This window comes from Sphingomonas tabacisoli (genome assembly GCF_042678385.1).
Lineage (GTDB): Bacteria > Pseudomonadota > Alphaproteobacteria > Sphingomonadales > Sphingomonadaceae > Sphingomonas_B > Sphingomonas_B tabacisoli.
This window is the reverse complement of the sequence record NZ_JBHUDY010000002.1, coordinates 223,400-589,574: the sequence shown is the minus strand read 5'-3', so window position 1 is coordinate 589,574 and position 366,175 is coordinate 223,400. Positions and strand designations below refer to the sequence as shown.

Below are 366,175 nucleotides of genomic sequence, written 5' to 3'. Positions count from 1 at the left end.
GCCGAAGCGGCCCGCAGAACCGCCGGGGCCGCCGACGATGAAATGGTCGATGTCGCGCATGCTTGCCTCGTCGCTGCTGGCCCTTGAAAGGCCGCGTCCCGGAGCGTCTAGCTTCGAGATCTGCATTGGCGAGCCTGTAGGACGCGGCATCGCTTGAGCGATGCCCATGCTCACCAGGACCGAGCCTCAGCAGGGCGGCGTCGGCCACGCGAAGGCGCCACTGGACTCCCCCAGAAACTCTCCTGTCGGCCCGAAACTACGCTCGACGATCTTGCCGGCGCCAGACGCATCTACGCCAAGTACCGTACTGCATCGGGTTCCATAGGTCGGGCCCAATACGAAGATGCTCTCCTCGATCGGGTCGGCAGAACAAGAAGCCGCCGTTTCAGGAGCGAGTTCGTCGAACAGGCCGGTGAGGTCGAGCGGAGCGGATGACGAAATCCGTCCTGCGAGAGCGGATTTGAGGCGCCTCGTCTTAGGCCAATGATCATTCAAGGCTCCGTTGGAGAAGACATGAATTCCCCTCTTCAGAACCTGGCGGCGAGACCTCGGCCGGTTGGTCAGGAAGATTGGTCCGGCGGGGCCGACTGTGATCAGGTTGAAGGGGCGGATCAGTTGGGCGGCTTCATCCGTCGGCAACAGCCCATTGTTGAGATAGTCCAGGACGAGCACGCCTCTCGATCCGTCAGGCACCGGTGCGCCCTCGACCCGGCGCACGTTGGAAACGGCAGCGAGGCGACCGCTATGGGTGACCCCTAGCCAGGTGCCCCCGGCTTCGATGTCACGCCCTGCAATGACGTCCGGGCAGTCTTCCCACTGGCTTAGCGGCGCTGACGGCCGGTCGTGAAACTCGTCGCGGTTGGCAATCGCCAGCAGGGGCCAATCGGAGTTGACCTGGTAAGCTACGGCTATGATGCACATTGGGTCGCGTTTCGCCGGCTCCAGCTTTCCAAGACATTCTCCACCGTCGACAACCGCGCCGCTCGCACGCTTGTCGGAGCGTCCGAGAATCTCGGCGCGGGAGCGGCCTGCGCAACCCCATCTACGTCCGCATAGCTTCGGCGGCTGAGGTTGTGGTCGTGGTTCGGCGCTTCCTCGAAGCTCAGCACTGGCGTGATGCAGGCGTCCGTGCCCGCGAAGAGCTCGGCCCACTGGTCGCGCGTCTTGCCTCGGAAGCACCTGGCGAATGCTTCGGCCATTTCTGGCCAGCGGCTCGCTGGATATTGCGGGTGTGTCGCGGGATCGAGCCCCAGGCCGGCCAGGCAAGCGGCATAGAATTGCGGCTCCAGGCAGCCGACTGCGACATGCTTGCCGTCGGCACACTCATAGCACCGATAGAAATGGGCGCCGCCGTCAAGCAGGTTAGCCTCCCGGCGATCCTGCCATTGATTGTCGGCAATGAAAGCATGGAACATGGATAGAAGCGTGAGCGTGCCTTCGGTCATGGCGACGTCCACCACATCACCCTTGCCCGTCTCGCGCGCCCGGATGATGCCGGCCAGCAGGCCCGAAATCAGGAACATGGCGCCGCCACCATAATCGCCGACCAAATTGAGCGGGGGCAAAGGAGGCGACCCGGCACGTCCGATCGCGTGCAGGGCGCCGGTCAAAGAAATATAATTGATGTCATGTCCGGCGAGGGACGCGAGCGGCCCCGTCTGGCCCCATCCGGTCATTCGCCCGAACACCAGCCTGGAATTATCTGCGCGGACTTGGTCCGGCCCAAGGCCGAGCCGCTCCATCACGCCGGGCCGGTAGCCCTCGATGAGCGCATCCGCCTGAGCGATCAGCGCCAGCGCCGCCTCCCGTCCTTCCGGCGTCTTCAAGTCCACTTCGACAGTCGTGCGGCTTCGACTCAGGACCGCTCCGCCCATCGCCTGGTGTCCCGGCCGGACCAGCCGGACCACATCGGCGCCCATGTCCGCCAGGATCATAGCTGCAAGCGGCACGGGGCCGATCGCTTCCATTTCCACGATGCGCACGTCTGCGAGCGGTCCCTGCCTCTTCCTCATGCCATTTCTTCTCCACGAGCCTGGGCGCCGCGTCTCGCATGCGCAGCGCACAGGAGCAAAGCTCGCCCTGGCGATATTGCCTCTGCAAAGCATAGCCTCGCGCGTTCCACCTTCACAGGGCTCTGGCATTGGTAGAAAGTGTGGCTTGCGCAGCAGCCGCGGGTAAGGGCTACCTCAGCGCCCCGACCGGCCCGGCTGCGGACGGGAGAGTGATCATGGCCACTGCAATTGAGTCCAGGCTTGGACTGCGTCACGAACCGATCAAACCGAGCATCGCCAGCCGCGTCCTCAACCCCAAAGAGGAGCTGCTCTCGGGCGATCTCGGGCCCGCCATCCGCGAGCTGCTCGAGGAGCGTGGAGTGCTCGTCTTTCCCGAAATCGGCTTCGACGATGCGGAGCAGATCGCCTTCACCGAAACGCTGGGCAAATATGCACCCGAGGGCAAAGGGGACGGCCCGACCAAGATCACGCTTGACGCCAAGGAAAGCGCCAGTGCCGAATATCTGAAGGGCTCGCTCTACTGGCACATCGACGGGACGATGAACGACGTGCCGATCCTGGCTTCGCTGCTCTCGTGCAAGGTGCCTTCGCCGAAGGGCACTGGCAATACCGGCTTCTGCAATACTTATGCCGCGTGGGATGCTTTGCCCGCCGAGCGCAAGGCGGAACTCTCGGGCCTGCGCGCGATCCACGCGGTTTGGCCGACCTTGTTTTATTATGAGCCGGAGCCGCCTGCCGCGAAAATCAAAGGTATGGCTTCAGTGGGCGAAAATGAGCTGCCGCTGGTCTGGAAACATCAATCCGGCCGTGAGTCTTTGGTCATCGGCTGCACCACGCAGCGCATCATCGGCAAGGAGCCGGTCGAGAGCGCGATCATCATCCACGGCCTGCGCGAATGGGCGACCCGCGAGGAATTCAGCTACAGCCACGAATGGTCGGTCGGCGATCTTGTCATGTGGGACAACACCGGCACCATGCACCGTGCGGAAGCCTATGATCCGACCTGCGGCCGGATGATGCACCGCACCAAGCTCGAAGGCGAAGAGCCGTTCGAATGATTGGCTGAGCGTTGACGGCCTAGCCGGTCCGAACAATGGTGAGCCGAGGTCAGCGGAGCGGTTGCGGCGCCCCCTGCCCCATGTAGCGGGCCAGGTTTTGATGAAGGCTGGCGATCGACCGCTCCATATAGGGGTTGGGCAACGCGCCGCGAAATCCGCCATCCTTCATGCCCTGCTGCACCGCCGCCATGTTGGCGAAGTCCTGCTGCAGCACCGGCGGCCAGTCGGCCGGCTCGGTATATTCCCACTCCGTGAGCGGCGCCTCGCCCTCGGGATAGAGTTCGTACACGGCCGCTTCGAAGATGCACTTGTCGGGGTCCGCTCCATAGGGACGGGCCGCGTAACAGAGCATGTTGTTTACTGCATGGCCGATCTGGAAATTGGGGAAGATCTGCCACGCCGTGCCAGCCTGCGCGGTGTGGCCGGGTTCCACCATCGGCCAATCGACTCCGCGGGCGGCATCGGCGGCGCGGGCGGACGCGATCCAGTGCCGCGACACCTCGGCGGGCGGCGTCCCTTCCGGCAGCTCGTCTTTCAGACGCCGCGCCGCCTCCACCATGGTCAGGGTCGTGTTGGTGTTCGCATTGGCCCAGGTAAAGTCCTGAAGCTCCGCCGTCGTCAGGCGCGGATCGCCGCCTGTGCCCAATCGCAGCTTGCCGGCATCCTCTTCCTGGCCCTTCGGCGCATCGTAGCCGATGTTCGAGTGCAGCCCCTGGTTGCGCGCCCAGCCGCGGAACTGGCCGAAGGCGTTGAATTCAGGGTGCGTGGTCGAGACATGATAAGTCTCGGCGAAGGCTTCCATCGCCACTTTCCAGTTGCAGTCGAACACCACCCATTTGCGCCAGCGCGGCCGCATATTCTGGAGTTGATAGGGGTCGAGCATGGTCGCGGCCGGCTCCAACCAGTCGCGCAGCGGACCCGCCTTGCCGTCGAGATTGATCCAAATCCAGCCGCCCCAGCTGTCCACCGCCACGCGCCCCAGTCCGGTCCGGTCGGCGGACAGGCAGCCCTGCCAGTCGTCGGCGTGAGGAATGTAGATGTTGCGGCCGGCAAGATCGAAGCTCCAGCCGTGGTAGCCGCAGACGAAGCTCTTGCGCTTTCCGCGCGCGTTCCGCTGCCTCGCGGGAACGTCGATCAGGCGCCGGCCGCGGTGCGGACAGACATTGTGGTAGGCAGCGATGCCTTCGTCGGTGCGGATCACGATTACGGAATCGGGGCCGAGCTGGTAGGTGATGAAATCGCCAGGTTCGGGGATGTCTTCCAGGCGCCCGGCCTGCAGCCAGGCCTTGCGAAACAGGCGCTCGGATTCGGCTCGGGCATAGTCGGCAGAGGTATAGGCCTCGGGGCCCAGGGTGACCGGCCGTTCCAGATCGCTGACATCGCCGGCAGAACGCGAAGAATCGATCATCTTGTCATTGCCTCAATAGGATTTCGGCAGTTCCAGGACCTTCTCGGCCAGGAAGTTGAGGATCATGTGAGGACTGACCGGGGCGGTGCGTGGGATCAGACTTTCGCGCAAATAGCGTTCCACATGATATTCCTGCGCATAGCCCATGCCGCCGAGCGTGAGCATGGCCGTGTGGCAGGCTTCGAAAGCGAATTCGCCGGCGAGATATTTGGCGGCATTTGCTTCGACGCCGCAATCCTCGCCATTGTCGAACAGAGTGGCGGCCTTCATCGTCATCAAATTGGCCGCTTCCAGCTGCGCCCAGCATTTCGCCAACGGGTGCTGGATGCCCTGGTTCTGACCGATCGGTCGGCCGAACACGACGCGCTCGCGCGCATATCTGGAAGCGCGATCGATGGCAGCCCGACCGATGCCGATCGCTTCGGCGGCGATCAGGATCCGCTCGGGGTTGAGGCCCTGCAAGATGATCTTGAAGCCGTCATTTTCGGCGCCGATCCGATCAGTCTCGGGCACCCACAAATCCTCGATGAACAGCATGTTCGAATCGACGGCGTGGCGGCCCATCTTGTGAATCAGCCGCACATCGATCTTCGACCGATCGAAGTCGGTATAGAACAGGGTAAGGCCGTCGGTCTTGCGGCTGACCTCCTCAAGCGGCTTGGTCCGCGCCAGCAGCAGCATCTTGTTCGCGACCTGTGCCGTCGAAATCCAGATCTTCTCGCCGTTGACGAGATAGCCGCCCTCCTTCCGCTCGGCGCGCACCTTGAGCTGGGTCGTGTTCAGGCCGACATTCGGCTCGGTCACGGCGAAGCACGCCTTGTCCGCGCCGCTGACGATCCGCGGGATGGCGCGGCGCTTCTGCTCTTCCGTCCCGTAGAGCACGATGGGTTCCAGCCCGAAAATATTGATGTGGACGGCCGAGGCCCCGCTCATCCCTGCCCCGCTTTCGGCGATCGCCTGCATCATGATCGCGGCTTCGGTGATGCCAAGCCCCGAGCCGCCGAACGCTTCCGGCATGGCGACACCCAGCCAGCCGGCGTCGGCGAGGGATCGATAAAAGTTTTCGGGGAACGTGCCGGTGCGATCGCGGTCCAGCCAGTAATCTTCGGAAAATTGGCTGCAATGCTTCAGGATTGCGGCGCGAATCGTTCGTTGTTCATCACTGAATGAGAAATCCACTGCCAAACCCCGTTAATTCGAGTTCGAGCCTAGCAGCGAACGGAGATTCTGACATAACCGCCCCGGCGATAACCTTCGCGCGATCTAGAGGACCGAATCTCTTCCACGCCGGAGAGAGGCGTCGCTAATCAGTTCGAGGTCGCGCGGGATGAGCCGGAAAAAGCGCTCTCCGACACGCTCCACATAGCGCCGCCAAACGGCGCCCGCATGGGCTCCATTTCCGTCGGCGATCACCGTCGCCAGATAGTCCTGGTATTTGAGCATCGTTTCGAGGCCCTCGCGAAGCTGGGTCTCGCTCATTTTGTGCCGAATGATGGCCGTCACCGGATCGGTGACCTCGCGCATGATTTCGAGCATCGAGGACGCGAAAAGCTGCATCGCGTGATTGCCGCAATTCGCCAGCATTACTTGATTGAACGCCTGGTTCTGGAGGCTGAACGAATGGAGATCGTTCACGCTGCGCCGGTGCCGTTCGGAATGTTGCCTGAGCGCTTCTGCCGTCTCCGCGGGACGCTTCTCCGCCGCAAGCCGTGCGGCGGCGGGCAGGACGCCCAGCAGGCAATCGTAAACCTCCCCCAGCCTGACCTCCGCCAGCTGAAGGCTGAGCAGCAGGGACTCGCGTACGACGGCGCTGGTCCTGTGCGTGACGACCGCGCCTCCCTTCGGTCCGCGCTTGACCACGACTAGGCCGGCGGACTCAAGCAGGCGCAATGCTTCTCGGACGACCGCGCGCGACACGCCATATTTGGCGATCAGTTCCGGTTCCAGTGGAAGCCGCTTCCCATTGGCGAGCCGACCGGAAGCGATATCGGCACGCAGCCCGCGCGCGATAACTTGCGCCATCTTGGGTGGCGCGCCTGTAGGCAACGCTGTCCATGCGTCCTGCATCCCGTCCATTGGAACGACCTTCTCTGCGTCGGGGCGCGGTTTGACAACCCACTCAAACCGGATATTTCTTACACTAATAATAATAAACGTTCGAGCAACGCAAAGGGAGAGAATGTATGGCGCGGACATTTCTGTTCTTGCTGTTGGGTAGCAGCGCTGTCTGTTCACTGACCGCGCCCCTGCTGGCGCAGCCCCCGGCAGCGGAGACCGCAAGATCGGCCTCCTCAGACGGATCGTCCGACATCATCGTAACGGCTCGCCGCCTCGAAGAACGTCTTCAGGACGTTCCGATCTCCGTGACCGTCTACAATCAGGAGCAGCTGGATCAGCGCAATATCGTCAATCCCAGCGACCTTTCCGTCTATACGCCGTCGCTCGCTTCCAACCGCCAATATGGCACGGAGAAATCGTCATTCTCCATCCGCGGTTTCGTGCAGGAGCTCGGAACCCAGCCCTCGGTCGCGGTCTATTTCGCGGACGTTGTCGCGCCCCGCGCCCAGGGCCCTACGCCCAGCGGCAACGGCACTCTTCCCGGCACATTGTTCGACCTGCAGAACGTCCAGATCCTGAAAGGGCCGCAGGGCACGCTGTTCGGCCGCAATACCACCGGCGGTGCGGTGCTGTTCGTGCCGCGGAAGCCTACGGACCAAGTCGAAGGCTATGTCGAAGGCACCATCGGCAATTATGCCGCGCGCCGTTTTCAGGCGGTCGTCAACCTCCCCCTGGCCGAGACCTTCAAGATTCGCCTTGGCGTCGATCGCATGAAGCGGGACGGATATCTGCACAACCGTTCGGGCATCGGGCCGGACGATTTCGCGGATGTCGACTATTGGGGCTTCCGGGCAAGCGCACTCGCCGAGCTGACGCCCACCCTCGAAAACTATCTGATCGCCACATACAACATCTCGGACACTCACGGTCACTTGCCGCAGGTGTTCGTCTGCCCGCGAAACCCGGCGACGCGCATACCTTCTCAGTTCCTGGCGCCGTTCGCCTGTGCGCAGCTCGACCGGCAGGCTGCGCGTGGTGACGGCTTCTACGATGTCGAGAACGATGTGCCGGACCCGATGGTCCGCATCGAGCAATGGCAGATAATCAACACGACCACTTGGCAGGCGAGCGACTCGCTCACCATCAAGAACATCATCAGCTACGCGCAAATCACCGAGAAGAATCGAACCAATTTCTTTGGCGACCGCTTTCTGTTGCCGTTGTCGCCGCAGCTGGTGATTCCTTTCCGCCTGTCCGCCGTGGAGCCGGGGCCGATCGGGCCCAATGCCGCTCAATACACCTTCACCGAGGAGTTGCAGTTCCAGGGTCAGATCGACCGTCTGAAGTGGCAGGCGGGAGGTTATTTCGAAATCAGCAACCCGACGCGCGCGAACACCCAGCGCAACCAGCTGTTCATCAACTGCGCGAACGCGGCCGCGTTGCAGTGCATACCGGCGCTGGGCGCGACCAGCTCGGTCGGCATTCTCGACCAGAAATTCCGATTCCGCAACATCGCCGCCTATGCGCAGGCGACCTACGATATCACCGATCAGTTCAGCGTGACTGGCGGCATTCGCTACACCAGCGATCGTATCCGCGCGCGGGCGCGCAATGTAACGACGCGGTTCCTCGGCGCTGCCCTGACGCCCTTTACATCCTGCTCCAAGAATCCGCTGATCGTGCTGCCATCGATCAATGATCGCGCGCGGTGCGAAGAGGTCTTCGTCGAGAAATCGGCGCGGCCGACATGGCTGATAGACTTAGACTACAAGCCGACGGACGAAATCCTGCTCTATGCCAAATACGCGCGCGGTTATCGGCAGGGCACGATCAACCTGTTGCCGCTCAGTACGGCTCTGAACACGTCCGGGCCTGAGAAGGTCGATACTTACGAGCTGGGCGGCAAGGTGTCATTTGCCGGCGCCGTGCCAGGCATTTTCAACGTCGCCGTCTTTTACAACGACTTCACCGACCAGCAATTGCAGGCGAATACGATTCCGCGGCCCGGCGTGTTTCCGACCAACGTCCTGGTCAATGCCGGCAAGTCGCGGATCAGCGGCCTCGAAGCCGACCTGTCCGTGCGACCCTTCGAAGGATTACGTTTCGATGCCGGCTATGCCTATCTGGACACCAAGCTCCAGTCGTTCGTCCTGCCGGACCTCAGCAACGATCCCTTCTACTCGGGCGTGATCCCCACAGCGACGCTGGGCGGTTCGCTCGCCTTTTCGCCCAAGCACCGGCTTACGTTGACCGGAACCTATACGCTGCCGCTCAGCCAAAGCGTGGGCCGGCTAAGCGTGGGTGCGACCTACACGCATACGTCGAAGCAATATGCGAACCGGGCGGACGATCCTTTCGTCTTTCAGGTCGGCTTCAACCCCGGCCTGCTACCGTCGACAAATCTGCTCAACGTCAATGTCGACTGGACAAACGTGGGCGGACTCCCATTCGATCTTTCAGTGTTCGCGACGAATGTGACGAAGGAGAAATATGCGCTCTATTCCGGTGGTCTGCTGGGCCTCGGCTATGATGTGCGCGTGATCGGCGAACCCCGCATGTACGGCGCCCGGCTGCGCTACAAATTCGGCAGCTGAAGATCGGGGCCTTGGCACCATCGCCGTTGCGATGTGAGGCCATGGCTCGACCGGCCCGGTGACAGGGGCGGAAACAGGCCCATAACGGACGGCATTGCGTTCAGGAGTCGCCGAAAAGCCAAAGGGGAGTGATCAAATGGCCGATTCAAGCGAGCAGCCCGTTCTCGTCGAACTGCATGACCATGTGCTGGTCATCACGATGAATCGGCCCGAAGCGCGCAACGCCTGCAATTTAGCGATGTGGGTGGGCGTGGGCGAGGCGCTCGAAGAAGCCGATCGGAACACACACGTCCGTGCGGTGATCATCACCGCCGCGGGCGACAAGTCGTTCTGCGCCGGGGCCGATCTCAAGGCGATCGTTCGCGGGGAACCTGCTGTTCCGAGCGACCCGAAGCACCTCGGCTGGGGATTTGCCGGAGTCGTCAATCACCCGATCTCCAAGCCGGTGATCGCGGCGGTGAACGGCGCCGCCATGGGCGGCGGCTGCGAGATTGCGCTGGCCTGCGACCTCGTGGTGGCGGCGGACCATGCCTTGTTCGGCCTGCCGGAAGTGAAGGTCGGCCTGATCGCAACGGCCGGCGGCGTGTTCCGGCTACCGCGCCAGGTACCGCTGAAGCAGGCGATGGAGATGATCCTGACCGGTCGGCCGATCTCGGCGGCGCGAGCGGCAGAGCTGGGCCTGATCAACCGGGTCGTGACGGCCGCGGACGTCATGCCGACAGCGATGGCGCTGGCGCAGGAAATCGCGGCCAATGCGCCGCTCGCGGTCCAGGCTTCCAAACAAATCGCACTGGGAACCGCGAACGGCGCCTATTTGCGGGAAACCGACGATTGGGCGACGAACCAGCGGTTCATCGCCATGCTCATGAAGTCGGAAGACGCCCACGAAGGCCCGCGCGCCTTTGCCGAGAAGCGTGCGCCGAAGTGGAAGGCGCGCTGAAGCCGCGCCAGGTCAAGCGGTTCGGTGCCCCGAAAGCGGCATCTCGCCAAAGGCGCCGGCGGTGACGAAGCCGACCAATTTGTCGCCATCGACGATGACTTCGCAATCGACCTTCATCGCCATCGGCTTGGTGACCTGAAGGCTGCACAGCAGCATGTTGCCGTCGATCGCGCCGTCGGTGATGTCCATCGTGCCCAGCATCGCATTGCTCAACGAGCCGGTGAAATGCTCGCCATCGTCGGACGGCACCACCACCAGCGAGCCGGATTTCACGCCCAGCGGCGTCTTCAGCACGCACTCATATGTTCCGGCGAGCGACATGGCCTTCCCCTGCTGACGGCACACTCCGAAACTTGGTTGAACCGCGCGGTTCTGCTTTGGAAGACGGTCTAGGGATTCAGCGCCTCGGCGAAGTTTGCCGGCGCCCGGCTTGCCTTCGCTCGTGCTTTCTCGTGAGGCTGCCGGAGACCGCCTACCCGGAGTGCTTCATGAGCGACGCCATTCTCGATTGTTCCGACCTCGACCAGTATATCGGCAAGCCGATGCAGCCGGCGCGGATGGTGGAGCCCGTCGCCAATGCAGATATCCGGCGCTGGGTGCAGGCGATGCATTATCCCAACCGGCTGCATTATGACCTGGGTTACGCGCAGCAGAGCCGCTTCGGCGGTCTGATCGCGCCGCAGAGCTTCCCGGTGACGATGGACGACGGCCATGGTTCGGCGCCGTCCTGCATCGGCAGCATCCCAAACTCCCATATGCTGTTCGGCGGCGACGAATGGTGGTTCTACGGCCCGCGCATTCGCGGCGGCGATCGTATCTGGAACGAGCGCGTGCCGTTCGACTACACGGTCAAGGAGACAAAGTTCGCCGGTCCGACCTGTTTCCAGCGGGGCGACAATTTCTACTATAATCAAGACGGCGATCTGATCGCGAAGCAGCGGTCGACCTCGATCCGCTATGCCCAGCAGGCTGGTGAGGCGAGCCAGGCGAACACGACCGAAGGCCGTGACGATCCGGTCTGGAGCGATGACGAACTCGAGCAGCTCGAGCATCGCAAGTTCGCCTGGATCGCCATGCTTCACGACCTCGGCCATTCGGCGCGCTATTGGGAAACGGTCAATGTCGGCGACGCCTTGCCCGAGCGCGTCTTCGGCCCACATTCAATCGTGAGCTTCACGACAGAGTGGCGCGCCTACACCTTCACGCAGTGGGGCGGAGCCCACCGCCGTACCGACCTGAATATGGCCGAGCTTGGTTTCGTCGGTCCGATGGCGGGACCCGAGCAGGACCCGACCGAGGAAGCGATCAATCCGGAGAATACCGACGGCGCCTATATAGGCCCGTCGCGCGGGCATCTGTTCCCGCGCTGGGCTCGCTATATCGGAATGCCTCGCGGCTATGGCTATGGCGCGTCGATGGGGGCGTGGATCACCGACTATCTTTCGGGATGGGCCGGCGAATGGGGCATGGTCCGCCATTCGAACTGCAACTACCGCGGGCCCGCGCTGACCGGCGACATCACCATCCAGACCGGAACCGTGCTCGAAAAGTTCATCGACGAACATGGCCGCGCGCTGGTCAAGATCGACACGCGGATGACGAACCAGCTCGGAACAGTGCTGTCCACCGCCGTCGCCGAGGTAGAACTGCCGCGGCGGCCGGCCTAGCGGCGCTGGAACACGGGCCGGCCGGCAACAAAAGTCGCGGCTACGCGATCGGGCGTCAGGTCCGCGAGCACTTCGTCAAGCGATCCATCGCACAGCATGAAGTCGGCGGGGGCTCCGGGAGCGATCGTCCGCGCGCTGCCCGGGTTGAGCGGTTCGCCTAGGTAAAGGCACAGTGCCTGGCGAGCCGAGATTCGCTCGCCCCGGCCGAGCGACTGCCGTGTCGCCGTCAACCGATCGCGCGCCGTTCGCATGCCCAACCAAGGATCGAAGCTGGCATAAGGTGCGTCTGAACCGGCCGCGAGCGGGATGTTCGCCTCAATCAGGCTGCGGGCTCGATACAGATCGCTCCATTGCTGAGGATCGATGGAGTCGCGGTAGCGGTCCCCCCGGTCGTGAATGAACGCGGGGTTCGTGACGACGGTCAGCGGCGTCTGCGCGATCGCCGCGATCGCTGCCGTTGCGATCTCCCCGCCATGCTCGATGCGGTCGCCCGACAGAGCGCCGCCGGATAGCTCGAGCGCGGCGAGGAACAGCGAAAGTTCGGTCGCCGTGACGCAATGCGTTGCGACGTTTCGCCGCTGGCCTCTCGCTTCGCTGATGCGGCGGGCCAGCACATCGAGATCAGGCGGATCGCGTTCGTCGATCAGAAGCTTGAGCGGGCCTCGCCTGTACTCATGCGCGTGAGGCAGGCTTTCATTGCCCATCAACACCAGTGTTTGCGGCAATGCGCTGGAGCTGAGCAAAGCCGCCTCGTCCGGTCCGTTGCCCGCCCCTGCGTCGGTAAGGCCCGTTACGCCAAGCGCGGCGAGTTCCGATCCCAGCCCCGCCACGTCGATGTTGGAGCGCGGCAGATGACGGCCGAGCCATCGGTCCTCGCGCCAGAAGCGGCCGGTCGGCTGCCCCGCCGCGTCGCGCTCGCAGCCTGGAGGAAACGTCGCCGCCCCAAGCGATGCCAGACCAAGGCGATTCAGCGCCCATAGCGCACCGGTCCGGTCCTGAAGCTTGAGCGGGCGGTCGGACACCCAGTCGTCGAGCAGATCGGCGTCCGGTAGCCCGGCGGCGCCCTCGTCATAGCCTACCGCCCTCAGCCACGCTCCGGGCGGCGCTGCGGCTGCAGCGGAGCGCAACGCCGCTTCCACCGCTTTCGCGTCCACGAGGCCCGCCAAATCGACTGAGCTTCGCCTCGCGGCGGACGCCAGGATGTGGATGTGATGGTCGTGGAGCCCCGGCAGGAGCACCCGCCCCCTGCCGTCGAACTCGGCCCGCTTGCCCGCACCGGTGCCGACGAGCCCATCATCAATGATGATATCAGTCGCGGCGGCGCCCCAAGGACGAACATTGCGGATGATGAGGTTCATGAGGCGATGCGCCGGCGATAGGCGGCGGCGACGCCGGCCATGGGCAGGTCGAGCAGGCCGCCCGCCCCACGGGCAACGCGCTCGCAGACGGCCAATGCGCTCTCCAGCCCGGTCAACGGATCGGCAAGCGCATCGCCCATGAAGCTGGGGGGCTCGCCCGGTTTCACGAGACCGCCGGCGACAGCGCAGTCGTCGCCGAAGCCGACGCGGTCGATTTCCCAGCCATACGCAGTGATGGCGGCCCAGATCAGGTCCGGCCGTGCCCGCTCCAGTTCATCTCGATCGAGCCCGATGCGTGAGAGCCCCGCGGACCGGCCGCTCGTGACGATCACATCGGCAGCGAGGATTTCGTCGCGCAGCCGCGCTCTGCATTCAGCCACTGTCAGGTCGAGCGTGATCCTGCTCTTGCTGCCGTTCAGGAAGCGATCAAGCTGGGGAGAAGCCAGCGGCGTCGGATCGGGCCGCCCGGCGCTTTCGATCCTGACAACATCGGCGCCCGCACGCGCGAGCAGCCCGGCGCAGAGAGGGCCGGCCCAGAGCGCCGAAAGGTCGACGACGCGGCCCGGAACGGCGCTTTTCCCCTCCGCCAACACGAAGGACATTGCCTCGCCGAGGGCGGCGACCGGCAGCTGCAGCTCCACCGCGCGCTGCACGAACTCGGAGCAGTTCATGGACGAGGCTGCTTCGGCAATCCCCTGCCAGTCGCTTGCGCGACCATTGGTCAGCGCCGGCACAAGCTCCACGTCATCGGGCCGCGCGAGGTTCAGCGCGGCCCAGCCGTCCGCGGTGGCGACGAGGCGGCAATGACCATTGGCGGAGATCCGTCCAGGCGCGCGCAAGCCACCCGGCGCATCCCGCTGCAGCAGCAGCGCGGGCGTCAGGGCCTCCTGCAAAGCCGGCAGCAGCGCGATCCGCTCCCTCAGGACGTCTTCGAGCGCTCTCATCAAGGCTCCGCCGCGTGCAGCAATCCCCAGGCCAGCGCCGTGTCCACCGGTATCCGAAATCCTCCCGCCGCGGCCCAGAAGGTGCGCTGACGTCCAATCGCTCGCGGCAGGGTGATTGTGCCGCCGGCGCCCGGGATCAATCCCATGCCGAGTTCGGGAAGCTGCATGTAGAAATCCCGCTCGGCGACGCGCCGCGTGGCTGCAGCGGCGATCTCGATGCCGGACCCGATGCACGCGCCGTGCAGCCTTACGGAGGCGCGATCTCCCAGCGCGTGGATAAGTAGCGCTGCGCTTCGCTGCATCCGGATGATATGCGCAGTGGCCAGATCGGTCGCGCTGCCGAATTCCTGCAGATCGCCTCCGACCGAGAAGGAGCGCCCTTCCCCACGCAGCTCGACGCGGGGCTGAGTCGGGTCGTGCAGCGCATTGAACAAGGATTCGTAAAGGGCATCGCGCATGGCCGCAGTCATCGCGTTGCGGGTTTCCGGTGCGCTGAGAGTTAGGATCACGTCGTCACCGGTACGGGAATAGCGGACTGGCGCGAGCGAAATCGGCGCAGGCTGGCTAGCCGGGCGCTCCGCCAGCCAACACTTGAACTCAGTTCCGCCAAGCAGAGTCGAGTAGGCGAACGATTCCATCGCCAGGGCCGCATCGAAGCTCAGGCCCACGCCGAGACGCAGCAGCCGCGCCAGGATCGACGCCGCGACCGGTGCACGCCTGATATTGGCGCTGACCCGCTTCAGGGCGGATTCCAGCCGGCCGGCAGAAACGCTGACCCATGGCGCAGGCGCTGCGGCGGATGTCGTGACGAGCGCGTCGAACAGTTCGACATCACAGGGAGGAAGCAGGCCCTCCCGATCGACGCCGATCCGGATCGGCGCCGCTGGCGCCTCATCCCCCGGCAAATCGATCAACTGCAGCGGATTGCCGGACAGCGGCGAGTACGATTCGTCGAAGGGATCAAGCGCGAAGATCACGGCTCGGTCTTCAGACCTTGCGGCCAGTCAGGCAAGCTCCGCCTTCAGCACCCTGCGCAACAGCTTGCCCGTCTCGTTGTACGGAAGCTCGGTCCGGAAAAACCAAGCCTCAGGGGTCTTGGTCGAGCGAAGATGGCTGCGGACATGCGCGCTCAGCGTCTCCTCGTCTACTTGCGATCGGCAGACGATCGCCGCGGCGACCTTTTCGCCCCATTTATCACATGGCAGGCCAAGCACGGCCGCATCTTCCACCGCCGGATGGCTGCGCAACACGTCCTCGATTTCGCCGGGCGAGATATTTTCGCCGCCGCGAACGATCACATCGTCCAGCCGGCCTTCCACGAACAGATAGCCTGCGTCGTCGAGCCAGCCCGCGTCGTTGGTCGGGAACCAGCCGTCGCCCGCCAGTGCCGATTTGTGGAGATACTCGCCGGAGACTTGCTCACCGCGCACATGGATTTCCCCCGACACGCCGGGCGGGCAGATCTTCCCCTCAGGATCGCGGATTTCCAGCTCGAGCGAAGGCAGCGGACGGCCGACAGATGTGAGCCGACGCCGCACCGCCACATCGTCCGAAGCGAAAGCCGCGCGGTGATCCGCGCCGTCCAGCAGCGCGATCGTCGAACTCGTCTCGGTCAGGCCATAGGCGTTGACGAAGTCCACTTGCGGCAGCTTTGCCATCGCTCGGTGGATTGTCGGCTCCGGCATACGGCCGCCGCCGTAAGACAAGGCGCGCAAGGCCGGCAGGCTTTCGCCGCTGCGCTCCATTGCGTCCAGGATACGGTCGAGCATCGTGGGCACGACCATCGCATGGGTGATACCCTCGCGCGCGGCGACAGCGACCCACTCGTCCGCTGAGAATTGTGGCAGATAGACGATCCTGCGGCCGCCGTAGCTGGCGCTGAGAACCGCCGAGATGCCGGCGATGTGATAGGGCGGCACGCTCACGAGCGCGGCTTCGGCCTCGTCCGCGCCGAGGAACTCGACCGTGGACATCACATAGCTGACGAGGTTCGAATGGCGCAGCACCGCAGCCTTAGGGTCCCCGGTCGTGCCGCTGGTAAAGAGAAGGACTGCGATGTCCTGCTCCGGCTCCTCGCCAACGTCCTGCTCGGGCAAGTCCGGATCGAGAAACTGCGCTTCGAAGGCAGAACGGCGGTGGATCGCGGCGCCGTCAATGCCTGCGATCCGGTGCGCCATATCGTCGTCGATAATGACAGCCGGGGTGTCGCAGCGCTGGATCAGCCGGCGCAGCTCGGGATCGGTCAGCCGATAGTTGACGGGCACGAACGGCAGCCCTGCATATCCGGCGGCGAACAGGGTCAGCGGCATGGCCGCGCCGTTCAAGCCGACAAACACCAGCGTCTTGGCGCCGCCCTCGGCCAGCGCCTTGCCCGCGGCCCTCGCAGCATTGCGAAGCCGGGCAAAGTCGATCCCCGCATCGCGCGGACCGATCGCCAGGCGATCGCCGCAGCTGTCGGCGGTCAGGTCGAGGAGCAAAGTGGTGCGCATGGTCAGTCCGATGCCGGAAGCGGCTTCGCATCCTTGCGCGCGAGCGGCCGGCCGGCAAAGGCAAGATCGCCGGTACCCGCCTTGCTGCAGAGGATTTCGATGCCGCTTTCAGTTTCGGCGTAGCGTTTGCCCGCCGCGGTGCCTTCGCTGCCCGCGGGCGCGTCGGAAGCGGGACCGGCGGCCGCATTATGGGCCAGTACGGCAGCGCCGCCGCAGGTGAGCTCGCCTTCTCCCGACGGCGGACGGACGACCACAAACTCGCCGGTACCGACCGCGCTCTTCCACCGGGACCCGGGCTTATAGTCGCTCATGCCAAATCCTCTCCATCCGCCCCGCATGACCGTGCGGGTTTTGCGCTTTCTTGATCCTCATATCACCCGCGTTGCAACTGCGCCGAGCAGCCGCGTGCATATATCACCGCCGCGAAGCGGTAATCCCACGCAATCGCCTCATTATTCCGGTCAAAGGGCCTGAACGCACTGCGTTCAGGCCCTCCCCCAGCCCCCAGCTTACGCCTTACTCGGCAGTTCCGCGACGGCCGTGCCGATCGCCGAGGTCTCGCCCCGGTGAGTCGTGGCGATCTGGCGGATCTCGACATATTTCTTGCCGTTCTCCTCGAACTTGCGCGTCACCTCGCCGTCGATGAAGATCACGTCGCCGTCCGGATTGTGCCGGCGGATTTGGCACTTGTGCTTGTGCAGGAAGCCGTCGTCGCCGATCCAGTTGGTGATGTGGTGGGTCAGCCAGGAGTTGCGCTCGGGACCGTAATCATACGCGCCGGGCGTGCCGACTTCGCGGGCGAAGTCGTCGTCCCAGTGGACCCGCTCCGGCACGTCGCGCACACCGAACTTGTTGGGAATGCCCAGGCCCGGGTGCGCGTCGATCAGCTGGAAATGCAGCTTGTTGGTGCGGATGTAGAGCCCGCCCCAGCCCTGCGCATAGCCGATAAAGCCGGTGACCGTCATCGGCCCCTTCATCATGCGCGGCAGCTGCTCGCCTTCCGTCACGTCCTCCCAGTAACGCGGCGTGGCGCCCCGGATTTCCTCGTTGCGATACAGGTCGAACCATTCCTGCATCTGCTCGTCGGTCAGCTTTTCGACCTTGCCGACCTGGCCCGTGTACTTGGTACCGCGCTCGCGCGCTTCGTCGCGGTCGGTACGGAAGACGTAGCTGTCGCTCTCGGCCACCAGATCGCCATGCTGATTGTAGAAGTCGACATGGTAGATTTGCTGATAGGCACGGCCCGCAAAGCGCGTGTCATGCCCGATCAGGTCCTTCAGATACGCCTCTGTGGTGATCGTGTCGTTGCGTAACACTGGCTTGTGCCAGGTCCAGTCGGCGCCGGCCCACATCGCGTGGACGCCGGGCAGGCCGCCGCAATAGCCGGAGACGATGCGGCTGGTCGAGAAGAGGAAGCTCGGCAGCGCGACGATCGTCCCGTACTTTGTCTTGGCCGCATATTCGGGGTCGCACCACAGCGGATTGTCGTCGCCGATGCCGTGCGCATAGTGACGGATGGCGTCGCGCGTCGCTTCATAGTTCCACGGTTCGACCGTGTTCTCGATCTTGACGCCCACGCGCTTACGCAGGTCTGCGAGACCCTCTTCGGTGATCTTTGGGAAGCGATTGGTCGGCTTGTCTTCGGCCAGGGTTGCCATGCGATAGTCTCCTTTGGTGTCAGGCGGCCGCGGCGGCGAGCTTTGCCGCCTCGCGATCGCGCAAAATCTTGCGGTGAACCTTCCCCGCGGGCGTCTTCGGCAGCTCGTCGACGAACTCGACCAGCCGGGGGAATTCGTGCTGCGAAAGCTTGTCGCGCGTGAAGCTCTGCAGCTCGCGCACGAGCGCATCGTCGCCGCGCCGGCGGGAAATCACGAAGGCCTTGACGACCTGCCCCCGCGCCTCGTCCGGCACGCCGATCACCGCGCACTCCAGCACCGCATCGTGCTTCAGCATTGTGTTCTCGATCTCGACCGCGGACATGGTCCAGCCGGCAGAAATGATCACATCGTCGGCGCGGCCGCAGTGATAGAAATAGCCGTCCGCGTCGGTTTTGGCGCGGTCCTTGGTGCTCATCCACCCGCCGCCGCGCCAGAGCATCAGCTCGCCGATTTCACCGGGCTCTGAGCGGGTTCCGTCGGGGCGCTGCACCTCGAGCCGCTGGCCCGGAATGGGGCGGCCGAGCGAGCCGGGCTTCACTTCGAAGTCCTCGGCGCCCGGATAATTGACGAGCACGACGCCGATTTCGGTCGTGCCGTACATCGAGCAGGCGGCCACCTTGAAATAGCGCGCGATCCAGTCGAGCGTCGCCGGGTCGATCGGCTCGCCCGTGTACGAGAGCTTGCGCAAGTAGAAGGTGAAGTCGTCGGCGCGGCCAGCGTTCTTCATCATCCGGTAGTGTGTCGCAGCAGCCGACATGTTGGTGATGCGGTGGTCGCCGAGCGCCTGCATCAGCCGCACCGGATCGAAGCGGCCGGCGAAGGTGCCAGTGGTGACTCCAAGCCCTAGCGGCGCCAGCGTGCCGTGCCACAGGCCATGGCCCCAGGCCGGCGACGACGGGCAGAAGAACTCGTCGCCCGGTCGAATACCGGTGCCGTAAAGTGCTGCGAACATCAGCGTGACGAGCGCGCGGTGCGTGTGCTTGACCGCTTCGGGAAGCTCGCGGGTCGTGCCGCTGGTATATTGGAAAACCGCAAGATCGTTCGCCGCCGTTTTCGGCGTGTAAGTGGACGGAAACTTTGCAATTTCGTCGAGCAGGCCGTCGTCGGCGACGATCACCCTCGGACCCGGCACGGAGCGCGCGAGTTCGGCCTTCTCCGCGTTGGTGATCAGGATCGTCGGGGTGCAGTCCTCCACCCGCAGTCGCAGCGCCTCTGACCCGAACAGAGTAAAGAGCGGCACGCTGATCGCGCCCGTCTGCATCGCGCCGAACAGGCAGACATAGAAGGGCAGCGACGGTTCCAGCATGAAGGCGATGCGCTCGCCCGGCTTCACACCTTCATGATCGAGCCAATGGGCAAAGCGGGCCGCGCCCTCGGCAATCGCGTCGAAGCTCAGAATCTCGTCACGACCATCGGCATGGGCGATGCGCACCGCAGGCCGGCCCGAGCCGTCGGCATGACGCGTGATGCACTCATGCGCGATATTGAACCGCTCGCGGTCGCCATCGAACAGGTCCCAGAGCGCGCCGCCGTCGGCATGCGCCTGAGCGTCGCGATAGCTGGTGAAGTCGGTGAGTCGCGCCATGCCGGCTCTTTGTCATGATTCATGATGCATTGCAAATAACGAATGTCTGTTCTATATATCGAATATGGACGAGAGGATCCCGGACAGCAAGGCACCGGCTATAGCGCGCGGCGCAGCCATCCTACGCCTGCTCGCGCGCAGCGACGAACCGCTTCCGCTTCAGAGGATTGCACGCGAGCTAGGACTGGTCCCGAGCACCTGCCTCCACGTCCTGCGCGCACTCGTCACCGAGGAACTCGCGACAGTCGATGGCTCGAAGCGATATGCACTCGGACCGGGGCTGCTGACCTTTGCCAACGCCTGGCTGCGACGGGACCGTTTTGCCCAGGGAGCTCAGCCGGAGATCGAGCGGCTTGCGGCCCGCTTCGACGTCACCGCCATGGGAGTCGCGATTACCGGCCTGGACCACATCATCGTCGTCGCGACGGCGCAGGGCGCGCAGAATCTGCAGCTGAGCGCGCAAGTCGGCAGCCGCTTTCCGGCGCTGCTCAGCGCCACAGGGCGCTGCATCGCCGCCTTCGGCAACCATGAGCCCGCAGAGCTGGAGCGGCGCTTCCGCCGCCTGCGCTGGGACAATCCGCCCAGCTATGGAGATTGGATGGCGCAGGTGGCCGCTACTCGCGACCATGGCTATGCGGTCGACGACGGCAACTACATTGCTGGAGTGACCGTGATCGCGGCGCCGGCCTGGCGTGCGCCAGGCCCACCTACTCACGCGCTGGTCGCGCTGGGGCTGGAGAATTCGATGCGGCGGGTCGGGATCGAAGACGTGGGCCGAGCGACCGCGCAAGCCGCGCAGGCGGTCTCGGGCCAGTTGGGCGGGCTTTAGTCGAGATTCGACCGCAGGCGCAGCACGCTGCCTTCCGCATCGCCCGAGACATAGAGTGAACCGTCCGCTCCCGCCGCGACGCCGGCGAAGTTGATCATCGGCCCGGCCATGTCGCCGATCGGGCCGAGCGGCTTCGGCTCCACGCCGACGGGTGCGCCGACCGGGAGGTTGCTTGCCACCGCGATCTGGTGTCCCCGCAGCGGATCGATGCGGATCACCGACTTGGAAGCCGTGTCGAGGGCGAACAATTCGCCGTCACGCCAGGCAAGGCCTTCGGGACGGCCGAGCCCGTCCGCGACGGTCTCGCTGTTGCTGCCGCGGACCTTCACGACGCGCCCTGCCCCCGCTTCGGCGACATAGATGCCGTCGTCGCTGTCGACGGCCACGCCCATCGGCATGTCGAGGCCGCTCGCGAGTTCGGCGACTCCGCTCGCATCGACGCTGAGCAGGCGGCCGGCGCCATATTCCGCGACAATGATCATACCGCGCGACGTCCGCGCGACGCCCATCGCGCGGTCCAGCCCTTGCGCCAGCCACTCCGCTTCGACCCCGGCACTCCAGCGCGCAACACCGCCGAGACCGGTCGTTACAATCCATTGCCCGGGTGCACCGCCAGAGCACACGCCGCGCACATAGCCAGGACCGCCGGGCGTAAAGAGCATGCAGAGTGTTTCCAGCGCGCCTGCCTCGGCCAGCCGATAGGAGAATGCGCCGTCTGCGACGAACAGCGCACCGTCGTCCGACGCCGCCAGCCCCAGCGGCCATTGCAGGCCGCGGGAGACGATCGGCCGCGCCTGCCCCGGCGCGACGATTTCAACGATCTCGCCGGGGATGCTCGAGACGAACAGTCGCTCGCCGACAAAAGCACAATTGTCGAGGCCGGGAGCAAGCTGGGCGAGCACTTCCCTGGTCCCGGTGGCTGGATCGATGCGCAGCACCTGGCCGCTCGCCACCTGGGTCGTGATGATCCGGCCCTTGCTGTCGAACTTTACCGAATCGGGCACGCCCAGATCGCCCGCGACCACTTCGGGTGCGCCGCCATCCAGGGCCACGCGCCATATCTGGTTGGTGCCCATCACAGGAAAGTAGAGCTTTCCGTCGGGCCCCACCTGCATGGCGTTCGCCATCGGAACGTCGCTGGCAATGACCCTCGGCTCGCTGCCGTCGAGCGGCAATTCCATGATCCGTGCGCCGATCCGGCATTCGCCCGCGAACAGCCGCCCACCGTGCCAGGTGATCGGATTGGCGACCGGAATATCCCCCCGGATCACGTCGACGCGGCCGTTCGGGCGGCGCCTGCAAACCCGATTCTCGGTGATCTCGGTCAGGTAGATGTTCGCGGCCTCGTCGAAGACTAGATCGTCGGGCGCGACGATATCCCCGCCCATCGCGCTGACGGTCTCGATGATGCCAGTATCGATGTCGATCGCACTCACCTGGCTGCCGGGAACCTGCGCCACATAGAGCCGGCCATCGGGCCCCGCCGCGATGCCGTTCGCGCCGAACAAACGGCTTGGCTGGGTCACGCGATCGAGCGACCAGCCGTCGGCGAGCGTGGCGGCGGGACCCGAATAGCGGCTCATGCGATGATAGACTTGGTTTCGAGATATTCGGCGAAGCCGTGCTCTCCCCATTCGCGGCCATTGCCGCTGCGCTTGTAGCCGCCGAACGGCGCATGGAAGTCGAAGCCGCCATTCACCCAGACGGCGCCGGTACGCAGCCGTTTGGCCACCCCGATCGCGGCGTCGCGGTCCTCTCCGCTGATGTGGCCACCGAGCCCGAAGACGCTGTCATTGGCGATCCGCACCGCGTCATCGATATCGTCGTAGGGGATCACCACCAGCACGGGCCCGAAGATTTCCTCGCGAGCGATCGTCGTGTCGTTGGTGGTCACGAATACCGTCGGCCTGCAGTACCAGCCCTTGTCGAGCCCTTCCGGCCGCCCCGCGCCGCCGGCGATCAGCTCGGCGCCTTCGTCGAGGCCTTTGGCGATGTACTCCTGAACCGTGTTGTACTGGCCCTTGGAGACGACCGGCCCCATCGCCACATCGCCGCGCGGATCGCCGACGGTGACGCCTTCGGCCGCGGTTCGGGCCGCCGCGATCGCCTCTTGTAGCCGTGCGCGCGGGACGAGCAGACGCGAACCGGCCGAGCAGGTCTGGCCGGCATTGACCATCATCCCGGCCGTCGCCGCCGCCACATTTTCCGCAAGCCGTGCGTCGTCCAGCACGATCCACGCGCTCTTGCCGCCGAGCTCCAGTCCAACCCGCTTCACCGTGTCGGCGGCGTCCTTGCTGATCTGGACGCCCACCGGCTCGGAGCCGGTGAAGCTGATCATGTCGACGTCCGGGTGCTTGGACAGTGCCGCGCCGATCACGCTGCCCTGCCCCTGGATCATGTTGAACACGCCCGCCGGCACACCCGCTGCGTCCAGGATTTCAGCGAGAATCTGCGCCGAATAGGGCGCCAACTGCGGCGGCTTTAGCACCATCGTATTGCCCGCCGCGAGAGCGGGGAACACCTTCACCGTGGTCTGGTTGAGCGGCCAGTTCCAGGGCGTGATCAGTCCGCAGACGCCGATCGGCTCCCTGACAATCAGCGTATTGCCTCGCCGCTCCTCGAACCGGAAGTCGCGCAGCACCTCGATCGCGGTCTGCAAATGCCCCGCCCCCAGCCCGACGTGGAAACCGGTGCCGAGTGCGATCGGAGCGCCCATTTCCTCCGTGACCGCCTCGCCAAGCTCTTGCTGACGCCGCGCATATTCCGCCTGAATTGCTTCGAGCAGCTGCAGCCGGTCCGCCACTTTGCTCTGCGACCAGCTCTCGAAGGCGCGGCGCGCGGCCGCCACCGCCTTGTCGACATCGGCTGCCGAACCAAGCGAGATCGTGCCGGAAACTTGCTCCGTCGCGGGATTGATCACATCGGCGGTATTGGGGGTGGCCGGGTCGACCCACTGCCCGTCGATATAAAACTGGGTGTATTGGCGCATGGTTCGCTTCTCTCTGGCTAAGGCACGAGATTGTCGACGGTCAGCCGCTTGCCGGCATATTCGACATAACCGCTCGTTTGGGGCGCGCCCGCCGAGTCGCCGTCGAAGATCAGCGGAGCGGGGATCGGGGCGCCAAGCGGACCGAAGGTCATCTTGAGTGCCATCGTCCCGCTTTCGGCACCGCTCAGGCGGAGGTCGGCGGTATAAACGGATTTTCCTTGCCGACCGGCCTGCATCGTCTCCTGGCCGGAATAAATCCGCTTCCCATCGTCGCTGAAGTCGGCGTAGCGTTTCTCGATCCGCCCGTCACGTGAGCGGCGATAAGTGATGTATCCCGACTTGCGGCCATAGACCTTCACGTCGATATCCTGGCTCTTGGCGGCATAGGCGCGAACGACCGAAAGATCGGGGGAGCCCAAAGCCACCGGCGTGATTTCCACCGCCACACCCGCGGCGGGCCGATAATCCGGAAGGCTCGCAATTCTCACCCTGAAGTTTCGCGTTCCCTGCTCGCCTTCGATCCACATCGCCTTGCGACTGCCTGGATGCCAGGACATGGGCGAGTAGAAGACCCATTTCTCGTCTCGCGCCAGGTCGATGCCTAGATGGCCATGATCGCTGCGCGCGGCCCCGATATCGATCAGGACAGGACCGACAGTGCCAGGCCTCCCGCGCCGCACGCCGGTGACGGAATGCGTGTAGGCGAGCATGCTCAGCCCCATATTGAGGCTGTCCGGATAGGGGCGCGGCATCAGGCTGAGCAGCTTCAGGTCGGTTCGTTCGGCGAACCGCGGACTCATTACGATACCCAGGCGCTCGTCGGGCGAAAAGATCGTCGTCTCGGTATAGCCGGGCGGATTGGTAATGACTTCCCGATCGCCGCTGTCCAGATGGATAACCACCGATCCCGGCAGGTCGCGCTCCGCCGCCCCCACCACCGAGAGCGCGCGGCCGCCGTGCACGAACTGCTTCACTTCACCGCCAAGCAAAGGCCTGGGCAGCACGCCGTCGGCATGAGCGGGGTCGTTACGGAAGCGATCGAGGGTGCTGATGATCCTAGGATCGTCGATCACATAGCGGCTGCCGTCCCTGCGCAGTTCGCCCAGGAACACCATCGCCGAATAATTCGCGAACAGCGTCGTCCAGGCCATGTGCCGGTTGTCGGGCGCGATGACGATTTCCGACCAGCGGACGGCGATGTGGTCGCCGCTCGCGATTTCAGCCGGATATTTGACTGGAAGGAGAGCCGGATCACGACACTCTTCCAGCGCTTCCCTGCACTCGATGACATAGTCACCCAACAAAACCCGGCGATTGTCCGCGAATACCATGTAGCGGGTGCCGTTGCTCTGTGCCTTCTCGGCCACCGGCTTTGCGAAGAATGGGCGGAAATTCCGGCCATCGTCGTCCATCGTCGCCAGCCGAATCGGATCGGGACCTCCGCCGCGCCCGGCCGAATAGGAGAGTAGCACCTTGCCCGAAGGCGTGTAGGTAGCGCTCCGTACCGTTACCCCTGCCGGCAGCTTGAGTGTCGTAATCTCGACGGGCCCAATCGATGGAGCCGAGGGATGACCGGGAGAAGTGGGCGACGCGGCGGCGGCCGTCAGGCAGCCAGCCAAGACCGGTGCCGCCAGGGGAAAAAGCTTGCGCCGCGGGGTCGCCCGCCAGCGCGCGCTGCTCACTGGGTGCCCTCCGCATACCAGGTGCGGAATTTGTCGTATTTGGGCATTTCCTCCGAGTTCGCCTTCGGATCGATGGGCACATGGATGACGGCGGGGCCGCCGTGCGCAAAGGCCCTTGCGATCGCCGGTCCGATCTCGTCGGCAGTGGTGACATATTCGCCGTACGCGCCAAGGCCTTCCGCGATCTTGTCGAAGCGGACCTTGTCGCTCCAATGAGTGCCGGTCTCGGCCGTTCCAGGTCCGAAGGTCCGCTTGTAGACGCCGACCTCAAGGCCCCATTGGAAGTCCACGCCCACCACGCAGACGAGCGGCAGGTTGCGCCGCACCGCGACTTCCAGTTCGGCGATGTGAAACAGGAACGATGAGTCCGATGTGATCAGCATGCCGGGCCGCTGCACGCCCGTCTCCGCCTGATCCGCCAGCATCGCGCCCGTCGCATATGGCAGCCCGGTGCCGATATGACCGTAATTCTGGTTCCAGATCACGTCGTTCGGCTTGCACTGGCTATAGGTCCAGCCGAACACCACTGTCGCGCCGCCGTCTCGGATCATGATGCCGTCTTTGGGGAAGGCCTTGGTGGCTTCAACGATGAAGCGGGCCGTGTGAACGGGCACATTGCCGCTGCCGTCGCTCTTGCTGTGCGATTCTTCGGCGAGTTCGTCGAGCTCGGCCTGGCCGTCCTTCATGAACCGCGCCAGATCGTCGCCGGCTGCCCGGCCCTCGCCCAACGCACGTGTCAATTGCGGGACCACCGCGCGCACGTCGCCGACCAGCGGCACGTCGATCGGGCGGTTGACGCCGATCGCCGTCGGGTCCTGCTGGACGTAGATCCACTTGCGGCCCGCTTCGCCGGCGTACCAATGCCGCCATCGCCCGAAATGCACCGGCTCGCCGAGTTCCGTGCCGAGCGCGACCACCACGTCGGACGCTTCGACGGCTTCGATCGAAGCATCGGAGAAGACATACTGGAAGGTGCGGTCCTCAAGCCCCTTGATGTAGCTGGTGCCGCCCGATGTCTGGATCACCGGACAGTTCATCTTGAGCGCCAGCTCCTTCACCGCCGCGCCGGATTTGGTGGTGTGGACCGCATGGCCAACCAACAAGATCGGGTTTTTCGCATCCAGGATCAGCTTGGCCGCCTCCGCGATCCTGTCCCCGTCAGCGCCCTGCATCGTGAGACGATAACGCTCCGGCGGCAACACCGGCGGCACATCCAGCTCTTCCAGAATGACCTGGCTCGGATATTCGACATAGGTCGGGCCCGGCGTGCCCGACATCGCGACTCGGATCGCCTCGCGGATCACTTCATCCGTCTGGTCGGCATATTCGATCGCGCCCGAATATTTGACCGAATCCTCGATCATCGGCTCCTGCCGAACGAACTGGATGCGACCGCGGCGTACCCTACGCTCGGTCACACGGGCGCGCTGGCCGCCCAGAAAGATTACCGGCGAATTCTCGACTTTGCAGCACTGAATCGCGGGCATCATGTTGGCGAGGCCTGGCCCGAGCGTGCCGAAGCATACGGCCGGCTTGCCGGTGATGCGCGACGCGGCCTCTGCCATGAACCCGGCCGCCGCCTCGTGGTGCGGCGAGACGACCGTCCATCCGCGCGCCTCGGCCTCCAGACAGAGGTGCACGAAGTTTGGGTCGGGAATGCCGAACAGCGTCTTGATCCCCTCGGCCTCGAACAGATCGAGAATGCGCTTATAGACCGGCGTGCCGCCGGCCTTCAGCTTAAGGTCGGAGGTGGCGGTCTTGGGCTTCGCGTCTTCGTAGCTCATTTCAAAAGCCTTGGTGCGCCCGTTCCCATGAACGCGGCGAGGTTGCGGTGGGCGTTGATGATCTTCTGTTCCTGGTGCGGATTGGGAAGTGCACCGCGGAAGCCGCGCGACTTCATGCCCTTGTGCACGTACCGCATATTGGCGAAGTCCTGGGCCAGGACCTTGCCCCATTTCTCTTCCGTTGGCTCCGCCTGGACCCATTCGGTCTTAGGCTCCTGACCTTCCGGATAGCGTTCGAGCGCATAGGCTTCGAAGATGCACATGTCGGGATCGTCGCCATAGGGCCGCGCACGGTAACAGAGCGCGAAGGTCACGCCCTGCAGGATGTTTTGGTTCGGAAACAGCGTCCAGGCGAGCCCGGCTTCGGACATGACCTCGGGTGGGATGTCCGGCCAGATCACGCCGCGGGCGGCATCGTCGCGCTTCGCCGACGCCATCCAATGGGCCATGACTTCGCCGACCGTCGCGGTTTCCGGCAATTCGTCCTTCAACCGGGACGCCGCCGCGATCAGCGTATCGGTCGAGGCCGAATAATTGATCGTCGTGTAGTTCTCGCGCGCGAGCTCGTAGGTCGAAACGCGCGGATCGTCGCCTTTGCCGGCACGGCTGACCGAGCCGCCTTGGTCGGTGACTTCCTTCGCCTGACGCTGGTCGAAGCCCGAGACCGAATGCAGCCCATATGCCTTCGAATAGGCGTAGAACTCCGCATAGGCAGTCAGCTGGTTGTGGGTGGTGGTCGTGTGATACGGTTCCATGAAGGCCTCGATGGAGGTCTTCCAATTGGCTGGATAGATGCACCATTGCCGCCACTTGTAGCGCATCTTGTCGAACTCGAAGTGCGACAGGATGCGGCCGGCATCACCAAGGAATTCCTCGAGACTCTCGCCCTCCTCGCGCATGTCGACATAGACGAAGCCGCCCCAGGTGTCGGCGCGCAGCCGCGTAAGCGAGGTGCAGTCGGGCGTCAGCGCGCCGTGCCAGTCGTCCTCGTCGAGGATATAGGTGTTGCGGCCCTCCAGGTCATAGGTCCAGCCGTGGAAGGCGCAGACAAAGCTCCGCGCATTGCCGCGCACGCCGTTGCTGCCCGCCGGAACGTCGACCAGCTGACGCCCGCGATGTGCGCAAACATTGTAGAAGGCGCGGATCGCGTCCGGCCCCTCGCCTTCGGCCGCGCGCAGCACGATGATCGATTCATCGCAAACGTCGTAGGTGAAGAAGTCGCCGACCTTCGGGATATCCTCGAGCCGTCCCGCCATTTGCCACACGCGCGGCCACAAACGTTCCTTTTCCGCCTGGGCATAGTCTTTCGACAGAAAGGCTTCGGTGCCGTAGGTGACCGCGCGTTCGGCCGCCAGATCCTGCACCGTGACCTCGGAATTGCTGATCCGCGAATGCTCGTTCATCACCCTGCTCCTGCAGTTCCGCCACGCCTCAGGACGTGATCTCCATGCCAGCCATGTCGCCCTTGTCGCGCCAGTCTGCCAGCATCTTCATGAAAGCATCCCAGCCCGGGCCCCATTGCCGGAACAGCGCCCAAGGCGCCTTCACCACGCCTTCGTTGGTGAAATAGCTCGGCGTGCACTCCCGCTGGAAGGCGGACTGGTCGATCTCCAGTTCCTGGAATGTCTTCACATACTCGTCCTGCGCGGCCTGGCTGGGCTCGACCGCCTTCGCTCCGCGCATCATTGTTTCGGCGATGATGTAGGCGGCGTGCTCGCCCTGCCGGCCGAATTGCTCGGTGACGGATGCCATCAGGCCGCCCTGGATATAGCCGATGAAGAACATGTTCGGGAAACCGTGCGTCATCACGCCGTGCAGCGTCTTGGGGCCGTTGCGCCAATGATCGTAGATCGACTTGCCGTCACGGCCCTGCACCGCCCCGATGCCCCAGCGGCGCTCCAGATCGCTGGTCACCTCAAAGCCGCTCGCCAGTACCATGCAGTCGATCGGATATTCCTTGCCGCCGGCGACAAAGCCATGCTCCGTCATCCGCTCGACGCCCTTGGTCGTGGACACATCGATCAGCTCGACATTGTCGCGATTGAAGACCGGGTAGAAATCGTCGCTCGAGAGCGGTCGCTTGCACTGATAGCGGTACCAGGGCTTCAGAGCCTCGACGTCGGCCGGGTCGTCGACCAATTCCTCGACGCGCCCGCGCAGCCGCTCCATGACCTGGAAGTCGACGCGCTCGCGCCGCGCCATGAACTCCTCCGGCGTGAGCGCGGGCCAGCCCTCGGCCGCCAGCTCCGCCGCCAGGTTGCGGCTAATCTCGGTCCAGATGTCGCAAATCAGGTCCGGCTCGCCGGGCGCGAAAAACTCCATCGCCGCGCGGTGGAAATTGGCGCGGCGCTCGGCCTGCCAGCCCGGCTGCAGCACCTTGGCCCATCCGTCGTCGGTCGGCGGATTGGGCCGCTCGTCGACGGTCGAAGGGGTCCGCTGGATCACGTAGAGCAGCTTGGCGTGCCGCGCGAGATGCGGGATCGCCTGGATCGCGGTGGCGCCGGTGCCGACGATCGCTACCGTCTTGTCGCCGAGCTTGTCGAGCGCCGGGTTGCCTGGCGCTCCTCCGGTATAGTCATAGTCCCATCGGGCGGTGTGGAACATCTTGCCCTTGAAGCTGTCGATGCCGTGAATGCCCGGCAGCTTGGGCATGTTGAGCACGCCCGCCGCCATGATCACGAATCTGGCGCGGATGCGGTCACCTCGGTTGGTCTCGATCAGCCAGCGCTGATCGCTCTCCTCCCATTTGATCGAGGTGATCAGCGTGTGGAACAGCGCCCGTTCGGTCAGGCCGAACCGGTCGGCGATCACCTTGCAATAGCCGTAGATTTCGGCGCCGTCCGCGAACTTCTTGGACGGCATGAAGCCGGTCTCTTCGAGCAGCGGAAGATAGCAGTAGGAATCATTGTCGCACTGCACGCCAGGATAGCGGTTCCAGTACCAAACGCCGCCGAAGTCGCCGGCATGGTCGATATTGCGGAAGCTGCCGATGCCCGCCTTCGTCAGATAATAGCTAGCCAGGATGCCGCCAAAGCCGGCGCCGAGAACCGCCACGTCCAGCTCTTCATGGACCGGGAGCCGCGGCACCACGGGCAGGTGCGGATCGGACACATAGAGATCGTTGAAATCGCCGCTGACACGGACGTACTGCGCCTCGCCCTCGCTGTTCAGCCGCTTGTCGCGCTCCGCTGCGTAGCGACGCCGGAGCGCGGCGATATCGACCTGATCGGCCGGCGGCGTCCGGGTGGGTTCGCAACCCATGCAATGTCCTTTCGGTGGATGTCGCTGCGAGCGATAATGAACACTGGTGTCGATCAGCAATCGGGAATCGCGACGAGGGCCACGCTATCGCCCCGCCGATCAGCTTGGCCGCACATAAGTCGGCTCGTCGGGGCCCGGAAAGCCGGGAAACGGACCGAAGTCCGGCGTATCGACAAAGGGGGCCGACAAGTCGGCCGGACCCCGATAGGCGAAGCTCCAGTGGCGGGAGCGGTAGCGCCAGCGGCCGTCCTCTTGGGCGAAGCGGTCATGGTAGATGCCGAACGTCATCGCCGAGCTGCCGTCCCGCATTTTCGCGAACTCGGTCACATGGCTGCGGCCGATAGCGCCGTCCGCTGTGACCTCCAGAATGGGGGGCATCAGGATCAGTTGCACACGCTCGCAGCGCCCCAGCAGCGTGCGGCAGGCTTCGGCAATTGCCGCCCGGCCCTTGATCTCCATTCCCGCAATCTTCCACACGCCGTCGGCGGTGAAGCAAGCCGCGAATTCGTTCGCGTCCTGTCGCCACGCGGCGTCGATGAAGCGCGCCTGTAGTTGCCGCACGCCTGCGTCGATCACGAGAAAATCGCTCATGAGATTGCTCCTGGTGCTTGCTGAAATCAGTTCCGCGTGCAGCCGCACTCGTCAACCTGAGTGCCCTCGCAATCGCCCCGGCGTTCGATTGCCGACCCCCTCTTGCGAGGGGTTCGCGCCGTTCGCATAGCCTCGCGTCGACAAGGCGGAGCGGAATTCCATGTCGTTCAATCCGGAGCCGCAGCGGCGGACGACCGCCACATGCTGGTCCATCCGCTGGGACGAGCAGCAGGCCGCACGCGCCTATGCGCAAGGCTGGTGGGGCCGAGAGACATGCGCCGATGCTCTTCGGGCCAGCGCTGCCGACGACCCCATGCGCGTGGTTTTGCGGCAAGGCGAGACGGCGTTGAGCGCAGGCAGCCTGATCGCGGCGTCAGAACGGCTGGCGGGCGCGCTGCTGCGGCGCTTCGATCCGGGCAGCGTCGTCTCCTTCATGCTGCCGAACTGGCACGAGGCGGCGGTGATCTACATGGCGGCGACCATGGCCGGGATGGTTGCCAATCCGATTCTGCCATCGCTGCGCGAGCACGACCTGCGCTTCATTCTCCAGGATGCCGGCACCTGCATCGCCTTCATCCCGCAGCAGTTTCGCGGCCACGACTACGCCGAGATGCTCCAGGCGGCCTGCTCGGACCTGCCATCCCCTCCGTTAGCGGCGACCGTCCGGGGCGGCACGGACGCGCAAAGCTTCGAGTCGCTCGCCAGCGAGGCAGGAAGCGCGTCGCTCCCGCAGGTCGATCCGGACGATGTCCGCATGCTGATGTACACCAGCGGCACGACCGGGCGTCCAAAGGGCGTGCTGCACACGCACAACTCGCTCGGCGCCCTGATCCGGCAGATTGGCCGGCATTGGCTGGTAGAGCCCGGCGACCGCTTTCTCGTCGCATCGCCGATCAGCCACATCGGCGGGTCGATCTACGCCTTTGAGTGCCCGGCCATGCTGGGCACTGCCGCGGTGCTGATGGAAAGCTGGGACGCGGCCGTTGCAGTCGAATTGATGCAGCGGCATCGCATCACCCACATGGCCGGCGCGACGCCGTTCCTGCGTCAGCTGCTCGATGTTGCCCGCGCGGCGGGGATCAGCCTCCCCGACCTGAAGGTCTTCATCTGCGGCGGCGCGTCGGTACCGCCGGCACTGATCCGCGAGGCGACCGACCATTTCTCGAACGCGCGCGTGTGCCGGGTCTATGGCTCGACCGAAGTGCCTGTCACCACGGTCGGCGTTCTCGACCGCGGGCATATCGACAGTGCGGCCGAAACGGACGGACGGCCCGGCCTCGCCGACATCCGGCTCGCCCCCGATGGCGAGATCAGGGCCAAGGGCCCACAGATGCTGCTCGGCTATATCAATCCGGCCGACGAGGCCGGCAGCTTCGACGAGGACGGCTTTTTCCGCACGGGCGATCAGGGCCGGTGGGAGAATGGCGACCATCTGGTCGTGACCGGCCGGATCAAGGATCTGATCATCCGAAATGGCGAGAATATCGCGCCCAAGGAAATCGAGGACTTGCTGCTCGGCCACCCCGATGTAGCGGAGATCGCGATCGTCGGCGTGCCCGACGCGAAAACCGGCGAGCGGGCGGTGGCCGTGGTCGTGCCGGCCGCCGGGGCAACGCCCGACGTTCCCGCGCTCGCCGCCCATCTCGCCGGTGCCGGCGTGGCCAAATTCAAATATCCGGAGTCCGTCGCCTTGTGGGATTCGTTGCCGAAGAACGATGCGGGCAAGGTCTTGAAGCAAGCGATACGCGAGCGGCTGCTCCGCGGTTAAGCATCAGTGCGCGGCCGCCGGTTGACGAGGGGTCGCCAATAAGAAGGGTCGCTTCTATCGCGGGTGGCTGCGCCGTTCACCTCAAGGTCCGGCACGTCTGCGAACGGTAGTGGCAAAGCCGGCAGGCTTCCCGACCACTCGATCAGGTTCGTGCGATAGGCGATCTTCCACGCGCTGTCGCGACGTTCGACGCGATCGAGATAGCGGCCGCCCGCCATCCATATGGTTTCATCGCGGTTGCGTCCGATGAACTGGTAATAGGTTTCGCAATGCGCAGTGTCGCCGGACAGGTCGCAGCTGAAGTTCAGCAGTGCGTGCTGGGTCGCAATCTGCCCGGTCTCATGCAGCGGTTGCGCCCATTCGTAAAGCACGATGGGGCCACCGACGAAGGGTCCGGCGGCGATGATCGCGTCGGCATGAAACGCCGATAGGAACAGGTCGCGGTCGAAGCGGTCGATCCCTCGACAGAAGCGGTTGAGGCAGTCGAGTATGTCCTGACGGTCCAGCAGCGCCTGGATACGCTCGGGCGAGGCGCTCAAGCAGACGCTCCGAAAAAGCTCTCGCTCCAGTCGCCATGCGCGCGGCCGGCGAAGTGCGGCGCGCTGAGCGGGTTGCCCATCAGGCCCTGCCCCCAATCAACGGCCGCGCCGCCGTCCTGCAACCAGTCGTAGATCATCGTGCGCGCAGCGATGCGCCACTCGCCCTCGCGCTGCTCGAACGCGTCGAGGTAGCGCCCGCCAATCGTCGAATCGCGCTCGTCGCCTGCCCCGAAGGCGAAGCGGTGATAGGAAATGACTTGCGTCTCGGCTTTCGCGGTGCCGCCAGAAAGCTCGATATACGATTGCCCGAGCACATGCTGCGTGTTCAGGATCGCTTCGGAGCCAGGCACCACCCAGGCGAGATAGGCAGCGAAATCGCCCTCGAACACGCCATAGTCGAGGCGCGCTTCCGGCCAGAAAGCGGAACGTATCAGCCCTGCGTCGCGCCGGTCCTCGCCTCGTGCGAGCCGGGCCAGGCACGCCCGAATCCCTTCGCGAGCGAGCTGCTCGTCGATGCTCACAAGCCGCGTTCCTCTTTCGCCCAGCCGAAGCTCCGCCCCAGATGGTCGGACATGCCCGACGGATGCGGCGCGAAGGTCCATTGGCCACGCGCCGCATCGCGGATCGCGTCGATGTTGGCGGCAACGTCTTCGATGGTCCATTCCGGCCGGAACACACCGACCGTCTCAGTCATGAACGCGCGCGCCATGCGGCCGGCGACGGCGATCAGATGCTCGCCCGTGACCGTGCAATCCTCATGCGCCAGCCAGGCGACCATGGGCGCCACCAGATCCGGGTCCATCGGGGGGTAGGCGCTGGTGTCCAGTCCGTCGGCCATGCGCGTGACGGCAGCGGGAATGATCGTGTTCGACCGGATGCCGTGATCGCCTCCTTCCAGCGCGAGCACGTTGTTGAGCCCGATCAACCCGGCCTTCGACAGGCCGTAGTTGACGGTGTTGCGGCTGCCATAAAGGCCGCTGACCGACGAGGTCAGCACGACCCGACCATAACCGGCGGCCGCCATCGGCGGGAAGGCGGCCCGAGCGAGGTAGAAGCCGCCTTTCAGATGCACGTCGGTGACGGCTTCGAAATCCTCGAGGCTGAGTTCTGCGATGGTGCCGTAGCGGACATTACCGGCATTATGGATTAGGATATCGATCCGGCCCCAGCTATCGAGTGCACTCTGCACGATCCCTGCTGCGCCTTCGGGTGTAGCCACCGACCCGGTGCAGGCGACCGCTTCGCCGCCCGCGGCCTCGATCTCGGCGACGACGTCGGCGGCGGGCGTCAGATCGCTTCCGTCGCCGCGCGTGCCGCTGCCATTGTCGTTGACGACGACCTTGCAGCCGCGCGACGCCAGCAACAGCGCATAGGAGCGCCCGAGACCGCGGCCAGCCCCAGTCACAACAGCCACCCGCCCGTCGAAACGCAATTCCGTCACATGTCTCTCCTCAGACCGGGTGCCACAAGGGCGCGCCGCGCTGCTCCCGCAGCGACGGGATGGTGCGCCCATCGATGTCGACGATGCCATATTCCGCCGCGAGCTCGGCCGCGATGAAAGTGCCACCGCTCAGCCGCATCACCGCGTCGTCCGCCAGCAGCCCTGCGATCACGCGTCCTGGAAACTCGGGCGAGCAGCCGATGGTTGGATTGGTCACGACGCTCTTCATCATCGCGGCGTTGGCGGCGATGTTGCGCTGCGCCCGCTCCGTCAGCGTCAGTCCCTGCCACAACGAAATCGAGGCGACGCCATGCGGCTTCAATTCAATCGCCATGTCGCGCGCCATCCGGTCGACGCCGGACTTCACCGTGCCGAACAGCGCGCCATAGGTATAAGTCACCCCGACATAGCCGGAGATCGCGACGATCAGGCCAGAGCCTTGGGGCACCATCATCCGCGCCGCGTGCCAGGCGGCCGTAAAGTTGGATCTGAGCCCCACATCGATCATCTGCAGTTGCGACAGCGGCTTTTCCCAGAATCCGCCGGCCTCGATCAAATCGTCGGGAATCGCAAAGGCGTTGTTGACGAGCAAATCAAGCTGCCCCTGCTCTTGCGCGATCCGGGCGAACAATGCCGCCACCTCCTCGTCCTGCGCATGATCGCAGCGCACAGCGATGCCGCGTCCGCCCCGTCGCGTGCACGCGTCCGCGGTCTCGCCTATCGTCCCGCCCAGTTCGCCGCCGCCCTCGGCGCTACGCCCTGTTACATAGACCGTGGCCCCCTCGCCGGCGAGGGCGAGGGCAACGCCCTTGCCGATCCCGCGGCTCGCTCCCGTGACGAGCGCCACCTTTCCCGACAAACGCACCGATCACCGCTCCTCTTCTCCCCCTGGCGATATCGGAGACTCGAAGCCGGAGGCAAACCGCTGCGGCGATGGTTCGACCCGCCTTGCTTGACAATCGCCGGCCAATCGTAAGGCAGTCGAGCCATGCAAGTCGCCATCATCACCGGCGCCGGCAGCGGGATCGGCCTGGCAACCGCGCGTGCGCTTCACGCCGCGGGCATGGCGATTGTCGGCGTCGGCCGCGATGTCGCGAAGCTGGCCGCGCTCGAACAAGCTTTGGGTGCCGATGACTTGGCGACGCTCGCGATCGACGTCACTGCCGACAATGCGCCGGCCGAGATCGTCGGCCTCGCACGCGATCGGTTCGGCCGGATCGATTTCCTCGTCAACAATGCGGGTGTCGGCAGTCCCAGCCCCCTGCACGAAACCGACGACGCGGCGCTCGACCGCTTCCTCGGCATCATGCTGCGGGCGCCGTTCCGGCTATGCCGGGAGGCGGTGCCGCATATGGCGCCAGGCTCAGGCGTGGTGAACGTGACCTCGACCTTCGCGATGATCGGCGGTCGCCGCGGAGGCGCCTATTCGGCAGCCAAGGGCGGGCTCAAGTCACTGACCGAGCATATGGCGTGCGAGTATGGACCCCGCGGCATCCGCAGCAATTGCGTTGCGCCGGGGGTTACGATGACCGACATGGTCCGCCACCGCTTCGAGGACGAAACGTTCCAGCGCGTGAACGTCGACACCACCCCCTACCCCCGCCTCGCCAAGCCAGAGGATGTCGCCGCGGCGATCGCTTTTCTGTGTTCGCCCGGCGGCGAGATGATCAACGGCCAGTCGATCGTCGTCGACGGCGGCTGGACACGCACCAAATATCTTTCCCCCCGCGCCACCACCTCGCAGTGGATCGAGGCGGACGCAAACTGACGAAAGCAAAGCCAAGTGCCCAAGGTCACCTATATCGAAGCCGGCGGAGCGTCCCACGACATAGACGTCGCCGAGGGCGAGAACGTCATGCGCGGCGCGGTTTACAACGGCGTTGAAGGTATAGTCGGCGAGTGCGGCGGCGGCCTCGCCTGTGCCACCTGCCATTGCTACGTCGATGAGGAGTGGACTGGCGCGGTCGGCGGCCCCTCGTCGCAGGACGAGGAGGACATGCTCGACAGTGTCGCGGCCGAGCGCCGGCCGGAAAGCCGGCTATCTTGCCAGATCGTCGTAACCGACGCGCTCGACGGCCTCGTCGTTCACCTTCCCGACCATCAATATTGAGCTCAGGAACGAAGCCATGCGCATCGACCCCGCCAATCCCGTTCCGCCTACGGTCATTCGCCGAATGGGCATGGACCAGGTGCCGGATCACGTTCCGCGGGAGCTGATCCGGTCTGCCGGCATCGCCTACGGCGCCGACTTCCTCAAGGCGCCGCACGCCTATATGGCAAACCTGCACAATACGATGCCGCCGATCTGGTACGATGTCGGCGCGTTCGGCAACTCCTGGGCGCTGATCAAGCACGAGGATGCGATCTTCGCGCTGCGCCACGCTGAGCTGTTCAGCACCGAAGACGCGACGCCCTTCCCGCGCAACCCGGACGATTATTTCTACTTTATTCCAATCGAGATCGATCCGCCGGATCATCGCAAATACCGCAACATCGTCGACCCGCTCGTTTCCCCTCAGGGCGTGCTCCGCCTCGAGGAGCGGATCAGGGCGCTCGCCAATGAACTGATCGACGGCTTCATCGACACGGGCGAATGTGCGTTCGACGATGCGTTCGGGCGCCCGCTGCCGGTTCTGGTCTTCCTTGACTTGATGGGCCTGCCGCGAGCCATGTGCGACACATTCGTCGAGTGGGCGATGGCTCTGCTCCACTCGAACGACCGCGCCATCATGGCGGAAACGATGCAGACCATCTCTGCGTATCTGAACGAAGCGATCGCCGACAAGCGAGCCAATCCGGATGAAGGGATGATCTCCCGCATCGCGCTCGCCGAGTTCGACGGCCAGCCGCTGAGCGAAAAGGAAGTCTTCGGCTTCGTCGTCTTCCTGTTCATCGCCGGCCTCGACACCGTCTTTGCGACCCTGAACAACATCTGGGTGTGGCTCGCCGAGAACCCGGACCGGCGCGCGGAGATGATCGCCGACCCGGACAACATCAACGCCCAGGTCGAGGAGCTGTTACGCGTCCACTCGGTCACTTTCTCGGGCCGCACCGTCGCGCAGGATACCGAGCTTCGCGGCATCAAGATGAGAAAGGGCGACAAGGTGATGAGCATCCTTCCGGCCTGCAATTTCGATCCCGAGGTATTCCCCGATCCAACCAAGGTCGATTTCCACCGGCCTAAGAAGATCATTCTAGCCTTCACCGTCGGCGTGCACAGCTGCATGGGCGCTCACCTGGCGCGGCTGGAAATCAAGATCGCGCTTCAGGAATGGCTACGGCGCATCCCCAACTTCCAGCTGAAATCCGGGACTGAAATCGAATACCGGCCCGGCGGCGTGGTCGGACCCGAACATGTGCCGCTCGTCTGGGCGAAAAGCTGAGGAACCGCGTATGACACGCTCGCTTCAAGGCCGCGTCGCGGTCGTCACCGGCGCCGGATCGGGTATCGGCCGCGCCATCGCTTCGAGATTGGCCGAGGACACGGCCAGGATTGCGATCTGGGACATCAACGGCGAAGGCGCGGAGGAAACCGCCCGGCTGATCCGCGACGCCGGAGGGACGGCCATCGCAGTCACCGCCGATTGTTCGGATAAGGCCGCGATCGAAGCGGCGGCGGCGCGGACCCGCACCGAACTGGGTCCCATCGCGATTCTGGTCAACAATGCCGGCATCGCGCCCTTCACCCGGTTTCTCGAGACGAGCGACGACGAGTTCGACAAGGTCATCCGGATCAACCTGCGCGGCCCCTGGCTGATCACGCGCCATGTCCTGCCCGACATGATCGAGGCAAAATGGGGCAGAGTGATCAACATCACCTCGTCATCGGTGCAGACGGGGTCGCCGATGCAGGGCGCCTATGTCTCGTCGAAGGGCGGGCTGGTCGGCATGACCAAGGCGCTGGCGCTGGAGTTCGCCGCGTCGGGCGTGACCTTCAACATGATCCCGCCGGGCTTCGTCGACACGCCGATGCTCCGCGCGTCGCCGGTCGATATCGACACTTTCGCCCGGACCCTGCCGATGAAGCGCGTCGGCACGCCCGAGGACATCGCCGCGGCCGCCGCCTATCTCGCGTCCGAAGAGGCGAGCTACATCACCGGTCAGGTGATCTCGACCAATGGCGGCCGCTACATGGGTTCGCACTGAGGCGCGATGAGCGAGCGCGTGTTTCAGGGGCCTCTTGCGGGCGTTCGGGTGGTCGACCTAACGGCGATGGTCTTCGGACCCTATGCGACGCAGATCATGGCCGATCTCGGCGCCGACGTGATCAAGGTCGAACCGCCGAGCGGCGACGATACCCGCTACATCTCGCAAGGGCCGACGCCCGATCTCGGCGGCGTGTTCGTCAACGTCAATCGCGGCAAGCGGAGCATCACGCTCGACCTGCGCGATGACGGCGACAAGGCCACGCTGGTTCGGCTAATCGACGGTGCCGACGTTTTCATCCACTCGATGCGCGCCAAGGCGATCCAGCGGCTGGGATTCGACTACGCGGCAGTTTCGGGGATCAGGCCCGACATCGTCTACGTCAATTGCTACGGCTATGGCCGTCGCGGACCGGATCGCGACAAGCCCGCCTATGACGACACCATCCAGGCCGAATGCGGCTTGCCCGGCGTACAGGCAATGCTGAACGGCGAGCCGGGGTTCGTGGGCACTATCGTCGCCGACAAGGTGGCCGGACTGACCGCGGTATATGCGACCCTCGCGGCGCTGTTCGAGCGCGAGCGGAGCGGTCAGGGCCAGGAAGTCGAAGTGCCGATGTTCGAAACGCTGGCCTCGTTCATGCTGGTCGAGCACGCCAACACCGCGCTGTTCACTCCGCCGTTAGGCCCCGCCAAATACCCGCGTGTCGTCTCGCCCAACCGCCGGCCGTACCGGACCAAGGACGGCCATGTTGCGGCGCTGATCTACAACGACAAGCATTGGGCGGCTTTTGTCGGAGCGCTCCAGCCCGAATGGGCCGGACCGGAGCTGGCGACGCTCGCTCAGCGCGCGCAGAAGATCGACTGGGTCTATACCCGCCTGGCCGAGCTGTTCGCGACACGGACCACCGCGGAGTGGCTGGCGCTGCTTGAGGAATTGCATATCCCCTGCGCGCCGCTTCGCACGCCGGACGAGTTGCTCGAGAACGAGCATCTGATCGCGGCCGGCTTCTTCGAAACCGTGGATTCGGCCCAGGGCCCGATCCGCTTTCCGGGCGTTCCGACCTGGTTCTCGCGCACGCCGGGTAAGGTCGCCGGCCCGACGCCGCGAATCGGCGAGCAGAGCGACGAGGTCCGCGCCGAACTCGACCGGGCATCGGGCCGGCGATGAAGCCGGCGAGCGCGGCGAAGCGCTTGCCCGCGCCCCTCCCCTGGCTAGGCTCCACGATCAAGCATTTCAGCAAGAGGCCCCAATGACCGAGGTTCCGTTCAAGGTCACCGATCCCCAGCGCATCCCCACCCCTCGCTATTACGACGAGGAGTTCTATAAACTCGAGGTGGAGAAGCTCTGGCCGCATATGTGGCAGATGGCCTGCCGGCTTGAGCAGATCGAGAATGTCGGCGACTGGATCGAATATTCGAACCTCGGCCGCTCGGTCATCGTCACGCGGACCAAGGACGGCGTGCGTGCTTTCCACAATGCCTGCCGCCATCGCGGCGTCCCGCTCGCCGAGATTGGCGGGCACGGCAACTGCAAGAGCCAGGGCTTTATTTGCCCGTTTCATGGCTGGCGCTGGAACGGCGAAGGAAAGAACACTTTCGTCTATGGCCGGCACCTGTTCGACGAGCGCCAGCTCGATCCGGCCGACCTGGCGTTGCGTGCCTGTCGCACCGAGGAAGCGCTCGGCTGCGTATTCATCAACTGGGACGACGATGCGCCTTCCCTGCGCGATACCATCGGCCCGGTGCTCGACCGGTTAGAGAAGCGCAATCATAGCGGGCAGCGCGCGGAATGGTGCTTTGCCACCGAACTGCCGGCCAACTGGAAGACGGCGATGGAAGCCTTCATGGAAGGCTATCACGTCATGCGCACTCACCCGCAGCTCCAGCGCGCGGTGCCCGGCCTCTATAACACCATGTACGGCCACGACACCGGCGGAATCGGCGATCAGGTCAACCCGAACTGGACCAAGCAGCAGAATATCGACGCACAGGTTCGCAATCTGGAGCTCATGAGCGAGGGCATGGCCGGCATGGTGCATGCCAAGGAAGTCGAGATCGCCCGCCAGATCCCCGCCGACATCCTTCCCGACGATCCAGAGCAGATGTTGATGCACTGGTTTGGAGCAGTACAGCATCAGGTCGTCGAGCAGCTCCGTGCGCGCGGCGAGGACGTGCCCGACCTGAACGCGCTGGCGGTCAGTGACCCGGTTCATTCGGTCGAGTTCATCTTCCCCCACTATTTCCTGCTGCCGTTCTTCACCTCCACCAGCGCCTATCGCATCCGTCCCACCGGGCCGGAGACCTGCCTGTTCGAGATCTGGTCGCTCACCCACTTCCCCAAGGGCGAGGAGCCCGCGCCGGTGATGGAGCCGACCGTGCTGCCCTACAACAGCGACCAATTTCCGACGATCCCGCGGCAGGATTATTCGAACATCCCGATTCAGCAGATAGGCCTGCACGCCAAGGGCTTCGACTTCATGCGCCTCTCCAAGGAAAAGGAAGGCATGATTAGCAACTATAATCGCATCATCGACGGTCACCTCGCCGGAGTGGCGGCGGACAAGCTGGCCGCCGCCACGCATACGCTGGGCGGGAATTTCGACGGTCAAATCTTTGAGTATGATTTCTAAGCCGCGGGCCGACGCACGATGAAGCAGCCTGGCGGAGCCGAGGAGCGGCGGCGGCATTTCATGCTGCGGGCGGCCGCCGGGCTCGGCTACGCCACCAGCGTCATCCATATCTATGGCCTTGGGTCCTACAATCCAGCCAGTCAGCGAGAGCTTTGGCTGGACGCGCTTTCAGATTACCGCGGGCGTGGCCATCGCCACCTTGGTTCAGGCCATCATGGCGGTGCCAGTGAGTTTGGCCGTGGGCCACGTGCTCGGAGTCGTGGGCGTCCTGCTGTCCGCAGCAACGCTCGCGCTAATCGGAACCGCCAGCAGCGGTGCGGCCAACTGGTATCTGCCGTGGCTGGTCATGGCGCCTGATCCCGGTCTAGGCGGCCATTTGGACCAGTGCGGCGGCCTCCCACTTCGACCGTCGGCGGCATCGTCTTCGTTCTTCCGCCACTGGGCGTCCTGGTGCTGATCGCGGCACGGATGCCGGCGCCGGTCGTAGCCGCCGGGTGTTCGATCAGAGCGGCGGCTATGACCCCGTCCTATGGGCTACTGTCGGCTGATGCTGGCGAGTAGCGCCACGCTCTTCAGCCTGCCTCATCCGGCCCTTGCCCAGCGGACCGCTTCGATAAAGGATTAGGCGCGGAGTCCCTTATAAGGAGCGCAACCATGACCGAGCAGCATGCCCGCGACTATTTCACCGACCGTTCGGTGCTGCTAAATCCTTACGCGTTCTTCGAGGACATTCGGGCGCTGCCCCCGGTCCACCCTGACGAGGCGCGCGGTCTGTACTTTGTCACCGGCCATGACGAAGCACTCGAAGTGCTGCGCAACGCTGCCGATTTCTCCTCGTCCATCACGGTGCCGGGCCCACTCGTCCGGCTGCCGTTCGAGCCGAAAGGCGATGACATCTCGGCGGAGGTCGACGCGCACTGGGCCGAGCTCGCCGGGCCGGACCTGGTCGTCCAGTATGACGGGCAGCGGCACACTGCGGCGCGCGCCTTCCTCAACCGACTGTTCGTGCCCTCCCGGCTTAAGGCCAACAAGGAATTCATGCAGGACCTGGCTGCCCGCATGGCGGCCCAGGCAGTGGGGAACGGCCGTTGCGAGGCGGTGCGTGAGATCGGCGTGCCCTACGTCACGCTCGTGATCGCAGACTTGCTGGGCGTGCCGCCAGCCGACCGCGATACGTTCATGAAAGTGATCGAGCAGGGCCCGACCGCAGGCGACATCCAAAAGGATGGCGAGGGCCAGGACATCAGCTCGCTGATTTTCATGGGCCAATATTTCGCGCAATATCTCGCCGAACGGCGCGATTGCCCGCGCGACGACATCATGTCCGAGCTGGCGACCTCTACCTATGCTGACGGGACGACGCCTGAGCTTATCGAGCTAGTTAAGCTGGCGACATTCCTGTTCGCCGCGGGCCAGGACACCAGCGCCAAGCTGCTCGGCAATTCGTTGAAGCTCCTCGCGGAAACGCCCGATCTGCAAGTCCGCGTCCGCGCCGAGCCGGCGCTGCTCGGCGAATTCGTCGAAGAAATGCTGCGGCTCGAAGGTTCGACCAAAGCGACATTCCGGCTGGCGCGGCGGACCACCACAGTCGGCGGAGTCGAGATCCCGGCCGGCGCACGCGTCGTGATCCTGCTCGGCGCGGCCAACCGCGATCCGGAACGCTGGGAGTGCCCGGCGGAATTCCGCTTCGAGCGTCCCAAGCTTGCCGAGCATCTCGCCTTCGGCCGCGGGCCGCACACTTGCATCGGCGCGCCGCTCGCCCGCTTCGAAGTGCAGATCATGCTCCAGGAACTGCTGTCGCGCACCGCAGCAATCCTGATCGACGAGACGCGACACGGCCCCGCCGGTGAACGGCGCTTCGACTATGATCCGAGCTACATCATCCGCGGATTGAGCGAGCTGCACCTCATCCTGGAGGCCGGCTGATCCCGAGCCGGTCTCCGCTCGCCTTTACTGGGAAAGCAGCGTCACCGGACCGATGAGTCCCGATCGCCGCAGCGGCGCATCGGCCTTGTAGGGCGGCGTCGCGGTCCAGGTAATCTTCTCCGCCCCCGGCTGGCGGTCGCCGATCAAGCGGTTGACCCAGAGATTGGCGACGCGGACCTGCAGTGTGTTGCGCCCGGGCTTGGCGGCGGACGAGATGTCCACGCGATAGGGTGCGTGCCAGGCATAGCCGGCGGGCTTGCCGTTGACGGTCACTTCAGCGATTTCCCGCGCCTCGCCCAAATCGAGCCACAGCGGCTGATTTGGCTTCCATGACTTCGGCACGTCGAAGGTCTTGGAATAGGTCGCGACGCCAGAGAAATATTTGATCCCCGAGTCCGAATTCTGGTCCAGAGGCGCCAGGGAGGCGAATGTCGCCGTAGCAGGCGCGCCGCGACCGGCCTCGAAACTGACGTTCCACGGTCCGGAAAGCGCGGCCACTTCCCTCGGCGCGACCTTCTTGACTGCCATCGCGTCCGCCTGCGCAGGGCGCCGGAAGACGATGTGAATGGACTCCTCTGCCGCCAGCGTCAGCGGCACGACCGTCTCGCCATTTGCGGTTCGGTAGCTGACCGGTTCCGACGTTCCCGTCTCCGCACGCCAGAGTTCCGGCGCCTTTCCGGTCACACGGAAGTGGGCCTCGATCGTCTCCGACCGATCCTTGCGGTTGACCAGGAAATAGCTGTCGCCGTCGTCGAGCTTGCGGTGAAGAAAAGGAACTTCGCTGTCCGCCTGACCGCCCGTGTAGCGGAAGTCGGGAGCCAGCCCGATCTCGGCCAGAGCGGCCTCGATGTCGGTGGTCGCGATCACCTGCCCCTTGCCGACGCGAGCGCTCCTGCCGCCCGGCCACAGCCGGTCGGTCAGCGCCGCGAACTCGGCAGGCGCTCCGGCAAGGCTGGGGTTGCCGACGGGCTTGGGCCCGATCACCGTCGCCCCGCCTTCCACCAGCGCCACGATCTTGCGCAAGGTGGGCAACGTCATCTGCCGCGACGATCCGCCGAGATACAAAGCGCGGTAGCGGGCGCCGCCGGGCGTCGCGAGTTCGGCTCCGTCGTTGCGGAGCGCACTTGTCAAGGCTTCGGCGTTGACGAAGTCATAGGCGTAAGCCTTGGGCGCATCGGCAACGACGTGTTCGCCGTAGAGGCCGGTCAGCGGCGCTTCCTCGCCGTAGAAGTACCCGACATCGGCGACGTTGCGGCCTTGTTGCAGCAGCAGCGAGTTGCGGGCCATATAGTCGACCCAAGGTCTCGCAAGTTCGGCCCAAGTCTCGTGGCGGTTGAAATACTGGCCGAAAATGAACAACGACAGGCCAGGCTTCTTGTCGTCGACCGGCTGGTGAACCGAAGTGTGGATCACAGGCCGATTTACGCCGGTAACGAATTCGAGATCGATAACGTGCTTGAGGTCCGCCGGCCCGTGCGCCCAGGGAAAGGCCGCGGACGTCAGGGACTCGGCTGCGACGAGATTCTGGCCGTAGATATGGGCAACCGAAGCGGCTCCTTTCATGTCAGCCAAGAGCGTTAGCCGCGGTTCCGTCTCGTGCGGATAGGTCCACATCGCCGCCATCGGGATATCGGCGTAACGCCGCATCGCCATGTCGTCGCCGATCACCGGCCGTTTGTCCTCCAGCGCCTCGCCATAGACCTTCAGGCCATTTTCATGTGCCACCGCCGCAACGGTGGCGTAATGTTGTGAGGCGTGGAGATCAGCGAGCGTCCGGCGAAAATCATACAGGAACTTGTCGCTTTCCGCGCGTGAGCCAACGATCGTACCAGTCAATGCTGGCAGCCACGGCGTCGGATCGTAGCCCCGCAGGGTCTTGAACTGCTCGATCAATTGCGGCGTCCAGTTGGCCGCACCGACCTCCGTGCTGTCGGTCAGAAAGGCGCGCACGCCGTTGTCACCGATGCGGCCGCCGGAGGCTTCACGGTACATGCCGAGATAGTGCTCCATATAGCGGCGCACGGCCGGGCCATCGAACTTGTCGACCTCGAGCCCAGTCGCCTCTTGCGGTGCGGGGTGGTTGGTCTTGCCGGTTAGCGACCACCCCAGCCGGAGCACGCGCCAGCGGCCTCTTGGCGGCGTCCAATCCAGCGTGCCGTCGGGGCGCAGTCGGCTCGTGAGATCGATGACGCGCCCCGGAGCCACGCCCTTCGCCTCTCCTATGCCATTGCTGAGCGAATAATAATCGGGGACGAGCTCGAAAGCCGCTTTGGTCTCATAGCGGTCGATCTTCGCGTCGTGCGACAACTCAAACTCGGCAACCTTGATCCCCGTCCTGGAGAGGCCGTTGCGGATCATGGTGCGGAAATCGGCTTGGTCGATGCCCGGCGCACTGCCGCGGCTTTCTAGAGAAGATGGAGGCGCAGGCTCAAGGACGAGGCGGAAGTAGCGCGCAGTGACAGGGGCGAAGCTTGCCGTAGTCGGCACTGCCATGGTGGGCAGGGCGGTCACATTCCGCCATTTTGCGCCGTCGTCGCTTGCCTCCAGACGCGGTGCTTCGGTCGGCCCGAGCAGGGACGCCGCGGGATTGGGGATCAGGATTGTTGCGGAGCGAATGGTTTGGGGTGTGCCAAAGCTGACGACGAGCGACCCCGGCTCGCTCCCTACACGCCGCTCCACTTCAACGGCGGTTGCAGCGTTAGAATCGGAAAGAGCTGCAATGTCGAGGCTCTTGCCCGCTCCGGACTTGGCTGACTCTATTTTGGGGACAGTCGACTCCTCGATCAGGAAGGCCAGGACCGCGACCTCACCAGAGCCAGTCGGCGGGGGCGGCGCCTTCGCTTGCGCCATCGCCATAGCGTCCGCCGGCCCCATATTCTGAAACGGGCCGGTAGCCGTCGGCAGGTTGGGCAGCTTGCCGGTGAACGCTCGGCCGCCTTCGACAACCGCTTCGCTCCACACCAGCTTCTTCATGCCATCAGCCGGTTTCACCCACGGGCCTCCGGTTTCCGACCAGCCCGGAGAGGATGCGATCGCGAACTCGAGGCCAAGACGGTCGGCCTCGGCTGCGGCGAAACGGAACGCGTCCTTCCACTCGGGCGTCATATAAACGAGCCGCTGGTCGACGATCTTGGGCGTTTGCAGGTTCGCATCGAAATTCTGCAAGCCGCCAATGCCGACGCGCTTCATCCAGGCGAGATCCTTGGCGATCCCGTCCTTGGTGACGTTGCCGTTCATCCAATGCCACCACACGCGGGGCCGGGCCGAGGCGGGCGGATCGCGAAACGCATCTGCAAGCGGATCGGCAGACATGACGGGCGAGGAGAGCATGGTCGCTGCAAGCCACGGCAGCAGCAGCTTAACAGGTCGCATCAAAATTCCCCCCTATTCCCCCAGATCGCGTCGGCCGCCGCGAGCGCGTTGGCGCCGCGGCCGCCGAGTTCGCCGATCAGGGCCTTCAGTCGATAGGTCCACAGGTGCAGCGGGTGCTCGAGCGTCATGCCCATCGCCCCCAAGAATTGGTGAAAGTCATAGACAACCACCCGCGCCGACTCTTGCGCATGGAATGCGGCCATCCCTGCGTCTGCGGGGTCCATAGTGGCCGCAGCCTTCATCGCCAGCCAGTAAACGCCATTGGTGCGGACCTGAGCCTCGGCGAGCCGGTGACGCAGCGCCTGGAAGGTGGCGAGCGGCCGCCCGAATTGCTGCCGCTCGCTGGTGTGCGCGGCGACGCTGGCCAGCGCGGCGAACATCAGCCCCGCGGTCTCGGCGGCAAGCGCAACCCGCCAGCGGGTGCGAACGGCATCGGGCTGGGCCGCTACGGAATTGGTAGCGGGCAGATCGAGCAAGGTCGCCATCGGATAGGCGAACAATGCCTCCGGTTCAGCGCGGAAATTATTGCTGGACGCGACGAAGCTCGTGACTTCGTCACCAACGACCACAACCTGGGCTCCCTCGCGCAGGAAGCGCACCGGGCGCTCGAGTTTGCCAGCCTCTACGAGACAGATGGGGCGAGCGAACGCTTTCCCAAGCAGCGGCCGCACCAAAGCGCTCGCACCAGCCTCGACGGCTATGGGCAGGCGCGCAAGCCGTTCCACCACCAGCGCGGCAGTGACGGTGCCGAGGTCCGGATCGAAGCCCACATCGAGAAAGCCGCCCTGCTCCAAATCCCGTTCGAGCGCGCAGTTCGTCGCCGTGAACCCGGCCTCGTGCAGCGGCGCCGCTTCATGGGGCCGCGCCATGCTGTCGAGCGCATCGAGAATGGCCCGCTGGTCGTCGGTAAGCGACAGGTCCATCAGCGCGGCTCCCGCGGCAGGCCAAGCACGTCACCGGCGATGATGTTGAGCTGAATCTCAGCAGCGCCCGCGGCAATGCCGGCGACGATCCCACGCTGATGATGCATCTTCAGATAGGGGTGCGCGTCGGCCAGCGCTTCGGGCAGATATTCGACGATGAACTCCGCCACGCGCCGCTCCGCCATGATCGTGGCGAAGCGGGCCGACGAGCTTTCGGCCCCGATGCTCTCGCCGTGCGCACGCTTGGTGACGATCGCGTAGCTCGCCGTGCGCGCCGCCTCGCAGAGCGCCGCGGCATGCGCGGCCTCGATCCTGACCGCCTCGCCGGACCACTCCCCCTGGCTCTTCAGCACCGCCACCGTCCGGTCGAGCGCCGCACGCGCCAGGCTATAGCGGGGAATGCCGAGCCGCTCATTGACCAGGCTGTAGGCGATAATCTGCCAGGCCTCGCCCTCCCCGCCCAGCCGAGCCGAGGCGGGAACGACCATGTCGTCGAAAAAGACTTCATGGATGTCGCCCTCGCCGATCAACGACGGGATCTGCCGCACGGTGATGCCGGGCGTGTCCATCGGCACCAGCAGGATGGAGATGCCCTTCTTGCGGTCGTCGCTCGTCCTGCAGAGCAGGAAGCAGGTGTCGGCCAGACCGGCATAGCTGGTCCAGATCTTCTGCCCGTTGACCCGGTAATTATCGCCCTCGAGCACCGCCCGCGTTCGCAGCGAAGCCAGATCGGAGCCGGAGCCGGGCTCCGAAAAGCCCTGGCACCACAGCGCCTTGCCCTCGACGATCGGCGGCAGGTAGCGTGCCTGCTGCTCCGGCGTGCCGTAGCGGATGAGCGTCGGGCCGATCCAGTTGACGTTCATATATTGGCCGCCGCGTGGCTCCCCCGCGATCCACATCTCCTCGGCCAGGATCGTCTGGTGCCACGGATCGAGACCCTGGCCGCCAATCTCTTCGGGCCAGTGCGGCGTCAGCAGATTGTCGTCGGCGAGCTTGCCGCAAAAGTTCCGAGCATAGTCGGTGAGGGCCGGCGAGGCTGGGCCATGCTGCGAAAACCGCTCCCAATCCTCGGGCAGCGTCGCTGCAAGAAAGTCCTGCAGCCGCGCCCGGAAAGCGGCTTGTTCCTCAGTCCAGGCGAAGTCCATGCTCGGCTCCCGTTGCGCCGCGCGAGCGATAGCGCGGGCGTGAAGGCGCGGACAATGGCGAGGCGGTGGCGGCCCGCAGACAACGCCGGGGTGATGCAGAGCCTTGTCAAGGAACGCTGGATCGGCTTGCTGGCGGGATGGCGGATTATCGTTTCGCGGCCCATCTGTCGGACCTGCCCGAGGAAGGCATCGCCTCGTCTGTTCTGGACGGGCAGGAAATTCTGGTTTGCCGCAGCGGCGGCGAAGTCTTCGCGGTGGAGAATGTCTGCTCGCATGCCGGGCAGCCTCTTGCAGGAGGGCGTGTGCGCAACGGCTGGATCATGTGCCCGTTTCACGGCGCCCGCTTCGATCTCGAAACGGGGCAGCCGCTCGGCCCGCCTGCCGAGTGCCCGATCAGGACCTATCCGGTGCGCATATTCGGCGACGCGGTGGAAGTCGACATCGGCCCTGACTGAGCATCGCCGGGTCGATATGGGGTGGGCCTTGCTTGCCGCTCCGACCGATGCTGCGCACTGGGTCGGCCATGTCAGGAGGAACCATGGCAGAGGACAAGCTGCGGGCATTGCGCGACGAGGTCCGCGCCTGGCTTGCCGCCAACGCGCCGAAGGACTGGCGCACCGCGAGCAATACCCACGACAAGTTCGTTGCCGGGCAACGGGACTGGTTCGGGAAGCTGGCGGCGGCGGGATATGCCGTCCCGCACTGGCCCGCGGCGTGGCCGGGCGGCGGCCGCTCGCTCGCCGAGCAGAAGATCATCTACGAAGAACTTGCCCGGGCCGACGCACCGCGCCTGCTGCTGTCGTTCGTCTCCACCTACCACGCCTATGCGACGCTGTCGGAATGGGGCAGCGAAGCACAGCAGGCGCGCTATCTCCCCGCCATCCTTCAGGGCGAGACCTGGTGCCAGGGATTTTCCGAGCCCAATGCGGGCTCCGACCTGGCGGCAGTCCGCACGCGCGCGGAATTGCACGGCGATCACTATATCGTGAACGGTCAGAAAGTCTGGTCGACCATGGCTCAGCACGCCGATCGCTGCTTGCTGCTTGTCCGCACATCCAGCGAGGGAGCCAAGCAGGCCGGTCTCACCTATCTGCTCATGGACATGAAGGCGGCGGGCGTTACCGTCCGTCCCATCCACCAAATCCAGGGGGACGAAGAGTTCGCGGAAATCTTCCTCGACAATGTCGCTATCCCGGTCAGCGAGCGGGTCGGCGAAGAAGGCCAAGGCTGGGCTGTGGCGCAAGCGACGCTGGCATCCGAGCGTGGCCTGACGCTGATGGAGTTGTCGTACAGGATGCGCGGCGCGCTCGCCCGGCTTGCAACCTTGATCCGCGAGACGGGACGCGAGGATGATGCAGGGGTGCTGCGTGACTTCGGAAGGCTCGGCGCGCAGGTCGACGCCGTTTGCGCGATTGCCGACCAGTTTCTCGCCAACCGCATCGCGGGCGAAGAGCGCGTCGGCGACGCGTCGCTGGTCAAGCTGGCTTATTCGCGGACGCTGCGGGAATACGCGCGGCTCGGCGTCAGGCTCGGCGGCCTCGATGCGCAGCTTCGCGAACCGATCACGTTCGGCGACCTGACCACCGGCAACTGGATGGCCGATTTCATGAACAGCTATGCCTGGACGATCGCGGGAGGGAGCGACGAAGTCCAGCGCAACATCATCGCCGAGCGGCTGCTCGAAATGCCGCGTGAGCCCAAGGGCTGGACTGCATGAGCATGACCCGGGAGGAATTGCAGGAGGCCGCACGCAAGACGTTCGGCGAGGCAGGAGCTGCAGACTCTGGTCGAACCTGGGAGCTTATTTCGGAGCTTGGCTTCCTGATGCTGGCGGTGCCCGAGCACCAGGGCGGCCTCGGCCTCGGAAACGATGGGCCAGCGACGGTCCAGCGCGAGCTCGGCCGGGCGCTGGTCCCCGGCCCGGCCATCGCCCAGATGCTGACGGTCACGGCATTGGCGGAGGCGGGCGAAGTCGAACTGCTCGAACGCGCCATGGCCGGCGAAGTCATGACTGCATCCCTAGCCGGCACGGTCGATGGCGAGCGGCTGAACGCCGTCCCTGACGCCGATCTCGCCAGCCATGTTCTTGTCTGCGGGACGGATAGGGTAACACTCGCACCGATGAGCGGCGCGTCGGTGACCCGCCGCTCCACGTGGGACGAGACTCGCCGGCTGTTCGACGTTGGGCTAGCCGAGCACGGCATCACGCTCGCAGACGGAGAGAGCGCCAAAACCCTTCGCGGCCGTCTCGACAAGCAATTGTCACTGGCCCTGGCAGGCGACGCACTGGGCGCCGCCGATGCGGCGCTCGCGATGAGCGTCGAGTATCTGAAGACCCGTCGCCAATTCGATCGCCCGCTGGCCATGTTCCAAGCGCTCAAGCACCGCTGCGCCGATCTGAAAACTCGTTTGGCAGCCGCCGAATCTCTTTTTTGGAGCCGGGCCGCCGATCCGTTCGCCAGCCCCGTCCAGGTCGGCGCTCTAAAGGCTCATGCAACCGAGACGGCCTGCCTCATCGCCGAGGAAGCGATCCAACTGCACGGCGGGATCGGCTTGACCGTAGAGCATCCGTGCCATCTCTACTTGAAGCGCGCGATGCTTGACGCGGCGCTCGGCGGCAATAACGACAATCGCGCGGAAGCGGCGGGGCGTTCAGCGATGACGGCCACATAGCGCTTCTCCAGCAACCGGCGGTCAGTCATCCAGGCCAGGAGTTGCTCGGGCCATAGGTCAGATGCAGCGCCGCGACGCGCCATCCCGAAGCCGTGATTGCCCTTCTCATAAAGATGGGCCTCCAACGACACTCCGCCTTTTCGCCAAGAGTCGCTCAGGCCAAGTGTCGGCCACCCCTTTTTGCAAAAAGGACATCGTCCAGCGCGATCGCGGTCGCCTGGGCGAACTTCACTCCAGATGTCTCCTTTGGTCGAGGTCAAACCGAAGAGCAGCGGAATTGCTGCGTTCTGAGGAGACGTCGGGGTTTCCCATTCGCCAAGCGTGGGGCAGGCGCTTGCATCGCAAGCAGCGCGGCGCTCGGCGCGATCAGGGCCTTCGTCTCGGCACTCGGCTTACGCCATCAGCGCCTTGGCCGCGGCTACCACATCGTCAGGCTGGACGATGTAAGCGTCCTCCAGCACCTTCGCGAACGGGACCGGGCAATAGGGCGCGCCGAGCCGTCGCACCGGCGCCTTCAGCTTGCCGAACAGCTCTTCGGAAACCGTCGCCGCAATTTCGCCGCCGGGTCCGAAGTTACGCACCGCCTCGTGTGCGATAAGCAGGCGGCCGGTCTTGGCGACCGAGGCAAGCACCGTTTCCTTGTCCCACGGCGAGATGGTGCGCAGGTCCACGAGCTCGACCGAAATCCCGGCCTCGGCCAGCGCCGGCAGCGCCATCTGGCAGCGAACGAGCTGCGAGGACCAGGACAGAATCGTCAGGTCCGTCCCCTCCTGCACCACCTTAGCCTTGCCGAGCGGCACCGGGCCTTGATCGTCGGCAACTTCGCCCGGAATGAACAGCGTCCCCGCACTCTCGATGATGATGCAGGGGTCCGGGTCCTGGATGCAGGACAAGAGCAGGCCCTTGTAATCGGCCGGGTTGGAAGGCGCGACGACCTTGATGCCAGCAGCATGGGCGAACCAGCCTTCGAGATGGTCGGCGTGCTGGCCGGCGGTCTGCCAGCCGGCGCCGGTCAGCGTGCGGATGGTCAGCGGCACGCTGGTCTGCCCGCCCGACATGAAGCGGAGCTTGGCGGCATGATTGAAGATCATGTCCATGGCGACGGTCGTGAAGTTCATCAGCATGATCTCGGCGACCGGCTTGTAACCCGCCATGGCCGCCCCGATGGCCGCGCCGATGATCGCCTGTTCGGAAATTGGGGTGGATTTGACTCGATCATCCCCGAAGCGGCTTGAAAGGCCGGCGGTGGCGCCGGTAATGCCGCCGCCCTCGCGGTCCGCGACGTCCTCGCCGAGCACAATGACCTTGTCATCTTCCGCCATGGCCTGGGCGAGCGCGGCGTTTACGGCCTGAAGTGCGTTGATCTGGCTCATGCCGCGATCTCCTGAGCGAAAACGTCGCGGCGCAGCTCATCGACCGAGGGCGGAGCGCTTGCCAAACCGAACTCCTGCGCGTCCGCGATCTCGGCTTCCAGTTCGGATTGCATGGCGGCGAGATCATCCTCCCCGGCATGCCCCTCGCTCAGCACGCGCGCGCGAAGCACCGGCAGCGGGTCCTTTTCCATGGCGGCCGCCTTTTCCTCTTTCGTCATATATTTGTCGTCGTCGCCAAGCACGTGGCCGAGGAAGCGGAAAGTCTTGCATTCAAGCAGCGTGGGCCCCTCGCCGGCCCGCGCCCGTTCGACTGCAGCGGCGAAGTGCGCGTACATGTCGTCCGCATCATTCCCGTCGACGGTAAAGCCCGGCATGCCATAGCCCGATGCGCGCTTGCTGATCTGATCGACCGCTGTGCCGTTCTCGTACCGGGTATGCTCGGCAAACCCGTTATTGGCGCAGACGAAAATCACGGGCAGCTTCCACAGCGATGCGAGATTGAGGCTTTCATGGAACGCCCCGATGTTCGACGCGCCGTCGCCGAAAAAGGCGACCGTGACGCGCTTGGAGCCGTCGAGCTTGGCGGCCCAGGCGAGACCGTTGGCGATCGGCATGGAGGAGCCGACGATGCCGGTGGTCACCATCACGCCGGTTTCCGGATGGGTCAGGTGCATCGGTCCGCCCTTGCCCTTGCAAGTACCGTCGACGCGGCCCGCAATCTCGGCCCAGAGCGGGCGCAGCGGCATGCCCTTGGCCACCATGTCCTGGATGCCGCGATAGATGGTGCAGATGGTGTCGTCGGCGTTGAGCAGATGCCCGATCGTGGCCGGGATGATCTCCTGCCCGCGCGCGGAATAATAGGGCATCTGCAGCCGGCCCCGGCGGATCACCGTGCGGATGGCGTCGTCATTGCGCTCGATGCGCAATGCGCGGCGGTAGATGTCGACCAGCGCCGCGCCATCGGGCTTCGCTGCGTTGCTGCCTTGGCTCATGGAGTCCTCGTCTTGCTTCGGCCGTCCGTTTCGGGCGACGCGGGGAAGAGGTCAATCACGCCGTGGCGATATATACCGGGGCTCGCCGATTTGCGCGCTTCGAACAGCGGTCTTAAGCATTCTCTCAAGGCGAAGCGGAGCAAGCAACATGGACAAGGCGAAAGCTGTCGAGGAAGCGACGCAACGCGTGCTCGGCCTGGCGGAGGAGCTGGAGAGCGCCGGCGACGCCACCTTTGCCGGCGACGAGCTGCAGCGGCTTCACGAGGAATTGCACCGCTGGGTTGATAGCGTGATCGCAGTGGTCGCCTCGCCGGGTGTCGGCCGGGTGGCGTTGATCCATGCGAACGGGCGGCAATCGTCCATCTCATCGCCGGATCTACCGCATTTGCTCAGCAAGCCCGCCCGGTTCGAGCCGCGCGCAGCCGAGTGATCGGGCTGGCCTAAAGCTGGTTGCCCAGTCCGGCCGCGTGCTTGGCTGCTACATAGCCGAAAGTCATTGCCGGGCCGATGCTCGAGCCGGCACCGGGATAGACGCCTCCCATGACGGAAGCGGTCGAGACGCCGGTCGCGTAGAGGCCCGGCAAAGGCGTGCCGTCGGCGCGGACGACTCGCCCCAGTGCGTCCGTCACGACGCCACCATAGGTCGACACGTCCCCAGGCACGACCGGGATGGCGTAGAACGGCGCGCGGTCGATCGGCCCCAGCGCGGCATTGGGCGTGTTGAACGGATCGCCGAGCCATTGGTCATAGGCGCGCGCACCGCGCTGGAAATCCTCATCCTGGCCCTTGGCAACGAAGCCATTCCAGCGCTCGACAGTCGCCTTCAAAACGGCCGGCGGAACGCTGATGGCCTCGGCCAGACCTTCAATCGTGTCGGCCTGCTTTAAATAGCCGGCCTTCTCCCATTCCTTGGCTTTGCGGGACACTTTCAGGTTGGCCACGGTATAGTCGGACGCGTAGCGGGAATCGAAGATCGCCCAGCTCGGAACCGCAGGCACGGCGCGATTCCGCTCCAGCATCGTCTGGCAATAAAGCTCGTACGAGCCGCCTTCGTTCATATAGCGGACGCCCGATTGGTCGACGAGAATGGCGCTAGGCTTACAGGTGATGGTCTGGGCTGGCGGCGTGACATATTCCGTCTCCCAGCCCGGTGTCAGCGTCGTCTGATAGCCGACCATCTGGTCCATCTGGCCGAGCGTGCCGCCGATCCGCTCCATCTCGACATGCATGTCGCCGGTGTCGCCCTCGGCGACTTGCGACCACTTCGCCTGCGTGCCGGGCTGGTGCCGGTCGCGCAGTGCCTGGTTCTTGGCAAAGCCGCCCGCGTTGACGAGCACGCCCAGGTGCGCGCCGATCCGCTTCGGCATACCCTCGTGTCGCACGGCCACCCCGACCACCGTACCGTCCTCGACGATTAACTGCTCGACGGGGCACTCTGTGCGAATGGTGACGCCGGCATCGAGCGCGGCCTTCAGCATCCGGCCCTGCAACGCAGCGCCGGCCGTCGTGTAGTGCCTGCCCAGCAGCTTGCCGGCGACGATCTTGAACGCGACCTTGGCGAACAGTAGCTTGATTTTCCAGCTCTTGGCGGCGAACGGCAGTTGCAGCGCGTCGTCGAGCCTCACGTTCATGTCCAGGAAGCCGGCCCGCAGCTTCTTCTCCCACGGGCCGAGCTGCTTCTTGTCGAACGGCTTGGCGACGACGGTGCGGCTGGTCTTCACCCCGCCCGGCACTTCGTCATAATAATCGGGCCAGAAGGCCGAGCCGCGCTCCAGCTCCACGCCCTGTTCGACAAGGAAGTCGATCATCTTCGGCGCTTCGACAACGTATGCGAGCCGCTTCTCATGGCTCGAGCCCGGCAGGTCCTCGCACACGGCATCGAGGTAGCGGATGGCCGCTTCGGTGCTGTCGGTTTCCCCCGCCTCGCGCATGAACCGGTTGTTCGGGATCCACATGACCCCGCCCGACTTGGCGGTGGTGCCGCCGACGAGTGGTGTCTTTTCCAGGATCAGCACGGACTTGCCGGCCTGCCGCATGACCAGCGCCGAGACGGCGGAACCCGCACCGCTGCCGACCACCACCCAGTCGAACGTCTCGTCGAACCCGTCCATTGCCTCACCCTCAGCCATGCGGCGGTTAGAGCGGCACGGCGGCGGGACGACAACAACCATCGCTTGGGCGTCGTTTGCATATCGCCACGGCGTGATATGGCGCTGAGCCATGAGCGACACCCTGCCCGCCTACGACACGATCGCGCTGACCCGCCGCGGGCGGCTGCTGACCCTCACGTTCAACCGGCCGGAAACGATGAACGCGGTCGATCAGCGGCTGCACGACGAACTGCCGCAGGCCCTGCAATTCGCCGCGGCCGACAAGGCGTCGGATGTCATCGTGCTGACCGGCGCCGGGCGCGCCTTCTCGGCCGGCGGCGACTTCGCGCACATGGAGCGCAACGCCGCCGAGCCGCACCTGTTCGACCATGAAGCGCAGCAGGCCAAGCGGATCGTCTTCTCTCTGCTCGACATCGACAAGCCCGTGGTCTGCCGGATGAACGGCTACGCGATTGGCCTCGGCGCGACGATCGCACTGCTGTGCGACGTCATCTTCGCCGCCGAGGGCGCGAAGATCGGCGATCCCCATGTCGGCATCGGTCTTGTCGCCGGCGACGGCGGAGCGGTAATCTGGGCGCAGCGGATCGGCCTCGCCCGTGCCAAGGAATATCTGCTGACCGGCGACCTTCTCACCGCAACCAAGGCGGCCGAGATCGGCCTGATCAACCATTGCGTCGCGGCCGATCAGCTCGACGAGGCCGTGGACGCGTTCTGCAACCGCCTCCTCGCCGGCGCGCAGCTTGCCATCCGCTACACCAAGCTGCTGACCAACCTCGAGCTGAAGCGCGTGGCCGGCGCGGTCATGGACGCGGGCATTGCCTATGAAAGCCTGACCGTTCGCAGCGCCGACCATCGCGAGGGCATTGCGGCCGCGCGCGACAAGCGCCCGCCCAAGTTCAGCGGGCGCTGACCGCAGCGCCAGCTTATGAAATGAGAGATGTCGCGGGGCAGTCGATATGCAAGAACGACATGGGGACGGCCTATCGCGTCGAGACTTGGTTTCACAGGCCGGGTGGCTTGGCGTCGCGGCACTCACTGGCTGCGTCGGCACGGCGATGCCCCGCTCCAAACGAAAAAGTGAATCGCCGATCGGGAACCAACGTTCGATCCAACCGGGGCAGCTTTGGCTGGACACGTCCGGCAAGCCGATCCAGGCGCACGCGCCCGGAATCATCGACGTAGACGACTGGTTCTACTGGTATGGGGAAAACAAGGAATTCACCACCGGCGCAACGGACACCGAAAGCTGGGGCATCCGCTTCTACCGGTCAAAGGATCTTTATAATTGGGACGATCTCGGCGCATTGATCCCTCCGGACACCGCCGATCCCACCTCTCCGCTCAGCCGGAAAGTGTTTCCGGAGCGGCCGCACATCCTGTTCAACCCGCGCACGGGGAAGTTCGTCTGCTGGATCAAGATCCGGGGCGGCTTGGCGACTCCGCAATACAGGACGGTGCTGGTAGCCGACCGGATCACCGGTCCTTGGACGATGGTCCGGCGCGAACTCCGTCCAGCCGGCCTAGCCGCCGGAGATTTCGACCTCGTTGCCGATGCAGCGACCGGCAAGGCCTATATGTATTTCGAACACGAGCATAAGGAAGTCGTAGCGATCGAGCTCACCGACGACTGGACTGGCGTGACCGATCGCCTGACCGGGCACTTTCCAGGCGGCACGCCGCCCAACGCGCGCGAAGGCATTGCCTGCTTCCGGCGCCATGGCCGGCTTTATCTGACGTCCTCCCAGATGACCGGCTATTTCCCCAACCCGTCGCAGGTTGCCGTCGCCGACACGTTCCATGGGCCGTTCACGGACCTTGGCGACCTGCATCCGAGCGACGCCACGCGCACCTCGTTCAATTCGCAGATCAGCCAGATCTTCAAGCATCCGCGCAAGAAGGACCTTTACATTGCCCTCGCCGATCGCTGGCTGCCCAATATCGAGACCGACCCGCGCTTTGCGACAGGCGAGCTATCGCAACTCGTGCGAAGCGCGATCGTCAAGGCGACCGCCAAGCCGCGCCAGACGATGACACAGGACGAGCGCGCCGTGATTGGACTGGCGGCCGCGTTGTCGAAAGTGAACACGTCGATCTCGCGCTATGTCTGGCTGCCCATCGTCTTCCACAATGGGCGACCGGTCATCGAATGGCGCGATGAGTGGCGGATCGAGGAATTTGCCTGAAGCAGCCTATTCGCTGATGGCCCCGAATTGCTTGCGCAGCTCATGCTTGGCGAGCTTGCCGGAAGGCAGGCGCGGCAGTTCTTCGACGAAGACATAGCTTCGCGGCTGGGTCACCGCCGAAATGCGGGTGCGGCACCATTGGCGCAGCTCCGCTTCCAGCTCGGAACCGGCTGCTACGCCAGTGGCGGGCTGCACCACGGCGCGAACCTCTTCGCCGAACTCCGGGTGCGGAACACCGATCACGGCGACATCAAGCACGGAGTCATGGACGATCAGGCAGTCTTCGATGGCCTGCGGATAGATGTTCACGCCCCCCGAAATGATCATGAAGTCCTTGCGGTCGGTCAGGAACAGATATCCATCCTCGTCCAGCCGTCCGATGTCGCCGATGCAGAACCAGTCGGGATGATCCGGATGCGTCGCGCTGCGGGTCTTCTCCGGGTCGTTCAGATACGCGACCGTCCGGCCGGGCAGCGCTTCGAAATAGATCAGGCCGGACTCGCCGACCGGCAGCTCGCGGCCATCTTCGTCGCAAATATGGATCGCGCCCATCGAGGTTTTGCCTACCGAGCCCGGCTTTTGCAGCCACTCCTGGCTGGAGATCGCCGTCGCACCCACGCCTTCGGTGCTGCCATAATATTCGAATAGGATCGGCCCCCACCAGTCGATCATCTGGCGCTTGACCTCAATCGGGCAAGGCGCGGCCGCGTGAACCGCAAAGCGCAACGACGATACGTCATAGCGCCGGCGCACCTCCTCCGGCAGGGCCAGCAGCCGGACGAACATGGTCGGCACGAACTGGGCATTGTTCACGCGCCACCGCTCGATCGCGCGCAATATGCCTTCCGCGTCGAACTTGCGCTGCGTGACGAACGTGCCGCCCAGCCGCTGCGTCATCACCATGCCGGATAGGGGCGCGCCATGATAAAGCGGCCCGGCGTTGAGCGTCACCAGCGGATCGAATTGCTGGTACATGGCCGGCAGCCCCTCCCCCATCTGGAATTCGTCGATCGGGCCGGGCGTGTACGGCATCACGACGCCCTTGGGCCGGCCGGTCGTTCCGCTCGAATAGATCATGTGAAACCCGCTGATCTGGTCCGCGATCGGCTCTGCGGGAAAACCAATCGCCGCTTCGGTGAGCGGCTCAGCGCCGGCCAGTGCCTCCCCGACACAGAAGATGTCGCGGACGGCCGGGATCGCTTCGCCGCGTTCCTTCAACAGGGCTTCGGGCGTCTCGCCGAGTGCCGTGGATACGACCAGTGCCACCGCACCGCTGTCGCGGATGATATAGCTGGCCTCCGGCGCTTTCAGATGAGTCGACAGCAGCGTCACGATCAGGCCCGCCCGGGTGGCGCCCCAATAAAGTTGCGGAAACTCGATCGAGTTGGACACCATCACCGCCACGCGGTCGCCCGGCCTTAGTCCCCGTGAACGGAAGAGGTGCGCGATCCGGTTCGAGCCTTGGTCGAGCTGTCGGTACGTCAGCTCTTCGCCCGCATCGGCGAGCACGAAGGCCGGATGGTCCGGACGGTTCAGGGCATGCGCGCTTGGATGAAAGCCCGGCATCAATCGATCTCCGCTATCGAAACCCAGCGCCGCTCGAGACTGGAGCGTCGGAGTGCTTCCTGAACCCGCTCCACCTCGAGCGCGGCGCCGAAATCCGGCTTTGCAGCTGCCCCGCCGGCAATCGCCCCGACCATTGCGTGCATGGACAAGGCCATCGGCACGCTTGGCGGCGGCTCGGCATCCCAGCCGAGTGCCACGTCCTTCGGCGGCTTGGCGTCCAGATCGATCGGGGCGAGCGTCTCGCCCGTGCGTGCGCCCTGAATCATACAGTCGCGCGCAGTAGGGAAGGTGGGCGCCGAGACCGCGACACGGCCCTCGTCCCCGAAAAGATCGATCCGCCAGCCTTCCGCGGCCGGCATCGCCCAGCTCGCGTGCAGTGTGAGGCTGACCCCGGATGCGAAGCGCAGGAGCGCATTGGCATCGTCGTTGGTCTCGACGGCCTGCCGCTCGCCATCGGAGAATCGCCATTCAGACAGGTGCCGATGATCGTCGGCGCAAACTTCGTCGACGGGTCCGAGCAGTTCCAAAAGCAAGAAGAGCAAGTGACTGCCATTGTTGCGGAGCGCCGACACGCCCTGCCCGGCTTGTCCGAACCAGTTGTAAGGGAAGCGCTTGTCCGGCCGGTTGAACAGAGACAGCGCAAAGCGGCAGCTCCCGCCCAGCGGCCTGCCGATGAAGCCGGATTGGATCAGCTCAGCGAGCTTGCGATGCGCCGGCAGCCAGCGGGAAAAGGCATCGACCACACCGACGCAGCCGCTCGCGCGCCAGGCCGTGTCTATTGCCTTGGCGCCGGGCCAGTCGGGCGCATGCGGGCAGGCATTATAGACGTGCTTGCGGCTGGCCAGCGCGGCGAGCACCATCGGCAGACGGACGACCGGACGGGTGCCGCAGTCGACGATGTCGATGTCGGGATCGGCGCACATCGCGGCCGCATCCCAGAACGGCCGGCCGATCCGTAACCGTGCAGCGGCCGCCAGTGCGGTTTCCTCGCGCGAGGTGCAGATCGCGGTGACTTCGACGCCGGGTACGGCACGCCAGGCGGGGAGATGAGCGAACCCGCCCCAGGCGGCGCTGACGATTCCGACGCGCAGCGTCACCGCCTGGCTACTGCCTATTCGATGCGGCCGAGAAGCGTTCCGACCTCATAGGTTTCGCCGGCTTCGCTCAGGATGCGCAGCGTGCCGCTCGCGGGGGACTCGACCTCGTTGGTCGATTTGTCGGCTTCGAGCAGATAGAGCGGATCCCCTTCCGAAACAGTCGCGCCATCGGCGGCGAGCCACTCTGCAATCTGGCCCTCGGTCATCGAGAAGCCGAGCTTGGGAAGAAGGATATCCGTGGCCATTGAGTTCCGATTTCAGCTAAGTTGACGTCGCCATCCCTGCTATCGCCGCCACCCGTCGGATCAAACTCATAACCGCGTGCCGCCGCCGATATCGTTGCGACGATGAAGCCCGATCAGAGGCGTGCAACGATCTGCGGCAGATCGACTGTCGTTCGAATGCCCGGCGGCGCGGCGCAAACGGCCGCCACGGAGTTGACCGCCCGATGCGCGGTAAGTCCCGGCGTAAAGGCGGCATAAGCCTCAGGCTCGACTGGGAACGAGATGGCGACCTCGAGCGGGGTATCGCCCTCGACGACGATGCGCCAACCCGATGCACGCAAGTCCCACCCGGCCGGCTCGATGTCGCGCGTGCAATACCAGTTGGCACGGAAACGCAGCACCGGCCGCCCGTCGCGCAGCCCCTCGATCGTGATCCGCTGCGCTGCGACCGTGCCGGCTTCGAGCCAGCCGGCGGCGATTTCCGTCCGCTGCCGTGCCGTGCCGAACTCGCCGAACGCGTTCCAGCGTTCGACCGAAATCCCTGCGGCTGCTGCGACCTGCGCAAGCGAAGACCCGAAATTGGCTTTCAAATGATCGAGCCGGCGGGGATCGAAGTCGAGCTTCTCCTCGCCAAAGCCCATGATGCCGAAGATCATTTCCGGTGACGCGCGGGTGGACACGTCTCCAAACTCGTCGATCGTAAGGCAATCGAGGCGGCGCGAAAGCGACAGCAGCGGAACGGTGAGGGCTTCGGTAACGAAGCCGGGGCTGACGCCCGTGCTGTAGAGCGAGGCGCTCCCCTCACGGCATGCCATCTCCACTCTCTGGCGCACGTTCGACGGGAGCAAAGGCGGATGATGAAAGTCATCGCGCGTCGTCACGACGTTCTTGCCCGACGCGAGGAGCCGGCACAGCAGGTCGATATCGGTTCCCTGGGGCATGTGCACGACGCAGTCGGCATCGAGTGCGACAATCTCGTCGACGGCGTTCGTCGCCTTGATCCCCGTGTCGGCGAGCCCGCACAATGCGCCGGCGTCCCGCCCGATCTTGTCGGTCGAGTTCACCCACAGGCCGGCCAACTCCATCCTCGGGTGCTCGATGATCGCCTTCAGCGACCGCAGGCCGATATTGCCCGTCGCCCATTGTACCACGCGCAGCTTTCGGTCGTCAGTCATGGGGCAATGATCCCGCCAGTATCCTGATGCGTGTCCGGAGAGTCCTGCCGCCAGCGGACCGAGCCGAATGGCCGCTCCAGGCAGCGCCGCACGACATGACGGCACCCCGGCAGCATGAAGGCATCCGCTGCAGCCTGCGCCGCCAAGTCGGCTTGGGTGAAGCGAGCGCGTATCCTCAGATAGTCGCCCCAGGTGGAGCAGCTATAACGCTCTGTCCAGATAGCGGGATCGGCGAGATTGCGCGCGATCGACCAATCGAAGCCGCCATTGCGCAGCCGAGTGCGGCGCACCGCCCGCATGGCATCGTAGAATTCGCGGGCGCAGGACGGGTCCACGCAATAATCGATTTCTATCGTGACCGGTCCCGAACGCATCGTCACCGGCAGCGCGAGTTGCGGGTCTTCGCCCAGATCAACGGTATCCAGCCCGTCCTCGTCAGGCTCCGCCAGCCTAGCGACGAAGCCCAGCGCAGCGGTCGCGGCGACCAGCAGGGCGGAAGCGAACAAGGTCGCCTGAAGGCCGGCCCTAGCAGCGACTGCGCCCCAGGCGGCCGCGCCGATCGCGATGCCGCCGGTCAGCGCCGACTGGTAGATCGACAAGGCGCGTGCGGTCACCCAGCGTGGCACCGACAGCTGCACGCCGACATTCAGCAGCGCGATGTTGAGGATGTTCACGGCACCGAGCAGGGCCAGGCTCAGGCCGGTCACAGCGACGTTGCGGCTGATGGCAATCACCGCGATCGCGCCCCCGCCCACCAGCGCGAACACGCGCAGCGCCGTCTCCGTAGAGAGGCGGTCACGGACGTCTGCGACAATCAAGGCCCCCAGCACCGCACCGACGCCGGTCGCGCCGAGCAGCAGGCCGTATGTTCCCGCGTCACCGCCGAGCATGTCCTTGGCGATCAGGGGCGCGAGCGCGCTGGTCGACGCGCTCGCCAAGGCGAAGGCGAACGCGCGAAGCACGACCCGGCGAATCGGCGACGAGTGGCGGGCGTAACGGGCACCCGCATAGATAGCGCGGTCGATGCGTTCGGGTGGCAGGCGCGACGGCAACATGGGCCGACGCCAGAGCCCGAACGCGAGCAGCAAGGGCACGTAGCAGAGCGCATTGACGGCAAACGCCGCCTGCGCGCCGGCCAAAAGGACGATGACGCCGCCGACCGCGGGGCCGAAGCTGCGCGCGACGTTATAGCTGATCGTACCGAGCGCGACGGCCGCCGGAAGATGCTCCTGCCCGACTTGCTCCCCGATCGAGGCCTGCCACGCGGGCCCGTAAAAGGCGACGCCGGAGCCGATCAACACGCAGAAGCCGAGCAAGACGCCGGGGCTGGTCAGGCCCGCAAAGGCGAGCCCGGTCAGGGCGAGCGAGCTCAGTATCGCAAAGGACAGGCCGCCGATCGCGATCCGGCGCCGGTCGAACATGTCGGCGGCGGCTCCGGCCGGCATCGCCACAAGCATCAGCGGCAGCATCATCGCGGACTGGACCAAGGCCACCATCGCCGGCGAGCCGCTCAGCCGGGTCATCTCCCAGGCCGCGCCGACTCCCAGGATCAGCTGCCCGAAATTGGAGAAAAGGCTCGCCGACCAGATGCGGCGGAAGACCGGCTCACGCAAAGGTGCGAACCGTCCGCCGGCAGGAAGTTGCGCCTCAGGCTCCGCGCTCATGAACGCCGGTCTAATCGGCTCTGCCGCTCGCGCAACGCACGGGCGAAGAATCGCTCGCGCGATATGCTTTCCCCTAATATGGACACGCCGTAGCGATTGCGCCCAGCGACACTTCAACCCACATTCGATCGGGACATCTCATGGCCGAAGCCTATATCATCGACGCCGTCCGCACCCCGCGCAGCATCGGCAAGCTCGGCAAGGGCGCGCTTTCGCACATGCATCCGCAGCATCTTGCTGCCAGCGTGCTGAAGGCGCTCAAGGAGCGCAACGATCTCGACACCTCGGAAGTGGACGACATCATCTGGGGCTGTTCCGCGCAGATTGGCTTGCAGGGCGGCGATATGGGCCGGATGGCCGCGCTCGATGCCGGTTATGACATCAAAGCCAGCGGCGTCACTTTGGACCGCTTCTGCGGTAGCGGGATTACGGCGGTGAACCTGGCTGCGGGCCAGGTCATGTCGGGCATGGAAGACCTGGTCGTCGCCGGCGGCACCGAGATGATGAGCCACGTGACCGATTTCGGCATGAAGCTCCGCGCCGCCGATATCGGCGCTCCGAGCGGCCTCGGCACCGGCAATGCCCGCCTTCAGGAAGTCCATCCGCAATCGAACCAGGGTGTCTGCGCCGACGCTATCGCCGCCATGGAAGGCATTCCGCGCAGCGAGCTTGAAGCAGCCGGCGTCGAGAGCCAGCGCCGCGCGGCCCGCGCCATTTCCGAGGGACGCTTCGCCAAGTCCGTCGTGCCCGTGCTGGACGACGACGGCAATGTGGTGCTTGACCGCGAGGAATATCCGCGGCCGGACACCAACGCCGAGACGCTCGCCGCGATGAAGCCGGCCTTTGCCATGTTCTACGACATGCCTTCGGCTCCCGAAGGCAAGACCTTCCGCCAGTTGATCCAGCAGAAATATCCAGATCTGGAGTTCGAGCCCGTCCACCACGTTGGAACGTCTTCGGGGGTGGTCGACGGCGCCGCGGCCCTGCTGATCGCGTCTAAAGACTATGCGGAAAAGAAGGGGCTGAAGCCGCGTGCGCGGATCGTCGCCACCGCCAATGTCGGCGACGACCCGACGCTGATGCTAAATGCGCCCGTGCCTGCGGCCAAGAAGGTGCTGGAGAAAGCCGGCCTCACCAAAGACGATATCGATGTCTGGGAGGTGAATGAAGCGTTCGCAGTCGTTTACGAAAAATTCGTGCGCGACCTCGATCTCGACCGGTCCAAGGTAAACATCAACGGCGGTGCGATGGCGCTGGGCCATCCGATCGGCGCGACCGGCGCAATCCTGATCGGCACGGCCCTAGACGAATTGGAGCGGTCCGGCGGACGCTATGCGCTAATCACCATGTGCGCGGCGGGTGGCATGGCACCCGCCGTCATCATCGAGCGCGTCTGACCGAAAAGCCTTCTGGCGCGCTTCCTCCCTGCGGTTCTATCATAGAAAAAGGGGAGGATTCGAGATCGAGCGCGAAGAACAATTGAAGCGGGACATCGGCTTGCGCCTGACGCTGCTGACCCGTCTGCTGCGCAATGACTTCGACCGGCGTGTCGCCCAGCACGGCATCACGCGCTCGCAATGGTCGATGATTGCCGTGGTCGGCAGCAAGCCCGGTGCCTCCCAGCGCACGATCGCCGAGTTGCTGGAGATGTCGGAGGCCTCGGCTGGCCGGCTGATCGACCGGCTCTGCAACGAGGGCCTGCTCGAACGCCGCTCGCGAGACCAGGATCGCCGTGCGCGAGAGGTTTACCTGACGCCCGCGGCGCACGAGGTGCTGGACAAGATCGGTGAGATCGCCCGCGCGCGCGAGGCGGAAATATTCAAGGGCCTGGGGCCGCAAGAGCTGGAGGCTTTGCTTGCCTCTATTAACCGCATCTATCGCAACGTGACGGAAACATCCGATCGCCAAGTTCGCGATTTCGTCGCTCAAGTGGAAAGCTGAAAAGCGAAAGGGCGGCGTCCGTCCAGACCCCGCCCTTTCCCGCTTTGCCGGAGAGATTTCAGCGGCTGGCGCCGATCTCGCTCTTGCCGAGGCTGGTCACCAGCCTATGGTTCACCCGCGACAGGGAACTGCCGGGGACGGACACGATCTTTCCCTTCAGCAGCAGCGAGACGGAGCCGCGGCTACCCACGCTGTAAACGGACGCAACCGACTTACCATTGGCGTCGAACAGAATGTCGCCCGCCTTCGCGTTGACGGGCGCGCTCTCGGCTGCCGCCGGCGCGTCGGACTGAGCCGCCGCCGCGGGAGATGAGATGGCGAGGGCGAAACCGCTGAGAAGCGCGAAGGAGAGATGATTGCTCATGATACCGACCTTGTTTGTTGAGTAAGCGTCTAATCGCTAAGCTAGGTTAGCATTTGCTTACTTTCAAGACCTCGCCACAAAAAAAAGCCGGAGCTGCTGGAGCAGCTCCGGCCTCATGGAGATCGTGGACTCGGGATTTCAACGCGGCGGCATGCGGATCGCACCGTCCAGGCGCAGAGCCTGGGCATTGAAATAGGTGTTGCGGACCAGCTCCAGCACCAGGCTGCCGAACTCTTCCGGCTTGCCCAGCCGCTTCGGGAACGGAACCGACTGATTGAGGCCGTCCCACATTGCCGGGTTCATGTCCTTGAACCTGAGCATTGGCGGCGTCGCGAAAATGCCGGGCATCACCGAATTCACGCGAATGCCCAGGTCCATCAGGTCGCGCGCCATCGGCAGCACAAGACCATTCACACCAGCCTTGCCCGAGCCATAGGCGATCTGCCCGACCTGGCCGTCCTGGGCGGCGGCGCTGGAGGTGAGGATTATCGAGCCACGCTCGCCGTCCTCCAGCGGCTCGAGCGTTGCCATGCCGAGAGCCGATAGCGACGCCAGTCGGTAGCTGGCGACGAGAATGCCCTTGATCGAGAACTCATAGTCCTCGCTCGAAAAACGTTTGAAGCCGCCAGTCGCCTTGTCGAAGCTGACCGTCTTTCCGCCCTTCGTCGCAACGGCGCAGTGCACGAGCACCCGCTCCTGCCCGTTGGCGGCGCGCGCCTGCTCGAAGCCTTTCACCACGCTCTCTTCCGACAGGATGTCGACTTCACAAAAGGTGGCACCGATCTCTTCGCCCGTCGCCCGCCCGGCGTCGGCGTTGAGGTCGAAGATCGCGACCTTCGCACCCGCCGCACGAAGCGCTTTGGCCGAGGCCAGCCCGAGGCCGGACGCGCCGCCGGTAACGACGGCCGAAACGGTCGAGTCGATCTGCATTAAATCAGTCCTCCACAAACATGTTGGCGGCGCTATCGGGCGCGCGCGGTCATGGCTCAAGCCTGAGCCAAAGGGATATCGCCGCAGCGTTTTGGCTGCCCATCGTGCGAGCGATGGGCGCGTACGGGGTCTTTGCGTGCCGGACGCATAGGCTTAACCGAAGCGCCAAGGGAAGAGGAAGCGGACGAGCCAATGACGCAAGTGATGAAGGGCATTCGGGTGCTCGAGGTGGCGCAGTTCACGTTCGTGCCCGCTGCTGGAGCAATCCTCGCAGATTGGGGCGCCGACGTGATCAAGGTCGAGCATCCGGTCCGCGGCGACACGCAGCGGGGCTTCCTCAACATGGCCGGCGTCACGCTTGACCCCGACCGACACACGCTGTTCGAGCATCCCAACCGCGGCAAGCGCAGCGTCGGCATCGACGTGTCGGAGCCGGAGGGCCAGGAAGTCCTGTACGAACTCGCGAAGACGGCGGACGTCTTCCTGACCAACTACCTTCCGCAACAGCGGCAGAAGCATCGCTTCGACCTCGAGCACATACGCGCGGCCAATCCCAACATCATCTATGCCCGCGGCAGCGCGCTTGGAGAAAAGGGCCCGGAGCGCGAGGTCGGCGGCTTCGACAGCACCTGTTTCTGGGGCCGCAGCGGCATTGCCTATTCCATGACGCCCGAAGAGCTGCCCGGCCCGCTCGGGCAAGGCATTCCTGCCTTCGGCGACTCGATCGGCGGCATGTTCATCGCCGGCGGGATTTCCGCCGCGCTCCTGCACCGCGAGCGCACCGGGGAAGCGATCGAGGTCGACGTCTCATTGCTGAGTACGGCATGGTGGGCGGCCGGCGCGATGGTGGCGCAAGTGGCCGAGACCGACGTGTTGTCTCGCAACGTCATGCCGGGCTCAGGCGGCGCGGCACGCAACCCCTTCATGGGAAATTACCAGACGGCCGATGGCGGCACGATTAATCTGTGCACGATTTCTCCAACCGGGCACATCCGCAGTCTCTTCGAACATGTCGGGAGCCCTGAGGCGGCCGAAGATCCGCGCTTTTCGGAACCACGCGCCCTATTTGAGAATGCCGGCGCTGCGAGCGACATCCTCGTCAAGGCCTTCGCCGCCAGGCCGTTCGATTACTGGCGGGAGCACCTGAAGACCTATTCCGGCCAATGGGCGCCGATCCAGAGCTTCCGCGAATTGCTGACTGACGAGCAGGCGCTCGCCAACGACATGATCGTCGAGGTCGAGCCGTCGGCCGGCGGCAAGCCACTGAAGCTCGTCCGGGGCCCGATCCAGTTCGATGGCAAGCCGGTCGAGACGACTCGCTCACCGGAAGCTTCCGAGCATACCGAGCTCGTGCTCATGGAAATGGGGCTCGAATGGGACCGGATCGAGCAGCTGAAGGAAAAGGGGGCGATCGCCTGAACGGCGCCATGCCCGATCTGCGTCAGCTGTGCCGCGCCGCGCTGGCAAGACAGAGCGAGCTACCGGCCATCGAGTTCGAACGCCGCTGGTACGATTGGGGCGAACTCGCACGTGTAGCGACATCGCTGCAATCGGCGCTGGCCTCGACGGATGCGCCGGAAAGTGCCCCGGTCATACTCGTCGCCCGCAACCACCCGGCCTTCATCGCCGCACTGCTTGCTCTCCTCGCCCAAGGCCGCACGGTGCGCATGGTCTATGCATTCCAATCGGCGGCCGGAATCGCGCGGGAGATCGATGCGCTCCAAGCCTGCGCAGCCGTCGCGCGCAAGCAGGATCTGGCCGAACCCGTCAGGCAGGCGATCCGGCGTAAAGGTATGATGGGGATCGCGCTGGATGACATGGCGGTCGAGTTGCTCGACCCGCCGGCAAATGCCTGGGCAGGAGCCGTGCCAGCCATGTCGAGCATCGAGATTTTGACGAGCGGCACGACCGGCCCACCCAAGCGCTTCCAAGTCTCTTACGAACTGCTGGAGCGGCACTTTATCACCACGCCGCTGACTGCAACTCAGGGCGCTAATCCCGGGTCGATCCCGCCGTTCCTGGTGTCTTTCCCCCTGGGCAACATCACGGGCCTTTACATCACCCTCCCGACCATTCTCAGCGGGCAGCGCATTATCCTCTTGGAGCGCTTCAGGCTGGGCGCCTGGCTCGACTATGTGAAGCGCTATCGCCCTGCCCATTCGGGGCTGCCGCCATCCTGCGTGCAGGAGCTTCTCGACGCCAACGTCTGCAGAGAGGACCTGGCGTCGCTCAAGGCACTCGGCGTCGGCGCGGCTCCCCTCGATCCGACTGTGCAGAGGACATTCGAAGAGGCCTATGGCATCCCGATCCTGATTTCCTACGGCGCGACTGAGTTCGCCGGTCCGGTCACGGCGGTGAGCCCCGAGGATCATGCGCGGCATGGGCGTGACAAGATCGGGACGGTCGGCCGCGCCTTGCCCGGCGTCCGCCTGCGCGTCGTCGACCCGGAGTCGGGGCAGGACCTCGGCGCCAATGCCGACGGCGTGCTCCAAGTCGTCTCCCCCCGTATCGGACCGGAATGGATACGTACCAGCGATCTCGCGCGGATCGACAGGGACGGTTTCCTGTTCATCCTGGGGCGGGCAGATGGAGCGATCAATCGCGGCGGCTTTAAGGTGTTGCCCGAGTCGGTCGAACGCGCCCTCACCCTCCATCCGGACATTTCGGAAGCCGCCGTCACCGGCATTCCGGACCGCCGCCTGGGCGCAGTTCCCGTGGCCGCAATCCGCCTGCGGCCAGGCGCGGGCAAGCCGTCGATCGAGGCGCTTGAGCAGCATCTGCGCGAGCAAGTCGCGGCTCCAAGCATACCCGTCAAGTGGTTGTTCTGCGACGATTTACCGAGGACGCCATCGCACAAGACCGATCGGAGAGCGCTTCAGGAACTGTTTGAGAAGAGCGACTGACCGGCCCTCGCGCGGCCCTGCGCGGATCACAAAGCCGAGAGGCTCTCATTTTTTCCTTTGACAAACGCTCCGACTTAAGTGAACACCCCTGTTCATAACAGAAGTAGGAGAGAACGATGCCTTCGATTGAGTCGAACAAGGCAAAGATCGCCAAGCGGGTGGTCGAAGTGCTCGAATTCTTTGACGATGATCATCCCCGCGCGACGGTCATGGATATCGTGCGCCGCTTCAATCGGCCGCAGTCGAGCACATCCGAACTCCTTTCGAGTCTGGTGGACCTCGGGTTGCTCTACAAGGACCCCTATTCGCGCTCCTACAGCCCGACGCCGAGAGCGGCCCTTTTGGCCTGCTCCGTCCAGAAGGGGATGGTGCGGGACGGTCGCCTCACGATGCTGATCCAGCGGCTTTCCGCCCAAACCGGCCTCGCTGTTGCCGTGTTCGGAATGGTCGGGCTCAACGTTCAGATTTTCAGCTGGCGGAGCGGCCAGCACCCACTGCGCAGCTCGCGGTCCGACGGGCTTTGCGGCGGGCTGCAGGATCATCTGTCCAACTCGGCGGTCGGGCAATTGCTGCTCTCAACGGTGCCCCAGCCGCGCCGCGATGGCATGATCCGGCGCCTGAACGCGGAAGCTGCGCCGGAAAACAAATTCTCGCACGCCGCGATGGCGGCAACGATCCAGGAAATGCGTGACCATGGCCACGCTACAGGGGTCGCCGGCTTCGGCTCGATTTGCGACGTGACGGCCGTGCTCATTCCGCGTCAGCCCGAAAACGAGCCGCTTGCGATCGGCTTCGTCTATGAACCTTCCGACCGTATTCAGACCGAAGCGCTCCGCAATTGCCTGCTCGACGGGATTGCGCGGACGGCGGAAACGGCGGAAAATGGCGCCGCTTCTCCGCACCCATTGTTCAACGCCGCCTGACGCGCAGACCGGAGACCTGACATGGCTGAAACCGACGCCAAGGAAATGGCATCAGCTGCCCGTAAATATTGGTCAGCGGAAGGATATACGCCGGGGGGCGTGATGCGCGAGGTCGACTATGCCTCGCAGTCGGGCGGGCTTCATCCGTCGCTCGAAGGCATCAAGATCGTCGACACCGACACCCACATGGTCGAACCGCCCGACCTGTTTACGTCGCGCGCGCCCGCAGCTCTCAAGGACAAGGTTCCTTACGTCAAACGCGACAAGGATGGCGTCGACCGCTGGTTCGTGGGCGACCGCAACTTCGGTTCGCTCGGCGGCAACGTGATCGCCAAGGACAATAACAAGCTGCTCGGGCGGCTGGCATTCCCGACGCTCGACGAGATGCATCCCGGCGGCCATCTAATCAAGCCGCGGCTGCAGGCGATGGACGATATGGGCGTCTATGCCCAAATCTGCTTCCAGAACTCAGGCGTCACCCAGGCCGGATCGCTGATGACGCTCGGCGACAACGAGCTCGCCGTCACCATCATTAAGCTCTACAACGACGCGGCCCGCGACTGGCAGGAGGAATCCGGTCAGCGCATCTTCACTATGGCACATTTGCCCTTCTGGGACGAAAAGGCGCTGAACGAAGAAGCGCAGCGCTGCGTCGACATGGGGCTGAAAGGCTTCGTGCTGCCCGATACGCCGGAGCGCGTCGGCGTGCCCAGCTTTATGAGCGATTACTGGACGCCCTTCCTCGAGCTCTGCTCAGACAAGGGCATTCCGCTCAACTTCCACCTCAACGCGGCGATGGACCCGAACACGCTCACCTGGGACGGCTTCGCTTTCGAGCAGACGCTGTCTGTCGTCGCGACCATGTTCTCGATAGGCAATGCGGCGACCTTGGGTAACTGGATCGTGTCCGGCCGGCTCGACCGACATCCGGGCCTGAAGATCGGCCTCATTGAAAGCGGCATGGGCTGGGTGCCCTTCGCGATCGAAGCGCTGGAGCATCAGTTCCGCGAGATGTTGCCGAACAAGAAGGATCTGCTGAAGAAGCAGCCGAAGGAATATTTCCGCGACCATTTCTGGGTCACGTTTTGGTTCGAATCGATCGCGCCGCGGATGCTGCTTGAGACGATCGGCGTCGACAAGGTCATGTTCGAAACCGACTTCCCGCATCCGACATCGCTTTATCCGGGCGTTCAGGAGCACATCGTCGATGTCCTGAATGGCTATGATTACGCGACCAAGAAGAAGGTGCTGCAGGAAAACGCCGCGCGGCTCTACAACCTGCCCTTCTAAGCTCAACGACCGGACGTTGCTGCAGCGGCGTCCGGTCAGTCGCGCGCGAGCAACAACGCCGCAGCCATCGGCCCGCCGCCCGATGTCGCGACTGCAACTTTAGGGTCGCCCGGGATCTGCCGTTCGCCGCCCTCGCCGCGAAGCTGCACGACCGCTTCATAGGCAAAGCCAAAGCCGTGCAGGCGCCCCCAGCCTAACTGGCCGCCGCCCGTGTTCATCGGCAGTTGCCCGTCGCGAGCGATGCGCATGCCGCCTTCGATAAAACGATGGCCCTCGCCCGCTTCGCAAAAGCCGAGGCCCTCAAGCCAGGTGATCGGCTGAAACGCGAAGCCGTCGTAAAGCTGGACCGTGTCCACGTCCTTCGGGCCGTAATCGGTGTTACGCCAAAGGTCGCGGCCGGTCGGATAGGCGCTGGCCCATTCGGCCTGGTCCCAGCTGTAACGCTCGACGGAACCGGCGCTCGCCGCGATGCGGACGGGCACGGACTTGACTTCGTCGAGGGCATCGCCGGCTGAGACGATCACCACCGTCGAGGCGTCGGTGAAGCGGTCGCAATCATAGAGGCACAAGGGCGAGGCGATCATCCGCGAAGCCATATATTTGTCGAGCGTCAGCGGCTCCTTGACGAGAGCGCGCGGGTTAAGCGCGGCATTGGCATGATCGTTGAGCGCGACCTGGGCCAGTTGCTCGCGGGTCATGCCGTAACGCTTCACGTGCCGCATCGCATATTGCGCCGTCCAGCAGGCCGCCGAATAGGCGCCGAAAGGCGTGGTCCATTGCGAGTTGCCGCTGAGTCCGCCCGTCCGCTGCAGCGGCGGATACTCCTCCGGCCGGGCCATCGCCGCCGCTTCATAGACCGTGCGGAAGCAAATCACGTGGCGCGCGAGGCCCGCCTTGACCGCGCTGGCGGCGTCCGCAATCGCGCCGAGCTGTGCCGTGGCCTCTGCCGCGCCAGTGTGCCATCGCGTCTTCAGCCACAGCACTTCGATCACCTCATCGACGCCGACGGGCGAGAATCCGAGGAAAATCTGCATCTTGCCGGGGTAGGTTGAAACGCCGTCGATCTGGTCGAGCGTCAGGCCGGCATCTGCGATCGCTTCCTTGATGGCGTCGAGAGTCAGCTTGAGCGGCGAGCGGCTTAGCCGGACGCCCACCTCCGACATGCCGATGCCGGTGATATAGGCTTCGCGGCCCATCAGCCGACTGCCTTTTCAAACAGCGGGAACCAGATGCCTTCCTGCTCCTCGAACACAACGCGCACCCTGTCGTCGACATCGACGTTTTCGACCGGACAGCCGACGATGTTGGTGGTGAGATAGACGCCAGGCGCCTCGTCGAGCGCGACGCGCGCGATGACGAACGGCACCTCCATGTCGCTAGTCCAAGGCTGATGGTTGATCGTGAACGTGTCCACCCTGCCTGTGCCCGGCACGGCAAAGGGCGCGACGGCTTCCGATTGACAATGACGGCAGATTTCGCGCGGGGGATGGGTGAAGCGTCCGCAATCGTCGCAGCGGGTGATGAAGAGCTTGCCCTCCGCGCCGCCGGTCCAGAATGCACGGTTTTCCGCGTCCAGCCGCGGTGCGGGGCGTTGCCAGCTCATGGCTCTTCTCTAGCGGTCCGGCGACGCGATCCAAACGCCAATGAGGCGGCATCGCAGCGGCGATTTGCCCCGGGCGTACCATTGATCGGGAGCGGGCGCCCCGCCAAGGCAGGCCTTCAGGGCTTTAGGAGACGCATGATGGCTGACGTTCTGGGCTATGTCGGCAAAAGGGTGATCGTCACCGGCTGCTTTTCGGGAATGGGCGAGGCCACGGCGCGGCTGCTGCTTGATCTGGGCGCCGAAGTTCACGGGTTCGATTACAAGGACACGAGCCTGAAGCTCACCTCCTTTACCAATGTCGACCTGCGCGACCCGGCGTCGATCGATGCGAGCGTCGCCAAGCTCGGCGGCAAGGTCGATGCCTTGTTCAACTGCGCAGGCCTGCCTCACACTTTCCCCGCGCTCGAAGTGATGAAGGTGAACTTCCTCGGCACGCGTCACCTGACCGAGCAAGTACTGCCGCTGATGAGCGAAGGCGGCGCGGTCGTGTCAATCGCGTCGAACGGCGGGCTCGGCTGGAGCCGCAACATTCCAGCCAATATGGAGCTGATCGCGACGCCGGGCTTTGCCGGCGGCCTCGATTGGTGCGAGCGCAACGCCGACAAGGTCGGCGGCGGCTATGCCTTCTCGAAAGAGAACATCATCGTCTGGACGCAATTCACCGCGGCGCAGACGATCAAGCGCGGCATTCGCCTCAACTGCACCCTTCCCGGCCCGACGCAGACGCCGATGATGAAGGATTTCCACGAGGCGTCGGGCAAGGACATGGTCGATTCCATGATGGGTCCGATCGGCCGCTACAGCACGCCGGAAGAACAGGCCGCGCCGCTGGTGCTGCTCAACAGCGACCTGGCGAAGATGATCAACGGCGTGGTGCTGCCCGTCGATGGCGGGTTCATGGGCGCGCTCGCCACCGGCCAGGTCGACCTTTCGCGGATGATGGCGAAGAAAGGCTGACGCCGGCCATGAACTTCGATCTTTCGGACGAGCAGGAGATGGTGCGCGAGACGTTCGCGCGCTTCTTCGACGAGACGAGCACGCCGCAGGCAATCCGCGAGGCAGAAGCCGGCGATGCCGTCGACCGAACGCTCTGGCGGGGACTCGGCGAACTCGGCGCCTTCTCGCTCCGCGTTCCCGCCGAGGCCGGTGGGCTGGGTCTCGGCACTTTCGACGCTGCGGTGGTGATGGAGGAAGCCGGCAGGACGCTGGCGCCGGGTCCGCTCGCTGAAACCATCCTCGCCGCACGCCTGATCGCGATGCTCGGCGGTGATGCGCATGCGCAAATGTTGGAACGGGTCGTGACCGGCGAGACGGTCGCGAGCCTCGCCTTCCACGATATTGCCGAACGGCCGGTACAGTTCGTTGCCGCTGGTGCTGCTGCCGAATTGGTGGTCGCCCGGCGGGGCTCCGAAATCTTGCTGCTGTCGAACTCTGGCGGCACCGACAAGGCAGAGCCGAACCTGGCTTCGCTGGCTTTAGCGGAACTGGATCTGGCCTCGCTCGAAGCGAGAGTGATCGGATCGGATGCGGCTGCGACGGAGCTGTTCGCCGCAACAGTTGAGGAATGGAAGCTCCTCATCGCCGCGGCCCTTGCCGGCCTGGGGCGGCAGGCGCTCAAGCTGGCAGCGGCCTATGCCAGCGAACGCGAGCAATTCGGGCAGCCGATCGGCCAGTTCCAGGGCATCAGCCATCCGCTCGCCGACTGTCTGTGCGAAGTGGACGGCGGCCGGCTGCTGGTCTGGAAGGCCGTGCGCGACATCGCCGACGGAAATCCGGATGCCGGCGCCAACGTCTCGCTCGCGGCCTGGTGGAATGCGGGGGCGGCGTCGCGTGCGGCCAGCCAAGCGCTGCAGACCTTCGGTGGCTATGGCCTGACGACTGAATACGACATCTATCTTCATACTTTGCGCGCCAAGGCCTGGCCGCTGGTCTGGGGCGATCCGGAGCGCTGGCTCGAGGAGGCCGGTCGGCGCTTCTATGGAGGCGAGCGCGTCTCCCTGCCCAACGTCGGCCAGGTCTCCGTCGACTTCGACATCGGCGAGGAAGCACGCGCGGTCATGGCGGAAATCGACGCCTTCATGGCGGCGAACGTCACGCCGGAAATGCGCGAGCGTTTCCACTATAGCTGGGAAGGCTTCATCCCCGAGCTGCACAAGAAGCTTGCAGAGGCCAACCTGCTGTTCGTCGGCATTCCAGAACTCGGCGGTCGCAAGGTCGGCCCCTATGCCACCAGCGCGGCGCGGGGCGCATTTGAGAAGCACGGCTACAACAACCCCGCCGCCAGCGTCGCCGAAATGGTCGGCCTGACCATCGCGCGAGCCGGCTCGGCCGAACTCAAGGAAGAAGTGCTGTCGAAGATCATGGCCGGCGACGCGATCGCCAGCCTCGGCTATTCCGAGCCTGGGTCGGGCTCCGACGTGTTCGCGGCCAAGACAAAGGCAACGCCGGACGGCAATGGCTGGCGGATCGACGGCACCAAGATGTTTACCAGCGGCGCCGACATTACCGATTATGTGCTGATGCTGACTCGTACCGACCCCGACGTGCCTAAGCACAAAGGCCTGACGATGTTCATCGTGCCGATGTCGGCCGACGGCGTGACCGTGCAGCCGGTCTATACCTTCCAGGACGAGCGCACGAACATCACCTTCTACGACAATGTGAAGGTGCCCGACAGCTGGCGCCTCGGCGAGGTCAATGGCGGGGTGCGCACCATGTCGGTGGCGCTGGAGCTCGAACATGCCGGCAGCTTCGCCGGGCCGATGGAATTCACTGTAGAGGCCGCTGAGGCGCTGGCGCGCAAAATCAAAGCGCCCGGCCGAGGCAAGCTGATCGACGAGCCTCGCGCGCGCGCGCGGCTCGCGCGGGCGTGGGCGAATGTCGAAGTGTCGCTGCTGCTCGAATATCGCGCGCTATGGGCTGCAGCCGAAAAGAAGCCGAACCTTGCCTATGGCCCGATGGCCAAGATGTTCTCGTCGGAGAAATTCCTCGAAGACGCGCGCGACCTGCTGGAGCTGACGGCGCCGCTTTCGCTAACCAAACGCAAGGGCGCGGCCGCCCTGGTCAACCAGTCCTATCGTCACGCGCACGGCACGCGCATCTACGGCGGCACCAGCGAAGTCCACCGCTCGATGATCGCCGAGCGGGCGCTGGGCATGCCGCGAACCCGGGCGTAGGAACGAGGCATGACAGACGAAGCCCAGTTGCTGACCGAGCGCGACGGACGCGTTCTGATCGTCACCCTCAACCGCCCCGAGAAGCTCAACGCGCTGTCCGGAGAGATCATGCGCGGGATCGAGCAGGCGCTCGATCAGTTCCGTGACTCGCCTGAGCTGGCTGTCATGCTGATCCGCGCCAATGGTCGCTATTTCAGCTCTGGTGCGGACATGCGCGGCGGCTCGCCGGCAGACCAGCCGCGCACGCCGAGCGGCATCCGCGAGGACCATCGCCGCGGATTGCACGGCATGCACCGCATCTATGACGAGATGGAGCATATCGAGAAGCCGATCGTGTGCGCCATTCACGCGACCTGCGTTGGCGGCGGGCTTGAATTGGCGCTCTCCTGCGACTTCCGTCTGGCGGCGAGGAGCGCCGCCTTTTCCTTTCCGGAAGGCCTGTTCGGCGTGCTACCGGCCTCCAATGGGGTGAGCCGGCTGACGCGCATCTGCGGCCCGCATTGGGCTCGCTGGCTGATCATGGGCAATCAGAAGGCCGACGCCGAACGCGCCCTGATCATGGGACTGGTGCACGACGTGCTGCCCGATGATGGCTTTGCCGAGGCCGCCCTCGCCTTCTGTCGCCATCTGACCAAGAGCGACCCGGAGCAGATGGCGGCGGCCAAGATCGCGATCGAGATCGCCGCGGAAGTGGGCCCGGAAATGGGCCGCCATGTCGAGCGCATGGCCAACAGCGCGCTGATGCTGAGCCCGAGCTATCTCGCGCGTATCGAGGCCTATGTGAAGGGTATCGGCAAGAAGGGCTAGCGGCCGCTAGCGCTGCGCCGACCGGCGATATTCGCGAATGCCCAGTTCGAGCAGCCGGGCTTCAGCCTCCAGGAAATGCGCGACGTCCGGCGCAAACTCGCCTGGAACCACTTTTGCGAGGGTACGGTCTGTGACCACCGCGATCATGCGCTCAATCCCGGTGTACAGCACTGTCGCCATGCCGGCGGCGGAGGTTTTCACTACCTTCGGATCATGGCCCATCTGGCGAATGATGTTGCGGATCACGGGTTGGGCCGAGCGAACCCTGTGCGCCATCATTCGAGCATCCTGCCGGTCGGACATCGTGTTGCGCAGATGAAGAATGCGCGTGTGGCGCTGCCAGAAATCGTGGAAGGCCGACACGAACATGGCGGAGCGCTCCCCGAGCTCCTCATCCGGCCACGGCTCCCGCAGCATCTTCAGATATGATGCCTCGGCCTCCGCGGCCACCGGCTCCAGCACAGCCAGCAGCAACTCGGTCAGGTCCGCGAAATAGCTGTAGATGGAAGTCATGCCGAGCGAGGCGCGGCGTGCAACCTCACTTAAGGAGACTCCGCTGTCTTCCTCCGATTGAAGAACGGCGACGGTGGCCGCAAGGATGCGATCGCGCGTGTCGCGCCCCTTTTTGCCCAGGCGCTGACCGTTCAGGTTGTGGCTGACCCGCCGCGTGGTTGTCGGCTTCGGCTTTGCCGGTCCTGATCGAGCCGGGATATGCACCGTCTCCACCCCTGCTGCCTTGCTCATGCCGCGCGCCACGCCACGAGTTTGGTCTCGAGATACTCCTCGATGCCCTCCAGTCCCCATTCCCGGCCCAAGCCGCTAGCCTTGTAACCGCCAAAGGGAATGTCGCCCGCGATGCACATGCCGCCATTCACGCTGATCGACCCGGCGCGGATGCGGCGCGCGATCCGCATCGCCCGGTCCAGATCAGCCGAGACGACGCCACCCGACAGTCCATATTGGCTGTCATTGGCGATGCGCACCGCATCGTCATCATCCTCGAACGGGATGACGACGAGCACCGGCCCGAATATCTCTTCCTGGGCGATCCGCATGTCGTTGGTGACGTCGGCGAAGCAGGTCGGCTCGATGAAGAAGCCCCCGCCCTTGTCCGGCCGCGCCTTGCCCCCGGCGATCAGCGTCGCACCTTCCTGTTGCCCCAGCTCGATATAGGACAGTACCCGATCCTTCTGACGCTGGCTTACCACCGGCCCCATGATGTGCTGCGGGTTGTCGAAATCGCCCCAATTTTCGCCGAAGCCGACATAGGCGCGGCGCAGGATCTCGACTGCCTCGGCGTAGCGGCTCCTGGGCACCAGCAGGCGCGACTGAACAGCGCAGCCCTGCCCCGCATGGAACAGCAACATCGACTGCGCGATTTCTTGGGCGAAGTTCGGCGCGTCCTCGAGCACGATCTTGGCGGACTTGCCGCCCAGTTCCAGGAACACGCGCTTCAGCGTCTTGGCGCCCTGCTCCATGATGCGCTTGCCGACGCCGGTCGAACCGGTGAAGGAAATCAGGTCGACCCGAGGATCGTTGACCAGCATTTCACCGGCAAGCGCCGGGTCGGAACCGCAGACCACGTTTAAAACGCCATTCGGGAATCCCGCCTCGCGCGCAAGTTCGCCGAAAATCGCGCCCTCTCCGGGCGTGTTCGGCGCCGGTTTCAGGATGACGGTGCAGCCCGCCAGCAACGCCGCCACGACCTTGCCGATGTTGACGAACAAGGGCACGTTCCAAGGCGTGATCGCGCCCACGACGCCGATCGGCTCATAGAGCGCCATGCGGTCGTGCGAGGACCCGAAGTGTTCACGCGAGCCGTACGGCCGCTGCCACTCCAGCCTCGGGAAGACCCTGAGGTAATCGTCCCACGCCTCCAGCGCCATGGCGACATGAGCGCGGCTGACGGCGCCAAGAGGCGCGCCGGCTTCGTGCCGGGCCAGGTCGGAGAGGCGGTCATAATTCGCCTCGAACAGGTCGCGCAGCCTGGTAACCAGCTCCAACCGCTTGCACGCGTTTTCCGGATTGCCCCAATCGGTGTGATCGAAGGCCCGACGCGCGGCCGCGATGGCTGCCTCTACGTCTTCGGCCGAGGCATCCGCCGCCTTGCCGACGACATCGCCCGTCCATGGGCCGATCACGTCGTAGATCTTGCCGCCGGCAGCGGGGCGCAACTCACCATCGATGTAAAGGAGGGCGTCGGGGAGCGTGGTCATGAAGCGGCTTTCCGTGTCAGGCCTTTTTTATGGCGGCGGGAGCGCGAAGCTCGACCTTGCCGATATGAAGATCGGCCGGCGTGTCGAGTATCGCACGAAACGTGTCGGTGACGGAATTGTAATGCGATAAGGGCGCGTTGCGCACGTCGAGCCCGACCTTCGCGTTCTCCTGGACGAAGCGCATCGTCGCTTCGATCGGCCAGGGCGGCGGCGCCTTGCTCTCGTCATACATGCGTCCGGCCTGCACGACAGTGGCGCGAATGCCATCGGCTTCGAGTTCGCGGTTCCACATGTCGGATATCAGCTCGATGGCGGACTTCGTGCCGGCATAAAGCCAGAGCATCGGCATCTTGAGCGGCGCGGATTCGCTCGTCACGTTGATGATATGTCCGCCGCCGCGAAGCAGCGGCAGCGCCTCGCGCGCGCACAGGACCGGCCCGGCCACATTGGTGTGGAGATGGGCGAAGATGGTCTCGTCCCGGGCATCGGCCAACGAGAATGGCTCGTAGACCGCGGCATTGTTGATCAGCACGTCGATTTTGGGACAGCGGCGGCCGAGTTCGCCGAATGCCGTCCGGACGGACGCAGGATCGCCGACATCGCACTGCAGCGCAAAATGCGGCTCGCCCAGCTCCGCCGCCACTGCTTCTACTTTCGCCAAAGTCCGGCCGAGCAGGACCACTTGCTCGCCGTCAGCGGCGAAGCGGCGAGCCAGGGCGCGGCCAAGACCGTCGCCTGCGCCGGTGATGACGATCGTCTTTGCTACCATCTCATGTCCATCCCGTTGGGGAACCCTCAGGCGCCGGTCTCGCGGAAGGTCGGCGGATAGACCGACAGATCACCGGTGTAGGCGATCCCGTCCTGCCACTGCTCATCGCCGCTGATCCGCCGGAAGAAGTGGACCGTGCGCGCCACCGAGCCCGCGGCCGAGCGCGGTTCCATCGCGATGCCGCTCGGGCTGACGCCCCGGGCCCGGGCGCTGAAGTCCATGATCGTGAAGCGAAGATCGTCGGTCTGCTGGGCGCACATGACGATGTCGCTGCCGGGGCAATAGCGCCGTGGCTCGATCTGCACCGGAGTCAGCCGGCCCCGCCGCATACCGACGAAACCGGGCACGTCCGACACTTCGGGGATGTGCACATTCTCGTACCAATCGTGATACTCGCGCTCCATCCCGGCGACGTAGTTGCCGATGACGATGAACATGCCGGAGATCGGCTTGTCGGGGTGGCGATTCCCGCTCCAATACCAGTCGCGATACATCTTGTAGCTATGGATGCGCTCGCTCTCGGTCGTATCGTCGATCAGCCCGGCATCGCGCGCCTCCGCCAACAGCGGCCCGAGCGCGGGAATATCGATCTCGGGATGGTCCAGCTCGAACTGGTAGACGCTCATGAAGCGCCATGGCTGCGGGATGTCGGGCATCACCTGCTCCGCCGTCCGCTCGAAACGGTCCGCGGCGACGAAGCCGCGCAGGCGCGACAGATCCTCGCGATGCTTGCCGTCGAACCAGGCCGCGTAAGCATCTTCCTGACCCGCCGGCACATTATGCAGATGGAGAGTCGTGTATCCGGTCACTGGTCGCTACCCGTTCAGCGGTTGACGTCGACCACGACCCGCCCCCGGATCTTGCCGTCGAGCAGGTCGGCCGCAGCGGCGGGCGCCTCGCTCAGGCCGATCTCGGTGGCGATCACCTCCAGCTTCGAAGGGTCGAGGTCGCGGGCGAGCCGCTGCCACGCCTTCAGCCGCGGCGCTTTGGGCGCCATCACGCTGTCGACGCCCAGCAGACGAACGCCGCGAAGGATGAAAGGCATGACCGTCGCTGGGAAATCCGCACCCTGGGCAAGGCCGCAGGCCGCAACCAGGCCGCCATATCGGGTCTGGGCGCAGGCATTGGCGAGCGTGTGGCTGCCGACCGAATCGATCACACCGGCCCAGCGCTCCTTTTGCAGGGGCTTGCCGGGCGCGGCGAGTTCGGCGCGGTCGATCATGCTTTCGGCGCCAAGCTGAGTCAGATAATCGTTTTCAGTCGTCTTGCCGGTGGATGCCACAACCCGGAAGCCGGCTGCCTTGAGCAAGGCCACCGCGACAGAACCGACGCCGCCGGTCGCACCGGTCACGAGCACTTCGCCCTGGTCCGGCGTCAGTCCCGCATCGACAAGGGCATCGACGCAAAGCGCGGCCGTGTAGCCGGCCGTCCCGATCGCCATCGCCTGGCGCGGCGTGAATGCGGAGGGAAGCGGCACCAGCCAGTCGCCCTTCAGGCGCGCGACCTGCGCAAGCCCGCCCCAATGAGTTTCGCCCACACCCCAGCCATTCAGAACGACCGCGTCACCAGCCTTCCAGTCGCCATGCGAGGACTCGCGGACCGTGCCGGCGATATCGATGCCGGGCACCATCGGGAATTTGCGGACGACGGGACTTTTGCCGGTGATGGCGAGGCCGTCCTTATAATTCAGCGTCGAATATTGCACGTCGACGGTGACGTCGCCCTCGGGCAGCGACGCCTCGTCAATTTGGGTTAGAGCGACAGACTGACCGGCATCGGACTTGTCGATCTGGACGGCTGAGAACATGGGTGCCCCTTGCTCGAATGATGACTTTCCGAGCCGTTTGATCCAGCCGGGCGCGCTTGGCTATCGCCTAAGCACGTCCCCGCGGATTCATCGCCCCCCCGCTAACGCCCGTAATGGCTGGTCGCCCTCGTGCGAGCCGACCCGGCGCGCGAGTTCCGGATAGCGTTCAGCTCGCATCGTCCCGAACATCGACATGCGAAGCGCTTCATCGACGAAGCGGCGGGCCAGTTTCCGCCGCTCTTCGTCGCTCTTCTCATGCGCCTTCGCCCATACGGGCCACAGGAAGTTGGCCGACAGCGTCATCAGGGTGACGATCTCGCTGTCGATCCCCGGCACCGCATATTCCGTCTCCGCGAACGCCCGGAACGACTCCAGATATTGATGCATGAAGCGGTCCTCGTCGGGATGCTCGGAGGCGAGCAGCTGCAGAAACCAGATACGGCACAACGCCGGATTATTGATGGCGAAATCCGCCAGCGCCTGGGTCAGGGCGAGGACGTCTATCTCGATGACGTCCTTTGCGGCGACCGCTTCGGAACTGCCGAACGTCGCCTCGAACAGCATGTTCGAAACCGATTCAAGCGTCGCTTCGACCAGCTTTTCGCGCGTGGAAAAACGCTGATAGGCCGTGCCGCGATTGACCCCGGCCAGCTGCGCTACCTCCGACAAGCTTAGCCCATCGGGCCCGTCCCGCGCGATCAGGGTACGTGCCGCGGCGAGGATCGCTTCGCGTGTCGCAACAGGGTCGCGCGTCCGTCGCCTCGGCTTCTGATCCATCAGCTCAACTCCATAGGACGGCGGCTCCGCCACTATCACAATCGGGGCGCAAATCCGCTCTAATGCTGGTTAGCAAGCAATCTGGTTGCCAGCTGACGCAACTCAGCCGTCTTGATCTTGTCCGTGCCAGTCAGCTCGACGTCGTCCTCGGTCAGGATCAGCACGCGCCTGGGCACTTTGTAGCTTGCCAGATGCTCTCGCGCGAACGCTCGGACGCCGTCCTCGTCCAGCAATTCGCCGTCCCGCGGCACGATGCACGTGACAACCAATTCCCCCAATGTGTCGTGAGGGATGCCGACGGTCTGCGAGCGGCGAACCGCGGGATGACGCCTGATCGTTTCGTCGATCTCCAATGGCGAGACATTCGCGCCGCCGGTCTTGATGATGTCGTTGAGTCGACCTTCCCAGAACAAGAGCCCGTCCTGGTCGAGATACCCGCCATCCCCAGTCCGCAGGAACCCCTCTTCGTCCAGCGTATCGGCCAGCGGGACGCCGAGATAGCCGAGCATCAGCGTCGGCCCCTTGACGGCGACCTCGCCGCGCTCGCCGAGCGGCATCGTCGCGCCGGAAAGCGGGTCGACGATCTTGATCACGTTGCCGGGCAGAGGTGGCCCATGACTGCCGCGCGTCGTTTCGTCGGGCGTGTTCGCCGGGAAGCCGGTAACCAGCGTGAATGTTTCGGTATTGCCGAAGCAATTGCGCATCTCGACATAGGTCGAGGCGACCGTCGGGTGCGCGGCGATCGGCGATCGGTGGTCGATCTGGACCAGCGAGGACAGGTCCGCGCTCGCCCAGTTCGGCGCCTCGATCAGTTGCGCCCATTGATGCGGCCAGGCGAACATGAAGGTCGCGCGCTCCCTCTCGATCAGATCCAGGGCTTCGACGGGATCGAACGTGCGCTGCAGCACCAGGCATCCGCCCGCTGCCAGCGTCGCCCCGAGAGCCAGGGCGTAATTGCCGGACCAGAAGAAGCCGTTTGCGCTCCAGTAGCGCGTATCCGTGGCGAGGTCCTGCAGCCGCGCCATACGCCACATCTGGATCGTCACGCCGCGATGGGCAGACAATATCCCTTTCGGCTTCGCGGTCGAACCTGACGAAAAGAACAGCACCGCAGTGTCGGCGGGCATCACCTGTCCGGATCGCGCGGCGATCTGACGGGGTGGAACGCGCTCGCCTCTCCGGAGGAAATCCTGCCAGGACTCAATCGCGCCATGCGCCGACGCCAGATCGAGCAGTGCCACATGCCGGAGATACGGCAGCGTTTCCGAAACGATCGCGCCGACCTCGCCTTGCGCGATGGCAGGATCGATGCCGGAGAGCAGCGCGGCGTAGTCCTTCTTCAAGACTCGGGCCTCGCCGAGCAGGATGGTGCAGGCGCTGGCCTGAAGCAGATATTCCAGCTCCGCCGCGGTCGAAAAAGTGCTCAAAGGCGCAGCGACGCCACCAGCCATGGCAACACCGAACACGGTCGACAGAAACTCGGCGCGATTGGACATGAGGATCCCCACGCGCTCGCCCTTGCCAAGTCCGGCGCCAACAAGAGCCCTAGCGACATTGAGCGATTGTTCGCGGAGTTCAGTATAGGTCCAGCGCAGCACGGTGCCGTCGGGCCGATGCTCGACCAGCGCTTCCCGTTCCGAATAGCGGGCGCACACCTCGTCCAAAAAGCCGGGAAATGTCAGGGCGCCCAGCGCTGGCTCTTCGGAAATCGGCGCCCCGCGCGCGACCGACATGCGGCCGTCGGTCACGAGACGCGATGTCGCCGGTGAGGGTGCGGAAGCTTCTGCTGCAACGGACATGGCCGATCTGAACCCCGATCGCGGACGGCGGTCAACCGGAAGCGGGGGAGTCGCGTGCAAGTTTCGCAGTGACGATGCCTCCCGCGCGTCGACCCCGGCGGATCGTCCGGGCGGTTAAATGCTCCTTTGTTTGGCGGTCACGGAGCGTTGATTTAGGAGAAGTCAGAGGGGGATTTTCTTGGCGCACAGGGTCTTGCGGATCGGCGTTTTGGGAGGTGGGTCGTGGGGCACGACCGTCGCCAACCTCGTCGCGGCACGTGCACCGACGATCCTTTGGGCGCGCGACGCTGCTGTGGCGAGAGAGATCGCCGAACGCCACAGCAATGAGCGCTACCTTCCCGGCGCGCGTCTTTCAAAAGCGTTGCGGGCAACGGCAGACATCGGTGAAGCCGTCTCGAACGCCGATGTCCTGGTGATCGGCGTGCCGTCGCAGGGAATGCGGCAGACCGCGATCGAGGTCCGCCGCCACATCCGCCCCTGGGTGCCGGTGATCAGCCTGGCCAAGGGCTTCGAAACGGATACGGGCCTTCGCATGACGCAAGTCATCGGCCAGGAGTTGCCCGGCCATCCGCTAGGCGTTCTCACCGGCCCCAATCTGGCCGGAGAGATTCTGGCCGGCATGGCGGCCGCGAGCGTGCTGGCGATGGAAGACGAAGTCATCGTCGCCGAGCTGCAGCGCCTTTTCCGCGGCGGCCTGTTTCGCGTCTATACCAATACCGACCTGACCGGCTCGGAACTTGGCGGCGCGCTGAAGAATGTGTTCGCCATTGCCGCGGGCATGGGCGATGGGCTGGGCGCGGGCTTCAATACGCGCAGCGCGCTCCTGACTCGCAGCATCGCGGAGATGACACGGCTGGGCGTGGCGCTCGGCGGCCGACCCGAAACCTTTACGGGGCTTACCGGCCTGGGCGATCTAATCACCACCTGCACCAGCCCGTTGAGCCGCAACCGGACGGTTGGCTTCGAATTGGGCAAGGGCCGCAGTCTGCAGGACATCATCGCCGGAATGAACCAGGTTGCCGAAGGCGTGAAAAGCAGCGGCCCGATCTACCAAGCGGCGAAGGCGCTTGGAATCGAGGTGCCAATTATCACAGAAGTCTATAGAGTCGTTCATGAAGGGCGCAGCCCAAGCTCTGCTTTCCGAGGCCTGCTGCGCCGCGGCGCCGGGTCCGAGGCCGAGCCGGGCTGACCTAGCGGGAGAGGAGGCATCGGCATGGCTTCGCGACGATTAGCCGCCACGGCTGACATCGCCAGCGCAGCCAATGCAGGCGACAAGCTTTACCTCGCGGCCTTTGAGGGTGCCTGCGAGCGCAGACTGATCGAGCACTGGCTTCGCGATCAGGGTGAAGATCCGGAGAGGAATGCCATCTTTTACCCGCGGGCCCGCGACCTGCCGGTGTCGCCTAAACTCGCCCAGGCCTTGTCGGACGCCGCGCCCTTTTCCGATGCGACCCTGTTCACACCCGTCCGGATCGCTTGGCTGCCGAAGCAGCGCCAAGGCCAACGCAGAGCGCGCTGGCGCGATCTCCTCAAGCTGAACAATCCCCGCAACCCCAGCGAGCGCCGCAAGGCGCAGCTTGCGGAAAGTGCGCCCGATCGTTGGCAAGTGATCGCTGGTGAGCCTGCCCGCTACGGCGAGTTGCGTCAGCGTTGGCAAGCGCGCATGGCAGCGCCCGCGGAAAATGAAGGCCCGCCGGCCCTCGCCCGCTTCATCGCCCGCCAGGCTGAACTCGCGCTCGAACGCGCCGAGTATCGGGCCCAGGGCCTGCGCTACAAGGTTCCGCGTGTCGTCAAGGAGGATGTCGCGCAATTGCCCTCCTTCACCCGCGGCATCTCGCAACTTGCCGCCACGCTCCATCGCGATGAGAAGTCGGTGTTCACAGAGGCCGTCGAGTATCTCGACGAGTTGCGAACAGCTCATGATCCATTCGTGCTCGACCTCGCCGCACGGGTCTTTCACTGGCTTTATTCGCGCAGCTATGGCGAGGTCGATCTCGTCGGCGACCAGATCGAGGCGCTGCGCCAGACGTTCGAGCGGCATCCAGTGCTGCTGCTGCCGTCGCACAAAACCAATCTCGACAGTCCCGTCGTCGAGTCGGTGCTGGCCCAGAACGGCCTGCCGCCGCCGACGCTCTTCGCCGGGATTAACATGGCCTTCTGGCCCGTCGGTCCCCTGATGCGGCGCGCTGGCCGCGTGTTCCTGCGCCGCAAGATTTCCGACAATCCGGTGTACAAATTCGCTTTGCGCGAATGGCTGGGATACCTGATCGAGAAAAGGTTCAACCTTGAATGGTTTCCTGAAGGCACGCGCTCGCGCACAGGCAAATTGCTGCCGCCCAAGGTCGGGCTGCTGTCATACGCCGCCGACGCCTATCGACAGGGCCATATCGAGGACCTGATGCTGGTGCCGATCGCCATCGTCTACGATCAGGCGATGGACGTCGTTGACTTCGCCCGGGAAGCGCAGGGCACCGAGAAGAAGGCGGAAGGCTTCGGCTGGATGCTGCGCGGCCTGCGTGACTCGCGAAAGCCGCTGGGCAAGGTCTATCTGCGCGTCGGCGAGCCGCTGTCGATGCGCGCGAGCCTCGGTGACCCGGATGCGGAAGCATCGCCGGCCGAGCAGAAGCTCGCGTTGCAGAAGCTCGCGCTGGCTGTCGCATGGCGGACCAACCAGGTCTCTCCGATTACGGGCATTGCCGTCGTGTCGCTGGCACTGCTCGCAGCGGGCGAACGTGCCGTCACCCTCCCCCGAATCTTGAGCTACGTGCAACTCGTCGTTTTGCACGCCCAGCAGCGCGGACAGCCGCTCACCGACACCGCTGCGCTCGATACGCCCGAACAGGTGCTCGATGTGCTTGCCGAGCTGATCCGGACAGGCGTCGTCTCATGCTTCGATCAGGGGCCGCAGACGGTCTATTCCGTGGCCGGCGGCCAGCATCTGGCGGCCGCGTTTTATCGCAATTCGATGCTTCATTTCGTGCTCGACCGGGCCATCGGAGAATGGGCGGTGCTGGCGGCCGCCGAAGTGCCGCCGGGCGATCGGATCGAGCGATTTCATCAAGCCGCGCTGGAGCTTCGCGAGGCACTGAAGTTCGAGTTTTTCTTTCGCGAGCGACAGGAGTTCCTGGGCGAGTTGGATGCAGAAATGACGCGGATCAACGGCAAGTGGCAAGAGATGCTAGTGGCCGGCGGCGACCCCATAAAGGTTCATCGCGAGATATTCGGCCTGGGCATCGCCCACGCCGTGCTACGGCCCTACATCGAAGCCTATCACGTCGTCGCAGATGTCCTGCTTCATGAAGCGCCGGACGCTCCGTTCGACGAGGCGGGTTTCTACGACAAATGCCAGCGGCTGGGGCGGCAATATCTGCTCCAGCGCGAGCTCCGGAACCCGGAGTCGGTGTCGAAGCCGCTGTTCCAGACCGGGGTCGAACTCGCACGCATCCTGAAGCTGACCGAGCCGGGGCCCGATATTATGGAGCGCCGTGCTCAGTTCGCCGCGCGCTCACGCGCTTCGCTGGCGCGCGTCGACAAGGCCGAGGAAGCCGCGGGAAGAGAAATGACCCGGATCGTCTAGGCGGCCGGGTGCAAGTCCAGCCAGGCGACCAGGTCATCGAGCACCTCCTCCCGCTCCGGCTCATTGTAGATCTCGTGGCTGAGAACCTCATAGGTCTTGATCGTCTTGTCGCCTGCGCCGATCGCCGCATAGATGTCGCGATTGGCATCGACCGGGATCAGCGCATCGGCGGTGCCGTGCTGGATCAGCACCGGCACCTGCATGGCGCCTGCATGGCTGCGATAGCTGCCGGCAGCGGCGATCATCTCTCCGACCGTGCGCGCCGGCACCTTGCCGGTCGTCACCAGCGGATCGGCGACATAGGCCGCGACAACGGCCGGATCGCGGCAGATGGCTTCGGGCGGCAAAGCGATGGTCCCGGCGCCAGGAGCGAGCGCGGACATCACGCGCAAGATCACTCGCTGCAATTTTGGAACCACCCCGCCGATCGCTGGGCCGGAAAGGATGAGGCCCGACAAGTCTTGGGGAAAGCGCAGGGCATACCCGAACGCGACTGCCCCGCCCATGCTGTGCCCGAGCAGCTTCACGCGCCCGCCGGACTGCTCCCTGCGGACCTGGTCGACCAGACCGTGAAGATCGTCGATTACCCAGGCCATGCGGTCGATGATCGCGCGCTTGCCGCCCGACTTGCCGTGGCCGCGATGGTCGATCGCGTAGACCGCGAAGCCCAGCGGCACCAACCGGCCCACGACGTTGCCGTAGCGCCCGCCATGCTCGCCATAACCATGGGCAATGACCAGCGTGTCGCGCGGCTTCCCTTCCGGCAACCACGTGCGGGCGAAAAGCTCGATGCCGCCCCGGCCGGGGATCGTCCATTCACGGCTGGGCTGCAGCGTCATTCTGCGCCTTCCGGGGAGGGCCAGTTGGCGAGCGTGTCGGTATAGAGTTGGCGCACTTCCTCGATTTTCTGGCTCATGGTGCGCGGTGTCCAGTCGTCGACCGGGATGGGCGGAAGGACCGCGACATCAACAGTGCCGGGCCGCAAGGCGGCGCCGTTGCGTGCGGCGACGTCCAGAGCATTGCGGATGACGATCGGAATGATCGGCACGCCGGCTGCCATCGCCATGTGGAACGCGCCCTTCTTAAAAGGACCGACGGATTGGAGATTTCCCACCGTCCGCGTGCCTTCCGGCGCGAGGATGACCGAATAGCCCTCCTTCTGCACCGCATCGATCACGGGCTTGAGCGCCTCCGCAGCCTTGGCGCGGCTGCCCTGCTCGCGGTCCAGGAGCACGGTCGGCATTAGCTGCTGCACCAGCTTGCCGATCGGATTATTGCCCATCTCCTTCTTCGCAAGCGCGACATAGTCCGTCTTCACCAGCACCGCGGCGAACATGCCGTCATAAAGATTGCGGTGATTGAAAATGAAGATCGCCGGCCGCCGTGCCATCAGGTTGCTGCGCCCCCAGACGCGTAGTTTCACGCCGGCCATCTGGAGCTGCATGTTCATCCAGGTCGGCATGACGGTGTTGGCAAGCGTGCGCCGGTCGCGGGTGACGGCGCCGACCGCCAGGCCGGTCTGCAGGATCGGCATCAGCGTCGACAAGCCTGCGATGTTGCGGGCGAAGTCGACCGGTTTCGAGCTGCCGCGCGTCGTCAGGCGCAGCACCGGCCATTTGTGGTTTTTGGCCGCATTGGCCAGTTCGGAGCCGGGATTGACCGGGTGGGGATGGCCCACCGCTTCCATAAGCGCAACCTCTTCAGAGCCATCCGCATAGAAATGCGTGTCGGCAAGCGAGCTGCCATGTTCGTCGACGAAGCGCTTGATCGCGGCGACCTTCCCCTTGCCGTACAGCGTCTCGCCGACCACCTTTCCGGTGAGCTTGCCGTCGACCACTTCCAGCTGGCTACACAGCAGATGCTCGATGCCGAGCGATCGCACCGTGGCCTCGGCCTGGAAACGGCTCGCAGAGGTCGCCACGACGATGGTGTGCCCGGCCCGCCGATGCGCCGCGACGATCTGGAGCATTTCGGGGAATACGCTGTCCTGGATCGCGTTCTCGAACAGATAGGCGCCCAGATCCTCCATCTCGGTTTCCGTCTTGCCGGCCCAGCGCGCGAACGCCTGCGCCAGCATTTCATTGGCTTCGACGATCTTGGCCATCGTCTTGAAGGTCGTGCCGAAAGCCTCGGTGATCTCGTCGCGCGAGACTTCCTTCCGCTTCATCCGCTCCTTGAACAGCATGCCGCCCGACAGGCCGCCGATCAGCGTGCCGTCGAAATCGAAGGCCGCGATCACCCTGGGCCCTTGCGGCCCCTGTTCGATGTCCTGGATAAGCTTATCCAGCGACATCTTCTGTTCGGGCAGCAGGGCGTTGAGCATGCGCTCGGTCGCCTTGGCATAGGCGTTGAACCCGGCCATCGGATCGAACGGCCATGCAAAGGGCGCGAGCGACACCGGCTCGCCTGCGGTCGTTTGCGCCGACGCACTCAGCGACTGATTTTCCTTTTCCGACATGACACCATCCCCATTCCGGCACAGCCTGGCGAGCCCGGTGCGCAGCTCCGCCTCGATAGCCGATCATGTCGGAGGCTGCCACGACGCGCGCCACCGCGGGGGCGATAAGTAGGCAATAAAGCCTGTCGCTGCTTTCGTGGCGCGATAATCGGTGCGCAAGAAGGTAAAGACCGGAAGGAGCTGCACATGCGACAATTGTCGATGGCCGATGCGATTTTCGTCATGACCGAAAGGCCTGCGCGCAACACTCAGCATATTGGTATGGTGTTCGTCTTCGATCCGTCGACCGCATCGGGCAAGATCACTTTCGAAGACGTGCTGGAGCTTCATCGGCGTCGCATGCCGCTCTCACGCAGCTTTCGCGAAAAGCTCGTCCGGGTGCCGATGGACCTCGATTATCCCTATTGGATCAACGACGATTCCTTCGATCTCGAATATCACGTCCGTCACACTGCGGTCCCGCAACCGGCGACGCGCAAGGAGTTCTTCGCAGTCGTCAATCAGCTGATGTCGCAGCCGCTCGACATGGCGCGGCCGCTATGGGAAAGCTGGTTTGTCGAAGGCTTGGACGCCGTGGATGGCATCCCTCCTGGAAGCTTCGCGCTGCTGATAAAGATGCACCACGCGGCGGTGGACGGCATCTCGGGCATGGAAATGGTGACAGCGCTGTTGGAGGACGAGGAAACGGCGGCGGCGCGCACGCCGAAGGGGCCTTGGCAGGGAGAAGCGATACCCGACCCGCAGACGCTGATGATGAAGGCAATCGGCGCAAGCTGGACCAGTCCGCTCAAGCTCGGCGAAGCGCTGATGCGGGCCATGCCGAAAATGGCGGAAAACCGCAACAAGGTGAAGAGCGGCGCGGCGATCAAGCCGGGCAAAGCCAAGGCACCGAAGACACGCTTTAACGGCCCAGTCACGCCGCACCGCGTGCTGGAAGGGCGAAACTTCGCCTTCGCCGAAGTCAAGGCGCTGAAGGACGCGATCCCCGGCGCGACGGTCAACGACATCGTGCTCGGTGTCGTCGGCGGCTCCCTGCGCCGCTATCTCACCGCCAAGGACGAGCTTCCCGACACCTCGCTCGTCGTCACCGTGCCAATTTCGATAAGGACGCCCGAACAGGCGGAAACCGGCGGCAATCAGCTGTCGCTGACGATGATCGCGGTCCGCACCGACCTCGCCGACCCGGTCGAACGGGTGAAAGCGGTCGGCGCGTCGATGCGCGCGGTCAAGGATTACAACAAGGCGATCGGTGCCGGCACTCTGGCAAGCGTCACGGCCGCCATGCCGGGCATGCTGCTCGGCGTCGCGATGCGGGCGATGACGGCGCTTCCCGCCAATGACCTGATGATGGTCTCCAATGCGATGGTGACCAACGTGCCTGGGCCGATGACGCCGATGACGCTGCTCGGCGCGCGCTATGTAGCCGGCTTCGCCGCGGGGCCCAGCACCGACGGGCTGGGCCTGATCCACGCGATCACCAGCATGTCAGGCATGATCTCGATCGGCTTCAGCGCGTGCCGCGAGATGTTGCCCGACCCCGAATTCTACGGCCAGTGCATCGAGGAATCATACAACGAACTTCGCGACGCCGTGCTTGGCAGCAGCAAGCCGCGCCGGAAGGCGCGGACGGCTCGGCAAAAGCCAGCCTAGTCCCGGTTGACCAGCGGCCGCAGAAAGGCTTCGATCGCCCGCGCCTGCGCCCAGGCGAGCGCTGAGTTGGCCATATCCCATGCATGCTGGATGTGCGGGAGCTCGACATAGGTGACCGGCGCGGTCGCCACGGCTTTGAGTTGCGCGGCAAAGTCCCGCGCATCCTCGAACGGCAGCATGGTGTCGCCCGTGCCATGCACGACCAGCATCGGCGGAGCATCCCGGCGGATGCGGTCGACGGGACTGACCGACCGCCACAGTTCCGCATGGTCGGTTCGACCTCCCGGCATCACCTTGTCCGTCATGAACCCGTCGATCACCGAAGCATGATTGCGGCCGAGCCGGTGATTGCGATCGATGAAATCATAGCGCCCGTAGAGCGGGATTGCCGCGGCCACCGAGCAGTCCGCCCGCTCGAAGCCAGGCTTGAAGGCCGGATCGTCATGCGCGAGTGCGGCCAGCGCTGCCAGATGGGCGCCTGCCGACCCGCCGGTGATCGCGATCCGCGCCGGATCCCCGCCATGTTGGGGGGCGTTCGCGCGAACCCAGGCGATCGCCTTCAACACATCGACGATCCAGTCCGGACCGCGGCTTGCCGGGCCCAGGCGATAGTTCATATCGACGCACAGCCAGCCGCGGCTTACCAGATAATGGATCAGTGGCTTGGCCTGCTGATTCTTCTTGCCGGTGACCCAAGCCCCGCCCGGGATGTGGATGAGAATCGGCATCGGCGCGGCGGCGGGCGCGCGCGGCACGATCAGGTCGAGCAGGTTGCGCTCGCCCGCGTCGCCATAGCGCAAGTTCTGAATTCGCAGCGCTGCGCCGCCGCCGGTCAAGAATGGCGCGAGACCCGCATGAAAGGGTATGGCGCGATCTCGCAGGCCGATAGCGTCGAGCAACCGGCGGCCAGCCCGGCGATTCCGCCAATGGGCAATGCCGAAGAATAAGGTGGCGACCACCAACGGGATGCGGGTCCGTTCGTCCGTCGCAGGGAAAAGCGCGAGGCATAGTAATGCCATTGGCAACGCGAAGCTCTGCGCCACGAAACTCGACAGCCAATAGAAGCCCAGAAAGAGGGCCGGAATCTGGTGGGGCCGCACCGCTACCACCGCGCTGAACCCGACGAGCATCAGCCAGATCGAAACCCAGATCATCGAGCTATTCTTCCCACCTCAGCCGGCCAACAGCCTACCGGCCCGGCATCTTATCCCCAATAATGCGCTTCCGAAACGATCTTCGAGCGGAAACATCCATTGACATGATTGTTATCCGGGTTCGATGATACTCTCCACTTGGGGGGGGCAAGTTTTGAAGAAGAACGCAGCCGCTGCCACGCCGCGTCCGAATGAAATCGTGCACGATAACTATCGCTGCACGATAGGACTGATTGAGATGCTGCTCGATCGCATTGTCGGCCTATCCGTATTGCGTTCCGAGGATTTGCGTATCGCTCATGATGTCATGCGCTACGTTTCGATCTTCGTGGAACGGCGATGCCCCGCCAATGACGATCTTCCGAAAAGCAAAGCTCGCCGCGGCGATGCGCTGCGCCGGGAGACCGAGGAGTTGCTGACGAGCATTGCCGAGATGCGGGAGCGCGGGGTAGCCTGGTGCGGCTCGCTCGCCGATCGTGTCGAGCGATACCTCGCCGCTTTCGAGGCTCGATTTGGGCGCAGTGAGGACGATGCGTTCGGCCCCGCCGCCGTTCCGATTTCAAGACAGCCTGACACCGAAGCACCCTTATTCGGGATGGAAATCGACGAAGAGTTTCGCGAACTCTTTGAAATCTATGTGAGGCAAGTACGCGAAATCGGCGTCCCCGCGATCCAGTCGGCGTCCGTGGCGGCAGCCGCCCTGGTCGACGGGTCGGCGGCGGCGGTGGAAGGGGCGCGGGAGTCGCTGGCGGCACTGCGGGCCGGATCGTTGCGTGCGTTGAATGCGCATCTGGCGGGGGCAACTGCGCTGTCCCAGTCACGCAACGTCTTCGAAGCGTTTGCGAACCTGCATAATTGGTGTTGGCACGCACTCGACGAGACGATCGGAGCCGCGCGCGGCATCGGCGAGGCAATGGCCAACTCCACCTGGTCCGCGCTCGAACCAGCCGGACAGGCCATCGGTGTGCAGTCGCGCAGATTCGAACATTCCAGCCGGCCTGACGACACCGCTCCAAGCTGGCAGGTCCGGCTGATGAACCTGGGCTTGCGCGCGACGGTCAAGCGCATGGCCGGCAAAAGCGATCTCGAGAAGATCCGCGCACCGCGAAGCGGGTTCGAGCGGCTGATTCCGGGGCTTCCGGCCGACATGACGGCCGAAGCAGTCGATCTCGGTGATGCCAGCGCGGAGATTATCTCGGTTGCCGGCGCAAGCAACGATCGCACTGTCCTCCACTGCCCCGGCGGCGGCTTCGTAATGGAACCGACCAAGGCACATCGGCTGCTGGCCGGCCGACTGGCGCGGCGGCTCAACGCCCGGGTCATGCTGGTCAAATACCGGGTCGCGCCCGAACATGTATTCCCTGCCGGCCTCGACGATTGCTGCGCTGCTTATGAGTGGCTGCTCGCGCAAGGAACGCCGGCGAAATCGATCATCGTCAGCGGGGATTCGGCCGGGGGCGGGCTTGCGCTGTCGACGGTCATCCGGATGCGCGACCGCGGTATCGAGACGCCGGCCGCGATCGTGCTGATCTCGCCCGTCACCGACCTGACCTATAGCGGTCAGTCGCGGCGCGATAATGATTGGGTCGACCCCACGCTCCCCAATGACGACGGCAACTTCATCGGCGAACTGTACCTTGGCGGCGTGCCGCATGATCATCCGCTGGCCTCGCCCCTGTTTGCGGACCTGTCCCGGCTGCCTCCGACGCTCCTCCAGGTCGGGAGCACCGAAGTTCTGCTCGACGACTCGTTGAGAGTCGCGGCGAAAATCCGGGCCCAGGGCGGCGCCTGCGAGTGCGAAGTGTGGCACGACATGCCGCACGACTGGCCGCTGTTCGGCATGCTCCCCGAATCGCGGCGCGCGCTCGGTCGGATCGTCGAGTTCGTTGACCGCGCGACGCGGAAGGTCTCCGCGATCGCTGCCTGAGCCGAGGCGCGCCCCATCGCCGCAGGGATGGGTCGCACGGCCCGCTTCATTGCTTCACGACGCTGATGTAGCGAAGCCGGTTCAAAAGAGCCGGAGAACCGCCCGATGAACCGTCGTGATTTCCTCTATGCCTCGGCTGCGTCCACGATCCTTGCCGGCGCGGGCGTGCGCGCACAATCCTATTCGACCGTCCCGGTCACGATCCACACGCGCCAAGTGACGGGACCCTTGAATCATATCTGGGAGGAGAGCGTGGGCTCCGACCGTGCGGCCATCACCCTGCGCGAAAGCTGGCGCAGGGATTTGGAGAAGGGCGTTCGCGAAGCCGGTTTCAAGCGAGTGCGCTTCCACGGCATCTTCGCCGATGAACTGGGCGTGCTCGGCGACAGCATCCTGGAGATGCGGCGCAAGGGCGGTCCGAATTGGCAGAATGTCTATCGCGTCTATGACGGCCTGATCGAGCACAGCGTCAGCCCGTTCGTCGAACTCAGCTTCATGCCCGCTCAGCTGGCTTCAGGCAAACAGGCGTTCGGCTTCTACAAGGCCAATATCACGCCGCCCAAATCCTATCAGGACTACGGCGCCTTCATTCGTCAATTCATCGTGGCGCTGGTCGACCGTTATGGTTTGGCGAAGGTAAGGACGTGGCCCATGGAGGTTTGGAACGAGCCGAACCTGCGCTTCTTCTGGACCGGCGATCAGGCGTCCTATTTCGAGCTCTATCGAGCGGCGGCTACGGCGATCAAGTCGGTCGATCCGGGTCTCCAGGTCGGAGGGCCCTCGACGTCCCAAACCGCCTGGCTGAGCGAGTTCTCGCGTTTCGCGGCGGATAACAACTTGCCGATCAATTTCTTCGGCACCCATGCCTATGCCGGCGACAACCAGACCGAACTGTTCGGCAAGGGTTCGGCACTGCCGATCAACGACGTCATCCCGGCAGCGCTCAAGCAGGCGCGCGCGAAGATCGATGCCGGACCCTTTGCCGGCCGCCCACTCATGCTCAGCGAGTGGAGTTCCGACAGCCCGGCGATGATTGCCCACGTCGTGAAGGAAAGCATGCCCTTTGCCCAGGCGCTGTCGCACTGGGTGTTGAGCGGCACCTATGAGGAGCTCGGCCCCGACGACTTCATCCTAAAGGAAGGCAGCATGGGCTGGCCGCTGATGAGCGACCAGATCGCCCGACCGTCGTTCAACACTTATGCCCTGCTCCACCGCCTTGGCGAGGAGCGGTTGGCGGCCGACGGTCCTGCGCTCGCTTCCCGCCGCGACGGGCGCCATGTGAGTGCACTGGTCTGGAATCTTGCGGAGACGCAGCAGCCTGGCGGCATTCCGGGAATGACGAGCGAGCGCAACGTCATGGGGGACACGCGGCACCTTGAGGTCAACTTCCGCGGCACCCGCGGCGGTCAGCGCGTGCGGATCAGCTATGTCGACTGGGAGCGCGGTTCACCGATGCCAGCGTGGCGGAAGATGGGTTCGCCAAAATATCCGAGCCGGCCGCAAGTCGAGCAACTGCGGCTAGCGTCCAAAATCCCGAGCATAGCCGGCAGTCTGGACAAGAATGGGCGCATTACGGTTGAACTGCCGCCCGAAGGCGTGGCCCTGATCGAGTTCGTTTAAGGCAAGCGCGCGACAGAGGCCTGTCGCGCGCGGATGCCTTACTTGGGAGCCGCAGCGTCGAGCGACGCCTGGATCGTCTTCAGCGCTGCATCGGTCACGGACTCGCCGGCATATTGCTGAAGCTGAGCCAGCGTCAGGGAGCGGCCCATCTCGATCTGGGGATTGTTGACGACGTCCGGGATCGACTTGACCAAGATCGCCTTGGCCGCAGGATCGTCGAGCATCGTGCCGAGATCGGTTTCTTGAACCGTATAGTGCGCCTTGGTCTTGGCCGACGCGGCGGCTGGAGCAGCGGCCGCCTGGGCGTTTGCAACCGCCGGCGCAGTAAGGGCGAGCATGGCAACAGCAGAGAGAATCACGCGCATCAGAATACCTTTCCTAAAACTTCCCCACGAACGTCCCGTGTTCGCTGGCCTGTGTCAATATCATACGGATCGTAGGTTTTACAAACGGCCCGCTACCAACTTCGATTGCCGCCGATCAGCAGGTCCACGAACCATTGTGCGGTATCCGCCGCATCGACAGCGCTGATCGGCTCGTTCGAGCTGCGGCGAACGAGCCAGCCCGCCGCCATCTCCATCAATGTCTCTGCCACCCTATCGGGGTTGCGCGCGTTCACGCCGGCCGCCGGCCCAAGGATCACGATCGCGTCGACGATCAGGGCGTGCATGTTCCGATAGCCCCAAAAGGCGCGTCCGCTGAATTCCTGCCCATAGGTTTCGGGCAGGTTTGTCGCCAATCGGTTAAGCGCGCGCACCTCTGGCTTGGTCGCCCAGACGAGGATTGTCGCCACGTGATGCGCCAGACGGTCCCCGAGATTGGCCGGGAGCGGGTCGGCAGTGCCGGATGACGCGCCTGCCCAAGCCTGCATGCGATGCGAGATCACCGCCCGGAGGAGCTCGTTTTTGTCGGAGAAACGCTTGTAGAGCGTCGTCTTAGGCACGCCCGCGTTTCGCGCCACCGCTTCCATCGACGTCGCTTCATATCCGACCGCCAGGAACATTTTTCCCGCCACGGCCAGAATTTCATCGGTGATTTCAGTCGATCGAGTGGCGGATGGCCGGCCGCGCCGCGGCGCGATCTCGACGGCACGCGAGGCGCTATCGCTCACCGGGACACCATTGGAAGAGTTCAGAGAGGTGACGGGCATGCTCTTCCTTGATTGATCGATTGACAGCGCGGTCGAATCTGTTAATGCTACTCACCGTAGCTTTAATGTCAACGAGGGACCTGGTTGATGCTGGATAGCGTGTTCAGCGGCGAGAAGATGCTGCAAATTTGGCTGTACCTGTTCCTTGCGGCAGGTCTCGGCGCGGGCATCATCACGGGATTCTTCAAGGCGCGGAAGATTCAGCCGCGCGGCTTCAAATGGAAGATTTTTCGCAACGAAGCCGTGTTCGCGGCGCTCAATCTTGCGTTCAGCGCGCTTCTGCTCGGCAATCTGACCAGCTTCATGAAAAGCTCGGGCCTGATCTCCTTTCATTCTGAGCCTACCACATGGTGGGTGGTCGCGCTGGAATACGCGCTTTACTTCTTCGCGTTCGACACCTGGTTCTATTGGCTCCACCGGTTCATGCACAAGGAACCGGTCTATAGCTGGGTGCACAAGCTGCATCACAAGTCGACCTCGCCCAACCTTCTGACGACTTTGTCGGTCAATCCCCTGGAATCGCTGATCAATGGCGGCTTCGTGCCACTCTTTCTGGCCGCCTTTACGGTGCACGACGCGACGATGGCGCTGATCGGGCCGACCAATGTTCTAATGGGCCTGTATGTCCATTCGGGCTACGAATTCCTGCCACGCTGGTGGAACAAAAGCTGGGCGACCAAATGGTTCATCAGCGCCACTTTCCACGATCAGCACCACCGCTATTTCACTGGAAATTTCGGCGGCTATACGACGATCTGGGACCGCCTTTGCGGCACGATGCGGCCAAAGTTCGAGAGCGATTTCCTGAAGGTGAAGGACCGCGCCCGCGAGGTTACGAACGAGCCAGCCCCGGCGGTCTAGGGGCGGGCGGCTAATCATCGCCGTGGCGGTGCGAATTGCGAGCGCAATGCTCGCACCGCCCGGCCCCCGTCGATAATCAGGGTTCCGAAGCACATGCCGGCGACGTCACCCGAGGGCGCGCGCCGGCCTTTGTCGAGGAAGCCTGCATGAAAGCTGCCACGCACTCGCGTGTCACCACCTCCGCTGGACTGGCCCTGCTCCTGCTGCTGTCGGCGCCAACCGGAGCCAAGGCGAGTGCCGGTCTCACCGCCCTGCCCGCCACAGGCAGCGTCGATCCCCGTTTCCTGTCCTACAATATCGAAATGCTCGAGGTGACCGGCGGGCGGTTCTGGCGCCCCTATGGCAGCCCCGGCGCCGATCGCTACGAATATCGCCCGCCGCTGAACCTGGGCGATCGCCGGCTCCGGGCGGCGGCAAAAGCCCTCGCTCCCGCTTATGTGCGGTACAGCGGCACCTGGGCGAACGCGACCTGGTTCGCGGACACGGCCACTGCACCGGAAAAGCCGCCCGCCGGTTTCGATTCCGTGCTGACGCAGCAGCAATGGCGCGGCGCGATCGACTTCGCCAACGCCACCGGCGCGGCGATCGTCACCTCATTCCCCACAAGTCCTGGCACGCGCGACGCAAAAGGCGTTTGGCAGAGCGATACGGCAGCACGCTGGCTTGCCTTCACCCGACGCGCCGGCGGTCGGATCGCGGCCGCCGAGTTCGCGAACGAGCCCAACATGGTCACGCTGACCCGGCCGCCGGAAGGTTATACGGGCGCCGACTATCGCCGCGACTATGCGAGCTTCGCCACCTGGCTGCGACGTGCGTCGCCGGGGACGCTGCTGCTCGCACCCGGCTTTGCCGAACTAGGCGAGCCGACGCGCACCATGAGCAAGCGCAACAAGAGCATGCAGCAGTTCGAGGGCGAGGAGTTGCTGACCGCCGAGCTGCCCCGCCCCGACGGCTTTTCGTTTCACTTCTATGGTGGGGCGTCCGAGCGGTGCGGGGGCAAGATCATGGGCCATTCCCTCGAAAAGGCACTGTCGCCGGCCTGGCTGGACCAGCTCGACCCCGCCCTTGCCCGGATGAAGGCGCTGCGCGACCGTGTCGCCCCCGGCGTGCCGCTGTGGAACACCGAGAGTGCCGAGACCGCATGCGGCGGCAATCCCTGGGCCAGCAGCTTTGCCGACAGCTTCCGCTTCGTCGATACGCTCGGTCGCTCGGCGCAGGCAGGCGTGCGCGTGTTCATGCACAACACGCTCGCTGCGTCGGACTATGGGCTCCTCGAAGAACATGATTTCACACCGCGGCCCAACTTCTGGGCCGCCCTGCTGTGGAAGCGCACGATGGGCACGACGGTTCTGGTTCCGCCACCCTCGCCCGCGCCCGAACTGAGAATTTACGCGCATTGCCTTCCGAACCGCGGCGGCGGCGTCGGCTTGGCCGTTATCAACTTGGGGGATGAGGCGCGCTCGTTGCCGGTCGGCGGAAACGCGCGCACCTGGATCTTCAGGGCAGCCAAGCTCGACAGCAAGGCGATCACGATCAGCGGGCGCACACCGGCTCTGTCGACGGCCGGCGTCATTTCAGGCCTTGAAGGCGAGACGGTCGCCGGCGAGTTGATGGTTCCCGGTAGATCGATAGCGTTCCTCGCCGCCACCAGTGCGGGGAACAAGGCCTGCCGCGGTTCTGCCGGCCAGCGGCGTTAGCATGGTGACCGAGCCGATAAGACCGCTCAGCCGCCGCAGTCTGCTCGCCGGCATGGCCGCCCTGACGGCAGGGGGATGCGCCATAACCCGCAGCGGCACGGCCCCGCGACGGCCGCTCGGTCTCGCGGACCTGACCGTGATCAAGCCCTTGGCTGGGGATTACGCGGGCACGCTCAAGCGCGTCGCGCACATGGGTTACAGTCATTTCGGCTTCCGGCTCGCCGGCTATTCGGCCGCGGACAAGAGCGAGCTGCCGCCAGCGGAAAAGGCGCGTCTGGTCCGCGATGCGGGTCTCCAGGTCGGCGTGGTCCGCTATGGCATGGGCGACAACTTTGCCAAGCAGGCGGAGGATGCAGCGGCGATTGGTGCGTCGGTGATCGCCTTGTCGGCCGCACCTGTGTTCTTCCGTGGGCGCAAATTGGGCGAAACCACCCGCGCTGCCTTCGACGCATGGCTGCCTGAGCTGGGCCGCATGGCGGAGACCGCGCGCGCGCTCGGCCTTCGTCTCGCCTATCACAATCACTGGTGGGATCATGTACCGCTCGACGGGACGACGCCGCTCGATCTGATCGCCCGCAATTTTTCCCCGCGCGACGTTGCCTTCGAAATCGATCTCGCCTGGGCATTTCTGGGCGGCGTGGACCCGCTGTCCCTGGTCCGCAGCCTCGGCCCGCGCGTCTTGGCGATGCACTTCAAGGACGTGAACCCGGCTCTCGGCACGGACCGGATGAAGCAGCTCGTGGTGCCGGGCACAGGCGTGCTGGATTACCCAACCTTGATTCCTCAGCTCGACGAAGTGACGAAGGCCATCGGCTATGTGGAGGTCGACATGCCCAAGGACGGGCTGGCGGAGGCGGCGAGCGCTGCCGAGCTTATTCAGAGTGCAAGGAGAGTTTGAGTTGATCGAGGATCAAGGCTTCGAGCGCCGTTCTGTGCTTGCCGGCATCGGCGCGGCCGCCGCGACGGCCGCAGCCCTCCCCGCTTCCGCTGCGGCTACGAAGAAGGCCTTTCCGAACGGCTTTAGTTGGGGGGCGTCGACCGCGGGCTATCAGGTCGAGGGCAACAATGTGAATGCCGATTTATGGCTGATGGAACATATCAAGCCGCAGACCTTCACCGACCTCTCCGGCGATGCCGATGACAGCTATCACCGCTGGCGCGACGACATTGCCCTGATGAAGGCGATCGGACTGAACGCTTATCGCTTCTCGATCGAATGGTCGCGCATCGAGCCGGCGCGGGGCCAATTCTCGCGCGCCGAGCTCGATCACTACAAGCGCTTCATCGCTGCCCTGCGCGACGCCGAGATCGAGCCGGTGATGACCTTCTTTCATGTCGCCGCGCCGCGCTGGTTCGCCGAGGCGGGCGGCTGGCTCAATCCGGAGTCGCCGGATCTATTCGCCAATTATTGCGACAAGGCGATGCGGGCACTGGGCGGTGAGATCGGCATTGCCTGCACGATCAACGAGCCGCAGGTCGGCCTCACATATCGCGTCATCCCTCAGGCCAACGCCTATTTCGGCAAGGAAGACGCGCGTCAACTCGAAGCGCATCGCGAAGCTTCGAGGGTCAGCGGGAGCACCCGCTACGTGACGATGAACCACCCCGACGTGAAGGGTATGACGCCGCAGCTGATGGCAGCGCACGAGCGCAGCGTCGCCGCGATCAAGGCAGTGCGCAGGAACGTGCCGACCGGCGTCACGCTCAACATCGTCGACTTTCAGCCGGCCAATGAAGGCAGCAAATATCGCGAGCTGCGCAAGCTCGCCTTCGGCCCCTGGCTGGAAGTCGCTGCCCGCTCAGGCGATTTCGTTGGCGGGCAGGCCTATCGGCAGGTGCGCGTTCCCGGCAGCGGAGCCAAATTGCCTGGCTTTCCTGAGATGCCTTTCGTGGCGGCAAGCGAAGAGCAGGAGGTGATCAAGCAACCGGTCGCGCTTCGCAATGCGGTCGAATATGTCCACGCGGAAACGCGCAAGCCGATCCTGGTGACGGAGAACGGCTTGGAGACGCACGACGATCGTCGCCGGGCCTGGTACATCCCGCAGGCGCTCTCCGAACTTCACGGCGCAATCGCGGGCGGCGTGCCGGTGATCGGCTATTTGCACTGGTCGCTGCTGGATAACTTCGAATGGCTGTTGGGCTATTCCAAGCAATTCGGCCTCGCCACGGTCGACCGGGAGACGTTCGCGCGGAAGCTGAAGCCAAGTGCCGCCGTGTACCGGTCCATCATCCGCCGCAACGCGGTTTAGCGCCGCCGCTAAGTTGCTGCCCGCAGCATGGCGCAAGTGAGATGGAGAGCGCGTTCGAACTCCGTCTCGGCGGAAGGTATCGCGCGCCTGTAGCTGGCGAAGCCGTGGATCAGGCCGGGCGCTTCGATGTGGAGCGTGTCGACGCCTGACGTCACCAGCTTTGCGGCGTAGGCACGGCCCTCGTCCCGCAGTGGATCGAGGGCCGCCGTGACGACGACCGCTGGCGGCAAACCGTCCAGGTCCGCCAGCAGCGGCGAATGACGGGGGTCACGGGAATCGGCGCCATAATGCTGATGGAACAGAGCCATGTTCGTGGCGTCCAGCCCAAAGCCCTCGGCGAAAACATCCCGAGAGGGCCGCCGCTCGCTCTCATCCGTCATCGGATAGATCGCCAGCTGGAGCACCGCTCTCAATGCAGCAGGGCGCTGGCGCAGGGCGAGTGCAGTAACGATCGCCAGGTTGCCGCCGGCGCTGTCGCCGGCGAGCACCAGGCCATCGGGCTTGAGGCCGAGAGCGAAGCCGTTGGCGGCGATCCAGCGCGTTGCTGCTTCGGCATCCTCGACAGCCGCCGGAAAGGGGTGTTCGGGAGCGAGCCGGTATTCGACTGACACGACGGGAAGATCAAGCCCTCGGGCGAGAGACGCCGCCAACGCGGCGTGCGTATCCACTGAGCCGAGGGCGAAACCGCCGCCGTGGAAGAAAACGACGACCGGGCCGGCCTCCCGCTCCGGCCTGGCATCGAACAAGCGCAGAGCAATCAGACCGGCTGGCCCGTTGCACGTGAATGGCTCGATCCGCGCCAGATCCTCAACCGGCAGGTCCAGCGACATTGCCGCATCGGACGGCATCTGGCGGATCGCCGCGAGAACCTCCGCTGTGAAGGCCGGGCGCGGAGCCGCAGCAAGCTGGTCCAGAAAAGCGCGCGCATCCGGTCGGATGAAGTGCTCAGCCACGGTCCGCCCCCAGTCGATCCTTTAGTGTCGGACTGGCTCTTTTTCGTGTCCGAAACAATCCGCTTTGCGGAGAGCTGGACTGATATGCTGCACGGTTCGCTCGTGCGATCAGTCCCGCCCGACATTGTTCGGGGCGCTGCGCGCAGCTACCGCTGCCGCTAAGCACATCAGCGTCGGAGAGGACTGATCGATGACACAGCAGCAGCGCATGCCCCCTCTCGGCCGCGACGGCTGGACGCACGAGATTCGGACGCTGTTCACGATCCTGGAGGGTCCGGCTGCCTATGAGGAGGGTTCCAGGTCCAACGCACTCCTGACGCTCGCGCGCCATCCCGACCTGGCGGGCTCCTTCTTCAAGTTCAACGGCCGCCTGTTGTTGAAGGGCCTGATTCCGGCGCGACTGCGCGAGATCGCGATTCTTCGCGTCGCGTGGCTGACCCGCTCGCGCTACGAATGGGCGCAACACGTCCGCATCGCGCTGCTCCCGGACGCGCTCAGCAAGGAGCAGATCGAGGCGTTCAGGCGCGGCGAGGCCGCCGACCTGTCTGGCGAAGGCCTGCTCACCCAAGATCATATCGAGGCAGTCAAGCAAGGCGCGGACGACCCGATCTGGTCCGAACTGGAGCGGTTCACGGTTCGCGCGGTTGACGAAAACCTCGCCTCTCAGCGGGTGAGCGACGACACCTGGACCGGATTGCGGGCGCTGCTGTCGGAACAGGAACTCATCGAACTGCTGTTTGTGATCGGCGTCTATTCGATGCTCGCCTTCATCTTCAACTCGCTCGGCATCGAGCCCGAAGAGGCACAGCAGAGCCTCGCAGCCGATCTCCCGGCCAGCTGACCCGGCGTTCAGAGGGGCAACTGCTCTTGCCGAGACGGCTGCCACGCGGAGGCCAGCAGACCATCCGAGCCTAAAACGGCCGCCGCGATCCCGTCCGCTCCCGCCTTGTGCCAGAGCGACTTCAGTTCGGCCGCGCGCGGATCGGCGACTTCGCCCCAGCGTGCTTCATTGTCTCCGCGCACATGGCGCAACCAGGCGCCCAGCGCGCGCAATATGGACGGGCTGGGCCGGCCCTCACGCTGATTGTCGGCCAGCGTCGCGAGCCAGCGCTGCGGAATCTTCTGGCTCCCGTCCATCGCGATCTGGATGAGCCGGTGCTGCAGGGCGGGGTTGGCGAAGCGCTGGAGCAGAGCGTCGATATAGCGCGAAAGGTCCTGCCCCGGCGCAGGCGCGATGGTTGGGGCCGCCTCCTCTCGCATCAGGTGCTCGATCACCGGGCGCAGCAGCGGATCGGAAATCGCCTCGTGCACATAGCTATGGCCCCGCTCAAGTCCTAGGTACGCAAGTGCCGAATGCGCGCCGTTGAGCAGGCGAAGCTTGGCGCTTTCGTACGGCGCGACATCGTCAACCAGTGCGGCGCCCGCAGCTTCCCACCGGGGCCGGGGGCCGGCGAAGCGATCCTCAATGACCCATTGGCTGAACGGCTCCGTGACGACTGCTGCCTGATCCTCCACCCCGATTCGCTCTGCAATTGCGGCTCGGTCCATCTCCGTCGTGGCGGGCACGATGCGATCAACCATCGTGTTCGGGCTCGAGCACTCGGCATCGAACCAGCCGATGAGCTGCCTGTCATGGCGATCAAGATATTGCCGCATCAGGGACGCAAGCTGCCGCCCATTGTCGGCAAGATTGTCGCAGCTGAGCAAGGTGACGCCTGGCAGACCGGCGTCGCGGCGCCGTCGCAGCCCGTCCCCGAGAAAGCGGAACACGCTTTCCTCTCCCGCAAGATTTGGATCGAGCGAGCCGTCGGGCGCGCGGCAATAGCCTTTTTCCGTGATCGTGAAGCTGACGATGCGGGTGGTTGGAGCGGCGAGGGTATCGACCGTTTCGCCAGAGGCGCGAGGAGCCGTCACCACCCCTCGCACGGCGCCGACAAGCCGGCTGTTCTCCCCCTGGGCCGATCGCCCGGTGACGGTGTAGAGCCCGTCCTGCGGGTTCATCTGCGCTGCGACCACTCCGGAACGCAGCGATACGCCCAGGATCGTCCAGTCGCGGTCGCCCGCGTCCATTGCCCGGTCGGTGTACCAGGCCTGATGTGCCCGGTGAAATGCGCCAATGCCGAAGTGAACGATACCGACCGCCTGCGCGTCCCGGTCGTAGCCGAAGCGTTCGACGCCTCGCGCCAAGTGCGCTGTAGCCGCGTTCAGCCTCACAGCCGGTAAGCCTGCTTCGCGAGCTTGTAGGATAGATCGACCGCCAGCTCCGCTGCTTCCCAATCCTCCAGCCGACGCTCCATGACCAATTCCGCCAAGAACCCGCAATCGATCCGCCGGGCGACATCGTGCCGGGCCGGAATGGACAGGAAGGCGCGCGTGTCGTCATTGAAGCCGACCGTGTTATAGAAGCCGGCAGTCTCCGTCGTCATCCGCCGAAACCGCCGCATTCCCTCCGGGCTGTCGTGGAACCACCACGCAGGGCCCAGCTTCAGGCAGGGATAATGGCCCGCCAGGGGCGCGAGTTCGCGCGCGTAGGTGCTTTCGTCCAGCGTGAAGAGAATGACCGACAGCCGCGCCTCGTTGCCGAACCGGTCGAGCAACGGCTTCAGCGCGTGCACATAGTCCGTGCGCATCGGCAGGTCGGCGCCCTTGTCGCGCCCGAAGCGCGCGAACACGCCCGCATTGTGGTTGCGGAACGCGCCGGGGTGAATCTGCATGACGAGGCCATCGTCCAAACTCATCGCGGCCATTTCGGTCAGCATCTGCGCGCGGAACAGCTCTGCTTCCACAGCCGTAAACCGTCCCGCCACGACCTTTTGGAACAGAGCCGCCGCTTCGTCGCCCGTCAGGTTGGCGGTCGACGCAGTCGGGTGACCGTGATCGGTGCTCGTCGCGCCGTGTTGCGCGAAGAACGCGCGCCTCTTCCGGTGCGCGGCAAGATAGCCTGACCAACTGCGGCAATCTTCACCGGTCAGTTCTCCGAACCGGTCGAGATTGTCCGCAAATCCCTCGAATTCCGGATCTACGACGGGATCCGGGCGATAGGCGGTCACCACCTTGCCGCCCCAGCCGCTCGCGCGGATCGCCGCGTGATGCTTCAGCTCGTCGATCGGGTTCTCGGTGGTCGCGATGACCTCGATGCCGAACCGCTCGAACAAGGCGCGCGGGCGGAACGCGTCGTTGCCGAGCTTTTCCGTGATCGTGTCGTAATACAGGTCGCTGGTCTCCGCATCCAGCCGGACGTCGATGCCAAAGGCCTCCGCAAACACCCAGTCGAGCCAGATCCGCGACGGCGTACCGCGAAACAGATGATAATGTTCGGCAAGCAGCCGCCATGCGGCGCGCGGATCGACGGCCGGGTTGCCCACTCCAATCGCTTCGAGCGGCACGCCTTGGGAATAGAGCATGCGAAATACATAATGATCGGGGATGAGCAGCAACTCGGTCGCATTGCCGAAAGGCGCATTGTCCGCGAACCACGCCGGATCGGTATGACCGTGCGGGCTGACGATCGACAGGTCCTTGACCTGATCGTACAGGGCCCGGGCGAATGCGCGGGTCTGGGGATCGGCAGGGAACAGCCGGTCCGGGTGAAGGTATAAAGGCTTCGGCATCGGCGACGGATTCCACGCGCTTTCGACTAACGGAAGCGCTCTAGATCATGCCGGCCTGCAACGCTGCGGAAAGTTGCTCAAACACCGCGTCGGCGTTGTTTGGCTCGCTGGAGACATCCGCTGGCCCGCAAAGGCCGCCGCCGTTTGACCGCTCGCCAAGCCTCTTGTTAGCCAACGGGCGAAAAGCAGCCGGAGAGAAGAGGGCATGGCAAGTCACCCCGAACGAACCGGCGTGCGTGTTGGAAAGCTGCGCTGGTGGATCATCGGGCTGGTGACACTGGGCACCGTCCTTAATTATCTGGCACGCTCGACGCTGTCGGTAGCGGCCCCGACAATCCAGTCCGAACTGAAAATGACGACCGAGCAATATAGCTGGGTCGTGCTCGCCTTTCAGGCGACCTACACCGTCATGCAGACGGTTGCCGGCGCCGTGCTGGACGCGCTTGGGACCAGGCTCGGCTTCTTCATCTTCGCGGTGGGCTGGGCGCTGGCGAACATGGCGCACGGGCTGGCGAGCAGCTGGCAGGGCTTCGCTTTCTTCCGGGGCGTGCTCGGCGCGACCGAAGCGGCCGCAATCCCGGCCGGCACGAAGACCGTCGCCGAGTGGTTCCCCGCCCGCGAACGGCCGCTCGCCACGAGCGCCTTTCAGATGGGCACCAGCGTCGGCAACATGATCGCGCCCCCGCTGGTCGTCTTCTGCATCCTCTACTCGGGCTGGCAATCCGCCTTCCTGGTGACCGGCGCATTGAGCCTGGTCTGGGCCGGGTTGTGGTGGTTCTGCTACCGTGCCCCGGCAGATCACCCGCGACTTTCCGCCGCTGAGCGCGGACTGATCGAGCAGGGCCAGAGCAGCAACGATCAGGCAGTGCGGCCCGCGACGCGGCGGGCCGTGCTCCGCTCGCGCAGCTTCTGGGCGATCGCCATACCTCGGTTTCTGGCCGAGCCGGCCTGGCAAACCTTCAACTTCTTCATTCCGCTGTATCTGGTCGCAGCATGGAATCTCGACCTGAAGCAGGTCGCGCTTTGGGCTTGGCTGCCATTCCTGGCGGCGGATCTCGGCTCGCTGGCGGCGGGGCTGCTTCCCCCGGTCCTGATGCGCCGGGGTGCCTCGGTGCTTGCGTCGCGCAAGATCACGATGACTTTCGGCGCCATTTGCATGATCGGCCCCGCCTGTATCGGCCTTGCCGGCTCGCCCGCCATGGCGATCGCGCTTTTCTGCCTTGGCGGCTTTGCGCACCAGATGCTGAACGGAGCGCTGATCACCCTTTGCTCCGACGTGTTCGACAAGCGCACCGTGGCGACGGCAAGCGGCATGGCCGGCACCATTGCCTGGATCGGCGGCATGCTGTTCACTTTCGCCATCGGCAAAAGCGCCGATGCCTATGGCTATGACCCGCTCTTCGTCGCCCTGGCCGCGCTCGACCTGGCCGGCGCGGCCGTGCTTTGGTTGCTGTTGCGCGATCGCTTATCAAGGACCCCTCGATGACACTTGCCCGCTCGCTCAAGTTAGCCGCTTTGTTTGGCGCGCTGCTCGCTTCTTCGACGCTGGCACAAAATGCCGATCCGGACGCGCGCGCGGCCGAGACTCTGGCGCGGATGAACCCGGAGGAGAAGCTCTCGCTTCTGCAGGGCTTTCTCACACCCCGCATGCCGGCCGACAAGAAGCCCAAGGGCCTGAAGAGCAGCGCCGGCTACGTTCCCGGCATTCCGCGACTGGGCGTGCCTCCGCTGATCGAGAGCGACGCCAGCCTCGGCATTGCAAACATGGGCGGGTTCATGCGCGCCAAGGACGAAGCCACGGCCATGCCCTCTGGGCTGGCGATGGGATCGACCTGGAATCCCATACTGATCGAAGAAGCCGGCCGGGTGATGGGCGCGGAAACCGCCGCAAAAGGCTTTAACGTGCTGCTCGCCGGCGGGATCAACCTGGTTCGCGAACCGCGCAACGGGCGTAACTTCGAATATTTCAGCGAAGACCCGCTGCTCACGGGTGTCCTCGGCGGCCATTCGGTCCGCGGCATCCAGTCGAACCGCGTGGTCTCGACCGTCAAGCACTACGCTCTCAACGCTCAGGAGACCGGGCGCAGCTTCGCCAATGTCGTCATGGACGAGGCGGCAATGCGAGAAAGCGACCTGCTCGCCTTCGAAAAGGCGATCGAGATCGGCCTGCCTGGCTCTGTCATGTGCGCCTACAACAAGGTCAACGGCGCCTATTCGTGCGAGAACAGCTTCCTGCTGAATGATGTGCTGCGCCGCGATTGGGGCTGGAAGGGCTGGGTCTTGTCCGATTGGGGCGCGGCCCACTCGGTCTCGATCCGGCAGGGGCTCGATCAGGAGTCGGGCACTCAGCCCACCGGCGAATGGTGGTTCGGGCAGAAGCTGCGGGATGCGCTGGCCGCGGGGACAGTCAGCCAGACCGATATCGACCGCTCGGTCGCGCGAATCGTGCGCACGATGTATTCGCTCGATCTCGCGACAGACCCGATCGCGGGCGCCCGACCGATCGACTTCGGACCGCACCTCGATGCCGCCCAGCGCGTTGCCGAGCAAGGCATCGTACTGCTCAAGAACGAAGGCAAGCTGCTGCCGATCGCGGCGACAGCCAAGCGCATCCTCGTAGTCGGCGGCCATGCCGACAAAGGCGTGCCGTCCGGCGGTGGTTCGTCGCAGGTCTGGCCGGTCGGCGGCGCTTCACTGTCGCTGCCGATTCCCGGCGATGCGCCCTATCACCGCCGGCTCTACATGCCATCCGCCCCGCTCGCCGCCTTGCGAGAGCAATTCCCGCAAGCTCAGGTCGATTTCGACGACGGCACCGATCCGGCTCGCGCGGCCGCGGCGGGGCGCGGCGCGGACATGGTGCTGGTTTTCGCGGAGCAGTTCGCCTCCGAGGCGCATGACGTTCTCACTCTGGCGCTGCCCGACAATCAGGATGCCTTGATCGAGGCGGTTATTGGTGCCAATCCGCGCACCGCGGTCGTCCTCGAGACGGGCGGACCGGTGCTGATGCCGTGGCTCAGCCGAGTGCCTGCAGTGCTTCAGGCATGGTATTCGGGAAATCGCGGCGGGACCGCAATCGCACGGGTTCTCGCGGGTGCGGTAAACCCGTCAGGCCGCCTGCCGATCACGCTCCCGGCATCGCTGGCACAGACGCCCAACCCGGTGCTCCCCGGCAGCGACTTGATCAAGCCCAAGCCCGGCAGCGACCTCTACGACATGCCCAAGGAAGACGTGCCGCTGACTATCGCTTATCCTGAAGGGTCGGACGTGGGGTATCGCTGGTACGCCCGCAACAAGCATAAGCCGCTGTTCGCCTTCGGCCATGGGCTGAGCTACACCAGCTTCGCCACGTCCGGCCTCGAGGTGCGCGGCAATCAAGCGCAAGCCACCGTTCGCAACACCGGCGATCGCGCTGGCGCAACCGTGGCGCAGCTTTATCTCGTCTCGCGCGCAGGCAAGCCGATGCGACGCCTGGTCGCGTTCGAACGGGTCGAGCTCGCGCCAGGCCAGTCGGCGATTATCACCATGGCCATCGACCGGCGGCTTCTGGCGGAGTGGGAGAAAAATGGCTGGACCATGCCTGCCGGCCAATACGAGTTCGCGCTGGGCGAAAGCGCGGATCGTGTCGGGCGGCCAGTCAAAGTTCGCCTCCCGGCGCACAGCTGGCGCTCGCCAGCAAAGCCCTGATCGCTGGTCTAGTAAGGAGCAAGTGCGTCGCGGGCGGGGACAGCGCCCGGCCGCATCACCGTCCAGCCCGCCAGCTCATGGCCTCGTCGAGCCGCCTCCCGTACGGTCCCGCCCGCAAGGCGGCTTGCGAGATACCCCGCGTTGAAGGCGTCGCCGGCGCCACTCGTATCGCGCGGCTGCAGCACTTTCGGCGGAGACACTGTCGCCCCGTCGGGAAGCCGGCAGCCTTGAGCGCCGAGTTTGACGACGACTTCGTCACATCCGAGTCCCGCCCAGTGAGCAGCAACCGCCTCCGGCGTGTCGACGCCGGACATTTGCCGCTCGTCTTCCCAAGTCGGCAGGCCGATATCGGCAACGCGGATGGCTGCATCCCGCGCAGCGACGGCGGCGTCCAAGGATTCCCAAAGCGCTGGACGAAAATTGCCGTCGAAGGCGACCCGGCCGCCGCGTTTGCGCACCGTCCCGGCGAGGGCGATCAGCGAGTCCTGGCCGGAGGGCGGCAGGATCGCGAGTGAGATCAGGGAAAAATAGAGCAGGTCCGCGCTCAGAGCATGCTCGCGAACCCGCGAAACATCGGGCAAGCCGAATATGTCTCGCGCAGCACTTTGGTCGCGCCAATAGGTGAAGCTGCGCTCGCCGTCTGGATCGACACTGATCGCGTAAAGGCCCGCGCCGCGCGTCGGATGGTCGAGAAGCAGAGAGCAGTCGAGGCCCTCCCCTTCCCACGCGGCGCGCAACCGCTGGCTGAAGGGATCGCGGCCGAGGGCACTGGCGAAGGCAATGTCGCAGCCTGATCGCGCCAGATGGATTGCCGTATTCAGCACGTCGCCGCCATGATGCACCGACCAGCCGCCGTCGCCGCGATCGGCCAGCTCGGTCATCCCCTCGCCGATGGCGACGATGCGGGGCGGTTTCACCAGTTCCACATCGTCCCGTCCTCCAGCCGGGCGACCGGCAGATAGGCGGGCTTGTACGGATATTTGGCGGCAAGCTCTTCGTCGATATCGACGCCGTGGCCGGGGGTCTCGCCGCAGAACAGCTCGCCCTTTTCGAAGCGATAGTCGTGCGGGAACACCGCGTCGGTGTCTTCGGTGTGGCGCATATATTCCTGGATGCCGAAGTTCGGCACCCAGGTGTCGAAATGAAGCGCGGTGCCCATCGTCACCGGCGACAGGTCGGTCGCGCCGTGGCAGCCGGTGCGAACCTGATAGAGGCTGGCGAGGTCAGAGATCCGGCGCAGATGCGTGATGCCGCCGGCGCCGACGATGGTCGAGCGAATGTAGTCGATCAGCTGGTTCTGGATCAGGTCCTTCGCGTCCCAGATCGTGTTGAATATCTCGCCTACCGCGAGTGGCGTGACGGTGTGCTGCCGGATGAGCTTGAACGCTTCCTGATTTTCGGCCGGAGTCACGTCCTCCAGCCAGAACAGCTGATAAGGCTCGAGCATCTTGCCCAGATTGGCGGCCTCCTGCGGCGTGTAGCGGTGATGTCCGTCGTGCAGCAGGTGATGGTCGAAGCCGTAGGTCGCGCGCAGCTTGTCGAACAGCTTGGGGACGTAATTGAGCGCCTTGCGTGTATCCCACCCGGTGACCGACGGCAGCGCCGCATCGGCCGGCTCGTAATAGAGCTTGCCGCGTCCGACCCCATAGGCGTCCTTGATCCCCGGCACGCCGGTCTGCGCGCGGATCGCTTTATAGCCAAGGTCGATATACTGGCCGACCGCGTCGACGGTCTCGGCGATGTCGCTGCCATTGGCATGGCCATAGACCATCACACCGTCGCGGCTGCGCCCGCCGAGCAACTGATAGAGCGGCATGCCCGCCATCTTGGCTTTGATATCCCACAGGGCGACATCGACCGCCGCGACGGCCCGCATAGTGACCGGTCCGCGCCGCCAATATGCGCCGCGATAGAGATATTGCCAGATATCCTCGATGCGCTGCGGGTCCATACCGATCAGGCAAGGGACGACGTGATCCTGGAGATAAGACACCACCGACAGTTCGCGGCCATTGAGCGTCGCGTCGCCGATTCCGTGCACGCCCTGATCCGTCTCGATCTTTAGCGTGACGAAATTGCGCCCGGGGCAGGTTACGATGACCTTGGCCGATACGATCTTCACATCACTCTCCCGAACGCGGCGTCACGACGACCCGGACGCGATCGAGATTCTCGATCCGGGCATAGGGCGTTTTCGTATTTCCCTGCCGTTGCGACGTTCCGCGCAACGACGGGAAATAGGTGCCAGGCTTGTCGAAGCGGTGCTTCAGCCGAACGGTCGTGCGGGTTGCCCCCGCCGGCACTCGCGCCGTGATGGCGAACTTGCCCTGGCCGTCCAAATCCCAGGCCGCTGCGACCAGCTTTCCTGCGCCCGGAGGCACTTCGAGGGTTCCGACCAGCTCGACGGTGTCGCCCGCCTTGATGTCGGCGCGCTTGCCGTTCGCGACGTTCAGCCGGACGACCGGCTGGATCCCGCGGCGCTCGGCGGCAGTTACCGGGACCACGACTTGCCCGTCGTCGATGCGGTAGTTGGTCGAAGCCGGCGGCGCGATGCCCTTTTCGACCCACGAAGAAACGTCGCGGAGCGCCTGTTGCAGCACCGGATTGTAGCTCACGATCCGGCTCGGGTCCTCGATCCCGCCGTGAAGCGCATGGTCGGTCATGTACACCCGCATATTGGCATTGGTGGCGTCGCCCTGGAACCTGCGGACCTGGGTCCGGTACCAATCCGCCTGCCACGGCATCGCCTCGCGGTCCCACAGCGATTCGACGACAATCATCTTGCCGGTCCACTTGCCGGTAAGGATCGAACCGCCCGTCGCCTGCACGAAACCGGGGCCGATCAGCCGCGGCCGCTGCGGATAGATCGGCGTGCCGTCCGCCTTCCGGAACTGGTCCCAAACTTTATAGCTCGCATCAGGAACCTGGTGGCGATGATAGGTTTCAGCGGCAAGGAAGTTGGAATTGTCGACTTGCACCTCATCGCCTGCCTGCAGTTGCGCCGCCACTTTGGCGTCGGCAATGCCGAGCACCACGATGTCGCCGATCACTCGCGCTACCGGCAGCTTCTTGCCCTTCGCCGCTCCGCTCTGGACGATCAGGTCGCCGCCGAGAAACGGAATCTTCGGCGGCGTTCCGGTCAGGCGGAACGCTGCGATGCGCTGGCCTGCGGCGCCCTCGGGAATCTTGAACGCGGTGTCGACACCGCCACGCTCCTCTTCGTGCGAGGCGTCGATGTTGATCCGCTGGCGCGCCGCGTCGGCCGCGGTGATCGGCGTTGCGATGCTGCTCTTGAACTGCATCCGCGCGCCTTCGAACTGCTCCGGATGGTCGTGGCCCAGATAACCGGGTTTCGTCCAGAAGTCGGTAAAATAGCCCGGATCGGCAAAGACCACGCCTTGATAGAGCGCTGCGAAGCCATGAATCCCCATGGTGCGCCAGCCAAACCAGCTCTCGACCGGAAAACCCATGCGCGTCACTTCCCGCAACGCATCGGCCTGAAGGGGGGTCAGTCCGGCGTAGATGTCGCCGCTGCCGCCGGGGCTGGCGGCGTCGACCACCTGGTCGAGTTTGTCGCCGAGGATGCGCATCGCGCGGATGCGGACCGTGAACATGTTCGGGATCGCCATGTTCGACCCCATGACGAAGGGGACCACGCCATCCCAGACGCCGACCGTATTCTCGAAACTGCCGATGGTGCGATAGGCGCCGCCCGAGCCGCCGAACGCATAGCCGTAAGGCCGCTTATCGGTGCCATAGAACCGCTTCGCGACAACCCGCGAGTAAGCCGCCGATGCCGCGGCCGCCCGATAGGCAGCGATCGTCGGATCCCGCTTCATGAAGTCCATGCTGCCGAGGTCGAATTTGCCGCCGCCATTGGTCTCGACGAAATATGCGCCGCTGTCGACCGAGAAGCCGATCAAGTCGGTCCCGCCGAAGCCGTTGGGGTTCTGCGCCAGGTTCTCGTTGTCTGGAACGGGCGTGTGCAACTGGAAGAAGTGCCCGTCATATTTCTCCTTGGGTGGGAAGTAGAAGGAGAAGCGCGTCTCCGTGCCCTTGAATCCGCCATGGACGTAGTAGTGCCGCACCGGCGTCTCGCGCCATTCCTCGATGTCGACATAGGGCTGCGCGAAATAAGGATCGCCCTCGGGCGAATAGCCGGCAGTCTTGACCGCCGGTGCGGCCGAGGGGGCCTGTGCCGATGCCATGCTGCTCATCACAAGCCCCGCGCCACCCGCACAAACGAGCAGCGCGCTTCGCACAAGTGACGATGTCCGCAATTTTTGCACAAGCAGTCTCCCAAAAACGCGGCCCCGACAGCGGGTGAGCGCTGCCGAGGCCGAACATAATGCTTCGGATCAGGCGGCGCTGATCAGAACTTCTTGCTCACGCCGAACTTGATGAAGCGTCCGATGGTCAGGCCGTTTGCGATGCCCTGCTGACCAAGAATCTGGTTCGGGCCGCGATATTCGGGTGGGTCCTGATCGAACAGGTTGTTCACGTTGAGCGTGAATGCCAGGTCGCGGGTGATCGGGCTGTCGCCAGGCACGTCGAACTTGAAGAAAAGATCGAACGTGCTGAACGAGCTGACATGGGTCTGCGGGACGAACCCGACGGGCGGATCGAGATCATAACCCTGCGAGTAGTTCCAGGTGATCTGTCCGAGCACTGGCCCGACCTCGGCGCCCAATGTGGTGCGAGCGCGGAAACGGTTGGTGTTTGCACTAAGCCTGTCGATGAACACGCCGCCCGGAGTGTTGCTGCCCTTCCGGTTCAGCTCATAGGTGCCCGCCGAGTTGAAGAACACCTCGCCGAAGCCGGCCGTCATACGATAGTTCACCGAAAAATCGATACCGTCGAGCTTGAAGTCGCCGAGGTTGCGCTTGCGGGCATCGATATAGGCATAGGTGCCCGAAGCAGGGATTGGCGGGCTTCCCTGAGAAATGATGTCGGCATTGGCCAGCGCCTGATTGAGCAAGGCCTGGCTAGGGGCGATCGTGATCAGGTTGCCGAAGTCGCGATAGAGAATAGCCGGGCTTTCGAACGGCGCCAGCCCGATCAAGTTCGTGTAGCTGATGTTGTAATAGGTCGCGCTCAGTCGGAGCCCGGGAACGACCGGCGGTTCGACGTCGACACCCACGGTCCAGGTCTTCGCCTTCTGCGGCCGGATGTTCGGCGCGTTGCCGCGGGTCGCCACGATCAGACCGCCATTATAGGCCGGATATTTGCCGGCCGCGACAAGCGCTGCGGGCGGAGCGAAGAACGCGGCGGCCTGGCCGGTCAGGATGAAAAGCGTGTTAACGTCGGCCTGCTCGAAGTCTGCAAGACCGGGCGCGTTGAAGCTCTTGCCCCAGGCGCCGCGGAACGAGACCCATTCGACCGGCCTGAAGGTGGCGCCGAACCGCGGATTAAAGGTGCTGCCGACGTCGCTGTAATGGTCGTAGCGACCCGCCGCCGAGACAGTCAGGTCGACCCCGCTGTCGCCGCCGAGGATCGGCGCGACGAGTTCGCCGAACAGGGACTTGACGTTCCGGCTGACGTCGAAGCGGAACACACCGGGTTGCGCCGGCGCCACGACGGTCGTCCCGACCAGCTGCGCCGGCGCCGTGCTGAACAGAGAGCCGGGCACGGCCTGGCCGCGCGCCGAGTTGAAATTCTCGTTGGTGTATTCGGCACCCACGGCAATCTTCGCCGCACCCGCCGGCAGTTCGAAGAGATCGCCGTCGAGCACTGCGCGGAAGTTGACCATCCGCTGGCGCGATCTGCCGTATTCCTCGAAGTTGGTGATGATGCCGACGGCCGCCGGATTGCTGGTCGTCACATTGTAAGGGTTGAACAGCCCGGCCGCGATCGCGTTCTGCAGCGCCCGGGTATTGAGCGCCGTGTTGATGCGGGTTGTCGTGCTCTGTCCGTAGTTTCCGAAGAGATTCAGCCGGAAATTGCCGTCAACGTCATAGCGGAAGTTGGCCGTGGTGCCCCAAGTGTCCAACTCGAGATTGGTGTGCTGCGCATTGTTGGGACCGATGGCGAAATCGGCCTGTTGAATGAGATCGATCGCGTTGTTGTTCCCGGGCACGAACACCGGCCGGCCATTGACGATGCCGCCGAAGTTGAACGGGCTGAACGGGCTGCTGACGCCCGGAATGCCCATGGACGCGGCCGTGCCGGCGAAGAACGTCGGGAAGATGACCTGGGTCGCCCGGAACGGTCCGGTCTGCACGAACGTCTTGCGGTTCGTGTAATAGGCCGTCAGCTCCATCGTCAGCTTATCGGTCAGTTCCTGAGTCAGGCCAGCGAACGCACTGTGCCGCTGGGACTTCGGATAGACGGTCGCGAAGTCGCTGGAGTCGCATTGGTTGACGGCACCGCCGTTCACACCGCGCACGCCGCCCCGCGGCACTGCGAACTGGCCGGCCAGCGCCTCTATGTTGCCGGGTTCGCAGCTCAATTGGGTGAAGCCGTTCGCGTTGGGGAACTGCTTGATATAGTCGCGATCGCGACCAAGCAGATCGTCGGTCTTCGCGTAGTTATAGGACAGGAAGATCGACCCGCTGCCCCAGTCGCGCCCGACCGTCGCGTTCGCGTCCCAGGCGTAGTAGTTGTCGGCAAAACCGTAGGAGCCGTCGACCTTGACGCCGTCGAAGCGCTTGATGGTCACGAAATTGAGCACACCGGCGACCGCGTCGGAGCCGTAGATCGCCGAACCGCCGTCGGGCACGATCTCCAGCCGCTCGAGCACGCCGGGCGGGATCACATCCGGATCAGGCGTCGTCGACGTGACGCCCATGCCGACCAAGCGATGGCCGTTCATCAGCACGAGAGTGGTCGAACCCGACCCGGTGTTGAAGCCTGGCAGCGACCGGAGGTTGGGACGGTTTACAGCCACCTCGGAGCTGTTCGCCAGCGGCTGCTGCAAGCTGTTGAAGGAGCCGAGCTGCGGAATCGTCTGGAGCACCTGGGCGACCGAAGTAGCACCAGACGACTGTACATCGGCGCTGGAGGTCTGGAGCACGTTGGCACCCGGAGGCGCGATGCCGCGCACGAAGGTGCCGGTGACGATGATGTCGGGGGCGCGGCTGTCATCGTCCGCGGTCGCATCCTGCGTCGTCAGTGGTCGGATAACGCATTGATGCCCTCTCCCCTAGAGACCTTGTCAGCCCGCGACGGTTTCTGCTCCGCTGACAGGCTCATTAAATCGACTGCCCGGATACCCGTTATGGAACGCGCCCAGCAAGGGTCCGGCGGGCTGCAGAAAGCGCGGAATTCCGCCGATTCAAAGCCTCGCTCGGGACATATCGGCCCGGCGATGCAGATCGACATGCAGTTGTATCGCCCCGGCGTTTCCGAACGGATCGAGAATCGGTCCAGCGAGGGCGGGAGGAGCGGCTAGAGGCGAAAGCCCGTTGAGGCTCCATAGGCGAGCGCGGATGCGACGGCAGCGGCAACAAGCACCCGCCACGCGGGCGCTGGGCGGGCGCCGGTCTCGTCGTCGCCGGCTGGCACCGAGCCGGTGATCATCGGCCACAGCAGGTTGCGGCGCTTGGCCGCGACATAGAACAGGATCGCCGCCACATGCAGTGCCGACAGGCCGAGCAGGATGTTGAAACTCCACTCATGGATTTCGGCGGCCACGCGGCTTTGGTCGAAATCAAGCAAGTATGAGAGCGGGCCGGAGTCGATGCCGTCCACGTCGACGGCGACGAGCCCGGTCGAGACCTGCATCAGAAGCACCAGCAGAAGGGCTATGACGCTCCAGCCGCCGAGCGGATTATGGCCGACCGACGGATTGCGCTCAGCCCCGCGAAGGTATCGCACAACGGCGCGCGGTCCCTTCACGAAATGGCTAAACCGGGCCGTATCGCTCCCGAACAGGCCCCAGAGCAGGCGAAAGGTCAGCAGGCCAAGAACGGTCAAACCCGACCAGAGGTGCCATTCAAGCGCATGATTTTCAGCGCTCCACCACGAAAACGCCAGCAGCCCCACGAGCGACCAGTGGAAAAGCCGCGTCGGCAGATCCCAGGCGATCAGGCGTCGTTCCGCCATCACTCGTATTCTTCGTCCTGGCGCTCGGTCCAGACTCCCGCGGGAACCCCGGAAGCCAAGTCGCGAAGCAGACGCGTGCAGGCCAGGATCTCGGGCCGCGAATAGTGGGAAACTCTTTCCCTGATCACCATGCCGAGCGCTTGGCCGATCCTGTCGGCAAACTTTTCACCAAGGGTTGTCAACGTCAACCCCAACTGTCGCGCGTCGTTTTCATACGTCCGGGTTGCCACCAGCCCGGCCTGATGCAGCATTCGCATCTCGTCGGTAATGATGCTCCGGCCGACCTTGTAATAGCGGACGACGTCGGCCTGGGTGCGAAACTGTCCGCGGTTGATCTGGCCGACGATCCAGGGCCCCCTAGGACCGAGCCGATAATCGTCCCGAAGGTCCTTGACCGCGGAGACGAGTTCGCGCTGCGCGAATGTCAGCGCTTCGATCAAGGCTCCGATCTCGCCGGGCGATAGCATCGCCTCGTCCGGGGCGGGCCTGAGCTTGGCCGGGTGACGCATGGACTCAGCCCCTCTTTGCCCAGGAATTGCACACGCTCGCCGCCGTGACCGGTCCCCCGCTCAGCAGTGCGCAGCTCCCGCAGCCTTCCGGTTTGGCAGTGAAGAAAGCGCAGCCACCGCACTTGCGGGCCGGATCGGGTGACGCGAGCTGAAAGCCGAGCGAACGCCGCAGACTCTTCTGCGCGGCGGGCAGAGCATCCGGATTGAAGCAGGCTTCCGCGTTGGCGGCGCTTGCCCGTGAGGCCAACGCGATTGCGGCCGCGCCCGTCGCCGCCACGCACAACAGCCCGCGGCGGCTGATGCCGATATCCTTCGCCATTCTATTCCCCACCCCCTGAGGCTTCGACCAGTTCATAGCTGTATCCGTCCGGGTCTTTCACGAACATGATCTTGCTCTTGTGCACTGCATTCACGCGGATTTCGCCTGGGGCATAGCCGACCGCCCTCAGCCGGGTGCTCGATGCGGCCACGTCCGGCACCCGCAGGATCGTCCGCCCATAGCCGTTGCCGTGGTCGATCGGCGTGGCTTTGGCCGGGTCGTTGCTCTTGAACAGGACGATCAGAGGTCCCCGTCGCGCCCCTTCGAAGGCAAAAAACACTTCCGTCGCACCCTCCGCTTCGATCCGGCCCGCCTTCACCATGCCGAGCCCGGCGGTGTAGAAGCGCGCCGAACGGTCCAGGTCGGACGAGCGGAGCGCTGGGCCGAGCACTTGGCCGGAAGTGGCGGGTTGCTGTGCGGCGACTGGCGATGCCGCCAGAGCGCACAGGAGTCCCGTGATGCTTGCCGATCGGATCACGCGACGATTTCCTTGATCGGCTTGCTGGTTTCCAGACTCTTCGTGCCCCATTTATCGACCGTCACGCCCATTACCTGTTGCAGGGTCAGGCCAACGCGGCTGACGGGAGAGCCGCCACCGTCCACATAGATACCGGTCTTGAGCCGCCCGCCGGCGCTACCAGCCGTCATCATCGGGATGTTGTCGATGGTGTGGAATTTGGCGAACTCGGTCTCGCTGTGTGCGAATACCAATGTGTTGTCGAGCAGCGTCCCGTTGCCTTCCTTCACCTTGTCGAGGGCCGAGACGAAGTAGAGCCAAGCCTCCATAATCCGGGTCAGGAAATAGGTGGCACTGGGCTGGTAGCCGAGACGGTTGTCGAGCGGCTCTTCGTGGGTCAGCTGGTGATGGGTGATCGTGCTGCCGATCCGCGTCAGCGACGAGGCGCCATTGTTGAACATCGTGTTGAACACCCGCGTCTGATCGCAAGCCAGCGCCATCACCAGCAGGTCCGTCATCAGCTGATGGTTCCTAACGACCGTCTCGATCTCAGCGTTGACCATTGTGTCCGCCACCGGCCTGGGCACCACGCAGCTCTGCATCGGCTCCGGCTTCGTCAGCTGCACGTCGAGCTGCTTTTCGAGCTGCCGCAACGACGTGAAATACTGGTCGAGCTTCTGCCGGTCGGCGGCGCCCAGCCTTTGCTCCAGCGCCTGACGCTGTTCGGTCACCGCCGACAGCGCGCTGCGCCGGGCGACGACCTGCGGATCGGGCGTGAACGTCGCGCTATTCGGGTCCTTGAAGCCCAGGCCGAAGATGCGCGAGTAAAGGCCGGCGGGCGACACTTCGGACGGGTTGAGATTGCCGCCGCCACGGCCGCTGAGCGAGTTGCGCGGGTCGCCGACCGCCGACATTTCGAGCGACCGGAAGCGCGTCCGATTGCCGATCACGTCGCCGATGGAGACGTCGAAAGACTCGCCCGGCAGGCCGCGATCCGCCTCGAGCGCACGGCCCGTGCGGATCGCCGGCCCGCCGCTCGCATGGGGCAAGTTCGGCGCGCCGTCGAGCGGCACCGAGAAATTGCCGAAGACGTTGATCTTGTGCTTGAGTGGCGCGATCGGCGCCAGTTCCGGCTTCAGCTCATAGTCCGGCCCAGCGGCATCCGGGAACCAGCGGGGTGGGTTGACGCCAAGCCCCCAGAACCAGGTCCCAAACCGAACGGGAAGCGGTGCTCCGGTCGCTGCCAGGGCCTCGCCGTTGCCGTCGAGGAACAGATCGAGCAAAGGCAGGCCGATGGCGACCGCCGCGCCGTTGACCGCTCCGCGCAGCATGGTCCGGCGATTGAGTTCGAACGCCATGGTCAATCTCCCTTCGACGAGGCTGCGCCCGATGCGGCGACTTCATCGGGCGCTTTCAGCAGCGGCACCGGCTTGATGCGATAGGCTTCCGGCATCGTCGCGACCTCAAGGAACAAGGCGCGGATGCGATAATCGGCGGCGGCGAACTTCTTCTCGACCGCTTCCGCAAGCGTCGAGTCCTCGCCGCTCGTCCTCCCGACTGCATATTCAAGCGCACGCAAGGCAACGCACTGGCTCGTCGACGGGTTCGTCGCCATCGCCCTGCCAAGCCCGGCGGCGCCACCGAAGGACACATTGTCCAGCGACCCCCGGACATCGATCGGCGTCTCGTTTTCAGTGGCTCTAAAGGCGCCGATGCCGTCGAACCGCTCCAGCGGCAGACCGAGCGGGTCGGTGATCTTGTGGCAGCCAGCGCACACCGGATCGGTGGCATGCGCCGCCAAGCGGATGCGCGCAGTTGGCATCTTCTTGTTCGAGGTGTCCTGCACGGCGGTGAAGTTCACATTGCCGGGCGGGTTCGGCACCGGCTGGCACATCAGCAATTCGCGGATCGCTCGGCCCCGAAGCGTCGGCGAGCTGCGGCCGGAGTGGGAATAGAGGGCCAGAAAACCGGCCTGGCCGAGCAGGCCCGCGCGATCATCCTGAGGACCGAATTCGAACGGCTCCCAGCCTGCGGGTTTGTGCACCCGAACCCCGTAGAGCGGCCCGAGCGACCGCGTCATGAATGTGCGGGGCGTCGTAAACAGTTCGCGATAGTCGCCGTCGCGATTGACCAGATGATCGACGATCGTGCGGAGCATCTGTTCGGGCAGGGCTTGCGCGACTTCCTGATTGAAGCGCGGATAGACGATCGGGTCCTTGGCGATCTCGTCGAATTTCTCGAACAGCAGCAGATCGGAGAAGAAGGCGCGCACGCCCTGCTCGAACCGGGGTGAGCCGATCATGTGTTCGGCAATGGCGGCCAATTCGTTAGAGTCGGTAAGCCGCCCCTGTTCCGCCGCTTGCAGCAGCGCCTCGTTCGGGGTCGAGTTCCAGAGCAGAAAACTGAGGCGGGACGCCCGCGCAAAATTATCGAGCCGCAATTCGTCCGGATGGCTCGGATCGGGCTCGGCGGTTTCGACGACGTACAGGAAGTCGGGCGAAACCAGCATGATCGCGAGTGCTGTGGCGAGCCCGTCATAAAAAGATCCGACCGGGGTGGCGGCGTCTCCCGCCAGCTTGACGTAGAAAGCGATTTCCTGAGCCGTCATCGGCCGTCGGAACAGGTAGCGCCCGATCGGCTTCAGCGTCTTTGCCGCACAATCCGGATCGGCCTGGCGCTCGTTGCGCGGCGTGCAACGGACGAATCGGGCGCGATGCTCCTTGCCAAAGACCTGAGCGGCAATGCCTCGCCCGACCGCGTCGAACTGCTCGAAACCGGTCGGCGAAATCGTCGAACTGGCAGCCGCCGATGCGATCAGCTCGTGCGCGGGTCGCACAATCGGTTCGAACCGCCCCGCCACCCGGATGTCAGGGCCGAAAATGTCGGCGATGCTATTGCGATACTGCGTTTCCGTCAGGCGGCGCGTGCCGACGATCCGGTTGAGCGGCGCGGCAGACAGGGCCGCCTGAGTTTCGGCTTTATCGGCGCTCTTGGGCCCCTCCGCAGTGGTGCAACCGACCAGCAGCAACGGCAAGGCTGAAGCCAACGACAAGATGCGACGCAGCTTGATCATCGCCTTGCCTCCGGTACGTCGTTGACCATGGCAGGGACGGCGGCGAGATCATAGGCATTCGACACGCCGGTGCATTGCCCGGTCTTGGGATCGCGAATGCCGTCCGCGTACATCTTCAGGGTCTTCAGACGCGCGGCGCAATCCACTCCAGCCACCAGGGCTGCTCCGACGCCGCCAAGGGACGGGCTCTGGATCAGCTCCCACGCGGGCTGATAGCCGCCGACCACGCCCTTGAGGCTGCCATCGGCCTGAATGCTCAGGCGCAGTCTCGCGCGTCGCAAGTCGAACTTGGTGCGGTTGCCGCGAATGTCGCGGGCACCGCCCTGCCCCCAGGTCTGGGTCAGCTTGATGTCGTTCGGCTCGGTCGTGATGACGCCATGATCGATCCGCCCGCGCAGCACGTTGCGATAGCGCGGCAGCGTGTTGCTGACCGTGAAGCTGGCGCCGGGAATGAAGTTGCCCTTGCTGTCGACCGGCGGCCGGTCAGGCGTGTTGGCGTAGATCACTTCGACATCCTCGTCATGCTCCAGGCTGTCGACGCCTCTCACCAGGATAAGCTGCGTCCATTCGCCCGAAGCCAGAAACTGGCTGTATCCGCGCGTGACCTCGCCCGCGGTGCCGTCGGGGCCCAGATAGGAGCAGCCGAGCACCCGGTAGGCCTGGTTATCGATGCCCCGCTCACCCGAAGGGCTGGTGAAATTCTCGTGCGTGCAGCTTTCCGCATTGCCCGAGCCATCACCCGAGTCCCCATCCAGGTTCATGCCGACCGCGCGCCTGCTCTGCACCGTCCGCTTGATCACCGGGCGGTCGAACATGTCCGGCTGCGAACAGATGTTCGTTCCGTTGGGCCCGAAGGCGAGCGCCTGCCAGCGCTTGGTCAGCTCAGGCTCGTTCGCCGGGAGAGAAAGGCGCGCGCGCTCGGCGGACGGCAGCGAGTCCAGATAGGACTCACGAAGCGTGAAGCCCGGGCCTTGCGGGCAGGCCGTCTTGTCGCCTTCGACGACGGCGGGGCCGAACCGGCTGACGACGAAGCCCATCTCGCCATTGGCCGGCACCTGCGGGAGTTTGACGGTCGGGGCCGCCACGGCCGCGGAACCTGCGAAATCGGGAGCTTTGAACCACACGCCGATGGCAAGCGCCGTAGCCGCGGCCACCGCCACATCCGCCCCGCGAGACCATACGCGCTTGCCACGTAAGTGCTTCATCTGTCCGGCCTCAACATCGTCGACCCGGCGGGAAGGTCATCCGGCGCGCCGGTCGGGCTCACAAAGACGGGGGCGCCCCGATAGAGATACTGGGCGCGGTCGCCGGCGCGAGACACGGACCAGTCGCCCAGGCCGCCATCGGCGAGGCCAGCCGCCAACTCTGTCCAGCCGCTGCAGCTTGCCTCGCATTTGCCGGTGAACAGCAGCCGGCCCTGATCATCCGCAAGCACATAGGCGCCGCGCACGAAGACCGGCTTGATGCCCGGCGGCGCGCTCAGTTGTGGCACGGGCGGCACGAACTTCAGCGAGTTCCAGCTAAGCTCGTCCGCACCGTCAAAGGCAGCCGAGCCCGGTGCTTCGCCCTTGCGCGTGAAGACGAGGTGCCAACGTTTATAGACCCATTGCGGGCCGGCGGGGCCGTTGGCCACGGACCAATCCGGAACCGGGGCACTCCCCTCCTCGCGACGGGACGGCTTCAAATTGGCGGGCGGGCCCGCATCGGCAGGCGCGCGCAACGGTTCCCATTCCTGTGTGCAGCTAGCTTGGCAGAACTGCACCGGATCGGCCGTCCAGCGCAGCACCGTGCGCATGTCGAGCCCGTACAGCGTGCGCCCCTTAACATCGACAAAGACTTGGCCGTCGCTAAGCTTCGCCACGGAAATGCCAGCCGGAAAGGCCATCGTCGTGACCGGTGGAATGGGCATGTCGGCAGGTTGCCCCGCTGCCGCAGCGGCCCATCCCGCTATCGCGATACCGATCCAGTACCTCGGCTTCATCGCAGCGCTCTCCTTCAGCTACCCTAGTCTTCGGTGCGGAAGCTGCGGTGACAGGAGGCGCAGGTTGCTCCCAACGGCTTCACCTGCGCCCGGATTTTTGCGACATCGCGCGTCGCCGCAGCCTGGAAGAAAAGGTTCGCCTGATTGGCGAAGGCCGTTTGGAGGCGTTTGAACTCGCCGGGATTGGCCCAGATTTCCACCTTGGCGCGGGTCTTCACCCCCGGCTGGGGACCGCTGCCGGCCGGGAACCAGTTGAACTGCTGTTGCGCGACATTGCGGATCTGGCGCGCCGAGAGTTGCAGCACATAGACTTGGGGGCTGCCCCCCTTCAGCTCGTCATTGACGTTCTTGAAGGCGGCGCCGAGTTCGCGATAGCCCTCATGGCGCGTGCGGGCCACGTCGGCCCCGGTCGCCGCCAGCACGGGAGCGACTGCAAGCATCGCAAGACTCGCCCACAACGCCGCCCGCTTCCCCACCAGTCTCTCCGCCATTATTGTTCGAAAGCCGAACAATAGCTGTTAAGGCGGAGCTGTCAATATTGTTCGGATTCCGCACGGAAGGTCACACGACCGGTCGGCGAGCGTAGATTCCAAATGAAGCGATCACGGCGTAGCAGAGCGCGGGCAGCCCGAGAGAAAGAGCGAGGCTGCCGCTCGCATCGGCGAGTTGGCCGGTCAGCGGCGGGATCACTGCTCCGCCGACGATCGCCACGCAGATCACGCCCGATCCATCGGCGGCCCGCGGTCCCAAGCCTTCGCAAGCGAGGCTGAAGATCGTCGGGAACATGATGGAGTTCATCAGGCCGATGGCGAGCAGGCTGTAGCCGGCGACGGCGCCGGTGGCGTTGGCGGAAATGGCGATTAAGGCGATGGCCCCGAGCGCGTTGAACGCTAGCACCTTGCCGGGGCTGATGAGGCGAAGCACGGCCGAACCGATGAACCTGCCGATCAGCGCTCCACCCCAATAAAGCGGGATGAGCTTGCCGGCACTTTGTTCTGCCAGGCCCAGAACATGCGGCTGCATCAAATAGTTCACGATCAGCGAGCCGATCGCGACTTCGGCGCCAACATAGAGGAAGATGCAGGCGGCGCCGAAGCCGAAGCGCAGCCGCTTCAGCAGGTCGAAGCTCGCAAGAACCGAGCCTTGCTCGTGCCGCTCGCCCTTGAGCCGATTCCTATTGAACCAGACAACCGCCGCCACCAGCCCCAGCGCGATCGCGAGGCCCACATAGGCGCCGACCACAGCGCGGGTTTCCGCAACCCGGTAGCGCGCAAGCGCCTCGCCCGACAGTTCGGCCGCCGACACGGTGGCGAGGCTGCCCAGGATCAGGATCGAGCCCACATAAGGAAAGATGGTTGTGCCGAGCGAGTTGAACGCCTGAGCGAAGGTCAGCCGGCTGTGCGCGGTGCGCGCTGGGCCCAGTAATGAAATCAGAGGGTTGGCGACCACCTGAACAATGGTGATCCCGGATGCGAGGACAAACAGCGCGACGAGGAACACGCCGAAAGTGGCGCTCGCCGAGGCAGGGATGAACAGCAGACATCCCGCCAGCATGGTGAGGAGTCCGATCACGGCACCCCGCATATAGCCCACCCGCTTGACCAGCCGTGCGCCGGGAATGGAAACCGCGAAATAGGCTGCGAAAAAGGCCGATTGGACCAGCATCGCCTGCATATAATTGAGCGTGAACAGCTCCTTCAGCTTCGGGATGATCACGTCGTTGAGGCTGGTGATCCCGCCGAAGATAAAGAATAGCGCCATGACGAACAGCCGCAGCTCAGGCGCGTCGATGTGCGCGCCTTCATCCTCGACCGTGTTCGGATCGGTGCTCGTTGCGATGCCGGGTGCCACAGCCATAAGTTGCCTTCACTCCTTGTAAATGCGCGCAGCGCGGCGCGTTCCCGAACACGAACAGCCATTTCTCGGTCGAATTTCATGGTGGCTGGCGCTCCCCAATGTGGCGGTCAAGTGAGCCACACTTAATCAGCGCGGAACATCGCCGCCGCGGAATGATCTTGGGGGAGCCGCCGTCGCCGGATTGTACCGAATCACTTTTCTACGGTGAATGTGCCCGTGAACGGCACCGTGGAATCACCCCCTACTGCAACATCGAAACTGCTCTCCTCGAGCACCCAATCGCGGGTCGCCGAATTCCAGTAACGCAACTCGTCGGGACCGATGCGGAAGGACAATGTGCGTGTCTCGCCGGGTTTCAGCGACACGCGCCGGAACCCCTTCAGTTCGCGCACGGGTCGCGCGGCCGAGCCGACGCGCTGGTGAATGTAGAGCTGCGCCACCTCGTCGCCCGCGCGCCCACCGGTGTTCTTCACATCCACTGAAACGGTCACGCTTTCGCCTGGTGCAATCTTCGACTTGTCGATCTTGAGACCGGCATAGGCAAAGCTCGTGTAGCTCAGGCCATGACCGAAAGGATAGGCGGGCGCGTTAGACTCGTTCCAATAGCGTTTGTTGGCCTTGAGCGGTTCGTGCGAGGTGAGATAGGAATAAATGAGCGGAACCTGACCCACATTACGAGGCCAAGTGAAGGGCAGCTTGCCTCCCGGCACGGCATCACCGAACAGCAGATTGGCAGCGGCATCGCCGCCCCGCGAACCGGGATACCACATTTCTAGGATTGCTTGCGGTTCGCTGGCCTTCAGATCGAGCGGACGGCCATTCATAAGCAGCAGGACCACCGGCTTGCCGGTCGCGATCACGGCATCGAGCAGTTCCTGCTGGCGGCCGGGCAAATCGAATGACGAACGGGATGCCGATTCGCCGATCATGTCCTGCCCTTCGCCGAGAACGAGGACGACGGCATCAGCGCCTGCCGCGAGCTTGGCCGCTTCCGCGATCCCAGTCATGTCGTCGGGAGGCGCCGGCCGTTCCACTTTGCCGACCACGGTTTCGAAGGGCGATGGATTGACGCGGGGAGGCAACGCTACTCCCGGCGCAAAACGAATGTCGATTTTCGAGCCAACCTTCTTCCGTATGCCTTCGAGGATGCTTTGCTGGGGAGGCTGGTTCTGGTTGAATACCCATGGCCCCACCGAGTCGCGCGGGGAATCGGCCAGTGGCCCGATGACTGCCAGCGACTTCAGCTTCCGGCGGTCCAAGGGCAATAGAGCGCCTTCGTTGCGAAGGAGCACGGCCGAGCGTTCCGCCGCAACGCGGGCGGCATCGAGATGGGCAGGCGCGCGCAACGTCTTTGCCGCCTTCGCCTCATCGACATAGGGATTTTCAAACAGGCCGATCCTGACCTTGGCCTCGAGAACCCGGCGCACGGCCTCGTCGAGACGCGCCGGGCTCACCTCCCCCGCGGCCACGGCCTTCGGCAGGTTGGCAAAGGCCGGCTGGAAGAGGGCCATCTCCATGTCTGCGCCCGCATTCAGCCCCCGAGCCGCGGCCCCCTGCCCGTTCGCGGCCAAGCCGTGCGTCTTCAGGCTGTTGACGGCTTCCGCGTCGCTGACCACCCAGCCGCGGAAACCCAATTTGCCGCGCAAGACATCAGTGAGCAGCCAATGATTGCCCGTCGCGGGCACTCCGTTAACAGCCATGTAGGCGCTCATGATGTTGCCTGCGCCTGCGTCGATCGCCGCCTTGAACGGCGGCAAATAGACGTTCCACAGCTGGGACTCGGACAGGTCCACCTCGTCATAGTCGCGACCGCCGAGCGCGGCGCCGTAGCCGGCATAGTGTTTCGGACCGGCGATAATGTGTCCCGCTGCCCCGAGCCGGTCCCCCTGGAATCCGCGCACCTGCGCAGCGGCGATGGCGCTGCCAAGATACGGATCTTCACCTGCCCCTTCGACGATCCTGCCCCAACGGGCATCCCGCGCGATGTCGACCATAGGCGCGAAGGCCCAGTGAATGCCCACCGCGCGGGATTCGGCCGCGGCGATGCTCTGCGCACGCTCCACCATGCCGGGATCCCAAGAGGCGGCCATCCCAATCGGCACGGGAAAGATCGTCGATAGGCCATGAATCACGTCGAACCCGAACAGGATCGGAATCTTCAGCCTGGAATTCTCCATCGCGAGCCGCTGGAGCCGGTTGGTTTCCTTGGGATCGGTGACAAACAGGAACGAGCCCGCGCCTGTCGCGGCGCGCTTATCCACGATGGCCTTCATCGGCGGCAGCGCGAAGACTGTGGTGAGCTGCGCCGCCTTCTCATCGAGCGTCATTTGGCTGAGCAAGGATTCCACCCGACGCTCGATAGCTGCGTCCGTGCGAGCGGTCGCTTGGGCTCCCGCACCGGAAGAGAGTGAGGCCGCAGCCAGCAATGCGGAAATGAAGCGGTGACGACGGTTCATTTTCGTTCCTTCAGCGGTCACGGCCTTGCAAGATCATCCGCAAGGCCCCTGTAGGTCAGAGTCAGCTCGTGGCGGCCCGACAAAAATCGACTGCCTGCTGACCCATCGGGCAGAACCCACCCCGCAGGCGCAAAGACCTTTCCGCAAGCGCCCGGCGGCAAGTCAATGCGCAATCTCAGCGCATCGCCTGCGCGATCCCAACGAATGCCTGCCGCTCCGAACTGGGTATCGATTGATGCTTCGGCCCAAACGATGTCGTTCCCAGGCTGAGGTGCGAACGCGATCATCTGGTAGCCAGGCTCCAACGGAACGATGCCGGCAAGCGAGCGGTAGAGCCAGGAGCCGACCGAGCCATAGGCATAGTGGTTGAAGCTGATCATGCTCGATCCGCCGCCAGAGCTCATCGCGCCGGAATGGATGTCGCCGCCTGGCTGGATAGCGTCCCAGCGCTCCCAAATCGTGGTGGCGCCGTTGATCACCTGATAAAGCCAGCCGGGCGCCCGTTCGTTCATCAGCAGGCGATAGGCTGCATCGATCCGGCCGGCCCGCGTGAGCGCCGGCAGCACGAGCGGCGTGCCCAGGAATCCGGTCGCGATCCGCCCCTCGGTCTGCTCGACCAGATCGGCAAGCAGGTTCCCGAACCTGGCAATCTCGCCCGCCGGCGCAATGCCGAACTCTATGAACATAGCACAGCCGGTCTGGGTTCTGCCGGCGACCTCGTGCCACCTGTGCCACGAAGCACCGGCGACGCGCTCGCGCAGCGCGCTATAATGGCGGGCGGCTTCGGCGTCGCCCAGCAACTCGGCGACGCGCGCGACGACTCCCGCGCTGAAAGCAAGGTAGGCCGAGGCAATGAGGGCGCTCGGCGGCGTCGCCTGCTCCGGCTCGTCGGGCGGGGCGCCGGGGTCCAGCCAATCGCCCAGGTGGAAATCGCCGGTCCACACGCCATAGCTCGACAGACGCGAGGCGCCGTAATCGACCCAGCGGCGCATGCTGGGCAGCTGTCGCGCGAGCACCTCGGTGTCGCCATAGGCCTCGTAGATTGCCCAGGGGACGAGCGTCGCTGCATCTCCCCACCCGACGCCGCCGAACTCGAACTCGTGTCCGCCGATGACGTTCGGCACAGTGCTCGGTACATTGCCGTTCGTCGCCTGCTCCAGCGCAAGGTCAACCATCCAGCTTGCGAGAAAGGCGCGCGAGTCGAAGTTGGCGCATGCCGTCGGCGCAAAGACCTGGATATCGCCGGTCCAGCCAAGTCGTTCGTCGCGCTGCGGGCAGTCGGTCGGGACCGCGAGGAAATTGCCGCGCTGCGACCAGCAGATGTTCGAATAGAGCCGGTTCACCCGCTCGTCGGAACAGGCGAAGGAGCCGATCGTGCGCAGGTCCGACGCGATGACGCAGACCTCAATTCGGTCGATGAGAACACTGCCGTCCAGTTCGATCTCGGCGTAGCGAAAGCCGTGATAGGTGAAGGCCGGCTCCAGCGCGAAAGTGCCCTTCGGAACATGGTAGGTGTCCGTCGCCTTGGCATTGCGCAACGCGGCGGTGTGCAGGGTGCCGTCCCGCTCCAGTACTTCGGCATGGCGTACTCGCAGGGTGGCCTGGCTGTCGGCGCGGGCCGTGATCCGCAAAAAGCCGGTGAGGTTCTGCCCGCAATCCACGTTATAGCGGCCGCGCTCGCCAGGTGACGGAACGACGGTAAAAGTGTCCACGATCCGCACCGGCGGGATGCTGCGCTGCTCGAGCCGAGACGGCAGCGGCAGGGCGACCACAGGCGCCCAGCCGGACTCGTCGAACCCGACGTCGCGCCAACCCTGTTCCCCGCGTGCGAGGTCTCGCGTGCAGCCATTGTAAATGTCGGCGCCCAGCAGTTCGCCTGTATTGCCTTTCCAGCTCTCGTCGGTGGCGACGGTCTCGCGCGTGCCGTCCACATAGGTGATTTCGAGCTGAGTGATCAGCGCCGTGGTTTCGCCATACACGGCGCGGCGGTTCATCCAAGTCAGGTTGCCGCGCCACCACCCGTCGCCTACCGCTGCCGCAAGCACATTCTCTCCCGCGCGGAGCAGGCCGGTCACATCGTGCGACGCGAACAGCAGGCGTTGCTTGTACTCGGTCCAGCCCGGCTCCAGAAGTTCGTCGCCGACGCGCCGCCCGTTGATCCAGAGCTCGTAAATGCCGAGCGCCGACACATAGAGGCGCGCGCTCGCAACTTCGCTGGCAGCGGCAAAGGAGCGCCGCAGCAACGGCACGACGACGGGTTCGTTTTGGCCGACGTTGAAGACGGGGCTGATGGGCTGAGCGACCCAATCATCCCGATCGAACAGCGTGCCTTCGATGCGGAGCGCCGAGCTCCAGGCGGTGACGCCACGGTCGGTCCATGCCCGCACCCGGCACCAGACAATCTCGCGGCTGCTGAGGGGCTCGCCCGGCCAGGGCGCGCCGATTGGCGACGTCGCAGCGACGCGACCGGTGCTGGCCAGAATCGACGTAAATTCCTTATCGCCAGCAATCTCGATCTCGTAACCGGTCTGGAGCACGTCGGTTCGCGTCGCGGCCAGCCGCCAGCTGAGCAGGGGCCGCCGGAAGGCCGTGGCGAAGAGGCCGGAATCGTCATTGGTCGCCAGCCCGACGACCTTCACCTCGTCGTCGAGATGACTTGGGTCGGCCGGTGAGGTTTCGCCCTCCATCAAACCGCAGCCGGCCGCTCCGCCTCCAGCGCGCGCAAGTCGCCGCGTTCGGCAGCGAGCTGCTCCAGGCTCTTCCCCTCATTGCGCGGCGCTCCGAACCAGCCGATCAGCGCGCTTGCGGCAAGGAACCCGGTCAGGATCCAAGCGAGGTTGGTGAAGCCGGTCGAGGTGATCAGCGGCACGAAGAAGCTGAAGATGCCCAAGCCGATCCGCACGACCGCGAAGGTGACGCCTTGCGCAGTGCTGCGGATCAGCGTCGGGAACAGTTCCGAACTCCACAGCTGGAAAAAGGACTGAGCGCCGAAGCCGATGGCTGTCGCCATGATCACGACGTGGAGCAGCGCAATGCCCGTCGTCAGCGGGAAGAGGGCCAGCAGCATCATCCCGACCACCTGCATCAGCGCCGAAATCAGGAACAGCAACCGCTGGTTCATCCGGTCGGAGAATTTCATGAAGACGAGGAAGATCGAGAAAATGCCCAGCCCGAAATTGAGCGCCTGCAAGGCAACGCTCGCTTCCTGCGACTGGCCGCCGACCGTCCGCAGGATATAGGGAAAGAAGAAGCCGTTCGTGCCGGCCCACAGGTTCCAGAAGCCGTACATGCCGATCAGGAACAGCATCGACTTGATATATTTGGGCTGGAACAGCTCGCGCATGCCTGCGGTCCGGACTTTGGCCTCGGCCTGGGCCTCCAGCCAGTAGCGCGACTCGTGCATCTTCGACCTGAGCAGCGTCAGCGCGAGCGCGAGGACCAGGAGATGGGCAAAAATCAGGCGGACGCCGAACAGCCCCAGCGGCGCTAGCGCCAGTCCGGCGAGCAGCACCACTACCGGTCCGAGATACCACAAGACCTGGGCGACGCCGCTGTGCTTGCCGCGGGAGTCATCGGGCGCCTGTTCGGCGATCAGCGACCATGACGCCGGGATGTCGGCGCCGACTGCAAGCCCGACGAGCACAAAGCCCAAGACGATCATCCAGGGCGCGCTGGCGAAGACCAGCCAGGCCATGCCGAAGGCATAGAAGAGCATGTCGTATTGGTAGATCTTTTTGCGCCCGAATTTGTCGCAGAGAATGCCGCCGATGAGCGCGCCGATCCCGGCCGAGATCGCGTTCGCGCTGAACGCGGCGATCAGGCCGATGAAGGTGTCGGAAAGACCGAAATCCGCTTTCCAGAAAGCAAGCGCGGCCGAGCCGGCAACGATCGAGCCGGCATCGATGTAATTGGCGAGACCGGCTAGGATCGTGTCCCGCCAGTTCTCCGACTTTCCTTCAGTCACACACTGTCTCCCCTTGATCGATCGTTTACGAGAATGCTGCCGTCGATCGCCTCCACGGAGGTCGCACCGGTCAGCGCCATCGCCACTTTCATTTCCGCCGCGACGAGCTGGAGCATGTGCGCCACTCCGCGCTCGCCGGCGCCCGCCAGCGCGTAGGCCCAGGCCCGGCCGAGCAGGACGCCGCGGGCGCCGAGGGCGAGCATGCGGACTACGTCGAGTCCCGACCGCACGCCGCCGTCGGCCAGCACCGTCAGCCGCTCTCCGACCGCTTCAGCAATCGGCGGCAGAGCGCGCGCGGTGGAGGGCACGCCATCGAGCTGGCGCCCGCCGTGATTGGACACGACAAGTCCATCGGCACCGAGCGCTGCCGCCTCGCGCGCATCCTCGGCATCGAGAATGCCCTTGATCACAAGCGGCCCGGTCCATTCCGAGCGGATGAAATCGAGATCGCGCCACGAGACCGTCGGGTCGAAATTGTCCCGCATCCAGGCGAAGAAGTCTTCGAGTCCGGTATTCTTGCCAAGCACCGGCGCGACGTTGCCGAGCTGGTGCGGCCGTCCGCGCACGCCCACGTCCCAGGCCCAATCCGGCCGCAACGCCCCTTGGAGGAGCCGCCTGAGCCCCCCTGCCAGCCCCGGCGCCCCCGCCAAGCCGGAACGGGTGTCGCGGTAGCGGGAGCCGGGGACTGGCATGTCGACCGTAAACACCAGCGTCGAGCAATCGAGCTCACGCGCGCTGGCGAGCAGCTCGCGCATGAAGCCGCGATCGCGGATCATGTAGAGCTGGAACCACAGCGGATCGCTGACCGCCTTCGCCACTTCGCCCAGCGGACAGGCCGAGACGGTCGACAAGCAGAACGGCACCCCCGCGGCCTGCGCCGCCTTGGCCGCCTGCACCTCGCCGCGTCGTGCGTTCATGCCGGCAAGGCCGATCGGCGCCAACGCGACCGGCATCGCCATCTTTCGCCCGAACAGTTCGGTCGAGAGGTCGATGGCCGACACGTCGCGCAGCACACGCTGGCGCAGCGCGATCGCCTCCAGATCGGCGGTGTTTCGCCGGAGCGTGACTTCAGCGTAACTGCCGCCGTCAATGTATTCGAACAGGAAGTGCGGCAGCCGCCGCCGCGCGAGCTCGCGATAGTCGAGCGCAGAGGCCGCCTTGCGTCCCATCACTGAAGGTTCACGAACGCGCCGCCGTCGACCAGCAGCGCCGCGCCGGTGACATATTGGGCAAGGTCCGACGCCAGGAACACGGTGGGGCCGACCATATCCTCGGGCTGGCCCAGGCGCCCCAACGGGATGCGGCTCTCCATATACGTGCGCTTGGTCTGGTCGGCGAGATCGTCCTTGTTGATCTCGGTGAGGATGGTACCGGGAAGCAGCGCGTTGCAGCGAATGCCGTGCTTGCCAAGCGCGATCGCGGTCGATTGCATCAACGAAAGAAGTCCCGCCTTGGTGGGCGTGTAATGCGTCTGGTACTCGCCGCCGACGAGCGCCGATATCGACGACATGGCGATGATCGCGCCGCCCTGTCCTTGCCGGACCATCTGGTTCGCCGCCGCCTGGACCATGAAATAGGCGCCGTGAAGATTAACGCGCATGGTCCGTTCGAACGTCTCGACGGGCATGTCCAGAAAGGCGTGGAACGGACAGATGCCGGCATTGCTGACAAGGACGTCCACGCCTCCCAGGGCATCCACGGCCACCGCAATGAACGATCTGGCCGTCTCGGGATCGGCGACATCGCCCTGGACGGCCACGCCCTTGCGCCCGAGCGCCTTGATCTCCGCGACTGCACTTTCGGCGCCCGCCGTGTCCCGGCCGTAATTGATCGCAACATCCGCGCCGTGGCGCGCGCAGCCGATGGCGACGGCGCGGCCGATGCCCGCAGATGCGCCCGTCACCAGAACCCTTTTCCCCTCAAGCAGCACTCTCGATCCTCCTTCAGGCTGGCGACCAGCCAAGCTCCCTGCCGATGGCGTCGGCAGCGCCCCGCACGGTCGCCGAAAGCGCCTCCATCCGGGCGTCGTCCATATATTGCGCGGCACTCGAAACGCTGATCGCCGCCACGACCCTTCCGCTCGCGTCCCGCACCGGCGCCGCCACGCAGCGGATGCGGTCTTCATTCTCTTCGAGGTCGAAGGCACGCCCGGCTTCGGCATAGCGGGTCATGCGCGCCAAAAAGGCTGCCGCGTCCGCCTGAGGCTGCTCCGCCTGCAAACGTTCCGCCCAGTATCGTGAGCCTGCGTCCAGCATCAGCGCCTTGCCCAGGCCGGTCGAACTCAGCGGCTGGCGCTCCCCGACCCGGCTCGAGATATTGATGCGACGCTGGCCCGCCACCTTGTCTACGTAGAGGGCTTGGTTACCGTCGATCACTCCCAGATGCACCGTGTCCTCTGTCGCTTCAGCCAGCGCTTCGAGATGCGGCCGCGCCGCCTGCACCAGATCGAGCTGCTCCAGTGCCGCGTGGCCGAGCTGAAGAAGCTTCGGACCGAGACCGTATCCGGCACGAGGCGTAGCGGTGAGATAGCCGCGTTCGACCAAGGCGCTTGCCAGACGGTGCGCCGTGCTTTTCGTAAGGTCGAGACGGCTTGCGATTTCGGAAAGCGTGGCGGCGCCTGCGGCAACTGCTTCGAGCACGTCCAGCCCGCGAACGAGTGTCTGGCTGCCGGTGCTTTTCTGCGCCTCGTCCGAAGACTCCGTTGACGCTATCCGTTTCAACATGTAGAGATGTGTCCCACATATCGGGACATTCTGCAAGGCCCTCATGACGCTGCCGAAGATCAAGCATGTACGCGCTTTCGTGGTCCGCGGCGGCGGCGCGGACTATCACGACCAAGGGGCCGGCCACTGGATCGACGACCACATCGCCACGCCGATGTCGCGCTATCCGGCCTACCGGCAAAGCCGGCAAAGCTTCGGCATCAATGTGCTCGGCACGCTGGTGGTTGAGCTCGAAGCCGACGACGGCACCATCGGCTTCGCCGTCACGACCGGCGGCGAACCGGCGGCCTATATTGTCGAGAAGCATCTCAGCCGCTTCCTGGTGGGCCGCAGCCCGGCGGAATATGAGCTGATCTGGGACCAGATGTATTTTGCGACTCAATATTATGGTCGCAAAGGGCTGGTCGTGAACGCCATCTCCGGCGTCGACCTCGCCATCTGGGACCTGCTCGGCAAGCTGCGCCAAGAGCCCGTCTATCACATGCTCGGGGGCGCGGTCCGCGAGGAACTTCAGTTCTACGCGACGGGAGCACGGCCCGATGTTGCCAAGGAACTCGGTTTCATCGGCGGCAAGCTGCCGCTCCACCACGGGCCGGCGGAAGGCCTTGAAGGCCTCGAGAAGAACATCGCCTTGCTGGCCGACATGCGCAGCAAATGCGGCGACGATTTCTGGCTGATGTACGATTGCTGGATGGCGCTCGACATCGATTACGCCACCCGCCTCGCCCATCGCGCTTGGCACGAATGCGGCCTCAAATGGATCGAGGAAGCGCTCTCGCCCGACGATTATTGGGGCTATGCGCAGCTCAAGAGAAACGCACCGAAGGGTCTGCTGGTCACGACCGGAGAGCACGAAGCCACGCGCTGGGGCTTCCGCATGCTGATGGACATGGAATGCTGCGACATCATCCAGCCGGACGTCGGCTGGTGCGGCGGGGTGACGGAGTTGATCAAGATCGCGAATTATGCCGACAGCCGCGGCGTGCTGATGATCCCTCACGGATCGTCGGTCTACAGCTATCATTTCGTGATCACGCGCCACAACTCGCCCTTCGCCGAATTCCTGATGATGCATCCGGGTCCGACCGAAGTGGTGCCGATGTTCGCGCCGCAGCTCCTTGGCGAGCCGGTGCCCGTGAATGGCAAGATCCGCGCGAGCGAGCTCGACAAGCCCGGTTTCGGCGTCGAGCTCAACCGCGACATTCCCCTCCACCGCCCCTATCCGAATTGAGGACCTGACAATGAAACTTTGCCGCTATGGCGCGCCCGGCGCCGAAAAGCCCGGCATGGTCGACGCGGACGGGCGCATTCGCGACCTGTCGGGTCATGTCGCCGACATCGGTCCCGAGCAGCTTGGCAAGGACGGCTTCGCGACACTCGGCCGTATCGATCCGGCGTCGCTTCCGCTCGTCGATGGCGATGTGCGCTATGGCCCGTGCGTGACCGGGACCCGCCACTTCGTCGCGATCGGCCTCAACTACGCCGATCATGCCGCGGAATCGAACCTGCCAATCCCGAGCGAGCCCGTCGTGTTCAATAAATGGGTGAGCTGCATCCAGGGACCGAACGACCCCGTGATCATCCCGCGCGACTCTAAAAAGACGGACTGGGAAGTGGAACTGGGCGTCATCATCGGCACCCGGGCGAGCCATGTCGACGAAGCCGATGCCCTGGATCACGTCGCTGGCTATTGCGTAGTCAACGACGTTTCGGAGCGCCACTGGCAGACGGAGCGGGGTCCGACCTGGGACAAAGGCAAAGGCTTCCCGACATTCGGCCCCGTCGGCCCCTGGCTCGTGACCCCGGACGAGGTGGGCGACCCGCAGCAACTCGGCATGTGGCTCGACGTGAACGGGGAGCGCAAGCAGGACGGCTCGACCTCGACGATGATTTTCTCGGTTGCGCAGGTGATCGCTTATTGCTCGCAATTCATGACGCTGGAGCCGGGCGACATCATCACTACCGGCACGCCACCAGGCGTCGGCCTCGGCCAGAAGCCGGAGCCCTGGTATCTAAAGGCCGGGGACGTGGTGACGCTCGGCATCGAAAAGCTGGGCAAGCAGCGCCAGGAATTCATCGCTTGGGAGGCCGGCCGATGAGCGGGCGCTTCGATGGGCAGGTCGCCGTCGTCACCGGGGGCGCGTCCGGTATCGGCCTGGCGACCGCCCAGCGGCTCGCCGCAGAAGGCGCCAAGGTCAGCGTGTGGGACATTTCCGATAGCGCGCTGGACGGCTGCGGCTTCGCGGCGCACATCGCCCGGGTCGATCAGTCGAACGAGGCGCAGGTGATCGCGGCCGCCGCGGATGTTGTGGCCAAGCTCGGCCGCCTCGACATCCTCATCGTCTCGGCCGGCATCACCGGCCCGAACACCACGCTCGAGACCTATCCGTCCGACGCGTGGGCGCAGGTCATGGCGATCAACGTCAACGGCACCTTCTACTGCAACAAGGCAGTCATCCCGCTCATGAAGGCGAATGGCTATGGGCGTATCGTCAACATCGCGTCCGTCGCGGGTAAGGAAGGCAACCCGAATGCGTCGGCCTATTCGACGTCCAAGGCGGCAGTGATCGGCCTGACCAAGTCGCTGGGCAAGGAACTCGCCAAGGACAACATCACGGTGAACGCCGTCACGCCAGCGGCGGTCAAGACCGCGATCTTCGATCAGATGACACAAGCGCATATCGACTTCATGCTGTCGAAGATCCCGATGGGCCGGTTCGGCACGGTCGACGAGAACGCCGCGATGATATGCTTCCTCGCGAGCAAGGAAGCGAGTTTCTCGACTGGCGCCGTGTTCGACACCTCCGGCGGCCGTGCGACATATTGAGCCGGAGATGACCGACTTTCGCCAGATCCCGTTCGTCGACGCCCACATCCACCTCTGGGACCTGGAGCACCTCCGCTATCCATGGTTGATGCCCCCCTTTTCGGATGAAGGGCCGAACGGCAGTGTCGAGGCGATCGCACAGAACTATCTGCTCGACGACTATCTCGCCGATGCGAAAAACTGGAACGTCGTTGGCGCCGTCCACATCGACGCCGGCGCCCACCCGGGCGACGCGCTCCGCGAAACGGCCTGGCTGCAGGGAATGGCGGACAGGCGCGGCCTGCCAAATGGCATTGTCGCGTTCGCCGCCCTGGACGACCCGAACGTCGAGCCATTGCTTGAAGCGCACGCCGCGCATCGCAACGTCCGCAGCATTCGCCATATCGTCAATTGGCACCCCAATCCGCGACGCACCTACACGCCGCGCGATGTGACCGGCGATCCGGCATGGCAGCGCGGCTTCGGTCTGCTCGCGAAATACGGGCTGTCGTTCGACCTCCAGGCTTATGCGAACCAGTTCGCCGGCCTCGCCGAACTCATCGGTCGCCATCCGGACACGCAAGTGGTCATCAACCACGCCGGGATGCCGGTCGACACCGATTCCGACGGCCGCGCTCACTGGTCGAAGGGAATGAGACGACTGGCGGAACTGCCGAACGTCGCGGTCAAGATTTCGGGCCTCGGGTTCGTCCACCGTCCGCCGACGCTCGACCTGATACGCCCCTATGTGCGCGAGGTCGTCGACACCTTCGGCCCGGCCCGTTGCATGGTCGCGAGCGATTTCCCGACTGACAAGCTCTTCGGCAGCTTCGACGATACGCTGGGTGCGGTCGCGGCTTCGATCTCCGATTTGTCGGACGATGAGCAAGGGGACCTTTGGAGCCGAAATGCCGACCGGATTTACCGGCTGGGTCTCCCGAACCTCACCGTTTGATCGGAATATCGAACCGATCGATATAGTCGCGGAAATGGTCGTAGACTCCTTCGCGGGTCAGACCATAGTCCTCAAGGTGATACTCGTGCTTGCCGTGTTTTCCCTGCGGATTGGCGGAAAGCATCGCTTCCATCGCCCCAACTGCCTCGTCGGTCAGCGGCTCGCCGAAAGCGGCATAGGCCTTGCGGATTTCGCCGATCGGATCGGCGACAAGCGCGCGGTATTGGATGTGGTGGATGGACTCAGCGCCATGCTTGTCACTGAAGGCAATCACGCGGCCGATCATCTGATCGAAGGTGCGCAATAGCACCCTGCCGCAGGCGTGGGGGTCGACGTTGTCCGAGTACATCTTGCGGACCGCGAAGATCAGGCTGCAGGCCGAGGCGATCGTCTCCGCCGGGTCGCGGTGAGTCATCGCCAGCCGCGCGTCCGGGTACGTCTCCTTCAGCGCATTGAGGTAAAGCGGGTGCCACGGATTCTTGAAAGTCCAGTTGCCACCATTGTTGCCCTGAAGCAGTTGCATCAGCCGCCTGTGATAACGAAACGCCGGCCGATAGTCGGCATTCAGGAACCAGTCGCTGTAGCTCGGAATGTCGAACTGCGAGTCATAGAGTTGCGCGCAAAAGGCCGGCGACATCGCGAACTGGCATTCGGTGGAGCTGTCGGCGTCTTCCCAATGCATGGCGGCGATGTGCGGCATATATTGCTTGGCAGCGTCGAGCCGAGCTTGCTCCGCGAGGCAGCGGGGATCGGTATGCAGTGCACCCGGCGCCGCGGGCGGAACGGGGTTGAAGGCCTCCCAGCGCATGAACACGCGCCGGGCCGGATCGGCCGCGAGCAAATTGATCGCAAGCGTGGTGCCGGTGCGGGGGAGGCCGAAGATGAAGGTCGGTTTTTCGATCGGCGCGGCGAGCAGCTCCGGGTGCGTCTTGAGCCAGTCCTCGACGCGCAGCCGCTGCGACAGGGTCTCGATCATGGTCGCTGCGATCCGTCCCTCGCCAGCTTCGCTCAGCTTGGCTTCGGCATTGAGCGCATCCACCAAGACGTCGAGCCCCTCGCGGAACGCGGGGTCGCCGAAATCGGTCAGACCGGTTCGGTCCCGCGCGGCGGCGAGCAAGGCATCCACTTCGATCATGACGAGGCCTCGTAAGTTTGAGAGGTAAGCACGCGCATGCTTTCGAGCACGCGATTCGCCCATTCCGGACGGCAGATCAGCAGATCCGGAACGTAGAGATCCGGCCGGTTATAGACGAGCGGCGAGCCATCGGCGCGGCTGACGTGGAGCCCGTGCGCAGCAGCGACCGCGACAGGAGCGCAACTGTCCCACTCAAATTGGCCGCCAGTATGGAGGTAGATGTCCGCCTCCCCGCGCACGACTGCCATTGCCTTGGCGCCTGCGCTTCCCATGCCGACAAGCTCGGCGCCCAGTGCGTCCGCCACCGCGACGGCCTCGGCGGCCGGTCGAGTACGGCTGACAAGCATCCGCGGCCGGGTGTTGCCCGGTGGCACGCGCTGCGGCCGGTCGGTTCGAAGCACGAGGTCCAGCCCCGGCAGTGCAACCGCTCCGACGCTCGCCACGCCATTGAGCGCCAAGCCGACATGCACCGCCCAGTCGGTGCGATGCTCGCCATATTCGCGCGTGCCGTCGACCGGATCGATAATCCACACTCGTGATCGCGCGAGCCGATCTGCACTGTCCTTTTCCTCCTCCGACAGCAGACCGTCGTCAGGGCGCTGCTCGCGGAGCGCATGGATGAGGAACTGGTTCGCGGTCGCGTCCCCCGCCCGTCCCAGCGTCTTGCCGCCGATCAGACCGCTCGCGCGGACCTGGAGCAGCAACTGGCCCGCCGCTTCGGCCAGTGCCGCGGCAAGTTCGGCATCGGTCATGGACTTGCTCATTTGAGAGGCAGGATCGCTCGAATGATGTGCTCGGCCGCTTGTGCGGGCGTCATCGCCACCGTGTCGACGCGGATCTCTGGATTTTCGGGCGGCTCATAGGGGCTGTCGATGCCGGTGAAGTTCTTGAGGTCGCCCGCCCTGGCTTTCTTGTACAATCCCTTCACGTCGCGGCGCTCCGCGACATCGAGCGGGGTCTCAACATAGATTTCGATGAATTCGCCGTCCGGCAGCATCTTCCTCACCATTTCGCGCTCCGCGCGGAACGGCGAGATGAACGCCGTCAGCACGATCAGCCCGGCATCCGCCATCAGCTTTGCGACCTCGCCGACGCGGCGGATATTCTCGATGCGATCCGCCTCGGTGAAGCCGAGGTCGCGGTTGAGGCCATGGCGGATATTGTCGCCATCCAGCAGGAAGGTATGCCGGTTCATCAGATTGAGGCGCTTCTCGACCTCATTCGCGATGGTCGATTTGCCGGCGCCGGACAAGCCGGTGAACCACAACACTCTCGGCGTCTGGTTCTTGAGCCGCGCATGCTCCCGGCGATCGATGTCGAGCGGCTGCCAGTGAACATTCTGCGCGCGACGCAGGCTGAAATGCAGCATGCCCGCCGCGACAGTCGCGTTGGTCAGCTTGTCGATTAGGATGAAGCCGCCCAACGCACGGTTCTCGGCATAGGGCTCGAAGACGATCGGCTTGTCGGTCGCGAGTTCGGCGACGCCGATGGAGTTAAGCTGCAGCGTCTTGGCCGCCAGATGTTCCATCGTGTTGACGTTGATCTCGTATTTCGGTTGCTGGACCGTCGTCGAGACCATCTGCGTGCCGAGCTTAAGCCAATAGGCGCGGCCGACATGCATCGCCTCGTCGGCCATCCACACCAAGGTCGCCTCGAACTGATCGGCCGCCTGGGGCGGCGCGTCGGCGGCGGCGATAACATTGCCGCGACTGCAATCGATTTCGTCGGCAAAGCAGACGGTCACCGACTGCCCGGCGACACCCTCGTCGAGATCCCCGTCGAACGTGACCACACGGCTCACGGTGCTGGTCTTGCCGGAGGGCAGCACTCGGACCTCGTCGCCGGGCTTGACCGCTCCGGTCGCGATCAACCCGGAAAAGCCGCGGAAGTCGAGGTTGGGACGATTGACCCACTGGACCGGCAGCCGGAACGGCTTCGCCTGGTCCTCGCTCGACAGGACTTCGACCGTCTCGAGATGCGCGACCAGGCTCGGCCCCGTGTACCAGGGTGTGTTCGCGCTCGGCGCAGTCGTGATGTTGTCACCCTTGAAGCCCGAGATCGGGATCGCGGTGAAGCGCTCAATGCCGATCGACTTCGCGAATGCCGCATAATTGGCGACGATGGCGTCGTATTTGGTCTGATCGTAATCGATCAGGTCCATCTTGTTGACCGCGAGGACCAGGTTCTTGATCCCGATCAGGTGGCACAAATAGCTGTGCCGGCGGGTCTGGACGAGCACGCCTTTCCTCGCGTCGATCAGGATGACCGCGAGGTCGGCGGTCGACGCGCCGGTGACCATGTTGCGCGTGTACTGCTCATGTCCGGGGCAGTCTGCGACGATGAACTTCCGCTTCTCGGTGTTGAAGAAGCGATAGGCGACATCGATCGTGATGCCTTGCTCGCGCTCGGCGGCCAGACCGTCGACGAGGAGGGCGAAATCGATCTCCTGGCCCTGGGTCCCGACGCGCTTGCTGTCGGCTTCCAGCGCGGCGAGCTGATCCTCGAAGATCATCTTGCTGTCGTAAAGCAGGCGCCCGATCAACGTCGATTTACCGTCGTCGACACTGCCGCAGGTGATGAAGCGCAGCATCGTCTTGTGCTGATGCTGGTCGAGATAGGCCTCGATGTCCTCGGCGATCAGCGTTTCGGTCTTGTAGACGGGGTCTTGGGCGAGGCTGTCGCTCATCAGAAATACCCCTGCTGCTTCTTGACTTCCATGCCCGCTGCGCCGGCATCCTTGTCGATGGCCCGGCCCTGACGCTCGCTGGTCGTGGTCAGCAGCGTTTCCTGGATCACTTCGGAAAGGGTCGCCGCCTCGCTTTCGACCGCGCCCGTGAGCGGATAGCAGCCGAGCGTGCGGAAACGGATCGAACGCTCCACGGGCACTTCGCCGGGGCGGAGTGGAAAGCGGTCGTCATCGACCATCAGCAGCATGCCGTCGCGCTCGACCGTCGGGCGCCGCGCCGCGAAATAAAGCGGCACGATAGGCACGTCGTTCAGCTGAATATATTGCCAGACGTCGAGTTCTGTCCAGTTGGAGATCGGGAAGACGCGGATGCTCTCGCCCTTCTGCTTGCGCGCATTGTAGAGGTTCCATAGCTCGGGTCGCTGGTTCTTCGGGTCCCAGCCGTGACTGGCGGTGCGGAAGCTGAAGATCCGTTCCTTCGCCCGGCTTTTCTCCTCGTCGCGCCGCGCGCCACCGAAAGCGGCGTCGAAGCCATATTTGTCGAGCGCCTGCTTGAGGCCCTCGGTTTTCCACATGTCGGTGTGCAAGGGACCGTGGTCGAACGGGTTGATGCCGCGCTCCTGCGCCTCGGGGTTATGATAGACCAGCAACTCCATGCCGGAATCCCGAGCCATCCGGTCGCGCAGCTCGTACATCGCCCGGAACTTCCAAGTGGTGTCGACGTGGAGAAGCGGGAACGGCGGCGGCGACGGGTAAAAGGCCTTGCGCGCCAGGTGCAACATCACCGCACTGTCCTTGCCGACCGAATAGAGCATGACCGGCCGTTCAGCCTCGGCTACCACCTCGCGCATGATATGTATGGCTTCGGCCTCGAGGCGCTGAAGGTGGGTCAAGGGGTGGGTCATCAATCAATCCGCTTCTTTTGCTGCGTGGCCGCTTCACACGATCGGTGCGACCGGACAAAGCAGAGGAATTGTTAGCCGGTGAACGCTAGCTTTGCTCCTCGCCGAGGGTGGCTTGCATCGCCGCTATCTCCGACCGGAGCCACATCGTCTCCGACAAATTCGTTCCGCCGCTTGCGCGAAGCAGATGCTCGTGCGCGGTCTTGCGCAGCGCCAGGGCTTCCCGGTTATCCGGTTCGCCGGCAAGCGCGATGTCGAGCAGGTGGATGGCTTGGAGCGAACGGGCAGCGCCAAGATGTCGCCGCGCGAGCTCGCAAAGCGCTTGAATGCCGGCAAGTTCTGCAAGTTCGGCATCGATGTCAGACCGGGGGACGCCATAGAGTGCCGTCGTGCCATCCTCGTAATGCACCCATCCGGCATATTGATCCCAGATCGATCTGACCGCCCAGCTGACCTTTCCGTGAAACTCGCCGATGGCGAGGTGATCGGGCAGGCGAACCGAGCGCATAAGCTCGTGAACGGTCTTGCCGGCATTCATCCCGTCCAGCGTGTAGTCGCGGACCCAGGAGACCGCGCCGTACATCCGGTCAATGTCAGCTCGAATGCGCTCGCGGCCGCGGATCGGCTCGCCATGACCGGTGACAACCATGTCCGCGTCGAGCGCCCGCAGCTTTTCGAGCGAGGCGAGATAGTTCCAAACCGCCCGCGGCTTGTCGCCGCGCACGGTGCAAAGGAAAGGCATCGAAAGCCATACCGGACCGGTCAGGTTGCCGGTGAAGGCGATGCGTTCGTTGGGAAGCCAGACGATCAGGCCATCTACCGTTTCGCCTTCGGGCGCATGAATCAGCTCGAAGCGGCGCCCGCCCTGCTCGAAGGCAAGCGTGCGATCGACCAGCACATCGGGCTTAACGTCAGGCGCAGGGCGCGGCGCACCACCGCGCTTGAGCGTATTGCCCCACAGCTTGGCGGAGCGCGGACCGAAGAAGGGCTGCAACCGCTTCATGTCGGCCCAGGCCTGGTCGAAACCCGGACCGCCAATCACGATCGTCTCCGCCTCCCGAAACGCGTCGACGCCGCCGAAATGGTCGGCATGGCTTTGCGTCAGGACGATCCGGCGCAAGGGGCCGGAGCGATGCGGCGCGAGCAGCGCGCGGTTGCGCTCGCTATTGTCCATGAAGCCGGTATTGATCAGCACATCGCCGTCGGCAGTGTTGATCAGATAGAGATTGGAGATGTCGTTGACCTGCCAGACGAACGGCGTGATCGCGATCGCCTCGCTCTGCGCGTCTCCGGCCCGAACCAGGCTTGCCAGCGCGGGCGATCCCGCCTTCGTCATTGCCCGGCCTCGGTAAACTCGACCATTACTTTCGCCGAGTCCGGCTGCGCTGCGATGCCGAGACCTTCGATCACCCTGGCGAACGGGATGCGGTGACTGATCAGGCTGCTGATCTTGTCCTCCAGCCGCGGCATTGCAGCAATGACTTCGGGAAACTCCGTCGGATAACCGACCGCAGTCGTAATGGTCATCTCGGTGGTCAGCATCGGCCCCGCCGGCAGCTCTATCGGGCTCATATAGGCGGCGGTGATGACGTGGCGGGCATGGGTCTTGGCGAGCGTAACCACTTGCCCGAGGATCATCGGCGCGCCCGCGGCGTCGATATAGGCGTCGGTCTGCGCCTTCTCGCGGCCGAAGACGGCGACGGTCCCATGCAGTTCCTTGATCCGCGCGATGACGTCCTCACTCGCGGGGTTGATCGTGCGAGCGCCGAGTGCACGAGCGCGGTCGAGTCGCTCTTCCGCCAGATCGAGCGCGATAACGTCGCAGCCGCGGTCGACCGCCCACAGCACCATGCCGAGCCCAATGGGGCCGCAGCCGAATATCGCGAGCTTGTCGCCCTCCTTCGCCTGGGCGCGATTCACCCCGTGCATCGCGACCGAGAGCGGCTCGCACATCGCCGCGACATCATAGGCAATGCCCTCGGGGATCGGCAGGATCGAGGCACCGAGACGAGCATCCCGAACCAGCAGCTCCTCGGTAAACGCCCCCTCGGGTCCGCCGCTGCCGATGTAGCTGGGCGTGTTCATCGGATTGACGATGACGGGCTGGCCGACGCTCAGCCCCTCGACTTCGCTGCCGACGTGGAGCAGCTCACCCGCACCTTCATGGCCGAGGGCCGTCAATGTGCCCGGCGTGGGGATTCCGCCATGCTTGATGTACGAAAGGTCGCTGCCGCAAATGCCGCAGGCTTTCATCTTCACGACGACATCGCGCGGTCCCGGCTCCGGCCGGGAATAGGTGTCGAGGCGGACATCGTCCTTGTCGTGGATCCTAAGCAGGTAAGCCATGCCGTCGCCCTCCTATCCGCGGATCATGTAGCCGCCATCGATCGTGATGACCTGGCCGGTGAGGAAGCTCGATGCGTCCGAGCAGAGGTAGCCGCCGATCCCCTCAAAGTCCTCCGGATAGCCGACGCGCTTCATCGGCGTGACCGGTTCGTACTGCCCTTTCAGATATTGGACCGCTGGCCCGTCCACTGGGCCCATCATCGGCGTGATGATGAGACCGGGTGCGACGACATTGGCGCGCACTCCATATTGTCCCATTTCCGCGGCAAGCGAGCGGATCACGGCTGCAGCGCCGCTTTTTGCCGCGGCATATTCCGCCTTGCCGGGCAGGCCCTGGAACAGCGAAAGGCTGCCGCAGGCAACCAGGCTGCCGCCGGGTTCGCCCGCTTCGGCGCGCGCCTTCATGTGGCGGGCCCCCTCGCGCAGGGTAAAGAATGCGCCGTGGAGCGCGGTGTTCTGAAACTCGAACCAATGCTCGGTCGGCATGTCGAAGATCGACTTGTAGCGCGGGCTCGCGCCGGAATTGGCGAAGACGCAATCGATCCGGCCGAAGTCGGCCATGAGCTGCTCGTAGCCGGCTAGGATCGCGACCTCTCCCGAGACATCGACGACATAGGTTTCCACCCGCGCAGCGCCGGCCGCGATCAGGGCCTGTTTTGCGGCCGCATTTTTCTCCGGATTGCGCGCCCATATCGCAAGGCTGCCGCCCATGCGTGCGATGCCGGTGGCGAAGCCCAGACCAATCCCGCCATTGCCGCCGGTCACCAGCGTAACCTTGCCGGTACAGTCGAACAAAGGCTTGCTCATGTCCCTCTCCCGTCGATGCCAACTTTGTCGGCATTATCGCGATCGAAAATCTTTCAGAGTTGCCGTCGGGCCGCAATAAGGCGACATGTAGATATCGAGCCATTTTCGATTGAACGGGCCAAATGCGACAAGCCGAGCCAGATGCTGGCGGATGGGAAGATGGGAGCCTCGCGTTTCCGCAGACCGAGCTCGTGGTGTCGACAGCAACCGCGCGCTTCCGGCGCTTCAGGATCGAGCGCCCGTCGTCACGAACCTTTCGCACCGGCGATTGCTATTGGCTCGACATGTGTCTGACGCCGCGCCCCGACAATGCGCGCGGATGCTACGCCCAGCATTGGGGCCCCCATCGCTATGAGCGCATCGGCGAAATCTTTCTCGTCCCACCCGAGCATGCGCTTCACATCCTGAGCGACGGGCCCGCGAACCAGATGTCGATCGTCTGCGAGATCAAGGCCAGCGCCGTGGGGCGATGGCTCTCGGAGGGAAGCGGGTGGACATCCGCGCGCCTCGCCGGAGCACTCGACATCGCTCAGCCGCATATGCGCGCCTGCCTGTTTCGGCTTGCCGAGGAAGCGCGGACTCCTGGTCTTGGCAGCCGCGCACTGGCCTCCGCGCTCGTCGATCAGCTGGCAATCGAGGTCGCTCGATATTGCGAAGCGACAGCCGATGATCCTGCACGCGGCGGGCTCGCGGCCTGGCGACTCCGTCTCGTCAAGGAGCGTGTCGCCGGCGACGACGCGCCGCCGACACTGGCAGAGCTGGCCGGCATTTGCGGGATGTCCGCCCGGCAACTGACCCGCGGTTTCCGGTCGAGCACGGGCATGACCATTGGCGAATATGTCAGCCAGGCCATGATCGATCGGGCCAAGCGCCTGCTCGACACCCCGCGCAGCATTGCCGAGATCGCATTCCTGCTCGGCTTCGGGTCGTCTTCAAGCTTCGGATTCGCCTTCCGCAAGGCGACCGGATCGACGCCGCGCCAGTTCCGGACGCGCCAGCTGAGAACAAGGCAGCGATCCGCTGCTCTCAAGGACTGACAACGGTCATCGCCTCGGCGTTTTCGACGTCAGCTGACGGTCGCTACGCGGATCAAGCCTTACGATGCGGTATGCGAAATGAAGCGCTCCTTCGTCGCACCGGCCCGTGCCGCGAGGAAGCCTGGCAACATTCGAGATTTCGAACAGGAGCAGGATCGCCATGTCGTCGCCGCCAACTCATGATGGGGTACTGAGCTCCCCCCGGCGATCATACCGTCGGGCCGTCGAGGAGTTCGACCTTGCCGCCGCCTCCGCGTTCCTCGCGATGGATGAGGAAGGTCGGATGAACGCGGCAGAGGTTTGCTGCGACCGTCACGCCAGCGTTCCTGGCAGGATCGCACTCACCCATCGCAGCACCTCCGGTCAGAGAAGGGACTGGTCATATTCGGAGTTGAAGCGACGATCCTCGCAGTTCGCGCACGTGCTGCGGGGGCTGGGCGTCGGCCCCGGCGACCGGGTTGCGGGACTGCTGCCGCGCACTCCGGAACTGCTCATCGTCATTCTCGCTACTTGGCGCCTCGGCGCAGTGTATCAGCCATTGTTCACCGCGTTCGGACCGAAGGCGATCGAGCATCGCATCGAGCTGGCGAAGACGCGCGTAATCGTCTGCGATCAAACGAACCGGGCCAAGCTTTCCGGGATCGAGAATGTCCCCGTGATCGGCATCGGGGCTACGAACGCGGCAGAAGATTTCTGGGCACTGACCGAGTGCCAGGCCGAGATGTTCGAACCGGTCGCTTGCGGGGCGGACGATCCTTTCCTGATGATGTTTACGTCAGGAACAACCGGGCTACCGAAACCGATGCTGGTCCCGATTCGCGCTATTGCCGCGTTCGTCGCCTATATGCGCGACGCGGTCGGGCTGGAGCCGACGGAGCGTTTCTGGAACCTCGCCGATCCGGGCTGGGCCTACGGTCTCTACTATGCAGTCACCGGACCGCTCGCGATGGGCGCTTCGACAATCTTTCACCAAGACGGCTTCACCGTCGATTCCACCTACGACACCATCATCGAGTACGGCGTGACCAACCTCGCCGGGTCGCCGACCGCCTATCGGATGCTCGTGGGCGGCGGTTCGGAGAAAGCGGCGCGCGTCAGGGGGCAGCTACGTGCTGTCAGCAGCGCGGGGGAGCCGCTCAATCCTGAGATCATCCGCTGGTTTGATCGCCATCTGCAGGCACCCATCCGCGACCATTACGGTCAGACGGAAGTGGGAATGGTGCTATGCAACCATCACGCCTTTGATCATCCGGTCCGAATCGGCAGCGCGGGCTACCCGTCGCCCGGATACCGGATAGCCGTTCTGTCGCCCGATGGTCGAGAACTGGGGATCGGCGAGGCCGGCGAACTAGCGCTCGACGTGACGGCATCCCCGATGATGTGGTTCGGCGGCTATCACGAGCGAGACACGCCCTCGCTGCAGGGCAGCTATTATCTCAGCGGCGACACGGTGGAGTGGAATGACGACGGCAGCATCTCCTTCGTCGGCCGCGCCGACGATGTCATCACCACCTCGGGCTATCGTGTCGGACCCTTCGATGTTGAAAGCGCACTGATCGAGCACGAAGCCGTCCTCGAGTCGGCCGTGATCGGCAAGCCCGACCCGCAAAGGACCGAGATCATCAAGGCCTTCGTGGTGTTGAACGCAGGCTTCGAGCCGGACAGCGAGCTAGCCGAAGCCCTGCGGCGCCACGTCAAGACCCGCCTCTCCGCCCATGCCTACCCGCGAGAAATCGAGTTCGTGGCAGACCTCCCTAAGACGCCCAGCGGTAAGCTGCAGAGATTTCTGCTCCGGGCGAATGAAGCTGCGGCCGCACCGACGTCAAACTCTTCCTGAACCAGCCCGCTCGAGGGCCGCGACGGTAGGGCCGATCTCTTGGCGCTATAAGTTTCAATTGTTGTGCTGACCGACATCGCCGACATCCGAGGTCGCAAAAAGCGGCTCAGAAAGGGACCGCCCCCTGCTGAGTCCTTGGTCCGGAAACTGTCACCAGTTGGCTTAGCGGCTAACGACTTCGACCCGCGGCCGTTTCACTGGCTCGGCGCGGAACGATAAAGGATAGAAGCTGTGATAGCCGGCCACCACCGACGCTGGTCTTCAGAGCCATGCCAAGCAGGATCAGCGCCGCCCGCACGGTTCGTCGTTGACAATGGATCAGCCGGTTGTGCGTACGCAACCTGCGGTCCGCGAGCGACGCGGCACTGACGCGCGCAGCGCGCTCGCCGTTACTGCCTGACATCTGCCAGATGTTGGCAATAAGCGGACTGGCTGCTTCCGGTCCGAAGCCGCGAAGGCGGACGTTACCCGTCGTCAGGGACCATCCGAGTTGCAAGCCCCAGTCTAGCATTTCGACCCCGTCGGTGAGGCATGAGCGGGTTCGAAGCCATGTCTCTGCTGTAGGAACGAAGCGCCATCCAGCACGGACCGCCGTCTGCCTACTTCCGCTCGTCGAACACAGCCTTGAAGGCCGGCGCCGCGGTGAACGCAGCAGGCCAGCCCGCGTAGAACGCCACCTGAGTCAGGATTTCCCCGGCTTCGACGCGGGTTAGGCCATTGTCCATGGCGCGCGTCAGATGGCCGGATATCTGCCCGGTATTCCCGTTCGCAACGAGAGCCGCCACGGTGATCAGACTGCGATCACGAGGCGCCAGGCCGGGCCTCAGCCACACTTCGTGAAAAAGGGTATCGCGCGTGTAATCGACCAGCCCCGGGCTCACCGGGCCCACGCTCTCCTGCACCCTGGCCTCTCGAGCGTCCTCGGCAATCTGATCGATCCGCAACAAGGTCGGCCGCTCCGGGGTAAGCTGGTCTTGTCCGATCCTCCGATCGTGAAAGACATCGTAGGCGATATCGATGGCGGATGCGGCATTGGGCCAGCCGGCATAGAAGGCCAGGTGCGTGATGATCTCGGAGAGCTCAGCCGGTGTCACGCCGTTGTCCAATGCCAGCCCGAAGTGGAGCCGCATGTCACGAGTCTGGTTCTTCGCGATCAGGGCCGCCACCGTAACGATGCTGCGATCCCGCCGCGAGAGCTGCGGGCGTTGCCATAGCTCGCCGAGGAGCAGACGCTGTGAGTACGCGCCATAAGCCGGGGAGACCGCTTCGATCTGTTCGCGCCGTTCCGATGGGATCTGCATAAAGAAGCCGCTTTCCGTGCGATTAGGCTGTGTGACAGCCGACGTGGCTGAGGCTGAGAGAGCGAGGAGCAAAAGCTGACCGATCATGCTGTCATTCCTCGTTGCATGCGGTTCCGGGCCATGAGTTGCATGGCAACAAATATAGCGCCGAGGACGATGATGCTGCTGGCCAGGAAAGTGGCTGAGAGGCTCCATCGCGCGGCGACCAGGCCGAGCAGCGGACCGCCGATGCCGAGCCCGAGATCAAGGCACGCGGTATAGGCTCCCATGACAAGCCCGCCGCTTTGAGGAGGCGCCCGGCGGACAGCCTCCACGCCGAAAGCCGGATAGACGAGCGAGTAGCCCAAGCCGGTTAGGGCTGCCCCTGCAAACACCAGACTCGGCGACGAGGCGGCCCAGATGAGGATGAGCCCCACCGCTTCAATCACCGCGCTCATGACCGCGACCCGTGTGCCTCCGAGCCGATCGGGAAGGTGACCGAACAGCACACGGGCCAGAATGAAGGCAATGCTCAGCGCCGAGACGGCGATCCAGGCGCCGCTCCAACCCCGTTGATTGAACATGAGAGCCGTGAAGATCGTGATCGCACCGAAACCGATGCTGCTGAGGGCTAGCCCCATGCCAGGCGCAACGACGGCGCCCGCAACGCTCTTCAACGACGGCGGAGTCGCCCGCGCAGGCCGAACGCCGCGCCTGGCACCGATTGCCATTAAGGCGACAAGCGGCGCAAGCACAGTCGCCCATGCGATCGCTCCAAACCCGTTGGTTGCATAAAGGGAGGATCCAGCAGGTGCGCCGGCGGCAAAGGCAGCGTACATCGGCATTCCGAGCCAGGCCATCACGGTCCCGGAATTGTCGGGCCCGCCGATGGCAAGGCCCCAACTCAGCGCGCCGGTGATGACAAAGCTTTCGGCCGCGCCGAGCACGCCGCGTCCTAACAGAAGAACGACCGTCGACCAGGTGACGGCACCGGCGATCCTCAGCGAGACGAGGTAGATGAGGCCCGAAAAAGCGGCGGTGACAAGGCCGATGACCATGGCCCGCTTGGCGCCCCGCGCGTCAGCGAAGCGGCCGGCCCAGAAGCGGGAAATCAGCGAGGCGGTGAACTGGCTTCCGGCGATTAGCCCAACAATGAAGGTGCCCATCCCGAGGCAGTCGTGAACATAGACCGGCAGCACCGGCATCGCCATTCCGATGATGAAGAAGCAGACGAAAACGGCTGCCGCGATGGGCATGAGACGAAGGATCAGTGCCGCGCCGCTTTCCGATCGCTCTCGCGCGGCGGCGCTCATGGCCTGGCTTCCCGGGCGCCGTATTGCTGGTCGGTGACGGGCTCCATCCAGTCGACGTTGCGACCGTTGATGGCCTCCTGCACGGCGATGTGAGTCATCGCGTGCGTCGCGGACGCGCCGTGCCAATGCTTCACACCCGGTGGACACCAGACCACGTCGCCGGGCCTGATCTCCTCGACAGCTCCGCCTTCCACCTGAGTCCAGCCGATGCCGTCGGTGACGATAAGCCTCTGACCACGTGGATGCGTGTGCCAGTGCGAGCGGGCGCCAGGCTCGAATGTGACTTTGCCGGCGGATACCGACGATTGCTCGTTGGCGTCGAACACCCGCTCTAGACGGACTCGCCCGGTGAAATATTCGGCCGGAGCAGGGCTGGACGGACGGGTGCCGAGACGTACGATTTCCATGGTCTCTCCTTGTCTCTGCTGGACTGCGCCAGCGGCGGGGCTCGCCAGCAGGAAGATCGCGAGCGAGAGCGAGCGCAAAGGGCTCATTTCACCTCCTCCCGCGATCAGGCTTGAGCCGGCGCCTGCCGGCCGCGTGTCAAGTCTAGCACGAAGCGGTACCGGACGTCCTTCGCCTTGACCCTGTCGAACGCACGGTCGATCTGGTCGGGACTGATAAGCTCGATGTCGGCGACAATGTTTCGCGACGCGCAATAGTCGATCATCGCCTGCGTCTCGGCCATGCCTCCCATCAACGAGGCAGACACGTTGCGCCGCCGCCCCCACAGCCCAGCTCCGGTCACATTGTCGATCGGCTCCCGAGCGCCGACGATGACCAGTGTCCCGTCGAGCCTCAGCAGGTTCGTGAACGGCGTCGTGGGGACAACTACCGGCAGCGTGGAGATGAGCAGGTCAAACTTGTCCGCATATGGCTCGAGCATACCCGTCTCTGTCCACAGCACGCCTTCACGCGCTCCAAGGCGTCGCGCGTCGTCCACTTTTCCCGGTGAACTGGTGAAGACGGTCACGTCGGCGCCGCGTGCTGCCGCGAGCTTCACCCCCAAATGTCCCAGGCCTCCGAGACCGATGATGCCGACCCGCTTTCCGGCCGAGGCATCCCAATGCTGGAGTGGCGAGAAGGTCGTGATGCCGGCGCAGAGCAGCGGCGCGGCGGCCGCGAGGTTCATGCGGGGCGGGATGCGCATCACGAAGTGCTCGGGGAGCATGATCCGCTCGGCGAAGCCACCATAATTATGTCCACCGGAGATCTTGTCAGGGGTGTTGAACGCGAGGGTCCAGCCAACCTGGCAATATTGCTCGAGATCAGCCCTGCAGTTTTCACAGCTTCTGCATGAGGCGATCATGGGTCCCGCCCCGACCGTGTCACCGACCCGAAACTTGGTAACCGCGTTCCCGACTGCCGCCACCCGACCGATCACCTCGTGGCCGGGGACGCAGGGAAAGAGCGTCGAGGGATAGGGCGGCCCCCACTCTTCGCGGGCGATGTGAATGTCGGAATGACAGATGGCCGAATAGAGGATGTCGATCAGCACGTCATCCGGCCCAACCGCTCGTCGGGGAATTTGGAGCGGCTGGAATGGAGCCTTGCTCTGCGGAATCCCGTACGCCCTAGTGCGAGCGGCACCGCTTGATCTGGTCTGCGCTGCGGCTCCCGTGGCAAGCAGCGGAGCCGCCGAAAAGCCAGAGACGCCCGCGAGAACGGAGCGCCGGCTGAGATCGGCTCCTGTCCCCGTGGGATGATTGCATCCACCGTTGCAATGGTCGCTCATCGGTCTCTCCTTTGAGGGAGACAGCCATTTATGCTTTGTCCGAGCATAAGATTAGACGCTATAACCGGCATTCGCTTGTTAGCCGGGCTAATCAATGCTCCAGACCAACATCAATGACCTGGTCACGTTCGCGACCGTCGCGCGCGAGCGAAGTTTCACGCGCGCGGCTGCCAAGCTCGGCGTGTAGGCATCAAGGATCAGCCAGACGATGCGAAGCCTCGAGGAGCGCCTCGGCGTTCGGTTGCTCGCGCGAACGACACGAAGCGTCTCGCCGACCGAAGCCGGGGAGCGACTTTTGGAGATGATCGGCTCGCACCTTGATGGGATCGAGGATGGCCTCTCGGCGCTAAGCGCGCTCCGCGAGAAGCCTGCCGGAACGGTGCGCATCACGGCAACGGAGCATGCCGCCCGGAGCGTCCTCTGGCCCGCTTTCGAGAAGCTGCTGCCCCATTATCCAGAGATCAACCTGGAGATCATCATCAGCTATGGTCTCACGGACATCGTCGCCGAGCAGATAGACGCTGGCGTGCGGCCTGGCGGGATCATCGACAAGAATATGATCGCGGTTCCCATCGCTCAGGAAATGCGGATGGCTGTCGTGGGGTCACCGTCCTATTTCGCTGACCGGGATTTGCCGCTGGTGCCCCAGGATCTCACTGGCCACAGCTGCATCAACCTCCGCCTTCCCCGGCATGGCGGCGTCTATGTATGGGAGTTCGAGAAGGGCAGCCGAGAGCTGAATGTCCGCGTAAGCGGACAGCTGACGTTCAACCTCACTAGCATGATCCTGGAAGCGGCCATCGGGGGCTTCGGGTTGGCCATGCTCCCGGAGGATCAAGTCATCAATCATCTCTCGAAGGGACGCCTGGTTCGCGTTCTCAAGGATTGGTGCGAGCCTTACCCCGGCTACCATCTCTACTATCCGAGCCGGCGCCAACCGACGCCTGCCTTCTCCGTTCTGGTGAACGAGCTCAGATACCGAGGCGAAACCTAGCTCGTGCGACGGCCCCTAGCCACAACTGCCGGATGTACCCGGATCTCGTTGGGATCGTACTTCGCGGCATCCCCCGAGCTTCTGCTTGCGGCATTGGCCAAGTGGGGTCGGGGTGTCTGGTAAGGGCGCAGCGCAGCCTTTCCCATTGCAAACCCGGCCCGGCTGCGATTTCGCTATTCGATGAACACCGACTTCACCGCGATCGTCATTTCCGTGCTTAATCAAGCTCTCCACTGGATCCGATCCGACCTGGCATCGAAGGACGTGGCTCTGCGCCAGCGGGCTGAAGAGGCCTTGCGGCGATGATCGCTACCGCGGTCGCAGCAGCCGATCACCTCGAGTTCAGCCCGCCAAGGCCGCAATAAATCGGGCTTGACCCCGTTGGAGTAGCTTAATGGCCAGGTACAATGGTCACAGGTCGGAACGGCCCCAGCCAACTCCACGTCGGAGCAATCACTGCTAGGTACCAGGGCAGCTCGACACCCACTTATATTGAAGCGACGCGAGACGCCGGATGTGTCGAAGACAAACTCGAGCCGGCACTGCTAGGCGCTGCGCATGCAATAGCATTTCAAGGGAGAGCTGGACCGGATCGTCATGGACGCGCTGCTTGAGAGACTGCTGCAGCCAGAGCATCTTGAGCAGTTCTTAGCACATGTGCTGGAGGCGTCAGACACTGCAGATGAACGACGCACCCGCGAACTCCAGCAGGCCCGCTCGGAAAGGAGCGGGTCCGCAATGGCGCTCGAGCATGCGCTCATGCGCGGCGATCGGGCAGCGGCCGTACCGGTGCCCAGTTTTAACCAGTGGTGCCCAGGAGAGGACTCGAACCTCCACGCCCTTGCGAGCGCCAGCACCTGAAGCTGGTGCGTCTACCAATTCCGCCACCTGGGCACGGGGTAGGCGGCGCGCTTAGCGGCGCGTCCGCGGCCTTGTCAACCGAGCATCGGCGGGGCAAGGCGCCCGGGAACGGAGCTCAACGGGATCATGCAGGACGCGATCGTCACGGTATTCGGCGGCGGCGGTTTCATCGGCCGCTATGTGGTGCAGCAATTGTTCGATGCCGGCGCGCGCGTGCGCGTCGTGCAGCGCGATCCCAAGGCGGCGTTCTTCCTGCGCCTTGGACGGATCGGCCGCATCCAGTTCCTCGCAGCCGATGTCCGCAAGAAGGATTCGGTGGCGCGCGCGCTCGCCGGATCGGACGCAGTGGTGAACCTGGTCGGCAGCTTTGCGAAGATGGAGCAGGTCCAGGCACAGGGAGCGGCCTATGTCGCCGCGGCCGCGGCCGCGGCGGGCGTAAAAGCGCTCGTGCATGTCTCGGCGATCGGCGCCGACTCGAACGCGGAATCCCGCTATGCCCGCACCAAGGGCGAAGGCGAGGCAGCGGTGCGCGCGGCCTTCCCGTCCGCGACGATCCTGCGCCCTTCGATCGTGTTCGGGCGCGAGGACGCCTTCACCAACCGGTTCGCGCGGATGCTCGGCCTGCCGCTGGTGCCGGTCGTGCGCGGCGGCACCAAATTCCAGCCGGTGTTCGTCGCCGATCTGGCGCAGGCGATCGTGCAGGCGGTGACCGATCCGGGTCGCCATGCCGGCAAGACCTACGAGATTGCCGGCCCCGAACGGATCGGCATGACCGAGCTGTTGCAGCGCCTCGCCGGCTGGACAGGGCGTTCGCCGCATCTGGTGCCGATGCCCGACGGACTGGCCGCGCTGATGGCGCGAACGACCGGCTGGCTGCCCGGCGCGCCGATCAACTGGGATCAGTGGCTGATGCTCCAGCGCGACAATGTCGCGAGCGGGCCCGGTCTCGAAGAATTCGGTATTCGGCCCACGCCGCTCGCCGCCGTCGCGCCGGACTGGCTGATCCAATATCGCAAGCATGGCCGCTTCGGCAGCATGAGCACCGTCGAGGGCTGACCAAGTAGAAATAAGGAAATGCCGGTTCGGCCTGAGCTTGTCGAAGGCCTCCCTTCTTCTTCTTCTTTAGACCTCGGCAAAGGCAGGGTGGGCTTCGACAGGCTCAGCCCGAACGGAGCAGGGGATAGAATTGGAGTCTTCATGCCCCTGCTCATCACCGCCATCCTGCTCGGCATCGTCGAGGGGCTGACCGAGTTTCTGCCGGTTTCCTCAACCGGCCACCTGATCCTTGCCTCGGAACTGCTCGGCTACAAGGCCGAGACCTGGGCGACGTTCAACGTCATCATTCAGCTCGGCGCGATCCTGGCGGTGATCGTGCTTTACTGGCGGACGTTCTGGGCGGTCGCGGTCGGCCTGCTCAAGCGCGAACCGGCAAGTTGGCGGTTCCTGCGCAACCTGCTGCTGGCCTTCCTGCCGGCGGCGGTGATCGGCTTTGCGCTGCATAAGCAGATCGAAGCATTGCTCGGCAACGCGATCGTGGTGGCCGTGGCGCTGATCGTCGGCGGCATCGCCATTCTGGTGATCGAGGCATTGGTGAAGCGCGCCAGCATCGAGCCGGGTGTCGCCGCGATGCCCACCAGCCGCGCCCTCGGCATCGGCTTCATCCAATGCCTGGCAATGATCCCGGGCGTCAGCCGGTCGGGCGCGACGATCATGGGCGCACTGGCGCTGGGGGTCGAGCGGCGTACGGCCGCCGAGTTCAGCTTTTTCCTCGCGGTGCCGACCATGCTCGGCGCGACGGTGCTGGAAATGGTCAAGAACCGGCACGAGCTGACATCGGGGGCGGTCGAGTGGAATCTGGTCGCGGTGGGGTTTGTGGTCTCCTTTATAGTAGCGGTGGTGGTGATCCGTTGGTTTGTGGGCATAATTTCGAAGCGGGGGTTCGCGCCGTTCGCTTGGTACAGGATCGTGGCCGGAAGCCTGGCGCTGGTCTGGCTGCTAGCGAGATAAGGCCGGATCGGAACTAAACTCTCCCGCAGATGAACGGAAAGGCCAAGACTAGAACGCTTCAGCGTAAGTAAACGTCAGATAGGCTGACATAAGTCCGTTTTTCCGCGTGACTCTGCCTGCGCGCTGTGGATAAGCGCGCCAGGAAGGAGCGCGCGTGGCCGACAATCCGATGCTGAAGTTCGTGGGGGTGCCGCAGGCCTATCCGGCCAAGCGGACGGCCGAGCTGCGTGCGGACGACTTTCGCGAGATCGCCGATCGCTATGCGGTGCCGGATGCGGAGACGCAGTCGGCGCGCTGCTCGCAATGCGGCGTGCCCTATTGCTCGATCCACTGCCCGCTGCACAATCACATCCCGGACTGGCTGCGGCTGACCGCGGAAGGTCGACTGCGCGAGGCCTACGAGCTTTCCAACGCCACATCGACGATGCCGGAGATTTGCGGCCGCATCTGCCCCCAGGATCGCCTTTGCGAAGGCAATTGCGTGATCGAATTCTCCGGCCACGGCGCGGTGACGATCGGCTCGGTCGAGAAGTTCATCACCGACACTGCCTGGGAGGAAGGCTGGGTCGAGCCGCTGCGTCCCGGCCGTCCGACCGGCCAATCGGTCGGCGTGATCGGCGCGGGGCCGGCCGGCCTCACCGCTGCCGAATATCTCCGCGCCGCCGGACACGAGGTGCATGTCTATGACCGGCACGACCGCGCCGGCGGGCTGCTGACCTACGGCATTCCCGGCTTCAAGCTGGAAAAGGAAGTCGTCATGCGCCGCATCGCGCGGCTGGAGGAAGGCGGCATCGTCTTTCATCTGAGCGCGGACGTGGGCGGCGCCCTGCCCTTCGCGCAGCTTCGCGCCAAGCACGACGCGCTGCTGGTCGCGACCGGCGTGTACAAGGCCCGGGCGATCAAGGCGCCGGGCGTCGGCAGCGACGGCGTCGTCGATGCGCTCGGCTATCTGATCGCGTCCAACCGCAAGGGCTTCGGCGACCAGGTCCCGGCGTTCGACAGTGGCGCGCTGAACGCCGAGGGCAAGCATGTCGTCGTGATCGGTGGCGGCGACACGGCGATGGATTGCGTGCGCACCGCCGTCCGCCAGGGCGCGGCTTCGGTGAAGTGCCTCTACCGACGCGACCGCGCCAACATGCCGGGATCGCAGCGCGAAGTTGCCAATGCCGAGGAAGAAGGCGTGGAGTTCATCTGGCTCTCCGCGCCGGAAGCCTTCGAGGCGGGCGAGAATGGCTGGGTCTCGGCCGTCCGCGCGAGCCGGATGCGGCTGGGCGCGCCCGACCCGAGCGGCCGCCGCGCGCCCGAGCTGGAGCCCGATAGCGGCTTCCGGCTGGAGGCGGACCTCGTCATTAAGGCGCTCGGCTTCGATCCCGAGGAACTGCCGGCGCTGTTCGGCACGCCCGAGCTGGGCGTGACCCGCTGGGGAACGCTGCGCATCGACCATCACAGCATGATGACGTCGCTGGACGGCGTGTTCGCCGCCGGCGACATCGTCCGCGGCGCCAGCCTGGTCGTCTGGGGCATCCGCGACGGCCGCGACGTGGCGGAGAAGATGCACGCCTATTTGCGCGCCCGTGCGACGGAGGGCAGGAAGGCGGCATGAGACTGACGAGCCGGGAAATAAGCACGATCAAAGCCGTCGCGGCCGAGGTGTTTGGGCCTGAGGCGGTCGTGCGCCTTTTCGGTAGCCGCGTGGACGATGTTCGAAAGGGCGGCGATATCGACCTGCACGTCGAAACGGACCCAGCCTCGGCGGACTTCGATCACGAGATCAAGTTTCGCGCGCGGCTATGGGAGACGTTGGACGAACCCCAGGTCGATGTCGTGGTCGCGGCTCGCGGAGCGGAGCCACGGTGGATCGACCGCGCGGCTTTTCGCGAAGGCGTCATATTGTGAACCAGAACGAAGCCAGGGACGCCACGATCGAAGCTGCTCGCGCTGCCGAGCTTCTGGCCGCGCATGTCGAGCGCCTTTCGAATCGCTTGCGCGAAAGCTTTCCTCTCAATGCTTCGACGATCGCGGCCTGGGAGGATGACCCGCGGGAACGTCTGCATGCGCTGCTTCGAATGTATGAGCAGCTTTACGATCTTACTTCGCGCAAGCTGTTTAGGGGCTTTCTCACGCTGTCCAATGAGCCGCTGGAAGGTGTCTCCGCACGCAATCAGGTCCGGCGATTGGAAGCCCTGGGAGCCATAGCTGACGCGTCACGCTGGTTCGAGATCGGGACCACGCGCAACGCTCTTGTCCACGATTATCCGCTTGATCCCGCAGCCCAGGCTGAACGCGCTAACCGTGCGTGGAAAGAGCTGCCGGACCTGATCCGTACGACACGCGGTGTGATAAATGCCATGAGGGCCGAAGAGCTGATCCCATGACCGACCAACGCGAACGCCTCGCCCGCGAGGGCATGTACCGGCCCGAGTTCGAGTCCGATGCTTGCGGCGTCGGCTTGGTCGCCGCGACCGATGGCCGTGCGTCGCGGCGTGTCGTCGCCTCCGCGATCGATGCGCTGAAGGCTGTCTGGCACCGCGGCGCGGTCGACGCCGACGGCAAGACCGGCGACGGCGCCGGTCTGCATGTCGACTTGCCGGTGCGCTTCTTCGACGACGCGATTGCCGACAGCGGTCACCGGGTGCTGCCGAATCGGCTGGCCGTTGGCATGATCTTCCTGCCGCGCACCGATCTTGCCGCGCAGGAGACGTGCCGCACGATCGTCGAATCCGAAGTGATCGACGCCGGCTACACCATCTATGGCTGGCGGCAGGTGCCGGTCGATATCTCCGTGATCGGCCAGAAGGCGCAGGCGACCCGACCCGAGATCGAGCAGATCATGATCGCCGGCCCGCTGCCCAACCAGCAATCGGCCGAGGAGTTCGAAAAGAGCCTGTATCTGGTCCGCCGCCGGATCGAGAAGAAGGTGATCGCGGCGCAGATTCCGGCCTTTTACGTCTGCTCGCTGTCGTGCCGTTCGATCGTGTACAAGGGGCTGTTCCTCGCCGAGAGCCTGAGCCTTTTCTATCCCGACCTGCAGGACGAGCGGTTCGAAAGCCGGGTGGCGATCTTCCACCAGCGTTATTCCACGAACACCTTCCCGCAATGGTGGCTCGCCCAGCCGTTCCGCTGCCTCGCCCATAATGGCGAGATCAACACGATCCGCGGCAACAAGAACTGGATGAAGAGCCACGAGATCAAGATGGCCTCATTGGCGTTCGGCGAGGCGTCCGAGGACATCAAGCCGGTGATCCCGGCCGGCGCGTCGGACACGGCGGCGCTGGACGCGGTGTTCGAAGCGATCTGCCGCTCGGGCCGCGACGCGCCGACGGCGAAGATCATGCTGGTGCCGGAAGCCTGGCACCCGGCCGATCTGCCCGCGGACCAGAGAGCGATGTATTCCTACCTCGCCTCCGTGATGGAGCCGTGGGACGGCCCCGCCGCGCTGGCGATGACCGATGGCCGCTGGGCTGTCGCCGGCATGGATCGCAACGCGCTCCGGCCGCTACGCTACACCCAGACCGTCGACGGGCTGCTGATCGTCGGCTCCGAAGCGGGCATGGTGGTGGTTCCGGAATCGACGGTGATCCGCAAGGGCCGGCTCGGGCCGGGGCAGATCATCGCCGTCGATCTCGACCGGGGCGAAGTGCTGGAGGACCGCGCGGTCAAGGCGCGCATCGCCGCCGAGCACCCTTACGAGAAAATGGTCGCGGGCTTCCGCCGCTTCGAAGATCTGCCGGCGCCGAAGAAGACCGCCACGCCGCAGCTCGACCGCGCCGCGCTTACGAGACTCCAGGTCGCGGCCGGGCAGACGCTGGAAGACATGGAGCTGATCCTCGCGCCGATGGTCGAGGACGCGAAGGAAGCGGTCGGCTCGATGGGCGACGACACCCCACTCGCAGTCATTTCGGACAAGCCGCGGCTGATCAGCCAATTCTTCCGGCAGAATTTCAGCCAGGTCACCAACCCGCCGATCGATTCCTTGCGCGAAACGCAGGTGATGAGCCTGAACACCCGGTTCGGAAATCTCGCCAACATCCTCGACATCGAGGGCCAGGGCTCGAACGTGCTGGTGCTCGACTCGCCGGTGCTGTCGTCGGCGGACTGGACGAAGCTGAAGGCGCATTTCGGCGCGCAGGCGGCGGTGATCGACTGCACTTTCCCGGCCAAGGGCGGCCCGGAGCAGCTTCGCACCGCCATCGCCGCGATCCGCGCCGAGGCCGAGCGGGCCGTGCGCGAAGGCAAGACCGAGCTGTTCCTGACCGACGAAGGCGTCGGACCGGACCGCATCGCGATCCAGATGATCATCGCCGCCGCCGCGGTGCACACGCACCTCGTGCGCAAGGGTCTGCGCTCCTACGCCTCGGTCAATGTCCGCTCGGCGGAATGCCTCGACACGCATTATTTCGCGGTCCTGATCGGCGTCGGCGCGACGACGGTGAACGCCTGGCTCGCCGAAGCGTCGATCGCCGACCGCCATGCGCGCGGGCTGTTCGGCGCGCTGAGCTTCGACGAGTGCGTCGCCCGCTACAAGAAAGCGATCGGCGACGGGCTGCTGAAGATCATCTCCAAGATGGGGATCGCGGTCATCTCCAGCTATCGCGGCGGCTATAATTTCGAGGCGGTCGGCCTCAGCCGCGCGCTGGTGAATGATCTTTTCCCGGGCATGCCGGCGAAGATTTCGGGCGAAGGCTATGCCTCGCTGCATCTGAATGCGCAGATGCGGCACGAGGCGGCGTTCGATCCGGCGGTCGTCAGCCTGCCGATCGGCGGCTTCTATCGCCAGCGGCACGGCGGCGAGACGCACGCCTATTCCGCGCAGCTGATGCACTTGCTGCAAACCTCGGTTTCGACCGACAGCTATTCGACCTATCTGCAATTCTCGCGCGGCGTGCGCGACTTGCCGCCAGTCTATCTGCGCGATCTGCTCGAGTTCAATTACGCCAAGACCGCGGTGCCCATCGACCAGGTCGAGGCCATCACCGAAATCCGCAAGCGCTTCGTAACGCCGGGCATGTCCCTGGGCGCGCTCAGCCCCGAGGCGCACGAGACGCTGGCGATCGCGATGAACCGGATCGGCGCCAAGGCCGTCTCCGGCGAAGGCGGCGAGGACCCCGAACGCTATCGCCCGCGCGCCAATGGCGACAACGCCAACTCGGTGATCAAGCAGATCGCCTCGGGCCGGTTCGGCGTCACCGCCGAATATCTGGGCGCGTGCGAGGAGATCGAGATCAAGGTGGCCCAAGGCGCCAAGCCTGGCGAAGGCGGGCAGCTTCCGGGCTTCAAGGTCACCGACATGATCGCGCGGCTGCGCCACTCGACGCCGGGCGTCACGTTGATCAGCCCGCCGCCGCACCACGACATCTATTCGATCGAGGACCTGGCGCAGCTCATCTACGACCTGAAGATGATCAATCCCCGGGCGCGGGTGTGCGTGAAGCTGGTGAGCTCCGCCGGCATTGGCACGGTCGCGGCCGGCGTCGCCAAGGCGCATGCGGACGTGATCCTGGTCGCCGGGCATGTCGGCGGCACCGGCGCTTCGCCTCAGACATCGGTCAAATATGCCGGCACGCCCTGGGAAATGGGGCTGAGCGAAGTCAACCAAACGCTGACGCTCAACGGCTTGCGCGGCCGCATCAAGCTGCGCACCGACGGCGGCCTGAAAACCGGGCGCGACATCGTCATCGCCGCCATCCTCGGCGCCGAGGAGTACGGCATCGGCACGCTCAGCCTGGTCGCGATGGGCTGCATCATGGTGCGGCAATGCCATTCGAACACCTGCCCGGTCGGCGTGTGCACGCAAGATGAGAAGCTGCGGCAGAAATTCGTCGGCACGCCGGAAAAGGTCATCAACCTGATGACCTTCATCGCCGAGGAAGTGCGCGAGATCCTGTCGAAGCTGGGCTTCCGTTCGCTGGACGAAGTGATCGGCCGCACCGAGCTGCTGCGTCAGGTTAGCCGTGGCCATGAGCATCTCGACGACCTCGACCTGAACCCGATCCTCGCCAAGGTCGACGCCGAGGATTTCGAGCGGCGGTTCAGCCTCAACACGTTCCGTAACGAAGTGCCCGACAGCCTCGACGCGCAGATGATTGCGGACGCGAAGGCCGTGTTCGATCGCGGCGAGCGGATGCAGCTCACCTACAACGTCCGCAACACCCACCGCGCGGTCGGGACGCGGCTGTCCGCGGAGATCGTGCAGCGCTTCGGCATGTCGACCTTGGCGGACGGGCATGTGCAGGTGCGGCTGCGCGGCTCGGCGGGCCAATCGCTCGGCGCCTTCCTGTGCAAGGGCGTGCGGATAGAGGTGTTCGGCGATGCCAACGACTATGTCGGCAAGGGGCTTTCGGGCGGCACGATTGTGGTGCGGCCGATGGTCAGCTCGCCGCTGGTCAGCCAAGAAAACACGATCATCGGCAACACCGTCCTGTACGGCGCGACCGCGGGCAAGCTGCTCGCGGCGGGCCAGGCCGGCGAGCGCTTCGCCGTCCGCAACTCGGGCGCGACGGTGGTGGTCGAAGGCTGCGGCGCGAATGGCTGCGAATATATGACAGGCGGCACCGCCGTGATCCTCGGCCGTGTCGGCATGAACTTCGGCGCCGGCATGACCGGCGGCATGGCGTTCGTGCTCGACGAGGACGGCAGCTTCGAACGCAACGCCAATCCGGACAGCATCGTCTGGCAGCGCCTCGCCTCCGCGCATTGGGAGACGAAGCTCCGCGCCCTGATCGCCGAGCATGCCGAGGCGACCGACAGCAAATGGGCGCACGGCATCCTCGACGAATGGGACCGCTGGCGGGAGCGCTTCTGGCAGGTCTGCCCGAAGGAAATGCTCACCCGTCTGGACGTGCCCCTCTCCGAGGAGCAGACTGCCGTCGCTGCCGAATAGGGGAGAGACGCGGATGCTGACCGGCGGATGCCATTGCGGCGCGGTGCGCTACGAGATCGAGGGGGAGGCGGCGCATAGCGGCTTCTGCCATTGCAGCGATTGCCGCCGCTCCGCCGGCGCGCCGCTCGTCGCATGGATCGCATTTCCGGCATCCGGCCTGACGGTCACTAAAGGCGAGGCGAAAGTCTATGCCTCTTCCGAAAACGGCCGCCGCCACTTCTGCCCCGATTGCGGCACAGGTCTCTTCTATTTCAACGAGGTGGCACTGCCCGGCATCGTCGACATTCAAAGTGCGACGCTCGACGATCCCGAAGCCGCCATTCCCGACGCGCACATCAACGTCGCGGAGCGGATAAGCTGGATGGCGACCGCGCATGAGTTGCCGATGTTCGAAAGCTTTCCGCCACAGGGCTGAAAGCCGCTTCCCCCGGCCGTTCATCCTGCCTAACACGCGCAACCATGTGGCAGCTTTATCAATTCCCGCTGTGCCCTTTTTCGCGCAAGGTCCGGCTGCTGCTGGGGGAGAAAGGCGTCGGCGCCGAGCTCGTCCGCGAATCGCCCTGGGAGCGGCGCGACGAATTCCTCGACATGAACCCCGCGGGCCGCACGCCGGTGATGGCGGAGACCGACAAGAGCCTTGTTCTGATCGATAGCTGGGCGATCTGCGAATATTTCGAGGAGACGGTCAACAAGGCGCCGATGATCAACGGCACCGCGATCGACCGCGCCGAAATTCGCCGCCTCGTCGCCTGGTTCGACGAGCAATTCTTCGCCGATGTCGTGGCGCCCTTGATGCACGAGCGGATGAAGAAGCGGCTGATCGAGCGCGCCAGCCCGGACGCCCGAGTGCTGCGCGATGCGATGAAGTTCGCGCTCAACCATCTCGATTACACCGATTACCTGCTCGACCACCGCAATTGGCTCGGCGGAGCGACCATGAGTCTCGCCGACCTGACCGCCGCCGCGCACATCTCGGTCGCGGATTACCTCGGCGGCATCGACTGGCGCGGGCACGAGCAGACCAAGCGCTGGTATTCTGCGCTGAAGAGCCGCCCCAGCTTCCGGCCTTTGCTCAGCGAGCGCATGGAAGTGATCAGCCCGCCCACTCACTACGACAAGGTGGATTTCTAACTTTTTCGCGGAACCTCCACCCGGTTTGGCCTGAGCTTGTCGAAGGCCTCCCTTCTTCTTTACTGAGACCGGAAAGAAAGGGGAGGGCTTCGACAGGCTCAGCCCGAACCGGGGAGGGGTCTATGCGCCTGTTTCGAAAGCTTCTGATCGCCATCGCGGTCGTACTGATCATCCTCATCGCCATCCTCGCGATCAACACCGCGCGTCACAGCCCCGAACAACTGGGCAAGCCCCTGCCCCCGCCGCCGGTCGACCAGGCCGCGGTCGAGCATCTCGCCGCCGCGATCCGCATCCCGACGATCTCGACCGAGAGCGGCCCCGCGCCCGATGCGGTCCTCGACGCCTTCGCCCAGAACCTCGCCGCCAGCTATCCGCGTGTCCACGCCGCGCTGAAGCGCGAGGTCGTCGCTGGGCACAGCCTGCTCTTTACTTGGCCGGGCGCCGACCCGGCCGCCCCCGCCCTGCTGCTCGCCGCGCATCAGGACGTGGTGCCGATCGAAGGCTCCAGCGAGAGCAAATGGACGCACCCGCCCTTTGCCGGCGCGGTCGCGAACGGTTTCGTCTGGGGTCGCGGCACGATCGACGACAAGATGTCGGTGATCGCGATCCTCGAGGCGACGGAACGCCTGCTCGCCCGCGGCTTCCAGCCGAAACGGACCATCTATCTCGCCTTCGGCCATGACGAGGAGCGCGGCGGCTCCGGCGCGCAAGCGATGGCGGCATTGCTCAAATCACGCGGCGCGCGGATCGGCCTCGCGCTCGACGAAGGCTATGCGGTGCTGGACGGCGTGCTCGCCGGCGTGAGCCGGCCCGCGGCGGTGGTCGGGATGGCGGAAAAAGGCTATGTCTCGGTCGAGCTGACCGCGAGCGGCGCGGGCGGGCACTCGTCGATGCCCGTGCCCGACAACGCCGCTGTCCGCGTCGCCCGCGCCGTGGCGCGGCTCGCCGACAAGCCGTTCCCCGCGCGCGTGCAGGGGCTGACCGGCGACATGCTGACCGCGCTCGATCCCTATATGGACCAGCCGCTGCGCACCGTCGTCGCCAATCGCTGGCTGACCGATCCGCTGATCCGCAGCCAGCTTCTAAAGAACCCGCGCACCGCCGCGGCGCTGCGCACGACGACGGCCGTGACGATCCTGCAAGGCGGCACCAAGGACAATGTGCTGCCGCAAAGCGCGCGCGCCGTGGTCAACCACCGCATCCTGCCAGGCGACACGATCGACAGCGTCGTCGCCCGCGATCGCGCATCGGTCGACGATCCGAAAGTGACCGTCCGCGCCCTGCCCGGCGGCCACAACCCCAGCCGCCCCGCCTCGACCGGCAGCCCCGGCTACAAGCAGCTCGCCGCCGCCATCCGCGCCACCTATCCCTATGCGCCGATCGCGCCCGGCCTGGTGCTCGGCGCCACCGACGGCCGTTCCTACGAGCCAATCGCCGACGCGTCGCTGCGCTTCACGCCGATGACGATGCGCCCCGCCGACCTCGCCCGCTTCCACGGCAATGACGAGCGGATCGGCATCGAGGAGTATATGCGCGCGATCGGTTTTTATGAGCGGTTGATGGTCGGCGGGCGCCAGACTGGTTCGCCTCGAGCGACACCCTAAAGTGAAGGGAGAAGCGCTCCATTCGTTCACTTAGGCCGGACCGTTTCGAAACCGGATTCGCCCCTCCTTGAACGATTCAAAGAAGCCCTGCGCTGAGCCGAATCGGGCCTATCAGATGCGCCGGCGTGTAGGACAGCGAAATGTCTGCTTCCGACCTGTTGCGGACGTAAGCCCCTCTCCCGCTTACGGGAGAGGGAGGGGCCCAAGCCGTCAGGCTTGGGAGGGTGAGGGCCTGTATCGAGGACCGAACCAAGGGCCCTCACCCCGCTCGCGCCCGCAGGCGCGAGTCGCCCTCTCCCGCAAGCGGGAGAGGGGCTAAACGTCTGCAAACCACCCTTTGCGGACATAACGATGCGCTCGATCAGCGGGGGCGGGCGGTGACCAGGTAGTTGAGCGCCAGGTTCTCGCCGAGCGTGAAACCCCGCGCCGGGTTGTAGCTGAGGCCGGTGGTGTCGAGTACTTCGAGGCCCGCCGCCTCGACATGCGCGCGCAGTTCGTCGGGCGTCAGGAAGCGGTCCCAGTCGTGCGTGCCGCGGGGGATTGCGCCAAGGCCTTCGCCCAGCGTGATCATCGCGAGCTGCGAAACAGGGGTGCGGTTGGGCGTCGAGAGGATCAGCAGCCCGCCCGGCGCCAGCGCATTCGCAAGGCCGCGCACGAAGGCTGCGGGCTGCTCGACATGCTCGATCACTTCCAGCGAGGTGATCAGGTCGAACGGCTCTGGCCCAAGCGCGTCGATACTGCCGGCGCGATAGTCGATCGCGAGGCCCTGGCCCTCGGCGTGGAGCCGGGCCGCGGCGATATTCTCCGGCGCGGCGTCGATGCCGACCACCGCCGCGCCGAGCCGGGCGAGCGGTTCGCACAGCAGCCCGGCACCGCAGCCCACGTCGGCGGCGCGCTTGCCCGCCAGCGGCCGCCGGTCGTGCTCGTCCAGCTCCCAATGATGGTCGATCTGTTCGCGGATGTATTTGAGGCGCACCGGGTTCAGCCGGTGCAGCATCGCCGACGAGCCCTTGGGGTCCCACCAGTCCGCCGCAAGCTTCCCGAAATGCGCGGCTTCGTCCGGGCGTATTGTATTCTCTACCGCCATCACCACTCCGGTCTGGGCTGAGCTTGTCGAAGCCCTCCCTTCCCCTTCTACAACGCTCGGAAAAGAACAAGGGAGGCCTTCGACAAGCTCAGGCCGAACCGAGTGGAAGAGGCCAAGTCTCTCTTTCTTGCCAAGCTTCGCACCGCCTCCTAACAGACCCGCTCTTTCAGGAGGACGCGCGCACCCCGATGGCCCGGATCGTGATGAAATTCGGCGGCACCTCGATGGCCGGGGTGGAGCGCATCCGGAATGTCGCCGAACGCGTGAAGCGCGAAGTCGAGGCCGGCAACCAGGTCGCGGTCGTCGTGTCGGCGATGGCGGGCGAGACCGATCGGCTGGTCGCCTTTTGCCGCGAAGTCTCGCCGCTCTACGATCCGCGCGAATATGACGTCGTGGTCGCCTCGGGCGAACAGGTCACGAGCGGCTTGCTCGCGATCACGCTTCAGGCGATCGGCGTGCCGGCGCGGAGCTGGCTCGGCTGGCAGCTCCCGATCCGCACCTCGGACGGCCACGGCTCCGCACGCATCGCAGAGATCGACACCACCGCGTTGAATGCCGCCCTTGCGACCGGCGAAGTGGCTGTCATTCCGGGCTTCCAGGGCCTCGCCCCCGGCGAGCGGGTGACGACGCTTGGCCGCGGCGGCTCCGACACCTCGGCGGTCGCGGTGGCGGCTGCGATGAAGGCGGACCGGTGCGACATCTACACCGACGTCGACGGCGTCTATACGACCGACCCGCGCATCGTGCCGCGCGCGCGCAAGCTCCAGAAGATCACCTTCGAGGAAATGCTCGAGCTCGCCAGCGTCGGCGCCAAGGTGCTGCAGACCCGCTCGGTCGGGCTCGCGATGAAGGAAAATGTGAGGCTGCAGGTGCTGTCGTCGTTCGACGACAAGCCCGGCACCATGATCGTCGGCGACGACGAGATCGAGGAAGATATGGAACGGCAGTTCATCACCGGCATTGCCCACGACAAGAACGAGGCGAAGATCACCCTGACCGACGTGCCGGACCGGCCGGGCGCGGTGGCTTCGATCTTCGCGCCGCTGGCCGAGGCGAACATCAACGTCGACATGATCGTGCAGAATATCGCACACGATACCGGCTCGACTGACGTGACCTTTACCGTGCCTTCGGCCGAACTTGCCCGCTCGCTGGACGTGCTCGAAAAGGGCAAGGAGGCGATCGGCTTTGCGCGGATGGTGCACGACACCAACGTCGCGAAGATCACGATCGTCGGCGTCGGCATGCGCAGCCATGCCGGCGTGGCCGCGCTGATGTTCAAGACGCTGGGCGACCGCGGCATCAACATCCAGGCGATCACCACGTCGGAGATCAAGGTCTCGGTGCTGATCGAGGAGGATTATACCGAGCTGGCGGTGCGCGTGCTGCACACCGCCTATGGCCTCGACGCGGAAGCCCCGGCCGCCTGATGCCGGGGCAAAAGAAGCTTCATGCGCTGATGCAGCGGGGAACGGCGTTCCTCGGCTGCGAATTCGCGGTGCTGGGCGGCGCGATGTCGTGGGTCAGCGAGCGCAACCTGGTCGCGGCGATCTCCAACGCCGGCGGGTTCGGCGTGATCGCGTGCGGGGCGATGACGCCCGAGCTGCTGGACGCGGAGATCGCGGGCACCAAGGCGCTCACGACCAAGCCCTTCGGCGTCAACCTGATCACGATGCACCCGCAGCTGTTCGACCTGATCGAGGTCTGCGCGAAGCATGAGGTCGGCCATGTCGTGCTGGCGGGCGGCCTGCCGCCGGCGGGAAGCCTGGATGCGATCAAGTCGCGCGGCGCCAGGCTGATCTGCTTTGCCCCGGCGCTCTCGCTCGCCAAGAAGCTGATCCGCTCCGGCGTCGATGCGCTCGTGATCGAAGGCATGGAAGCGGGCGGCCATATCGGCCCGGTCTCGACCTCGGTGCTGGCGCAGGAAATCCTGCCCGACGTGGCGGACCAGGTGCCGGTGTTCGTCGCCGGCGGGATCGGCCGCGGCGAGCTGATCGCGGGCTATCTGGAGATGGGCGCGTCCGGCGTGCAGCTCGGCACGCGCTTCGTCTGCGCGACGGAGAGCATCGCGCATCCGAACTTCAAGAAAGCGTTCATTCGCGCCTCGGCCCGCGACGCCGTGGCGAGCGTGCAGGTTGATCCCCGCCTGCCGGTGATCCCCGTACGCGCGCTCAAGAATTCCGGCACCGAGCATTTCACCGCCAAGCAGCGCGAAGTCGCCCAGGCGCTCGACGAAGGTCGGGTCGAGATGGCCGAGGCGCAGCTTCAGATCGAGCATTATTGGGCCGGTGCGCTGCGCCGTGCAGTCATCGACGGCGATGTCGAGCACGGCTCGCTGATGGCCGGCCAATCGGTTGGCATGGTCAAGGCCGAGGAGCCCGTCGCGGCGATCATCGCCGAACTGATGGACGAGGCCGCCCATGCGCTCAGCCGAAGGGCAGCCTGATCCCCTTCCAAAACGTTCGAACGAACGGAGGTGACGCGATGACCAAGGCAGTCTGGAACGGCGCGACGATCGCCGAGAGCGACGACACCGTCGTGGTCGAGGGCAATCACTATTTCCCCCGCGAGGCGGTGAACGCCGGCTATCTGCGTGACAGCCCGACGCACACGACGTGCCCCTGGAAGGGCCTTGCCAGCTATTACACGCTCGCTGTGGATGGCGCCGAGAACAAGGACGCCGCCTGGTATTATCCCGATCCGAAACCGGCGGCGGCCGAGATCAAGGATCGCATCGCCTTCTGGAAAGGCGTGGCCGTCGGCTAGCTATTTGGCGCGGGCCAGGATGCGCTGCCCGACCAGACCGACCACTGCCCCGGCGAGGCCGCTGCCGACCAGCGTCACGATGCCGCCCGTGTCGGTCCAGGGCTTCTCCCAGACCTGAAACGCGGCCAGCCCGAAGCCGAACGCGAAGCCGACGACAGCGGCGACAAGTTTGCGTTGTCCGCCGAGCATGGCTCAGGACGCCTCCCGAACCTTGAACATCAGCGTGATGCGCAGTTCTTCGCAGCTTCGCGACACGCCGCGCGCGACATGGGGCAAGTCTCCCGGAAAGATCACGAGGCGATTGGGCCGGGCATAGGCCGTCGCCACGACATCCTTCTGCTCGCGATCGAAAAACACCGTCTCGCCGCCCCAATTCGGCTCCCAGCGCGGATGGGCGAAATAGAGCGCGGTCAGGTGGCCCGGAACATCCGCATCGAGGTGAACGCCGCCGTCGGCACCATAGGGATAGCCGTTGGCGTAGCTGCGGATCAGTTCGTGGCCGGGCAGGATGCCGTCGCGGATCGCGGCCCACATCGCCGCAATTGGTGGAAAGGCGGCGAGCTGCTGTTCCGCACCCTGGCTCGCATCTTCGTCTGCTCGCCGGACCATGCCCGCAAAATGCTTGTACCAATAGCGTATGCCGGGCGCGTTCGAGTCGGAGTAAGCGCCATAGGCCCAGCCCGGCCCTCGCAGATAGGCCGAGATCTGCTCGTGCGATTCCGGCGCGAGAAAGTTTTCGATGACGCGAACTGACATTGCCCGACCTGCCAATGGCTCGGCATGAGACGCCGGCTCGATGCCCAAACCGCAGTCACGGCAATAACAGTGAGGCGTCCCCGTAGCTATAGAAGCGGTAGCCGCTGGCGATGGCGTGCTCATAGGCCGCCAGCATTCGCTCGCGGCCCATCAGCGCCGAGACCAGCATGAACAGGGTCGACTTGGGCAAATGGAAGTTGGTCATCAGGCCGTCGATCGCGCGGAAGCGGTAGCCGGGGGTGATGAAGATCGCGGTGTCGCCCTCGAACGCAGCGATGCGGCCGTCCTCAGTCGCGGCGCTTTCGAGGAGGCGCAGGCTGGTGGTGCCGACGGCGATCACTCGCCCCCCACTCGCGCGCACTGCGTTCAGGCGTTCGGCGGTCGCGGCTTCAATGCGGCCCCATTCGGCGTGCATCCGGTGGTCGGCGGTGTCCTCCGCCTTGACCGGCAGGAACGTGCCCGCGCCGACGTGCAAGGTGAGCGTTTCGTGGCCGATGCCCGCCTCGGCCAGCGCCGCCATCAGGTCCGGCGTGAAGTGCAGCGCTGCTGTCGGTGCGGCGACGGCGCCTTGCTCGCGCGCGAACATGGTCTGGTAGTCGTCCCGGTCGCGTTCGTCGGCGGCACGCTTGCTGGCGATATAGGGCGGCAGCGGCATCCGCCCGGCGCGCTCCAGCAGCGTTTCCACCGGTTCGTCGCCGAGGAAGCGGAGCAGAAAGCTGCCGTCCGGGTTGCGCGCTTCGGCGACCGCTCGGACCTCTGCGGGGAACTCGATTTCCTCGCCGACACGCAGCCGCTTGGCGTTGCGGATGAAGGCGTGCCAGCGCCGCAAATCCTCGCGCTTGTGCAGCGTCGCGCCGATCCGCGCCTCGCCGCGTTGCCCCTCGAGCTGGGCCGGGATCACGCGCGTGTCGTTGAACACAAGGCAATCGCCGGCGCGGAGCAATTCGGGCAGATCGCGCACGGTGCGATCTTCCTTGCGATTCCCATCAAGCAACAGCAGCTTCGCGCTATCGCGCGGCTCGGCGGGCCTCAGCGCGATCCGGTCCGGCGGCAGGTCGAAGTCGAAAAGATCGACGCGCACGGCCGGCTTATTGGCCGGGCTGAGGCGTCGCAGTCGGCTCAGGCGCGGGAGTCGGGGCTGGCGCGGGCGCCGGAGCAGCGGGGGTAGGAGCAGGCGCCGGCGTCGCCACAGGTGCGGGCAGCGGCTTCAGCGGCGCATTCTCCCCGTCGCTCTGGATCCAGGCCTTGACGATGCGCGACGGGTTGGCCGGCGGCTCGCCCTTCTCGATCGCATCGACATACTGCATCCCCGAAATCACGCGGCCGAACGCGGTGTAATGATTGTCGAGCCGGAGCGTCGGCATCAGCATGATGAAGAACTGGCTATTGGCGGAATCGGGCGCGTCGGCGCGCGCCATCGAGGTCACGCCCCGCACATGCGGCAGATCGTTGAACTCCGCCTTCAGGTCTGGAAGCGTTGATCCGCCTTCACCGGTGCCCTTGGGATCGCCGCCCTGGGCCATGAAGCCGTCGACCACCCGGTGGAACGTCAAGCCGTTGTAGAAACCGGCGCGGGTCAGCGCCTTGATCCGCTCGACATGGTTCGGCGCCTTGTCGGGGCGAAGCTGGATCACCACGCGGCCGCCCGTCGATAGCTCCAACACCCAGGTATTCTCCGGCGTCACTGGCGGCACGGGCGACGGCGAAGCCAGGGGCGTGGGCGTCGGGTTGGGCTTCGGCGCCTTTTTCGCGATCGCCGTCGTGGCGAACAGCGCGCCAAGCAAGGCGAGGATAGCGGCAATCAGGCGCATTCAGTCACTCCGTTCACGGGAAAGCCCGGCCGCTAGTTCCAAACGGCTTAGCCGCGGCTGAATAGGGCTAACTTCCCTTTGGGCCAAGCCTTTCGACGCGAGCGGCAACATCGTCCCGGACGGCGGGGGTGACGAACTTCGAAATATCGCCGCCGAACATCGCGATTTCCTTCACCAGCCGCGACGCGATCGGCTGCAGCGAGACGTCCGCCATCAGGAAGACGGTCTCGATCCGGTCGTTCAGCTGCTGGTTCATGCCGGCCATCTGATATTCATATTCGAAGTCGGCGACCGCCCGCAGCCCGCGCACGATCAGCGAGGCGCCTTGGCGCTCGGCAAAGGTCATCAGCAGCGAATCGAACGGCACCACGTCGATATGGCTGCCTTCGCCATCCACTTCACGGCGGACCATCGCGATCCGCTCCTCGACCGCGAACATCGGCGACTTTGACGGGTTGGTCGTCACGCCGATCACCAGCCGGTCGACGAGTTTCGCCCCGCGGCGAATGATATCCATATGGCCGAGCGTGATCGGATCGAACGTGCCCGGATAAACCCCCACTCTCATATCATCTGTCCCGATCGATGATGTAGCGTGCGATGGCGCGCAGCAGGTCCGCTTCGGACCCGTGCTGGCTCAGATGCTCGATCGCCTGGTCGACAAGAAGCTGCGCCTGCGCGCGCGCGCGGTCGACGCCCAGATGCGACACGAAGGTCGCCTTGCCCGCGGCGGCGTCCTTGCCGACCGCCTTGCCCGCCGCCTCCGCCGAGCCTTCGACGTCGATCAGATCGTCGGCGATCTGGAAGGCGAGGCCGATATTGCGGGCATAACCCCTAAGATGGGTGCGACCCTCGGGCGGGATGCGTCCCATGATCGCGCCGGCTTCAAGGCAGAATCCGAACAATGCGCCCGTCTTGAGCTGCTGCAGCCGGGTGATGGTGGCGAGATCGAATACGGTCTCCTCGGCCGCCAGATCCATCATCTGCCCGCCGGCCATGCCGGAAGGTCCGGCGGCCCGGGCAAGCTCAAGGCAAAGCTCCGCGCGGACGAACGGATCGGCATGCGTTGCCGGGTCGGCAAGCACCTCGAACGCGAGCGCGTGGAGCGCGTCGCCGGCCAGGATCGCCGTCGCCTCGTCGAATGCTTTGTGGACGGTCGGCTTGCCGCGCCGGAGATCGTCGTCGTCCATCGCCGGCAGATCGTCGTGGACGAGCGAATAGACGTGCATGCACTCGATCGCGACCGCGACTCGAAGGGCTGCTGCGCGATCCACGGCATAGAGGGCGCATGCCGCACAGACGAGCAACGGACGCAGCCGCTTGCCGCCGCCGATCGCGGCATGCCGCATCGCCTCGTACAGGCGGCGGCGTGGATCGTCTGGAACGGCCAGCACGAGATCGAGCGCGGAATCGATGTCCCCCGCCACCCGCTCCATTGCCTGCCTGAGTTCGTTTCCCCCCCGGGCCATGCCTACCCCGCTTCGAATGGCTGGACGCCGGTCGGGCGCCCGTCCTGTCCCAGCGTGATCTTCTCGATCCGCGCCTGCGCCGATGCAAGCCGCGCCTCGCACTGCGCGCGCAGCTTGTCGCCTTCTGCGTAGAGCGAGATCGACTCATCCAGAGTCGCGTCGCCGCTTTCCAGCCGGGAGACGATCGCCTCCAGCCGTTTCAGCGCCTCTTCGAACGAAAGGGCCGCGACATCGCCGTTCGCTTGGGTTTCCATGCATCCGCTATGGGCGAGGGCCCGTATCTTGGTCAACCAATCGGCAGCTTTTGTCGCTTTGATGCTAGACTCTTGGGCCGGAACAGAGCCTAATCGGCTCGAACAGGGAGGTGACGATGCGCGTTTCACGCACGTGGACGGCGCTCGCGGCAACGGCGTTCGTCTTGCCGCTCGCGCTGGTGTCGGCTGACTATGCGACGAAAGCCGCGGATCACCTCGATCCGCCGACCCGCACCGACAAGGATTTCGATCCTACCCCGGACGTGCCGGCCGACATCGCCGACGTGTTCGCATGGTACACGCCGACCTCGATCGTCGTCGTGCTGACCTTTGCGGGGCCGCAGCCCGGCAACATGCCGCCGACCTATGATCGCGACGTGCTCTACACGATCAACATCTCGAACGCCGGCGCGCGCACCGATCCCGAGTTCCAGATCAAGTTCCGCTTCGGCTTCGACGGGCAATCGCCGGGGGTGAAGTTTGAAGGCATTCCGGGCACCACAGGCCCGCTGGTCGGTCCCGTGCAAACCGTCCTGCAGCAAGGCGGAGTCAAGGCGATCGCAGGCGTGTTCGACGATCCGTTCTTCTTCGATCTGGTCGGCTTCCGCGCGACACGCTCGACAGGCACGCTCTCGATCCAGAACACCCGCGACTTCTTCGACAAGCAGAACGACACCTCCGTGGTGATCGAAATGCCCCGCTCCGCAGTGCTGAACGGCACCAATCCGCTGGACGTCTGGGCCACGACTGCCCGCTTTGGGGGGAACCTCTGATGACCCGCGCTCTTCCCCTGCTCGCCCTCGCACTCACGCTGCCGGCGCTGAGCGCCTGCGGCAGCGACGGCGCCTCCGCCGCCCCCCGGCCCGGTCCGATTGGCGCGACGCCGACACCAACGCCTTCGCCCACGCCTTCGCCTACCGCGAGCGGCACCAGCTTCGACGTCACGCCTTGCCTGAACCAGCAAGTCGCGCCCGGCGTCAGCGTCGCCAATCTGGTAATCCCGGACACGGTGAAGCTGGACGTGACCAAGCCCAACGGCTTTCCGAATGGCCGTGGCCTGAACGACCCGGTGGTCGACATCACGCTGGCGGTCCTCTTCCTCGACCTGAAGAAGCATCCGGCGAACCTGCTCGCCAGCCTTCCGCTCGATCCGCCGGGCAACGAAGTGCAGACGCTGCCCGACTTCCCGTATCTCGCGCCGGCCAATGGCAGCCCGCCAATGCCGCCGGCGGGCGGCACCAACTTCAACTTCCGCACCGATCCGGATTCGTCCTATGTCCGGGTGGACCGGATGGGCATGCCGGCGGTCGCGACCGCGCTGATCTCGAGCTCGATGAAGAACCCGTACAACGATGCGAACCCGGTCGATGACGTGAACGGCAAGTTCGTCGTCGATATCGGAACGACGCTGACCGGGCTCACCAACGCGCTGGCGGACGACTTCCAGCGGCTAAGCCTCAACATGTGCGCGACGCCCAAGACGTCATGATCGCCATGCCGCGCCCGCTGCCGATGCGGGCGCTGGTCTGGCTGGTTGCGGCAGCTGCGGCAGTGTTCGCACTGGCTCGGCTGCTAGCGCCGGGTTCTGCTCCAGATCTACCGATCCGGCAAAGCGCCGCCGGCGCGCCGAGCTATGGCCCGGCGCTGGCTCAGATCGATCGGAAGCTCGAAGGGCTGCGCGGCCTCGTCGCCGACCATCCCGACGACTGGCTGATGCAGGAACGCGTCGCGCACCAACTCATGAGCCGCGCGCGGCTGACCGGCGACTTCACCGATTACGCCGAAGCGCAGGCCGCGCTCGATCGCGGCTTCTCCAGCGCCACGCCCGGCGCTGGCCCGCATTTGACCCAGGCTGCGCTGGCACTGAGCCTTCACCGGCTGGGCACGGCCGAAAAGATGCTCGATGCGGTCGATCATTACGCCGTCCCTCCCGAAGCCGAGGTCCGGGCCGGTGCGACGGCGATGCGCGGCGACATCTATTTCTATCGCGGCCGCTATCCCCAGGCGCTGGCCGAGTATCGCGGTCTCGCGAAGATTGGCGAGCGGCCCGATCAGCGAATGGCGATCTTCTGGTCGAAAATGGGTCGACCGGACAACGCGCTGGCTGCAGTCGGCCGCGTCGAACGCTCCGGCCTGATCCCGGGCGAGGCGCTGGCGCAGCTCGCCCTGCTGCGCGGCACGATCGAGCTGCAGCGCGGGCATTGGGATGCGGCCGACGCGGCGTTTGCCGAAGCGAACAAGCGCTTCCCCGGCTGGTGGCTTGTTGAAGCACACCAAGCGCAGATGCTGGCGCTGCGGGGGCAATATGCGGCGGCGATCCGTGCCTTCGAAGGGCTCGCCGCACGAAACGACGACCCGGCGCTGCGCGACGCGATCGCTGGCCTTTATCGCGCGCAAGGCGATTATGCCCGCACCGAGCTTTGGGCCGACCGAGCGGGCCAGGGCTGGGCCGAGCGGCTGAAGCTGCTGCCGGAAGCTGCGCTCGGCCATGCGGTGGAGCATGAACTGGCCTTCGGATCGCCGCAGCGGGCGCTGGACCTCGCCCACCAGGATTTCAGGCTCCGCCCGCACGGCGCGACCGCGATTGCGCTGGGCTGGGCGCTGATCGCGAACAACCGTCCCGCCGACGCGCTGCGCGTGATCGATGCGGTCAACCGGTCGAGCTGGCAATCGGCCGAGCAGCACCTCGTCGCCGCCCGCGCGCACGGCTTGCTCGGGCATAGCGAAGCGGCCGACGAGGAGCAGGACAAGGCGCTGGCGATCAACCCGCACGCGCTCGACCCGACGGCGACCCTCCTTTGGTACGGGCATTGAGGGCGCTGTTCGCCTGGCTGGCTTTGCTGCTGGCGGCGGTGCCCGCCGCCGCGCACCTGACGCCCAATTCCGAACTCCGCCTCGATTTCGGCGCGCACCGCGTCGAGGCGGAGGCGATCATTCCCGTCGCCGAACTCGGCTTTGCGCTCCGCCGGCCGATCCAGACCGCGCTTGGTCCCGTGCAGGATGCCGACGTCCGCCGATACGTCGCATCCCGCCTGTCGGTGCCCGGTTGGCGTGTCGAGCCCGGCGCGATCGACATCGTGCACGAGGCAGGGCCGCCCGACCTGCGCGCACGCTTCGCGCTGCTGCCGCCGGCCGGCGCGACGCCCCGCCGCTTCGACCTTCATTACACCGGCGTGATCGACCGCGTGCCCAATCACATCGTGCTGGTCGTCGCCCGTAACGACTTCGCCGGCGGCCACCTCTCAGAGCGCGCCGAGATGCTTGGCGGCCTGCAGCCGGGCGCAATGACGCTGCATATCGATCGGGGGCACGGCAGCGACTGGCGCGGCTTCGTCTCGGCGATCGGCCTCGGCATGCACCACATCGCCGAGGGACACGACCATCTGCTGTTTCTGATCGCGCTGCTGCTGCCGGCGCCTGTGCTGGCCGCCGGGCGACGCTGGAACGGCTATGGCGGCTGGCGGCACACGCTGCACGGGCTCGTCGCGGTGGTCAGCGCCTTCACTGTCGGCCATTCGCTGACGCTGATCGGCGGCGCCTTTTTCGGCTGGAAGCTGCCGCCCCAGCCGGTCGAAGTGGGCATCGCGATCTCGATTCTGGTCTCCGCCGTCCATGCCTGGCGGCCGCTGTTTCCGGGGCGAGAGATGTTCGTCGCCGCCGGCTTCGGCCTGGTCCACGGCCTCGCCTTTGCGACGCTGATCGGCCGCTTTGGCCTCGAACCGCTGCAAAAGGCCAAGTCGATCCTCGGCTTCAACCTCGGCATCGAGCTCGTGCAGCTCATGGTCGTTGCCGCGGTGATGCCGGCGCTGATCCTGCTCGCCCGCACGCGCTACTATCCCGCTGTTCGGACGACAGGCGCCGCCTTCGCCGGCATCGCCGCCGTCGCCTGGATCGTCGAGCGCACATTGGGCGTCGACAACCCCGTCGGCCGCGCGATCGACGAAGGCCTTAGCCACGCACCTTGGCTACTTGCAGCGCTCACCGCTGGGGCGGTGCTGGCGTTCCTGTCCGAACACCGCCCCACACTCCGTTCGGCCTGAGCTAGTCCATCCGTGTGGGCAGATAGGCGTCGTCGATATAATCGCTGAACTTCGTGATGTTGCTCTCGAACTTCAGCCGCACCTTGCCGGTCGCGCCGTGGCGCTGCTTGGCGATGATCAGTTCGGCCTTTTGGAAGGCTTCCTGCATTTCGAGCTGCCACTGACGATAGGCTTCGTCCGCCTTCGGATCGGCGCTGTCGCCCTTCGGCTCACGGGCCGCGACATAATATTCCTCGCGATAGACGAAGAGCACGATGTCCGCGTCCTGCTCGATCGAGCCGGATTCGCGAAGGTCGGAGAGCTGCGGCTTCTTGTCCTCGCGCTGCTCGACGGCGCGGCTGAGCTGCGACAGCGCCATCACCGGCACGTTCAGCTCCTTGGCGAGCGTCTTCAGGCCGCGGCTGATTTCGGAGATTTCCTGCACGCGATTGTCGCCGCTATTCTTTCCGCCGCCGGTCAAGAGCTGCAGATAGTCGACGATGATCAGGCCAATGCCATGCCGCCGCTTCATCCGGCGCGCGCGCGTGCGGAGCGCCGCGATGGTGAGGCCCGGCGTGTCGTCGATGTAGAGCGGCAGGTTCTCCAGCTCCGCGGCAGCCCGCGCGAACTGGTTGAATTCGTCGCGGCTGAGCGAGCCGGAGCGGATCTTCGAACCGACCACGCCCGACTGCTCGGCGAGAATGCGCGTCGCGAGCTGATCGGCCGACATTTCCAGGCTAAAAAAGGCGGTCGGCGCGCCGAGCGACTTGGCGGGGTCGATCCCGTCCTCGATATCGCGCTGGTAACGCTGGGCCGCATTGAACGCGATGTTGGTCGCGAGCGAGGTCTTGCCCATGCCCGGGCGGCCGGCGAGGATCAGCAAGTCGGAGCGCTGCAGACCGCCGGTGCGATGATTCACGTCCTCGAGACCAGTGGTGACGCCAGAAATGTGGCCGCCCGAATTCTGCGCCTTCTCCGCCTGCTGGACGGCCATCAGCGTCGCTTGCTTGAAGCTCTTCGTGCCGCCGGTCTCGCCGCCCTGTTCGGCGACGCGATAAAGCGCGACTTCGGCTTCCTCGACCAGCCCTTTGGGGTTGATCTCGTCCGACGTGTCCATCGCCTTTTCGACCATGTCGCGGCCGACGCCGACCAGCTCACGCAGCAGAGCCAGGTCATAGACCTGTTCGGCGAAGTCGCGGGCGCCGATCAGCGCGGCGCCGCTGCCCGTGAGCTGGGCGAGATACGCCGGCCCGCCCAGCTCCTTCATCGCCTCGTCCGCGTCGAACAGCGGCTTCAGCGTCACCGGGTTCGCGACCATGTTGCGGTCGACGAGCTTCAACACCGCTTCGTAGATGCGGCCATGCACGGGCTCGAAGAAATGCTCGGGCTTCAGCTTGAGCTGCACGTCCTCGACCAGCCGGTTGTCGATCATCAGCGCGCCAAGCAGCGCCGCTTCCGCCTCGATGTTGCGGGGCAGGGTCTGGGGCGCGCTCTGGGCGTCGTGAATCAGCTTCAATTCGGGCATTTGCGCATTGTCCGCTTTTCGGGACTCGCACTCAAGCCAACAAGGCTGTGGATCGAATTGGGGAAGGCGGCGCTCCGGTTGAGCGGGTCGCCAGAACGCCCTACAGCCGGGACGAATGGCCGATCCGCGCATCATCGATGTCGAGCTCGACGAGCGCACCATCCTGTGGCGCTCGGCCGATGTCGAGCAGGAACGGCGCATCGCGATCTTCGACCTGCTGGAAGGCAATTATTTCGCGCCTCAGCGGGAGCATGACGACGGCTACAAAGGTCCATACCGGATCAAGCTGCGCGTCGAGGAAGGGCGGCTGGCGCTCGACATGTTCCGTGAGGACCACTCGCACCTGGAGACTCTGGTGCTGGCGCTCGGCCGGTTCCAGCGACCGATCCGCGAGTATTTCGCGATCTGCGACAGCTATTACCAGGCGATCCGCAACGCATCGCCGCAACAGATCGAGACCATCGACATGGCGCGCCGCGGCATCCACAACGACGCCGCCGAGCTGTTGAAGGAACGCCTGTCCGGCAAGGTCGAGGTCGATTTCGACACGGCGCGGCGGCTGTTCACGCTGATCTGCGTGCTGCACATCAAGGGGTGAGATGAAGAGAGACGAACTGATCGCGGCCGCGCGCGAGGCCGCCCGCAACGCCCATGCGCCTTATTCGCGCTTCGGCGTCGGCGCGGCGCTGCTACTCAGCGACGGCACCATCGTCACCGGCAGCAATTTCGAAAACGCCAGCTATGGACTGTCGCTCTGCGCGGAGACCGTGGCGCTGGCGAAGGCGAGCAGCGAGGGGCGGCTCCGCGACGTGGTCGAGGTCGCCGTGATCGGCGGCGCGATCAAAGGCGGCGCACTCACCGGCATCAGCACGGTCAGCCCCTGCGGCCGCTGCCGACAGGTGCTGAACGAAGCGGCGCAACTGAGCGGCCGCGACCTCGTCATTCACTGCGCCGCAGCCGAAGGCGCGGCGGTCGCCACCTATCGTCTGTCGGAGTTGCTGCCCCACGCGTTCGGCCCGGCCGATCTCGGCATCGGCTGAAGGCAACTCCGCTGGCCGCGCATAGTTTATCCAAGTCGATGCCGTCATTCGACGTCGACTTCTGGGTTCCGGACTCCCGGCTGGAAGGTCTGGTCTCCGGCTATCATCGCTATGCCGTGGCCTTGCCGGCTGGCGAGCGGCATCGCGACGTGTTCTTTCCGGCATGGGCGAATCTGCGCTTTCACGTCGCGGGCGATTTCTGGCGCGTGCGGATCGGCGGGCAGAGTTTCGACGTGCCGCGGGCGGCGCTGTTCGGCCCGACCAGCCATGCAGGCTACAGCGACGGCGCGAACGGCACTGTCGTCGGCGCCGGCCTGACGCCACTCGGCTGGTATCGGCTCACCCGCCGCGCCGCCGGCGATTTTGCCGATCGCGTGACGCCCCTCGACGTGCTGCTCGGTGACGATGCGTCTGTGCTGCTCGATGCCGCGTCCGCGCCCAAGGAGGCGATCAAGCGCGGCTTCGATGCCCTGCTCCTTCGCCTGCTCGCCAAGCCGCGCACCGATGAAGCGCGCATCGCACAGCTCCATCGCTATCTGATGAACCCGCCCGAAGGCGGCGTCACCGATATGGCCGAACGCCTCGGCCTGTCCCACCGGACCCTCAATCGGGTCGCACTCGCGGCGTTCGGCTTTGGGCCCAAGCTGCTGATCCGCCGTGCGCGCTTCCTGCGGTCGCTGATGGCGTTGCGCGATGCCGGCCCGGACACCTGGGCATCGCGCATCGAAAGCAGCTATTACGACCACTCCCATTTCAACCGCGACGCGCAGGAATTTCTCGGCATGTCGCCCGGCGAGTTCCTGCGGATGCCGAAGCCGCTGAACGACGCCTCGGCCCGCCTGCGCACCAAAATCCTCGGTGCCCCCGCCCAGGCGCTGCTCCAGCCCCGATTGACCGGAACCGCCTGACCCCCGAAAGGACGGCGGGGAGGCTGCTTAATGTCGATTCTGTCGGACCGCTGGATCAGGACCCAGGCGCTTGAGCACGGCATGATCGAGCCGTTCGTCGAGAGCCAGCGGCGCGAGGGCTGCATCAGCTACGGCCTGTCCAGCTACGGCTATGACGCGCGCGTGGCCGACGAGTTCAAGATCTTCACCAATGTCGACAACGCAATCGTCGACCCCAAGGACTTCGCCGCCAACAGCTTCGTCGACCGCAAGACCGACGTGTGCATCATCCCGCCCAACAGCTTCGCGCTTGCCCGCACCGTCGAATATTTCCGCGTGCCCCGAGACGTGCTCGTCATCTGTCTCGGCAAATCGACCTATGCCCGCTGCGGCATCATCGTGAACGTGACCCCACTGGAGCCAGGCTGGGAAGGCCATGTCACGCTGGAATTCTCCAACACCACCCCACTCCCCGCCAAGATCTACGCCAACGAAGGCGCCTGCCAATTCCTCTTCCTGCAGGGCAACGAGCCGTGCGAAGTCAGCTACGCTGACCGGGCAGGGAAATATATGGGACAGCAAGGCGTGACGCTGCCGCGCCTTTGACGATGGTCGTCAAATCAACATCCTCCTATAATCACCAGATGACGGATATGCAGACCATTGATGCAGCAGAGCTGGGAGCTGCCGGGCAGGGGCTCATCGGAAGTAGCGAGCATTCTGTGATTGCCGTGCTATCCAACGGACAACCGACAGCTTATCTCGTCTCCGCTGCAGCATGGGAAGCGTTGCTGGAGCTGGTTGAACTGGTGCGGCAGCGAGAAGGGCAGGAGGCGATTCCGGTATCGCTCGACGAGCTCGTGAACGAAAATTAAGTCGGTAGCTAGCCCGAAGAATTCAGCGAGATAGTTTGGTTGTCGGCAAACAAACGGGGACTGCGAAACGTACCCGTGATTCACCGACTTGCTTAGCACCCTTGTCACTTTCGCCTCGCAGCTCGATCACCTTAAGGCTCCCTCCGCCAGTTCGGCTGCTGGAGCTAGAGTGCTCAACGGTTACGGCGACGTCAAAAATAACTTCCGAAATAGGAATGGAGTCAAAGGCATCGCCCTTTTCTCCATCCATTGGATTTATGAAGCCATACCGCCCAGATCCCCGCTGGTCGTCTGCGGCTTTGGTCACGCCCCGCATGATCTCGGACAACGTCTCCGCGACGAAGTCACTGAGCTGCATCAATACACCCGCTTCTTCGGCTTGATGTATTCGACGTCGTCGGTGAGCGTGTAGTCGTGGACCGGGCGGTAGTCGATCGACACCGCCTCGCCCGCGCCTAGCCATGCGATCGTGTGCTTCATCCAATTCGCGTCGTCGCGGTCCGGATAGTCCTCGTTGACGTGCGCGCCGCGGCTTTCCTTTCGGTTGGCGGCCGAGTGCATCGTCACCACCGCCTGGGCCAGCAGATTGTCGAGCTCCAGCGTCTCGATCAGGTCGGTGTTCCAGATCAGCGAGCGATCGGTGACGTTCACGTCCGTAAGGCTCTTCGCCACCGCATCGATCTTGGCGACGCCTTCGGTCAGCAGCTCGTTGTTGCGGAACACGGCGCAATGCGCCTGCATCGTGCGCTGCATGTCGAGCCGGATTTCGGCGGTCGGCGAGCCGCCGTTGGCGTGGCGGAAGCGGTCGACGCGCGTCAGCGCCTGCTCTTCCGAGCCCTTGGGCAGCGGGTTGTGCGGCGTGTTGGGTTTCAGGATTTCGGCGATGCGCAGGCCGGTCGCGCGGCCGAACACGACCAGGTCGATCAGACTGTTGGAGCCGAGCCGGTTGGCGCCGTGCACCGAGACGCACGCCGCCTCGCCGATCGCGAACAGGCCGGGCACGACCGCGTCCGGATTGCCGTCCTTCAGCGTCACCACCTCGCCATGGAAGTTCGTCGGGATGCCGCCCATATTATAGTGGACGGTCGGGGCCACCGGCAGCGGCTGGCGCGTCAGGTCGACGCCGGCGAAGATCTTGCCGGTCTCGGTGATGCCGGGCAGCCGCTCGTGCAGCACCTTGGCGTCGATATGGTCGAGGTGAAGGAAGATATGGTCCTTCTCCTTGCCGACGCCGCGTCCTTCGCGGATTTCCATCGCCATCGAGCGCGACACCACGTCGCGCGAAGCGAGGTCCTTCGCCGACGGCGCATAGCGCTCCATAAAGCGCTCGCCTTCGGAGTTGGTGAGGTATCCGCCCTCGCCGCGCGCGCCTTCGGTGATCAGCACGCCGGCACCGTAGATGCCGGTCGGGTGGAACTGCACGAACTCCATGTCCTGCAGCGGCAGTCCCGCGCGCAGCACCATGCCGCCGCCGTCGCCGGTGCAAGTGTGGGCGGAGGTCGCGGTCCGATAGACGCGGCCGTAACCGCCGGTCGCGAGCACGACGCTATGCGCGCGGAAACGGTGGATCGTGCCGTCTTCCATGCACAATGCAATCACGCCGCGGCAGACGCCGTTTTCCATGATCAGGTCGAGCGCGAAATATTCGATGAAGAAGTCGGCGTCGTATTTGAGGCTCTGCTGATAGAGCGTGTGGAGCATCGCGTGCCCCGTGCGGTCCGCCGCCGCGCAGGTGCGCTGGGCGGGCGGGCCTTCGCCCATATTCTGCATCATGCCGCCGAACGGGCGCTGGTAGATCTTGCCTTCGGTCGTCCGGCTGAACGGCATGCCGGCATGCTCGAGCTCGTAGACCGCCGCCGGCGCCTCACGGACGAGATATTCGATCGCGTCCTGGTCGCCCAGCCAGTCCGACCCCTTAACGGTGTCGTACATGTGCCAGGTCCAGTGGTCCGGCCCCATATTGCCGAGCGAGGCGGCAATGCCGCCTTGCGCCGCGACCGTGTGGCTGCGGGTCGGGAACACCTTGGTGATGCAGGCGGTCTTGAGGCCGGCGCCCGCGATGCCCATCGTCGCGCGCAGGCCTGCGCCACCGGCGCCGACCACCACCGCGTCATAGGTATGGTCGATGATCTTGTATGCGTCCGGCATCAGGCCGCACCCCCGGAGAAGGCGATTTTCAGGATCGCGAAGATCGCGAACCCGGCCATCGCTATCGAATAGAAATTGAGAAGCACGAGCGCGACGACCCGCGTCTCGTCATGCTGATAGTCCTCGATCACGACCTGCAGCCCCAGCCGGAAATGCCAGAACACGCTGATCACCAGCAGGATCATCGGCACTGCGCCCAAAGGCGAAGACAGCCAGGCGATCACCGAGGCGTGATCGTAATGCGGCAGCCGCAGCAGCGAGAAGATGAACCACAGCATCAGCAGCAGGTTGGAGCCTGCGGTCAGCCGCTGGATCCACCAGTGATGCGCGCCTTCCTTGGCGGAGCCGAGGCCGCGGACGCGGCCGATTTCGGTGCCCGTGCCCATCAGCCCTTCACTCCGATGATATAGCCCCAGACCAGGACGGTCGCGACGACAGAGAAGACGAACGTCGCCTGCGCCGACATCTTGTTGCTCTTCAGCTCATAGTTCGCGCCGACATCCAGGAAGAAGTGGCGGATGCCCGATCCCATGTGCTGGAACAGGGTCCAGGTCAGGCCGATGCCGAACAGATAACCGAAGGCGTTCAGCTTGCCAGAGCTGACCGTGAAAAGGTTCGTGAAGGCGTTGTACGCCGCCTCTCCGCTGGCGGCTGCGACCAGCCACCAGACGAGCAGGATCGCGCCGACTGTCGCCAGCCCGCTGCCGCAGACGCGGTGGACGATCGAAACCGCCATGTGAGGGCCCCAGCGCCAGATCGTCAGATGCGGCGAAAGTGGCCGGGTGCGATTGCTGCTGCTCATCCGAGCCCCCGTTTCAAGGTCGTTATGCGGGGCCGTCTTAATCAAAGCCGCGCCGCTTGCAACGGTGCCGCGCCTTTCGGTGCGTGTTTAACCCCGGCTTTACCACCGCCGCCCTACGACGTGGCCCGATTGGCGTATCGAAGGAATAACGTGACGTGAGCTCGAAGACGGCCCCGAAGACCTCCGCGTCCCACGCGGACATCTCGATCCCGGTGCGGGAGCGGCTGCAGGAGTTCGATCGCAGCGGAACGCTCGCCACCGATCTGCGCGAAGCCTATGAGATTCTTCGGCCGCATGAAGAAGAGATCGCACGCACTTTTTGGGCGGCACTCAATGCGTCGCCCCACGTCCGCAACAAAACCACCGGCGACCTGCTGGCCGAACGCATTCGCATAAGCTGCGACTATAGCCGCGAGAAATTCACCAATGTGGGCCAGCAGCGCTGGGCCGACCTCGCGCTGACGAATACCGCGTGGAGCGAGCGCGAGGGGATACCGTTGTACGCGATGCTCGCCGCCTATGCCGACGGCTACGAACTCATTATCCAGACGCTGCAGAAGAGCTGCGGCGAGGATAGCGGCCGGCTCGTGCGTCTCGGCGGCGCGATCCGCCGCCTGGCGATGATCGAGGCGGAAATTATGGCCGCCTTCGTCAGCGAATATCGGGCCCAAGAAGCCACAGAGAGCCGGACTCACCAGGCCGGCGATTTCCAGGCGCGGATCGCGTCGGAAGTGTCGTCCGCCGTCAATGTGGGCGAGTCGCTGCGCAGCCAGGCGGCCGACGCGTCGGTCGCGGCGCGCGGGATGCTCGGCAAGGCTTCCGAGGTGGCGGCCGCCGCCGAGCAATCGGCCGTCGCGATGCGCGAAGCAGCGCACACCGCCGCCGGCCTGATCCGCGCGATCGAGGATGCCCGCAGCGAAGTCGAGACCGCCGCCACGATCGCGACTCGCGCGGCCTCGCAGGCGTCGGACGCGGTCAGCGTTTCGGAAGCCCTCTCGAACCACGCGCAATCGATCGAATCGATCCTGGGCCTGATCCGCGACATTGCCGGCCAGACCAACCTGCTGGCGCTGAACGCGACGATCGAGGCGGCACGCGCCGGAGACGCCGGCCGCGGCTTCGCCGTCGTTGCGCAGGAAGTGAAGAGCCTCGCCAACCAGACCGCGCGCGCGACCGACGACATCGCAGCCAAGATTGCCGCGATCCAGGCCGCCACTCGCACGACGGTCGACGCGAACAGCTCGATCCGCGACACGGTCGGCGAGGTCCAGCAATCGGCGGACCGCATCCGCTCGGCAATGGAAATGCAGGCGCAGACGGTCACGATGATCACTGCCGCCGTCGACGAGACCGCGCTCGCCGCCGACTCGATGAGCTCGACCATCGCGTCCATCCGCTCCGATACCGAAACCGTCGCCAGCGAAATCGACCAGCTCGAAACCGGCTTCCGCAAAGTCGACGCCCAGCTCGGCCACCTGAAGACCGCCGCTCAGGATTATGTGAAGCTGGTGGCGTAACCTAAGCCCCTCCCCTTCAGGGGAGGGGACGGGGGTGGGGGCGCGCGTCCGCGCGCCCAACAGCCTCAAGCCGCACTGACAGTCCCACCCCAACCCCTCCCCTGAAGGGGAGGGGCTTACTTCGCCCATCCTTTCCTTCTAACCGCCGGCCCATGACCAACATCCTCCTGACCGGCGCGTCGCGCGGCATCGGCGCAGCCTGTGCCGAAGCTCTCAAGTCCCAGAACCTTGTCGGCACCAGCAGCGCCGATGGCGACCTCTCCGACCCCGCGACGCCACGCCGCCTGTGGGAGTCGGCGCTCGAACGGCTCGGCGGGCGGATCGACGTGCTGGTCAACAATGCCGGCGTGTTCGAAGCGGCGCCCATCGACCTCGATCACGACGAATGGGTCGGCCAGTGGGAACGCACGATGCGGATCAACCTGACCGCGTCCGCCGAGCTCTGCCGCCTCGCCGTCCTCCACTTCCGCGAACATGGCGGCGGCCGCATCGTCAACGTCGCCAGCCGCGCCGCCTATCGCGGCGACTCGCCGGCGCATTGGCACTATGCCGCGTCCAAGGCGGGCATGATCGGCATGACCAAGTCGATCGCGCGCGGTTTCGCCGCCGAGAACATCCTCGCCTTCGCCGTATGCCCGGGTTTCACGATGACCGGCATGGCGGAGGACTATCTGGCCAGCCGCGGCGGCGACAAACTCCTGGCCGACATCCCGCTCGGCCGCGTCGCCATGCCGGAGGAAGTCGCGAGCGCCGTCCGCTATCTCGCGCTCGAGGCCCCGCCCTCGATGACCGGTGCCGTCATCGACATCAACGGCGCCAGCTATGTCCGATAGCTGGAAGACGACGCTCCCCTGCACCCGCGCCGAAGCCGAGGCGATCGACGCGGGTGCGATCGAGATCGACGCGGTGCTGATGACGACCGAAATGGTCGAGGACGATGTCGAGCAGTGGCGGCTCGACGCCTATACCGACGACGAACCCGATGCGGCGATGATTGCGGCCATCCGCGCCCTTGCGCCCAGCGCAGCCGCTATCGAGCCAACTGTCGAAAAGCTCACCGACGCCGATTGGGTCGCGATGAGCCAGGCTGGGCTCGAGCCGATTCGCGAAGGCCGCTTCATCGTCCACACCCAGGCGCACCCGGTTGAGCCCGGCCCCGGCGAACGCGCTTTCCTGATCGACGCCGGCCAGGCGTTCGGCACCGGCCATCACGGCACGACATCCGGTTGCCTCGCCATGCTCGACCGCCTTGCCGACCAGCGGTTCGACAATATCATCGACCTCGGCACCGGCACTGGCCTGCTCGCCTTCGCCGCCCGTCATCTCTGGCCCGAAGCGCGGGTGACCGCGACCGACATCGATCCCGTCGCCATCGAGGTGACGCGCGAGAATGCCGCGCTGAACGGTGTCGAACGCGTCGACCTGATCGTCGCCGACGGCGCCCGCGCCCCAGCGATTTCCGAGGCCGCCCCCTGTGACCTGATCATCGCCAACATTCTCGCCGGCCCGCTGATCGCGATGGCGCCCGAGATCGCCGCGATCGCCGCGCCCCACGCGACGATCGTGCTCGCCGGCCTCCTCGCCAACCAGGCCGACAAGGTGATCGCCGCCTACCGGGCCGCCGGCTGCACATTGGAGCAATCGGAAACGCGCGGCGACTGGACGATCCTGCGCCTCACCGCCGCCGAAGTGCCGGTGACGCACCTCAACTCGGACGACACCGGCCGCGAGAATTGGGCGCGCGACATCTAGCGCCAATGCCGGCTTCGCTGGCATGAGGCGCACGTGATCCGCGCGCTGCAGGCCATCCTGCTCATCCCCCTGCTCTACCTCGCCGCGGGTGCGCTCGGCGGGGCGATCCCGCTGAACCGCGGGTGGCAAGAGCCGGAGGACGGCATCACCATCTATGTCGCAACCAACGGCGTGCACACGGGGCTTGTCGTCCCCACCCATGCCGGCGGCGTGGACTGGTCGGGGATCGCCCGCCCGGAGCACATTCGCGACCCGCGCTATGCCGGGCGCTGGCTCTGGTTCGGCTGGGGGGAGCGCGATTTCTACGTCAACACGCCCACTTGGGCAGCGCTGTCGCCGCGCACCGCGCTCCACGCGCTGATCGGCAGCGACCGCACGTTGATGCATGTCGATCACCTGGTCGAGCCCTGGGGCGACGCCCGCCCCGTCCGCCTCACGCCCGATCAATATCGGCGCCTGTCAGCCGACATCCTCGCCAGCTTCGACTCCGCCGATCGCCGGCCGATCCCCGGCTATGACGTCGCCGACGTCTTCTACCCCGCGCGCGGCCATTACGACGCGGTGCGCACCTGCAATTGGTGGACCGGCCGCAGGCTCGCCGCGGCCGGTGTGCGGATCGGCGCCTGGACCCCGTTCAGCGCCACCGTCATGCAGTGGTTCTGAGCGCCCTCGGCCGCGACCGCAGCACGCCGCCCGCCAGGCCGAAGCCCGCGATCATCAGCGCCCAGCTTGCCGGCTCGGGAACGCTGGCGAACAACTGCCCGCGTATCTCACCCCCCGGGAACAGGCTGGTGTGGATGTTCAGATAGGCTTGCGTCGCCGCCAGCCCCGCCAGGAAATCCGTACGCGCCTGAGTGACGTTGCCGCCATGCGCGGTGACGAACGCCGGGTTGTACGAACTGGCTTGCGTCAGGTCGAACGTCTGGTCGTATGTCCCGGACGTCACGCCCAGCGGAAAGTTCGGAAAGGTCGGTGTCGTCGTCGCCACCTGTGCGTTGGTGCCGAGCGCCTGGCAGCAATGGATATGCGAGGCCGTGGTGGTGCCGACCAGGCCCGAGAAACTGACTTGCACCCGCATCATGTTGGTGACGTCATTGACCGTCACGGTCGCGGAGCCCGTTCCCGGCGACGCCGCCGGCGGAACTTCGTTGCTGGCTCTGAGCGCGGCCGAATAGACGATCACGGCCGCAGATGCCTGTGCGCCGACCAGCGCGAGGCCCGCGGTCAGCAAGACGAGAATAGGACGAATCACGGCAAGTCTCCCCTTTAGAGACGACCGCAACGCGACTGGCACGATGAAGAGGCGCATCGCGCGCCACTCGTTGCACAACCGAAATTGAGCGTTCCGGTTCCCTATTGGGCCGCCGCGAAGATCTCCGCCCAGCCGGCCTCGTCGACGACGCGCACGCCCAACTCTTCCGCCTTTTTGAGCTTGGAGCCCGCCCCCGGTCCGGCGACGACTAGATCGGTCTTGGCGGAGACCGATCCCGCCACTTTCGCGCCCAGCGAAAGCGCTTGCGCCTTGGCCTCGTCGCGCGACATGGTTTCCAGCGTGCCGGTGAACACCACCGTCTTGCCGGTCACTTCGGACGCGCGCTCCTTCGCTTCGAACGGCTTGGGCGAAACCACGCTCAGCAGATCGTCCCAGACCTCGCGGTTATGCTCCTCAGCGAAAAAGTCGGCGAGAGACTGCGCGACCACCGGTCCCACGCCCTCGACATGGGTGAGCTGATCGAACTCGGCCGGGTCACTCGCCGCGGCGCTCGCGACGCGCGCCAGCTCCTCGACCGTACCGAAATGCCGCATCAGGTCGCGCGCGGTGACGGTGCCGACATGGCGGATGCCGATGCCGAACAGGAAGCGGACCGGATCGGGCGTGCGCTTGTCGGCGATCGCGCGCAGCAGATTGCCGGCCCAGACGCGCCCGTCCTTCTTGCGCGCGACAAGCTGCTCTTCGGTCAGCCGGAAAATGTCGGCCGGGCTGTGGATGAGGCCGTCGTGGAAGAAATCCTCAATCTGCTTGCCGCCCAGCCCCTCGATGTCCATCGCGCCGCGGCTGACGAAATGCCGCAGCCGCTCGACCCGTTGGGCCGGGCAGATCAGGCCGCCGGTGCAGCGGATATCGACCTCGCCTTCCTCGCGAACCGCGTCCGATCCGCATTCGGGGCAGACAGTGGGGAAGACATAGTCCGGCCGCTCCTCATCCGGCGTCAGATTCTCGAGGATCTGGGGGATCACGTCGCCGGCGCGCTGCAGCGTCACTCGGTCCCCGGGGCGCACGCCCAGCCGCGCGATCTCGTCGGCATTGTGCAAGGTCGCGTTGGTGACGACCACGCCGCCGACCGTCACCGGCTCCAGTCGTGCCACCGGCGTCAGCTTGCCGGTGCGCCCGACCTGAATGTCGATGGCGAGCAAGGTGGTCTGCGCGCGCTCGGCCGGGAATTTGTGCGCAATCGCCCAGCGCGGCGCCTTGGCGACCTGCCCCAGCCGCGCCTGCCAATCGAGCCGGTCGACCTTGTACACCACGCCGTCGATGTCGAACGGCAGGTCGGCGCGCATCGCCTCGATCTTGCGGTAATGCGCCAGCGCCGCGTCGACGCTCTCCACGCGCACTAGCAGGTCGGTCACTGGCACGCCCCAGGACCGGATCGCCTCGATCACGCCATATTGCGTGTCGGCCGGCAGCGAAGACGCCTCGCCCCAGCCATGCGCGAGAAAGCAGAGCGGCCGGGAAGCGGTAACGGACGGATCCTTCTGCCGCAGCGATCCCGCCGCGGCGTTGCGCGGATTGGCAAACACCCGCTCCCCCGCCAGCCGCTCGTTGAGCGCTGCGAAGGCGGACTTCGCCATGTAAACTTCGCCGCGGATTTCGAAGGTGTCCGGCACGTTCCCCGGCGAAGGCCGGGGCCTAGACGACTGTGCCGATGGGCCCCGGCCTTCGCCGGGGAACAACGTGTCCGGAATCTCCCCGATCGTCCGCACATTCGCGGTCACATCCTCACCAACCGTCCCGTCCCCCCGCGTCGCCCCGAGCACCAGCCGCCCGCGTTCATACCGCAGCGAGCAGGACAGCCCGTCGATCTTCGGCTCCGCGGTCAGCGCAACCGGCTCGTCTTCGGAGAGATTGAGGAACCGCCGCACCCGCCCGACAAACTCGCGCACATCCTCGTCGGCAAACGCGTTATCGAGGCTAAGCATCGGCCGCGCATGGGCCACCTTGGCGAGATGCGCCGCCGGCGCAGCGCCGACCAGCTTCGAAGGCGAATCCGCCCGCACCAGCGCCGGAAACTCCGCCTCCAGCGCCGCATTCTCCCGCACCAGCGCGTCATAGTCAGCGTCCGAAATCTCGGGCGCGTCCTCGCTGTGATACAGCCGGTTATGCCGCGCGATCTCAACGGCAAGAAAGGCAAGACGCTCGGCGGCTTCGGCTTCGGTCATGCGGGCCAATAAATACGGGTGAGCGGAAGCAAAGCGCGACCGCGTTCATCCAGTGTGTGGTAGTTATCGACCAACGCCCGTGCGAGCCCATCGAGTGTCATTAGATGAGTGACCGTAGCGGCTCTCTCAGCTTCGAAATGCGCCTCGCGGCTGAATCCCCCAGTGCTCACATAGAGGCCACGATCTTCGGCGTGCCGTCCGCCCAAAAACGCCCTGATTTCCGGGGCACCCATCTGTCCTTTCCGATGCTTGACCTCGACTACGATCCTGGGCGCCTCAAAACCGAAGCCGTCGCGCGATGCGACAATATCCTTTCCTCGATCAGGCCCCGTCGGCGATACAATAGTGCGATAGCCCAAGCTCCGCAGGAGAGCTGCAACGATCTCCTGCATATCTTCCCAAGCTAAGCCGAGCAGCCTGTCTTTGATGCGCTCTAGCGCTTGGTCCTCTATAGCGGCGTAAGGATCATCGGCTTCTGCGACTTCGGCGCCGGCCGATTTTTCCAGCTGTGGCGCCGCCCTTTTCCCTTGCGCGAGCGCGCGAAGTTCCGCCCCAGTGACCTCCGGCACGGCGATAACCGTAAGCAGAGAACCTAGCCTGTTGCGGGCATCGGCGCTCAGAACATCGCGGCTCACCGAAGATTTCCAACTCACGCTACGAAAGGTCGGCAACTCCGGTATGGTCTGAGGATCGTAAACGGGTTCACCGGTGACAACACCAATATGGTAGAGGCGCTCGATTGGATCATAAGTGATGACTTCATCGCCGACTTTCATTTCACCGAGGAAACGCCATACGTTGCCGCCGCCGACTTCATTCTGTTTCTCGGTCTGCTCTGGATAACCGCGCGAAACTTGCTCGATGGCGGCAGCCCGTGATCGGCAGGTGGTTGGATCTCCCATCTCCCGCCACCCAATGGCTACGCGTGCATTATCCAGGAATTGGCGTGATAATCGACTTCTCTTCCCGGCGTTGACCTTCCACATTCTCATCCCCCTACGCCGCCTCCAACAACCGCTCCGCCTGCGCCCTTGCTTCGTCCGTAATCGTCGCGCCCGACAGCATCCGGGCGATTTCCTCGCGGCGTTCGCTTTCGTCCAGCGCGCGGACGCCGGTGCGGGTGACGAGGCCGTCATGGCTCTTGGCGATCAGCCACTGGCGGCCGCCGCGCGCGGCGACCTGCGGACTGTGCGTCACGACCAGCAATTGCGCTTTCTCCGCCAGCCGGGCGAGGCGTTCGCCGATCGCGCTCGCCACCGCGCCGCCGACTCCGCGGTCGATCTCGTCGAAGATCATCGTCGCGGCGCCGCCTTCCTCCGCCAGCGCGACTTTCAGCGCCAGGATGAAGCGCGACAGCTCGCCGCCGCTGGCGATTTTGGCGAGCGGCCCGAACGGCGCGCCGGGGTTGGTCGCGATCAGGAACTCGACCCGGTCGCGCCCGGCGGCGCTCCATTGCTCCTCGGGCAAGGTCTCGACCGAAGTGCGGAACCGCGCGGCATCCAGCTTCAGCGGCGCCAGCTCGCCAGCGACTGCCGCATCGAGCCGCGCCGCCGCCCTGGCCCGGCCGTCGCTCAACGCCTCAGCGGCTTCGGCATAGGTACGCCGTGTTTCGGCAACGGCACGCTGGAGCACCGCGATCCCCTCGCCCCCAGCCTCGATCGTGTGCAGCCGCCCCGACAGCTCTGCCGCCAGCTCCGGCAGACCATCTACCGTCACGCGGTATTTCCGCGCCAGCGCGCGCAGATCGAACAGCCGCGCCTCGATCTCATCTAGCCGCGCCGGGTCGTGTGCCAGCGCTTCTTTCGCCTGCTCGATCCGGTCCTCGGCTTCGGACGCCTCAATCACCGCGCGGTCGAGTGCGGACAGCGCCTCGGCCAGCAGCGGATGCTCCGGGCCGAGCCGGTCGAGCCGGCGCGCCGCCTGGCGCAGATTGGTGAGCGCCCCGCCCGATCCTTGCAGATGCTGGTCGAGCGCAGCCAGATCGTCGGACAGCCGCGCGCCGCGCTGCATGTTCGCCCGCGCCTCGGCCAGCGCATCCTCCTCGCCCGGCTCCGGCGCGGCGGCAGTCAGCTCGGCAACCGCATGCTCCAGCCACTCGCGATCGCGCGCGGCAGTCTCCAGCTCTTCCTCGGCCTTCGCCAGCGCCGCCTCCGCCTCGCTCCACGCCTGATGCGCACGCGACACGGCGGCAGTGTCGAGCTTGCCGAACGCATCCAGCAGCGCCCGGTGGCCCCGCGCGTTGAGCAACCCGCGATCGTCATGCTGGCCGTGGATTTCGACCAACGCCGCGCCCAAATCGCGCAGCAGGCCCGCCGACACCGGCTGGTCGTTCACGAACGCGCGGCTGCCGCCATCGGCACGCACCGTCCGCCGCACGATCAGCGGCTCGCCGCCCTCCAGTTCGATGCCGCTTTCGGACAAGAGATCGACGATCGCGGCCGGCGGTTCGAACGTCGCCGTGACCGCCGCCTGCGCCGCGCCTTGCCGGACCAGTCCGCTGTCTGCCCGGCTGCCGAGCGCAAGCCCCAGCGCATCGAGCAGGATCGACTTGCCCGCCCCGGTCTCGCCGGTCAGCACGCCGAGGCCGGGCCCGAAACCGAGATCGAGCGCTTCGATGAGCACCACATCACGGATCGAGAGGCCGGTCAGCATGGGCGTTGATTAGCGTGAGAACGAAGCGGGACCAACACCCCTTCGTCTCCCTCGCCGCGGATCACGAAGTCGCCGGATGCTCCTGCATCAGCTTGTACGCGCGCTGATACCATTCGCTGCCGGGATAGTTGGAGCCGAGCACCGCCGCCGCCTTCTTCGCTTCCTCGGGGATGCCAAGCGCGAGATAGCTTTCGGTCAGGCGCTCCAGCGCCTCGGGCACGTGCGTCGTCGTCTGATAATCGTCGACGACCTTGCGGAAGCGGATCGTCGCAGCGAGCCATTGGCGGCGGCGCTGGTAGAAGCGGCCGACTTCCATTTCCTTGCCCGCCAAATGGTCCTGCACCAGATCGACCTTCAGCCGCGCATCGGCGGCATAGTCGGTGTTCGGATAGCGACGAATCAGCTCGCCCAGCGCGTCGAGCGCCTGCTGGGTGATCTTCTGGTCGCGCGTCACGTCGCTGATCTGCTCGTAATAGTCGAGCGCGACGAGGTAATAGGCGTAGGGCGCGTCCTTGTTGCCTGGATGCACCGCCAGGAAGCGCTGCGCCGACGCGATCGATTCGGTGTAGTCGCCCGCCAGATAATAGCTGAAGGCACCCATCAGCTGCGCGCGCCGCGCCCACACCGAATAGGGGTGCTGGCGCTCGGTCTCGTCGAAAAGCTGCGCCGCTTCCTTGTAGCGGTGCTGGTCCAGCCGGGTCTTCGCCGCGGTGTAGAGCGAGTTCACGTCGCGCGCGACGTAAGCCACATCCTTCTTGCTTCCCCGGCCCGTCGCGCAGGCGGTGGTCAGCAGGGAAAGGCCGATAAGGGCGACGAAAGGCTTCAGCACGGACATACGCATCGGAGGCGGGTTCTAGCGAGGGGTCGAGGAAAGTTAAAGCGGCATCAGCGCAGCCGCGATCCAGCGATCCTCGGCGCGAAGCACGCCCCAGGCGCGGGCGGCGGCGCGGCTGTCCATCGCCTCGACGCCGATACCGCGCGCGTCGAGAGCCATGACCAGCTCTCGCGATGGCCGGACGAGGCTCGCGCCGGTGCCGATCAGGATGAACTCTGGACCGACCGCGGCGAGCGGCTCCAGCGCTTCAAGGGTCAGCGAACCGTCCCAGGGCCGCCACCATTCGGGCGTGAGCAGCGCGCCGCCCTGGCTCGCCTCGCCGTCGATCTTGAAGCCCGCGCCGGCAAAGCCGGTAATCACCGGCCCGCTTGCGCGCGGGCTGGGGTCCATCTTCACCTCTTGCCGAGCTTCACGTTCGGAGAGGCCGGCTCGTTCTTGTCGCCGCCGACCGGCGCGCCGGGGCGCAGGCCCAGCGTGATCAGCAGCGACGACGAGACGTAGATCGACGAATAGGTGCCGATGATGATGCCCAGGATCATCGCCGCGGTGAAGCCGCGCAGCACATGGCCGCCGAAGATCAGCAGCGCGCCCAAGGCCAATAGGATCGTCAACGACGTCATGACGGTGCGCGGCAGCGTCTCGTTGACCGACAAGTCGATCAGCGCCTTCATGTCCATCTGCCGGTATTTCCGCATATTCTCGCGGATGCGGTCGTCGATGACGATCTTGTCGTTGATCGAATAGCCGATGATGGTCAGCACCGCGGCGACGATGTTCAGGTCGAACTCGAGCCGGGTCAGCGCGAAGAAGCCCAATGTCATCAGCACGTCGTGCATGATCGCGACGAAGGTCGAGACGCCGAACTGCCATTCGTAGCGCAGCCACGAGAACACCGCGATGCCCAGCACCGCGAGCAGCACGGCGAGCAGGCCGTTGCGGATCAGCTCGCCCGACACCTTGCCGGAGACGGTGTCGTAGCGCGTGAACTGCACGTCCGGATAGACTTGGGTCAGCGCGACCTTGACCCGATTGACCACGCGGTTGGTCGCGCCTTCGTCGGCATTCTGGGGAAGCGGCAGGCGGATCGAGACGGTCTTCGGATCGCCGAACGTCTGCAGCGAGCCTTCGCCGACGCCCAGGCTGTCCACCGTCGAGCGGACCTTGTCGAGGTGCGGCGGCTGGTCGAACTTCGCCTCGATCATCAGGCCGCCGACGAAATCGACGCCCAGGTTGAGCCCGCGCACGCCGACCAGCGCGATCGCCGCGAGCGTCAGCAGCGCGGTGATCCCGAACGCCCATTTGCGTAGCGAGACGAACGGCAGGTTCGTGTTGTCGGGGATGAGCTTCAGGTGGCGCATCAGATATTGATCTCGGTCGGCCGGTTGCGGCGGATCCAGCCGGCCACCAGCATGCGGGTGAAAGTGACGGCGGTGAACACCGATGTGACGATGCCGATCAGCAGCACGACCGCGAAGCCCTTCACCGGCCCGGAGCCCAGCACGAGCATGATCAGGCCCGAGATCGTGTGCACCGTGTTCGCCTCGAAGATGGTGCGCGACGCTTCCTTATAGCCGAGCTCGACGGCCTGCACGACGCCGCGCCCGCGCCGCTTTTCCTCGCGGATGCGCTCATTGATCAGCACGTTCGCGTCGACCGCGGTGCCGATCGTCAGCACGAAGCCGGCGATGCCCGGCAGAGTGAGCGTCGCGTTCAGCAGCGACATCACGCCCAGAATGACGAACACGTTGATGACCACGGCGAGGTTCGCGTAGATTCCGAACCGGCCGTAGGTCACCAGCATGAAGGCGACGACGAGCACTACCGCGATCACAGACGCGGTGATGCCGGCCTTGATCGAATCGGCGCCGAGCTGCGGGCCGACCGTGCGCTCCTCGATCACTTTCAGGTCCACCGGCAGCTTGCCGGAGCGCAGCGCGATGGCGAGCTGGTTGGCGCTGTCGACGGTGAAATTGCCGGAAATCTGCGCTTGGCCGCCCAGGATCGGCTCGTTGATGTTCGGCGCGGAGATCACGCTGTTGTCGAGGATGATCGCGAACGGCTTGTTGACGTTCTCCTGCGTCACCTTGGCGAAACGTCGTCCGCCCTGGCCGTCGAAGCGGATGTTGACGACTGGCGTGTTGTTGCGCTGGTCGAAACCCTGCTGCGCGTCGATCAGTTGGTCACCCGAGATCAGCACGCCGCGCTTCACCGCGATCTTCGGCACGCCGAGCGGATTGTCGGGATAGGGGAGGATCTGGCTGCCGACCGGGGCGCGGCCCGCCGCCACATCCGAAGGCGAAGCGGTCACGTCGACCAGCTTGAACTCCAGCTTGGCGGTCTTGCCGAGCAGGTTCTTGAGCGCTTCCGGATTCTGCAGCCCTGGCACCTGGACGACGATGCGGGTCGCGCCCTGGCGGATGATGGTCGGCTCTTTGGTGCCGAGCTGGTCGATGCGCTTGCGGACGACTTCGGTCGCGACTTCCATCGCCTTGGCAACGGCATCGTTCTTGCCCGCTTCGGTCGGCGTCATCACGATGCGGTTGGTATCGACCACCCGCACGTCCCAGTCGCGCTGGCCGGTGACGCCGATGCCCGTGGTCTGCTTCCGCGCCAGCTCGACCGCCTGGTCGACCTTGGTCACGTCGCGCACGAAGAAGTTGAGCTGGCCGCCGGTGGACGAAATATCGCCGATCTCGATTCGGGGCTCGGCGCGCCGCATTTCGGTGCGGATCGTCTCTTCCATCTGCTCGAGGCGCTGCTTCTGCAGGCTGGTCGCGTCCGCCTCCAGCAACAGGTGCGAGCCGCCCGACAGGTCGAGACCCAGATTGATGCGCGGCGCCTTGAACGGCATCAGCCGCTCGGGAACGAAGCTCGGCACGGCAAGCAGGATGCCAATCAGCAGCAGGCAGATGGTGCCGGCGACCTTCCAGCGGGGGAAATCGAGCATCAGTCGTTCGCGGGCTTGGAGCCGCCGAGCGGCGTCACGTCGGTCAGCGTCGACTTGACCGCACGAACGCGAACCTGCGGCGCAAGCTCAACCTCGACATGGGCTTCCTCGACTTTGGTGACCTTGCCGACAAGGCCGCCGCCGGTGACGACGGTGTCGCCTTTCTTCACCGCGCCGATCTTGGTCTGGTGCTCTTTCATCCGCCGTTGCTGCGGACGGATCAGCAGGAACCAGAAGATGACGAAGATGGCGACAAGCGGCACCATCTGGATGAAGAATGCGGCGCTGGAACCGGAAGCCGCGCCATTGGCGGCCTGTGCGTAAGCGGGTGATTCGAACATCGTGCGGTTGGATGCCTGAAATGCGGTCAGCCGGCCCCCTAGCCGGCTTCAAAGGCGCGCGCCTATCACGGGGTGCGCGGGGGGGCAATGGTGACGAGTATGGGGGCACACCACCACCACGGTTCGGGCTGAGCTTGTCGAAGCCCTCCCTTTCTTTAAGCACCGCGCTTCAAACAGAAGGGAGGCCTTCGACAAGCTCAGGCCGAACCGGTTTTTTGGATTGCATTCAATCCGGACGAACCGGCGTGCTTTCCTCAGTCGTCACCGTCCGCGGCTTGTCCAGCGCCTCGACGCGGCGTTCGGTGCGGGGCTCGTCCTCTTCGGCCATGCCCTTCTTGAAGCTTTTGATGCCCTTGGCGACATCGCCCATCATGTCGGAAAAGCGGCCCTTGCCGAACAGCAGCATCACGATGATGCCGACGACCAGCCAATGCCAAATACTGAAACTGCCCATGTCGATCTCCAAAGGGCGGCGGCCGCCCGCGCGCTTTGCCTGAAAAGCGCCTCGCTGGTCCTACTTAGTCGCTCTCGTCCGCGCTTTCCAGTTCGACGTCACCAAGCGTGGCCTCGACGGGATCGAGCAGCCCCGCCGCCTTCAGATCGTCGATCCCCGGCAGGTCGCGCCGGCTCTTAAGGCCGAAGTGCGTGAGAAAGCCTTGCGTCGTCGCATAGAGCAAGGGTCGCCCAGGCCCCTCGCGCCGCCCAGCCGGACGCACCCAGCCCGCTTCCATCAGCACGTCGAGCGTACCCTTCGAGATCTGCACTCCACGCACCGCCTCGATCTCCGCGCGGCTGACGGGCTCCTGATAGGCGATGATTGCGAGCGTCTCGACCGCGGCGCGGCTGAGGCGTTTCGGCTCCTCGCGCTCGCGCCTCAGGATGTGCGCCATGTCGGCCGCGGTCTGGAAATGCCAGCGCCCGCCGCGCTCGACCAACTCGACGCCGCGTCCGGCATAGTCTTCCTGCAACAGCCTCAGCGATTGTTTCAGGTCGACATCGGGGCCGACATAGGCGGCGATCTCGTCCGCTGTCATCGGCCCTTCGGCCGCGAACAACACGGCCTCGACGGCGCGGATCGCCGGATCGATTTCGGTCAAGCCGCCCTCACGAACAGGGGGGCGAAGGCTTCGTCCTGCTTCAGCTCGGCCTTGCCTTGCTTCGCCAGCTCCAGCGCCGCGACGAAGCTGGACGCGAGTGCCGAGCGGCGGAGCTGCGGGTCGGAAATCCCGGGCAGGAACGCCTCGATCCGCGTCCAGTCGATCCGCTCGCCCAGCATCGCCTCGACGCGGTGGAGCGCGTCTTCAAGGCTCATCACCGGCCGGCGCATGACGTGGTGCACGACGGGGGCGGTGCGGGCCATCACTCCGCCATAGGCAGCGATCAGCTCGTACAGGTCGGCCTGCCAGTCGTTCTTGCGCACCACGCGCAAGCCTTCGGGAGCGCCGCGAAAGAAGACGTCGCGCCCGACGCGATCCCGCGCCATCAGCCGCGCGCCCGCCTCGCGCATCGCCTGCAGCCGCTGCAGGCGGATCTGCAGCCGCAGCGCAAGCTCCTCGGGGCTGGGATCGACGGTCGGGTCCTTGGGCAAAAGCAGCGCCGATTTCAGGTATGCGAGCCAAGCCGCCATCACCAGATAATCGGCGGCGATCTCCAGCTTCAGCGCCTTCGCGTCGGCGATGAAGGCGAGATACTGCTCGACCAGCGCCAGGATCGAAATCTCGCGCAAATCCACTTTCTGCGCACGGGCGAGCGCCAGCAACAGGTCGAGCGGCCCTTCCCAGCCGTCGATATCGATGGTGAGCGCGTCCGATTCGGTGGTCACGGCCGCACCATATCAACCCTCTCCCCTCCCGGGGAGAGGGTGGCGGAGCGAAGCGACGCCGGGAGAGGGGCAGAGTCGGTACGCAGGGTGACTGCCCCTCTCCCTGGCCGCTGCGCGGCGGTCCCTCTCCCCAATGGGGAGAGGGTTGTTTAGGCCAGCGCCAGCAGCTCGTCCCTTTTACGCACAAGTTCCGCGAACCGCGCCGGCTCGGGCGCCTTGCGGTACGCGAGCGCCGCGTCGAGCCGTTTCAGCGTCCGCTCGGTCGCATCCGGCAGCACGTTCGCAATCGCGACCATCTCGTCCATCCGCGCCCAGCAATCGAGCACCAGGTCGCAACCGGCATCGACCGCGCCGCATGCCTTTTCGGCGGGCGTGCCGGAAAGCGCCTTCATGTCGATATCGTCGGTCATCAACAGGCCATCGAAGCCGATCCGCTCGCGGATGATCTTCTGGACGACATAGTGCGAAAGCGTGCCCGGCCGCGCATCGTCCCAGGCGGTGTAGACGATGTGCGCGGTCATCCCGATCGGCGCCCACGCAAGCTTCCGGAACGGCGCGAGATCGGTCTCCAGCTCTTCCTCGCTCGCCTCGACCACCGGCAGCGCCTTGTGGCTGTCGACCAGCACGCGGCCATGTCCCGGCATGTGCTTGACGATCCCGGTCACACCGCCACGGCGCAGCCCGTCGAGCACCGCTTCGCCAAGCGCCGCGACACGCATCGGCTCGTGGCCCAGCGCCCGGTCGCCGATCACGTCGTTGGCGCCTTGCTGGCGCACGTCGAGCAAAGGCAGCGCATCGACGGTCACGCCGACTTCGCTCAGGGCGAGCCCGATCGCCTCGGCATTGGCGCGCGCCGCTTCGATCGCGGAGATCGGCGCCTTGTCGTACAGCGCATCGAACCGGGCGGCGGGCGGGAAGGCCGGCCATTCGGGCGGCTGCATCCGCGCGACGCGCCCGCCTTCCTGATCGATCATGATCAGCAGATCGTCGCGCCCGTGCAGATCCCGCAGCGAATCGGTCAGCGCCCGCATCTGCGCGCGATCGCCGCAATTGCGCTTGAACAGGATGTATCCGGCCGGGTCCGCGTCCTTGAAGAAGGCGCGTTCGTCGGGCGAAAGCTCCAGCCCCGCCATTCCGAAGATAACAGGCTTCACAAATCCTCCCCGAAACGGGAAGGGGGACCATGCGAAGCATGGTGGAGGGGGCCCTCCACCTGCACCGGCCTTGGGGCCCCCTCCACCGTCCGGCTATGCCGGCCGGTCCCCCTCCCCGTTCCGGGGAGGATTTCAGTTGACCACAAGGCAATTCTCCCCGGCGACGCGGAGCTTCGCGCACACGTCCTTCGCCTGCGCCGCCGATCCGGCGTTGACGCGGAGGCGGTAATAGGTGTGGCCGTTCACTTCGGCCTTCATAATCGACTGGCTGAGCTCGGCCAGATAGGCGAAGCGCTTCGACATCGTTTCCCAGGTTTTCTTGGCACTTCCTTCGCTCGGGAACGCGCCGAGCTGCAGCGTCGATCCGGCCGGGCCCTCGGGCGCGAGCGGCGCCGGCGGCGCCTTGGCGACCAGCTTCTCGCTCTTTTCCTCAACCGCCACGGTGGCGCTCTTGCTCGCCTTGGGCGCGGGCGTAGCCGTCACCTTCGGCGCGGGTGTGCGCTCGACCGGCGCTTCGGGAACGGCGTTCAGGTCGAGATTGCCCTGCACCTGTGCGCCCTGGCTGGTCTGATAGACGACGTCGCCCTGGCCCTCGAACTTCGTGCCGCCCTCTTCCGTCGGCTTGACCTTGTAGGGACCCTTGGGCGCGGCGATCAGCTCACCCGAGCCCGACGGCGTAATCTCGCGGTGCTGCCACCAATAGACCGCGCCAACCACGATCGCGCCGATCAACAGCAGCCCGATCAGCGGGACGACCCAGCCGAACGACAGGCCGGGGCCCGGCTCCTCGACATCGTCGACCGGCTCCAGCCAGGGCAGCCGGTCCTCGTCGGACAGCGCGTAGGGGTCCTGCGCCTGCGCCATCATTTCATCTCCTCGACCGCCACCACGCCCATCACTGCCAGGCCGTTACGGATGATCTGCCCGATCGCTTCGACGAGATAAAGTCGGGCGCACGTCGTCGCGGGATCGTCCGCCACCAGCACGCGACGATCCGGCCGGTCGTTGCCCATATTGAAGAAGGCGTGGAAGGCGGCCGCAAGGTCGTAAAGGTAAAAGGCGATCCGGTGCGGCTCGCGCGCGTTCGCCGCGCCTTCGACCATGCGCGGGAACTGCGCGGCGAGCTTCACAAGCGCCAGTTCCTCGGCATCGAGCCGGTCGAGGTCTGGCGCGCCGGCGCAGTCGATCCCGGCCTCCGCGATACGGCGCCGGATCGAGCAGATGCGGGCGTGCGCATATTGGACGTAGAAGACGGGATTGTCCTTCGACGCCTCGACCACCTTGGCGAAGTCGAAGTCCATCTGCGCGTCCGCCTTGCGCGTCAGCATCGTGAAGCGGACGACGTCCTTGCCGACTTCGCGCACCACGTCCGCCAGCGTGACGAAATTGCCGGCGCGCTTCGACATCTTCACCGGCTCGCCGGCGCGAAGCAGGCGGACCATCTGGATCAGCTTGACGTCGAACTGGACCTTGTTCTCGGTCAGCGCCGCGACGGCCGCCTTGATCCGCTTGACGGTGCCGGCATGGTCCGCGCCCCAGATGTCGATCAGCGCGTCGACGCCCTGCGCCTTCTGGAAGTGATAGGCCATGTCGGCGCCGAAATAGGTCCAGCTCCCGTCCGACTTCTTGATCGGCCGGTCCTGATCGTCGCCGAACCGGGTCGAGCGGAACAGCGGCAGCTCGACCGGCTCCCAATCCTCGGGCGTCTCGCCCTTCGGCGCTTCTAGGAAACCGTCATAGACCAAGTCGTGCGCGCGCAGCCACGCCTCCGCCTCGTCGGGCTTGCCCGCCGCCTGCACCTCGGCTTCGGAGGCGAACAGATCGTGGTGGATGCCAAGCAGCGCGAGGTCCGCCTTGATCAGCTCGATCATCGCCGCGACCGCGCGTTCGCGGAACAGCACCAGCCATTCGCTCTCCGGCGCGCCGACGAACCGCGTCCCGAACTCCGCGGCCAAGGCAGCTCCGACGGGTTTCAGATAATCGCCGGGATAAAGCCCTTCCGGAATCTCGCCGATGTCCTCGCCCAGCGCCTCGCGGTAGCGCAGGTGCGCCGAGCGGGCGAGCACATCGACCTGCGCGCCGGCGTCGTTGACATAATATTCCCGCACCACCTGGTGGCCCGAATATTCGAGCAGGCTCGCCAGCGCATCGCCGACCACCGCGCCCCGACAATGGCCCATGTGCATCGGCCCGGTCGGGTTCGCCGAGACATATTCGACGTTGACGCGCTTGCCGTCGCCCATGTGGGAGCGGCCATAGTCCGCGCCATCCGCGTGGATCGCGCGCAGCTCCTCCCGCCACGTCCCGTCGGCCAGCCGCAGGTTGATAAAGCCCGGCCCGGCGATCTCCGCTCCCGCCACTTCCGGCAGCGCGCGCAGCTTGGCGACGATCGCCTCCGCCAGCGCGCGCGGGTTGGTGCCCGCCGGCTTCGCCAGCACCATCGCGGCGTTGGTCGCCAGGTCGCCGTGCGACACGTCGCGCGGCGGCTCCACCGTGACGGCCGCGCGCGCCAGCCCTGCCGGCAGCGCGCCGTCGGCGGTCAGGTCGTCGAGCACCGCGTCGATTGCGGCGGTAAAGCGGGCGTGAAGCGTCATCTGGTCCAACTATCCGGGAAAGCCGGCCCCTTAACCAATGCCCGCGCCACAATGAAGAGGCCAGTTCGATCGTCCCGATTCCGGACGCGCGGCCCATTTAGGACTCGGTTCGTCTGGGCAAGCATGGTAAACGGGTTAAGCCGTTAAAGGCACAGGGGGAAATGAAATGAAGACCGTGCTGGCGCTGTTCGCCGCGGTTACCGCACTCGCCGCATCCGTTCCCGCGATCGCAGGGGAGACCGGCCCCGCCGGCGGCGGCCAGCCGTTCAACAACCAGCAGCCCTATCAGGCGCTGACTCAGACGATCCAGCTGCAGGGCATTTTCCCGTCGCGCGACGTGACCCAGGACCAGAGCACGGCCGCGGCCTATTATATCGCCTCAATGCGCAGCTTTGCCTTCGGCTTCGCACCGCACACCTATGCGCAGGCGCAGGGACAGATTCTCTCCATCCAGCAGAACACGGCGCTCTTCTCGCTGCTCGGCACTAATTATGGCGGCAACGGCCAGACGACCTTCGCGCTGCCCGATCTGCGCGGCCGCACGATCATCGGCACCGGTCAGGGCAATGGCCTCACCAACCGCGTGATCGGCGAGCAGGACGGCCAGAACAACGTCACGCTGACCGTCGCCCAGATGCCCGCCCACAGCCACGCGATCGACGTGGCGCCCGGCCAGTCCGGCATCACCGGCGGCAGCCAGCCTTTCGACAACATGCAGCCGTCGCTGGCCATGACCTATATGATCGCGACCGGCGGCATCTATCAGGGCGGCGATCCGTTCATCGGCCAGGTCAACGCGTTCGCCGGCAATTTCGCGCCCACCGGCTGGCTGCCTGCCGACGGACGGCTGGTCGAGATCGCCAAGTTCGACACCTTGTTCAACCTGATCGGCACCACCTATGGCGGCGACGGCCAGACGACCTTTGCGCTGCCCGATCTGCGCGGACGTGCGGTGGTGGGCGCCGGCGGCCAATATCAGGTCGGCGACGTGTTCGGCTCCGAAAGCACCACGATCACCCTGTCCCAGCTCGCCGCGCACGACCATGACGGCGGCGCGATCGACGTGTCGCCGGCGGGCGGCGGCCAGCCGATCGACAACCGCCAGCCTTCGCTGGCGCTCAATTACTATATCGCGCTGCAAGGCATCTTCCCCAGCCAGGACAGCGGCGGCCCCGCCGACAACGAGCCCTATCTGGGCGAAATCGTCGCCAGCGCCGGGACCCTGACGCCGAACGGCTATGCGCTCGCCGCCGGCCAGTTGCTGTCGATCGCGCAGAACCAGGCGCTGTTCGCGCTGCTGGGCACCACCTATGGCGGCGACGGCCGCGTGACCTTCGCCCTGCCCGACCTGCGCGGCCGCATCGTCGAAGGCTGGGGCGGCTCCGTCCTGTTCGGCGAGCGCGGCGGCTCCAACACAATCACGCTCACCGAAGCGAACCTGCCCATCCACACCCACTCCCTCCCCGACGTCGCCCCAGGCGTGCCCGAGCCGGCGACCTGGGCAATGATGATCGCAGGGTTCGCGATGGCAGGCGGGGCGGTGAGAAGGCGGCGGGTGGTTATAGCCTAGCCCCACATCTCAAGCGACGTGATCATCACCCAGTTCAACGAGGCGAGCTTACTTGCCGCCTTTCTTCTCGTCTTGGGAGAGGACCGAGGCCGCCAGCTTCTTAACATCAGCCGGCGTTGCCTTTTTCGCCCCGCTTAGAATCTTGCCCGCAAGCGAAGAGATCGGAGGCGTCGATTGTTTCCTTGCCATGATAGCTCCTAAAAATTGACGGAATCACCAGACTCAACTAGCTAAGGAGCCGCGAGGCGAGAGCCGAAAGCCCCCGCCTCACGGGCGTTAGCTAGCTTCTAATGTCCGGGCCATGGACCACATGGCGCACCTCCTTTCCTCCGGGAAAGACTCCAGCGCGCGGGCCGTAGGAAGCGGCGCACTGGGTCGGGAGCTCGATGCGGGGATCGATCATGCAAGATCGGTCCCCGCCTCATTTTTTGCGTTTGCGTTTCGAGTTTTTAGAAACGTAATCACCTTAATGATGGCGGCCATTGTTTCGGCGTCTCCTGCCGCCTCGGTCATCAAATCAACCAGCTTATATTCTAGCGCCTTCTCCGTGACCGGTGGGGGCGGAGGAGCCGGCGGAGGTGGCGGCGCCCCACCCCCAGCTCCACTGGTACTGCCGGACTCTTCTCGCACCGGAACGGGGATGATCGGCGGCTTACTGAAGCGCCCGTTGCTGGCGATGTACCCCGCAGTCTGGGCGGATGCCGCGAAAGCTTGGCGGGCGCGCTCGGCTTGCTTGGGAGGCACGCCCATGGTCTGTATCTGACGCTCAAGCGCAGCAGCGGGGGGGAGCGCGAAGCCGTTGTAGCTCTCGTATAGCGCTTTGTAGAGCGGCACCTTCAAAAAGGCTTCAACTTTGGCCGCTCTCTCGGTGCTTTCATCGAGCAAATGCAGCCCCAAATCACTGATCCGAACCTTGCCGCCTTCGGTTTCGATGAAGCCGAACATGCGAGCAGCGGACAAACGACCGCGGAAGGTGCCGCCTCCCACTGACATATCCATAGCCACGGCAAGTTGGGTCTGTTCAATCCAGACTTTCCCCCCTGCCTTAGCAAGTGTATCAGTCAGATCGTGGGCGCGAGACATATCGGTATAGGGGAACTCGATAAGCGTCCGATCGCGCTTGCGGCCGCCGCCCGCTTCGCTCTCGGTGGCGGCTTCCAGATCAGGCTCGTTTTGGTCGACCATATCAAGTCTCCCGACGCCCGTTCTTGGGCATCGCGACTCGCATATTACACTTCGCGCGGGCAAGCGCAACACTCGAACACATATTTTCTCGTTACGGGAGACGGAGCCCGGTCTTACCGGCCACATTGCCGGCTGTCCGCGCGGCCTTTAAGGGTCAAAGCTGCCGAGTTTGACCAAAGCGGAGTTGGAATGAGCGATTTGATTTCCAATCTCGCTCCACCCTTGGGCGGCCTCTGATTGCCTGCGTCGGCTACGCTTATGCTAGATCATTAGGTCGGAAACCGCGCAGAACGCAGGTGGGTTTAGTGGCGCGCGGCGATGCGTTCGGGGCCGGTCTGAATCTCCGCTGGCCTTTGCGCTTCGCCATGACCGGACTGAAAAGCGCTAAAACCCCTCTGGCAATTCAATCTCCCCCACCAGCTCGCGATACCGTGCGATGGCGTAGCGGTCGGTCATGCCGGCGATGAAGTCGGCGATGTGCCGGGTGCGCTCGGGGTCTTCGGCGGGCAGCGTCTCGCTCCAGCCTTCGGGCATGGCCGCGGGATCGGCGGCATAGGCCTGGAACAGGCCGGTGACGATCGTGCTGGCCGCCCCTGCCGCATCGAGCTGTCGTTGGTGGTGGTAGAGCTCGGCATACATGAAGCGCTTCAATGCGCGTTCCTCGGCCTGCATCGCGTGGCTGAACCCGACCAGCGGCTGCCCTGCGGCGCGCACGTCGTCGACCGAGCCGATCCCGGATTCGCGGATGCGGCGGCGCGTCTCGGCGATCAGGTCGTTGACCATCAGGCCGATCTGCGAGCGCACCAGCTCCGAGAGCAGCCGGCGCTCGCTAATATCCGGGTAGCGCTCCTGCGCGGTCCGCCAGCCGCGCGCGACGAGAGGCACTTCCATGATCTGCTCGCGCGTCAAAAGGCCCGCGCGGACGCCGTCGTCGATATCGTGATTGTCATAGGCGATGTCGTCGGCGACGGCGGCGACCTGCGCCTCCAGCGACGGCCAGCTCGCCAGCTCCAGCGGGAACGCGGCATCGGCTTCCGCCATGGCCCAGCTCGGATGCTCGACCGGGCCGTTATGCTTGGCGAGCCCTTCCAGCGTCTCCCAGGTGAGATTGAGGCCGTCGAAGCGCGGATAGGGTTTCTCGATCCGCGTCAGCACGCGCAGCGTGTGGGCGTTGTGATCGAAGCCGCCGGCATGCGCGGTCGCGGCGCGCAGCGCTTCCTCGCCCGAGTGGCCGAACGGCGGATGGCCGATATCGTGCGCAAGGCAGAGCGCTTCGGTCAGGTCTTCGTTGAGGCCCATGGCGCGGGCGATGGTACGGCCGATCTGCGCGACTTCGAGGCTGTGGGTCAGGCGGACGCGGAAATGATCGCCGTCGGGCGCGATGAACACCTGTGTCTTATGCCGCAGCCGCCGGAACGGGATGGAGTGGATGACGCGGTCTCGGTCGCGCTGATATTCGTCGCGGGGGCCGCGCATCGCGGCGCGCTCCTCCGGATGAAGGCGGCCGCGCGTCTTGGCCGGATCGCAGGCCCAGGGGCTCAGCCCCCTCATTTGCCCCCGATCTTCTCGACCGCTTCGCCCTCATCGCTGGACCAGCGGAAGGCGCCGATCCCGGCCTTGCGAAGCTTGGCGACCGCGGCCTGCGCCTCGTCCTCGCTCTTGTACGGGCCGGCGAGCAGGCGGTTGGTCGCGCGATTCTTCGCCGTCCACGGCCCTTTGCCTTTCAGCTCGGGCGCCTTTGCCGCCACCGCCGACCATTCCTTGGGCAAGGTCTTCGCGTTCGCGCCGCCCGCGACCTGCACCCAGAAGCGCGCCGGATTCTTGGGCGGCTCCGGCTTTTTCTTCAGCGCGGCCTGCTTGGCATCCTTCGGGTCGCACTGCGTCTTGGCGGCCGGGTGCTTGCCTTTGGTCTTGGGCGCCGGCTTGCAGTCCTCGACCGGAACCTCGCACTGGTCCTTCACGGCCGCATGCCGGCCCTTTTTGGGCGCCGGTTTGCAATCCGCGACAGGGACGTCGCATTGATCCTTCGCTGCGACGCGCTTGCCCGTGCCGGCCGCTGGTTTGCAGTCGTCGGCCGGCACTTCGCATTTATCCTTGGTGGAGGCGCGCTTGCCTTTCGCACGCACCGGCACGCACTCGTCCGCCGCCGCCTCGGCCTTCGCCTTTTTGGCATCCGCCTTGGGCGTCGGTGATGGTTTCGGTGTCGGCGTAGGGGTCGGTTTCGGCGTCACCTGCGCGACACGCACCGGCGCTGGGCTGCGCACCGCCGTGCCGTTCGACGCGGCCGATCGAATGTCGCGCATGATCGCGTCCAGATCGCCGCGTTGGGCCGGACGAACCGCGAAGCTCGGCGTCGGTGTCGGAACCGGACGCGGCGCGTATTGGGCGGGATCCTCGAACTGCGCGACCTGTACAGGCGGGGGCGGCGGCGGAGGCGTCGGCGTGGGTGTCGGCGCCGGAACCGGGCGGCCCCGATGCCGCGCATTACGCGAGGTCGGCGTCGGGACCGGCGTGGGTGTCGGCGCGACATAGGCCGGCGTCGGCTGCACGATCGGCGCGGCGGCAGCCATGCGCGCATCGGCCGGCATTTCGCCGAGATGGACCGCCGCCGCCTTCTGCGCGGCATTCAACGACGCGAGGCGCTGCAGGAACGGGTCCATCGTCTGCGCCATGCGCTCCGGCATGACTTGATGGACGATGCGGCTGCCCCCCGGCACGTCGCCCGTCATCGCCAGGATGAACGCACGCGCGCGCCACGCCCCCTGGTCGCGCTTGTAGAGCAGAGGATCGAGCAGCTTCAGCGCAGCATCGCGCTCGCCGGTAATGCCGAGTGACAAGGCGTAGCGCTTGGTGATGTCGTCGTTCGGCCCACGCGTCAGCGCGAGCTGATAATCTCGCTGCGCCCGCTTGGTCTCGCCGCGCAGGTCGTAGGCAAGGCCCCGATCCCCTGCGATGTCCGCTTCAGGCACGCCCAGCGATCGGGCGGCGTCAAACATCTTCAAGGCTTCCCGCGGATTGTCGACGATCAGCAGCGCGCGGGCGAGGCCGGCCTTGATCTGGCCATTGCGCGGGGAGCGTTCGTCGGCGCGGGCGAAGAAGCCCAAAGCCGCATTGCCGTCGCCGACATCCAGCGCGGCCTGCCCGGCGCCGATCAGCGCGGACACGCTGGTCGGATCGGACGCAAGCTCACGCAGATAACGCGACAGCCGGTCCGCCGGACGCTCGGTGGCATATTGAGCGGAGACGACGGAAGCGGACGCAAGCAGCAATGCGCCCAGCCCGAAGGCGGCGGAACGGGAAAGCTTTCGGATCACGATGCGCCCATAGATGACGCCCCGAAAGTTAGGGCAATGTGAACGCGTCTGCGAGAGCGACGGAACGTGGCCGCGGGACGACGAACAAATAACCCTCCCCCACTGGGGAGAGGGTGGCGGAGCGAAGCGACGCCGGGAGAGGGGCAGAGTCCGCACGCAGGGTGACTTCCCCTCTCCCTGGCCGCTACGCGGCCGTCCCTCTCCCCGGAGGGGAGAGGGAATAAATCACTGATTGTTCTGCCGGTTCAGGAAGCGCGGAATGTCCAGCGGATCGCTGTCCGCATCGTCTTCCGCGCTCGGCGTCTTGGCGTTGCCGCGGGCGATCGACGACATGCGCTCGAACAGCGTGCCGCCGCCCTGGCGCGCGGCCGGCGCCGGCTCGGGCTTCGCTTCGGCCTTGCCGCCGAACCAGCGACGGTTGCCGACCAGATCCTCGTCGATCAGCGGCTCGGGCTCGGACTCCGGCGCGTCGAGCAGCAGCTCGTCCGAAGCGGTTTCCTCGATCGGGGCGTCGAGCGTCAGCGGCTCGTCCTCGACCGGGGGCTCGACTTTCAGCTCGGGCTCGGGCGCCGCTTCGGCGACCGGCTCCGGCGCCGGAGCAGGCTCGACCGCCTTCGGCGCGCTCGGCATTACGAACGGACGCGGCTCGGCTTCGGCCTTCTTGCCGGGGAAGGAGAAGACGCGCGCCGGTTCCGGCTTCTCGCCGACCTCGGCCTCGATGCCGGTCGCGACGACCGACACGCGGATCTTGCCTTCCAGATCGTTGTTGAACGCCGAACCCCAGATGATGTTGGCTTCGGGGTCGACGAGTTCCTTGATGTGATTGGCCGCCTCGTCGACTTCCATCAGGCGCATGTCTTCGCCGCCGGTGATCGAGATGATCACGCCCTTGGCGCCCTTCATGCTGACCCCGTCGAGCAGCGGGTTGGCGATCGCCTTTTCGGCGGCCTCGATCGCGCGGTTGTCGCCCGATGCTTCGCCGGTGCCCATCATCGCCTTGCCCATCTCGCCCATCACCGAGCGGACGTCGGCGAAGTCGAGGTTGATGAGGCCCGGCATGACCATCAGGTCGGTGATGCCGCGCACGCCCTGCTGCAGCACCTGGTCGGCCATCTGGAACGCTTCCTTGAAGGTCGTGTTCGGGTTGGCGATCAGGAACAGGTTCTGGTTGGGGATGACGATCAGCGTGTCGACGTGCTTCTGCAGCTCGGCGATGCCGGCGTCGGCCGACTTCATCCGGCGCGAGCCTTCGAAGCTGAACGGCTTGGTGACGACGCCGACGGTCAGAATGCCGCGGTCGCGCGCCGCCTTGGCGATGACCGGGGCGGCGCCGGTGCCGGTTCCGCCGCCCATGCCGGCCGCGATGAAGCACATATGCGCGCCGTCGAGCGAGCGCTCGACCTGGTCGATCGTCTCTTCGGCGGCCGCGCGGCCGATCTCGGGCCGCGAGCCGGCGCCCAACCCTTGCGTGATCTTCAGCCCAAGCTGGATGCGGCTTTCGGCCGGCGAAGCGTTCAGCGCCTGCGCGTCGGTATTGGCGACGATGAAGTCGACGCCCTGCACGTCCGACGCGATCATGTTCGCGATCGCGTTGCCGCCAGCCCCGCCGACGCCGATCACGCTGATGCGCGGCTTCAGCTCGTCCACCTCGGGCGGGATGAATTCGATGCTCATGTGATTGACTCCTCGTCGCAATTCGCCGGCGAAGCGCTCGCCCCCACTGGGCCCTTATGAATCAGCGGATTCGCCAAATCGACCACAAAGTTAACGCTCCACAATTTTACTCACAGGTTTGTCCTGAAAGCTGTCACCAGCTTCTGCACCCAGGCCGAACCTGCCGCCTTGATGACCGTCTGCTCGCCCGTGCCCTGCGGCGCGCGGAGATCGACGGGATCGGACGCCGCATAGCGCGCCAGGCCCGCCAGCGTCGCGAAGGCCGGGCCGCTATGCGCGTCGGGAAGTCCGGTCAGGCCGCGCGGCCGGCCGACTCTGACGGTGCGTCCGAGCAGCCCTTGGGCATAGTCGGCGACGCCTTTCAGCTCCGCCCCGCCGCCGGTCAGCACCACTTGCCGTCCGCGGCTGAAACCGAGCTCGGTCAATGCCTTGGCGACTTCGCCGAAAATCTGCTCGAGCCGGGGCCGGATCACGCTGATGAGCTGCGCGCGCGTGATCCGCGCCGCTTCGCCCTGCCCTTCCTCGGCAGAGATCGGCGCGACTTCGATCATGTCGTGATTGTCGCGCGGCGTCGCCGTCGCCGACCCGTAGAAGCATTTCATCCGCTCGGCCTGCGCGCGGCGCGTGCCGAAGGCGGACGCGATATCGTCGGTGATGTCGGCAGCCCCGACCGGGATCGAGGCGAGGTCCACAAGGAGCCCGCCGATGAACAGCGACACGTTGGTCACGCCCGCGCCCAGCTCGACGAGCGCGATGCCGAGCTCGCGTTCCTCCTCGGACAGGCATGCCATGCCGGTCGCGAACGGCGAGGCGACGATCGACTTCACTTCCAGGTGCGCGCTACGGACGCAGAGGTCGACGTTGCGCACCGGCGACGGCTCCGCCTCGACGATATGGATGCCGACGCCCAGCCGGTCGGCGTGCATGCCGCGGGGGTCCTTCACGTCGGTGAGGCCGTCCAGCGTGTAGAGCGTCGGCTGCGCGTGCAGGATCATGCGACCGGTGGGATCGACCGATTCGCGGCCGGCGGTTAGGAGCTGGTCGATATCGGCCTGCTCGATCCGGTGCCCGCCCAATTCGACCTCGACCGAGGCAACCTTGCTCGCCAGCCCGCCGGCCGAAAAGCTCACCCACACATCCTCGATATTGACGCCCGCAATGCGTTCCGCCTGCTCGACAGCCTCGCGCACCGCCAGCTCGGTGGCCGCCATGTCCGCGACATAGCCGCGCCGCACGCCGCGGCTTTCGCGCTGGCCGGTGCCAAGCACGTTCAGCCCGCCTTCCTCGCTGCGCTCGGCAATCAGCGCCGAGACTTTCCACGAGCCGATGTCGAGCGCGGTGATCAGTTTCTCGCCGCGCGCCGCGGCGGCACGGGACTCACGCCTGCTCATATGCTGTCGTTCACTTTCTGAAGATTGGAGGTCGGCTGCGGGGTGGCCGGCTGGGCTGGAGTGGGTTGCGGCGCAGGCGGCTGGGCCGCCGCACTGCCGTCGATCGCGCGCACTTGACGGTCGAGGCGAGCGACGAACTTGGTCGGGTCGCGCATGTCGAAGCGCAGGAAGCCGCGGCCGAGCAGTCGCTGTTGCGAGTCCATGCGCGCGAAACGCGTGAGCGCGCGTTCGGATTCGTCCTGTCCTTCAGGCAGTGCCAAAGTTTCGCCGGACTGAAAGCGGATGTCCCAGCGCCGCTCGCCGATCCAGCTCGCGCCGGCGATGACCGGCTTCAGCGACGGCGTCTTGGCGAGCAGAGCGGTCAACTCGGTCGCGTGGAGATTGGCGCCCGGACCGATCAGCAGAGGCAGGTCGGCGCTGGGCGCGTCGGTCACGTCGTCGAGCACGACGCCGGTCGCATCGATCAGCCGAAGGTGACCCTGATATTGCCACACGGCCGCCGGCGTGCGCTCGACGATGTCGACGACCAGCGTGTCCGGCAGCCGCCGCGAGACCCGCGCGTCCTGCACCCAGCCATAGCGCATCAGCTTGGCCCGCACCCCGTCGAGGTCGACCGAGGGCATCGCCATCGAATGCTGGTCGAACGCGATCGCATAGACGGTCAGCCGGTCCATGTTGCGGATGCCGCGCAGGTCCACCCGCTTCACTTCGAAGCCGGTGCGGCCGAGCGCTTGCGAGATCTGGCCGCCCACCATCGCCGGCACGCCGAACGCCTGCAGCACGGCAAGGCCGATCGCGGCGCCAAGGCCCAGCGTGCCCCAGGTGACCGTGCGCTGGATGGTCTCGTGACTGATCGGCACCGCGCCCAGCGCGCGCGCGAACAGGCCCGGCTTCTTCGCCTGGGTCTTGCGCGGACGCGCTGGCGGTCGCGCCGGCGCGCCGCGGCGGATCTTGGCCGACGCGCTAGCCATCGCCCATCGCTTCCTTGACGATCGCATCGACCAGTTGGGCATAGCTCAGGCCGATCAGCCGCGCTTGTTCCGGGACGAGGCTCAAGGGCGTCATGCCGGGCTGCGTGTTCACTTCCAGCAGATACAGCCCTTCGACCCCCTTCTCGTCGTCCCAGCGGAAATCGGATCGGGAAGCGCCCTTGCAGCCGAGCAGTTTGTGCGCCTTCAGCGCTATGCCGAGACACGCTTCGGCGATCGCCGGCGGAATGTTGGCCGGGCAGACATGCTCGGTCAGGCCCTCGGTATATTTCGCGTCATAATCGTAGAAGCCGGATTTCGGCTTCAGCTCGGTCACGCCCAGCGCGCGGCCGCCCAGCACCGCGGTGGTCAGCTCGCGCCCGCGGATGAACGGCTCGGCGAGCAGTTCCTCGAATTCCTGCCACGGCCCCTTCACGTCGCGGCCGATCGGCTCGCCGTAATTGCCCTCCGCCGTCACGATCGCGACGCCGACCGACGAACCTTCATTGACCGGCTTCAGCACATAGGGCCGCGCGAGCGGGTCACCGAAGTGCAGGCTTTCCGATTTCACGACATGCCCGCCCGGCATGCGGATGCCATGCGGCACGAGCGCCTGCTTGGTGAGTTGCTTGTCGACCGCGATCACCGACGTGACCATGCCCGAATGGGTATATTTCACGTCCATCAGGTCGAGCATGCCCTGCACCGACCCGTCCTCGCCCGGCGTCCCGTGCAGCGCGTTGAAGACGAGGTCCGGCTTCGCCTCGGCAATGCGCACCGCCACGTCATGCCCCATGTCGAGCCGCGTCACGCGATAGCCGAGGCTTTCGAGCGCGTCCGCCACGCCCGCGCCCGACATCAGCGATACTTCGCGCTCGGACGACCAACCGCCCATCAAGACGAGAACGTGCAGGCTCACGCATTTACTCCCACGCGCTGGATTTCCCATTCCAGCTCTACGCCCGAATGCGCCCTGACGCGCTTGCGGACTTCTTCGCCCAACCCTTCGATATCCGCGCTTGTCGCGCTGCCGAGGTTCAGTAGGAAGTTACAGTGTTTCTCGGACACCTGCGCGTCGCCGATGGTTAGCCCGCGGCAGCCCGCCGCATCGATCACTTCCCAGGCCTTATGTCCCGGCGGGTTCTTGAAGGTGGAACCTCCAGTCTTGGAGCGCAGCGGCTGCGAGGCCTCCCGCGCAGCAGCGATGCGGTCCATTTCGGCCTGCACGGCCGCCGGCTCCGCCTCGTGCCCGCGGAACGTCGCGGAGACCACGATCGCGCCTTCGGGCAATTCACTATGCCGATAGGTGTAGCCCAGCGCGTCCAGCGCCAGCGTCTGGCGCGCGCCGGAGCGCAGCACGACCTCGCACTCGACCAGCACGTCCTTGACCTCGCGGCCATAGGCGCCGCCGTTCATCCGCACGAACCCGCCGACCGTGCCTGGAATCGAGCGCATGAACTCGAGGCCCCCGATGCCCGCATCGCGCGCGCTCGACGACACGAGAATGCCGCTCGCGCCGCCGCCGCAGCGCAGCGTCGTCGCGTCCAACCGGTCCACTTTGGCGAAGGCCTTGCCGAGCCGGACCACCACGCCCGGCACGCCGCCGTCTCGCACGATCAGGTTCGAGCCGAGGCCGAGGCCCATCACCGGCACATGCGGATCGAGCCCTGTCAGGAAATCCGACAGATCCTCCACATCGGCCGGCTCGAACAGCCATTCCGCCGCGCCCCCGCTCTTGAACCAGACCAGCGGCGCGAGGGGCGCATGCTCGGTCAGCTTGCCGCGCACGCGGGGAAGGGCGAGCGTGCTCATGCCGCCACCTTCCCCATCGCATCCGCCAGTCCCGCCGCCCACTTGGTGATGTCGCCCGCGCCCAGGCACACGACGAGATCGCCCGGCTGCGTAGTCCCGGCCAGCTCGCGCGCGAGCGACGCCGCGTCGGCGATCTCGGCCGCGGCGCGATGCCCGCGCGCTTTCAGGCCGGAGACCAGGGCGGCCGCATCGACACCCGCGATCGGCGCCTCGCCCGCCGCATAGACCGGCGCCACATAGACGGCATCGGCATCGTTGAAGGCCGTCTCGAACTCGGTCAGCAGGTTCGAAAGGCGCGAATAGCGGTGCGGCTGGCAAACCGCGATCACCCGCCCCTGCGCCGCCTCGCGCGCGGCGGAGAGCACCGCGCGGATCTCGACCGGGTGATGGCCGTAATCGTCGATGATGGTGACGCCGTTCGCTTCACCGACCTTGGTGAAGCGCCGCTTCACGCCGCCGAACTTGGCGAAGCCGCCGCGGATCACATCGTCGGCCACGCCCAGCTCAGCCGCCACGACGATCGCCGCCAGCGCGTTCTGGACATTGTGCTTGCCTGGCATCGGCAGCCGCACATTCTCGATCGCGCGCACATCGCCGTCGCGGCCGCGGATCGCGACATGGAAGCAATTGCCGCCGCCCTCCGGCGCAACGAACGTCGCGCGCACATCGGCCTGGGCCGAAAAGCCATAGGTGACGACGCGCCGGTCCCGGATCAGCGGCAGGATGTTCTGCACTTCGGGATGATCGAGGCACATTACCGCTGCGCCGTAAAACGGCACGTTATGCACGAACTCCAGGAACGCCTTCTTGACGTCGTCGAACGTGCCGTAGTGGTCGAGATGCTCGGGATCGATGTTGGTGACGACCGCGACCGTTCCATCGAGCCGCAGAAAGCTGCCGTCGCTCTCGTCCGCCTCGACCACCATCCAGTCCGACGCGCCCAGCCGCGCGTTCGAGCCATAGCTGTTGATGATGCCGCCGTTGATCACCGTCGCGTCGATGCCGCCGGCGTCCAGCAGGGCCGCGATCATCGAGGTGGTCGTCGTCTTGCCGTGCGTGCCGGCGACGGCGACGGTCGATTTCAGCCGCATCAGTTCGGCCAGCATCTCCGCGCGGCGGACGACCGGAACGCGGTGCTCGTAAGCGTAGGCCACTTCCGGATTGTCGCGCTTGATCGCGGTCGACACCACGACCACCGCGGCGCCTTCGACGTTTGCCGCGTCGTGCCCGATCATCACCTTGATGCCGCGGCTCCGCAGCCCCTCGACCGCATAGCCTTCGGACACATCCGAGCCCTGCACTGCATAGCCCAAATTGTGCATCACCTCGGCAATGCCCGACATGCCGATGCCGCCGATGCCGACGAAATGGATCGTCCCGATATCGGTGCCGACGCCCCTCATTCTTGATCCTCCCCGGCACGGGGAGGGGGACCGCGACGCGTAGCGGCGTGGTGGAGGGGGCGGGGGGACAAGTACAGAGCGGGCGACGACCCCCCTCCACCATGCTGGCGCATGGTCCCCCTCCCCGTCCCGGGGAGGATTTGAGAAACGACGCCCCTCACGCCCCGATCTCCACGATCAAATCGGCGAGATCGCGGACGGCGTCGGGGCGGCCGCAGCTTTTGGCGCGGCGGGCGGCGTTGGCGAGGGCTTCAGGGTCCAGCCCCATTTTCTGCATCTGCTTGGCGAGTTCGACCGGCGTGAACCGGCTCTGCGGGATCGAGCGCGCGCCGCCGGCTGCGACCAGTTCCTTCGCGTTGAAGGTCTGGTGATCGTCGGTCGCCGCCGCGAACGGCACTAGGATCGCCGGCCGCCCTGCCGCCGCCAGCTCAGCCACGGTCGAGGCGCCGGAGCGGGCAATGACTAGATGCGCCCGGCCCAGCCGCTCCGGCAAGTCAGGCAGATAGGTCGCGAGCTCGGCCGGGATGCCATGCCCGGCATAGGCAGCACGGACGCGGTCGATATCCTCGGCGCGCGCCTGATGCGTCACCTGCAGCCGCGTGCGGAAAACGGGCGGCAGCATGCCGAGCCCTTCGGGCACCACGTCCGACAGGATCGTCGCGCCCTGGCTGCCGCCGGTCACCAGCACCCGGAACACGCCGTCCTCGTCGAGCGCCGGATAGGGCTTGTCGCGAAGCGCCAGCACTTCCTCGCGCACCGGATTGCCGATCAGCCGCACCTTCGCTTCGGCCTTGCCCGGCACGCGCTGCACGTCGGGATAGGCCGTCGCCACCGCCGCGACCCGGCCGGCGACCAGCCGGTTCACACGGCCCAGCACCGCGTTCTGCTCATGCACCGCCGCCGGAATCTTCGCCTTGAACGCGGCGAGCAGCGCGGGGAGCGCCGGATAGCCGCCAAAGCCCATCACAGCCGACGGCTGGAACTCATCGTAAAGCTGCCGCGCCATCTTGCGTCCCGCCAGGATCGCCCGCCCCGCGCGCAGCCAGCCGAGCGGCCCGCCGCTCAGCCGCCCGGCCGGTAGCACATGCACGTCGACACCGCCGAACAGCCCCGGAAAGCGCGTGCCGCGCTCGTTGGTGATCAGCGCGACTTGATGCCCCCGCTTCAGCAATTCCTCGGCAAGCGCATGGGCGGGCACCATGTGTCCGCCCGTCCCACCCGCCGCGAGAACGAAGTGACTCATCGCCCGCCGTTCCACTTCACGACATAGGGCGAGCGGTTGAGGTACGGGTTGCGCCGCGTGAAGGCCAACAGGAGCCCCATGCCCACCGCCAGCGCGATCATCGACGATCCGCCATAGGAGATCAGCGGCAAAGTCATGCCCTTGGACGGCGCGAGCTGCAGGTTCACCGCCATGTTGATCAGCGCCTGCACCCCGATCTGGGTGGTCAGGCCGGCGGCGGCGAGCATCGTGAAGCCGTCTTCCTCATCGAGCAGCTTCAGGAACACGCGCACGATGATCGCGAGGAAAATGAGCGCAATGGCGAGGCAGGCGATCAGCCCGAATTCCTCGCCGATCACCGAGTAGATGTAATCGGTATGGGCTTCCGGAAGCTGGAACTTGGCGACCCCGCCGCCGGGGCCGGTGCCGAAGAAACCGCCGCCGGTGATCGTCGCATGCGCCTTGTCCACCTGATAGGTGTCGCCGTCGCCGTAGATGAAGTTGTTGATGCGCGTGGTCGCGACGGGATAGAAGAAATAGGCCGCGACGATCCCGCCGAAGCCGGCGCCGATCAGCCCGCCGATGATCCGTCCGGACACGCCGGAGAGCAGCAGCAGCGCCATCCACATCGTGCCGAACACGATCGTCTGGCCAAAATCCGGCTGCTTCATCAGCAGGATCGCGATGATGCCGAGCAGTGCGCCCGAAAGCGGCACGACCGGCAGGCTCTTGTCCTGCTGGCGCAGGCTCAGCAGCCAGGCGAGGCTGACCACGAACAATGGCTTGAGGAATTCGGACGGCTGGAACTGGGCAAGGCCGACGCCGAGCCAGCGCCGCGCGCCGTTCACTTCCACCCCGATCAGCGGCACGGCGGCAAGGGCGACCATCATCACTGCGGCGCCGGCAAGCGCGAAGCGGCGCGCCTTGACTTTCGGCAGCATCGATACGAACAGCATCACCGGCAGGCTGATCGCTACCCAGAAAAGCTGGCGCCAGAAATAATGGAGCGGCGCGAACGACACGCCCGCACCCGAATAGCGATGCGCGGCCGACGGAGAGGCGGCGGCAACCGCGACCAGGCCGATCGAGATCAGCACCGTGATCAGGATCAGCAGCACGCGGTCGATTTCCCAGAACCACAGGCCCAGCGGGCTGCGGTCGGCGCGGCCCAGGCGCGTCACCTGTTTCTTGCGGCGGATCGCTGCGGTGTCGGTCATGAAAGCGCCCCCACGGCGGCGCGGAAAGCCTCCCCGCGCGCCTCATAATCCTTGAACTGATCGAACGACGCGCACGCCGGCGACAGCAGCACCGTGTCCCCCGGCTCCGCATCGTTGGCGGCGCGCCGCACTGCCTCGTCGAGCACCCCGCATTCGGCAACCGGCATGTGCGGCTCGAGCAGCCGCGCAAACATCGCCCCCGCCTCGCCGATCGTATAGGCCGAGCGGACATGGCCGAAATGCGGCGCGCAGGCATCGAGATCGTCGGTCTTGGCCAGCCCGCCCAAAATCCACCGCACTTTCGGGAACGCTGCCAGCGCCGGCGCAGTCGAGGTCGGATTGGTCGCCTTGCTGTCGTTCACGAACAACACGCCGCCGCGCTCGGCGACGCGCTCCATGCGGTGGGGAAGGCCGGGGTAGGTGCTGAGGCCGTGCTCGATCTGCTCCGCACTGAGACCAAGCGCTTTGCAAACAGCAACAGCAGCAGCAACGTTCTGCGCGTTGTGGGGGCCTTGGAGCGACGGCCACCGCGTCTGGTCGGTGATCGTATCACCATGAGCGAGATGCCATCTGCCCTTGGCCCGATAAACGCCCTGTAATGCGGCGATCCGCGCGGTGGGCTGATCGTCCCCCGAAATCACCGCATGGTGCTCAACACTCTGGATTTGGAAGAGCTTTTCCTTTGAAGCCACATACGCGTCGAAGCTCTCATACCGATCCAGATGATCCGGCGTGATGTTGAGCAGCACCGCGACGTCGCAATCGAGCGTGTAGGTCAGGTCGATCTGGTAGCTGGAGAGCTCCAGCACATAGACGCCGCCTTCGGGCAGCGGATCCTGCGCAAGGATCGGCAGGCCGATATTGCCACCCATCAGCGCCGGCACGCCTGCGGTCTTCAGGATATGGGTGACAAGCGCGGTGGTGGTCGACTTACCGTTGGTGCCGGTGATGCCGACCACCTTGTGCGGCGGCAGCTCGGCCCGCGCCTGCGCGAACAGCTCGATGTCACCGATCAGCGGCATGCCGTAGCGCTTGGCGTGGCCGGCGATGGGGTGGCGATTAATCGGCACGCCGGGGGAAACGACGACCGCCTCGAAGCCGGTGAGGTCGAGAGTGAGGGGATCGGCAATGTGCAAATCCTCCCCGGGACGGGGAGGGGGACCAGCCGAAGGCTGGTGGAGGGGGCCCGTCGCCGGATCAGGAGCCAAGGCCCCCTCCACCACGCCGCTTCGCGTCGCGGTCCCCCTCCCCGTCCCGGGGAGGATTTTGGCCCGAGCCGCCTCATTCCCATCCCAAGCCCACACCTGCGCACCCGCCGCCAGCAACGCATCCACAGTCGCCAGCCCGCTCCGCGCCAGCCCCAGCACGGCGTAATTCTTCCCGGCCCAGGCGCGCGACGTGATCATCTGACCTTCAGCGTCGACAGGCCGGCCAGCGCCAGCACCAGGGCGATAATCCAGAAGCGGATGACGACGGTCGGCTCGCTCCAGCCCAATTGCTCGAAATGGTGGTGGATCGGGGCCATGCGGAACACGCGCTTGCCGGTGCGCTTGTAGAAGAACACCTGGATGATGACCGACAACGCCTCGACGACGAACAGCCCGCCGATGATGCCGAGCACGATTTCGTGGTGCGCGACGACCGCGATTGTCCCCAGCGCCCCGCCCAGCGCGAGGCTGCCGGTATCGCCCATGAACACGGCCGCCGGCGGCGCATTGAACCACAGGAAGGCAAGGCCCGCCCCCGCGATCGCGCCGCACAGGATCGTCAGGTCGCCCGCTCCCGGCACATGCGGGATGCCCAGATACGTCGCGAACTTCGCGTTGCCGACCAGATAGGTGATGATCATGAACGCGACCGAAGCGATGATCACGGGCATGCTGGCGAGCCCGTCCAGCCCGTCGGTCAGGTTCACCGCATTGCCGAACGCGACGATCGTGAAGGCCGCGAAGGCGATGTAGAACCACCCCAGGTTCGCGACCGGCTGGGCCACGAACGGGATCCACAGGTTGGCGCCGTTGTGGCGCACGATCAGCCAGGCCGCCACGCCGGCGATCAGGAACTCCAGCAGCAGCCGCACCTTGCCCGACACGCCGGCATGGCTCGCCTTTCGCACCTTATCCCAGTCGTCGAGGAACCCGATCGCGCCGAAGCCGAGCGTCACCGCCAGGCACGCCCAGACGTATGGATTGCGCGGGTCCATCCAGAGCAGCAGCGAGACGGTCAGCGCGGTCAGGATCATCAGCCCGCCCATCGTCGGCGTGCCGCGCTTGGCGAGGTGGGTCTGCGGGCCGTCGGTGCGGATCGGCTGGCCCTTGCCCTGCCGCAGGCGCAGCCAGCCGATGAACTTCGGTCCGATGATCAGGCCCAGGAACAGGGCCGTCCCCACCGCCGCGCCGGCGCGGAAGCTCAGATAGCGGATCAGGTTCAGGATGCCGGGAAAGCCGAGCTGTTCTGCAATCAGATAAAGCATCAGTCTTCGTCCGCCTCCGCCAGTTCTCCGGCGGTGAGCTGTGCGACCAGCCGGCCCAGCCCCACGGAGTTCGACGCCTTGATGAGAACCGCATCGCCGGCGCCGATCCGCCCTTTCAGGGCATCGAGCGCGGCCGCGGCGGCGGGCACATGCGCGAACTCGGTCTGCCCCTCAAGCGCTTTCGCGAGCGGCGCCATTTCCTCGCCGACGAGCAGTGCGAAATCGACGTTCGCCTGAGCGATCGGCTCGGCCAGCTCGGCATGGAAGCGCGGGCCATGCTCGCCCAGCTCGCGCATCGCGCCCAGCACGGCGATCCGCCGCACCGCATGCTCTTCGCCCAGCACTTTCAGCGTCGCCCGCATCGAAGCCGGGTTGGCGTTGTAGCTCTCGTCGATCACCAGCGCCTCGCCGCCCGGCACTTTCACCTGCACGCGCGCGCCGCGCCCGGCCATGCCCTGCAACTCGGCCAGCGCAAGTCCGGCAACGGCCAGGTCCGCGCCCGCCGCTTCCACCGCCGCGATCACCGCCAGCGCGTTCGACACCCAATGCTCGCCCGGCTGGCCGATGGTCATGGTGAGATTGGCGTCGGGCAACTGCACCGTGATCAGCGTCCCGCCATTCTTCGCCGGCACTCGCTCCATCGCCCGCACGTCCGCGCCATTGCCGAGCCCGAAGGTTAGGATGCGCCCCGCATGCGCCTTGGCGGCCTCGACCAGAATGTCGCGCTGCGGAGAATCGAACGGAACCACCGCCGTCCCGCCCGGCTCGAGCCCCTCGAAAATCTCCGCCTTGGCGCGCGCGATTCCCTCGATCGAACCGAGCATCTCAATATGCGCCGGCGCGATCGTGGTGACGACCGCGATGTGCGGGCGGACGAGCCGGGTCAGCGCCGCGATTTCGCCGGCATGGTTCATGCCCATCTCGAACACGCCGAAGCGCGTCTCCGCCGGCATCCGCGCCAGGCTCAGCGGCACGCCGGTATGGTTGTTATAGCTTTTCAGCGATCGGTGGGCATGGCCGGGCGCGATGCGGTCGAACGCTGCGAACAGCGCCTCCTTCGTGCCGGTCTTGCCCACCGATCCCGTCACGCCGACGGTCTTGGCCGCCGTGCGCGCCCTCCCTGCGACACCGAGGGCATCCAGCGCCGACCGCGTGTCGGCGACAAGAATATGGGGATGAGGAACGGGTTGAGAAACGATCGCACCCGCCGCCCCTTGCGCGAATGCCTGATCGACGAAGCGGTGACCGTCCGTCGTCTCGCCCGGCAGCGCGATGAACAGATCGCCCGGCCCGACCTCACGGGAATCGAACGCGACACCGTCGGCGACGAAGTCGGCCGAGGCGGTTCCCGAAACCGCGCGGGCAATATCGGATGAGGTCCAGAGAGGCACTGTCATAGCCCCTCCCCTTCAGGGGAGGGGTGAGGGGTGGGGGCGCGCGTCTGCGCGCCCAAAAGACTTTTGCGCGGACTGACAGCCCCACCCCAACCCCTCCCCTGAAGGGGAGGGGCTTGAAGATGCGCCAGCCCACTCACGCCGCGCACTCCCGCGCCACCGTCACGTCGTCGAACGGCAGCACGCGGTCGCCGACGATCTGCCCCTGCTCATGGCCCTTGCCGGCGAGCAGGATCACGTCGTCCGCGCCTGCCGTCCGCACCGCTTCCGCAATGGCTTCGCGGCGCCCCGGAACCTCCGTCGCGTCCGGCACCCCGGCAAGGATGTCGCGGCGGATCGCGGCCGGTTCTTCGCTGCGCGGATTGTCGTCGGTCACGATCACCACATTCGCCACCTCGGCCGCCACGCGCCCCATTTCCGGGCGCTTGCCCTGGTCGCGGTCGCCGCCCGCTCCGAAGACGATGATCAGCCTGCCCTTGGTGTGCGGCCGCAGCGCCGCCGCGGCCGCTTCGATCGCGTCCGGCGTATGGGCGTAATCGACATAGATCGGCGCGCCGGCGCGCGTGATCGCCGCGCGCTCCAGCCGGCCGCGCACCGGCGTCACCCGCGACAGATGCTCGAGCGTCCGCGCCACATCGCCGCCGGTCGCGATCGCCAGGCCCGCCGCTACGCACGCGTTCGCCGCCTGATAGGCGCCGATCAGCGGCAGCATGACCTTGTAGCTCTTGCCATCGGCCTCGATCGTGAGCTGCTGGCCCAGGCGCGAGGGAGCGCGGCTCGAAAGCCTGAGCGTTTCCCCGCGTTCGCCGACCGTAAGCACGCGCAATCCCCTGGCCCGGGAGACCTCGATGACCTTTTGCGAATGCGCGCCGTCGTCGGCCCACACAACCGCCGCGCCGTCCTCATCCACAACTTCTTCGAACAGCCGAAGCTTGGCCGCGAAATAGCTGTGCATATCGCCGTGATAGTCGAGATGGTCGCGGCTGAGGTTCGTGAAACCGGCAGCGCGGACGGCAAGACCCTCGGTGCGCTTCTGGTCCAGACCGTGGCTCGACGCCTCGAACGAAAGGTGCGTCACGCCCTCGCGCTTCAGCCCCGCGACGTTCGACAGGAACGTCACGATGTCCGGCGTAGTAAGCCCAGTCAGCACCTGATCGTGCGCGGTCGTCACGCCCAAGGTCCCTATCGAGGCAGCGTTGTGCCCGGCGAGCCGCCAGAGCTGGCGCGTCAGCTCGACCGACGAAGTCTTGCCGTTGGTGCCGGTTACCGCGACGGTGACGTCCGGATAAGGCGCAAAGAACTTCGCCGCGAGCAGTGCGAAGGCGCGGCGCGGCTCGGACGCTGCGATGTGCGGTGCGCCTTCCACCCGCGCCTCGGGGCGAGCGACGATCGCCGCCGCGCCCGACGCGATCGCCTGGGGAATGAAATCCTCGCCGTTGAAGCGGCTGCCGCGAAAGGCGCCGAAAACGGTTCCGGGAGCGACCTTGCGATGGTCGATGGCGAACCCGGTGACAGTCTCGTCAGAATCGATGCCGGCAAGCTCCCGCAGCCGCATCGATCATTCTTCCTTGCCGTGAACGAAGGGCAACACTTCGGCCATGTTGGCCTCGCGGCCTTCGTCGGGCATCACGCCCAGCATCGGCCCGATCCGGCTGACCACGCCGGAAACCACCGGTGCGACGTTCCAGCCGGCGGTGTGAAAGCCGTAGGTGTCCTTGGTCGCCTTGGGGTCGTCGAGCATCGCCACCACCACGTAGCGCGGTTCGTCCATCGGGAACACGCCGGCAAAGGTGGTGACCACTGCGCCGCTCGTATAGCGGCCGCCGACGATCTTTTCGGCCGTGCCGGTCTTGCCGCCGATCCGGTAGCCGGGAGCGTCGGCCTTCTTGCCGGTGCCCTGGGTCACGACGAGGCGGAGCAGGGCGCGCATCTTGTACGAGGTCTCGGGCGAGAACACGCGCTCGCCTTGCGGCACAGGATTGCGCGCATCGTGCTTCAGCAAAGTCGCGGGCCGCCAGTAGCCGCCGTTGAACAAGGTGGCGTAGCCAGTCGCGAGATGCAGCGGCGAAACCGCGATGCCGTGGCCGTAACCGACCGTCATCGTCGCGATATCGCCCCAGTTCGCGCCCGGGTTCAGCGGACGGCCGCGCTCGGGCAGCTCGATCGATACTTTCTGCAGGAAGTGCATGCGCCGCAGCCATTCCTTCTGGCGGACGCCGCCGACCTGCGCCGCAATCTGCGCGGTGCCGATGTTCGACGATTCCTTCATGATCTCGGCGACGGTGCACGCCCGGCCGAACGGGTGGGTGTCGGTGATCGAGAAGCGGCCGGCCTGCAGCACGCGCGGGCAATTGTAGATCTGGCCGAAGCTCTTCACCACGCCTTCTTCCATCGCCATCGCGACGGTGAACGGCTTGAAGGTCGAACCAAGCTCATAGACGCCCAAGGTCGCGCGATTGAAGGCGGCGTCGGCACCTTGCTGCGCGGGCTTGTTCGGATTGATCTCGGGCAACGAGGTGAGCGCGATCACTTCGCCGGTCTTGATGTCGAGCACGACGCCGGCCGCGCCGATCGCGCTGAACTTCGCCATCGCGGCGCCAAGCTCGGCCTCCAGCGCCTGCTGCACCCGGCTGTCGATCGACAGCGTCGCACCGGCGGCGCGCATGTTGCCGGTCAGCTCGCGCTGCAGCACTTTTTCCATGCCCGACACGCCTTCGCCGTTGAAGTCGGTGAAGCCGAGCACGTGCGCGGCGAGCATGCCTTGCGGGTAGATGCGCTCCGGCTCGCGGCCCAGGTCGAAGCCGGGCTCGCCCAGCCGATTGATCGCGGCGACCAGTTCCGGCGTCGCGCGGCGGCGAAGATAGGTGAAGGTCAGCTTGGAGGTCAGGATGCCGTAATAATCGTCGGCGGTCCGCTCCGGCATCAGCGTCGCAAGCGCGTTGGCGAGCTGCCGCTTGTCGCCGATGATCCGGTCCGGGTGCACGCCGATCGACCAGGCGTCGATCGTCTGCGCCAGCGGGATGCCGTTGCGGTCGAGAATGTCGCCCCGGGCGCCGCCGCCAAGATGCGCGCGGTTGGTGCTGCTATCGGCAAAGATGCTCAGATAGCCGATGCGCAGGCCGATGGCGGCCGTCGCGCCGACGAACAGCAGCATCAGCAGCATCAGCCGGACATGCGAAAGCGCCACCTCGGGGCGGCGCTCGGGAAGGGCGCGAAGCTGGGGCGAGCGAGGCGCCGCGATCGACGTCACTGCTTCTTGACCTTCGCTTCCCGGGCCGCCTTGCGGGCGATGTCGCCAAGCGCGCTATCGTCGAGCAGCGCGACCTTCTCGACGATCGGGGTCTTGGCCGCCTTCGGCTTCGCGACGGGCTTGGCCGCGGGCGTGTCGACCGGCTCGATCATCGCGACCGTCTGGATCAACGGCGCCGTCCGCTTGGCCGCGGGGATCACCGGCGCGTCGCCGCTATGCGTGTCCTGCACCACCGCCGGCTTGAACGTCGGTCGGTTGGCCGGAGCGGGCGAAACTTCGGCGCTGGCCAGCGCCGTCGAGGCCGCCGGCTTGCCGATGTCGCCGCCTTCCGCCGGCGCATAGGACGCGAGCTGGACGCCGCCCGGCACATATTGCCCGACCTTCGGCGCCGCGAGCGCGAGCACGTCGTGATTGTAGGATTCGAGCTGATGCAGGCTCGCGCGCGCACTGAACTCGGTCTCCAGCGTGCGGATGTCGTTCTGGGTCTGCACGATCTTGCGCTCGACGCCTTCCAGCGCCGTCCGCTCCGCCGCCACTTGCAGCGACACGAGATAGAAGCTGAGCGCCGCTCCTGCGACACCCGCAACCCAGCCGATCGGACGCAACCGTCTCGTGATCATGCCCCTACACTCCACGCCTTTGCATCGGTACGCCGCGCTACCCGCAACGTTGCTGACCGGGCGCGGGGATTGGCCGCCGTCTCGCGCGCGCTCGGCCGCACGGCTTTCCCCACTGCCTCGAAACTCGGCCGGCGCTTGTTGATCGCCGGCAGATGGCGCGAGCCCGCGGGCGCCTGGCCGCTGCGGTCGCGCAGGAATTGCTTCACCAGCCGGTCTTCCAGGCTGTGAAAGGTGACGACGGCCAGCCGGCCGCCCGGCGCGAGCACGCGCTCGGCCGCTTCCAGCCCGCCCTTCAGCTCGTCGAGCTCACGGTTCAGATGGATGCGGATCGCCTGAAACACCTGGACCGCCGGGTCCTTGTCCTTGCCGGCGATATAGCCGACCGATTTGCGCACCACCGAAGCCAGTTCCAGCGTGCGCGATAACGGCCGCGCCGCGACGATCGCCCGCGCGATCCGGCGGGAACGGCGCTCCTCGCCATAATCGTAGATCACGTCGGCGATCTCGGCTTCGTCGGCGGTGTTCAGCCACTCGGCGGCGGTCTGCCCTGCCTGCTCCATCCGCATGTCGAGCGGACCGTCGGCCTGCACCGAAAAGCCGCGCTCCGCCTGGTCGAACTGCATCGAGGACACGCCGATATCCAGCGTCACCCCATCCACCGGCAGCGCATCGCGTTCGGCGAGCGCCTCTTCCATCTCGGAAAAGCGCCGCTCGATGAGGATAAGGTTCTCCGCCGGGCTTGCCGCGGCGATCGCATCCGGGTCGCGGTCGAAGGCGAACACCCGCGCGCCCTTCGCCAGCATTGCCCGGGTATAGCCGCCCGCGCCGAACGTGCCATCGACATGACGCTCGCCCGGCTGGATCGCCATCGCGTCGATCACTTCGTCGAGAAGGACGGGAACGTGGGCGCTCATTTCGCGCCTCGCTTGGCGCGCGTGAACTCGACCAGCTCTTTCAGGTTCGCATCGACGCCCTCGGCCGCAAGCAGCACGTCCGGGTTCCAGATCTCGAAGAAATTGCCGGCGCCCGAAAACACCGCGTCGGTGCCGGGCGTGAGCTTCGCTTTCATCGCGTAGAAGTCCGGCAGCACGAAGCGGCCGCTCGCGTCGAAGCCGGCCGATTCGGTCAGCGCCAGGGTGCGGCGCTTGGCGTTGAAGTCGATCTCCGCGCCCTGATCCTCCAGCGCTTCCTCGCGCCGCTCGAGCCGGTCGTGGCTGCGCTTTAACCAGGCGGGGTCGTAAGCGATCAGGCACGGGTCCTTGGGGTGGAGCGCGATGACGACGGTGCGCGCGTCGCCGCCGCCCGCCTCGACATTCTTCTCGATGACGGCGCGCATGGATGCGGGGATCGCGACGCGGCCCTTGCCGTCGACCGCGGTCATCGCAAATCCATTAAAGGCTTCTCGTTCGCCCACGCGCACCCTTCCCGGGCGGGGCGCAAACCAGCTCGTTCCGGGAAACGCCTTTTCAGCGCCGCCCGGTCACGACTCGAATCAAGGGTATAGCCCCGCCTGTAATGCCATTCTTACCTTGGGCAGGAACGGGACACAACGGGATTTTGCGGGAAAATCCGGGAAATTCGGAGAGATCAGGCAGAATCGGGCGGCGCGCGACCCGTCTGGCGAACGATGTTCTTGCTGTGTTCTTGGGATATCACGGGACTGGCCGGGCGATTACTTGGCGGGCGCAGCAGCGGCGGCGTTGCCGCTCGCTGGCGCGGCCGGAGTCACGCCCATTTCGCTCAAGGGATCGCTCGGCGCTTGGCCCTGATTGCCGACCATGTTGGCGACGGTTTGTTCGGTGCGGGTGGCCGGTGGTTGCGCGGTGACGGGCTCGCGACGAGCCGACTGGAAAATCGCCGCGGACACGGCGACGATCAGCAATACGGCGCCCAGGCCGGTCAGCCCGACGCGCACTCGTTGCATGCCTGCGCGTTTGTCTTCCGACATTGCGGCGGATTGTAACCCTTTAGCGACGAAACGCAAATCAGGCGGCGTTGGCCGTCGCGATCAAACCTTTCGCCGCAAGCCAATCCGGATTGTAGAGCGTCGAAAGATAGCGGAATCCGGTGTCGCACAGCACGGTCACGATGCGCCTACCCGGCCCCATCTGCCGCGCCAGCGCCATCGCGCCCGCCACGTTGATCCCGGACGAAAGCCCTAGGCACAGCCCTTCCTCGTTCAGCAACGCCTGGACCTGCGCCAATCCTTCCTGGTCCGAGATCCGGAACTGCGTGTCGATCGGCGCGCCTTCCAGATTGGCAGTGATCCGCCCCTGCCCGATGCCCTCGGCGACGGAATTGCCCTCGGCCCTGAGCTCGCCGCACGCATAATAGCTGTAAAGTGCCGCGCCGTACGGGTCGGTCAGCGCGATCGTGACGTTCGGGTCCTTCGCCTTGAGCCCCAGCCCCACCCCGGCGAGCGTTCCGCCCGTGCCTACCGAACAAGTGAACCCGTCGATCCGCCCGTCCATCTGTTCCCAGATTTCCTCGGCGGTCCAGCGGATATGGGCCCGCCGGTTGGCGATATTGTCGAACTGATTGGCCCAGATCGCGTTCGGCGTTTCCTCGGCGATGCGGCGCGAGGTGTGCACGAAATGGCAGGGGCTCGAATAAGGCGCCGCCGCGACCAGCACCAGCTCCGCGCCCAGCGCGCGCAGCGTGTCCATTTTCTCGCGGCTCTGCGTTTCGGGCATGACGATGATCGTCTTGTAGCCCTTCGCGTTGCCGACGAGCGCAAGGCCGATGCCGGTATTCCCGGCCGTCCCCTCGACGATCGTCCCGCCTGGCGAGAGCACGCCCCGCTCCTCGGCATCCTCGACAATGCCGAGCGCCGCCCGGTCCTTGACCGACGCGCCGGGGTTGAGGAACTCGCACTTGCCGTAAATGTCGCAGCCGGTCGCTTCGCTCGGCCCTTTCAGGCGCACCATCGGCGTATGACCGATCAGCGCCAACGTATCGGGAAATGTCATGAAGCGGAGGTAAGGATGTCGCGCCGGACGGGCAAGCGGGATGAAACTATCGGCGCTGCAAGCCCGACTGCATAATGGTCATCGTGTGTAAGGCCGCCGCCGCAGTTGCTCGAGCCCGCGGCGGGTTTCTTCGCAAAGCCGCCGCGATTCCTCGCACGCCGCGTCCGCCCGCCGGAACAGCCTTTCGCGCCACTCCACGCTCTCCCTGACCAGCACATCCGAAGTCACGTCCACCACATGGTGCACCAGCGCGAGCACGGCACCCGCCTTGTCGCGCACGGGCCAATTCACGGGACGCCAGTGGCGCGTTTTCCACTGCCCCTCCGGATCGGTCACATCGTAGCGCTGGACTTTCATGACGTGCCGGGAACCGGAGGCCCGCGCCTCGGTCAGCGACTGCCTGAGCTTGGCCACGCCATTTGCGCCGGCCAACCCGGGATTGTCCGGAAAGGCCTCGAACATGTCGCGTCCGGCCAGGCTATCGCGCTGCCGCATGGTCGCCGCGAGGTACGCGTCATTGGCATCGATGATCTCGAACTCAGGCGTCATGACGAGGAAGGGCGTCGGCGCCCCGGAATAGACCTCCCGGTAAATCGACTGGGCCATCCGGCGCTTCCCGTTCGAAGTCCGAAAGTGGCGTTGCGCGCGTGCAGTGGTCATGATGCGATACTCGGTGAAGCTTCCATCAGCCTGACCGCGCCAGATCGCCTCGTCAAATGGGAATGTCGGCATCCGACCCATCGCTGACATTGGACCAGCCTTCCCTGGGGACGCGTAGAAAGTTGCTGCCTCCTGCGGGTCACGCTTCGGAAGCGGGCAGACTCCACGTGCACCGAACGCCATCGGTCTCGAAATTCAACTCGCCGGAGCCAAGCCGCCTGAGCAACCTGGTCCCAAAGCCAGAGCGCTCGGGGCGCGCCACAGGCGGACCGCCGGTCTCGACCCAAAGGAATGACACGCGATCAGCGACTCTCTCGATCTTCAGCGATACCCGCCCTGTGGGACCGGATAGCGATCCATGTTTCGCAGCATTGGTGGCGAGTTCGTGCAGCGCAAGCGCTAACGATATGGCCTCACGAGCTTCGACCCGGATGCCGGCCGGACATTGGACTTCAATCCGGCGCCAAGAGTCGTCGAAGGGCGTCAGCGCCTTATTTACCAGAAGGGCGACTTCGGCCGAGGGCTGCCGCGCATCTTCGTTCAGAAGATCTTGGGCGCGGGCAATAGCCTGCAGGCGCTCCGAGAATGCGATCGCAGGCGGACTGTCCAACCCCAGAGTTTGCAGGGCTACCGATTGAACCACCGCGAGATTGTTTTTGACCCGATGCGCCATTTCGCGGGCAAACAGTTCCGCTTGCTCGGTTTCCAGTTCGAGCTCCGCAATGCGCCTCGCATGCTCCCGCCGTTCGCCAGTCCGATACAAGTGGGATGTCGTGATGATCACCGTCGCGGTAATCGAAAATCCAACAAGGGGGATCACGCCTTGTGGGGTTAGCTCCCACGAGAACGGTTCAAAGAAGAGGTACCAGGACAATAAGCCGCCAATCAGGGCGGCCGTGATTCCGGCGATCATGCCGACGAAGGTCGTGACGAAGGCCAGGGCAACCACAACCGGTAGCGTCGGCAATTGATAAGACGAGAGCGGCAGCGCATATCGAACTGCGACCGCAACGAGAGCGGCAGTTACGCCGATGGCAATCTCTCGAAACGGATGATGCGATGGCGAAGCGCTGACGGCTCGACTCAGCCGGTCAGCGAATGATCCCTCACCCTCTTTTTCGGGCGCATACGAGAGCCCAGGCCGCGCAGGTTCATGAAGCACGACAATCAGATGCCCGGATTATGTCATGCGGGCAATGCGCTAACGAGAAGCCCGTATCTCCGATGGCCGACGCTCGGCTTCAGGTCCGCCGGCGCGAATGCGAAGGCCAAGGCTCAATGCTCGAGCGCTGATCGCCACCTGGCTCCGCCCGAGCGCTCGCGCGATCTGCGGCCTGGACATGCCAGCTTCAACAAGCTCGGTGAGCTTTCGATCTTGCTCGGCGGTCCAGGGTTTCCCACGGTTCATGCGCGCCCCTCCAGCACGTCTTCCCGCATACATTTGGTTAAGGCGAAAAATCACCCGCGCTTCCGCGCTTCTCAGCTGCCACCCTCACTTCTTTTAGCCGATTTTGCACCGGCTCGCACACGGGCTTTACCGATTGGTGTGATCGAAGCTTTGCGTGCTGCGTTGCGGGATAACGTTGGCTAAGGGGCTGCGATGAGCCAGGCTGAAGTCATTCGAAATATGAAGGAACGCGCGGATCGATGCCGCCGGTTGGCGTCGCAAATCCTCGACGAGAACGCCAGCAAGGCTTTGCGCGAGATGGCGCACCAGATCGAAGCCGACATCGAAGAGCTTGCACGATCCGCGACATCACCCTGATCCGATCTCCATTGCATCGCCCCCGCGCTGGCGTCCTACGCCCAACCGTAACCAAACTCTTATATGGTCTACGGTGCAGACACCGAAGGCGTCAGCCCCTATGGGTCGTCAATGCGTATCGATCTCACGTGCCGTGTGTGCGGCGGCAACCGCTTTACCCTGGATCAGCAGCTCGACGACTGCTCACGCGTCGAATGCGAGGATTGCGGTCATGAGATCGGTACTTTGGGTGAACTCAAAGCCCAGGTTGCCGCGGAGGTTTTGAAGCGCAGCAGCGGCCGATCACCGCGCGCCTGATCCGCGATGCTGTCTTTTACCCGAGACTCTTCGAGCAAAGGGGTGTAGAGCTGGCGCATCGCCATCCCGTTCTGAGCATATGGCGCCCGAGAGACACACGGAAAGCTCCCGCTCGAGTTGAAAGGAGGCGCGTCATGGCTTCCAACATCGAGTTCTATTTGCGTCGCGAACGTGACGAACGACTTGCCGCTTCCGAAAGCGAAGATCCGCGCATTGCGGCGATTCACCTCGAAATGGCCGCGCTTTACGCAAGGCTTGTAAGCCTGGAGCCGGAGGCTCCGGCATTGAAGAGGGTGTCGTAGGTCCTGGGCCGATCGGCAGCCCGTGCCCCTCACTGCTGAACGGTCATCGTTCGAACGGGTCGATCGGCAACTGCATCAACTGACGTAGCTGACGGACTGCCCGCTCCGCCTCGTAGCGGCGCTCATCCATCTCGCCGGGCGGGGATCGGTACACTCGATATGGCAACGTCGCGACATAGCTTTCCGGATCATCGGTCGTCCGCATCGAACACTTGCTCTCAGCTCTCCAATTAAAGCGGAACAAACGACAGCCCCACCTGTTGCATGATTATCGCCAGAGAACCAACCTCGGCATCCTGGCGCCTGAGAGACATTCGTCGCGCTCCCGCTGAATCCAGGGGAGCCGGCTTGTGCCAAGTTCCTACGACCATGCGCGCGACCGCGCGGCGGCGACGAGCGCCAAGCGTATAGCAGCGTCTCAACGTGCTGTCCTGGCGACCGAAGCGCACATCCGCTCGTCACGCGCAATGCTCGATCGAACCAGGCGCTTGCTCGCCAGCACGCAAGGACTTGCCGAGCCGGGCTTCGTCATTCTGTGCAGCGCGGACCTGAATGCAACAGCGGCAATGGCCAGCACAGACATCCGCCGTGTGGGAGAGGTGAAGGGGCGAGGTTGGCCGAGCGGTATCAGCGAGGATCAGTGGATGGCTGTGCGCCTTCGCGCCGGCAGCCATTAGCTGCAAAGCTGCCCGATGCCGTGAGACGGCCCAGATCGCTCAGGAAACCGCAGCGGGCACCCTTCTTGCACCAGCGGACGATTACCAGGATCGATCAGAAGGGGTAGGCCGACTGCCGGAGCAGTTCCCGCGAACGCCGCACCGCGCGGTGGGTTCGTTCCAGGGCGGCTTGCGTCTCCCGCTCCGCGCGCTTGGCCCGATCGATAAGAAAGGTAGCATGCAAGGTGGCTTCGCGGCAGCTCATCCCATTGGAATAGGCCGCAATACTCTCCTGTCATTCACCCGTGTTGCTTAGCCAGGTTTGTAACCGATATCATCGTGACTTCTGAGCGATTGCGGTCCTTCGCAGCTTGCCCGATGTTCCCAGCATGAAGATGCCCGGTCCATCGCTTTCATCGTTCGTCATGGGCCGCGCGGGTGCCGCGGTGCTCTGGCTTCTAGATGCGCCCGTTTGGCAAGGGCTGGGCATGCTGGCCGCTAGCCTCGGCTACGCCATCTTTTATGCAGTCATTTTGCCCCGCGAGAGATGACGGCTTTCGATCCATTGCGGACATTCTTTCACTCTGTGATTTAGTCCGAATGAAAGAAGGTTACCTGTCTGCTGTGCGTCGCGAGTGGAAGCTCCTGCTGTTTATCGTTGTGGGGCTATCTCTGCTCGCCGCCTTCTTCGCCTTCGATCAGAACCAACGATCTGAGCCGTTGAAGCACGAATACGCGACAATCGTCCGCTTTGGGCTGGCAAGCAGCGAGACCGGCGATTACCCAATTCTTGTAGTTCGGCGGGCTGACGGCAAACTTCAGCAGCTAGCTACGAGCCGGGCGGTTGTATCCTTGTGTAGACGTGGAGACAGGATCGAACTGGCGCAGCAGGGGGCAATCACCAGTATCGGTCAACGTGCGTGTCAAGCAGGTCGAAGCAGCCGCTAACAACGTCCGCTAACCACCCAATCCAGACATTTGCATCCTTCTGATCCAGCCCCGATCATCGGCCAGTGACGCGCCACGCATCCTTTCCGCCGGTCATCGATTCGCACACCGAAATCCTGGTTCTGGGCAGCCTTCCCGGCGTCGCGTCCTTGGCCGCGGGGCGCTATTACGCGCATCCGCGCAATCAGTTCTGGCGGCTGCTGGGCGCGGCGATCGGGATCGATCTGCAAGGACGGGCCTATCCCGCAAGGCTCGCCGCCTTGCGCGAGCACCGCATCGGCTTGTGGGACGTGATCGCCGATGCCGAGCGGACTGGTAGCCTCGACGCCGCCATCCGCAATCCGGCCGCCAATGACCTGACAACGCTGGTCACATCGCTGCCGACGCTTCGCACGATCGGCTTCAATGGCGGCACCTCCGCCCGGATCGGCGCCGCCCAACTCGGCCCGTTGGCGGATCGTTTTCGCCTCGTTCGCCTTCCCTCCAGCAGCCCCGCGCACGCGGTCCCGTTCGATACCAAGCTGGCCGTCTGGCGCACGCTGTTCCAACATTGAAGTTCATGGTATGTTCCAGGTCGTGATCGATTCACTCGACCTGCCGCCGCGCCCGCTGCGCTGGCTGTTCCTCGATCTGAACAGCTATTTCGCCAGTGTCGAGCAGCAGCTCCAGCCAGAGCTGCGCGGGCGCCCGGTGATCGTGGCGCCGGTCGGCAGCGACACCACTGTGGCAATCGCCGCATCCTACGAGGCCAAGCGCTACGGCATTTCGACCGGCACGCCGGTTTGGGAAGCGAAGCAGAAATGCCCGGACTTGCTAGTCACCCCGGCCCGGCACGAGCGCTATGTCGAGTTCCACGACGCGATCGTCGAGGAAGTGTGGAAGCACATCCCCGTCACGCATGTCTGTTCGATCGACGAAGTCGCGTGCCGCCTTCTGGATAACGAGAACAGCCCCGAGGCCGCCCGCGCGCTGGCGCTCAGCATCAAGGCCGGCATCCGCGCCCATGTCGGCGAATGCCTCACTTCCTCGATCGGGATTGCGCCGAGCCGGCTGCTCGCCAAGCTCGCGTCCGACATGCAAAAGCCGGACGGGCTGATCGTCCTGACCGCCGATCAGCTTCCGCACCGGCTGTTCGCGCTCAACCTCCGCGACATTGCCGGGATCGGTGCAAAGATGGAGCGGCGGTTGGCGCGCGACGGCGTTAATACGATCGCCGATCTCTGCGCCCGCAGGCCGCGCGATGCCGGCTCCGCCTGGGGCGGCGTCAATGGCGATCGGCTCTGGTACGCGCTTCACGGCGTCGACCTGCCGGACAAGCCGACGCAAAGCCGCACGATCGGCCACAGCCATGTGCTCGCGCCGCGTTCGCGTGGGTTAGAGCCAACGCGGCTGGTCGCGCGCCGTCTCGCGTTAAAGGCGGCGAGCCGGTTGCGGCGCAAAAGCTATGTCGCGCGGCTGCTGGTGCTTCACGGCAAGTTCGAGGACGACAAGTCGAACTGGCGCACCAGCGTGAAGCTGCCGTCCACGCAGGACAGCTTCGCCATCGTCGCGGCGCTCGACCGGCTCTGGCCGCGGCTGGCGGCTGCGGGGCGAAGCCGGCCGGGCGGGTTCAGGCTGCGCATGGTCGGCGTCACGCTCGCCGAGATTGCGCCGGTGCGGGGCGAGCAGGGCTCGCTGTTCGCGCATCTCGATCCCGATTCCGCGCTGGCCCGGGAAACGCGGTCGCTGGCGCTCAGCCGCGCGATGGACCGGTTGAACGAACGGTTCGGGCGCAATGCGGTGACCTTGGGTCCGCTGGCGGGAGGCCGTGCCGATCATGTCGGCACCAAAATCGCTTTCGGGCGTATTCCGGAACTGGCAGAATTCCACGAATGACAGCGCTGGACCGTCGAACATCATGTTATAGAATGATGTCGCACTTGACCGGACATGCTGCACTCGCGAAAGCCGGAGGCCTATGACGCGAATCGCTCCCCTCTCCGCCGTAGCGGCCCTGCTGGCGCTCGCTGCCTGCAACAACTCCAAGAAGCCGGAGGTGATCGACACCAATCCGGATCCGATGGCCAACCAGATCGCCAACGCGGCGCCGGTCGAGCTGCCGCCTGCGGTCACCGACACCGGTATCTATCGCTGCAAGGACAATTCGGTCGTCTATGTCGACTTCCTCGGCGACAAGACCCAGGCCAATATCCGCACCGAAAAGGGCGGCACCCCGGTCCATGTCCAGTCCACCGAAGCGGGCAAGCCGCTCACCGGCGCGAACGGCACCTCCATCTCGGGCAGCGGCAAGACGGTGCAGATCGCGGTCAAGGGCGGCGCGGCGCAGAGCTGCAACCGCTAGTTCAATTTAAAAGGCAATTAAGGGCCGGCCCGGGAAACCGCGCCGGCCTTTTTCATGCTCAGGCGATGGCCGCGGCCGAAGCCTGGTTGCGGCGCACATAATCGAACGCGCGCTGGTTGAGCTTGGCGTTGGTCATCGTCCGCATCGCGTTCTGCGCGATCTCCCGGGTATCGCCCTCGACCGGCTGCAGCGATGCCGCGAGCGATGACTGCAGCGCAATCTCCGCCGCACGCTCATGGATCGAGCGCCTGTCGGAAGCGTCGGGCATCAGCTTGATGTGCCCCTGTTCCGGCAAGTCGAAGTCGCGGCGGATCTTGGCGATGGCGAAGTCGCTGGCGTCGATCTCGAACGCGATGCCGGTACCTTGCCCGAAGTCGACCGGATCGCCGAGCAGCGTCACGCGCCAGCCCATCGCAATGAAAAGCGGCAGCAGCCGCACCTCGGCGAACGCCACGCACCTGGTGCCGCCGGCCGCGCGAGTCAGCTCGAGCGGCGTGATCATCTGACAGGCCCGCCGGCGCTGATTGTGGCGAGCTCCGCCCGATTCGAGGCAGATGCCGCGGGTGATTTCCCACACGCCCGGACCGGTCGGGTCCGGCGTCCCATCCGCCAGCGCATGGCTGAACACGTCCATCAGCAGCGACCGGTCGTCGGTCGGCCGATAGCGGCACGCCATCGTCAACTGCTGGTCGACGTCGAACGAGAAACCGTAGACGGCGCGATCGTCGTCATACTGGTCGACTTCGAGCCCGCCCGCACGCACGGGAATATTCCAGCCGAGTTCGTCCACGAACACGGCCTTCCTCAAACGATGGAACTCAGCGATCTCGCGCTCGTAAAGCGCGCGATTGTCGCTCGCAACAACATGCAACATGGATAGACGACCCCCGCCCCCGGACGGCTGCTAACCGTTCTGGGTCGCCTTATACGTTAATTTTTCGGAACTTGAAGAGCAGTTCTCAAGAGAAGTTACAGCAAGCCAGCCAAGCCGTGCCGCGAAAGCGATCGCTTCCGCAACGGAGGAGCAACCGAGCTTGTCGACCGCATTATCGGTTATGGTGCCGATCGTTGCGATAGTGAGCTTCGATTCAGCCGCGATGTCGATCGTTGCCAGCCCGGCCAACCGGCGGCCAAGCACATAACGTTCGCGCAGCGTCAGCCCGCAATCCGTAGCCACGTCATCGGCGAGTTCCTGTAGCGCGATGGCGCGGGCAGCGAACAGCTCCGCATAGCCGCGGAGCCGCGTGAGCTGCTCACGGCCGAGCGGCTCGCGCGGTGGCGCAAGCAGCACGCGGGTGCCCGCCATGAAGCTCTCATCGGTGTCGATCACGATACATTCGGCAGCGCGCCCGATCAGTTCGGGCGCGTCGCCCACCAGCGGTGCATAGCCGCCACCGTTCTTTCGGAGACAGAAATGGCCGCCGATGCCGTGTTCGTGGAGCGCGTTTGCGAACAGCGAGACGAGACTTTCGGCATCGGGCGCGATCAGGATTTCAGCACGCAGCCGGGCAGTCGCGGGGAAGGCTTTGCCGCGAAGGGGTTGGGTGCGCAGAGTTCGGTTCATTCTGAAGGCGTGATGCCCGGTTTGGGTTAACAGGACGTTTAGGCTCGGTGGGGCCGTAAAAGGTAAGAACGCGTTAACCGTTCTCGAATATCCCGCACTTGTGAGGGAAGCGAAGCCATCTGCAGAGAAGAAGCAAGGCCGGGCGGGCGCAAGCCCGGAGCCTTGGCGCGACCAGTCGCTTGCGGTGCGCGCACTGGAACTGGCCGGCCTTGGCACGTTGACCGTCGGCGCTATCGATGGACGGGTCGAGGCGGACAAGCGCGCCACCAGTCTGCTCGGCTCTCGTAGGGGCCTGACCGGACGAAGCCTGCTCCGGCTGATCGATCCCCATCAAGGCCCCGTCGTGATCCGTGCCGTTCGCCAGGCGCTGAGCGGAGCACCGGTGACGATCGCCATTTCCGGCAAGACCGCACAGGGCGCCGTCCTTCACGTCGATGCCGGCCTCAGCCGCACCCAGACTGCCGCGGGCGCCACAGCTCTTTTCGTGACGCTGATGGACCGGACCGAAGAGCGCGAGGAGATCGCCGACCTCAATCGCAGCGTCGAGCATCTCTGGTACACGGTCGAGCTCAACCCGCAGCTTCCCTGGGTCGCCGACAACGAGAATGGGGTGACCCGCGTCACCGAACGCTATCTGAACATGGTTGGGCTGGACGAGGAAAAGGCCCTCGGCTTTCTCGGCTGGATGCACGTGCTGCACCCCGAGGATTTGCCGCGCATGCAGGCGACGGTCGGCGCGGCGATGCTGGCCGGTTCACCGCACGACGTGCGCTGCCGATTCAAGGTCGCCGACGGCAGCTACCGCTGGATGCGTTCCCGCGCCTTTCCCCGCCGCGACGACGACGGCAACATCATCCGCTGGTACGGCTATACCGAGGACATTCACGAGCTCGTCCTGACCGAGATCGAGACTCGGTGGGCTGCCGAGCACGATCCCTTGACCGGCCTCCCCAATCGCGGGCTGTTCAACCAGCGGCTCGACGAGCTTACCACGCGCGCCGCCGAAGGCCTCGGCCGGCTGGGCCTGGTCATGCTCGACCTTGATCACTTCAAGGACGTCAACGACATCCTTGGCCACCATGCCGGCGATCGCCTGCTGATCGAGTTCGCCAAGGTCCTGCGTGAGACGATCACGGTGGAAGCCACGGTCGCTCGTCTGGGCGGCGACGAGTTCGCGATTCTGCTGCCCGGCATCGATGGGCCGGAGGCCATTGCCGCCCTGATCGACGATCTGTTCACCAGCCTGAAGAACCCGCTTCGTCTCAACGGCCGTGAATTCGACTGCCGCGCAAGCGCCGGGTCCGCGATCTTCCCGATTCACGCGAGCAACGCGTCCGAGCTGTTCAAGCACGCCGACATCGCTCTCTATGAATCGAAGAATGCCGGGCGCAGCCGCTATATGAGCTTCGAGCCCGCGATGCGCAGCAAGATGCAGCGCCGGGTCGCGATGATCAACATCGGCCGCGAGGCGGTCGAGAATAACCGCCTGCTCCCCTACTACCAGCCGCAGATCTCGATGCAGACCGGGCAGGTGATCGGCTTCGAGGCGCTGCTGCGCCGCCGCGACCGTTCCGGCCAGATCTGCCTGCCCGGCACGATTGCCGAAGCGTTCAACGACTATGAGGTCGCCGAGGCGATCGGCATCAACATGCTCGACATGGTGATTGCCGACATGATCGACTGGCGCAGCCGCGGCCTCGATTGCGGCAAGATTTCGATCAATGCATCGGCGGCCGAGTTCCGGAATCGGGACTTCATCCATCGGCTGATCGATCACACCGATCGTGCCGGCATTCCGCGGGACCGGTTGATCATCGAGGTCACGGAGGGCGTGTTCGTCGGGCGCTCCGCTTCGGCGGCGAACGATATGATCACCGAGCTTAAGCAGGCAGGCTTCGGCATTTCGCTTGACGATTTCGGCACCGGCTACGCGTCGCTGACGCACTTGCGCGAGATCCCGGTCGACGCGCTGAAGATCGACCGCAGCTTCATCCAGGACCTGTTCGGCAACAGCGGCAATGACAGCGCTGCCATCGTGTCGGCGATAATCAAGCTCGGCCAAGGCCTCGGCAAGACCGTGGTCGCGGAAGGCATCGAGACCGAACGGCAAGCCGATTTCCTGCGGCAGCATGGCTGCCTCGCCGGCCAAGGTTACCTGTTCGGTCGTCCTGCACCCAAGAGCTCGATCGACGAACTACTGGCCGGCAGTCGCAAGACTGGCTGACCGGCGTCAGGCCGGTTCCATTGCCGACATCCGGCGCTGCATCTCTTCAGGCGTCACGTCCTCGACGTGCGTCGAGATCATCCAGCGATGGCCGAACGGATCGACCAGCGTCCCGGACCGGTCGCCGTAGAATTGATCCTGGACCGCCCGTTCCTCGTTTGCGCCTTCGCGCAGGGCCCGGGCGAAGGTCGCGTCCACGTCGGGCACGTAGATCATCAGGCTGGCGGTCACGCCGCCCCGCGCCTTGGGCCCACGCAGATTCATGTCGGGCCACTCGTCGGAAAGCATGACGCACGAATCGCCGATCTTGATCTCGGCATGGCCGATCCGGTCGCCCCTCTCGACGCCGCTCGGGACAGGCATCGCCATCCGCATGATCTCCGTCGCGCCGAACGCCCGCGCGTACCAGTCGATCGCTTCCGCTGCGCCATCGACCACAAGATAGGGTGTGACGCTGTGATAACCGTCGGGGATGGGGTTCACCGTCATGACCGCCTCCTTAATTGCGAGTCGAGATGCGGATGATCTGTCCGGCTCCTCGGCGACACAAGGGCTGACAGGCGCGGGCAGTGGCGCTAACGCGCGCCCATGTCCGCGATCACTCCCGAAATCGTCGCCGAACACGGCCTTTCCCCGGAAGAGTATGAGCGCGTCCTGTCCGCGCTCGGGCGCGAGCCGAACCTGACCGAGCTCGGCATCTTCTCCGTGATGTGGTCGGAGCATTGTTCGTACAAGTCATCGCGCGTGCATCTGAAAAAGCTGCCGACCAAGGCGCCCTGGGTCATCCAAGGCCCGGGCGAGAACGCCGGCGTCATCGATATCGGCGACGGCCTTGCCGTGGTCTTCAAGATGGAGAGCCACAATCACCCGTCCTATATCGAGCCCTATCAGGGCGCGGCGACGGGCGTGGGCGGCATTCTGCGCGACGTGTTCACGATGGGCGCGCGCCCGATCGCGAATATGAACGCTTTGCGCTTCGGACGGCCCGATCACCCGAAGATGCGCCACCTGATCGCCGGCGTCGTCCACGGCATCGGCGGCTACGGCAATTGCGTCGGCGTCCCGACCGTTGGCGGCGAGGTTAATTTCCATTCGGCTTATGACGGCAACATCCTGGTCAATGCGATGACTGTGGGCATCGCGAAGGCCGACAAGATCTTCTATTCGGCCGCCGCGGGCATCGGGAACCCGGTCGTCTATGTGGGGTCCAAGACCGGCCGCGACGGCATCCACGGCGCAACCATGGCGTCCGCCGATTTCGGCGAGGATTCGGAAGAGAAGCGCCCCACCGTGCAGGTCGGCGACCCGTTCACGGAAAAGCTGCTGATCGAGGCTTGCCTGGAGCTGATGGCCTCCGACGCGATCGTCGCGATCCAGGACATGGGAGCGGCGGGACTTACCTCGTCTTCCGTCGAGATGGCGTCGAAGGGCGGAGTCGGCATCGAGCTCGATATGGACACGGTGCCGTGCCGGGAAACCGGCATGACTCCCTACGAAATGATGCTCTCGGAATCCCAGGAGCGCATGCTGATGGTGCTGAAGCCCGGGCGCGAAGCCGAGGCCGAGGCGATCTTCCGCAAATGGGAGCTGGATTTCGCGGTGATCGGCCGCATTACCGACACCGAGCGGCTGGTGCTCAAATGGAAAGGCGAAACCGCCGCCGACATCCCGCTTGGTCCGCTCGGCGACGACGCGCCGGCCTATGAACGGCCCTGGGTGCCGACGCCGAAGCCGACGCCACTCGCGGACCTGCCCAGCGAGCATATCGACATCGCCGGCGACCTGAAGCGGCTGCTCGGCACGCCCGACCTCGCTTCGCGCCGTTGGGTGTGGGAGCAGTATGACCATATGGTCGGCGCCGATACGGTGCAGAGGCCGGGCGGTGACGCCGCGGTGGTGCGCGTGCACGGCACCGAAAAGGCGCTCGCCATAACCACCGACTGCACGCCGCGTTATTGCTATGCCGACCCGGTCGAAGGCGGAAAGCAGGCGATCGCCGAAGCATGGCGCAACCTGACCGCGACCGGTGCGCGGCCGCTCGCCGCCACCGACTGCATGAACTTCGCCAACCCGCAACGGCCCGAGATCATGGGACAATTCGTCGGCTGCATCGAAGGCATGGCGGAAGCCTGCACCCAGCTCGACATGCCGATCGTCTCGGGCAACGTCTCGCTCTACAACGAAAGCAAGGCGACCGGCGGGGGCTCGGCGATCCTGCCGACGCCGGCGATCGGCGCGGTCGGCCTGATCGACGATTGGACCAAGTCGATGTCCGTCGGCTTCAAGGGCGTCGGCGACGTGATTCTGCTGGTCGGCGAGCGCACCGGCCATCTCGGCCAGTCGCTGTGGATGCGCGAACTGCACGGCCGCGAAGACGGGCCGCCGCCGCCGGTCAATTTGGACGCCGAGCGTCAAACCGGCGACTTCATCCGCGCGGCGATCGAGCATGGCCATGTCTCTGCCTGCCACGACGTGTCGGACGGCGGCGTTGCGGTGGCGCTCGCCGAAATGGCGCTGGCGAGCGGCATCGGCTTCATGGTCGACAAGCCCCAGCCGTTCGGCTGCGCGCGCAGCTTCTTCGGTGAGGATCAGGGACTTTACGTCGTGACCGTGCCCGATATGGCATTGGTAGAGTTCCTCGACACGGCGCTGGTCGCCGGCGTGAATGTCGAGCCGCTCGGCCGCACGATCCGCAACCGCATTATCTTCGAGCGCCCCGACCGCGATTGCGTCGTGACGCTCGACGAGCTGCGGGAAGCCCACGAAGGATTCTTCCCGAAACTGATGGGCGCGGACGCCGCGCTCGCCTGAGATGGCCGCCGGCTATTCGGGAACGCCGCTCGCGAAAAAGCTGTCGCTGAAGGACGGCATGCGCGTGTGGCGGCTTGGCATGCCGGATAGTGTCGCGAACGAGATCGGTGACGCGGGATTCGTTCTGGAACTGCTCGACCGGCCGCAAGTCAACCTCGACTGCGCGCACATTTCGTGACCGAACGCGCCGAGCTGGAGCGTCAGCTTGCAGCGTTGAAACCGGCGCTCGCGCCCGGCGGCTTCGTCTGGGTGTCGTGGCCCAAAAAGGCAGCGCAAGTCCCGACCGACATTACGGAGGATACGATCCGCGCCGTATGCCTGCCGATGGGCCTGGTCGACGTGAAGGTCTGTGCCGTCGACGCAACCTGGTCGGGATTGAAGCTAATGGTCCGGCGCACCTGAGGCGCGCCGGACCATCAGATCAAGCGAACGTAATGGCGGTCCGATTGCGGCGGCGCGTCGCGAGGCCGAGCATCGTAAAGCCGCCCAGCATCATCGCCCAGCTGGCCGGTTCCGGCACGGCGGCGATGCGCACATTGTCGATCGCCGGGCCGTAGCAGCAGCCGCCCGATGCGTCCGCCGAGAAGCTGATCAGCGCACTCGTATCGCTCGCGGTGAAGCTGTAGCTGACCGTCGCCCACTTCATGTCGGCGCGATTGCTGCTGGCATCGCTGTAAGCGAACTGAAAGGTCTGGCCGCCAGCGGTGAACGTACCGGTGCGGGGCGTCACGCCGCCGTCCGGGTTGCGCGACACGTCGAAGGTGACGGCATAGCTCTGGCCGACGGTCAGGCCGGTGATGGTCTGGCCCAACGTGCCGATCGAATTGCCCGACAGGTCGACGCTGCGCACGCCGTCCGAAGCTTGCCAATAGCTGCCGATATAATCGACAGAACCGGCGAGCACGTCCCAGCCGGTAATGTTCGTCTGGCCCGCATTGACCGTGGTGAAGCTGCCGGGATTGACCCCGTCCTCGAAGCTTCCATTGACGATGGTGGCGGCATGGGCCGCGCACGGCAACGCTGCCGCGCTCAGAAATGCGATCAGCTTACGCATGAAAGTTCCCCCTGAAACAACAACATCGTGGTTGATAGGCCATTAATCCTGTAACGGCTAGACTCCGTTTTGAGCACGTCCCGGAACGATACAGCCCATCTTACTTGCGAGTAAGTCGCAATAGCTGTAGTCCTCATCTCCATGATCGTTTGTAACTGCAATGCGATTCGCGAGCGGCAGGTCCGCGACGCCGCCAGGGCGGGCCATGCCGATCCACTGTCTGCGTACGCATCGCTCGGCCGCCGTCCCCGCTGCGGGCAATGCGTTTCCTATGCGCGGCAGATCATTGAAGAGGAACGCGCTGCCGCCTAGGGTCTCCTGACAGGAGGGCCGGACGATGCAGGGCGATCCCAAGGTCATCGAATATCTGAACGACGCGCTCAAAAATGAGCTGACGGCGATCAACCAATATTTCCTGCACTATCGGCTGCTCGATCACTGGGGCGTGAAGCGCCTCGCCAAATTCGAGTATGAAGAATCGATCGACGAGATGAAGCATGCCGACTGGCTGGCGGAGCGCGTCCTGTTCCTCGAAGGCCTGCCCAATTTCCAGATGCTTGGCCGGCTGCGGATCGGCGAGACGGTCGAGGAGGTCCTCAAATCCGACCTTGAGCTGGAGAAGGAAGCGATTCCACTGCTGCGCGACGCTATCCAGCACTGCGAATCGGTGCGGGACTACATCACTCGCGATCTGCTGAAGCGCATCCTCGAGAACGAGGAAGAGCATGTCGATACGCTCGAGCGACTGTTCGACCAGATCAAGCTGATGGGACTGCAGAATTTCGTCCAGCTTCAGTCGAAGCCGGCGGAGGAATAGCGCCTAGCCGAAGATCGCGCGGCGGCCAAAACCGCCCGGGCGGCGCTCCATCAGCGGGTTCGTCTCGCGGTCGAACATCTGCAGCGTGTCTTCGAACATCGGCCGCAGCTTGACGACTTGCGGGATGAGTTCGTCCGGCGTGGTGTGCAGCTCGACGCAGCGCCGCGCAACGACCTCGATTTCCTCTGCGATCACCGCCAGCAGCTCGGCGCCGAACTGCCGGGCCTCGCCCTTCAGCGTGTGTGCGGGACGGACCAGGGCTGCCGAGCTTTTGTTCCGCATTGCCTCCTCGATCGCGTCAAGGGACTTGGCCCCGTCCTCCTTGAAATAACCAAGGATGCGGAGGAAGTCCGAGCCCAGCTCGGCGCGCGCCTGATTGAAGGCGTTCCAGTCGATCAGCGGAGAGGCGTTCCCGGACATGCCCTCCTGATTAGACGGGATCGGTAAACAGTCGGTTGCCGATCATTTCGCCTTCGACTGATCGAACGGATTTTTTGGCGCGCGCATCGTCAGCCGCACCGGCACTGCGCCAAATCCGAGATCGCGGCGGAGCCCGTTGATCAAATAGCGGCGATAGCTTTCGGGCAAGAGGTCGACGCGGGTGCCGAACAGCACGAAGCTGGGCGGGCGCGTTTTCACCTGCGTCACGTAGCGCGGCTTGATCCGCTTGCCGCCGGGCGCGGGCGGCGGATTCTTCTCGATCGCCGCTTCGAACCAGCGGTTGAGCTCGCCGGTCGGCACGCGGCGGGACCAGGCCTCACGCGTCTCGAACGCCACCTTCAGCAGCGTGTCGATACCCTTGCCGGTCGCCGCCGAGACGGTGAGGACCGGCAAGCCTTTGACCTGGCTCAGCCCTTCTTCGAGCGCGGCCTTCACCCCGTTGAACAGGGCGGAAGCGTTTTCCGCCACGTCCCATTTGTTGAGCGCGATGACGAGCGCACGGCCTTCCTGCAGCACGGCGTCTGCGATGCGGAGGTCTTGCGCTTCCAGCCCTCGCGTCGCGTCGAGGAGGAGGACGACGACCTCGGCGAAATCGACTGCGCGCTGGGCGTCCATCACCGACAGCCGCTCCAATTTGTCGACGACATTGGCGCGCTTGCGCATCCCGGCGGTGTCGATCAGGCGGATCGGGCGGCCTTCCCACTCCATGTCGATCGCGATCGAGTCGCGGGTGATGCCGGCCTCGGGCCCTGTAATCATCCGATCCTGGCCCAAGATCTTGTTGACCAGAGTCGACTTGCCGGCGTTCGGCCGGCCGACGATCGCGAGCTTCAGGGGCGCCGCGGGATCGTCCTCGTCCTCCGCCTCCTCTGCTTCTTCCTCGCGGTCGATATAGGGCAGGATCGCCTCGAACAGGTCGGCGACGCCTTCGCCGTGCTCGGCCGAAATCTGGACCGGATCGCCGAAGCCGAGCGCCAGCGCCTCGAGCGCGCCCTGCTCGCCGGCGCGTCCTTCGGCCTTGTTGACGGCGAGGACGATCGGCGTGTCCTCGGCGCGGAGCCAGCGGGCGATCTCCTCGTCCAGCGGAACGACGCCGGCGCGGGCATCGATGAGGAACAGGGCGACGTCCGCCTCGCGCACCGCCGCCTCGGTCTGCGCGCGCATGCGGCCGGGGAGCGTCTGCGGGTCTTCGTCCTCGAAACCGGCTGTGTCGATGACGCGGAAATCGAGCCCGATCAGATGCGCGTCCCCCTCGCGCCGGTCGCGGGTGACGCCGGGCCGGTCGTCGACCAGCGCCAGCCTCTTGCCGACAAGCCGGTTGAACAGCGTCGACTTGCCGACATTGGGCCGGCCGACGATCGCGACGGTGGGAAGAGGACGGGGCATGGGGCGCCCCCGTTAACGCGTGCGGGCGCGGAAAGTTAGGGAAAAGTGAGGCCGGCGCGGCAGCGAAGTTGAGGAACGGCGCGCGGCGAAGTTGAGGAAATTGAGTTGGTGAAAAGATGCGCGGCGGCGGGACGGCGGCCACGAAACGTCACCAAAGATCACGAAATTCGCTCATGGCATAAGCGGACTTCGCGCTTGGCGCTGCGGATGGAGTCGACGATTGCAAAGAACCGGGACGGAGTGTGGCACGACGGCGGGGGTGTAGGACAGGGCTTTCGAGCTTAGCGCCTTGGCTCAATCGGCCGATCGTCGAACAGGAACAGGGCGACTCCGGCCGCGGCCAAGGCCCCGAAAAGCTGGGCGATTATGAACGCCGGCGCATCGCGCGGCGCAATGCCGGCGAAGCTGTTGGTGAGGCTCCTCGCGAGCGTGATCGCCGGGTTCGCGAAGCTGGTCGACGAGGTGAACCAATAAGCGGCGACGATATAGAGCGCGACGCTGGCCGGCACCCATTGCGGCCGATGGCGGACGGTGCCGAGAATCGTGAGCAGCAGCCCGAAGGTCGCGACCGCCTCGCCGCACCATTGGCCGAGCCCGGTCCGCCCTTTCACCGAAAGCTGCAGCGTGGGCAGACCGAACATCACATGCGCCGCCCAGGCGCCGAGGATGCCGAAAGCAAGCTGGACCACGGCATAAGCCGCCGTCTCGCGCCACGGCAGCTCTCGCCGGATCGCCGAGACCATGCTGACCGCCGGATTCATATGCGCGCCCGAAATCGGCCCGAGCATGGTGATGAGCACGAACAACATTGCGCCGGTCGCCAGCGTGTTGCCGAGCAGCGCGATCGCGTCGTTCCCCTGCGACAGGTTCTCGGCCATGATACCGGAACCGATCACGGTCGCGAACAGGAAGAAGCAGCCGATGGCTTCGGCCGCGAGCCTGCGCCCGAGCGCCGGCGCGTCAGCGCCCATCGGTCGCGCCTTCGATCCTGCCGATTTCCTTGAGCCGGTGCTGAAGACCGAGCGGCTCGATGCTGTCGGTAGGCAAGGCGAGGAAAAGGTCGATCCGATTCTTGAGCAGCCGATAGGCTTCGGCAAAGGCGAGATTCCTTTCCGCCTCGTTCCCCTCCACCGCGGCCGGATCGGGAATGCCCCAATGCGCCGTCACTGGCTTGCCCGGCCAGATCGGACAGACCTCGCCCGCGGCGTCGTCGCAGACCGTGAAGATGAAATCGAGTTCGGGCGCATCCGGCCCCGCAAACTCGTCCCAGCTCTTGGAGCGGAAACCGCTCGTGTCGTAGCCGAGGCCGCCGAGCAGCGCGATCGAACCGGGGTTCACCTGGCCTTTCGGAAAGCTGCCGGCGCTAAAGGCGCGAAACCGCCCCTGCCCTTCCCTGTTGAGAATTGCTTCCGCCAGGATGGAGCGCGCCGAGTTGCCGGTGCAGAGGAACAGGACATTGTAGATGCGCGCGCTCATGCCGCCTCAGCAGCTCGCCGCAGCCAGCGTGGCCGGCGCGCAGGAGGCCCCGCCGCAGCAATTCTCCATCAGATACGCGACGAGCGCGTTCATTGCGGCGTAGTTCGCGCGGTAGATGATCGAGCGGTGCTGCCGCTCTTGCTCGATCAACCCGGCCTTGCCGAGCTGGGCGAGGTGGAATGAAAGCGACGAGTTCGGCACGTCGAGCTCCGCCGCGATCCGGCCGGCAGCCATGCCGTCGGGGCCCGCCTGAACGAGCAGCCTGAACAGCGCCAACCGATGCTCCTGCGCCAGCGCTCCGAGGGCGGCGATTGCTTCAGCCGGCTGCATTTGAGTCTCCCATTTCGATGATTATCGAAATGACATGAGCCGGCCTGTGACGCAAGTGCCATTTCGGCACCTGTCGAAATGATCGCCGGGCAACACCTCTCCCATAGGGAGAGGTCGAGACGCGCGGTCGCGCGTCAGGGTGAGGGGATCGGGGGCGGAACGTCAAACCTCCGATCCCCTCACCCCGCTCGCGCTTTGCGCGAGTCGCCCTCTCCCTGTGGGAGAGGGGCATCATTCTCCGTCCTTAAAACGGAACGGAAAACGAACTCGTTCGCTGGCCTGGCGAAGGGATTTTTGATGGCCAAGCGCGATATCATCGTCATTGGCGGCTCTGCCGGGAGCGGCGGCGTGCTGCAGCAGATCATGGCGGATCTGCCCGGCGACATGCCGGCGAGCCTGTTCGTCGCGACGCATGTCCCTTCGCAATCCAGCGGCTATCTCGCCGACATGCTGGACCGTGCCGGGCCGCTGCCGGTGCGGCAGGCGATTGACGGGCAGCCGATCGAGCGCGGCCATGTCTATGTCGCGGTCCCCGACCGTCACCTGCTGCTGGACGATGGCACAATCCGGCTGGGCAATGGCCCGCGCGAGAACATGACCCGGCCCGCGATCGATCCGCTGTTCCGGTCCGCCGCGCTTTCCTATGGCGCGCGCGCCGTGGGCGTCGTGCTGAGCGGCATGTTGAACGACGGCGCATCGGGGCTGTGGGCGATCAAATCGTGCGGCGGCACCGCTGTCGTCCAGCACCCGATCGACGCGCGTGCGGACCAGATGCCGCTCGCCGCGCTGGAGGCGGTCTCGGTGGACGAAGTGGGAAGCGCCGACGATATCGGCCAGATCTTGACGCGGATCGCGGCGAGCGAGGCCGGCGAAGACCGGCCGCCGCCGGAAGGCCTGCAATTGGAGGTCGAGATCGCTGCGGGCCGGCGGCTGGGCGCGGACACGCTCCGGCGCATCGCCGATCCGAGCGCCCTTTCCTGCCCCAATTGCCAAGGAGTGCTTTCCGAGATTCGGAACGGCAAGCCGCTGCGCTATCGCTGCCAGACCGGCCATGCCGTCACCGCCGAACGGCTCGTCGCGGCGAATGACGAAGTGAGCCAGGCCATGCGGATCGCGCTGCGTGTCATGGAGGAGCGTGTGACGCTGGTGACGCGCATGGCCCAGGACGCGCGCCAGACCGGCAGAGAGGCCGTCGCCGAACTCTACGAAGCGCGGGCCGAGGAATATACGAATTACGCCCAGGTGCTGCGGACAGCGGCGGTCCGCTCGCTGCAAATGAGCCATCAGGTCGGCGACGAGAATATGTAAACGCAGCCGTGGTTCGGCGCGCCAAGTGGCGCTAGAACGGACTATCGAAACGGAAGAACCAGTGGCCAGAAACGGACAATCAGACAAGCCGGCGAAGCGCCGGAAGGACGAGCAGCCAACCGAGCCGATCGCCGTTGTCGGCGTGGGCGTGGGATCGGCCTCGCTGCGCTCGCTGGAGGAGTTGTTTGCCGGCGTGGATGGCCTGGGTGCCGCCTATGTGATCGCCATTCGTCAGCAGGACGGCCCGACGGTCGAGACCATCATCGGCGCGCTGCAGCGGCACACGAAGCTGCCGATCAAGGTGGCGAGCGATGGCGAGAAATTGGAGCCGGGCCATGTCTATGTCGGCGGCCGCGACGACCTGATCACCATCACCGACGGGCATATCCGCACGCGCGTGGCGGAGCAGCCGATCGGCCATCGCGGCACGGTCGACACGATGCTGATGTCGATTGCCGAACATGCCCAGGACCGGGCCGTGGCCGTCATCCTGACCGGCCTGGGATCGGAAGGCACGGCGGGCGTGACCGCGACCAAGAATTTCGGCGGACTTTCGATCGCCGAATCGGTGAATGGCGAGGCGGAAGCCGCGGCGCAGGGCGCAGCCACCCCGGCGGGTATCGTCGACCTGCTGCTGCCGATCGAGCAGATCCCGGCGCAGATCGCGCTTTACATCCGGGGCCTGGAGACCATCGGCACGTCGGACGCCGGCGCCGACGTTCCCGAGGCTGTCGCCGGCCAGTTGACGCAGATCGCGAACATATTGCGCAACGTCACCGGCAACGACTTCCACGGGTACAAGACCAACACCTTCCTGCGCCGGGTGCAGCGGCGGATGCAGGTGGTGCAGGTCGCGACGATCGAAGCCTATATCGGCCAGCTCAAGAAGGACCGCGAGGAGGTGCAGCACCTCTTCCAGGACCTGCTGATCGGCGTCACGCAATTCTTCCGCGATCCCGCCGAGTTCGAGGCGCTGCAGCGCGAATTGCCGAAGCTGTTCGAAGCCAAGGGCAATGACGATCAATTCCGGGTCTGGGTGCTCGGCTGCGCGACGGGCGAGGAAGCCTATTCGATCGCGATCCTGCTGGCCGAATATATCGGCACGCTGGACAATCCGCCGCACGTCCAGATTTTCGCGACCGATCTCGACGCGCGGGCGCTCGGCGCCGCGCGTGCGGGCCGCTATGCCAGCACGATCGCCGAGCATGTCAGCCCCGAGCGGCTGGCACGCTGGTTCATCAAGGAAGGCGACACCTATTGCGTGGTCAAGGAACTGCGCGAGATGTGCATTTTCTCGCCGCACAACCTGATCAAGGACGCGCCGTTTTCACGGATCGACCTGCTTTCGTGCCGCAACCTGCTGATCTATCTGAACTCCGAGCTGCAGGACCGGGTGATCCCGATCTTCCATTTCTCGCTGCGGCCCGGCGGCATCCTATTCCTGGGCTCGTCCGAGAACGTGACGCGGCACCAGAAATTGTTCGCGCCGGTCGATCGCCGGAACCGGCTGTTCCGGCGCGTCGAGACGGCGATCCGAGTGTTGCCCGAATTCCCGCTATCGGCGCGGGCTGGCAGGCGCGACATCATCGCGGACAAGGCGCCGACGCCGCTGCGGCCGGCCGGACTGGCGCACGGCATCGGGCGCCGCGCGGCGCAAGTCGCGGAACGCTATGCGCCGGCCTATGTCGTCATCGACCGCGACCAGGAAGTGCTGCACTTTTCCGGGCGGACGGGCGGCTATCTGGAGCCCGCGACCGGGGCGGCGACGCTCAACCTGCTGAACCTGGTTCACCGCGACCTGCGGCTCGACCTGCGCAGCGCCATCCACCGCGCCGGCGAGGAAATGCGCCGCATCGAAACCCCGCCGGTGCCGATGCGCGACAATGGCGACAGCGCGCTCGTCAAGATGATCGTCGAGCCGATCGTCGAGAATGGCGACCTGACCGCGATCATGGTCGTGTTCCAGAACGCCGGCCCGTTGCCCGAATCGCCGGCGACGATGGGCGGCCAGAGCGACGAGCATGTCGAGCGGCTGGAAGCCGAGCTGAGGCTGACCAAGGAACGGCTGCAGGCGACGATCGAGGAGCTGGAATCGACCAACGAGGAGCTGAAAAGCTCGAACGAAGAATATCAGTCGATCAACGAGGAGCTGCAGTCCGCCAACGAGGAGCTGGAGACGTCGAAGGAAGAGCTGCAATCGGTCAACGAGGAGCTGCAGACGGTGAATGCCGAGCTGGGGCACCGCGTCGCCGACCTGGCCCGCGCCAACAGCGACCTTAAGAACCTGCTGGAATCGACGCAGATCGCGACGATCTTCCTCGACAACGAGCTGCGGGTGCGCAGCTTCACCCCGGCGGCGACCGACGTGTTTCACCTGCTCGACACCGATGTCGGCCGGCCGATCGAGCATCTCGGTTCGCGCGTGCCCTACCCCGAGCTGAGCGAGGACGTGCGCAAGGTGCTGACCAAGCTCGGCACGGTCGAACGCGAAGTCACTTCGCGCGAGGGCGGCCATTATATCGCCCGCGTCCACCCCTATCGCAGCGTCGACAATTTCATCGCGGGCGCGGTGCTGACCTTCCTGGACGTGACCGGCACGGTGAGGGCGGAATCGGCGCTGCGCGAAAGCGAGGCGCGGCTGCGCGTGCTGCTCGCCGAGCTGCAGCACCGGGTCCGCAACACGCTGGCAGTGGTAAAGTCGATCACCAACCGGACTGCGGAAAGCTCGGCGACGGTCGTGGACATGGCGGAGCATCTGATCGGGCGGCTGGACGCCTTTGCCCGCGTGCAGGCGGCCGTGACCCGCGCGCCCGAGGCGAGCATCAGCCTGTCCAGCCTGATCGAGGACGAAATGCTGGCGGACGCGATGAAGCAGGGCGAGCAATTCTCGATCGACGGCCCGCCCGTCGAGCTGACGCACAAGGCAGCGGAATCGCTGAGCCTCGCCTTTCACGAGCTGGCCACCAACGCAGTGAAGCATGGCGGACTGAAATCGAACGGCCGCGGGGTGGACGTTTCGTGGCGCCTCGACGGCGAGAAGGGCGACCGGCTGCACCTCGTCTGGCAGGAGCATGGCGGCAACGGGTCGGCGACCCGGCCGGAGCGGGAAGGCTTTGGCATGGAGCTGCTGACGCGGCTGCTGCCTTACGAGCTCGACGCCCGATCGGTGATCGAGTTCGAGCCGGAAGGGCTGCGGTTCTCGCTGGAAATGCCGGTCGGCGGCTAGGCCCCTAGAACGCCTTCAGCGAGTCCAGCAGCATCGGCCTCACCCGCGTGATTTCCTCGCGGTGGGTGGCGGAGAGTTGCGCGAGGATGTCGCGGGCCTTTGGAGTGAGCGCGAGAATGGACTGGCGGCCGTCGCCGGGGGAGGTTTGGCGGACGACCAGCTCGAGCGCTTCCAGCCGGTCGATCAGGCCCGAGGCGCTGTGCGGCTTGATCACCAGCCGCTCTGCGACATAACCGATCGTGACCGGCGCATCGCCGGCGCCGCGAATGGCGAGCAGCGCCTGGTGCTGCTGCGGCTTCAGCCCATGCTCGGCCGCGCGTTGCTCGCTGAATGCCTGAAACGCGCGGATCAGATGGCGGAACTTCGCCAGCGCAGCATAATCCTGATCCTTTAGTTCCCTGTTGCCCTTCATTCCCGCCCTGTCCGGTATGGAGTTGTTCGCGCAACGGCATACCGCGACGCCGTTTCGAATAACGCACGAGCTTCTTCTACATCTCCAAGCCGATGACAAAATCGTGCGGGTTGGCGGGCCAGGCACAAGAAAAGGGCCGGAGAGTCGCGCTCTCCGGCCCTTTTCTTTGTGCTTCGGAACAGGGCGCGGAGTGAATCCGCGCCGTCGGTCCTCGCGGAGCGAGGCCGGCCGTTCTGATTTCGTCTCCGGCGCAGCGCTGCTGCGCTGCGCCGGTGCGAAATCAGAAATCCATTCCGCCCATTCCGCCCATGCCGCCGCCGGGCATGCCGGCCGGAGCCTTGTCGTCCTGCGGCAGCTCTGCAATGGTCGCCTCGGTGGTGATCAGGAGACCAGCCACCGACGCGGCGTCCTGCAGCGCGGTGCGGACGACCTTGGTCGGGTCGATCACGCCAGCCTGGACCAGGTTCTCATACTGCTCGGTCTGAGCGTTGAAGCCCTGGGTCTCGTCGCCTTCGCGGAGCAGGTTGCCGGACACGACGGCGCCGTCGACGCCCGCGTTCTGCGCGATCTGCTTGACCGGCGCCGTGATCGCCTTGCGGACGATGTCCACGCCGCGAGTCTGGTCGTCGTTCTGACCGGTCACGCCTTCGAGCGCCTTGGTGGCGTAGAGGAGCGCGGTGCCGCCGCCGGGGACGATGCCCTCTTCGACGGCCGCGCGGGTCGCGTGCAGCGCATCGTCGACACGGTCCTTGCGCTCCTTGACCTCGACCTCGGACGCGCCGCCGACCTTGATCACGGCCACGCCGCCAGCGAGCTTGGCGAGACGCTCCTGGAGCTTCTCACGGTCGTAGTCGCTGGTGGTGTTCTCGATCTGCTGACGGATGGCTTCGGTGCGGCCCTTGATGGCATCCGCCTCGCCGGCGCCGTCGACGATCGTGGTGTTGTCCTTGTCGATGGTGACGCGCTTGGCCTGGCCGAGCATACCGAGCGTGACGCTCTCAAGCTTGATGCCCAGGTCTTCCGAGATCATCTCGCCCTTGGTCAGGATCGCGATGTCTTCGAGCATCGCCTTGCGGCGATCGCCGAAGCCCGGCGCCTTGACCGCCGCGACCTTCAGGCCGCCGCGCAGCTTGTTGACGACCAGGGTCGCCAGCGCCTCCCCTTCGATGTCCTCGGCGATGATGAGGAGCGGACGGCCGCTCTGCACCACGGCCTCGAGAATCGGCAGCATCGCCTGCAGGTTCGAGAGCTTCTTCTCGTGGATCAGGATGTACGGGTCGTTGAGCTCGACCTGCATCTTTTCCGGATTGGTGATGAAGTAGGGCGAGAGGTAGCCGCGATCGAACTGCATGCCTTCGACGACGTCGAGCTCGAATTCGAGACCCTTCGCCTCTTCGACGGTGATCACGCCTTCCTTGCCGACCTTTTCCATCGCTTCGGCGATCTTCTCGCCGACTTCACGGTCGCCATTGGCCGAGATGATGCCGACCTGGGCGATTTCCTGGCTGCCCGCGACGGGCTTGGAGCGCGCCTGCAGGTCCGCGACGACCTTCGCAACGGCGAGATCGATGCCGCGCTTGAGGTCCATCGGGTTCATGCCGGCCGCGACCGACTTCATGCCTTCGCGCACGATCGCCTGGGCGAGCACGGTCGCCGTGGTGGTGCCGTCGCCGGCCAGGTCGTTCGTCTTCGACGCGACCTCGCGCAGCATCTGCGCGCCCATGTTCTCGAACTTGTCCTTGAGCTCGATTTCCTTGGCGACGGTCACGCCGTCCTTGGTGATGCGGGGAGCGCCGAAGCTCTTGTCGATGACGACGTTGCGGCCCTTGGGGCCCAGGGTCACCTTCACCGCGTCGGCGAGGATGTCCACGCCGCGGAGGATGCGCTCGCGAGCGTCGCGCGCAAAACGGACGTCTTTAGCTGCCATGTGTCAGTTCCTTTTTCTGAAATTCGTTGAGGGCTCAGCCGACAATCCCGAGGATGTCGCTTTCCTTCATGATGATCAGGTCTTCGCCGTTAACCTTGACCTCGGTGCCCGACCATTTGCCGAACAGGATGCGGTCGCCGGCCTTCACGTCCAGCGGGGTGACCTTGCCGTCTTCCGACTTGGCGCCGGCGCCGGCGGCGACGACTTCGCCTTCCTGCGGCTTTTCCTTGGCGGTGTCGGGGATGATGATGCCGCCGGCCGTCTTTTCTTCGGCTTCGACGCGGCGAACGAGCACGCGGTCGTGCAGAGGACGAAAGTTCATAGGTTGAATCCCTCCGATTGATATTGTTGGCACTCAGCAAGAGCGAGTGCCAGCGCGGCGGATATGTGCCCGCGTTCATGAGTCGTCAAGGCAGGGCGGGCGGCAATTTTCGCCTAGATCAGCTTGAGCGCGCGGGCGCGGACGACGGCCTCGGTGCGATTGGCGGCCCCCAGCGCGGCGAAGGCGGCGGCAGCGTGGGTCTTGACCGTCGACGGCGACAGATCGAGCGCGCGGGCGATCGTCTTGTTCGACTCGCCAGCCGCCATGCGTTCGAGGATTTCCGCCTGACGTCCGGTCAGCCGCGCAGTGGGAACAGCGACAGTCGAGGCGGAATGGGTGCGGCCGCCGATCAGGCCGAGCAGGCGCGGCGGCAGATAGCGCTCGCCGGCCAGCACCAGGCGGATCGCGGCCTCGATGACTTCCGCCTTCGCCGTCTTCGGCACGAAGCCGGCGATGCCGAGATCGAACAGCGCGAGCAGCAAGGCGTCGTCTTCATTGCCGGTGACGACCAGAACGGGCGTGTCCGGCGCAAGCGCGCGCAAGCGGCGGACGCCCTCCAGCGGATCGGCGCCAGGCATCGTGAGGTCGCTGAGGATCAGGTCGCGCGGCTCGGCCGCCGCCGCCGCCCAGGCGGAGGGAAAGTCCGGTGCGAGCGTCACCGCGGCGTCCGGCCAGCTAAGGCCGACCGCGCCGGCCAGGGCGTCGCGCATCAGCGCGTGGTCGTCGCAAATCAGGCAGTTGCGCACGTGAGAGAGGTTCCGCTCAAGCGGCGGGAAGTTCAAGCCAGAAGGCGCTGCCCTTTTCCCATTTCGGGTCGAGCCCGGCCTCGCCGCCCATCAGCTTCGCCATTCGCCTGACGGACGCGAGCCCCAAGCCGAAGCCGCCGCGAATATGGTCGCCATGATCCGAGCCTTGCACGAACTCGTCAAACAGCATCGACCGGTCTCCCTCGGGGATGCCGCGGCCGTCGTCGACGACCCAGAGCCGCACGCGCTCTCCCCGCCGCCGCGCGCCGACCAACACGCGCCGTCCGCCCGAATGACGGATCGCGTTGGCGACGAGGTTTTCGAGCGCACGCTCGGCAAGCGCCGGATCGGCCATCAGCCGGAAGCCGGCCGGACTGGCCCTGAGGTCGATGCCGTCCAGGCGGGCGGCGGGCTCGCTCCGCTCGACGACCCGGGCGATCAGGCCGGCGGCTGACACCGGCTCAATCGAGGGGACGATTTCCTGCCGCTCGAGCCGCAAATGATCGAGCGTGCCAGTCAGCAATTGCTCCATCGCGTCGAAAGCACGATCGAGGTGGCCGATCGCAGCCTGGCGGCGCGGCTCGTCGGGCGCCCGCATTGTCTGAGCGAAGAACAGGCGCGCCGCCTGAAGCGGCTGCTGCAAGTCGTGCGATGCCGCGGCGAGAAAGCGCGTGCGCGCGTCGCGGGCCTGCTCGGCCTCCCGCCGCGCGTCCCGCTCGCGACCAAGTGAGCGCTGGGCGACGCCGCGCAGCACCAGAAACGAATAGAGGTTGGCCAGGGAAAACAGGATGACCGGGACGCTGTATTCGTCGCGGTGAACGAGGAAATAGACGACGGTCGAGACCGGCAGCCCCAGCAGCGTGGCGCGGCGGAACGGCCCGGCGTCGATCGGGCGGATCGTGACCAAAGTGGTGTGCGCAACCGTCGCGGCGGTGAAGAAGACGGCGAGCATCCGCTGGTCCTCGGTCGCGAACGGCATCGCCAGCCAGAAGAACAGCGAAGACAGCGCGGTCCCGGTCCAGAAGATCGCGGTATCCTGCGCAACCATCCGCGCGCGATCCGCCGCCGTCGACAGCAGACGCCAGAAAAGGACGGCAGCCCACACGGCGGCGAAGGCGATCGTCAGGCTGCCCATCACCAGCGCGTTAAGCCGCGGTAGGAGCGCGACGACCCGGATGAAGTAGAAATTGACGAACACGAACAGGACGAGCGCGATCGCCTGCGTCGGCACATCCCTCGCGCTCGCCCTGTCGCTCATGGCGCCATGATGCGCTCTCAGCCCCTGCCCGCCAAGCGACTAGGCCATCCGGCTCGCCCGTCCGGCCGATGGGAGCGGACCCTACACGGACGTTACAACCGCGACGCTCAACAGGGAGGTGTATCATGCGTTTCAGCTGGCTTCTGGCTTCGGCCTGGCTCGCGGCTGCTCCGGCCATGGGAGCGCCGAGCTTCGTGGCGTCGAACGGCACGCCGAGCTTCAGCGCCGCGCAGTGCAGCGACAAGCAGGACGGGGATCAGCCCGTCACGAGCGTGATCGGATGCAGCCGCGACGATGTCGGGTCGGTCGCCGGCACGTCTATCGCCAGCTTCGGCCATCTGGGCGCATTCGCCCAATCGTCCTCGCACACGGGCAACAGCCTGGGCACAGGCATCGGCAGCGAGGCGCGGTTCCAGGACACGGTGATCTTCACATCGACCAATCCCAACGCGACCACGGCCGACGTGTCCGCCAACCTGTTGCTGCACGGGATCATGGATTTCCATGTGGACCAGGGCGCGGCCGGCGATTCCGTGGAAGGCGCAGTGACGCTCAACCAGGCGTTCTTTTTCTTCCGCTTCTTCAACAACAGCCTGGATGGCTTCTCGGTCGAGCAGAACCCGTTTGCCGTGAACGGCACGCTGGGGCCGACCACGAACGCCGTGCTGACGACGCCGCTCGTCACGGTGGCGCTGAACACGCCGATCATCCTGCAGCTTCGCCTGCAATCGAGCGCCAGCACCGGCGGCATGGCAGTCGCGGCCACGGATTTCGGCGGCAGCTTCAAGTTCGTGACCGGCAGCGACGCCTTCAACCTGCCCGACGGCGTGACCGTCAACGCCGGCACCTGGCTGGTCGACAACCGCTTCATCGATCCGCTCGCGGCGGTGCCCGAGCCGGCAAGCTGGGCGCTGATGATCGCCGGGTTCGGCTTGGTGGGCAGCGCCGCGCGACGCCGAAAGCTGCTGCTTGCCTGACCGAGCAGCGCAGGCGCGTGTCCTATATGGGGACACGCGCCTGGGGGCCGGTTGCAAACATGGTTAATAAGGATAGCCTTCCCCGCGCCGACTCGCGGTGAGTCCTGAAGTCGGCGACAAAGGGGGGGCTCTGATGAAAGCCATCAAACATGCCGCGGCCATGCTCGCGGTGATCGTCCCGTCTGTAGCGCAAGCGTCTCCGATCAGCGGTTCCGGCAGTCTCGCCGGCGCCAACCCGATCTATCTCCCGGCAAGCAATCTCACAGGCGCGGGGCCGGTCGCGATCGGCGGCGGGGTGAGCTGGAGCTCGAACCAGTCCAATAGTCTGTTCGGATGGACCGGCGGCTATGTGACGGGCAATGCGACGATTGCCCCAGGCTCCCCGCCGATCATCGAGGTGAACGCGGCTTATGACGTGGCGTCGAACGGCTATGCGACGATGACGATCAGCTTTGCGGCACCGACCTCCGGTTTCCTTGCAGAGCTGTTCTGGACGGACAACGAGTTCACTGCGGCAAACTCCGCAAACATCGCCATTTACGACAGCAGCAACGCGCTGCTGGAGTTCACTTACCTGAACAACAACGGCAACAGCATCGGCCTGCCGAGCAACTATTACGGGTTTTCCCGCCCGACGGCCGATATCGCCTATGTGCGCCTGAGCAACAGTCACGTCGGCGCGCGCAACCTGTCCTATGTCGGACCCACCATCGGGGCACCGCCGGGAGTGCCGGAACCGGCGGCGTGGGCGCTGATGATCGCAGGGTTTGGCCTTGCCGGGGCGGCTGCCCGGACGCGGCGGCGGGTATCTTTCGCCTGAACGCTTGAAAAGCGCGCCGCCGCGCTCGATTGTCGCCTGCGACAATAGCGAGGCGGTGCGTCATGCGTTTTCTGGCCGGGTTCTGGCGGCTTCTGGTGGGCATCAAGGACGCGCTCGTCCTGGCCCTTTTGCTGCTGTTCTTCTTCGCACTGCACGCGGCGCTGACGTGGAGTCCGAGCCGGCCGGTCGGCACCGGCGCGCTGGTGCTCGATCTCAACGGCTCGATCGTCGAGCAGCCGGCGGAGCGCGGGCCGTTCGAGTCGTTCACGGCAGGCGGTGCGAACGTGACGCGCGAAGTGGCGCTGCGTGACGTGGTGCGCTCGCTCGACGCGGCGCGCACCGACGGCGACATCAAGGCAGTCGTGCTGGACCTCGACCGTTTCCTCGGCGGCGGGCAAGTCGCGCTGGAGACGGTGGGCGAAGCGCTCGACAAGGTGAAGCGCGCGGGCAAACCGGTCTATGCCTATGCGACCGGCTATACCGACGACGGCTATCTGCTGGCCGCGCATGCGAGCGAAGTGTGGATGAGCCCGATGGGCGGCGTCGCCTTTGCCGGGCCGGGCGGATCGCGCATGTATTACAAGGGGCTGCTCGAGAAATTGGGGGTGACCGCGCACGTGTATCGCGTCGGCGCGTTCAAATCGGCGGTCGAGCCCTATATCCGCGCCGACCAGTCGCCCGAGGCAAGGGCCGCGAACGAGGCGCTGGCCACGGCGCTGTGGCAGGGCTGGCAGCACGATGTCGCGAGCGCGCGGCCCAAGGCGCAGCTTGCGCAGGCGGTCGCCAATCCGGCGGGTGCGGGCAGCCTGAGCCAGGCGGCTCTCGGCTATGGCCTGGTCGACAGGCTGGGCGAGCGTGAGGCGTTCAGCGCGCGCGTGGCCAAGGTCGCGGGCGCGGACAACCGCAGCGGCACGTTCCGCACCGTCAAGCTCGACGACTGGGTTGCGGCGCATCCGATCAAATACAAGGGTGGCAATGTCGGCGTGGTGACCGTCGCCGGCACCATCCAGGACGGCAATGCCGGGCCGGGCGCGGCCGGCGGCGAGACGATCGCGCGGGCGATCCGCAAAGGCCTCGCGCGCGGCGACCTGAAGGCGCTGGTGGTACGGATCGACTCGCCGGGCGGATCGGCGCTGGCGTCCGAGCGCATCCGATCGGCGTTGCTGGAGGCGAAGGCGAAGGGCCTGCCAGTGATCGTGTCGATGGGATCGGTTGCGGCCTCGGGCGGATATTGGGTGGCGACGGCGGGCGATCGCATCTTCGCCGAGCCGACGACGATCACCGGATCGATCGGCGTGTTCGGCGTGCTGCCGACGTTCGAGGGCACGCTCGCCAAGGCGGGGATCACGACCGATGGGGTGAAGACCACGCCCTATTCCGGGCAGCCGGACTTGTTCGGCGGCACCTCGCCGGAGTTCGACAAGTTGGCGCAGACCGGCGTCGAGGACATTTACGGGCGCTTTGTCGGACTGGTCTCGGCCGCCCGGCATTTGCCGCCGGCGCGCGTCGACGAGATCGGCCAGGGCCGGGTCTGGGACGGCGGCAGCGCGCGCCAGCTCGGGCTGGTCGACGCGTTCGGCGGGCTGAACGATGCCGTCGCCGAAGCCGGGCGGCGCGCCAGGATCGACAAGCCGGAGATCGCCTGGCTCGAGAAAGAGCCGGGCTGGTGGGAGCGCTGGGCCGGCGGCTGGGGACGGCCGGACGAAGACGGGTCGGAGCCGGGCGCCGACATGCTGACCATGCTCGCGGCGAAGCAGCAGGCGCTGGCCTGGGATGCGATCGAGGATGCGCGGATGCTGGCGAGCGGTGCGTCGATCCAGGCGCGGTGCCTCGAATGCGGCGCAGCGCTGCCGCCGCGCGCGCAGGGCATGAGCCTTGGGCGCTGGCTGATCGGGCTTTTCGCCCGGTGATCCGTATCCGGGTCGCCGATGCCGACGATGCGGAGGCGATCGCGGCGATCTATGCGCCGCACGTGACGCGCGGCGTCGTCTCGTTCGAGGAAGCCGCGCCGGACGGCGAGGAAATGTGCGCGCGGATCGCGAAGCTTGCCGGGCGGTATCCGTGGCTGGTGGCGGACGAGGACGGCGCGGTGCTGGGCTATGCCTATGCCTGCCAGTTCCGCGACCGTAGCGCCTATCGCTGGGCGGTCGAGACGACGGTGTATGTCGCCGACGGGGCGCAGCGGCGCGGCGTCGGGCAGTTGCTCTACCGCGCGCTGATCGAGGCGCTTCGCAAACAGGGCTTCACCCAGGCGATCGCGGCGATCTCACTGCCCAACGACGCGTCGATCAAGCTGCACGAGCTGGTCGGCTTCAAGCGCGCCGGCGTGTATCGCGAAGTCGGGTGGAAACAGGGCCGGTGGGTGGATGTGGGCCTGTGGCAGCTCCAGCTCGCCGACCCGCCGGCGGGCGCGCCGCCGGAGCCGAAAGCATTCGGGGGATAGCTCCGTTCGAACGCCAACCGATCATCCTCCCCTGAGAGGGGAGGTGGCAGCCCGAAGGGCTGACGGAGGGGTGTCGGCGGTGGAGAATGACTCTCGAATGCTGACACCCCTCCACCACCAGCCTGTGGCTGGCGGTCCCCCTCCCCTTCAAGGGGAGGATGACGTTAGCGCCGGTAGCCAGGCAGCTTGAGGCCGCGCTGGATCGCGAGGGCGCGCAGCGCGAAGCCGGTAATCGCGGCGATCGGGGCGGCGATGCCGGCCCCCAGGCCGAGCGAGATCAGCAGCACGAACAGGCCGGCGGCGAGCGCCGCGGCGGTGACGTAGAGCTCGGGGCGAAGCAGGATCGACGGTTCGCCGGCGAACACGTCGCGGATCATGCCGCCGGCGCTTGCCGTGATCACGCCCATCAGCACCGCGACCACCGGCGGTACGCCGAAAGCGAGCGACTTGGCGGCGCCGAACACCGCATAGGCCGCGAGGCCGACGGCATCGAACCATTCGAGCGCGCGGGCGCTCCACCAGCGCTGCGGCGTGACCCAGATCAGCGCCGCGGTCGCGAGGCAGACCGCGGCGACGCGGCCGTCGCGAACCCAGAAAACGGGCGCGCCGATCAGTAGGTCGCGCACCGTGCCGCCGCCGACGCCGGTGATGACCGCGAAGAACACGAAAGTGACGATGGTCAGCCGCAGCCGCGCCGCTGCCAGCGCACCCGAGGCAGCGAACACGGCGATGCCGAGCAGGTCGATCCAGGGCAGGATGGGCGCGAGCGGGTTCATCGGTCTCCGTCATGCCGGACTTGATCCGGCATCCATCTTTCTTGTCCCGCGCTAGGAAGAAGGTGGACCCCGGATCAAGTCCGGGGTGACGAATTTAAGAGCCGAATTTCTTCACGCATTGATCGAGCACGGTGGTTGGCGGCCCGAGCGTGACGATGCTGGCAAAGGCCTTGGCGCGGGCTTCGTTCGCTTTTGCCTGGTTGAGGCCCCTCGCCTTCAGCGTGGCGCCCATTTTCTGGTCGAGCTTGCGCTGCACCTCGTCATAAGCGCGCATCTTGTCGATGAAGTTGTTTTCCTGAGTGCGAAGCGCGGTGGTCACGAAATCGGCGAGGTCGTGGCAGCCGGCCTCGGCGGTCAGCGGATCGGACGGGAGGGTGACGCTATCGACAGGCCTGGTCGCCGGATAGGCCGAGGCGCACTGGCCGATCAGCGGTTCCCATTTGCCGGACGTCACCTTGTCGCCGAGCTGCGGCATCGCGTTCACCACCGCCGCCGAGCGCGTGCGGTCGAAACTGCCGCCCTCGCCGCCCGCAAGCAGCGCGTAATGGAGGATATGACCCTGCTGCTCGATGGTCAGCTTGGCATCGACGCCGCGCGCCTGCCGGGCCTGGGCCGCCGCGATCACGCCGCAGGTCGCCGCGCGCTGGATCGGATCGTCGGGCAGGGCCGCCTGTTTCTGGCCGCATCCGGCCAGCAGCAGCGGCAACATCATCCACGCGCGCATCGTCTCTCCTCCGTAACGAGAAGGAGACGGATGACGCGCGCGGGGGTTCCCTCGCCCGTCAGTCTTCGACCGGCCAGCTCTCGATGATCTCGACGAAGCGGCTGAGCCAGGCGTTGGTCTGGTGGCCGTCGACGACGCGGTGGTCGATGGTGAGCGAGACGTAGCAGAGCGGGCGGATCTGGATCGTGTCGACGCCGTCGACCTCGCGCACCACCACTCGCTTTTCGAGCTTGCCGACGCCGAGGATCGCCGACTGTGGCTGGTTGATGATGATCGGCGACGCGATCAGCGAGCCGGACACGCCGTGGTTCGAAATGGTGAAAGTGCCGCCGCGCATGTCGGCCGGCACCAGCTTGTTGGCGCGAGCACGGGCGGTGAGGTCGGAGAGCTTCAGCGCCACGCCGAGCAGCGACAGGTCCTGCGCGCGGGCGACGACGGGCACGACGAGGCCCTTTTCGCCGAGCGCGGTGCCGATGCCGACGCTGACGTCGTCATAGATTTCGAGCCGGTCGTCGAACCAGCGGCTGTTGATCGCCGGCGCGGCGCGCATCGCCTGGGCGGAGGCGGCGACCAGATAGGCCGTGAAGGTGAGGTTCGCACCTTGCGCCTCGAACGCCGCCTTGTGCCGGCGGCGGTGCGCCATGATCGCGGAGAAATCGCATTCGAACACGGCGGTCACGTGGGGCGCGACGGTGACCGACTGCAGCATGTTCTGCGCGATCGCGAGGCGCATGCGGTCGTGGGGGATGATGCGGGTTCCGGTGGGCGCGGAAACGCGCGCGACGACATGCGCATCCACATCGGCACGGGTGATGCGGCCGTTGCGGCCGGTGCCTATGATCGCGCTCGGGTCGAGAGCGTTTTGGCTGATCGCTCGACGAACAGCGGGCGAAAGACGATGCTCACGGATCTGGTCCGGAGTTACTCCCCGCTCCGTTCGGCCTGAGCCTGTCGAAGGCCTCCCTTCCTTTTTTGCATCATCCAAAGAAGGCAGGGCTTCGACAAGCTCAGCCCGAACGGAGTTTTTGAACGAATCACCGAGGCGCCCCAGCAGCGCCCTCGGCTCGGCCTCCCCGTCGCTTTCGATCAGTATTTCCAGCAGAACCCCATCGGCGGGCGCGGGCACCTCGGTCGTGACCTTGTCGGTCTCCAGTTCGACCAAAGGCTCGTCGCGGCGAACGGTCTCGCCCACGGCCTTCAGCCAATTGCGGACCACAGCCTTGGTACCCTCCAGCTCGGCGGGCATTATGATGTCGACCGTGCCGCCCATCAGAACCCCACCAGATCGTCGATCTTGGCCCGGATGCGCTCGACCGACGGCACCGCCCAGTCGAGCAGCACCGGATTATGCGGGCTCGGGATGTCGGGCATGGTCAGGCGCGAGACCGGCGCGTCGAGGTCCATGAATGCTTCGTCCGCGACCACAGCGGCGATCTCGGCGCCGAAGCCGGCAGTCTGGATATCCTCATGGACGATCAAGCAGCGGCGGGTGCGGCGGACGGAGTCCAGCACCATGTCGCGGTCCCACGGCATCAGCGTGCGCAGGTCGATCACGTCGGCGGAGAGATGGGCGGCCGCCGCCTCGCAGCGCGGCGTCATCGCGCCCCAGGTGACGATCGTGATGTCATCGCCCTCCGCGACTTTCCGTGCCCGCCCGAACGGCAGCACGAAGGCGTCGCCCGGCCAGGGGCGGCGCGCCCAGGAATCGTCCAGCATCGCCCGATGCTCGAAGAAGATCACCGGGTCGTTGCCGCGCAGCGCCGCGCGGAGCAGGCCGACCGCGTCCTCGGCGTTCGACGGCACCGCGACTTTCCAGCCCGGCTGATGCACGAAGGCGACTTCGTTGGTCTGGCTGTGCCAGGGATCGCCGCATTTGAAGAAGCCGCCGGGCACGCGCAGCACCATCGGCGCGGCGAAGCGGTTGGCGGTGCGCCAGCGCATCGTGCCGCAATCGTTGATCTGCTCGGTCGCGGGCTCGGCATATTTGCGGAACTGGATTTCCGGCACCGGCATCAGCCCGGCGAGCGCCATGCCGACCGCGCGGCCGACAATCCCTTCTTCCGACAGGCTGGTGTCGAACACGCGGGAGGGTCCGAATTTATCCTGCAGGCCCAGCGTGACCGCGTGGACGCCGCCCTTCGGCCCGACATCCTCGCCGAACACCAGCACGCGCGGGTTCGTCTCCAGCTCCTGCTCCAGCGTCCGGCGGATGGCGGCGCCCATGTTGATGCGCTGGCCGTCGGGAGCCGGCGTGTCGACGGACGGAGGCGGCGTGTAGCCGTGGGCCCATTGCCCGCCTTCGCGCTGCAGCTCGCCCTCGAAAAAGACATTACGCGTGACCTGTTCGGGGTCGGAGACCGGCCGCGCCTCGGCCTTTTCGCGCGCGGCTTCGGCGGCTTGCTCCGCCTCGCGCTGGAGCGCGTCCCATTCATCCTCGTCGATCAGCGAGCCGAGCAGATGGGATTTGAGCTTGGGCAGCGGGTCGCGCGCCCATTCGGCCTGGACGACGGCATCGCCCTTGTAGGTCTGGGTGTCCTGGAAGCTGTGGCCCTGCAGCCGCGGCACGGTCAGCCGCAGCAGCACCGGCGCGCGGCGCTCGCGGACGTGCGTCATCGCGCGATCGACCAGCCGCGCCGCCTCGGCGGGCTCAGTGCCGTCGCCAGAGAGGACGGTCAGGTCGGAGAAGCTGGCGAGATTGGCGGCGATGTCGCCGCCCGGCGTCTGGAACGAGGACGGCACCGAGATGCCATAGCCATTGTCCTCGATGAAGAAGAGCATCGGCAGTTGCTGCGTGGTGGCGATCGTAAGCGCGGCCCAGAAGCCGTTGGTCGCGCAACTCGCCTCGCCGCCCAGCACGACCGCGATGGCACTGTCGTAGGCCGGGTCCTTGAGGACGGCGCGGTGATATTCGATCGCCTGCGCCCAGCCGGCGGTCGGCGTATATTGTGCGCCGACGCCGCCGCACATCGGCAGGGCGGAAGCGCCGTGCGGGTTCGGGTAATTGAACACCACGCCGATGTCGCGGCCGTCCGAATAGCCGCCGGCGCGACCCATCGCTGAGCCCAGCGCATCGTCGACCGGCACGCCGAGCGACAGCAGCATCGGCCGCGACCGATAATAGCCGCAGGCGGCATCGGCGGGGTCGGTCAGCTTCAGCCCCAGCAGCACCTGCGCCATGTCGTGCCCGCGCGCCGAGAATTGGTAGAGCACCTTCTTTTCGGGAACGAGCCGCGTCTCTTCCATCTTGTCGAGCGCGCGCGAGAGCTGGACGAGATAGGCGACCCGGCGCCAGTCCCAGCCCGGGTGCGGGGCATTGCCGCGGTGGGCCTCGATCGCCGCATCCGTCGCGGTCATCACATCACGCTCCGCACCGCGCGCACGAATGCTTCGACATTGCCGCGGGTGAGGCCGGCGACATTGATCCGGCCGGAATTCGGCATGTAAATCGCGAACTCCTCGCGCAGCCGGCGCACCTGGTCCGGCGAGAGCGGCAAGGTCGAGAACATGCCGTGCTGGCGGGCGAGCGGCGCGAAAGCCGGGTCGATCATGCCGAGCAGTTCGCGCATGGAAACGATGCGGTCGCGCATCTCGGCGAGCTCGGCGCGCCAGTCGGCGGCGAGCGCCGGATCCTCCAGGATGATGCGGGCGGCGGCGGCGCCGTGATCGGGCGGCATCGACCAGGCGGCACGGGCCAGCGCGAGCACGTTCGAATGTGCGATCCGCGCCGCTTCGCCGGTCGCGGCGACGCCGAACAGCGCGCCGGTGCGCTCGCGGTAGAGGCCGAAATTCTTGTCGCAGGAATAGGCGATCAGCGCGGCCGGCACTTGCTCCAGCACGATGCGAACGCCGGCGGCGTCGGCCTCGAGTCCTTCCGCAAGCCCCTGATAGGCGAGGTCGAGCAAGGGCAGCACGCCACGGCGGCCGAGGATGCGGGCGATCTCCCGCCATTGCTCGAGATTGAAATCGGCCCCGGTCGGGTTGTGGCAGCACACCTGCAGCAGCGCGACGTCGCCCGCCTGCGCGCTGTCCAGCGCCTCGAACACCTGGTCGGCGCACACGGCCTGGGTCTGCGGATCGAAGTGGCGGTAGGGGATTTGCTGCAGGCCGGTCTTCTTCAGGATCGGCGGGTGATTGGGCCAGGTCGGCGTGCCGAGGAACACGCGCGCGCCGGGCCGGGCAAGCGCGATCAGCTCCGCCGCAAGCCGGAGCGCGCCGGTGCCGCCGGGCGTCTGCAGCCCGAACACTCGCGCGCCGGGATCGGCCGCGCCGAACACGACCGGGCGCAGCGCTTCGAAGAAGCCGATATCGCCTTCGGGGCCGAGATAGGCCTTGGTCCGCTGCGTCTCCAGCAGCACCGCTTCCGCCGCCTTCATCGACCGGAAGACGGGCGTCTCGCCCGCTTCCGTGCGGAACACCCCGACACCGACGTCGATCTTGCCGGGCCGCGGATCGGCGCGGAAAGCGCCGATGACCGACAGCAGGGGATCGGGAGGCTGCAGCGTCAGCGCGTCCAGCGTACCGATCGGCGCGGCAGTCAAGGGAACGGGATCGATCAAGGTGGCCATGCGAAACCCCTAAACCATTTCGCATGCAAAATCATTTCTGTTTCGGGCAGTTTCAGCTACAATGTGAAACGTTCAATCCGGTATGATGAGCCGCATGGAAGAAAATGATCGTCAATCTGCCGCTCCGTTCGAACTGGATGCGCTCGACCGCCGAATCCTGCGCGTACTGCAGCGCGACGGCGCGATCAGCCATGCCGATCTGGCAGTGGAGGTCGCCGCCTCGCCGGCATCCTGCTGGCGGCGGATCAAGGCGCTGGAGGCGGCCGGCGTGTTAGGGCCGGCAGTGCGGCTGGTCGATCCGGCCAAGGTCGGGCGCGGCCTCGATGCGATCTGCCAGGTCCGCATGAAAAGCCATGCGTCGGACGTGCGATCGAGCTTCGAAGCGTTCGTTCAACAGCATCCGGAAGTGATGGATTGCTATTCGATGTCGGGCGAGTGGGACTATCTGCTGCGGATCGCGGTCGGCGATGTGCGCGACTATGAGCGCTTCGTCATGCAGACGCTGCTGAACCATCCGGCGGTGGCTAGTTCCTCGTCTCATTTCGCGCTCAACCGGGTCAAATATTCGACGGCGATGCCGGTCTGATTTCGAGCGCGCTGAGCCCGCGAAAACGGACGCGGCGCTGCCAGCGTGCGGGACGGGCCAGTTCGAAATCCGGGAAGCGCCGCAGCCAGGCGGCGATCGCAATGCGCGCTTCGATCCGGGCAAGGGTGAGGCCGGCGCACTGATGCGGGCCGGCACCGAACGCGAGGTGGCGATTGGGCGTGCGGCAAGGATCGAACGTCTCGGGATCATCGAACGCGGCGGGATCGCGATTGGCGGCGCCGATGACGAGCGTGATCTGCGTACCCGCCGCGACCGGCACGCCGGCGATTTGGGTACCGCGCAGCGCGCGGCGGTTGCCGAGCTGGTTCGGGCTTTCGAAGCGCAACACTTCCTCGACGAAATCCGTCACTGCGGCGTCGTCCGCGATCAGCGTCCGGCGGACATCCGCGCGCGTCGCGAGGATATGGAGCGCGCTGCCGATCAGGTTGCTGGTCGTCTCATGGCCGGCGTTCAGCAGGAAAATCGCGTTGTGGATCAGCTCGGCCGGGGTGAGCGCCGCGTCGCCTTCACCTGCGATCAGCCGCGTCAGCAGATCGCGCTCGGGATCGCCGGGTGCGCGATGGCGGGCTTCGATCAGGTCGGCGAGATAGGCGGAGAAATCGCCCACGGCCGTGTTGCCGAGCGCAAGCCGCTCCGGCGACGGCTGCGGCTCCAATGCGCCGAGGATGGCGAGCGACCAGCCGCGCAACGGTCCGCGATCGTGCTCCGGCACGCCCAGCATGTCGCCGATGACGCGCACCGGGATAGCCGCGGCGTAATTCTCGATCGCATCGCCGCCGCCCGCATCCGCGAACCGGTCGAGCAGCGTGCCGCAATAAGGGCCGAGCGCTTCGGCGAGCACCGCCAGCGCGCGCGGGTTCAATGCGCCGACCAGCCGCTTGCGCACCCGCGCGTGATAGGGATCGTCGTTGAAGACGAGGCTGGTCGTGTGGTGCGCGAACAGCGGCGTGTCGCCATATTTGGGCGCGAACTCGACTTTCTTGTCCGAGCTGAACGCGGCCGCGTCGCGATAGACGGCGGAAAGATCGGCGTGGCGCGAGAGCAGGATCGATCCGTCGGGCGCGGTGGCGATGGGTGCTTCCTCGCGCAGTTGGCGGTAGAAGGGGAAAGGATCGTCGAAGAATCCGTCCGGCGGATCGCTCAGCGACCAGGGCGCCGGAACTGCACGCGTCACGGCGCCTGCTCCAGCCAGTCCCAGATCGCGCCCGGCGCATCGACCATCGCGTTGTGGCCGGCGCCGGCAATGGCGAAGGCCCGCGGATCGAAATCGCGCAGGCGCTCTGCCGAGATCATCGCGTCCCCTTCCCCGCACGCCAGCCGGACCGGGCAGCGCGCCGCAGCGATCAGCTCGGCCATAAGCGGACGCTCGACCGCAAAGGCGGCCATGTCCATCGCCGCGCGCCACCCGCCATCCTGCTGCGCCACGCCGCGGGCAAGCGATGGGCAATCGAGCGGCGCTTCACCCAGTCCGCAATTGCGGCGGTGCTGCGCCAGCGCCTCCGCTTCGGTCGCGAACAGCTTGGGCGGCCGCGCGGCCAGCCCGGCGAAACGCTGCAGCTCCTCGTCGGTCCAGTCGACCTTGATGCCGAGGCCATAGGCGGCGCGGACGGGCGATCCGCCGCCGGCGAGCGCGATGGCGACGAGTCCGCCGAGCGAGTGACCAAGGATCGTGACGGGCTGCCCGTGCCGTTCTGCTTCGATCAGCGCGCCGACCGCAGTGGCCATCGCCTCGACCGAATAATCGCCGCTATGATCCGATCCGCCATGACCCGGCAGATCGGGCGCGATCCAGCGTCCGCGCCATCGGGGTTCGGCCAGCATCGCCGACCAGACGCCGGCCGTCGCGCCGAGGCCGTGGATCAGAACGAGCAGCGGTCCGTCCGTGCCGCCCTGCTCGAATGCCAGTCCGTTGCGGGTCATGTGGCCGCGCCCTGACGCAAGTCGCGGACCCGCACGGCCTTGCCCGCCGACCGCTCGAGCGCGCCGCTGGGGCGGATTTCGACGCGCAGGGAAATGCCGGTCGCTTCCTTGACGCGATGGGCGAGAAGTCGGCCTTGCTCCGCGCATGTGCCGGGATCGGCGCCCGCCCGTCCTTCGACGAAGACGGTGACTTCATCCATCCGGGCGGGACGGGTCAGCTCGATCAGGAAATGGGGCGCAAGCGCCGGGCAGGCGAGAATCTGTTCCTCGATCTGGGTCGGGAACAGGTTCACGCCGCGGATGATGAGCATGTCGTCCGAGCGGCCGGTGATCTTCGCCATGCGGCGCATCGGCGTGCGGCTGCCGGACATCAGCCGCGTCAGGTCGCGCGTGCGGTAGCGGATGATCGGCAGCGCCTGCTTGGTGAGCGAGGTGAAGACCAGCTCGCCTTCCTCGCCATCGGGAAGCGGCTGGCCGGTTTCGGGATCGACGATCTCGGGCAGGAAATGATCCTCCCAGATAGTCGGCATGCCGTCGCCCGCGAACTCCTGCGCGACGCCGGGCCCCATCACTTCGGACAGGCCGTAAATGTCGGTCGCGCACAGATCGAAGCCGGTCTCGATCTCCCGTCGCATCGCTTCCGTCCACGGCTCCGCGCCGAATATGCCGAAGCGCAGCGACGACGCGCGCGGGTCGAGGCCCTGGCGGCGGAATTCGTCGAGCAGCGCCAGCATATAGCTGGGCGTCACCATGATTGCGTCTGGCTGGAAATCGCAGATGAGCTGGACCTGCCTTTCGGTCTGCCCTCCCGACATCGGGATCACGGTGCAGCCGAGCGCCTCCGCGCCGTAATGCGCGCCCAAACCGCCAGTGAAGAGGCCATAGCCATAGGCGACATGCACTTTCATGCCCGGCCGCACTCCAGCGGCGTGGAGCGAGCGGGCGACGAGGCTGGACCAGATGCGGATATCCTCCGCCGTATAGCCGACGACAGTCGGCTTGCCGGTGGTGCCGGACGATGCGTGAATCCGCGCGACTTGCTCCATCGGCGTGGCGAACATGCCGAACGGATAGTTCGCGCGCAGGTCCGCCTTGCCGGTGAAGGGAAAGCGCTGCAGGTCCGACAGGTCGCGCAGATCGCCCGGCGTCACGCCGTGGCGGTCGAACGCCTCCCGGTAGAAAGGCGCGTTCGCATAGGCGTGGTCCAGCGTGGCGCGAAGGCGCTTGAGCTGGAGGAGCCGGAGCTCCTTGGCGGAGACCGGCCCGTAGTCCACCTAGGCTGCGTTCATCGTGAGCAGTTCGTAGGTCGCGACCAGTTCGTCGTCCTGATTGAACGCCGATACCGACCAGCGGACTTCGCCCTGATCCTCCGAACGCTGCGTCTTCGATTTGACGGTGAGTTCCACGCGCATCGAATCGCCGGGCTTCACGGGCTTGATGAAGCGCAGCCCTTCGAGGCCATAGTTCGCGAGCACCGGGCCTTCCGCGGGGTCGACGAACAGGCCGGCGGCGAAGGACAGGATCAGATAGCCGTGCGCCACGCGTCCGCCGAAGATCGGGCTGCGGGCGGCGGCTTCCTCGTCCATGTGCGCGTAGAAAGTGTCGCCGGTGAAGTGCGCGAAATGCTCGATATCCTCGAGCGTGACGGTGCGCGACGGCGTCTTCAGCGTGTAGCCGATCGGCAGCTCGCCCAAGCGCATGCGGAACGGGTGGACGGGGCCTTCGGGCTGCGGCGCGCCGGGCAGCCAGCGCCCGATCACGGCGGAGAGCTGGCGCGGCGATCCCTGAAGCGCCGAGCGCTGCATATAATGCTTCACGCCGCGCACGCCGCCCATTTCCTCGCCGCCGCCCGCTCGGCCGGGGCCGCCGTGGATCAGCATGGGGAGGGGCGAGCCGTGGCCCGTCGACTCGCGCGCGCTGTCGCGGTCGACAATGACGATCCGGCCGTGGAACGCGCCGGCGCCGAGGACCAGCGCGCGCGTGACTTCCGGATCGTAGCTGAAGAAGGACAGCGCGAGCGACCCCTTGCCGCGATTCGCGAGCGCGATCGCGTCGTCGAGATCGCGATAGGGCATGATCGTAGAGACCGGCCCGAACGCTTCGACGTCATGGATCAGCCGGGCGCTCCACGGATCGTCCGCGCGGAACAGCAGCGGGGACACGAACGCGGCGCTGTCGACCTCGCCGCGGACATCGACCCGATCAATATCGCCGAACGCCAGCCGTGCCTCGGACGCCATCTCGCGCGCCCGCTGCCGCACTTCGGCGGCCTGTCCGGGCGTCGCAAGCGCGCCCATCGTCACACCTTCGGCCTGCGGGTTACCGACCACCACTTTGGAAAGGCGCTCCCGCAGCGCCGCCTCGACGGAGTCGAGCTGCGCCGCCGGAACAAGCGCGCGCCGGATCGCGGTGCATTTCTGCCCCGCCTTCACCGTCATCTCGCGGACGACTTCCTTGACGAACAGGTCGAATTCCGGGCTGTCCGCCGTCGCGTCCGGACCCAGCACCGACGCGTTCAGCGAGTCTCGCTCGGCGACGAAGCGCACCGCTTCACGCGCGATCACCGGATGCGACTGCAGCTTCATCGCGGTCGTGGCGGAGCCGGTGAACGACACCACATCCTGGCAGGTCAGATGGTCGAGCAGATCGCCGGGATGGCCGACGATCAGTTGCAGCGCGCCAGGCGGCAGCACGTCCGCCTCGATCATGATCCGGAACGCCGCCTCGGCCAGCCAGGCGCCCGGCGAGGCCGGTTTGATGATCGCAGGCATGCCGGCGATCAGCGTCGGCCCCAGTTTTTCCAACATGCCCCAGACCGGGAAGTTGAACGCGTTAATGTGGATGGCCGCGCCCTGAAGCGAAGTATAGACGTGCTGGCCGACGAAGGTGCCTTGCCGTCCGATCGGCTCCATGTCGCCATCGGCCAGAACGACGTCGTCGGGAAGCTCGCGCCGCGCCTTGGACGACATAGTGAAGAGCGTGCCCGCGCCGCCCTCGATATCGATCCAGCCGTCCTGGCGCGTCGCCCCTGTCGCCCAATTGAGCGCGTAGAGCTCTTCCTTGCGATCCATGATCGCCTGGCCGAGCGCCTTCACCATCCGCGCACGCGCATGGAACGTCATCGCGCGCAAGGCCGGGCCGCCGACATTGCGCGCATGGTCGAGCATCGCCTTGAAATCGAGCCCTTCGCTGCCGCTGCGGGCCACCATTTCGCCGGTAATCGCAGAATAGAGCGGCGTCCCCTCGCCGGTGGTCGCGACCCATTGGTCGGCGGCGTAATTCTTCAACTGCGTGGTCATGGGTTTCTCCGAAAAATCGGGTGTCAGCGCCCGGTGAAGACGGGCTTGCGCTTGGCGAGGAAAGCGGCGGTGCCTTCGCGATAATCGTCGCTGCGGCCGAGCTCGCGCATCGCGTCGCGCTCAAGGTCCAGCTCGGCGTCGAGCGACCGGCTCCAGGCGCCGCGGATCAGGCGCTTGGTTTCGGCATAGCCGCGCGTCGGGCCGCTGGCGAAGCGCTCGGCGAGCGCCCCCGCTTCGTCCATCAGCGCCGCGTCGTCGACGCATTTCCAGATCAGGCCCCACTCCGCGGCGGTTTCGGCGGGAAGCGGGTCGCCGGTCAGCGCCAGCCCGAGCGCCCGCGCCTGGCCGACCAGGCGCGGCAAAATCCAGGTGCCGCCCGAATCCGGGATCAGGCCGATATTGGCGAAGGACTGGATGAATTTCGCCGAGCGCGCCGCGATCACGATGTCGCAGGCAAGCGCGATGTTCGCCCCTGCGCCCGCCGCGACGCCGTTCACCGCGCAAATGACCGGCTTGGCGAGCGTCGTGAGCCGGCGGATCAGCGGCGCGTAATAGCGATCCACGGAATCACCCAGATCGACCGGCTCCGCGCCGGCAGCGACGGCCCGATCGGAAAGGTCCTGTCCCGCGCAAAAACCGCGGCCGGCGCCGGTGAGCAGCACCGTGCGCAGGTCGTCGCGGCCCGCGACTTCGTCGAGCACGCCCGCCAGCTCGCCGTGCATCATGGTGTTGAAGCTGTTCAGCCGGTCGGGGCGGTTCAACGTGATGCGCGCGACGCCGGATTGCGCGTCGAACAGGATCGTTTCCAGGCCCATGAACACCCTCTCGTACGTGCTATAATAGACTGCCCGGTCGGACGGCTATTGGCAAGAATCGCTGTAGCCATGTAGACCGCCTGCAATGAAATTCGCCGAAATGTCGACCGACGCAATCGCTGACGAAGTCGCGCGCACCCTGATGGCGCGCGAGGGAACGGCGGCGGCGTGGGGCCTCACGCTCGAGGAAGCGCGCGAAGGCTATGCGCGGGTCCGCATGGAGGTGCGGGACGACATGCTCAACGGTCACCGCACCGCGCATGGCGGGATGATCTTCGCGCTTGCCGACAGCGCGTTCGCCTATGCCTGCAACTCGCGCAACGTCGCGACCGTGGCGCAAGGGGCGACGATCCATTTCCTCTCCGCTGCCCAGGCCGGCGAGACGCTGATCGCAGAAGCGCAGGAGCAGATGCTGGTCGGCCGCAGCGGGAGCTATATCGTCGAGGTGCGGACGGCCGATGGCCGTGCGGTCGCGAGCTTCCACGGCTTGTCGCGCAGCACCGGCGGCGCCGTCATCAGCTAGCCGACGCGGCTAGCAAAGGATCAGCGACAACGCCATGTCCGCGATCGTGTCGGGACCGACCGGCCCGGCAGGATCGTACCAGGTGTGCGTCCAGTTGATCATTCCGAACAGCAGCATGGTCTGCACCCGCGCTCGCGCAGGATCGGAGGCGAGATCGGGAGAGATTTCGCACAGCAGCCTGGTGACCGTGTCGATGATCGCGCGCTGCCGCGTGACGATCTCGGCGCGCTTGTCTGCCGGCAGGCTGTCGAGCTCGTTGAGCAGAACCTTCTGGCGGCTGGCAGCGCCGACATAATGCTGCATGAAGCGGTGGACGATCGCGCGGAGTTGCGCTTTCGCGTCGCCCCCTTCCGCCGAAACCTCCGAGACGTCCTGCACGAGCTGATCGATGTGCGATGCCATCACCGCGTAGAGGATGTCCTCCTTCGACGGGTAATAATGATAGATCAGCGACTTGGAGGTCTTGCACGCCTCGGCGAGGTCGGCGACGGAAGCGCCCATGAAGCCGCGGGCGGCGAAGAGCTGGGCGGCTTCTTCGACGATCGCTTCCCGCCGCTGCTCGTAATCCGCTGCCTGGGTTCTGGCCATCAGGTCCTTCGTCCGTCGTCCGCAGTGCAGCGTCGCGTAACATGCGGCCGCGGCGTGGAGAACCCGTCGCTCAGATGTGGATCGGCTTGCCCGTCACGGCCATCGCCGCTTCCTTCAGCGCCTCCGAGTGCGTCGGATGGGCGTGGCAGGTATAGGCGATGTCTTCGCTCGTGGCGCCGAACTCCATCGCTTGGGCGGCCTGGGCGATCATCGTGCCGGCGACGCTGGCGATCATCCAGACGCCGAGCACGCGGTCTGTCTTGGCGTCGGCGACGACCTTCACGAAGCCGTCCGGCTCGTGATTGGTCTTGGCGCGGCTGTTGGCGAGCATCGGGAATTTGCCGGTCTTGACCTCGCCCCGCTCCTTCGCCTGCTCTTCGGTCAGGCCGACGCCGGCGATTTCGGGCCAGGTATAGACGACGGACGGGATAACGTCGTGGTTCACAATGCCGGTCAGGCCCGCGATGTTCTCGGCCACCGCGATGCCTTCGTCCTCGGCCTTGTGGGCGAGCATCGGGCCGGGGATCACGTCGCCGATCGCCCAGACGCCGGGGACCGAGGTCCGGAAGTCGTGGTCGGTCTCGATCTGGCCGCGCTGGTTGGTCTTGAGGCCGGCGGCTTCGAGGTTCAGGCCGTCGGTGTTGGGGCGGCGGCCGATCGAGACCAGCACGGCATCGGCTTCGAGCGTTTCCGAGGCGCCGCCGGCGGCCGGCTCGACGGTCAGGGTCGCCTTGCCGCCGTTGACGGTGACACCAGTGACCTTGGTCGAGAGCTTGAACTCGAAGCCCTGTTTCTTGAAGATCTTGTTCGCTTCCTTGCGGACCTCGCCGTCGAAGCCGGGCAGGATCTGGTCGAGGAACTCCACACAGGTCACCTTGGCGCCTAGGCGGCGCCAGACGGAACCCAGTTCAAGCCCGATCACGCCGCCGCCGATGACGACGAGGTGGTGCGGGACCTTGGCCAGTTCCAGCGCACCGGTCGAGTCCACGACCACGCCTTTCGCGTTGTCGATGTCGACGCCCGGCAGCGGGGTGACCGACGAGCCGGTGGCGATGACGATGTTCTTCGCGCGGACTTCGCGGTCGCCGACCTTAACCGAGTCCTTGCCGGTGAATGCGGCATGGCCCTTCAGCCACTCGACCTTGTTCTTCTTGAACAGGAACTCGATGCCACCGGTGAGCTGCTTCACTGCGTCCTTGCGCTGGCCGTGCATCGTGTCGAGGTCGAGTTCCGGCGTGACCTTGATGCCGAGCTTGGCGAAGCTGCCGTTCGCGGCCTGATCGAAATATTCCGACGCGTGCAGCATCGCCTTAGACGGGATGCAGCCGACATTGAGGCAGGTGCCGCCGAGCGTCTCGCGGCTCTCGGCGCACGCCGTCTTCAGCCCGAGCTGCGCCGCGCGGATCGCTGCGACATAGCCGCCGGGGCCTGCCCCGATCACCAGGACGTCGAAATCATAGTCGGCCATGAACGGCTCCTCAGAGATCAATCAGCAGGCGTGTGGGGTCCTCGATCGCGTTCTTCAAGGCGACGAGGAACGTGACTGCCTCGCGGCCGTCGATCAGGCGGTGATCGTAGGAGAGCGCCAGGTACATCATCGGGCGCACCACGACCTGGCCGTCGCGGACGACCGGGCGGTCCTCGATGCGATGGAGACCGAGCACGGCGCTCTGCGGCGGGTTGATGATCGGCGTCGAGAGCAGCGAGCCGAACACGCCGCCGTTGGAGATCGTGAAGGTGCCGCCCTTCATTTCTTCCATCTTCAGCGTGCCGTCCTTGGCGCGTTTGCCGAAGTCGGCGATCGTCTTTTCGATGCCGGCGACCGACAGGTCCTGCGCGTCGCGGACGACGGGGACGACGAGGCCGTTCGGCGCGGAAACGGCGACCGAGACGTCGACATAGTCGCGATAGACGATTTCCTCGCCTTCGATCGACGCGTTGACCGCCGGCACGTCGCGCAGCGCCTGCACCGCCGCCTTCACGAAGAAGCCCATGAAGCCGAGCCGGACCCCGTGCTTCTTCTCGAACAGGTCCTTGTAGCGGGTGCGCGCTTCCATCACCGCGCTCATGTCGACATCGTTGAACGTCGTCAGCATCGCGGCGGTGTTCTGCGCTTCCTTGAGGCGCTTCGCGACCGTCTGGCGGAGGCGCGTCATGCGGACGCGTTCCTCGCGCCGCTCGCCGGCGGGCGACGGCGCGGGAGCCGGCGTCGGGGCCGGTGCGGGGGCAGGCGCCGCGGGGGGCTTGGCCTGAGCGGCGTCGACGGCCTGCTGCACGTCTTCCTTGGTCAGACGGCCGTCCTTGCCGGTGCCCTTGATCTGGGTCGGGTCGAGACCGTGCTCGAGGACGAGGCGACGCACCGAAGGCGACAGCGTAAGATCGCCCGCGGGCTCTTCGGTCACGGCCGGCGCAGGCGTCGGCGCGGCGGCAGCTGGAGCCGCGGCGGTTGCCGACGCCGCAGCCGCTGCGCCACCTTCCTCGATCGTGCCGATCAGGGCGCCGACCTGCACCGTGTCGCCGACCTGGGCGGCATATTGGCCCATCACGCCGGCGGCGGGCGCGGGCACTTCGACGGTTACCTTGTCGGTTTCCAGGCTTGCGACAGGCTCGTCGGCTTTCACCGGATCGCCTGGCTTTTTCAGCCATTCGCCGATCGTCGCCTCGGTGATCGATTCACCCAGCGTCGGGACCTTGATTTCGGTTGCCATGTTTTCGTCCTTTAGCTGGCGGGCGCCTGTTTCGGCGCCTTGGCGGTCGTGCTGCCGCCGGAACGGGTGCGACGGATTTCCTCGCGGACATTATGGCCGAGCGCCTCGGCGATCAGTGCTCCCTGCTCGGCCGCGTGACGCTTGGCGAGGCCGGTCGCCGGCGAAGCGCTGGCGGCGCGGCCGGCATAGCGCGCGCGCTTCGGCTTCACCCCGGCATCGTGCAGCGACTGCTCGATGAACGGCTCGACGAAGAACCAGGCGCCGTTGTTCTTCGGCTCTTCCTGCGCCCAGACCACCTCTTCGAGGTTTGTCATGCGCTTCAGTCGGACCGTGAGCGGCTCGCCCGGGAAGGGGTAGAGCTGTTCCAGCCGCACGATCGCCGTGTTCTTGTCGCCGGCAGCATCGCGCGCCTCGATCAGATCGTAAGCGACCTTGCCGGTGCAGAGCACCAACCGCCTCACGTCCGCATCGGCCGGCGCCGAAGGATCGGACAGGATGCGCATGAAATGGCTCGCGCCGACAAAGTCCTCGGTCGACGACACCGCCATCTTGTGCCGCAGCAGCGACTTGGGCGTCATGATGACGAGCGGCTTGCGGAACGGGCGCAGCATCTGGCGCCGCAGGATGTGGAAGTAATTGGCAGGCGTGGTACAGTTCGCGACCTGCATATTGTCCTGCGCGCAGAGCTGCAGATAGCGCTCCAGCCGCGCCGAGCTGTGCTCCGGCCCCTGGCCTTCATAGCCGTGGGGCAGCAGCATCACGAGGCCGTTGGCGCGCAGCCACTTGGCCTCGCCCGCCGCGATGAACTGATCGATCAGGATCTGCGCGCCGTTCGCGAAATCGCCGAATTGCGCTTCCCACAGCACCAGCGTCTTCGGGTCGGCGCCGGCATAGCCGTATTCGAAGCCGAGCACGCCATATTCGGAGAGCGGCGAGTCGAGCACTTCGAAGCGGCCGTGCGGCAGCGTCGCGAGCGGCACGTATTTCGCCTCGGTCTGCTGATCGACCCAGACGGCGTGGCGCTGGCTGAAGGTGCCGCGGCCCGAATCCTGGCCGGACAGGCGCACGCCATAGCCTTCGGTAACGAGGCTGCCGAATGCGAGCGCCTCGCCGGTCGCCCAATCCAGCCCTGCGCCCGATTTGAACATCTCGCGCTTCGCATCGAGAATGCGGGCCAGCGTCTTGTGGACGTTCACGCCTTCGGGGACGGTCGTGAGCGTGCGGCCGAGGCTGTCGAACAGCTTGCGGTCGATGCCCGTCTCGACGTTGCGGCGCGCGGTTTCGGCATCGGCGGGCTTGTTGAGCCCCGACCAGCGGCCGGCGAACCAGTCCGCCTTGTTCGGCAGATACGACTTCGCGCCCTCGAACTCTTCCTCGAGATGCGCCACGAAAGCCTGGGCGGTCTGGTCGGCGAAACCGTCGTCGATCACCCCCTGCTGCTTCAACTTCGCCGAATAGATGGCACTGACGCCGGGATGATCCTTGATCGCCGCGTACATCAGCGGCTGGGTGAAGCTCGGCTCGTCGCCTTCGTTGTGGCCGAAGCGGCGGTAGCACCACATGTCGATCACGATGTCGCGGCCGAAACGCTGCCGGAACTCGATCGCCATCTTGCAGGCGAACGTCACGGCTTCCGGATCGTCGCCGTTCACATGGAAGATCGGCGCCTGCACGCCTTTCGCCACGTCCGACGGATAGGGCGAGGAGCGCGCGAATTGCGGGCTCGTCGTGAAGCCGATCTGGTTGTTGATGATGAAGTGGACGCAGCCGCCGGTATTGTAACCGCGGATGCCGGAGAAGCCGAGGCATTCCCAGACAATCCCTTGGCCGGCAAAGGCTGCGTCGCCGTGGATCAGCACCGGCAGCACCTGATCGTGCTTGTCCAGATTGTCGCGCATCGACTGCGTCGCGCGCGTCTTGCCCAGCACGACCGGATCGGCCGCCTCAAGGTGCGACGGGTTCGGCACCAGCGACATATGTACGCTGATCCCGTCGAACTCGCGGTCGGTGGAGGTGCCGAGATGGTATTTGACGTCGCCCGAGCCGCCGACATCCTCCGGGTTGGCCGAACCGCCCGAGAATTCGTGGAAAATGACGTGGAACGGCTTGGCCATCACGTTGGCGAGCACGTTGAGGCGGCCACGGTGCGCCATGCCGTACACGATCTCGCGCACGCCCATCGCACCGCCATATTTGATCACGGCTTCCAGCGCGGGGATCATCGCCTCGCCGCCGTCCAGCCCGAAGCGCTTGGTGCCGACATATTTGCGGGCGAGGAATTTCTCGTACTGCTCGCCGCGGATCACGGCGGCGAGGATCGCCTTCTTGCCCTCGGGCGTGAACTCGATCGCCTTGTCCTTGCCCTCCATCCGCTCCTGGAGGAAGCGCCGTTCCTCCGTGTCGGAAATGTGCATATATTCGAGGCCGACCGGACCGCAGTAATTGCGGCGGAGAATCTCGACGATCTCGCGCACCGTCGCGGTCTGTAGGCCGAGCATGCCGCCGAGGTAGATCGGACGGTCGAGATCGGTTCCGGAGAAGCCGTGATATTCGGGCGTGAGATCGGCCGGCAACTCGCGCTTGACCAGGCCCAACGGATCGAGCTGCGCCGCAAGGTGACCGCGCACCCGGTAGGTGCGGATCAGGAGCATCGCGCGGATCGAATCCGCCGCGGCGCGGGCGATCACGTCCTCGCTCGGGAGCGCGGCGGCGGCAGGCGCGGCCTTCTTCGCGTCGGGCTTGGGCAGGATCGCGCTCTGGGTAGGGTCCAGCGCGGCGGTCAGCGCGTCGGTGTCGGCCGGCGGCCAGTTCGAGCGTTTCCAGCTTGGGCCGTCCTGGCTCGCTTCGAGCCCGGCGAAGAAGTCGCGCCAGCTCGGTTCGACCGAGCCGGGGTTCACGACATAGCTGCGATAGAGCGCCTCGACGAAAGAGGGCGAAACGCCCTCGACGTCGAATGATTGGCCTTCGATACCCATGATATACCTCGCCCCTCTAGATGGGGTCGCGCTTACCCGTTCAACAGCGCCTGCAACGTCTCACCGAGTTCGGCCGGCGACGGCGACACGCGGATGCCGGCGGCTTCCATCGCCGCGATCTTGTCCTCGGCGCCACCCTTGCCGCCCGAGACGATCGCGCCGGCATGGCCCATGCGGCGGCCCGGGGGCGCGGTACGGCCGGCGATGAAGCCGACGGTCGGCTTCTTGCGGCCCTTCTTCGCCTCGTCGATCAGGAACTGCGCGGCCTGCTCCTCGGCGTCGCCGCCGATCTCGCCGATCATGATGATCGACTTGGTCTCGTCGTCCGCCAGGAACAGCTCCAGCACGTCGATGAAATTGGTGCCGTTGACCGGATCGCCGCCGATGCCGACCGCGGTGGTCTGGCCCAGGCCGGCGTTCGAGGTCTGGAACACCGCCTCATAAGTGAGCGTGCCCGAGCGGGAGACGACGCCCACCGAGCCCTTTTTGAAGATGTTGCCCGGCATGATGCCGATCTTGCACTCGTTCGGCGTCAGCACGCCCGGGCAGTTCGGGCCGATCAGCCGCGACTTGGAGCCCGACAGCGCCCGCTTCACCTTCACCATGTCGAGCACCGGAATGCCTTCGGTGATGCAGACGATCAGCGGCACTTCGGCGTCGATCGCTTCCAGGATCGAGTCGGCGGCGAAGGGCGGCGGCACGTAGATGACCGAGGCGTCGGCGCCAGTCTTCGCGACCGCTTCCTCCACCGTGTCGAACACCGGCAGGCCGATATGCGTGGTGCCGCCCTTGCCCGGCGTCACGCCGCCGACGACCTTGGTGCCATAGGCGATCGCCTGTTCCGAATGGAACGTGCCCTGGGCGCCGGTGAACCCTTGCGTGATCACCTTGGTATTCGCGTTGACGAGAATGCTCATGCTGTAACCGTTCCTCTGCGTTCCCGGCGAAGGCCGGGTTCATCCCCGGATCGCGAATGGGCCCCGGCCTGCGCCGGGGAACGTTATGCTTTCAGGCTGGAGTCGATCCCTGCGCAGGCGGTCATCAGTTCCTTGACCGCGTCGACCGAGGTCTGGAAGTTCGCCTTGGCGGCGTCGTTCAGCTTGATCTCGACGATCTTTTCGACGCCGCCGGCGCCGATGATCACCGGCACGCCGACATAAAGGCCGTTCTGGCCGTACTGGCCGTCCAGATAGGCGGCGCAGGGCAGCAGCCGCTTCTTGTCCTTGAGGTAAGCCTCGGCCATTTCGATGCCGCTGGTCGCCGGCGCGTAGTAGGCGGAGCCGGTTTTCAGCAGCGCGACGATCTCGCCGCCGCCCGAGCGGGTGCGTTGCACGATCGCGTCGATCTTTTCCTTGGTCGACCAGCCCATCTCGATCAGCGCGGGAATCGGGATGCCTGCCACCGTCGAATATTCGATGACCGGGACCATCGTATCGCCATGGCCGCCGAGCACGAAGGCAGTCACGTCCTGCTTCGACACGCCGAATTCCTCGGCGAGAAAATGACGGAAGCGCGCCGAGTCGAGCACGCCCGCCATGCCGACGACCTTGTTGTGCGGGAGCCCTGAGAATTCGCGGAGCGCCCAGACCATCGCGTCGAGCGGGTTGGTGATGCAGATGACGAAGGCGTTCGGCGCGTGCGCCTTGATCCCCTCGCCGACCGCCTTCATGACCTTCAGGTTGATGCCGAGCAGGTCGTCGCGGCTCATGCCCGGCTTGCGCGCGACGCCGGCCGTGACGATGCAGACGTCCGCGCCGGCGATGTCGGCATAATCGTTGGCGCCCTTGAGGTTGCCGTCCTTGCCTTCGACCGGGCCGCATTGGTTCAAGTCGAGCGCCTTGCCCTGCGGCACGCCCTCGACGACGTCGAACAGCACCACGTCGCCAAGGTCGCGCGTCAATGCCAGATGCGCGAGCGTGCCCCCGATATTGCCAGCGCCGATGAGTGCGATCTTGTGCCGAGCCATGCGTGCCTCCCGGAAGATGAGTCCGCGGGCCGCTTAGGCTGGAACGGTTAAGCGTTCAACCTCGCGCTGTGGATTATCTTTGCAAATGCGAATGAGTTGCAAGAGGAAAGAGAGATTGGTTCGCGCAGAGGCGCGGAGGCGCAGAGAGATCGAGTATAAGTCGCAGGGTTGGCGAAGCTAATATAGGAATGGGCCGGCTTCTCCGGAAAGAACACGGAAACGCCGAACTCTCCGCGCCTCTGCGCCTCCGCGCGAACAATCCTTTTCTTCTAGCCCAGCGCCGCCAGCTTCTCTTCAGCCAGCCGATCGAGCTCCGCCCGGCTTTTCTTCTCTGCTGCCGACTTCAGCTGCCCGCAGGCGGCCATGATGTCGCGGCCGCGGGGGGTGCGGACGGGGGCGGAGATGCCGGCTTCGAACACGATGTTCGAAAACGCCTTGATCCGCTCCGGGTCCGAGCATTCGTAGGGCGCGCCGGGCCAGGGGTTGAACGGGATCAGGTTCACCTTGGCCGGCAGCTTGTACTTGCGGATCAGGCGGACGAGCTCGCGCGCGTCGGCGTCGCTGTCGTTCTTGTCCTTGAGCATCACATATTCGAACGTGATGCGGCGGGCGTTGTTGGCGCCGGGATAATCGGCGCAGGCCTGAAGCAGCTCCTCGATGCCGTATTTGCGGTTGAGCGGCACGATCTCGTCGCGCACTTCCTTGGTCACCGCGTGGAGCGAGACAGCGAGGTTCACGCCGATCTCCTCGCCCGCCTGCGCCATTTTCGGCACCACGCCCGAGGTCGAGAGCGTGATGCGGCGCTTCGACAGCGCGAGGCCGTCCCCGTCCATCACGATGCGGAGCGCGTCGCGGACATTCTCGATATTATAAAGCGGCTCGCCCATGCCCATCATGACGATGTTGGTGAGCAGACGCCCTTCCGGCTGGCTCGGCCATTCGCCGAGACCGTCGCGCGCGAGCATCACCTGGCCGACGATCTCGCCGGCGGTGAGGTTGCGCACCAGCCGCATCGTGCCGGTGTGGCAGAAGCGGCAGTTGAGCGTGCAGCCGACCTGGCTCGACACGCACAGCGTTCCCCGGTCCGCATCGGGGATGAAGACCATTTCATAGTCCTGCCCGTCATCCGAGCGGAGCAGCCATTTGCGGGTGCCGTCGGTGGAGACCTGCGCCTCGACGACTTCGGGGCGCGAAATCACGAACCGCTCGGCGAGCCAGGGCTGCTGCGCCTTCGCGATGTCGGTCATCAGCGCGAAATCTGTGACGCCGCGATTGTAGATCCAGTGCCAGAGCTGCTTCGCCCGCAGCTTCGCCTGCCGCTCGTCGAGGCCGGCATCGGCCAGCGCGGCACGGATTTCGGCCTTGGACAGCCCGACGAGATCGACACGGCCGTCGGCACGCGCGGGCGCGGCGCGCGGCACGGGGACGGGATCGATATGGCCGGGAATCTGCATGGTCGGGGTCATGGCGCGCCCATGTAAGGCGAATGCGGCGATTTTACGAGGGTCAGTGACGCGCGCAGCCGAGCGTGGCGGCGTCGATGGCGGTGGCGGCGCCGCGGAGGCGGTAGGTGTCACCGAAGCCTGCGGCGGAAACGGTCATGCTTTCGGCACTGCGCATCGCGGCGACGATCGCGGCATCGGCGCGCGGGTCGGGCGACCAGGCGTCGGCGCCGCCTGCGATCAGGTCGAAGCGCTTGCCGCCGATGCTGAGCATGACGCGGCTGCCTTGCGGGCGCGCACGGCGAAGCCGGATGTGGAGTTGGTTGCGGGCGTGGAGCGTCGGCCAGACGGCAACGCTGGCGAACGGGCGCCACCCGGCGTTGGCCGGCGTCGCGCGGACCGGTTCGGCGATCGCGAAGCAGCGTGGCGGTCGGGCATCGCGGAACGCGCCCCAGCGTTCGAATATGCCCAGATTTTCGCGCGAGAGAGCGGGTGTGGCGAAGGCTAATCCAGCTAGAACCGAAGCCCGTCCCCAACTCCCTTCGGCCTGAGCCTGTCGAAGGCCTCCCTTCTTTCTTCGGCGAACCATCAAAGAAAGAGAGGGCTTCGACAGGCTCAGCCCGAACGGAGTTTTGAGCGATTGCGCCGAGAGCTTCACGCCGGCGCGTGCCCCGCGCCCAGGTGAATCACCCGCTCCACCCCATCCTCGATCATCACCATCGATCCCTGCGGCAGGCTCGGCGCGATCGGGGCGCCCCAGCGCGCGTCGGCGCCGAGGCCGGTCATCAGCCCGCGCAGCACACGGCTCGACATGCCGTGCATGATGACGAGCTTGTCGCCGTCGTCGCTCCCATGTTGGCCGAGCCAGGAGGTCAGGCGCGCGGCGATCTCGTCATACCATTCGCCTTCGGGCGGGCGAACGGCGAACAGGCCGACGCTCCGGTCCATGATGTCGCCCTGCTCGGCGATGATCTCGGCATAGCTGCGCCCGCCCCACCCGCCGACATTGATTTCCGACAGCCGCGCGTCGCGGCGGGCCCGGTGCCAGTCCTCGCCGATATGCTCGCAAACGATCGCCAGCGTCTGCAGCGCACGGCCGTAAGGGGAGGCCCAGAGATGCGCGGGACGCGAGCCATCGCCGAGGAAATGCGCCAGCCCCTCCCCCATCGCATCGGCCTGCGCGAAGCCGGCGCGGGTGAGCGGCGTGTCCATCGCATCGCCCTGCATGCGGCCGGCGGCGTTGAACACGGTCTCGCCGTGACGGGCGATGAAGAAGCGGCCGCGGAGGAAGGGCAAGCCGCTCACCAAAGCCGTCCATGTCGAGCGAAGTCGAGACACGCACCTGGTTCTCGCCCGCGCCCGCAAGGCAGTGCGTCCCTCGACTTCGCTCGGGATGGACGGTTCTGGAGCAATGCCACCTCAACCATTAGGCTTCCTGCTCTCCAGCAGCGTTTCCGCGATCTTGTAGGTCCGTTCGTTGTCGACATCGACGGCGAGCGCGCCGTCGGTGACGAACACCGGCGCGATCTTCACGCGGAAGCGTCGCGACAGGTTCGCCATCGCCTTGTCGAGCGTCCACCATTTCTGGCGGAAGCCGATCAGGTTCCAGAGGCCGAACGCCTTCAGGATCGCGCCCGGCGTCTTGATGAACTGGCCGCCGCCGCGGAAGCTCTCCGCCGCCCGCAGCGCCTCGCGGTCCCGCAGCCAATAGGCGTTGCAGTTGCTTACGCCCAAGTCCTTGAACTCGTAGAAACGGCGCTGTCCTTCCGGATGCGCGGCGAGAATCTGCTCGCGCGTGGCAAGCGACAGCGCCGCGCCGGCGCCCGCCGCCATCGCCTCGTCATGCAGGCGCCGCAGCGCTTCGGGGGTGACGAGGACATTGTCGCCGGTGGTGATCAGCAACGGGAAGGCGTCTTCGCCCGCCGCAGCCGTTTCGACGCTTTCGACAATGCCGTGCTGCGCCTCGGGAAAGCGAAGCCGTCCCTCTTCCTTCAGCCGCTGCACGATCGGCAGATGCGCGACGACCTCCGGATCATGGATCGAAACGAGGATCGGGCCGCCCGGCCAGGCAGCCTCGGCCGCTTCCAGCACCCACTGGATCAGCGGTTTGCCCCGGATCGGCACCACGGCCTTGTGGCTGACGCCGGCCTTTTCGGCGAGCGGATCGAGCTTTCCCTCGCGCTTGCCCGCGAGGATCAGGATGGTCGGAGATTGACTTGGCACCACGGCTCTTTAGCGCGGTTCCGAAATGACTGAACCCCTGAAGATCGCACTTGCCGGCCTCGGCACCGTGGGCGGCGGCGTCGTCCGCTTGCTGGAAACCAACCGCGACCTGATCGCAAGGCGCGCCGGCCGGCCGATCGAAGTCGTCGCCATTTCCGCGCGCGACAGAGCCAAGGATCGCGGTGTCGATCTCTCGCCGTTCCGCTGGGTCGACGATACCGGGTCGCTGGCGACGCTGGCGGGCGTCGACGTGGTCGTCGAGCTGATCGGCGGCAGTGACGGGCCGGCGCTTGCCCTCGCGCGCAACAGCATCGCCGCCGGCCGTGCTTTCGTCACTGCCAACAAGGCGATGATCGCGCATCACGGCCTTGAACTGGCCAGCGCCGCCGAAGCGAAGGGCGTGGCGCTCAAATACGAAGCCGCGGTGGCGGGCGGCATCCCGGTCATTAAGGGCCTGCGCGAAGGCGCCGCGGCCAACGAGCTGGCGCATGTCTACGGCATCCTCAACGGCACCTGTAACTACATCCTGACGACGATGGAGGCAGAAGGCCGCGACTTTGCCGAGGTGCTCGCCGAGGCGCAGGCGCTTGGTTACGCCGAGGCCGATCCCAGCTTCGACATCGACGGCGTCGATGCCGCGCATAAGCTGTCGATCCTCGCCAGCCTCGCCTTCGGAACCAAGATCGATTTCGATTCGGTGGAGATCACCGGCATCCGGCATGTGCTTGCGGCCGACATTGCCGAGGCGGCGGCTTTGGGCTTTCGCGTGCGGCTGCTCGGCTATGCGGAGACGCTGGGCGACGGGCTGTTCCAGCGCGTCCACCCGCATCTGGTGCCGCTGAACCACCCGCTGGCGCACGTCGCTGGATCGTTGAACGCGGTGGTGGCGGAAGGCAATTTCGTCGGCCGGCTGCTGTTCGAAGGGCGCGGCGCCGGCGACGGCCCGACCGCAAGCGCCGTCGTCGCCGACCTGATCGACATCGCGCGCGGCGAATATGGGCCGGCGTTCGCAATGCCGGTCGCCTCGCTGGCCGCCCGCCTCGCCGCGGACGCCGGCGAGCGCCGCGGCCGCGCCTATCTGCGCTTCACCGTCGAGGACAAGGTCGGCGTGCTTGCCGAGATCGCCGCTGCCATGCGCGATTCGAACGTCTCGATCGAAAGCCTGATCCAGCGCGGCGCGCAGGGCGACGGCGGCGTGCTGGTCGCGATCGTCACCCACGAAAGCCCCGAACGCAACATCGCCCAGGCTCTGGAGAGGCTCGAAGGCTCCCCCAGCATACGTGGGCGCCCGATGCTGATGCATATTCTGGATTGAAGCGGGGTAAAAGCGAGGGGCAGCTAACGACCCATTGCGGACGTAAGCCCCTCTCCCGCCTGCGGGAGAGGGAGGGGCCCAAGCCGTCAGGCTTGGGAGGGTGAGGGCCTGTGTCCAGCACCGCGCCCAGCGCCCTCACCCCGCTCGCGCCCGCAGGCGCGAGTCGCCCTCTCCCGCGGAGCGGGAGAGGGGCTAAACGTCCGCTCTCCACCCATTGCAGACAAAGCTGTCCTACATGGTGGCTGATCAGGCATACACTCGTGGATGACCGAGCCTCGCCTATGCCCGACCTCGCTCCCCACGCGGCGATCGCCGTTCGTCGCGGAACGTCCACGGTTCGCCATTTCCTATTTTCGATCAAGTCACTGCGGTAGAACGGAAATCCTGCATAACTTCACGAAAAAAGCGCCTCATCCCTGGAAGTTTGTGAACTTAAGGGCAGTTTCCCACCCAACGAGCGTTGAAAGATCAAGGCGCAAGCGGGCGATACTCCACTTTGCCGCCGCCGATCTTCGTGCTGACCGTCACGCCGATGGCACCGCAGCCGACCAGGAACGGGCCTTTGCGGTCGCAAGGGCTTGTCTCTGCGATCAGGCCGGCGCGTTCCTCGTGGACTCCGCGCATCTTCGGATCGCCGGGCGTCGGCACGACGAACGGAACGCGGTAGCGGTCCGCGTCGCGGCGGCCGCAGACCATGATGTCGCCGCCTGCCGGCGCCTTGCAGCGCGGGCCGGCGCTGGTCTTGTCGAGATAGGTTTCGATCGGGTCGTCGGCGGCCGCGGCCGCGGCGGCAATCATGATCAGGATCAGCGCCGCCATTCTCGACATCGCAACATCCCTCGCCTATCGCCGCGCCAACTCTGGGAGATATAGCTTCGATGGTTTCGCATAGCCACAATCTGGATCGCGTGCTGGTGCTGGAAATGGTCCGCGTGACGGAGGCGGCGGCAATCTCGGCTTCGACGCTGATCGGCCGCGGCGACGAGAAGGCGGCGGATGCGGCGGCGGTCGAGGCGATGCGCGCGGCGCTGAACACGCTCGACATCGACGGCACGGTGGTGATCGGCGAAGGCGAGCGCGACGAAGCGCCGATGCTGTATATCGGCGAGAAGGTTGGATCGGGCGAGGGCCCGGCGATCGATATCGCGCTCGATCCGCTGGAAGGCACGACCATCACTGCCAAGGCCGGGCCGAACGCGCTCGCCGTGCTTGCTATCGCCGAGCATGGCTGCCTGCTGAACGCGCCCGACGTTTACATGGAAAAGCTCGCGGTCGGCCCCGGCTATCCCGAAGGCGTGATCGACCTGGACAAGAGCCCGTCCGAGAATGTCCGCGCGATTGCCGCCGCAAAGGGCGTGAAGCCGAAGGAGATCATCGCCTGCGTGCTCGATCGGCCGCGCCACGAAAAGCTGATCGCGGAGCTGCGCCAAGTCGGCTGCGGCATCATGCTGATCCCGGACGGCGACGTGGCCGGCGTGATCGCGACCACCAATCCCGATACGACGATCGACGTCTATATGGGATCGGGCGGCGCGCCGGAGGGCGTGCTGGCGGCCGCGGCGCTCCGCTGCGTCGGCGGCCAGTTCAAGGGCCGTCTCCTGTTCCGGAACGACGACGAACGCGCCCGCGCCCGCAAATGGGGCATCGAGGACCTGAACAAGGTCTATGACCTGACCGAACTGGCCAAGGGCGATTGCATCTTCGCCGCGACCGGCGTGACCGACGGCTCGCTGCTCGACGGCGTGAAGCGGCGCAAGGGCGGCACCATGACAACCGAAAGCGTGGTCATGCGCGCGAGCACCGGCACTGTCCGCTGGGTGAAAGCCGAGCACCACAAAACGACTTAGCGGGAAGTCGGATGCGGTTATTGCGTTACCGGAACTAGGCGCTAAGCTCCTCCTAACAGGGGGAAAGTTCATGGACGACACGGAAACGCCCGGATTCGGGCTGAAGGTCGCGCGTCTGCTCAATCGCGCCGAATATATTTATCTGCGCATTTTGCGCGGCGTTGTGCTGCTGCTGGCGACGCTTCTAATCTTGTATGCTGTCTGGTTGGCCAGCGTGGCCTTGTACAAGATTAGCCGCTCCCCCGATTCGGTCGTCGAAAAAAAGGCGGAGGTCTCCGCGCCCGAACTGGTTGAGGCTGTCGTTCCTGCCCAGACGCTTCCGATTGCTACGGAGGCCCAAGAGGCGAAGGCGAGCGCAGAAGAGCATCGCGCTTATGGCCAGTTCGTGAAAAGCTATTTCGGCCTTTATCGTTCACAGTTCGAGCGCTTCAAGCGGCCGGAAGATAAGTCGCTGTCGCAAGACGAGTTCGATGATGCGTTCGTTCAAAGCCAGGACCGCTTGTCACGGATTGCGCAAGGCAAGCTTAACGCGAGCGAGGACTTGGCCGATCTAGATACGCTCCTCACCACCATGACAGCGGCGGCAAGCAATCCAGAGACCGTCAAGCGGCTGGAGCGTTACCGGTCGGCGGCAAAAGTGCAGACCTGCAACAATGTCGATCGAGTTCGGACAGAATATCGCAGTGGGTGGGATCGCTACAGCATGGCGTGTTCCGACTGGTATGCTGATCCTATGGGTTGCCCGGTGCGACGCCCTGTCGCCATCCCGTATCAGGAACGTGTTTGTTCGATGCAACTGCCGAAGGGCGTTGCTTCTTACACGCAAGTGTTCCGAGCGTTCCAGGACCGCTTCTTCGACCTGCTTACCTCTCGTCGCCAACAATATGCGGAAGAGGCCGCTCAAGAGCGCAGCGCGATCGAACTTGGAGTTTCAGAGGGCAAAGCCTCGTTCGGTTGGGCGCTTTATGTTTTTGGCGGCTTTTTGGTGTTGATGTTCTTTTTCCTCCTCATAGCGATCGAAAAGCACCAGCGGCGCCTGTCCGATGCTGAACCCGCGCCAGTAACAGAGTGAGCAGGGACGCGCTGCGTCGGTTGCCATGTGCTGATTCGCGCGTTGGGGCGGCATGGATGTGCTGGCCCCAATGGAAGCGAAACTGGTCGACGATCTGCCGGGCGGCGACGGCTGGCAGTTCGAGCCGAAGTGGGACGGGTTTCGCTGCATCGCCGTTCGCGAGGGCGAGCGGGTCGAGCTGATCTCGAAGTCGGGCAAGCCGCTCGGGCGCTATTTCCCCGAGGTCGTGGCGATGCTGGAGGCGCTGAAGGCCAAGCGCTTCATTCTCGACGGTGAGCTCATCATTCCGGTCGGCGACTGCCTGTCGTTCGAGGCGCTGCAGTTGCGGCTGCATCCGGCCGAAAGCCGGGTGCGCAAGCTCGCTAAGGAGACGCCGGCGCAGTACATGCTGTTCGACCTGCTGGCGATCGGCGGAAAGATGCTGGCGCCGGAGCCGCTGTCAGTGAGGCGGGCCGAGTTGGAGCGGTTTCACGCCGCGCATGGTTCGGCCTCCCTGCTGCTGTCGCCTGCGACCATCGATTGCGAGCGAGCCAGATCTTGGCTCGCCCGCTCAGGCGGCGCACTGGACGGCGTCGTGGCGAAGCGGTCTGACGAACCCTACCAGCCGGGCGAACGGGCGATGCTGAAGGTCAAGCAGATCCGCTCGGCCGACTGCGTGGTGGGCGGGTTCCGATATGCGTCAGGCAAGAAGGAGGTCGGATCGCTGCTGCTCGGCCTGTTCGGCGACGACGGCAAGCTGCACCATGTCGGCTTCTGCCCGCCGCCGGGCGACAAGGTGGAGCTGACGGAACGGCTGGAAGCGATGGTGGCGCCGCCGGGCTTCACCGGCGATGCGCCCGGCGGTCCGAGCCGCTGGTCGACCGAACGCTCCGGGGAATGGCAGCCGCTGCGGTGGGACCTGATCGCCGAGGTCAAATACGATCAGGTGACCGGCCATCGCTTCCGCCACGCAACGCGCTTCCTGCGCTGGCGGCCCGACAAGGCGCCGGAGCAGTGCCGGTTCGACCAGCTCGCCAGCGAGCTGCGGCCGGCGGAGCTGGAAAGCCTGCTTTAGCCCAGCGCCTTTTTCAGCAGTTCGTTGACGACCTGCGGGTTGGCCTTGCCGGCCATCGCCTTCATCGTCTGGCCGACGAAGAAGCCGAAGAGCGCCTGCTTGCCGGCCTTGTACTGCTCGACCTTGTCGGCGTTGGCGGCGAGGACCTTGGCGATTTCCGCCTCGATCGCGCCGGTGTCGCTGGTCTGCTTCAGGCCGCGGGCCTCGACGATCGCCGCGGGATCCTCGCGGGTTTCGAGCATGATCTCGAACACCTGCTTGGCAAGCGTACCGGAGAGCGTGCCGTCGGCGACGAGCGCGAGAAGCGCCGCGCCCTGTTTCGGGCTGACCGGGCTTTCGTCGATCGACAGGCCGAGACGGTTGAGCGCGCCGAACAGGTCGGAGATGACCCAGTTGGATGCGGCCTTGCCGCCGACCTTGTCGCCGGCTTCTTTCAGAAGCGCTTCGAACCAGCGCGCGGTCTCGACCTCGGCGGTCAGCACGTCGGCGTTGTAGGCGCTGATGCCGAGCTCGTTTTCGTAGCGGCGGCGCTTGGCGTCGGGGAGTTCCGGCAAGCTGTCGCGGCATTCGGCGAGGAACGCCTCGTCCAGCTCCAGCGGCAGCAGGTCGGGATCGGGAAAATAGCGGTAATCGTGCGCGTCTTCCTTGGAGCGCATCGAGCGTGTTTCGCCTTTGTCGGGATCGAACAGCCGCGTTTCCTGGACGATGCGGCCGCCCGATTCGAGCACGTCGACCTGACGGCTCGCTTCGTATTCGATCGCCTGCATCACGAAGCGGACGGAGTTGACGTTCTTGGTCTCGGTGCGGGTGCCGAACGCCTCGCCGGGCTTGCGCACCGACACGTTCACGTCGGCACGCATCGAGCCTTCCTCCATGTTGCCGTCGCACGAGCCGACATAGCGGAGGATCGAGCGGAGCTTGCGGAGATAGGCGCCGGCGTCGGCGGGCGAACGCATGTCGGGCTTCGACACGATCTCCATCAGCGCCACGCCCGAGCGGTTGAGGTCGACGTACGAGCGCGTCGGATGCTGGTCGTGCATCAGCTTGCCGGCGTCCTGCTCGACATGGATGCGTTCGATGCCGATGGTCTTTTCCTCGCCCTCGGCCGGTTCGATCGTGACGGAGCCTTCGCCGACCAGCGGGTGGTAGAGCTGCGAGATCTGGTAGCCCTGCGGCAGATCGGCGTAGAAATAGTTCTTGCGATCGAAACGCGACCAGCGGTTGATTGCCGCATCCAGCGCCATGCCGGTGCGCACCGCCTGCCGGATGCACTCGCGGTTGGGAACGGGCAGCATGCCAGGCATCGCCGCATCGACGAGGGACACTTGCGCATTCGGTTCGGCGCCGAACGCCGTCGCGGCGCCCGAGAAGAGCTTCGCCTTGGAGGCAGTGATCTGGGCGTGGACCTCGAGGCCGATCACGACCTCCCACTCGCCGGTGGCGCCCTGGACGCGGTAGCTGGATGATGCTGCGGTAGCCATAGCCCCCCTTCGCAAGAGACTAGCGCTTCGGCAAGACTTCGGTGCTAAGGAGCCGCTCCATGAATATGGTCGAACGGCTGGCGGCAACTTCGGCGGAAACCCATCCGCGCATTGCGGTGCTGCTCCCCTGCTACAACGAAGCGGCGGCGATCGCCCAGACGATCGAGGGGTTCCGGCGCGCGCTGCCGGATGCGGCGATCTACGTTTACGACAACAATTCGAAGGACGACACGATCCGCGTCGCGCGGGAAGCCGGCGCGTTCGTCCGCAGCGAGCGGACGCAGGGCAAGGGCAATGTCGTCCGCCGCATGTTCGCAGACGTGGACGCCGACATCTATGTGCTGTCCGACGGTGACGCGACCTATGATGCGACCGCCGCGCCACGGATGATTGAACGGCTGGTCAGCGAGCAGCTCGACATGGTCGTCGGCACACGCGAGAGCGACGCGCAGGAAGCCTATCGGCGCGGCCACCGCTTCGGCAACCGCATGCTGACCGGCTGCGTCACCTGGATTTTCGGCCAGACCTTCAGCGATATCCTGTCGGGCTATCGCGTGTTCTCCAAGCGCTTCGTCAAATCCTTCCCTGTGCTGTCGGAAGGGTTCGAGATCGAGACCGAGATCAGCGTCCACGCGCTGGAGCTGAAGATGCCGGTGTCCGAAATGGCGACGCCCTATGCCGCGCGGCCGGAAGGCTCCGAATCGAAGCTTTCGACCTATCGCGACGGCTTCCGCATCCTGCGGCTGATCCTGAACCTGTACCGGATCGAAAAGCCGGTCGCGTTCTTCGGCATATTCACGGGATTGTTTCTGTTGGCCGCGCTGGGTCTCTCGCTCGACCTGCTCTGGACCTATCTCGAAACCGGGCTGGTGCCGCGCATCCCGACCGCGATCCTGTGCACAGGGCTGGTGCTGCTCGGCATCGTCAGCCTGTCGTGCGGTCTGATCCTCGACACGGTCACGCGCGGCCGGCGCGAGATGAAGCGGCTGGCCTATCTGGGGCTGAAGGCGCCGGGCAGTTAAATCCTCCCCGGGACGGGGAGGATTATTTTACCACCACTGTCCCGGCCGCGCCGTAAAGCCGGCGCGTTCTTCGATCGCGAGGCCGGCGTTGAGGACGCCCTGTTCGTCGAACGCCTTGCCGATGATCTGCAGGCCCAGCGGAAGGCCGTTCGCGTCGAGGCCGGCCGGCACCGACATCGCCGGCAAGCCGGCCAGCGACGACGGCACGGTGAAGACGTCGTTCAGATACATCGCGATCGGATCGGCCGATTTCTCGCCCAGCGCGAAAGCGGCGGAAGGCGCGGTCGGCGTCAGCAGCAGGTCGCAATGCTCCCATCCGTCGTCAAAGTCGCGGGCGATCAGCGCGCGGACCTTCTGCGCCTGATTGTAGTAAGCGTCGTAGAAGCCGGCCGAGAGCACATAGGTGCCGATCATCAGCCGGCGCTTGACCTCCGGGCCGAAGCCCGCCGCGCGGGTGGCCGCATACATGTCCTGCAGGCCGGCGCCTTCGGGCAGCTCGCGCAGGCCGTAGCGGACGCCGTCGTAGCGAGCGAGGTTCGACGACGCCTCGGCCGGCGCGATGATATAATAGGCGGGCAACGCGTATTTCGTGTGGGGGAGCGAGACCTCGACGACCTCGGCGCCCGCATCCTTCAACCATTCCACGCCCTGCCGCCAGAGCGCGTCGATCTCCGGCGGCATGTTGTCGACGCGGTATTCCTTCGGAATGCCGACGCGCTTGCCTTTGAGATTGGCGGACAGGCCCTGTTCCCAAGCGGGGACCGGGAGCTGGAGCGAGGTCGCGTCCTTCGGGTCGAAGCCCGCCATCGCTTCGAGCATGATCGCGCAATCGCGGACGGTGCGCGCCATCGGGCCGGCCTGATCGAGCGACGAGGCGAAAGCGACGACGCCCCAGCGCGAGCAGCGGCCATAGGTCGGCTTGATGCCCGAAATGCCGGTGAACGCCGCGGGCTGGCGGATCGAGCCGCCGGTGTCGGTGCCGGTCGCACCCGGCGCGATACGCGCGGCGACTGCCGCCGAGCTGCCGCCCGATGAACCGCCGGGGGCGAGCGGCGCATTGCCGCCGTCGCTCCGCCGCCAGGGCGAGATGACGTTGCCGAACGCGCTGGTCTCGTTCGACGAGCCCATCGCGAACTGGTCCATGTTGAGCTTGCCGAGCATGCCCGCGCCTGCGCGCCACAGGTTCGCGGTGACGGTCGATTCGTAGGTCGGCCTGAAGCCTTCAAGGATGTGGCTGGCGGCGGTCGCCTGCACGCCGACGGTGCAGAAAAGATCCTTGATGCCGAGCGGGACGCCGGAGAGCGGCTTGACGCTGCCCGCCGCTCGGTCCTTGTCCGCCTGATCGGCGGCGGCGAGCGCATGCTCGGGCGTCTCGACGATGAAGGCGTTGAGCGGCTTGGCGGCGGCGACCGCGGCGTTGAACGCCTCGGCCACTTCGCGCGCGGAGAAGGCGCCGTCGCGGACGCCGTCGCGCAGCTCGGCGACGGTCAGGTCGGTGATCGCGCTCATTATTCGATCACCTTGGGGACGGCGAAGAAGCCGTGTTCGGCCTGGGGCGCATTGGCGAGCACCTGGTCGCGGATGTCGCCGTCCGTCACGACGTCGTCGCGCAGGCGGAGACGGTTCGGGATCACCGCGGTCATCGGCTCGATATCGGCCGTGTCCACTTCCTGGAGCTGCTCGATCCAGCCCAGGATGTTGTTGAGTTCGGGGACGAGCGCATCGGCCTCGGCATCGCTGATCGCGATGCGCGCGAGGCCGGCCACTTTTCGCACGGTTGCCAGGTCGACGGACATGGCGGCGCGGCTAGCATCGGGTCCGCCTTACGGCAACCACCACTCGTCACGCGGCCCCTTCGACAAGCTCAGGAGAGGCTTGACCCGGCATCCCGCTTCTTTCTTAGAGGACAGAAGAAGCGGGACCCCGGCTCAAGGCCGGGGTGACGAAAGAGAGCCCTTGGATCGCAAATTCCTCTACATCATCGCAGGGCTGATCGTGCTGGTGCTGGGCGCCGGCATCGTCTGGCAGCTTGCGGGGCAGAAGCTGATCGCCCAGGCCTTCGTGCCCAAGGTCGCGTTCAAGGCCGAACCGGCCCAGCCGAAGACGGCCTATGCCGATCCGCGCATGTGGTATTCGCGGCCGCCGAACAGCGCCGACGACCCCGCCTTGTGGGCGCCGGCCGGCTATGCGCCCAACCCGAAGCCGAAAGCGGCGCTGTTCTTCATCCATCCGACCAGTTTTCTCGACCGCAATGCCTGGAACATGCCGCTCGACAACGCCGAAGCGAACGAGCGCGCCCGGCTGTTCATTCGCGGCCAGGCGAGCGCGTGGAACGAAGTCGCGGAGGTCTGGGCGCCCAAATACCGGCAGGCCACGTTCGGCGCTTTCCTGACCACCGAGGCGGATGCCGGCAGGGCGCTGGACCTCGCCTATCGCGACGTCGCGCTCGCCTTCGACGAGTTCGTGCGCGACATTCCCAAGGACCAGCCGATCTTCCTTGCCGGGCACAGCCAGGGCGCGCTGCACCTGACCCGGCTGCTGCGCGAGAAGATCGCCGGCACGCCGCTCGCGAAGCGAATCGTTGCCGCCTATGTCGTCGGCTGGCCGGTTTCGATCGAAACCGATCTTGCCGCGCTCGGTCTGCCGGCCTGCGCTACGGCCGACCAGTCGGGCTGCATCCTCTCGTGGCAAAGCTTCGCCGAGCCGGCCGACCCGAAGCTGATCATCGACACCTATGACGCGACAACCGGCTTCAACGGCCAGCCGCGGAAGGGCACCGACTTTCTATGCGTGAACCCGATCACCGGCACGCAGAACGGCGAAGCGCCGGCTGAAGCCAATCTGGGCACGCTGTTCCCGAGTGACGATTTCTCGACCGCCGAGCTGAAGCCAGGCGTGGTGCCGGCGCGTTGCGGCAAACGCGGTATCTTGCTGATCGGACCGGGACCGAAGCTTGGGCAATATGTGCTGCCCGGCAACAATTATCACGTGTTCGACATCAGCCTGTTCTGGGCGAATGTCCGTGCCGATGCGGCGCGGCGGCTTGCGGCGTTCGGGAAATGACTCTCAGCATGTCATTGCGAGGAGCGAAGCGACGAAGCAATCCATCCGTGACATTCGCCGCACTGGATTGCTTCGCTACGCTCGCAACGACGAGCTAAGATGTTTGGATGATCTTTCATGCGACGAGTGACTTCCGCGCGGCGCTGCCGATGGGCGGGCGGCTGCTCGGGCTCGACGTCGGCACCAAGACGATCGGCACGGCGCTGTGCGATGCTGGCTGGTCGATCGCGAGCCCGGCCGAGCTGATTCGCCGCACCAAGTTCAGCGTCGACAAGGCGGCGCTGGACAAGCTGATCGCGGCGCAAGCGGTGAAGGGGTTGGTGATCGGCCTGCCGCTGAACCTCGACGGCAGCGATTCGCCGCGCACCCAGTCGGTGCGGGCGTTCGCGCGAAACATGGAGCCGACCGGCCTGCCGATCCTGCTATGGGACGAGCGTTGGTCGACCCAGGCCGTCACGCGCACCTTGCTCGACGCCGACGCCAGCCGCGCGCGGCGTGCCGAACTCGTCGACAAGATGGCGGCGGCCTACATCCTTCAGGGCGCGATCGACGCGCTGATGATGGGCTGAAGAAGAAAAGGATTGGTTCGCGCAGAGGCGCAGAGAGGCCGAACCGGCTCGATCATCGCAGCTTCTCCGGCGAAGCCGATAAACCGAATTTCCGCTAACGCGGAGTTGCAGACAACCTGCCGACTCTCTGCGCCTCCGCGCCTCCGCGCGAACCTATTGCAGGACCTTCATGCCCTTCTGCACCGCCGGACGCGCGCCGACCCGATCTAGCCAGGCGTGGATGCCGCTCGACCGCGCGAGAGTTTCGCCCATCGCGTCCTTGAGCGCGACGATCATCCACGGGTAGCAGGCGATGTCGGCGATCGAATAGTCGCCGCCCAGATACTCGCTTTCCTCCAGCCGCTTGTTCATCACGCCGAACAGTCGTGCGCATTCGTCGCGGAAGCGGTCGATGGCGAGCGGCACTTTCTCCGGCGCGCGATTGGCGAAATAGCCGAGCTGGCCGAGCATCGGGCCGAGCCCGCCGATCTGCCAATGCAGCCATTCGAGCGCCTTGAATCGGGCATGACCCGAAGGCGCGAGGAACCGGCCGCTCTTTTCCGCGAGATAGGTCAGGATCGCGCCGCTTTCGAAGATCGACAGCGGACCGCCTTCGGCATCATGGTCGACGATCGCGGGGATCTTGTTGTTCGGGCTGACCTTCAGGAAATCGGGCGCGAATTGCTCGTCCCTGCCGATGTTGACGCCCTTCACCTCATAATCCCAGCCAAGCTCTTCCAGCATGATCGCCGGCTTGCGGCCATTGGGGGTAGTCCAGGTGTAGAGCGTGATCATGCCAGTCTCCCGTCAGCGGAATCGATCGGGCAGATAGGGAGCCGGATCGACCTCCGCCACCGGGCGCCTAAGCAGAAGGTTCGCCGCCATACGCGCCGCGGCGGGTGCGGTCTGGATGCCGAAGCCGCCCTGCCCCGCGCACCAGAAGAAGCTTGGGCAGGCGGGATCGAAGCCATAGACTGGCAGCCGGTCGGGGGCGAAAGAGCGCAGGCCCGCCCATCGCCGCTCGACGCGCTTGATCGGCCAGTTCGCCGCCTGCTCGAATCGATCGATCGCGATCGCAACGTCCAGCTCCTCGGGCGCGGCGTCGCAGGGATCAACCGGCGTTTCATCGTGCGGGCTAAGCCAAAGACGGCCGCCGGCTTCAGGCTTGAAATAGAAGCTGCCGTCCATTGCCATCACCAGCGGCAGATCGGCAGGCGCTGGCGGATCGGCTTCGAGCTGGACGACCGTGCGCCGACATGGCTGGATGCCGATCGGAGCAACGTTCGCCATTGCTGCGACCGGATCGGCCCACGCGCCGGCGGCATTGACGAGAATGCCGGCTTCGATCTCCTGACCGCCTGCCCGCATTCGCCAACCGGCGCCCTCGCGTTCCGCGCGCTCGAGCGGCGCGTTGCAGCGCAGCTCGGCGCCCGCCTGGCGCGCTATCGACAGAAAGCGTTGATGCGCACCTGCAACGTCAATGTCGGTGCAGCTTGGCATCCACAGCGCCTCGACCCATTCGGGCGCGAGATTGGGAAGCCAGCGCCGCGCTCGCTCGGCCGGCCAGCGTTCGAGCTCGACCCGCCCTTCGAACTCGGCCGCGAATCGGTCCATCTCCGCCACCTCTGCCGCACGGGCGAGGTAGAGTTCGCCGCGCGGTGTGAGCAGGCCGGCATCTCTCAGCCAGCGTCCGGACGCGGATGTGAGCGGCTGGATCAGCGGGCCGCCATAGGTTTCCGACCAGAAAGCGGCAGATCGGCCGGTGGAATGATAGCCCGGCTGATCCTCCGCCTCGATCAGCAGCACCGATGCGTCGGCCCCGATTTCGGCGGCGAGACTCGCGCCGGCGATTCCGGCACCGACAATGACAATATCGAAGTGTGTCATCCCACGCGTTCGGCGAGGAAGGCGTCGATCTCCGCGAGGGCCGCGTCGCGCACCGGATCGGCTTCGCGCAGAATCTCGTGGGCCGATTCGGCGCCCCACATGCGGAGTTTGGCGTTGGGGAGACGCCGGGCAGCGCGGATGATGGCGCGCGAATCGACCAACCGGTCATGCTCGGCTGCCAGCAGCAGGATAGGCGTTGTCACCCGTTCGAGCTTGCCGCGCGCTTCCATCGCGAGCGTCGAGCGATAGGCAGCCGCGACCCATGCCCAGCTTGGCGGCCCGACATTGATCTCGGGGTTCGTCTGCTTCCACCAGAGCTCGTCCTCATAGCGTTCGGCATCGTGGGTCAGCAGCGCGCGCCGGCCTTTCATCGGCACGCCGGGACGCTCGTTCGTCTTCCAGGCGAGACGCTCGGGCTTGCCGACCAGGCACATCAGCGCCGCAACCTTGGCCGCGAGGCGCGGTCCGAACGGCGCGCTTTTCAGGCCGAGCATCGGCGCGACGAGCACCGCGGCATCGGGCGCGATCCGCTGCTCCGCCAGTGCGCGCAGCGTCAGGTGCCCGCCCATCGAGTGCGCGATCACGACATGCGGGCCCGCCGTCCGCCGCTTCCAGTCGGCGAAGAAGGCGGCGAGGTCGTCGATCCAGGGCGCGAAATCCACGGTATGGCCGCTCATCGGATCGGCCGCCAGCCGTCCCGATCCGCCTTGCCCGCGCCAGTCGAAGCTTTCGATGTTCCACCCCGCCGCACGCCAGTGGTGGAAGGTCTCGTAATATTTCTCGAACACGTCGCCGCGGCCGCCGAGGAACAGCAGCGATCCGCGGCGCCCTTCCCTGTTCCAGGCGAAGTGACGCAGCGGCCAACCGTCCGAGGCCTGCCAGTATTCGATCGTCGCGCCCGCGGGAACGATCCGCCGATTGATGGTCATCGACTCTGGTTACGGGTTTGCAAGGCTTCGCGTCTAGATGGCCTCGGCATGGCTAATCATGTCCTGCTCGCGATTCTCGCCTTTCTGCTGCTGATTGCGGCGGTAACCGATCTGAAAGCACGAATTATCGCGAACCGCCTGAACCTGGCGATCGCGCTGCTCGCCCCCGTTTATTGGTGGGCGAGCGGTCTCGCGCCCTGGCCGGACATGGCGCTGCAGTTCGGCCTAGCGGCGATCGTCTTCGCGATTTTCGCGGCGATGTTCGCGCTCGGCTGGATGGGTGGCGGCGACGTCAAGCTCCTCGGAGCGCTGGCATTATGGCTGCCGGTACAGCCGCTGCTGCAGATGCTGATCCTGATGTCGGTGTTCGGCGGCGCGCTCACCCTCGCCGTCATCGCCGTGCACAAATTCCGCAAGCTCAAAACCAATCCGGAAGTCCCGTACGGCGTGGCAATCGCCTGCGCGGCTTTGTGGGTCATCAGCGAACCGTATCTTAACCAGTTTGCTTGATGACGATTCTCAAGGGTCTCGGACCCGGTCCAGGAGTCGTCGATCGTGGATGTAAGAAAAATTGCTTTGCTCGTCGGGGCTTTGCTGATCGCGGGTGTCACCGCGATCATGGCCAAAAGCCTTTTTGGAAGCGCCGGAACCCCGGTCCAGGCCGCAGCGCCAGGCGCGCCGCCGGTCGATGGGCCGCAAGTGCTCGTCGCAACCCGGGCGCTCCCGGTCGGCACGATCCTGCAGCAGGATAGCTTCCGCTACCAGCCTTGGCCCAAGGAGCTGGTGCAGGAAGCCTATTACGTGAAGGGCGACGTTCCGCCGCCCCAGCCCGGCACCGTGGTCCGCTATGCGATCACGGCCGGTCAGCCGATCACCCAGGGTGCACTGGTCAAGCCCGGCGATCGCGGCTTTCTCGCCGCGGCGCTTGGCCCCGGCATGCGCGCCGTCACGGTCTCCGCCTCCGCCCAGAGCGGCGTCGCCGGCTTCATCTTCCCGGGCGACCGGATCGACCTCGTGCTGACGCAGGAAGTCGCCGGTGGTGGCAATGGCCCGCCGCTGAAAACTTCCGAGACGTTCGTCCGCAACATCCGCGTCCTTGCGACCGACCAGCGCACCGACACCGAGACCAAGGACGGCAAGACCGAGGTGAAGACCTTCTCGACCGTGACGCTGGAGGCCACGCCCCGCATCGCCGAGAAGATCGCCGTCGCCCAGTCGCTCGGCCAGCTCTCGCTGTCGCTGCGCTCGATCGCCGACAACAATGCGGAGTTGGAACGCGCCATCGCCGCGGGCGAAGTGAGCGTCGGCGACAGCAAGGACCCGAAGGCGGAGCGCCAGATGCTGCTCGCCGTGGGCACTCACCCGTCCGACACCGACACCACGTTCGTGACCGGCGGCGACGTTTCGCGCTTCGCTCGCCGCACCGTCCCGGGCACCGCCACCGCGGGCGCGCCGGCCGCCGCTTCCAGCACCTCGGGCCAGACCGCCCAGGCTGCGATTTTCATCGGGCCCGTCGTCAAGATCGCTCGCGGCAACGCGGTGACCGACGTTCCGGTCGGGGGTAGATAAGATGCGTAATCACACGATTTTGACGCGGGTTGCGACGGCTGCCCTGGCGCTCGCCACGGTCGGCTTGCCCGCCGCAGCGAACGCCGCCCAAGGCGTCCGTCCGCAGGCTCGGGTGGCGAACCTGCCCGCCGGCACCCAGCGCCCGACCAGCGAAGTGCTGCTCTCGATCGGCCAGGGCCAGTTGGTCACGCTGCCGACCGGCATCACCAGCGTCTGGACGTCGAACCCGACGGTCGCCGACGTCTATGTCAGCAACCCACGCCAGATCCATCTTTTCGGCAAGGAAGCGGGCGAGGCGACGGTGTTCGCCACCACTGCGTCCGGCCAGGTCGTCTACGCGACGAACGTCCGCGTCAACCAGAACATCACGTCGATGGACAAGATGCTGCGGCTGGCGTTCCCGGATGCCGACGTTCAGGTGACGACCGCAGGCCAACTCGCCGTTCTCACTGGTACGATCGGATCGCCGGAAGACAGCGCAGCGGCCGAGCGGCTCATCCTGACCGCGCTCAATCCGGGCGTGAACCTCAGCGACCCCAACGCGGCGCTGAAGATGGGCGTCATCAACCGGCTGCGCACCGCGACACCGCTGCAGGTCAATCTGCAGGTGCGTGTCGCCGAAGTCAGCCGCGATCTCGCCAAGGAGATCGGCGTCAACCTGCTGACTCGCGACCAGACCGGCGGTTTCCAGTTCGGCATCGCCCAGGGCCGCAACTTCGGCACGATCGGCAACTTTGATACCTCGGCCTTCCCGAAGCTGGACGCGTCGTCGCTCTTCGGTCTCCCGGCGGGATCGATCAGCCTGCCGTTCAATCCGGCCACCGGCCAGTTCATCAATCCGAACAGCGGCACGGCGTTCAACCTCAACAATCTCGGCCAGGGTGCCGGCAAGACCGCGATCGCTCTGGCCGGCAAGCTGTTCGGCATCGACGTCGCCTCGGCGGTTGACCTCGCTGAGTCCGAAGGCCTTGTGACCACGCTTGCCAATCCGAACCTGACCGCGCTGTCGGGCGAGACGGCAAGCTTCCTGGCGGGCGGCGAAGTTCCGATCCCGCTGGCGCAGGGCCTCGGCCAGATCGGCGTCGAGTATAAGCAATACGGCGTCAGCCTCGCCTTCACGCCGACGGTATTGGGCGACGGCCGCATTTCGCTGCGCGTTCGCCCCGAAGTGTCGGAGCTGAGCACCACCGGCTCGGTCAAGATCAGCGGCTTCGAAATCCCCGCCTTCACGACGCGGCGCGCGGAAACGACGATCGAGCTCGGCTCCGGCCAGAGCTTCATGATCGGCGGCTTGCTCCAAAACCGCAACACATCGCTTATCCAGAAGGCTCCGGGCGTCGGCGACGTGCCGATCCTGGGCGCGCTGTTCCGCTCGAACGCATGGCGCCGGACCGAAACCGAGTTGATGATCATCGTCACGCCCTATCTCGTGAAGCCGAGCAGTGCGCCGATCCCATTGCCGACCGACGGTTACAAGTCGCCGACCGATGCCAGCCGCGTGCTGCTCGGGCGGAGCTTCAGCGGCGACACCGGCCATGGCCGGCCGGTCCCCACGATGGCGCCGCCGCAGGTTCAGACCGGCGGTAGCGGCGGAGAGGCTCAGGCGACGCCGGTCGTGCCGGTGCCGGCCAAGTCCGCCGCCAAGAAAACGGCCGAGGCGGCGCCCGCCCCCGGTTTCTCCCTCAAGTGATGCGCGCGCCCAAGGAGACGATGATGACGTTCAAGTCCCTCCCCCTGATCGGCCTCGCGCTGGCGCTGTCGGCCTGCGGGACCGTCAATCGCGGGCTCGAGTCCGTGCATCAGCCGGTCGTGCAGCGCACCGACTATGTGATCGATCTCGCCTCGTCCGGCGATCGGCTCGCCCCCGGCGAGCGTGACCGCCTCGACGGCTGGTTCCGCTCGATCGACCTGAGCTATGGCGATCGCGTTTCGATCGACGATCCCAGCGGCGGTTATGGCGTGCGCAGCGACGTCGACGTGTTGCTCAACCGCCGCGGCATGGCCAGCCTGCGCGGCGCGCCGGTAACCCCGGGCGCCGTTCCGCCGGGTTCCGTGCGTGTTGTCGTCAGCCGTGCAACAGCGAGCGTTCCCGGTTGCCCCGATTGGAGCCGCCCCTCGTCGCCTGAGTTCGTTGGTTCGACGACGTCGAATTATGGCTGCGCCACCAATGCTGCGCTCGCTTCGATGGTTGCCGATCCGACCGACCTTATCCAGGGCCGCGAGGCCGGCACGGCGCTCGATACTGTGGTCTCCAGCAAGGCGATCCGCGTCTATCGCGACGCCGCGCCGACCGGAACCACTGGTCTGAAGAACGAAACGACCAAGAAGGGTCAGTGAGATGAACGCACCCTGGAGCCCCACCCGATCGGCAGGTTTGCGCGATCCGTTCGTCGCCTATGTGTGCGACGACAGCGCAGCGGACGCGATCCGGCCCGTGGCCGTCGAAATGGGCTGGTCGCCCGAGAAAGTGGTTCGCGGCGGTCTGCGCGCGGCGATCCAGAATCTCGCGGTGGCAGCAAGCCCGAACATCCTGCTCGTCGATCTTTCGGAAACGACGGATCCGCTGAACGAGATCAACGGCCTGGCCGAAGTGTGCGAGCCGGGAACCGTGGTGATCGCCACCGGCCAGACCAACGATGTTCGCTTGTACCGCGACCTGGTCGCCAGCGGCATCCAGGATTACCTGCTGAAGCCCTTCCATCCCGATCAGCTTCGCGATGCCTTCACCCAGGCACAGGCGGTGTTCAACGCGCCCAAGACTGCGGAACAGTCGGTCGAGCGCCCGCATCTGATGATGGCGGTGCTGGGTGCCCGCGGCGGCGTCGGCGCCTCGACGGTGGCGGCGTCGCTCGCCTGGCTGTTCGGCGAAAAGGACAAGCGTTCGACAGCGCTCCTCGACCTCGACGTGCATTTCGGAACCGACGCGCTCGCTCTCGATCTGGAACCGGGCCGCGGCCTTACCGACGCGATCGAGAATCCGAGCCGCATCGACGGTCTGTTCCTCGAGCGCGCGCTGGTGCGTGTGAACGACAAGCTTGCGGTGTTGTCGGCGGAAGCGCCGATCAACCAGCCGCTGATGACCGACGGTTCGGCCTTCTTTCAGTTGCAGGAAGAAATCCGCACCGGCTTCGAATGCACCGTCATCGATCTGCCCCGGCATATGCTGGTGCAGCATCCGATGCTCGTGCAGGACCTGAACTCGGTCGTGCTCGTCACGGAAATCACGCTGGCGGCGGCGCGCGATTGCATCCGCTTCCTCGCCTGGCTGAAGACGCATGCGCCCAATGCGAGCGTGATCCTTGTCGCCAACAAGGTGCCGGCGTCCGGCGTGCCGGAACTCAGCCGCAAGGACTTCGAGGCGTCGATCGAGCGCAAGATCGATTTCGTGGTCGCCTATGACCAGAAGCTGGCGGCTCAGGCGGCCAAGCTGGGCAAACCGGTCGCGGAAGCCGGCAAGGGCGGTAAGGTCGCACTTGCCCTGAACGGGCTCGCCGGCCGGCTGATCGCAGCGTCTTCCAATGGTGCGGACAAGGACGCTCCGGCCGATGCCGGCAAGTCGCTGCTCGGCAAGATCGGCGAGCTGAAGGCAAAGCTCGCCAAGCCCAGCAAGGCATAAGGGACCAGAACGGCGATGATGCAGCTTCTCGTGCCGATGATCGGCGGGGCGTTCACCCTGCTGTTGCTGCTGCTCGCCTTTTCTGGTCCGTCCACCAGCAAAGCGCAGAAGCGCCGGCTGGACGGCGTGCGCGAGCGGCACGGGCGGTTCAACATGTCCGTCGAGGACAAGATGCGCCGCATCACCACGGCGCAGGACACGCGCATCGACAGTTTCGCCTCGCGCTTTCTGCCAAATCCGGCGCTGCTGAAGAAGCGGCTGGCGATGACCGGCAAGGAATGGTCGGTCGGCCAATACGCAATAACGAACGTCGGCATCGCGGTCGTGTTCGCCGCTCTCTTGCTCGTCAAAGGCGCACCGTTTCTGCTGTGCATCTTCGGCGGCCTGATGGTCGGCCTTGGCTTGCCGCACATGGCGATCGGCTATCTGATCAAGAAGCGCATCAAACAGTTCACCGTCCGCTTCCCAGACGCGATCGAGCTGCTCGTGCGCGGCCTGCGCGCCGGCTTGCCGATCTCGGAAACGCTGGGCGTCGTCTCGGCGGAACTTCCCGGGCCTGTCGGTGAGGAATTCAGGCTGATCACCGACAAGATGAAGATAGGCCGCACCATGGAAGCGGCGCTGCAGGAAACCGCCGACCGCCTGGGCACGCCCGAGTTCCAGTTCTTCTGCATTACGCTCGCCATTCAGCGCGAGACCGGCGGCAATCTGGCCGAGACGCTCAGCAACCTAGCCGACGTTCTCAGGAAACGTGCGCAGATGAAGCTCAAGATCAAGGCGATGTCGTCGGAATCGAAGGCGTCTGCCTACATCGTCGGCTCGCTGCCGTTCATCGTGTTCAGCCTCATCTGGATGATCAACCAGAAGTACATGAACAACTTTTTCACCGACGAGCGACTGATGATCGCCGGTATCGGCGGGCTTGTGTGGATGAGCATCGGGGCCTTCATCATGGCCAAGATGGTCAACTTCGAGATTTAGGGCAGCGACCATGCAGACTACCGGACCTACGCTGCTCGGCATCGACGTTCTGTGGGTAGCGACGCTGCTCTCGGCCGTCGCGACCTTCATGGTGCTGGTCTCGCTCTACGCGATCATGACCGTGCGCGACCCGATGTTGCGCCGCGTGAAGGCGCTGAACGATCGCCGCGAGCAGCTGAAGGCGGGCATTACTGCCTCGACCAAGCGGCGCGCGAAGCTCAATGCGCGGAACGAGACGACCGACTGGATGCGGTCGCTGCTCGGATCGCTGAAAGTGCTGCAGGACGAGCAGCTCAAGTCCGCTCAGATCAAGCTGATGCAGGCGGGCATCCGTTCGAAAGACGCCGCGATTGCGGTGATTTTCGGGCGCCTCGCGCTTCCGATCGTCTTCGGTCTAGGCGCGGTCCTGTTCATTTACGTGCTTCAGCTCTGGCCCGATTGGGGCGCGTTCAAGAAGTTCGGCATCACCGCGGCCGCGCTGATCGGCAGCTACAAGGCGCCGGACATCTACCTGAAGAACAAGATCACCAAGCGGAGCCATGCGATCCGCAAGGGCCTGCCGGACGCGCTGGACCTGCTGGTCATCTGCGCCGAAGCGGGCCTGACCGTCGACGCCGCATTTGGCCGTGTCGCCAAGGAGCTGGGCAAGGGGTATCCGGAGCTGGGCGACGAGTTCATGCTGACCTCGATCGAGCTCGGCTTCCTGACCGAGCGGCGCCAGGCGTTCGAGAACCTCGCCACCCGCGTCGATCTCGAGGCGGTGCGCGGCGTCGTCACGACCATGATCCAGACGGAGAAATACGGCACGCCGCTCGCCTCCGCGCTGCGCGTGCTCTCAGCCGAGTTCCGCAACGAGCGCATGATGCGCGCCGAGGAGAAAGCGGCGCGGCTGCCGGCGATCATGACGGTGCCGCTGATCTGCTTCATCCTGCCGACTTTGTTCATCGTGATTCTCGGCCCTGCGGCCTGCTCGATCGCCGATAACTTCAAATAAGGAACGGCAGCGCGCCACGGATCGTTTCTCCTTCGACACAGAAGGAGAGATGCCGTGGCGGCCGATTTTACCCCTGCTTTCTGGCTGATCCTGGGCCTGACGCTGATCCTCGGCTGGGTGCTGGGATTGATGTCCCGCTCCGGCGGCGGGCGGTACAAGCGGGAACTGGCCGCCGAACGCGAGGCGCATGCCGCGACCAAGCGGGACTATGAGGCCCGCGTTGCCGAGCACGACCGGCGCGCGGCAGAGCATGAGCGCCGCATCGCCGACTATGAACGCGCCCGCCCGGCGACCGCCTATCGCGACGGCGACCCGCGGCCTGACCTGCGCGGCGAGCCCGGCCCCGGCGAGCGGGTCGAGATCGACGCCAATGGCAACCGCGTGATCCGTCCGATTCGCTAGCCCTTCTTGAGGGCAGCCTGCGCCGCGGCCAGGCGGGCGATCGGCACGCGGTAGGGCGAGGCGCTGACGTAATCGAGGCCGGTCTGCTCGCAGAAGGCGATCGAAGCCGGGTCACCGCCATGCTCGCCGCAAATGCCGAGCTTCAGGTCCGGCTTGGTCGCGCGGCCGCGCTGGGCGGCGAGCCGGATCAGCTCGCCTACCCCCTCGACGTCGAGCGACACGAACGGGTCACGCGCGAAGATGCCCTTGTCGACATAGGTCGTCAGGAACCGCCCCGCGTCGTCGCGCGACACGCCCAGGGTGGTCTGCGTCAGATCGTTGGTGCCGAAGCTGAAGAACTGGCCGACCTCGGCGATCTCGCCCGCCTTGAGGGCGGCGCGGGGCAGCTCGATCATCGTGCCGACCAGATAGTCGATGCGGCGGCCCTTGTCCGCGAACACCGCCTCTGCCGCCTTGTCGATGACATCCTTCATCAGCTCCAGCTCGCGCTTGGTGGCGACGAGCGGGACCATCACTTCGGGGATCGGCGCCTCGCCGGTCTTCTCGGCGACTTCGACCGCGGCCTCGAAGATCGCGCGGGCCTGCATTTCGTAGATCTCGGGATAGGTGACGCCGAGGCGGCAGCCGCGATGGCCGAGCATCGGGTTGAACTCGTGCAGCTCCGCCGCGCGGCGCTTCAGCGCCTCGACACCGACGCCGGCGGCCTGCGAAACTTCATCAAATTCGCTCTCTTCGTGGGGTAAAAATTCGTGCAGCGGCGGATCGAGCAGGCGGATCGTCACGGGCAGGCCGGCCATGATCTCGAAAATCTCGGCGAAGTCGCTGCGCTGCTCAGGGAGCAATTTGGCGAGCGCCGCGCGCCGGCCCTTCTCGTCCGCAGCGAGGATCATTTGGCGGACGGCAGTGATGCGCGCCGCGTCGAAGAACATATGCTCGGTGCGGCAAAGGCCAATGCCTTCCGCCCCGAAGCCGCGCGCGGTGCGACAGTCGAGCGGCGTTTCGGCATTGGTGCGGACCTTCAGGCGCCGCACCTTGTCGGCCCAGACCATCAGCGTGCCGAAATCGCCGGCGAGCTCCGGCTGCACGGTGGGTACCGCGCCCGCCATCACTTCGCCGGTCGCGCCATCGATGGTGATGATCTCACCTTCCTTGATCGCGCGATCGCCGACGCGGAACAGCTTCGCCTTGCCGTCGATCGCGAGCGTGCCCGCGCCCGAGACGCACGGCCTGCCCATGCCGCGCGCGACGACGGCCGCGTGCGATGTCATGCCGCCGCGCGCGGTCAGGATGCCGCGCGCCGCGTGCATGCCGTGAATGTCTTCCGGCGAGGTCTCGATGCGGACGAGAATGACCGCATCGCCGAGCTCCGCGCGCTTCTCGGCGGTGTCCGCGTCGAACACGACTGCGCCCGAGGCCGCGCCGGGTGAGGCCGGCAGCCCCTTGGTCAGCACGTCGCGCGGCGCGTCCGGATCGAGCGTCGGGTGGAGGAGTTGGTCGAGCGCGGCGGGATCGACGCGGCCGACCGCTTCGGCCTCGGTGATCAGCCCTTCATTCGCCATGTCCACCGCGATCTTCAGCGCCGCCTTGGCCGTGCGCTTGCCCGAGCGGGTCTGCAGCATCCACAGCTTGCCGCGTTCGACGGTGAACTCGATGTCCTGCATGTCGCGATAATGGGTTTCGAGCAGATCGAACACCCGGGCGAGCTCGGCATAGGTTTCCGGCATCGCCTCTTCCATCGAAAGCGGCTTGGCGTTCGCTTCCTCGCGCGCGACTTTCGTCAGATATTGCGGCGTACGGATGCCGGCGACGACGTCCTCGCCCTGCGCGTTGATCAGGAACTCGCCATAATAAGCGCGTTCGCCGGTCGAGGGGTTGCGGGTGAAGGCGACGCCGGTGGCGCTGGTTTCGCCCATATTGCCGAACACCATCGCCTGGACGTTGACCGCCGTGCCCCAGTCGCCGGGGATTCCATTCAGCCGGCGATAGACTTTCGCGCGGTCCGATTCCCACGATCCGAACACGGCGCCGATCGCGCCCCAGAGCTGGTCATGCACGTCCTGCGGGAACGGCTTTCCCCATTGTTCCTGGACCAGCCTTTTGTACTCATCGACGAGCTTCTGCCAATCGTCGGCGGTCATGTCGGTGTCGAGGAAATGGCCCTGGTCTTCCTTGGCGATTTCCAGCGCTTCCTCGAAGCTGCCGTGATCGAGGCCGAGCACGACGTCGGAATACATCTGGATGAAGCGGCGATAGCTGTCCCAGGCGAAGCGCTCGTCGCCCGAGGTGGCGGCGAGGCCCTGCACCGTCTCGTCATTGAGGCCGAGATTCAGCACCGTGTCCATCATGCCCGGCATCGACACGCGCGCGCCGGAGCGGACCGAGACCAGCAGCGGGTCGGCGGCGTCGCCGAAGCGCTTGCCGGTGATGCCTTCGATATGGGCGATGCCGTTCGCGACTTCCGCCCTCACGCTCTCCGGGAAGCTCTGCCCTTCCGCGTAATAGCGGGTGCACATCTCGGTAGAGATGGTGAAGCCGGGGGGGACCGGCAGGCCGATCGACGCCATTCCGTCGAGATTGGCGCCCTTGCCGCCCAAGAGGTTCTTGTCGCCTTGCCCGCCGTCCGACACTCCGCCGCCGAAGCGGTACACGTATTGCGTCATTCCCGGTCCCTGTAATCTCAAGGGCTTAAGTGCCCGAAGTTGAGTAAATTGAAGTCGTGCGCGGTTAGCTTAGCCCTTGATCCAACCCCGCCCGTTCGCTTCGAGCGCAGTCGAGAAGCCTTGCGCCCACCGTTTCTCGACTTCGCTCGAAACGAACGGAGACTTCATCGTGTCAGCCCTCGATCCTGGAGAAGTCGGCGACCTGATGGACCGCGTCGCGCACGCGCGCGAGCAGGTTCAGCCGCGCTTCCCGCTTGGCAGGATCGGCGTCGTTGACTGTCACTTTTTCGAAAAACGCGTCCACCGGAGCGCGCAAACTCGCGAGTGCCGCCATCGCTCCCTCAAAATCCTCCGCCGCCACTGCCGCCCGCGCGCGCGGCTCGGCCGAATCGAGCGCGGCGATCAGCGACTGTTCCGCAGGATCGGGGGTGTAGGACAGGACTTTTTCATGGGCCGTGATCGCGTCGCGCAGATCCTCGGCCATGACAAAGGGGTCTTCCTCGCCGGTCTGGGGGATGCCTTGGATCATCCCCTCTCCCGTTCCGGGAGAGGGAGGGGCCCGCTCCGCGAAAGCGGAGTGGGAGGGTGAGGGACTGCCCTCACCCTGGCCGGCTGCGCCGGCCTGTCCCTCTCCCGCTCTGGCGGGAGAGGGGCTTTGCCACCCTTCCTTCTTCAAAATATTCGCCGCGCGCTTGTAGCCGGCGAGCAGGTCGCGGCCCTCTTGCCGTTCGACGAAGGATTGCAGCGCGCGGACGCGGGCGAGCAGGCGGACGAGATCATCTTCCCCGCCCAGCGCAAACACGGCGTCGATCAGGTCGTGCCGGACACCGGCTTCGCGCTGTTGGACTTTGAGGCGGTCGGCGAAGAATTCGAGGATTTCGAGCGAAAGCTGCTCTACTTCGAGCTGCAGTGCGGACTCGTAATTCTTGGAGAGAGGCAGCTTCTCAATCCGCGCAATCTCGATTGCTGCCTGCCCGAGCTGCTGCAGTCCAGTACGAACGTCTTCATTCTGATCGCACAAGAGATACAACGCCTTATCGAACAATGGCAAAAGCTTCGGACGAAGCTGATTTCGCACGATAAGTAGCTGCGACGCGATCGTAGAGCGTCGGATAGCAAATGGATCTTTTGAGCCGCTTGGCTTCTCGTCGATAGCGAAGAAGCAGACCAGCGTGTCCAGCTTGTCCGCCAGGCTGACCGCGACCGTGACCGGAGCGGTCGGCACTTCGTCGCCTTGGCCGACGGGCTTGTAGTGGTCGCGAATGGCGTCGGCGACGGCGTGGGGGTGGCCCTGGGCGCGGGCGTAGTAGCCGCCCATTATGCCCTGCAGCTCGGGGAACTCGCCGACCATGCCGGTGACGAGGTCGGCCTTGCACAGGCGGGCGGCGGTTTCGGTCATGTCCGCCAACGCCTCCGTTCCCCGGCGAAGGCCGGGGTCCAGTTGCTCTTCGGGCGACTCCTGGGCCCCGGCCTTCGCCGGGGAACAGTCCGCGCCGACGATCCCCTCTTCCACCAGCCATCTTGCCAGCTTCGCGACGCGCTCCACCTTGTCGGCTACGGTGCCGAGCTTTTCGTGGAAGACGATCTGGTCGAGCTTCTTGGCCTGATCCTCGAGGCGGACCTTCAGGTCCTGTTCCCAGAAGAATTTCGCGTCGGACAGTCGCGCGGCGAGCACCTTTTCGTTGCCGGCGACGATCGCCGCGCCGCCGTCGCTCGCCTCGATATTGGCGGTGCAGACGAAGTTCGGGGCGAGCCGCCCTTCCCCGTCCAGCAACGCGAAATATTTCTGGTTGGTCGCCATGGTGAGCTGGATCACCTCGGGCGGGACGTCGAGGAAAGCGGGGTCGAAGCTGCCCAGCAGCGGCACCGGCCATTCGGTGAGGCCGGCATTTTCCTTCAACAGCGCCTCGTCGCGGACGAGCGTGAGGCCGGCCTGCGCCGTCGCGGTGGTCGCGCCGGTGGCGATGATGCCCTCGCGCTCCTCATGGTCGACGATGACGTGGCACATGCGGAGCTTGTCCGCATAATCGTCGGCCGAGCCGATGGTGATGGGGCCGGGATGGTGGAAGCGGTGGCCGACCGTGGCAGCGCCGCTGCGTAGTTTTGTGGTCGCATCGCCGGACGAAAAACCGGTTCCCACTTTTTCTAGCGATGCTCCGATGCCGTCGATTTCGAACGGCACGATGTCTTCGCCCAGCAGCGCGACGATGCCCTGCAGCGGGCGGACCCAGCGTAAGGATTCGGTCGATTGCGAGGCAGCGCCCCAGCGCATCGACTTGGGCCAGGGAAAGGCGCGGACGATCGCGGGGATCGCCTCGGCAAGCACGTCTGCGGTCGGGCGGCCGGGCTTGTCGATCACGGCGAAGTATACGCCGTCGCGTTCCGCGAGCTGGTCCTGAGTGAGGCCGGTCTTGCGCAGGAAGCCTTCGAGCGCCTGGGGAGGAGCGGAGGTGCGCGGGCCTTTCAGTTCCTCGCGGACGGCCTCGGTTTCCGACGGCAGGCTGCGGGCGATCAGTGCGAGGCGGCGGGGCGTGGAGAAGGTCTCGATGCCTTCCGCCTTCAGTCCGGCCTTGGCGATCTCGGCCTCGAACAGCCGCGCGAGATCGGCCCGCGCCCGCTCCTGCATGCGGGCGGGGATTTCTTCGGAGAGGAGCTCGAGGAGGAAGTCGCTCACGCGGCCCACCCATGCTTCTCCATCCACGCCGAGCAGGCGCCTTTGGCGAGGTCGCGGACGCGGCCGATATAGGCCTGGCGTTCGGCGACCGAGATCACGCCGCGGGCGTTCAGCAGGTTGAAGATGTGGCTGGCCTTGATCGCCTGCTCATAGGCGGGAATCGGGAGGTTGCGGTCGAGGCAGTTTTCGCATTCGGCCGCCGCCTTGCGGAACAGATCGAACAGCGCCTCGGTGTTGGCGACCTCGAAATTCCAGGTCGACATCTCGATCTCGTTTTCGAGGAAGACGTCGCCATAGGTCACGCCGCGGCCGTTGAAATCGAGATCGTACACCCGGTCGACGTTCTGGATGTACATCGCCAGCCGCTCGAGCCCGTAGGTGAGCTCGCCGGCGACCGGCTTGCAGTCGAAGCCGCCCATTTGCTGGAAATAGGTGAACTGGGTGACTTCCATGCCGTCGCACCAGACTTCCCAGCCCAGGCCCCAGGCGCCGAGCGTCGGCGATTCCCAATCGTCCTCGACGAAGCGGATGTCGTGCTTGAGGAGATCGAGGCCGATCGCCTTCAGGCTGCCGAGATACAGCTCCTGCAGGTCGGGCGGGCTCGGCTTCAAGATCACCTGATACTGGTAATAATGCTGGAGCCGGTTCGGGTTCTCGCCATAGCGGCCATCCGTGGGCCGGCGGCAGGGCTGGACGAAGGCAGCGTTCCACGGGTCGGGGCCGAGCGCGCGCAGCGTCGTCGCCGTGTGGAACGTGCCGGCGCCCATTTCCATGTCATAGGGCTGCAGGATCAGGCAGCCCTGCTCGCTCCAATAACGGTGGAGGCGAAGGATCAGGTCCTGAAAGGAAGGCGGACGGTCGGCAGGCACGGCGTTCGCACCTGCACAATGCGGGCGGAGGGGTCAACACCCGCGCCTCGTCATCCCGAACTTGTTTCGGGACGGCCCGCGGCGCTCCGAGCCTGTCCGTTGAAATCTCGGTTGAGCCGACCCTTGTCCCGAAACAAGTTCGGGATGACGGTGGGGATCAGTAAGAGCTCTCGCCGTCGATCTGGTCGCGCTGGCGTTTGATTTCCTTCTGGCGGCGGCGTTCTTCCTTGGCGCGGCGTTCCTCTTCCTTGCGCAGCTCGCGGCCGCGCTTTTCGTCGGCCTCCTTCTGGCTGGTGGTGAGCTTGTCGGCGGTCCAGCCGACGGCCTTGACCGGCATCGTCGCGACGTCGAGCGCGGTCTTGGCGAGACAGCCGCCCAACGAGAGCGGCAAAATAAGCATAAGCAACAAACGCATAGCCGAACCCCCAAAACAGCTTGATCGCAGCCCTTAAGGGTGCACACCTTCACGCCAGATGAACGAGGGGGGAGGATCATGGACGTCACCCTGATCACTGGCGCGTCGGCCGGATTGGGCACCGGGTTCGCGAAGGCGCTGGCGGCGCAGAAGCGCGATCTGCTGCTGGTCGCGCGGCGCGAGGACCGGCTGGCGGAGCTCGCGGTGGAGCTGGAGCGCGGCAACGGCGTGTCGGTGAAAACGATCGCGGTGGACCTCGCCGCGCCGGACGGGCCCGAGAAGTTGATGGCCGAAGTGGCCGACCGCGGATTGAAGATCGACACGCTGATCAACAATGCGGGGTTTGGCGCGCGTGGGGCGTTCGCCGATATCGACCTGGCCGAGCAGAAGCGGATGGTGACGCTCAACTGCACGGCGCTGATGGAACTGTGCCACCGCGTGCTGCCGGGGATGCTGGAGCGCGGGCGCGGCGGCATCCTGAATGTCGCCTCCACCGCCTCTTTCCAGCCCGGACCGTGGATGGCCGTCTATTACGCCACCAAGGCGTTCGTGCTGAGCTTTTCCGAGGCGCTGCACGAGGAAGTGCGGGGCCGCGGTGTGAAGGTCGCGGCTTTGTGCCCCGGGCCGACAAAGACCGAGTTCGCGGACGTCGCGGGGATGAACGACAGCGAGCTGTTCAAGCGCTTCGCCAGCGACCCCGCCGCGGTCGTGCGCGACGGGCTCGCCGCGCTGGAGCATAATCAGGCGGTCAAGATTTCGGGCGTGCTGAATGCGATGATGGCCGAATCGATCCGCTTCGCCCCGCGCGTGGTGGCGCGGAGATTCGCCGGCGGACTGCAGAAGTCGCGTCAGGGATAATGGGAGGAAGAATGCTGAAACACGTTATCGTGGCGGCGCTGCTTGCGTCGGCCACTCCGGCTCTAGCGACGCCGTCTCAGGATTTGGCCGCCGTGCTGAAGGACCATTGGGCGTGGTTCCTCCAGACCAATCCCGAATATGCGACCGCGCTGGGCGTCCGGTCCTATGACGACCGGATCAGCGACCTGAGCTTGGCCGAAGCCGACCGGCAGGCGAAACAGGCGCAGGTGTTTCTCGACCGGCTGAAGGCGATTCCGGACGCCGGCCTCTCGCCCACCGAACGGACCAACAAGGCGATCCTGTCGCGGCTGCTTTCCGAGCAGGTCGAGGGCAACAAATACGGCGAGCGGCAGATCCTGTTCACCACCTATTATGGCTGGCACCAGTCGGCGGCCGAGCTGGCCAACAACGTGCCGTTCGCCACGCACGCCGATTACGAGAGCTATCTGACGCGGCTCGCGCAATATCCGAAGCTCAATGCCGAGGCGCTGAAGATCACCCGCGACGCCGTGGCGCAGGGCTATGTCCAGCCCTGCGACGCGCTCAGCGGCTACGAGAAGACGATCATCGGCGTGGTCGCCGAGGACCCGGCCAAGTCGCGCTTCTACCAGCCATTTCTCGGCAACAGGCCGGCGGACATGAGCGAGGCCGAATGGAGCGCGATGAAGGCGCGGGCGGCGAAGCTGGTCACCGACGTGCTGAACCCGGAATATCGGAAGTTCTACGACTTCTACACCAAGGACTATGCGCCCAAGTGCCGCAAGACGGTGGGCGCGTCGGCGATGCCCAATGGCGCGGCCTGGTACGCCTATCGCGCCCGGGTGATGACCACCACGGACAAGACGCCAGAGGAAATCCACCAGATCGGACTTTCCGAAGTGAAGCGCATCCGGGCCGAGATGGACGCGGTCGCGAAGCAGGCGGGCTATGCCAGCCGCGAGGCGTTCATCCAGGAGCTGCGCACCAACCCGAAATATTACGCAAAGACGCCCGAGGAACTGCTTGCGGTCGCTGCGCTGCAGGCGAAACGCAACGACGGCAAGCTGCCGCAATATTTCGGGCGGCTGCCGCGCCTGCCCTATGGCATCAAGCCGATCCCGGCGGAGACGGCGGAGACCACCACCACCGCCTATGCGCAGGCGGGCTCGCTCGCGAGCGGGCTCGCCAGCACCTATTGGGTGAACACGTCGAAGCTCAACCAGCGGCCATTCTGGGAGCTGCCGGCGCTGACCACGCACGAAGCGATGCCGGGCCATCTGTTCCAGCTTGGGCTGCAGCAGGAGCTGGAGCTGCCCGATTTCCGCAAATACGAGGCGAGCTTCACGGCCTTCGTCGAAGGATGGGCGCTCTATACCGAGCGGCTGGGGATCGAGATGGGCGTGTACGACACGCCCGAAAAGCAGATGGGCCGCCTGTCCTACGAAATGTGGCGCGCGTGCCGGCTGGTCGTCGACACCGGCATGCACGCCAAGGGCTGGACCAAGGCGCAGGCCGTCGCCTTCATGAAGGACAATACCGCGCTCACCGATGCCAATATCGAAGCGGAAGTGAACCGCTACATCTCATGGCCGGGACAGGCGCTCGCCTACAAGATGGGCGAGCTGAAGATCCGCGAGCTGCGCGCGCGGGCGGAAGCGGCGCTGGGGCCGAAATTCGACATCAAGCGCTTCCACGACGCGGTGCTGGGCCAGGGGCCAGTGCCGCTGGACGTGCTGGATGCGCAGATCAACGAGTGGATTGCGGGGGAGAAGAGATAACCCCTCTCCCGCTTGCGGGAGAGGGAGGGGCCCGCCGCGAAGCGGTGGGAGGGTGAGGGCTTGTGAGTCACGCTCGCTGCGCTTCGCTCTACGCCCCCTCACCCCGCTCGCGACTTCGTCGCGAGTCGCCCTCTCCCCGAGGGGAGAGGGGCTAGTCGGTCACTGCCCCTCAGGCGGAAGCTCGCCATTGGCCCGCGCGCGGCGTTCCTCGCGGGCCTGGCGGAGCATTTGCTGGTAGCAGCCGGTCCAGCCGCCAGCGCCCGACGGCGTGCAGCTGTTGATGCCGGAGGCGCCGACATATTCCATGCTGCGCGCGCGGGCGGCCCAGCTCTGGCTTTCGGGGCTCGGCGCGATGCGGCGGAGTTCCTGGGGGATGCGGTAGCGCTCGCTTTCAGAGCGCCGCACGCAGATCGTGTCGCGCGGACAGCTATCGTTGCCGAAAACGACCAGCACTTGCTCGTTCGAGTTGCGCTGCGCCTGAGCAGGCGCAGCCGGCAGCAGCAACGGAGCGCCGAGCGCGACGATCATCGACAGTTTCTTCAGCATCGCGGACACTCCTTCAGATACGCTTCGATAGCGCGATCGCGGCGCGGCAGCCGAGCCGGATCGCATGGAACAGGACAGGATAGGCGGGCGCGCGTTCGGCCCCGGCCGAGAGCGCGTGGTCGCGGTGCGCGACTTCGTCGGCGCGGAATTCGGTGATGGTGGCGGAAAGCTCGGGATCGCTGTCGCCCAGCGCTTCGAGCTGCTTGCCGTAATGGCGGTCGATCTCGGTCTCGATCGCGGCGGTGCAGGCCATCGCCGCTTCGGGGCCCAGCGCGGCAGTGGCGGCGCCGAGCGCATAGCCGGCGACGTTCCACACCGGCTGCAGCAAGGTCGGCCGCACGCCGCGTTCGACGATCATTGCGTCGAAGCGCTTGCGATGGGCTTCCTCCTGGGTTGCCATGCCGGCGATGGCGCGTGCGGCAGGGGCGCGGTCGCCCAGCACCGCGAGCTGGCCTGCATAGATGCGCGTCGCGCCATATTCGCCGGCCTGGTCGACGCGCAGCATTGCGGCCGCATCCGGTTTGCTGTCCCCGGGCTTCGTCATGCGGTCCTCCTGTCCCGCGCCAACAACGCCCAGATGGCGATGGCGGCGGCAAAGGAAAAGAGCGCGTTGAAGCCGGCGAGCGAGACGCCGAACAGGGTCCATTGCGGCTGGTCGCAGCGGACGACCGGCGCCGCCATGATCGCCTTCAGCAGATCCTCGGCGCTGGCGGCGGACGGCCCGCGAGAACAGGTGGTGACGCCTTCCCACCATTTATACTCGACGCCGGCATGGAAGACGCCGATCGCGCCGGAGATGGCAATCGCGATCGAGGCGAGGATCACCAGCGCCCGCGACCAGCGCGGCTGGCCGGACAGGCCGTAGGCGAGCAGCGCCAGCGCGATGGCCGCTTCATGTGGATAGCGCTGCCACCAGCACATCTCGCAGGGGAACAGGCCGCCGAGATACTGCGAGCCGAACGCCCCGCCGAGCAGGACGGCGGGTGCGAGCAGCGCGATCAGGCGGGCTTGGGCGAGTGGGCTCGTCATACAACTCCGTTCAGGCTGAGCCTGTCGAAGCCCTGCCCTTCCCTACATCCGTAAAGAGAAAAGCAGGCCTTCGACAAGCTCAGGCTAGCCGGAATGTGGAGACATCCCGGCTGAACCGGAGCTTACTTGCCGCGCGAGGCGGTCTGGACCGCGGGCAGCTTGTTCAACCGCTCGAGCGTCTTCACCGCATAGTCGAGCTGGAAGTCCTTCACGCCCTGCTTTTCGAGCTGGTCGGCGGTGAAGCGGAAGCGCGGGTCTTCCTTGGTGTCTTCCTCCAGCACCGTGTTGTCGACCTTTGCCTGGTTGATCAGGTGGCGGCGCAGATCCGCTTCGCGGAAGCGTGGGCGTTCCTTGTAATCGGGGTCGCTGAGCTGCGGCACCAGCACGTCAGGCTCGATGCCGCCTTCCTGCACCGAGCGGCCCGACGGCGTGTAGTAGCGGGCGGTGGTGAGGCGCAGCGCCGTGGTCTGCGACAGCGGCAGCAGCGTCTGGACCGAGCCCTTGCCGAAGCTGCGCTCGCCCATGACGATCGCGCGGTGATGGTCCTGCAGCGCGCCGGCCACGATTTCCGACGCCGAGGCCGAGCCGGCGTCGACCAGCACGATCACCGGGGCGCCGTGCGTATCATCGCCGGGCTTGGCGTAATAGCGCTCAATATCATTCTTCTCGCGGCCGCGCTGCGAGACGATCTCGCCATGATCGAGGAACGAGTCCGACACCTCGATCGCCTGGTCGAGCAGACCGCCGGGGTTGGAACGCAGGTCGACGATATAGCCGGCCGGGCGGTGGCCGAGCGCCTTTTCGACGCCGACGATCGCCGCGCGCACGCTGGCGCCGGTGTTCTTCGAGAAGCTGTTGATGTTGATGACGCCGACGTCACCCTTCACTTCCCATTTGACCGGCTTCAGCTCGATCACTTCGCGGGTGAGGGTCAGGTCGAACGGCTTGTCGCGGCCGGGGCGGACGATGGTGATCTTGATCGGCGTGCCGGGCTTGCCGCGCATCTGCTCGACCGCTTCGTCGAGCGTGCCGCCGAACAGGAGCTGGCCGTTCAGGTGGGTGATATAGTCGCCGGGCTTGATGCCGGCCTTCGACGCGGGCGTATCCTCGCTGGCCGCGATCACCTTGACCGCGCCGTCCTCCATCGAGACGGTGAGGCCGAGACCGCCATAATTGCCGTCGGTCTGCGCCTTCATCGACTGGAAATCGGTCGCGTCGAGGAAGGAGCTGTGCGGATCGAGACTGGCGAGCATGCCGTTGATCGCGCCCTTGATCAGCGTCTTGTCGTCGACCTTCTCGACATATTCGGCGCGGACGCGCTCGAACACGTTCATGAACTCGTCGAGTTCCTTGTAGGTGTCGTTGTCGACGGCGGCGAGGCCGGACGTGGCAAGGGGCACCAGCGCAAGGGCGCTGACGAGAGCAGTGGCGCGCAACAAGGGACGAAACATCAAAGGCATCCTGCCGGGGTTATCGAATCCAAGATATAGGCTTTTCGACGGGTGTTAAAGGTTAACTGACGAACGTCGTCAGATCGACCGCCTGACCGCCCTTGCGGAGCTCGACGGTAATGCCGTTCGCACCCGCCTGGCCGAGCGGGCTGCCTTGCTCGACGGTGTCGCCGATCCGGGCGCTGGCCGTGGCGAGGCCGGTGACGAGGCTGGTGAAGCCGCCGCCATGATCGACGATCGCGATCGCGCCATAGCCGCGATAGGGCCCGGCGAACGTGACACGGCCGGCGGCGGGGGCGACGACGAGCGCGCCGGGCTTCGCAGCAATGGCGACGCCGCGCGAGCGGACGCCGGAGGGAAGCGCCTCCCCGAAGCCGCGTGTGACAGGGCCGAGCACCGGCAGGCGATAGGCGATGCGCTGGGTTTCGGGCGCGCCGGTCTCGACCGGCAGCGATTCGGTAAGGTGCACGGGGCGCGGGAGCGGTCCGGGCAGGCTGGCGAGCCGGTCGCGGAGCGTGCCTTCGGCGCCGAGGCGTCGCACCAGATCCTCCAGATCGCGAGCCGATTCGCCGAGGCCCAGCGCGCGGTCGGCTTCCGCGCGCGCGCCGGTCGCCAGCGCGGCGGAGCGGCGGCGCTGTTCGATTTCGAGTTGGGCGAGGCGCTGCTGTTCGGCGCGACCTTGCCGCTGGCTCTCGCGCATGTTGGCGAGCACCGCGTCGGCTAGTCCTCGCAAGGCGCGCGCACGGGCGAGCTCGGCACGGAGATCGGCGGTCTGGGCGGCGATGCGCGGCGTCATGCTCGACAGCACGGCGCGGACATGGACGAGATCGGTGAGGCTGCCGGGCTGGACCAGCGTGGCGGCGGCCGGACGGCGCGCCATCGTCTCAAGCGCCGCGACGAGCTTCGCGATCGGCTGCTCGCGCGCGGCGAGGCGGCGTTCCTGCTCGCGCTGCTGCGCCCGGATGATGGCGAGCCGGGCTTCGGCGGCGGCGATATCGGCTTCGGACGCCTGGACGCGCGCGGCAACCGCCGCCTGCGCCGCGCGGGCGCGCTCTGCCTCGTCGAGCGCAGCGCGGGAGGCCGCTTCCATTTGCGCGGACCGGCTGCGCGCCTGCCCGGCCTGAGCCTGCGCCTGGGCGAGCTGCGCGCGCGGATCGACAACCCCCTGCGCTGCGAGCGCAGTCGCCACAGCCAGTGCGCCGAGCCCGATCCAAGCCTTCATCATCCCTCCCGGTGATAGGGGTGATTGGCAAGGATCGAGGTCGCGCGAAAGAGCTGTTCCATCAGCATCGCGCGGGCAAGGAGATGCGGCCAGGTCGCGCGGCCGAAGGCGAGGAGAAGGTCGGCGGAGTTCCGCTCCGCCTCGTCATGACCATCGGCGGCGCCGAGCAGGAAGCGGCATTCGCGTTTTCCGCCGTCGCGCCATTTCTCCAGCCGGCGGGCGAGTTCGACCGAGGTGAGTTGTTCGCCCCGTTCGTCGAGGGTGACCGTGACGCCGTTCGGGTCGCGCGGCGGCACCCGGCCGCCTTCATCGGGCAATTCGGTGAGCTTCAGCGGCCAGACGATGCGCCTGGCGTAACGCGCGACCAAATCCGCCTCGGGGCCGCGTCCGATCCGGCCCCGGGCGATCACATGAAGAAGCAACTAGGCGTGCGCGGGATTGGGAGGCGACGGCGCCTCGCCGAACGCCCACATCCGCTCCAGATTGTAGAAGCTGCGCACTTCGGGGCGGAACAGGTGGACGATCACGTCGCCGGCGTCGATCAGCACCCAGTCCGCGGTGGGCAGCCCTTCCACCCGGGCGGTCCGCCCCAGCTCGCCCTTCAGGCGCTCGACAAGCTTTTGCGCCATCGAGGCGACCTGCCGGGTCGAGCGGCCCGATGCGATCACCATGTGATCGGCAATGCTGCTCTTGCCCTCCAACGGGATCGAGACGGTCTCGATCGCCTGATCGTCTTCCAGCGAAGACAGGACGAGATTGTGCAGCGCCGAAACCGGATCGGCTTCGGGCTGAGTGCGTGCAAGTGACTGTGCGGCCAAGAGTGTTCCTCAGCTAGAGTGCGTTCGTCGTGTGGGTGCAACGCTTGGAGCGGCGCGGCGGTGCCAATGAGGGTCGGCCTGGCGGATGCGAGTCGCCGAACGCGGGTCGGGGACAAAGCGCAACAACACGAGCGCCGGCGGTCTCCAGTCCGTCCAGTTACCGACATCGGCAGCGGGCCGGACGAAGCGCCGCAACCAGCCCAGCGCGGGGGCCGCGCGGGCAGCATGGTTATACCCCGGCCGCGCAATCACCGCAATCGGAACCGCGCGGGCGATCTCTCGCCAGCGGCGCCAGTGATGAAATTGCAACAGGTTGTCCGCGCCCATCAGCCAGACGAATCTGTGCATCGGGTAGCGTTTTTTCAAGGCGGCGATCGTGTCGGCAGTGTATCGCGTGCCGAGGTCCGCCTCGATCGCCGTCGGCACGATGCGGGCGCCCCGCGCAAGCTTGCGTGCCGAAGCGAGGCGGGCCTTGAGCGGCGCCATGCTTTCCGGGTCCTTCAGCGGATTGCCGGGCGATACCAGCCACCACAGCTCGTCGAGCCCGAGCGCCCGGATCGCGAACAGCGAAATCGCCCGATGCCCGCCATGCGCGGGATTGAAGCTGCCACCAAGGAGGCCGATGCGGCTCTGCTTCAACCGCGCACCTGGCCGGTGCCCAGCCCCACCCATTTGTACGTCGTCAGCCCTTCAAGCGCGACTGGGCCGCGGGCGTGGAGGCGGCCGGTGGCGATGCCGATTTCCGCGCCCATGCCGAACTCGCCCCCATCTGCGAACTGGGTCGAGGCATTGTGCAGCACGATCGCGCTGTCGACTTCCGCGGTGAAGCGTGCCGCCGTCGCGGCATCCTCAGTCACAATCGCGTCGGTGTGGTGCGAGCCGTGCGCCGCGATGTGCGCCAGAGCGGCGTCGATGTGGTCTACAATTCCGACAGTGGCGATCGCGTCGAGATATTCGGTGTTCCAGTCGTCGGACGTGGCGGCTCGAACGCGCGGGTCGATCGCTTGCGCCCGACCGTCGCCGCGCAACTCGCAGCCGGCATCGAGCAGCGCTTCGACCAGGGAGACGGCGCCGGGATAGTCGACGTCGATCAGCAGCGTCTCCATCGCCCCGCAGACGCCGGTGCGGCGGAGCTTGGCATCGAGCACGATCGCTTTCGCCATCGCCGGATCGGCGGCGCCGTGGACATAGACGTGGTTGTTGCCGTCGAGATGGGCGAGCACAGGCACGCGCGCCTCGGCCTGGACCGTGGCGACCAGCGACTTGCCGCCGCGCGGAATGATCAGGTCGATACCGCCGGCGGCGCGCAGCATCGCGGTCACCAGAGCGCGGTCGGGATCGTGGACCAACTGAATCGCCGCTTCGGGCAGACCTACGGCCTTCAGTCCGTCCAGCATCGCCGCATAGAGCGCGCGGTTGCTGGCGCGCGCTTCCGAACCGCCGCGCAGGATCACGGCGTTGCCGGAGCGGAGCGCCAGCGCGCCGGCGTCGGCCGTCACGTTCGGGCGGCTCTCGTAGATAATGCCGATGACGCCGATCGGCACGCGCACCCGCTGAAGCTTCAAGCCGTTCGGGCAGACGGTTTCGTCGATCATGGCGCCGAGCGGCGTCGGCAGCGCTGCGACCTTCTCGAGCGCGGCTGCGATGCCATCGACCCTGTCCTCGTTCAGCGCCAGCCGGTCGCGCATTGCCGGGCTCAGCTCAGTGCCGTGCGCCATGTCTTCGGCATTTGCGGCGAGGATCGCGGCGGCATTCGCGCGGACCGCTGCCGACGCGGCCTTGAGTGCGTCTGCGGTGCGCGCCGGATCGGCCCGCGCGAGCTCCGCCGCTGCGGCGCGGGCGCGCTGCGTCATCTCGGCTATGCGATCTTCGGGCCCGGTCATGCGCGCCGCCTAGCATGGTGCGCGCTTCCGGTGCTAGGCTCGGCCTATGACGGGGATCGAAGCGACGGGGGAGTTCGTGACCGGCGCGCTGATGGCGGGCGCGATCGAGCGGACGAGCGGGGAACGGCACGAACACAGCGAGGCGCATGCGCTGTGCCTCAATTGCGGCACGGCACTGGTCGGCGACTATTGCCACCGCTGCGGCCAGCCCGAGCACATCCATCGCTCGCTTTCGGCGATCTGGCACGACCTGGCGCACGGGGTGTTCCACTTCGAAGGCCAGGTCTGGAACACGCTCCCGATGCTTGTCTGGCGACCGGGCGACCTGACTCGCCGCTTCATTCATGGCGAGCGCGCCCGCTTCGTCTCGCCGATGGCGCTGTTCCTGTTCTCCGTGTTCCTGATGTTCGCGCTGTTCAGCGCGATCGGCGCGCATTTCGAGGTGCCGGAAAACAAGCCGCCGACCGAAGCGGCGCAGGCGATCGCGCGCGCGCAAATGCCGCGAGCCAAGGCCGAGCTCGCGCGCCTGATCGCCGCAAGGGCTGCGGCCACGACGCCGGAAGCGAAGGAAGCACTTACCCAGAAGATTGAGAAGGCCCGCGAGGACATCAACGGCCTGAACGAGATCACGGTCTGGAAGCCGGGCCGGGACACCAATCTGAAGACCGGCTGGCCGCGGCTCGACGCAGGGCTGCGGCATGCGAACGAGAACCCGAACCTCACACTCTATAAAATCCAGTCGAGCGCCTACAAATATAGCTGGGCGCTGATCCCGCTGTCGGTGCCGTTCCTGTGGCTGCTCTACGCGTGGCGGCCCCAGTACAAGCTGTACGACCATGCGGTGTTCGTCACCTATTCGCTGTCGTTCATGTCGCTGATGGTGATCGTGCTGACCCTGCTCGGGACGGTGGGCGTCAGCAGCAACGTGATCGCGCCGGCGGCGATGATCATCCCGCCGCTGCACATCTACCGCCAGCTCCGCGGCGCCTATGGCACCAGGCCGTTCCGCGCGATCCTGCGCACCATTGCGCTCATCGTCTTTTGCGGGATGACGCTGCTCGCCTTCCTGGCGATGCTGCTGGCGCTAGGCGTGCTCGGCTGAGCCGAGCTGCCGCCAGGCCGCGACCGCGACCAGCAGCAACAGCATCGAGATTCCCGCGCCGCCGGCCGCATCGACAAAGGCGTTCAGGAAGAGGTTGAGACCGGCGCCGCCGAACAGCGCGCCGAAGACGCCAACGACCGATCCGATCGCGCCGATCAGGATCGTGCCGGCGAGGTAAATCACCGCAATGATGAAGAACAGACGCCAGCCGTTGCGGCGCGTCGCCTCGAACCCGGCCGCGATCCCGGCGACGGGCCCATGCACTCGCCGCGCGACGAATGCAGCTTCGGCGAGAAAGGTGCGCCCAGCCAGATAGAGCCAGGGAATGACGAACAGCATCAGGCCGCCCAGCCACATGAAGCCGATCAGCAGGTCCATCACGGCGAACAGCGGCAGCAGCCGCACGCCGGCCCTCAGTGCCTCGCCCACCGAAGGCCGTTCCGGGCCAAGCAGCAGAATCAGCAGCGTCAGCCGCCCAAGCGACGCCATCAGCGCGACCAGCAGGATCCACAGGAAATTCGCTTCGGTCCACACGCCGACTTCGCGCAGCCAGGTCCCGCTCTGTCCGCTCGGCGTGAACGGATGCAGCGTGTTCAGGAGCAAAGGCGGCAGCAGCATGAAAAAGCCGGCGACAGTCAGCACGATCTCGCGCTGGCCGTTAAGCAGCGCCATGGCATCGCTCCAGGCGCGGCTGGCGTCGAAATTCGGGGGTCTGTGCTCCATCGCCGGCGCTTATAGCCGCTGATCCGGTTGAAGCGAGCGCGGCGAATGACAATAGACGCGGCAATGATCGACGATATCGAATGGCAGGTCTCGCCCGGCCTCACCGACTATCAGGCGGCGGCCGCCGACATGGAGGCGCGGGCCGAAGCGATCCGGGCCGGGGCTGCGCCCGAGCGCATCTGGCTGCTGGAGCACGCGCCGCTCTACACCGCCGGCACCAGCGCCGACACGGCCGAGTTGCTCGACCCACGCTTTCCGGTGCACAAGAGCGGGCGCGGCGGCCGCTACACCTATCACGGGCCCGGGCAGCGGGTCGGCTATGTCCAGCTCGACCTCGACCGGCGGGGGCGCGACATCCGCTGCTTCGTCCATGAGCTCGAGCGATGGGTAATCGGGGCGCTGGGCCAACTCGGCGTCGCCGCCCGCGCAGTCGACGGGCGGATCGGCATCTGGGTTGACACGCCCGCGGGAGAAGCGAAGATCGGGGCGATCGGCGTGCGCGTGCGGCGCTGGGTCACGTTGCATGGCTTTTCGGTGAACGTCGATCCTGATCTGGATCACTTTACCGGCATAGTACCTTGTGGTTTGAGCGAATTTCCGGTCGCGAGCATGGCCTCGATCGGGAACAAAGTGCCGCTTGAGGCGCTGGACAGCGCGCTCTGGACGGCTTTTCCAGGGTTCCTCGAAGCCCTCGGAGGAGGGCGGAAAGAAGAACTCTTGAGGGGCGAAGCTTTTGTGTCTAAGAACGGGGCTGATTTGGCTAACGGAGGGCCACCGAGCCGGCCAAATCACTAATATAAGGGAGTTTCGAATGCGTGACCTTCTCACGAAAGTTCTGACCGGCTCGATGATCGCCGGAGCTGCTCTGATGGTTTCGGCTTGCGGCAGCAAGGAATCGGCGAACAACACGGAGACGGCGAACGTCACCGAGATGAACACCACCGATACCAACACCACGACCGACAACATGACTGCTGTCGACGCGGCGAACGGCACCGGTAACATGGCGGGCGACATGAACGCCATGAACTCGACCGAGAACGCGGCGAACGCCATGAACAATGCGTCGAACGCGATGAACAACGCCGCTGCCAAGTAAGCGCTGCGGTTTCACTGTTCGAAAGGGCCGTCCGGGCGACCGGGCGGCCCTTTTTCTTTGGCGATAGGCTGAGCCAACTTCGCGACGATTTGAACCGCGCAAATTGTTTGTGCCGACGGGAATTGCCGCTAGCTTAGGGCAGCTCCGGAGTTTTCGTTTCGATGCCAGTACGACTTTCGCTTTTGGCAAGCTTTGCTGTTTCCGCACTTCTGTCCGGGCCTGCCTCCGCCGCTTTTTTCTGGAAATCGCCGGATCTGCGCAGCCAGCCGGTGACAGGCGCCGAGCCCGGCGTGCTGACCAGCGGCCTAGCCGGCGCGACGCCGGAAGAGCTCCGGGCCGCGCTGGTGTGGAATCTGCGCTCCGGCCTCAACGTGGCCGCGCTGCAATGCCAGTTCGAGCCGACGCTGCTGACCCGCGATCAATATAACGCGCTGCTCGATAACCACCGGGACGAGCTGGCCAAAGCCTATCAGGTGCTCAGCAATTACTTCAAACGCACCGACAAGAAGAACGGCCAGACCAAGCTCGACCAGTATGGCACCCGCACCTATTCGAGCTTCTCGACCGTGCTTGGCCAATACACGTTCTGCGAGACGGCGAGCGCCGTCGGCGCCGAGGCGATCTTCACGCCCAAGGGGCAGCTCTACCGCGTTGCCGAACAACGGATGGGCGAGCTGCGCAAAAGCCTGATGCTGGCCGGCGAGCAGCAATTCGTCTTCTGGATCCCGCCCTACACGCCCATCTTGCCGCCGTTCGACAATCGCTGCTGGGACAAGAAGAACCAGCTGAACAACAAGTGTGGATGGACGCTGGGCTGATCGCCCCTCTCCCCGTTGGGGAGAGGGTGGCGGAGCGAAGCAAGGCCGGGAGAGGGGCAGAGTCGCGGCACGCAGGGTGACGGCCCCTCTCCCTGGCCGCTATGCGGCCGTCCGTCTCCCCAGCGGGGAGAGGGTTTAACCCACCAGGGCCAGTCTCGGCAGCTCCGCCGCCTTCAGCGACACGCGCACCACACCGGGCAGCCGCTCGATGCGTGCGGAAAGTTCCGCGTCGAGACGGAAGTCGCGGCCGAGGCGGACATCGGCTTCGCCCGCCGCGGTCTTCGCGATCAACCGCAATTCGCCGCGGCCGCCGCGCGCCGGATCGACCAGGGCTCTTAGCGCCGCAACCGCGCCGGCATCATTCAGCTCGACTTCGCACACCAGCCGCGTGTTCGTCGAAAGGCCTTCGAACGGGCGGATGCCGCGGATCGTGACGCGTGGCGTTTCCTCGCCGGCGCGCTTGTCGAGCTCGACCGACAGCAGCCCGCAATCGCCGGCGCGCGCTGCATCCTCCAGGTCCTTCGCCGCAACATCGTCGAAGCAGCTCGCGATGAACTGGCCTGAAGAGTCCGAACAGGTCGCGAGGAGATAACGCCGGCCCTTAGCGGACGTGCGCCAGCGCACATCCTCGACCAGTCCCGCCATCGTCCCGGGCACGCGCTCCTCGCCGATATTGGCGCTGCACAGCGCACCATAGGTCTTGGCGCCATGCGCATCGGCGAGATGGCGGTAGCGGTCGATCGGGTGAGCGGAGAAATAGAAGCCGAACGCTTCCTTTTCCTGCGCCATGCGCTCGGCGAGCGACCAGTGCGCGCTGGGCGGCACCTTGACCGTCGGACCGCTCGCTTCCGCCATGCCGAACAGGCCGCCCTGCCCGCTCGTCCGCTGGTCCTCCGCCCGCGCGGCGACCGCGAGCATCGTCTCGGCGACCGCGAACACCCCCGCCCGCTCCGGCTCGACCGAATCGAACGCGCCCGATCCGGCCAGGCTTTCCATCTGGCGACGGTTCAGGAGCTTGGGGTCCACACGGTGCGCGAAATCGTCGAGGCTCTTGAACGGACCATTGGCACGCTCCGCGACCAGCAGTTCCATCGCCCGCTCGCCGACATTCTTGAGCGCGCCGAGCGCGTAGCGGACGGCCAGCCCCTCGCCTGCCGTCTGCACCGCGAACTCCGCCTCGGACGCGTTCACATCCGGCGCCAGCACGGCGACGTCCAGCCGGCGCATGTCGTCCACGAACACGCAAAGCTTATCGGTCTGCGCCATATCGAAGCACATCGAGGCGGCGTAGAATTCGTGCGGATAGTGCGCCTTCAGCCAGGCAGTCTGATAGGCGAGCAGCGCATAGGCGGCGGCGTGCGACTTGTTGAAGCCGTAGCCGGCGAATTTGTCGATCAAGTCGAACAGCTCATTGGCCTTGTCGGCCGGGATGCCGTTCACCTTTTCGCAGCCCTCGACAAAGATCGCGCGCTGCGCGTCCATCTCCGCCTTGATCTTCTTGCCCATCGCGCGGCGCAGCAGGTCGGCGCCGCCAAGGCTGTAGCCGGCGAGCACCTGCGCCGCCTGCATCACCTGTTCCTGATAGACGAAGATGCCGTAGGTTTCGGCAAGAATGGTTTCGAGCAGCGGATGCGGATAAGCGACTTCGGCCCGCCCGTTCTTGCGGTCGCCGAACAGCGGGATGTTGTCCATCGGGCCGGGGCGATAGAGCGAGACGAGCGCGATGATGTCGCCGAAATTGGTCGGCTTCACCGCCGCCAGCGTGCGGCGCATGCCTTCCGATTCCAACTGGAACACGCCGACCGTTTCGCCGCGCTGGAGCAGGGCATAGACCGCCTCGTCATCCCATTCGAGCGCGTCGAGATCGACCGTAATGCCGCGCTTGGCGAGCATTTCGACGGCCTTCTTCAGCACCGACAGCGTCTTGAGGCCCAGGAAGTCGAACTTCACGAGCCCCGCGCCTTCGACATATTTCATGTCGAACTGGGTGACCGGCATGTCCGAACGCGGGTCGCGATACATCGGAATCAGCTCGGCCAACGGGCGGTCGCCGATCACGACGCCCGCCGCGTGGGTCGAGCTGTGGCGCGGAAAGCCTTCCAGCTTCATCGCCAGATCGAGCAGCCGCTTGACCTCGCGGTCGTTCTTGTACTCGGCGGCCAGCTCGGACACGCCGTTGATCGCGCGTTCCAGCGTCCAGGGATCGGTCGGGTGGTTGGGGACAAGCTTGGCCAGCCGGTCGACCTGGCCATAGCTCATCTGCAGCACGCGACCGGTGTCTTTCAGCACCGCGCGCGCCTTCAGCCGCCCGAACGTGATGATCTGGGCGACCTGATCGCGGCCGTATTTGCCCTGGACGTAGCGGATGACCTTGTCGCGATGGGTTTCGCAGAAGTCGATGTCGAAATCCGGCATCGACACGCGTTCCGGGTTCAGGAAGCGTTCGAACAGCAGGCCGAGCTTGATCGGGTCGAGATCGGTGATGGTGAGCGCCCACGCGACCACCGAACCCGCGCCCGAACCGCGGCCCGGCCCGACCGGAATGTCGTTCGCCTTCGCCCACTTGATGAAGTCGGCGACGATCAGGAAATAGCCCGGAAAGCCCATCTGGATGATGACATCGAGCTCGAACTCCAGGCGCGTGAAATATTCAGGGTATTTCTGCCGTAGAGCGTCCATGCCGAGCGAAGTCGAGGCACGCACTTCCCCTTGGACCGAATCGGTGCGTTCCTCGACTTCGCTCGGGATGGACGGGTTGGAGTGGGCCTCGATCTTCCGCAGCCGCTGAATCAGTCCCGCCCGCGCATCCTCGCGCAGCTTCGCCGCTTCGCCTTCGCGGTCGCCGGCGAGGCTGGGGAGGATCGGCTTGCGCTTGGGCGCCGCGACCGCGCAGCGCTGGGCGACGACGACGGTGTTGGCGAGCGCTTCGGGCAGGTCGGCGAACAGCTCCTGCATTTCAGGGAGCGGCTTCAGCCATGCGTCGGGCGAGCTTTTGCGGCGGTCGTCGCTATCGAGATAGGCGCTGTCGGCGATACACAACATTGCGTCGTGCGCGGCATGGAAATGCGCGTCGCCGAAGCTGGCCGGATTGGTCGCGACCAATGGCAGCTCGTGCGCATAGGCGAGGTCGATCAGGTGCTTTTCGGCACGCGCCTCGGTCTCGTTCATGCGGCGCGACAGCTCGATATAGAGGCAGCCGGGGAACAGCCGCTCCAGCCGATCGACATAGTCGATCGCCGCCGCCGCCTGCTCCTCGGCGAACAGCCGGGCGAGCGCGCCTTCCGCCCCTGCCGTCAGGCACAGCAGGCCATCGGTCTTCCCCGCAAGCGCTTCGATCGGCACATGCGGGTCCTGCTCGATCGGCCGGTCAAGGTGCGCCGCCGACACCAGCTCGCACAGATTGCGGTACCCGGTCTCGTCCTGCGCATAGAGCGCGAGCCAGTCGAGCGCGGGCGGCACATCGCCACGCACCGGCCGCGCGACGCACAGCAAGGTGCCGATCACCGGCTGAATACCCGCCTTCATCGCCGCTTCGGAGAACGCCATTGCGGCGTAGAGCCCGTTGCGGTCGGTCAGCGCCGCCGCCGGAAAGCCGTGGCGTTTCGCGAGCTTGACGATGTCCTTGGGATCGATCGCGCCTTCCAGCATCGTGTAAGCGGAAAAGATGCGGAGAGGCACGAACGGCGCGTGAGGCATGGCCCCTGTATGGGGAGCGCGTCCGATTCGGGGAAGGCTGGGAGGGCGGTTATCCCCGCTTTCTATCCATGCTAAGCGCCCGGCATGGCGCAGGCGATCCCGGCCCCGTGCGAGAAAGCCCAAGCCGAGGGCCGGCAGGGCGTCGAGACGCCGCATGCAACGGCCGTTCTTACCGCCACGATCTTCGCGTCCAGCCTCGCCTTTGTCGACGGATCGGTGGTCAACGTCGCGCTGCCGACCATGGGGCGAAGCCTGGGCGCCGGAGCGGCCGCGATGCAATGGGTGGTGAATGCCTATTTGCTGCCGCTGTCCGCCCTGTTGCTGCTGGGCGGCGCGGCGGGGGACCGGTTCGGCCGGCGGCGGATGTTCCTGGCCGGCGTCGCGGTTTTCGCCGCGGCCTCGACCCTGTGCGCCGTGGCGCAGAGCCTCGGCTGGCTGATCGCCGGGCGCGTGATCCAGGGTGCGAGCTCGGCGCTGCTGATGCCCAACAGCCTCGCGATCCTCGGCTCCTCATTCGAAGGCGATGCGCGCGGCCGGGCAATCGGAACCTGGGCGGCGGCCGGCGCAGCGGCAGGCGCGATCGGGCCGCTCGTCGGCGGGGCGCTGGTCGACTGGGTGAGCTGGCGCGCTATCTTCCTCATCAATCTGCCGCTCGCCGCCGGCGCGCTCTGGCTCGGCGCTCGGTATGTGCCCGATAAGCGGAACGGCGACACCGGCGCGCTCGACTGGCTCGGCGCCGGCCTCGCGACGGCGGGACTGGCCGGGCTGACCTGGGGACTGACTGTGCTTTCCGGCCATCTGAAGGTCGCGGGCGGCGTTCCAGTGATCGCGGGCGGCCTCGTGGCGCTCGGCTTGTTCGTGGCAGTCGAACGCAAGCGCAAGAACAGGGCGATGATGCCGCTCGCCCTGTTCGCAACCTCCAGCTTCATCGGCCTGTCGATCCTGACCCTGCTGCTCTACGGCGCGCTCGGGGGCCTGTTCGTGGTGGTGCCGTTCATGCTGATCGAGGCGGGGCATTATTCGGCGACGCAGGCCGGCGCTGCGTTGCTGCCGCTCCCCATTCTCCTCGCAACGGCATCGCGGTTCATGGGGCAAGTGGCGACGCGGATCGGTCCGCGCTGGCCGCTCACCATCGGGCCATTGATCGTCGCGGCGGGTTTCGCGCTCGGCAGCCGAATGGACCCGGCGGCGAGCTACTGGACCAGCATCCTGCCGCCGCTGCTGATCATCGCGATCGGCATGGCGGGCGCCGTCGCGCCGCTGACGACGGCGGTGATGGCGTCGGTCGATTCGCAGCATGTCGGCACGGCGAACGGCGCCAACAGCGCGCTCGCCCGGACCGGCGGCCTGCTCGCGACCGCATTGCTGGGTGCGGTGCTCAGCCAGAGCGGTGACGCGTTGGTCAAAGCGGCAAGCATCGCAAGCTTGGTGGCCGCCGCAATGGCGGCTGGGGCCGGGATCGCGGCGCTGATTCTCCTCGAGGGGCAGCGCCTGAAGGCGCGCTAGGCCTGTTTCATCAGGCAAATACCTTGCGAGACGCCGTCTCGAACCGCTTGACGTTCGTTCGCCGGCGCGGGACGAAACGAAAAAGGAAGGGGCGGTAATGAACCGGCGCGATTTCCTGGCAAGTGCAGCCGCGTTCGGCGCGGTTGCGATTTGGGCGAGGCCTTCACGGGCAGCAGCATCGCGCGTCGCCTGGCGTGAGGATCGCGCGGCCTATCCGCAAGGCGTCGCGTCTGGCGACCCCGACGATCGCAGCGTGATCCTGTGGACACGGCGCCCCTTTGAGGCCGGGGCGCGTCATGACCTGACGCTCGAAGTTTCACGCGATGCCGACTTCAGCAGCGTGATCGCGAGCACCCGCGTGCCCGTGCTGGCTGCGGCGGACTGGACGTGCCGCGCGTTGGTCGGCGGCTTAGCGCCGGCGACAGTTTATTGGTACCGATTCACGGACGATGAGGGCCGCGGCAGCCGTGTCGGCCGGACCATCACTGCGCCCAGCGCCAGCGATCCGCGCCCGGTGCGCTTCGCCTTCGTCTCGTGCCAGAGCGTCAACGAGGGGGCGCAGAACGCGTATCGGCGAATGATCTGGGAAGACGAGCGCGCCTCCGCCGACCAGCGGCTCGCCTTCGTGCTCCACCTGGGCGACTTCATCTATGAGGTCGTCGAATACCCCAACGAAGTGCCGCACCGTTACGCGCGCACGGTCTATGACCTTGGCCGTGTGCCGGACGCGCGGAAAGTGGCCAACTTCCACGTGCCCACCAACCTCGCCGGCTATCGGCACGTCTATCGCGCTCATATCGACGATCCCGATATCCAGGATGCCCGCGCGCATTTTCCGTTCGTGTGCATCGGCGACAACCACGAATTTTCGTGGCGGGGCTGGCAGAGCTTCATCAAATATCCCGGCAGCAAGGTCGAGCCCGCCCAGCCGCTGCGAGTCGCCGCCAACCAGGCGTGGTGGGAATATATCCCATCGCGCGTTCGCAAGGCGTCGGGCGCCGGGCTGGAGCAGTTCCGGCCGCCCGCGGTGGCAAAGGCGCCGATCGAGACGTTCGACGATCACGGCTTCGGCACCGAGCCCAACAACCGCGCGGCGGTCGGCAGCATGACTGCCTATCGCGCGATGCGGTACGGTAAGCACGTCGATCTGATCCTGACCGACCATCACAGCTACAAGGCGGCGGACCCGACGGATCGGGCCGAAGCGGCGGCGCTCGATTCGGGAGAATATCCAGTCCTGCCGCAAGAATGGATGGAGATCGTCGACGGCGGCAGGGACTATTTAGGCGGCAAGCCCCGGCGACGATCGCGATCGGCGACAAGACCATCCCCAATTTTCGCAAGGATGAGCCCGCTTTCACAGTGCTTGGCCGCGAGCAGAAGGCATGGCTCAAGGATCGGCTGATCAAGTCGACCGCGACCTGGAAGATTTGGGGGGTGACCAACGGCCCGCTCGACATGCGCACCGATCCGCAGAACCTGCCCGCCGGGCTGGCCAAGACTCCATGGATGGGCAAGGATTACGGCACGTTCGGCAGCGGCGATTTCAGCGGCGCGTTCGCCGAGCGCGCAGAAATCTATGACACCGTTCGCGATCACAAGATCCCGGGGTTCGTCACTGTCTCGGGCGATCGTCACAGCTTCTGGGCGGGCTATGCCGCGCCGCGCTTGCCGCCCGACGGGTTCCATCCGGTGGGCTTGAGCTTCATCACCGGTTCTATTTCGGCACCCGGCCTCGGCGAGGCCGCGGAATATATGAAGCCGTCCCCGATGCTGCCGCTGTTCGTCCGCAAGACAGCGGGGGCCGCGCCCGAACACACCATCAACCTGACCATCAAGCGGGGCGTGCGCGCGGCGCTGGAATACGCATCGAGCGGCGACATCGCGCGAGCACGCGCGCTGACCAATCCCGACGTTGCCCCCCATCTCGCGTTCGTCGACATGGCGGGGCACGGCTATACGGTGGTCAGCGCCGGACCGGGTGCGATCGAGACAGAGTTCGTCTGCATCGCCCGCCCGATCGCGCGTGCCACCACGCCGGACGGAGGCCCGTTGCGCTACCGCGTCTCGCATCGGGCGATGATGTGGCAGCCGGGCGGAGCGCCAACGCTCGAACAGCGAGTCAAAGAAGGTAACGTCGACTTGTCGACCTAACCTGTGAACCCGGCTGATCGGGTCTCAAGGAATGCCCATTCCGGGCCAGGCATTCATCGACAAGCCAATGTTGGTCGGGGCGACTGGATTCGAACCAGCGACCCCCACACCCCCAGTGTGATGCGCTACCAGGCTGCGCTACGCCCCGACCGTGGGTCCCATCGCTGGGTGCCCGGAGGCGGCGACTTATGTCCGAAGCCCCGCGAAGGCAAGCATTACCCGCCGAGCAGAGTGCGGCTGTGCTCGGCGGACCAGGCGTCAACCTTGATCGACAGCACGGTCGCGGCGCGGAATGCGGCATTGAAGACCGCCATGTGCGGCGCCTTGAAGTGCCTCTCCAGCGCCTCCTGGCTTTCCCATTTCTCGATGATTCGCATGACGTCCGGGTCCAACACGTCGGCGGAGTAGCTGTATTCGAGGCAACCCGGCTCCGCGCGGCTGGCCTCGACCTGCGCGCGCATCGCGTCTTTCAGCCGCTCCAGCTCGCCGGCCGCGAGTCGCGCCTGGCCTTCGACGATGATCATCGGACCCTCCCCAGCCCCAAAATGACGAATGCCCGGATCGTTTCCGACCCGGGCACCCGCGTGACGTTGCCGTCAGCCCCCTTGATAAAGCATCCTCTCAACGCCTGGGCCTGCTCCCCTTCAAGAGGCCCTGCGGAGCGTTTGCTCTCCCCGAACCACGGCCATTTCAACAGCCTGCGCTTCAGAAGCCCGGAAGCTAAGTCAGCTTTCCGAAAGAGTCATGCACGTTTATCCTGCATTCATGTAAATTGCGCGAACCTGTGGCTTCCGCGCAACACGCCGCAGTTGCGGTGCTCTCTGCAGCACCCTAGACGAGCGGCTTCTTTCATTCCGGTTCCGAGAAAAATGATCCTGTCGCGCTACGAGCGGATGATCGCCAGACGCTATCTGCTGCCCGGCAAGGGCGAAGCGTTCATCGCGCTGGTTGCCTCAATCAGCCTGGTCGCGGTGGCGCTGGGCGTCGCCGCCCTCGTCATCGTGATGAGCGTGATGAACGGCTTCCGCGCCGAGCTGTTCGACAAGGTTGTCGGGCTGAACGGCCATGCGGTGATCCAGGGCTATGGCGGGCGGCTGACCGGCTGGCGCGACGTGCTGGAGGAAGCGCGCAAGACCCCGGGCGTGACCGAAGCGACGCCGCTCATCGAGCAGCCGCTGATGGCGACACTTGAAGGCCGGGTCGAAGGCGTGCTCGCGCGCGGCATGCGGGTCGAGGACATCCGCGACAATCCGGTGCTGAAAGGCAAGGTGCTGGACGGCAGCCTCAAGGAACTGGTGCCCGGCAGCGGCAATGTCGCAATCGGCTCGCGGCTGGCCGACATGCTCGGGGCGCGCGTCGGCAGCTCGATCAGCCTGTTGAGCCCCGACGGCCAGACGACGCCATTCGGCACCGTGCCGCGCATCGTCAGCTACCGGGTGGCGGCGATCTTCGAGGTCGGCGTCTATGATTACGACAAGGCGTTCGTGATCATGCCGATCGAGGACGCGCAGACCTTGCTGATGCTGGGCGACGCCGTCGGCATGATCACGGTGCAGACCACCGATCCGGACCGCGTGTCCGAAATCCTCCATCCGCTGGTGAACAAGGTCGGCACGCAAGGAATGGTGACCGACTGGCGGCAGATGAACGCCTCGCTGTTCGAGGCGCTGCAGGTGGAACGCGTTGCAATGTTCGTGGTGCTGTCGATCATCGTGCTGGTCGCCGTGTTCAACATCCTGTCGTCGCTCATCATGCTGGTGCGAGCCAAGACCCGCGACATTGCAATCCTGCGCACGATGGGTGCGACCCGCGCGGGGCTGATCAAGGTGTTCGTGACGATCGGCACGACGATCGGCGCGCTCGGCATCGTCGCAGGACTGATCCTGGGCGCGATCTTCCTCTTCTACCGGCAGGGTGTCGTGAACGTTGTGCAATATGTGACAGGTCAGAATCTGTGGGACCCGTCGATCCGCTTCCTGACCGAGCTGCCCGCCAAGACCGATCCGTTCGAAGTGACCGCGATCGTGATCATGGCGCTGGTGCTGAGCTTCCTCGCCACGCTCTACCCGGCCTTCAAGGCCGCGAGCACCGACCCAGTTCAGGTGCTCCGCTATGAGTGAGGGAAGCTTCATCCTCCCCGGCACGGGGAGGGGGACCAGCCGCAGGCTGGTGGAGGGGGCCCGTCTTCCCGCCCCCTCCGACTCGGGCCCCCTCCACCACGCCGCTTCGCGTCGCGGTTCCCCTCCCCGTTCCGGGGAGGATTTGTGATGGACGTCCTCTCCACCGCCGGCCTCACCCGCTCCTTCACCCAGGGCGGGCAGACGATCGAGGTGCTGCGCGGCGTCGACCTGACCGTTGCGCCCGGCGAGATCGTCGCGCTGCTGGGGCCGAGCGGTTCCGGCAAGTCGACGTTGCTGCAGGCGGTGGGCCTGCTGGAGGGAGGCTTTGGCGGCTCGATCCGGATCGCTGGAGAGGAAGTGTCGAAGGTCGATAGCGACCGGCGCACGCAGGTGCGTCGCGACCGGATCGGCTTCGTTTACCAATTCCATCATTTGCTGCCCGACTTCAGCGCCGAAGAAAATGTCGTGCTGCCGCAGTTGATCCGCGATGCCGAGCCGGCCGAGGCACGGGCGCGGGCCGAGGCGCTGCTCGGCGCGCTTGGCCTCGGGCACCGCTTGTCCCACCGGCCAAGCCAGCTTTCGGGCGGCGAACAGCAGCGTGTCGCCGTCGCGCGCGCGCTCGCCAATCGGCCGGCGCTGGTGCTCGCCGACGAGCCCACGGGCAATCTCGACGAGGCGACCGCCGACGTGGTCTTCGAGGAATTTCTGCGGCTGGTCCGCGGCGAAGGCTCGGCCGCGCTTGTCGCCACCCACAATGAACGGCTGGCGATGCGGATGGACCGGGTGCTGCGGCTGCACGAAGGGCGGCTCGAATAGCGGAAAGGTTGGGCCGCATGCGCGTTGGCGGCGCATGCGCATTCCTGGCTACACTCTCCTGATCGCCGCGGCGCTCGCCGCTCCTGCCTGCAAGAAACTCGAGCCGCAGGCCACGAAGGAAGCGAAGGCTCAGCAGGCGGAGGCGCATGACAAACGCATCAAGCAGGCTTGCGCCAGCCAGGCCAGCTACGAACGGCTAAAAGCGCTGGCGTTCGAAAAGGCGAAGGACGTGCACCGCGGAGACACCGCATTGCTCGATCGGCTCGCCGCGACCACGGTGGTCCGCATGGAAAATCCGGTGGTGAAGAGCCGCGACGAGGCGCTGAACGTCACTGTGTGCAAGGGCCGAATGGTGATCGAGCTGCCGCCGGGCGCCGAAGATGCTTTCAACGGCGAGCACCGGCTCACCGCCGAGGTGGAATATGCGGCCCAGGCTGCTGCCGACGGCAGCGGCCTCGTCTACAGTCTCGATGGGGCGGAGCCGATCATCTACCGGCTCGCAGCCATGGATTTGAAGGGCGGAGCGCAAGCTGCGAGCGCTACGCCCGCGCCCGTGCCCGCGATCGAAACGGCGCAAGCCTCCCCGGCTCCCGCGCTGCCTTCGGCCGACGCGGCGCCGCCGCCCCGTCCTTCGCCGCCGGTCCAGCCTCGCCGCACGGCTGCGCCTGCCGAGCCGCCCAGGCCGGCAATGGCTCGGCCAAGCTTTAATTGCCGCTACGCCCGTTCGCGCTCCGAACAGATGATCTGCGCCGATGAGCGGCTTGCGGCCCGCGACCGGGCGATGGCGTCGCTCTACTACCGTGCCATCGCCAGCGGCGACCCGGAAACGCGCGCGATCTTGCGAGACTCCCGCGACGAATTCCTGCAACGCCGCGAGCGGTGCGGCAGCCCGGGCTGCGTGGCAGCGGTATACGACGACCGGATGGACGAGATCGACCGTATCGCATCGGGCGAATGACTTGACGCGCCGCCGCAACCGGCGTCCAAATCTCCGGTGACGGGTGTTCGCGATACGGGGAAGAACATGGCGACGGCACTGGATTACGACGTCAAGACGCCGAACGGGGGAAGCGAACCGCTCGCGGAGCACAAGGGCAAGGTGCTGCTCGTCGTGAACGTCGCGAGCAAATGCGGGTTCACGCCGCAATATGCGGGCCTCGAGGCGCTCTATCGCAAATACAAGGACCGGGGCTTCGAGGTGCTTGGCTTCCCCTGCAACCAATTTGGTGCGCAGGAGCCGGGCAATGCCGAGGAAATCGCGTCCTTCTGCTCGCTGACCTACGACGTGACTTTTCCAGTATTCGCCAAGATCGACGTCAATGGACCGACCGCCGATCCTTTGTACGAGCATCTCAAGAAGGCTGCGCCCGGACTGATGGGCTCGACCTCGATCAAGTGGAACTTCACGAAGTTCCTGATCGACCGCGCGGGAAATGTGGTTCGTCGCTACGCACCACAGACGAAGCCCGAGGAAATCGAACGCGACATTGAGGCGTTACTGTAAGTCACTGACCTAGATCAATTTGCGTCGAATCCCGACTTTCCGCGTTATGAGCGCGGGATCAACGACGACAAGGTGAGCTCATGGAGCTTTGGGGCGGCCATGAATGCACCGTCAACCGCGTGGCCGATCGCTATTGCGACCAGAGCCAGCTGACGGGGCACGACGACCGTATCGAGGACCTTCGGCTTTTCGCGTCGCTGGGCGTGAAGGCGCTGCGTTATCCGGTGCTCTGGGAACGGGCCGGACCCGACCGGCCGGGCGAATATGATTTTAGCTGGAGCGACGTCCGGCTTGAGGAAATCCGCCGGCTCGGCATGCGGCCGATCGTCGGATTGCTGCATCACGGCAGCGGCCCGGCGTTCACCAGCCTGGTCGATCCGGACATGCCGCGGCTGTTCGCCGACTACGCCGCCGCCGTCGCCGAGCGTTATCCCTGGGTCGCGGATTGGACGCCGGTCAACGAGCCGCTGACCACCGCGCGCTTCGCCGGGCTCTATGGCCATTGGTATCCGCACGCCGCCGAGGAAAGCGCATTCCTGACAGCGCTCGTCACGCAGATCGAGGCTGTGATCGCCGCGATGAAGGCGATCCGGCGCGTGAATCCGAACGCGCGGCTGGTGCAGACCGACGATCTTGGCGACACCTATGCGACGCCCGAACTCGCGCACGTTGCCGAGCACTACAACCACCGCCGCTGGCTCGGCTTCGACCTGCTGACCGGCCAGGTGGACGAGAGCCATTATTTCTGGCGCGCGATCGAGGGCGCCGGCCTGGCCGACCGCGTGCGCGTGATGGGCGCCGATCCGTGTCCGCCCGACATCATCGGCGTCAATCACTACGTCACCAGCGACCGGTTTCTCGATCACCGGCTGGACCTATATCCGGACCACCGCGCGCCGGCGTGCGGTTTCCACGACTTCACTGCGACGCGAGTGATGGACCCCGCGCCGCCCGGTCTGGAGTCGGTGCTCCGCCAGGCCTGGGGTCGCTACGGCCTGCCGCTGGCGGTGACCGAATGCCATCTCGGCTGCACACGCGAGGAGCAGATGCGCTGGCTGCTCGAAAGCTGGCGGACCTGCGAACGGCTTGGCGATGAGGGCGTCGACGTCCGGGCGCTGACCGCCTGGGCGCTGCTCGGCAATTACGACTGGTGCAGCCTGATCACGGTGCCCGCCAACCATTATGAAGGCGGGCCGTTCGACGTCCGCTCCGGCATGCCGCGCCCGACATCACTTACCAAGGTGCTGAAGGCGTTCGGCGGCGATCGGCAAGCGCAAGACTGGGTGGAAGCGCACCCAGCCCTCGGCCGCGCCGGTTGGTGGCGGCGCGACATCCGGCTGGAACACGCGCCATATATCTGGACCGAAAGGGCCGAAGTGCAGGAACAATCCGGATCGCCGATCCTGATCACAGGCGCCAGCGGAACGCTGGGCCAGGCGCTGGCGGGCGCATGCCGGCTGCGCGGGCTCGACTATGTGCTGACCGACCGCACAGCCTGCGCGATCGATGATCCACGATCGATCGCTGCCGCGCTCGACACGCACAAACCCTGGGCCGTGATCAACGCTGCCGGCTGGGTGCGCGTGGACGATGCCGAAGCGGAGCGCGATGCCTGCTTTCGCGCCAACACCGAAGGCGCTGCGCTGCTGGCCAGAGCGTGCGCCGAGCGCGGACTGCGCTACACCGTCTTTTCCTCCGACCTGGTGTTCGACGGCGCCAAGGCCGATGCCTATCTGGAGGACGACGCGCCCAAGCCGCTCAACGTCTATGGCGCGAGCAAGGCGGCGGCGGAGGAGCGCGTGCTGGCGGCGTTGCCCGACGCGCTGGTGGTGCGCACCGCGGCATTCTTCTCGCCGTTCGATGCCTATAACTTCGCGATCTGGATCGAGCGCGAACTGCGCGGCGGCCGGCCGGTGCATGCGGCGGAAGGCTTCGTCATCACGCCGACCTTCGTACCCGACCTCGTCCATTCCAGCCTCGACCTGCTGATCGACGAGGAAAAAGGCGTCTGGCATCTGACCAACCAGGAGCCGGTGAGCTGGTTCGACTTCGGCCGCCGCGTCGCCGAGACGCTGGATCTCGACACGCGGCTGGTCCGGCCTGGGCGGCCCGACGAGCTGGGCTGGCGCGCGAAACGGCCGGCTTACGTGCCGCTGGGATCGAAGCATGGCCGGCTGCTGCCGAAGCTCGACGACGCATTGGCGCGGCATCGGGAGCGGAGGAAAGCGGAAGCGGCCTGAACTCGGATCGGTCGTTGCCGCCGCTTGCCGAACGGGTCATAGTGCGCGCAATGGGCACCGAAATTGCGCGCAGTCCGATCGATCGCGGCGACATCGCCGCGGAGCGTCGCCGCGCCATCGGTTTAATTGTCAACGCGCTGGAAATATTGGACCGCGTGCATCCGACGGCGGCGGCGACCTTGTCGATGGCGCTGAACCAGCTCGGCGAACGGGCGCCGCCCTTGCCGTCGGACGATTAAGTCCATGAAACCTAACGGAATCGAGTCGATAACCGAAGGGCAGAAAGAGTGCCTGCGGCTCGTCTATCAGCACCGCCAGTCGAAAGAGATTGCGCGGATGCTGGGCATATCCAAGGCCTCGGTGGACCAGCGGATCGACGGCGCCCGGGCCAAGCTCGGCAATGTCAGCCGGGTCGAGGCCGCCCGCATGCTCGCCGCCGCGGAAGGGACGCCGATACCCGATCCGATCGCATATGATCCGATCCCGGTGGCGTTCGAGCCGACAAGCATAGAGAGACCGTCGCCGATCGGGGCGAGCGCTGGCCTCTCGGGCTTTCTGCCCTGGCCAACGCGGGATCACCCGGAAAACGATCTCGGCTGGTTCCAGCGCGTCGTGGCCATCTGTCTGGTCGCATTGCTCGGCCTGCTGTGCGTCGCTCTCCTCGTCTCGATCATGAACGGCATCGGCGGCCTCGTGCGCCGCTGACGCTCCGATCGACAAGGATGGGGGAGCACAGCAGATGTTGAACAAACGCAAGGAAGTGGTCGGCGCGGTCGTTTCACGACTGAAGCCTGCCGAGGAAAACTTGGACCTGGCGCTCGCCTCGCTGGCTGGCCTGAACGCATCGCTGCCGGCGGCCCGCGCGCAATCGGGCCTCGCGCTGTCGGTCGGGCACGAGGCGCTCGCGGCCTTTTCGGAAGCGCAGAGCCTGCTGGTGCGCGCCCGCGGCAAGGTGATCGAGGGTCACCGTCTTCTGGAAGAGACTCGCCGGGCATTCCGCTTCCCGGAAGTGGCCAATGGCGGATTGGGCGACAAGGACCCGAACTCGGTCTTCCCGGTTCCGACCGGCGGGCATCTGACCGTCGTCTCGGGATAGCCGACCGCCGCCCGGATGCCGCACATCGTCTATGAAGCCCTGCGCCTGCTGTATCTCGCCACGCTGATCGGCGCGTGCAGCTATGCATTCTGGCGCGGCGGCGAGGACGAGCGGATCGGCGCCGGCATCCAGCTCGCCTCCTCTCTCGCCAGCCTGCCAGCGGCATGGCTGGCGGGGAGGTCGGGCTGGCAAGCGGGGCATCTGCCGCTGCTCGCGGTCGACCTGCTGACGCTGGTCGCCTTTGTCTGGCTGGCGATGCGGAGCAGGAAATTCTGGCCGCTCTGGGTCGCCGGTTTCCATCTGAACGCAGTGCTGACTCACCTGGCCAAGCTGCTGGCCCCGACGGCTCTGCCCGCCGGCTATGCGCTGGTGCAGGGCTTCTGGGCCTATCCGCTGATGGCCGCCCTGATCGTCGGCACGCGCAACCAGTCACGAATGAGACACCGCCATGCACAAGCAGTCTGAAGGGAAACGGACCGAAGACGACCTGCTCGCCTGCGCGATCGTGCTGCGCGCGGAGCGCCGGATGCGGCAGAGCCTGCTCGGCGCCGAGCTGTTCGCCGACCCCGCATGGGACATAATGCTCGATCTCTTCATTGCCGAATGCCGCGGCGTGTCGCTGTTGGAGACCGCATTGTGCGGCGTGTTGCCCGATGCCGGCACCGGCCTGCGCTCGCTCGTGGCGCTGGAGGCGAACGGACATGTAACGCGGTCGGCGGCCGACGGTCCCCAAGGTTCGGTGCAGCTCAGCGAGCAGGGCCGGCAGACCGTCCGCCGCCATCTCCTCGCGGTGATCGGGTATCGCGAAACAAGAGAGCGGATCGCCGCCTAGCCACTTTCTCGGCCTCCGGTCGCAACGCCCTCTTGCGAAGGTCGCGCACTGGTTTCACGGGGGCAATGATGTCCTCGCGTATCCCCATGCGTTCGCTCGTGCTCGCCTTGCTGGCCGGCACCTCCTCGACGGCATTCGCGGCGGAGGAGTCCGGCCCGGACATCGTGGTGACGGGCGCCGGTCTGCCCGCCCGGCCCGGCGACATCGCCTTCGCCACCGCGGTGATCGACCGCGCCCGCATCGAGGCCAACGCCAGCGACCGGCTTGAAAGCGTGCTGTCCGACGTCGCCGGCCTGCAGCAATTCCGCCGCTCCGATTCGCGCTCCGCCAACCCGACCAGCCAGGGCATCAGCCTGCGCGGGATCGGCGGCAACGCGTCCAGCCGGGCGCTGCTGATCCTGGACGGCGTGCCGCAGAGCGATCCGTTCGGCGGCTGGGTGGCCTTCCCGGCCTATGCGACGGATCGGCTCGGCGCGATTCGCGTCACGCGCGGCGGCGGCAGTGGCTATTTCGGCCCGGGCGCGCTCGCCGGCACGGTCGAGCTGGAGAGCGCGGCGCCGGGGCAGCTGGCGCCGCTCGCCGCCAGCCTTGCCTATGGCAGCCGCGATTCGGTCGACGCCCAGGCATCGGCGACGCTGGTGCGCGGCCCCGGCTTCGCGACTTTCTCCGCCGCCTATGCGCGGGGCGACGGCTTCATCCCCACCGTGCGCGAGAGCCGCGGGCCGGTCGACCGGCCGGCGCCCTATGAACAGGCCTCGGGCGCGTTCCGCGGCGTTGTCGGCATCGCGCCGGACTCCGAGCTACAGGCCAATGTCAGTGCCTTCACCGATCGCCGGGAGCGCGGAACCGTGTTCAGCGGCAATGGCAGCGACGGCGCGGACGCGAGCCTGAGGCTGGTCGGGCGCGGCCGCTGGGGCTGGTCCGCCCTCGCCTATCTCCAGACCCGCGCCTTTTCCTCCAGCTTCGTGAGCATCAACGCCGCGCGCTCCACGGCGACGCAGACGCTCGACCAATACAACACGCCCGCGACCGGCCTCGGCGCGCGGATCGAAGTCGCGCCGCCATTGGGCCAAGGCATCGATCTTCGCCTCGGCGCCGACACCCGCGACGTGAGCGGGCACACCGAGGAGCTGTTCACCTATGTGAACGCCCGCCCCACCCGCATCCGCAAGGCCGGCGGCGAGAGTCGGACGACCGGCATCTTCGCCGACGGCAGCGCCGATCTCGGCGCGTTCAAGCTTTCATTGGGCGGCCGGCTCGACTGGTGGCGGATCGCAAACGGCTCGCTGGTCGAGCGGACGATCGCGACCGGCGCCACGCTGACAAACAGCATCTTCCCGAACCGCAGCGGCACCGAGGCGACCGGCCGCGCGGGTCTCGCCTGGACGCCGACCGGATGGTTGACGGTGCGCGGTGCGGGCTATCGCGGCTGGCGGCTGCCGACGCTGAACGAGCTCTACCGGCCGTTCCGGGTTGGCGCCGATGCGACTGCCGCCAACGCCGCGCTGTCGCCCGAACGGCTGACCGGCGCGGATGGCGGCGTGACGCTCGCGCCTGCCGCGAACATATCGCTGAGCGCGACCGTCTTCTGGAACCGGCTCGACGATGCCATCGCGAACGTCACGGCCGGCATGGGGCCCGGCAATTTCCCAGGCGTGGGCTTTGTCGCCGCCGGCGGCGTTTATCGCGTGCGCCAGAATCTCGACGCGATCCGATCGACCGGCATCGAATTGGACGCGTCCTGGACCGGCGGTCCCTTCTCCGCCCGCGCGTCCTGGTCGCACGTGGATGCGCGCGTGGAAGCGAGCGGCGCGGCGGCCGGGCTCGACGGCCTGCGCCCCGCCCAGACGCCGCGCGACCAGGTCTCCGGAACGCTCGCCTGGCGCCAGCGCGGCTTCGCGCTTTCGACGACGCTCCGCTACACCGCGCGGCAGTTCGACGACGACCAGAACACGCGCACCCTGAAACCGGCGACCACGCTCGACGCCTATGCCGCCGTTCCGATCACGAAGGCGCTTTCGGTCGAGGCGCGGGGCGAGAATTTATTCGATGAGCGGGTCGAGGCCGGGATCAGCGGCGCGAATATCGTCGAGCGGGCGACGCCGCGCACGCTCTGGATCGGGCTGCGCTATCGCGGCGGCTGAGCCGATAATAATCCTGTCCTACATATAACCGATTTGGTTATGCCTCCGAGTCGCACCACTCGGAGGACAAGCAATGGACATCGACACGCTGATCGACGAGCTGATCGATCGCGAAGGCGGCTTTACCGATCATCCGGCCGATCGTGGCGGACCGACCATGTTCGGTATCACGGAGAAAGTGGCGCGTGCGCATGGCTATGCGGGCGCGATGCGCGACCTGCCCCGCGCGACTGCCCGCACGATCTATGACCGCATCTATTGGAAGCGGCCGCGCTTCAGCGATGTGGCCGAGCGCGCGCCGCAAATCGCGGCAGAGCTGTTCGACACCGGTGCTAACATGGGGCCGCGCGTGGCCACATCGTTCCTGCAGCGCGCGCTGAATGCGCTCAACCGCGGCGCACGCGATTATGCCGACATCGCGGTCGATGGCCGCATCGGACCGGCGACGCTCGCCGCGCTGGACGGCTTTCTGAAGCGCCGCGGCCCGGCAGGCGAAACGGTGCTGCTGAAGGCGCTCGAGGCGCTGCAGGGCGAGCGTTACCTACGCCTCGCCGAAAGCCGCCCGGCCAACGAAGCCTTTCTCTACGGCTGGCTCGCGAACCGGATTGGATAAGCTTTCACCAACTCAATTTCCTCAACTTCGTCTCAATTTCGGAGATCGACATGGCCCTTTTCGAAGCTCTGATCGGCCCCCTTGCCGGGCTGATCGACAAGATCATTCCCGACCCCAAGGCGCGCGACGCCGCTAAGCTGGAGCTGCTGAAGCTGCAGGGCGCGCAGGATCTGCAGACGCTGCAGACCCAGCTCTCAGCAATCGTCGCGGAAGCGCAATCGACCGATCCCTGGACCAGCCGGGCGCGGCCGAGCTTCCTTTATGTGATGTACGCGTTGCTGCTCTGGGCGATCCCGATGGGCCTGATCGCCGCCGCCGCGCCGGACATGGCGACGCACATCGCCGCCGGCATGACCGCGTACCTGAACGGCATCCCCGAACCGCTCTACGCGCTCTTCGGCACCGGCTATCTCGGCTACACCGTGGCGCGGTCATGGGGGAAAGCGAAGGGCGTGGAGAAGTGATGGAAAGCCCCTCTCCCGCCAGCGGGAGAGGGCGACTCGCGCCTGCGGGCGCGAGCGGGGTGAGGGTATTGTGGTACAGCGCCAATCCCTCACCTTCCCACCGCGACGCGGCGGGCCCCTCCCTCTCCCGCGAGCGGGAGAGGGGCAAAGCTTGACCGCCCTCGCAAACTCTCTAACCCGCCACCATGCTCGAACCCACCGCGCAGCCGCGCGCGATTCCGCCGTCGCTCTTCGCATTCTCGATCTTCTATGGCGGCATGGTCTGCATCGCGGGCGTGCTCGGCAACAAGCAGGTGGCGCTGGGGCCGCTGGCGATAGAAGCCGGGATTTTCGCGTTCCTACTGCTCGTCGTCACATCGAGCGCGATTGCAGAGCTGCACGGGCGTCATGTCGCCAATCTATTGGTGCAAATTGGATTCGTGCCGCTCGTGACGTCACTGCTGTTAACACTTGTAGTGCTCGCGGCGCCGGCCTCTCCGGATATGTCTCCGGATCGATTGGCTGCGTTCGAACTCATGATGGGCGGCAAGCCCTCTTCTTGGTTCCAAGAATTTGCGTCCGGAACTCCGCGTATCTGGATTGCCGGTATCGTCGCCTATGGCGTGTCGCAGACGCTCAATGTCACGATCTTTTCTTGGCTGAAGGGCCGGGAGAGTGCGCGTCTGCTGTGGTTCCGGGCAGGCTTGTCGAGCGTCCTCAGCCAGATCGTCGACACGCTGCTGTTCGTAACGATCGCCTTTTTTGGAACCTTTCCGATCGGCAAATTGCTGCTCGGCCAGATGCTGGCCAAGGTCATCCTGTCGGCGCTGCTGGTGCCGGCGCTGATCTATGTGTTTGTCGCGATCGGCCGCCGCCTCGACGGAAAGGCATGAGATTCAATCATATGACCGATGCTGCCACCCTGATCTCCCGCGCCGAAATCCTGATCGAAGCGCTGCCCTATATGCAGCGCTATGCCGGCCAGACCTTCGTGGTGAAATATGGCGGGCACGCGATGGGCGACCCGTCCGTCGCAGCGAGCTTTGCCGAGGATATCGTGCTGCTGAAGGCGGTCGGCATCAACCCCGTCGTGGTCCACGGCGGCGGCCCGCAGATCGGCTCGATGCTGAAGAAGCTGGGCGTGCAGTCCGAATTCGTCGACGGACTGCGCGTCACCGACGAGCAGACGGCCGACATCGCCGAGATGGTCCTGTCCGGCGCGATCAACAAGGAACTGGTCGCGGCGATCGGCCAGGCGGGCGGACGCGCGGTCGGCATTTCGGGCAAGGACGGCGGCCTCGTCCGCGCGCAGAAGCTCGAACATTATGTCTATAACGCCGATCAGGACGAGGAGACGCTGGTCGATCTCGGCTTTGTCGGCGTGCCGGTGGCGGTCGATTCGAAGCTGATCGAGCATATCGAGGCAGCGGGCATGATCCCGGTGATCGCGCCGATCGGGCTGGGGCCGAACGGCGAGACCTACAACATCAACGCCGACACCATGGCCGGCTCGATCGCGGCGGCGCTGAACGCCGCGCGCCTGTTCCTGCTGACAGACGTCGCCGGCGTGCTGGACAAGCAGGGCGAACTGCTGACCGACCTCCGCCCTGCCGACATCGCGCGGCTGCGCGAGGACGGCACGATCAAGGGCGGCATGATCCCGAAGCTGGAAACCTGCCTGCACGCCGTCGGCCAGGGCGTCGATGCGGCGGTGATCCTTGACGGTCGCGTCCCGCATGCGGTGCTGCTCGAAATCTTCACCAAGGCGGGCGTCGGCACGCTGGTCAGAGTCTGAGGCTGGCAACACACCTCCGCATCCGCTATCCAGCCGCGAACTTTATTTCGAGGACCTCATGTGCGCTCTCGTCCAGATCCTGCAGATCCTGCTGAACGCAATCTGGTGGATCATCATCATCCAGGCCATCCTGTCATGGCTGGTCGCGTTCAACGTGATCAACATCCATAGCGATTTCGTGCGGCAGATCCTCTACGCGCTCGATCGGATGACCTCGCCGCTTTATCGCCCGATCCGGCGGATCATGCCGGACCTGGGAGCGCTCGACCTGTCGCCGCTGGTCGTGCTGCTGCTGCTCTCGATCGTGCAACAGGTCTTCATGCCGCGCCTGTTCGTCAGCGCGTGCGTGGTGTGAGCCAGGCGAAGATCATCGACGGCGCCGCGTTCGCGGCAGGATTGCGTGGCCGGGTGGCAGAGGGCGTCGCCGCGTTCCGCGCCAAGACCGGACGCGCGCCGGGACTGGCAGTGGTGCTGGTCGGCGAAGACCCGGCGAGCCAGGTCTATGTCCGCTCCAAAGGCAAGGCGACCATCGAGGCCGGCATGGTCTCGATCGAGCACAAGCTGCCGCCCGAAAAGACCCAGGACGATCTGCTGGCGCTTGTGCGCGAGCTGAACGCCGATCCGGCCGTCGACGGCATTCTCGTCCAGCTCCCCCTGCCCGCGCAGATCAATGAGAATGCGGTCATCGCGACCATCGACCCGGACAAGGATGTCGACGGGTTCAATCCCGTGAATGCCGGGCGGCTGGCGATCGGGCTGCACGGCTTCGTGCCCTGCACGCCCCTCGGCTGCCTGATGCTGCTCAAGGACACGCTCGGCGATCTGTCCGGCCTCGACGCGGTTGTCGTCGGGCGTTCGAACATCGTCGGCAAGCCGATGGCGCAGTTGCTGATCCGCGAGAGCTGCACCGTCACCGTCGCGCACAGCCGCACCAAGGACCTGCCGTCGGTCGTCAAGCGCGCCGACATCGTCGTGGCCGCGGTCGGCCGTCCGCGCATGATCAAGGGCGATTGGCTGAAACCGGGCGCGACGGTGATCGATGTCGGCATCAACCGCGTGCCCGCCGACGAACCCGGCAAGACGCGGCTGGTCGGCGACGTCGCATTCGACGAGGCGCTGTCGGTTGCCGGCGCGATCACGCCGGTGCCCAAAGGCGTCGGTCCGATGACCATCGCGGTGCTGCTGCGGAACACGCTCGTCTCCGCCTGCCGCCGCGAGCATGTAGCGGTGCCCGAGGGCCTGTGATCGAGCTGTTCGTCTCGGCTTTTGCGACCTTCTTCGTCGTCATCGACCCGCCCGGCTGCGCGCCGATCTTCGCCAGCCTGACCTCCGGCGCGACGCCGCAGCATCGCCGCGCGATGGCGCTGCGCTCGACGTTCGTCGCGGGCCTGATCCTGCTGGCTTTCGCGATTTTCGGCGAAGCCTTCCTTCGGGCGCTGGGCATCAGCCTCGACGCCTTCCGGATCGCGGGCGGCATCATGCTGTTCCTGATCGCCCTCGAGATGGTGTTCGAAAAGCGTCAGGAACGCCGCGAGCACCGGGCCGAGGACGTAAAGGCGCAGCCTGCCCATGAAGACATCTCCATCTTCCCGATGGGCATTCCGATGATCGCCGGCCCCGGGTCGATCGCCTCCGCGATGCTGCTGATGTCGCGGGGGCACGGGCTGGTCCAGGACCTGACCGTGCTCGCCGCCTTGCTGGTCGTGCTGTTGCTGACGGTGCTCGCGCTGCTGCTCGCCGGTCCGCTGATGCGGCTGCTCGGCTATCGGCTGGAGGCAATGATCACCCGGGTGCTGGGCGTGATCCTCGCCGCCCTTGCCGTCCAATTCGTGATCGACGGCATCCGCGCCAGCCTCACTTGATCCGCCACAGCATATAATCGGAACCCTTGGGCAGCTTGACCGGCTCCAGCCAATCGAAGGTCTTGCCCTTCTCAAGCTGCGCATAAAAGCCCTTGGGGCTGCGGGAACTGTAGAGCGTCGACTCGGCATAGTGCGGGCAGACGAGCAGCAGGGTCGCGCTGTGCTTCTTCGCGATCACCCGCGCCTGATCGGGCGGCCCGTCGAAGGCGTGATGGATGTCGAGGATCGCGTCACCGTTGCGGTGATAGGGACCCGCGATCGCCTTGTGATGCGTGACCGTAATCAACCGCGGCCCCAAGTCGACAAAGGTCATCACGGTGGTCGCCGGCATTTGCGCGATCGGGCGGAGCGCGGGCAGGGTCGGGCAACGGCGGTTCGCCGCGTCGACCTTGTCCCAATAGGCCTTGTTCTTGGTATCCTTCGGCAGGAACGGAAACGCCGCATAAGTCGCGATGCCCGACACAATCAGGAACGCGCCGACGATCCCGAACACCCGCACCAGCATACGCTGCGAGGAGGCGAACCAGCCGATCAGATGCCAGCCAAGGAACGCTGCGCCGGTGACGCCAATCAACTGTGCCGCCGGTCCGGCGCGGATCTGCCAGAACAGCATGCCGACCGAGAACAGCGACAGCACGACGATCGACAGCCAGCAATAGACCGTCTCATCGCGCCGCGACCGCCAGATCGCCCAGCCGGCACCGATCAGGCCGATCACCGGTATCGTCAGGCCGGCGATGATCGTCTCGGCATTCTGCTGATAGATCGGCCGCGCCTCGCGCACATTCGACAGCCATAGCTTGTAGAGCTCCGGCGAGACGTTCTCCGGTCGGCCCCGGCACTGCGGCCAAGTGAGCCAGAAAAAGCCGGCCACCACCACCGCGGCGCCGATCGCCAGCGCCAGCCGCGCTGGCCAGCGCGGGGGGTCGATCTGGCTCAAGAGCAGCAGCGCGCCGCAACCGAGCAGGATCGTCGATAGCCAGACCGGCGACAGCGCGTCGCATACCGGCGCTCGGTTGGCGTAGGACGCGAACAGGCCGAAGCCGATTGCCGAGGCCACCCCGAACGAGATCGCGTAGGCCGTGAGCCGTGGCTTGGCCTCGCGATGGACGATCCAGCGCAGGCCGACCGATGCGCCGGCAACGGCGATATAGGGCAGCAGCTCCAGCCCGATCACCAGCGACAGCGCGCTCGCGATGCCGATGGTGATGCCGCCGCGGCGGCGCTCGGGATCGGCGAGGCCCGCAATCGTTGCCAGCAGGAAAGCGAGCTGCCAGCCATGATGGTCGATCCGGAGCGGCCGGAACATGTCGAGCGCGACCTGACAGCAAAGCACGAGACCAGCGGCGACGATATAGGCGCGCGGGTCGATCAGCCGGCGCGCGGTCAGGCCGGCACTGAACAAAGCGAGCAGCAACGGGATCAGCGGGGCGATGGCGACCGCCGCCTTCTCCGCAATGATGCCGCCAAAGATCGGGCGGAGCACGACGATGATCCCGGCGAGCGGCAGGTCCACCAGCCGCGACCAGTGGATGTCGAAACCGTAAGGCGGGTTCAATTTGTACTGGCGCAGATCGTACCAGCCTTGGCCGTGCAACCAGGCGCGCACCTGCGAAATCCGCATATTGTCGTCGGTGTCGCCAAGCGCGAACCAGTGGATCGCCCCCCAGCGCTGCCACAGCAGCCAGACGCATGCAGCCAGCCACAGCAGCACCAGAATCAGGCGCCAGCGGTCCAGCAGCGACTTCTCGATTGCGGACATAAACTTCTTTCCCCGCCTTTGACGGCGCATTAGGGCAACCCGGCTAAAGGGCAAGCGCATGAGTGATCACGTCTATTCGGGCGGTTTCTACGACTATATCGACGCGGGATCGCGAGCGTCCGCGCGCGCGGTCGCGCGCCTGTTGCTGGGCGAGCTGAAGATCGGAAGCCTGCTCGATGTGGGCGCGGGGCATGGCGCCTGGGCGGCTGAGTGGATGGCGGCGGGCGTGCCCGATGTCGTCGCTATCGACGGCGATTATGTCGCGCGGGACCGGTTGGCAATTCCGGCCGAGCGGTTCCGCTCGCACGATCTGCTGCAGCCGCTCGACCTCGGGCGCCGCTTCGACCTCGTCCAGTCGCTCGAAGTGGCGGAGCATTTGCCCGATCCTGCCGCGGACGGCTTCGTCGAAACCCTGACGCGGCACGGCGATCTCGTGCTGTTTTCGGCGGCGGTGCCGCATCAGGGCGGCGAGCACCACGTCAACGAGCAGCCGCTCAGCTATTGGCGCAAGAAGTTCGCCGCGCGCGGCTATGCGCCTTACGACTGGCTGCGGCCGCGGATCGCGGCCGACCGGGCGGTGATGCCCTGGTACCGCTTCAACACCCTGCTTTACGCGAACGAGGCCGGCGCGGCGCGCTTGTCCGACGCGATCAAGACGACGCGGGTACCGGATAACGCCCCGGTCGACATTTCCGGCGATCTGCGATGGCAGGCGCGGCGGGCGATGGTGCGGCTGATCCCGCCCGCCCTGGTCAAGCCGATCGCGATGGCCAAGGCTGCCGTCGAGGCGCGGCTGCGGGGCTGACATGTTGAGCCGTATGGAACCCGCGGCGCGCGACGCTTTCGCGCAGCTTGTCCGCTACGCCATCATCGGCGCGCTCATCACGGCCGGCGGGCAGGCGATCTATTATTACGGGGTCGAGTGGTTCGGGCTGGACCCGAACGTATCTATCGCTGTCGCCTTCGTCGCCGGCGTGATCGTCGGCTATTTCGCGCATGGCTGGATCAGCTTCGCCGGCCACGGCGCCCGCGACGATCATGCGCGGATGGGCATGCGCTTCATCGTGGTCAACCTGTTCGGTTTTGCGCTGAACAGTTTTTTCGTGTGGCTATTGGTGAAGGCGCTCGGCGGGCCGACCTGGTGGCCGATCGTCCCCAATATCGTCGTCACCCCTTTCGCCACGTTCCTGATGCACCGATATTGGACGTTCGGCTGAGGCGTTGATGCCCAGCCGCGCCGGGCGCTCCGTGCGCCCACCGCGAATGTCCGACACGATGTAGAGCGGCCGGTGCTTGGACTGGCTGTAGAGCCGGCCGAGATATTCGCCCATCACGCCCAGCACGAACATCTGCACCGCACCCAGCGCGACGACGACCAGCATCAGCGAGGTCCAGCCCTCGACCGCGCGGCCGGACAGCCAGCCGGCGAAGATATAGACGACAAGCAGCAGCGAACCGAAGGACAGCAGCAGGCCAGCATGGCTGGCGAGCTTCAGCGGGGTAGAGGAAAAGCTGGTCAGCGCGTCGAAGGCGAAGCGCACCATCTTGCGGAGCGGATAGTTGGTCGTGCCGGCGAAACGCTCGTCGCGGTCATAGGGCAAAGGCACCTGCCGGAAGCCGAGCCAGGCGACCATGCCGCGGATGAAGCGGGCTTGCTCGGGCATTGACAGGAAGACGTCGAGCGCGCGCCGGCTGATCAGGCGGAAATCGCCGGTATCGACTGGAATGTCGGTGTCGGTGGCGCGGGACAGCAGGCGGTAGAAGAGCTTGGCGGTGCCGCGCTTGAACGCGGTTTCGCCCTCGCGCGAGCGGCGAAGGCCATAGACGACGTCGGCGGCCGCAAGGTCCATCTCGCGCATCATCGCCGGCAGCAGCTCGGGCGGGTCCTGCAGATCGGCGTCGATGATCAGGATGCGTTCGCCGACCGCCAGGTCTAGCCCGGCGGTCAGCGCGAGCTGGTGGCCGTGATTGCGCGACAGGTTGACCGCGACGAGGTGCGGATCGCCGGCGGCGAGCGCCTGCATGATCTGCCAGCTCGCGTCCCTGGAGCCGTCATTGACGAGCACGATCTCGTGATCCGCACCGACCGTCTCGTGCGCAGCCGCCGACAAGCGGCGGTGCAGCTCGGGCAGGCACGCCTCTTCGTTATAGCAGGGCACGACGATCGATAGCGCCAGCCGGGTCATCCGCTCTTCCTCTCGCGGATGACTTGATAAAGCGTTGAATGGCCGTTCGACCAGACCGGTTGCAAATCGGGCGCGGAAACGCGGCCGTTCAGCACCCATACGTGATCGAAGGCGGCGCGATCGAATTCCTGCACGGAGCGGGAGAGGTCGGAGCCTTCGCCGCGGCAGCCATTGGGATAGATGAGCTGCGACGGATCGGCGCCGTAGCGGCCGACGTTCGGCTTGATGACGCGCAGGCCCTGGGCGCTGTCGACAACCCATTGATCGTTGGAGAACGCGTCGCGGCGGACGATGGCGAGCGCGGGCAGATGATCGAGCCGCTCGGTCGACCAGCCGCTGCCGCAGGGTCGCACGACCAGCGACAACACCGACGCGCCGCGCGGGAGGCGGTCGAGCGCGTGGAGTTCGCCGCGGAAGCTCTGATCGTAAAGCAGGAAACTCGCGGTGGTCGCGGCGAGGCGGCCGAGGAAGAAGGCAGCGGCCGCGATCGCGATCCAGCGGCCTTCGCTGCGAATTGCCAGCAGTGCCACCGCGCAGGTGAAGGGCAGCAGACGCATGTCGGCATAGGCCGAGCCGTTCGCTACGCGCGGCATTAGGACGAACGCGGCGAGGCAGAGGAGCGCTGGGACGGCGAGCAGCGGGTCGAGCCTGCGGCGGATCGCGGCAATGCCGATGACGAGGAAGATCGCCCAGGCGCTCAGCACGTCGAGCATTTGCCAGCGGTCGCGGAGCAGGGACGACATCCAGACCGATTTGGCTTCTAAATTGAACCAATCGAAGGTTGCTGCCTCTGGGGAATGGCTGCGCAACAGGATCATCGGCAGCAGCGGCAGCGCGAGGGCGGCGCAGGTGATCCCGGCGGTCATTGCGGCGCGGAACAATGGCTCGCCGCCTCGATGACGGCGCACCAACTCGGTGCCGAAGGCGCTGAGGCCGAGCAGGCCCCAGCCGACCATGTGGGTCAGCCAGAGGAGGCAGGACAAAGGCACGAAGACCGCGGCGCGGAATCCTATTCGGCCGGTTCGGCCCGTTCTGATCCAGAGGGCGAGCAGGTTGAAGGCGAAGGCGACCGACAGCGAGAAATTGATGAAGCCGAAATGGAAAGGATAGGGATAGGCGAGCGGCAGAGCGAACAGCGCGGTGGGCGGCACCCGGCCATGCACTTCGCGGGCGGTCCAGAGCATGCCGGCGACGGTCAACGGCGGGATGGCGAGCACGATGAGCTTGGTGCCGAGCTCGATCCCGAACAGCTTGGCCATCGGGACCATCAGCAGGTCGACGCCGAGATTGCCCACCAGCTTCCAGTGGAAGCTGTAGGCGGCGGCAAGCGACGGCACGTCTTGGATCGCGGTCTGGATGCGGTAGCGGCCCATATGGCCGAGCAGATCGACCAAGGGGGGGATCGGCGGCCAGATCAGCGGGATCGCCGCCGCAAACGCGAGCAGCGCGATCATCCAGCGTCTGTCGAGCAAGTCCCCCCGGACGATCATGCCGCCTCTTAGGGCTTGAGACCGGGAGCGGCAACGGCGCGGACGCGCCACACCGGCAGGTCGCTGCCGAGCAATGTCACCGGCTCCAGCCAATCGGGCGTCGCGCCGTTGAGCAGGTGGGCGGCGAGGCCGTCGGGTTTCAGCATCGACGCCGGCAATCCGCCGGTCGGCGTGGCGCAGAGCGCGACATAGTCGATCGTCCAGAGGTTGGCCTGAACCCGCGCCTCGGCCGGCGTCGCACGGAAAAAATCGGCGACGGCCTGGTTGCCGCGCGGGTTGCTGCGGCCACCACCGGCAAGGCTGCGATGCTGGGTCGCGCCGATCAGATAACCGCTCAGCTCAGACGGAGCGGCGAAGGTGCCGGTGTCGAGCCGGCCGAGCGCGGCGAGCGTTTCGTGGCTGGTGCAGCCGATCGCACGCGGATCGGGCGCGGGCTCGGCGAAGCTGCCGAGCGTCCGCCAGACCAGCCCCGCGCAAAGCAGCCAGAGCCCAGCCTGCAGCGCCCAATTGCGTCCGTGTGCGCGCATAACCCATTGCGCAAGCAGGGGAGCCGCGAAGGCGGCGGCAAAAATCGCAAGTTCGAGCCGGATGACCGCGGCCAGCAGCGACGCGGCGATGATCGACAGGAACAGACCGATCGGCCGTGGCTCGCCGCGTCGGATAAGCCAGACGCCGTAGCCAAGCGCGACCAGCGGCAAGCCGGCGTAAGCGATCGCCCGCGCCCATGACGCGTTCGATGACATTTCGGCCCATCCGGACAGGCATGGCGGCGCCGCGAACCAGATGATGACGATGGAAAGGATGGCCAGCAGCGCCGCCGCTCCTGCGCGCCAGCGCATGTCGGGCAAGTGCCGGGTCATGGCGCCGAGCACTGGCCAGATGCTGCCGGCGAGCAGCATCGTGACCAACAGCGGCATGGTGAACCCATCGCATCGGTCGACCGGCCAAATGTCCGGGCGCAAAAGCGCGGTGCCGACCAATGCCGCCGCCAACAGACCCACGCCGAAGCCCGAGACGGGCCGCCTGTCCCTCATCCACCCGACGGCGAGCCAGATCATCGCGCCCGCCAGGGCCGGCAGCGGTTCCGAGCCGAGCAGCAGCACGGTTCCCCCAGCCAATCCCGCGAGCAGCAATCGCCCGTCAAGCAAGCCCAGCGCCATCGCTTCCACCAGGACGAGCTGCAGCCCTTGCCCTGCGATGCGGCCCGGCATCAGCACGGCGATCGCGGGAAAGGCGAGCGCGGCGAGCGCCATTGCGGCCGGCGAACTGGCGTCTCCGCCGAGCCGTCGCGCCAGTGCGCCCGACAGCAGCAAATGAACGAAGAACAGCAGCTCCGGCCAGAACACGACCGCCGCGATTTCGGCGCGGCGCGGACCCATCAGCGGCGACAGAACGCGGATCACGAAACCCGGCACCAGGTCAGCCAGGCGCGAACTCGTCATCGCCGCGCCGCCGGGCGGCCCGAGCCGCGCCTGGGTCAGATCGGAAAACGCTTGACCGTCGGTCCAGTCGCGGACCTGGGCGAGCCGCAGCATGTCGTGCGCTTCGGGCAGGCGCAGCGCGCCCAGATCGCGCCAGCCAAGCGCCGCCCACCATGCCGTCAGCAGCACGGTGAGGATGAGGGCGAGCGGGATGGTCGGCGCGGGCCGGGCGGGAGTCATTGGGTGCGGCTTAGCAGCCCCTCTCCCTTTCAGGGAGAGGGAGGGGCCCGCCGCGTAGTGGTGGGAGGGTGAGGGATTGTGACTCTCCACGCTCGCTACGCTTCGCTCTGGCCCCCTCACCCCGCTCAAGCCTCCGGCTTGAGTCGCCCTCTCCCCGAGGGGAGAGGGGCTAAATCAGCGATCCCGCCGGCCGAGCAGGCGGAGGCGGAGGGCGTTCAGTTTGATGAAGCCTTCGGCGTCGCGCTGGTCATAGGCGCCCTGATCGTCCTCGAACGTGACGATGTCGGCCGAATAGAGATTGTGCTTCACGTCCGCCTTGCGGCCGACGATGTGCGCCGCGCCCTTGTACAGCTTCAGCCGCACGGTGCCGGTGACGCTCCGCTGCGAGCTGTCGATCGCGGCCTGCAGCATCTCGCGTTCCGGCGAGAACCAGAAGCCGTTGTAGATCAGCTCGGCATAGCGCGGCATGAGCTGGTCCTTTATGTGCGCCGCGCCGCGATCGAGCGTCAGCTGCTCGATGCCGCGGTGCGCCAGATGCAGGATCGTGCCGCCCGGCGTCTCGTACATGCCGCGCGACTTCATGCCGACGAAGCGGTTCTCGACCAGATCGAGCCGGCCGATGCCGTGCGTGCGGCCGAAGTCGTTGAGCTTGGCCAGCAGGTCGGCGGGGCCGAGATGCTCGCCATTCACAGCGACCGGATCGCCGCGCTCGAAGTCGATCGTGATATATTCCGGCGTGTCCGGCGCATCCTCGGGATTGACGGTGCGCGAATAGACGTAATCCGGCACTTCCTCCCACGGATCCTCGAGCACCTTGCCTTCGGACGAGGTGTGGAGAAGGTTGGCGTCGGTGGAGAACGGCGCTTCGCCCCGCTTGTCCCGGGGGATCGGAATCTGGTGCTGTTCGGCAAACTCGATCAGCCGGGTGCGGCTGGTCAGATCCCATTCGCGCCACGGCGCGATCACCTTGATATCGGGATTGAGCGCGTAATAGCCGAGCTCGAAGCGGACCTGATCATTGCCCTTGCCGGTTGCGCCGTGCGAGACCGTGTCCGCGCCGACTTGGCGGGCGATCTCGATCTGGCGCTTGGCGATCAGCGGCCGGGCGATTGAGGTGCCAAGCAAATACTGGCCTTCATAGACGGCATTGGCGCGCATCATCGGGAAGACATAATCGCGCACGAATTCGTCGCGCAGATCGTCGATGAAGATGTGTTCGGGCTTCACGCCCATCAGCAGCGCTTTCTGGCGCGCCGGCTCGAGCTCTTCGCCCTGGCCCAGATCGGCGGTGAACGTCACCACCTCGCAATCATAGGTCTGCTGCAACCACTTCAGAATAACGCTCGTATCGAGCCCGCCCGAGAAAGCGAGCACGACCCGATTCACTCCGTTCGCCATTTTGCCGAATCTCCGTTTCGGCGCGCGCCCTATGCGTAACGACGCGGAGGCGCAATGGCCGCTTCATCGCGCAGCCGGCGCTCCGCCTCGGCCATATAGTCGCGAGTGAGCGGCAGGGCGCGGCGGTCGCGGATATACTGGAGCTGGTAGTTGCACATGCCCCCGCCTTCGAACGATGTCAGCGCGCCGGCCAGGTAGAATTGCCACATGCGGTAGAAGCGCGCGTCGTAAAGCGCCTCGATTTCAGCGCGATGCGCGACGGTGCGATCGTACCAGTGCTGGATGGTGAGCGCGTAGTGCAGGCGCAGCGTTTCGATATCAGAGGCGATCAGCCGGGCGCCTTCGCTGGCCGGCACGATCTCGCTCAAAGCCGGGATATAGCCGCCCGGGAAAATATATTTGGCCGTCCAAGCGTCCGTCGTGCCCGGCCCGCCCATCCGGCCGATCGTGTGGAGCAGCATCACCCCGTCTTCGGCGAGCAGATCGCGGCATTGGCGGAAGAAGGTACGGTAATGCGGCGGCCCGACATGTTCGAACATGCCGACCGAGACGATGCGGTCATAGGTGCCCGTCAGCGCGCGATAATCGACGAGCTCGAACCGCACGCGATCCGCGACGCCCGCCGCCTCGGCCCGTTCGCGGGCGACCTTCAGTTGCTCCTCGCTGAGGGTGATGCCGAGCACGTCGACGTCGGCAACCTTGTTCAGATAGAGCGCCATGCCGCCCCAGCCGCAGCCGATATCAAGCACCTTGAGGCCGGGGCGCAGCGCCAGCTTAGCGGCGATGTGCGCCTTCTTGTCGGCCTGCGCCTGTTCGAGACTGTTCGCGGGATCGGTGAAATAGGCGCAACTGTATTGTTTGTCGGCATCGAGGAAGAGATCGTAGAGCCGATCCGACAGGTCGTAATGATGTGCGACATTGCGTCTGGAGCGGCGCGACCAATTCAGCCGGTCGACGCGGCCGACCAGCTTCGAGATGCCGCGCCGGATCGGGTTGGGCGTCCGCAGCTTGCCGCCGCGCTCGAACGGCTTGCCGTTGCGGATGAGCCGGATGAGATCGAGAATGTCGCCCTGCTCGACGATCAGGCGCCCGTCCATATAGGCTTCG

The 366,175-nt window shown here is 65.6% G+C and carries 342 protein-coding genes, 2 tRNA genes and 1 pseudogene (1 of these 345 only partly in view); 143 read left to right on the top strand and 202 right to left on the bottom strand.

Annotated features, from left to right (window positions below):
* Positions 1–186: 186 nt before the first annotated feature.
* Together ACFSCW_RS15965 and ACFSCW_RS15960 are read right to left on the bottom strand one after the other, a co-directional pair.
* Positions 187–921, bottom strand: coding sequence for an NRDE family protein (locus tag ACFSCW_RS15965; RefSeq protein WP_380891267.1), 735 nt, complete (start codon positions 919–921; stop codon positions 187–189).
* The gene (locus ACFSCW_RS15960) at positions 909–2,012 is read right to left on the bottom strand and encodes a CaiB/BaiF CoA transferase family protein (RefSeq protein ID WP_380891264.1); all 1,104 of its coding nucleotides are present in this window, start codon (positions 2,010–2,012) and stop codon (positions 909–911) included. The genes ACFSCW_RS15965 and ACFSCW_RS15960 overlap by 13 nt, the downstream gene beginning before the upstream one ends.
* Before the next feature lie 215 nt (positions 2,013–2,227).
* On the opposite strand from ACFSCW_RS15960, the gene ACFSCW_RS15955 reads away from it, so the two are divergent.
* A complete protein-coding gene (locus ACFSCW_RS15955; protein ID WP_380891261.1) occupies positions 2,228–3,070 on the top strand; it encodes a TauD/TfdA dioxygenase family protein in 843 nt (280 codons plus the stop codon).
* 49 nt (positions 3,071–3,119) lie between these two features.
* On the opposite strand, the gene ACFSCW_RS15950 is transcribed toward ACFSCW_RS15955, so the two are convergent.
* The 3 genes from ACFSCW_RS15950 to ACFSCW_RS15940 form a co-directional block, all read right to left on the bottom strand.
* On the bottom strand, positions 3,120–4,478 hold the full coding sequence (locus ACFSCW_RS15950) for an aromatic ring-hydroxylating oxygenase subunit alpha (protein ID WP_380891258.1): 1,359 nt from the start codon (positions 4,476–4,478) through the stop codon (positions 3,120–3,122).
* Between the two features lie 12 nt (positions 4,479–4,490).
* Positions 4,491–5,657, bottom strand: coding sequence for an acyl-CoA dehydrogenase family protein (locus ACFSCW_RS15945; RefSeq protein WP_380891255.1), 1,167 nt, complete (start codon positions 5,655–5,657; stop codon positions 4,491–4,493).
* Positions 5,658–5,741: 84 nt separating this feature from the next.
* Positions 5,742–6,674, bottom strand: a complete 933-nt coding sequence (locus tag ACFSCW_RS15940) for a FadR/GntR family transcriptional regulator (RefSeq protein WP_380891253.1) — start codon at positions 6,672–6,674, stop codon at positions 5,742–5,744.
* Here ACFSCW_RS15940 and ACFSCW_RS15935 point away from each other — a divergent pair.
* Both ACFSCW_RS15935 and ACFSCW_RS15930 read left to right on the top strand, forming a co-directional pair.
* Entirely contained in the window at positions 6,662–9,130 is a 2,469-nt protein-coding gene (locus ACFSCW_RS15935) for a TonB-dependent receptor (protein ID WP_380891251.1), read from the top strand. The genes ACFSCW_RS15940 and ACFSCW_RS15935 overlap by 13 nt on opposite strands.
* A gap of 136 nt (positions 9,131–9,266) precedes the next feature.
* Positions 9,267–10,070, top strand: a complete 804-nt coding sequence (locus ACFSCW_RS15930) for a crotonase/enoyl-CoA hydratase family protein (RefSeq protein WP_380891249.1) — start codon at positions 9,267–9,269, stop codon at positions 10,068–10,070.
* Positions 10,071–10,082: 12 nt separating this feature from the next.
* Here ACFSCW_RS15930 and ACFSCW_RS15925 read toward each other — a convergent pair whose 3' ends face one another.
* Positions 10,083–10,391 carry a hypothetical protein gene (locus ACFSCW_RS15925; protein WP_380891246.1) on the bottom strand — a complete coding sequence of 103 codons (309 nt, stop codon included), beginning with the start codon at positions 10,389–10,391 and terminating at the stop codon, positions 10,083–10,085.
* Between the two features lie 167 nt (positions 10,392–10,558).
* Here ACFSCW_RS15925 and ACFSCW_RS15920 point away from each other — a divergent pair, with 167 nt between their 5' ends.
* Positions 10,559–11,737: an FAS1-like dehydratase domain-containing protein gene (locus tag ACFSCW_RS15920; protein ID WP_380891245.1), complete on the top strand. Its 1,179-nt coding sequence runs from the start codon at positions 10,559–10,561 to the stop codon at positions 11,735–11,737.
* Here ACFSCW_RS15920 and ACFSCW_RS15915 read toward each other — a convergent pair.
* The 7 genes from ACFSCW_RS15915 to ACFSCW_RS15885 all read right to left on the bottom strand — a co-directional run bounded on the left by ACFSCW_RS15915 (position 11,734) and on the right by ACFSCW_RS15885 (position 19,771).
* Positions 11,734–13,095, bottom strand: a complete 1,362-nt coding sequence (locus ACFSCW_RS15915; protein ID WP_380891242.1) for an amidohydrolase family protein — start codon at positions 13,093–13,095, stop codon at positions 11,734–11,736. The two genes, ACFSCW_RS15920 and ACFSCW_RS15915, sit on opposite strands and share 4 nt — an antisense overlap.
* Positions 13,092–14,039, bottom strand: a complete 948-nt coding sequence (locus ACFSCW_RS15910) for a CoA transferase (protein WP_380891240.1) — start codon at positions 14,037–14,039, stop codon at positions 13,092–13,094. The genes ACFSCW_RS15915 and ACFSCW_RS15910 overlap by 4 nt, the downstream gene beginning before the upstream one ends.
* Positions 14,039–15,016: an enoyl-CoA hydratase/isomerase family protein gene (locus ACFSCW_RS15905; RefSeq protein ID WP_380891239.1), complete on the bottom strand. Its 978-nt coding sequence runs from the start codon at positions 15,014–15,016 to the stop codon at positions 14,039–14,041. Before ACFSCW_RS15905 ends, ACFSCW_RS15910 begins: the two co-directional genes overlap by 1 nt.
* 27 nt (positions 15,017–15,043) lie before the next feature.
* Positions 15,044–16,528, bottom strand: coding sequence for a class I adenylate-forming enzyme family protein (locus ACFSCW_RS15900; protein WP_380891236.1), 1,485 nt, complete (start codon positions 16,526–16,528; stop codon positions 15,044–15,046).
* 2 nt (positions 16,529–16,530) lie between these two features.
* Positions 16,531–16,839 carry a hypothetical protein gene (locus tag ACFSCW_RS15895; RefSeq protein ID WP_380891234.1) on the bottom strand — a complete coding sequence of 103 codons (309 nt, stop codon included), beginning with the start codon at positions 16,837–16,839 and terminating at the stop codon, positions 16,531–16,533.
* Between the two features lie 198 nt (positions 16,840–17,037).
* Positions 17,038–18,186, bottom strand: a complete 1,149-nt coding sequence (locus ACFSCW_RS15890; protein ID WP_380891232.1) for an FAS1-like dehydratase domain-containing protein — start codon at positions 18,184–18,186, stop codon at positions 17,038–17,040.
* Between the two features lie 19 nt (positions 18,187–18,205).
* Entirely contained in the window at positions 18,206–19,771 is a 1,566-nt protein-coding gene (locus ACFSCW_RS15885; protein WP_380891229.1) for an acyl-CoA synthetase, read from the bottom strand.
* A 64-nt stretch (positions 19,772–19,835) separates the two neighbouring features.
* Between ACFSCW_RS15885 and ACFSCW_RS15880 the strand changes: the two genes are divergently transcribed.
* Positions 19,836–20,600, top strand: a complete 765-nt coding sequence (locus tag ACFSCW_RS15880; protein ID WP_380891227.1) for an IclR family transcriptional regulator — start codon at positions 19,836–19,838, stop codon at positions 20,598–20,600.
* On the opposite strand, the gene ACFSCW_RS15875 is transcribed toward ACFSCW_RS15880, so the two are convergent.
* The 7 genes from ACFSCW_RS15875 to ACFSCW_RS15845 form a co-directional block, all read right to left on the bottom strand.
* Positions 20,597–22,183 (bottom strand): SMP-30/gluconolactonase/LRE family protein, encoded by a 1,587-nt coding sequence (locus ACFSCW_RS15875; RefSeq protein WP_380891224.1) that lies wholly within the window; start codon positions 22,181–22,183, stop codon positions 20,597–20,599. The genes ACFSCW_RS15880 and ACFSCW_RS15875 overlap by 4 nt on opposite strands.
* Complete coding sequence (locus ACFSCW_RS15870) at positions 22,180–23,589, bottom strand: aldehyde dehydrogenase family protein (RefSeq protein WP_380891222.1); 1,410 nt, start codon at positions 23,587–23,589, stop codon at positions 22,180–22,182. Before ACFSCW_RS15870 ends, ACFSCW_RS15875 begins: the two co-directional genes overlap by 4 nt.
* Positions 23,590–23,606: 17 nt before the next feature.
* Positions 23,607–25,271, bottom strand: coding sequence for a hypothetical protein (locus ACFSCW_RS15865; RefSeq protein WP_380891221.1), 1,665 nt, complete (start codon positions 25,269–25,271; stop codon positions 23,607–23,609).
* Positions 25,268–27,055: a thiamine pyrophosphate-binding protein gene (locus tag ACFSCW_RS15860; protein ID WP_380891219.1), complete on the bottom strand. Its 1,788-nt coding sequence runs from the start codon at positions 27,053–27,055 to the stop codon at positions 25,268–25,270. Before ACFSCW_RS15860 ends, ACFSCW_RS15865 begins: the two co-directional genes overlap by 4 nt.
* Positions 27,052–28,458: an aromatic ring-hydroxylating oxygenase subunit alpha gene (locus ACFSCW_RS15855; RefSeq protein WP_380891217.1), complete on the bottom strand. Its 1,407-nt coding sequence runs from the start codon at positions 28,456–28,458 to the stop codon at positions 27,052–27,054. The genes ACFSCW_RS15860 and ACFSCW_RS15855 overlap by 4 nt, the downstream gene beginning before the upstream one ends.
* Before the next feature lie 28 nt (positions 28,459–28,486).
* Positions 28,487–30,316 carry a flavin-containing monooxygenase gene (locus ACFSCW_RS15850; RefSeq protein WP_380891214.1) on the bottom strand — a complete coding sequence of 610 codons (1,830 nt, stop codon included), beginning with the start codon at positions 30,314–30,316 and terminating at the stop codon, positions 28,487–28,489.
* A 99-nt stretch (positions 30,317–30,415) separates the two neighbouring features.
* Positions 30,416–30,907 carry a nuclear transport factor 2 family protein gene (locus tag ACFSCW_RS15845; protein WP_380891211.1) on the bottom strand — a complete coding sequence of 164 codons (492 nt, stop codon included), beginning with the start codon at positions 30,905–30,907 and terminating at the stop codon, positions 30,416–30,418.
* A 160-nt stretch (positions 30,908–31,067) separates the two neighbouring features.
* Here ACFSCW_RS15845 and ACFSCW_RS15840 point away from each other — a divergent pair, with 160 nt between their 5' ends.
* Entirely contained in the window at positions 31,068–32,675 is a 1,608-nt protein-coding gene (locus ACFSCW_RS15840) for an AMP-binding protein (protein WP_380891210.1), read from the top strand.
* Here ACFSCW_RS15840 and ACFSCW_RS15835 read toward each other — a convergent pair.
* From ACFSCW_RS15835 to ACFSCW_RS15820, 4 genes are read right to left on the bottom strand one after another with little or no spacing between them, the layout of a single operon-like run.
* Positions 32,672–33,214: a nuclear transport factor 2 family protein gene (locus tag ACFSCW_RS15835; RefSeq protein ID WP_380891208.1), complete on the bottom strand. Its 543-nt coding sequence runs from the start codon at positions 33,212–33,214 to the stop codon at positions 32,672–32,674. The two genes, ACFSCW_RS15840 and ACFSCW_RS15835, sit on opposite strands and share 4 nt — an antisense overlap.
* Positions 33,211–33,735, bottom strand: coding sequence for a nuclear transport factor 2 family protein (locus ACFSCW_RS15830; protein WP_380891206.1), 525 nt, complete (start codon positions 33,733–33,735; stop codon positions 33,211–33,213). The genes ACFSCW_RS15835 and ACFSCW_RS15830 overlap by 4 nt, the downstream gene beginning before the upstream one ends.
* Positions 33,732–34,655 (bottom strand): SDR family NAD(P)-dependent oxidoreductase, encoded by a 924-nt coding sequence (locus ACFSCW_RS15825; RefSeq protein WP_380891203.1) that lies wholly within the window; start codon positions 34,653–34,655, stop codon positions 33,732–33,734. Before ACFSCW_RS15825 ends, ACFSCW_RS15830 begins: the two co-directional genes overlap by 4 nt.
* A 10-nt stretch (positions 34,656–34,665) precedes the next feature.
* Complete coding sequence (locus ACFSCW_RS15820; protein WP_380891201.1) at positions 34,666–35,520, bottom strand: SDR family NAD(P)-dependent oxidoreductase; 855 nt, start codon at positions 35,518–35,520, stop codon at positions 34,666–34,668.
* A gap of 123 nt (positions 35,521–35,643) precedes the next feature.
* Between ACFSCW_RS15820 and ACFSCW_RS15815 the strand changes: the two genes are divergently transcribed.
* From ACFSCW_RS15815 to ACFSCW_RS15780, 8 genes are all read left to right on the top strand, one after another.
* A complete protein-coding gene (locus ACFSCW_RS15815) occupies positions 35,644–36,423 on the top strand; it encodes an SDR family NAD(P)-dependent oxidoreductase (protein ID WP_380891199.1) in 780 nt (259 codons plus the stop codon).
* A 15-nt stretch (positions 36,424–36,438) separates the two neighbouring features.
* Positions 36,439–36,765 (top strand): 2Fe-2S iron-sulfur cluster-binding protein, encoded by a 327-nt coding sequence (locus ACFSCW_RS15810; protein WP_380891197.1) that lies wholly within the window; start codon positions 36,439–36,441, stop codon positions 36,763–36,765.
* A 16-nt stretch (positions 36,766–36,781) separates the two neighbouring features.
* The gene (locus tag ACFSCW_RS15805; protein ID WP_380891194.1) at positions 36,782–38,038 is read left to right on the top strand and encodes a cytochrome P450; all 1,257 of its coding nucleotides are present in this window, start codon (positions 36,782–36,784) and stop codon (positions 38,036–38,038) included.
* Between the two features lie 10 nt (positions 38,039–38,048).
* Entirely contained in the window at positions 38,049–38,801 is a 753-nt protein-coding gene (locus tag ACFSCW_RS15800; RefSeq protein ID WP_380891193.1) for an SDR family NAD(P)-dependent oxidoreductase, read from the top strand.
* Positions 38,802–38,807: 6 nt separating this feature from the next.
* Positions 38,808–39,971: a CaiB/BaiF CoA transferase family protein gene (locus tag ACFSCW_RS15795; RefSeq protein WP_380891192.1), complete on the top strand. Its 1,164-nt coding sequence runs from the start codon at positions 38,808–38,810 to the stop codon at positions 39,969–39,971.
* 82 nt (positions 39,972–40,053) lie between these two features.
* Positions 40,054–41,433 carry an aromatic ring-hydroxylating oxygenase subunit alpha gene (locus tag ACFSCW_RS15790; protein ID WP_380891190.1) on the top strand — a complete coding sequence of 460 codons (1,380 nt, stop codon included), beginning with the start codon at positions 40,054–40,056 and terminating at the stop codon, positions 41,431–41,433.
* 184 nt (positions 41,434–41,617) lie between these two features.
* The gene (locus tag ACFSCW_RS15785; protein ID WP_380891188.1) at positions 41,618–41,890 is read left to right on the top strand and encodes a hypothetical protein; all 273 of its coding nucleotides are present in this window, start codon (positions 41,618–41,620) and stop codon (positions 41,888–41,890) included.
* A gap of 197 nt (positions 41,891–42,087) precedes the next feature.
* Positions 42,088–43,359, top strand: coding sequence for a cytochrome P450 (locus tag ACFSCW_RS15780; protein ID WP_380891187.1), 1,272 nt, complete (start codon positions 42,088–42,090; stop codon positions 43,357–43,359).
* Positions 43,360–43,383: 24 nt separating this feature from the next.
* Here ACFSCW_RS15780 and ACFSCW_RS15775 read toward each other — a convergent pair whose 3' ends face one another.
* The 3 genes from ACFSCW_RS15775 to ACFSCW_RS15765 are packed head-to-tail and all read right to left on the bottom strand — an operon-like array spanning position 43,384 to position 48,799.
* Positions 43,384–46,731, bottom strand: a complete 3,348-nt coding sequence (locus tag ACFSCW_RS15775; protein WP_380891185.1) for a glycosyl hydrolase — start codon at positions 46,729–46,731, stop codon at positions 43,384–43,386.
* Positions 46,731–47,654 carry an acyl-CoA dehydrogenase family protein gene (locus tag ACFSCW_RS15770; protein ID WP_380891183.1) on the bottom strand — a complete coding sequence of 308 codons (924 nt, stop codon included), beginning with the start codon at positions 47,652–47,654 and terminating at the stop codon, positions 46,731–46,733. The genes ACFSCW_RS15775 and ACFSCW_RS15770 overlap by 1 nt, the downstream gene beginning before the upstream one ends.
* Positions 47,654–48,799: an acyl-CoA dehydrogenase family protein gene (locus tag ACFSCW_RS15765; RefSeq protein WP_380891180.1), complete on the bottom strand. Its 1,146-nt coding sequence runs from the start codon at positions 48,797–48,799 to the stop codon at positions 47,654–47,656. Before ACFSCW_RS15765 ends, ACFSCW_RS15770 begins: the two co-directional genes overlap by 1 nt.
* 137 nt (positions 48,800–48,936) lie before the next feature.
* Between ACFSCW_RS15765 and ACFSCW_RS15760 the strand changes: the two genes are divergently transcribed.
* From ACFSCW_RS15760 to ACFSCW_RS15750, 3 genes are all read left to right on the top strand, one after another.
* Entirely contained in the window at positions 48,937–49,254 is a 318-nt protein-coding gene (locus ACFSCW_RS15760; RefSeq protein ID WP_380891177.1) for a Rieske (2Fe-2S) protein, read from the top strand.
* Positions 49,255–49,337: 83 nt separating this feature from the next.
* Positions 49,338–50,516: an acyl-CoA dehydrogenase family protein gene (locus ACFSCW_RS15755; protein WP_380891175.1), complete on the top strand. Its 1,179-nt coding sequence runs from the start codon at positions 49,338–49,340 to the stop codon at positions 50,514–50,516.
* Complete coding sequence (locus tag ACFSCW_RS15750; RefSeq protein ID WP_380891173.1) at positions 50,513–51,472, top strand: acyl-CoA dehydrogenase family protein; 960 nt, start codon at positions 50,513–50,515, stop codon at positions 51,470–51,472. Before ACFSCW_RS15755 ends, ACFSCW_RS15750 begins: the two co-directional genes overlap by 4 nt.
* 392 nt (positions 51,473–51,864) lie before the next feature.
* On the opposite strand, the gene ACFSCW_RS15745 is transcribed toward ACFSCW_RS15750, so the two are convergent.
* The gene (locus ACFSCW_RS15745) at positions 51,865–52,845 is read right to left on the bottom strand and encodes an alpha-ketoacid dehydrogenase subunit beta (RefSeq protein ID WP_380891171.1); all 981 of its coding nucleotides are present in this window, start codon (positions 52,843–52,845) and stop codon (positions 51,865–51,867) included.
* Complete coding sequence (locus ACFSCW_RS15740) at positions 52,842–53,837, bottom strand: thiamine pyrophosphate-dependent dehydrogenase E1 component subunit alpha (protein ID WP_380891170.1); 996 nt, start codon at positions 53,835–53,837, stop codon at positions 52,842–52,844. Before ACFSCW_RS15740 ends, ACFSCW_RS15745 begins: the two co-directional genes overlap by 4 nt.
* Positions 53,838–53,985: 148 nt before the next feature.
* Between ACFSCW_RS15740 and ACFSCW_RS15735 the strand changes: the two genes are divergently transcribed.
* A complete protein-coding gene (locus ACFSCW_RS15735) occupies positions 53,986–54,267 on the top strand; it encodes a hypothetical protein (protein ID WP_380891169.1) in 282 nt (93 codons plus the stop codon).
* A 10-nt stretch (positions 54,268–54,277) separates the two neighbouring features.
* Here ACFSCW_RS15735 and ACFSCW_RS15730 read toward each other — a convergent pair whose 3' ends face one another.
* On the bottom strand, positions 54,278–55,966 hold the full coding sequence (locus tag ACFSCW_RS15730; RefSeq protein WP_380891167.1) for an FAD-dependent oxidoreductase: 1,689 nt from the start codon (positions 55,964–55,966) through the stop codon (positions 54,278–54,280).
* A 91-nt stretch (positions 55,967–56,057) separates the two neighbouring features.
* On the opposite strand from ACFSCW_RS15730, the gene ACFSCW_RS15725 reads away from it, so the two are divergent.
* The gene (locus ACFSCW_RS15725) at positions 56,058–56,858 is read left to right on the top strand and encodes an enoyl-CoA hydratase/isomerase family protein (protein ID WP_380891165.1); all 801 of its coding nucleotides are present in this window, start codon (positions 56,058–56,060) and stop codon (positions 56,856–56,858) included.
* A gap of 145 nt (positions 56,859–57,003) precedes the next feature.
* The gene (locus ACFSCW_RS15720; RefSeq protein WP_380891162.1) at positions 57,004–58,131 is read left to right on the top strand and encodes a family 43 glycosylhydrolase; all 1,128 of its coding nucleotides are present in this window, start codon (positions 57,004–57,006) and stop codon (positions 58,129–58,131) included.
* A gap of 6 nt (positions 58,132–58,137) precedes the next feature.
* Here ACFSCW_RS15720 and ACFSCW_RS15715 read toward each other — a convergent pair whose 3' ends face one another.
* The 5 genes from ACFSCW_RS15715 to ACFSCW_RS15695 all read right to left on the bottom strand — a co-directional run bounded on the left by ACFSCW_RS15715 (position 58,138) and on the right by ACFSCW_RS15695 (position 63,857).
* Positions 58,138–59,697 (bottom strand): AMP-binding protein, encoded by a 1,560-nt coding sequence (locus ACFSCW_RS15715; RefSeq protein WP_380891160.1) that lies wholly within the window; start codon positions 59,695–59,697, stop codon positions 58,138–58,140.
* Positions 59,697–60,794 (bottom strand): Gfo/Idh/MocA family protein, encoded by a 1,098-nt coding sequence (locus tag ACFSCW_RS15710; protein ID WP_380891158.1) that lies wholly within the window; start codon positions 60,792–60,794, stop codon positions 59,697–59,699. Before ACFSCW_RS15710 ends, ACFSCW_RS15715 begins: the two co-directional genes overlap by 1 nt.
* Positions 60,795–60,808: 14 nt before the next feature.
* Complete coding sequence (locus ACFSCW_RS15705) at positions 60,809–61,039, bottom strand: biotin/lipoyl-containing protein (RefSeq protein WP_380891155.1); 231 nt, start codon at positions 61,037–61,039, stop codon at positions 60,809–60,811.
* Positions 61,040–61,152: 113 nt separating this feature from the next.
* Positions 61,153–62,193, bottom strand: a complete 1,041-nt coding sequence (locus ACFSCW_RS15700) for an NAD(P)H-dependent amine dehydrogenase family protein (RefSeq protein WP_380891152.1) — start codon at positions 62,191–62,193, stop codon at positions 61,153–61,155.
* Positions 62,190–63,857: an MFS transporter gene (locus ACFSCW_RS15695; RefSeq protein WP_380891150.1), complete on the bottom strand. Its 1,668-nt coding sequence runs from the start codon at positions 63,855–63,857 to the stop codon at positions 62,190–62,192. The genes ACFSCW_RS15700 and ACFSCW_RS15695 overlap by 4 nt, the downstream gene beginning before the upstream one ends.
* A gap of 140 nt (positions 63,858–63,997) precedes the next feature.
* Between ACFSCW_RS15695 and ACFSCW_RS15690 the strand changes: the two genes are divergently transcribed.
* Both ACFSCW_RS15690 and ACFSCW_RS15685 read left to right on the top strand, forming a co-directional pair.
* Positions 63,998–65,254: an acetyl-CoA C-acetyltransferase gene (locus ACFSCW_RS15690; protein ID WP_380891148.1), complete on the top strand. Its 1,257-nt coding sequence runs from the start codon at positions 63,998–64,000 to the stop codon at positions 65,252–65,254.
* An 82-nt stretch (positions 65,255–65,336) separates the two neighbouring features.
* A complete protein-coding gene (locus ACFSCW_RS15685; protein WP_380891147.1) occupies positions 65,337–65,798 on the top strand; it encodes a MarR family winged helix-turn-helix transcriptional regulator in 462 nt (153 codons plus the stop codon).
* 58 nt (positions 65,799–65,856) lie between these two features.
* Here the strand turns inward: ACFSCW_RS15685 and ACFSCW_RS15680 are convergent, their stop codons facing one another.
* Entirely contained in the window at positions 65,857–66,162 is a 306-nt protein-coding gene (locus tag ACFSCW_RS15680) for a hypothetical protein (RefSeq protein ID WP_380891144.1), read from the bottom strand.
* A 138-nt stretch (positions 66,163–66,300) separates the two neighbouring features.
* Positions 66,301–67,092 carry an SDR family NAD(P)-dependent oxidoreductase gene (locus ACFSCW_RS15675; RefSeq protein WP_380891142.1) on the bottom strand — a complete coding sequence of 264 codons (792 nt, stop codon included), beginning with the start codon at positions 67,090–67,092 and terminating at the stop codon, positions 66,301–66,303.
* A 192-nt stretch (positions 67,093–67,284) separates the two neighbouring features.
* Between ACFSCW_RS15675 and ACFSCW_RS15670 the strand changes: the two genes are divergently transcribed.
* From ACFSCW_RS15670 to ACFSCW_RS15655, 4 genes are all read left to right on the top strand, one after another.
* The gene (locus tag ACFSCW_RS15670) at positions 67,285–68,511 is read left to right on the top strand and encodes a CaiB/BaiF CoA transferase family protein (RefSeq protein WP_380891140.1); all 1,227 of its coding nucleotides are present in this window, start codon (positions 67,285–67,287) and stop codon (positions 68,509–68,511) included.
* Positions 68,466–69,995 (top strand): class I adenylate-forming enzyme family protein, encoded by a 1,530-nt coding sequence (locus ACFSCW_RS15665; RefSeq protein ID WP_380891138.1) that lies wholly within the window; start codon positions 68,466–68,468, stop codon positions 69,993–69,995. The genes ACFSCW_RS15670 and ACFSCW_RS15665 overlap by 46 nt, the downstream gene beginning before the upstream one ends.
* Before the next feature lie 116 nt (positions 69,996–70,111).
* Entirely contained in the window at positions 70,112–70,918 is an 807-nt protein-coding gene (locus ACFSCW_RS15660; protein WP_380891137.1) for a helix-turn-helix domain-containing protein, read from the top strand.
* A gap of 21 nt (positions 70,919–70,939) precedes the next feature.
* Positions 70,940–72,208 (top strand): amidohydrolase family protein, encoded by a 1,269-nt coding sequence (locus tag ACFSCW_RS15655; RefSeq protein ID WP_380891135.1) that lies wholly within the window; start codon positions 70,940–70,942, stop codon positions 72,206–72,208.
* A 35-nt stretch (positions 72,209–72,243) separates the two neighbouring features.
* On the opposite strand, the gene ACFSCW_RS15650 is transcribed toward ACFSCW_RS15655, so the two are convergent.
* Together ACFSCW_RS15650 and ACFSCW_RS15645 are read right to left on the bottom strand one after the other, a co-directional pair.
* Positions 72,244–73,404, bottom strand: a complete 1,161-nt coding sequence (locus ACFSCW_RS15650; protein WP_380891133.1) for a thiolase family protein — start codon at positions 73,402–73,404, stop codon at positions 72,244–72,246.
* Entirely contained in the window at positions 73,404–73,811 is a 408-nt protein-coding gene (locus ACFSCW_RS15645; RefSeq protein ID WP_380891131.1) for a Zn-ribbon domain-containing OB-fold protein, read from the bottom strand. The genes ACFSCW_RS15650 and ACFSCW_RS15645 overlap by 1 nt, the downstream gene beginning before the upstream one ends.
* Positions 73,812–73,949: 138 nt before the next feature.
* Here ACFSCW_RS15645 and ACFSCW_RS15640 point away from each other — a divergent pair, with 138 nt between their 5' ends.
* The 3 genes from ACFSCW_RS15640 to ACFSCW_RS15630 are packed head-to-tail and all read left to right on the top strand — an operon-like array spanning position 73,950 to position 77,794.
* Positions 73,950–74,768, top strand: a complete 819-nt coding sequence (locus ACFSCW_RS15640) for a coniferyl-alcohol dehydrogenase (RefSeq protein ID WP_380891129.1) — start codon at positions 73,950–73,952, stop codon at positions 74,766–74,768.
* A gap of 8 nt (positions 74,769–74,776) precedes the next feature.
* The gene (locus tag ACFSCW_RS15635; protein ID WP_380891128.1) at positions 74,777–76,987 is read left to right on the top strand and encodes an acyl-CoA dehydrogenase family protein; all 2,211 of its coding nucleotides are present in this window, start codon (positions 74,777–74,779) and stop codon (positions 76,985–76,987) included.
* A 9-nt stretch (positions 76,988–76,996) separates the two neighbouring features.
* Positions 76,997–77,794: an enoyl-CoA hydratase/isomerase family protein gene (locus ACFSCW_RS15630; protein ID WP_380891125.1), complete on the top strand. Its 798-nt coding sequence runs from the start codon at positions 76,997–76,999 to the stop codon at positions 77,792–77,794.
* Between the two features lie 6 nt (positions 77,795–77,800).
* Here the strand turns inward: ACFSCW_RS15630 and ACFSCW_RS15625 are convergent, their stop codons facing one another.
* From ACFSCW_RS15625 to ACFSCW_RS15595, 7 genes are all read right to left on the bottom strand, one after another.
* Positions 77,801–78,538: a TetR/AcrR family transcriptional regulator gene (locus ACFSCW_RS15625; RefSeq protein ID WP_380891123.1), complete on the bottom strand. Its 738-nt coding sequence runs from the start codon at positions 78,536–78,538 to the stop codon at positions 77,801–77,803.
* Positions 78,535–80,010 (bottom strand): aldehyde dehydrogenase family protein, encoded by a 1,476-nt coding sequence (locus tag ACFSCW_RS15620; protein WP_380891121.1) that lies wholly within the window; start codon positions 80,008–80,010, stop codon positions 78,535–78,537. The genes ACFSCW_RS15625 and ACFSCW_RS15620 overlap by 4 nt, the downstream gene beginning before the upstream one ends.
* 16 nt (positions 80,011–80,026) lie before the next feature.
* Positions 80,027–80,779: an SDR family oxidoreductase gene (locus ACFSCW_RS15615; protein WP_380891120.1), complete on the bottom strand. Its 753-nt coding sequence runs from the start codon at positions 80,777–80,779 to the stop codon at positions 80,027–80,029.
* Positions 80,780–80,805: 26 nt separating this feature from the next.
* Positions 80,806–81,588 (bottom strand): hypothetical protein, encoded by a 783-nt coding sequence (locus ACFSCW_RS15610; RefSeq protein WP_380891118.1) that lies wholly within the window; start codon positions 81,586–81,588, stop codon positions 80,806–80,808.
* Positions 81,589–81,602: 14 nt separating this feature from the next.
* Complete coding sequence (gene acuI, locus ACFSCW_RS15605) at positions 81,603–82,586, bottom strand: acrylyl-CoA reductase (NADPH) (RefSeq protein WP_380891116.1); 984 nt, start codon at positions 82,584–82,586, stop codon at positions 81,603–81,605.
* 87 nt (positions 82,587–82,673) lie between these two features.
* Positions 82,674–83,363, bottom strand: a complete 690-nt coding sequence (locus ACFSCW_RS15600) for a TetR/AcrR family transcriptional regulator (protein WP_380891115.1) — start codon at positions 83,361–83,363, stop codon at positions 82,674–82,676.
* A gap of 59 nt (positions 83,364–83,422) precedes the next feature.
* Positions 83,423–85,162, bottom strand: a complete 1,740-nt coding sequence (locus ACFSCW_RS15595) for a class I adenylate-forming enzyme family protein (protein ID WP_380891113.1) — start codon at positions 85,160–85,162, stop codon at positions 83,423–83,425.
* A 178-nt stretch (positions 85,163–85,340) separates the two neighbouring features.
* Here ACFSCW_RS15595 and ACFSCW_RS15590 point away from each other — a divergent pair, with 178 nt between their 5' ends.
* Together ACFSCW_RS15590 and ACFSCW_RS15585 are read left to right on the top strand one after the other, a co-directional pair.
* Positions 85,341–86,351 (top strand): NAD(P)H-dependent glycerol-3-phosphate dehydrogenase, encoded by a 1,011-nt coding sequence (locus ACFSCW_RS15590; RefSeq protein ID WP_380891110.1) that lies wholly within the window; start codon positions 85,341–85,343, stop codon positions 86,349–86,351.
* Positions 86,352–86,375: 24 nt separating this feature from the next.
* Complete coding sequence (locus ACFSCW_RS15585; protein ID WP_380891108.1) at positions 86,376–88,739, top strand: glycerol-3-phosphate 1-O-acyltransferase; 2,364 nt, start codon at positions 86,376–86,378, stop codon at positions 88,737–88,739.
* Here the strand turns inward: ACFSCW_RS15585 and ACFSCW_RS15580 are convergent.
* On the bottom strand, positions 88,736–89,578 hold the full coding sequence (locus tag ACFSCW_RS15580) for an alpha/beta hydrolase (protein WP_380891105.1): 843 nt from the start codon (positions 89,576–89,578) through the stop codon (positions 88,736–88,738). The genes ACFSCW_RS15585 and ACFSCW_RS15580 overlap by 4 nt on opposite strands.
* Positions 89,575–91,197: an HAD-IB family hydrolase gene (locus ACFSCW_RS15575; RefSeq protein WP_380891104.1), complete on the bottom strand. Its 1,623-nt coding sequence runs from the start codon at positions 91,195–91,197 to the stop codon at positions 89,575–89,577. Before ACFSCW_RS15575 ends, ACFSCW_RS15580 begins: the two co-directional genes overlap by 4 nt.
* Before the next feature lie 186 nt (positions 91,198–91,383).
* On the opposite strand from ACFSCW_RS15575, the gene ACFSCW_RS15570 reads away from it, so the two are divergent.
* On the top strand, positions 91,384–92,847 hold the full coding sequence (locus tag ACFSCW_RS15570) for a wax ester/triacylglycerol synthase family O-acyltransferase (protein ID WP_380891102.1): 1,464 nt from the start codon (positions 91,384–91,386) through the stop codon (positions 92,845–92,847).
* On the opposite strand, the gene ACFSCW_RS15565 is transcribed toward ACFSCW_RS15570, so the two are convergent.
* Positions 92,844–94,001, bottom strand: coding sequence for an alpha/beta hydrolase fold domain-containing protein (locus ACFSCW_RS15565; protein ID WP_380891100.1), 1,158 nt, complete (start codon positions 93,999–94,001; stop codon positions 92,844–92,846). The genes ACFSCW_RS15570 and ACFSCW_RS15565 overlap by 4 nt on opposite strands.
* Positions 94,002–94,308: 307 nt before the next feature.
* Between ACFSCW_RS15565 and ACFSCW_RS15560 the strand changes: the two genes are divergently transcribed.
* Both ACFSCW_RS15560 and ACFSCW_RS15555 read left to right on the top strand, forming a co-directional pair.
* Positions 94,309–95,928, top strand: a complete 1,620-nt coding sequence (locus tag ACFSCW_RS15560; RefSeq protein WP_380891098.1) for an alpha/beta hydrolase — start codon at positions 94,309–94,311, stop codon at positions 95,926–95,928.
* Positions 95,929–96,033: 105 nt separating this feature from the next.
* Positions 96,034–97,548, top strand: a complete 1,515-nt coding sequence (locus ACFSCW_RS15555) for a GH39 family glycosyl hydrolase (protein WP_380891096.1) — start codon at positions 96,034–96,036, stop codon at positions 97,546–97,548.
* A gap of 38 nt (positions 97,549–97,586) precedes the next feature.
* Here ACFSCW_RS15555 and ACFSCW_RS15550 read toward each other — a convergent pair whose 3' ends face one another.
* Positions 97,587–97,913 carry a hypothetical protein gene (locus tag ACFSCW_RS15550; RefSeq protein WP_380891093.1) on the bottom strand — a complete coding sequence of 109 codons (327 nt, stop codon included), beginning with the start codon at positions 97,911–97,913 and terminating at the stop codon, positions 97,587–97,589.
* A 92-nt stretch (positions 97,914–98,005) separates the two neighbouring features.
* Positions 98,006–98,659, bottom strand: coding sequence for a TetR/AcrR family transcriptional regulator (locus ACFSCW_RS15545; protein WP_380891091.1), 654 nt, complete (start codon positions 98,657–98,659; stop codon positions 98,006–98,008).
* 126 nt (positions 98,660–98,785) lie between these two features.
* Between ACFSCW_RS15545 and ACFSCW_RS15540 the strand changes: the two genes are divergently transcribed.
* The 4 genes from ACFSCW_RS15540 (at position 98,786) to ACFSCW_RS15525 (ending at position 103,505) form a co-directional block, all read left to right on the top strand.
* Positions 98,786–99,559 (top strand): sterol desaturase family protein, encoded by a 774-nt coding sequence (locus ACFSCW_RS15540; protein WP_380891088.1) that lies wholly within the window; start codon positions 98,786–98,788, stop codon positions 99,557–99,559.
* Between the two features lie 146 nt (positions 99,560–99,705).
* Complete coding sequence (locus ACFSCW_RS15535) at positions 99,706–101,256, top strand: hypothetical protein (RefSeq protein ID WP_380891086.1); 1,551 nt, start codon at positions 99,706–99,708, stop codon at positions 101,254–101,256.
* 1 nt (position 101,257) lies between these two features.
* A complete protein-coding gene (locus ACFSCW_RS15530) occupies positions 101,258–102,154 on the top strand; it encodes a sugar phosphate isomerase/epimerase family protein (protein ID WP_380891084.1) in 897 nt (298 codons plus the stop codon).
* Between the two features lies 1 nt (position 102,155).
* The gene (locus ACFSCW_RS15525; RefSeq protein WP_380891081.1) at positions 102,156–103,505 is read left to right on the top strand and encodes a glycoside hydrolase family 1 protein; all 1,350 of its coding nucleotides are present in this window, start codon (positions 102,156–102,158) and stop codon (positions 103,503–103,505) included.
* A gap of 8 nt (positions 103,506–103,513) precedes the next feature.
* Here ACFSCW_RS15525 and ACFSCW_RS15520 read toward each other — a convergent pair whose 3' ends face one another.
* Positions 103,514–104,335: an alpha/beta hydrolase gene (locus tag ACFSCW_RS15520; protein WP_380891078.1), complete on the bottom strand. Its 822-nt coding sequence runs from the start codon at positions 104,333–104,335 to the stop codon at positions 103,514–103,516.
* Between the two features lie 313 nt (positions 104,336–104,648).
* On the opposite strand from ACFSCW_RS15520, the gene ACFSCW_RS15515 reads away from it, so the two are divergent.
* Positions 104,649–105,299, top strand: a complete 651-nt coding sequence (locus ACFSCW_RS15515) for a carboxymuconolactone decarboxylase family protein (protein WP_380891076.1) — start codon at positions 104,649–104,651, stop codon at positions 105,297–105,299.
* Between the two features lie 8 nt (positions 105,300–105,307).
* Here ACFSCW_RS15515 and ACFSCW_RS15510 read toward each other — a convergent pair whose 3' ends face one another.
* Positions 105,308–106,645, bottom strand: a complete 1,338-nt coding sequence (locus ACFSCW_RS15510; RefSeq protein WP_380891074.1) for a mannitol dehydrogenase family protein — start codon at positions 106,643–106,645, stop codon at positions 105,308–105,310.
* 23 nt (positions 106,646–106,668) lie between these two features.
* A complete protein-coding gene (gene uxaC / locus ACFSCW_RS15505; RefSeq protein ID WP_380891071.1) occupies positions 106,669–108,069 on the bottom strand; it encodes a glucuronate isomerase in 1,401 nt (466 codons plus the stop codon).
* A gap of 205 nt (positions 108,070–108,274) precedes the next feature.
* Here uxaC and ACFSCW_RS15500 point away from each other — a divergent pair, with 205 nt between their 5' ends.
* Positions 108,275–109,555, top strand: coding sequence for an MFS transporter (locus ACFSCW_RS15500; RefSeq protein ID WP_380891069.1), 1,281 nt, complete (start codon positions 108,275–108,277; stop codon positions 109,553–109,555).
* The gene (locus tag ACFSCW_RS15495) at positions 109,552–111,753 is read left to right on the top strand and encodes a beta-glucosidase (RefSeq protein ID WP_380891066.1); all 2,202 of its coding nucleotides are present in this window, start codon (positions 109,552–109,554) and stop codon (positions 111,751–111,753) included. Before ACFSCW_RS15500 ends, ACFSCW_RS15495 begins: the two co-directional genes overlap by 4 nt.
* A gap of 8 nt (positions 111,754–111,761) precedes the next feature.
* Here the strand turns inward: ACFSCW_RS15495 and ACFSCW_RS15490 are convergent, their stop codons facing one another.
* From ACFSCW_RS15490 to ACFSCW_RS15395, 20 genes are all read right to left on the bottom strand, one after another.
* Positions 111,762–112,673 (bottom strand): sugar kinase, encoded by a 912-nt coding sequence (locus ACFSCW_RS15490; RefSeq protein WP_380891286.1) that lies wholly within the window; start codon positions 112,671–112,673, stop codon positions 111,762–111,764.
* The gene (manD, locus tag ACFSCW_RS15485; RefSeq protein ID WP_380891063.1) at positions 112,667–113,875 is read right to left on the bottom strand and encodes a D-mannonate dehydratase ManD; all 1,209 of its coding nucleotides are present in this window, start codon (positions 113,873–113,875) and stop codon (positions 112,667–112,669) included. The genes ACFSCW_RS15490 and manD overlap by 7 nt, the downstream gene beginning before the upstream one ends.
* A 1-nt stretch (position 113,876) precedes the next feature.
* Positions 113,877–115,970, bottom strand: a complete 2,094-nt coding sequence (locus ACFSCW_RS15480; protein ID WP_380891061.1) for a hypothetical protein — start codon at positions 115,968–115,970, stop codon at positions 113,877–113,879.
* A gap of 155 nt (positions 115,971–116,125) precedes the next feature.
* Positions 116,126–118,765 carry a TonB-dependent receptor plug domain-containing protein gene (locus ACFSCW_RS15475; protein WP_380891060.1) on the bottom strand — a complete coding sequence of 880 codons (2,640 nt, stop codon included), beginning with the start codon at positions 118,763–118,765 and terminating at the stop codon, positions 116,126–116,128.
* A gap of 374 nt (positions 118,766–119,139) precedes the next feature.
* Entirely contained in the window at positions 119,140–119,796 is a 657-nt protein-coding gene (locus ACFSCW_RS15470; protein ID WP_380891057.1) for a cytochrome b/b6 domain-containing protein, read from the bottom strand.
* Positions 119,796–120,305, bottom strand: coding sequence for a hypothetical protein (locus ACFSCW_RS15465; RefSeq protein WP_380891056.1), 510 nt, complete (start codon positions 120,303–120,305; stop codon positions 119,796–119,798). Before ACFSCW_RS15465 ends, ACFSCW_RS15470 begins: the two co-directional genes overlap by 1 nt.
* Before the next feature lie 4 nt (positions 120,306–120,309).
* Positions 120,310–120,624 (bottom strand): high-potential iron-sulfur protein, encoded by a 315-nt coding sequence (locus ACFSCW_RS15460; protein ID WP_380891053.1) that lies wholly within the window; start codon positions 120,622–120,624, stop codon positions 120,310–120,312.
* 1 nt (position 120,625) lies between these two features.
* Entirely contained in the window at positions 120,626–121,102 is a 477-nt protein-coding gene (locus tag ACFSCW_RS15455) for a VOC family protein (protein ID WP_380891050.1), read from the bottom strand.
* Entirely contained in the window at positions 121,099–122,439 is a 1,341-nt protein-coding gene (locus tag ACFSCW_RS15450) for a DUF1552 domain-containing protein (RefSeq protein ID WP_380891049.1), read from the bottom strand. The genes ACFSCW_RS15455 and ACFSCW_RS15450 overlap by 4 nt, the downstream gene beginning before the upstream one ends.
* A 2-nt stretch (positions 122,440–122,441) precedes the next feature.
* Positions 122,442–124,154, bottom strand: a complete 1,713-nt coding sequence (locus ACFSCW_RS15445) for a DUF1592 domain-containing protein (RefSeq protein ID WP_380891047.1) — start codon at positions 124,152–124,154, stop codon at positions 122,442–122,444.
* A complete protein-coding gene (locus ACFSCW_RS15440; protein WP_380891045.1) occupies positions 124,151–125,308 on the bottom strand; it encodes a hypothetical protein in 1,158 nt (385 codons plus the stop codon). The genes ACFSCW_RS15445 and ACFSCW_RS15440 overlap by 4 nt, the downstream gene beginning before the upstream one ends.
* A gap of 47 nt (positions 125,309–125,355) precedes the next feature.
* Positions 125,356–126,135 carry a hypothetical protein gene (locus ACFSCW_RS15435; RefSeq protein ID WP_380891044.1) on the bottom strand — a complete coding sequence of 260 codons (780 nt, stop codon included), beginning with the start codon at positions 126,133–126,135 and terminating at the stop codon, positions 125,356–125,358.
* A 23-nt stretch (positions 126,136–126,158) separates the two neighbouring features.
* A complete protein-coding gene (locus ACFSCW_RS15430) occupies positions 126,159–126,575 on the bottom strand; it encodes a c-type cytochrome (RefSeq protein ID WP_380891041.1) in 417 nt (138 codons plus the stop codon).
* 121 nt (positions 126,576–126,696) lie between these two features.
* Complete coding sequence (locus tag ACFSCW_RS15425) at positions 126,697–127,992, bottom strand: sugar MFS transporter (protein ID WP_380891040.1); 1,296 nt, start codon at positions 127,990–127,992, stop codon at positions 126,697–126,699.
* Positions 127,993–128,183: 191 nt separating this feature from the next.
* Positions 128,184–130,448 carry a beta-glucosidase BglX gene (gene bglX, locus ACFSCW_RS15420; protein ID WP_380891037.1) on the bottom strand — a complete coding sequence of 755 codons (2,265 nt, stop codon included), beginning with the start codon at positions 130,446–130,448 and terminating at the stop codon, positions 128,184–128,186.
* Between the two features lie 17 nt (positions 130,449–130,465).
* Complete coding sequence (locus ACFSCW_RS15415; protein WP_380891034.1) at positions 130,466–133,135, bottom strand: alpha-L-rhamnosidase; 2,670 nt, start codon at positions 133,133–133,135, stop codon at positions 130,466–130,468.
* Positions 133,135–134,412 carry an MFS transporter gene (locus tag ACFSCW_RS15410; RefSeq protein ID WP_380891033.1) on the bottom strand — a complete coding sequence of 426 codons (1,278 nt, stop codon included), beginning with the start codon at positions 134,410–134,412 and terminating at the stop codon, positions 133,135–133,137. Before ACFSCW_RS15410 ends, ACFSCW_RS15415 begins: the two co-directional genes overlap by 1 nt.
* Positions 134,409–135,581 carry an FMN-dependent L-lactate dehydrogenase LldD gene (lldD, locus tag ACFSCW_RS15405; RefSeq protein ID WP_380891031.1) on the bottom strand — a complete coding sequence of 391 codons (1,173 nt, stop codon included), beginning with the start codon at positions 135,579–135,581 and terminating at the stop codon, positions 134,409–134,411. Before lldD ends, ACFSCW_RS15410 begins: the two co-directional genes overlap by 4 nt.
* On the bottom strand, positions 135,581–136,342 hold the full coding sequence (locus tag ACFSCW_RS15400; RefSeq protein WP_380891029.1) for an SDR family NAD(P)-dependent oxidoreductase: 762 nt from the start codon (positions 136,340–136,342) through the stop codon (positions 135,581–135,583). Before ACFSCW_RS15400 ends, lldD begins: the two co-directional genes overlap by 1 nt.
* Before the next feature lie 13 nt (positions 136,343–136,355).
* Positions 136,356–137,135 carry an IclR family transcriptional regulator gene (locus ACFSCW_RS15395; protein ID WP_380891027.1) on the bottom strand — a complete coding sequence of 260 codons (780 nt, stop codon included), beginning with the start codon at positions 137,133–137,135 and terminating at the stop codon, positions 136,356–136,358.
* Positions 137,136–137,178: 43 nt separating this feature from the next.
* Between ACFSCW_RS15395 and rhmD the strand changes: the two genes are divergently transcribed.
* The 4 genes from rhmD to ACFSCW_RS15375 are packed head-to-tail and all read left to right on the top strand — an operon-like array spanning position 137,179 to position 140,896.
* On the top strand, positions 137,179–138,366 hold the full coding sequence (gene rhmD / locus ACFSCW_RS15390; RefSeq protein ID WP_380891026.1) for an L-rhamnonate dehydratase: 1,188 nt from the start codon (positions 137,179–137,181) through the stop codon (positions 138,364–138,366).
* Between the two features lie 10 nt (positions 138,367–138,376).
* Positions 138,377–139,234, top strand: a complete 858-nt coding sequence (locus tag ACFSCW_RS15385; protein WP_380891025.1) for a fumarylacetoacetate hydrolase family protein — start codon at positions 138,377–138,379, stop codon at positions 139,232–139,234.
* The gene (locus tag ACFSCW_RS15380; RefSeq protein WP_380891023.1) at positions 139,231–139,962 is read left to right on the top strand and encodes an SDR family NAD(P)-dependent oxidoreductase; all 732 of its coding nucleotides are present in this window, start codon (positions 139,231–139,233) and stop codon (positions 139,960–139,962) included. The genes ACFSCW_RS15385 and ACFSCW_RS15380 overlap by 4 nt, the downstream gene beginning before the upstream one ends.
* 7 nt (positions 139,963–139,969) lie before the next feature.
* Positions 139,970–140,896 (top strand): amidohydrolase family protein, encoded by a 927-nt coding sequence (locus tag ACFSCW_RS15375; protein ID WP_380891021.1) that lies wholly within the window; start codon positions 139,970–139,972, stop codon positions 140,894–140,896.
* On the opposite strand, the gene ACFSCW_RS15370 is transcribed toward ACFSCW_RS15375, so the two are convergent.
* From ACFSCW_RS15370 to ACFSCW_RS15340, 7 genes are all read right to left on the bottom strand, one after another.
* On the bottom strand, positions 140,886–142,031 hold the full coding sequence (locus ACFSCW_RS15370; RefSeq protein ID WP_380891020.1) for a sulfotransferase family protein: 1,146 nt from the start codon (positions 142,029–142,031) through the stop codon (positions 140,886–140,888). The two genes, ACFSCW_RS15375 and ACFSCW_RS15370, sit on opposite strands and share 11 nt — an antisense overlap.
* Positions 142,028–142,783: a 3'(2'),5'-bisphosphate nucleotidase CysQ gene (locus tag ACFSCW_RS15365; RefSeq protein WP_380891018.1), complete on the bottom strand. Its 756-nt coding sequence runs from the start codon at positions 142,781–142,783 to the stop codon at positions 142,028–142,030. The genes ACFSCW_RS15370 and ACFSCW_RS15365 overlap by 4 nt, the downstream gene beginning before the upstream one ends.
* 8 nt (positions 142,784–142,791) lie before the next feature.
* The gene (gene cysN, locus ACFSCW_RS15360) at positions 142,792–144,717 is read right to left on the bottom strand and encodes a sulfate adenylyltransferase subunit CysN (protein WP_380891016.1); all 1,926 of its coding nucleotides are present in this window, start codon (positions 144,715–144,717) and stop codon (positions 142,792–142,794) included.
* Complete coding sequence (cysD, locus tag ACFSCW_RS15355) at positions 144,717–145,622, bottom strand: sulfate adenylyltransferase subunit CysD (protein ID WP_380891013.1); 906 nt, start codon at positions 145,620–145,622, stop codon at positions 144,717–144,719. The genes cysN and cysD overlap by 1 nt, the downstream gene beginning before the upstream one ends.
* Before the next feature lie 85 nt (positions 145,623–145,707).
* Entirely contained in the window at positions 145,708–146,955 is a 1,248-nt protein-coding gene (locus tag ACFSCW_RS15350) for an MBL fold metallo-hydrolase (protein WP_380891011.1), read from the bottom strand.
* The gene (locus tag ACFSCW_RS15345) at positions 146,952–147,965 is read right to left on the bottom strand and encodes a zinc-dependent alcohol dehydrogenase (RefSeq protein ID WP_380891008.1); all 1,014 of its coding nucleotides are present in this window, start codon (positions 147,963–147,965) and stop codon (positions 146,952–146,954) included. The genes ACFSCW_RS15350 and ACFSCW_RS15345 overlap by 4 nt, the downstream gene beginning before the upstream one ends.
* Before the next feature lie 12 nt (positions 147,966–147,977).
* Entirely contained in the window at positions 147,978–148,772 is a 795-nt protein-coding gene (locus ACFSCW_RS15340; RefSeq protein ID WP_380891005.1) for an SDR family NAD(P)-dependent oxidoreductase, read from the bottom strand.
* Positions 148,773–148,966: 194 nt separating this feature from the next.
* On the opposite strand from ACFSCW_RS15340, the gene ACFSCW_RS15335 reads away from it, so the two are divergent.
* On the top strand, positions 148,967–149,809 hold the full coding sequence (locus tag ACFSCW_RS15335; protein ID WP_380891003.1) for a helix-turn-helix transcriptional regulator: 843 nt from the start codon (positions 148,967–148,969) through the stop codon (positions 149,807–149,809).
* Positions 149,810–149,969: 160 nt separating this feature from the next.
* Positions 149,970–151,646, top strand: coding sequence for an AMP-binding protein (locus ACFSCW_RS15330; RefSeq protein WP_380891001.1), 1,677 nt, complete (start codon positions 149,970–149,972; stop codon positions 151,644–151,646).
* A gap of 599 nt (positions 151,647–152,245) precedes the next feature.
* Here ACFSCW_RS15330 and ACFSCW_RS15325 read toward each other — a convergent pair.
* Genes ACFSCW_RS15325 through ACFSCW_RS15310 form a run of 4 tightly spaced genes read right to left on the bottom strand, consistent with a single transcriptional unit; the run spans position 152,246 to position 155,737 of the window.
* Positions 152,246–153,034, bottom strand: a complete 789-nt coding sequence (locus ACFSCW_RS15325) for a carboxymuconolactone decarboxylase family protein (RefSeq protein ID WP_380890998.1) — start codon at positions 153,032–153,034, stop codon at positions 152,246–152,248.
* Positions 153,031–154,239: an arabinose transporter gene (locus ACFSCW_RS15320; protein WP_380890996.1), complete on the bottom strand. Its 1,209-nt coding sequence runs from the start codon at positions 154,237–154,239 to the stop codon at positions 153,031–153,033. The genes ACFSCW_RS15325 and ACFSCW_RS15320 overlap by 4 nt, the downstream gene beginning before the upstream one ends.
* Positions 154,236–154,733 carry a (R)-mandelonitrile lyase gene (locus tag ACFSCW_RS15315; protein ID WP_380890994.1) on the bottom strand — a complete coding sequence of 166 codons (498 nt, stop codon included), beginning with the start codon at positions 154,731–154,733 and terminating at the stop codon, positions 154,236–154,238. Before ACFSCW_RS15315 ends, ACFSCW_RS15320 begins: the two co-directional genes overlap by 4 nt.
* Before the next feature lie 17 nt (positions 154,734–154,750).
* Positions 154,751–155,737: an NAD(P)-dependent alcohol dehydrogenase gene (locus ACFSCW_RS15310; RefSeq protein ID WP_380890992.1), complete on the bottom strand. Its 987-nt coding sequence runs from the start codon at positions 155,735–155,737 to the stop codon at positions 154,751–154,753.
* Between the two features lie 331 nt (positions 155,738–156,068).
* Here ACFSCW_RS15310 and ACFSCW_RS16775 point away from each other — a divergent pair.
* From ACFSCW_RS16775 to ACFSCW_RS15295, 3 genes and pseudogenes are all read left to right on the top strand, one after another.
* Positions 156,069–156,251: pseudogene (locus tag ACFSCW_RS16775) on the top strand (helix-turn-helix domain-containing protein); the annotation flags it as partial.
* A 24-nt stretch (positions 156,252–156,275) separates the two neighbouring features.
* Entirely contained in the window at positions 156,276–156,968 is a 693-nt protein-coding gene (locus tag ACFSCW_RS15300; protein WP_380891285.1) for a LysR substrate-binding domain-containing protein, read from the top strand.
* Between the two features lie 180 nt (positions 156,969–157,148).
* Complete coding sequence (locus ACFSCW_RS15295) at positions 157,149–157,274, top strand: hypothetical protein (RefSeq protein WP_380890989.1); 126 nt, start codon at positions 157,149–157,151, stop codon at positions 157,272–157,274.
* A gap of 501 nt (positions 157,275–157,775) precedes the next feature.
* Here ACFSCW_RS15295 and ACFSCW_RS15290 read toward each other — a convergent pair.
* Positions 157,776–157,862 (bottom strand) — tRNA-Leu (locus ACFSCW_RS15290).
* A 93-nt stretch (positions 157,863–157,955) separates the two neighbouring features.
* On the opposite strand from ACFSCW_RS15290, the gene ACFSCW_RS15285 reads away from it, so the two are divergent.
* The 9 genes from ACFSCW_RS15285 (at position 157,956) to ACFSCW_RS15245 (ending at position 169,451) form a co-directional block, all read left to right on the top strand.
* On the top strand, positions 157,956–158,885 hold the full coding sequence (locus tag ACFSCW_RS15285) for a complex I NDUFA9 subunit family protein (protein ID WP_380890987.1): 930 nt from the start codon (positions 157,956–157,958) through the stop codon (positions 158,883–158,885).
* A 141-nt stretch (positions 158,886–159,026) separates the two neighbouring features.
* Positions 159,027–159,836 (top strand): undecaprenyl-diphosphate phosphatase, encoded by an 810-nt coding sequence (locus ACFSCW_RS15280; protein ID WP_380890986.1) that lies wholly within the window; start codon positions 159,027–159,029, stop codon positions 159,834–159,836.
* 154 nt (positions 159,837–159,990) lie between these two features.
* Positions 159,991–161,439, top strand: a complete 1,449-nt coding sequence (locus ACFSCW_RS15275) for an NAD(P)-dependent oxidoreductase (RefSeq protein ID WP_380890984.1) — start codon at positions 159,991–159,993, stop codon at positions 161,437–161,439.
* A complete protein-coding gene (locus ACFSCW_RS15270; protein WP_380890982.1) occupies positions 161,436–161,732 on the top strand; it encodes a hypothetical protein in 297 nt (98 codons plus the stop codon). The genes ACFSCW_RS15275 and ACFSCW_RS15270 overlap by 4 nt, the downstream gene beginning before the upstream one ends.
* Complete coding sequence (locus ACFSCW_RS15265; RefSeq protein WP_380890980.1) at positions 161,729–162,211, top strand: hypothetical protein; 483 nt, start codon at positions 161,729–161,731, stop codon at positions 162,209–162,211. Before ACFSCW_RS15270 ends, ACFSCW_RS15265 begins: the two co-directional genes overlap by 4 nt.
* Positions 162,208–166,716, top strand: coding sequence for a glutamate synthase large subunit (gene gltB / locus ACFSCW_RS15260; protein WP_380890977.1), 4,509 nt, complete (start codon positions 162,208–162,210; stop codon positions 166,714–166,716). Before ACFSCW_RS15265 ends, gltB begins: the two co-directional genes overlap by 4 nt.
* A 13-nt stretch (positions 166,717–166,729) precedes the next feature.
* The gene (locus ACFSCW_RS15255) at positions 166,730–167,131 is read left to right on the top strand and encodes a GFA family protein (protein ID WP_380890976.1); all 402 of its coding nucleotides are present in this window, start codon (positions 166,730–166,732) and stop codon (positions 167,129–167,131) included.
* Between the two features lie 44 nt (positions 167,132–167,175).
* Positions 167,176–167,847 carry a glutathione S-transferase family protein gene (locus ACFSCW_RS15250; protein WP_380890974.1) on the top strand — a complete coding sequence of 224 codons (672 nt, stop codon included), beginning with the start codon at positions 167,176–167,178 and terminating at the stop codon, positions 167,845–167,847.
* A gap of 122 nt (positions 167,848–167,969) precedes the next feature.
* Complete coding sequence (locus tag ACFSCW_RS15245) at positions 167,970–169,451, top strand: M20 family peptidase (protein ID WP_380890972.1); 1,482 nt, start codon at positions 167,970–167,972, stop codon at positions 169,449–169,451.
* Positions 169,452–169,812: 361 nt separating this feature from the next.
* Here ACFSCW_RS15245 and ubiG read toward each other — a convergent pair whose 3' ends face one another.
* Positions 169,813–170,538 carry a bifunctional 2-polyprenyl-6-hydroxyphenol methylase/3-demethylubiquinol 3-O-methyltransferase UbiG gene (ubiG, locus tag ACFSCW_RS15240; protein WP_380890969.1) on the bottom strand — a complete coding sequence of 242 codons (726 nt, stop codon included), beginning with the start codon at positions 170,536–170,538 and terminating at the stop codon, positions 169,813–169,815.
* Between the two features lie 188 nt (positions 170,539–170,726).
* On the opposite strand from ubiG, the gene ACFSCW_RS15235 reads away from it, so the two are divergent.
* The 3 genes from ACFSCW_RS15235 to ACFSCW_RS15225 are packed head-to-tail and all read left to right on the top strand — an operon-like array spanning position 170,727 to position 173,304.
* Positions 170,727–171,968, top strand: a complete 1,242-nt coding sequence (locus ACFSCW_RS15235; protein ID WP_380890968.1) for an aspartate kinase — start codon at positions 170,727–170,729, stop codon at positions 171,966–171,968.
* The gene (locus tag ACFSCW_RS15230; RefSeq protein ID WP_380890966.1) at positions 171,968–172,984 is read left to right on the top strand and encodes an NAD(P)H-dependent flavin oxidoreductase; all 1,017 of its coding nucleotides are present in this window, start codon (positions 171,968–171,970) and stop codon (positions 172,982–172,984) included. The genes ACFSCW_RS15235 and ACFSCW_RS15230 overlap by 1 nt, the downstream gene beginning before the upstream one ends.
* A 38-nt stretch (positions 172,985–173,022) precedes the next feature.
* Positions 173,023–173,304 (top strand): DUF427 domain-containing protein, encoded by a 282-nt coding sequence (locus tag ACFSCW_RS15225; RefSeq protein ID WP_380890964.1) that lies wholly within the window; start codon positions 173,023–173,025, stop codon positions 173,302–173,304.
* Here ACFSCW_RS15225 and ACFSCW_RS15220 read toward each other — a convergent pair whose 3' ends face one another.
* From ACFSCW_RS15220 to ACFSCW_RS15190, 7 genes are all read right to left on the bottom strand, one after another.
* The gene (locus ACFSCW_RS15220; protein ID WP_380890962.1) at positions 173,305–173,493 is read right to left on the bottom strand and encodes a hypothetical protein; all 189 of its coding nucleotides are present in this window, start codon (positions 173,491–173,493) and stop codon (positions 173,305–173,307) included.
* Between the two features lie 3 nt (positions 173,494–173,496).
* Entirely contained in the window at positions 173,497–174,060 is a 564-nt protein-coding gene (locus ACFSCW_RS15215) for a 2OG-Fe(II) oxygenase (protein ID WP_380890960.1), read from the bottom strand.
* A gap of 55 nt (positions 174,061–174,115) precedes the next feature.
* Positions 174,116–175,141 (bottom strand): tRNA preQ1(34) S-adenosylmethionine ribosyltransferase-isomerase QueA, encoded by a 1,026-nt coding sequence (gene queA / locus ACFSCW_RS15210; protein WP_380890958.1) that lies wholly within the window; start codon positions 175,139–175,141, stop codon positions 174,116–174,118.
* 7 nt (positions 175,142–175,148) lie between these two features.
* Positions 175,149–175,871, bottom strand: coding sequence for a peptidylprolyl isomerase (locus tag ACFSCW_RS15205; RefSeq protein ID WP_380890957.1), 723 nt, complete (start codon positions 175,869–175,871; stop codon positions 175,149–175,151).
* A 67-nt stretch (positions 175,872–175,938) separates the two neighbouring features.
* Positions 175,939–176,439 (bottom strand): pantetheine-phosphate adenylyltransferase, encoded by a 501-nt coding sequence (gene coaD / locus ACFSCW_RS15200; RefSeq protein ID WP_380890956.1) that lies wholly within the window; start codon positions 176,437–176,439, stop codon positions 175,939–175,941.
* A 1-nt stretch (position 176,440) separates the two neighbouring features.
* On the bottom strand, positions 176,441–177,340 hold the full coding sequence (locus ACFSCW_RS15195; RefSeq protein ID WP_380890954.1) for a polyprenyl synthetase family protein: 900 nt from the start codon (positions 177,338–177,340) through the stop codon (positions 176,441–176,443).
* A 2-nt stretch (positions 177,341–177,342) separates the two neighbouring features.
* Complete coding sequence (locus ACFSCW_RS15190; RefSeq protein ID WP_380890953.1) at positions 177,343–177,594, bottom strand: exodeoxyribonuclease VII small subunit; 252 nt, start codon at positions 177,592–177,594, stop codon at positions 177,343–177,345.
* Positions 177,595–177,710: 116 nt separating this feature from the next.
* Between ACFSCW_RS15190 and ACFSCW_RS15185 the strand changes: the two genes are divergently transcribed.
* From ACFSCW_RS15185 to ACFSCW_RS15170, 4 genes are read left to right on the top strand one after another with little or no spacing between them, the layout of a single operon-like run.
* Positions 177,711–178,367 (top strand): DUF4331 family protein, encoded by a 657-nt coding sequence (locus ACFSCW_RS15185; protein WP_380890952.1) that lies wholly within the window; start codon positions 177,711–177,713, stop codon positions 178,365–178,367.
* Positions 178,367–179,083 carry a DUF4331 family protein gene (locus ACFSCW_RS15180; protein WP_380890950.1) on the top strand — a complete coding sequence of 239 codons (717 nt, stop codon included), beginning with the start codon at positions 178,367–178,369 and terminating at the stop codon, positions 179,081–179,083. Before ACFSCW_RS15185 ends, ACFSCW_RS15180 begins: the two co-directional genes overlap by 1 nt.
* Positions 179,059–180,408 (top strand): tetratricopeptide repeat protein, encoded by a 1,350-nt coding sequence (locus ACFSCW_RS15175; RefSeq protein ID WP_380890949.1) that lies wholly within the window; start codon positions 179,059–179,061, stop codon positions 180,406–180,408. Before ACFSCW_RS15180 ends, ACFSCW_RS15175 begins: the two co-directional genes overlap by 25 nt.
* Complete coding sequence (locus tag ACFSCW_RS15170; protein WP_380890947.1) at positions 180,405–181,634, top strand: HupE/UreJ family protein; 1,230 nt, start codon at positions 180,405–180,407, stop codon at positions 181,632–181,634. Before ACFSCW_RS15175 ends, ACFSCW_RS15170 begins: the two co-directional genes overlap by 4 nt.
* A 1-nt stretch (position 181,635) precedes the next feature.
* Here the strand turns inward: ACFSCW_RS15170 and ACFSCW_RS15165 are convergent, their stop codons facing one another.
* Positions 181,636–183,138, bottom strand: coding sequence for a replicative DNA helicase (locus ACFSCW_RS15165; protein WP_380890945.1), 1,503 nt, complete (start codon positions 183,136–183,138; stop codon positions 181,636–181,638).
* Positions 183,139–183,253: 115 nt separating this feature from the next.
* Between ACFSCW_RS15165 and ACFSCW_RS15160 the strand changes: the two genes are divergently transcribed.
* From ACFSCW_RS15160 to ACFSCW_RS15140, 5 genes are read left to right on the top strand one after another with little or no spacing between them, the layout of a single operon-like run.
* Positions 183,254–183,736 carry a UPF0262 family protein gene (locus tag ACFSCW_RS15160; protein WP_380890944.1) on the top strand — a complete coding sequence of 161 codons (483 nt, stop codon included), beginning with the start codon at positions 183,254–183,256 and terminating at the stop codon, positions 183,734–183,736.
* Position 183,737: 1 nt separating this feature from the next.
* Positions 183,738–184,178: a cytidine deaminase gene (locus ACFSCW_RS15155; RefSeq protein WP_380890942.1), complete on the top strand. Its 441-nt coding sequence runs from the start codon at positions 183,738–183,740 to the stop codon at positions 184,176–184,178.
* Between the two features lie 38 nt (positions 184,179–184,216).
* Positions 184,217–185,086 (top strand): AraC family transcriptional regulator, encoded by an 870-nt coding sequence (locus tag ACFSCW_RS15150; protein ID WP_380890940.1) that lies wholly within the window; start codon positions 184,217–184,219, stop codon positions 185,084–185,086.
* Between the two features lie 30 nt (positions 185,087–185,116).
* The gene (gene dcd / locus ACFSCW_RS15145) at positions 185,117–185,671 is read left to right on the top strand and encodes a dCTP deaminase (protein WP_380890938.1); all 555 of its coding nucleotides are present in this window, start codon (positions 185,117–185,119) and stop codon (positions 185,669–185,671) included.
* Entirely contained in the window at positions 185,668–185,940 is a 273-nt protein-coding gene (locus tag ACFSCW_RS15140; RefSeq protein ID WP_380890936.1) for a hypothetical protein, read from the top strand. Before dcd ends, ACFSCW_RS15140 begins: the two co-directional genes overlap by 4 nt.
* Positions 185,941–186,297: 357 nt before the next feature.
* Here ACFSCW_RS15140 and sdhA read toward each other — a convergent pair whose 3' ends face one another.
* The 3 genes from sdhA to sdhC are packed head-to-tail and all read right to left on the bottom strand — an operon-like array spanning position 186,298 to position 188,890.
* Entirely contained in the window at positions 186,298–188,088 is a 1,791-nt protein-coding gene (gene sdhA / locus ACFSCW_RS15135; RefSeq protein WP_380890934.1) for a succinate dehydrogenase flavoprotein subunit, read from the bottom strand.
* Complete coding sequence (gene sdhD / locus ACFSCW_RS15130) at positions 188,088–188,474, bottom strand: succinate dehydrogenase, hydrophobic membrane anchor protein (protein WP_380890932.1); 387 nt, start codon at positions 188,472–188,474, stop codon at positions 188,088–188,090. Before sdhD ends, sdhA begins: the two co-directional genes overlap by 1 nt.
* Positions 188,474–188,890, bottom strand: coding sequence for a succinate dehydrogenase, cytochrome b556 subunit (gene sdhC / locus ACFSCW_RS15125; RefSeq protein ID WP_380890929.1), 417 nt, complete (start codon positions 188,888–188,890; stop codon positions 188,474–188,476). The genes sdhD and sdhC overlap by 1 nt, the downstream gene beginning before the upstream one ends.
* Before the next feature lie 155 nt (positions 188,891–189,045).
* Here sdhC and ACFSCW_RS15120 point away from each other — a divergent pair, with 155 nt between their 5' ends.
* The 4 genes from ACFSCW_RS15120 (at position 189,046) to ACFSCW_RS15105 (ending at position 192,822) form a co-directional block, all read left to right on the top strand.
* Positions 189,046–190,407, top strand: a complete 1,362-nt coding sequence (locus ACFSCW_RS15120) for a methyl-accepting chemotaxis protein (RefSeq protein ID WP_380890928.1) — start codon at positions 189,046–189,048, stop codon at positions 190,405–190,407.
* Positions 190,408–190,559: 152 nt separating this feature from the next.
* Positions 190,560–191,240 carry an SDR family NAD(P)-dependent oxidoreductase gene (locus ACFSCW_RS15115; RefSeq protein WP_380890925.1) on the top strand — a complete coding sequence of 227 codons (681 nt, stop codon included), beginning with the start codon at positions 190,560–190,562 and terminating at the stop codon, positions 191,238–191,240.
* Positions 191,230–192,159, top strand: coding sequence for a 50S ribosomal protein L11 methyltransferase (locus ACFSCW_RS15110; protein WP_380890922.1), 930 nt, complete (start codon positions 191,230–191,232; stop codon positions 192,157–192,159). The genes ACFSCW_RS15115 and ACFSCW_RS15110 overlap by 11 nt, the downstream gene beginning before the upstream one ends.
* 33 nt (positions 192,160–192,192) lie before the next feature.
* Positions 192,193–192,822 (top strand): TIGR02117 family protein, encoded by a 630-nt coding sequence (locus tag ACFSCW_RS15105; RefSeq protein ID WP_380890921.1) that lies wholly within the window; start codon positions 192,193–192,195, stop codon positions 192,820–192,822.
* On the opposite strand, the gene ACFSCW_RS15100 is transcribed toward ACFSCW_RS15105, so the two are convergent.
* The 15 genes from ACFSCW_RS15100 to argS form a co-directional block, all read right to left on the bottom strand.
* Positions 192,806–193,411 (bottom strand): CHRD domain-containing protein, encoded by a 606-nt coding sequence (locus ACFSCW_RS15100; protein WP_380890918.1) that lies wholly within the window; start codon positions 193,409–193,411, stop codon positions 192,806–192,808. The two genes, ACFSCW_RS15105 and ACFSCW_RS15100, sit on opposite strands and share 17 nt — an antisense overlap.
* A 101-nt stretch (positions 193,412–193,512) precedes the next feature.
* Positions 193,513–195,597: an NAD-dependent DNA ligase LigA gene (gene ligA / locus ACFSCW_RS15095; protein WP_380890917.1), complete on the bottom strand. Its 2,085-nt coding sequence runs from the start codon at positions 195,595–195,597 to the stop codon at positions 193,513–193,515.
* The gene (locus tag ACFSCW_RS15090) at positions 195,594–196,583 is read right to left on the bottom strand and encodes a restriction endonuclease (RefSeq protein ID WP_380890914.1); all 990 of its coding nucleotides are present in this window, start codon (positions 196,581–196,583) and stop codon (positions 195,594–195,596) included. Before ACFSCW_RS15090 ends, ligA begins: the two co-directional genes overlap by 4 nt.
* A 10-nt stretch (positions 196,584–196,593) precedes the next feature.
* Positions 196,594–198,249, bottom strand: a complete 1,656-nt coding sequence (gene recN / locus ACFSCW_RS15085) for a DNA repair protein RecN (protein WP_380890912.1) — start codon at positions 198,247–198,249, stop codon at positions 196,594–196,596.
* 61 nt (positions 198,250–198,310) lie between these two features.
* Positions 198,311–199,090, bottom strand: a complete 780-nt coding sequence (locus ACFSCW_RS15080; protein ID WP_380890910.1) for an outer membrane protein assembly factor BamD — start codon at positions 199,088–199,090, stop codon at positions 198,311–198,313.
* 33 nt (positions 199,091–199,123) lie between these two features.
* A complete protein-coding gene (locus ACFSCW_RS15075; protein ID WP_380890909.1) occupies positions 199,124–199,474 on the bottom strand; it encodes an Mth938-like domain-containing protein in 351 nt (116 codons plus the stop codon).
* Positions 199,475–199,476: 2 nt separating this feature from the next.
* Entirely contained in the window at positions 199,477–200,442 is a 966-nt protein-coding gene (gene secF, locus ACFSCW_RS15070) for a protein translocase subunit SecF (protein WP_380890906.1), read from the bottom strand.
* Positions 200,442–202,031 (bottom strand): protein translocase subunit SecD, encoded by a 1,590-nt coding sequence (gene secD / locus ACFSCW_RS15065; protein WP_380890903.1) that lies wholly within the window; start codon positions 202,029–202,031, stop codon positions 200,442–200,444. The genes secF and secD overlap by 1 nt, the downstream gene beginning before the upstream one ends.
* Complete coding sequence (gene yajC, locus ACFSCW_RS15060; protein WP_380890901.1) at positions 202,031–202,372, bottom strand: preprotein translocase subunit YajC; 342 nt, start codon at positions 202,370–202,372, stop codon at positions 202,031–202,033. The genes secD and yajC overlap by 1 nt, the downstream gene beginning before the upstream one ends.
* A gap of 226 nt (positions 202,373–202,598) precedes the next feature.
* Positions 202,599–202,826, bottom strand: coding sequence for a twin-arginine translocase TatA/TatE family subunit (locus tag ACFSCW_RS15055; RefSeq protein WP_380890899.1), 228 nt, complete (start codon positions 202,824–202,826; stop codon positions 202,599–202,601).
* 64 nt (positions 202,827–202,890) lie between these two features.
* The gene (gene scpB / locus ACFSCW_RS15050) at positions 202,891–203,469 is read right to left on the bottom strand and encodes an SMC-Scp complex subunit ScpB (protein WP_380890897.1); all 579 of its coding nucleotides are present in this window, start codon (positions 203,467–203,469) and stop codon (positions 202,891–202,893) included.
* Entirely contained in the window at positions 203,466–204,194 is a 729-nt protein-coding gene (locus ACFSCW_RS15045; protein WP_380890894.1) for a segregation and condensation protein A, read from the bottom strand. The genes scpB and ACFSCW_RS15045 overlap by 4 nt, the downstream gene beginning before the upstream one ends.
* A 149-nt stretch (positions 204,195–204,343) precedes the next feature.
* Positions 204,344–205,348, bottom strand: a complete 1,005-nt coding sequence (nagZ, locus tag ACFSCW_RS15040; protein ID WP_380890891.1) for a beta-N-acetylhexosaminidase — start codon at positions 205,346–205,348, stop codon at positions 204,344–204,346.
* A 132-nt stretch (positions 205,349–205,480) separates the two neighbouring features.
* On the bottom strand, positions 205,481–206,212 hold the full coding sequence (locus tag ACFSCW_RS15035; protein WP_380890888.1) for an SPOR domain-containing protein: 732 nt from the start codon (positions 206,210–206,212) through the stop codon (positions 205,481–205,483).
* Entirely contained in the window at positions 206,212–207,942 is a 1,731-nt protein-coding gene (gene argS / locus ACFSCW_RS15030; RefSeq protein ID WP_380890885.1) for an arginine--tRNA ligase, read from the bottom strand. The genes ACFSCW_RS15035 and argS overlap by 1 nt, the downstream gene beginning before the upstream one ends.
* 166 nt (positions 207,943–208,108) lie before the next feature.
* On the opposite strand from argS, the gene ACFSCW_RS15025 reads away from it, so the two are divergent.
* The gene (locus tag ACFSCW_RS15025; RefSeq protein ID WP_380890883.1) at positions 208,109–209,512 is read left to right on the top strand and encodes a tail fiber protein; all 1,404 of its coding nucleotides are present in this window, start codon (positions 208,109–208,111) and stop codon (positions 209,510–209,512) included.
* A gap of 48 nt (positions 209,513–209,560) precedes the next feature.
* On the opposite strand, the gene ACFSCW_RS15020 is transcribed toward ACFSCW_RS15025, so the two are convergent.
* The 24 genes from ACFSCW_RS15020 to ACFSCW_RS14905 form a co-directional block, all read right to left on the bottom strand.
* Positions 209,561–209,701 carry a hypothetical protein gene (locus tag ACFSCW_RS15020; RefSeq protein ID WP_380890882.1) on the bottom strand — a complete coding sequence of 47 codons (141 nt, stop codon included), beginning with the start codon at positions 209,699–209,701 and terminating at the stop codon, positions 209,561–209,563.
* A gap of 210 nt (positions 209,702–209,911) precedes the next feature.
* Entirely contained in the window at positions 209,912–210,697 is a 786-nt protein-coding gene (locus ACFSCW_RS15015) for a hypothetical protein (RefSeq protein WP_380890879.1), read from the bottom strand.
* Positions 210,698–211,081: 384 nt separating this feature from the next.
* Positions 211,082–212,248 carry a deoxyguanosinetriphosphate triphosphohydrolase gene (locus ACFSCW_RS15010; protein WP_380890877.1) on the bottom strand — a complete coding sequence of 389 codons (1,167 nt, stop codon included), beginning with the start codon at positions 212,246–212,248 and terminating at the stop codon, positions 211,082–211,084.
* Positions 212,245–214,011: an SPOR domain-containing protein gene (locus ACFSCW_RS15005; protein ID WP_380890875.1), complete on the bottom strand. Its 1,767-nt coding sequence runs from the start codon at positions 214,009–214,011 to the stop codon at positions 212,245–212,247. Before ACFSCW_RS15005 ends, ACFSCW_RS15010 begins: the two co-directional genes overlap by 4 nt.
* Before the next feature lie 225 nt (positions 214,012–214,236).
* A complete protein-coding gene (ftsZ, locus tag ACFSCW_RS15000; protein WP_380890873.1) occupies positions 214,237–215,685 on the bottom strand; it encodes a cell division protein FtsZ in 1,449 nt (482 codons plus the stop codon).
* 110 nt (positions 215,686–215,795) lie between these two features.
* Positions 215,796–217,076 (bottom strand): cell division protein FtsA, encoded by a 1,281-nt coding sequence (ftsA, locus tag ACFSCW_RS14995; RefSeq protein WP_380890871.1) that lies wholly within the window; start codon positions 217,074–217,076, stop codon positions 215,796–215,798.
* On the bottom strand, positions 217,073–218,047 hold the full coding sequence (locus ACFSCW_RS14990; RefSeq protein ID WP_380890868.1) for a cell division protein FtsQ/DivIB: 975 nt from the start codon (positions 218,045–218,047) through the stop codon (positions 217,073–217,075). The genes ftsA and ACFSCW_RS14990 overlap by 4 nt, the downstream gene beginning before the upstream one ends.
* Entirely contained in the window at positions 218,040–218,957 is a 918-nt protein-coding gene (locus tag ACFSCW_RS14985; RefSeq protein WP_380891283.1) for a D-alanine--D-alanine ligase, read from the bottom strand. Before ACFSCW_RS14985 ends, ACFSCW_RS14990 begins: the two co-directional genes overlap by 8 nt.
* Before the next feature lie 2 nt (positions 218,958–218,959).
* Positions 218,960–219,856, bottom strand: coding sequence for a UDP-N-acetylmuramate dehydrogenase (murB, locus tag ACFSCW_RS14980; RefSeq protein ID WP_380890866.1), 897 nt, complete (start codon positions 219,854–219,856; stop codon positions 218,960–218,962).
* A complete protein-coding gene (gene murC / locus ACFSCW_RS14975) occupies positions 219,853–221,259 on the bottom strand; it encodes a UDP-N-acetylmuramate--L-alanine ligase (protein ID WP_380890864.1) in 1,407 nt (468 codons plus the stop codon). Before murC ends, murB begins: the two co-directional genes overlap by 4 nt.
* A 157-nt stretch (positions 221,260–221,416) precedes the next feature.
* Positions 221,417–222,502: an undecaprenyldiphospho-muramoylpentapeptide beta-N-acetylglucosaminyltransferase gene (gene murG, locus ACFSCW_RS14970; RefSeq protein ID WP_380890863.1), complete on the bottom strand. Its 1,086-nt coding sequence runs from the start codon at positions 222,500–222,502 to the stop codon at positions 221,417–221,419.
* Positions 222,499–223,698, bottom strand: a complete 1,200-nt coding sequence (locus ACFSCW_RS14965) for a peptidoglycan glycosyltransferase FtsW (protein ID WP_380890860.1) — start codon at positions 223,696–223,698, stop codon at positions 222,499–222,501. The genes murG and ACFSCW_RS14965 overlap by 4 nt, the downstream gene beginning before the upstream one ends.
* Entirely contained in the window at positions 223,695–225,104 is a 1,410-nt protein-coding gene (gene murD, locus ACFSCW_RS14960) for a UDP-N-acetylmuramoyl-L-alanine--D-glutamate ligase (protein WP_380890858.1), read from the bottom strand. The genes ACFSCW_RS14965 and murD overlap by 4 nt, the downstream gene beginning before the upstream one ends.
* The gene (gene mraY / locus ACFSCW_RS14955) at positions 225,101–226,171 is read right to left on the bottom strand and encodes a phospho-N-acetylmuramoyl-pentapeptide-transferase (RefSeq protein ID WP_380890855.1); all 1,071 of its coding nucleotides are present in this window, start codon (positions 226,169–226,171) and stop codon (positions 225,101–225,103) included. Before mraY ends, murD begins: the two co-directional genes overlap by 4 nt.
* Positions 226,171–227,568, bottom strand: a complete 1,398-nt coding sequence (locus ACFSCW_RS14950; RefSeq protein ID WP_380890854.1) for a UDP-N-acetylmuramoyl-tripeptide--D-alanyl-D-alanine ligase — start codon at positions 227,566–227,568, stop codon at positions 226,171–226,173. Before ACFSCW_RS14950 ends, mraY begins: the two co-directional genes overlap by 1 nt.
* 133 nt (positions 227,569–227,701) lie before the next feature.
* Positions 227,702–229,120 carry a UDP-N-acetylmuramoyl-L-alanyl-D-glutamate--2,6-diaminopimelate ligase gene (locus tag ACFSCW_RS14945; protein WP_380890851.1) on the bottom strand — a complete coding sequence of 473 codons (1,419 nt, stop codon included), beginning with the start codon at positions 229,118–229,120 and terminating at the stop codon, positions 227,702–227,704.
* Positions 229,121–229,123: 3 nt separating this feature from the next.
* Positions 229,124–230,815, bottom strand: a complete 1,692-nt coding sequence (locus ACFSCW_RS14940) for a peptidoglycan D,D-transpeptidase FtsI family protein (protein WP_380890849.1) — start codon at positions 230,813–230,815, stop codon at positions 229,124–229,126.
* Positions 230,812–231,435, bottom strand: a complete 624-nt coding sequence (locus tag ACFSCW_RS14935; protein ID WP_380890847.1) for a hypothetical protein — start codon at positions 231,433–231,435, stop codon at positions 230,812–230,814. The genes ACFSCW_RS14940 and ACFSCW_RS14935 overlap by 4 nt, the downstream gene beginning before the upstream one ends.
* A complete protein-coding gene (rsmH, locus tag ACFSCW_RS14930) occupies positions 231,432–232,349 on the bottom strand; it encodes a 16S rRNA (cytosine(1402)-N(4))-methyltransferase RsmH (protein ID WP_380890845.1) in 918 nt (305 codons plus the stop codon). Before rsmH ends, ACFSCW_RS14935 begins: the two co-directional genes overlap by 4 nt.
* Entirely contained in the window at positions 232,346–232,816 is a 471-nt protein-coding gene (locus ACFSCW_RS14925; RefSeq protein ID WP_380890842.1) for a division/cell wall cluster transcriptional repressor MraZ, read from the bottom strand. Before ACFSCW_RS14925 ends, rsmH begins: the two co-directional genes overlap by 4 nt.
* Positions 232,817–233,107: 291 nt before the next feature.
* Entirely contained in the window at positions 233,108–233,359 is a 252-nt protein-coding gene (locus tag ACFSCW_RS14920) for a hypothetical protein (RefSeq protein WP_380890841.1), read from the bottom strand.
* A gap of 61 nt (positions 233,360–233,420) precedes the next feature.
* The gene (locus ACFSCW_RS14915) at positions 233,421–234,404 is read right to left on the bottom strand and encodes a cysteine synthase A (RefSeq protein WP_380890840.1); all 984 of its coding nucleotides are present in this window, start codon (positions 234,402–234,404) and stop codon (positions 233,421–233,423) included.
* A 78-nt stretch (positions 234,405–234,482) separates the two neighbouring features.
* Positions 234,483–235,010, bottom strand: coding sequence for a PAS domain-containing protein (locus ACFSCW_RS14910; protein WP_380890838.1), 528 nt, complete (start codon positions 235,008–235,010; stop codon positions 234,483–234,485).
* A 193-nt stretch (positions 235,011–235,203) separates the two neighbouring features.
* On the bottom strand, positions 235,204–236,226 hold the full coding sequence (locus ACFSCW_RS14905) for a sensor histidine kinase (RefSeq protein ID WP_380890836.1): 1,023 nt from the start codon (positions 236,224–236,226) through the stop codon (positions 235,204–235,206).
* Positions 236,227–236,664: 438 nt separating this feature from the next.
* Between ACFSCW_RS14905 and ACFSCW_RS14900 the strand changes: the two genes are divergently transcribed.
* The 3 genes from ACFSCW_RS14900 (at position 236,665) to ACFSCW_RS14890 (ending at position 237,428) form a co-directional block, all read left to right on the top strand.
* Entirely contained in the window at positions 236,665–236,829 is a 165-nt protein-coding gene (locus tag ACFSCW_RS14900) for a hypothetical protein (RefSeq protein ID WP_380890833.1), read from the top strand.
* Positions 236,830–236,940: 111 nt separating this feature from the next.
* Positions 236,941–237,126, top strand: coding sequence for a hypothetical protein (locus ACFSCW_RS14895; RefSeq protein WP_380890832.1), 186 nt, complete (start codon positions 236,941–236,943; stop codon positions 237,124–237,126).
* A 134-nt stretch (positions 237,127–237,260) separates the two neighbouring features.
* Positions 237,261–237,428, top strand: coding sequence for a hypothetical protein (locus ACFSCW_RS14890; RefSeq protein ID WP_380890829.1), 168 nt, complete (start codon positions 237,261–237,263; stop codon positions 237,426–237,428).
* A gap of 43 nt (positions 237,429–237,471) precedes the next feature.
* Here the strand turns inward: ACFSCW_RS14890 and ACFSCW_RS14885 are convergent, their stop codons facing one another.
* Positions 237,472–237,633, bottom strand: coding sequence for a hypothetical protein (locus ACFSCW_RS14885; RefSeq protein WP_380890827.1), 162 nt, complete (start codon positions 237,631–237,633; stop codon positions 237,472–237,474).
* 145 nt (positions 237,634–237,778) lie between these two features.
* Between ACFSCW_RS14885 and ACFSCW_RS14880 the strand changes: the two genes are divergently transcribed.
* The 6 genes from ACFSCW_RS14880 (at position 237,779) to ACFSCW_RS14855 (ending at position 241,373) form a co-directional block, all read left to right on the top strand.
* Positions 237,779–238,105 (top strand): hypothetical protein, encoded by a 327-nt coding sequence (locus tag ACFSCW_RS14880; RefSeq protein WP_380890825.1) that lies wholly within the window; start codon positions 237,779–237,781, stop codon positions 238,103–238,105.
* Between the two features lie 368 nt (positions 238,106–238,473).
* Positions 238,474–238,635, top strand: a complete 162-nt coding sequence (locus tag ACFSCW_RS14875; RefSeq protein WP_380890824.1) for a hypothetical protein — start codon at positions 238,474–238,476, stop codon at positions 238,633–238,635.
* Positions 238,636–238,684: 49 nt separating this feature from the next.
* Positions 238,685–239,032 carry a hypothetical protein gene (locus tag ACFSCW_RS14870; protein ID WP_380890823.1) on the top strand — a complete coding sequence of 116 codons (348 nt, stop codon included), beginning with the start codon at positions 238,685–238,687 and terminating at the stop codon, positions 239,030–239,032.
* A 65-nt stretch (positions 239,033–239,097) separates the two neighbouring features.
* Positions 239,098–239,586 carry a DNA-deoxyinosine glycosylase gene (locus ACFSCW_RS14865; RefSeq protein WP_380890821.1) on the top strand — a complete coding sequence of 163 codons (489 nt, stop codon included), beginning with the start codon at positions 239,098–239,100 and terminating at the stop codon, positions 239,584–239,586.
* A 22-nt stretch (positions 239,587–239,608) separates the two neighbouring features.
* Positions 239,609–240,907 (top strand): Y-family DNA polymerase, encoded by a 1,299-nt coding sequence (locus ACFSCW_RS14860; protein ID WP_380890819.1) that lies wholly within the window; start codon positions 239,609–239,611, stop codon positions 240,905–240,907.
* Positions 240,908–240,989: 82 nt separating this feature from the next.
* Positions 240,990–241,373, top strand: a complete 384-nt coding sequence (locus ACFSCW_RS14855; protein ID WP_380890818.1) for a hypothetical protein — start codon at positions 240,990–240,992, stop codon at positions 241,371–241,373.
* Between the two features lie 58 nt (positions 241,374–241,431).
* On the opposite strand, the gene ACFSCW_RS14850 is transcribed toward ACFSCW_RS14855, so the two are convergent.
* Both ACFSCW_RS14850 and ACFSCW_RS14845 read right to left on the bottom strand, forming a co-directional pair.
* Complete coding sequence (locus ACFSCW_RS14850; protein ID WP_380890816.1) at positions 241,432–242,247, bottom strand: acyl-homoserine-lactone synthase; 816 nt, start codon at positions 242,245–242,247, stop codon at positions 241,432–241,434.
* Positions 242,248–242,277: 30 nt separating this feature from the next.
* The gene (locus ACFSCW_RS14845; RefSeq protein WP_380890814.1) at positions 242,278–242,937 is read right to left on the bottom strand and encodes a helix-turn-helix transcriptional regulator; all 660 of its coding nucleotides are present in this window, start codon (positions 242,935–242,937) and stop codon (positions 242,278–242,280) included.
* A 100-nt stretch (positions 242,938–243,037) separates the two neighbouring features.
* Here ACFSCW_RS14845 and ACFSCW_RS14840 point away from each other — a divergent pair, with 100 nt between their 5' ends.
* The gene (locus ACFSCW_RS14840; protein ID WP_380890812.1) at positions 243,038–245,161 is read left to right on the top strand and encodes a putative bifunctional diguanylate cyclase/phosphodiesterase; all 2,124 of its coding nucleotides are present in this window, start codon (positions 243,038–243,040) and stop codon (positions 245,159–245,161) included.
* A gap of 6 nt (positions 245,162–245,167) precedes the next feature.
* Here ACFSCW_RS14840 and ACFSCW_RS14835 read toward each other — a convergent pair whose 3' ends face one another.
* The gene (locus ACFSCW_RS14835) at positions 245,168–245,650 is read right to left on the bottom strand and encodes a VOC family protein (protein ID WP_380890810.1); all 483 of its coding nucleotides are present in this window, start codon (positions 245,648–245,650) and stop codon (positions 245,168–245,170) included.
* 99 nt (positions 245,651–245,749) lie between these two features.
* Between ACFSCW_RS14835 and purL the strand changes: the two genes are divergently transcribed.
* Genes purL through ACFSCW_RS14820 form a run of 3 tightly spaced genes read left to right on the top strand, consistent with a single transcriptional unit; the run spans position 245,750 to position 248,374 of the window.
* Positions 245,750–247,972: a phosphoribosylformylglycinamidine synthase subunit PurL gene (purL, locus tag ACFSCW_RS14830; RefSeq protein WP_380890807.1), complete on the top strand. Its 2,223-nt coding sequence runs from the start codon at positions 245,750–245,752 to the stop codon at positions 247,970–247,972.
* Between the two features lies 1 nt (position 247,973).
* Positions 247,974–248,150, top strand: a complete 177-nt coding sequence (locus tag ACFSCW_RS14825; RefSeq protein WP_380890805.1) for a hypothetical protein — start codon at positions 247,974–247,976, stop codon at positions 248,148–248,150.
* Positions 248,147–248,374 carry a hypothetical protein gene (locus ACFSCW_RS14820; protein ID WP_380890802.1) on the top strand — a complete coding sequence of 76 codons (228 nt, stop codon included), beginning with the start codon at positions 248,147–248,149 and terminating at the stop codon, positions 248,372–248,374. Before ACFSCW_RS14825 ends, ACFSCW_RS14820 begins: the two co-directional genes overlap by 4 nt.
* Before the next feature lie 19 nt (positions 248,375–248,393).
* Here ACFSCW_RS14820 and ACFSCW_RS14815 read toward each other — a convergent pair whose 3' ends face one another.
* The gene (locus ACFSCW_RS14815) at positions 248,394–249,026 is read right to left on the bottom strand and encodes a choice-of-anchor C family protein (RefSeq protein ID WP_380890801.1); all 633 of its coding nucleotides are present in this window, start codon (positions 249,024–249,026) and stop codon (positions 248,394–248,396) included.
* Positions 249,027–249,167: 141 nt separating this feature from the next.
* Here ACFSCW_RS14815 and ACFSCW_RS14810 point away from each other — a divergent pair, with 141 nt between their 5' ends.
* Both ACFSCW_RS14810 and bfr read left to right on the top strand, forming a co-directional pair.
* The gene (locus ACFSCW_RS14810; protein ID WP_380890799.1) at positions 249,168–249,338 is read left to right on the top strand and encodes a (2Fe-2S)-binding protein; all 171 of its coding nucleotides are present in this window, start codon (positions 249,168–249,170) and stop codon (positions 249,336–249,338) included.
* A gap of 25 nt (positions 249,339–249,363) precedes the next feature.
* Entirely contained in the window at positions 249,364–249,843 is a 480-nt protein-coding gene (gene bfr / locus ACFSCW_RS14805) for a bacterioferritin (RefSeq protein WP_380890798.1), read from the top strand.
* A 3-nt stretch (positions 249,844–249,846) separates the two neighbouring features.
* Here the strand turns inward: bfr and ACFSCW_RS14800 are convergent, their stop codons facing one another.
* The 5 genes from ACFSCW_RS14800 to ACFSCW_RS14780 form a co-directional block, all read right to left on the bottom strand.
* A complete protein-coding gene (locus ACFSCW_RS14800) occupies positions 249,847–250,263 on the bottom strand; it encodes an Hpt domain-containing protein (protein ID WP_380890796.1) in 417 nt (138 codons plus the stop codon).
* Positions 250,264–250,305: 42 nt separating this feature from the next.
* Entirely contained in the window at positions 250,306–251,670 is a 1,365-nt protein-coding gene (gene der / locus ACFSCW_RS14795; RefSeq protein ID WP_380890794.1) for a ribosome biogenesis GTPase Der, read from the bottom strand.
* A 281-nt stretch (positions 251,671–251,951) separates the two neighbouring features.
* Positions 251,952–252,641: an aquaporin gene (locus ACFSCW_RS14790; protein WP_380890792.1), complete on the bottom strand. Its 690-nt coding sequence runs from the start codon at positions 252,639–252,641 to the stop codon at positions 251,952–251,954.
* Positions 252,631–253,146, bottom strand: a complete 516-nt coding sequence (locus tag ACFSCW_RS14785) for an arsenate reductase ArsC (RefSeq protein ID WP_380890790.1) — start codon at positions 253,144–253,146, stop codon at positions 252,631–252,633. The genes ACFSCW_RS14790 and ACFSCW_RS14785 overlap by 11 nt, the downstream gene beginning before the upstream one ends.
* A 6-nt stretch (positions 253,147–253,152) precedes the next feature.
* Positions 253,153–253,476, bottom strand: coding sequence for an ArsR/SmtB family transcription factor (locus tag ACFSCW_RS14780; RefSeq protein ID WP_380890787.1), 324 nt, complete (start codon positions 253,474–253,476; stop codon positions 253,153–253,155).
* Between the two features lie 297 nt (positions 253,477–253,773).
* Between ACFSCW_RS14780 and ACFSCW_RS14775 the strand changes: the two genes are divergently transcribed.
* Together ACFSCW_RS14775 and ACFSCW_RS14770 are read left to right on the top strand one after the other, a co-directional pair.
* Positions 253,774–254,784, top strand: coding sequence for a chemotaxis protein CheB (locus ACFSCW_RS14775; RefSeq protein WP_380890785.1), 1,011 nt, complete (start codon positions 253,774–253,776; stop codon positions 254,782–254,784).
* Between the two features lie 61 nt (positions 254,785–254,845).
* Entirely contained in the window at positions 254,846–258,010 is a 3,165-nt protein-coding gene (locus tag ACFSCW_RS14770) for a CheR family methyltransferase (protein WP_380890784.1), read from the top strand.
* A 4-nt stretch (positions 258,011–258,014) separates the two neighbouring features.
* On the opposite strand, the gene ACFSCW_RS14765 is transcribed toward ACFSCW_RS14770, so the two are convergent.
* The 5 genes from ACFSCW_RS14765 to ACFSCW_RS14745 form a co-directional block, all read right to left on the bottom strand.
* The gene (locus tag ACFSCW_RS14765; protein ID WP_380890782.1) at positions 258,015–258,422 is read right to left on the bottom strand and encodes a MarR family winged helix-turn-helix transcriptional regulator; all 408 of its coding nucleotides are present in this window, start codon (positions 258,420–258,422) and stop codon (positions 258,015–258,017) included.
* A 280-nt stretch (positions 258,423–258,702) separates the two neighbouring features.
* Positions 258,703–260,349, bottom strand: coding sequence for a chaperonin GroEL (gene groL, locus ACFSCW_RS14760; protein ID WP_380890779.1), 1,647 nt, complete (start codon positions 260,347–260,349; stop codon positions 258,703–258,705).
* A 34-nt stretch (positions 260,350–260,383) separates the two neighbouring features.
* Positions 260,384–260,671 carry a co-chaperone GroES gene (gene groES, locus ACFSCW_RS14755; protein WP_046348322.1) on the bottom strand — a complete coding sequence of 96 codons (288 nt, stop codon included), beginning with the start codon at positions 260,669–260,671 and terminating at the stop codon, positions 260,384–260,386.
* Between the two features lie 113 nt (positions 260,672–260,784).
* Positions 260,785–261,417, bottom strand: coding sequence for a response regulator (locus ACFSCW_RS14750; protein ID WP_380890776.1), 633 nt, complete (start codon positions 261,415–261,417; stop codon positions 260,785–260,787).
* Positions 261,418–261,433: 16 nt separating this feature from the next.
* Positions 261,434–262,675, bottom strand: coding sequence for a sensor histidine kinase (locus ACFSCW_RS14745; RefSeq protein WP_380890773.1), 1,242 nt, complete (start codon positions 262,673–262,675; stop codon positions 261,434–261,436).
* Positions 262,676–262,800: 125 nt separating this feature from the next.
* On the opposite strand from ACFSCW_RS14745, the gene ACFSCW_RS14740 reads away from it, so the two are divergent.
* The 4 genes from ACFSCW_RS14740 (at position 262,801) to ACFSCW_RS14725 (ending at position 266,915) form a co-directional block, all read left to right on the top strand.
* Complete coding sequence (locus ACFSCW_RS14740) at positions 262,801–263,652, top strand: PEPxxWA-CTERM sorting domain-containing protein (protein ID WP_380890771.1); 852 nt, start codon at positions 262,801–262,803, stop codon at positions 263,650–263,652.
* A 133-nt stretch (positions 263,653–263,785) separates the two neighbouring features.
* Entirely contained in the window at positions 263,786–264,472 is a 687-nt protein-coding gene (locus ACFSCW_RS14735; protein WP_380890769.1) for a PEPxxWA-CTERM sorting domain-containing protein, read from the top strand.
* A 62-nt stretch (positions 264,473–264,534) separates the two neighbouring features.
* Entirely contained in the window at positions 264,535–266,382 is a 1,848-nt protein-coding gene (sppA, locus tag ACFSCW_RS14730) for a signal peptide peptidase SppA (protein WP_380890767.1), read from the top strand.
* Entirely contained in the window at positions 266,379–266,915 is a 537-nt protein-coding gene (locus ACFSCW_RS14725) for an arsinothricin resistance N-acetyltransferase ArsN1 family B (protein WP_380890765.1), read from the top strand. Before sppA ends, ACFSCW_RS14725 begins: the two co-directional genes overlap by 4 nt.
* A gap of 164 nt (positions 266,916–267,079) precedes the next feature.
* Here the strand turns inward: ACFSCW_RS14725 and ACFSCW_RS14720 are convergent, their stop codons facing one another.
* The 5 genes from ACFSCW_RS14720 to ACFSCW_RS14700 form a co-directional block, all read right to left on the bottom strand.
* The gene (locus ACFSCW_RS14720) at positions 267,080–267,691 is read right to left on the bottom strand and encodes a trimeric intracellular cation channel family protein (protein ID WP_380890762.1); all 612 of its coding nucleotides are present in this window, start codon (positions 267,689–267,691) and stop codon (positions 267,080–267,082) included.
* Positions 267,692–267,785: 94 nt separating this feature from the next.
* Entirely contained in the window at positions 267,786–268,415 is a 630-nt protein-coding gene (locus tag ACFSCW_RS14715; RefSeq protein ID WP_380890760.1) for a hypothetical protein, read from the bottom strand.
* A gap of 58 nt (positions 268,416–268,473) precedes the next feature.
* A complete protein-coding gene (locus tag ACFSCW_RS14710) occupies positions 268,474–269,685 on the bottom strand; it encodes a dihydrolipoamide acetyltransferase family protein (protein ID WP_380890758.1) in 1,212 nt (403 codons plus the stop codon).
* Positions 269,685–271,769: a transketolase C-terminal domain-containing protein gene (locus ACFSCW_RS14705; RefSeq protein ID WP_380890755.1), complete on the bottom strand. Its 2,085-nt coding sequence runs from the start codon at positions 271,767–271,769 to the stop codon at positions 269,685–269,687. Before ACFSCW_RS14705 ends, ACFSCW_RS14710 begins: the two co-directional genes overlap by 1 nt.
* Positions 271,769–272,980, bottom strand: a complete 1,212-nt coding sequence (locus tag ACFSCW_RS14700) for an amino acid aminotransferase (protein ID WP_380890754.1) — start codon at positions 272,978–272,980, stop codon at positions 271,769–271,771. Before ACFSCW_RS14700 ends, ACFSCW_RS14705 begins: the two co-directional genes overlap by 1 nt.
* 85 nt (positions 272,981–273,065) lie before the next feature.
* Between ACFSCW_RS14700 and ACFSCW_RS14695 the strand changes: the two genes are divergently transcribed.
* The gene (locus ACFSCW_RS14695; RefSeq protein ID WP_380890752.1) at positions 273,066–273,566 is read left to right on the top strand and encodes an Lrp/AsnC family transcriptional regulator; all 501 of its coding nucleotides are present in this window, start codon (positions 273,066–273,068) and stop codon (positions 273,564–273,566) included.
* Here the strand turns inward: ACFSCW_RS14695 and ACFSCW_RS14690 are convergent.
* The 5 genes from ACFSCW_RS14690 to paaG are packed head-to-tail and all read right to left on the bottom strand — an operon-like array spanning position 273,538 to position 279,621.
* Positions 273,538–274,761 (bottom strand): cytochrome P450, encoded by a 1,224-nt coding sequence (locus ACFSCW_RS14690; RefSeq protein WP_380890750.1) that lies wholly within the window; start codon positions 274,759–274,761, stop codon positions 273,538–273,540. The genes ACFSCW_RS14695 and ACFSCW_RS14690 overlap by 29 nt on opposite strands.
* A complete protein-coding gene (locus ACFSCW_RS14685; RefSeq protein WP_380890748.1) occupies positions 274,758–275,507 on the bottom strand; it encodes an alpha/beta fold hydrolase in 750 nt (249 codons plus the stop codon). The genes ACFSCW_RS14690 and ACFSCW_RS14685 overlap by 4 nt, the downstream gene beginning before the upstream one ends.
* Positions 275,504–276,781, bottom strand: coding sequence for an AMP-binding protein (locus tag ACFSCW_RS14680; protein ID WP_380890747.1), 1,278 nt, complete (start codon positions 276,779–276,781; stop codon positions 275,504–275,506). The genes ACFSCW_RS14685 and ACFSCW_RS14680 overlap by 4 nt, the downstream gene beginning before the upstream one ends.
* The gene (gene paaZ, locus ACFSCW_RS14675; RefSeq protein ID WP_380890744.1) at positions 276,782–278,806 is read right to left on the bottom strand and encodes a phenylacetic acid degradation bifunctional protein PaaZ; all 2,025 of its coding nucleotides are present in this window, start codon (positions 278,804–278,806) and stop codon (positions 276,782–276,784) included.
* A gap of 23 nt (positions 278,807–278,829) precedes the next feature.
* Positions 278,830–279,621, bottom strand: a complete 792-nt coding sequence (gene paaG / locus ACFSCW_RS14670; protein WP_380890742.1) for a 2-(1,2-epoxy-1,2-dihydrophenyl)acetyl-CoA isomerase PaaG — start codon at positions 279,619–279,621, stop codon at positions 278,830–278,832.
* An 85-nt stretch (positions 279,622–279,706) separates the two neighbouring features.
* Here paaG and paaI point away from each other — a divergent pair, with 85 nt between their 5' ends.
* Positions 279,707–280,144 (top strand): hydroxyphenylacetyl-CoA thioesterase PaaI, encoded by a 438-nt coding sequence (gene paaI / locus ACFSCW_RS14665; RefSeq protein WP_380890739.1) that lies wholly within the window; start codon positions 279,707–279,709, stop codon positions 280,142–280,144.
* A gap of 9 nt (positions 280,145–280,153) precedes the next feature.
* Here paaI and ACFSCW_RS14660 read toward each other — a convergent pair whose 3' ends face one another.
* The 10 genes from ACFSCW_RS14660 to ACFSCW_RS14615 form a co-directional block, all read right to left on the bottom strand.
* Positions 280,154–280,732: a TetR/AcrR family transcriptional regulator gene (locus ACFSCW_RS14660; RefSeq protein WP_380890737.1), complete on the bottom strand. Its 579-nt coding sequence runs from the start codon at positions 280,730–280,732 to the stop codon at positions 280,154–280,156.
* A gap of 70 nt (positions 280,733–280,802) precedes the next feature.
* Positions 280,803–282,200 carry a dihydrolipoyl dehydrogenase gene (gene lpdA / locus ACFSCW_RS14655; RefSeq protein WP_380890735.1) on the bottom strand — a complete coding sequence of 466 codons (1,398 nt, stop codon included), beginning with the start codon at positions 282,198–282,200 and terminating at the stop codon, positions 280,803–280,805.
* A 10-nt stretch (positions 282,201–282,210) separates the two neighbouring features.
* Complete coding sequence (gene odhB / locus ACFSCW_RS14650) at positions 282,211–283,440, bottom strand: 2-oxoglutarate dehydrogenase complex dihydrolipoyllysine-residue succinyltransferase (RefSeq protein WP_380890733.1); 1,230 nt, start codon at positions 283,438–283,440, stop codon at positions 282,211–282,213.
* Positions 283,441–283,451: 11 nt separating this feature from the next.
* Positions 283,452–286,415 (bottom strand): 2-oxoglutarate dehydrogenase E1 component, encoded by a 2,964-nt coding sequence (locus ACFSCW_RS14645; RefSeq protein WP_380890731.1) that lies wholly within the window; start codon positions 286,413–286,415, stop codon positions 283,452–283,454.
* A gap of 32 nt (positions 286,416–286,447) precedes the next feature.
* Positions 286,448–287,332, bottom strand: coding sequence for a succinate--CoA ligase subunit alpha (gene sucD / locus ACFSCW_RS14640; protein WP_380890729.1), 885 nt, complete (start codon positions 287,330–287,332; stop codon positions 286,448–286,450).
* 83 nt (positions 287,333–287,415) lie between these two features.
* Positions 287,416–288,381 carry a malate dehydrogenase gene (gene mdh, locus ACFSCW_RS14635; protein WP_380890727.1) on the bottom strand — a complete coding sequence of 322 codons (966 nt, stop codon included), beginning with the start codon at positions 288,379–288,381 and terminating at the stop codon, positions 287,416–287,418.
* Positions 288,382–288,650: 269 nt separating this feature from the next.
* Positions 288,651–289,835 carry a dual-specificity RNA methyltransferase RlmN gene (rlmN, locus tag ACFSCW_RS14630; RefSeq protein ID WP_380891281.1) on the bottom strand — a complete coding sequence of 395 codons (1,185 nt, stop codon included), beginning with the start codon at positions 289,833–289,835 and terminating at the stop codon, positions 288,651–288,653.
* A 52-nt stretch (positions 289,836–289,887) separates the two neighbouring features.
* The gene (locus ACFSCW_RS14625; RefSeq protein WP_380890725.1) at positions 289,888–290,412 is read right to left on the bottom strand and encodes a hypothetical protein; all 525 of its coding nucleotides are present in this window, start codon (positions 290,410–290,412) and stop codon (positions 289,888–289,890) included.
* Between the two features lie 65 nt (positions 290,413–290,477).
* Positions 290,478–291,128, bottom strand: coding sequence for a histidine phosphatase family protein (locus ACFSCW_RS14620; RefSeq protein ID WP_380890722.1), 651 nt, complete (start codon positions 291,126–291,128; stop codon positions 290,478–290,480).
* A gap of 114 nt (positions 291,129–291,242) precedes the next feature.
* Complete coding sequence (locus ACFSCW_RS14615) at positions 291,243–292,046, bottom strand: nucleotidyltransferase family protein (RefSeq protein WP_380890720.1); 804 nt, start codon at positions 292,044–292,046, stop codon at positions 291,243–291,245.
* Positions 292,047–292,071: 25 nt separating this feature from the next.
* Here ACFSCW_RS14615 and ACFSCW_RS14610 point away from each other — a divergent pair, with 25 nt between their 5' ends.
* Positions 292,072–293,361, top strand: a complete 1,290-nt coding sequence (locus ACFSCW_RS14610) for a homoserine dehydrogenase (RefSeq protein WP_380890717.1) — start codon at positions 292,072–292,074, stop codon at positions 293,359–293,361.
* A gap of 468 nt (positions 293,362–293,829) precedes the next feature.
* On the opposite strand, the gene ACFSCW_RS14605 is transcribed toward ACFSCW_RS14610, so the two are convergent.
* Positions 293,830–294,180, bottom strand: a complete 351-nt coding sequence (locus ACFSCW_RS14605) for a hypothetical protein (RefSeq protein ID WP_380890715.1) — start codon at positions 294,178–294,180, stop codon at positions 293,830–293,832.
* Between the two features lie 59 nt (positions 294,181–294,239).
* On the opposite strand from ACFSCW_RS14605, the gene glpX reads away from it, so the two are divergent.
* The 3 genes from glpX to ACFSCW_RS14590 all read left to right on the top strand — a co-directional run bounded on the left by glpX (position 294,240) and on the right by ACFSCW_RS14590 (position 297,334).
* Positions 294,240–295,208, top strand: coding sequence for a class II fructose-bisphosphatase (glpX, locus tag ACFSCW_RS14600; RefSeq protein ID WP_380890714.1), 969 nt, complete (start codon positions 294,240–294,242; stop codon positions 295,206–295,208).
* A gap of 70 nt (positions 295,209–295,278) precedes the next feature.
* Positions 295,279–296,280: a hypothetical protein gene (locus tag ACFSCW_RS14595; RefSeq protein ID WP_380890712.1), complete on the top strand. Its 1,002-nt coding sequence runs from the start codon at positions 295,279–295,281 to the stop codon at positions 296,278–296,280.
* A gap of 52 nt (positions 296,281–296,332) precedes the next feature.
* Complete coding sequence (locus tag ACFSCW_RS14590) at positions 296,333–297,334, top strand: ATP-dependent DNA ligase (protein ID WP_380890710.1); 1,002 nt, start codon at positions 296,333–296,335, stop codon at positions 297,332–297,334.
* On the opposite strand, the gene gatB is transcribed toward ACFSCW_RS14590, so the two are convergent.
* Positions 297,331–298,815 carry an Asp-tRNA(Asn)/Glu-tRNA(Gln) amidotransferase subunit GatB gene (gatB, locus tag ACFSCW_RS14585; RefSeq protein WP_380890708.1) on the bottom strand — a complete coding sequence of 495 codons (1,485 nt, stop codon included), beginning with the start codon at positions 298,813–298,815 and terminating at the stop codon, positions 297,331–297,333. The genes ACFSCW_RS14590 and gatB overlap by 4 nt on opposite strands.
* Positions 298,816–298,874: 59 nt before the next feature.
* On the opposite strand from gatB, the gene ACFSCW_RS14580 reads away from it, so the two are divergent.
* Positions 298,875–299,837, top strand: a complete 963-nt coding sequence (locus ACFSCW_RS14580; RefSeq protein WP_380890705.1) for a glycosyltransferase family 2 protein — start codon at positions 298,875–298,877, stop codon at positions 299,835–299,837.
* Between the two features lie 27 nt (positions 299,838–299,864).
* Here ACFSCW_RS14580 and gatA read toward each other — a convergent pair whose 3' ends face one another.
* Positions 299,865–301,346 carry an Asp-tRNA(Asn)/Glu-tRNA(Gln) amidotransferase subunit GatA gene (gene gatA, locus ACFSCW_RS14575; RefSeq protein WP_380890702.1) on the bottom strand — a complete coding sequence of 494 codons (1,482 nt, stop codon included), beginning with the start codon at positions 301,344–301,346 and terminating at the stop codon, positions 299,865–299,867.
* Positions 301,346–301,633 carry an Asp-tRNA(Asn)/Glu-tRNA(Gln) amidotransferase subunit GatC gene (gene gatC / locus ACFSCW_RS14570; protein ID WP_380890701.1) on the bottom strand — a complete coding sequence of 96 codons (288 nt, stop codon included), beginning with the start codon at positions 301,631–301,633 and terminating at the stop codon, positions 301,346–301,348. Before gatC ends, gatA begins: the two co-directional genes overlap by 1 nt.
* 160 nt (positions 301,634–301,793) lie before the next feature.
* Here gatC and ACFSCW_RS14565 point away from each other — a divergent pair, with 160 nt between their 5' ends.
* Positions 301,794–302,900: a DUF3089 domain-containing protein gene (locus ACFSCW_RS14565; protein ID WP_380890698.1), complete on the top strand. Its 1,107-nt coding sequence runs from the start codon at positions 301,794–301,796 to the stop codon at positions 302,898–302,900.
* 107 nt (positions 302,901–303,007) lie between these two features.
* Entirely contained in the window at positions 303,008–303,469 is a 462-nt protein-coding gene (ruvX, locus tag ACFSCW_RS14560; RefSeq protein ID WP_380890696.1) for a Holliday junction resolvase RuvX, read from the top strand.
* A 153-nt stretch (positions 303,470–303,622) separates the two neighbouring features.
* On the opposite strand, the gene ACFSCW_RS14555 is transcribed toward ruvX, so the two are convergent.
* The 3 genes from ACFSCW_RS14555 to ACFSCW_RS14545 are packed head-to-tail and all read right to left on the bottom strand — an operon-like array spanning position 303,623 to position 306,264.
* Complete coding sequence (locus ACFSCW_RS14555; RefSeq protein ID WP_380890694.1) at positions 303,623–304,243, bottom strand: glutathione S-transferase N-terminal domain-containing protein; 621 nt, start codon at positions 304,241–304,243, stop codon at positions 303,623–303,625.
* Between the two features lie 12 nt (positions 304,244–304,255).
* A complete protein-coding gene (locus ACFSCW_RS14550; protein WP_380890692.1) occupies positions 304,256–305,335 on the bottom strand; it encodes an NAD(P)/FAD-dependent oxidoreductase in 1,080 nt (359 codons plus the stop codon).
* On the bottom strand, positions 305,332–306,264 hold the full coding sequence (locus ACFSCW_RS14545; RefSeq protein WP_380890690.1) for an alpha/beta hydrolase: 933 nt from the start codon (positions 306,262–306,264) through the stop codon (positions 305,332–305,334). Before ACFSCW_RS14545 ends, ACFSCW_RS14550 begins: the two co-directional genes overlap by 4 nt.
* 48 nt (positions 306,265–306,312) lie before the next feature.
* On the opposite strand from ACFSCW_RS14545, the gene ACFSCW_RS14540 reads away from it, so the two are divergent.
* The 8 genes from ACFSCW_RS14540 to ACFSCW_RS14505 are packed head-to-tail and all read left to right on the top strand — an operon-like array spanning position 306,313 to position 313,826.
* On the top strand, positions 306,313–306,774 hold the full coding sequence (locus tag ACFSCW_RS14540; protein ID WP_380890688.1) for an A24 family peptidase: 462 nt from the start codon (positions 306,313–306,315) through the stop codon (positions 306,772–306,774).
* A gap of 45 nt (positions 306,775–306,819) precedes the next feature.
* Complete coding sequence (cpaB, locus tag ACFSCW_RS14535; RefSeq protein ID WP_380890686.1) at positions 306,820–307,833, top strand: Flp pilus assembly protein CpaB; 1,014 nt, start codon at positions 306,820–306,822, stop codon at positions 307,831–307,833.
* Position 307,834: 1 nt separating this feature from the next.
* Positions 307,835–309,523, top strand: coding sequence for a type II and III secretion system protein family protein (locus ACFSCW_RS14530; RefSeq protein WP_380890683.1), 1,689 nt, complete (start codon positions 307,835–307,837; stop codon positions 309,521–309,523).
* Positions 309,524–309,546: 23 nt separating this feature from the next.
* A complete protein-coding gene (locus tag ACFSCW_RS14525; protein WP_380890682.1) occupies positions 309,547–310,170 on the top strand; it encodes a CpaD family pilus assembly protein in 624 nt (207 codons plus the stop codon).
* A 1-nt stretch (position 310,171) separates the two neighbouring features.
* Entirely contained in the window at positions 310,172–311,449 is a 1,278-nt protein-coding gene (locus ACFSCW_RS14520) for a pilus assembly protein CpaE (protein WP_380890680.1), read from the top strand.
* Positions 311,450–311,464: 15 nt separating this feature from the next.
* On the top strand, positions 311,465–312,430 hold the full coding sequence (locus ACFSCW_RS14515) for a type II secretion system F family protein (protein ID WP_380890678.1): 966 nt from the start codon (positions 311,465–311,467) through the stop codon (positions 312,428–312,430).
* A gap of 10 nt (positions 312,431–312,440) precedes the next feature.
* Positions 312,441–313,424, top strand: a complete 984-nt coding sequence (locus tag ACFSCW_RS14510) for a type II secretion system F family protein (RefSeq protein ID WP_380890677.1) — start codon at positions 312,441–312,443, stop codon at positions 313,422–313,424.
* A 54-nt stretch (positions 313,425–313,478) separates the two neighbouring features.
* Entirely contained in the window at positions 313,479–313,826 is a 348-nt protein-coding gene (locus tag ACFSCW_RS14505) for a hypothetical protein (protein ID WP_380890676.1), read from the top strand.
* Here ACFSCW_RS14505 and ppdK read toward each other — a convergent pair.
* The 4 genes from ppdK to ACFSCW_RS14485 form a co-directional block, all read right to left on the bottom strand.
* Positions 313,823–316,486: a pyruvate, phosphate dikinase gene (gene ppdK, locus ACFSCW_RS14500; protein ID WP_380890674.1), complete on the bottom strand. Its 2,664-nt coding sequence runs from the start codon at positions 316,484–316,486 to the stop codon at positions 313,823–313,825. The two genes, ACFSCW_RS14505 and ppdK, sit on opposite strands and share 4 nt — an antisense overlap.
* Positions 316,487–316,658: 172 nt before the next feature.
* Entirely contained in the window at positions 316,659–319,160 is a 2,502-nt protein-coding gene (glyS, locus tag ACFSCW_RS14495; protein WP_380890672.1) for a glycine--tRNA ligase subunit beta, read from the bottom strand.
* The gene (locus tag ACFSCW_RS14490; RefSeq protein WP_380890670.1) at positions 319,157–320,029 is read right to left on the bottom strand and encodes a glycine--tRNA ligase subunit alpha; all 873 of its coding nucleotides are present in this window, start codon (positions 320,027–320,029) and stop codon (positions 319,157–319,159) included. The genes glyS and ACFSCW_RS14490 overlap by 4 nt, the downstream gene beginning before the upstream one ends.
* A 157-nt stretch (positions 320,030–320,186) precedes the next feature.
* Entirely contained in the window at positions 320,187–320,444 is a 258-nt protein-coding gene (locus ACFSCW_RS14485; RefSeq protein WP_380890667.1) for a hypothetical protein, read from the bottom strand.
* 78 nt (positions 320,445–320,522) lie between these two features.
* Here ACFSCW_RS14485 and ACFSCW_RS14480 point away from each other — a divergent pair, with 78 nt between their 5' ends.
* Positions 320,523–321,302, top strand: coding sequence for an SDR family NAD(P)-dependent oxidoreductase (locus tag ACFSCW_RS14480; RefSeq protein ID WP_380890666.1), 780 nt, complete (start codon positions 320,523–320,525; stop codon positions 321,300–321,302).
* 11 nt (positions 321,303–321,313) lie between these two features.
* Positions 321,314–323,059, top strand: coding sequence for a DUF885 domain-containing protein (locus ACFSCW_RS14475; protein ID WP_380890663.1), 1,746 nt, complete (start codon positions 321,314–321,316; stop codon positions 323,057–323,059).
* A gap of 159 nt (positions 323,060–323,218) precedes the next feature.
* Here ACFSCW_RS14475 and ACFSCW_RS14470 read toward each other — a convergent pair whose 3' ends face one another.
* The 9 genes from ACFSCW_RS14470 to ACFSCW_RS14430 form a co-directional block, all read right to left on the bottom strand.
* The gene (locus ACFSCW_RS14470; protein ID WP_380890660.1) at positions 323,219–323,605 is read right to left on the bottom strand and encodes a hypothetical protein; all 387 of its coding nucleotides are present in this window, start codon (positions 323,603–323,605) and stop codon (positions 323,219–323,221) included.
* A gap of 13 nt (positions 323,606–323,618) precedes the next feature.
* Positions 323,619–324,149, bottom strand: a complete 531-nt coding sequence (locus ACFSCW_RS14465) for a demethoxyubiquinone hydroxylase family protein (protein ID WP_380890658.1) — start codon at positions 324,147–324,149, stop codon at positions 323,619–323,621.
* Positions 324,146–324,634: a disulfide bond formation protein B gene (locus ACFSCW_RS14460; protein WP_380890656.1), complete on the bottom strand. Its 489-nt coding sequence runs from the start codon at positions 324,632–324,634 to the stop codon at positions 324,146–324,148. The genes ACFSCW_RS14465 and ACFSCW_RS14460 overlap by 4 nt, the downstream gene beginning before the upstream one ends.
* A 122-nt stretch (positions 324,635–324,756) precedes the next feature.
* Complete coding sequence (locus ACFSCW_RS14455) at positions 324,757–326,085, bottom strand: S41 family peptidase (RefSeq protein WP_380890653.1); 1,329 nt, start codon at positions 326,083–326,085, stop codon at positions 324,757–324,759.
* 61 nt (positions 326,086–326,146) lie between these two features.
* Positions 326,147–327,307 (bottom strand): murein hydrolase activator EnvC family protein, encoded by a 1,161-nt coding sequence (locus tag ACFSCW_RS14450; protein WP_380890650.1) that lies wholly within the window; start codon positions 327,305–327,307, stop codon positions 326,147–326,149.
* Positions 327,307–327,729: a 23S rRNA (pseudouridine(1915)-N(3))-methyltransferase RlmH gene (locus ACFSCW_RS14445; RefSeq protein WP_380890647.1), complete on the bottom strand. Its 423-nt coding sequence runs from the start codon at positions 327,727–327,729 to the stop codon at positions 327,307–327,309. The genes ACFSCW_RS14450 and ACFSCW_RS14445 overlap by 1 nt, the downstream gene beginning before the upstream one ends.
* The gene (gene rsfS, locus ACFSCW_RS14440) at positions 327,730–328,125 is read right to left on the bottom strand and encodes a ribosome silencing factor (protein WP_380890645.1); all 396 of its coding nucleotides are present in this window, start codon (positions 328,123–328,125) and stop codon (positions 327,730–327,732) included.
* A 9-nt stretch (positions 328,126–328,134) separates the two neighbouring features.
* Entirely contained in the window at positions 328,135–328,797 is a 663-nt protein-coding gene (locus ACFSCW_RS14435) for a nicotinate-nucleotide adenylyltransferase (protein ID WP_380890644.1), read from the bottom strand.
* On the bottom strand, positions 328,761–330,008 hold the full coding sequence (locus ACFSCW_RS14430) for a glutamate-5-semialdehyde dehydrogenase (RefSeq protein ID WP_380890642.1): 1,248 nt from the start codon (positions 330,006–330,008) through the stop codon (positions 328,761–328,763). Before ACFSCW_RS14430 ends, ACFSCW_RS14435 begins: the two co-directional genes overlap by 37 nt.
* Positions 330,009–330,054: 46 nt before the next feature.
* Between ACFSCW_RS14430 and ACFSCW_RS14425 the strand changes: the two genes are divergently transcribed.
* Positions 330,055–331,110, top strand: coding sequence for a DUF3667 domain-containing protein (locus ACFSCW_RS14425; protein WP_380890640.1), 1,056 nt, complete (start codon positions 330,055–330,057; stop codon positions 331,108–331,110).
* Here the strand turns inward: ACFSCW_RS14425 and ACFSCW_RS14420 are convergent.
* On the bottom strand, positions 331,093–331,833 hold the full coding sequence (locus ACFSCW_RS14420; RefSeq protein WP_380890639.1) for a hypothetical protein: 741 nt from the start codon (positions 331,831–331,833) through the stop codon (positions 331,093–331,095). The genes ACFSCW_RS14425 and ACFSCW_RS14420 overlap by 18 nt on opposite strands.
* A 63-nt stretch (positions 331,834–331,896) precedes the next feature.
* On the opposite strand from ACFSCW_RS14420, the gene lipB reads away from it, so the two are divergent.
* The 3 genes from lipB (at position 331,897) to ACFSCW_RS14405 (ending at position 333,750) form a co-directional block, all read left to right on the top strand.
* The gene (lipB, locus tag ACFSCW_RS14415) at positions 331,897–332,628 is read left to right on the top strand and encodes a lipoyl(octanoyl) transferase LipB (RefSeq protein WP_380890636.1); all 732 of its coding nucleotides are present in this window, start codon (positions 331,897–331,899) and stop codon (positions 332,626–332,628) included.
* Between the two features lie 16 nt (positions 332,629–332,644).
* Positions 332,645–332,932 carry a hypothetical protein gene (locus tag ACFSCW_RS14410; protein ID WP_380890634.1) on the top strand — a complete coding sequence of 96 codons (288 nt, stop codon included), beginning with the start codon at positions 332,645–332,647 and terminating at the stop codon, positions 332,930–332,932.
* A gap of 161 nt (positions 332,933–333,093) precedes the next feature.
* The gene (locus tag ACFSCW_RS14405; protein ID WP_380890632.1) at positions 333,094–333,750 is read left to right on the top strand and encodes a hypothetical protein; all 657 of its coding nucleotides are present in this window, start codon (positions 333,094–333,096) and stop codon (positions 333,748–333,750) included.
* Between the two features lie 135 nt (positions 333,751–333,885).
* On the opposite strand, the gene dnaE is transcribed toward ACFSCW_RS14405, so the two are convergent.
* Entirely contained in the window at positions 333,886–337,446 is a 3,561-nt protein-coding gene (gene dnaE, locus ACFSCW_RS14400) for a DNA polymerase III subunit alpha (protein WP_380890630.1), read from the bottom strand.
* Between the two features lie 84 nt (positions 337,447–337,530).
* Between dnaE and ACFSCW_RS14395 the strand changes: the two genes are divergently transcribed.
* From ACFSCW_RS14395 to ACFSCW_RS14385, 3 genes are all read left to right on the top strand, one after another.
* Positions 337,531–338,952, top strand: a complete 1,422-nt coding sequence (locus tag ACFSCW_RS14395) for an MFS transporter (RefSeq protein ID WP_380890628.1) — start codon at positions 337,531–337,533, stop codon at positions 338,950–338,952.
* A 97-nt stretch (positions 338,953–339,049) separates the two neighbouring features.
* Positions 339,050–340,357: an alkaline phosphatase D family protein gene (locus ACFSCW_RS14390; protein WP_380890625.1), complete on the top strand. Its 1,308-nt coding sequence runs from the start codon at positions 339,050–339,052 to the stop codon at positions 340,355–340,357.
* Positions 340,315–341,106, top strand: coding sequence for an alkaline phosphatase D family protein (locus ACFSCW_RS14385; RefSeq protein WP_380890623.1), 792 nt, complete (start codon positions 340,315–340,317; stop codon positions 341,104–341,106). The genes ACFSCW_RS14390 and ACFSCW_RS14385 overlap by 43 nt, the downstream gene beginning before the upstream one ends.
* 71 nt (positions 341,107–341,177) lie before the next feature.
* On the opposite strand, the gene ACFSCW_RS14380 is transcribed toward ACFSCW_RS14385, so the two are convergent.
* A tRNA-Pro gene (locus ACFSCW_RS14380) sits at positions 341,178–341,254 on the bottom strand.
* A gap of 67 nt (positions 341,255–341,321) precedes the next feature.
* Positions 341,322–341,630: a putative quinol monooxygenase gene (locus ACFSCW_RS14375; RefSeq protein ID WP_380890621.1), complete on the bottom strand. Its 309-nt coding sequence runs from the start codon at positions 341,628–341,630 to the stop codon at positions 341,322–341,324.
* Positions 341,631–341,975: 345 nt separating this feature from the next.
* On the opposite strand from ACFSCW_RS14375, the gene ACFSCW_RS14370 reads away from it, so the two are divergent.
* The 18 genes from ACFSCW_RS14370 (at position 341,976) to ACFSCW_RS14285 (ending at position 356,571) form a co-directional block, all read left to right on the top strand.
* Positions 341,976–343,226 carry a lipoprotein-releasing ABC transporter permease subunit gene (locus ACFSCW_RS14370; protein ID WP_380890619.1) on the top strand — a complete coding sequence of 417 codons (1,251 nt, stop codon included), beginning with the start codon at positions 341,976–341,978 and terminating at the stop codon, positions 343,224–343,226.
* Positions 343,227–343,373: 147 nt separating this feature from the next.
* Positions 343,374–344,042 (top strand): ABC transporter ATP-binding protein, encoded by a 669-nt coding sequence (locus ACFSCW_RS14365; RefSeq protein ID WP_380890617.1) that lies wholly within the window; start codon positions 343,374–343,376, stop codon positions 344,040–344,042.
* Positions 344,043–344,076: 34 nt separating this feature from the next.
* Entirely contained in the window at positions 344,077–345,000 is a 924-nt protein-coding gene (locus ACFSCW_RS14360; RefSeq protein WP_380890616.1) for a lysozyme inhibitor LprI family protein, read from the top strand.
* Positions 345,001–345,066: 66 nt separating this feature from the next.
* Positions 345,067–345,546 carry a glutathione peroxidase gene (locus ACFSCW_RS14355; RefSeq protein WP_380891279.1) on the top strand — a complete coding sequence of 160 codons (480 nt, stop codon included), beginning with the start codon at positions 345,067–345,069 and terminating at the stop codon, positions 345,544–345,546.
* 80 nt (positions 345,547–345,626) lie between these two features.
* Positions 345,627–347,786, top strand: coding sequence for a family 1 glycosylhydrolase (locus tag ACFSCW_RS14350; protein ID WP_380890615.1), 2,160 nt, complete (start codon positions 345,627–345,629; stop codon positions 347,784–347,786).
* A gap of 50 nt (positions 347,787–347,836) precedes the next feature.
* Complete coding sequence (locus ACFSCW_RS14345) at positions 347,837–348,025, top strand: hypothetical protein (protein ID WP_380890612.1); 189 nt, start codon at positions 347,837–347,839, stop codon at positions 348,023–348,025.
* A 4-nt stretch (positions 348,026–348,029) separates the two neighbouring features.
* Positions 348,030–348,491: a helix-turn-helix transcriptional regulator gene (locus tag ACFSCW_RS14340; RefSeq protein ID WP_380890611.1), complete on the top strand. Its 462-nt coding sequence runs from the start codon at positions 348,030–348,032 to the stop codon at positions 348,489–348,491.
* Between the two features lie 34 nt (positions 348,492–348,525).
* Positions 348,526–348,882 (top strand): hypothetical protein, encoded by a 357-nt coding sequence (locus ACFSCW_RS14335; RefSeq protein WP_380890608.1) that lies wholly within the window; start codon positions 348,526–348,528, stop codon positions 348,880–348,882.
* A 15-nt stretch (positions 348,883–348,897) separates the two neighbouring features.
* Positions 348,898–349,347, top strand: coding sequence for a hypothetical protein (locus ACFSCW_RS14330; protein ID WP_380890606.1), 450 nt, complete (start codon positions 348,898–348,900; stop codon positions 349,345–349,347).
* Complete coding sequence (locus ACFSCW_RS14325) at positions 349,331–349,714, top strand: hypothetical protein (RefSeq protein ID WP_380890605.1); 384 nt, start codon at positions 349,331–349,333, stop codon at positions 349,712–349,714. The genes ACFSCW_RS14330 and ACFSCW_RS14325 overlap by 17 nt, the downstream gene beginning before the upstream one ends.
* A gap of 86 nt (positions 349,715–349,800) precedes the next feature.
* On the top strand, positions 349,801–351,858 hold the full coding sequence (locus tag ACFSCW_RS14320; protein ID WP_380890602.1) for a TonB-dependent receptor: 2,058 nt from the start codon (positions 349,801–349,803) through the stop codon (positions 351,856–351,858).
* A gap of 73 nt (positions 351,859–351,931) precedes the next feature.
* Positions 351,932–352,471: a glycoside hydrolase family 108 protein gene (locus tag ACFSCW_RS14315; protein WP_380890600.1), complete on the top strand. Its 540-nt coding sequence runs from the start codon at positions 351,932–351,934 to the stop codon at positions 352,469–352,471.
* Between the two features lie 50 nt (positions 352,472–352,521).
* Positions 352,522–352,935, top strand: a complete 414-nt coding sequence (locus ACFSCW_RS14310; RefSeq protein WP_380890598.1) for a holin family protein — start codon at positions 352,522–352,524, stop codon at positions 352,933–352,935.
* Between the two features lie 185 nt (positions 352,936–353,120).
* Positions 353,121–353,807, top strand: a complete 687-nt coding sequence (locus ACFSCW_RS14305) for a queuosine precursor transporter (protein ID WP_380890595.1) — start codon at positions 353,121–353,123, stop codon at positions 353,805–353,807.
* A gap of 11 nt (positions 353,808–353,818) precedes the next feature.
* On the top strand, positions 353,819–354,709 hold the full coding sequence (gene argB / locus ACFSCW_RS14300; protein WP_380891276.1) for an acetylglutamate kinase: 891 nt from the start codon (positions 353,819–353,821) through the stop codon (positions 354,707–354,709).
* Positions 354,710–354,767: 58 nt separating this feature from the next.
* A complete protein-coding gene (locus tag ACFSCW_RS14295; protein ID WP_380890592.1) occupies positions 354,768–355,064 on the top strand; it encodes a YggT family protein in 297 nt (98 codons plus the stop codon).
* Entirely contained in the window at positions 355,061–355,954 is an 894-nt protein-coding gene (gene folD, locus ACFSCW_RS14290) for a bifunctional methylenetetrahydrofolate dehydrogenase/methenyltetrahydrofolate cyclohydrolase FolD (protein ID WP_380890589.1), read from the top strand. Before ACFSCW_RS14295 ends, folD begins: the two co-directional genes overlap by 4 nt.
* Positions 355,951–356,571 (top strand): MarC family protein, encoded by a 621-nt coding sequence (locus ACFSCW_RS14285; RefSeq protein WP_380890588.1) that lies wholly within the window; start codon positions 355,951–355,953, stop codon positions 356,569–356,571. The genes folD and ACFSCW_RS14285 overlap by 4 nt, the downstream gene beginning before the upstream one ends.
* Here ACFSCW_RS14285 and ACFSCW_RS14280 read toward each other — a convergent pair.
* Positions 356,564–358,333, bottom strand: coding sequence for an AcrB/AcrD/AcrF family protein (locus ACFSCW_RS14280; protein WP_380890586.1), 1,770 nt, complete (start codon positions 358,331–358,333; stop codon positions 356,564–356,566). The two genes, ACFSCW_RS14285 and ACFSCW_RS14280, sit on opposite strands and share 8 nt — an antisense overlap.
* Before the next feature lie 58 nt (positions 358,334–358,391).
* Between ACFSCW_RS14280 and ACFSCW_RS14275 the strand changes: the two genes are divergently transcribed.
* Together ACFSCW_RS14275 and ACFSCW_RS14270 are read left to right on the top strand one after the other, a co-directional pair.
* Positions 358,392–359,138 (top strand): methyltransferase domain-containing protein, encoded by a 747-nt coding sequence (locus tag ACFSCW_RS14275; RefSeq protein WP_380890583.1) that lies wholly within the window; start codon positions 358,392–358,394, stop codon positions 359,136–359,138.
* A gap of 1 nt (position 359,139) precedes the next feature.
* Complete coding sequence (locus ACFSCW_RS14270; RefSeq protein WP_380890582.1) at positions 359,140–359,550, top strand: GtrA family protein; 411 nt, start codon at positions 359,140–359,142, stop codon at positions 359,548–359,550.
* On the opposite strand, the gene ACFSCW_RS14265 is transcribed toward ACFSCW_RS14270, so the two are convergent.
* The 5 genes from ACFSCW_RS14265 to ACFSCW_RS14245 all read right to left on the bottom strand — a co-directional run.
* Complete coding sequence (locus ACFSCW_RS14265; protein WP_380890580.1) at positions 359,443–360,519, bottom strand: glycosyltransferase family 2 protein; 1,077 nt, start codon at positions 360,517–360,519, stop codon at positions 359,443–359,445. The two genes, ACFSCW_RS14270 and ACFSCW_RS14265, sit on opposite strands and share 108 nt — an antisense overlap.
* Positions 360,516–362,009 (bottom strand): hypothetical protein, encoded by a 1,494-nt coding sequence (locus ACFSCW_RS14260; protein WP_380890578.1) that lies wholly within the window; start codon positions 362,007–362,009, stop codon positions 360,516–360,518. Before ACFSCW_RS14260 ends, ACFSCW_RS14265 begins: the two co-directional genes overlap by 4 nt.
* Positions 362,010–362,017: 8 nt before the next feature.
* On the bottom strand, positions 362,018–363,670 hold the full coding sequence (locus ACFSCW_RS14255; RefSeq protein ID WP_380890576.1) for a hypothetical protein: 1,653 nt from the start codon (positions 363,668–363,670) through the stop codon (positions 362,018–362,020).
* A 174-nt stretch (positions 363,671–363,844) separates the two neighbouring features.
* Positions 363,845–365,068: an argininosuccinate synthase gene (locus tag ACFSCW_RS14250; protein ID WP_380890575.1), complete on the bottom strand. Its 1,224-nt coding sequence runs from the start codon at positions 365,066–365,068 to the stop codon at positions 363,845–363,847.
* Positions 365,069–365,097: 29 nt separating this feature from the next.
* Positions 365,098–366,175, bottom strand: the 3' portion of a protein-coding gene (locus ACFSCW_RS14245) for a class I SAM-dependent methyltransferase (RefSeq protein ID WP_380890573.1). Its footprint extends 182 nt past the window's final position; the window shows 1,078 of its 1,260 coding nt (coding positions 183–1,260); the start codon falls outside the window, past its right edge — the gene reads right to left on this strand; it ends in the stop codon at positions 365,098–365,100.

Coding starts and splice junctions, on each gene's coding strand:
- ACFSCW_RS15965 (WP_380891267.1), bottom strand. CDS start 921: ATGTGCATCATAGCCGTAGCTTACCAGGTCAACTCCGATTGGCCCCTG.
- ACFSCW_RS15960 (WP_380891264.1), bottom strand. CDS start 2,012: ATGAGGAAGAGGCAGGGACCGCTCGCAGACGTGCGCATCGTGGAAATG.
- ACFSCW_RS15955 (WP_380891261.1), top strand. CDS start 2,228: ATGGCCACTGCAATTGAGTCCAGGCTTGGACTGCGTCACGAACCGATC.
- ACFSCW_RS15950 (WP_380891258.1), bottom strand. CDS start 4,478: ATGATCGATTCTTCGCGTTCTGCCGGCGATGTCAGCGATCTGGAACGG.
- ACFSCW_RS15935 (WP_380891251.1), top strand. CDS start 6,662: ATGGCGCGGACATTTCTGTTCTTGCTGTTGGGTAGCAGCGCTGTCTGT.
- ACFSCW_RS15940 (WP_380891253.1), bottom strand. CDS start 6,674: ATGTCCGCGCCATACATTCTCTCCCTTTGCGTTGCTCGAACGTTTATT.
- ACFSCW_RS15930 (WP_380891249.1), top strand. CDS start 9,267: ATGGCCGATTCAAGCGAGCAGCCCGTTCTCGTCGAACTGCATGACCAT.
- ACFSCW_RS15925 (WP_380891246.1), bottom strand. CDS start 10,391: ATGTCGCTCGCCGGAACATATGAGTGCGTGCTGAAGACGCCGCTGGGC.
- ACFSCW_RS15920 (WP_380891245.1), top strand. CDS start 10,559: ATGAGCGACGCCATTCTCGATTGTTCCGACCTCGACCAGTATATCGGC.
- ACFSCW_RS15915 (WP_380891242.1), bottom strand. CDS start 13,095: ATGAACCTCATCATCCGCAATGTTCGTCCTTGGGGCGCCGCCGCGACT.
- ACFSCW_RS15910 (WP_380891240.1), bottom strand. CDS start 14,039: ATGAGAGCGCTCGAAGACGTCCTGAGGGAGCGGATCGCGCTGCTGCCG.
- ACFSCW_RS15900 (WP_380891236.1), bottom strand. CDS start 16,528: ATGCGCACCACTTTGCTCCTCGACCTGACCGCCGACAGCTGCGGCGAT.
- ACFSCW_RS15895 (WP_380891234.1), bottom strand. CDS start 16,839: ATGAGCGACTATAAGCCCGGGTCCCGGTGGAAGAGCGCGGTCGGTACC.
- ACFSCW_RS15890 (WP_380891232.1), bottom strand. CDS start 18,186: ATGGCAACCCTGGCCGAAGACAAGCCGACCAATCGCTTCCCAAAGATC.
- ACFSCW_RS15885 (WP_380891229.1), bottom strand. CDS start 19,771: ATGGCGCGACTCACCGACTTCACCAGCTATCGCGACGCTCAGGCGCAT.
- ACFSCW_RS15880 (WP_380891227.1), top strand. CDS start 19,836: ATGGACGAGAGGATCCCGGACAGCAAGGCACCGGCTATAGCGCGCGGC.
- ACFSCW_RS15875 (WP_380891224.1), bottom strand. CDS start 22,183: ATGAGCCGCTATTCGGGTCCCGCCGCCACGCTCGCCGACGGCTGGTCG.
- ACFSCW_RS15870 (WP_380891222.1), bottom strand. CDS start 23,589: ATGCGCCAATACACCCAGTTTTATATCGACGGGCAGTGGGTCGACCCG.
- ACFSCW_RS15860 (WP_380891219.1), bottom strand. CDS start 27,055: ATGAGCTACGAAGACGCGAAGCCCAAGACCGCCACCTCCGACCTTAAG.
- ACFSCW_RS15855 (WP_380891217.1), bottom strand. CDS start 28,458: ATGAACGAGCATTCGCGGATCAGCAATTCCGAGGTCACGGTGCAGGAT.
- ACFSCW_RS15850 (WP_380891214.1), bottom strand. CDS start 30,316: ATGGGTTGCGAACCCACCCGGACGCCGCCGGCCGATCAGGTCGATATC.
- ACFSCW_RS15845 (WP_380891211.1), bottom strand. CDS start 30,907: ATGAGCGATTTTCTCGTGATCGACGCAGGCGTGCGGCAACTACAGGCG.
- ACFSCW_RS15840 (WP_380891210.1), top strand. CDS start 31,068: ATGTCGTTCAATCCGGAGCCGCAGCGGCGGACGACCGCCACATGCTGG.
- ACFSCW_RS15815 (WP_380891199.1), top strand. CDS start 35,644: ATGCAAGTCGCCATCATCACCGGCGCCGGCAGCGGGATCGGCCTGGCA.
- ACFSCW_RS15805 (WP_380891194.1), top strand. CDS start 36,782: ATGCGCATCGACCCCGCCAATCCCGTTCCGCCTACGGTCATTCGCCGA.
- ACFSCW_RS15800 (WP_380891193.1), top strand. CDS start 38,049: ATGACACGCTCGCTTCAAGGCCGCGTCGCGGTCGTCACCGGCGCCGGA.
- ACFSCW_RS15795 (WP_380891192.1), top strand. CDS start 38,808: ATGAGCGAGCGCGTGTTTCAGGGGCCTCTTGCGGGCGTTCGGGTGGTC.
- ACFSCW_RS15790 (WP_380891190.1), top strand. CDS start 40,054: ATGACCGAGGTTCCGTTCAAGGTCACCGATCCCCAGCGCATCCCCACC.
- ACFSCW_RS15780 (WP_380891187.1), top strand. CDS start 42,088: ATGACCGAGCAGCATGCCCGCGACTATTTCACCGACCGTTCGGTGCTG.
- ACFSCW_RS15775 (WP_380891185.1), bottom strand. CDS start 46,731: ATGCGACCTGTTAAGCTGCTGCTGCCGTGGCTTGCAGCGACCATGCTC.
- ACFSCW_RS15770 (WP_380891183.1), bottom strand. CDS start 47,654: ATGGACCTGTCGCTTACCGACGACCAGCGGGCCATTCTCGATGCGCTC.
- ACFSCW_RS15765 (WP_380891180.1), bottom strand. CDS start 48,799: ATGGACTTCGCCTGGACTGAGGAACAAGCCGCTTTCCGGGCGCGGCTG.
- ACFSCW_RS15760 (WP_380891177.1), top strand. CDS start 48,937: ATGGCGGATTATCGTTTCGCGGCCCATCTGTCGGACCTGCCCGAGGAA.
- ACFSCW_RS15755 (WP_380891175.1), top strand. CDS start 49,338: ATGGCAGAGGACAAGCTGCGGGCATTGCGCGACGAGGTCCGCGCCTGG.
- ACFSCW_RS15750 (WP_380891173.1), top strand. CDS start 50,513: ATGAGCATGACCCGGGAGGAATTGCAGGAGGCCGCACGCAAGACGTTC.
- ACFSCW_RS15745 (WP_380891171.1), bottom strand. CDS start 52,845: ATGAGCCAGATCAACGCACTTCAGGCCGTAAACGCCGCGCTCGCCCAG.
- ACFSCW_RS15740 (WP_380891170.1), bottom strand. CDS start 53,837: ATGAGCCAAGGCAGCAACGCAGCGAAGCCCGATGGCGCGGCGCTGGTC.
- ACFSCW_RS15735 (WP_380891169.1), top strand. CDS start 53,986: ATGGACAAGGCGAAAGCTGTCGAGGAAGCGACGCAACGCGTGCTCGGC.
- ACFSCW_RS15730 (WP_380891167.1), bottom strand. CDS start 55,966: ATGGCTGAGGGTGAGGCAATGGACGGGTTCGACGAGACGTTCGACTGG.
- ACFSCW_RS15725 (WP_380891165.1), top strand. CDS start 56,058: ATGAGCGACACCCTGCCCGCCTACGACACGATCGCGCTGACCCGCCGC.
- ACFSCW_RS15720 (WP_380891162.1), top strand. CDS start 57,004: ATGCCCCGCTCCAAACGAAAAAGTGAATCGCCGATCGGGAACCAACGT.
- ACFSCW_RS15715 (WP_380891160.1), bottom strand. CDS start 59,697: ATGCCGGGCTTTCATCCAAGCGCGCATGCCCTGAACCGTCCGGACCAT.
- ACFSCW_RS15705 (WP_380891155.1), bottom strand. CDS start 61,039: ATGGCCACGGATATCCTTCTTCCCAAGCTCGGCTTCTCGATGACCGAG.
- ACFSCW_RS15700 (WP_380891152.1), bottom strand. CDS start 62,193: ATGACTGACGACCGAAAGCTGCGCGTGGTACAATGGGCGACGGGCAAT.
- ACFSCW_RS15695 (WP_380891150.1), bottom strand. CDS start 63,857: ATGAGCGCGGAGCCTGAGGCGCAACTTCCTGCCGGCGGACGGTTCGCA.
- ACFSCW_RS15690 (WP_380891148.1), top strand. CDS start 63,998: ATGGCCGAAGCCTATATCATCGACGCCGTCCGCACCCCGCGCAGCATC.
- ACFSCW_RS15680 (WP_380891144.1), bottom strand. CDS start 66,162: ATGAGCAATCATCTCTCCTTCGCGCTTCTCAGCGGTTTCGCCCTCGCC.
- ACFSCW_RS15675 (WP_380891142.1), bottom strand. CDS start 67,092: ATGCAGATCGACTCGACCGTTTCGGCCGTCGTTACCGGCGGCGCGTCC.
- ACFSCW_RS15670 (WP_380891140.1), top strand. CDS start 67,285: ATGACGCAAGTGATGAAGGGCATTCGGGTGCTCGAGGTGGCGCAGTTC.
- ACFSCW_RS15665 (WP_380891138.1), top strand. CDS start 68,466: ATGGGACCGGATCGAGCAGCTGAAGGAAAAGGGGGCGATCGCCTGAAC.
- ACFSCW_RS15660 (WP_380891137.1), top strand. CDS start 70,112: ATGCCTTCGATTGAGTCGAACAAGGCAAAGATCGCCAAGCGGGTGGTC.
- ACFSCW_RS15655 (WP_380891135.1), top strand. CDS start 70,940: ATGGCTGAAACCGACGCCAAGGAAATGGCATCAGCTGCCCGTAAATAT.
- ACFSCW_RS15650 (WP_380891133.1), bottom strand. CDS start 73,404: ATGGGCCGCGAAGCCTATATCACCGGCATCGGCATGTCGGAGGTGGGC.
- ACFSCW_RS15645 (WP_380891131.1), bottom strand. CDS start 73,811: ATGAGCTGGCAACGCCCCGCACCGCGGCTGGACGCGGAAAACCGTGCA.
- ACFSCW_RS15640 (WP_380891129.1), top strand. CDS start 73,950: ATGGCTGACGTTCTGGGCTATGTCGGCAAAAGGGTGATCGTCACCGGC.
- ACFSCW_RS15635 (WP_380891128.1), top strand. CDS start 74,777: ATGAACTTCGATCTTTCGGACGAGCAGGAGATGGTGCGCGAGACGTTC.
- ACFSCW_RS15630 (WP_380891125.1), top strand. CDS start 76,997: ATGACAGACGAAGCCCAGTTGCTGACCGAGCGCGACGGACGCGTTCTG.
- ACFSCW_RS15625 (WP_380891123.1), bottom strand. CDS start 78,538: ATGAGCAAGGCAGCAGGGGTGGAGACGGTGCATATCCCGGCTCGATCA.
- ACFSCW_RS15620 (WP_380891121.1), bottom strand. CDS start 80,010: ATGACCACGCTCCCCGACGCCCTCCTTTACATCGATGGTGAGTTGCGC.
- ACFSCW_RS15615 (WP_380891120.1), bottom strand. CDS start 80,779: ATGGTAGCAAAGACGATCGTCATCACCGGCGCAGGCGACGGTCTTGGC.
- acuI (WP_380891116.1), bottom strand. CDS start 82,586: ATGTTCTCAGCCGTCCAGATCGACAAGTCCGATGCCGGTCAGTCTGTC.
- ACFSCW_RS15600 (WP_380891115.1), bottom strand. CDS start 83,363: ATGGATCAGAAGCCGAGGCGACGGACGCGCGACCCTGTTGCGACACGC.
- ACFSCW_RS15595 (WP_380891113.1), bottom strand. CDS start 85,162: ATGTCCGTTGCAGCAGAAGCTTCCGCACCCTCACCGGCGACATCGCGT.
- ACFSCW_RS15585 (WP_380891108.1), top strand. CDS start 86,376: ATGGCTTCGCGACGATTAGCCGCCACGGCTGACATCGCCAGCGCAGCC.
- ACFSCW_RS15580 (WP_380891105.1), bottom strand. CDS start 89,578: ATGACGCTGCAGCCCAGCCGTGAATGGACGATCCCCGGCCGGGGCGGC.
- ACFSCW_RS15575 (WP_380891104.1), bottom strand. CDS start 91,197: ATGTCGGAAAAGGAAAATCAGTCGCTGAGTGCGTCGGCGCAAACGACC.
- ACFSCW_RS15570 (WP_380891102.1), top strand. CDS start 91,384: ATGCGACAATTGTCGATGGCCGATGCGATTTTCGTCATGACCGAAAGG.
- ACFSCW_RS15565 (WP_380891100.1), bottom strand. CDS start 94,001: ATGATCTGGGTTTCGATCTGGCTGATGCTCGTCGGGTTCAGCGCGGTG.
- ACFSCW_RS15560 (WP_380891098.1), top strand. CDS start 94,309: ATGCGCTACGTTTCGATCTTCGTGGAACGGCGATGCCCCGCCAATGAC.
- ACFSCW_RS15555 (WP_380891096.1), top strand. CDS start 96,034: ATGAACCGTCGTGATTTCCTCTATGCCTCGGCTGCGTCCACGATCCTT.
- ACFSCW_RS15550 (WP_380891093.1), bottom strand. CDS start 97,913: ATGCGCGTGATTCTCTCTGCTGTTGCCATGCTCGCCCTTACTGCGCCG.
- ACFSCW_RS15540 (WP_380891088.1), top strand. CDS start 98,786: ATGCTGGATAGCGTGTTCAGCGGCGAGAAGATGCTGCAAATTTGGCTG.
- ACFSCW_RS15535 (WP_380891086.1), top strand. CDS start 99,706: ATGAAAGCTGCCACGCACTCGCGTGTCACCACCTCCGCTGGACTGGCC.
- ACFSCW_RS15530 (WP_380891084.1), top strand. CDS start 101,258: ATGGTGACCGAGCCGATAAGACCGCTCAGCCGCCGCAGTCTGCTCGCC.
- ACFSCW_RS15520 (WP_380891078.1), bottom strand. CDS start 104,335: ATGTCGCTGGACCTGCCGGTTGAGGATCTGGCGCGGATCGAGCCATTC.
- ACFSCW_RS15515 (WP_380891076.1), top strand. CDS start 104,649: ATGACACAGCAGCAGCGCATGCCCCCTCTCGGCCGCGACGGCTGGACG.
- uxaC (WP_380891071.1), bottom strand. CDS start 108,069: ATGCCGAAGCCTTTATACCTTCACCCGGACCGGCTGTTCCCTGCCGAT.
- ACFSCW_RS15500 (WP_380891069.1), top strand. CDS start 108,275: ATGGCAAGTCACCCCGAACGAACCGGCGTGCGTGTTGGAAAGCTGCGC.
- ACFSCW_RS15495 (WP_380891066.1), top strand. CDS start 109,552: ATGACACTTGCCCGCTCGCTCAAGTTAGCCGCTTTGTTTGGCGCGCTG.
- ACFSCW_RS15480 (WP_380891061.1), bottom strand. CDS start 115,970: ATGAGCAGCATGGCATCGGCACAGGCCCCCTCGGCCGCACCGGCGGTC.
- ACFSCW_RS15470 (WP_380891057.1), bottom strand. CDS start 119,796: ATGGCGGAACGACGCCTGATCGCCTGGGATCTGCCGACGCGGCTTTTC.
- ACFSCW_RS15465 (WP_380891056.1), bottom strand. CDS start 120,305: ATGCGTCACCCGGCCAAGCTCAGGCCCGCCCCGGACGAGGCGATGCTA.
- ACFSCW_RS15460 (WP_380891053.1), bottom strand. CDS start 120,624: ATGGCGAAGGATATCGGCATCAGCCGCCGCGGGCTGTTGTGCGTGGCG.
- ACFSCW_RS15450 (WP_380891049.1), bottom strand. CDS start 122,439: ATGGCGTTCGAACTCAATCGCCGGACCATGCTGCGCGGAGCGGTCAAC.
- ACFSCW_RS15445 (WP_380891047.1), bottom strand. CDS start 124,154: ATGATCAAGCTGCGTCGCATCTTGTCGTTGGCTTCAGCCTTGCCGTTG.
- ACFSCW_RS15435 (WP_380891044.1), bottom strand. CDS start 126,135: ATGAAGCCGAGGTACTGGATCGGTATCGCGATAGCGGGATGGGCCGCT.
- ACFSCW_RS15430 (WP_380891041.1), bottom strand. CDS start 126,575: ATGCTTGCAGTCGCTCCCGTGCTGGCGGCGACCGGGGCCGACGTGGCC.
- ACFSCW_RS15425 (WP_380891040.1), bottom strand. CDS start 127,992: ATGGCTGTGGCACCCGGCATCGCAACGAGCACCGATCCGAACACGGTC.
- bglX (WP_380891037.1), bottom strand. CDS start 130,448: ATGAACCGTCGTCACCGCTTCATTTCCGCATTGCTGGCTGCGGCCTCA.
- ACFSCW_RS15415 (WP_380891034.1), bottom strand. CDS start 133,135: ATGGAGGGCGAAACCTCACCGGCCGACCCAAGTCATCTCGACGACGAG.
- lldD (WP_380891031.1), bottom strand. CDS start 135,581: ATGGGACGCAAGGCGGCCTCTGCGCTCGACTATCGCGAGCTCGCGCGG.
- ACFSCW_RS15395 (WP_380891027.1), bottom strand. CDS start 137,135: ATGTTGAAACGGATAGCGTCAACGGAGTCTTCGGACGAGGCGCAGAAA.
- rhmD (WP_380891026.1), top strand. CDS start 137,179: ATGACGCTGCCGAAGATCAAGCATGTACGCGCTTTCGTGGTCCGCGGC.
- ACFSCW_RS15385 (WP_380891025.1), top strand. CDS start 138,377: ATGAAACTTTGCCGCTATGGCGCGCCCGGCGCCGAAAAGCCCGGCATG.
- ACFSCW_RS15380 (WP_380891023.1), top strand. CDS start 139,231: ATGAGCGGGCGCTTCGATGGGCAGGTCGCCGTCGTCACCGGGGGCGCG.
- ACFSCW_RS15375 (WP_380891021.1), top strand. CDS start 139,970: ATGACCGACTTTCGCCAGATCCCGTTCGTCGACGCCCACATCCACCTC.
- ACFSCW_RS15370 (WP_380891020.1), bottom strand. CDS start 142,031: ATGATCGAAGTGGATGCCTTGCTCGCCGCCGCGCGGGACCGAACCGGT.
- ACFSCW_RS15365 (WP_380891018.1), bottom strand. CDS start 142,783: ATGACCGATGCCGAACTTGCCGCGGCACTGGCCGAAGCGGCGGGCCAG.
- cysN (WP_380891016.1), bottom strand. CDS start 144,717: ATGAGCGACAGCCTCGCCCAAGACCCCGTCTACAAGACCGAAACGCTG.
- cysD (WP_380891013.1), bottom strand. CDS start 145,622: ATGACCCACCCCTTGACCCACCTTCAGCGCCTCGAGGCCGAAGCCATA.
- ACFSCW_RS15350 (WP_380891011.1), bottom strand. CDS start 146,955: ATGACGAAGGCGGGATCGCCCGCGCTGGCAAGCCTGGTTCGGGCCGGA.
- ACFSCW_RS15345 (WP_380891008.1), bottom strand. CDS start 147,965: ATGGCTTACCTGCTTAGGATCCACGACAAGGACGATGTCCGCCTCGAC.
- ACFSCW_RS15340 (WP_380891005.1), bottom strand. CDS start 148,772: ATGAGCAAGCCTTTGTTCGACTGTACCGGCAAGGTTACGCTGGTGACC.
- ACFSCW_RS15330 (WP_380891001.1), top strand. CDS start 149,970: ATGTCGTCGCCGCCAACTCATGATGGGGTACTGAGCTCCCCCCGGCGA.
- ACFSCW_RS15325 (WP_380890998.1), bottom strand. CDS start 153,034: ATGATCGGTCAGCTTTTGCTCCTCGCTCTCTCAGCCTCAGCCACGTCG.
- ACFSCW_RS15320 (WP_380890996.1), bottom strand. CDS start 154,239: ATGAGCGCCGCCGCGCGAGAGCGATCGGAAAGCGGCGCGGCACTGATC.
- ACFSCW_RS15315 (WP_380890994.1), bottom strand. CDS start 154,733: ATGAGCCCTTTGCGCTCGCTCTCGCTCGCGATCTTCCTGCTGGCGAGC.
- ACFSCW_RS15300 (WP_380891285.1), top strand. CDS start 156,276: ATGATCGGCTCGCACCTTGATGGGATCGAGGATGGCCTCTCGGCGCTA.
- ACFSCW_RS15295 (WP_380890989.1), top strand. CDS start 157,149: ATGAACACCGACTTCACCGCGATCGTCATTTCCGTGCTTAATCAAGCT.
- ACFSCW_RS15285 (WP_380890987.1), top strand. CDS start 157,956: ATGCAGGACGCGATCGTCACGGTATTCGGCGGCGGCGGTTTCATCGGC.
- ACFSCW_RS15280 (WP_380890986.1), top strand. CDS start 159,027: ATGCCCCTGCTCATCACCGCCATCCTGCTCGGCATCGTCGAGGGGCTG.
- ACFSCW_RS15270 (WP_380890982.1), top strand. CDS start 161,436: ATGAGACTGACGAGCCGGGAAATAAGCACGATCAAAGCCGTCGCGGCC.
- gltB (WP_380890977.1), top strand. CDS start 162,208: ATGACCGACCAACGCGAACGCCTCGCCCGCGAGGGCATGTACCGGCCC.
- ACFSCW_RS15255 (WP_380890976.1), top strand. CDS start 166,730: ATGCTGACCGGCGGATGCCATTGCGGCGCGGTGCGCTACGAGATCGAG.
- ACFSCW_RS15250 (WP_380890974.1), top strand. CDS start 167,176: ATGTGGCAGCTTTATCAATTCCCGCTGTGCCCTTTTTCGCGCAAGGTC.
- ACFSCW_RS15245 (WP_380890972.1), top strand. CDS start 167,970: ATGCGCCTGTTTCGAAAGCTTCTGATCGCCATCGCGGTCGTACTGATC.
- ubiG (WP_380890969.1), bottom strand. CDS start 170,538: ATGGCGGTAGAGAATACAATACGCCCGGACGAAGCCGCGCATTTCGGG.
- ACFSCW_RS15235 (WP_380890968.1), top strand. CDS start 170,727: ATGGCCCGGATCGTGATGAAATTCGGCGGCACCTCGATGGCCGGGGTG.
- ACFSCW_RS15230 (WP_380890966.1), top strand. CDS start 171,968: ATGCCGGGGCAAAAGAAGCTTCATGCGCTGATGCAGCGGGGAACGGCG.
- ACFSCW_RS15225 (WP_380890964.1), top strand. CDS start 173,023: ATGACCAAGGCAGTCTGGAACGGCGCGACGATCGCCGAGAGCGACGAC.
- ACFSCW_RS15220 (WP_380890962.1), bottom strand. CDS start 173,493: ATGCTCGGCGGACAACGCAAACTTGTCGCCGCTGTCGTCGGCTTCGCG.
- ACFSCW_RS15215 (WP_380890960.1), bottom strand. CDS start 174,060: ATGTCAGTTCGCGTCATCGAAAACTTTCTCGCGCCGGAATCGCACGAG.
- ACFSCW_RS15205 (WP_380890957.1), bottom strand. CDS start 175,871: ATGCGCCTGATTGCCGCTATCCTCGCCTTGCTTGGCGCGCTGTTCGCC.
- coaD (WP_380890956.1), bottom strand. CDS start 176,439: ATGAGAGTGGGGGTTTATCCGGGCACGTTCGATCCGATCACGCTCGGC.
- ACFSCW_RS15195 (WP_380890954.1), bottom strand. CDS start 177,340: ATGGCCCGGGGGGGAAACGAACTCAGGCAGGCAATGGAGCGGGTGGCG.
- ACFSCW_RS15190 (WP_380890953.1), bottom strand. CDS start 177,594: ATGGAAACCCAAGCGAACGGCGATGTCGCGGCCCTTTCGTTCGAAGAG.
- ACFSCW_RS15185 (WP_380890952.1), top strand. CDS start 177,711: ATGCGCGTTTCACGCACGTGGACGGCGCTCGCGGCAACGGCGTTCGTC.
- ACFSCW_RS15180 (WP_380890950.1), top strand. CDS start 178,367: ATGACCCGCGCTCTTCCCCTGCTCGCCCTCGCACTCACGCTGCCGGCG.
- ACFSCW_RS15165 (WP_380890945.1), bottom strand. CDS start 183,138: ATGCCCGAATTGAAGCTGATTCACGACGCCCAGAGCGCGCCCCAGACC.
- ACFSCW_RS15160 (WP_380890944.1), top strand. CDS start 183,254: ATGGCCGATCCGCGCATCATCGATGTCGAGCTCGACGAGCGCACCATC.
- ACFSCW_RS15155 (WP_380890942.1), top strand. CDS start 183,738: ATGAAGAGAGACGAACTGATCGCGGCCGCGCGCGAGGCCGCCCGCAAC.
- ACFSCW_RS15150 (WP_380890940.1), top strand. CDS start 184,217: ATGCCGTCATTCGACGTCGACTTCTGGGTTCCGGACTCCCGGCTGGAA.
- dcd (WP_380890938.1), top strand. CDS start 185,117: ATGTCGATTCTGTCGGACCGCTGGATCAGGACCCAGGCGCTTGAGCAC.
- sdhA (WP_380890934.1), bottom strand. CDS start 188,088: ATGCCGGACGCATACAAGATCATCGACCATACCTATGACGCGGTGGTG.
- sdhD (WP_380890932.1), bottom strand. CDS start 188,474: ATGGGCACGGGCACCGAAATCGGCCGCGTCCGCGGCCTCGGCTCCGCC.
- sdhC (WP_380890929.1), bottom strand. CDS start 188,890: ATGAGCAGCAGCAATCGCACCCGGCCACTTTCGCCGCATCTGACGATC.
- ACFSCW_RS15115 (WP_380890925.1), top strand. CDS start 190,560: ATGACCAACATCCTCCTGACCGGCGCGTCGCGCGGCATCGGCGCAGCC.
- ACFSCW_RS15110 (WP_380890922.1), top strand. CDS start 191,230: ATGTCCGATAGCTGGAAGACGACGCTCCCCTGCACCCGCGCCGAAGCC.
- ligA (WP_380890917.1), bottom strand. CDS start 195,597: ATGACCGAAGCCGAAGCCGCCGAGCGTCTTGCCTTTCTTGCCGTTGAG.
- ACFSCW_RS15090 (WP_380890914.1), bottom strand. CDS start 196,583: ATGTGGAAGGTCAACGCCGGGAAGAGAAGTCGATTATCACGCCAATTC.
- recN (WP_380890912.1), bottom strand. CDS start 198,249: ATGCTGACCGGCCTCTCGATCCGTGATGTGGTGCTCATCGAAGCGCTC.
- ACFSCW_RS15080 (WP_380890910.1), bottom strand. CDS start 199,090: ATGCGTATGTCCGTGCTGAAGCCTTTCGTCGCCCTTATCGGCCTTTCC.
- ACFSCW_RS15075 (WP_380890909.1), bottom strand. CDS start 199,474: ATGGACCCCAGCCCGCGCGCAAGCGGGCCGGTGATTACCGGCTTTGCC.
- secF (WP_380890906.1), bottom strand. CDS start 200,442: ATGCGCCACCTGAAGCTCATCCCCGACAACACGAACCTGCCGTTCGTC.
- secD (WP_380890903.1), bottom strand. CDS start 202,031: ATGCTCGATTTCCCCCGCTGGAAGGTCGCCGGCACCATCTGCCTGCTG.
- yajC (WP_380890901.1), bottom strand. CDS start 202,372: ATGTTCGAATCACCCGCTTACGCACAGGCCGCCAATGGCGCGGCTTCC.
- ACFSCW_RS15055 (WP_380890899.1), bottom strand. CDS start 202,826: ATGGGCAGTTTCAGTATTTGGCATTGGCTGGTCGTCGGCATCATCGTG.
- ACFSCW_RS15035 (WP_380890888.1), bottom strand. CDS start 206,212: ATGGCGCAGGCGCAGGACCCCTACGCGCTGTCCGACGAGGACCGGCTG.
- argS (WP_380890885.1), bottom strand. CDS start 207,942: ATGACGCTTCACGCCCGCTTTACCGCCGCAATCGACGCGGTGCTCGAC.
- ACFSCW_RS15025 (WP_380890883.1), top strand. CDS start 208,109: ATGAAGACCGTGCTGGCGCTGTTCGCCGCGGTTACCGCACTCGCCGCA.
- ACFSCW_RS15020 (WP_380890882.1), bottom strand. CDS start 209,701: ATGGCAAGGAAACAATCGACGCCTCCGATCTCTTCGCTTGCGGGCAAG.
- ACFSCW_RS15015 (WP_380890879.1), bottom strand. CDS start 210,697: ATGGTCGACCAAAACGAGCCTGATCTGGAAGCCGCCACCGAGAGCGAA.
- ACFSCW_RS15010 (WP_380890877.1), bottom strand. CDS start 212,248: ATGAGGGGGCTGAGCCCCTGGGCCTGCGATCCGGCCAAGACGCGCGGC.
- ftsZ (WP_380890873.1), bottom strand. CDS start 215,685: ATGAGCATCGAATTCATCCCGCCCGAGGTGGACGAGCTGAAGCCGCGC.
- ftsA (WP_380890871.1), bottom strand. CDS start 217,076: ATGAGCAGGCGTGAGTCCCGTGCCGCCGCGGCGCGCGGCGAGAAACTG.
- ACFSCW_RS14990 (WP_380890868.1), bottom strand. CDS start 218,047: ATGGCTAGCGCGTCGGCCAAGATCCGCCGCGGCGCGCCGGCGCGACCG.
- murB (WP_380890866.1), bottom strand. CDS start 219,856: ATGAGCACGCTCGCCCTTCCCCGCGTGCGCGGCAAGCTGACCGAGCAT.
- murC (WP_380890864.1), bottom strand. CDS start 221,259: ATGAGGGGCGTCGGCACCGATATCGGGACGATCCATTTCGTCGGCATC.
- murG (WP_380890863.1), bottom strand. CDS start 222,502: ATGAGTCACTTCGTTCTCGCGGCGGGTGGGACGGGCGGACACATGGTG.
- ACFSCW_RS14965 (WP_380890860.1), bottom strand. CDS start 223,698: ATGACCGACACCGCAGCGATCCGCCGCAAGAAACAGGTGACGCGCCTG.
- murD (WP_380890858.1), bottom strand. CDS start 225,104: ATGATCACGTCGCGCGCCTGGGCCGGGAAGAATTACGCCGTGCTGGGG.
- mraY (WP_380890855.1), bottom strand. CDS start 226,171: ATGCTTTATCTGATTGCAGAACAGCTCGGCTTTCCCGGCATCCTGAAC.
- ACFSCW_RS14950 (WP_380890854.1), bottom strand. CDS start 227,568: ATGACAGTGCCTCTCTGGACCTCATCCGATATTGCCCGCGCGGTTTCG.
- ACFSCW_RS14945 (WP_380890851.1), bottom strand. CDS start 229,120: ATGCGGCTGCGGGAGCTTGCCGGCATCGATTCTGACGAGACTGTCACC.
- ACFSCW_RS14935 (WP_380890847.1), bottom strand. CDS start 231,435: ATGATCACGAGACGGTTGCGTCCGATCGGCTGGGTTGCGGGTGTCGCA.
- rsmH (WP_380890845.1), bottom strand. CDS start 232,349: ATGAGCGCCCACGTTCCCGTCCTTCTCGACGAAGTGATCGACGCGATG.
- ACFSCW_RS14925 (WP_380890842.1), bottom strand. CDS start 232,816: ATGACCGCGGTCGACGGCAAGGGCCGCGTCGCGATCCCCGCATCCATG.
- ACFSCW_RS14920 (WP_380890841.1), bottom strand. CDS start 233,359: ATGCAACGAGTGCGCGTCGGGCTGACCGGCCTGGGCGCCGTATTGCTG.
- ACFSCW_RS14915 (WP_380890840.1), bottom strand. CDS start 234,404: ATGACATTTCCCGATACGTTGGCGCTGATCGGTCATACGCCGATGGTG.
- ACFSCW_RS14910 (WP_380890838.1), bottom strand. CDS start 235,010: ATGGCCCAGTCGATTTACCGGGAGGTCTATTCCGGGGCGCCGACGCCC.
- ACFSCW_RS14900 (WP_380890833.1), top strand. CDS start 236,665: ATGAGCCAGGCTGAAGTCATTCGAAATATGAAGGAACGCGCGGATCGA.
- ACFSCW_RS14895 (WP_380890832.1), top strand. CDS start 236,941: ATGCGTATCGATCTCACGTGCCGTGTGTGCGGCGGCAACCGCTTTACC.
- ACFSCW_RS14890 (WP_380890829.1), top strand. CDS start 237,261: ATGGCTTCCAACATCGAGTTCTATTTGCGTCGCGAACGTGACGAACGA.
- ACFSCW_RS14885 (WP_380890827.1), bottom strand. CDS start 237,633: ATGCGGACGACCGATGATCCGGAAAGCTATGTCGCGACGTTGCCATAT.
- ACFSCW_RS14875 (WP_380890824.1), top strand. CDS start 238,474: ATGAAGATGCCCGGTCCATCGCTTTCATCGTTCGTCATGGGCCGCGCG.
- ACFSCW_RS14870 (WP_380890823.1), top strand. CDS start 238,685: ATGAAAGAAGGTTACCTGTCTGCTGTGCGTCGCGAGTGGAAGCTCCTG.
- ACFSCW_RS14855 (WP_380890818.1), top strand. CDS start 240,990: ATGACGCGAATCGCTCCCCTCTCCGCCGTAGCGGCCCTGCTGGCGCTC.
- ACFSCW_RS14850 (WP_380890816.1), bottom strand. CDS start 242,247: ATGTTGCATGTTGTTGCGAGCGACAATCGCGCGCTTTACGAGCGCGAG.
- ACFSCW_RS14845 (WP_380890814.1), bottom strand. CDS start 242,937: ATGAACCGAACTCTGCGCACCCAACCCCTTCGCGGCAAAGCCTTCCCC.
- ACFSCW_RS14835 (WP_380890810.1), bottom strand. CDS start 245,650: ATGACGGTGAACCCCATCCCCGACGGTTATCACAGCGTCACACCCTAT.
- purL (WP_380890807.1), top strand. CDS start 245,750: ATGTCCGCGATCACTCCCGAAATCGTCGCCGAACACGGCCTTTCCCCG.
- ACFSCW_RS14825 (WP_380890805.1), top strand. CDS start 247,974: ATGGCCGCCGGCTATTCGGGAACGCCGCTCGCGAAAAAGCTGTCGCTG.
- ACFSCW_RS14815 (WP_380890801.1), bottom strand. CDS start 249,026: ATGCGTAAGCTGATCGCATTTCTGAGCGCGGCAGCGTTGCCGTGCGCG.
- ACFSCW_RS14810 (WP_380890799.1), top strand. CDS start 249,168: ATGATCGTTTGTAACTGCAATGCGATTCGCGAGCGGCAGGTCCGCGAC.
- bfr (WP_380890798.1), top strand. CDS start 249,364: ATGCAGGGCGATCCCAAGGTCATCGAATATCTGAACGACGCGCTCAAA.
- ACFSCW_RS14800 (WP_380890796.1), bottom strand. CDS start 250,263: ATGTCCGGGAACGCCTCTCCGCTGATCGACTGGAACGCCTTCAATCAG.
- der (WP_380890794.1), bottom strand. CDS start 251,670: ATGCCCCGTCCTCTTCCCACCGTCGCGATCGTCGGCCGGCCCAATGTC.
- ACFSCW_RS14790 (WP_380890792.1), bottom strand. CDS start 252,641: ATGGGCGCTGACGCGCCGGCGCTCGGGCGCAGGCTCGCGGCCGAAGCC.
- ACFSCW_RS14785 (WP_380890790.1), bottom strand. CDS start 253,146: ATGAGCGCGCGCATCTACAATGTCCTGTTCCTCTGCACCGGCAACTCG.
- ACFSCW_RS14780 (WP_380890787.1), bottom strand. CDS start 253,476: ATGCAGCCGGCTGAAGCAATCGCCGCCCTCGGAGCGCTGGCGCAGGAG.
- ACFSCW_RS14775 (WP_380890785.1), top strand. CDS start 253,774: ATGGCCAAGCGCGATATCATCGTCATTGGCGGCTCTGCCGGGAGCGGC.
- ACFSCW_RS14765 (WP_380890782.1), bottom strand. CDS start 258,422: ATGAAGGGCAACAGGGAACTAAAGGATCAGGATTATGCTGCGCTGGCG.
- groL (WP_380890779.1), bottom strand. CDS start 260,349: ATGGCAGCTAAAGACGTCCGTTTTGCGCGCGACGCTCGCGAGCGCATC.
- groES (WP_046348322.1), bottom strand. CDS start 260,671: ATGAACTTTCGTCCTCTGCACGACCGCGTGCTCGTTCGCCGCGTCGAA.
- ACFSCW_RS14745 (WP_380890773.1), bottom strand. CDS start 262,675: ATGAGCGACAGGGCGAGCGCGAGGGATGTGCCGACGCAGGCGATCGCG.
- ACFSCW_RS14740 (WP_380890771.1), top strand. CDS start 262,801: ATGCGTTTCAGCTGGCTTCTGGCTTCGGCCTGGCTCGCGGCTGCTCCG.
- ACFSCW_RS14735 (WP_380890769.1), top strand. CDS start 263,786: ATGAAAGCCATCAAACATGCCGCGGCCATGCTCGCGGTGATCGTCCCG.
- sppA (WP_380890767.1), top strand. CDS start 264,535: ATGCGTTTTCTGGCCGGGTTCTGGCGGCTTCTGGTGGGCATCAAGGAC.
- ACFSCW_RS14720 (WP_380890762.1), bottom strand. CDS start 267,691: ATGAACCCGCTCGCGCCCATCCTGCCCTGGATCGACCTGCTCGGCATC.
- ACFSCW_RS14715 (WP_380890760.1), bottom strand. CDS start 268,415: ATGCGCGCGTGGATGATGTTGCCGCTGCTGCTGGCCGGATGCGGCCAG.
- ACFSCW_RS14710 (WP_380890758.1), bottom strand. CDS start 269,685: ATGGGCGGCACGGTCGACATCATAATGCCCGCCGAGCTGGAGGGTACC.
- ACFSCW_RS14705 (WP_380890755.1), bottom strand. CDS start 271,769: ATGACCGCGACGGATGCGGCGATCGAGGCCCACCGCGGCAATGCCCCG.
- ACFSCW_RS14700 (WP_380890754.1), bottom strand. CDS start 272,980: ATGGCCACCTTGATCGATCCCGTTCCCTTGACTGCCGCGCCGATCGGT.
- ACFSCW_RS14695 (WP_380890752.1), top strand. CDS start 273,066: ATGAGCCGCATGGAAGAAAATGATCGTCAATCTGCCGCTCCGTTCGAA.
- ACFSCW_RS14685 (WP_380890748.1), bottom strand. CDS start 275,507: ATGACCCGCAACGGACTGGCATTCGAGCAGGGCGGCACGGACGGACCG.
- paaZ (WP_380890744.1), bottom strand. CDS start 278,806: ATGACCACGCAGTTGAAGAATTACGCCGCCGACCAATGGGTCGCGACC.
- paaG (WP_380890742.1), bottom strand. CDS start 279,621: ATGGGCCTGGAAACGATCCTGTTCGACGCGCAATCCGGCGTCGCGCGC.
- paaI (WP_380890739.1), top strand. CDS start 279,707: ATGAAATTCGCCGAAATGTCGACCGACGCAATCGCTGACGAAGTCGCG.
- ACFSCW_RS14660 (WP_380890737.1), bottom strand. CDS start 280,732: ATGGCCAGAACCCAGGCAGCGGATTACGAGCAGCGGCGGGAAGCGATC.
- lpdA (WP_380890735.1), bottom strand. CDS start 282,200: ATGGCCGACTATGATTTCGACGTCCTGGTGATCGGGGCAGGCCCCGGC.
- odhB (WP_380890733.1), bottom strand. CDS start 283,440: ATGGCAACCGAAATCAAGGTCCCGACGCTGGGTGAATCGATCACCGAG.
- ACFSCW_RS14645 (WP_380890731.1), bottom strand. CDS start 286,415: ATGGGTATCGAAGGCCAATCATTCGACGTCGAGGGCGTTTCGCCCTCT.
- sucD (WP_380890729.1), bottom strand. CDS start 287,332: ATGAGCATTCTCGTCAACGCGAATACCAAGGTGATCACGCAAGGGTTC.
- mdh (WP_380890727.1), bottom strand. CDS start 288,381: ATGGCTCGGCACAAGATCGCACTCATCGGCGCTGGCAATATCGGGGGC.
- rlmN (WP_380891281.1), bottom strand. CDS start 289,835: ATGCAGATTCCCGGCCATATCGATCCCGTCCCCGTGCCGCGCGCCGCG.
- ACFSCW_RS14625 (WP_380890725.1), bottom strand. CDS start 290,412: ATGGTTCGCCGAAGAAAGAAGGGAGGCCTTCGACAGGCTCAGGCCGAA.
- ACFSCW_RS14610 (WP_380890717.1), top strand. CDS start 292,072: ATGACTGAACCCCTGAAGATCGCACTTGCCGGCCTCGGCACCGTGGGC.
- ACFSCW_RS14605 (WP_380890715.1), bottom strand. CDS start 294,180: ATGGCGGCGCTGATCCTGATCATGATTGCCGCCGCGGCCGCGGCCGCC.
- glpX (WP_380890714.1), top strand. CDS start 294,240: ATGGTTTCGCATAGCCACAATCTGGATCGCGTGCTGGTGCTGGAAATG.
- ACFSCW_RS14595 (WP_380890712.1), top strand. CDS start 295,279: ATGGACGACACGGAAACGCCCGGATTCGGGCTGAAGGTCGCGCGTCTG.
- ACFSCW_RS14590 (WP_380890710.1), top strand. CDS start 296,333: ATGGATGTGCTGGCCCCAATGGAAGCGAAACTGGTCGACGATCTGCCG.
- gatB (WP_380890708.1), bottom strand. CDS start 298,815: ATGGCTACCGCAGCATCATCCAGCTACCGCGTCCAGGGCGCCACCGGC.
- ACFSCW_RS14580 (WP_380890705.1), top strand. CDS start 298,875: ATGAATATGGTCGAACGGCTGGCGGCAACTTCGGCGGAAACCCATCCG.
- gatA (WP_380890702.1), bottom strand. CDS start 301,346: ATGAGCGCGATCACCGACCTGACCGTCGCCGAGCTGCGCGACGGCGTC.
- gatC (WP_380890701.1), bottom strand. CDS start 301,633: ATGTCCGTCGACCTGGCAACCGTGCGAAAAGTGGCCGGCCTCGCGCGC.
- ruvX (WP_380890696.1), top strand. CDS start 303,008: ATGATCTTTCATGCGACGAGTGACTTCCGCGCGGCGCTGCCGATGGGC.
- ACFSCW_RS14555 (WP_380890694.1), bottom strand. CDS start 304,243: ATGATCACGCTCTACACCTGGACTACCCCCAATGGCCGCAAGCCGGCG.
- ACFSCW_RS14550 (WP_380890692.1), bottom strand. CDS start 305,335: ATGACACACTTCGATATTGTCATTGTCGGTGCCGGAATCGCCGGCGCG.
- ACFSCW_RS14545 (WP_380890690.1), bottom strand. CDS start 306,264: ATGACCATCAATCGGCGGATCGTTCCCGCGGGCGCGACGATCGAATAC.
- ACFSCW_RS14540 (WP_380890688.1), top strand. CDS start 306,313: ATGGCTAATCATGTCCTGCTCGCGATTCTCGCCTTTCTGCTGCTGATT.
- ACFSCW_RS14530 (WP_380890683.1), top strand. CDS start 307,835: ATGCGTAATCACACGATTTTGACGCGGGTTGCGACGGCTGCCCTGGCG.
- ACFSCW_RS14525 (WP_380890682.1), top strand. CDS start 309,547: ATGACGTTCAAGTCCCTCCCCCTGATCGGCCTCGCGCTGGCGCTGTCG.
- ACFSCW_RS14520 (WP_380890680.1), top strand. CDS start 310,172: ATGAACGCACCCTGGAGCCCCACCCGATCGGCAGGTTTGCGCGATCCG.
- ACFSCW_RS14515 (WP_380890678.1), top strand. CDS start 311,465: ATGATGCAGCTTCTCGTGCCGATGATCGGCGGGGCGTTCACCCTGCTG.
- ACFSCW_RS14510 (WP_380890677.1), top strand. CDS start 312,441: ATGCAGACTACCGGACCTACGCTGCTCGGCATCGACGTTCTGTGGGTA.
- ppdK (WP_380890674.1), bottom strand. CDS start 316,486: ATGACGCAATACGTGTACCGCTTCGGCGGCGGAGTGTCGGACGGCGGG.
- ACFSCW_RS14485 (WP_380890667.1), bottom strand. CDS start 320,444: ATGCGTTTGTTGCTTATGCTTATTTTGCCGCTCTCGTTGGGCGGCTGT.
- ACFSCW_RS14480 (WP_380890666.1), top strand. CDS start 320,523: ATGGACGTCACCCTGATCACTGGCGCGTCGGCCGGATTGGGCACCGGG.
- ACFSCW_RS14475 (WP_380890663.1), top strand. CDS start 321,314: ATGCTGAAACACGTTATCGTGGCGGCGCTGCTTGCGTCGGCCACTCCG.
- ACFSCW_RS14470 (WP_380890660.1), bottom strand. CDS start 323,605: ATGCTGAAGAAACTGTCGATGATCGTCGCGCTCGGCGCTCCGTTGCTG.
- ACFSCW_RS14465 (WP_380890658.1), bottom strand. CDS start 324,149: ATGACGAAGCCCGGGGACAGCAAACCGGATGCGGCCGCAATGCTGCGC.
- ACFSCW_RS14460 (WP_380890656.1), bottom strand. CDS start 324,634: ATGACGAGCCCACTCGCCCAAGCCCGCCTGATCGCGCTGCTCGCACCC.
- ACFSCW_RS14455 (WP_380890653.1), bottom strand. CDS start 326,085: ATGTTTCGTCCCTTGTTGCGCGCCACTGCTCTCGTCAGCGCCCTTGCG.
- ACFSCW_RS14450 (WP_380890650.1), bottom strand. CDS start 327,307: ATGAAGGCTTGGATCGGGCTCGGCGCACTGGCTGTGGCGACTGCGCTC.
- ACFSCW_RS14435 (WP_380890644.1), bottom strand. CDS start 328,797: ATGGGTGGGGCTGGGCACCGGCCAGGTGCGCGGTTGAAGCAGAGCCGC.
- ACFSCW_RS14430 (WP_380890642.1), bottom strand. CDS start 330,008: ATGACCGGGCCCGAAGATCGCATAGCCGAGATGACGCAGCGCGCCCGC.
- ACFSCW_RS14425 (WP_380890640.1), top strand. CDS start 330,055: ATGACGGGGATCGAAGCGACGGGGGAGTTCGTGACCGGCGCGCTGATG.
- ACFSCW_RS14420 (WP_380890639.1), bottom strand. CDS start 331,833: ATGGAGCACAGACCCCCGAATTTCGACGCCAGCCGCGCCTGGAGCGAT.
- lipB (WP_380890636.1), top strand. CDS start 331,897: ATGATCGACGATATCGAATGGCAGGTCTCGCCCGGCCTCACCGACTAT.
- ACFSCW_RS14410 (WP_380890634.1), top strand. CDS start 332,645: ATGCGTGACCTTCTCACGAAAGTTCTGACCGGCTCGATGATCGCCGGA.
- ACFSCW_RS14405 (WP_380890632.1), top strand. CDS start 333,094: ATGCCAGTACGACTTTCGCTTTTGGCAAGCTTTGCTGTTTCCGCACTT.
- dnaE (WP_380890630.1), bottom strand. CDS start 337,446: ATGCCTCACGCGCCGTTCGTGCCTCTCCGCATCTTTTCCGCTTACACG.
- ACFSCW_RS14395 (WP_380890628.1), top strand. CDS start 337,531: ATGGCGCAGGCGATCCCGGCCCCGTGCGAGAAAGCCCAAGCCGAGGGC.
- ACFSCW_RS14390 (WP_380890625.1), top strand. CDS start 339,050: ATGAACCGGCGCGATTTCCTGGCAAGTGCAGCCGCGTTCGGCGCGGTT.
- ACFSCW_RS14375 (WP_380890621.1), bottom strand. CDS start 341,630: ATGATCATCGTCGAAGGCCAGGCGCGACTCGCGGCCGGCGAGCTGGAG.
- ACFSCW_RS14370 (WP_380890619.1), top strand. CDS start 341,976: ATGATCCTGTCGCGCTACGAGCGGATGATCGCCAGACGCTATCTGCTG.
- ACFSCW_RS14365 (WP_380890617.1), top strand. CDS start 343,374: ATGGACGTCCTCTCCACCGCCGGCCTCACCCGCTCCTTCACCCAGGGC.
- ACFSCW_RS14360 (WP_380890616.1), top strand. CDS start 344,077: ATGCGCATTCCTGGCTACACTCTCCTGATCGCCGCGGCGCTCGCCGCT.
- ACFSCW_RS14355 (WP_380891279.1), top strand. CDS start 345,067: ATGGCGACGGCACTGGATTACGACGTCAAGACGCCGAACGGGGGAAGC.
- ACFSCW_RS14350 (WP_380890615.1), top strand. CDS start 345,627: ATGGAGCTTTGGGGCGGCCATGAATGCACCGTCAACCGCGTGGCCGAT.
- ACFSCW_RS14345 (WP_380890612.1), top strand. CDS start 347,837: ATGGGCACCGAAATTGCGCGCAGTCCGATCGATCGCGGCGACATCGCC.
- ACFSCW_RS14340 (WP_380890611.1), top strand. CDS start 348,030: ATGAAACCTAACGGAATCGAGTCGATAACCGAAGGGCAGAAAGAGTGC.
- ACFSCW_RS14335 (WP_380890608.1), top strand. CDS start 348,526: ATGTTGAACAAACGCAAGGAAGTGGTCGGCGCGGTCGTTTCACGACTG.
- ACFSCW_RS14330 (WP_380890606.1), top strand. CDS start 348,898: ATGCCGCACATCGTCTATGAAGCCCTGCGCCTGCTGTATCTCGCCACG.
- ACFSCW_RS14325 (WP_380890605.1), top strand. CDS start 349,331: ATGCACAAGCAGTCTGAAGGGAAACGGACCGAAGACGACCTGCTCGCC.
- ACFSCW_RS14320 (WP_380890602.1), top strand. CDS start 349,801: ATGCGTTCGCTCGTGCTCGCCTTGCTGGCCGGCACCTCCTCGACGGCA.
- ACFSCW_RS14315 (WP_380890600.1), top strand. CDS start 351,932: ATGGACATCGACACGCTGATCGACGAGCTGATCGATCGCGAAGGCGGC.
- ACFSCW_RS14310 (WP_380890598.1), top strand. CDS start 352,522: ATGGCCCTTTTCGAAGCTCTGATCGGCCCCCTTGCCGGGCTGATCGAC.
- ACFSCW_RS14305 (WP_380890595.1), top strand. CDS start 353,121: ATGCTCGAACCCACCGCGCAGCCGCGCGCGATTCCGCCGTCGCTCTTC.
- argB (WP_380891276.1), top strand. CDS start 353,819: ATGACCGATGCTGCCACCCTGATCTCCCGCGCCGAAATCCTGATCGAA.
- ACFSCW_RS14295 (WP_380890592.1), top strand. CDS start 354,768: ATGTGCGCTCTCGTCCAGATCCTGCAGATCCTGCTGAACGCAATCTGG.
- ACFSCW_RS14280 (WP_380890586.1), bottom strand. CDS start 358,333: ATGTCCGCAATCGAGAAGTCGCTGCTGGACCGCTGGCGCCTGATTCTG.
- ACFSCW_RS14275 (WP_380890583.1), top strand. CDS start 358,392: ATGAGTGATCACGTCTATTCGGGCGGTTTCTACGACTATATCGACGCG.
- ACFSCW_RS14270 (WP_380890582.1), top strand. CDS start 359,140: ATGTTGAGCCGTATGGAACCCGCGGCGCGCGACGCTTTCGCGCAGCTT.
- ACFSCW_RS14265 (WP_380890580.1), bottom strand. CDS start 360,519: ATGACCCGGCTGGCGCTATCGATCGTCGTGCCCTGCTATAACGAAGAG.
- ACFSCW_RS14260 (WP_380890578.1), bottom strand. CDS start 362,009: ATGATCGTCCGGGGGGACTTGCTCGACAGACGCTGGATGATCGCGCTG.
- ACFSCW_RS14255 (WP_380890576.1), bottom strand. CDS start 363,670: ATGACTCCCGCCCGGCCCGCGCCGACCATCCCGCTCGCCCTCATCCTC.
- ACFSCW_RS14250 (WP_380890575.1), bottom strand. CDS start 365,068: ATGGCGAACGGAGTGAATCGGGTCGTGCTCGCTTTCTCGGGCGGGCTC.